We start from the raw sequence: 461,373 nt of genomic DNA on the forward strand, positions 1-461,373 counted from the left end.
ATCATTATAGAGATCAACGGTAAGCCTGTCAATTCACAGAAAGATGTAGAAAAGATCCTGGATAAATACCAGGGCAATGTACAGGTGAAATTCGTGGATGACTACGGAAGAATCTATACCAAAGGATTCAAGATGCCTTAATCAATACAGACAATAGTCTTTCATATCAACAAAAAAACGCTGCAGATTTGCAGCGTTTTTTTATTTGGTTTTGTTCATTTTATCAGCGATCTTCTTTTTCTTATTCCGTTCATAAATAATCTCTACAATCTTTCCTCCAATCCACGAAAACGGGAAAAACGTAAGGAAAATAGAGATTTTATAAAATGTAGGATGGTATGGAAATACAATAACATCCAGCATGGCTATGAACAGCATAATAAAACCGATAAGAATAGCATACGCTACCTTAGCATACTTTACAATAAGTGCAGTAGCCACTCCTCCTATCGTTGTTCCCAGCCCTGAAATAAACAGCAGAAATCCGAAAAATGCGTTATCGCCTCTCATGCTGTAAAGAAATCTCTGCCAGTGCTCAAAGGGAGCAAAAGCTTCGAAAGTGATCCATTGCGGAAAAACCCTTATACCAAGAGTAATAATCAGCCCGGCTATTCCAAGGCCTACAAGAACCGCAATTGTATTTCTTATAAAATTCATTAATCCTGATGTGCGATCATAGAAATTTCAATATCAACATTCTTAGGCAGGCAGGAAACCTGTACCGTTTCACGGGCCGGATAGCTGTCTGCATCAAGATATGAAGCATAAATATCGTTCATTACTGCAAAATCGTCCATACTTTTAAGGAATATGGTAGCTTTCACTACGTTTTTAAACGTCATTCCCGCTTCAGTAAGAATAGCCTCAAGGTTTTTCATCACCTGGTGCGTTTCCTTTTCAATTCCCTCTACCAGTTTACCAGTTGCAGGATCTACAGGGATCTGTCCGGAAATATATAAAACTCCGTTGGCCATATTAGCTTGTGAGTAAGGCCCGATTGCTGCAGGTGCATTAACTGTGTTGATTATTTGTTTCATATGTGGATATTTATTTTTTCAAAGGTCAGCATATAATTACCATCATCTGCATTCGTTTGTTAACCAATTTGGGCGACAGTGATTTCATGAGATTTATTTTGGTTGCAAATATAAAATTTATATTTACAATTGTCAATCTGATATTAGAAAGGTGCACCAGGCTGTGTAAAACTTCTGTCTTTGTATTTCAATGCATCACTTAAGATATTAGCTTTGATACCGATAAAGAAGTCATATACCTTATACTGTCCGAAAGGAACCCAGTTGAAGTTGATCGTGAAACTCCGCTGATCTCTGGTAAACCCGATTCTTGTATAAGCAAGATCTTTCGTCACAAGATCAAAGTGCGTACTCCCGTTGATATTCCAGTAAGGGGTTAGCTTAATGCTGCCGTCCAGACCTACAGAAGCAATCTTAGTACCAAGTGCCGACAATCCTTTTGAATAAGCATAGTTGGCATTGATATTCAAAGTCCATGCCTGGTCGAAATGGGCATAATTATCATCGTCAAAATAATAATTTTCATTTCTTATTTCTCCTTTTGCCGGATACTTTTTGGCATAATCTGTTTTCTCGCCAAAGAGTTCGCTGCTTAAAGGATATGATAACTGTACGTTGAAACCCTGTACACTGAAATGTCCAAACTGTTCCGTTCTCACTCCCTGTGTTGCACCCGGAGCAAAGACAATTTTATAAGGATCCAGTGAGAGACTGGTATTCACATTTAATTTATTATTGAAGAAAGAAGACTGTCCGTTGATGCTGAATACAGACCATGGATGATCTTTCGCTGCAAAATTGTAGTTCCCTGAAAGGTTAAGAGATTCAAAGATTTTTATTTTCTTTACACCGGTAGAATCGGTTTTAGATTTTACTTTCATTTCAATATTGTTTCCAATATTAAAACCTAAGGCTCCTACCACTCCGCTTGACGGGCTTCCCACAATTCCTTTTTCAAAAATAGAATAAGGGGTCAGGGCTCCCTCTGCATTATAATAGTTTTTATAATATCCGAAACCGGGGCTTGAGAAATCCGGTGAATAGGTAAAGCTAAGACTTGGTGTCATCATATGTCTTACCGCTTCTACCGCAGAACCTTTTTTAAACTTCAGCATACCATAAAGAGTGGTCTGAAGACTGGCAGATGAAGAGAAGGTGGAATATCCGGCAATATTTTTCTGAATTTCGTCTACATCCGCATTCTTTACAGGATCATAATATTTTTTAAGTGTCTTAGTCGTTAAAGCGTTATCAATATTGGCACTTAAACTGAACGTGAAATATTTGGCCACCGTTGTGTTGGTTCCCAATGCAATATTATTTTTCAGTCCTGTCTGCATCTTATCCCACATTGCCTTTGTAAAAAGCTCGTTTTCCTGTGTATTTACAAAGTTCGTCAGATTAAAACCTGTGTTCACTGTAATATTTTCAAGAAGACCCTGTCTCACTCCTGTTTTCGATTTAAACAGATAAAACTGATTGATTGCCACATTCATCTGAGGAAGACGAAGATCTGCAAGCCCGGTGGCAAAGTTTTGAGAATAGGAGGCTGTCCCGGTAATGGTTGCAGGCAGCTTTAGGAATCTTTTTGTGACTGTTACCGCTGAACTCTGCTGTGTATTCAGAACGTTCTGATTGAAAATATAGTTGTTATTGAGTGGATTGTTGTAAAACTTGGTACTTACGATATCCACAGAAGCACTGAAAGTCAGGAAAGGATTTGCTTTTGTGTCCTGAGTATGCGTCCATGCAATTCTGTATGTGCTGTTTTTGGTATAATCATCCAAACCTTTAATTCCTCTCACCATGGTTCCGACATCCGCTGTAAAAGTTCCGGAATACCTGTATTTCTTCAGATAATTCATCTGCGGTCTTAGGTTCCAGCTTCCTTTGGTATAGATATCTGCCAGTATTTTAAGATCAAAATGCTCCCCTATTGGCTGGTAATATCCCAATCCGTTAAGAAAAAATCCTACATCTTCCCTTTCCCCAAAACTCGGGATCAGGATACCTGCTGCCCTCTTTTCTGAAAACGGAAGAATGGCAAACGGAAGAATAAGAGGAGTGGGCACTCTTTCTATATACATCTGAATAGGGCCTGTAACAATCTGCGATTTGTTTTTCGTCTTGATCAGCTTGATGTTGGATGCCCGCATAAAGTAATCCGAGGCCGTATCTTTTTTCTTGATATAGTATTCATCTGTTGTATAATCTGCGTTTCTCATGGCAAAAACAGAATCATTATATTTTTTGGTTTTCTGTGCGGTGATTACCCCTTCGCTTTCTTCTGTTCTGGCATTAAAAGCAATAGCCTGCTTGGTTTTGGTATTGTAGCTGAACTCATTGGTTTCATACTTTTTCCCAGCCTGAGTGGTAATTACGGGTTCTATGATCTTCCCTAAAGAGTCCTGTTTTCCGCGGGCATAGATCAGATTTTTGTTGTCGTCAATAGAAATATAATCTGCATCTATCTGCATGTCTTGGTATTTTACCTGGGCATTTTTATTCAGAAATGTCATTTTTTTCGGAACATCTCTACGCTGATCATCCGCCTTTGTACGGAGAACATCATCTAAAGCTTCCTTTTTTACAATAATGGTATCCTTTTTGGGAATAGTATCATTAACCACATTTTTAGGCAATTTTTCAGGGGTTTTCTGTGCTAAAAAATTGTTAAAAATTAGGATAATTAAAATTTGTAATATATTTTTGAGGACGGTTTTGGCCAATTTTATTCTTTAATTAAGGCTCAAAATTAGTATAATTTTTAAAACTGTAAGATGTACAAACAAAAATTTAAAATAATTTTATCATTTCTCCTTCTTCTTTCCAGCATTTTAATTTTTTCACAAAAGAAATTTACGATCGTTTTGGACGCTGGTCATGGGGGAAGTGACCACGGAGCGAACAGGACTTATGCAGATATCGGAAGGGTTGCAGAAAAAGACGTTACACTTGCCGTTACTCTCAAAGTTGGGGCCATGTTGGAAAAAAACAGAGATTTCAAAGTTATATATACCCGTAAATTCGACGAATATCCTTCTCTTTCGGACAGAACCAATCTGGCCAACAGGAGCAAAGCCGATCTTTTTGTCTCCATTCACTGTAATTCTTCACAAAGACCTACAGCCTACGGAACTGAAACTTATGTACAGGGGCCCAACCAGAATGATGAAAACCTGGAAGTGGCAAAAAGAGAGAATGATGTGATCTTTCTTGATGAAAAAGACAGACAGACCTTCGGATCTTATAACCCAAGCTCTCCGGAATCTCTTATTGCACTAAAACTTCAGCAGAACAAATACCTTGAATCAAGTTTGCTACTTGGCGGACTGGTTGAAGGTAATTTTGTAAATAAGGATAAAAGATTTTCAAGAGGTGTTTTCCAGAAAAACCTTCACGTACTTCGTATGAATGCGATGCCTTCTGTACTGATAGAAACCGGTTTCATCAACCATCCTGAAGAAAGCCATTATCTTGCTTCTGATAAGGGACAAACCGAAATTGCGGAAAGTATCTATAATGCGATCATCGATTATAAAAAAGCAATTGACAGAAAAACAGGCGGATCGTCTATCGCTGCCAAAAAACCCGAACCTGAAAAGCCTGCTGAATCTCCTTTAAAAAATGATTTCAGGATTTTACTGCTGAGCTCCCCTGTTAAATACAACGACGGAGATCCGGCATTAAAGGGCTTAAACTATATTCTCCCTATTAAAGACAACGGACAGTACAAATATTACTACGGAGTTACCAATATGGCTTCGATCAGAGATATCAACCTTAAAACAGCTAAGGATGCAGGGTTCAGAAATGCTTATGCCGTAGGATTTATGCCTAATCAAAAACTGCTGACGGGGTATTATACCATAGAGGTCTATACAGGCGACAAATTGAATGGCAATTCGTTTATTCTTCAGACATTGAAAGATGTGGAGAGAAATAAAGACAATGGAGTGTTTTATTACACGTATGGTAAAGTATATACTTTAGAGGATGCTGTAAAGCTTCAAAAAGACCTTGAATCCAAGGGAATCAAGAATACTATTATCCAAAAAGTTTTTAAATAACGTAAAAAATAATTTTGAAGTTAAAAAGTTAATCATTACTTTTGCAACCTCAAAATTTGGCCTATTCGTCTAGTGGTTAGGACTCAAGATTTTCATTCTTGCAACAGGGGTTCGATTCCCCTATAGGCTACCAAATTTGATATCATGCCGGATTTAAAAATACAGGAAGCAAAACTTCTTTTTAAGAAAATCCACTCTAACCCAAAAAGTTATGATTTACAAATCAATGAAGAGGGGATTACAGGCAGGGATGATAAGATAAGTTTCAGACTTTACAGGACGGGAGAAAGGGTTGCCTTTGAAGTAACAATTGACGGACTTTCCTTTACCAATACCACTGGAGAATGGAACAATGCGATGATCATGCTAAGCAGCACGATCAAGAAAATAGAACGAGAACAAGAGAATTTAAAAATAGAACAAGCAATAGATAAACTCAGAAAATACCTGTCCGAAGAAAATTGAAAAATTTTAAAAAATAATTTGGCAGATTAAAAAAAAGTTTATAGTTTTGCACTCACATTTGAACGATATGGCAAATCATAAATCAGCATTAAAAAGAATCAGACAAAACGAAGTTAGAAAAGTTCGTAACAGATATTATCACAAGACTGCTAGAACTGCTCTTAAAGTCTTAAGAAATGAAGAGAACAAAGCTGCTGCTACAGAGCAACTGCCAAAGGTTATCGCTTTATTGGATAAATTAGCTAAGAGAAATATTATCCACAAGAACAAAGCTGCTAACTTGAAAAGCAAATTAACAAAGCACGTTAATAAATTAGCGTAAAAGTATAGTAGGCCCGTTCGTCTATCGGTTAGGACCTCAGATTTTCATTCTGGTAAGAGGGGTTCGATTCCCCTACGGGCTACAAAATTTAATCACTGCTAACCGGGTGGTTAATAAGAGTTGAAACTTATAAAAACAAAAAATCTAACCCGCTAATTATTTAGTGTTAGATAGATGGCCCGTTCGTCTATCGGTTAGGACCTCAGATTTTCATTCTGGTAAGAGGGGTTCGATTCCCCTACGGGCTACAAAGTTTCTAATCGAAACATGTAAAAACCTGCAAATCATATGATTTGCAGGTTTTTTTATATATAAGGTCACCCAAATATTCAATTTTTCACAAATAAAAAGTGAGTTATTCAGTGAGTCAATTACAACGAGCAACCCACCCACTGGAAATGCCATAATTAATTACATGAAATATGTTAGTTACATTAACATATTGATTCATCTTCACTACAGTGTTAATTTATTTAACCTTAATACGTGAAATCATGATTGCAAATTATTCACTTCTCTTCTATTTGAAGAAAGCCAAAAGCTATGTGAGTGGGACCGAAACCAATCTATTTGCGAATCTCCATGATATTCCCAAAGAAGTATCCACAGGAAAAGAATATGAACCACTGCGCTGGAACTCTAAAGCAAATCGAACAAAAGGAACAAATGAAGAAAGCAAATTCCTCTACTCCTATTTAGATACCTCCGAATATAAATTACAAATACACATCTACAGTTGACCAAAGAGGTTTTTGAAAATACTTTTAACCTTGCCTTTAGAAAGTGTATCGGGGCTTATGGTCAATATAGAAGCATTTATCAAAACCATGCGTAATTTCTTTGAATAAAGCAACCTTAAACATGTGGTTTTTGTTCTACATTATCATAGAGATAAACGTACAAGTACATTTTGTATTATGTTAACTAAACCAAATATCTTTACCTGGCGATAGTAGTTACTATTACATTCCCAACAGTAATAATTTTAAAAATGATTCTAAAAATACAAATTTTAATTTCCATGATTACTCTTCTTCTGTATAGAAGAAGAGCTCGGATTTAGAATTCTATTAAAAATTCTAGCTTTTGTTACGCTTAATAAACTAAAATATTTTATTTATGAAAAAAAAGAACGCTCTTATTCTTGCATTAATAATTTTTAGTGCCGAAGTACATGCGCAATCCGGCAATGTAGGCATTGGTACATCCTCACCGACCAATAAGCTGACCGTTAACGGCAATGCTTCAGTAGGTTTAACCTATACGGGAGTTTCAGCACCTGTTAATGGTGCTATTATCGAGGGAAATACCGGGATTGGAACTAATACTCCTTTGAGCGCTTTACATGTACAAGCTACATCGGATGATAACCCCGCACCGTTTGCTAAGGGTATCATTGCCCAATTTGATCCATTTGGAGGTTCGAACATAGCTAAGTCAGGAAGCATTGTTGTGAATGGTAGGGCCTTTTTTGGATATGACATAGAAGGAGGTAACAATAAATATACATATATCAGAGGAAATCAGGCTACAGATATTCGCTTACAGGTAGTAGATGCAGCTGGGAATTTATCTCCTAATACCTTTGTAATGTCAGGCCAGGATGGTCAATTAGGTTTTGTAGGCCTCAATACAGATGCTCCGCAAGCTCAATTGGATGTAAGAGGAAATATAAAATCATTGGCAGGCACAGAAGTCCAATCTGGCTCTATATGGCATGGAACATCCAATATCAACGGTTTTGAGACTTATACGACTGCCAGTGGTGATGCTTGGGTTGGCATACAACGTAACGGAGCAGGAGCTCCACTATGCGTAACCAAATCAGTTAGTGCCTCAACCGGTCAGCTTATTAATTTTTACATTAATGGTGCACCTATTGGTTCTATCTCACACACAGCTACAGGGGTGCTTTATAATGCCACTTCCGACATGCGTTTAAAAGAAAATATACATCCCTCGCAGTTTGGATTGGAAACATTAAAAAAAATCGGGATCTACGACTATAACTATAAGGCAGATCAAAAAAAGGACTTAGCTACAGGAGTATTAGCCCAGGAACTATATAAGATATATCCTCAGGCAGTAACTCCCGGAGGTGCTGATGAAAAAAAAGAACCGTGGATGGTTGATTACAGTAAACTTGTACCAATGTTAATAAAATCTGTACAGGAAATGGCTGAAGAAATAAAACAACTGAAAGAAATACTTAATAAGCAAAATTAAGAAAGCAGTATTCACCCTTCACAGGTCAACAAAATTGACGTTGTTAATTTTCTTATCTCTTGTAAGCGAAAAAAATATTAATTTTTTTCGAACATGGATATGCATCATCCGATTTTTAATATTTTAATATATAGCTCTCATGAAAAAAAAATTATTATTCATTGTTGTATTGACTACCTTCAATAACCTTATGGTAGATGCTCAAACAGGCAATGTAGGTGTCGGCACAAATACACCTATTAATCGGTTAACGATTAACGGTAACGCCTCTGTAGGCAACGGCTATATTGGTATTGCGGCACCGACCAATGGTGCTATTATTGAAAATACTGTGGGCATAGGCAGCAGTAGTCCTAATGTAAATGCCGGCCTAGAACTTGGTGCTAACAATAAGGGATTTTTACCTAACCGTGTTGCACTTACCGCTACCAATCTGGCCGCTCCGCTTACTGCTCATGTACAAGGTATGGTGATATATAATACAGCTACGGCAGGAACTTCTCCTAACAATGTAACACCCGGCCTCTATTACAATGACGGAACAAAGTGGGTGCATCTTGGTGCACTGGCCTCAACTCTAGTTGATGTATCAGCTTCCAGGTTTCATGGTGTAAATTATACGAACACCTTACCTTATCCAATTACAGTAATGTACACCACTGGTAATGATAGTAATAATCAGACTTCGTGGTGCTATGTTAATAATATGCTGGTGGCAATAGAACAGTCTTGGCCTAGCATCAGGGGAAGTGCTACTTTTATGGTTCCGGCAGGGGGAGTTTATAGAATTAATATTGGTACTGGTGTTGCAGTAAGCACTACATGGTCTGAATTAAGATAAATATTCTTTATCTAACAATTATTCTAAAGCTAAACACCTGTAAAGTCATTTTACTGGTGTTTTTTAAAATGAAGTATATGTAAAAAACCGGAATTAAATAATAGCCTCTTTTTCTATTGATGAGCTTTGTGGATACAACTTGTTTTTGTCATTCTTTCTCTAAATAAAATTCTTTTAAAAATTATGGTCAGAAATATTAAAAGTCATACCTTTGCAATCATCAGATGATAAGATGTATTTATGCAAATCCAGAGAAAAACATTAGCACAGGAAGTCGCAGACAGATTAATTCAGGGGATTACCAATGAAGAATATGCGGTAGGCGATAAACTTCCGATTGAACCGGAACTGATGAAGATCTATGGTGTAGGCCGCTCCAGTATCCGTGAAGCAATAAAAATTTTATCAATAAAAGGAGTCCTGAGTGTACAGCAGGGTGTGGGTACATTTGTTACTTCGAAGAACATCCAGGAATCACTGGAGGATCAGATCAACAATGCTGAATTCAACGAAGTGTATGAGGTGCGTTCTCTCTTAGATTCAAAGATAGCGGCAAAAGCAGCTACCAGCCGAAGTGAAAAGGAGCTAGAGACGATTAAAATGTATCTGGATCTCAGAGATCAGTTTGCGAAGAAAAACCAGGCGCTGGAATGCTACCAAGCTGATATTAATTTTCATATCTCTATTGCTGAAGCCTGTGGCAATACTCTTTTGAAAGAAATTTACAGAATTGCAAGTAAGCATATCCTCAGAACTTTTGAAACCAGTCATAAAAATAACACAGAATCTTTTAAAATCTCACAAAAAATACATACGGATCTTTATAAGTCTATTGAAAATAAAGATTCTGAAAATGCAGCGCGTATTGCACAACTGATCGTTGACAGAGTGTATTAAAATAAATTTTTAACAAAATTCATCAGATGATATGATGAATAAAATTACAATTCATGGAAAATCTACAGTCAAAGGCAATTGACACCAGCAAAATTGTTTACCCGATCTTATTTATGATCAGCTTTTCTCATTTTTTAAATGATCTGATACAGTCTACAATCCCTTCATTATATCCTATTCTAAAAGGGGAATTCAGCCTGTCCTTTTCTCAGATTGGTATCATTACATTGGTGTTTCAGCTTACTGCATCTATTTTACAGCCTTTCGTTGGAATTTATACGGATAAAAAGCCGAATCCAAGATCTTTAGCAGTAGGAATGGGATTATCAATGGCAGGATTGTTACTTTTAGCAGCAGCCCATCAATATTATATGATCCTGATTTCAGTGGCATTAATCGGGATGGGATCTTCCATTTTTCATCCAGAGGCATCACGAGTTGCCCAATTGGCATCCGGCGGGCAAAAAGGACTTGCCCAGTCCATTTTTCAGGTGGGTGGAAATTCAGGGAGTGCTATTGGTCCTCTATTGGTTGCTTTAATTGTACTTCCTCTGGGGCAGGGCTATGTAAGCCTTTTTGCTATCGCTGCTTTTATAGGAATTATAGTGCTATGGAGAATTGGGAACTGGTATGCGGAAAGGTTATCTCTTAAAAAAGCAACGCAGCATTCCAGTAATATCATAACTGTAGAACTGTCCCGCAAAAAGGTTATATTTTCTATTACCGTTCTGCTGGCACTGGTATTTTCTAAGTACATTTATTTGGCATCCATGACTAATTATTTTACGTTTTTTCTCATTGATAAGTTTCACATTTCTGTAAAGGATTCCCAATTATATTTATTCATGTTTCTTGCAGCGGTTGCTATTGGAACCATTTTAGGAGGAAGGCTGGGTGATAAATACGGAAGAAAGAAAATCATATGGGTTTCTATACTTGGAGCAGCACCTTTTACTCTTTGTCTTCCATATCTTCCCTTAGTATGGACTGTGGTATTTGCGGTTTTAATCGGGTTAATTATTGCTTCGGCTTTTTCTGCAATTCTGGTATATGCTACAGACCTTTTGCCCAATAAAATTGGATTGGTGGCCGGATTGTTTTTTGGTTTTATGTTTGGGATGGGTGGAATCGGTTCTGCTGTTCTGGGAGCTTTGGCAGATGATACCAGCATTGAATATGTATTTAAAATCTGTGCATTCTTACCTCTTATGGGTATAATAACTGCTTTTTTACCTAATATTAAAGGGAGAAAAAAATAATTCCTTTGGAAATAAGGTGGGTGAACTCATAGATAAATCTGATAAGTCTCTGTTTAGTTATTAATATTATATAATTCACATTAAATAGAAATAATATTGCCCACCTTCACTTTTATGCTTAAATTTGGATAAAGCATTAACCAAAAATCTCTATAGCATGAAATCCATTTTACTTTCAAAGGGCCGTCTTTTTCAGGCCGCGTTATTTTTAGCTTTTTTATTCCAATCGGGCAATACACAGGCGCAAAACAGAATCTATGCCCATGATCAACTCTCCAATGTCTATGGAGTATGCCTGGGATGTGCCGTGCAAAATCCATTGAATGCCTTGGGCGATAACGAAGACAACTATTCTACTATGGTTATGGGCACCGTTTTATTAGGTGGTGTTGAACAGACCTTGAGATTCCCTGAAGTGAGAATCAATACTAAATTAGTCATTGGTATCGGTACCAATGATATTCCTCTCACTGTTCAGCTCCTAAGTGGCATATACATAGAGACGATGAGCGGAACGACAGCCAACAATGACAGTCAAATGATAACCGGAAACTTACTGAAGCTTTCCGACAATCCTTCCAGAGCAACTATTGAATTTGTTCCCGTCAGCTCCTACAACGCAGTTAAAATAAGACTGAGTGGCGGTGTACTAAGCTTGGGTGGCGGATTCAGGGTGTATTATGCTTACCAGGATCCTCTTGCCACCATTATGGCTTACAGCAGGGCCGGACAGATTACTCTGAGTGGTACTGTTCCATTGGAAGGGTCTGAAGTTACCCTAAGAAATACTTCCGGCAAAGAGGTACACCGCTCTACCCTTACTTCCAAAACTTTTGAACTGTCTTCTCCACAGCCTGAAGGAATTTATATACTGACGATAGAAACGAAAGACAAAAAAACTTATTCCCGTAAGATCAGAATCAATAATTAAATAATAATACATATTAAAGATTTCGGCAGGCTTTCAGCCTGCCGAAATCTTTTACTACCTGCTTTAAAGTAAAAAAACCGGCGGCCCAAATGGGCCGCCGGTTCATTGAAATATATAGACTGTGATGGTTATTTCTTGATCAGCTTCTGCTGATATGCTGCTTTATCAGTTACAGCTTTTAGAATATATACTCCGTTCGGAAGCATACTTACATTGATCTGGCCGTTGTTCAGCGGTGCATTTATTATTTTACCGGAAGCGTCATAAATGGTAACATTCAGGATCTTTTCCTGAGTTTTAAGAGTTAAAATATCTGTCACCGGATTCGGGTAAATACTGAATTCAATTTTCTTCACTTCTGCCGTGGCCAAAGTAGAAGTTGTACTGTTGACAGTAAGCAGTTTCTCTACTACCCTTCCATTTGAATTAAAACTGATCTTAATATCAGCCGTTCCTGAAGCAACCGGAGTTAGAACCAGTTCGTCATTCGCATTGATCACTGCAGAAACTGCAGCCGGATTTGAGTTTGACTTAATTGATTTTACAATAGCAGATGAAAGATTGTCTTCGTCAGAAACTATTGTTTTCAGGTCTATTACAGAAGCATTATTCACATTAACCTGAGATGGAAATGTACTGCTCACCATAGGAAGCGTATTATCAGGGAATACTGCCATAGCAGGGAACCAATAGTAATCATTAAGTGTTTTTGTATTGGTAATGGTTCCGTTAACGCCAATAGTATGGATCCAGTTTTTCTGATAGTGTGCTCCAAAACCGCTTTCAGTAGTATTCAGAATCAGCTCATCAGTGGTTGGGTTCACACGGAGTCCTGCCCCGTAAGGAATCTGTTTGTAAGTACCTGTCTGTCCCGGAATGGTCGCAAAACTTTCGTTAAATGCTTTTGTCGTTACATCAAATTTTACGATCTGTGTTCCTGAAACAAAACTGTTAACTGAGTTGATCCAGTATAAAACATTCTGTTTGCTGCTCGCTGAAAAGCTTCCTGCATTCCACGCTCCCCATGAACCCAAATATTTGGTCGTAGGAATATTGTAAGAAGTGGTTGCAAAAGTCGTAGGATGAATATTCACCACTTTCTGATCCTGAATGGCCCAGATACTTCCGTCTTTAGCCTGAACAATAGAATGAAAAGCTCCCGGAATCGTACTCACCAGCGTATCTGTCGCCGGGTCAATGACTAAAATTCCTGCAGATTGCTTCACGGCAAATACATATTTTGAAGAACGGATCATATTTCCGATCTGGCCGGCATACTGACCGCCTCCGCCTGTTCCGGTTATCAGGCTTCCAACCTGCATATTCGCGATATCGAATACAAAAATACCATTCGAAGCTCCGATGTATCCTTTGTTTTCATTAGCTCCTACAAAGGATCTTCCGTCGCCGCCGCCAATATTATTAAATCCTGCAATTTTCTGCATCGTTTGTGCATTCGCTACTACCAGCCTTCCTCCCGGAGTATACTGAGTATCTCCGCCATCTGCAGCCTGCTTCGAAATAAAATAGAATTTATCTCCGTAGATTGTTCCGTATTGCGTTGTAGCACCAAAGGCCTGATTGTTATTGGCATTGCTGTACACACGGTAATTAACCTGCCCATTATTGCCAATGAAATTTACAGAACCGTTGGTATGCCCGAACCATTCTTCATTGACCATAAAGTAACCGTCAGTAAAATTGGTAGAAACAGAAGAAGCAGAAGCAGCATAAACAGATACGGGTGTCAGCGTTGAAGAAATAGGAAAAGAAGCCAACCCTGGGCTAAAATTCCATACATCCCATGAACCGTTCTGAAGCACACGGGAAGAAGCCCCTACTCCTGAATATCCAAAATCAGCATCCGTAGGATCTTTTACCCAATAAGACCAGTAGCTGTTGTACCATCCTGATCCCCAATGATCCCCGGCATCAGCAGCCGTAAAATCATCGAAATCATATGCACCTGTATTTACAATGCCATTTACAGGGTAAAGAGGATAGGTTGTATTCCCGTTTTTATAAAGTGCGTTGGTATTCTGACCGTTTAGGTCAAACCCCATTCCTCCGATGGCTGTTCCGAACTGGGTTCCCGGATAAAACAATGTAAAAAATCTGTGATCTGCCTTTGCAATTGCCTTCAGCATATCTTCTCCGGTAGCATTTCCGTTCCATCGGAAGCCCCATACCAAGGCATCAGGATTCTTGCTGTCGTTCCACTGAACCACAAAAGCCGCTTCATTAGTACCGCTACCTACCCAATACTGAATATCGGAGAAGTTGATATTGGTGGTTACTGTTGTATTCAGCTGGTTGCTGCCAATACCCTGAATATCATTTCTGGGTACTCCCTGTACTGCCACCTGTGCATTCGTAAAGAACGCAAAAAAGAACAGCATGGTCAAAAGGTAAAACTTTTTCATTTTTTCGAATTATATATTAAAATTTATTTTATTTAAGATGCAGATCGTAAGCTCCTGCCACTTCTGTAGAAACTTCCCCAAGCCATCCTGCTTCCTGATTGATTCCGGTGTATACTTTGATAAAATCGATACCGGGAAGCTTTACATAATTCCCGCTTTTATCTACAGCCCAGGAAATGTCGATGTTGGAAGCCTCATCATTGTTCGGCGCATTATCTGCATAGCCGTAATCATAAGATGTTCCTACCCAATAAGCCCCCGTCCCGCTCTGGTCGTAAAAATTATCCTTCAATCTGGTTCCCGTAAGGCTGTAAGAAGCACCGGAAAGCCACAAAGGATAATAGCTTTGTGTATGGAAGGTATTTTTAGTTTTAAATCCTGAATTCCCAAAATTATCCTGCCATTTGATGTACTCCACATCAGTCTGCCAAAACTCACTTCCGGGAACGGGGGGCTTGTTCTCATTGGGCTTGAAGTAAGTTATAGTATAGTTTTTTGTCGTTGAATTTTTAAAATATTCGCTGCCCGCAATTTCATACCATTCATCTTCATCCGGTTTTCCGTTTTTATTCTTGTCGTAGCCCACCATGATAATTCCGGGCTCACATGATCCTGACCGGGTGGCATTGGCACTGTTTCCCCAAAAAGCATTTCCCAGAATCTTAAAATCTCTTCCTTCAAGATTAGGAATGGTATGATCGAAGCCAAAAGCAACATAACCGCCGAAACCTCCCAGCGTAATCATGGTAGCATTTTCGCCTACTAAGGATTCTTTGGCCCTTTTGATCATATCAGCCTCTGTGTTTCCGTTTACATATTCAGGGATCTCATTGATGAACTGGCCCGTGGCCGGACGGAAATCAAAAACATTTGATATATATTTACTGTAAGGGGTCAGCTCTTTATTCACAATGATCGTGGACTTATAGATCTTCGCCGCTCCTTTCACCTCTACTTTCAAGGTCAAAGGATAATTTTGCACAGTGGAACTGACAAAATCCAGTTGCAGATAATCGGAAATCACAGAATCGTTAATGCTCCAGGTTAGTTTACCTTCAATTTTAGGGTCTATACTCAAAAGTTTAAGCCTGTCGATCGTATAGGATTCTTTAAGTACTTCAGCAGGAAAAGTTACTTCTTCTACCACTTCTTCGCTGTCGCTTTTACAGGCTGCAGCTCCCAGCAGGACTGAAGAGAGAAGTATCGTTTTTAAAATATGTTTTGTTTTTCTTTCCATTTTTTCTGATCTGATTATTTATATAAAAAAGCAAAGTGAGCAGGGATATTCCCGCCTTCTGTTTTCCACTTGAATTTTCCGGTCTTATCAAAACAGTATACATAGCCGGTGGTCACGTAGTTTTTCGCATCCGTTAGATAAATATCTTCTGTATAGGGATTTACAGCAATTCCGTAAGGTGCTTTGATCTCGTCCACATATTGCTGGTCAATAATTTTGTTGGAAATCACCTGCTCTGTCTTGACATCGATGATTCCAAAGGTTTTGACGTATGTATGGGTATTGTAATTAAATTCATTCCCATAATAATACAGCTTGTCATTCACGATCGTCATTCCGCTGACAGCGACATGAAAATCTTTTTTCACGGTTCCTGTAGCGGCATCCACAAGGAAAAGACTGGATGGAATATTGTAATAATCCCCTCTGGAACTCACGTACAGATCTCCGTAGTTGTCCTTTTTAATACGGTGAAGATTAATGGCTACATCAATTTTTTTTGTTTCCGTGAATGTATTGAGGTTGATGACAGAAACGGTTTTATCATAATTCGGAAATCTGTAACCTCCGGAATTAGCTACAAAAAGCTGATCTCCCATCACTTCTATCTCTTCAGGCTGATACCCGACTACTACCTGCCTTTCAATATTCAGGGATGTCGTATCAATTTCCACTACTTTTCCCGGAGGAGAATTTGGATTCAATTCAACGGGACCTGCGTAACTGCTGGCATAGACTTTATTACCTTTAAAAGCCAGATAACGGCAGTTCTGCAGCTGTATGGTTTTGATTCGTTTGGCCGTTTTTGCTTCCAGCACTTCAATTTTATTGGAAACATTTACCACCACATACATTTTACTTCCGTAGATCATGATATGATTTCCCACATCACCAAGCTCTTTAACCACGGAAGGATTGGTTTCTCCGTAAATATTCTTACGGTACGTTCCTGTCGCATAATCGAAATAATCGAGCGTACATTTGTTGCTCCCCATATTTCCCTCGTTCAGAAGATAAAACCCTTTAATAGGTGTATCTTCTCCGTTGCTTACCTCTTTGGTTTCCGAAGGAACTATATTGTCATCCGTCCTACATGAGAACAGAAAGAAAAGAGTAAAAGCCAGCAGGCAAAAGTTTAGTTTTTTCATAATGTAAAGCTTACAATAAGTTTAAAATTTCTTCCGGGCATCGGATAATTCCTGACCACGTCATAGTATTGATTAAGGACATTGTTGACCTCAAAACCGGCTTTAATCTGGTGAGAATGCCAGTTGAATTTTTTCTGAACGGATAAATCATGCGTGTACCATGGCTGGAGATAATTGGCTTTGATATTATTCAGCTGGGCATCATAGCGTTCTCCGGTGTACATAAAACTGTAATTGAAACTCCAGTTTTTATAGTCTGCCATCATGGTAAAAGTCAATGCATGCCATGGCACATAGGAGATCTGGTCACCGTAATAATCGTCACTTTTATCAGTATAGTCCCCGGCACGCTGATAGGTATAGCTTACCAAAGGTTTCAGTTTCACTTTATTAATGTCAAATTCAGCCTGCACATTCACGTCTGCCCCGATGATTTTCACTTCACCCAAATTCACCATCATCCATCTGAAAAGATTGGTGGTAGGAACAGCGATAATCTTGTTCTCAACTTCATTATAATAGCCATCCACTTTCACATAAATACCTTTAAAAAATTGATGGTCAAAGAGCTTCTCGTAGGTAAAACCTGCATCATACTGATTTGTGTATTCAGGTTTCAGCATCACATTCCCGATCATGGTGTAATACAGATCATTGAAAGTCGGCATCCTGAAGACTCTTTTGTAGAAAGCTCTTACGGTAAGCTCTTTGGATTTTAAAGGCTGATAGCTCAGAAAAGCGGAAGGGGTCCATTCGTTTTTATCAGGAGACTTCGCATTCATTTTTACGTTTTCATGAACGAAAGTCCCGAGAATACTTCCCAAAAATTTAAACCGGTTCCATTGATAGGTTGTAGCAAAAGCAACGAGTGAAGTATATCGTGTAGGGTATGAAAAATCTCTCAGACTGGCATTTAGATTATTATACTGAAAGTCAAAGCTCGCACTTACATCCCAGTTTTGATTAATAGAATAGATATTGGAATTGGAAAAATAAAGCTCTCTCTGAACATACGAATTATCTATCGGAAGAACGGTTGTTGCCACATTCACCGTATCTAAAAACCGGGTGTAGTCATAAGCAAATTTCGCTTTGAACTGTGTTTCGAATTTTGGAAACAGTTTTTTGCGGAAACTGGCCTGAACAAAATAGCTCTCATCCAGCATCTGCTGACCTTTAGGCGTGAAATTATTATTAACAATGGCTGTGGGAACTCCACGATCGGAAATATAGCCGTAGCCGCGTACGCTCCAGCTTCCATCATTAATGGTTCCGTTTAAGGCGCCTTCGAAACGTTTCGCCCGGATGTAGGAATCATATCTTCTTGCAATGGTATCATTGGCAACAGATCCATCAGAATTTTTCTTTTCGTATTTATACTTATACAATCCATCGCTTTGTACAAATTCCGAGCTGAAACTTGCCGAAATTCTCTCTGAAAGCTTCTGTTCCACACGGAAGGAAGGATTAAATAAACTGATGGAGCCTAATTTCAGCTTCACCGTTAAGTTGGTCTTCTGATTCCCTTTAAAAACTGGTATTTTAGGCTGAAGATAAATCGATCCGGAAGATCCGAAATCCTTTGCCGGCTGAAAAATTTCACTTTTTTGGCCGTTGTATAAAGAAATGGCTTCAAGATCATCCAGTGAAAACTTTCCAAGATCCACGATTCCGTTCTGAACATTTCCCAGCTGGATACCGTCATAGAAAACACCCACATGCTGGCTTCCCATACTACGGATATTGACAGTTTTCAGGCCGCCCATTCCGCCATAGTCTTTGATCTGAACTCCCGAAAAATACCGTAAGGCATCGGCCACCGACTGACTGTTCAGTCTTTCCAGCTGTTCGCCGGACAGGATCTGGGCAGGAAGGATTTCTTTAAAATCTTTTTTGTAAAGCTGAATCGGGAGGATGGTTTTTTCCCGGATGGTGTCTCCGGATTGAGAGAATATAAGTTGAGATGCCATCACAAATAATGTGATAACTCCTTTTTTAAACTGTGAAGCAGTACATTTTCTGACCATTAGCTCATTGAGAATAATGCTGACGCTAATGGATATAAGATAGCAAAGATAAAGCGCAGCTGTTACTGCACAGAATCATTGTTGTCCTAAGCTTTATTCCACGAAAGCATCAAACGTTTATCTTCTGGCAGGTCTTCTGACTTACTCCGTTTTTGAAATCCTTCCCATAAAAAAAACAGTGGATATACTCTTCAAAAACTTTGATGTGGAGCTTACAGCAGCGGGTCTGTCCCGGATTTTCACCAGGTTCCCTTTTAAGTGCTTTTTACAGCGCACCAGATTGCGGCAAAGATAGAAAATAACTTAATATATGCAATAACGGCATAATAAATTAATTCTCAACACTATGAAAAACAGAAAATATTAAGAAGATGTATTAAAAACAGGTGGCTCGGGAATCTCAGCCACCTGTTTTTTAGATTAAAGTTTGAAATTTTTACGAGACTAAAGATTGAACAATCTGTACCTGGTGGCTTTGGCCATTATATTAAATTCCAAAATTGATAAAAACACTGAACCTGGATTTTGCTTCAATGTCCCCGCTTGCCAGATTGGAATAAGCAGGCAGCATGACTTCTCCACCCAGGCTGAACTTTTTATACGAAGCCTCAAAACCAAGCTTTCCATATAAAGCGCTTCCTGCTGTATTAGGCAATACCTCATCAAACTGTTTGTTTTTATCATAGACTTCGCCCTGAAGTCCGGCTTTGGCAGAGAAAATAGCTTTTTCATTTCCTGCAAGCTGATAAAAAGCTGTTGCGGCATAATTCCACTGGTTTCCGAAACGGTAATTCTTTTTGTTTTCTGTTTTTACGGTGTAATCTGTGTTGATCAGCACAGCCAGCTTATTCTTTTGAAACTTATAGTTCAAAGCAGCCTGGTAGTCCCAGCTTCCCGTTCCCAGTTGAAAACTTGGATTGACTCCTGAAGCTCCTTTTTCATCAAATTTTCCCAAAGGAATTTTCACCCCCAAACCACCGTTGAGCTGATGGAAATGATCTTTGGAACTGAGGATCCGGTAAATTCCCATCAGGTTCAGATCTCCGATTCCATTAATGTCGATATCGCCCTGAATTGTTCTCTTCTCATGAAAATGAAATGGCAGGCTAGCGTATACACTCAGCTTTTCTGTCAATGGAATTTTTCCCCAAACCTGCAGGGTATTGAAATACTGATCCTGTGTAAGATCTTTTACAAAAAGGTTTTCTTTGGCTTTATAATGCTGGGCAAAATATTTGATCCCGATAAACTGAGGATTCAGTAAAGACTCAAAACCGGAAGAACCGTTTCCTGCCGCACAGCCACAAGCATCACAGTCATCAAATACAATCCTGTTTATAGGATCTGCGATATACAGACTGTCGTTGATGGTTTTAGCCTGACAGGCCCAAGATAATGTCAGGCTCAGTATAAAAATTATTGTTTTCATGCTCATTCTGTTTATTCTGCAAATTTTGGATTAGAAATAAAGTTTTTATCAGATAAGGTTTTCAAAAAGGTAATGACAAACTGCTTTTCCTGTGTATTCATCGCAATTCCGATATGCCCGTTCTGTTTCAGCTGCGGATCCAGATTGGGATTGTCTTCCACACTATCTGAATAGAAATTAAGAACTGCGGCCAGCGTATAAAACCTTCCGTCATGCATATAAGGTGCGGTATATTCTACATTTCTGAGACTTGGTACACGGAATTTCATCCAGTCATTCTGATCAAGGGTTACACGATGGCGGCCCGCATCTTTGAACTGGGCATTGTAATACATTCCCGTATTCCTGAAACTCTCGTCGGTAAATAGTTCTCCGCTGTGGCAGGAAGCACACTTCTGACTGAATAGAGCCATTCCCTGGGATTCTTCAGAGGTAAAATTTTCTTTTCCCTGTTTAACCCTGTCATATTTTGAATCTGCGGAAATCATGCTGACCATAAACTGCGACAGAGCTTTCAAGACTCTTTCACCGGTTATATTTTCATCACCATAAGCTGCCATGAAGAGTTTTTTATATTTCTGATCATCCTTTAATTTAGAAATCACCTCAGGCATGGAACTGTCCATTTCATTGGCATCCGTGATCGGAATGATCGGCTGTTCGTTCAGATTATGGATTACGCCGTCCCACATGTATCTTTTCAGGAATGCCATGTTTTGAATGGGTGGTGCATTACGGATCCCTATTCTGTCGTCCACTCCATGGCTCACGGTATGGCCATGGTGCGTGAAAGCATTTTCCTGAATATGACAGAAACCACATGATATGGTATTATTTCTGGAAAGCCTGCCCTCATAAAATAAATTTCTGCCCAGCTCTACTCCGTTTTTTGTCACCGGATTACCGGATGCATCGAACGTCATTTCCGGAAAGTACGACGGAAAATGCAATGAATAGACCTCATCTTTTTCCAGTGGCTGCATTACCTCATCTGAACAGGACCAACAGCTCAGAAAAATAATGACCAGCAGCATTGTTTTTAATAAAATCCTAATCATTATGAACATGATCTACTTTAAACATTGCGGTAAGGTTATTGGTAACATCCACCAAATGCTGGCTTGAACCCATCATCATATTATTTTCTGTAGTAAGGGAAAGTGTTTTGCTCCCGCTCAGAAACTGATTCAAATCTGCAAGGATGTGGATAGAAGGTTTTATCTGAGAAGTTACTCTGGCAGTTGTCGGAAGATTCAACGTAATTTCCCGGTAAAGATCCGGCGTATTATTAGCCGTTACATTTCCCATGTTTCCGGTGTGATTCATGAATTCTGTATCTGGGGAAGCAGTTCCATATTTACCTTCCAGTTTTACAAAGACATAGCCGGCTGCCCATGACCAGGACATTCCTTTCTGCTTGGCTTTCGTCCAGAACTCTGCCTGACCGTCCTGTCCCAACAGGTAAGCCTTCTGACTGATCCCAAGTCCGAATTTTACTTTCTTGTAATTATTTTTCGGAATTCCGTTCAGATCAAGGTAAACAACACCTGCAACAGCATCGGCCTGATCTATGATGAAAGCGCCTTTGTCGGGATTGTTTTCATTGTATTTGAATTCATTTCCGCCTTCGTCAATCAGTGTGATGTTGCTGATGACATATTTCAGGGCTGAAAAGTTATGCTTCTGCCCTGCTGCTGAAATCTGCACCGTTTGGTTTAATACAATATCGCCCAGATTATTGAATCCGTTTTCAAATTTGATCTGAAGGTTTCCGGTTGAAGTATCCTGTGAATCGTCATCATCACTGTTTTGACATGAGGATAAAGTGAATAGACTAAAGGCAATAAAGAATAATGATAAAAATTTATAGGTTTTCATTTTGATTTTTTAAGTTGAATTTTTTGAAATAGAAATACTTTTGAATGGGTGAACATTCATTTTTTAAACCACAAAAGGCACAAAAATTTTTTGACACTTTAGTTATTTAAAGTGTATGGAAAAACTGCATAGAAGAACACTTAAGCTTTTTAAAACCTTCAGTTCTTTGTGGTTTTTGTAATGATTAAAATTGAACTTAAAAAACCGGTGGTTTGAATATGTGTTTGAGAAACAGAAAAGAATAGGCTGTTTCGTAGAGAAAATTGAAGTTCAGAGAAAGAAAACTTTCTGCTTTTTTTATTTCTGTAATTTCAGGAAGCGTACAGATATCAAGAATTTTCTGTCCTGAATTTTTGGTTTTGTTTAAAGGTGAAGAATCTGAATTATTCGTTTTTGCGAGTTCTTTGCTCAGGTAGCATTTACCGTTACAGTGAAGCTCCGGCTTGCTTTTATTGATGCAGAGAACGGTGGAAATATAATCATAATTTACAGCATACTCCACCAATGGGATCAGAGGTCTGAACGCCATATAAAGAGTGAGGAATATGCTGCAAATTAAATTCATCTGTTATTTCTTGCTTAGGGCTTCATCATATCTTCTGCTTACCTCTTTCCAGTTCAGCACATTCCAGATGGCAGTAAGATAGTCTGCTCTTTTGTTCTGGTATTTCAGGTAATAAGCGTGTTCCCAAACGTCAATTCCTAAAATCGGAGTTCCTTTTTCTTCTACTACATCCATCAAAGGGTTATCCTGATTCGCTGTAGAAGAAACGAATAATTTTCCGTTTTTATCCACAGAAAGCCATGCCCATCCTGAACCGAAACGGTCTGCACCTGCTTTACTGATCTTTTCTTTGAACGCATCCATGCTTCCGAAAGTTTCCGTAATCGCTTTAGCCAGCTTTTCAGAAGGTTTGGTGTCTTTTACAGGGGTAAGAACGGTCCAGAAAAGTTCGTGGTTGTAATGTCCTCCTGCATTGTTTCTTACTGCCGGCGTAAGTTTGGAAACTTCTGAAAGGATCTGGAAGAGGGTTTGCTTTTCCTGAGGTGTTCCCGCAATTGCCTTATTCAGATTGGCAACATAACCTGCAGCATGCTTTGAATAGTGAATTTCCATTGTCTGTGCGTCTACCGAACCTTCCAGTGCATTGTATGCATAAGGAAGCGGTGTCTGCTTAAACTGCGCAAAAGCAAACTGTGCGGCGAATACGGCACTTAAAGCTGCTATTTTCAAAATCTTCATAACGTTTTGTTTTATGGTTTAACAATATTTTTATACTTATAGAAGGAAAGCAGGAGGATGGAAAAGGGAAGTCATTTCTGTCTGAAGACGACTACACTTCATCATCTTATCTTTTTAATCATCTGCATTCATGACTTTCACCAATCATTATTCCAGTCATTAACTTTCTACATTAAGACTCCTCTACTCCACGACCACAATTTCATTGGTCTTTTAATCATTTACATTAATGACCATCATTCATCATTATCCGCATCATTAACTTCCAGCTTCATTCTTCCATCTTCCTTTCCCTACTCTATTTCAATAATTTCTTAATATCCTCGATCAATATTTCCCGATCTGGATGATACTTCCCGTTAAGTTTAGGGGTTTTTTCCTCAGGATCTTCATAATTCAATCCTGAGTAATACAGGATGGGCATATTGTCTTTATTGTATCTGCAACGGATATTTCCTTCTTTATCCACCAAGGCGATCATTCCGCTGTGGTTAAGGCTTTCGCTGTCGTCTTCCTTATCTCCCACATAGATATTGAACTGGTCTGCCAGTTTTCCGATATAATCTCTGTTTCCGGTAAGAAAATGCCAGTCCGGGGATTTGGCTCCTACACTTTTAGCATGTTCTTTCAATGTGGCAGGTGTATCATTTTCCGGATCTATACTTATTGAAATAATCCCAAATTCAGGACTGTTTACCTCATCTTCAATAAATCTCATATTCCGGTTCATCACAGGACAAATCGTAGGACATCTGCTAAAGAAAAACTCTACCAGATATACTTTTCCCAGCATGTCTTTATTGGTGATTTTTTTATTATTCTGGTCGGTGAGTTCAAAATCGGGAACCTTCATTACGGTATACAGGTTCTTCTTAAAATATCCCATTCCAACACCTATTCCCAGAAACAGAAGAGCGAAAATCGCAATCGGAATGATCACCTTTCTCTTGGTTCCGTTTTTGGTCTTATTATTTTTGGGCATATTTCTCAGGATTTTTTTTGAACTCGTCTTTACATAGGCTATTGCAAAAACCGTACGTTTTATTTTTATAGACTGCCGTATCTTTCATATCATCTTCCGTTTTCATGTGACAGATAGGATCTTCCGCATTGGCAAATTTTACTTTTTTAACCGTCGATTTTGAAGAGGCAGTGCTCTTTTTATGTTTTACTTTAGGGGTTTCCTGGCCACAAGCGAATAATGAAACTGACAATAGTGCAGTCAAAATAATTTTTGATTTCATTTTAATGGTAAATTGAAATTGATAGTATGATGAATGTGTGAATTAATTTTTAATACAAAGCTAATCACCCGTTTCTACTGCAGATTGTTAAAAAAAACATGATTAAGCAATAAAATCCGAGGATATTTTGATTAAAAACTAAAAGAATAGTTGAAATTAAGCTAAAGGAGGATGGAATATCCTGGAAAAGTATTCCGAAGCATGATCAATACTATAATCTGAGTGTATAGCCTCATCTTCAGGCTCAGATTCTTTCTGACCTAAAAATGAAAGGGTATCGTGGGAAACAAAAACATCCAGGACGGATATTTTGATGACCTGGGAATTATTGGACTGCTTTTCCGTTTTCGCCAATTCTTTGCTGACGTAGCACTTCCCTTTACACGTTGACTGAGGAATATTTCTGTTCTCACAGAGGTTTTTTACAATATAATCATAGTTCACGGCATAGTTCACCAATGGCAAAACTGGGCGTAATGCAATGGTAAAAATGATGAATATGGAAATAAAAAGTCTCAATGATCAGTTCTGTTCTACAAATATACTACTCAAATTGGGTTTATGGATTATTTATGATGAATGTCATTGATTATTTTTAGATTAGGGATTAGGGATTAGGGATTAGGGAAAAATAAGGTTTCTTGTAGTTGTGATAGTTTTCCTCCCGCGGATTATGGGATTTCGCAGATTTTTTGCTGTAATAAAAAACCTTATAGGTTTTGGAAACCTATAAGGTTTGGCGTTTCATATTTTTTTAATGGATGATGTATTGTTTTTAATCGCAAAGGCGCGAAAGAGATTACAAAAAGACTGTTTTAAGGCGCTAGGATTTTATCTCCGATAAAATAATTTGGATGCTAATTATCTTACAGCCTAAAACCTTTATTTAGCACCTGCTACCTACTATCTGCAACCTACTCCTTTATCCCTACTCCCTAATTAAACTTCATCCTCTGAATCCTCACCGCATTTAAAATAGCCAGCATCGCTACTCCCACATCTGCAAATACGGCTTCCCACATCGTTGCAAGGCCTCCAGCCCCCAACGCTAAGACTACAGCTTTTACTGCAAAGGCTAAAACAATATTCTGCCAAACGATCTTTTTAGTCTGCTTACCGATATTGATCGCCATTGGGATTTTGCTCGGTTTATCATCCTGGATAACGACATCTGCGGTTTCAATCGTGGCATCGCTTCCGAGGCCTCCCATAGCTATTCCTACGTCACTAAGTGCTACTACCGGAGCATCATTTACGCCATCGCCTACAAAGGCTACGGTTTGATTTTTGGCTTTGATTTCTTTTACTTTATTGACTTTGTCTTCCGGTAAGAGATCTCCAAAAGCACTGTCAATACCCAGTTGGTCTGCCACATATTTAACAACAGTACTTTTATCGCCGCTCAGCATAGTGGCTTTTACGCCCATTCTATGCAGGTTGTCAACAGTTTCTTTGGCATCGCTTTTTATACTGTCTGCAATGGTGATGTAGCCTGCAAACTTTTTATCATAAGCTATGGCAATTAGCGTGTAGACAATATTGGCGTGATTGGTATCGTAGCTGATATTGAATTTATCCATCAGCTTAAAATTGCCTACCAATAATTCTTTTCCATTAACTGAAGCTTTTAAGCCATGTCCTGCAATTTCTTCTACATTTTCCAAGGGAAGAGAATGATCAATCTCTCCTGCATAATTATGGATTGCTGTGGCTACAGGGTGTGTACTTTTGCTTTCCAGGGCATTGACTAATTTTAGGATCTCTTCTTTATTGAATTCAGGCTGAATGCTTACTTCCTGTACTTTGAATACACCTTCCGTCATAGTTCCGGTTTTATCCATCACCACATTCTGGATTTCTGCGATACTGTCTAAGAAATTACTTCCTTTAAACAAAATCCCGTTTCTGCTTGCTGCTCCAATTCCTCCGAAATATCCTAAAGGAATAGAGATCACCAATGCACAAGGACATGAGATCACCAGGAAGATCAGGGCTCTGTACAGCCAGTCTCTGAACTGGTAATCATTCACAAAGAAATAAGGCAAAAGACAGATTCCTATGGCAAGGAATACAACAATCGGGGTGTATACTTTTGCAAATTTCCTGATGAATAATTCTGTCGGAGCTTTCTGTGCGGTGGCGTTTTGAACCAGTTCCAGAATTTTACTCAGCTTACTGTCTTCGTAAGCGGTATTCACTTTTACGAGAGCAATGCTGTTCATATTGATCATCCCAGCCAGTACGGCTTCTCCTTTTGTTTTAGTGTCCGGTTTACTCTCACCTGTGAGCGCTGCGGTGTTGAATGAAGCGGATTCAGTCATCAGTTCACCGTCAAGAGCCAGTTTTTCTCCAGGCTTCAGCTGGATGATATTTCCTATTTTGGTTTCTCTGGCTTTAATGGTTCTTGGCTGGCCGGCTTCAACGATCGTCACCTCATCAGGACGCTGATCCAGCAATGCTTTGATGTTTCCTTTGGCTCTCGAAACGGCCATTCCCTGGAATACTTCTCCTACAGAATAGAAAAGCATTACAGCAACACCTTCGGGATATTCCCCGATCACAAATGCGCCTACTGTAGCGATTCCCATCAGGAAAAATTCGGAGAATACATCTCCGTGAACGATACTTTCGTAAGCTTCCTTTAATACGGGAAATCCTACAGGAATATAGGCCGCCAGATACCAGACCAAACGCACCCAGCCTGTAAACCATTCTGTTTTTATATAATTGTCCAATGCTATTCCTATCAGCAACAGCACGAAAGAGATGATAGCAGGAAGAAACATCTGAAAAGGTGTTTTATCTCCTGTATCATGGGAGTGATCATGTCCGTCTCCTTCGGAATGATTGTGTGTATGAGGTTCTTTATTTTTAGGCTTTGTGCTACAACATTCTTCCATAAATACTATTTTAATGTAAAATTAAGGCTATACTCAATGCAATACTATTGCAAACTTTCGAGACAGTTCTCACAGATTCCTTTGGCAAAAAGTCTTATTTCATCGATTCTGAAATTGGTCTGAACATTTTCCGGAAAGGAAATATCTTCCCTGCAGGTGGTCTGCTTGCATATTTTGCAGTAAAAGTGCAGGTGCCAGTCTTTGTGTGTTTTCTCATCACAGCCGTCATCGCATAATTTATATTTTGTTGTGGCATTTTCCTGAATGCTATGGACAATTCCTTTTTCTTCGAAGGTTTTCAAGGTACGGTAAATGGTAGTCCTGTCCGCATGATCAAAATGATTTTCCACTTCTGAAAGGGAGAGTGCCGCTTCCTGTGTACTCAAAAAATCATACACCAGAATCCGCATGCTGGTGGGCTTGGTATTTTTATCGATGAGTTTAGTTTCTATATCTTTTTTCATTTGTACGATTATTTTAATGGATCACATTTCGTAATACAAAGAATTATCTTTTTTAACAGGAATATTCTGATCTCCTATCATTTCTTTAATATTAATTTCAATGGTCTGTGCCAATGCGGTCACAGGTATATCTACAGGTCCGTTTTCGAAAGGATCCTGCATGATAATGGATGTTTTCTCAATCGCAAGAAACATGACCGGAATAAGGAAGGTTATTAATATTTCAACAGCCAGCTGAGAATCATCCAGTCCAAACGGAAGGATGGCTGCAAAAACATAGATTAGGGTATGCAGCAAAATACTGTATGACCTTGGAAAAACCGTATTCTTCAGCCTTTCACATTTTCCCATACTGTCGCAGAGCCTGGTGATAATGTCATTCAGCTGCATCTGCTGAAAATCCGTTAGACCTTTTGAAGAAGCAATTTCTGTGAGTTGTCTGGAATGTCCATCCAGAAGAGCATTCGGAATATTCGCCGCTTTGATCTGATGGTCATCCAGATAATTCTGAACTCTGTCTGAAAAAGGCTGTCTTCTCAGAGATTCACCAAGTGCATAGGTCCAGATGATCTGCCTTTCTGCAAATTCTTTTATGATCTTATCTTCTCCTGCCGGAAAAAACTGGATGATCAACCTCATCAACGTCCTTGAGTCATTCACTATGGCACCCCAGACTGTTCTGGCTTCCCACCATCTTTCGTAGGATTGGGAAGTCCGGAACGCCAGCAGCAATGAAACAGCCGTTCCCAAAAGGGCCGGAATATTAAGGGGAAGTGAAATTTTCCGGAACCATGGAAGAAGATCTAATAATCCTATGGACACGGCAAATATTCCCATATACAGAATTTGATTTTTTATTTCACGGATGAAATACCAGATGGATATTTTTTTATTTAACAGCATAACTGAATAATAATATATTAGAATGTTTTTTATATTCTGACCTCTGAAAACGTACCGTAAACCCCTCTAATTTAGGCATAAAAATCGGTAGTTTTTCTGGCCTGTTCCTATAAATTAATGAGCATTTCCTTATTTTAATGCTCATGCCCACCGGAATTGGAAAGTTTAGCATTAATGAAAAAAGCTCCTTTCACTACAATTCTCGCATCAGCAGGAATTCCTTTTACAGGTGTAATGGCTGTATAACCCATATCTGATGTCCCTTTTATCACTTCTACTTTTTCAAAATTCAAGGTTCTTTGATGTTGGACAGGTTCTCCTTTCTCATTTTTGTGATCGTCTCCACCTTCTTCCTCTTCATGCTCCTCCTGCTTTTTATCTGTACGGATGAAGACGTAATATTTTCCGTCTGCCTCTACGATAGCTTCATTAGGAACGGCAGGCGTTGTATTTTTATCCAGGCTTACAATCCCGGTGATATTCATGCCATCGATCAGACCTGCTTTATTACCCGTCACTGTCCCGTGTACAGAAACAGTTTTACTTTCGTTTTCAAAGGAAGACCCTACACTGTACACCATGGCATCATATTCTGTTTCAGGATTATTGGTCAGCTTGAAATGCACGATCTGCCCTACTCTCATTTTAGGAAGATCTTTTTCAAAAACCTGCAGATCAAGATGAATCGAGTTGTTATCAATAATCTCCGCTACAGGTGACGAAACATCTACATAGCTTCCGATCTGTGCTGAAATACTGCTGACGGTTCCGCTGATTGGTGCGGTAATGACCAATCCGGATCTCATATTCCCATTATTTACTTTTCCCGGACTGATTCCCATCATCTGAAGCTGTCTCAGAAGGGAAGCTTTTTTCGTTCTCAGGGTTTTAAGCTCTGCATCTGAACTCTGCAGGTTTTTCTTGGCGCCTGCATCGTTATCAAAAAGCTCACGCTGTCTTCTGTATTCCTGCTCTGCATAGGTAATTCTGCTGTTCGTCGTGAGATATTCTTCCTGTAGCCGGATAAATTCAGGATTGGCGATGGTTGCGATCACCTGTCCCTTTTTTACGATGCTTCCTACCTGTACATTCAGGGTTTTGATGACTCCACCGTACAGAGAGGTGATGGTGGCTTTATTATTATTGGGAACTCTCAGAAGACCGTTGGCTTTGACAGTGGACGTAAGTTCCTTCATTTCTATGGGACCTAAAGATATTCCGACCGATTTGATCTGTGCTTCCGTTAATGAAGCGATAGTCTGCATTGCTTCTTCATGACCGGCTTCAGCTTTTTCAGTCTTTACTTCGGGGTTTTCTGCCGGCGTTTCTTTTTTTCCGCAGCTTATAAGTAAAAGTGCCGTGACGGTCAGATATATGATATTGTGCTTTATTTTCATGTTATTTATTGATAATTGAATTAATGGTAACTACAGATTGGTTGACCTGCTGAATGGATTCTAAATATTTCAACTGAATATTGGTGGCAGTCTGCAGGGCAAAAAGATATTCTACGTAAGAGATTTCCCCAGTTTTGTAGCCTAACTGGGCAGCTTTAACAATTTTTTCCGCGTTCGGAATGGCCTGATTTACATAATATTCATACTGCTGTATATCCTGCTGATACTGCCCGAAAGCATTTTCAAGCTGTGTCGAAAGTTGCTTCTGCTGCATCTTCGCATTGGTTTCAGCGGCGTATTTTTCATATTCCAGAGCCTGCATTCTTGCTTTTGTTGCTCCAAACGTTAACGGAATGGCAACTCCAACAGAAAATGAATTGAAACGGTCGCCTGCATTATAGAATTCCTCCTGTCCGTTTTTGGTGTGTAAACCTATCAGTGACTGGCTCGTCAGGCCAAGGCTGAATTCAGGGAGTCCCTGGGATTTTTCCACATTTTTATTCTTTTCGGCCATTTCCATTTCATGATAAAAAGCTTTAACCGTAGGATTGTTGGCTACCGATGAACTGTCCAGAATATTTTCTGTCTTCAAAGGTTCATAATCGCTTTTAAACGGAACTTCGAAATTCTCGGAGGTATTCAGTAATGTCTTTAAATTTTTATAGGCATTGTTTAAATACACTTCATTCTGTTTCAGCAGCAGATTGATTTCTCCTTTTTGGGTTTCTGCTGTATTAATTTCAATCTTCTTGATATCTCCTGCTTTAAATCTTACGGTCGCGATCCTGATAAAATCTTGATAAAGGCTGTCAAGATCTTTCAGTTTGAATTTATTGTACTGAAGGTATTCGATCTGATAATAATAGGTTCTTACCTGTTTTGTAAGTTCGTTTGCCGAAACTTCTTTATCGATCTGCCTGCTTTTTATATTTTCAGTGATCAATTCTCTCCTTGCTTTGAACAGCGTAGGAAAAGGAATACTCTGCGAAATGGCAAATGACTGGTCGAATTTCGGACTGTTGTATTGCCCAAGCTGTGCTTCAAAATTTAATTTGGGAAGTTCTTTTGCTGTGCCTTTCAAAGCTTCTGCAGATTTTATATTCAGATCTTTTGATTTTAAAACCAGATTATTTTCGGCAGCCATTTCTACGGCCTGATCTACGGAAATCTGTCTGGTCTGCGCACTGAACGTCTGTCCGAACATCAGAAATCCAAGAACAATAACTGTAGTGATGGGCTTAATTCTATTCATCTTTCGTGGAATCTTTGAATTAAAAATAATATAGAGCATCGGCAGAACAAATAAAGTAAGGAATGTAGCGGTTACCAATCCTCCGATGACTACAGTCGCCAATGGTTTTTGTACCTCAGCTCCCGCTCCTGTAGAAATCGCCATAGGCAGGAATCCTAATGAAGCTACTGTCGCAGTCATCAAAACAGGTCTTAATCTGGTCTTCGTTCCTTCATATACTCTCTTCAACACATCTGTTTCGCCCTCTTTTTCAAGTTGGTTAAAGGTTCCGATCAAAACAATCCCGTTAAGAACTGCGACTCCGAAAAGGGCAATAAACCCGATTCCGGCACTGATACTGAATGGCATATCTCTTAAAAGAAGGGCAAATACTCCTCCGATAGCACTCATCGGAATGGCTGTAAAGATTAAGGCAGCCTGCTTAAACGAGTGGAAGGTAAAATAGAGCAGCATAAAAATCAGAAACAGGGAAACCGGAACCGCGATCATCAGACGCTTGCTGGCTTCCTGCAGATTTTCAAACTGTCCGCCATAGGTAAAATAATATCCGGAAGGTAACTTGATCTGTTTATCTAATTTCGCCTGAATATCTTTCACCACACTTTGTACATCGCGGTCTTTTACATTGAAACCGATCACAATTCTTCTTTTTCCTTCTTCACGGCTGATCTGTGCAGGCCCCAGTTTATAGCTGACATTAGCCACCTGGGAAAGCGGAATCTGTGCTCCTGTCCCGGTAGAGATCATTAAATTATTCACATCATCGATATTCGTTCTGTGAAGGCTGTCGAGACGGACAACAAGATCAAAACGCCTTTCGTTTTCAAAAACCTGTCCGGCTGCTTTTCCGGCAAAGGCTGTACTTACAGCATTGTTTACGTCTTCTATATTTAAACCATAATTGGCCATTCTCGTTCTGTCGTATTCTACGTTGATTTGGGGAAGTCCGCTTATTCTTTCAATCTGCGGAGCCGTCGCACCGTCAACGGTCTGGATGATCTTTCCTACTTTATCTGCATAAATAGACAGCGAATCCAGGTTTTCACCGAAAATTTTAACGGCAACATCCTGTCTGATCCCCGTCATCAGCTCATTGAAACGCATCTGAATCGGCTGGTTCTTTTCAAAGAACACTCCGGGAATAGTTTCTAATTTTTCACTAATCTCATCAGCAAGTTCTGTGTATGATTTTTTTGATTTCCATTCTTTTTGTGGTTTTAAAACGACAATCAGATCGGAGGCTTCGGGAGGCATAGGATCGGTAGGAACCTCAGCAGAACCGGTTTTTCCCACAACCATTTTCACCTCATCAAACTGTTTGATAAGTCTTGAAGCCTGCATGGAGGTTTCGATACTCTGGCTGAGTGAACTTCCCTGCGGCAGGATACAGTGGAATGCATAATCTCCTTCCTGCAGCTGCGGAATAAATTCGCCACCCATATTTTTGAAAATAAAGGCACTGACGACGAAAATGAAAACTGTGGCCGAAACAATGATGTATTTTACTTTAACAGCTTTCTGCAAAATCGGCTGATAGATCTTCTGCAGGAAGTTCATCATCTTATCTGAAAAGGTTTCTTTGTGCGAAATCTTTTTGGACAAGAACAGGGCGCTCATCATCGGAATATAGGTCAGTGAAAGGATCAACGCTCCTAAAATGGCAAATCCTACTGTTTTAGCCATCGGGGTAAACATTTTCCCTTCTACTCCGGCCAGTGTAAGGATCGGGATATAAACGATAAGGATAATAATTTCTCCAAAAGCCGCACTGCTTCTGATCTTTGATGCGGAAAGGAAAACTTCCTCGTCCATTTCATTTTGGGTAAGATTCCGTACCGATTTTCTTACACCTAAGTGATGTAAAGTGGCTTCAACAATGATTACGGCGCCATCCACAATCAATCCGAAATCTATGGCCCCGAGGCTCATCAAATTAGCACTGACTCCAAAAACATTCATCATTCCCAAAGCAAAAAGAAGGGATAATGGAATGGCAGACGCTACAATCAATCCTGCTCTCAGGTTGCCAAGGAAAACCACCAGGACGAAAATAACGATCAGCGCACCTTCAATAAGATTTTTTTCTACGGTATTGATGGCTCTTCCTACAAGATCTGTTCTGTCTAAGAATGGTTCTATCACCACATCATCGGGAAGTGATTTCTGAATAGTTGGGATTTTAGCTTTAATGCGGCCGACAACATCGTTACTGTTAGCTCCTTTCAACATCATGACAACACCGCCTACCGCATCTACTTTACCATTGTAGGTCAGTGCTCCGTAACGTACTGCACTTCCAAGACGCACATCTGCAACATCTTTTATAAAAATCGGAACGCTTCCTGTTTCATTTTTAACGGAAATATTTTTAATGTCCTCCAATGAGGTTACAAAACCGATTCCACGGATGAAATAGGCATTCGGTTTTTTGTCTATATAAGCCCCACCGGTATTCTGGTTGTTTTTTTCTAGGGCTGTAAAGATATCGGAAATGCTTACGCCCATTGCTTTAAGGCGGTCAGGATTTACCCCTACTTCATATTGTTTCAATTCTCCTCCGAAGCTGTTGATTTCTGCAACGCCCGGCGTTCCGTTCAGCTGTCTTTTGACAATCCAGTCCTGCATGGTGCGAAGCTCTTTGGCAGAATATTTTTTTTCGCTGCCTTTTTTCGGATGGAGAATATACTGATACACTTCCCCAAGACCTGTACTTACAGGGGCAAGTTCCGGCGTTCCCACTCCTTTGGGGATTTCTTCTACGGCCAGCTTCAACTGCTCATTGATCAGCTGTCTGGCAAAATAAACGTCTACATTTTCTTTGAATACCCCGGTGATCACGGAAAGCCCGAATCTTGAAATACTCCTGGTTTCCTGAATATCCGGAACATTGGCAATGCTCTGCTCTATAGGAAAGGTAACAAGCTGCTCCACTTCCTGTCCTGCAAGTGTAGGACATACTGTGATGATCTGCACCTGATTATTGGTAATATCAGGAACCGCATCTATGGGTAGCCTTGTAGCACTCCATACTCCCCAGATAATGAGAAGCAGGGTCATGATACCCACTACCACCTTGTTTTTGATACTGAATTTTATGATTTTATCTAACACGATCTGTATTTAATTTTTTATTGGTAATAACTGCATACGACGATAATGCCGTTGCAAAAATATCACGGAGACCTCTGCAATGGTATTGCAAAGTTCAATAGATAGAAAGCCTAACTTTCTAATAATCAATAAAATTAAATTTTAGGAGGTTGCCAGATATGGTCGTACATCTGGTAAGCAAAATTGTTTTTCTGGAAAAGAATTTTCTTTGAAAAGTAAGCCTGAACATGGCTTGGAATTTCAAACAATGAATCCATTTTGAAAGAAGATACCGTCATTTGACAGCAACTGCATGTACACATTGGTGAACAGATATCTCCTTTATCTTTTGAATGGGATTCCTGAATATTGAATGATAGTTTGATTTCTGAAGGCCCTGAAGGACGGTGTACATCTTCGCAGGGCATCAGTGATAATGCCATGAAATAGAATGCGAGTATCCATCTTAACAGGTTCATATGGACAAAGGTAAAGTTTTTTTCTAAAACGGGAGATTTATATGGGGTATTTAATATATTCTTGACATTGCAGTGTTTTTTGAAAGAGCGGTATATTTTCTTTATTTTTGGGAGTAATTATTCTCATCAGTTATGAAGAATTATATATACATAATAATTTTATTTAATGCTTTTCAAGCTTGTACAGCTCAGAGCAAAGTAAAAAAGACTTTATATATCATACCGCAGATTATGACTTAGGAGTTATTCAGGAAGAACGTGTTTACAACAGCTCAACTGGAATATATGAATACAAGAAATATTCTAAAAATGATTTAGATAAAAGTATAAAATTATATATAAAGCTTACACAAGAAGATTTAGACACTATTTACAAATTATATATTTCTTCAAAGTCAAAAATGAGTGATTGCTATTTTGAGAATAATTTACTTATACATAAATCAACACTAACATTCAGTTCAGAGAAGGATGGTTTCAATGAAATAGAATGTATTAAAAATGATGATAATTCTATTTTTACTAAAATTGAAAATAAGATTGAAAGTCATATTACTTCTTCTGAAAACCTATAAAACGAATTTTTACAGGGAGTTTTATAAAAAATAAAAATCATGATAAAACTTAGATGGAAAGATGAAACAATATTAAAGTTGAGGCTTCTGCTATTAGCCATTCTTAGCTTCTTTTTAGGTTGTAAAAAAGAACATAGCAGTATAAATAGACAGCAATCAAATAAACCTGTTGAACAAAAATTCATTCCAAAGCATGGAAAACTATACTTTGATTATGATGCGATAGATCATTATCATATTAGTATTGATGAAAATGCAGTTATGATTTTAGATAGTAGTCAGAATCGCTCAAAAAAAGATCAGTTAAAACTTGACATACTTATTAACAAGACTCCCAAGGATATAAATGATACGGAGTTTATAAAAAGTCTGGAAAAAATTGGTTTCAAAAAATCAGTAATAAAAACTCAAAACTTAAAAAAAATCAATGAAATATTTATTGAAAAGACTGTAAGTGAAAATATTGAATATGCATGTATTCCTATTTATCGGGATATTTTGATTTTCAAAAAACAAAAAGCAATTATTGGGATAGCAAAAATATGCTTTGATTGTCATCAAAAGCATATCGTCGGAACCAATGCAAATACAGAAAATTTTGGACAAGATGGTGACTATCCAAAACTCCTTCAAGTTATTAATACCAATTAGTTTAATAGAAAAGCCGTAATGTTTGAACATTACGGCTTTAAAAAAATCAAATCTAAACAACTACAAATTCGGATTATTCTCAATCTCCTTCTGCGGAATACTAAATAGATAATACTTACTATTCGCCCCAAAAGCAGTCTGGTCCGGAAAATTAAAGACAGAATGTCCTCTACCATTCACCGTTTTTACCGTTCCGTCCGGAGTGGTAACCTGTACTTTTATCGGTTGGCCACTGGCATCTACATAAGGCTTTCGCACCACTGTCCCCTGCGTTCTGATAATATCTGAAAGAGAGAATCCTTCCCCGAAAAGTTCTTTTCTTCTTTCAATCAGGATTTCTTTTACTACATCATTCTGGGCAAGAGTTCCAGTGTAAGGATTGGCATTTCTAGTTGTTTTCAATTCATTTAAAACTGTAACGGCATTGGTAATATTTCCGTTTCTTGCCTCTGCTTCAGCTTCGATCAGGTACATTTCTGCAGCTCTCATCAGTACAATATCTGCGATAAGACCTGTTTTAAATTTAAACTTGGAATATCTCAAAAGACCTTCCCTACCCGGCAGACCATCCCACTGAAACAGCTGGGATCTGATATCATTGGTATCAAATAAATTTTTGAAAAACGGATCTGCCATAAAACTGTAGTAATAACTTCCCGAAGAAGACACATCCAGATAGTGGAAAGCATAGCTTGCCCCTGATTGCTCCTGAGTTTGTCCATGTCCCCAGATCCATTCACCGTTGCTGATGTCATTGAAACCCTCCTTATATTTTTCAGCTGTCATTAGCGGATAACCTGTTCTGGCAACCTTTGCAGCCGCAACCGCTTTACTCCATTCACCGGTATTCAGATAAGTTCTGGCTAAAAGTCCGTTTACCACAGCTTTATTGATCTTATCTTTATTATTCCTGGTATAATTGTCCAATAAATTATCTGCTTCCGTAAGGTCGCTTTTAATCAGGGTATAAATTTCCTCCAGACTTGCTCTCTTCTTCGGAACTGAACCGATTGTTGAAGGCTGTGTGTAGATAGGTGCTGTAAGAGCTGTTTTGTCTTTTAAATAGCTGAACTGGTAAAAGCTGGCCAGATTCAGATAACAGAAGGCCCGCAATGCTTTAGCCTGCCCTTTTACCTGGTTCTTTTTCTCCTGGCTTCCCTCGGTCTGGTCAATACGGGTGATCACATTATTCATATTATTAATGGTTGAATATAATGTCGACCATATAAACTGCGGTCTTGAAGCTGTATTGTTGATCATTTCCGTAAAAGCATAGGCAGACGGAAATCCGTATTTATTGGTCAGAACCGCTACATCACTTCCCATGGCATCACTTGTCCTCAAGACTGTTGAGTAACCGATATTGGCATAAGTGGGCCCGTCATCATTCAGTTTTGCCCAGGCACCATTGATTACCGTTTCTGCGCTTTCGGCCGTTTTGAAAACCTCTGCACCGTTAGCCTGATCTGTAGGAGCCGTTTCCAGTTCGTTTTCACAGCTTGTCAGTGACCATGCTGCGATCAGGGCAAAAGATATATATTTTAATTGTTTCATTGTTTCAATTTTAATAGGTTAAAGAGTCGCCTGAAGACCGAAAGTTATCGTTCTCATGGCAGGATATCTGTAATAGGTTGTTCCATCCAGTGCCTGTTCCGGGTCCATTCCTTTATGCTTGTAAAAAGTCAAAAGGTTTTCTGCCTGAACATAGATTCTGAATTTTTTCAGTCCTAATTTTTCAAAATAATCAGAAGGAAGTGTATAGCCCAGGCTCACATTTTTAAGTCTGGCATAGGTTCCGGAATATAAGAATCTTGAAGAAGTGGAAGTCCAGTTATTCGTTGTTGTACTTAACGCAGGAACATCGGTATTGGGGTTTTCCGGAGTCCATCTGTTCAGCATTTCTGCACTCCATGCACGTCCCCCGGCGCTTCCGTTAGACATTAATGATGTATAATCCGTATCAAGGATTTTCCCTCCAATGCTGAACGTCAGCAATCCTGAAAGATCAAAGTTTTTATAAGCAATACTCGTGGTAACCCCTCCCATTACTTTAGGCAACGCCGATCCCTGTACTGTTTTGGTTGCTTTTGCATATTCGGAAGTGGTTCCGTCCACTGTATTTCCATTCGAATCCTGGTAAATGTATCTCCAGAGAGGTTTTCCGTTGGATGGATCTACTCCCATCCATTCAGGAATAAAGAAATCATAAATAGAACCACCTACTTCAAGACGTTTGGTTCCCGTAATGACAGATCCTTTAGGAAGCTTCGTTATTTTATTGGTCAGGGTACTTAGATTAACATCCACATTCCATTGGAAATTATCATTTTTAACCGGTGTTGTGAAAAGTGAAAATTCAAAGCCTGTGTTCTGTATTGTTCCTACATTAAAAGGGAAATCACTGATTCCCAGAGATGGGGCAACCGGCATATTAAACAAAAGATCCTGGCTCTTACGTTTAAAATATTCTATATTCCCTTTCACCCTGTTATTAAGAACGGCAAATTCAAGACCTACGTTTAAATTAAGATTGGTTTCCCATTTCACATCATTGGTCTGTACTTTTTCCAGAACAGTTCCCGGCTCGCCAAGATTATTATAAAATTTATACAATTCCTGATAAGCATAGTAAAGAGAGGATCCGTTAGGTCTTCTTAATTTATCATTCCCCTGTCCGCCATAACTTGCTCGCAGTGTCAATTGGTTGAAGACATTTAGGTTCTTGATAAAATCTTCATTTGAAACTTTCCATGAAGCTCCTACTGACCAGAATTTTCCCCATCGGTTATCTGCAAAGAATCTTGAAGAACCGTCTGCCCTTCCGGATACTGATAAAAAGTAAGTATTGTTAAAATCATATTCCGCTCTTCCGAGGAAACTCAACAAAGAGAATTTGTCGCTGTTACCACTAAAGCTTCCCAACAGAGCTGCTGCATCAGGCTCATAATAGTAAGGAAGCGAAAACTGGCTTCTGGAACCGGATATCGTCTGGTAATCATATTTATAGAATTCCTGTCCTCCTAAAACATTAAGGTGATGCTTCCCGAATTTTTTATCGAAAGTCAGAATATTACTGGTTGTATAAGATAATGTTCTACTGTTTGATTTCGTTACAGAACCACCGATCTCACTGCCTTCTCCGATAAGAGGATTTGAATAGTAATGACCGTTATAGTTCACCAAATCAACAGAAAAGCTAGTTTTAAATTTCAGCTCCGGAAGGAAAGTAAAATCTAAAAAACCTTTTCCTGAGAAATTGTCTTCTTTATTCTCGTTCTTATCCAGAGGCAGTGTTGCCGCTGCATTTTGATTCTGCAATGCACTTGTAGGCCGGTATTTCCCGAAATCATAAATTCTATTTCCTCCAGCATCCAGCACATAGCTTCCATCTGCATTTCTTTCATAATACGGATAGAAAGACGGAATTACCCTTGCCGCATTAATGATATTGTCTGTTCTCGAATCTGAAGACGGCGGCGCATTCTGAATACTGTTGGTATAGCTTAAATTAGCACCTGCATTCAGCCATTTTTTTACTTCCGAATTAATTTTTAACCTGGTGGAAAATTTTTGAAATCCAGATTCTATAGCAATTCCTTTGTCATCAAGATATCCTAATGAAAAGAAATAATTGCTTTTCTCGCTGCCTCCACTGATATCAAAATCCACCTGGCTTCTGGAAGCTGTTCTTTGAAGAATATCTCTCCAGTCATCATTCCACAATGCTTTTGCTCCGGGAACAAGCTTTCCGTCTGTCCCTACAGGGTTGGGAAAACCAGCTCCGTAAGGATTGATTCCCAAAGCAGTTGTCAGGTTATCACTCGCCATCTGTGCTGCCTGCTGAGAAGTGATCTGTCCCGATTTATACCCGTTTCTCAATGCTTCCCAATACAGCTGAAAATATTGATCCGTGCTTACCTGCTTATAATCCTTTACCGCTCTGCTGGAAAATCCCTGACTGATATTAAAATTGATTCTTGATTCTCCTTTCTTACCAGATTTTGTTGTGATGATAATAATCCCGTTAGCTCCTCTTGAACCATATAATGAACTTGCCGTTGCATCTTTCAAAACACTGATGGATTCAATATCATTGGGGCTGATGGAATTGATGTTTCCGTCAAAAGGAATTCCGTCTACCACATACAACGGATCACTTGAAGCACTTATGGAGCCAACCCCTCTTATTCTCACAGAAGCAGTAGAACCCGGCTGTCCGGAGGCACTTACTGCCTGAATTCCCGGAACCTGCCCCTCCAGCGCTTTTGTAATATTGGTAACCGGTCTGTTATTGATTTTATCACTGGATATGGTAGCTACTGAACCGGTATAACTTGTTCTTTTAGCCTTACCATAAGCAATGACAACCACTTCATCGATTTCCTTTTCGTTAACCGTATCTTTTTTAGTTTGGGTCTGAGCCTGTACGCCCATTATTCCTAAGAAAAATACAGCAACAGGTGGAATCCAAACTTTAGAATTAATTAAATTTTTACTAATCATAATCAATTTTATTTATCATATATTGAAAACTTGCCCTTTGCAGAAAAGACAGCAAAGGGCATCGCTCAATACGATAAACCAAGTGCTTATTTTTCCTTTATAGGCTGAATGTAACACCTTGCCCAGGGCAGGTTGTTAAGATTTCACAGGGTCAGTTCCCTCCATCTTTCTTTATAAGCCGATCGAAATATGTTTGCAAATCTAAAAACAATTAGTCTACAAAACAAGTAGACTTTAAATTTTATTATGAAATATTTCCAAAAATTAACTTAAATTTTATTCAAAACTTAGAATTTCAAAGAGTTATAGAATTACGAAATATTTAAACATGACAAATATCATTACATATAATACAAAGAATCAAAATGGATAATTAGTACAAAAAAAAGTTCTATAATCAAACTAAACTATTTAAATTTATAACATGAAAGTTTTAATTATAAACGGCCCGAACCTTAATTTACTGGGAACAAGAGAACCTGAAATCTATGGAAATATTTCTATGGAGGATTATTTGGAAAAATTAAAAACTGAATTTCCATCTCATGAATTAAGTTATTATCAGTCCAACATTGAAGGAGAGATTATCAACAGGTTACAGGAAGATGACTTTGATGCTTTGGTAATTAATCCCGGAGCCTATACTCATTATTCGTATGCTATCTCGGATTGCCTGAAAAACATCAGAAAACTGAAAATAGAGGTTCATATCAGTAATATTTACAAAAGAGAGGAATTCCGTCAGAAATCTGTTACGGCAGCTAATACGGATGCGGTATTGTCCGGCTTTGGAATGGATGGGTACAGACTAGCGATTTTAAGCTTGAAATAATAAACAGAATTGCAATGTTTTTGGATAAGATGTTTTGGCTCCGCTCAGCATGACATTTCTGATATCATTAAAATAAAAAGCCTCATCGGGTGATGAGGCTTTTGCTGTATTAAGTAGTCTGCTGCTGAAGCTGTGGTCCTGAAACAATTAACTTCTTCCCTTCTTCAGTATCGCAATACTGTTCAAAGTTTTTGATATATCTTGTCGCAAGATCTCTTGCTTTTTCTTCCCATTCTGCAGCACTGCTGTATGTTTCTCTAGGATCCAGGATGCCTTCAGAAACATTTGGAAGCTGTGTAGGAATTTCAAGGTTCATAATCGGAACCTGAGCTTTAGGAGCATTTTCAATAGAACCGTCAATGATTGCATCAATGATTGCTCTGGTATCTTTAAGAGAAATTCTCTTTCCAGTTCCGTTCCATCCCGTATTTACCAGGTAAGCTTTAGCTCCGTGCTCCTTCATTTTTCCGATCAATGTTTTAGAATACATGGTTGGGTGAAGGGTAAGGAAAGCTTCTCCGAACGCAGGAGAGAAAGATGGTTCCGGTTCAGTAATTCCTCTTTCTGTACCCGCCAGTTTGGAAGTGTACCCGCAAAGGAAGTGGTATTGTGCCTGGTTTTCATCTAAAATAGAAACCGGAGGCAATACTCCAAATGCATCGGCAGAAAGATAAACGATCTTTTTAGCATGTCCTGCCTTAGAAGGAAGAACAATTTTGTTGATATGATAAATCGGGTAAGATACTCTTGTATTTTCTGTGATAGATCCGTCTTTATAGTCAGCAATTCCGTTGTTTACCACTACGTTTTCAAGAAGTGCATCTCTTTTGATCGCTCTGAAAATATCCGGTTCTTTTTCTTCTGAAAGGTCAATAACTTTAGCATAACATCCTCCTTCATAGTTGAATACACCATTATTATCCCAACCGTGCTCATCATCACCAATCAGGAATCTCTTAGGATCCGCGGATAAAGTTGTTTTTCCAGTCCCGGAAAGACCGAAGAAAAGCGCTACATCACCTTCTTCACCTACGTTGGCAGAACAGTGCATGGAAGCCATTCCTTTCAATGGAAGGTAATAATTCATCATGGCAAACATCCCTTTCTTCATTTCACCTCCGTACCAAGTACCTCCGATGATCTGTAGTTTTTCAGTAAGGTTGAACATAATGAAGTTCTCAGAATTCAGTCCCTGAGCTTCCCAGTTCGGGTTGGTGGTTTTGGAACCATTGATTACTGTGAAATCCGGCTCTCCAAAGTTTTCAAGCTCGTAGTGAGACGGGCGGATAAACATATTAGTAACGAAATGCGCCTGCCACGCTACTTCTACAATAAATCTTACTTTTAATCTGGTATCTGTATTGGTACCACAAAAAGCATCAACGACATAGATTTTTTTAGCTTCAGAAAGCTGGTTCAGCACTAATCCTTTACAAGCATCAAAATTTTCTGCTGTAGTAGGAAGGTTTACTTTCCCATCCCAGAAAATTGTGTCTCTTGTAACATCATCCTGAACTATGTATCTGTCTTTAGGTGAACGACCTGTGAAAATTCCGGTTTTTACTGATACTGCACCAGATTCCGTAAGTTCAGCTTTCTCAAAGCCTTGATTTTCAGGAGCTACCTCAGCCTGATATAACTCTTCGTAAGACGGGTTATAGACGACTTCATAATTCCCTTTAATCCCTAATTTTTCTAAATCCTGGATGATTTTAGCGTGTTTCATTTTACTTATATTTTCTATTTCTTTATTGGGCTCAACAAAATTAATATTAATTATTTGTTAAAGGTGGTTTAAATATAATGATATAAGTCAGAATGACAAATAAAAAAACAGGATTGTAAATTATTGATTATAAATCAATTATATCACACCATTCGAAAACAGTATTGAAACCTTTTCCCCAAAAATAGTCCTCATAGCCGTGAAATTTGGCACTCATTACAAAATCTCCGCCCCAGGCTCCCAAACTTTTGACAAAAACGGGACAGTCTGAAAAAAACCTCTGCATAACTGTGGGTATTTCAAGGAATTTTGAAATTTTTTGCTCATGAATCATCATCAGTTCAGAAAATTTTTCCAATTCTTTGCATAACAAAACTTTTCTTGTGATATCCGAAAATTCATCAACGAGTATCTGTGACTTTTGTTTTGACTTGTAAAAATTGATCCCTTCACGGCTGTCCTGCTTCTGATTTAGATGAATAAAAATCAACTCATTTTTAAATGGTGGATTAAAGTCTGCTTTTTCATAGCTTACTTCAGGTTTACTTCTGAAAAGAACAGCAGATTTCTCTTTTGCAACCGCAATATCATAGCCGCTTCCGCCCAGACTTATGCTGTTGAGATGGAAAGGATCAATATCCGCCCACACTGAAAGATTGTTCATTAAAGTAGAACTGCTACCCAGCCCGTAGTCTGCAGGAAACTGAAGATTAGTCTTCAGATAATAAGTATGATCGCTCTTAAATTTAGATTTAGAAAGCTGCTGAACATTTTGAAGGGTTCTCAGAATAAATTCAGCGCTTGAAGAAAGATTGGTTTCGAGGATCTGCCATTTTTTATAATCAATGACGGCCTTCAGCCATAATTTGTTTTGATGATGGGCTTCCCAAAAGATCAAGGATTTTTCGTCGTCTTTTTCATCAAAAAAAAACTCTTGTCCAAGCTTGGTTGGTACCGCCAGGACAAGAGCTCCGTCTATCGCGAAATATTCTGAAGTAAGCATAAGCTTTCCCGGTGAAAATATTCCGCTCATATTTTTTTAATTAGATTGCAGAAGCAACATCTACAGAAGCGTCAATTTTCTTGATCAATCCCTGTAGGGTTTTTCCAGGACCAACTTCTACGAAATTAGAGGCTCCGTCTTTGATCATATTCTGAACAGACTGTGTCCATTTTACAGGACCTGTAAGCTGAGCGATCAGGTTTTGCTTGATCTCCTCAGGATTAATCACGGCTGTAGTCGTAATATTCTGGTAAACCGGAATAGTTGCTTTTCTGAATTTTGTTTTTTCAATGGCTGCTGCCAGTCTTTCCTGTGCCGGTTGCATTAACGGAGAATGGAAGGCTCCATTTACAGGAAGTAACAAAGCTCTTTTTGCTCCTGCTTCTTTAAGCTTTATGCATGCTTCTTCTACAGCTGGCGTTTCTCCTGAAATTACCAATTGTCCGGGACAGTTGTAATTGGCAGGTACCACAATACCGCTGATCTGTGCACAGATCTCCTCAACTTTAGCGTCTTCAAGACCTAAAATTGCAGCCATAGAGCTTGGATTGGCATCACAGGCTTCCTGCATTGCTTTTGCTCTCTCGAATACTAATTTCAGGCCGTCGTCAAAGGATAAAACTCCATTGGCGACTAAGGCTGAAAATTCTCCTAAAGAATGTCCTGCAACCATTTCGGCTCCAAGACCGTTCACTGCTTTTAAAGCAGCTACTGAATGTATAAAGATTGAAGGCTGGGTAACCTCTGTTTTCTTAAGATCTCCATCCGTACCATTGAACATCAAGGAAAGAATATCGAAACCTAAAATTTCATTGGCAGATTCCATTAAGTCCTTTATGTCTTTTCTAGAATCGTACAATTCTTTTCCCATTCCTACGAACTGAGAACCCTGCCCAGGAAATACAAGTGCTTTCATGTATTGAATTAAATATTATGCAAATATAAAGATAATGTTAAAAATATCCTTTTAAAAAGGCATAAATCGGTTAAGGAACTAATCTTATCACTCGGTAACCGGTGTTTACATAGGCCCCGTTTGCTTTAGATTTTACAAATTCAAACTTGGTAGCAAGCTGGGTCTGAACTTTATTCATCTGCTTAAAGATTTCTCCTTTTTTATTTTCTCTGGTCAGCATGTCATTCACGACATCAAAGCCTACGATGGCATATTTTGGAGGTATTTTGCAGTATTTACTTTTATAGGCAGCTAAGATTTCTTTCTCGAAACTACCATCTGCATTAATCTTTCTGTCCATCAGATACACAAGGCTTGCCTGGCTCAGCTCATCTACTTTCTTCTCGAAAACAGGAGAATAGTACATGCTGAATGCTTTTACTCCCTGTACTTCTTTGGAAAGAGCAATTGTTTTATTGGCAAAAGCTTCTCCGGCAGCATCGTTATCGCTGGCCAGAATAGCAATAACCGGAGCGGATTGTCCTGTCATCATATTCTGATCCAACTGAATTTCTGCGGGAGAGTTTACTACCATTATATTTGGATTTTTAACTGCTTTTTCAAGACCTCCTTTAATGTAGTTTGCAATTTCTTTTTTGCTGTCTGCCACTACATATATTTTCTGATCCGAATATACCGCTTTTACTTCTTCAACAATTTTATCTGCATAGGTCTGGTCATTGGTTTCAACGATGATCAGGTTATTATAATTGTAGAGTTCGGGAGAATTCGCAAAAGGTGCTACAACCGGTATTTTCTGATTTTTGGTAAAATCAAGAACATCAATCACATTGGATTTAAAGAATGGGCCGATGATAAGGTCTGTATTATCCGGATTGATCTGGGCCATTGAATTTTTAAATGAGGCTTCGTTTCCTGAATCCACAATTTTGATATCAAGCTTCTGACCGCCTCTTGCATTTCTTTCAATCGCCAGTTTAGCTCCGGTAAGGAAATCCAGCGCCATTGCTCTGTACTGGGTTTCATTGGTACTGTATCCGAAAGGAAGCATTAAAACAACGCTCAATGCATCTCCACTCTTTTTCACATAAGCCGGATCCTGCTTTTTGATCTTTAAGACCATTCCGGTTTTCAGTCCTTTGGAAAGATCGGGATTCAGAGCAATCAGCTCATCGATTGAAACACCGAATTTATTAACGATAGAGAATACAGTATCTCCTTGCTGAACGGTGTAGGTAACGTAATCATCTGCCACAGCAGTTACAGTTGCTGTAGATTTTTCGCTTCCTGAATCTATTTTTGTTTTCGGATTTACGGGTTCGGAAACCACAGCCGCATCCGTATTTGTTCTTTTTATTTTGATGGTTTCGCCCGGCTTAAGGCCTTTTTCTTCCAATCCCGGATTCAAGGCAAAAAGTTCCTGCTGGCTAATTCCAAACTGTTTTGTAATTCTGTAATAATTATCTTTTGACTGGATCACATACGCTTCTCCTTCTGCAGGTGTTGTAACTGCCGCGGATGTCTCTGTATGAGTTTCTGTAGATTTAGTAACTACAGCCGCAGGAACCGCCTGCTGTTCTCCGCCATACTTTTTGATACTTTCAAGAGGTAAAGTAATCTCATCCCCTATTTTCATATGGGCGTCAAGTTCCGGATTCAGCTTTCTTAAATCGGTTTCAGAAATACGGTATTGTTTTGTAATTCCGTAAATCGTTTGTTTAGGCTGAAGAATAATTTTTCCAACCTGAGCATTTGCATGACCTGGTTTTGCTTTTTCCACGACTGCAGGTTTGGCAGCCGGAGCAGTATGCTTTTCAGCTTTTACCATAACCACGTCTCCTATAGCCAGCTTACCGTCTTTGAATTTTGGGTTCAGCTTTAGCAGTTCATCTACAGTAATCCCGTATTTTTTTGCAATATTATAAGGATTGTCTCCTTTTACAACGGTGTGCGAGTTCTGGGCAGATACCCCCAAAACCATACATAAACTGGACAAAATAAAAAACCTTTTTATCATACTCGATAATTATAATTTACAAAAATACTTCTTTAAAATTAAATGGCAACAATTATTAATTTGGATTCTTGAACCACCATTTCTTCCCAACAATTTTCAAGCCATGAATAACCATAGTCTGAAAAGAATACGCTAAAATTATAGACTCTTTCCTGCCATGTTTTTGAAGGATGAACATCTAAAAACAGGTTTTCCAGTCTTTCGAGCAGCTCCCCTTGCTTTATTTTTTCTGCATGCAAAAGACGTTTTTTCATTCTTTTAAATGATTTCAGCTGTCTTACTTCTTCTGCTTTTACCATGTTCCCAAAAGAGCGTTCTGTAGTTTCTGCTATCGTTTTGAGTTCGGAAAAGCTTTTTTCTAAAAGTATTTCTTTTTCTTCCAATATTGATAATACATTGCTGTCTTTTAGGATTTTCTGATTGGTAATAACAGTGAAATTCCCAAAAAAATCTTCGATATTCAGATCCAGTTTTTCAATTTTCCCAACTGTTTTTTCTTTAATGAAAAGCATGGAGTTCCTTGGAATTAAAACAGGAAAAGGAATATTGACCGCTATAAAATAGTCTTTAAGTTCCAGCCAATACATGATTTCTGCATTTCCCCCGATGTAAGCAAGGTTAGGAAGTATTTTTTCCTGATAAACCGGCCGCATTAAAGCATTCGGGCTGAATTTCTCAGGATGGCTTTCCAGCTCATGAAGTATTTCTTCCTGCGTAAATCTTTTATTGGTGTCTACTGCAATATATTTTTCACCGTCAAAATCGATTCTGTCTCTGGTTTCAGAAAGATAAAAAAGATTGATATCACGGGGATTAACCTGTACTTTTCCGTACTTTTCTGTCAGAAAACTTACTTTTTCTTTTGAATTCTTTTGTAAGCTGAAATTCAGCAGCTCATCTTTGAAAATATCTTTGATCTGGCTTTTAAGTTCTTTGGAATCACCATCAATAATCAACAGTCCAAATTCAGAAAAAAGTCTGTTCACTAAAATTTTAATAGCTTCTGTCAATGTATTCCCAGGCTTATAAGCTTCTTTCATCATTAAAATCAGCTCTGTTCCGAATACGGAATCTTTAAATTCTTTTTCAAATTCAGAAATAAAGAATGTATCGCTGATCGTTATCCTGCCTACCGGTCCACCGGACTTCTCGTTGATTTCGTAATAATTATGTTCTGTTTTAAAATAGTTGATCTCTGCAAAATCATGATCTTCAGAAGCCATCCAATATATTGGAACAAAATTAAAATCCGGGAAATTTTCCTTAAGATAAGTACAGGTTTTAATGGTCTGTAAAATTTTATAGACGAAAAAAACAGGTCCGGAAAACAGATTTAACTGGTGTCCGGTAGTTATAGTAAATGTATTGGGCAATTTTAGATTTTCCAGATTTCCTTTCTGTTTTGAAGAAAGGGTAAGTTCTGAAAGCTGCTTTTCCAAAACATCAGAAAGAATATTTCTCTGATCCTGTGTAAAAGAATTCTGTTTGAGATGAATCTGATCTTTAAAGTGATCTAAAGAAAAGGTATTTTTTTCAAAGCCTTCAATTTTCTGATTCAGGAAATCTTTTACCAGTTGTGGAATGCTTTCTATATCATTAAATGATATCTTATTTATTGTTTTCAACGTTGTTTTTGCTTTTAGTTGAACAAATACCACACAATACCAATATTCAATCTAAAATCGTAAACCGGATAGTGTGGAAATGCGTAAGCTTTATTATTGGAAATTACTGTTCCTATCTGCTGGCCTTCTACATAGAAGAACATTTTTTTAACCTTCATGTTAATATACAGATCTACAATAGGCTGTCCTCCGATAGAAAATGAATTGGCATCTGGCAGAATATATTCGTTTAAAATCGGGAAGTAATCTCTTGAGGCAAATTTTGAGAAATAATATACCTTCAAACCTGCCTGAATTTCCGCTGCTTTTTTAAATGCCTGGCTTTGGAAGAAGAAATTGGCTCTTCCTATAAAACTAGGCATTGGAAGAAGTTCTTTATTCGTCAAAGCATTTTGGAAATGAAGTCTTGTATTAAGATGAAATTTCCCATAACTAAATGTAGCATCTCCCCCGATTTGGGAAATGTTTAATGAATTGCTACTTTGTTCCGGCGCTCCATCAGCATTGAAATAGGTGTAATTATCTATTCTGAAATAGTTGGCAAAAATTTCTGTTTTGAACCATTTTAGATTAACACTTCCCCCAATCTCTGTTACAGTCTGATTCTTTGCATTCTCCAGATAGTAGTTGTATTTATTGTAAACGGAAGTATTTAAAAGATAATTAAATGACGGATAAGCACTTTGAAAATTTACTTTTGCATTCACAAAATAATCTTTCACCGGCTCAAACTTTATGGTATTGGCAGTTCTTAGATAACTCCCGAACTGGCTTCCATTGGAAAATTCTAAAAAGGATTTCAGCTGGAACTTATCCCAAAGTTTCACCTGAAGATTTCCTACCGCTCCAATTCTATTTTCTTTAAATTCGCCAGGAAGAGTAACTCCATTTACAGTCGCAATGTCTCTCACTCCAAATTTCAGCATCTGATAACGTACTCCACCATCAAGCTTGAATTTTTCATTATTGAAAACAAGACTTAATGTATTGCTGAAGTTATCCGAATATTTTTTTGTGGTAAGAGGAAAACCGTTGGTTAATTCTGAAACGTTATCATACCAGTAAGGTTCTACTGCTCCCTGATTGTAAAAATATTTATTACCCTGATGAGACAACGTATGTCTTATGCTGAATGGAAATTTTTCTGAATTGAACGGTGTAAACTGATGACTCAGATAGTATCTTCTGTATGAATACTGAGAACTTGATGAAGCCAGATTAACCTGAGCATTTTGCCTGTTCTTATAGTTGCTGTCACCATTCTGAAAAAGCTCATCTTCTGTGATTCCTCCACTTTCCTGATTGTTGACATTCTGGTGAAGATAATGAGCAAACAATTCATAATTTCCACTCTTGGAAACATAATGTCCGGAAAATAAAGTATTGTTATTCGACGCTAATGAATTTCTATAAAATCCCTGGGAACGAAGTCCCATATACTCAAGAGCAAAATTAAATCTTTTCCCAATATTCTGGGTATAGGTAGATTTCAATGCGGCACCATTTTTCATGGCAGTATGGTAAATAAAGGCGGCAGTAGGTGTTTTTACATCATAATATTTTACATCATCAGCTCCGATGATCATATATGACTTGTTGGAAGGAAGTAAGGCTAGGTTCTGCTCCGGATTCACTTCATACACCAAAGGATTGAATCCTGCTCCTATATTGGCTACCTGAGCTCGACCAAAATTATCTGTATTGTTATATTGTGAAAAGATATGGGTCTTATCAAAAGTCAGTACGGTATCAAAAATCTTCTTTTCAGAAAACTGGGTCTGATACTGATAATCATTAATAGTAGGCTTAAAGATTTTCAGTGAATCTTTTTTACCGGTGTCTATGACAAGGGTGTCTTCTTCTTTTTGCGGGCTTTTAATATCTGTTTTATTAACGACCTGGGCTTTCGCTACAAAACCGAAGAAGATTATTATAAAAAGGATGTACTTCATTATTCATTTTTGTATGGCAAAAATAAGAAATAAAAGGAAACAAAAAACCCACAATAAAATTGTGGGTTTATATATCAATTAAAATTTGATAAATTAGTTATCGTAACCTGGGTTAGATTTAACTAAAGTTCCAGCTACGTTAGTTTCCGCAAGTGGAATTGGGAATGCTAACTTGTTATCTCCGATAGCAATATTAGCTGTAACGCTCCCATTAGTGGCATTTTTAGGAATAGGTCCTCCCCATCTTAATAAATCCCACATTCTAAATCCTTCTCCAACAAGTTCTTTTCTTCTTTCTGATTTTAATTTAGTCATATCGATAGGACCTAATTCTGCAATTTGCTGAGCAATACTTTTTATCACAACCCCATTAGTGTCAACTATATCAGCTAATCTATTTTTCAGGATTAACTCCCAATATGTTTGAGCTTTTGCGATACTTCCACCATTAAGTTCAGCTTCAATACCATTAAGGATAACCTCTTCATATCTTGAAATTCTGATGTTGTCTTCTCCATTACTGTTAGGATATTTTTTTGCGATAAATGTACCTCCTACGTTACCACTTGCTGCAAATATTGAACGTCTAATATCTTGTGTAGACATAGAAGTTACAACAGCAGATTTAACCGGCATATTCTGATATCCATTAGTAGGACTAATCTTAGCGTTAATACTTGTAGAGCTTAAAGCTGCTATAGGGCCTACTGCCAATTCAAATACAGAGTTTGCAGCAGCATTATTAAGTGTCCAGCTTGTCAAATACGAATCACGAGGAATAACACTATACTTTCCTGAGGCTACCACATCATTCACTAATGAACGTACTTTAGCATAATCTCCTTTGTATAAGTAATATTTAGACATCAAAGCTTTAACAGAAAACTCGTTTAGAACGGTTTTATCACTAAAATCCTGATTAGAATTACCAGCAAGGTTGGTAATTGCATTGTTAAAATCAGCTTCAATCTGAGCCTGAGTTTCGGCCACTGAAGAACGAGCCATATTAGCCGCAGGATTATATTGAGTAGGAACAACTACCCCTGTAGTACCTCCCGAATATTGCTGTCCATATAATCTTAAAGCATCAAATATAGCTTGTGCTCTCACTGCATAAGCTTGTCCTTTAAGAGCTTTTACTTTTCCAGCAATTTCTGTTGGATTAACGGTTTGCCCCCAAGTTAAGTTATTTGAAGTAGCAAGAATTATATTAGCTTTAGCAACTACTGTATACATTGCCGTATAAGGACCGGATGCATAAGCATCGTTAGAAAGCATTGTATAGTTTGATACAGTAGTGTAATAACCTGAACGGTTATTAGAATACATTGCATCACTTCGCAATTCTGGAATTGTTACAAAATCACAACCATAGTAAGAAGCTCCTCTCATTGTACCATAAGCACCAAATACGAAAGATTGAAGTTCTTCAACTGTTTTAATATCTTCTTGAGGCTTACTCTGATTAAATTGTGTCTCAAGAAATTCATCGCTACATGAAATCATCGTAGTAGCACTGAAGGCAATAACTGAGAACGCTATTATATATTTTTTCATTTTTTCTAAATTTTAAAATTCGACATTAAATCCAACTAGATAAGATTTCAAAGGAGGTAAGTTCAAGCCTGTTGTACCAGCAAGAGCAATGTCCGGATCATATCTTAAATTTTTATCATATGCATGAGTCCAAAGGTTGTTACCCATAACGTAAACCGTTACTTTATTAAGATTTGAACCTTTTAAGAAGTCAGAATCAAAGGTATAAGCTATTTTTAAATTAGCTAATCTCAGATAATCTGCTTTATATAAGAATCTCGAAGATGTTCTGTTTGCAAGCTTATTTCCTCCATATATTGGCTTAGGATTTAAAGCATTTGGGTTTTCAGGCGTCCAAAAGTTTAATTGGTCTTCATATCCTGGATAGAATAAGTTATATTGACCATCACTCATTGTATAAATAGCCCAGTCATCATATACTTTTCCTCCAAAACTATAAGTTCCTTGAGCAGATAATGTGAAATTTTGATAAGACATTTTGATACCAACACCTCCAAAATACTTCGCTAAACGGTTACCTTGTACCGCTCTCTGAGCATTGTTGTAATTATTAGTTGTTTCTCCATCAACTCCATTCACATACCATAGTGGATCTCCGTTAGTAGGATCTACACCAGCCCATTTTCTCATATACCAGCTGTTGATAGATTCTCCTTCTTTCAAAATAGTAGCTCCAGAAATAATGTCTTTTCCACCATAAATTTTTGTCAGCTCATTATCAAGTGTTGATAAATTTGCATCCATACTAAGAGAGAATCCTTTTGGATTTTCAGGTCTTAAAATGTCAGCATTTACGCTAAATTCAAATCCTTTGTTTACCAATGTTCCGATATTATCTGTATATCCTGAATTACCTTGAGCTAGAGATAATGGAACTGTAAAGATTAGATCTTCTGTCTGCTTATTATAATATTCAGCTGTTAAAGTAATACGATCCTTTAAAAATCCTACATCAATTCCCGCATTGAAAGGCTTAACAGTTTCCCATTTAAGTCCTGGATTATAAAACCCTGCGTAACTTGCACCAGCATTATTATTATAATTTACTCCATAACTATAAGTAGCATACGGAGATGCCGAAATCTGATTTCCTAGTTTACCATAAGAAGATCTCAATTTCAACATTGTTACGTAGTCATTGTCAGGAATAAAAATTTCAGCCAAATCTACACTTGCTCCTGCAGAATAGAAGTTACCTCCTTTCTGACCTGGGAAGAAGTTAGACATTGCATCTCTTCTGTATGCAACATCAATGTTAACAATATTATCGAAGTTATAGTTTAACTGTCCTGCATAACCAGATCTTGAAGTAATGGTTTTTGCTCCTCCGGCAGCAACAGGTTTAACGAAGCTATCAAGAGTTTGAAGTGAAGAAAGGGCAACAACTTGTCCTTCGGCATTTATACTTCTTAAATCTGATTTATAAGCTTCCTGAATTGCTCTGGCCACAAACTTATGCTTCTCTCCTACTCTGAAAGAATATTCTAATATGTTCTGTATATTGAAGTTAAAATATCTTCTTGCATTAGATGTTAAGTCCCCTTTGGCTGAATATCCATCACCATGAAGCGGAGACAAATAAAGATCTTCTTCTACATTGATATATTCAGGAGCGAAGTTCATTCTATATACAAGCCCATCAAGAATTTTGTAGTTAACGCCTAAATTTGCAAATACTCTAGTTGTGTTTGCTCTTCTGGAGTTAAGTTCCTGTAATGCCGCTACGTTGAAGTTACCTGAAGGTAAAGAGTTATCAACACCATAATACCAACTTCCGTCAGGATTTCTAACAGGATCTACAGGAAGGTTAAAATACTGAGCAAGCAAAGGATTAGCAAAATCACCACCATCATTCAATGTACGCATCTTACTATTTGAAAACTGGAAATCAGTATTAATTGTTAATCTATCAGTTGCTTTATATTCAATTTTAGTTGATGCATTAACTCTCTTAAAATCACTTCCTTTGTAAACACTCTCTTGGTTAAACATTCCTATGGAAGAATAATATTTAAATTTATCACTACCCCCACTTACAGAAAAGTTTGTTTCGCTTTGACTAGCATTTCTAGTCAACTCTTTTTGCCAATTAGTATTTACATCTCCATAAGCTGCATATCCTAGAGGATCCTCGTTTGGATCAAAAAGAGCATCATATGCTTGTTGATAAGATGTATACCCAAATACATTTGGTGTATTAAGCATCGTTTGGGCAGCTAAACCATGCCACTGATCTTTTGACAATGCATTAGGAAGTTTAAACGCTGTTTTGTTTACTCCGAAATTGGTTGAGAAATTAAATCTAGGTTTACCAGATTTTCCAGACTTTGTGGTAATGATAATTACACCAGCTCCTGCATCAGCACCATATAATGATGTTGAAACCGCATCTTTAAGGACAGTCATTGATTCTATATCATCTGTACTTAAATTTGCTAAAATATTTGAGGTTGTATTTAAGGTTGTCAAATCTCCGGAAGCAATCCTTACACCATCTACAATAAAGATTGGGCTATTATTCCCGTTAACGGAAGTATTCCCTCTAACACGGATATTTACAATACCACCTGGTTGCCCTGAAGCTGCACCAGTTTGCACTCCGGTAACCCTACCCATTAATGCTTTGTCAGGAGAAGCAACTGGCAAATCGTTAAGTTTGTCACCCTTAACTGTACTTACAGAACCTGTAACCTCTTTAACAGATTTTTTTTGTCCGAATCCAACCATCACTACTTCGTCAATCTGCGTAGTAGCTGTGTCCTTTTTCGTTGTTTGTGCAAAAGCAACCTGTCCTAAGAAAAACAGAGCTCCAGCACTTAATACACGTAGTTTAACATTCATATTAACAAATTTTAATATATTTAATTCGCAAATATGTTAATAAATATTAACACTCACAAGTGTATTGACAGTGTTATTAACAACTGTCCCTTAATTAGTTCTGCTAATAATCTTAGTAACAATATGAATTAAGCAAGATTATTTAGCATTATTTGTATAAAATATTATTTTTTCATTCAAGTTGATTTTTTTAACAAACTATTATTAATACGAAAAATATTATTTAGAATTAGTATAAATTACATTTTTGAAAAAGTAGTTTAAAATCAAAATATTAATATAAAGAAAGTAACTGGTAATCAAGAATAAATATAATGATTAGCAAGCAAAAACAGAAAAACATTATCCTCTTTACCTTTTTTAATAAATTTATTTCGAAAGCATTTCAAGCAATGCATTATAATCCTCCGTTTTCTTTAATTTATTTTGCTTAAAAAATAAATCAAGATCAGAACTTTTAGCATTAAATGATTTTTTAAGATCCTTTAGAGTTAAAGGAATCAGGGTTTTAGTATCTGAGTTATATAAAAAATAGTCAGGCTTTATATTCGAAAATTTAGCTGGCATACTTTGATCATATGTATTTTCGGCAATTTTTCCTTTTGAAAATTTCACCATTTCTTTTCTCACAATACTAAAATTATTTTTTTCAGAGGAAGATTGAATATAGTAACCATCATTAATTAATCTTATGATATATTTATTATTTATATTAAAATATTCGATTCCTTCTTTAGGCACCTTGAAATATTTTTCATCTTTTTTCAGAATAATTTCATCATTATAAATATTGTATCTTAAAAGAAATGTACCCGTTTCACCCTTTATTGTTGAAGGTAAAAATTCTTTATCTAAAAAGGGCGATCCTTCATATTCATTGTCAGCCAGACCACTTACACCAATTTTATTAACAGCTTGTGACATCAACCTGTCATAGTTAAGCGTATTCAATGCTGTGTTTTTAATTTGAGAAAAGCAAAAACCAACACTTAATAATGATAATAAAAGTCCTATTTTTTTCATATCCGTTGTCTTAAATTAAAGCCTGTTTAAATTTCAAATTACACAAGGTAGGAAACCATACCATTATAATGTAATAAAATCCTATTTAGCATGAGAAAACTTGATTCTATAACTAAAGATTTTATTAAAGATAAAATTTAAACAGGCTATTAATATTATTTCTAAAAACCTATTTAATTCCCTACAAAACGCTCTTGATTGTTCCCATATCCAGCTGTAGTACCTTTAAGATAATAGTTTGCATATACTGTCAAAATTTTTGTACATGGATTAAAAGATGAAATCTGCGCTGCATCAGTAGATTGTTTAACCCAAATCTCTGCTCCAGCATAAGGAGCTGAACCATATTTGGACCCCGTATACTGATCCGGAACTGTCACAATATAGGTATCTGGATTATAATCTAAAACCAAATCAACGCCAGTATCCAAAAAGTCTTTAACTTTCAATTGCTTCGTTGTAGAAGACTGAACAATATCATAATTACCATTTACAGTATTCCAGAAAGCAACTGTGTTCTTGAAATTAGCATTCATAAGTGTTGCGGAACACTTTAATGACATCACCATGGTATAAGACTGATAGTCAATAATTGCATTTTTAATGGTACCCGACTGTAATGTGAAAGTTGCTTTCTTTGCATTAACAGATGCACCACTTTCTAATAACCTGATGGTGAACATACCATTATTCTTTCCTGAAGGATTATCCGTTCCTTTTACAATTTGGAAATCTACTCCTTCTTTTGCCGTTGAACTTGGATCCACAACCAATTTGACTTCATTATCTCCTGAAACAGTAGAAATTGTGCCATACGGTATATTAACGTCTTTCTGTCCAATGCCCTGCTCTACAAACTGATCAGAACCGGAAGTAATAAAGTGTAGATAGGACTCTCCCTCGTAATGAATAGCATCATTTGTACAAGATACCGTGAAACAGAAGAGTAATATGAATAAATAATTTATTGTTTTCATTTCTAATTTTTTAAAAAAATTAATATCCCGGATTTTGTTGAATTGTTGGATTCCCTTGAGTTTCAGCTCTTGGAATAGGTAAAGATTTCATACGATAATCATCAATTGGAATCGTTACAGGAATTGATTTAAGATCATCTGTTGGATGTCTGTCAATTGCAACTCCAGCAATTGCTCCCAATCTTTTTAAATCCAAATACCTGTGCCCTTCCAGATAAAGATCTTTTCTTCTTTCTAAAAGAATATCTGCATAAGCTGCCGGCTTACCGGAATAAACAGGCAGGGTAACAGGGGTAGTATAACTCCTAGCATCCCTAACATTCTTTATATATCCAGCAGCACCAGCAAAATTACCTTCTTCAACTGCACATTCTGCAAGAATAAAATACATTTCAGAAAGTCTGAAAACAGGAAGATCATTTCTTAATGGCGCCTGAGATACCACTTTTTCTCTGTAAATATCTGTAGAAACTGGATCCGGCATCAACTTAGGCCTTCCAGGATATTTATCTATAACTAGCACATCTGCCTCTCTATAAGTAGTAATAGTAGCATAGTTAGCATCTATTTTAGCCGTCGGATCAATATAAGCATATCTCCTAATGTCACCAGGAACATTCAGTAAATTAAACGTCTTTCTCCCCATATCATATAATATAGAACCATTTAATGATGATGAATTTGACGCAAATAAACTGCCAATATTTCCCCATGCCCCTACTATAGGTCTGTTTAATGCAAATAAAATCTCTCCTTGAATGGTATTATTCAACATTTTAACATAAGGGTTTCTAGTCAAATAATCATTCAATGTCTTATGTGCAGCATTATTCTGAGCCAAAGTACCAGGAATAGCACCTGGAATAGAAGAAGACAATGGGCTAGTCAAAACAAGTCCAGAAGTATTCAATACAGCCTGTGCGGCAATTTTAGCCTGAGGATACATTCCTCTATACAGATAGTATCTTGCTTTAAATGCATTTAGAAAATTCTTACCTATTCTGAAATAATCGCCATTAACTGCTGCTAAATTAGTTTCAGCATATGCAATATCAGCATCAATAAAAGAAAAAATGGCTGAATTATTAACTCTTGGCACCGTTTCTGATAATCCAGGGACATGATCAATCAACATCACACCTAAAGCATTAGGATCTTTCATATCTGTAGAAAAATAGGACAGAAGCGTAAAGTAAGAAAATGCTCTCACCAATCTTGCCTGAGCCAATATATTATTATACTTAGCTTGATCAGCGGCAGGTGGTGTTATTTTAGCAGCACCTTCCATAAGCCTGTTTACTCTGTTGATGGTTGTATAGTTACCTAACCAAATATTAGCTGTCGGGCCATTGGTAACATCCAGATAAAACTGATGGGCACTTAATGCCAATTCTGAATTCTGAGGCCCCATTCCTAGTTCATCCGTCAATTGTGCTGAGAGAAATAAATTATTAGTTATATCTAAACCGGCATATACAGATCCGTTAAGATACTTATTCATATCTTCGGTATTTACAAAAGTATTTTCCGCATTCAGTTCCCCATCTTGAATAATATCCAAAGCATCGTTACAAGAAGACAAGCTCAGAGAAACAAATGCAGATAAAATTGCTATTTTAAAAATATTTTTCATATTGAAATTCATTAATTGTAAATTAAAAATCTAAGTTAACCCCAAGTGAGAATGTTCTCGGGTTAGGATATACACTTAATGGGAATGTTCCCAATCCTTCAGGATCATATCCTCTCCACTTAGTCCATGTCATAATATTTTCACCCTGAACAAAAATCTTAGCAGACTTAATTACAGCATTCTCGTTAAAAAATTTCTTTGGAACATTATACCCAAATGTGATATTTTTCATTCTTAAATATGAAGCATCAAACAATAACCTATCTGTTATACTTGATACAGGTGCATTTAAAGCAGGAATATCTGTGTCGCGATTATCTGGTGTCCATGCGTTAAGTAAATCCGCGGACACATTATATCCGGCACGCATATAAGCAGGATTTAAAGCCCAAGACAACTGGTTATCTGATCTCCAGAATTTAGCCTGGAAAGAGAATAGGACATCTAAGAAAAACCCTTTATATTCACTATTTAAACCGAAGCCTCCTGTGTATTTAGGAAAATAATTCTTGCCTGTTTTTCTTCTGTCTTTATCTAAAGCCTGCTCAGCAACGTTTCCGTTTGAATCCAGATATAGTTCATTTCCATTATTAGGATTAACTCCAAGATAAGGCACTAAATTCCACTCATTAATAGTACCGCCTTCTTCAAGAAGCAAAGAACCTGTCGTTACAGGAACTAAAAGTTTAGTAATTTTATTTTCATTATATGATGCATTAGCAAAGACACTCAGTTTATAGTTTGGATTAACAAGCACATTGTATCTTAATACTAATTCTACACCTTCATTTTTAAGGCTTCCATAATTCCCTCTGTAGTTATACTGACCAAGGATGGCAGAAGATGGAATATTATAATAAAGCATATCTGTATTTTTTCTGTAGACATCTATATTTCCTTCAAGTCTGTTTTTAAGCAACTTAAAGTCCATACCAATATTTGCCTGCTTTATTTCTTCCCATTGCACCGTGGCATTGGCAAAATTATTCAAAAAGTACCCCGGTGTATTCCCATACCCATTTCCTACAACATTAATTTCTCTACTGATACCTGTTGCAAGCAATAAAGGGTTTGTATCATCTCCAGCAGCAATAACGTTAGCATTTCCCTGCGTACCATAAGAGGCTCTTAATTTCAGCATATCGAAGAATGAACCACTCATGAATCCTTCCTTATCAATATTCCAGCGTCCTCCAACAGACCAGAAAGTTCCCCATTTATTTCCTGGGGCAAATCTATAGCTTCCATCCCTTCTCAATGTTCCACTGAAACCATATTTATCTGCAAAATCATAATCTGCAGTAGCAAAATAAGACAATGCTCCAGCCGTAACTTTATTCGCACCTACTGCTGGTAAATAGATGTCTTTATCCGGATCAAAAGCAATATATCCTACTCCGGTACCGATTGCGAACGTCTTTGGATCCAATCCGTTTTGCACCTGGCTGCTAGAATAAAAGTGAACCTTATTATATTCCATATAAGCGCCGAGCCCTATAGTATGATCTCCAAATACTTTATTATAATTAACACTCGTTACGGTTGTAAAGTTTAATTCTCTTGAATTGTTTATCGTTTCACTCCCTCCATATTCTATTCCTGCATTTGAAGCTACAACTATTGAAAGGTAGCCGTTAGGATGTCTTCCTGCAAATGAGTTTGCATATTTAACATCCGCTCCTGTTCTGTTATTTAGAGTAATATCATCTGTAAGCTTATAAGAAGTAGTTGCACTTGCAAAAATTGAAGTTTCATTAAATTTACCAAATACAGACTGATCCCCTCTTAATACATCCTCTAAAACATAAGCAAAATTTCCATTTGCTGAAGAAGCATTCCCAATAGCATTAAATAAATCCCTACCACTACCATACTGACCTGATTTTAGATACGGTAAAGCAATAAAAGATCCTAGCAATGGATTTTGAACAACATTTCCATTTATTCCGGAGTTATTTTCTTGATTTAACTGACTTCTTTTAGAATATCCCAAACCAATGATTGCGGTATAATTAAATCTTTTATCTTCGGATCTACCTGTAATATTATTTCTAAATGTAAATCTTTGGAACTTAGTATTCGGAACAAGACCACCTTGCTCTAAATACCCAAGAGAGGAATATACTGATGTGTTTTCACCTCCAAAAGTCGCTGAAATATTATGTTGCTGTGTAACATCAGCTTTAAAGAAAGTTTTTTCCCAATTAGTATTTATATCAAAATCAGCAATTTGCTGATCAGTCATCGTTGCACCTTTCAATGCACCACCATTTTTTTGAATCCTAAGTAATTGATGTGAATCTGCTATATTATATTTATTCTTAGGCATTACACTTACCCCGGTCAACGCAGAATAACTTAACTTCAGCTTAGAATTGAATTTCCCACCTTTAGTTCTTACAAGTAATACACCATTCGCTCCCCTATTACCATAAATAGAAGTAGCAGCAGCATCTCTTAAGATTGAAATAGATTCAATATCCTCTGAATTCAAATTCCTAAATTGATTAGCACCTGTAGGTACACCATCAATAATCACTAATGGTTCTGTATCTGCTGAAAGTGACGAAATACCTCTAATCACTAAATCAATTTTTGCAGAACCAGGAGAACCTGAATTTGATGCAATGGTTACTCCCGGAGCAGAACCCTGTAATGAATTCAAGAAACTTACATTAGGCCTGTTCTCCAAAACTTCAGCATTAACTGTCGTATTTGCACTTACATCTTTAGGTTTTGTGGAAGTTCTATTGTAACCAAGAATGACAACTTCTTCAATATCCTTTGTCTTAGCAGTGTCAATCTTTTTTTTCTGAGCATCGTACACTCCATTCATAAAAAACAGAACACCAATACTCAACACACGTAATTTAATATTCATATTAACAAATTTTAATAATCATCCGACAAATATGTTAATAAATCCTAATATTTACAAACAACAAAAATTAAAATAGAACTAAATTTTATCATTATTACAATAATCACATATTAATGAATAATTATTATTCAAAGAAAACAATAAATAATTATAAGAACCAAAACTAAAACATTAAATTAATTAAAATAATTCTATTTTACCAAAATGAACATTATTCAATTTAGAATTAATATAAATTAATCTGTTGATAAAAAAAGTATAAAAACAAAATAATGAATATCACTTAGTTACGGATAAAAAAAACAGATAAAATCCAGATAATTCACTATTTTCAATATAAATTGAATTATAAAAAAACTCAATAATAATAAGCATTCACATAAAATCAATACTAGTAAGTGATAAAGTTTTTACTGATATAAATTTCTTTAATTAATATTTAAGTTAAATAAATTAAACACTTGCTTAAAATATTCCGACCCAATACAAAAAGAAAATAATACAATAATTTTTATATCAATGCCATTTCGTGACATTGAGAAAAGCGATTACAAAAAAAGCCACTTTTTACAAAGTGGCTTTTCTATTCTATTATAATTGTTAAAACTATTATTTCAGCTTCTTCTTAACAGCTACCTGTTCGTAAACTTCAAGAATATCTCCGACTTCAATGTCGTTATAACCTTTCAGGTTCAATCCACACTCGTAACCTTTGGTTACTTCTCTTACATCATCTTTGAAACGCTTCAAGCTTTCCAGCTCTCCGTCAAATTTAACGATACCATCTCTTAATACCCTTACTTTAGACTGTCTGGTTACTTTACCTGAAAGAACCATACATCCTGCAATGGTACCTACTTTAGAGATTTTAAATACCTCTCTGATCTCAACATTACCTATTACCTGTTCTTTGATCTCAGGAGAAAGCATACCTTCCATCGCTTCTTTAACCTCATCAATAGCAGCATAAATTACTGAATAAGTTCTGATCTCTATTTCTTCTTTATCAGCTAATTCTTTAGCATTAGCACCGGCTCTAACATTAAATCCGATAATAATTGCGTCAGAAGCAGTTGCTAAGTTAACATCTGATTCAGTGATCTGTCCAACCCCTTTATGTAAGATATTAACGTTGATTTCTGCTGTAGATAATCTCTGTAACTGATCAGATAATGCTTCTACTGAACCATCCACGTCACCCTTAAGAATAATATTCAATTCTTTAAATTCACCTAAAGCAATTCTTCTTCCAAGTTCTTCAAGTGTAGTATGCTTCTTAGTTCTGATTGAAAGTTCCCTTTGTAACTGCTCTCTCTTATTGGCTATTATTTTAGCTTCGCTTTCATCTGCATATACCTTAAATTTATCACCTGCCGTTGGTGCTCCATCAAGACCTAAAATAGTAACAGGAATTGAAGGACCGGCTTCTTTAAGGTTTCTGCCTCTTTCATCAAGCATAGCTTTTACCTTACCGTGGTTCTTACCTGCCACTACATAATCTCCAACTCTTAGGGTTCCGGTCTGTACCAACATAGTAGCTACGTATCCTCTTCCTTTGTCCAGTGAAGCCTCAATAACAACTCCTTGAGCTGCTCTGTCAGGATTAGCCTTCAGATCAAGCATTTCTGCCTGAAGTAATACTTTTTCCAAAAGAACATCCATGTTGTTACCAAATTTCGCAGAAATTTCTTGCGCCTGAACATTTCCACCCCATTCTTCTACCAGGATATTCATCCCGGAAAGTTGTTGACGGATATTATCAGGATTAGCATTTGGTCTGTCCACTTTGTTCAAGGCAATGATCATTGGCACTCCTGCAGCCTGTGCGTGAGAAATTGCTTCTCTCGTTTGAGGCATCACATCATCATCAGCAGCAATTACAATAATTGCAATATCGGTGATCTGAGCACCTCTGGCTCTCATCGCGGTAAATGCTTCGTGACCCGGCGTATCTAAGAATGTAATTCTTTGTCCGTTCTCCAATTTTACGTTGTAGGCTCCAATGTGCTGAGTAATTCCTCCTGACTCACCAGCAATAACGTTAGTTTTTCTGATGTAGTCAAGTAAAGACGTTTTACCGTGGTCAACGTGACCCATTACCGTTACGATTGGTGCTCTTGGAGAAAGATCCTCCTCAGTATCCATATCCTCTTCAGATTCCACCTCTTCAAGGTCAGCATCTGAGAATTCTATTTTATAACCAAATTCATCTGCAACTAATAACAAAGTATCAGCTTCCAGTCTTTGGTTCATTGTTACCATTACACCTAAAGAGAAACAAGCAGAAATAACTTCTGTTGGGGAAACATTCATTAAACTAGCCAATTCACCTACTGTGATGAATTCGGTAACTTTTAATGATCTGTCCTGAGCATCAATTTCCTGCTGACGTTCATCCTGTTCTCTACGGTAGGTTCTTTTATCTTTTCTGTGTTTAGCAGATTTGGATTTACCTCCTTTATTGGTTAATTTTTCAAGAGTTTCCTTGATCTGATTTTTAACCTGTTCGTCGGTAAGCTCAACAGGCATAGTTCTCTGCCCTGGTCTGTTGTTGTTTCCGCCTGGACCTTTTTTGAATCCGCCTCCCTGACCTGGTGGACGGTTTCCTTGGTTATTTCCAAAACGGTTACCTCCCGGACCTCCTTGACCTGGCGGACGGTTCCCTCCTGGACCTCCCTGTCCTGGTGGACGGTTTCCTCCTGGGCCTCCCTGACCTTGCGGCCGATTACCCTGGCCTCCTTGGTTATTGTTATTATTTCCTGAGTTTTGATTATTCCCTTGGCCTTGCTGATTTGGTCCTCCGGGTTTCTCAATTCTCTTTCTTTTCTTTTTAGCACCAGAACCAGGTTTTGGTGCAAACTGTGTTAAATCAATTTTTTCACCAACGATCTTAGGACCGTCAAGCTTCTGATAAACAGTTTCTATTTTCTGAGGTTCCTGAGATTCAGGCTCAGCTGGTTTTTGAGGCTCTGCCTTATTTTCAGCAGGCTCAGGCTGCTTTGGAGTTTCTTTCACAGGTTCTGCCGGTTTTTCCTCTTCTTTTTTCTCCTCCATTTTGGGTTTATCTTTTTTTACAGGTCTATTTCTAGATTCTATTTGGGACAGATCGATTTTATCCAGAACTTTGAATTCCTGTTTTTCAGGAGCTGCTTTAACTTCCGGCTCAGCCACAACTTCTTCTTTCTTTTCTTCAACCGGTACTGCTACGGGTGCTGGCGCCGCAGGAGTTTCTTCAACTTCAGGAGTTTTAGATTCAAGATCTATTTTACCTAAAATTTTAGTTTCCGGTTTATTTGCTTTAGCTCTTATTACTTCAGGGGTTTTCTTTTCTTCAATTTCCAGTTTTTCTTCCGGAACTTTAGTGATCACCACCTCATGGGAAGCCTTTCTCTGTTCGCCGTCTTTGGCAAACTCAGCCTCCAATGCAGAATATGCCGCTTCTTCTAATTGAGCGTTAGGATTGTTTTCAACTTCGAAATCCTTTGACTGTAAAAACTCTACTAATCTGGACATCGAAATATTGAATTCCTTAACCGCTTTATTTAATCTTATTTTTGGCATCTATATTATTTACTATTTTTTTTAATTCTTAAAATTAAAGTATTCTTTTTTACTGTTTATTAAAATTCATTAAAATCTTAATCTTCAAATTCTTCTCTCAGAATACGTTTTACATCTTCGATGGTTTCTTCTTCAAGATCTACCATATTCAGAAGGCTTTCGGTATCCTTATCCAGTACTGATTTCGCAGTAGTAAGACCTACTTTCTTAAATTCATCTAAAATCCACTGCTCAATATCGTCATTAAATTCTCTCAAATCAACATCGTCATCCTCGCTGGATTCTCTATAAACATCTATTTCATATCCGGATAACCAAGAAGCCAGCCTGATATTCTGCCCTTGTTTTCCGATCACTTTGGAAATCTCTTCAACCGGAGTATAAACCAGTGCATAGTTTGCATCCTCGTTGATATCAATTTTGTTGATGGTAACATTTCCTAAAGCCCTTTTCACCATGATTTCAGGGTTTTTAGACCACTGAATCACGTCGATGTTTTCGTTTCTCAACTCTCTTACAACCCCATGAATTCTGGATCCTTTCACTCCCACACAAGCACCTACAGGATCTATTCTGTCATCATAAGCATCTACTGCAATCTTTGCCTTCTCACCAGGAATTCTTACTACTTTCTTAAGCATGATTGTTCCGTCCTGGATTTCAGGAATTTCCAGCTCCAGTAATTTCTCTAGGAATTTAGGTGCAGTTCTGGAAATAATAATCTGTGGTTTTGAACCTTTAAAATCTACTGTCTCAACAATAGCTCTGATATTTTCGCCTTTTTTAAAGAAGTCGGATGGAATCTGATTTTCTTTTGGCAAAATGAATTCGTTCTCCTCATCATCCAATAAGATCACATGTTTGTGACGGATGTGGTGAATCTCTCCAATAACAATTTCCCCAATTTTATCTCTGAACTGCTCATAAAGCATTGCATTATTATGTTCCTGAAGTTTTGTGGCCAGGATCTGCTTTAAGGTAAGAATATTTCTTCTACCCAGTTGGGCAACAGGAATTTCCATTGTAAAATCTTCACCTACTTCAAAAGTAGGGTCAATCTTCTTAGCTTCAGAAAGCTCAATTTCCAGATCGTCATCTTCAGACATTTCGTCCTCAACAATCGTTTTATTTAAAAATATCTGAAAATCTCCTTTATCAGGGTTCACAATTACATCAAAATGATCATCTGAATCGAATCTTTTTCTCAAAAGGGTCTTCAGTGAATCTTCAATAATTGCCATAAGATCAATCTTACTTATCCCTTTTTCGTCTTTAAAATCACCAAAGGATTCAATCAACGCTATATTATCCATTTATTTTTTTTTCTTTTAAAATTTAATTATTACTAACGCTTTTTTTATCTCAGAGTAAGGAATTTCTTTTTCCTCCTCCACATCCACTTTCCCTTTTCCGACTTCTTTCGGTTTTCGGTAGCGTAAAATAAGTGTAATCTTTTCCTCATCCACTTTTGCCAGCTCACCTTCAATTTTGGAAGAATCATTCAGCAATACTTCTATTTCTCTTCCGATATTTTTCCTGAACTGTCTCGGAGCGGCGAGCGGCTCACTTAGTCCCGCAGACATTACCTGAAGACTGAAATCATGTTCCTCACGATCCATATTAAACTCTATCGCACGGCTTGCATCAAGGCAGTCCTGAAGAGTCACCCCATTATCACCATCCAAGATCACAGTAATATCATCTCCTGCAGAAAATTTCAGATCAACAAGAAATAAATCCTTTCTGGTCTCAAGGAATTCATTTAATAATTCTTCAATTCTTTTTCTAAACTCCATACATTAATTATCTTGATTTACCAGTACGAAAAAAGGCTTTCTTCCGAAGCCTTCCCATTTTTCCTGTAAATCCACTGCAAATATACGCATTTTTTCTAAAAAAGCAAAATCTACTTAATTATCAAGTAAATACCTTAAAATTTCGATTAAGGTAAATTAAATAGGCAGGTGAAAGTATTTTTATTATTTTTGTCCTGAAATTTAAAAACATACATTTTGAATATTACAATTGTAGGAACAGGTTATGTAGGGCTGGTTACAGGTACTACCCTAGCAGAACTTGGCAATTCAGTATACTGTGTTGATATTGATGAAAAGAAAGTAGAAGGTATGAAAAGCGGCATTGTTCCCATCTATGAGCCGAACCTTGAAGAGATGTTTCTTAGAAACATTCAATCCGAAAGATTATTTTTCACCACCAATCTTAAAGAAGCTTTAGACAAAAGCGAAGTCATATACCTCGCACTGCCAACACCACCGGGAGAAGACGGCTCTGCAGATCTTTCATATGTCATCCAGGTTGCCAATAATATTGGAGAAATGATGACAGAATATAAGGTCATTGTAAATAAAAGTACTGTTCCCGTAGGAACCGCGGATAAAGTAAGAGAAGTAATTGCTTCTAAAACGAACATCCCTTTTGATGTAGTTTCCAATCCCGAATTTTTAAGAGAAGGGTTTGCCGTGGAAGACTCCATGAATCCTTCAAGGGTCGTTGTGGGTGCCAGCTCTGAAAAAGCAAAAAATATTATGGCTCAGATTTATCAGCCATTTACCAATACAGGAATTCCGATCATCTTTATGGATGAAAAATCATCGGAGCTTACGAAATATGCCGCCAACTCATTCCTTGCCGTAAAAATCACTTTTATGAATGAAATTGCCAATTACTGTGAGAAAGTAGGTGCTGATGTAGATAAAGTGAGACTTGGGATGGGAAGTGATGACAGAATAGGACATCGTTTTTTATTTCCAGGTATCGGATATGGCGGAAGCTGTTTCCCTAAAGATGTAAAAGCCCTTATCAAATCCGGGATACAAGAGGATTTCAATTTCCAGATCCTTGAGGCTACTGAAAAAGTAAATACTTCACAAAAAGTAATTCTGGTTTCAGAGATTGAGAAATACTTCGGAGGAAATATCAGCGGAAAGAAAATTGCCATGTGGGGTCTGGCATTTAAGGCTAACACAGATGATATCCGTGAAGCATCTTCTTTGGACAATATTGCTCTTTTATTAGAGAAAGGCGCAGAAATTGCTGCGTATGATGCGGTAGCAGAAAGTAATGTAAAGAAACTTCTTGGTGATAAGATCCATTATGCGAAGGGAATGTATGATGCTCTTGAAGATGCAGATGCTTTATTCATAGCTACGGAATGGCCTGAGTTTAAAAATCCGAATTTTGAACTGATGGCTAAGAAAATGAAAAACAAAGTCATTTTTGACGGAAGAAATATGTATCCGTTAGAAATCCCACAACAGAATGGGTTTCATTATAAAAGTATAGGAAGAAAGACCATAGAAAATAAATAGATGAAAAATATAATTATTACCGGAGGAGCCGGATTTATAGGTTCTCACGTTGTAAGAGAGTTCGTAAAAAATAATCCGGAAACAACGATCATTAATCTTGATGCCCTTACTTACGCCGGAAATCTGGAAAACCTTAAGGACATTGAAAACGAGCCTAATTACGTCTTCGAAAAGGCAGACATTACAAAACCTGAAGAATTAAGAAAAGTATTCGAAAAATACAACCCTGACGCTGTAGTGCACTTAGCGGCAGAAAGCCACGTAGACAGAAGCATTACAGACCCAATGGCATTTATTAATACCAATGTGAACGGAACTGCCAACCTTCTTAATCTATGTAAGGAATTCTGGACTCTCAATCCGGATCACACGCATGGCAGATTTCCTGATGAGAAAAGAAATAATTTATTTTATCATGTTTCTACGGACGAAGTATATGGAAGTCTTGGCGAAACAGGATTCTTTTTGGAAACTACAGCTTATGATCCACAATCTCCGTATTCAGCTTCAAAAGCAGCGTCTGACCACCTGGTAAGAGCTTATGGAAATACTTACGGAATGCCATTCATCATATCTAACTGTTCCAACAATTATGGTCCGAATCATTTTCCTGAAAAATTAATTCCTCTGTGCATTTCAAACATTATTAATGAAAGACCATTGCCAATTTATGGTGACGGAAAATACACAAGAGACTGGCTATTTGTAATCGATCATGCAAAAGGTATTCATCAGATTTTTAATGAAGCTAAGACCGGTGAAACTTATAATATTGGAGGATTCAACGAGTGGCAGAATATTGATTTGGTGAAAGAATTGATCAAGCAAATGGATTCTAAGTTAGGAAAACCGGAAGGTCATTCTGAAAAATTAATCACTTTCGTAAAAGACAGACCGGGACACGATAAGCGTTATGCTATTGATGCGACTAAACTTAATAAAGATCTAGGCTGGAAACCATCTGTGACTTTTGAGGAAGGACTTTCAAAAACTATCGATTGGTATCTTGAAAATAAAGAGTGGCTGGAAAATGTTACCAGTGGCGATTATCAGAAATACTACGAAAATCAATATAATTAACACACACAAAAGATGAAAGGCATTATATTAGCCGGAGGATCCGGGACACGACTTTACCCTCTTACCATTGCAGTAAGTAAACAGTTGATGCCTGTTTACGACAAACCAATGATATATTACCCTCTTTCAACTTTGTTGCTTGCTGGAATTAAAGATATTCTGATCATTACAACCCCTCATGACCAACCAGGATTTATCAAACTTTTAGGTGATGGATCCCAGATTGGATGTAATATAGAATATGTTGTACAGCCGAGTCCGGACGGGCTTGCACAGGCCTTTATTTTAGGGGATACATTTATTGGCAATGATCCTGTTGCATTGGTTTTGGGAGACAATATTTTCTATGGCTCTGAAATGGGCACTTTGCTGAAGAATAAAACCAATCCGGATGGCGGAGTGGTTTTCGCTTATCACGTTTCCGATCCGGAGAGGTATGGAGTTGTAGAATTTGACAATGATTTTAAAGCTATATCTATTGAGGAAAAACCTTCAAATCCTAAATCGAATTATGCAGTTCCCGGCTTATATTTTTACGATAATGAAGTAGTGGAGATCGCAAAAAACATTCAGCCTTCCGCGAGAGGAGAACTTGAAATTACGGATGTCAATAATGTTTATTTAAGCAAAGGAAAACTTGAAGTAGGTGTTTTGGACAGAGGTACCGCCTGGCTTGATACCGGAACTTTTGACTCCCTGAATGATGCTTCTGAATTTGTAAGTGTTATTGAAAAAAGACAGGGCTTCAAAATAGGCTGTATTGAAGAAATTGCATTCCATAATAAATTCATCAACGAAGAAAAATTGCTTGAAACTGCTGAAAAATATGGCAAAAGCGGCTACGGCGAATACCTTAAGAAGCTCGTCAGAAAGTAACATTATCATATTCTGAACTTTATAACAACTATTGGCTTTATAGCCGATAGTTTTTTAATGTAAAAAAACTCATATCTTCCTTAATCCGGAATATATATTGATGTATTTTTTCACAGTTATACAATAGAATTCCGGTATTTCTGAAATTGGCAGCTGGGTTTCCAAACCTGATTATTCTAACATCAAAAATTCAATAAAAGTTGTATTGTTGTGAAAGATTTCGTGCTGAACATATTTGTAGTTTGAGGTAAGAAAATAGAATACTTCGATCAACACTTACCATCAGTTTTCCAGCCTGAGCTGATCATTTTTCAATCCTGTGTCTGAAAAAACGCACAAAGAAGTACTGCACCTTCCTGTTCCTTCCGTTTTAGAGAAAGAAGGATATAAATTATAATAAGCCATTAACGGATTCCAAGCTTAGTGAATAATATCATAAATAGTTCCAGTGAATATTCTAAGCAAAATAATAACTCACACTATAATTAAAAAAATATTAGCTTTATGGCTAATAGTTTTTTGTTCATAATAACAAATATTAATATATTAGTTGTTATTTTCGGATTTATGTGAATAATTATTCACTAATTAAAAATACTAAATAAGAATTAAATATTTTAAATTTGCAAAAACTTACACAAATGAATGAACCACAGCAGAAGTGGACAGAAACGATTGATGCCGATCATTCTTTATTGGACTTAAAACTTAAAGAGGTCTGGAGATATAAAGATTTAGTCTATATGTTTATTAAAAGAGACTTTGTTTCCAGCTTTAAACAAACTGTATTAGGCCCGGTTTGGTTTTTTATTAACCCTATTTTGACTACGGTGGTATATCTTGTAGTTTTTGGTAAAATAGCTAAACTTCCCACAGATGGACCTCCCCTCTTATTTTACCTTGCAGGAGTTACCCTCTGGAATTATTTTTCGACCTCACTTATTGCAACGTCTAATACATTTGCCGGGAATGCTGGTATTTTTGGAAAAGTTTATTTTCCAAGACTCGTAACCCCTTTGTCAATAGTAATATCCAATCTGATGCGGTTTACAGTACAATTCCTTTTATTCATCCTGGCCTGGATATATTACCTTACCAAAGGAGAAGTTCATCCTAACATCTGGGTTCTTGCCACACCATTCCTCATCATCCTGATGGCTTTTTTCGCTTTAGGAGTTGGAATGATTTTTTCTTCACTTACTACCAAATACAAAGACCTCAGCATGTTGTTGGGATTCGGGATAAGCCTGTATATGTATGCAACTCCGGTAATTTATCCGGTATCTGCCTTACAGGGTATTTTCAGAAAACTGGCTTACTATAATCCACTGACAGGCATTTTTGAATGTTTTAAATATGCATGGATCGGTTCCGGAGATTTTTCACCTGCAATGCTGGGAGTCAGCTCAGTGATCATTTTGGTCCTTCTGATGATAGGCGTTGTTGTTTTTAATAAGGTTGAAAAAACTTTCATGGACACCGTTTAGGAACACCATCTTTTATTAATTTTAAATTCCAATTAAACTATGCTGGCTTTAAAAGCAGAAAATATATCAAAACAATACCGTCTCGGACAAGTGGGAACAGGTACGCTTTCTCACGACCTGAACAGGTTTTGGCACAAAGTAAGAGGTAAGGAAGATCCATATTTAAAAATCGGAGAAGCCAACGACAGAGCAACAAAAGGAAATTCTGAATATGTATGGTCACTCCGTGATATCGATTTTGAAATCGAGCAAGGCAGTGCTGTAGGAATCATCGGAAGAAACGGGGCCGGAAAATCTACCCTGCTGAAAATCCTGAGTAAGGTGACCAAGCCTACCACCGGAAGAATACACACCAACGGCAGAATTGCTTCTTTACTGGAAGTTGGTACAGGTTTTCACCCTGAAATGACGGGGCGTGAAAATGTCTTTCTCAACGGTGCTATTCTCGGAATGACTCGAAAAGAGATTACCAGAAAATTTGACGAGATCGTTGCTTTCTCAGGAGTGGAAAGATATATAGACACTCCGGTAAAAAGATATTCTTCGGGGATGTATGTGCGTCTTGCATTCGCAGTTGCCGCACACCTTGAATCTGAAATCCTGATCGTTGACGAGGTTTTGGCTGTAGGAGATGCGGATTTCCAGAAAAAATGTATTGGAAAAATGGGCGATGTTACCAGAGGAGAGGGAAGGACCATTTTATTTGTAAGCCATAATATGGCTGCCGTAAAACAGTTATGTAATAGCGGTATTCTTATGAAGAACGGTATGCTTGCAGACCAAGGAAGTATCAATCAGGTTCTGGAAAACTATATCATCCATGAATTATCTCCAAACTCTGAATTCAAATACATTGAAGACCTGAGTAAAAAGGCTCAGATTCACAATGTCAAAATTTTCAATAGTAAGAATATTGAGACCATGGAGTTCAGTCATACCGATGATATTAACATCAATATAGACTATATCAACAGAAGTGTTACTAAGGGAGTACGCGTCAATATTGCCATCTTAGACAAGTTTGAAAATGTTATTTTCATTACAAGAAAAACATTTGACGATATGCATGAGAACAGCCTGTCTATACAGATCGAGGGCAACAAGCTTATCCCCAACACGTATATACTTTCTGTAGCATTAGATACTCCGGGGGTCGAACTTTATGATTATATAAAGGGAGGCATCCAGATCAGTATCGTTGAAACAGGGCATGAAAACTTTCTTACGGGAGATACTGATAATGGCATCATTCATCCTCCTGTACTATGGATGTAAGTACTTATGAAAAAGATATTAGTTTTATCTACAGGCGATGTAAACGGCGCCTATGAAGCCATGTACAAAGTAGCTCATATTTTAAAAAATATGGGACATGAAGTGGTGATGTGTGTAAAGAATAAAACGAAAGCGGATGATTTTATAAAACCTTATATTCCTATACAGCATCCTCCTGTTACTAAAAATTTATCTTTAACAGAGAGGGCAATACGGAAAATAAAAACAAAATTGACACAGCCTCAGGCTGCAGTAAAAAAAGCATTGATAACAGAAAGTAAATATTCTTTTTTGAGCAAAGATGAAATTACAGAACATATCAATGTGGAAAGTCTGTTAAAATCTGTGGGCTTCGTCCCGGATTATATTTTTACTGGTATGACCATTGATTTTCTTAACAGTACGGATCTTTTCAACATTCAAAAAGCCACGCGGGCAAAAATATACAATATCACAGTGGATATGAACCATTTTACAGGAGGATGTCATTTTTCCTGGGGATGTGAAGGCTATATGAACAATTGTGATCACTGTCCGGCAATTCCCGATGAATCTCAAAAACACGTGGCAAAGGATAATCTGGAAAGAAAATATCAAAATGCCCAAAAAGCTTCTTTTCAAATTATTGCGGGATCGGGTTTAACCCTGGAACAGGCAAAAAAATCAAAAATCTACAGGGAGCAGGAGATCATCTACAATATCAACAGCCTGATAGATACTACCCTGCTCAACGATAAGAACAAAAATATCGCTAAAAATATTTTCTCTTTATCGGAGGATAATTTTTATATCCTTACCGGAGCACAGAATATGGAAGATCCCCGTAAAGGTTTTAAATATCTTCTTGAAGCTTTAGAAATCTTGGATCAGGAGCTTCCGGAAGATCTGAAAAATAAAATAAATCTTTTAGTTGTTTCCAACAGTATAAATAAAGAATTTGACAGGGTTACTTTTAAGAAGCAGAAAATAGATTATATCAAGGATTACAGACTGTTATCATTATTGTATCAGGCAACGGACGTTTTTGTCAACTCTTCTATTGAAGATTCCGGCCCGATGATGGTTTCGGAAGCTTTAGCCTGTGGAACCCCCGTTGTAGGCTTCAACACAGGAGTATTAACCAATATGGTCATTGACGATTACAACGGATACAAAATTCCTATGAAAGACAGCCGCCAGCTGGCAGAAGGAATCAGAAAAATATTTGAACTGGATAAAAACCAATATGCAGCTTTTTCAAAAAATGCGGTACAGCAGGTTCAGGAATTTTCATCGTATGAATATGCGGAAGAAATTTTCACCAAAATTTTAGAACAGGATGATCAAAAGACTTTATAATAAAAAAATTTCCGGGCTTGGGCTTTCCATTTTCAGGATTGCCTACACATTGGTGTTATTCTGTGAAGTTGTTCAGCTCAATTATTTCAAACATCTGATCTTCGATAAAATTCCTTTTTTAGATCCTGCGGAAATCGACTTTGGGATCCCTATAAAAATATGGATGATTGCCCTCATTTTTATAATGCTGGGGCTCTTCACAAGACTGGCAACCATTGTCAATTATCTGATGACCATTATTCTTATTGGCAGCATCAATAGCTATGAGTATCATATGTTTTATGCCTATCTTGGGATGAACTTTCTCCTGATGTTTTTACCTATATCCAGAAACCTCTCTTTGGACAGGCTTCTGCTAAAGTATAAATATTCCAATACCAGATTCCAGTACAGCCCTCCTGAAAAAGTAAGTGTTTTATCTTACCTCATTCCTGTTTTTGTTGGGATTGCCATTGTGTATTTTGACTCTATACTATATAAATTTACATCAGTATTTTGGATAAAAGGTTTAGGCATGTGGCTACCTACTTCTGTTCCAAACACTAATTATATTTCTATACCTTATGTGCTCGATCAAAAATATCTGATGTTATTTCTTGGGTACCTAACTTTAGCATTTGAGACCACTCTCCTGTTTACTTTTTTTCGCAAAAAATGGAGAGTTCCAATGTTAATAATAGGTTTAGGATTACATTTAGGGATAGTAATTTGCTACCCTATTCCTTGGTTTGGACTAGGGATGTGTGCCATTTACCTATTGATGGTTCCTGTTTCCTGGTGGGAAAAATTATTTAAAACCTCTGAAAAACCTGCAAAACTTACCTTTTATTATGACGGTGAATGCCCTTTATGCAACCGTACTAAAATTACTATCCAACACTTTGATATTGCAAAAAGGATTGATTTCAAAACGGTACAGTATTACGCAGAACAAAATGAATTATTAAAGAATATCCCTACAGATACACTTCTGGATGACATTCATTCTGTACGAAACGGAAAAGTTTATAAAGGACTGGACACATATATTCAGGTTTTCAATGTCATTACTTACTTAAAGCCGTTAAGCTGGATCTTACACATTCCTGGAATTTATCATATAGGAAAAATAGTCTATCAGTATGTCGCCCAAAACAGAAATACAGAGCGCTGTACGGAAGAAAACTGCGGCTATACACCACCTGTAATTCCTCCTGATGAGGATAAATTGAAAATCCTTCAGAATTACACCCTTGAAGACCTCAAAATCTCTCTTATCAAAATAAGTCTGTGTATCATCATATTGCTACAGGTAATTGTTTCTTATAATTCAATAGGAAAAAAAGGAGGTTTTGAAAATACCTTACTAGGAAAACAAATAAGCAAACTCTCAAGCGCAGTAGAAAAGCCATCCAAAACTTATCTGGGAATTACCCATCATGCTGTTTTTATGGATTATCATTTTAGCGAATACAATCATATTATAGCATTATCTTACATAGATGAAAATGGTAAGGAAACCTGGCTCCCAATAATTAAAAAGGATGGAACTACAGGTTCATATCTTTATGGGCCCACTTGGGCAAAATGGTCTTTCCGGACTAATGACAACATAATAAATCAAAATAATCTTAAAAAAGGAATTCGGGATTTTACAGCATTTTGGGCTAACATGAATGGAATAAACCTGAATGACGCTACATTTATAATCAAAGTAAAAAAGATTGATACTCCTCACAATTGGGAAAAAGGTTTTCTAAAGAAACAAATGGAAAAGCCGTGGATGGACGTAGGAGCTGCCACTTGGCACGATAAAGAATATTCTATTAACATTCCGGAAATTGAAACTTTATAAATTATGAAAGTATTGATTGTAGGTGCTCACAGCATTTTATCAAAACGATTGATTCTTGAGCATGTCAACGATGAAGTTAATGTCTTATACAATAGTAAACCATCTGATCAGCACGTTGAGAGCTTTTCTATTTCAAACATAGACCATTTAAATCCCAATTATGACATTGTTTATATCGTAAGTGCTATAATCACAAATGACATACATAAAAGTGATGAGCTCTATGATGTCAACATTAAATTAATCCAGTCTATTTGCCGTAAATTTATACAGGCCAAGATCATTTTCTTTTCATCCGTTGCAGTTTATGATGCGATAGAATCTGGAGTTATTGATGAGAAAACGAAACCTTCTCCTCAATCCATTTATGGAATCAGTAAGCTCTGGGGTGAAAAAATAGTTGAGCAACACTCTAAATATGGAATTATAAGAATTTCCTCCATGTATGATGAAGAAATGAAAGAAACAACCTTTCTGCCTAAAATTATTGAATCTGCAATAGAAGAAAATAATATAACACTTTTAGGAGACGGTACAAGAATTCAAAACTATGTACATGCAAAAGATGTTGCCTCACTTGCGAGAAAAGCAGCATTATGTACTGAAAACCTTATTATAATGGGGATTTCACCCAAGAATTACAGTAATAAAGAAGTCGCACAAATAATACAAAAAATAACAAACTGTACCATCGATTTTAAGGGAGAGGATCTATCAAGATCAGTAGAATATAAACAATCTAACCATTTTTTATATCAACATACCTTTGCCACTTTGGAACAAGGAGTAAAAGAATTAATACAATGGAAAACAAAACGGTATTAGTCACAGGAATCGGAGGAAATGTAGGTCAGGGTATTTTAAGAAACATTATTAAAACTCAATTTCCTATTCGTCTCGTTGGCTGCAATGTAATAGATTTTTCTGCAGGCAATCACCTGTGTGATGCATTTTATAAGGTCCCTTATGCAATGGCGGACAACTATATTGATATCATTAACTTTATCATTGAAAAGGAAAAGATAGATTTGATCATTCCATCTACCGACTATGAAGTATATTATCTGGCATTACATAAAGACAAACTGAAGGCTCAGGCAGTAGTAAGCGAGGTAAGTACATCAAAAAAATATTTAGATAAATATTTATCTTATGAACATCATAAAGAAAATAATCTTCCTTTTGCAGAAGCCTATCTTCCAAAAGACTATATTCAAGGTACTTTCATAGATTATATTGTAAAACCTCGGGAAGGAAGAGGATCAAGAGGACTACATATTAACCCTAAGGATTTATCTGGATTTGATGAAACTTATATGGTACAGAAACTTATACAGGGAAAAGAAATTACCACTGCATTTTATGTCAACAAAAATAATGAGCTTCATGGTTTTATAAACCTTGAACGTACCTTAGAAAATGGAGCTACCAGCGAATGTACTGTAAATAGATCTTTTGACACAGAACTGGAAATAATACTAAAAGAACTTGTCGATAAAAATGATTTTGTGGGAAGTGCAAACCTTCAATCTATTGTTGATGAGCAGGGGAACATTATTCCATTCGAAGTCAACTGCAGGATTTCCGGAACTAATTCCATCCGATCTAATTTTGGTTTTGAAGATGTTAAATATACATTAGAAGAACATCTTTACAATATTCTTCCTAGCAAAACCAATATTATTGAAGGAGTTGCAGTTAGAATTTTAATGGATGTTATTTATCCGAACCAATCTAATATTGATGATTTAAAAGATAATTCATCGCCTCATTATATCTTTTAAAATATGGAAATTTTATTATTGGATGCTGCTAATACATTAATTCACAAGCCCTCCCTGTGGGATCAATTAATTATAGTGCTTGAAAAACACCATTATTCTGTAGAAAAGGAAGCATTATTTTTGAGACATAAAATGGTCTCTGAAATCATCAATTTTCCCGACAGAACAACAAAAGACTTTTACACAGAATTTAATTCTGAATTATTATTAGCATTGGGTATAATTCCTACAGAAAAAATATTATCCGACATTTTCTCCGCCTGCTCATATCTTCCTTGGGCAGCATTTGATGACTGCGGCATATTAAAAGAACTTAATATCAAAAAAGCGGTTTTATCTAACTTCAATTCAACGCTGAAAAATCTGACAGATCAATTAATTGGAGAAAATATATTTGACGAAATTATTATTTCTGAGAATGAAAATTGCAGAAAACCTTCAGTAGATTTTTATCACCTTGCTATTGAAAAACTTGGTGTAAATCCTGAAAATATTCTATATATTGGTGATTCACTAAAACTGGATGTGATTCCTGCACAAAAAACAGGAATGAATACTTTACTGATTGACAGAGAGAATATATTTCCTTATGCAGAAAACAGGATTTCAAGTTTCAAAGAAATAATACATTATATATGAAACGAATTGCCATCATAGGATCGGGACATTTAGGACAGCAGATTGCGTATCATATCCATCATGATTCCAGCGATAAGGTGGTTGCTTTCTTTGATGAGTTTCAGCCGCTGAATACTATTATTGATCAAATTCCAGTTATTGGAGGAAACCAAGATGTAATTACAAAATATCAGCAAAATGAATTTGATGTAATTCTAATCGCCATTGGCTATAAGCATCTTGATGCAAAAAAAGAACTGTTTCAAAGCCTTGAAGGAAAAGTTCCGTTTCATACATTTATTCATTCCTCCTGTTATAGAGATCAGTCTGCATCCATTGGACAGGGATCGGTCATATATCCCGGCTGTGTTATTGACCAGAATGTAACGATTGAAGATAATGTATTAATGAATATTTCATGCACAGTGGCTCATGACACAGTGATAGGAAAACATTCTTTTCTGTCTCCATCTGTTGCTATTGCAGGTTTTGTAAACGTGAAAGAACAGTGCATTATAGGTATTAATTCCACTATTATAGATAATATTACAATGACTGCCAAAACCCAGATCGGAGGCGGCGGTGTTGTTATCAAAGACATTGATGAACCGGGATTATATGTAGGAAATCCTGTAAAATTTATACGATAAGTAGATGGACTCAAAAAAACACATTTTTTTTGGTGGATTAAATGAATTAAGAGCAATTGCTGCTTTTTCTGTCATTATGCACCATATTGAGTTATTCAAATATCGGGACAAATTAGCTTCCTTATTTGATTCAAAATATACAGCCTATTTCATCGAACACTTAGGTAAGAACGGTGTACATCTATTCTTTGTACTCAGTGGTTTTCTGATCACGTATCTTTTGTTATCAGAAAAAAAGAAAAACAACCGCATAGATTTTAAAAAATTCTATCTGAGAAGGATATTCAGAATATGGCCTTTATACTATATTATCTTTCTTATATCTTTTATTTTAATACCCATTTTAGTCAATTCTTTTACACTATTTTCCAACACTTCCTCTTACTATAGTTTAGTTATTAGCTTATCGGATTATGATTTAAAAACGATACTTCTTTATGCTTTATTTCTCCCTAATGTTGCTTTACACCAAGGAAAAGTTATTGTAGGAGCATCCCAATCCTGGTCTGTAGGGGTAGAAGAACAATTTTATATAATATGGCCTCTCATCGTTTCTTTTTTTAGCCGGAAAATTATCGCAGTTGTTTTTGGAGCTATTTTGATAACCTTCATAATGATTAATTTTAAGTTTTACAATTCTATATTTAGTACAATAGCCGCTATTATTCCATTTGAATATATGGCCATTGGTTCATTGGGAGGTTATTTTTATTCAGAATATTCTGATTTTATAACAAAATATACAAAGAGTAGATTTATCTATATAGCTGCACTGCTGTTGATAGGATTATTCATTACAGTTCCTGTTTTCAAACTGTATATTCAGAATCTTATTTTAGGGTTTATATTTCTACTGTTGATCCTAATAAGCATCAATCAGTATAACCCACTTAACTTTAGAAACAAATATTTTTCATATCTGGGAAACATTTCTTATGGAATTTATATGTACCATCCTTTTGTGATGTTTTTGCTATTCCCTATTTTTTATAAGATATTAGCATTTTATAATAATATATTTGCATTTAATATCGGAATATATATTGGTATTCCGGCTTTAACTGTTTTCATCAGTTACATTTCTTTCACCTATATTGAAAAAAGATTTATAAAAATTAAAGATTCAAAATTTAAAACACTATGATCCCATTTAATAAGCCATTTATAGTAGGAAACGAACTTAAATATATTGAAGAAGCGGTAAAAAGCGGTAAGATTTCCGGGGACGGAATTTTCACAAAGAAGTGCCATTCCTTTTTTGAAGAAAAATTTGGCTTTCAAAAAGTACTGCTTACCACATCATGTACCGATGCATTGGAAATGGCTGCTATTTTATGTGATATTCAGCCCGGAGATGAAGTAATTGTTCCCAGCTATACCTTCGTTTCATCTGCCAATGCTTTCGTTTTGCGTGGCGCCAGAATAGTTTTCGTAGATTCATATCCCGATAATCCCAATATAGATCCTGCAGAAATAGAAAAGCATATTACTGAAAAAACAAAAGTAATCGTTCCCGTACATTATGCAGGTATTGCCTGTGATATGGAAAAAATCATGGAACTGGCCAAAAAGCACAACCTTTTCGTTGTAGAAGATGCTGCACAGGCTATTGACAGTTATTATACTTTTTCCGACGGCACCAAAAAAGCATTAGGCTCCATTGGAGATTTCGCTGCTTTCTCATTTCACGAAACCAAGAATATCATTTGTGGAGAAGGGGGAATGCTCGTTATCAATAATCCTGAATATAATGTACGTGCTGAGATTATCCGTGAAAAAGGGACTAACAGAAGTGCATTTTTCAGAGGGGAAGTCAATAAATACGGCTGGGTAGATCTTGGATCATCATTTCTCCCGTCAGAAATACTCTCTGCTTTTTTATATGCACAGCTTGAAAACCTGGGTACCATCCAGGAAAAAAGAATCACGATCTGGAATGAGTATTACAGCAATCTATTACCGTTACAAGATAAAGGATTTATAACACTGCCGGAAATACCGGCTTATGCGACCAATAATGCACATATGTTCTTTATCATCTGCAGAAGCTATGAAGAAAGATCCAACCTCATTCAGTTCTTAAAAACAAAAGATATTCATCCTGTGTTCCACTATCTGAGTCTGAACAAAAGCGAATTCTTTTTAAAAGATAACTCTCCTATTGATATTCCGAACTCAGATCATTTTACAGACTGCCTTTTGAGACTTCCGTTCTATTATGAACTCGAAGAAGCAGAACAAAGAAATATCAACAGCCTGATTCACGAGTATTATTCATCACTGGAAAAGTAGACCTGAAAAATATGAGCTTTATAAAAAAACATATCATTAAATTTTTATTCGGAATTTTGCATTCTGAAGCTTATAAAAAATATAAACAGCAGCAGAATAACAATTGGGCAAAAACTCATTTCAAAGCATTCGGAAAGCAATCAAGCCTTCCAGAAACATATTGGATCAAAAATCCTCAATATATTAGCATAGGTGATAATTTCAGCTCATTATTCAACTTAAGGCTTGAGGCCTGGGACCGTTTTTACGGAAAATCTTTCCAGCCGGAAATTCATATTGGAAACAATGTGAATTTTAATTCTGATGTTCACATCGGAGCCATTGATAAGATCAGTATTGGCAATAATGTGCTTATGGCAAGCAGGATATATATTTCGGACCATTATCATGGAAATATCAGTGCTGAAGATCTGGACTGGGTTCCTGCTGAAAGACCTCTGTCTTCCAAAGGTCCGGTAATTATTGAAGACAATGTATGGATCGGAGAAGGAGTCTGCATATTACCCGGGGTTACTATTGGTGAAAACTCTATCATAGGAGCTAATTCTGTTGTTAACAAAAGTTTTCCAAAGAACTCTGTGATTGCAGGAATACCTGCCAAACTGATAAAAACACTAGAAAAATAATTTATGAAACAAATAAAAACGCTTGCATTTTACCTTCCTCAGTACCATCCCATCCCTGAAAATGATGAATGGTGGGGAAAAGGATTTACAGAATGGACCAATGTAGGAAAGGCGAAACCTTTATTTGAAGGACATGAGCAGCCTATCTGCCCTGCAGATCTGGGATATTATGATCTGCGCGTTCCCGAAGTGAGAGAACAGCAGGCCCAGATGGCACGCGATTATGGAGTACACGGTTTTATTTATTACCATTATTGGTTTGGAAACGGAGTACAGCTGCTTGAGCGTATTGCCAATGAAGTACTGGAATCCGGAAAACCGGACTTTCCATTCTGTTTTTGCTGGGCTAACGAAACCTGGTCGGGAATCTGGCATGGCTTAAAAAATAAAATACTAGCTGAACAGGTATATCCTACCGATGAAGATTTAACAGCCCATTTCCAATATCTTCTGCCTTTCTTCAAAGATGAAAGATATATTAAAGTAGATAATAAACCTATTTTCATCGTTTATGATCCAATCAACATCCATGAAAAGGCTCCGGACTATCTTGAAAAATTCAGAAGTCTCGCCAAGGAAAATGGATTTGATGATCTTTATTTAATAGGGAGCAACAAAACAGAAGACGATTACGGATATAAGACATTAGGATATCAGGGGAAGATATCAAATGCCTTTTTACGAGCATGGCGCCCGTACATGAATAAAAAGCCTTTAATTACTGCAAAACAGTATTACACCAACAGAATTAAAGGTCTTTTGGGACTTAAAACAACTGACTTTCAAAAACCTGTGGATATTCAGAATGCACCGGATGTAATTAATGATCTTCATTTTGATGAAACGGATGTTGATACTTTCCCATGTCTTATTTCCAATTGGGATAATACCCCGAGAAGTGGTAACCGCGGTATTATTTTAGGTAATAACAGCCCGGCACTTTTTGAAAAACAGGTAGAAAAAGCAACAACTTTTCTGAAAGATAAAAATTATCCCGAAAAATTTTTAGTGGTAAAATCCTGGAATGAGTGGGCAGAAGGAAATATCCTGGAACCGGACCGTAAAAATGGATTCGGTTATCTGGAAGCCCTGAAAAAAATATTATCAAAAGAAAGCAGCAATGACTAAAATAACTGTTTTAATCGCCAATTATAATAACGGACGTTTTTTCAAAGAATGTTTTGACAGTTTGCTTTCCCAAACCCTTACAGACTGGGAAGCTATAATTTTAGATGATGCTTCTACAGACAATTCTCTGGAACTTATCAGAAATATAACTGAAAAAGATTCCCGTTTTAAGATTTTCACCAATGACAGCAATAAAGGAATAGGATTTACGAAAAGAAAACTTATTGAACTAAGCGGTTCCGAAATATGTGGTTTCCTGGATCCTGATGACGCACTGATCAGTACTGCACTCGAAACGGTATTTAATGTACACATACAGAATCCGGATGTAGGTTTGGTATATTCCAATTTTGTTTACTGTGATGACCAGTTAAACAAGGTAAGAGTTCACAAGGCAGCTCAAATTACCGCCTTAGATAAAAAATACCTGAACTTTAATGCTGAGATCACCAGTTTTGCCACGTTAAAAAAATCTGTTTACAATAAAACATCAGGGATAGACCCTTATCTCAAAATTGCCGAAGATAAAGACTGGTACATGAAGATGTGTGAGGTAGCTCCCGTAAAATACATAGACGAAGACCTTTATCTCTACAGGGTGCATAAAGGAGGAATCTCCAACAAAAGTGAAGACCAGGCGGCTTTCTGGCATTGGGTGGCCCTTATAAAGATGGCCGAACGGAGAGGGATTAATATAGAAGAGCAATTTTTAGAAAGTTATGTACTCCGCAGAAAATACGATAAGGAAGTCACCCACAATACCAATCTGAAAAAGCAAATCAAAAACTCCCGATGGGTAAAGCTGGGCAACATGCTGGGTTTATGCAAATTTTATAAATACCTGTAATGAGCAATACTGCAATCTCCATAATCGTTCCTTGTTACAATCAGGCAGCCTATCTTGATGAATGTCTGCAGTCTTTGGCAGATCAGACCTTTACTGGCTGGGAGTGCATTATTGTGAATGACGGTTCCGGTGACAATACTGAAGAAATTGCCCAAAGATGGGAAGAAAAAGACAGACGTTTTCAATACATCAGTAAAGAGAATGGGGGAATTTCCTCCGCAAGGAATGCAGGGCTTCAACGGGCTTCAGGAGACTATATACAGTTCCTGGATTCTGATGACACTTTACACCGTGAAAAGTTTGCAAAAAGCCTTGCCGGTGAAAAAAAATATCCATTGATTCTAAGCCAGTTCACGATTTACAAAAACAAAACTCATTTTCCGGGATACAACCGCATTGAAAAAGATTTTGCCACCTTTGAAAATATCGTGTTCGGGTGGAACCTTAAATTTACAATTCCCATACACTGTGCTCTGATTTCCAGAAAACTTCTTGAAGGATTTACGTTTGATACTTCCTTAAGTATTAATGAAGACTGGCTGATGTGGATGTATATTACCAGAAACAATCCTGAGGTACTTCTGATTGATGAACCACTGGCCCATTACCGTAAAGAAGACGATAAAAAAAGTTTATCTTCCGATCCTTATAAAGTTCTGCGTCAAAGAACAAGCCTGCTTCCCATATTAAAAAAATTATATGGAGATGAGCTTCACGACAGGCTTGCCTATCATATGATTGACGTTCATATGACCCAGCTTTCACAGCTGAAGCATGAATTCAATAAAGCAACCGGTGGTAAAGTTGTTTCGGGATATCTTGCCCTGAAAAGATATTATTACACTCTTTTTCAGAAAAAAAACTGAGAAATCTATATACTATGACCTCATCTGTAGCACTATGTACCTATAATGGCGAAGCTTATATTGCCGAACAGCTGGACAGTATTCTGAACCAGGCTCTGTCGGTTTCTGAAATCATTATCTGTGATGATGGCTCTACAGATAATACATTGCCAATACTTTCCGGCTATGCAGAACAATACCCAGAGATCATCAAGGTATATCAGAATATGGAGAATCTGGGGTATGTACGTAATTTTGAAAAAGCCATGAGCTTATGTTCCGGTGATATTGTATTACTATGCGATCAGGATGACCGCTGGTATGACAATAAAACGGAAGTGATCACAGAAATTTTTGAAAAACATAAGAAGATCAATACGGTATGCCACAATATTAAACTTTTCGGTGAATCCCTGGATAACAAGGAAAACCTGAATTATTGGGACATCGAAAACTTTAACCCCGAACATTTCAGAGCCCTCCAGGAAATAGTCAAACGTTTGCTATATCAGGGAAATGTATTCCCCGGAATGAGTATGGCGGTCCGTAATACCTTTCTAAAAAAACATCTGCCGTTAAAAAGAGTAAATGAAACAATTATCCACGATTATGAACTTCTTCTTTTGGCTGCCGATACCAATTCGGTTTGGATAGAAGATTCGGTTCTGGGAGAATACAGGATTCATCCACAGCAGAATATCGGATTTAATAAATTTTCAAAGTTCACTGCCGAAGAAGAAAATCCATTGACCCGTGAAGAGGTTTTTGTTATATTCAAGAGGTATTCTTTTGTGAAAAATGCAGTTTCCGGATTAAATTTAAATACTGAACTGAGTAAAGAATACATCAATTACTGCCACAGGAAGTATAAAGACTATCTGATGAAACTCTCTTTTCCTGATCGTTTTATAACCAGGATAAAAATGAAATACTATTTTCATATCTTTGATTTTTTAAGATAAAGCCATTTGATTCACAAGTCATAATATGAAATTTTGCTCCCCTTATATAACACATTTAATGAAAAAACACAACGTATGATTATCGGAAATGGTATGATAGCCAATGCTGTAAAATCTTATGACAGAAACGACACGGTTTTCTTTGCTTCCGGAGTGTCAAACTCACTGGAAACAAGAGCTGCAGAATTTGAAAGAGAGTTTTCTCTTTTAAAATCTGTATATGAAGAAAATAAAGAAAAAAAATTGGTCTATTTCTCTACATTAAGCATTCATGACCAATCTAAACAGGACAGTGCTTATGTAATACACAAAAAGTCAGTTGAAAATTATATCGAAAACAATGCTGACAGCTTCCTTATCCTTAGGGTAGGAAATGTGGTAGGTAAAGGAGGAAATCCGAATACCCTTTTTAATTTTCTTAAAACGCAGATTGCAAACAAAAAGGAATTCTCCCTGCATCTTAAAGCAAGAAGACTTCTTTTAGATATTGAGGATATTTCAAAATTTCTGGATTCCCACTGTTTAGGTTTTAGCAACAGAACAGTCAACTTTGCCTTTCCTTATTATTATGATCTGAAAGAGATTATCTCTTCCATTGAAAAAGAAACAGGAAATACAGCGCTCTATTCACAGGTAGATGAAGGAGATTTTTATAAAGTAGATTTTGATGAAGATACACAGACATTTTTCTCAGGAATACATCCCCAGGAATATCTGGAATCTATAACCCGAAAGTATATTTAGAACCGCCATGCTCAGTATTCACGTTATTATCGTTACGTACAATGCCATGAAATGGGCCGAAAGATGTTTTACCAGTTTAAGACAGTCATCAGTTCCGTTACAGTGCATCGTTGTGGACAACGGCTCTTCGGACGGAACTCAGGATTATATAAAAAAACATTTTCCTGAAGTACATTTCATACAGTCTGAGCAGAATCTTGGATTCGGGAAAGCCAATAATACCGGTATAGAAGCAGCCTACCAAAAAGGAGCAGATTTTTTTTACCTTATGAATCAGGATGCATGGCTCTATGAAGACAGCATTGAAAAACTTCTGGAAATATATCATGATCATCCCCATCAAGAAGAAGTTGGAATCATAAGTCCTGTCCATGTAGATGGAACAGAAAAGAAGCTTGATATATTTTTAGATAAATATATTGCTCATAACTGGGAAAAAACCAGGCTGATATCTGATCTGTATTTCCAGACACTGAAACCTTACTATGAAATCAGTTTTGTGAATGCCGCACACTGGCTATTGCCTAAAAAAACGATAGAAACCGTTGGAGGATTCAACCCTTATTTCTTTCATTACGGTGAAGATAACGAATATGTGAACAGGCTACATTTTCACAAAAAGAAAGTGATTCTCGCCCCGGGCAGCAAGGTAGTACATGATGGTAAACAGTTTCTTGATAAAGTAGATTATACCCGATATAAAGATCTGACTCTTGAAACCAAAATCATGAATCCCAATCTTCCGGATGCACTGAAATTAGAAAAAAAAGCTTTGATCCAAAGTATCTTTAAAAATTCGGCACTGGGTAAACTTAGTGTTTCAAAGCAGCTGATGGAAAAATATAAAAAAATATCCGGAGAGGCCGATATTCTGAATAAAATAAAAGCAGAAGTAAGTCAGGAAGGACCTACGTTTTTAAAAATATAATTATTTTATGTATTTTTAAACTTTATTACACAATGAATCGAAAAATAACCCTCGTAATACCGGTTTATCGTTCGGCCAAATTTCTTCACAAAACCATAGAAGCCGTTGACGTCCAAAAAAAGGAGTCCGGCTGGGATTTGGAAGTTGTCCTGGTAGAAGACGGAAGCCCGGATAATAGTTTCGAAGTGGTAGAAGAGCTTTCCAGGAAGTACCCCTATATCAAAGGAATTAAACTTTCAAGAAACTTTGGCCACCAGATCGCTGTAAAAACAGGTCTCCATTATGCTACTGGCGATTATATTGCTATTATTGATGATGATTTACAGGATCCCCCATCCTTGCTTCCCCGTTTTTTCACCCAACTAGATCTGGGGTATGAAGTTGCCTATGGCATTAGAAAAAAAAGAAAGGAAAGCAGATTAAAAAAATTGGCCTATACGGGATTTTACAGACTCCTTGATTCGATAAGTGAAACAAAAATACCCTTAGATTCCGGCGACTTCTGTGTCATGACAAAGAATGTAAAAGATAAAATGCTAACCCTTAATGAACAGAATCCTTATCTGAGAGGAATAAGGGCCTGGGTGGGCTTTAAACAGATCGGTCTGGAATATGACAGAAGTGGAAGAATAGAGGGGCAATCTGGCTATTCTTTAAAAAAACTTATTAACATTGCTAAAGACGGAATTTTTTCTTTTTCATCCCTTCCTCTTCAAATCATTAGTATATTAGGAAATATCGGTTTGCTGATCTCAATAGTATTCAGCCTTTTTACAATCATAAGATATTTTACAAATGAGATTGAAGTAGCTGGTTATACCACTATTATCATTATTATTCTTTTCTTCAATTCTATCCTGCTGATCAGTTTAGGAATTATTGGAGAATATATTTACAGAATTTATAATGAGGTGAGAAACAGGCCGTATACCATTATCGAAAAAACGGTCAACACTTAAAATTATCAGTATCCCCAATATTATATATCCCTTAAACGTTAAACACAGATGAAAGACAAAATAGAATCAATTATTGATACCGCTAAGTTTAATTATGAATACAAAAACGGAAAATTTGTATTTCTTGAATTCGATGAAGACATTGTTTCTGATTCTTTAGACAAGATCAAAACATTTTTCAAAAAATATGTATGGTTATATGAACTTCTCATTTATATCATTGCCCCTTTATATCCTTCAAGATATTTTTTCTTAAGTAGGGTTCTTAAAAAAACCAAAAATACTGATAAAGTTGTTGTCAATCTAGGAAGCGGATATACGGACCTAAGAGATGATATCATCAATGTTGATCTTATCCCCTACAATCCGGTAAATGTCGTTTGCGATATTACCAAGCTTCCTTTTAAAGATAATTCTATAGATCAGATTATCAATATTGCTGTTCTGGAGCATGTTCCGGATCCTCAGGCGGTAATTGCAGAGATCCACAGGGTTTTGAAGCCTGGCGGAGAACTCTTATGCGAGATTCCTTTTATGCAGGCTTTTCACGCCTCTCCATATGACTTCCAAAGATATACCTATGAGGGGATCAAAGTACAGTTCGCTGCCTTTAAAGACCTTAAAATCCACTCCATAAGCCCTACAGGAGGAATGCTCTGGCCTTTACAGGAATGGATTGTCATGTTATTTTCTTTTGGTATTAAACCTCTGCACAATATTTTACTGATCATTGTGATGTGCCTTACCTTCCCTATTAAATTTCTGGATGTGATTTTACAGTATCACCCGATGAGTAAGAATATTGCTTCCGCCTTTATTTTTGAATGTAAAAAATAGCCGGTATGAATAAATCACTTCCCAATCCCCTTCAGATACTTATTTATTTTGTATTTGCGGCTGGGGCCGTATTATTGGCATATCTTACCTATGCCAATCTTGACAAGGGATTTATTTTTAATGATGAAGCTTATTATTTGTCATATTATAAAAATAAAGGAGAGAGCCTAAGTTTTGACAGAACCAATTTTTTCAGAATATTTAAATTTCTCTATACCCCGAATATTTACCATTTCAGGATTATCTCTATAACCACGTTGGTGCTGAGCAATTTTTTGCTTTGCTTCTCCGTCTTCAGATACCTTAATTTAAAAGGCAACATTTTTATAGTAAGCCTTTTAGGTATTTTTCTCGGATTTGAAAGCTGGGCTATCAGTAACCTTATTATTCATCAGTATATTGGCAATACCATATTGGTCAATACCGGCGTTTCACTGATATTGATCTCATTGATGACCCAAAAACAGGTTATTCAGGTTTTAGCCGGATTTGTTCTATCCTTTGTTTTGTTCAACGGGAATTCTCACAGCATTGTTATAGCCCCTATATTTGTTTTTATCATTCTGTGTGACCTGAAGCGCTGGAAAGCTAATACCATCTGGTTCCTGGCAGGTTTTATTACCGGAATCATTGTATATTTCACTTTTCTCGATACTCTGGATAATTTTATTTATCAGTTCAGATTCCTTAAAGACTATCTTGGCTTTCATAAAAAGCAGCACTCTAAAACCTTCATGGTATTCTGGTGCATTTATCTTTTCCTGAATGCAGTATTACCTGCTGCAATAGCTTATTTCTTATTATGGAAATCCAGATTTTCGGAGAATTCCGTTAAAATTCTGGATAAAGTTTTAGCAGTTATAGGGATCATTACTTTAGGATTATTTATATGCTCAAGCGAGTATTATATTTTTGCTTTTATTGTGTTCACCCACCTCCTTGTTGTAAGGTTCTGGACCAGCAAAACAGAATCCAGAGAAAACAAATACCTGGTTCTGCTAATTCTGATCATTCCTTATTGTCTGGCATTTGGTTCCCAAACCTGGTTTCATTTGCGGCTTCCTGCTTACAAATATTATTATTTCGTCCTTATATTCATATGCCTGATAAGACTGTACAAAAATATACTTTGGATTTCAGGCTACCTTCTTGCAGTTTCTTTTATGATCTATCGTTTTCCGGATACTCTTAAAACAAAAGGCTGGAAAGATTTCATATTTACGGAGCAGACAGAAAAGGTAAAAGTGAACGGCTACGATCTGTATCTGGATAAACAAAGGAAAAAAGACCTTGAAGATTTGCGTCCTTACCTGCAGAATCAGTCCAACGTAATTTATTCCAGCAATCACCTGATAGGATATCTGTATATTCTTGATGCTCATCCTCCTATCTTCTATTACTTCCCATTAAAAGATTATATGCATTATATCATTAAAAAAGTGGGGAAAACCCCGGACGATTATATTTATCTTGAAAGTAACGACTATCCTTTCAGCCCGAAAGAATTCGTACCTTTAAAATTCGTAAATCATCCTGAACAGTATAAAGTGATAAAAGCAGGTAGATTTACCTTATATCTTCCCTCTCAATATCAAAAAAAGTAAAACAAATGTGTGGAATAGCCGGAATCATAACCCATAATGCCAGAAACTATCAAAGTGAAATTCAAAGGATGACAGATGCCATCGCATATCGTGGTCCGGATTCTTCACACCATGAATTTTATGATAATGCGGCTTTAGGCCATCGCCGACTTTCGATTATAGATCTGTCTGAAAACGGAAAACAACCCATGTTTTCCAGTACAAAAAAAGAATGTATCGTGCTGAATGGCGAAATTTATGGTTATCAGGCCATAAAAGATCAGTATTCCGATTATTCTTATCACGGAAGTTCAGATACCGAAGTGGTGCTTGCCATGTATCAGAAAAAAGAGAAAAATCTGATCCATGATCTTCCGGGAATGTTTGCTTTTGCAATCTGGGATGAAGAAAAACAGGAATTGTTCTGCGCAAGAGACCGTTTCGGAGAGAAGCCATTTTATTATGCTGTCGGAAAAAACGGTGAGTTCATTTTCGCTTCCGAAATTAAAGCCATTCTTGCATCAGGATTAATAAAACCTGAGATTGATAAAGCACAGATCGCCTATTATTTAAAAAACGGTTACATTCATCCTCATAAAACCATTTACAAGAATATTTTCAACCTCAAACCTGCTCATACTCTGGTCTATAAAGAAGGAAAAATAGATATAAAACCTTACTGGACCATTCCTACCGAAACTTCCAAACTGAGTATGGATGAGAGTATTGAAAAATTTAAATATCTTTTAGATAATGCTATAAAAAAACAGATGGTAGCTGATGTTCCCGTAGGTTCTTTCCTTTCAGGAGGTTTGGATTCCAGTACCATTGTTGCCGTTGCCTCAAAATATAAAGAAAATATAAAAACATTGGTGTACGGTTACGAAAGTGGAGATCTTAACGAGATGCCTTATGCACAGGCTATTGCAGATAAATATAAAACCGATCATCATATTCTTTTAGATAAAAAACAGAAGATTTCCGAAACTTTACAGGAAGTTTACTCCTATATGGATGAGCCGCTAATGGACTCTTCCCTACTCCCTACCCATCTCATTTTCAAAGAAGCAGCTAAAGATCTTAAGGTGATCCTTTCCGGTGATGTAGGCGACGAGCTTTTTGGAGGCTATACTTTTTATAAATACAACATCAACCTTTCCCAAAAAGGCTTTTACCCGGACTATCTTTCAAAGATGATTCTTTTAGCCGGTAAATTCAGGGATATGGGTTCCGAAAGACGCATAAGGGCAGAATATCGCGACACTATAGATTACCATCAGAATAAGGTCCGGAATTACTTTACCATTTCTGAAATCAGACAACTGGGAATTACCGAGGAAATTCCAGGACAGGAATTCAGCTTTAAGCCTACTAATACAGATTTTAATGATCTGATGCGACTCGATCTGGAGAAGTATGTTCCGGCCAATATGCTATTGAAAGGCGACAGAACTTCCATGTATAATTCTGTAGAGGTAAGGATCCCTTTTCTTGATATTGATTTTGCGGAATTCTGTATTCAAATGCCATGGCAATACAAAGTTAATTCTACAGAAGATAAAATTATATTGAGAAAGGCTTATTCCAAAGCCTGGACAGAAGAAATTGCAGTCCGTAAAAAAAACGGCTTTGGAGCTTCTGTAAAAGAATGGTTCAAAGAAACTGAACTTCAGGATCTAAGTAAAGAACTTCTTGAAAATAAGGACAGCTATATCTTTAATTTTTTAGATTTTAACGAAGTGCAAAAAAAGCTTAACAGACATCATCAACATTGGAACCTGTTGATTCTTGCGCTTTGGTTTCAGAACAATAAAAATCATTTACAGTAATGAAAATAGGACTGACACAAAATGACTATCCCATTAAAAGAAATATTTTAAATAAAGTTTCTGGATGTGAATATGTTTTTTTAAGAAAGAACAACAATCTTTTTCATTCACTGTCTACCGTAAAAAAAATCTTATTAAGAAAAAAGACGGATATTGAAGGAAGGTATTTCTTTTATCAGAAACCTAAAATTGATATTCTTCACCTTTATAACGACATCAATTATTCTTCCCAGAAATGGGTGACTTCTTTTGAAACCCTGGTACCACGTTTTCCTGAAACCAAAAATGATCATCAGAAAAGCGAACCTCAGCACATTCGCAATGAGAAAACAGAAAATGCCCTCAAACAGATTGGCAAAAGGAACTGCCTGGGAATTATCTCAATTTCAAATGCAGCTGCCAATATTCAGCTGGAGCTTCTAAAAAATTACCCTGAATTTCAGGAAATCATAAAATCAAAGCTTTCAGTAATCCACCCTTCTCAGGAAATTATTCCGAGAAATTCACAGGAGATTTACCAAAACACGGAAATCTTTAATCTTATTTTCGTAGGAACACAGTTTCACCTGAAGGGAGGCCCTGAAATGATAGAGGTTTTAAAAAAATTAAGACAGAAATACAATTTCAGGCTTAGTATTGTTTCGTCATTTAAAACAGACAATTATGTAACCAAGGTAACTGAAAAAGAAGCGCTGGAAACTAAAGAAATGTTGAAAAAAGAAGACTGGATTGAAATTTTTGAAAATATCCCTAATGAAAAAGTGCTGGAACTGATTAAGCAGTCTCATATTGGTCTTTTGCCCACCTGGTCGGATACCTATGGGTTTTCTGTTCTGGAGATGCAGGCAGCCGGCGTTCCTGTGATTACGACAGATATACGTGCCTTGCCGGAAATCAATAATGAAGACTGCGGCTGGCTTATTCATCTTCCTCAAAACCGTTTGAAACAAGCCCTTTACTTTACGGATGAACAGCGTGAAGAACTAAAAAGAACCTTGAAAGTACAGCTTGAAAATATTTTGGAGAGTATTTTTACCAACCCGGAACAGCTGCCTGAAAAATCAGCCAATTCTCTGGAAAGAATCAAAAAGAATCACGATCCCCTTATGGTCAGTGAAAAATTAAAAGCCATATACAGCAAGGCATGAATATCTCTGTAATTATACCTGTTTACAATGCATCCGAGTTTTTGGGGAAAGCGGTAGATTCTGCTTTACAGTTTGAAGAAGTAAAAGAAATTGTATTGGTTGAGGATAAATCCACCGACAATTCATTAGAAGTCTGCCAAAAACTGATCTTAAAAGATTCAAGGATTCAATTATATCAACATCCGGACAAAGGAAATCATGGAGCTGGAGCCACAAGAAATTTAGGCCTTGAAAAAGCCGGCTGTGAGTTCATATCTTTTCTAGATGCTGATGATTATTATCTTCCCACTCGTTTTGATGTGGAAAAAGAAGCTTTTAAAGAACCAAAAACCGAAGGCGTTTTCGGAGCTATCGGCGTAGAATATTTATCTGAAAAAGGCAGAAAAGAGTTTCAGGATAAGTTTAAAGATGTCTCATTGACCACCGTTAATTTTCCTGCGGAAGGTGAAACTGTTTTGAAGGGATTATTAGGGCTGACTTCTCAAGTCTTTGGAACATTCTTCCATCTGAATACACTTACCCTCAGAAAATCAGTGCTGGTGAAGAACAATCTGCGCTTCAACGAAAATCTTCGTGTACATCAGGATTCCGATTTTATCATCAAACTGGCCTATCACGGTTATTTAAAATCCGGGATTATAGATAAAGCTATTGCCATAAGAGGGGTCCATGATCATAACAGGATTACAAAAATTATAAGATATTCACCGCAATATAACCAGAGACAGTTTCTTTTATGGAAATCATTACATGAATGGGCAAATTCCAATCCGTTGCCTTCAGACTGTAAAAGAAAGATTTATTTAACTTATAAATCATTTGATTTATCCTTAAAAACAGGATTAAATAAATATTTTTGTATCTTTTTAGAGGTAATCAAAAACCCTCAAATATTAAAAACACAATACCGTTTTACGTATCTTAACCGATAATAATGAAAATATCCGTAATCATTCCCGTTTATAATGCTGAAGCATATGTCTCACAGGCTGTAGAATCAGCTCTTCAGTTCGAAGAAGTATATGAAGTTGTTTTAGTTGAAGACAAGTCTCCGGATAATGCTCTTCATGTTTGCCGGGAACTCGCCGCAAAATATGACAGAATTAAGCTTTTCCAGCATCCTGACAAAGGAAATCACGGTGCGGGAGCTTCCAGAAATTTAGGAATGGAAAAAGCAACAGGAGATTTTATCGCCTTTCTGGATGCGGATGACTATTATTTGCCCAACAGATTCGATGCGGAAAGAGAGCTTTTTAAAAATCCTGATGTAGAAGGTGTGTATGGGGCAATCGGGGTAAAATATTATTCAGAAAAGGCCAGAGAACAGTACTATCCTATTTATAAAGATAAACTGGATACCGTATATAAAAAAACCAATCCCGAAGATGTTTATCAGGGACTGATAAGTTTACGCGGAACTTTCGGGCTTATTCATCTAGATACTTTAACTCTAAGGAAATCCTCACTGTCTAAAATGGACAGATTTTTCGAAACCTCTCTCCGACTTCACCAAGACTCGGAGATCGTGATAAGATTCGCTTATTACCTTAAGCTTTATACAGGTATTAATGATAAAGCTATTGCCTTAAGAGGCGTACATGAGAACAACAGAATTACTAAAGTAGATTCAGGGAAAATAAATCCTGCCAAAACGCGTGTTATGCTTTGGAGAGAATTAAATAAATGGGCTGAAAATGAGAAAACCGTTCCACAACATGTAAAAATTCACATCAATAGAATGCTTCGCAGTTTTGAGATCGCCATTGCACCGACTTTCAAAAAATGGGGAATGATTGCTAAATATCTGGTTACAGATTACCCAAGTATCCGTTCAGGCTTATTTAATATTAATTTCCGGAAAAACCTGTTTTAAGCAGGAAGCCTACAGTAACTTCCGGCATCCATCTTCACTCTTCCAGTCTTTATTCAAAACAGGATAGGATATCAGTTATTTTTTTTCTTATCCAGAAGAATAGAATCGGCTATCTGGGCAGTAAATACTTTCCCGGATTCTTTGTACATATGATTTCCGTCTGTAAAGATATATTGATCGGATTGCATAGAAAAGTCTAAGAATCTCACTCCTTTTTTTTGAGCAATTGATTCTATTCTTTTGCTAAAATCCGGAGAATATTTGTTTTCTATTTCCATAATTCCTTTAAACCCGGGAATTCTTACAATATAAACGGTTCCTTTAGTCTCAAGGTATTGAATGATGTCTTGCAGGGCATCCAGTCTGTATTGTGATATTTTTTGGGTGCTTGCAAATTCTTTGTACTGGATTATTTTACTGGCCTCTCGTTTCCTTAAATCAGCAGGATTGATATCAACCGTTACTTCCATCCAGCCATTTTTATGCAGATAGGTATTGGACCTTCCCCCTGCTTCCCTGTCTTTGTAGATATTAAACCAGCTTTTAGGATAATGCTTTAAAAGATACTCATAATTAGGTGCCATTTCATAAAAATGCATATCTGCCAATGCGGAAGTATTCTCAGTATATTCTTTAGCATCTTTTACATCTTTACCTGTAGATACATTCCAGGGATTAACAGTCAGGATGAAGATGCCATCCTTTGTATCAGGATGAAGCTTTTTCTTTACCGCTTCAAGATAGATCTGGCCGTAAGGTGACTCAGTAAGATTGAGAGAAAAATTATCAAATTTCCTGTCCTTAAATTTCCTGTCCAGAACATCCGGTACCAAAGCCTGGGAACCGCGGGAATCTCCCATAATTATATTGGAAGGTTTAGGACCTGTAAAATGTCTGTAATTATCATCCGTATTACCATCTGCATAACTTCCCAGCAACAATAGAACGGCAACAATTGCAACAATATAAAAGGATATTTTAAATAAAAACTTTTTCATATCAGAACTGTTCATAGATGAAACTACTATTACCAAATACACCGAAATATAAAATCATGAAAATAAGAAATACGTAAAAAACTCTTCTCGTAACAGGCTTAAACCTGCTGATTTCAAGACCGTGTTCTTTATCTTTATTAAGCCAGTCCATCAATATTATAATTCCTATTAATCCTAAAATTTTAATTTTTATATACTCTGGAACTGAAAAAACGGATAAACTGAAAATTCTTCTGTACATTCCCAATGCATCACTAAGTGTTGGGGCAACGAAAAGGACCAAGGCAAAACAAACCATCGTCATCGTCAGCAAAATATTTCCAAATTCCTGAAAGGTAGGAACAGTCTTTGAAAACTTTTTCTTCTTGTTCAGTTTATCTTTTAAAATCAATGGGACATAATAAAGCCCGTGCAGCAGTCCAAATAGCACAAACGTAAATCTTGGTCCATGCCAGGCTCCGATTAATATAAAGTTTAAAATAATAGCAGCAATCAGTCCCTTCTTTTCATAATCTCTGAACTGAATGACCAAGGGAGTAAAAACATATTCCGTTAACCAGGAAGTGAGTGAAATATGCCATTTTCTCCAATATTCAGCAATATTCTGTGCAAATAGCGGAAAGGCAAAGTTTTTCGTGATCTTGAATCCCAAAAGCTTGGCAAAGCCAATTGCCATATCAGAATATCCGGAAAAATCCGCATACATCTCAAAAAGGAATAAAATCATTCCATAAGCAACAGTACTGCCTGAAAGATGATCATAGTTCTGAAATATTTCCTGAGTAATGGGGCTGATACTGTTAGCAACAACTAATTTTTTAAATGCCCCCAAAAGAATCTGCCGGGCAGCATCTGAACCGTTTTCTAATGTAAAAACCCTTTCTTTCTTCAGTTGTGGTAATAGCAAACCGGCCTTATCAATAGGTCCGGAAGTCATACTCGGAAAAAAAGCGATATAATTAAAAAATGCAAGCACATCTGTCTCTGCCTTCAATTTATTATTCTTGATATCAAGCAGATAGCTTATCATCCTAAAGGTATAAAAACTGATTCCCAAAGGAAGAATTATTGTTAAAGTAAGTGTACTTTTAATATTGAACAGCTGTGCAAAAGAATCTATGAAAAAATTAAAATATTTAAAGTAAAACAGGGTTCCAATGGAGAAAAGAAGCCCAAGATTAACTAAAAATTTCTTTCTTCCAGGAGTTTTACTCTCAGAGATTTTTAATCCCAAATAATAACTAACCCCAGAGCTTATGATCAAAAGTATTAAAAACCTCCAGTCCCAATTTGCATAAAATACATAGCTGGCCAATAATAAAAATATATTCTGAGCTTTAAGCTTTTTACCTAAAACCCACCAATACACAGCAAATACAACTGAGAAAAAAAGGATGAATACTAATGATGTAAACTGCATTAGTTACTGTTTAAAAGTTCAACAATTCCATAAGAAAGCATCAGGAAAGCCACTTTCCGGTTATTAAAAAGAATAGCTTCTTTAGGAGGAGAAATAAGCATGCCTCCGTTTTGGGTAAGATGTTCTATTGTTTTTTCAATATCTTCAACTTCATAGCAGATATGGTAATATGAAATTCTCTTTTTCAAAAGATTTTCTACAGGTTTTCCGGAAACCAACTCAATGTTTAAACCATCTTCCACGGTTACCATGCAAAGCTCCGCTTGCTGATTGACATCAAAAACCACAGGAGTTTCTTCAATAATTTTATGGAGCGTTCGTATATTCTGGAGTTCTGCCTGTATATCTTTACAGGCAACTCCAACATGATGAAATTTCATTATAGTTTTGAAGCTATAGAATCAGCCATTTCACCTACATTATTCCATCCCTGAATTTCAGAAGAGGTAAAACGGATTCCAAAAGCTTTTTCCACCGCAACAATTAACTGAATGTGGGAAAGGGAATCCCATTCTTCAACATCTTCGGCTGTAGTTTCTGCGTTTAATACAATATCTTCATTATCCAATTCGTCACGGAAGACATTGGTAAGCTTAGACAAAATTTCGTTCTTATCCATGTTTTATTTAATTTTTATTAATAATATATACTTCTTTTGACTGATATTCGTCGACATTTAGAATCCACTGTCCATTATGCTCGGTAAATCCTAATCTTTCATAATGATCTTTTACCATCTGGTTTTTTGCCGTAGGAAGATATTCTCCCACAACCTTTTTAAATCCATGTTTTCTTGCGGTTTCCACAATAGTATTGAGCGTAAAATCTTCCATTCCTCTCTTCAATACACGGCAGCTCATCAGCCACGTATCTATAAAAAGGGTTTCCGGATCTTTCTTTTCCAAAACAATTACACAGATCAATCCATTATCGCCATATTTATCTTCCAGTGTGAAGGAAATAGTGTAATGATTCCCGGAATTGATCAAGCTGTCGATATCCTGTTCCGTGTATCTCACCGTTCTTAAATTAAACTGATTGGAACGCTGTGTCAGCTGTGAAACTCTAGGTTTTGAAAAGCTGTTGAAAGATTTCACATCTGAAACCATATTCATGCTTTTCAGAAAATCTTTCACATTGGTAAAGCTGTCCAGATCAACTGCTCTCTGTGCTTCAACCTGGTATTGTTTGGTCCGTTCCGCATCATTCTCCGAGAAGCTGGATGTTTCAAAAAGGTTCAGTCCGTATAAATATTCCAGATATTCTGCCGGATCTTCAGGCAATTCGGGAACGCAGACTTCAGGAAGGTTTTCGCGTACGATATTTCTTTCAAACGGATTGTCATCAAGAAACACCATGGAATCAAATCCGATATTAAGAATACTTTGGATTTTCCTGATATTATCCGCTTTATTGTCCCAATTAGCCACAAAAACAGCAATATCATCCAGTTTAAGGACCATATCGGGATGCTTTTCAAAAGGCTCTTTAGCTTTATCTTCATCATTCTTGCTGCAAACAGCCAGGATTACACCTCTTCTCTGAAGTGCTTTGATCCAGTACTGAAACTCAGTGAATGCTTTTCCTATCCCCAAACTTCCTATCTGAATATTTTCCAGGCCGTCATCACCAATAATTCCGCCCCATGTGGTATTGTCCAGATCCAGAATCAGACATTTCTTAAACTTTCCTTCAAGAGAGGAAATAATATTGTTAATATGATGGGCAACAATTGGAAGGGCATCCAGGGAAAGTACCATTTCTGTGTTCACATAAATGTTCGGAGAGAACATAAAATCTCTTCCCCACTTATTCTGGATCGAAAGTAGATCTGCAATAAAAAAATTATCATTCTTGATCGCCAGTTCCGCCGAAAGCAAGTAATTGAGTTTATTCAGCTGGAAAACAAAGGATGACTCTACCTTATTGGAAAAGTTACCAAAGATCTGATTATTGATCGCCGGAAAATTACAGTAAATTACCCTGCTTTTGGTTCTGTTCTGAATCGTGCGGTAAAGATCCTCAATATAAGAAATCTTGGTTTCCGCAAAAGCAGTCTGTGTATTGTAGGACTTATAATATTGGTTCAATAATTTATGAGAAGACTCAAAGATGATCGTATAATCTGCGTTGAACTCATAATATTCCGAAGTAGGATCTAAGATCTGCCGTGAAATCTGACCGAAATCAGCTTCAAAAATTTCAAGTTCAAAGCCTTCGTTCATAGCGGTCCCTTTCAAAGCAACATTGAGAAACTGTGTAGCAGTATCACCCAGTAATGCCACCTTGATCTTTTTAAGATGTGGGATATCTCTTCGGAGGCCTTTTTTCAGTTCTGAAAACGTTTTGTACATGAATTCTTTTATTTTATTAAAAATATGAATGTACCAGTTCTCAATGCTGCCAGTTCCGTATTATTTCTTTTAAAGGCTTCCGGATCTTTAGTGTGTCTGTATTCTCTACATGCTTTGGGAACATTCGTATTTTTTTTCATTGTGTTTGTTTTGCTGCAAAAATAAAGATTTTATCTGAGATTTAATTTTTTAAGATAATCTCTAAGTGGTTTTTCAATAAATTGATAGAACAGCATCGAGGTAATGATAAGTACAGCCAGATAAATCCAGAACACACTGTTAATATCAAATTTATAATTTTGTCGTTTCAGAATTTCCCTCAGGATATACAGAATAGGGATATGGGTAATATATACCGCATAACTCGCTTCACCCAAATATTCCAATGGCTTTAACGCCAAAATTTTTGTCACCAGCCCGTTATTCCAGGAAATTAAAAGAATCAGCGGAATAAAAAGCACTGCCATAAGTCCGTTATGATAAAAAAGAGGAACAAAGATGAGTGAAAGCATTACAGATGCAAAGACCAGAATTACAGGAATATCATAATTTTTCTGCTTAAAATTATTCACAAAGAATAATCCGGCAAGGTTTCCCACCAAAAATTCACTTACATGCATCAGCGGGAAATAATATAGAAATTCATGGCTTTCCGTATGTGGACCTTTGTAGGATGGTGAAGCTTCATAGAGATGGGAGAATACCTGAGTAATAATCCACAGCACAATACCTGCCACCCAGATGCTTTTATTTTTTTTGGAGTAAAAATAATTATACAGCACCGGGAAAATCAGATAAAAAAGAAATTCCACAGAAATAGACCATCCCGGAAAATTCAGGATCATTGCCTTACCCGGAATCCAGCTCTGCAGCCCGAACAGATATAAAAAAACATTGATAATGCTGAAATTTGAATATCTGGTGACCAGGTAGAGCAGCAGTCCCACTACATATAACGGATAGATCCTTGCAAACCTGTTTTTATAATATTCAATATAGTCTATTTTTTCTTTTTTATGATAGGCTACGATCATAATAAATCCAGAAAGAATAAAAAAGTAGCTTACCCCAACATTCGCCTTTAAAAAGATATTTGAAATATAATCTGTTTTATAAACAAACATATCTTTATTAAAATGAGAAATAACTATAGCTATAGCTGCAAGGAATCTGGTAAAGGTAATCTGGCTTATCTTCATTCACAAGAACTGTTCAACAGTTTTATAATAATATTAGTTAGGGATAAAAATATTAGAAGACCTTTAAACACTTTCCCGCCCGTCATGAAAATACGGCCGGACATCCCGAACAATTAATCTTCTCTAAAACTATTTGACAAAAACCCCGATATACTTCCCTTCATATTCCACTACCGTTGTTTCTATACTGTTTTTTTCACAGAAATCCTGGTAAGCAGAATTGTCACCAATATCGTCACTGATGAAAACGCCTCCTTTTTTCAGATGCTTATACAGCTCATCATAGGCCCACATTCTCCCGTTGTAACTCTTATCAGAATCGTAATGAAGGACATCAAAAACTGAGTTTTCAGCAAAAATCTTAGGCAGCGATTCTTTATCTGCAAAACGGAATAATTTCCAATTTTTTTTAAGGTTTTGCGGCACCACGTAGCCTACATATTGATCTCCATCCTGTGCCAGGTATGGCATATCCGAACTATACAGTGTTCCGTCTCTTTTTGTAAGAGACAGAAGTGAGGCCAGCGATGACCATCCATATGCTACACCTGTTTCCACGACATGCTTTGCATTGGAAAATTCACATGCATAATACATCAGCTCCAAAGCACCGGGACCACCCATTTTTACAGGACATGCCTTTTCCTTTTGTTCTGCAGTTTTTAATACTTCTGCATAATCTTTACGAAAAGCATCTATATCAAACCCAAACAATTTTGAAACAGCCTCTGCCTGGGAAACAGCTTTTCCGGCAGCCCAGGAATTTGTTTTTTCCTTTCCTTTGAAAGCATTGCCTCTGTTGACTGTATTTTTAATTATTTTCCGGCCCAGTTCCGGATAAAGATCGGGTCTTTTCAAATACCCTATAAATGTCTTGAGAACCCTTGTTATTTCACTCACTGTGTTGTATTTAATACCGCAAAAATAAATATTTTTTTCTCAATTATGTAAAAACAGATTATATTTGTGAGGCCCAAGTGAAATAAAAAAATTAAAAACTCCTGTATGTTCTACAATTTTTTCGAAAAAATATACAGAAGGCAGCAGCTTTCTATTCTGAAAAAAAACCCTAAAGTATTTTTTGAAAATATCAGATTGGGCGTGGGTGGACGCTTTATCCTGGATAAGGATATAAAAAGCATGAGCATCGGAAAGTCTGTGGAATTCAGAAATTACACTTGTATCCTGATGATGAAAGATGCCAACTTAGAAATAGGTGACCATTTTTTTATGAATAACTTCTGCTCAATCAACTGCCTTGAACATATTTCAATTGGTGAAAATACATTGTTTGGTGAAAATGTCAGACTTTATGATCATAACCATACCTATGACACTTCTCCTACCTTCAAGCTCCATTCTTCTAAATTTACTAAAGCTCCCATAAAAATAGGCAGCAACTGCTGGCTGGGAAGTAATGTTACAGTACTGAAAGGTGTTACAATAGGTGACAACTGCATTATCGGAGCAGGATGTACCATATTCAAAGATGTTCCTGCCAATACGCAGGTTGTTAACAAGCAGGATTTAGTATTCAATTCCCTTTAAATTCAGATGAAATTCTCAATACTTATTGCCCATTACAATAATGCTATGCTGTTCAAAGACTGTTACAGCTCATTACTTGCCCAGACCTACAAAAATTGGGAAGCCATCATTCTGGATGACGCCTCGTCTGATGAAGAAAAGACACAGATAAAAGCCATCATTGCCGGTGACGAACGGTTTAAATTCTTCGAAAATGAACAAAATTCCGGCGTGGGAGTTACCAAAAGTAAACTTATTGATCTTGCTTCGGGAGACATCTGCGGCTTTGTAGACCCTGACGATGCTATTCTTCCTCATGCTATTGAAAAGGCAGTAAATGTATTCGTGCAGAAAAAGAACGTAGTATTGGCCTATTCGCGGTTTATGAGCTGTGATAAGGATCTGAAGCCTATCGCTCCGTTTAAATCTGCCATGCAGGTTCAGAATAAAGATCCGTATTTTTTTAATTATCCTATTCAGATTGCTCATTTTGTGACGTTCAGAAAAGATATTTATGAACAGACTGAGAAAATGAATGCTGCGCTGAAAATCTCTGAGGATCAGGATCTCTATTTAAAGATGTATGAAAAAGGCGATGTTTATTTTATCGACGACACCAATTATCTTTACAGAACCCATACAGGCGGAATTTCACAAAACGAGAATAAAGCAAAATCTTACGAATATTTTGCCCAGGTGGTTTTCAATGCGATGAAACGAAGGAATATTAAAAGCATAAACGGAATGAAAATTCCGGAAACCTATACCGGACAGCAGGAAATTTTCAAACTATTGGAATACCAGAATTCGGTTCCATATAGGATAAAAAGAAAAATCTCTATTACTTTACAAAAACTTTTCAGGTAATGCCAGCAGAAAATCATAAAATAAAAGTCCTTTTCAGACACCGTTCCATGGAAATGGGCGGCGTGGAAAAAGTAATCCTCAGTATTCTTAATAATCTCAGTCCTGAAAAATTTGATATAACCGTATGTCTGAATCTGAATCAGGGTGAGCTAAGGGATGAATTCCCTAAACATGTTAAAAAGGTATATTTTGCTGACGGAAAAGAAGATTTATCCAAAAATCCTTTGATCCAAAAAATCCAATTGATTCGCAGAAGGTTAAAACTTTCCCGCGCACTGAAAAGCCATACAATCTCTGACCGTCTTTTAGGAAACAAAAAATTCGATATAGAGATCGCTCCTACTTATTCAGCATTTTCATCTGTTATCAATTCCAGCAACAAAGCCTCTAAGAAATTAGGATGGTTTCACTCTGAAATTAATCTACCTAAATTACAGCCGCTGGTTCCTGATATTCTGGATAATTTCTCACAGTTTGACCATATGATTTACTGTTCACAGAAAATCAAAGATCTGATGCATACCTATTATCCGGAACTGAAGTATCCTGAAGAAAGTGTAGTGATCAATGCCATTCCTATTGACGAAATCAAGAGAAAAGCACAGGAAAAAATAGAACCTCTTCCTCAGGGCCCTGTTTTTGTTTCCGTAGGACGTCTTCACGACAGAAAAGGATACCATAAACTTATTGATGCCCACAAAAGATTAATTGATGAAGGCTACCATCATAATATTATCGTTATAGGCAGCGGTGAAGAAATGAAAAACCTTACCGAGCAGATCCGGATAAATAATGTTCAGGATACGTTTATTTTGAGTGGTAATAAGATGAATCCCTATCCTTATGTGAAAAATGCAGACTATTTTATTCTGCCTTCCGAATCCGAAGCCTGGCCGCTGGTAATCGCTGAAGCTTTAATCCTTCAGAAACCTATTATTGCTACCGATACAGGAGATGTAGGAGTGATGATCAAAGACCGAGAAACCGGTTACCTCATCAATTATGAAACGAATGAGATGTATGCTGCCATGAAGACTTTTCTTACAGATCCGGAGCTTATTGCCAGGATCAGAAAAAACCTGGAAACCATAGAAGACCAGTTTGACAATCAGAAAATCTTTAGTGCAGTGGAAGGAATTCTTGAAGATCTCTACAAAAAAAATTAATGGGCGGAATATCCTCCGTCCACAACAAGATTCGAGCCTGTAATCCATTTTGAGGCATCCGAAAGCAGGAAAATACAGGCGTTGGCTACATCTTCAGGCTGCCCTATTCCCAACGGATGTTTTTTAATGATCTCTTCTGCAGCTTCCTCACCAACGTTTTCAAACATTTTTTCGAGCAACGGAGTATTTACCATAGCCGGGCTTATGCTGTTCACCCTTATTCCACTTCTTGAAAGCTCCATAGCCATGGACCGGGCGCCTGCGATCACGGCACCTTTACTTGCTGAATAAGCTGATTTTCCTATTTCGCCCACCATTCCTGCTACTGAAGAAATGAAGACAAAACTGGCAACTTCACTTTTATATTTTTTGAGGGATAAAATTTTGGCAATTTCAAAACCAGATATGGCATTGACTGCAAAAATATCTGCATAAAGCTGGGGAGTATGTTTTTTCAGAGGAAGTGTTTTTTCTATCCCCGCACAGTGGATGAATCCTGAGATTTTACCTAAAACCGATACTTTTTCAGCGATCAGTTCTTCAAGATTTTCAGCTCTGGTAATATCTGCAATAATGGTTTCAGCTTTGCTATCCGGAGCCAGCAGAGATACTGTTTTCTGCAGCTCTTCTTCGTTTCTGGCAATAAGGATAAGATCTGCTCCACTCTTGCTACATTCTACAGAACAGCTTCTCCCGATACCGGAAGAAGCTCCTGTAATAAGAATTATTTTGTCTTTTAAAGAAAACTGATTCACTAATCTTCGAAGTTTTCTTTACCGATAATATTCATAAGATCAGAAACAGTTTCTATATCTTTAAAATAATTTGAATCAATTTTCTTATCGAAACTCTCATCAACAAATGCAATTACAGAAAGCAGGCTGATGGAATCATAGCTTTCCAGCTGTTTTAAGTTTGTTTCGATTGTTAATGTTTCCTTTTCTTCTAATTCTTCTTGCAATTTCTCTAAAAAAACGGATGTCTTCATATATTTTATTTTACTACATTATATTCTATTTCAAATTTCCAGCACGGTTGCTCCCCAGGAATATCCTACTCCAAAACCTGCCATCAATACCCTGTCTCCTTTTTTCAGCATTCCCTTTTCCATCATATCTTTCAGGGCAATTGGAATGGTTGCCGAAACAGTATTTCCAGTGTTTTCCATATCGATATAAAACTTTTCTGCCGGTATTTTAGTTTTCTTCCTTAAATAATTCAGCATAAAAGAATTGGCCTGATGGAAAACAAAATGATCAATATCTTCCATCGTCAGCCCATTTGTTTCCAAAGTTTCCTTTACCAGTCCCGGAATATTTTCGATGGTAAAATTAAAAATTTCGGGTCCGTTCATGTAAAGATTCTCCGGATCAAAATCATTTTCAGGATTAAGCTCAAAATCTTTTTTGAAAGCTCCTTTCTTTACAATAAGATTTTCGGCACCACTCCCGTCTGTACCCAGGCAGAACTGATAATCCTTAGCATTTTCATCCTTCTCTACAATTACAGAAGCTGATGCGTCCCCGAATATGCTTCGGTTGGCTTTATCTTTTGGATTGATATGCTTTGTATAGGTTTCTGATGTGATCAGTAAAATACTTTTCGCAATACCGGCTGCTACCAATCCTTTAGCAAAAGCCAGTCCATAAATGAATCCGGAGCACCCAAGATTAAAATCCATTGCTCCGATATTCCTTCTAAGGCCCAGTCTATCCTGAAGAATACAGGCGGTAGTGGGAAGAAAATAATCCGGACTCTGGGTACAAAAGAGAATAAAATCGACCTTATTCCTGTCATAGTTCGCGAAAAGTTTTTCTGAAGATTTTACAGCAAGCTCAAGAACAGTTTCGTTGTCTGAAGAAATATGGCGCTGTCTGATCCCTATTTTTTCATGAATTCTATCAGAGCTCCAGTCAGGAAATTCTTTCTCAAGATCCTCGTTGGTCAGAACCTTGGCGGGCAAATAATATTCTATTTTGGAAACTTTTATCATAGAAATTCTTTTTCTTTGTAAAAATAAAAAACAAATTCACAATAATGATGCTCCTATTTAGAATCATATTGAAAATCCGTTCCCTGTATGAAGACTTAGTGAAAAATGCTGCTATAAAAGTAGCCATTCATCGAGGAATGAAAGTTGGTGACAATCTGTATGTTCAAGGTATTCCAAACTTTGGCTCAGAATGTTTTCTTATAGAAATGGGTGATAATGTAACGATTGCAGAAGGTGTTTCTTTCATCAATCACGGTGGAGATGGCCGGGTAACCAAAAGAATTGAGAAATATAAAAACGGGAGAACTTTCGGAAGAATAAAAATTGGCAACAATACTTTTATTGGAAAAGGCACTATTCTTTTACCCGGGGTTTCTATCGGAAGCAATTGTATTGTAGGTTCATTAAGTGTTGTCAGCAGTTCCATTCCTGATAATTCAGTGTATGCAGGAGCTCCTGCAAAATTTATCTGTACCATTGAGCAGTATGGCGAAAAATTATTAGACAACAACACGGTTTACCCTTTAGAGCTGGAAGCTGACCGATCTGCTTTAGAAAAATACCTCATCAAAAATCTCCCTCACAATTATAAACCCGTAAAAAAATAAATGTCACAAAAAAAGAAAGTTCTTATTCGTATAGGCTCTCTCCGGCATGGCGGTGCAGAAAAAGTTCTCATCAACTTTCTCAAAAACCTTCCTGAAGATAAGTATGAAATAGACCTGCTGATCAATCTTTATACAGGAATGTATATCAAGGAGGTTCCGTCATGGGTCAATCTGCAATATCTTCTTAAGGGTGAGATGATTACCACCAACAGACCTCACGAAATCCCTGTAAAAGCATTCAGAGTGCTTTATCAGAAGCTATTTCTTTGGTTTCCGACTCTTCTTTACCGGTTTATTCTGAAAAATAAAAAGTACGACGTAGAAATAGCAGCTATTCACGGAATGTACAGAGAACTTCTTTCCAGTCCTCAAAAGGATTCAAAAAAAATTATCTGGATACAGAACGACATTTTTAATCTGAAAGAATATACGCCGGATGTGATCAGACAGCTTTTCCGCTTTGACAGGATACTGGTTATTTCCAATAAACTGAAAGAGGAAATGCAGAAGGTGGCAAAAACTGATATGGAAAAGCAGGCGGTTATTAAAATTTATAACCCGATAGATAAAGATGATACTCTCAACAAGGCAAATACGGCAATTGATGATTATCCTTTTTCCAGTAGTCTTCCTACTTTTATCACCATTGGGACGGTTTATCCGCAGAAAGGCTACGACAGGCTTCTGGAAGTGCATAAAAAACTGATCGACGAGGGACTGAAACACCAGATCATCATTATTGGTGATGGTTTTGATTTTGAGAATATTCAGACCAAGCTTAACCAATTGGGTCTTCAGGAAACTGTAAAAATGCTAGGCTTCAGAAGTAATCCTTACCCTTATCTGAAAAGGGCTGATTTTTATGTGATGTCTTCAAGACATGAAGGTTTCCCTACCATTATCGCGGAAGCTTTGATTTTGAACAAACCAATTGTCTCTACAGATGTTTCAGGAATAAAAGATCTTCTCCAAGAAGGAAAATTGGGTGTCATTATTCCAAATTCAGAGGATGGAATTTATGAGGGGATGAAGAAGCTTCTTACCAACCATGAGCTTGCAGCTCACTATGAAAAAGAAATTGCAATGACTGATCTGCCTTTTGTACTGCAGAAATCTGTGGCACAGCTTCAGGAAATCATTGATGAATTATAAAAAAACTTAAAATGGATTATACTATCATACAAAAGGATTTTTACAGGGAAAGCGGAAAATGGCTCTCTTCATTTGAGATCTTGAAAAAATGTATCAATCCGAATCTGCATTTTATTTATATCCTAAGAAAAGCTCAGAAATATAATAAAAAGCCTGTTTTAGGAATATTCTGGAAGTTTGTCCTCAGACATTATCAAATAAAATACGGCTATCAGATTTATCCCGAAACGGAAATTGGAGAAGGGTTTTACTTAGGCCACTGGGGAAGCTTAGTGATCAATCCTAAAGCTAAAATCGGGAAAAACTGCAATATTGCGCAAGGCGTTACGATCGGCCAACAAAACAGAGGTAAGCTTCAAGGTTTCCCTACAATTTGTGATGAAGTATGGATAGGAGCCAATGCCGTAATTGTAGGTGGAATTACTATCGGAAACAATGTTTTAATTGCACCCAATTCGTATGTTAATTTTGATGTTCCTGCCAATTCTGTGGTAGTTGGAAATCCCGGAACAATTTACCCGACAGAAAGTGCTACAGAAGCTTATATCAATAATAAAATATAAAAAATCCTTGTTATAAATTTATAAATCTATATAACATTTTCCTTAAAAATTAATTTCCCTATTGTAGGGAAATATTTTTTTATCGACTTTTGTTAAAAAGTTTTTATGATTTGAGCAAGCTTAAAATTTTAAATTCTTTTTCAAAAAAACACAATATAACTTTAAAACACAACAACATGGAAAAAAATTCACTTTCTAAGCATGGCGCAGTTTTCTATATTGCCCCATTTTTATCATTCCTGAAACCTGTTTTCACGAGTCTGATTTAAATCACCAACCTAGTCTTTATATAAAAAACGGTAAATATTTTATTTATTGCAAAGCTCCATTTACCAATAATCAGGTTGGGATTGGAATATTGCAGTTTTTAGTTATTCACTACAGCTTATTAAGCCTAGTATCCTATTTCGCACAAAAACACTTTTAATTTTATACGTATGAAAAAAAAATCGACACTAAAGATTTTTGCTGCAGTATTTTGTATTGCATCGTCTCATGCTTTCCCGAGGGCAATTCCCGTCCCCGGACATCATGAGACCAGTATTGGATTCAAATACAGGGCACCTCTCCCACCGAGTGTCTATGATCTGGATCCTCTTATCGTCATTCCACAAAATGTGAATGAAAAGGGGTTAGTGGTTATTAAAGGAAACTTCCAGAAACCCAATACCGCCGGAGATGTAAAAGTTACCATCAAGTACAAAGACGCCCAAAACAACTGGGTCTCTTTATGGTGTAAGACTTTTGCCGGCAACTATGAATATAATGAAGAGCTTACAGCCAATTTTGAATTACCTCAATCGGCTTTGAATACGCACTCCGTTAAGGTTGAATTAAGCTCAGACGCCACCATTACCAACTGGCAGTCCGTCGTTTGGGACAAAACCGTTAGCCATTACAAACAATCGAATTATGCTTACGCCAACTGCGACCTGGATGAAAACCAATACACTATTCTATTCACGCCTAAAAAAAACGGAACGGTTTTATACAACTCCAACGGAACCGTTTCGGGAGTAAAAGACAGGGTGACTTCCCAGCATTTGGCAAGAAAACTGGATGATATTGTTTTATCTTTCCAGGGAAATGCAGCATTGGATAATGCCAACGCTAATTCACCGGTTGTTAATATTACAAACCCTAATAATCTTGCTACTATTGCAAGTTCCCAAAAATATATTTATCAGAATAGTGATACAAGTCCCTTTGAGTTCTCTTATCACGATCCTGTTTATATGTTTGCAGGAAAATTTTCTAATGAAAGTTTCTTTATTAACTTCAGTAACTGGTTCTTACCTCCGGAAGAAGGAGGAGAAGACTGGGGAAGAGGATATTTAGACTTTACCAATCCCAATTCTCTTCTTAACAGATACTACAACCTTTATAATTACATCAATGAAAAGCTGGGTGATGTTTTCGCCAATCAGCAGCCGGTAGTTATTGTAATCAGTAAGATCACAGGACTAAGAGTTTATAAAGCTAATGGACAATACGTTTCCCTTACTGCCATAAGCAATTATAATACTACTGATGATTTTGGCTACCCTCCGCTTAATAACAAACAAAGAGGGCCGGGTTCTGAGAATTTTTCATTAAGTAATACTTCCCAGGCTTCGCTGTATGGTGTTGGAGCTATTAGAAACCGAAAAGTGATCACTGGCTGGAATGGTCCGTCCAGACCTTTGATGGATATAGAAAGTGAGATCAACAAATTTATAAAATATGTAGGAATTTTCGGAAATCCAACCACGGAGGATTGTCCTGTTACCTGCTTTACTATAAATGCCGGCGCTCAATCTGATTATGCAGACTGGACCAAAGCTCCGAACAGTTATATCTTCACAGGTAAGGATCCAAAAAACAATACTAATGTGGACGGTCTTTATATTCCTGTGAAAAAAGCTCACGAAATGTGGTCCAAAGGTGGAGATTTTATGAAGGATGACAGTGGCAACTATACACCTATTCCTGAGCAGGGACTTGCAAAGGCAGGACTGTATTGGGAAGATGAACCAGGACTTATAAAATCCGTTGCTTTAGAAGGGACAGGAGAAAATGCCAGGATCAAGGTAATGGTCAACAAAGTAAAAGAAGGTAATGCAGTAATATCATACAAAGTAAATGACAAAATCTACTGGTCATGGCACGTATGGGTTACCGATGATCCGGGAATCAATGGAAGTACCTACCATCATGGTTTTGAAAAGAATAAAGATGGAAATACCGTGACGAACTGGAAATGGATGGACAGAAACCTGGGTGCTACCAATGCAAGTTTCGTTGGAAACGACTGGCATAAATCCGCCGGACTTCAGTATCAGTGGGGAAGAAAAGACCCGTTCCCGCCATTCGGACTTAAAGACTTAAGCCTGTATCCTATTAATGGAGAGATCAATTTAAATTATAATGATCCGGCATTCCAGTCTAAATTCATAAAAGTAAGAGGTAATAAATATTCTACCCAAATCAATACAGGGACAGATACGCCAAACGGAAACATCCGGTTTTCCATTCAAAACCCGATCAGCTTTATTGCAACACCAATTTTTGTTGCTACAAAAGACCAGACATTATCAAATGATGGTGAAGACTTTTTAAAACAGAACGGTGATAACAGCTGGACATCAGTAGGAATTACTACATGGTTCTCGAAACAAAAATATAAGAAATATGAACCTCCTTACCGTGAAAATATAATCGCGTGGGATCTTTGGGGAGATACACGTCAGGGTAACTATTCCGATATAGACGATGCTGTTGTTGGGGAAGCCAGTACCAGATACGCATTGAAATCATCATATGACCCATGTCCGTGTAACTGGAGAGTCCCTTCAAGTTATTTTTCAGGAGGAAGAAATTCCGGAACTCCAATGCCGGATGAAAACAGATACAGCCCTTGGGGAAAACATACCGGAAATACCGTTAACCCGGAATTCAATGCTACTACATTAAATGCAGACTATCCGGGCATAAAGGTTTATCCTCAGTTTGGATTCGATTTTTCAGGGGTTTCAGGAATGAATCTGGGCAAATTCCCTATTAATGGAAATTATGAATCATACCCAAATGGAACAGGTCCATTAAAATACGGAACTGGATGGATCACACCGGTTCTTAATTTCCAGGATCAGAGTGCTGATGGAGGTTTATTAACTTCTACATTCATGACTGCCTCTGAAGTTATCAATGGCGTACGTTATCCTTCATTCGGAGCTGCCGGACTGGCTTTAATATCAGATCCTTTGAGCGGATCCAAGCCAAGACCGGGATGGCATAGATTCTCAAGCAGTGCTTATACAGGCAGTGGTGGTGTTCGTTGTATTTATGACCCTAACGCCGCCTCTATGTCGCAGGAATTTGACACTCAATATGTTTATTCAGGAAGCGAGATTTATTCTACTGAAACTTTAAAATCATGGACCAAACTTCCAAACAGTTATGTAGAATATACCAATTCTGACCTGGTAACACCCAATCCAAACGGAAATAATATAGATCCAAACAGGGATAATGACAGGATTATTGATATCCCTTTAAGAAAGGCATATGCAATGTATAAACTCCATTTAAGTACGGACTTCTCTTTCCCGGCAGACGGCACGAAAACCTCATCCGTAGTTTGGACCACCAATACGAGTCTGATCAAAACAATGGAAATTATAGGTGGAGACGGCCCTATAGAGAGCGCCATATTAAGAGTTACCTTAAATTCAAAAACATATGGTAATGCTGTTGTTGCGTTCCACATGGGTAGTGGAACCTGGTCAGCAAACAAGCATAATGATCCGGTATTATGGAGCTGGCATATATGGGCACCAAGATCTATAATCACAAAGTATGATGTAGATCCTGAAAACGCTGGGAATGGAGGGGTTATTCCTGCTAACGAGCAGTTTGTAGATCCGATGACCAGTGCAGGTGTACCTATGAAAACGACCTTTATGGACAGGGATCTCGGAGCCAAAGATAAGCTGGTGAATGAGCATATTTATGAACCTTCCGGTTCTGTATTTGCATCAGGTCTGGCTGCTCCTACTACAGCTAGCTTTCCAACAGGAAATCCTGCCGTACTAGCCAGATTAGCTCAAATAAGTGAAAGTGGAGGTTTACACTATCAATGGGGCAGAAAAGATCCATTGCCAGTGTTTTACAATCCGGGACCGTCTTATTATAACTATGGGACCAATTACGCTGCATATAATGTATTCAGACAAAATAACCCTGCCAATGCTACTACCGGGGCAATACCTTATACAGCTAATATGCCTGAATCAGATTATTTAACTTCTTATACTCAGGCTTATCCTACCTATTCAGCTGCCGCTAATGTTTCCACATCCGATTCAAAAGCAGATAAACTGAAGAAAATAGTAAAGTATTCTGTTAACAACCCACTAAATTATCTATATCAAACCGATACAGCAAAATTAGACTGGGTTTCTGATGAGAATGGAAACATGCCGGAAAGATGGGGGCATGCTACCGAAAAATCTGCATACGATCCATGTCCTGCAGGCTGGAGAATAGTAGATCTTGAAAGCGTTTCCACTGGAATTATCCTTGGTAATTTTATTTCAAAAGGAAATACACCTTGGTTCTATAATAAGCAATTTAATACTGCTTATGGTGTAGATCCGGGAGATATCAATGCACTGGTGAAATATGAAAATTATGACCCGGCTAAATATAACTATATTGGCGGTACTCTATATGCCTATTATTCAGGAAAAGGGGCCGTAGCTTATGGATATATATTAAACAGACCGGAATACAATATAGGTTTATTTCCTAATACGGGTATAAGAGGTTTTAACGGAGGTAATGCGATGAGCGATTATCTTAATGGCACCTCAGGTTTAAAGGCTTTCCAGTATTCTGGTATCTGGACATCCGCCAGCCAAGGTAGTGGTGGAAGCTCTTTAGGGATGCTATTTAAAACAACTTCCAATCCTTATTATTTCTTAACGCCAACATTCGGTTTCCGCCCTCAGGCAGCTATGTCCTGCCGTTGTGCTGAAATTAAATACGATGCCAATGGAAATGAAATAGGAAGGTATGAACCGTTCACCATCCCAGTTGCGCCAAATGCTTTAGCTAAGGCAAACAATGTTCTTGCAAAATCAGTGATCGAGGAAAAAGTAGCTCAGAACAAACTTGAGTTCTTCCCGAATCCTGTGAAGAATATGCTGTATATCAAAGGAAATGATATCGCTAAAGAATATTATTATCAGATTTACAACCTATCCGGTCAGCTGGTAAAATCAGGTAAGTTTGAAAACGAAAGAACAGATCTTTCATCTTTAATATCCGGAATTTATTTAGTAAGAATCAATAATTCTGAAACAATAGTGAAAATTATTAAACAATAACAAATAACAACTGTTTAAAATTTGAACCGCCTCAAAAATGAGGCGGTTTTTTTATAGAATTAAGAATATTTTAATCCTCAATTTTAATTTTTATCATTTATAGTTTGTAATTTTATCAAAGTTTCTTGAAGTGTGAATAATCATTTTTTCTAAAGAAATTGTATGGAAACGCCATGTAGCAGCCATTTTAAACATGATTTTAAGCATATTTTAATATTAAATTTTGTTAAAAGTAGCTGCTATTTCGGCAAAAATTATATTTTTGCATAATTATTGATTTAATCTATTGAATTTGAAAATAATTTAAACGAAATAAATAATTATAAACCTTTTTTAATTTTTAAAATTATGTCACAGTCGTACGAAATTATTTTCGAAAACAACAGAAAATGGGTAGAGTCTAAAATTTCACAAGACCCGGAATTCTTTCACGAGCTGGCAAAAACTCAGAATCCTGATTATTTATATATCGGATGTTCAGACAGCAGAGCTACAGCGGAAGAGATTATGGGTGCAAAACCTGGAGAAGTTTTTGTCCACAGAAACATTGCTAATGTTGTAAATACTTTAGACATGAGCTCCACAGCGGTCATTCAATATGCTGTAGAACACCTTAAAGTAAAACACATTATCGTATGCGGACACTACAACTGTGGCGGAGTAAAAGCAGCGATGACCCCTCAGGATCTTGGATTATTAAACCCTTGGTTAAGGAATATCCGTGATGTTTACAGATTGCACCAGACTGAATTAGACGCTATCGAAGATGAAGGAAAACGTTATGACAAACTTGTAGAACTGAATGTTCAGGAGCAGTGCATCAACGTGATTAAAATGGCCTGCGTACAGGAAAGATACATCATAGATGAATATCCTATTGTACATGGCTGGGTATTTGACCTTAGAACAGGTAAGATCATTGATTTGGAAATTGATTTCGAGAAAATTCTGAAAGACATCCAAAAAATCTACAACCTTACAAGTTCTGATTGGGTAATGAGCAGAAAAACAGATTAGTTTTTCTAAAATGAATGTAAGATGAAATTCTGGAGTATTATTGTATTGACCTTCTTCCTAAACTTCACAGCACTGCCGGGCATTGCTGCGGTTGCAGGCTGGGATATAGCAAGGACCAATGTAATCATCAATGAAGAAGAACCACATTCTCACCCATCATCCTTTATTGTTTACGAAAAGACCCTTCCGAAAACTTTGGACGTATTTGATTACGTGAAGTTTTCCGAGCCTGATCTTCAGGGGGTATCTTTTGAGCTGATAGATGATTCCTTTCATCTGTCGCCGCTACTTACCATATTTTCTCCGCCTCCGGAAGCTTAATTTTTAAGTATCATTAGATTTCATAGTATTCATATCAACGCTGATATCGGATACCTGTGCTTTAAAATTAAATTTCCAATCTTTTATAATTGATTATCTAAAGACAGATCAATCGGTTATAGTATTTTTCAAAACATCATGAAAAAAACATCATTTATAGGAGGAATCAAGGAGAATTTCCCTTCTGGGCTCGTTGTATTCTTAGTCGCGCTTCCATTATGTCTCGGAATCGCTTTAGCATCAGGGGCACCACCTTTGTCGGGTGTAATTGCCGGTATTGTAGGAGGAATAGTAGTGGGATTTCTCAGTAATTCAAATATATCGGTATCTGGTCCTGCAGCCGGTCTTACAGCTATTGTTCTAACAGCTATTACAGATCTGGGAGCTTTTGAGCTTTTCCTTTGTGCAGGAATCATTGCCGGACTTATCCAATTAATCCTGGGATTCATCAGAGCCGGAAGTATATCCAATTATTTCCCGAATAATGTTATAGAGGGAATGCTTGCCGCTATCGGTATCATCATTATTTTGAAACAAATCCCACATGCCATGGGATTCGATAAAGATTACGAAGGTCATGAATCTATTTTTGACAATGGTTTAAATCTCGGATACTTTACAGAATTATTCGGAGCCATACACATGGGAGCTATCCTGGTAACGCTGGTTTCTGTAGGTATCCTTATTGCATGGGATAAAATTCCAGCTTTAAAAAGAATGAAAATGCTTCCCGGAGCATTGGTTGCAGTAGTGGCAGGAATACTTCTGAATGAAGCATTCAAACTGTCCGGCAGCTCTTTGGCGATCAATACTCAGCATTTGGTTTCATTGCCGGTACCGCAGTCCTTGGATGATTTCAAAAATCTTGTTACGATGCCTGATTTTAATGGATTCACCAATCCTAAGGTATGGATAGTAGGAGCAACTATTGCCATTGTAGCTTCTATTGAAACCCTGCTTTGTATTGAAGCCTCAGATAGGTTAGATAAGCAGAGAAGAATTACCGACACCAATCTTGAGCTTAAAGCACAGGGAATCGGAAATTTAATAAGTTCATTTATCGGAGGCCTGCCAATGACATCTGTAGTGGTAAGGAGTTCTGCCAATGCCAACGCCGGTGCCACTTCAAAACTTTCAGCTGTGATCCACGGTGTCCTTTTATTGGTATGTGTGCTTACTATTCCATTCATACTGAATTTAATACCGCTTGCTACACTTGCTGCAGTATTGATTCTTGTAGGATATAAACTGGCAAAACCTGCCACATTCAAGCATTTCTGGCATTTGGGTAAATTCCAGTTCATTCCTTTTGTCGCTACTGTTGTAGCTGTTGTGGCAACCGATCTTCTTAAAGGAGTGGGTATTGGCCTGGCTATTTCCGTATTCTATATCCTACAGGGAAATATGAAGCGTGCTTATTATCTGAGCAGAGAAAAGCTGAATGATGCCGATGAAATCAATATTAAGCTTGCTGAAGAAGTTTCTTTCCTGAATAAGGCAGCCATCAAAAAAACATTAAAAAATGTGAAGCCTAATTCTACTGTGACCATCGATGCAAGGGGAACTTCATATATTGCTACAGACGTACTGGAAATGATCCAGGATTTCGCCAATATCCGGGCCAAAGAAGAAGATATTAATGTGGAACTTTTAGGCTTCAAAACTTCATACAAGGATTATGAAACAGATGAAGACTCTCACATCCTTATCACCCACAGAAGAGCTATGTAAGCTCATTACAGTAATTTTTAATTTAAAAAGAATAAATCAATCATATGAAAGCACATACATACGAAACCCAATCTACCATTAATCCTGAAAAAGCATTAAATTTTCTAAAAGACGGAAACCAAAGGTTTGTGAACAACCTAAAAGCAAACAGAGATCTTTTAGAACAAGTTAATGCAACACGTGAAGGCCAGTGGCCTTTTGCAGTAGTTTTAAGCTGTATAGACAGCCGTACTTCTGCGGAACTTATCTTTGATCAGGGATTAGGAGATATTTTCAGTATCAGAATTGCCGGTAATTTTGTCAATCAGGATATTTTAGGCTCAATGGAATTTGGCTGTAACGTTGCAGGTTCCAAGCTTGTTGTCGTTTTAGGACACACTAAATGCGGTGCATTAAAAGGTGGTCTGGACGCTGCGCAAATTCAGGGGATGGGAATGGATAATCTCAACCACTTAATCAATCATTTCGATCCCATCATTAATGAAATTATTGAAGAAGGCGAAGAACGTTCATCAAAAAACGGTTCACTTTTGGAAAGACTGAATCAGCAAAACGTAAAAAATGCCATCGAAGATATCCGTACGCAAAGTTCAACACTTAAAAAGCTTGAAGACGAAGGTAAAATCAAAATAGTCGGAGCCAATTACGATGTTGAAACCGGAGTTGTTACCTGGCTTTAAGAGATAAAAATCTGTACATTTTTATTACATATAAATAAAAAATCATGTTATAGTTAGATTGGAAATTGATTTTTAAAATACAACAAAAGACCATCGGATGTTCCGATGGTCTTTTGTTGTATTTTAGTTATTCCTATTTTCCGTTGAATGCTGACATTGTATTATTAATGCCGGCAAATACAAAAGACAGACTGGCTTTAGAAAATTTTTCAATTCTTTCGCCCAGCTTTTCAGATTCTTCCTCATTCCAGGTCCCCAGCACATAATCTACCTGGCGGCCTTCGGAAAAGTCTGCAGAAATCCCGAACCTCAGCCTTGCATAATTCTGGGTATTAAGTGTTTCATTAATACTTTTCAGTCCGTTGTGGCCGGCATCAGAACCTTTCATCTTCATCCGTAAGGTCCCGAACGGAAGGGCCAGATCATCTGTAATGATCAGCACATTTTCCAATGGGATATTTTCTTTCTGCATCCAGTATCTCACAGCGTTTCCTGAAAGATTCATATAGGTATCCGGCTTTAGAATGAGAACCTTTCTTCCTTTATATTTCCCCTCTGCCATCCAGCCGAAATTGGTCGTATTAAATGAAGCTTCCAATGTTTCAGCTATTTTCTCAGCTACTTTGAATCCTATATTGTGGCGTGTATTTTCGTATTCAGGACCTTTATTTCCAAGTCCGACTATTAAATATTTCATTCAGAAATTTTTTGCAAAATTAAGGGATAAAAAATAAAAAGCCCAATCTTACAAAAGATTGGGCTTATATATTGTAAAGATTCTTTTAAAAAGGTTTATAAATGTAGTTTACACCAAATCCTTTTGTCATATAAGTCTGCGGATCGTAGTTGTAGTTGGTTGTCCAGTTAATCGGGGACGGAATAGGAGGTATAAGATCTGTTACCGATCTTTTCTTAGGGTTGTTCGGGGATAAGATATGACTTTCCTTATCATTAATTTCAGTTGATAAAAGCCTTGAAATTTTGTATGCTGAAGGAAGCAGTGTAAATGGACTGATCTCAGTATCGTAATTAACGAAATCGTATGCAAATCTGGTGGTAGGTCTTCCAAATACCCCTGCGGCCATAGGTCCATAATTTCTTACTACCCTAGATACATTATCTCCCAAATAAGTATATCCGGTTTTAGAATAACTGATAAATGCAAACTGCGTTCCTGAAACATCAGGACCATTTTTCATAATAATAGAATCCAGTTTAGCAGTAGAACCGTTATACTTTAGCTCATAATGGGTTTTTGTTTTTCTTAACAGAGTCTGTGGACCAGGATTAGTTGCCGGTGGCACCGGTGGAGGTCTTCTGAAAACAGAACGGTTTTCAGAAATAACTACCAGTTTGTCATTAGGCCCATAAGTAAATAACTGACTGTAAGAAACGCTATCTTTATCAAGCTTTCCGTTTCCATCCAGATCCAAAAATCCATTGAAGTCAATTTGGCTTACTTTGTCGCCGCTGTATGCAATATTGGTGATTGAAGCACTGTCTGTGATTACTTTCGTTACCAAAAGTCCACTGTAGTGATATTCTGCTAATGTATCCTTATCTGTAATTTCTCTGTATAATGCTCTTGGACCGATAAGCCCTCCTGTTTCATTCAGGTCCAATAAAGGATCTCCGTCTTCGTCTAGCATGTCTTTACAGGAATGTATTGATGAAAATCCTGCTATTAATAAAATAAAGTAGAAAAGCTGTTTCATTTCCAGGTAATTGTTTATTTTTTGACAAATATAACTTTTTTTTGAACAAAAGTTATGTTTTTATTTATATTCCAGTAAAACTGATAACCAATTGGGCTTTACAGAGTTCTGTAAGTATATTTAAGAACTTGATCTTTATCCGAAACGGGATAGTTATAACCATCGTAAAGATAGGTCATAGGTGTATTTACTGCCGGTGCGGGAGATGGCGGCATCACATATACCGAGGTCGGGTTATTCGGAGAAATTCTATAAAAATTCTCAGGGCGGACAAGACTCCAAGCAGTAAAGAATGTTTTAGGAAGCGTAGAGAACGGGTTAACTTTAGAGTCATAGTTCTGATAGCTGTAAACAGTCATTTTTGCAGTAGCCATATTAGGCGCTCCGGTTGCTGTCAGTGTTCCTTTCGCACATTCAGCTTTAAAAATATTATCTCCCATATAGGTAAAGGTGCTTTCCGTGAATAAGCTGTATGCTGTATTTCCAGCCACCTTTCTTTTTTCAAGGATTTTCACAAGTTTTTTACCGCTGGCATCATAAGTAAATATGTAATCACTTACAAAAGAGTCTATTGCAGTAGCAGCGGTACCGGTACACGTTGCACTGTAAACATTGCCTTTGCTGTCTTCACTTACGCTAAAATCATAAGTCATGCTTCCTGCCAGGCTTCCAAGGAACTTTATTTTTCCAATTTTATTGCTGATGTAGGTTACAGTGCCCGTATAATAATTACTGGTATTCCCATCTCTAAGCATGCCTTTCTGAAAAGCAGTACCGTTGACTGTATATTCTTCCTGGATAGCACCATTTAACGTAATCTTTTCCAGAACTCTTGCTGGAGGGGGTGGTGTATTCCCATTGTTTCCTGTATTGGCACTGGGCTCGAATTGATCTGAAGAAGAATTGTCACATGAAACCATCAGTCCGAAAAATACCCCGGCAATGATTTTAAAAAGGTAGTTTTTTCCCATGAAAAAATATTTTAGTGAGTTGACAAATATAATTCATTTTTTTGACGAAAACATTTACTTATTCAACAAATTCATAACAATCTATATCTTTTTACAAAAAAAACCTAAAAACATAATGTCTTCAGGTCTTTATTTATGATATATCATGAAATTAATAAGGCTGCAGAACAGAGGTCGTTAAAACAGACTGAGACATTTCATTGTTCAGGTAATCCGTGTTTACCGCCCTTCCTATTCCCAATGTTCCTGAATTAAGGTTTCTTTTCGTACAGGCCACCTTCACACTATAATTATTTTTAGGTGTAAGGTTGGTAAGTGTTGCGTTAAGGTTGAAAATCTTATAACTTCCTTCCGAGCCTATTAAAACATCTGTCCTCACTGCTCTGAGTGAATTGTCTACGAAGATACCGCATGCAAAACCTGTTGAAGCATTCGAGTTTCCCGTTTTTTGGGCAGTGGTCTGAAAGGTAAACGCCACTTTATTCACAGCATTGGTAATGGAAAAAGTGTCAACAGTTCCCGGGAGAACCGTCCATTCAGAGGTAATCGTTGTCCCTTCCGAATAAGGAGAGGTGGAACCGTTAGGATTAGAAAAGCTTGCTCCAGTCTGATCTGCAACGGTATTCAATGAAAACACAGACATACTTCCCTGCCCATCGGCAATTTTTATACTTTTCCAGTCATTCACATTCAGCTCTGAATTGTTATGAAGAATAGTTCCCGCAGATCCGGCAGATCCTCTCAGCAGATTCGTTCCACCGGTTCTGATTTCTCTTGTAACATTTAAGTCGCCGTTTATATCCAGCATGTTCACAGGATTTGGCGTGTTCACTCCTACTTGCGCAGTTGCCCATACTGCAAAAAATAAAGACTTTATGATAATAATTTTTTTCATGCCTGGATTAATTTATAATTGGATTAAATACCTGAGGAACCTCATACACATCAACTTTCAGGGAAGACTGAGTAATAAAACTGTTAATGTTGGTATCTGCATTTATTCCTATAGCCAATACAACATCACTTGCTGTTCTGTAAGATCCTAGCCTTGAGCAGGCAACACTTACATCGTGCTGTCCTTTGGAAAGATTGGTTACTATCCCGATCTGATTGTGAGTAATAAAGGTACTTCCGGCACTACTTGCTTTTAAGTTTCTCTGTCTGAGATTAACCAGCTTATTATCCACAAAAATACCGCATGCATAATCTATGGAAATATCGGGTGTCCCGTTTACAGGAAGATTAGCCTGTACCACAGTTTCAAACTGAAAATACGTTTTACTTTCCGTGCTGAATACACTGATAGGCTGTGACAGGCCTGTAATTTTCTTAAACCCCGGGAGGCTTGAAATGTCTGCTCCTTTAGTAAAAGCCGTATTTTTGGCAGTAATACTGGATTGTTCACTATTGGTAAATTTTACTCCGGTTCTGTCTGAAAAGGAGTTATTGAAGATAAGATAAAACTTATTCGGCTCATACTCAGGAATACGCAACGACTTCCATATCGGAGGATAACCCTCTCCCTGAGAAACAAGAATCTGGTCATTATTACCCTGAGACAAAGTATTATCTGTAACGTTAAGAACAACGATTTTATTCCTTAGATTCATATCACCGTTTACATCAAGCTTCGCTTTTGGTGAATCCGTTTTAATTCCCACTTGGGCAGAAAGAGACAGCCCTGTCATAAAAAACAGGATCGAAATAATATTTTTCATCACAATTAATTGCTTTTATAAGTTACGTATTCAATAACATCAATCTTCATAACAGACTCAAGAGTAAATGCATTGGAAACCGTATTGGTATCAGATACATTACGCCCGATTGTAAACTGTGAACTTAGATTTGAGGAATTGATTTTTCTACAGGCCACCTCAAGCTTCTGTGCGCCTAGCGGAACATTCTGCTCTGTATAATTAAGGGTGAAAATATAATCCTGAATCCCCAGCTTCTCTGTATTATTGTTCGAAACGATCTTATCCGGACGTACCGCTACCAATTTGCCATTTCTGAAAACCCCACAGGTAAAAGTGACAGACTGGGAAGTTGTTGCAGATGGAGCCTTCATTTCAATACCTGTCTGAAACTGATAGGTAAGCCTGTTTCTTCCGTTTTTGATAATAAAATTGTTTTCAAGTCCGGCAATTTTTGACCATTTCCCTTTCGTGACATCGGTAATATCATCCCCAACATTGTTCTTGTAAACATTATCTGCTGCAATACCATTTGAAAGTTCTGTAATACCAGCCTGATCGGATGACAGGTATGAATTGATCAGTTTGTACTGTCCTTCCTCCATAAAGGAAACATTCAACGATTTCCAGGCTGGGGGCAGACCTTCTCCCTGTGACACCAAAACCTGGCCGTTCAGTCCTGCATTTCCAACCTGGGCGGATGTACCGCCTACTCTAAGTTCTTTTCTTAAGGTGGTTTTCCCGTTGACATCGAGAGTAGATTTAGGAGAAGACGTCCCAATTCCCACCTGCGCGTTCACACAAAGCGATAAAAGCCCGGCTGCGCAATAAATAATTCTTTTCATAATAAGGGCTGCAAAGGTATGAATTTAAATCATAAAAAACCATTTACAAACCCGTAAACCCGTACTAATAAAGCGATTATGCTGTAGAATTTAATGTACTAAAAAGTAGAATTATTACTACAAAAAATACTTTTAAAACCGGTATTGATGAGATTACATCAGTCAAACCCAATGTCAGCCGATGATTCAGCATTATTTTTTATCATCATATTGTGACTTCAAATGCTTCTAAATCCGCATGATACCCTATTTTTTTCGTGTAAAAATCATGTTTTTTTTCAATAAAAAAAGACCTTAAAAAGTAAATTTTTAGGTCTTCCTTGTTTTTTGATTATTAAAATGAGGTATTTTCCTTTTAATTATGTCCGATAATCGTTTTCAAAAGCACATTAACCTCATCCACATTTTTCACTTTTTCCTTTCTCATCATCAGCAGATTTCCATCTTTCCCGATCTTCTCTTTAAGCTGAGCTTCCTTTGGATTTTGGGTTAAATAACTGATAATATGCCTGAACCTGTCTGTCTGATAGAACTTGTCCTGGGGATTTGCAGGAAAATACCCTAAAAACACACCATTTTTCATGACGATCTTTTCAAATCCTATGTCTGCGGCAAGCCATTTCAAGGCAACACTCTTCAATAGATTCACCGCTTCTTTCGGCAAAGCTCCGAAACGGTCGATCAGTTCAAGCTCAAATTTATAGAGCTCCTTTTCATTACCAATCTCTGCAAGCTTCTGATACAGCAATAACCTTTCTTCCGTATTGGAGATATAAAAATCCGGAAGCATTAGCTCAAGGTCAGTATCAATATTGACATCTTTTACAGATTTGAACAGCTTCTGTCTGTCTTCCTCATTATCGAACAGGTTTTCAAAATCCGCATCATCCTTTAATTCTTCCAATGCTTCCTGCATCAGTTTCTGGTAGGTCTCAAAGCCCATTTCATTAATAAAGCCGCTCTGTTCAGCCCCGAGAAGATCTCCCGCTCCACGGATTTCAAGATCCTTCATAGCAATCTGGAAACCGCTTCCAAGGTCTGAAAACTGCTCAATAGCCTCAAGACGCTTTCTGGCATCAGAGGTTATCATATCATAAGGAGGCGTGATTAAATAGCAGAAAGCCTTTCTGTTGCTACGCCCTACCCTTCCCCTCATCTGGTGAAGATCTGCCATCCCGAACCTTTGGGCATCATTAATGAATATGGTATTCGCATTAGGAACATCCACCCCACTTTCAACAATCGTTGTAGAAACAAGAACATCATATTTGCCTTCCATGAAATCGAGCACATTCTTTTCCAGCTGCTTGCCCTCCATCTGCCCGTGCCCTGTAATAACTCTTGCATCCGGAACCAGCCTCTGGATGAGTCCGGCAATATCTTTAAGGTTTTCAATCCTGTTATTGATAAAATATACCTGCCCGTCCCTCTGAATCTCATAAGAAACAGCATCCCTGATGGTTTCCTCATTAAAACCTATCAGCTGTGTATCAACAGGTTGCCTGTTAGGCGGTGGTGTTTTGATCACTGAAAGATCTCTAGCTGCCATCAGGGAGAACTGCAGTGTTCTCGGGATGGGAGTAGCCGTTAGCGTAAGAGTATCTACATTGCTTTTCAGTGTTTTCAGCTTGTCTTTCACCGAAACCCCGAATTTATGTTCCTCATCAATGATCAGCAGTCCAAGATCTTTGAACTTTACGGAACTGCTTACCAGCTGATGGGTTCCTATTATAATATCCACCTTCCCGTTTTTAAGGCCGTCTAAAGCCTCTGCTTTCTGTTTGGCTGTTCTGAATCTGTTGACATAAGAAACGTTCACCGGAAAATCTTTCAGTCTTTCTTTAAAGCTTCTGTAATGCTGAAACGCCAGAATTGTTGTAGGAACCAATACAGCGACCTGTTTCCCATCTGTTGCCGCTTTAAATGCGGCACGGATCGCTACTTCAGTTTTTCCGAAACCTACGTCACCACAAACCAGCCTGTCCATTACTGTATCAGCTTCCATATCCCGTTTTACATCTATGGTTGCTTTTTCCTGGTCCGGAGTATCTTCGTAAATAAAACTGGCTTCCAGCTCATTCTGCAGATAGGAATCCGGAGTATAGGAAAATCCTTTTGCCGTTTTCCTTTCAGCGTATAATCTTATAAGGTCAAAAGCAATCTGTTTTACTTTTGCCTTTGTTTTCTGTTTTAATGATTTCCAGGCCGGAGATCCCAGCTTACTCAACACAATTTCTTTTCCGTCCGGGCCGTTATATTTTGAAATTTTATGCAGGGAGTGAATACTTACATATAATAAGTCTCCGTTTTTGTAAGTCAATTTGAAGCATTCCTGGATTTTTCCATCATTATTTACTTTGACAAGCCCCATGAATTTACCGATTCCGTGGTCGATGTGGGCAATATAATCGCCTATTTTCAGAGACATCAGATCCTTCAGGGTAAGCTGTTCGGATTTTGCAAAGGTGTTTTTTGCTTTATATCTTTGATAACGGTCAAAAATCTGATGGTCGGTATATACTAAGAGCTTATGGCCATTATCTACAAAACCTTCATGCAGCTCAGATTTGAAACTTTTAAAAGGAAGTTCGTGCTCAAGCTCTTCAAATATAGATTCCAGTCTTTCTTTTTGTTTTTCTGTAGAGAAAGAGATCCAGGTATCAAAACCTTCGGCCTGTCTTTCTTCAATGTCTTCTATCAGCAGTTCAAAGTTTTTGTGAAAGGAAGGCTGCGGAACCTGCTCAACTTTTATTTCAGTAATTTCTTTAAGCCCTTCAATAGGAATTCCGGCAAAATCAATTGTTTTAAATTTTTTAAAATCAAACAGAAAATCCTGATCTGAAATAAAGAGGTCCTGTGGTGCCTTGTGAGCAATATCTTTATTCAAAGTATCATATTTTTCCAGTGCTTTCTCATAGAAGTTCCTGATCTTCTGCATTCCAACGGCACCATTTCTGGAAACAACAAAGCTTTCTTTAGGCAGCAGCTCCAGCAGCGAAACCCGGGTTCCGGTTACTGAAAAATTCATATTGGAAACCAACTGAAAGTCTTTCACCTTATCTATGGAAAGCTGTGTCTCTATATCAAAGGTTTTAATATTCTCCACTTCATTTCCAAAGAAAGTAAGACGGTAAGGCTTTTCATAGGAATACGAAAACACATCAACGATTCCTCCTCTTACCGAAAACTCTCCCGGTTCGGAAACAAAATCTGCCTGCTGGAAGTTATAATGATTCAACAGCTCATCTACAAAATCAAAATCCAGCTGATCACCTACTTTTATGTGATGGGAAATCGCCTTAAAGTCTTCTTTTTTCAAAACCTTTTCGGACAGAGAGCCCGCATAAGCCACAATAACTTTAGGAGCTTTCCCGGAATTGATTTTATTCAGAACTTCAGTCCGAAGTACAAGATTTGCATTCTGTGTCTTTTCTACCTGATAAGGTTCAAGATGTGTTGCCGGAAAGTACAGCACTTTGTCCTTTCCAAGCAGATCTTCCATTTCAGTATTGGCATACAGGGCATCTTCTTTATCATCCACCAGATAAAGAATGGTCTTCTTCTGAGTTAGAAAAAGTTCGGCAACAAAAATAGAAACCGAAGATCCTGCACTTCCTTTCACGGAAATATGCTGGCTTTTCTCTAACTGGGTAAAGATCTCTTTTCCAAATTCTTTTTGAAGCAGGTCGGGAAGAAACTTTTCGTGAATAGGTTTTAGCTGCATAAATAGTAATAGTATAAACGACAAAAGCGATTTCGGGAGTGTTCCGAAACCGTTTGCTTACAACAAAGATAAGGATATTTTTTTCTTCCCTCAGAAATCAGGGATTACTAAAAACACAATCAAAATACGCAACACCTACCCAAATCTTAATTTTTTACCAATTTATCTAATTAAAAGTTAAAAAAATACGGATATTCTGGCATGGCATAGTGTTTGAAAATTTCAACCTATCAAACTTTTTAAAGAAATAAAATTATGAAAAAAGCAATTAAAATCTTAGGAATTTTTATGTTGGTCTTTGTTACCGCATTATCTTTTGCATCTTGTAGTGATGATGATGATCCAGTAAACAACGATTTCTTCGCAGGAACATATAAGGGAAGCATTTCTTATAATGATGGATCTACCAACAACAGCACAGATAACGGAAGTGTATTTGTAACCAAAATCGCGAGCGGTACGAAATATAATTTCGCATTCTCGAACGGTATTCCGGATCTTAACGGAGTAGAATTTCAACAGCAAGGAGACCATACGCTTGTAATGGTTGGTTCCAATGCCACAACTTATATTAGAATTGACAATAATGAATTGAAAATTCTATACAACAAGGACGGTAAAACCTGGACCGCCAACTGTACACGTTAACCCAACTATTCATACACATGAAAGCCTGCTTTATGAAGCAGGCTTTTTTTCTTTTAAAAGCTTTCATTAAGTTTTTTTTAAGCAGTAATAAACTTTAGTTAAGGTTGAAAATTCTGGATTTCCAGCCTGCTTTTTGTATATCTTTACTCAAGGAAAAACAAACCGTACACCTATGAAAAAATTATTAACAGCAATGTCTCTGGCTCTAGGACTAGGCTTTGCAACTGCTCAACAGACTGCTCCGGCAACACCTGCTGCCCCTCATCATCAGACAGCAAAAACAGTAAAAGCTCCTGAAGCTAAAACTGCAAAACCTGCAGCAAAAATGAAAAAGGACGGAACCCCTGACAAGAGGTATAAGGAAAACCAAAAACTTAAAAAAGACGGCACTCCAGATAAGAGGTACAAAGAAAACAAGTAAACTTTAACATATAGTTGTTATTTTCATAATCAAATTTCGAAGAACCGGTGAACTCATTCGCCGGTTTTTTTTGTGGCATATATGGCTGAAAAATAATTTTATATTCTATACTTATTTATAAATTTGGGGCATGTTAAATTTCTTCAAGAAAAATGTGGCACTTGTCTGGGCAAAAAAGCATGTTCAGAAAACCGGGGAATTCAAAAAAAACTCAGTAAAAAATCAGGAGGCCCTTTTGCTGGCTTTGGTGAAAACAGCTCAGAAAACTCTTTTCGGAAGGGAACATGACTTTGAAAACATTCAGTCTATCAAAGAATTCCAGGACAGAGTTCCTGTTTCGGATTATGAAGATCTAAAACCTTATATTGAGAGGGTAAAAAAAGGACAGGCCAATATTCTCTGGATGGAAACTCCTGAATATTTTGCAAAGACATCAGGCACAACCTCCGGTTCGAAATATATTCCCATCTCAAAGGAGGGAATGCCTTTTCAGATTGCAGGTGCACAGAGTGCACTGTTCCATTATATCGCCCAGAAAAACAATGCTGATTTTGTGAACGGAAAAATGATCTTTCTGCAGGGAAGTCCTGAAATGGAGGAAGTCTTCGGTATTAAAACGGGACGGCTTTCCGGAATTGTGGCTCACCATATCCCAGCCTATCTTCAAAAGAACCGCCTTCCAAGCTGGAGCACCAATATTATGGAGGATTGGGAAGCGAAGGTAGATAAGATTATTGAAGAAACGGAACACGAAAACATGACGCTCATCTCTGGAATTCCGCCATGGCTGATCATGTATTTTGAAAAGCTTACTGAAAAACACGGTAAAAAGGTCAAGCAGCTTTTTCCCAACCTCCAGCTTCTTGTAACGGGAGGTGTCAACTATGAGCCGTACCGGGATAAAATGAATGACCTGCTGGGTGGAAAAGTGGATATCATCCAGACGTTTCCGGCATCTGAAGGCTTTTTTGCTTTTCAGGATGACTACACTAAGGAGGGCCTGCTTCTTTTAACGGATCATGGAATTTTTTATGAATTCATTCCTCTGGAAGAGTATGGCAAGCCTGCTGCAAGAAGATTAACATTAAAAGATGTAGAGCTTAATAAAGATTACGCACTGATCCTCTCTACGAATTCAGGTTTATGGGCTTATTCAATAGGTGATGTTGTAAGGTTTATTGATAAAGATCCATATAGAATCCTGGTGAGTGGCAGAACCAAACATTTCACCTCTGCTTTTGGAGAACATGTGATCGCCTTTGAGGTAGAGGAAGCAATGAAGGCTACTGTAGAAAAATATACATCACAGATCACAGAATTCCATCTTGCCCCACAGGTAAATCCTACGGAGGGTCTTCCATATCATGAATGGCTGATAGAATTTGAAAAGGAACCGGAAAATTTAGAATTGTTCAGAAATGAGCTGGACCGACAGCTTCGAGAGAGAAATACATACTACGATGATCTTATTACCGGAAATATCCTTCAACCACTGCATATCACCCCACTTAAAAGGAATGCTTTCCATGAGTATGCAAAATCGCAGGGCAAACTGGGAGGCCAGAATAAAACACCAAGACTTGCCAATGACAGAAAAATTGCAGATCTGTTGGAAATTTACAAACTTTAGAGATATTTTTTCAATTCCCAAAACATATATTCGAAAAAAATTATAAATTTGAAAAAATAAAAATAATAATGAAAGCATCTGTACTTTTAAAGTCATCTTTACTAACATCCTTATTTGTCATTTCATCCTGCGCTACAACAAAGTACAGCGAGGACATTTCAAAAAACAATTATTCTAATCTTCAGGCTGGAAAAATGTATGTTGTTACCATGAAAGATGGTTCTGCCAAACAGAAAATGCTATTCCGAAACATAGATGGTGACAACCTTATAGGAACTGCAGGCAAAAAGGACAGTACAGAGGTAATTATCCCGAAATCCAATGTAGCTGCCGTAAAAGACAGATCTAAAGCAAGAGTAACAGCAGGCGCTACCGTCATTGGCGCAGCCGGTGTTGCGGCCATTGTAATCAGTGCATTGAGAGCTGACTAAATAGATTTTATCTTTCGGTATCTATTTGATTTATCATTCAGAAAAACAGTATATAAGCAGCCTTAAATAAATATTTAAGGCTATTTTTGTGCATGATTTCCTTTACACCGTTAAAAACATTGCAAAATGTTGAATTCAGGAATCTTCTTACGGGAAGATTTTTTATTGTTTTAGCCTTCAGAATGCTCGCGACTTTATTGGGATGGTGGGTGTACCAGTTGACAAAAGATCCTTTTTCAATAGGCCTTATCGGACTTTCGGAAGTAATTCCTGCGGTAAGCTGTGCTTTATATGCGGGCCATGTCATTGATATGAATGAGAAAAAAAGGCTGCTCCTGATCTGCAATTATGCATATATTTTCCTGATTGGCCTGCTGCTGATCCCTGCATTTTTCAATGTTGAAATGCATTTTAACGGACATGAAATCACTTATTTTATATACACCGTTATATTTTTCACCGGAATTGCAAGAGCCTTTATTGGGCCTATCGTTCCTTCAATGATTCCTAAAATAGTAAAGAAGGAAAATCTTCCGAATGCAGTAACCCTGAACCAGGCTACATTTTTGATCTCTTCTGTATGCGGGCATGCTGCGGGAGGACTTCTTATAGGATTTTTCGGTGTAAAATGGACATTAATCGTTATTATCTCTTTAATATTTATCGCTTCTCTGTTCTTCTGGCAGCTGAAACAACAGCATTCCGAGTATATAAAGGCGAATGTAAATGTGGTGGAAAGCATGCGTGAGGGTATTTCCTATATCTTTAAGACGAAAGAAATTTTAGGGGCATTATGCCTTGATATGTTTGCCGTTCTGTTTGGTGGGGCCGTTGCTATGATTCCGGTATTTGCCACTGATATTTTAGATGCAGGAGCAGAAGGTTTCGGTCTTTTGAATGCTGCTTCAGATATAGGTTCTATGTGCATCATCACTCTTCTGGCGGTTATTCCGTTAAGGAAAAATCAGGGAAAAATTCTTCTTGCCGTTGTTGCCGGATTTGGACTTTGCATCATTGGTTTTGGCTTATCCAAACTGTATTGGCTCTCATTTATGTTCCTTGTCATGAGCGGAATGCTTGACGGAATTTCGGTGGTAATCAGAGGAACTATAGTACAGCTGAAAACTCCTGACAATATCAGAGGACGCGTACTGAGCGTCAATTCTATATTCATCATGTCCAGCAATGAAATGGGGCAGTTTGAAAGCGGACTCATGGCAAAACTACTCGGTGTGGTGCGGTCTGTAGTCTTCGGGGGAACTATGACGGTGTTGGTAGCCCTTCTTGTAGGGAGCACAAATCCCAAGCTGAGAAAAATGAATTATTAGACAATAATATATTGATTCTATTAAATATATCACAAAAACTTTAATTTAACTTTAATAATTTTTTATATTTGTCTTTTTTAAATCCCCCTTTATGAAAAAAGCATTACTCGTTTTCCTAATCATCTGCTCACGCATCTTATATGCCCAATCAGATTGTATTAGTGCAATATCTATTTGTGGAAACTCGGACATCTCTTACACCCCTTCGGGACCAGGGAATGTCCTGGAAGGTATTGGTGTCAATTCCTGCCTGAGTGATACGGATAACGAACACTTTTCTGTATGGTACAGCTTCACAGCGTCAACATCAGGAACATTAGCATTTGTGATTAATCCGACCATTGATACTGATGACTATGACTTTGCTGTTTATGGTCCTACTACAAACGGATGTACTTCTTTAAATAACAATAACATTTTTGTAACGCCACTAAGATGTAACTTCAATGGTACAGGTTCATCTCAGGGAAATACAGGTTTACTTCTGACGATACCGCCACCACCACCACCAAACACCAATGGAAGTGCCGGAAATCAAGCTGAATGGAGTCCACATATGGTCGTACAGGCTGGTGAGACTTATTATCTTGTGGTAGATAACTATAGAAGTTCACCAGATGGATTCTCGCTAACGTGGACAGGTACTGCAAGTTTAAGCTCTGCATTCAACGATCCTACCTTGGCTCCGTTTCCGTTTGTTACTCCAGGACTTCCTGCAGCTAATCCTGCAGACCCGAATGAAGTAACGGTATGTTCACTTGCCACTCCATTCAATTTTGCTACTCTAAGCGCAGGAATCATCAATGGCAACAGTCCAAATTTCAAAGTATCTTACCATAAAAATACGAATGATGCCATTACAGGAGGAAATCCTGTCACTTCAGAGGTTGTAAACCTTACATCAGTTTACTACTACAGGATCGTATATCAGGATCCTGCGAATCCTACAAACCCCATGAATGGCTGTTTTATTACAGGAAAATTCAAATTCAGGGACGGCGGATTTACATTAACCAATGCCACGCTTACAAGTTGCAGCAACAACGGTTCCGGAACAGCCATGTTCGATCTTACCACTGCCGCTATAGGAGCCGGTCCCACTCATACTCTCCAGTATTACCCGACCTTGTTTGATCTGAACGCTGGAACGAATGAGATCACCAGTCCTGCTATCTATCAGTTTGTTTCTGCTGAAGGAAAAATCTATGTAAAAGCAACCAATGAATTCGGATGTACGGCAACAGCGCAAATCACCCTGAAGTTTCATCCCCTGGTAGCTGTCACTGATGCTTCTTTAAGATCTTGTTTCCTTGAAACAAATCCTTCACTTGGAACATTCAACCTAAGCAATGCCACAGTAACAACTGTAGTAGGGGCGGTCAAAAAATACTATCCGTCTCTAACAGATGCGGTAAACGGAACCAATGAAATTCTGAGTTTCTTAGCCTATACTGCTCCAGCCGGAGTTATTTATGTAAAAGTATTTAATGCACAGGGATGTTATTCTATTGCAAAAGTAACATTAACTGTACTTTCTCCTGTTTATTCGAATGTTCTTCAGGACAAGATCATCTGTGTTGAGGATAAAACAACACTGGATGCGGGGCCTGGATTCAACGGTTACGAGTGGAGCACGGGAGCAACTACGCAAGCTATCAATAATGTAGGGGTAGGAACATATTGGGTTAAATTAAAAACCGGCGACTGTATCACACTACAGGCTGTAAAAGTATATGCTTCTGAACAACCGGTTGTTTCAAGCATTGATATTTCCAACACTACTATAACTGTAAATGTTATTGCCGGAGCACCTGAATACAAATATTCTATGGACAACATCAACTGGCAGGACTCTAATGTCTTCACCAATGTTTCAAGAGGAGACCATACTGTATATGTAAAAGATGCTTATGACTGCGAACCTATTGAGATAACAGTTGTGGTGCCTAATCTTATCAATGTGATCACTCCAAACGGAGACGGTGTAAATGATGTAATAGATTATTCAGCATTATCTGGCAAAAATGGACTTATATTCAGCATCTTTGACAGATACGGAACCAAGATCCACCAGGCAGATAAGTCTAATGGATATAAATGGGACGGAACAGTTGCCGGCAAAAAAATTCCTACGGGAACATACTGGTACTCTGTCACTTGGAATGAAAATGATAAAAAGAATACGCCATTCAAGTTCTCAGGATGGGTAATGGTAAAAAATAGAGAATAACTCTTGTTAAAATAAAACCGCTCTACGGGGCGGTTTTTTAACATAAATGCTGATAACTTTATTTACTCAAATCTTGTTTCACAAAATCATTTTAAACATGAAAAAAACATTACTCCTTTTAATTTTATTTATAGCTCAGGTATTTTACGCACAGTCCGACTGTGTTACAGCCATTCCGCTCTGTGGAAACTCGGATATCTCATACACGCCCTCAGGGCATGGAAATATAGAAGAGGAGCTGTCAGCAAACGGATGCCTGGGCAGAGATGAAAATTACTCAGTATGGTATACTTTTACGATAGCAACATCAGGAACTCTATCATTCACTATCGATCCAAACGTTAATTCAGATGATTACGATTTTGCAGTATACGGTCCTACCACCAACGGGTGCACATCTCTGAACACCAACAACACCTTTGTAACGCCAATCAGGTGTAATTATGCAGGAAGGGTACCCAATGGGGATACCGGACTCAGCATGACTATCCCGCCTCCAGGAGCCCCCAATGGTACCGGAACCGCAGGAAACCAGGGAGAATGGAGTCCTTATATGCAGGTACAGGCTGGAGAAACCTATTATCTTATTGTTGACAATTTCGAAAGTTCTGACGACGGGTTCAAGCTGATCTGGGGTGGTACAGCTACCTTAAGCTCTGCGTTCAATGATCCGGTTCTTGCTCCTAATCCTTTTATCCCGCCGGGAATTCCTGCGGCTAACCCGACAGATCCTTCAACGGTTATGGTTTGCGGACTGCCATCACAATTTAACTTCACTACGCTTACACCTGGTATTATCAATGGAAATAATCCCAATTTCCTGGTTACTTACCATGACAATACCAACGATGTTGTAACAGGAGAAGATCCTCTTACCATTGCTACAGTAAACGGAACGACCACTTATTACTACAGAATCCGTTATTTTGACCCAAACAACCCGAATAGCGCCGTCAACAAATGTTTTATCAGTGGTAAATTCAAATTTGTAAACGCCAGCATTACCGGGAAAAATGCCAGTATTTTTGCCTGTAACAATAATGGCGAAGGAACAGGAAAATTTGACCTGACAACAGCAGATGTATTTACCGGCCCTATTACTAAAAAATACTACCCTACTCTTGCTGACCTGAATGCTGACACTAACGAAATCACCAATCCTACCGATTACGTTTCTGCTCCTACAACAATATATGTTAAGCTGATTTCCGCATTCGGATGTACAGCTATAGCAACAATAACATTAACATATCATCCCGTTGTTGCCCTAAGGGATGCACTAATGGAAGAATGTTATATTGAAAATGATATCATGCAGGCTAAATTTGACCTGACAACAGCTAATGTAGGCGCTGTAGCAGGACAGACAAAAAAATTCTATAAGACCTTAAACGACGCTAAAGCCGAAACTAATCCTATTGGTAATCCGACCGCTTACCTTACGACAAGTACTGAAGTGTATGTAAGAGTTACCAATGCCAATCAGTGTTATTCTATTGCCAAAATCACACTGAAAGTTCTCCCTCCGGTAAAATCTGCTGTGCTGAAAGACAAAACGATTTGTGCGGAAGGAAAAACAACACTGGATGCAGGGCCTGGATTCGATGGATACGAATGGAGCACCGGCGCTACCACACAATCTATCAATAACGCAGGAATAGGAGTTTATTGGGTGAAGCTGAAAACCGGGAAATGTTTTACACTTCAGACTGTAACTATTTTTGCCTCTTCGCAACCGGTAATCTCCAGTGTAGATATCAGCAACAATACTATAACAGTGAACGCTTCAGGTGGAACTCCTCCTTATATGTATTCAATAGATGGTACCAACTGGCAGTCGACTAACACATTCAGCGGGCTTCCTAGAGGGGATAATAAAATATTCTTAAAGGATTTTTATAACTGTACCCCTGTTCAGATCACCATTACTGTACCTAATCTGATCAATGCGATCACTCCAAACGGGGATAAGATCAATGATGAGATCGACTACTCTGCCCTGTCTTATAAGAAAAATCTTGTTTTCATCGTCTATGACAGATATGGCAATAAGCTTTATGAAGCCAATAAAATGAGAGATTATAAATGGGACGGAACAGCTTCCGGCAAGAAAATCCCTACCGGCACTTACTGGTATACGATCTCATGGAACGAAAATGACAAGAACAATACTGAAACGAAATATTCAGGATGGATACTGTTGAAGAATAAAGAATAAGATTATTTTTAGCTATAAAAAAAAGACTGCCACAACTGGTGGTCTTTTTTTGTATTTCATTATTAACCAACCATTCAATTTCATTATTCAATAAAAAATCATTGACTATTTTCATTCTGATGGATAGTACTTATTGAAATTTTTCTATTTTTGATCCCCACATTTTTACTAACATTTATTTTGAGTTCTACTGCTATAGGTTAAGGCAGGATTGCTGATAACTTGTTAGTTACTATTTTTTAATTATTTTTTTTAAATAAGCTATCTTTGCATCATGGCGCAGAAAGAAACATTATCATCCCTTACGCACGGAAATTTTGCAAGAGAACTGTCTATTGCGGATGGAAAAATGCCACCCAATGCTGTAGATTTTGAAAGACTGGTTATAGGAACTTTTTTGATAGACAAAAAAGGTCTTGACCATTCTATTGACCTCCTTACTCCTGAAGTATTTTATGATCCCAGACATCAGGTTATTTTTGCCACAATTCTAAAACTTTACGAAGGCAACCATCCTGTAGACCTTATGACCATTATCCAGGAATTAAAAAAAGAGGATAAATTAAGCCAGGCCGGAGGCGATCATTATATTATTGATCTTACCATGGGAGTAAGCTCCTCCGCTCACATTGAATATCATGTCCGAGTTATTCTTGAAAAATATATCTTAAGAAGTCTGATTAATGTTTCTGCCAACGTGATCGATTCATCCTATAAAGAATCTACCGATGTATTCGAACTTTTGGATAAGGCTGAACAATCTTTCTTTGAAATTACCAACGGTACGATCAAAAAAGGATTCGACACCGCCAATTCATTGGTAAAGCAGGCTATCGATACTATTAAATCTTTGAAAGATAAGGAAGGGCTTTCAGGAGTTCCTTCCGGATTCAGGGATATTGACAAAGAAACGGGAGGCTGGCAAAATTCTGACCTCATCATTATTGCAGCCCGTCCGGCGATGGGTAAAACAGCATTCCTTCTGTCGATGGCCAGAAATATTGCCGTTGGCCATAAGATTCCGATGGTGCTTTTCTCCCTGGAAATGGCATCTGTACAGCTTATCACGAGGATGATCGCTTCAGAAACGAGAATTTCTTCTGAAAAACTGAGAAAGGGAACTTTAGATGATGAAGAATGGCAGAGACTGTTCTCCAACGTATCCGAGCTTGAAAATGCCCCACTTTTTATTGACGAAACCCCCTCTCTTTCCATATTCGACTTCCGCGCAAAGTGCCGAAGACTGGTGATGCAGCATGGTGTAAGGCTGATCATGGTGGATTACCTTCAGCTGATGACTGCAGGAGGTGGAGGTAAAGGAGTCGGAAACCGTGAACAGGAAATTTCCATGATCTCGCGTTCATTAAAGGCTATTGCCAAAGAACTGAATGTACCTGTTATTGCCCTTTCACAGTTATCGAGAAGTGTGGAGGCACGCCCAGGAAAAAGACCTCAGCTTTCTGACCTTAGGGAATCCGGAGCGATTGAGCAGGATGCGGATATTGTATCTTTTATTTTCAGACCTGAATATTATAAAATTGCCGTTTGGGACAATGATGAAGAAGGCCAGGAAACTCCAACGGAAAATCAGGCTGAACTGATCATCGCAAAGCATAGAAATGGTGCTACAGCCGATGTCAGATTATCATTCTTAAAACATTTTGCAAAATTCGGGGATATTGAAGCAGCATTAGACGGTGGTATGGGAGGTTATCCTTCTAATTTCGGATCTAACGAGCCTAGTGGTTTTGATAAAATAAGAACTACTATTCAACCTGGAGCTGCATTTGATTTACCAGACAGTTCAAAGCTTTCAGGATCTTCAATGAATGACCTTGATGATGATGACGATTTCCCATTCTAGAAACATACTATTTTAAATTAACAACAGCTTGGCATTCTTCAAACTTAGTTTTTACAGAATACCAGTTTTACATAGACTTAACTTTTGAGAATAGAAATATACACCGACGGTGCATGCAGCGGAAACCCCGGCAAAGGAGGCTATGGAATTCTTATGCGTGTTCCTGAAAAAAATTATCAGAAGACATTCTCCAAAGGATTCAGAAAAACCACCAATAACAGAATGGAGCTATTGGCTGTTATTTCCGCTATGGAAAAACTAAAGTCTTCGGAGAACGATATTCATATTTACACAGACAGCAAATATGTAGCTGATGCCGTGAACCAAAACTGGATTGCAGGATGGATCAAAAGAGGATGGAAAAATGTAAAAAACCCCGATCTCTGGAAAAGATTTATTGAAATGTACAACAAACACAACCCAAAAATGCATTGGGTAAAAGGCCATGCGGGGCACTTTGAAAATGAGCTCTGCGATAAACTTGCCGTGGCAGCTGCAAGCTCACCTGATCTGGAAGTTGATACTTATTTTGAAGGACTGGAAAGCAATTCTCTTTTTTAAAAATCTAAATTAACATCTTTATAATTCTCTATTCGCCTATTCATTTTACAATTCATTGACAAATCATTAATATTTTCAGTTAAATTAACATTAAATACATATTAATCGGTTAGGATTTAATATATTTACAACGTCTAAAATAAAGTAATTCCACTTCAATGAATAAATCTTTACTGTCTTACATTTCTCTCTTTCTGTTTTTTTTGTCAGGGGGAGTGTTTTCTCAAACTTACCAGTTAACCGGAAACCCTGTAAATACCACAGGATGGTCCATGGTTGCTCCAACCCAGGTACTAGGTGATTTTGTTCAGCTTACTCCGGATACCAATAACCAATCCGGATCTATAAGACTGAATGATCAGATTAATTTAAAATATTGTGATAAATGGAGAGTGGAATTCGACTTCAGAATGGACTCTAACCAAACTTCCAACGGAGACGGAATTGCATTTTGGTATCTGGCGAACCCACCTGTTGCAAGTGTATTGGGTTCTGGCCTTGGAGTTTCCCAAAATGCAGTCGGTTTTATTGTAGGTTTTGATACTTACAACAACACCACTACCGCTACAATGAGTAAGATACATGTTGCTTACGGGCAGGTTGCCAATACAACAGATAGCAACAATGTAGAATTCTTCAATGTTCCGGGGAGCTCTTTTCACTCACCGGACCTGAATACCACCCAACCTTTTCAGGGAACAACTTATAAGCATGTTGAAGTAACAGCTCAGGTAGATCCGGCTATTCCTACGAATTGGATTGTAAAAATAACACTTGACGGTACGACCATCTGTAACCAGTCTTTTGCCCCGTCGGGCACGGCAGCTGCTATGACCATTGGATATTTTGGATTTTCGGCTTCTACAGGAGGGGCACGGTCAAGACATTCTATTAAAAATGTAAAAATCTACACCGATAAAGTTCCTATTTTACAAAGTACAGCGACACAGACTTTCTGTCCAAATCCGACTACAGGGTTTGCATCTGTAAATTTAACAACTTTCAATTCTCAATTCGTTAGTAACCCTTCCAATTATACATTCACGTACTTGCAAGGCTCAACACCTATTACAAATCCCACTAATTTCCAATTCAATGCCAATACTACGGTTACTGTGATTGTAAAGGACAATGCAGGAATATTATGTGATAATCCGGACGGAAAAATACAGCTGGTCCTGGCTCCTCTTACACTTACCGATAAAACTTTAACAGCATGTAACAACAATAAAGCAGGAATAGGATTATTCAACCTTAATACTGCAGATGTAACAAATGTACTTGGCGCCACTAAAAAATATTATAAAACACTGAATGATCTGAATGCTGGAATCAATGAAATCACGAATCCCAATTCTTACACTTCCGCACCCGGCATAGTCTATGTAAAAGTGACTACGCCGCAGGGATGTACCGGTACGGCAAAAATTACCTTAACATTCTATCCTGAAACTCCGGTAAAAGAAGCCACGCTACAGTCATGCTTTCTGCAGGATAATATTACGACTGCCATATTTGACCTTACTTCAGCCAATGTGACGACACTGACGAGCGGGTTTACAAAGAAATATTATTTAAGCGTAGCAGATGCATTAAGCGGAACCAATGAGATTGTCAATCCATCTCAATATATGTCCGTGAGTACTGCAGTCTATGTAAAGGTAACTGACTCAAACGCATGTTTCGCTATAGCAAAAGTTAACCTCGTTGTACTTTCACCAGTGAAATCAAACATTTTAAAAGATAAAATTATCTGCATTGACGGAAGAACTGATCTGGATGCAGGTCCGGGCTTTGATGGCTACGAATGGATTACCGGAGCAACTACTCCTTCTATACAGGGAGTAGGTGTCGGTCTTTATTGGGTAAAGCTAAAAACAGGAAACTGTATTACATTGCAGACCGTGAAGGTTATTGCTTCGGCAAACCCTGTTATTTCAAGCATTGATATTCATAATACAACGGTAACTGTGAATGTTTCAGGAGGCACTCCACCATATAAATATTCTTTAAACGGTATCGACTGGCAAGATTCAAATATATTTACAGGCTTGCACAGAGGAGAGGTAAAAGTTTTTGTCAAAGACTTTTACAACTGTTCACCCGTTGAAGTTCAGATCACCGTTCCCAATCTGATCAATGCCATTACACCGAACGGCGATAACGTGAATGACTTTATTGATTATTCCGCATTGGCCTATAAGAAAAATCTGGTTTTTATAGTATATGACAGATATGGCAATAAACTTTATGAAGCCGATAAAACAAGAAATTTCAAATGGGATGGAACTGCCTTCGGCAAAAAGATCCTCACGGGGACTTACTGGTATTCTATTTCATGGAATGAAAATGATAAAAACAATACTCCTACGAAATATTCAGGCTGGGTATTGGTAAAAAACAGAGAATAATAGCTTTTCATACAAAATCACTCCTTCACCGGAGTGATTTTTTAATAGGATTGGGCTTGTGGGATCAAGGCTTATCATATCTTAACTTAATAAATAAGATATATTTTATTTTTAACCATTTCATATAAATTTTAAAAATTACTTATAAAATTGACAATTTTTGTTAATCATTTGACAATTATACATTATATATTAGAAAATAAAATAAATATATTTACAGGAATAACCTCAAAAACTAATCGCTTCATATGAAAAGAAAACTACTCCTTTATTATTTAACTATTTTTCTATGCTTTTCAGGTCAGCTGTTTTCACAAACATATCAGCTTGCAGGAAACCCTGTCAACACAACGGGCTGGGACCTTGTTTCAAATGCAGCTGTTGATACAGATTTCATCAGGCTTACAACCGATAACGGAAACCTGTATGGCGCTATAAAACTGGCTACCCCTATCACATTAAGTTATTGTGACAAATGGAAGGTAGAATTTGACTTTAGAATTGACGGAAACGGAACAACACAATTCGGAAGAGGAGACGGATTTACTTTCTGGTATCTTGCCAATCCGCCGACAGGATTCGTATCCGGTGGTGGACTTGGAATTCCCGGAAATGCTTCCGGACTGATGGTAGGATTTGATATTTTCAATAATACCACGGAAGGACAGATGAGTAAAGTACACGTTCTTTATGGCACCAACAATACAGCCGGAAACAATATTGAATATAACACAACACCCGGCAGTACATTTCATTCTCCGGACCTCAACCCTACTCAGCCATTCGTAGGACCAAACTATAAACACGTAGAAGTAAACGGTGAAACAGACCTTACCAACCCTACGAACTGGATCATTAAAATAAAAATTGACGGTGTTCTTATTGCGGACCAGTCATTCGCTCCTTCGGGCGCTGCCATTGGAATGTCACAGGGATACTTTGGATTTTCGGCAGCTACAGGAGGTGCCAGCGCAAGACATTCCATCAAAAATGTAAAAGTGTTTGTAGACAAAGTTCCCATTCTGAATGCTACAGTAACTCCATTTGTATGTACCAATCCTGCAACCGGTACCGGAACTGTGGACCTAACGTCTTTCAATGCTCAATTTGTTAATAATCCGGCAAATTACATATTTACCTATTATGTTTTAGGAAGTTCAACACCTATTGCCAATCCTTCAAATTTCCCGTATTCTGGCAACACTACAATTAAAGTAGTCATTAAAGATCCAAGTTCTACACTCTGCGATAATGGAGACGGAGTCATACAGCTGAACCCCACTCCGTTTGCAGCCACTGATGCTTCGCTTACAGGATGTAACAACAATAATGCGGGTACTGCAACATTTGACCTTACCACAGCTGCTTTAACAACAGTTCCTGGTTGTACAATGGAATTTTACAATACAATGTCAGACCTGAATGCAGGGATCAACCAGATTCCCAATCCTACAGCTTACGCATCAGGAGCGGCCATATTATTTGCAAAAGTGACCACTCCCCAGGGATGTGTGAGTGTAGCAAAAGTTACCCTGAATCTCAATCCGGTTGTGGTCGTTACCGATGCATCATTAAGAACATGCTTCCTTGAAACCAATCCTTCACTGGGAACATTCAATTTAAGCAATGCACCGGTAACAGTATTGACGGGAGCAATAAAAAAATATTATCCATCCCTTACAGATGCTGAAAACGGAACGAATGAAATTTTAAATTTCTTAGCATATACTGCTCCATCCGGGGTCATTTATATAAAAGTATTCAATGCGCAGGGATGTTATTCTATTGCAAAAGTTACCCTCACCGTCTTATCTCCGGTTTCATCCAGCGTATTAAAGGACAAAATCATCTGTATTGAGGACAAAACTACACTGGATGCAGGCCCTGGATTCAATGGTTACCAATGGAGCACAGGAGCAACGACACAGGCCATCACCAATGTAGGTGTAGGAACTTACTGGGTAAAATTAAAAACCGGAGACTGTATTACACTGCAGACCGTAAAGGTATATGCTTCAGAGCAGCCCGTGGTTACCAATATTGATATTTCAGGAAGCACCGTAACTGTCTTTGTTAACGGAGGAACACCGCCTTACCAATATTCAATGGATAATATACAATGGCAGGATTCCAATATATTTTCAAATGTTCCCAGAGGTGAAACTAAGATTTATGTAAAGGACAACTATGATTGTGAGCCTATTCAGATCGACATCACGGTTCCTAATATTATCAACGTGATCACTCCAAATGGAGACGGCGTAAACGACGCTATTGATTATTCAGCACTTTCCAATAAAAAGAATCTGGAAATCGGAATTTTCGACCGATATGGGTATAAGCTTTTCCAGGCTGATAAGTCCAACAGATATGTCTGGGACGGCACCACTAATGGAAGCAAAAAAGTTCCGACAGGAAATTACTGGTATTCTATCACATGGAATGAAAATAACAGCAAGAATACCCCAATCAAATTCTCAGGCTGGATTATGGTAAAAAACAGAGAGTAAATTAAAATTGATTATTTTTTAAATACCGGGATCACTCCAAATTTGGAGTGATCTTTTTATTTTTATAAAAGGATATATTTCATTATAAACGCACTTTATTCGCATTCTATTCTTAAATTTGCCCTATGAATTATTTGGAAGCTTTAAGCAGAAGATATTCTGTGAAGAAATTTAATCATGAGATTATTCCCCAGGACATCCTGCACAATATTCTAGAGTCAGGAAAGTTGTCTGCCAGTTCACTTGGGCTTCAGCCATACAAAATACTGGTAGTTGAAAGCGAGGAAATGAAGCAGAAATTAATTCCGGCTTTCTATAATCCCTCACAGATTTCTACCTGCTCGCACCTTGTTGTTATCATTTCGAAGAAAACTATTGAGGAAAGCTATATTCACGGTTATTTTAATCATATTTCTGAGGTAAGGGAAACTCCTGTTGAGAAACTCGACCTTTTCAGAAAAAGTATTAACCAACATATTACCCAAAAAACACAGGATGAAATTTTCAACTGGGCAGAAAAGCAGTCTTATATCGTACTTGCCAATCTAATGTATACCGCCGCTATTGAAAATATAGATTCCTGCCCTATGGAAGGCTTCCGGCAGGAGATGATAGAGGAGATTCTCAACATCAATTCTGAAACAGAAAAAGTAACTGTCACTCTGGCTTTAGGCTACCGTTCTCAGGAAGATCATTTTCAACACATGAAAAAAGTAAGAAAACCAAACGAAAAATTGTTTAAATTTATTTAATATTTAAACGATCGTACCTAAAGCAAGCATATGATAAAAGCGGATGTATTAGTAATTGGTTCCGGCATCTCGGGACTTTCCTATGCCATTAAAGTTTCTGAACAACTCCCTGATGCCAAGATCATCATCGTAACAAAATCCGACGAAGACGAAAGCAATACCAAATACGCACAGGGCGGACTGGCCGTAGTCACCGACTTTAAAAACGATAATTTCGAAAAGCATATCGAAGACACCATGCGTGCCGGAGATGGGGAAAACAAACGAGACGTTGTAGAAATGGTCGTAAGGGAAGCTCCCACAAGATTCAACGAAATTGTAGAATGGGGCGCTAATTTCGATATGAAAAATGGAGAGTTTGCCTTGGGAAGAGAAGGCGGCCACACGGAAAACCGAATCGTACACCATAAAGATATTACCGGATTCGAGATCGAAAGAGCTCTTCTAGCAACAGCCAACAGCAGCCCGAATATTGAGATCCTCGACCATCATTATGTTATTGATATCATCACCCAGCATCATGTTCCAGGAAAGGCAGTAAGCGAAGGTGATATCAACTGTTACGGCGCCTATATTCTTGATGAAAAATCAAAAAAGATCAAAAAGATCACTTCCAAAATAACATTGGTTGCTACAGGAGGTGCGGGACATGTTTATAAAAACACAACAAATCCTACCATTGCTACCGGTGACGGAATTGCTTTTGTAGCCCGCGCAAAGGGCAAAGTTTCCAATATGCAGTACTATCAGTTCCATCCAACGGCACTGTACAGCAAGATCAACGGAATGCTTTTCCTGATTTCTGAAGCAGTCCGGGGAGATGGTGCCAAATTAAGAACCAAAAACGGTGAAAAGTTCATGCATAAATATGATGTGCGCGAAGAATTAGCCTCAAGAGATATTGTAGCCAGAGCCATTGATAATGAAATGAAGATCTCCGGTGATGAATTTGCCGGTCTTGACTGCCGCGATATGGATCATGAAAAATTCCTGGAACATTTCCCGAATATTTATAAAAAATGTAAAGAAGAAGGAATTGATCCTTTTATCCAATTGATTCCTATAGTACCGGCATGCCATTATCTGATGGGCGGTATTGAAGTCGACAGGGACGGTCAGTCTTCCATCCGTAATCTTTTTGCAGTAGGAGAATGTACCAATTCCGGATTGCATGGTGCGAACAGACTTGCATCAAACTCATTATTGGAAGGCTTGGTTTTCGGACATAATGCCGCTATAAAAACAGTTGCTCTCCTCAATGAAAACAACTTCAATTTCGATGATCTTAAAGCCGTTCCGGAATGGAATGAGGAAGGAATGAAGATTATGGATGAAATGGTGATCATAAGCTACCTCAGAAAACAGCTTCAGGAAATGATGAGCGATCTGGTAGGTATCGTAAGAAGCAACAGACGTCTTAATATGGCCTTACAGAAGCATCAGGAGATTGCAGCAGCCGTGGACGAGATTTACCACTATTCTATTCTTTCACCGCAACTATCTGAATTAAGAAACCTGACAACCGTTGCCCACCTCATCATTACCCAATCTATGGAAATGACTGAAAATAAAGGGGCATTTTATAATAAAGACTTAGCTTAAAACATACATAATGAAAAGACCAGCTTACGCTACAGATAAAGTATTAAAAACATTCATCAAAAACGCCCTGGAAGAAGACATTCAGGATGGTGACCACTCTACCCTTTCCACAATTCCAAAGGACCTGAAGCAGAGTGCCAAACTTCTGGTAAAGCAGGACTGTATTTTGGCAGGTGTTGAGTTGGCGGAAATTATTTTTAAAACTTTTGATAAGGATCTGAAAGTTGAAATTTTCATTAAAGACGGAAAAGCAGCGAAAGTTGGTGATGTAGCTTTAATAGTAACCGGCAGCGCAAGATCTATTCTTTCCACCGAAAGACTTATTCTGAACTGCATGCAGAGAATGAGCGGCATTGCTACCCTTACCCACGATTGGGATTCACGATTGGTAGGAACAAAAACAAAACTTTTAGATACCCGAAAAACAACTCCTAACTTCAGAGTATGTGAAAAATGGGCCGTTGCTATAGGTGGCGGAACCAATCACAGATATGGACTCTATGACATGATCATGCTGAAAGATAACCACATCGATTATAATGGGAGTATTACGAATGCCGTAAAAATGGCAAAAGATTATGTTAAAAGTGCTAAGAAAAAATTAAAGATCGAAGTTGAGACAAGAAACCTTGAAGAGGTAAAAGAAGCCATCAAAGCAAAAGTAGACAGAATTATGCTCGACAATATGAGCGTATCTATGATGAAGCAGGCAGTAGAAATGATTAACGGCTCTTGTGAGTCTGAAGCCTCAGGTGGAATTACCCGTGATATGTTAAAAGAAATTGCATCTACCGGGGTCACTTATATCTCTGCCGGTGCCCTTACCCATTCGGCTGAAAATATTGATTTGAGTCTCAAAGCCGTGAAATAGCGTTATATTTTTAATAAAAACAGCCCCTATTTGTTAAAAACTCAATAATATGATTTTTTTCATGTAAAAATTCAATTTTTATTTATAAATCTGAAAATCAACAAGTTAAATCTTATTAAGATTGAGTAAAAATTAACATACAGTTAATATTAGTTAAATTTTATTTCGCGAATTTTGCAGAAAATTAAATCTAACTATTACTAACGATTATGAAATTAATCAACAAATCGATGCTATCTGTAGTAATTACATTATCTACAGCAAGTGTTTATTATGCTCAAGAAGTTCAGGATACGGTGAAAACCAAATCCAATGACATTGAACAAGTTGTAATCACTGGTGTTGCTGATATTGCTAAAGATAGAAAAACACCGGTAGCAGTTTCAACCATTAAGGAAGCACAAATTGTACAACGATTAGGAAATCAGGAATTCCCGGAAATCTTAAATTCTACTCCTTCTATCTATGCTACAAAAGGTGGTGGTGGTTTCGGTGATGGCCGTGTTAACATTCGTGGTTTTGATACTAATAACACCGCAGTAATGATTAACGGTGTTCCTGTAAACGATATGGAAGGAGGAACAGTATACTGGTCAAACTGGCTTGGTTTATCAGATGTTACTTCTGCTATGCAGGTTCAAAGAGGTTTAGGATCATCTAAATTAGCTATTGCATCTATTGGAGGAACCATTAACGTTATTACAAGAGCTGCTGATAAAAAGAAAGAGGGTAATGTAACTTTAGGTCTTGGTAATGACGGATACCTGAAAACATTATTTTCATACAATACTGGTAAATCTGCAAACGGGTGGTCTACTTCATTCTTAATGGCAAGAACTGCTGGTGCAACATATATAGATGGTTCTGATTTTGAAGCATACAACTATTATTTTGCTCTTGGATGGCAGCCAAATAAAAAGCATGATTTCCAATTCACGTTTACTGGGGCTCCTCAATGGCACAACCAAAACTTTAACGGAAGTATTGCTACATATTTAGATATGGGTGATGGTAAATTGGATAAGGTTTTTGGGGATGAGCCAAACAGAAAATATAATTCTAACTGGGGATATTTGAATGGAAGACAATATTCTCAATCTGTAAATTATTATAGTAAGCCTGTTGCATCCATCAACTGGGATTGGACAATGAGCGAAAAATCTAAATTATCAACTGTTGTTTATGCTTCTTGGGGACGTGGAGGAGGGACCGGAGTTATCGGATCCATTAATGGAACAAGTATAAACAGCCTTCCGAAAACTCAAGATGGTTTAATCCGTTTTGATGACATTGTTGCGTGGAACCAAGGACAATCAGTATTATGGAACCCATCAAATCCTGCTGCTCCGATCAATAAAGTTAATGCAACGCCAGGAATTGCACAAAGAAGCAATGGTCTAGTAAGAAGAGCTTCAGTAAACTCTCACGATTGGTACGGATTCCTTACCAATTTCCAACATAAAATCAATGATAATTTTAATTTTTCAGTTGGTTTAGATGGAAGATACTACTATGGTTATCACCCGGGAGTTTTAACTGATCTTTGGGGAAATAACAAATTTATTGAAAAAGACAACAAGAATAATCCTAATATGGATGTAAACCTTGTTTACAATGCAACACCTTCTGCTAACCCGTTTATTAAAGCCATAAAAGATAAAGACCAGATTGTATACAGAAACTATAACGGAGAAGTTCTTTGGGGTGGGGTTTTTGGACAATTAGAGTATTCTAAGGATAATCTTTCCGCATTTGTACAGGGTTCTGCTTCTGAACAAGGATTCTCAAGAATTGACAATTGGATTATAGATGGTGTTACCGAACAATTAGGAGAAAAGGTAAACACAAAAACAGAGATGAAATATCTGTTTGGTTATAATGTAAAGGCAGGTGTTAATTACAATATCAATGATAATCATAACGTATTTGTGAACGCTGGTTATTATTCTAAACAACCAAACTTCTTTGCAGTTTATCCTTACTCGGTTTCAGATGGTAGACAGACAGGCAACCAGCAAGTCGTGAATAAGGATCTTCAGAATGAAAAAATTGCTTCTGCAGAATTTGGTTACGGTTTTAGATCTTCTAAGCTTAGAGCTAATCTGAACTTATATTATACTTCATGGGATGATAGATTCGTTCGTCTTACAAACCTTACTATTTATGGTTTGGAAAGAGCAACTGTTAGCTTAAATGGTGTAAAGCAGGTGCATATGGGTGCTGAGCTAGAGTTATTCTACAAGCCTTTGAACTTTTTAGAATTTAACGGAATGTTATCTATAGGAAACTGGAAATATAAAAACAATCCTACAGGTCTTTTAGTTGATGAAAACGGAGCTCCTATTGTTGGCTCAAACGGAAAAAACGAGGTTACATTAGCTTTAGATGGCCTTAAAGTATCTGATGCTGCGCAAACCACAGCAGCTATTGGAGCTACTGTGAAACCAGTTAAAAACCTTGATATTTACGGAACTTGGAGATATTATGACAACCTTTATGGAACATTTAGTATCAACAGTGGCTTTATCATTGGAGAAAATGGACAAATTCCTGCAGCCAGAGCAGAAAAAGGTTCTTTAAAAGCACCTTCTTATAACCTCACTGATGTTGGAGCATCTTATACATTTGATCTGAAAAATGGACAGAGATTGATTTTATCTGCAAATGTTTACAACTTATTTGACACTACATACATTTCAGATTTAAGATCATCTAACAAAAAAACAATATCTGATTATAAAGATATTGCGGGTGGGCAGACTGCTCAACAGCAATTAGATGCTTACAACGCAAATCCAAATAACTTCTACAAAGGTTTGGATGTTAGCAACAACGTTTATTTCGGATTCGGAAGAACTTGGTCAGCTTCACTTTCTTACAGATTCTAATAAGATCACAATATTAGATTTTATAAATATCAATCCCGGCTTTTCGCCGGGATTTTTGCTATATTTGTGTACAAAAAATTGAATATGGATTTTTACAAGATTTTGCTTAATGCACACAAAGGATTCGGGTATCTTGAACTTCTTTTGGTCTCATTATTTATTATTGCCCTTTTAGCCACAATGTTTGGCTTCAGTGGTAAAGTGAACAAATTTTTAAAGAAGACGACTCTCTTTACGATGATTTTCTTCCATGTTCAGTTTTTAATAGGGATCGTCATGCTGGTGATCAACTTCACAAAAGGATTGGATATGGGATCAGTAATGAAAAATGCCGATTTAAGATTCCAGTATGTGGAGCACCCATTTTCTATGCTGATTGCAGCAGTATTGATGACCATCATCAACAAAAAAGTGAAGTCCAATGACACAATTTCTTTAGGTATTGTGATCATGGGTCTTATCGCTGCAGGTCTATTTGCATTTGCATTCCCTTGGACGAGAGTCTTTGGGGCTTAAAACATAAAATAATAAGTTATCAATGATGAGTTATAACTTTGTAATAGTTTAACCTTAAATTTTTTAATTAAATCAATGAAAGTAGCTGTAGTCGGTTCAACAGGAATGGTTGGACAAGTTATGCTTAAAGTTTTGGAGGAGAGAAACTTCCCTGTAACAGAATTAATTCCGGTGGCATCCGAAAGATCTGTAGGTAAGAAGGTGAAGTATAAACAGGAAGAATTTACCATCGTAAGCATGAAGGACGCTATAGCTGCCAAACCGGATATTGCTATTTTTTCTGCCGGAGGAGACACTTCTCTTGAATTCGCCCCTCTTTTTGCGGAAGCTGGCACCACAGTGATTGACAATTCTTCAGCATGGAGAATGGACCCTACCAAAAAACTGGTTGTTCCGGAAATCAATGCTAATGTTTTAACCAAAGAAGATAAGATCATTGCCAATCCTAACTGCTCTACCATTCAGTTAGTAATGGTTCTGGGGCCACTGAATAAAAAATATGACCTGAAAAGAGTGGTTGTTTCTACCTACCAGTCTGTAACAGGAACAGGAAAAGCTGCCGTGGATCAGCTCAATGCTGAAATAAGCGGAGATGACAGCGTTGCCAAAGTATATCCTTATCAGATTTTCAAAAATGCTCTTCCTCACTGTGACGTATTCAGTGATGATGACTACACGAAAGAGGAGATCAAATTGATGAAAGAACCTAAGAAAATTTTAGGTGATGATACATTTAATCTTACAGCAACTGCAGTGAGAGTTCCTGTTCAGGGAGGACACTCAGAAAGTGTAAATATTGAATTTGAAAACGAGTTTGACCTTGACGAAGTAAGAAAGATATTATCCGAGACACCAGGCGTAGTGGTAATGGACAACGTGAAAAACAACGAATATCCAATGCCGCTGTACTCCGAAGGGAAAGACGAAGTTTTCGTCGGCAGGATAAGACGGGATCTTTCACAGCCCAAAACGCTGAATCTCTGGATCGTGGCAGACAATCTGCGAAAAGGAGCCGCAACGAACGCTGTACAGATTGCAGAATACTTAGCAGCCAACAACTTAGTTTAAACTAACAAAATAAAAAAGAGTCTCAGAATTGAGATTCTTTTTTTTATCAAACTATGGAAAATAAAAAAACCATTACTCGCAAAGACAAAATAGGATTCCAAAAGTTGATTGCCGCTTTCGGACTTATTCTTTTTATCGGAAAGATTATTGCCTGGAAGCTCACCAATTCCGATGCCGTGTTTTCTGATGCCATGGAAAGCATCGTAAACGTTATCAGTGCATTTATGGGGCTCTACTCCCTTCATCTTGCCGCAAAACCTAGAGACGAGGACCACCCATACGGCCACGGAAAAGTAGAATTTGTAACATCCGGTATCGAAGGGGCTTTAATCGCCATTGCCGGTATTATGATCATCTATGAAGGTGTCAATAGCCTTATTGTAGGGAAAACCCTGAGCAAAATAGATATGGGAATATGGATCATTGCTGCAACCGCTATTGTTAATTATCTCCTGGGATATATTTCCATTAAAAAAGGGCAGGCAGAAAACTCGCTGGTTCTTGTATCATCAGGGAAACATCTTCAATCCGATACCATCACAACATTGGGTGTCGTAATAAGCTTAATGATTGTTTACTTCACTAAAATCTACTGGCTGGATTCAGTTGTAGCCCTTATTTTTGGACTTTACATCATCTACGTAGGCTATAAAATCGTAAGAAAATCTTTAAGCGGTATTATGGATGAACAGGATCCTGATCTTTTGAACCAGATTATCAGAGTACTCGAAGAGAACAGAAGAATAGAATGGATCGATGTCCACAATATGAAAATTCAGCAATTCGGAGCCAATCTCCATATTGATGCCCATATTACTTTACCCTGGTACTACAGCCTTCGGGAAGCGCACAATGAAATGGAAAAAATGATTATTCTTTTAGCTAAAAACACAAAAAGAAGCGTAGAATTTAATTTCCATATGGATGACTGCAAAACAGTATCGTGCCCTGTATGCCAGATAAAAGACTGCCCTGTCCGCGAAAAAGATTTTGTAAAGAGAGTAAAATGGACCCCCGAAAATGTCACCAGTGTGGATAAACATACTACAGATTAACCTGTAGTAATAAATTTGTCAGATTTATTTATCTGCTCTTTCCATTAATTGTTTTCTATAGTAAAACATCGGAACAATCAAAAGCAAAGCCAGCGGCTGGATGACAAACCTTCTCATATAAAAAGAGAAAAGATATCCTATCTCGAACTTATCATGTATACAGTAAAGATAGATCGGAAAAGTAATCACAAAAATAATGGTAATCAGCAATGCTCCCTGTGCCGTCCACTGGCGGTTTTTAAAAAGACATTGAATGATCAGGCACGAAAAGGCAAGATTAAGCATAAACCTGAAAAGATGTCCTGCAATTAATTTCCCCCATTCAAACCGGGGAAATGCAATATTTTTAATCGCTTCATGAAAATATTCGAGAAAAGGGTCATAGAAAATTTTGTCTTCAAGCATCCGTACGCTTATAAGACCGCAGATTCCCGCTATCACCAAAAGCCAGTTAAGAATTTTCATTTTTCAAAGCAAAGAATTTAATCCAAACCAGCCACAGAACCACAACAGTCCCATAAATAACTGCTGGAAAAATAAAATCATGGAATATTTTTCCATATTCCGGATGATCTACCATAACGATATTTAGTCCCATGATTCGCAGAAGGTTCATAATGTAAAGCAAAACAAGCCCAGCCAAGGCGAAAATATATGTTTTAGCACCTTTATAAAATGCAAAAACGAAGGCTATAAACAAGATCATGACGGAAACAGCATTACATCCCTCCACCATTCTTGTCACATAGTTTTTCTTTACATAAAACCAAACCTGCTCATTTTTCACATCATCATAAAGCAATGTAGGAAACCCTATAGTCTTTTGAACGGAGGCAACCTGATCAGCAATCATCCGGGAAAAAGGATCCAGCCCACTTTCTTTACCGCTGTTCAGATAAAACTGATACCCTAGAAGCAGCACCAGGTAGATGACGATGAACCTCAGCAAAATGTTTAAAACCGGTTTAAAATCCTTTAACATGATACAAAGATAGAAATTAGACTGAAACTTAGGTTAATAAATATTTGATATCAGACGTTAGATTTTACAAAATAACTTAACTAACATCAAGTCTCAATCACCATCCAGAACTCCAAATCCTCTGATAATCCTACTCCAGCTCTAATATCTCAAACCCTCAAACAGCCAAAACAATCAAAACAATCAAACTCCCATTAAATTAGTATATTTGTTTCCATATTATGACTTCCGAAAACGCAAAACGATTTTTTGAAAATTATCTGGGTGAACCATCTTCTGAGTTCGTTACACTGGCTCAAAGTGGTTCTGCGAGAATAAATTTCCTTGCTAAATCCAACACCAGAAAATACATTGTCACCAGCAATGAAAATACCGCGGAAAACAAAAGCTTCCTTTATTATTCTGAAATCTTCTCAGAGCTTGGCCTCAACACACCCAATATTTTTGCTGTTTCAGACGACAAAAAGATGTATATACAGGAATTTCTAGGAGAACAAACTCTTTCAGATGTTATTACAACAGAAGGACTTTCCGATAACGTAAGAACATTGGTAAAGCAAACATTAGAAAAGCTTTTCCAGCTCCAAATCCGGACTCAGGGAAAAATTGATTTTTCAAAAACGTTTGAATACGAAAGGTATGACGAGCTTCCCGTGATTCATGATCTGTATTATTTTAAAAACTTTGTAGCTGATGTTCTGGAGCTCGAATACCGTAAATCTGTTTTACTGAAAGAATTTAAACAGATTGCCCAGCTTATTGAAAAGCTTGAACCCAAAGGAATGATGATCCGCGATTTTCAGGCAAGGAATATTATGGTGAATGAAGATCGTAAAGTTTCGTTCATCGATTATCAATCTGCGATGGAAGGGCCATTGATGTATGATGTGATTTCTTTCCTCTTCCAGGCCAAGGCCAACTTTCCGGAAGATTTTAAAAATGAAATGCTTGACTATTATATCATGCAGTTTGAAAATGAAGAAATCAAAACTAAACTAAAAAATTCGGTAAAACCAATTCAGATGATGAGATTTCTGCAGGTACTTGGAGCCTATGGCTTCAGAGGGCTAATCCAAAGGAAGCAGCATTTTATAGTCAGCCTTGAAAAAGGAATTCACAATATCACGCAGTTTGCCGCATCCTGGGAACAGATGCAGGATTATCCGGAACTGAAAAAAGTAATAGAACAACTGTCTTCGGAAGAATCAAAATTGAAAATTAATCACATTTTAAATAGCTAGCTTTCGACTCCGATCAAGCCGACAGCTTACAGATAACCGGTTATCAATAAAACTAAATAAGCCTTAATGGTTTAAATAAAAATAAAGAATAATGTTACACATCGACATACACAGTTTTTCTTACAAAAAAGGAGGAATTCCTAAAGACCATTCAGGAAACGGCGGAGGTTTTACCTTCGACTGCAGAGGAATTTTAAATCCAGGAAGAATTGAGGAATACAAAATCCAAACAGGAAATGATATCGGGGTTCAGGAATACCTTGAAACAAAAACCGAAATGCCTAAGTTTCTCGAGCTGGTAAAATCCATTATTTCAATTAATATTGACAATTATCTGGAAAGAGGTTTTGAAGACCTGCAGATCAATTTCGGATGTACAGGCGGACAACACAGATCCGTGTATTCTGCGATCAAGATTGCTGAATTCATCAAGGAAAAATATCCTGAAGGAATAGAAATAAGCCTCCACCATGACGAACAGCATCACCTGAATATGAGTAATGGATAATGAGCAATAAGTAATATTTTACTTTTCATCAATTCCTGAAATTACTCATTACGTATCACTCATTACCTAGACTATATGAAAGCTTTAATTTTCGCTGCCGGAAAAGGCACAAGGCTAAAACCATTTACGGATCACCATCCAAAAGCACTGGCTCCGGTAAACGGCATACCGCTTTTGGAAAGAAATATCAATTATCTTAAAGGCTTTGGAATAAAAGATTTTGTGATCAATATCCATCATTTTGGAAATCAGATTGTTGAATTTTTAAATAAAAACAGTAATTTCGGCTGCAGCATTGAAATCTCAGATGAAAGGGACGAACTGCTGGAAACCGGTGGCGGCTTGATTTTTGCTAGAAGATTCCTCGATCACGGGGAAGATTTTCTAATCATGAACGCTGATATTTTAACGGATATCAATATTGATGCGCTCGTTGAATATCATAAAAAGATAAAAGATTTCGCTACTTTAGCGGTTTCCGATAGAGACAGTTCCAGAAAGCTGCTTTTCAATGATGATATGGTTTTGAGAGGCTGGCTTAATGTACAGTCGGGAGAGCAGAGGCTTGCGGAATTCAACAAAGGCTTTAAGGCTCTTGCCTTCAGCGGTGTTCACTGCATCAACCCTGCTATCTTTGAAAAAATAAAGAGAACCGGCAAGTTTTCTGTTATGGAGGAGTATCTTGACCTGATGCAGACTGAGCATATCCACGGATTTGTACATGACAGCATTCTGATAGATGTGGGAAGACCGGAATCTGTAATAGAAGCCGAAAAATATTTTAAATAATTTGCAATGGAAATGGATGGAACCAGGGATGAAAGTTTAGTAAATCCTGCACTTGATATTAACGAAACAAAACTTCACAACAGTCTCAGACAGAAAACCTGGGACGAAACCATCACCAAAGACAGTTGGATGGTTTTCAAAGTAATGGCTGAATTTGTGGACGGATATGAAAAGCTGGCCAAGATAGGACCATGCGTTTCTATATTTGGTTCTGCAAGACTGAAGCCTGAAAGCAGGTATTATGAAATGGCTGTTGAAATTGCTGAAAAGATTACCAAACTGGGCTTCGGAATCATTACCGGAGGCGGCCCAGGCATCATGGAAGCTGGAAATAAAGGCGCTTTTAATGCACAGGGAAGATCCATCGGGCTCAATATTGATCTGCCGTTTGAACAGCATTTCAACCCGTATATTAATAAATCCTATTCTATGAACTTCGATTACTTTTTTGTAAGAAAGGTAATGTTTGTAAAATATTCCCAGGGATTCGTAGTAATGCCGGGTGGGTTCGGTACTCTGGACGAGCTTACGGAAGCAATGACCCTGATTCAGACCAATAAAATAGGCAAGTTTCCGATTGTTCTGGTAGGAAGTGAATTCTGGGGCGGATTATTGGATTGGTTCAAAGCAACACTGTTAAAAGAAGGAATGATTGCCGAAGATGATTTAGACTTATACCGTGTGGTAGACACTGCTGACGAGGCTGTTGCACACATCAAGGCATTCTATGATAAATATTCTGTGAACGTAAATTTTTAATTGGCATATTATTTGTGACCTATAATTAGCAAGAATGATTGTAAATCTATTAATTAAGATGAAAAAACTTTTATATATATCAGGAATTTTAACATTTTTTGTGTTAATGAGTTTTATGTATGTAGACTTTTTCTCTTCAATGACCAAAGTTGATTATATAGATGGAAGCAAAACATTGAAGTTTACCACAAAAATGAATACTAACCATATTTCTGATGCTATTAAAATCAATCCTAATACAGCAGGATTTGAAGCAGAAGTAAAAAAATATGTAAATAATAATTTTGATGTGTTCGTCAATGGCTCTCCAAAAACTATAACTTTCACCGGAAGTCAGGTAAGCGGAGAAACTGTATGGGTATATTTTGAGACCGGTGGTGTTTCCGATATCAATACCTTAAAAATTAAAAACACTATTCTTTTAAGTGCTTTTCCTAAGCAGATCAACATTGTTAGTGTTGCTTACAAAGGAAGCCAGAAAGTAATGAACTTCCAGCGAGGCAAGGAAGTGAATGAAGTTGCTTTCTAAACAGAATAATTTTAAAATATGAACCACTGCATCTGCGGTGGTTTTTTGTTTTTACTGTTTTATATAATTCAATCTAAAACCTTCTTCATATGTGGCTTTCCAATCATATTCCGGATTACCCCTTAGCATATTTAAAGGGAATCCGATTAGGCAATCTGTGATATATACTTAAGCATAATAAATTCATTTTCAATATCATTAAATCAAAGCTACAGATATGTCATGCTTTTTTATTAATTCTTCATTTGCATTTGCTCTTATCATTTATCACAACATAAAAAAGGCCGTCTAATGAAAGACGGCCTGTATTTAAAATATCAGATTTAAATTATTGAACCTGAATATTATCTAACTGAATAGTCGTTGTAACACCAGTTGATGCTCCGGTATATTCAAACAGGATAAATCCATTACCCGTTAATCCGGCAGGTAAAGTATAAGTTCCCGCAGGCGTTAATGTACCATAACCGCTAACAGGGGTTTGTGGAATTGTAAATGCAGATGTAATATCTGTTTTTGTTGCTGCTGTAATATCTCCAAGCGGAGTATAATTGGTTGTGTAGTATACTTTTAAAGCATTACCGTTCCAGAATCCAACATTTACATCAAATTTCAACGTATTGGCAGCTGTAAAATCAACAGGTACCGCAAAATAGGTCAAATAATTTCCAGACCCTGAATTAGCTCCCAGCTGAATATACTTATTGTTGCTGAAAGTTTTTAACTGCCAGTATCTGTTTCCTAATACCGCATCATTTACATATTTAGGATACACTTCAAGGTTAGCAGGAGTCAGCGAGTAACTTTCAAAGTTTTCAAGGAAAGAACCTGAATAAGTGATCTCAGTACCTCCTTTAGGCGGCGTTGAATCTACTCTTGTTCCAGTGAAATTAATATCGGACAAGCTTCTGATCAGCATCTGCCATGTTGTATTGTATCTGCTTACCACAAAAGTAACAGTTCCGCTCCCTTTCGGCAAAAGCTCTCCTCCACTCTTGAAGAATCCTGAGTTTCTGATTACTGCAGTACCACCTAATTTATCTTCAATATTTCTGTCTGTATCCAAGCCTTGGCCTCCTGCATCATAATCAAGATATTTTTTCTGTACCGGGAAAATTTCACTTATATTGAACTGCACATCAGACACCGTTACTAAAGTATTGATCAGATTAGCCTGCTTTGCATCATTTAATGAATTAAGCTTTGTTGGAATAATAGTCTGGATATCCAATCCGTTTCCACCACAAACTCCGGAAACATATCTTCCTACAAGAGCCTGAGGAATTCTACCAATGGCAAAATTCGGATCTTCAGAACCAAGTTTAATTGATCCTCTGTCAAGTCCTAAACGTAATCCTTTAGCATTAATTCTGATATGTGCCCCTACCGGAAAGTCTGCAAAGTTACTTGCTTTATCTACTTCGATCTGAAGACCCACAGTAGGGTTTACCGTTTTATCTTGGAAGGAGATCGTTTTATAAAAATTTCCCTGAGCATCAGAAGAAACGATATAACCGTCGAAAATCTGATCTGTTGTAATCAATTTGTATCCAGTTGCAGGAGCCTGAGCTGCAAAATCAGCCATTGAAATGGTAGGCGCCTCAAATTTATTTGAACAAGCGATTGGAGGAGTTTCCCAATCGTCATTCTTTACACAAGAAGACACTGCAGACAGTACACCTACTGCCAGAAATGCCGTTTTGAAAAAGTTAGTGAAATTATTCATTATTATTTTTTTATTTATTAGAATCTGAATTGTAAGTTAACGAAGTACGAACGCCCCTGAGTATACCAGTATTTCGGTCCGAAAGAGGGTTTAGGGCTATAATAATCATAAGCGAAATCCATAGCTTTTGTTTCTCTTGTCTGTTCGAAACCTCCTGTGATGAATCTTCTGTTGTTCAGGATATTATTTACAGAAGCGGTCAATAATATATAATACTTTCCGATCATGAATGATTTCCCTGCATTAGCATTCAGGAAAAATGCAGAAGGAAGTTCTACCGGTTTCAGCATATCGCGTACATCACCATCGGTAAGACCTAAATAAGGAGTACTTGAATATGGGTTCTGAATAAAGTTATTCGTTCTTAAAGCCGGAGCCGGATCCAGATAATTATTATCGAAATAGTTCCAGTTGGCTCCTACCCACCAGTATTTTGGATTGTTATATCGGAAACCTAATGAGAAAGCTCTCTGAGGAGTACCTCCCTGCTTATAATCTTTCAGATATGCTTTACCAAAAGAAGTCACACTGCTTCCTGATGCATCAGAAACCAAATAAACTTCCGGATTATTTCTGTACGTATACTGTCCTAAACTTGCAAGTCCCTGTAAAGATAAAGTAGGAATAACTTTTAGATCAACACCTAATTCCACTCCCATATTTCTTTTCTCAAGATTAGACATCACCTGAGTAACGAATGCACTCTGTACCTGAGAAACAGATCCGTCTGGATTGGTGCTGCTCATCTGGATCCCGTCTGCGAAGAAGCGCTGTACGTTGGTTTCATTCTGTGTATCTACAATATATCCTGATGCTCTTAATTTAAGGAAAGGTGTATTGATAACATAGCTTAAATCATTAGCCGTGTAAACCGTACTCCTAATATTAGGATTAACAAGGGCATTGATTCTAGGATTGATAAACAAATCCTCCAGGAATGGTGCCTGATTGTACATCGCTCCGTTATACACTAAGAAATTACGTCCGTTGATACGATAAACGATCTGTCCTTTCAGACCGAAGTTCCAGAAATTGTAATCTTTACTTTTCCCGTAAGAGTTTTCATATAAATAATGCTTGAAAAGACCTTCTCTGTTTGAAGTGGAATATCCTGCCATAGCAGAAACAAATACATCGAAATTACCGGTAGAGAATTTCAGTCCCGGATTTACTTTTGCTTCCTGTCTTCTCAAAATATAATTATAAGTCATACGGTCTCCCACTCTCAACTGAACGTTAGGATCCAACGTATTATAGAATCCTGTAGAACCAGGTTTAGCAGACTCTTTAAACGGATCAACACCAATAGCATAATCACCCCCTAAAAGGTCTTTCATTTCACGGTAAAGTTCAGATTTGTAGTTCTGATAAGAAACGTTCATGATAAACTTTATACGGTCGTTAAAGTTATATGTGTAATGGGTACCTGCGTTGAAGATCTTATCATCACTTACATCATCTACAAGATATATCTTGGAACGTTTCCCTGATAATCCGTACAAACGAGCCATTTCAGCCTGGTCTGCAGCATCGTTCTTTTGATTATTGGCATAGATCTGCCCCCAGTTGATCTGAGTAACATTGGGATCTCCATTCTGCCAGTTAGACATGCTTGTATTATAGGCATCCCAAAGCGTGTTATACTGCATGGGATCAGTTTCAGTGTTATTAACGGAGTTATAAATAATACTGTTGATATAGTAACTTGGTAAGTTTCTATAATAAGTAGGTGACGGATTGGTTACCCCATTCCAGTCCAAACGCGAACCTTTATCTTTTCCAAACTGGTAAGATGCAGTTGTCCAAAGGCTGGAATTTTTATTAATCTTCCAGAAATCCTGAACCTGAAAAAGCGGCTGGAATCCTTTTCGAACTCTTTCACTCCTTTTTTCTCCATCCTGCCATCCCCAGTAAGAGTTGTAATGTACACCTCTGTAGTCATATACTTCCTGAGTACTTGGACTGGCTGTAGATCTTCTATATGGTGCACCTATCGCATTGAATGTTATCGTATGGCTGTCACTGAATTTCTTTTCTATACCCAGGTAAGCTCCATAAGCATCGTAGAAAGTTCCTTCCTGAATTCCTTCCTCAGCCCATCTTCTGGCTCCCATTACAGTAAATGCCCACCCTTTTTTACTCATTCCTGAGGTATAACGTAAAGAGGTTCTGTTTCTGTAGTTTCTGTTAGTCAAGGACTGTGTAAACTGGAATCCTTTTCTATACTCACTGGCTTTTGTATTCTTATAAACAACAGAGCTGTTTCCACCAAAAGCGTATTCAGACGGAGAATGGTTAGATGCGATCTCCGGATATCTCGTGATCTCGTTCAATCCACCCCAATTGCTGAAGTCAACATTACCATTATCAGATTTTACCATTGAGACACCATTCAGCATAGATTCTCCTGTTCTCCCATCAATTCCTCTCGGACGGAACCAGTAAAATCCTAAATCAAAAGCAGCAATTCTGCTGAAAATATCCTGAGAAGATTGTAATAATCCTACTGTAGAAGCTTGCCCGCTGCTGTTGCTGTCATCATCATCATTGTCTATAATCGCTAATCCTTGATCTGCGTTGGTAAGTGCAGAATATAGAGTTATGACCCCTAGATCCTTTCTTTTCTCATCGGTTACGTCAAACTCCATCATTTTGGTTTCGAAGTTTGGTTTCGTAATCATAATTTGATAATGGCCCGGCTGCAGATCTACAAACTGGAAGTATCCAATTTTGTCAGCCGTTACATCATTTTCGCTCCCTTTAAGATCTACTTCTGCCCTTTCAACAGGCTTTCCATCAGCATCCTTAAGATACGCAAATACAGTAGTCTGCGCAAAATAGAATGAAGCAGGAAGTAAAGTAAATAAAGAGACTAATGATAGTTTTTTAATCATGAGTATATTATTTTTTTTAATACTTTTCTTCTTAATTCTCAACAGTTTAAAAGTTGGGGGCACAAATTTAATCAAAATTTAGAATCTCCAACTTTTTTAACAATATTTTTTCTTAACATTGCAACCTTTTAAGATTCATTATATAAAAGAATTGTTTTATCTTGTTTTAAATTTACAAATATTTAAATGGAGTGAATTAAAAAAAGGTAAATTTGTGGTTTAAATAATTTTAATACTCTAGAGGATGAAGAGATTGATGAGCTTTATCGCTGTTATTTTTTCAATAATGGCTTTTGCACAACAGGGAAAACTTAGGAAAGTGGCGACTGTTGGCTTTTTGAATGTTGAAAACCTTTGGGACACCATCCGTTCTGCAGACTATATTGATGGTACAAAAGATATCCGTAATCCGGCTTTCCACCGAAGCATTCCAATGGATTCCATTAAGTTTTTAGAAGCAGAGAAACATGACGGGCCTTGGAGTGACGGTGCTTTAATAGGCAAAAAAGCAGTAAGATATCAAAGCGGATCTGACGAATTTACGCCAAACAGCAGTAAAAATTATAATACTAAAATTTATAAGGCCAAGCTTGCCAACGAAGCCAAGGTAATATCTGAAATGGGTGCACAGTATACGAAAACAGCACCTGCAGTAGTTGGACTTATTGAAGTTGAAAACAGGCAGGTCATTGAAGACCTGGTAAAGCAGCCTGTTCTTGCCAAATATGACTACGGAATTATTCATTATAATTCTTATGATTACAGAGGAATTGATGTTGCATTAATTTATCAGAAAAGAAGATTTACCCCGACCAATTCATTGAAAAAAGAACTAAAAGTTTTCGGTGATGATGGTAAAAGAGAATATACAAGGGACATTTTGGTAGTAACAGGTTTCCTGGACAATGAAAAAGTTGCATTTTTCATGAATCACTGGCCATCAAGAAGAGGTGGCGAAGCCGTTTCATTACCTAAAAGAAATGCTGCTGCCGCTTTACTGAAACAGCAGATGGACAGTATAAGAGCAGCAGACCCTTCCACTAAACTTTTTGCAATGGGTGACTTTAATGATGATCCTGTGAGCGCAAGTTTGAAAAATTATCTAAAAGCTGTTGCAGGTCCCAAAGATCTGAGTGAAACTACACCATATCTTAATTTAATGTATCCTTTATATAAAAAAGGGATCGCTTCACTGGCTTACCAGGATGCTCCGAACCTTTTTGACCAGATCATTGTTTCTAAGAATGTAATATCTGATCAGGTGACAAAAGAATATTCTGTATACAAAGCAGAAATCTTTGCTCCACCTTATTTAGTGAATAAAGAAGGAAATTATAAAGGATATCCTTTCAGATCCTGGGATGGAGACCGATTTACAGGAGGATACAGTGATCACTTCCCGGCATTTGTTATTCTTCAGAAAGAACCATAAAAAATTAACTTAGGCACTCATTTTGAGTGCTTATTTTATATACAATGTTCATTATGAAAAATCTTATTATACTATTTTTCTTCGCCTTTATTCCTTTCAGCTGTTTTTCCCAAAACAGTCCCAAGAAAGAAGAAGAAAAATCAGAAATGAAGCCTTCTAAGAACGAAGACGGAGAATGGGAGCTTACTGTGATTGATACCCAGTTTGATTACTTTTTAAATGCTGTAGCCAAACCGATCAGCCAGTATTCAGAATCTTACCTGAAAACAAAAAATACATTTCTAGTTACTGAATGGAATTCTTACTACAATTCAGGGAAATACCGGAATATTATAGAGTCAGGTATAGATTACGACCCAAGAGAAAACTACGGAATAAAATTCGAGTATAAGCTGTATCAGGTCTTTGCCTATGTCAGCTGGAAATACGGACTAAGAATGAATGGACTTTCCGGAAGCGATGCTGTTAGATAAAATAAACACTAATGTTTATATATTTGATCTACAATAAAAAAGGTTCAGAATTTCTTCTGAACCTTTTTTATTTTTATAATAGCTGAAAATTATTTGTTGAATAATTCCTCCACTTTATCCCAGTTTACAACATCAAAGAATGCTGAAACATAATCAGGTCTTCTGTTTTGGTAGTTTAAATAATAAGCATGCTCCCAAACATCTAATCCAAGAACCGGAGTTCCTTTCACGTCTGCAACAGGCATTAACGGGTTATCCTGGTTTGGAGTAGAAGAAACAGATACGGATCCGTCTGCATTTTTAATCAGCCAAGCCCATCCTGAACCAAATCTGGTTTTAGCCGCATCAGAAAAATCAGTTTTGAATTTTTCTAGACCTCCATAATTTTCAATGGCAGCTTTTACATTTCCTACAGGCTCTTTGCTTCCACCCGGAGTTAAAATTTCCCAGAATAAAGAGTGGTTAAAGTGCCCTCCTCCATTATTTCTTACGGCTGGCTTGTCAGTCCCAGTCTGGCAGATCTCTTCGATCGTTTTTCCTGCCAATTCAGTTCCTTCGATTGCTTTATTTAGATTGTCAATATAAGCCTGATGATGTTTTGTATAATGGATCTCCATAGTCTTTGCATCAATAGTTGGCTCTAATGCATCGTATGCATATCCTAATTTAGGTAATTCAAATGACATAATTTTTATTTTTAATGTTATATCCAAATTTAGCCAATATTTAAGCGATTATCAACAATTGGGGATTACTTTAATAAATCTTTAACATTGATATATTGATTTAGAATGAATTAATTTTTATAAGATGGAAGCAGGAAGTCGGAAGATGGAGGTATCGCAGTATAAAATACATCTCAAAGTCGTACTTTACTAATAAAAACATAAGCTACTCCCTTTCCTTAACAGTCCCCAATTTCAAGCTTTTTAAATACCTAAACTCTAAGACTTTCAAGCGCTAAGATTTTCAAAAACTCTCCTATCCAAATAAAAAGCACGAAGATCGCTGATCCCCGTGCTTTTTTATTAACAATTAAATTAATCTATTTATTCATAGACATCAGGAATTCTTCGTTATTTAAAGTTCCTCTGATGTTTTTATTTACAAATTCCATTGCTTCTACAGGATTCATTTCAGAAAGGTATTTTCTGAAGATCCACATTCTCTGAGAAGTAACTTCATCTAAGAGAAGGTCATCTCTACGCGTACTTGAAGACACAAGGTCAATTGCAGGATAAATTCTTCTGTTGGCAATTTTTCTATCCAACTGAAGTTCCATGTTCCCTGTTCCTTTAAATTCTTCGAAGATTACTTCGTCCATTTTAGAACCTGTATCGATAAGCGCTGTAGCAATAATGGTTAATGAACCGCCTCCTTCAATCTTTCTGGCCGCTCCAAAAAATCTTTTCGGCTTGTGAAGTGCATTAGCATCCACACCACCTGATAAAACTTTACCTGATGCCGGCGTAACGGTGTTATAAGCTCTTGCCAATCTCGTAATTGAATCCAGCAAGATCACTACATCATGTCCACATTCAACCATTCTTTGGGCCTTTGCTAAAACAAGATTCGCTACTTTTACGTGCTTATCTGCTGCTTCATCAAATGTAGAGGCAATTACTTCCGCATTTACACTTCTTTCCATATCGGTAACTTCTTCCGGACGTTCGTCAATCAGAAGAACCATCATATATACTTCAGGATGATTGGCCGCAATAGAGTTGGCAATATCCTTAAGCAACATCGTTTTACCTGTTTTAGGCTGGGCAACGATCATCGCTCTCTGCCCTTTTCCGATAGGTGCGAAAAGATCCACAATTCTTGTTGAAAGTGTAGATCCATTTCCTGTAAGGTTAAATTTCTCTTCAGGAAAAAGCGGAGTCAAATATTCAAAGGCAACACGGTCCTTGATGAACGCAAGATCACGTCCGTTCACTTCCGTAGGTTTCAGCAAGGAAAAGTATTTTTCACCTTCTTTTGGAAGTCTTACAATTCCTTTAACGGTATCTCCGGTTTTCAGACCAAAATTTCTGATCTGTGCTGTAGAAACATATACGTCATCAGGAGAAGAGATATAGCTGAAATCAGATGAACGAAGGAATCCGTAGTTATCCGGAAGGATTTCCAAAACCCCTTCAATACTAACCATCCCGTCAAAACTAAACTCTTTTCTGTGCTCAGAATGATGCTCCTCATTTCTGTCAGCATGTTGTCTTTGCTGATTTTGATTTGGATTCTGATTCTGGTGCTGATTAGGATTTTGGTTCTGACCCTGGTTTTGGTGTTGATTAGGGTTCTTATTTTGGTTTCCGCTGTTTTGCGGATTGTTGTGTCCTTTTTGTTGGGATCTGGCCTGAGGTTGGGGAGTAGCAGGCTTTTCTTCTGATGGAGCAGATCCTTGAGGTTCTGCATTTTTAGGAGCTTCTGCTCTTTCTTGTGGAGTTTCTGTATTGCCTGTGTTGGCAGTTACTCTCTTTCTTTTTTTCCTAGCCTGTGCTGAATTATTTTCTTCAGGAGCGGAAACTGTTTCAGCTTTAGGCTCTTCCTGCTTTATTTCTTCAGCAGCCGGCATCTTTTCTTCTACTTTCTCTTCAGCTTTAGGGCTTTCTTCAGTAGGTGCTTTTGCTTCTGCTTTGGGTTTGGCAGGTTGTCTTTTAGGCGCTGCTTTTTTTACAGGAGCCTTTGCAGGTTTATCTGCCGGTTTTTCTTCAGTATCCATACTGGTTTCTGTGGCGTTGAAATAATCTTTTGCAACTTTAGGGTTAGAAGCCTGAAAGTCAAGAACGGCAAAGATCTTATCATTATCATTGCTGTTTCTAGCAACTTTAACGCCTAAATCTTTTAAGATTTTAGTCAGTTCCGTTACGGATTTTGACCTTAACGTTTCTATGTTAAACATACTTAATGTAAAAATGTAATTAATTGTGAGTAAGAAAAGTAAGTCCGGTGACTTTTGTTTTCAAGTACATATGTATAATGCAAATCTACACTTATTTTTGAATTGTGCAAAATTTATGTTATTTTTGCCAGGTATTTAATAATCTATGTTACAGAGAATACAGACTATATGGACCCTTTTGGCAGTTTTGGCTGCTGTTTTCCTTTTCATTACGGGACAGGATGTTGACGTTTTCGGCAATATTCCGGTGATTAATATTGGCTGTATTGTACTTGTTTTGGCAGGAGCATTGAGTATTTTCAGTTTTAAAAACAGAAAAAGACAAATTTTGCTGAATACATTCAGCATCATTATAAACGTTTTGTTGATTGGTGTATTGGCGTACTGGTTACTAAACTTATCCGGAGGAATTCAGATTCCTGAGAAGGGTATTGAGCCGGTTTTCCCATTGATCGCGGTAATATGTCTGTTTATTGCAAACGCATATATCCGCAGAGATGAGAGGCTCGTGAAATCTGTAGACCGACTTCGATAGCCTTACAACGATTTTTTGAGTGAGAACAGTTCCGAAAGGAGCTGTTTTTTTATACATAAGTTTTTTTGACGCAAAGTTTCATATTCAAACCGTATTATTTTTAAGTGAGGCAAAGTTGCCGGCTACGCCGTTGATTAAGCGGATGGTAATACGAGCGCTTATTCAATCAATCGAAGATTGATTTTCACTTTGCATCCTTAATTTTTACATTTTTAAATTAAACTTTGCGTTTAAAATAAACCATTAAGATTGAATAGGCTTTTAAGAATATTAAGTTCAGCTTCACTTAAAAGCAGATGATTTTCTTAACTATATTTAACCCCTTTTAACCTTCTTAATGGTCCAAAAATGTATGCTCACCAGATATTTTATATCATTTCATGCAACATTTCCGTTAAGAATACGACTGATCCTATAAATTTGTATCAAAAAATGAAAAAACTAACCTACCTGGTCCTGTCATTCTGTTCAATATTTACATTTGCACAGGAAGTTTCAAAAGAAAGAGTAACCACCATACTTGCAACCCTTGCTTCAGATGAAATGAAAGGCCGCGAGATCGGAACTCCGGAAAATGATAAGGCTGCAGAATACATTGCAACGCTTTTTAAAGAAAACAAACTTGAATACTGTACGGGAAATTCTTACCTGATTCCTTTCGAATATGAAGGAAAGAAAGCTTATAATGTATGCGGCATCAAAAAAGGAATAACAGATAAATACTTAGGATTTTCAGGGCATTTCGACCATATCGGGACCAGTGATAAAACCGGTGACAATATTTATAACGGGGCAGATGATGATGCGAGCGGAATTACCACTTTAGCAGGTATTGCCGACTATTTTAAAAATAAAAAGCCTGAATTCTCAATGGTTTTCATGGCCTTCAACGGTGAAGAAAAAGGAATGCTGGGTTCAAGAGCTATTTCCACAGATACCGGTTTAGATAAGATATATAATAATATGACTGCACTTTTCAATTTTGAAATGGTGGCTACAGAATCCCAGTTCGGAAAGAACGCTCTTTTTATGACAGGCGATGAATTTTCTGATTTTGATGAGCTTTTTAATAAGTATGCGGCCAACGGATTAAAAATCAATTCCGATCCGTATGCTGCACAAAAATTATTCTACAGATCGGACAATGTGAGCTTTGTCAAGAAAAAGATTATTGCTCACTCATTTTCTACCGTGGACATGACGAAAGCGTCCCATTACCATAACGAAAGTGATGATGTAAAGGTTGTAGATTTTGATAATTTAACAACCATCATCAATAATGTTGGAAAAACTTTAGAAAAACTGACGCCACAGAATTTTGCTCCGAAATATAATAACAAAGTAAAATTTCAATAATAAATAATAAAAAACAAAACCGCCGGACTGGCGGTTTTTTCATGCCCTGAACCCTTCTAATCACTGAAAATTAAACAAACGTTTGTAACAAAAAACAATTTACTGAAACATATTAATTAAAGTAAAACAGGATTAAGAACGTCTTTTCCTTTAATTTTACGTAATTTTGCTATCCAATTTTTCATTGAATGAAACCATTACAAAGAATACTTTATTTCGCGAAACCGCATCAAAAATACCTTTTCGGAAGTATGTTTTTCAATATACTGTACTCCTTACTCAATATCTTATCTGTAGGAACTATGCTTCCTATTTTGGGGCTGATGTTCGGGACGATTGAAAAACAAGGAAAAGAACCGGTATGGAGCGGTGCCTTCGGCGATTATTTCAATTATATAAAAGATAAAGCTTATTATTTTGTACAGGTACAGATTGATCAGCATGGTGCTGTTTATGTACTTGCTGTTCTGTGTGCGATTACAGCAGTTTCATTTTTATTAAGAAATATTTTCAGGTACGTAGGCGCATTCCTTTTAGTGAATTACCGTGTGGGGATTACCCGTGACCTTCGTACTGCGATGTACAATAAATTCCTACAGCTTCCTGTTTCATTCTTTACGGAGCAGAGAAAGGGAGATATGATGTCCAGAATCTCCAATGACATCGGAGGTGTAGAAGGTGGAATTATGGGAGTACTGGTAGATATCATCAATGCTCCGTTCATGATTATCTCATCATTGATTGCCTTATTTTTACTGTCCCCTCAGCTGACACTCTTTTCACTGGTGGTTTTCCCGGTTATGGGATTATTGATCTCCTGGACGGGGAAAAGCTTAAAAAAGCAGGCTCATTTTGCCCAGGCTGAACTGGGAAATCTTTTTTCACTGGTAGACGAAACTTTAAAATCTTCTAAAGTAATCAAAATCTTTAATGCGGATAAGATCCTTAAGAACAGATTCAACGAAACAACAACCAACTGGCAGAATTTCGCCATAGATATGAGCCGAAGAAGAGAATTGGCCTCTCCTATGAGCGAATTCCTTGGTTCCATTACTATTCTTATTATTACGTGGTATGCCGGAACTCAGATTTTAGAGGAACAGACTATGAAACCTCAGGCTTTCCTGGTTTTCATCGGAATGTTCTTCCAAATCCTGGATCCTGCCAAAAAGCTTTCCAGTGCAATATCTTCTATTCAGGGAGGTATGGCAAGTTTGGAAAGAGTAGCTGAAGTTCTTGATTATGATTTAAAGGTAGAAGAAATTGCAGAGCCGGTTTCTATCTCTACCCTTAGCAACCAAATTGAATTCAAAAACATTGGATTCTATTATGATAAAGACAATGTTATCCTTAAGAATTTCTCACTGATCATTCCGAAAGGAAAAACCATAGCCCTTGTAGGACAGAGCGGGAGCGGAAAAACAACGATTGCCAACCTTCTGGCCAGATTCTATGATGTGAATGAAGGTGAAATTTTAATTGACGGAACTAATATTAAACATTTAAAATTAAAAGAATACCGTCAGCTTCTGGGAATGGTAACCCAGGAGTCTGTATTGTTCAATGATTCCATCTATAATAATATACTGATGGGGAAACCTGAGGCCACAAAAGAAGAAGTTATTGAGGCGGCAAAAATTGCTAATGCCGATACCTTTATTTCAAATCTTCCCGAAGGCTATGATTCCAATATCGGGGATGATGGGAATAAACTTTCCGGTGGCCAGAAACAGAGGGTTTCTATTGCCAGAGCCGTATTGAAAAATCCACCGGTAATGATCCTGGATGAAGCCACTTCTGCCCTGGATACTGAATCTGAAAGATTTGTTCAGGATGCTTTGGATAAAATGATGGAAAACAGAACCTCACTGGTTATTGCCCACCGCCTTTCAACCATACAAAAAGCAGACTGGATTGTAGTAATGGAGAAAGGAATTGTAGTGGAACAGGGAACACATCATGACCTTATCGCTAAGAAAGGAATGTACCACAAACTGGTGGAACTTCAAAATTTCGACTAATCGTTTATTGAATTAAATTTCACTTAAATGAATCCTATACAAGAGTACTTCTACAGAATTAAAGAACCTGAAAGAAGTGCTCTTTTGTTTTTACGCAAAAAAATTCTGGAATCTGATACGGAAAATATAACAGAAACATTAAGCTTCGGGCTTCCATTCTTTAAATACAAAAAGAAAATGCTGTGTTATCTTTATTACAGCAAAAAGTATAAGCAGCATTATGTAAGCTTTTATCACGGCGATAAACTCGATTACCCTGAACTTATCCGGGATGGCAGAAAGAAATTTAAAATCCTTTTAATTGATATGGAAAAAGACTTACCTGTTTCTTTTATTATGAATGTCATTGATGATATAAAGCAGTACCTGTGACCAGCCAATACAGAGACTAAGCTCAGCAAAATACAGCTAAAAATTCTTTTGCTTTAACGAAATGCAAAGTTATTTAAATCAATCTGGTATAATCAAAATAGGACTACATAACATCATACATGAGTAGAAAAATTCAGGATACCAGGCTTATATTTTAAGTATAAAGTTGTTGATGTTAATATCAGAGGGGATATCCAATTTTTTTCGGATTCTATATTTTCTGCTTTCAATCGCTCTCACACTGCTATTGGTACATGAAGCAATTTTTTTAGTATCAAAATTCAGTCTCATTAATGCACAGATATGGATTTCGGAACTAATAAGACCTGAGTTGATGTTTAAAAGGTTAGGCATAAAATCCGGAAAATAAATCTGAAATTTTTCAATAAAGAGAGGTGAATCTACTTCTGCCAGCTCTAAAATTTCGGCAATATTGTCTTCAGTAAGATTATTGTTAGTGATCTGCTGTTTCATCAATTCATTATTGGTCTTAAGCAGGTCTTCGATGGTTGAATCTTTAATCTCCGTTTCCTTCATTAAACCGTTAATGAGTTTATCTTTCTGGTATATAAAGAATGCATCTATGAGAAATTTCGTAAAGCAAAAAATGATATTAAGCAATTGTATTATCTTAAAGTCTGCCTCCTTGATATATTTGCTTCTTGGTAAAAAATTCAATTCAAAATATAAACAGCCGACAAAGTTTAGAGCAATAATGATCACAATAAACAATATAAGATAATAATCTTCTTTGTAATTGAAATAGAAAGGCAATGCAAATAAAAGCGAAAAATAGAAATATTCAACACCTGCATTCCTAGAAGTATATATATAGAAAAAACTTATTATGAATGTAAGAGCTATAAAAACAATTATTATTGTTGCTTTTAAAACTCTTCTGAATTTACTGATTTTTCCTATAAAAAATATTAAAAATAACCAGAAAAAAGTAATACAGATAAGAAATGTAGATCTCCCACCATCTCCAAAGAAAAATACCGAATAAAATAAAAACAGTAAAAAAAGAAATAAAAGATAACGATTGATCAGCTTTATATAGTTATGGTCTAAATAATTATCATATACTTCATTTTCACTGTTAATTAGTTTAGAAATCCTGTTTATCATATTCCAAAACGTTTAAAATGTGACTGTATTACAAAATACACAGTAAAGATAATTCTCCCACAGATTGATTACAAACTTATATTTTAAAAATACGCTTCCACTTTGAAAGCGTATTCCGGCTCATTCGGAAATAGTTCGCTGTTTGCGTATTATTAAGTTTATTTTTTTTCTGATATTCAAGGATATTGAGAATGGACCTTTGGTCATAGGAGCGAAGTTTTTGATTTTTACTTTCCACTAAAAGCTCTTGCTTACCAAAAATCATTCTGTTTAATGCTATAATATCTATAACAGTATTAATCGTTTCAATTTTTTGCATGATCCTGAAATTATTCATTTTATCAGGGAATTTCTCCTCAATAATATCAGTATATATTTTTTTATAATCCGGCCCTGTATCTTTCATGCTTTTTTAATCCACTTGGAAAGAGTGGTTTTAGGTATTCTGTATTTCAGGACCACGTCATTCATTGTCATCTTTTTGCTGACAATCTTTTCTATTATAAAACTCTTCACTTCCTCAGTATATATGTTTTTTCTAAAAGCCGGCAAGTTATCTTTTGGCCTAGAAATATCATGCCTCTTACTGGGAGGGGCATAAAGAATCAAATGCCCGCTATACACTCTAAAAAAATCATACTCCAGTAACTTGCTCCATCTTAACAATAAAAAGGTATCAATACTGCTTTCCCGATACATACTTTCAATCTCGTTCTCACTGCATTTCATAAACTTCTCAATTCTGCCGACAGGCATCCCAACTTCACGAACCCGTTCATGTATAAGCTTTCCAATATGTATACTTTTTAAATTCATCCTTCATTTGTTTTTATTATTGACTGAAAATATTAACTATTGCTGTCGCGGGTACAAAATTATTGACAACCCACGTAGCCCCCTCATCATAACCTACTCAATATTACGCATGAGTAGTAAAACTCAAACACAAAGAGATTATGAAGGAATCAGAATAATTTCAAACTGTCAGCTTCATATGAAAACAAAAAAGGAGAAAACTTAATTTCTCCTTTTTTTATATTTTGACTTATTCTATATTAATCTTTCATTTTGGCGATCACATCCAGACCTCCTTTTGTAATGTCTCCTATCTTGCAGATGATTTCGGTATCCAAGGGCAGGAAAACATCCATTCTTGAGCCGAATTTAATGAAACCGAACTCATGTCCTGCTTTGGCCTGATCTCCCTCATTACAGTAGAAAACAATCCTTCTTGCCACATATCCCGCGATCTGTCTGAATACTACCTGATGATTGGTTGCTGTTTCTACAGCTACCGTAGTTCTTTCATTCTCTGTAGATGACTTTTCGTGCCATGCCACAAGATATTTTCCGGGATGGTATTTCTTATAGATCACTTTTCCGGAAACCGGATATCGGCAGATATGAACATTCAGCGGTGACATGAAAATGGAAACCTGAATGGCTTTTCCTTTAATAAATTCAGTCTCATCCACTTCTTTGATCATAACCACTTTTCCGTCTACCGGAGCTATCACATTTTCTCTATGCTCAAGTATATTACGGTCCGGAACTCTGAAAAACCAAAATACCAAACTATAAACCACCAATAATGGCATAATGATCAGCAAAGACCATATTTTAAGGAAATAAATAGCCAATATACTTATGATGATAAACAGTATCGTTGCTACGGTAATCGTTCCTTTTGATTCCTTATGTAATTTCATTAAATAAATTTTTCTAAAATAAAGTACAAATATACGACAGGAACGCAGATTAAAAAACTGTCCAGTCTGTCCAGTACACCTCCATGCCCCGGAATGATGTTTCCACTATCTTTTACCCCGAAATTTCTTTTAAGCTGGCTTTCTACCAGATCACCTAACGGAGCGAATGCAGCAACCAGGAAACCTACCACCATCCAGTTTCCGCGAAGTTCCGGTTGGTAATGCTCTACAAAGTAAGATAAAACCAGCGTCAGGATAACTCCTCCGGCATAGCCTTCCCAGGTCTTTTTGGGGGAGATTTTAGGCGCCATTTTATGTTTTCCGAAAAACTTTCCGGTAAGGTAAGCAAAAGTATCACTGCTCCAGATCAGGATAAACAGGAAAAGGACCTCAAGTGAGAACGTTCCTTCAAAACTGGAAAACTTGGGCAGACCTAATGCAAAGCTGAAAGGCAATGCCACATAGATTACCGTAAATATCAGTTTTCCGCTGTCATAATATAATTCATTGGAATATTTGAATAATGTAACTACCGCAATAGCAATCAGGGAAATAGCCAGTATTTCGTTCAGTCTGAAATCGAAAAAGAAATCATGCTTGAAATATCTTTTGGAAAAAATATAATAAATAAAAATAACCAGCGGAAGTACGATCCATTTTTCATAGCCTTTCCCAAACTTCATGATCTTAACACATTCCCAGGTACCTACCAGCAGCAAAAGACTTATCAGACCGTAATACAGGTATTCCTGTCTGATAAGATCCGGATGGATCTTGTTGATCAGCTGGGCACCCAGCGGTGTTGTGCAAAGAATGATAACGGCAACGTAAACAAGTCCGGAAATGGTTCTTTGAATAAGGTTTTTGTCCAAAATGTAAAATTTATAAGTTGATGCTTAATCTTCAAGCAGCAATAAAAACAGTTTTGTATTCGTATTGGAAGAAGTATCTAAGCTTGACTGACCTCCACTGATGGAAGTAAGGTTCTTGATATTCCCATTTCTTTTTATTTTTCCCATCGCATCATTAAGGTTGTTCACAATTTGTGATACATTGGCCATGATAATGATTTTACCCGGAAGTCTTGAAGAGTGGTAATGCAGGATATTGTTGTGCGAAAGCATGATCCTGCCGTCATAGGCAATAAGATATTCGCAGGTAATGAAAGCAGCATCGTTGCTATGCTCCATTTCAGAAGTATAGGGTATTTTCACTACGTTCAAGAAGTTTTGAAGCTCCTTGTCCCAGCAGAAAACATTACTGATTCCTTCTATTTTCACAATCTGGTTTAAAGTCTGTAGAGCTTCCGCTTCATCTGCACAGTAATTAAAAAAACCTCCTGAATGCGTAAATAATTGCGCAAACTTATAGTCAAGATCCGCATTTTTCAGCGAATCCCCGAGCTTTTCCAGACTCTGTTTTTCTTCTTCCTCAGGCTGGTTGGTAAGTTTGCTTACAATCCTCTTGAATAAATTCAACTTAATCTATTTTTAGTCAACTTTATACAAAAATAGAAAATTAATTACAATAGATTCTAAAAATAGTCCTTAAATATGAAAAAACCTGACAATTCTAAGAATGTCAGGTTTATTTGAATATATTTTGGAAGTATTTTAAAGCTGAGTCGGGCTTTCCGGAGCCTGAATTTCACTTTCTTCTTCTTTATCTTGGATAATGATCTGCTCATCGGGTTGTTTCGCAGTAGAAATCGTGCTGGTAACAGGTCTTTCTGTTAACTCAGGATCCCATGCTCTTTTACCGAATATATCTTCAAGATCTTCGCGGAAGATCACTTCTTTTTCCAAAAGTTTATTTGCCAAAGCATCAAGCTTATCTTTATTCTCAGTAAGAATTCTTACCGCTCTTTCATATTGAGTTTCGATGATCGATTTGATCTCTGCATCAATTTTCGTAGCCGTCTCTTCGGAATAAGGTTTACCGAAAGAATATTCAGACTGACCTGAGCTGTCATAGTAGGAAATATTCCCAATATTAGGGCTTAGACCGTAAACAGTAACCATAGCCTGCGTTCTTTTCGTTACTGATTCCAAATCAGATAATGCTCCTGTAGAAATATTATTGAAAATAACCTGCTCTGCTGCTCTGCCTCCTAATGTTGCACACAATTCGTCCAGCATTTGCTCAGTAGTGGTCAGCTGCCTTTCTTCCGGAAGATACCAGGCTGCACCTAAGGAACGTCCTCTCGGAACAATTGTTACTTTTAAAAGTGGTGCTGCATGCTCTACCAGCCAGGAGATCGTAGCATGACCTGCTTCATGATAAGCAACTCTTCTTTTTTCAGAAGGTTTGATCGCCATATTCTTTTTCTCAAGACCTCCGATGATTCTGTCTACAGCATCAAGGAAATCCTGTTTTGTAACAGAAGTATGACTGTTTCTTGCTGCAATTAATGCTGCTTCGTTACATACATTCGCAATATCCGCTCCACTGAATCCAGGGGTTTGTTTTGCTAGGAAATCTCTGTCAACGGTGTCATCCAGCTTGATTTTTTTCAAGTGAACATCAAATATCTCTCTTCTTTCGTGCAATTCCGGAAGGTCTACATAGATCGAACGGTCAAAACGTCCGGCTCTCATCAGGGCTTTATCAAGGATATCCGCTCTGTTGGTAGCAGCCATTACAATAACGTTAACGTCTGTTCCGAAACCATCCATTTCTGTAAGAAGCTGGTTCAGGGTGTTTTCTCTTTCGTCGTTTCCGCCTGAGAAATTATTTTTTCCTCTTGCACGTCCGATAGCGTCGATCTCATCGATAAAGATGATAGCCGGGGATTTAGCTTTTGCCTGGGCAAAAAGGTCTCTAACTCTTGAAGCTCCTACTCCTACGAACATTTCTACGAAATCTGAACCTGAAAGGGAGAAGAACGGTACTTTGGCCTCGCCTGCAACAGCTTTTGCCAATAATGTTTTCCCGGTCCCCGGAGGGCCTACAAGTAGAACTCCTTTAGGAATTTTACCACCCAGTTTTGTGTATTTTTCAGAATTTTTCAAGAAATCTACTACTTCCTGTACTTCTTCTTTAGCGCCTTCAAGACCTGCAACATCTTTAAATGTCACCTGGATTCTTTCTTTTTCGTCAAAAAGTTTCGCTTTAGATTTTCCTATTGAGAAGATCTGTCCGCCAGGACCTCCGCCTCCACCCATCTTTCTGAAAAGAAGGAAGTAGAAAAGACCTAAGATCGCTATCCATATCAATGCTGAAACCAGGATATCCATGAATGGATTTTTGCCTGCTCCGTAATCTTTTGTGGTTTTGATGTTAGCGTCTGCAGCTTTTATCTGATCAAACTTCTGAAGGAAAAGCTGAAGATCTCCATATTTTACGGAAAAATCTGCTTTTGGAGCCATATCGAATGCAGAAAGAGGATTGCTTTGGTTGGCCGTTTTACTGACCATTGCTGTCTTTGCTGCTTTTGTCAGGAAAACATCAGCTTTCTCTGTGTCTTTGTATATGATAACGTTTTGGACCTTTCCTGCCTGCATTTCCCTAAAGAAAGCATCCTCATCAATAGATTTTGCACTGTCGCCTCCTAAAAAATTGGAACCGAAAAATAACAAAAGAGCCACGATTGCAATTGGAAAAAACCAGTTGAATCCTTTATTGTTCATTTATACTTTTTAAAATTTAAAATTCATATTCTATTTTGGTAATTGCTGCATCTCCCCAAAGTTCTTCAATATCGTAATATTCACGTACTTCTTTCTGGAAAATATGCACTACCACTGTTACATAATCTACCAAAACCCACATTGAGTTTTCGGTACCCTCTACATGCCAAGGTCTATCTTTAAGATCGTTTCTTACTTTTTTCTCTACACTTCCTGCCAATGCAGAAACCTGAGTATTGGAGTTTCCGCTACAAATTATAAAAGTTTCCGCTACAGAATTTTCAATTTTTGAAAGATCAAAAATCATTATATCTTCTCCTTTTACGTCCTGGATGGCTTCAACAATTTTATCTATTAGTGCCTGCTTTTCTGCTGTTTTATTCATTAAAATATCTATAATCTGCAAATTTATTGTTTTTCTTTTACTTTAGCCTTATTTTTAGCCCTTTAAAGTCTTAAAGTTTTCTTAAATGGGTCAATTATTTTATTTAAAAGAGTGTTCTTCTACTAATGACGAAATATCCCGGTTTTTACTTTACGGAAATTCAGATTTTATCGCTTTATATACATTCAACCAAACTAAAGGCCGCGGACAATATGGAAATACCTGGGCGGCGGCGGCCGGAAAAAATGTTGCGTATACGCTGGCTGTTAAGGCTCAGAGCGTTCTGCTCTCAGATTTTATATTCAATTACTATACCGCAGTGGTTATCCGGGATTTCCTTGCCAATTTGACTGATAATGATGTAAAGATAAAGTGGCCGAATGATATTATCCTTAAAAATAAAAAAATCGTCGGAATTTTAATTGAAAAGAAAAAAATTAATCAAAATAATTATTTTATCATTGGGGCAGGCTTCAATGTTCTGCAGGATCATTTTGAGGAAATATCGCAGGCAGGATCACTTCTGACGCAGACCGGACAGGCTTACAACCTTGATGATTTTGCTTTAAATCTTCACGAATATCTATCAGAAAAACTGAAAAATATTCCTTCGGAACAGGAAATCATTGATCAATTCAACCGGAATTTATTCCGTAAAGATGAGATCTCAGTTTTCGAAATAGAAAAAGAGAGACAAAATGGCATCATCAGGAATGCTGACGAAAAGGGAGAGCTCTGGATAGAGCTTGAAAGAGATGGCTTAAAGGCCTTCTATCATAAAGAAATCAAGCTTCTTTACTGATTGGCTCTTTTCAGATACAGGTATAGTGTAAGTGGGAAGAAAACCATATTAGGCAGCCACATGGCAACAGCAGGCGACAGGCTTTTGTTCTCTGAAACCACTTTTAATGCTTCAAATGAGAAAACGAAAACAAACGCAAGGGAAATCCCTATGGCAAGATTGACTCCGAGACCTCCTCTTTTTTTCTGGGATGCCAGCGAAAGCGCCAGAAACGTCAAAATAATAATGGAAACAGGCATTGAAGTTCTCTGATGGAACTCATTAAGATAAGAATTCAGGTTGCTGTTTCCTTTTTCTTTTTCCCTGTCAATGAATTTTATAAGCTCCGGAGTAGTTTTATTCTGTCCCAGAAGCTCATTCGGGAAAAGCTCTTCCGGGGAATGCCCGTAGCTTTTCTTTATTTCAGCACCACTGCCCAGTTTTTCAGAGTTATCTTTATTGATGGTCTTTTCCAGATAGTTGGTAAGTGTAAATTGTTTTTTAGCCTTATCCCAATATACTTCCGATGCCTTAAGTTCGTAAGTCATCTTTCTGGTTTTATCAAATTTCTGATACACAAAACCTGAACCTCTCGTTTCTCTTTTGTTCCAGGAATTCACGAAAATGTATTCCATTTTGCTTAATTGTGCAGAGGCAGGACCCGTCCCCAGGATCTTTTCTTTATTCGCCGCATTATAGGTATAGGCCTCAAGTTGATTTTTCTTGATATTAGCCCATGGAAGCACCATATGATTCACCAGAAGTGATATTAGTGCAATGAAAAGTGAGGTATACAGGTAAGGCTTTGCGAATCTGTGGAAACTGGCTCCACTGCTGATGACTGCAACAATTTCAGTATTATTTGCCATTCTGGATGTGAAATAAATCACGGAAATAAATACCAGAATAGAAAGGAATGTTACTATCAGGTTAATGATCCAGAATGGATAGAAATTGATCAGGAAGTACATTAGATCCAGCTTAGGGTCCAATGCTTTTGCATTTTCTATCCTCGGGATCTTCTGCTGCACATCAATCACCAATACAACTATAGACAGCAATATCAGCATGAAACTGAATGTTCCAAGGTATTTCTTAATGATATATCTGTCTATAATTTTGATCATATTCTTCTCTGTTTAAAGTCTTTGTCTAAGAACCGGCACTACAGATTTTTTCCATTCATAGAAATCACCTGCCACAATATGCTCTCTCGCTACTTTCACAAGATCCAGATAAAATGCCAGATTATGTACTGACGCAATTTGTTTTGCAAGATATTCTTTTGACACAAATAAATGACGCAGATATGCTTTTGAATATTCTCTGTCTACATAACTTGTTCCAAACTCGTCGAGAGGAGAAAAGTCACGCTTCCATTTTTCATTTTTAAGATTCATTACGCCCTGCCATGTGAAAAGCATTGCATTTCTGGCATTTCTGGTAGGCATTACACAGTCCATCATATCGATACCTAAACCAATGGACTCAAGGATATTCCATGGAGTTCCTACTCCCATAAGATACCTTGGTTTGTCTTTAGGAAGAATATCCGTCACTTCGTCTGTAATTCTGTACATTTCCTCTTCCGGCTCCCCTACAGACAGCCCGCCAATAGCATTTCCTTCCGCTCCTGCTTCGGAAATAACTTCTGCCGAGATTTTTCTAAGATCTGAATAGGTAGATCCCTGAACAATCGGGAAAAGCCTTTGCTTATGACCGTAAATCTCTTTATTTTGCTCGGTCCATTCAATACATCTTTTCAACCAACGGTGTGTAAGCTCCATAGATGTTTTGGCCTGATTGTATTCGCAAGGATAGGGCGTACATTCATCAAAAGCCATGAAAATATCTGCCCCAATCTGTCTTTGGATTTCCATAGACTTTTCCGGGGTAAACATATGATAACTTCCGTCGATATGAGATTTGAACTTCACGCCTTCTTCAGACATTTTTCTGCTTTTGGAAAGCGAAAATACCTGAAAACCTCCTGAATCGGTAAGAATCGGCAGATCCCAGTTCATGAATTTGTGCAGTCCTCCTGCTTCCTGCATAATATCCATTGTTGGACGAAGGTACAGGTGATAGGTATTACCCAGAATAATCTGGGCTTTAATGTCTTCTTTTAATTCTCTCTGATGGACTGTTTTCACACTTGCAACAGTTCCTACAGGCATAAAGATAGGCGTCTGGATCTTGCCGTGATCTGTAGTGATCTCTCCTGCTCTCGCTTTTCCTTCAGAGGTTTTTTCTATATTAAAAAATTTCATTCGTATATTCTTTTAATTCGCCGCTATTAACGGTTCTGCTTTGGTGGCAGAAAACGTTTCCGCATCATAATTACCTGTTTAAAACGGGCGCATTTCCACTGTTTTTCAGCTTATCTTGTATATATTTATCCGCTTTGGGGTCTTTTTTTAATACTATTTTTTGTGCGTCTTCCGCAATATTTTTCATTTTGTCTTTAACGACATAATATTTAAAGCTTTCTACAAAATCCTCAGATTTTATCTTGTGGGTTTTAAGGATAAACCTTGTTCCTGCTTCTAAATTTTTGTTTTGATAGATAATGACTGCCTGATCCGTAATAGCAAGATCAGCCAGGATTTCAGCCATCTTTTCAGGCTCGATCAGGTTCTTAGGCTTGTCGATATAGTCGCCACATGAGAACATGCACAGGGTAACGAAAATGAAGACCAGTTTTTTCATAATCTGTTGATTATTGATTTCCATTTTAAATTTAAAACTCCAAATACAGCTTCATGAATAATGCCGCCGTTCATTTTACTTTCTCCTAAAATTCTGTTTGTAAATATAATAGGAACTTCTACAATTTTAAAACCTTTTTTAAAAGCTCTGAACTTCATTTCAATCTGGAAGCCATATCCTTTAAGCTTCACATTATTCAAGCCAATCTCTTCGAGAACTTTCCTGGAAAAACAGACAAAGCCTGCGGTTGTATCATGAATGGGGAGCCCCAAAATAAACCTTACGTATTTGGAAGCAAAATAGGAAAGCAGAACCCGTCCCATTGGCCAGTTCACTACATTGACTCCTTTGGAGTAGCGTGATCCTATTGCCATGTCTGCATTCAGACAGGCTTCGAAAAGTTTGGGCAGATCATTTGGATTATGTGAAAAATCGGCATCCATTTCAAAAATATAATCATATTTGTTTTCGATAGCCCATTTAAATCCGTGGATATATGCCTTTCCCAAACCGTCTTTTACATGCCTTACCGACATATGGAGATGGTGTGGGAATTTTTTTTGCAGGTCTCTAACTATTTCTGCTGTTCCGTCCGGAGAAGAGTCATCCACCACCAGAATATGAAAGTCATCTTCCAATGCAAAAACTGCGGAAATAATATTTTCTATATTTTCCTTTTCGTTATAGGTAGGGATGATGACGAGTTTTTTCATTTCAGTTTGCAAAGATAGTTTATTTAACCTTTTTATTTTATACAAAATAATCTATAATTTTGCAAAAAATATTCTTTTGCTGTTATCACAAAACTTTATAAACCACGTAAGAATACCTGAGAACAATGACTGGGTAATCTTTATATTAATAGGATGCATATTTCTGTATGTTTTCATGATGAATATCATCGAAAGAGATGCCAGCCTGAAAGACTTTCTGCTCCAGAAATATTTTGATGCCAGCAATAACCTTCCGAGCTGGATCATTACTTCCTGCGTAACGGCACTTACACTATCTGCTTTAGTTTCACAGTATATCCCCATCGTTCCGAAATATATTAATGATCTGCAGTTTTTCGGGTATCAGCTTAATAAATTTGGATATACACTGCTTGCGGTCATATTTTTTTATGCCTCGAAATCTGCATTGGGCTTTTTATTTTACCAAAGCATAGGTGACGGCAGAAAATGGACTATTTTTTATTTTACCTCCACAAAATTCTATTTCATTCTTTCATTTTTGTTAATAATCCTGTGTGTGACCCATTATTATTTCCCGATAGACAGAAATAAAATATTTTCGTATTACTTCTACTTCTTTGCATTTGTTGCTGTTTTCAAGATTTTCTTCTATTTGTTTCACAAAAACAATATACTTCCCGAAAAATGGTATTATAAATTTTTGTATATTTGCACCCTCCAAATCGCACCTTTATTGTTGCTTTGGAAGTTGTTATTTTTTTAATAAAAGTCAATGATGAGAATAAAGTCTATATTGGTTTCTCAACCAGCGCCTAGTGAGTCTTCTCCATATCTGGATATAGCAAAGAAGGAAAAAATAAAGATTGATTTCCGTCCTTTCATCCACGTCGAAGGAGTTGACAACAAAGAACTAAGAACTCAGAAGATAGATCTGACGCAGTTTACTGGGATTATTTTCACCAGCAAAAATGCGATAGACCATTACTTCAGACTTGCCGAAGAATTGCGTTTTGCGGTTCCGGATACGATGAGATATATCTGTCAGTCTGAGGCGATTGCCAACTATCTTCAGAAACATATTGTTTATAGAAAGAGAAAGATCAGTTTTGGGGAGAAAAACTTCTCGGATCTTCTGCCTCTGTTTAAGAAATTCCCTGCTGAAAAATACCTTCTGCCGTCTTCAGATGTCTTAAGCCCGGATATCGTAAAAACGATGGAAACGGCCAATGTGGACTGGACAAGAGCAATCATGTACAGAACGGTATGCAGCGACCTTACGGATATCAATGCTAAAGATTATGATATGCTGATCTTTTTCAGCCCACAGGGAATCAAATCTCTTCAGCAGAATTTCCCGGATTTCAAGCAGGAAGAAACAAAGATCGGTGTTTTCGGAAACACTACTTTAGCAGCAGCGGAAGACGCAGGTTTAAAGGTAGATCTTATGGCTCCTACAAAGGAAACCCCATCTATGACAATGGCACTTGAAAAGTATATTAAAGCTCTTCATAAGTAGACTTTAATACTCAATATAAACAGCCGTCTTTTCAATACAGGAAAGATGGCTTTTTTTTAACTAAATTTGAACAAGAATTAATATTGAATGAAATGTCCTGTAAATTATTCTCAAATTATGAAAATCTATAGCACATTACACCAGGCCAAATAAATTTAAAATATTTAAATGAAAGCTCCACAGGCAAAAAAAATAGAGAAAATACTAGAAATACACGGCGACAGAAGAATTGACAATTACTTTTGGCTTAATGAAAGGGAAAATCCGGAAGTGATACAATATCTTGAAGAGGAAAATGCCTATGAAGAGTTTATGATGAAAGACACCGAGGCCTTTCAGGAAGAGCTTTTTGAAGAAATGAAGGCTCGCTACAAAAAAGATGATGAATCTCTCCCCTATTTCTTTAACGGATACTGGTACATTGTACGCTATGAAGAAGGAAAAGAATATCCTATCTTCTGCAGAAAGCATAAAAGTCTGGATAACGAAGAGGAAATTATTGTTGATGTTAATATTTTAGCAGAAGGCGAAACCTATTTTGAAGTGGGAAGCATTGCAGTTTCCCCGAATAATGAATTGGTTTCTTTTTCATCGGATAACGTAAGCCGCAGGATTTATACCATTAGCTTTAAAAATCTTGTAACAGGTGAAGTCTTCTCTGACCAGATTTTGAACACAACAGGAAAAGCAGTTTGGGCCAATGATAATGAGCATGTATTTTACATCAGAAAAGATGAAAGTTTACGGGCTTTCCAGGTGTACAGACATAAGCTGGGCACTGATGCTGCGGAAGATGTTTTGATTTTTCATGAAAAGGATGATACTTTTGATGTGAATGTCTTCAAGACAAAATCCATGGAGTATATTTTCATTGCCAGCTCCAGTACAATTTCCGACGAGCATAGGTTCATTCCTTCTGACAATGTTTTTGCAGAATGGAAAATCATCCAGCCCAGAATAGATGATCTGGAATATTCTGTAGAGCATTTTGAAGATGAATTTTATATCATCACCAATGCAGATGATGCAATCAATTTTAAAATTGTAAAGACCAAAATTGACAACTGTGGAATGGAAAACTGGGTAGATGTTATTCCACATCGTGCTGAAGTTCTGCTGGAAGGCTTTGAAATTTTCAGGGATTATCTGGTCCTTGAAGAAAGAGAAGAAGGACTTCTCCAGATTAAAATCATCGATGAAAAAACCCAGGAATCTTATTATCTTCCTTTTTCCGACCCAACATATATGGCCTATATCGGGATCAACATGGAGTTTGACACTGAGGTTCTCCGTTATGGCTATACGTCACTGACGCAGCCAAGCTCAACCTATGAGTATAATATGAAGGAGAAAACGACTCAGCTCCTGAAACAGCAGGAAGTTCTTGGTGACAAATTTGTTCCTGAAAATTATATTTCAGAAAGAATCTGGGCAGAATCGAGGGATGGAGAAACAAGAATCCCGATCTCATTGGTTTATCATAAAGACACCAAAAAATCTGCAGACACACCTTTACTGTTATACGGTTATGGCAGTTATGGACATACTGTAGATGCAAGTTTTTCCAATGTAAGACTTTCCATTTTAGACAGAGGATTTATTTACGCCATTGCTCATATCCGCGGTGGTGAATATCTGGGCAGAGAATGGTATGAAGACGGTAAAATGCTTTTCAAGAAAAATACATTCTTCGATTTTATTGATGCCGGAAAGCATTTAATTAAGGAAAATTATACATCATCAAACCACATGTATGCAATGGGCGGAAGTGCAGGCGGACTTCTGGTAGGAGCCGTTGTGAATTACGAGCCTAAGCTTTTTAACGGAATTGTAGCACAGGTTCCATTTGTAGATGTGGTGACAACAATGCTGGATGAAACTATTCCATTGACAACCGGAGAATATGATGAATGGGGAAATCCTAATGACAAGGAATACTATGAGTACATGAAGGAATATTCGCCTTACGATAATGTTGAAGCGAAAGACTACCCACATATATTGATTACAACAGGCCTTCACGATTCTCAGGTCCAATACTGGGAACCTGCAAAATGGACTGCAAAACTGAGAGAATTGAAAACAGATGATCATCTTTTATTATTCAAAACTGATATGAGCTCAGGTCACGGCGGAGCCAGCGGAAGATTTGAATCGTTGAAGGAAGACGCTCTGGAATATGCATTCTTGCTGAAAATAGATAAAAAATAATTTTAATCTTTTCTTCAGCTTTAAAAACAAAATCATGTTATTATTAATATTTCCTGCAATAGCCATGTGTATTATTTAATACAAAAGGATAAAATCCGAAAGGCAGAGAAGCGGGAAATTTTTAAAGAAAAACAAGAAAAAAAACTGCAGGAGCTTCTTGAAAAAGCAAGAGAAGAAGATACAGAAGCTGAAGAAAAAAAATAACGAATACTATGAACGAATCTGAATATTGGCAAAAGATAGAACAGTTTTTTATAGACAATTTTGATACTGAGAAAAATCCTCCGATTGAAACACTTTTATTTCTGATCGGACTGCAGGAATTGGGAAGTGGCCAGCAGAAATACACCAAAGAAGACAAAGTAAACCTGATTCATATTGCAGTGTGCAGATTGCTGGAACCTTTCGGTTACTATAAGTTTACTCATTATGAAGATGGATGGCCACAGTATGACAAGCTGGAAGAGCTTCCGGAACTAAAGCCAAACGAACAGTCTCTTTTGATGAAAAAAGCAATTATACAATATTTTCAGGAAGAGGAGCTGATTTGATGTACTGATGGTAATTTGCCAATCAGGCAATAAATGATGAATGCTACAATGCATATATAAATAAAAAAAAGACGGGTTTAGCCCGTCTTTTTTTATAAAGCCAAAGATAAACATATTCCGGCCGTTAAAAATTTTCATATTTATTTGAGAATTTCTTCAAGCTGCGCCAGTCCCATTTTAAAACCCTCTTCAAAACCCATTTCCAGCTGTTGCTTCATAGCTTCAGAAGCTGGAAAATAAATATTGATGGTCACTTTTGTACCTTCTTCTACTCCTGTAAATCCAAGCAGCCATTTTGCCTGTGCAAAATCTTCATTAATGTTTCCTTTTTCGTCACAGAAAGCATCTACACCATCAAAACTTCTATGCTCTGTAATTTCACCATATGCCATCTGACCATACATTTTTTCCCCTTCAGGTCCTACCATGGCATAGTGCCAGACTCCACCTTCTTTAAAATCCTGTTTTACAGTTTCACATTTCCAGGGCTTCGGTGCCCACCATTGATCCAATAATTCGGATTTGGTAAAATAGTCCCACACTTTTGAAACGTCAGCGTCATATATTTTCATGACATATACACTGTTTGAATCAAAATCTTTGTTAAAAATGATATTAGATTCCATAAGTAATTATTTTTGTTAAAGCTACTCCTTTATCCATTTACAGGACTTTTCATATGACAAGTTATTGTAAATTCATAAATAATTGTTAAAAAACTCCCTTTTAAGAGAAATTAAACAATTTTTTGGCTCGTTTTTTGTTTATCAAGTCTTAAAATAATTAATTTTAACATTCATTTTTTTCAATATATAAAATCCAATAATGAATAATAAGTTCATCCCAATAATTTCGGTGTTTATGACAATCTCACTGATTGTATTTGTTACGCTCCAATTTTATTGGCTGAAAGGTTATTATGGTGCTCTTGAGCAGGAATTTTCCAATAAAGTATACGCTGCTTTAGAAAACACTTCAAAAAATATTGAAGAAATTGAAGCTGATAAATACCTGAACCAGGATTATACTAATTTAAGAAACAATATCCTTGCCAGCAAAGACCAGCCTTCTTTAACAACCATTCAGCAGGTAGAAGATTCCGGTGCACAGCGTCAGATCATCTATTCTAAAAACATCATATCAAAAACACAGCTTCCGATCTCTCAGAAAGGTGATTCGGTAAAGCTGACAACTCTGTATACAGACGATGCAACTTATAAAATAAAGAAAGACACCACCAACCGCGAGCTTCTTACCACAGACCTTAACAATGATATTGAAAACGGGGATTATGCCATAAAAGAATTTGTAAAAGTGGTTGGCACCAATCTGCCCATCGATAAAAGAGTAGACACTAAAGTTCTTGATTCGGTAATCGCTAAAGAACTGAAAATAAAAGGCATCACTGCAAAATTCGGATACGGGGTAATTGACAAGAACAACAAGCTTACCAGTGTTGTCAATAAGGTTTATAAAGAGAAAAAAGACAGCAATACCTATAGCTATCCCCTTTTTACAGATAAAAAAGACCGGACTTTATACAGTCTGGCTTTAGTATTTCCTAAAAAAGAATATTCCCTGGCGATGAACAACTGGCCCATGCTTCTGGGAACTTTCCTGTCATTACTGACTATTCTTGGGATTTATATTATCTCCATCAATTATATGATGAGACAGAAAAAACTGGCTGAAGTGAAGACAGACTTCATCAATAATATGTCCCATGAGTTTAAAACACCACTGGCAACAATTTCTGTAGCCACAGACTCTTTAGCCAATGATAAGATTGCTACCAATCCAGATAAAGTAAAATACTATTCGGAACTGATCAAACAGGAAAATTTAAGGATGAAAAAGCAGGTGGAAAACGTTTTGAATATGTCCAAGCTTGAAAGAAATGAGGTAGAGCTATTTCTAAAGGAGACCAATGTACGTGAACTGATCAAAAGAACGACAGAATCTTTTAATCTCATTGTGCAGCAGAGAAACGGTTCTTTGACACAGGAATTTACTGCAACGAACTATACTTTTAAAATAGATGAGTTCCATATCTCGAATATGCTGGTGAACTTACTGGACAATGCCAACAAATATTCTCCTGAAACCCCTGAAATTAAAGTAAAAACAAGTAATGAAGGAAACTGGTACGTCATAGAAATTTCCGATAAGGGAATGGGAATGGAGACCCATAATAAAACTAAAATCTTTGAAAAGTTCTTCAGAGAAGAAACCGGAAATATCCACAATGTAAAAGGACAGGGACTGGGGCTTTCTTACGTAAAGAAAATCGCAGAACTGCACAAAGGGCAGATAATTGTAGACTCTCACAAAGACAAAGGAAGTACGTTTACGATAAAACTGCCGATGAGCTAAATCATCAATGATAAGTAATGAGTAATGAATGAGAAGATCCTATAAAAAATCAATGAGATCAAGATCATTTATCATTAAAAATAGAAACCAAATAACAAATATAGAAGATAGAGTGAGGAGGTTCATTCTTAATTTTTAATCATTAATTTTAATTATTAAAATCATGAGCAACAGAATATTATTAGTAGAAGACGATCAGAGTTTCGGAGCAGTGCTGAAGGATTATTTAACGATCAATAACTTTGAGGTAACCCTTGCTACAGACGGAGAGCAGGGTTTGAAAGAATTTACAGAAAATGAATTTGACATCTGTATTTTCGACGTGATGATGCCTAAAAAAGATGGATTTTCATTAGCCGAAGACGTAAAAAAAATCGATAAAAACACCCCTATCATATTCCTTACAGCAAGAAATATGAGAGAAGATATCCTAAAAGGATACCAACTGGGTGCGGACGACTATATTACAAAGCCGTTTGATACAGAACTTCTTTTGTATAAGATCAAAGCGATCCTGCAGAGAAGCTCTACTTTGGAAAATGAGGAGCAGGAGCAGTTCAAGATCAGTAACATTTTCTTCGACTCTATGCTGAGACAGCTTAAAGTTGGTGATAAAGAATACAAACTTTCTCCAAAAGAAAATGAGCTGTTAAAACTTCTTTGTATCCACAGAAACGATTTCATGCCGAGAGATCTGGCGTTGAGAAAAATCTGGAAAAAGGAAAATTACTTTACTGCAAGAAGTATGGATGTGTATATTGCCAAACTTCGTAAACTCTTAAAAGATGATGAAGGATTGGAAATTATCAACGTTCATGGTGAAGGATTTAGGCTTTTAGTTAAAAATTAAGCCTATATACCAATTATAAATATAAAATTAGCAAAACAATTAAAAATGTTTTGCTAATTTTGTTTCATACCGATTGGATATGAAAAATACATTCTTGGGCGTTATTGCCATTTCAATATTAGCTGTTTCATGCAAAAAGGACGAAAAGCCTACTTATATAAAAGAAGAAGCAGGTGTTCAGCAGCCCAGCATTGCCGTTAATTCAACTTCTCAAACTGCCCTGATGGAGCAGGCAGGTATACAGTCCAATCCAAATCCGGCTTCTGCCACGGTAGTTCCGGGAATTAAAAACCCTCCACACGGGCAACCCGGCCACAGATGCGATATTCCCGTAGGACAACCGCTCAATGTAAATCCGGCAACTATCCAGACAACACCCGGTCAAAACCCCAATAATTCCATTAAAATAGATGCCAATTCTATGTCAGCAGGCAAAGTGGCAATCAACAATAATGCACAGCCGGTTAAAACGGCTCCGGGAATGAATCCTCCGCACGGACAGCCCGGCCACAGATGTGATATCCCGGTAGGACAGCCCTTAAACAGTAAGCCGGCGCCAGCTCCAACACCACAACCTGTTCAAAGCGCAGCGCAAAATGTTCCGGGACCTGTAACAGCCGCTCCTCCAACAAGTGAAAAACCTAAACTTAACCCTGCACACGGAGAACCATGGCACAACTGTGCTTTAAAAGTTGGTGATCCTTTATCATAATTTTTGTATTTTTGCAAAGATGAAGCTGTTTCACATTCTTACAGTTATTTTTTGTCTAGGAATTTTTTTAGTTCCTAAAGACAGCTTCTACTCGCAATCTATGCAGGATACCTGCTGCAAAACCAAGTCTGAAAAAAGCGACTGCTGCAAAAATCACTCTTCAAAAGAGAGTAAGGACAGCCAAACCAAGTCTTCATGTAATGACGACTGCTGCTCAACTTGCGTTGCGTGCTATACTTATATAGAAACTCCGTTTTCAAAGAATTTACATTTTGAACCGTCTTATTACAAAGCGAATAAGAATCCGCAGTTCCAATATTCACCGCCTCATTTATCAGACCGTTTAAAAGAGATCTGGCAGCCGCCTAAAATAGGTTAATTGTCAAACAGTGAGTCCGTTAAGCATTTTAAGGGACCGTTTATAATTAATCTAAACTTTTAAACAAAATGAAATTATATATTTCCAAGTTCATTCTTGGTCTAATGATCGTATCTGTACACTTTATATCCGCTCAAAACCTTTCAAAATCCCAGTTCAAAGTCAAAGGAAACTGTGAGATGTGCAAATCCAGAATAGAAACTACCGCTAAAAAAGCAGGAGCCAAAACCGCTGTTTATTCTATTGATCTTCAGACTTTAACCCTGGAAACCGACAGCAAAATTTCTCCCGACGAAATTTTAAAGAAAGTAGCCGATGCCGGTCATGATAATGAAAAATTCAAGTCCCCTGACGAAATTTATAAAAGTCTTCCTGGGTGTTGCCATTATGAAAGAGACCTTCAGCCTTCCATTGCAGAAGCTCATCTGCATCATTCTAAAAAAGGAAATGAGTTTTATGTAAAAGGAAACTGTGCTTCATGTAAAGCCAGAATAGAAAAAACCGCAAAAGATGCCGGTGCAGATTCCGCAGAATGGAATGCTGAAACACAGACGGTAATCTTAAATTTTGATCCTTCAAAAACCTCGCCGGATCAGGTTTTAAAAGCGATTGCAGATGCCGGTCATGACAATGAAAAATACAAAGCTTCCGACGCTGTTTACAAAAGTCTTCCCGGATGTTGTCTGTACGACAGAGATATTCCGTTTGGAGAAGCCAACCCAAATGTTCACTATGAAGAGGGCGCAAAACACGACGATCATGAAGAACATGGTGCAACTCTTAATGAAACTCATGAACAGCACGAGAAAAGCATTGAAGGAGTAACGGTTACCGGTTCAAAAGCAGCAACTGCATTGAGCAAAAAAGAGGCAGGTCTTGTTTTTAATATTGATAAAAAAGAATTACTAAAAGCAGCTTGCTGTAACCTGTCTGAAAGCTTTGAAACCAATGCCACCGTAGATGTTTCTTTCAGTAATGCTGTTACGGGAACCAAACAGCTGAAAATGCTCGGCCTGGACCAAAAATATACCAGTTTAACCAAGGAGCTTCTTCCTGAAATCAGAGGTCTTGCTTCGGCTTACGGACTGAATTTCATTCCCGGAAGATGGATCGAAAGCATCCAGCTGACAAAAGGCGGAAGTACGGTAACGAACGGCTATGAAAGTATTACAGGACAGATCAATACTGAGCTTCTGAAAAATGCCAAGGAACCTGAAACGTCATTGAATATATTCGCTGATTTCAACGGAAGAGCGGAAGCCAATATCACCAGTGTCTCTCCTATCAATGAGAAATGGTCACAGACATTCTTATTGCACGGAAACGGAACATTTGGAGACACGGATATGAATCATGATACTTTCCTGGACAGACCCAAGGGAACCCAGATTAACGCAGCTTATCTCCTTAATTATAATGATCTTGAAAAATCGGGATTCGGGTCTCATTTCGGGATCAATTTTATCAGAGACGAAAGAACAGCCGGACAGGTTGCTTTTGATAAAAAACTGCCTCAGGACGAACAGGGTGCATATGGTGTGGGTATTGATATTTCAAGATTCCAGGTCTGGAATAAAACAGGGTATGTCTTCAAAGGAAAGCCCTACCAGAGCCTCGGATGGATGAATCAGTATGTATATCATCAGCAGGACAGCTTTTTCGGATTGAGAAATTATGCCGGGAAACAGCATACTTATTATTCAAATTTAATTTTTGAAAGCATTATCGGAAATACTAATCATAAGTACAAGGCAGGAGCCAGTTTTCTATATGACGGCTACGAGGAAACGTATTTAACAGACGATATGAAGAGAAATGAAATCGTTCCGGGGGTTTTTGCAGAATATACATTAACAGGATTAAAATATACTTTGGTAGCAGGAGCCAGAGCGGATTTTCATAATCTTGCGGGTACTCAGTTTACTCCGAGACTTAATTTTAAATATGATTTCACGCCGCAGACAATCTTAAGGCTTTCTGCAGGCAGAGGATTCAGGACGGCTAACGTTTTTGCTGAAAACCAACAGTATTTTGCATCAAACAGAAGTATCCAGATTTTGCAGAATGGTGGAGATATTTATGGTTTAAGACCTGAGATCGCATGGAACTACGGAGCCAGTCTACAGCAGGAATTCAAGCTTTTCGGAAGAAAATCTTCCATCGTCGCTGATTTTTTCAGAACAGATTTCCAGGACCAGGTGCTTGTTGATCTTGACCAGTCTCCACAACAGCTTACTTTTTATAATTTAGAAGGAAAATCTTTTGCGAATTCTTTCCAGACGCAGTGGGATTTTACACCTTTCAAAAATTTTGATGTAAGATTGGCTTATAAATATTATGATGTTCAGGCAGATTATCTGGACGGCAGAAGAGAAGTTCCGTTCATGGCAAAGCACAGAGGCTTTGTGAACCTTGCCTATGCAACAAATAAAAATAATAATGGCGGATTCTGGAGTTTTGACACCACCCTGAATTGGGTAGGAAAGCAGAGGCTTCCCAATACATCAAGCAACCCTGCTGAATTCCAACTGCCAATATATTCTGATTCTTATGCTGTGCTGAATGCACAGATCTCGAGGAATTTCAATAAAAAGCTCAGAGCTTATCTAGGAGGTGAGAACCTTACATCATATTATCAAAAAAATGCAATTGTTGATTTTAGAAATCCATTTGGAAATTATTTTGATGGCGGAATGGTGTATGCCCCTATCATGAAGGCTAACTTTTATGTGGGATTGGATGTAACTTTTTAAGTTTTTTAAACAAAAGTTCATGATTGACATTGCCGGTTCCTGTCGATAAACATCTATAGCCCGTCGATATATATCGATGCTTTTTATAGCGAACTTTATTTTAGAATATTGTTATTTTGTAACTGTAAAACTAACCCAGTAAGAATGTTGATAGTGATTCCGAATGGGAAGGTTTACAGGAACAAAAATGATGAAATAAAATACACGTAGGAAATAGCCTTGAACTTTGAAAAATTAAAGAAACACAAATATTTAAAAAAGTAAACTTGGTTTTAGGTTATTTTGACACAAAAAAGACTGTTTTTGAAACAGTCTTTTTTACTTTACAGATATTTATCTTCCGAAATCATCCTGTACTCTCACAATATCATCTTCATCCGAAGGATTTGTGGCATCGGTATGCTGCCAGATTTCCGCCACTACTCCCCAGCCGTCTAAACCGATCAGCCTGTGTCTTTCACCTTGCTGAAGTTTAATCTGATCTTTTGGATGGTATTCTTTCAGCTCGCCTTCTTCATCGGTATTGCTTGTTTTTATCCCAACTGTTCCTTCCACTACCTGCCAGATCTCGGCTCTGCGGTGATGGTACTGCCAGCTTAAACGGGCATTGGGAGCAACCAAAAGGATCTTAGGGCTTAGCTTTCCTCCTATTTTCAGACTTTCGACATTGATTCCGTCAAAATACTGATTGCCAAAATCCTGAGCCTGACCTTCATCGATCACGAAAAAGCCGCCCCAAGGTCTTGTATCATCTTTTGCCGCAATAGTAAAACCCTGGCTCGCTAACATTTTTTCTACCTTTTCGAATATTTCTATTTTCTCTGCACTCATAATTTATTCCTGTTCTAAAATTATTTTCAAATATAAAGTTTGTTGATCATTATTCTTTCGACATTGAATAGGGAAAATCTTTTTCCTGAGAGCCTCTTTCTTTATTAGGCTTATTATCCATCTGGAATTCCAACACAGCTCCATTCATCAGTTCTTTGTGGCTCAGCCAGTTTTCTGAATACAGCCGAAGGTTTACGTTTAATGATTTAACATATAGATTTTCAGCACTGTTTTCCGGTGCCTTTATTTCAATTTTCTTACCATTTTCTAAGTGAATTACTGCTTCTTTGAAAAGCGGCGCTCCCAAAACATACTGATCTGTGGCTGGGGTCACCGGATAGAATCCTAAGGCAGAGAATACGTACCACGCGGAGGTCTGACCATTATCTTCATCACCGCAATAGCCATCCGGTGTTGCATAATATAGCTTATCCATCACCTGTCTTGTCCAGTACTGTGTTTTGTACGGGGCTCCGGCATAGTTGTATAAATAAATCATATGCTGGATCGGCTGGTTTCCATGGGCATACTGTCCCATATTCATGATCTGCATTTCGCGGATCTCGTGAATTACGCTTCCGTAATAGCTGTCATCAAATACCGGTGCAAGTGAGAATACCTCATCCAGCTTGGCTTCGAATTTCTTTTTCCCACCCATCAATTGGGATAAACCGTCAATATCCTGGAAAACAGACCATGTATAATGCCAGCTGTTTCCTTCGGTAAAGGCGTCACCCCATTTAAACGGATTGAATGGCGACTGGAATTTTCCGTCTTTATTTTTTCCACGCATCAGACCTGTTTCCGGGTCAAATACATTTTTATAGTTGTAAGCCCTTTTTTTATAAATATCAATTTCTGAAGCCGGTTTTCCCAATGCTTTTCCTAACTGATAAATAGCAAAATCATCATAAGCATATTCCAGGGTTCTGGCAGCATTCTCATTGATCTTTACATCATAAGGAACATAGCCTAAAGTATTGTAATATTGCACTCCTCTACGGCCTACAGCATCGATCGGGCCTTCGTTATTGGCTCCATGTTTCACTGCCTGCCAAAGTGTTTCCACATCATATCCGCGAAGTCCTTTGATATAAGCATCGGCAACCACTGAAGCGGAATTGTTCCCGATCATAATGTCGGAATACCCAGGACTGCTCCACTCCGGAAGAAATCCGCCTTCTTTAAATGTATTGGCTAAACCTTCCTGCATTTCTACGTTCATACTTGGATATACAAGATTCAGGAAAGGATACAGAGCACGGAAGGTATCCCAGAATCCGGTTCCTGCGAACATTTTTCCGTCCAGAATCTTTCCGTTATAAGGACTCCAGTGTTTTACTTTGTTCTCAGCATCGATCTCATATAGCTTTTGAGGAAAAAATAATGTTCTGTAAAGGGAGGAATAAAATGTTCTGATCTGCTGATCCGTTCCGCCTTTTACTTCAATTCTACCTAGTGTTTTATTCCAGATATTTTTCGCGTCTGCTTTTACCTGTTCAAAATTCCTGCCTGCAATTTCTCTTTTAAGATTCAACTCTGCCTGCTCGAAACTGATGAATGAAGAAGCTGTTCTTGCATAAACGCTTTCTTTATTTTTTAATTTAAATCCGACAATTGCCCCGGCATGATCACTTGTGATTTCCAGCTGGTTTTTCACAAAAACACTGTCTTTCCAGGTAGTCGTCAAATCAAAATCCTTATCAAACTGGACCACAAAATAGTTTTTGAAATTGTTATATTTTCCTCTGGAATATTTAGTGGTGTACCCAAGGATTTTTCTTTCTTTGGGAAGAATTTTAATGTAAGATCCTTTATTCAGGGCATCAATAACGATATAGGCACTGTCTGTTTTAGGAAAATCGAATTTGAAGAAAGCTGCTCTTTCTGTGGGAGTAAGCTCTGTGGTCACATTGATATCCGCCAGATAAACGCTGTAGCTGTAAGGTTTTGCATTCTCTGCTTTATGGCTGAACCAGCTTGCCCGTTCTTCCTCCTTAAATTTTAGTTTACCGACTCCCGGCATGATGGCGAAAGCACCATAATCATTCATCCAGGGAGACGGCTGGTGGGTTTGTTTAAAACCTTTTATTTTATCTGCGTCGTAGGTATATGCCCATCCGTCACCCATTTTTCCGGTTTGCGGGGTCCAGAGATTCATTCCCCAGGGAAGTCCTATGGCAGGATAGGTATTTCCATTGGACAAGGAAGGTTTGGATTGGGTTCCCATTAAAGGGTTTACATAATCGGCAAGAGACACTTCCTGGCCAAATGCTAAGATATTAAATAGAATAAAAAAACTTGAGAATAAAGACTTCATGATATCATTTTGTTAAATTGATCCTGGCTTTTTTCAAAGCATACCCTGCAGCACCAAGAATAGCTGCATCTTCAAAAATAGCAGAAATTTTAATAGGAAGATTGATTTTATGCTCTGCTAAATGCTGATTTAACCTCTTTTTAAAGTAAGGATACACTTTTGCGATATTTCCGCCAATGACCAGCACTTCAGGGTTATAGTCTTTTACATATTTTATAATGAACCCGGCAAATGAATCTGCATAATCATCAAATATCTGAGTCTGTATATCTTCCGGCTGGTCCAGCAGGTCTTTGGTGCCAGAAATTTTCTTACCGGTTAATGCCGCATACTGATTCACAAACCAGCGTGTTGCCAGATAATCTTCACAGATAGAATCTTTGAAAGGCGAATCCCATAAATCTTCATCTGAAGCTGTTTCTCCATTATAGAAAGCTGTTCCCAGACCTGTCCCGAGGGTTACACCAAAAATCTTATTATAGTCCTGTACGCAACCGCCAAAAACTTCCCCTTCAAGAAAGGCTCCGGCATCATTCACAAAATGAATCTGATCCGGGGAAACTGAAAGTCTTTGAGCTAATTCGTCTTTAATATTGACTTTATAAATATCAATAAATTTCCCCTGCTGCATCAGCGATATTCCATTTTCATAATCAAAAGGACCCGGCATGGCTATACCGATCAGAAGTTCATTTCTGACAAGGTTATGGATCACTTTTTCGATGGCTGAGATCCAGGAAGAAAAAATGGTTTCGCGTGCCCCGAAGGAGTCCACATGTTCTCTCACATAGGTAGAACTGATAATTTCACGTTTTTCAGGATCAACCTGGGCCATGGTGATGTGCGAGCCACCGATGTCTATTCCTACTATATTCTGCATTATATTCTTTCTTTATATTCTGTATAAATTATTCTTTTTCATTAAAAGGGACAGACAGGAAAGTATTTTATACTCCCCGCCTGTCATCCTAAATCCCCTAATTTTATTTTTACTTTTTATACGCCTGTTGAGGATTCAAATTTTATTCTATGATCACCTTTCCCGAAGATTTCATCTTACCGTCTTTTGAATTGATCTTATAAATATAAGTTCCTGCAGATAAGTTCCCGGTATTAATAACCACATCATTCTTATTAATTTTTTGGTTCATTATTAATTTTCCTACCATATCATATAACGTGATTTCACTGGCAGATTTATCTTTAATGGTAAAATGAATATCATTTCCTTTTTTAACAGGATTTGGATAAGCGTAGTTCATGTTATTTTTTTCTGAAGCAATATCTTTTGTTGATAACGCGGCAGCACAGGCTACATCTGTTCGCCAGTTGGAAGCTGACATATTGACCAGAGTCGCAAAATGAGTGTTTGCTGTAGCATCTAAAGCCCCGTTTCCGCTGCCTTCGTTCATTTTCCAGTTGGCTTCAAGATTGGGAGAACCGGCCGGAACGTTACAGTTATTGGTAAGAATTTCTGAAGCGGTCAATGCTCTTTTCCAAACCCTGAATTCATCCAGGAATCCGTTAAGGGTACGGGAATTATCATAATTTCTGGCCAGATAAAGAATTCCGTTTGCTGTAAAATTTCCGGAAGCAGCTACACTGGCATCAAGCACCCCATTGATATAGATTTTCATTGCTGATCCATCGTAGGTTGCAGCTACATGATTCCATATATTAGTTGTCAATGCTGTAACACTGTTAAGTTTTACCTGAGCAGATCCGAAGCTTAAGATAAATTGCAGCTTATTATTAGCCAGGTTCCCATCTCCAAATCTCAGCATTGCAGAGTTACTATCTCCCACTTCAATTCCAATTACTGATGAGATATAGGGAAAACTGGGTTTGAAGGCATTTACTTTAACCCAACCTTCAAATGTCACTGCGTTTCCACTAAGATTAAATTGCCCTGCATTCAGGTAGTTTGTGCTTCCGTTAAAAGAAAGTGATCTTGCGCCAGGGCTCTGCACGGGAGCAAATCCACTGTTGAATGTTGACTCTCCCGAATATACGCTGGTGGTTGTTCCACCACATACAGCCTGTACTTTCCATACATAATTTGTATTCTCCGTTAATCCCGGTAAGGTATAAGAGTTTGTGGAAATATTCTGAACATCAGTCCAGGTTGTTGCTGCAGCTGTTTTATACTGTAAATTATAGCCGGAAGCACTTGCTACCACATCCCATGATACTTTGGTGGTTGTTCCCAAAAAGCTTTCAGACTTCATTCCAGAGGGTGTTCCACATGTACTGCCGGAATTAAAACGGGGAGCAAACAAATAGGTACTTTTTATAGTTGCTGAGCAGTTCGACTGTATTCTCCAGTCATAATCCGTATTCAGCGTCAGGTTATTAACCATAATATTGTTTCCGGAATAATTACTTGCAATGTTTGTCCAAGTAGTTGAATTAGCTGGTTTATAATCAATATTATAGGTCTGGGAAGCATTGCCTGTCCAGTTTAATTTAGCTGAAGTTCCGGTGGTATTAGTCGCTTCAAGTCCTAGAGGCGGGTCACAGGCATCTCCCTGGGCCCAGGAATAAAGCGGTCCGGTAAGCAAGGTATTTTCGTTGTACAGAATATTTGACCCAGTGCTTAAATAACTAGCATTATTAACTCCGTTAAGATCGTACCACATAAAAACGCCATAACCGTCATTAATTGTATTGGTTGCCAAAGTGGAAAGAGTAGCAGCAGAAGTGGACTGAGGATTTGAATTCTGTATCCATGTAGCTGCTGCAGAAAGCTTGGAATTGGTAAGAGGCGGTACGGAAGGTGCACTGTAAGTTCCATAATAGGGATTCCAGCTGTAATTGATATAATTTCCGGCTGCATCACCGTTGTAGCTTTGTCTTGAAGTTGCCGGTCCTAAATAATAAAAGGTGATCAGCTTATCCGGCATTGCTGCCTTTAGCTCCTGCAAAAGCATTACAAAAGAGCTGCTGTTGGGTTGCCCAGTCCCGTTATTTCCGTAGCCTGCATATTCATCGTCAAGATCCACCCCATCCAAACCATAGGTGTAAACGGTATGGGCTAGCTGCCGGGCAAAATCACGGGCTGCCTCACGGTTCGGGAAATTGGAAATTCCGGCTCCCTGATGATTTCCGAGGATATCCAGAAGTACCTTAATTCCTTTCAGCTGTAAGGGGCGGACGTAGGTATTGACGTCATTCAGGACTTTTGTGACGTTATTGTTATTCGAAATATAGGCCCTGCTTTTGGAAACATCATAATTAATATTGGCTGCAAAAATAATTGCTACATCAAAAAGCTGTCTGTTTGTGTTCTGCAAAGTATACGACCCAGCATTCAGCATATTATTGTTGTTCACCTCCACATAGCAGACTCCCAAAGGGTTGAGCTGTTGGGCTTTAAGTATGGATGCCCCGTGAATGACCAGTAAGATCAGGGCGGTAAGAATAGATTTTTTTTTCATAGTATTAATTTAGTTTCGGTAAAATCACCGGGCCGGAGCCCGATGATGATTTTTTATTTTATAATTAATTTTTCAGCTTGTTTCAGGCTTCCATTTTGAGATTCAAACTGAATGATATAATTGCCTTCTTTAAGTCTTGAAAGATCATACTGCTGATCTCCTGCATTGATTGTTTTTGTTTCCAGAGGATTCCCGGTAAGGCTATATACCGTTAGTTTTCCTTTATTATATTCGTCGGGAACTGAAACTGTAAATGGCAAAGATTTACTTGCAGGATTCGGGTATAGCTTTATCTTTTTTGCTGTAACTTCTTCAAGACCTGCATTTTGGATTCTTGCTGTTGAAACTTTTTGAGAACCTGCCGGACAAGGCACGTCTGTTCCCCAGTTGGAAGCATCCACTCCCGTTAATGTCAGAGTAATTCCGTTTCCTGAACTGTCCTGAACCGAAGAACCACTCCCTTCATTAAATTTCCAATAGGCTGTAAGAGAAGTTGCCGGAAGGGCCACATTACACATATTCTGGCTGATTTCTGTCTGGCTTAATGCTCTTTTCCAAACTCTAACCTCATCTATTTTACCATTGAAATTCCTTGATGTATTGTATAAATATCCTACATTGAAAGCTCCGTTGGAGGAAACGCTTCCGGTCTGGGATTTAGTCGCATCAAGAACTCCATTGATATAAATTTTCATGGCAGAACCGTCGTAGGTTGCTGCAACATGATACCATGTATTGGCATTCAATGCTGTAGCAGCGGTCAGTTTTTGCTGCACATTATTGATGCTTACCACAAATTGCAGTTTGTTATTGGCAATATTGGCATCGCCTAATCTTAAAAATGCTGAATTGCTGTCGCTTACCTCCGTTCCTAAAAGAGATGAAATATAAGGGGATGCCGATTTAAAAGAGGATGGTTTTATCCAGCCCTCCAGTGATAATGCAGATCCGCTTAGATTGATGGTTCCCGCCGCACCAGATTCCGTGCTTCCATCCAAAGAAAGAGAGGTCGATCCCGAAGGAGCTGTTCCTGTTCCGCTGTTGAATCTCGGGGCAAACATATAGGTACTCTTTACGCTACAGTTAGTTCTGATTCTCCAGTCGTATTCCGTATTGGCTGTTAATCCTGATATGGTTACAGATGTAGCTGTTGTAGCTGTTGCAACATTCGCCCATGTAGTAGAAGTAGCCGGTTTATAATCTACATCATATGTGCTGGTTCCTACGGCTGACCAGTTTAATTTTGCACTTGTTCCTGTAAGATTGCTGGTAAATAATCCTATCGGGGCATCACAATTGGTTCCCTGTGTCCATGACTGTAAGGCAGTGCTTAAGATAGTCTGTTCCCCATATAAGGTCTGTGTTCCGGCTGAAAGCTGTGATGTTTCATTGGTTCCGTGCAAATCGTACCACATAAATACTCCGTATCCGCCGTTCTTCGTCTGGGTAGCCAGGCTGGTTGTAGTGGAATTGGAAGTATTTCCCAGCCATACAGCTGCCGGAGAGATCTGTGCATTGGTAAGAGGCGGAACATTAGGAGCGGAAAAAGTTCCGTACATAGCATTCCAGCTGTAGTTGACATAATCCCCTACTCTAAGTCCGTTCCATGAAAGTCTTGAAGCAGCAGGGCCATAGTAATAAAAAGTGATCATTTTATCCGGCAGTAAAGCTTTTAATTCCTGTACAAGCATCACAAAAGAACTTGCGTTGGGTTGGCCGGTTCCGTTTTGTCCGTAATCAGAATATTCATCGTCAAAGTCAATTCCGTCTAACCCATAAGTATTTACAGTATGGGCAAGCTGCTGGGCAAAATCCCTGGCTGATTCACGGGTTGGAAAATTACAAATACCTGCTCCCTGGTGGTTCCCCAAAATAGTCAGTACCACCTTCATTCCTTTTGCCTGAAGGGGTTTTATGTAAGTATCTGCGTTGGTCAACACTTTTGTAACGTTGTTATTACAGTACAGGTAAGGCCTGCCTCTGCCTGTATCATAATTGATGTTGGCAGCAAAAATATTGACGACATTAAACAAATATTTACCTGATGTCTGCAGTTTGTATGAACCTGCATTCAGGATATTGTTGTTGTTTACCTCCACATAGCATATTCCTGTAGGATTAAGCTGTTGCGCATTCAGCACAGGAATGGCATGAATGATCATTACGATCAACATAGTAATGGCTTTTTTCATAATGTTTTTTTAAGTTGTTTTTGGTATGATCTGAAATTTCTTCCTTGAAATTTAATTTTGCAATATAAATACAGACTAGAAAGCTCCTTCCGTTGACTTTTCCAGCTCACGGGCCGATTTTAAAAATTCTTCCACATCCATTTCTTTGAAAAAGAGCAGTCCATGGGGCGCCCTGAGACGCGGGCTTTCATTGTCGTAGAAATAAGGTTTTCCTAAAACCAGCTGAACATCTTTCAGTTGCTCTACCCAGGTCTGAATGGAAAGGTGACTGAATTTTCCATCGTAACGGTAACTCGGGAACGAAGCATCCACCTGGCTCATGTAGCTGTTGGTAAAGCTTTCATCCATCGTACTCATGGCATTCAGCGATACAGGGAAAATATGCGTGACATCCGCTGCATTAAACTGATACCAAACATTTCTGTACCCCCAGATTTTAATATTTGAAAGATCTTTTTCTTTGCCCCATTCCCTTACAGCTTCGGCTATGGCCTGCAGAACTTTGTAATGGGTGTCGGGACCGCTGCCTTCGGGGTCAAATGCCAGGCTGATTACGGTAGGATCTATCTCCCGCAGCTGTTTGAGGATCGGGATAACATCTCTTTCCCGGTTGGGTTTCTCCGTAAAAATCGCACCGGTATAAAACCCCAGTCTCAGATGATGAACATTTTTGGTTCTCACTCCGAAGTGGGCCCATACCAGCTCTTCTTCATATTCACGGATCATTCCTTTTAAGGTCTGGATCTTTGGCTCAGGATTTTGTCCGTCATAGCTGAAATTCACGGCAGTGATGATTTCACTGATCCTGGTTTCCAGATCCTGTCTGTTTTTGAGATTCCAGAGCTCAACAATATTCCTTACCATTCTGTGGGAAACGGCTCTCGATCTTTCGTAAGCACTTCCGGAGGCAATATTGATCAGGTAATGGTAGACGTCTTTATCTTTTTTATTTTTATATCCTGCTTCAAAAAAATCGGGGTACTGAAGCATTTCTATTTCATCTTTCTTCACAAAATAAAGAGTGTCATTCAGAATTTTTATCAGAAACTTATTGGTAACCGCCGTAAATCCTGAAGTAAGAACCGAATAATGGGATGCATTGGTCTCATTACGCGACTGATAGTGGATATAAGGCAGCAATCCTAAAGAAATATCATCGTGATGTGGTCCGGTATGGTAAAAAACTTCGCTGCTGAGCCTTTCTGTTCCTTTTTTGATTTTCCCGTTAATGGAATCAATGACAGATTGAACGGTATGTTCGCCAAGGCCGGGAATAAGCTGTGTATACTGATCTTCTCTGAGATCGTCCAATGTTAGATGTTCCGCATATTTATTCAGCTTCCGGGTCAGGGACATGATGGCTTTGTCTGTTTTTTCCTGTGACCAGCTGTCGGAACGGTAGTAATCATCAATATAATCATTCAGCATACTTGCCGCTCCCAACGTGATATAGAATCTTCCATTCGGGAGCCCTGCAAGAACAGAGGCCGGATATATATTGGATGGCGGAAGTTCAAGAGCATTTTTTATTACAGGGGCCTTTGCTTCTCCTGCCGCGAAAATAATGGCTACGGCATCTTTGTTATAGGTAATGGTTTCCAGACCAATGGTGATCACCAGCCTTTCCTTTGAAATTTCAATCCCTCCGAGATCTCCTGCTGCAACAGCCTGGGTTTCAAAATTGGTGGATGTAAGCCGTGTGGTAGAGTAAGGATCGGAACCTTTGATATTGAAAGCGATATGGCCATCGGGACCTATTCCGCCCAGAAAAAAACCTATTCCACCTAATCCACGGATCTTCTGCTCATATTCCGAGCACCAGTTATCAATTAAAAAAATAGATTCTTTCTGTAGTTTTTCCTGAGGATTCCGGGCTTCGCGGTATCTCAGCTCGAGGTTTACTTTATGATCCGGGAAAATTTCTTCAAAACCCGTGCCTTCTGCTAAAGGAATTTCATTGGAATTGATGAGCAATGCATTTTCACGTTTCAGTCCAAAACCTTCAATATAATATTTGTTGACGTAATGATAAAAGCTATTCGCCTGTGATGACTGTATAGGATAAAATTCATCAATCTGAACAAAATAAAGTTCTGCCAGTGAGGGTTTATCCTGAAACATCAATCCGTGTTTCTTCCTCAGTTCAAGGATGCTTTCGTTGTCCCAGTTTTCAAGAATATGTTGGGTCCAGAAAATAAAATATTCCGGCGTTTTACCCGTGGGAAGACTGATGACTCCGGCCGGGTTTTCATGAACCCACTCCAGAAAGCGCAGGGCTGTAAGCATCCCTAAATTCGGAAAGTTATCTACAACGATATAGGGAACATTTACCTTATTGTTGCGTGGAACATCATTTAAAAATGACTGTTCTACGGGCGTAAAAGTTTTGTTCTTTTCCATTACGTTTTGTATTTTGTTTTATACGGGAACAACCTTAAGTCAGCAGGTCAGGATTCTCATTAAAGGTTTTCCATAATAGTTCTCCAAACAATGTATTGGCCCAGGCAAACCATTCCCTGGTAAATTTCTTATCGTTATCCTTGTGGAAGGATTCATGCATAAATCCTGTTCCTCCATGAGTTTTCTGCAGGGTTTCTATACACCATTTTATTTCCTTCTTGTCATTGGAAGTAAGCGCTTTCATGATGATACTCATCGGCCAGATCATATCAAGACCGATGTGCGGGCCGCCGATTCCTTCTGCAAGTTTTCCTTTGAAAAAGAACGGGTTATCCTGTGACCAAACATAATTTCTGGTATTTACATAAACCGGATCATCAGCTTTTACAGCCCCCAGATAAGGAAGGCCCAGAAGGCTTGGACAGTTGGCATCATCCATTAAATTATAACTCCCGAATCCATTCGTTTCGAACGCATAAATCTTTCCATATTGAAGGTGATCGTAGATTCCGTACTTCTTGATGGCGGCGTCTACCTCATCAGCCAGGCTATTTAGCTGCTGGGCTAACATTTTTTCATTTTTGATCTGTGAAACCATTTCCGCTGCCTGACGTAAACTCACGACTGCAAATAAATTGGAAGGGATAAGGAAAGCATAGATGGTAGCATCATCACTCGGACGGAACATAGAATTGATCAATCCTACAGGTTTTGTCGGATAGCCGTAACCGCCCATTGGAATTCCGTCTGTTGCCCAGGCTGTTGTACGTTCAAATTTATAGGGTCCCAGATCTGTTTTTCTCTGCTGCTCTGTAAAGGTTTGCAGAGTAAGCTTGATTCCCTGCAGCCAGTTGTTATCAAAGGGTTTTGTATCTCCCGTCGTCTTCCAGAAATGGTAAGCCAAACGAATTGGATAGCATAATGAATCGATCTCCCATTTTCTTTCGTGGGTGCCGGGTTTCATATCCGTATGATCATATTCTTTCCACTTGCTTATTTTATTTTCGTCGTTATAGAAAGCATTGGCATAAGGATCTTTAAGGATGAATTCTGTCTGTTTGTGAATGACCCCGGAGATCAGTTTATGAAGTTTTTCATCCTTTTTTGAGAACTGCAGGTATGGAAAAACCTGTGCAGAACTATCGCGAAGCCACATGGCATCAATATCTCCCGTAATAACGTAAGTATCCGGAGTTCCATTGATTTCTTTATAAAAAACGGTGGTATCTAAAGTATTGGGAAAGCAGTTTTCAAAAAGCCACGACAGCTCTTTATTCTTCACTTTCTTTTTAAAAGCTTCAATTGCACTTTCTACCGCTTCACTCGTAAAATGTCTTTTATCTTTCGGAACGCGGACTACAGGGAAATTTTCTACGCTTAATGTTTTTGCGAAAACATTTTGAGTAAACATCAGTCCCGCTCCTGCCAGTGCACTTGTCTTTATAAACTTTCTCCTTTCCATTATACTTTTATATTTCGTTATTGTTTGATCTATTTTACAGGCTTGCTTCCCATTACAAATTTCAGCTCGCCTCCATTCATAATGTCGCTATGATTGATTTCCCAGCTTTTGAATTCTTTCCCATTCAGGAACATTTTCTGAACGTAGATGTTCTTATCGGAAATTTTATCCGCAATCACCGTGAAGGTTTTTCCATTTTCCAGCTTTAAAGATGCTTTCGGAAACTGTGGCGCTCCGATTGCGTATACTGGTTTTCCTGGAGTTACAGGATAGAATCCTAATGATGAGAAAATATACCATGCAGACATCTGGCCGCAGTCTTCGTTATTGACAATCCCGTCCGGTTTTGCCGCATACATATTATCACGGATGAATTTGACCATTTTCTGGGTTTTGTAAGGAGCTCCCGCATAGTTGTACAGGTAAGGAACATGGTGTCCCGGCTCATCACCGAATCCCAGAGAACCTATGAATCCTGAAATATCTACATGCTGCTCACCTATCATTTTAAGTTCTTCGGTAAAGGTTTTGTCCAGTTTTTCTTCAAATCCTTTTTTACCTCCGTATAAATTCATCATTTCATCAATCTGATGAGGAACGAAGAAATCATACGCCCATATATTTCCGGAAACCCAGTGTGGCTGTAGTTTTTTCCAGTCGTTTAAAGTAAAGTCCGGTAGGAATTCTCCGTTTTTCTGCTTTGGCCAGAAATGGTTGTTTTCTTTGTTGAATGTATTCAGGAAATTCATAGAACGTTTCTTATAAACTTCTGCCTCTTCTTTTTTACCCAATTTCTCGGCAAGCTGCTGAATGCACCAGTCATCATACGCGTATTCCAGCGTTGCAGAGACTGAAGCCCCGTTTTCAGATGGTGTGTACCCTAATTTGATATAATCATTAAGGCCTCCGCCACCATCACTGCTGCTCATTTTATCCGTTAAAGAAGCATCTTTCATTGCTGCAAATGCTTTTTCCTGATCAATACCCGGTACGCCTTTGGAAATGGCATCCCAGATTACGGATACACTGTGATAACCAAGCATGCAAAAATTATCGTAACCACAAAGTTCCCAGATTGGCATGTGATCTTTGCGGTCTGTATACCTGCTGATCAGCGAGTTGGCAAATTCTTTTGTATGTTTCTGATCCATAATGGTCAGCAAAGGATGGGTTGCTCTGAAGCCGTCCCAATAGGAATAGGTACTGTAGTTGGTAAACCATTTAGTATTCATATTTTCCTGTGCAGCAACATAATCTCCATTGGTATCCATATACAGATTAGGAGCGATAAAGGTGTGGTACACTCCAGTATAGAAGATTTTTCTCTGGTCGTCCGTACCGCCGGTCACCTGGAATCTGTTGATTAGATCTCTCCAGGTATTCTGAGCCGTTTCTTTAGCCTGTGCAAAATTCACATTCTTAGCTTCGGCATCAAAGTTTTCCTGGGCACCTTCCGTACTTACAGGAGATAAGGAGACTTTAACCTCTATACTTTCATTTTCCTCAGTTGAAAATCTCACGAAAGCTTTGGCATCTTTAGCAAGCGCTATTTTTTCGTTCTCTTTTATTTTTCCTTCAGAATAGGTTCCATAGGATTTAAAAGGTTTTGAAAATTCCATCACGAAATAAGCAAAACGTTTTCCACCCCAGCCGTTGCTGTAGCAGTATCCTTTGATCTTATTGTTTCCTTCTATGCTTACCAGCGTATGGTAAATATTCCCGAAAATTTTATTGGTAGGATCAATGATGACATTGGATTCTTCACTCTTTGGGAAGGTATATTTATGGAAACCTACTCTCGGAGAAGCGGTCAGCTCGGTTTTAATTCCGTAGCTGTCCAACATCACGGAATAATATCCCGGTGAAGCCGTTTCTTTGTCGTGACTGAATGTTGAACGGTAGCCACTTTCCGGTTTGTCCTCAGAACCTGGAAGCATCTTTATTTTCCCGACGGTCGGCATCACTAAAATATCTCCAAGATCTGCCCAACCTGTTCCGCTGAGATGATTATGACTGAATCCCATAATGGTTTTACTGCTGTAATGGTATCCCGAACACCAGTCCCAGTCGCCGCTTTTAGTATTCTGATCCGGACTGAGCTGGATCATTCCAAAAGGTGTAGTCGCTCCGGGAAATGTATGGCCGTGTCCTCCTGTTCCGATGAACGGATCTACCCATGAAAGAACATCATCCTTCCGTTGCTGGGCATTTCCCACATGAGAAAATAGGATCATTGATAAAAATATAAGCAGTTCTTTTTTCATAATCATAATAGGGAAATCTTAAAAATTTCTCAAGATAGGAGTTTATTTAACAATATAAAAACCGAAACAATGATTTCAACAAGCAGTGACCGGTATATTATTTATATTTTGAATCCGCTTACAGCGAATTCTTTTTCATAAAATCAATAATTTCAGAAATATATCCAAACGCAATGGCCACAACGGTATCCGCTGCTCCATAATATACAGTTACCTTATCTCCTTCTGAAAGGGCAGCACACGGGAAAACTACATTCGGAATATCTCCCGTAAGTTCATACAATTCTGCCGGAGCCAGTAGATAAGGTTTCGTTCTGTATAATACTTTTGACGGATCTTCAAGATCAAGCAGTGATGCTCCCATAGAATAACGGAACCCTCTGCATGTATTGATCACTCCGTGATAAAAAAGCAGCCACCCTTCATCCGTTTTAATCGGAACAGGTCCTGCCCCTATTTTTGTACATTGCCATGCACTGTCTTCAAACGGTGCTACTTTCATCACGCAACGGTGTTCGCCCCAGTATTTCATATCCGGACTATAGCTGATGTAAATATCTCCGAAAGGCGTATGCCCGTTATCACTCGGTCTGCTCAGCATGGCATATTTACCGTTTATTTTCTCAGGGAAAAGAACCCCGTTTCTGTTGAAGGGAAGGAATGCATTTTCACACTGAAAGAATTCTTTAAAATCAAAAGTATAGGCAATTCCTATAGTAGGTCCATGGTATCCGTTACACCACGTGATCCAATATCGGTCTTCTATAAAGGCAACACGGGGATCATATTTATAATCCGATTCTATCATTTCTGTATTTCCGGCTTTCATATCAATCGGGTCATGATTGATCTCCCAATTGATCCCATCTTTACTGAAACCTGCAAAAATATTCATCTGCACTGCTTTGTTATCGCAACGGAAAACTCCTGCGAATCCATCTTCAAAAGGAACCACCGCACTGTTAAAAATGCTGTTGGACGTAGGTATTGCATATCTGTTGATAATCGGATTTGCAGAGTAACGCCACATGATATCCCGGCTCTCTTCCGGACGATCCTGCCAAGGGATCTTTGCTGGTTGAAATGTCATAAAGTATTTTTACTTTTTTATTTAATGTATTTAATAAAATGATTTAGTGTTCTTTTAGTTTTTCAGGATATGAAAACGGAACCAAAAGGGTCACGACAAAAGCAGGTATGGTAGCAATAAGTACCCAGATAAAAAACATTTTGTAACCTACCCAATCACTGATCATCCCGCTGAACATTCCGGGAATCATTACCCCAAGATTCATAATCCCGGTTGCAAAAGCGTAGTGAGCAGTTTTATGTTCGCCCGGTGCGATCTGCTGCATGATGTAAAGCATGAGTCCTACAAAACCGAATCCGTAGCCAAAATATTCGACTACAACTGCAATTCCTACCGGAAGAAGTTCTGCCGGCTGGAAATAGGCCAGTAGTGCATAAACTATAAATGGAATATTAAAGGCTGAGCATAACCAGATTAAAGATTTTTTCAATCCTCTGGCAGCAATAAAGTAGCCCGCCAACACAGATCCCAAAATAAAGGCTGCAGAACCATAGGTCCCATAAATAAGCCCAATATCCGATGTGGATAATCCAAGACCTCCTGAAGTTCTCGGAGCTTTAAAAAACAGGGGAGCGATTTTTATCGCAAATCCTTCTGCAAAACGATACAGGATAATAAACAGTACCGCCCACATGATATTTTTCTTTTTGAAGAAAGAGATGATCACCTCCAAAAGCTCTTTACGGACATTTCCTGCTTTTCTGGTTTCTTTTTCCTGCTTATTTTCTTTCGGTAAAACAGCATAATGGTACAAAGCCAGGGCAAAAAACAAAAGACCATAAATTCCCATGATGATCATCCAGGCATTGGTGACTCCTTTGGTTTTCTCCAAAACTCCCGCGAAATAAACCAGAACTCCGCTGCTTATGATTTTGGCCAGATTGTAAAAAGCGCCCTGCCATCCGATATATTTTGCTTGCTCTTTGTTCGTTAAAAAATTGATATAAGTCCCGTCTGCAGCTATGTCATGTGTGGCTCCGCAGAATGCAACGACCGCAAAAAGAGCAATACTATATTTGAAAAAATCCGGCAGAGGAAGCGTTAATGCAACCAAAGCGAACAGAATTCCTATGGCAAACTGAGTTGCAACAACAAAGAACTTTTTTGTTTTATAGATCTCAAGAAAAGGACTCCATAGAGGTTTTAATGTCCAGGAAAACATAATAAGCGCTGTCCAGAATGTAATCTTGGAATCTGAAACACCCATATCCTTGTACATAATTCCGGAAACCGCATTAATGGTCACAAAGGGTATTCCCATTGCAAAATATAATGTAGAGATCCAGAGGATCGGTTTTACTGAGCGAGTTTCAGACTTATTGTTTCCCATATTCAAATAAAATAGTAAAGAAAAGAAGGCCTCTCAAAAGCATCATTCCGAATTGAAACGAAACTAAAATTGAAGAATCTTTAAAACAAGTGTTTATCCGATATTTCTCCTGCCGAAATGAAAAAATTAAATCTAACTTTTGAGACGGCCTCTTTATCTTTATAATTGATCTGCTTAAAATTATTACTTTTTATCCCACCATAACCTGGTTCCGCCTGTATCGGGGCCTCCCAGTAATTGGACAGCTTGTGCATAGTTCAAAGTACTGTTACGGTATTTTGATGGGATAGGGATTCTTCTGATCATAGCGTCAGTGCTTATCGTTCCCTGACTATCATTCAATACATTTTTGAAGATGATTGGATAACCCGTTCTTCTTTGTTCTGCCCATGCTTCTGCACCATCAGGATAAAGCGCAATCCATTTCTGGGTCATAATTCTTTCTAATTTTCTTTCAAAAGAATCTGTGGCATTCCATTTTATGGTAATGGTACTTAGCTGTGGGTTTCCCGGCAAAATATCGTTAGAATGATTTTTGGGATCTATATAAGGGGCTTCTGTAGAGGTAGAATTATTTACATAAGCATCATAGCCTCCAGCCTTTCCCCACTCTTCTAAAGACACAGAAATTCCTTTGTTATAATTGGTTCCTGCATCACCAGCACCTGCATAGCCTCTTATAGCAGCTTCTGCTTTCAAGAACCATGCTTCAGCAGCAGTAAAAATTTTGTTTTTACCATTGGAGCCAGAAAAGTAATCTCCATTAGCAGAGATCGCAGCTGCCTTTGAGTAGCTTCCGTAACCCGGACTCAAATCCACACCTTGCCTTACTCCCACATATTGGTTTAATACACCAGCATCGGTTGCAGGCTGTGCATATAAGGAAATTCTCGGATCATTATAACCATTCATGTATGCCATCAGAGGGGCTCCGATTTTACAATCACCCCAAGAATAAATAATATCAAACAATGGAGAAGCCTTTCCATAAGAAACCAAAGCATTTTCTGAAGTATCATCAATTAATCCAGCAGATGACGCAAGTGCTTCTTCTGCATATTGTTTTGCTTTTGCAGGATCTGCATAGCTGATCCTGATAGCATATCTCAGTTTCAGAGAGTTGGCCAGCTTTGCCCAATTAGCAGTATTTCCCCCAAAAACCAGGTCTGATTTAGAAATTACCGCTTTATCTTCTACTCCAATTGGTTTTTGTAATGCAACAATCGCTGCATTAAGATCGGTAACGAAATGATTATAGGCATCTTGTTGAGAGTCAAAATCTGTAATACCATTAGCACCAGGTGTTTCAAATTTGCTGTAAATTACCGGCCCGTGAGCATCTGAAACTTTTTGTGCTGCCAAAATTCTTGAAATATTAAGAACTGCTAAAGATTGAGAAAAATCTATTCCCGGATAATATTTCGGAGCGTTTAACTTGAAATTTTTGTATTGCTGATTAACATCTTCCAATTGATTGAGCATAATTCTTTCGTTCCAGCCATCCATCATAAAATATGTGGTATTGTTTATTCCTCCATTATAACGGGTTGCTGTACTGAAAAAACCGCTGTACATATCTGCATTTAAATTAGTTTGCAATTGATAAATCCAGTTTTGAGGATTTTGCAAATTGCTTTGTATCTGTCTTAAAGGATTGGTAAGCAACGCGAAATCTGCCAAAAGCTGCTCGTCATAAACCCCATTGTATTCAGAATCTATTTCTTCAAAATTGCCGGTACAGTTTAATAAGGGTAAAAGTCCTATTGTACCTAACATTAATATTTTAAAATATTTATTTTTCATTATTATTGTATTAAAAGTTTGCTTTTACTGAGAAACCTATCGAACGGGTAACCGGCATACCAAGAATATCTACCCCAACTCCACCCGGATTTACACCGGATACCTGTTCCGGATCGAATGGCGCTTTGTTGTATAGGAAGAATAAATTGGTTCCAATTAAGCTTAGCGTTGCATCTTTGAAATATTTACCGTTTATACTGAATTGATAAGAAATAGAAGCCTGTCTTAATCTTACATTTGTTGCATTATACATATACGCTTCATTAATGCCTCCTGAACCTCCGACTACATCATAATATGCTCTTGCATCCGTTTTTCCTGTATACGCCGTTCCATTTGCATAGGCTGCATTGGCAATAGAAACACCTCCATTGTCTCGGGCATCTGCAGAAACTTGGCTTACTCCTTTTTTGTCATTCAAAGCCTGTGTAATCCCCAGTACTTTACCCCCGAATTTACCATCAATCAGGAAATTAATATTTACTTTCCCGATATTAAATGTGTTATTAAAACCTAACATAAATTTAGGATTTGGATTTCCTAAATACGTTTGTCTGTCTGCAGCCAATTGCGGAACTCCTTCTGCAGTAACTACAATCCTTCCTTGCGCATCTCTCAAGAAAGCAGTTCCGTAAATATCTCCGAAAGAACCACCTACTTTAATTCCGTTGTAGCCACCACCAGTCAAGAAAAACGGTTTTACATCACCACTTCCTGTATAGAAACCGATTGGGAATACTTCTTTTATTTTATTTTTATTTGCAGAAGCATTTACAGCAACCGTCCAACCAAATTTCTTAGAATCCAATACTTTGTAAGACAAACTGGATTCGAAACCAGTATTCTGAATTTTTCCTGCACTGATGTCAATTCCTGCCAGATTGGTACCATATATACTGCCTCCTGTACTTACATTTTTTAGATATTGATTGGATACATTTGAATTATAGTACGTAAAATCGAAACTCAATCTATTATTAAACAACCTGAATTCTGTTCCCGCTTCAAACGTTTTATTCATTTCCGGTTGTGGAAACAGATAGGCAAATTGTGGAAAGTTTACAATATCAACAGGTGCTGAGCTATAAGATCCTGTAATTACACCACCATTAAAAATAGGTTGTGGGTTGGTAGATGTAGGATCTAAAGCATTCCCCACAGTTGCGTATGATGCTCTTACTTTCCAAAAGTTAATAGCTTCAGGAAGCTTGAAAACATCGCTTAAAATAGAGTTAAGACCTGCGGAATAATAATCAAAATTATTTTTAGGGGCTTTTGATAATGTAGAAGACCAATCGACTCTATACGTAAGATCTAAATACAATAATCTTTTGTATCCAAAATTGGCACTCGCAAAAACCGACTGATCTTGTCGATGTGGGGTGTCAATTTTGTAGCCATTCCCCTCACCATTCCAAGCAAGGTTATTTAAAGTAAAAAGATTGGCAGTAAATAATCTGTTGTTTTCTATATTGGTAATTGTATATTTAAGATCAGAAATACTTGTTCCAACCGTAAAATCAAAACTTAAATTATCACTGATTTTTGGGCTACCCGCTAAGATAAAGTCACTATACGTTGTGGTTTTCTCAATGGTGTTTTTTGATAATTTTCCATTGATACCACTCACAGTATTATTAGAAAACGCATAAATATTTCGTTGTGTGTCAGAATTATAATAATTATAATTTCCTCTTAATTTTGCAGTTAACCAGCTGTTTAAGGCATAACTTAAACTTGCAGATCCGTAGAAGTTTTTATTTTTGGTCGTAACAGGATTTTTGTTGAGAATCCAATAAGGATTTTGGGTTTCACTATCCTCAAAACCACCATCCGGCCTGATTGCCCACCAGTTTTGTGCAGGTAAAAAACGGGTATTGTTAAAATAGGTATAGTTATCTCCACTGAATTGATCAAAATCGATTCCTCTTGGCAACCAATATAAATTACTAATTGGCGAGAAGTAAGAACCCGGTGTTAATCTATTTTTAGAATCCTGCAAAGAAGCCATTACGTTGGCATCCAATGTCAGTTTATCGTTAAGAAATTTACTGGAATTTCTATAGTTAATATTATATTGATCAAATGTAGAAGTTGGGATTACACCGGTATTATTAGTACTACCCAATGAGAAAAAATTAGTTGTTTTTTCATTCCCTGCTTGGAAGCTCAAACTATTGATTCTTGTAATTCCCGTATCGAAAAAATTTTTCACATAATCTTTAGAAGCTCCTTTTGCCCCCCAGCTATCATAAGTACCTGTAGCTCCGGTAGCCGCATTATAAGGGGTTGACTGTAAATAACTGTTTTGTAATTTTGGTAAATTGTAAACATCATCGAAAGTAATGCTGGATGAAAACGAAATACTGCTCCTTCCTGCAACTCCTTTTTTCGTCACAATCAAAACTGCACCATTACTTCCTTGCGATCCATACAAGGCCGCCGCAGAAGCACCCTTCAAGAAGTTGATGCTTTCTATATCTTCAGGATTTATTGTGCTTAAAACATCTCCAGTGTCTGGCATTCCTGAAAAATAATCTACGTTTGGACCTCCTGTTCCTGTAATACCTGTATTATTGACGATAGGAACTCCATCAATAACATACAAAGGTTGGCTATTTCTTGTGGATTTGTCACCTCTCATGGTGATTCTTACGGAACCTCCGACACCACCATTGGTTTTATTAATCTGTACATTGGAAACTTTCCCGTTAATAGAGTTTAAAAGATTGGGCGTTTTTACTTCTGTAAGTTCATCTCCTCCTATTTGCTGGCTAGAGTAAGTAAGGGAGCGAGCCTGCCTTTTAATCCCCAAAGAGGTCACCACCACTTCTTCAATTTTGGTTGTTTTAGCAGTATCTGCCTGTTTTGTTTCCTGTGCGTAGGCAGATAAAGAAATAGCTAATAAAACCGGTATAACAGTTTTTCTCATAAGGTTAGTTTTATTAAGATTTATTTGAGAATCAACTACATTGCCTTAAATATTGTTTAGATTTTAAAACAGGATTTATCTTCGTTTTTCTGCAACATTATATCCTATTCACATCAAATAATTAAAGTTTTGTTAAGATTTAATTCACATTAACAAATCTAAATTTTGTTCACAGTCAGATATAATGCTATTTTATCATAAAACGATATTATTTTTTCATACGTTTTTGTTAAACCGAAATTACACCCTGATTTACAGTATGGTAAGTAGATATCAGACTTATTATTTATAATTAATATGTAGTGCTTTTTCAGCATATTTTGATTAAAATACATTTGATTACATCAAAAAAATCCGGATACAACTATCCGGATCTTATGATTAAAATGTATTTATTTAATAAAAAGGATTACTCGATTTTTTTCACTCCTTTAAAAAGCTCTTTAAACTCTGTAGGGGTTGTTTTTTTAATAGACTTGAAAACTTTATTGAAATTGGCGATATTATTAAAACCGGCTTCAAATGCAGTCTCAAAAACCGTCAGATTTTTCTCCATGAGCCATCTTGCCGCATAGCTGATCCTGATTTCATTCAGATAATTCACAAAGGTTTTGCCTGTTCTTTTCTTGATAAACCTGTTGAAAGTTACGCTGCTCATATTGATAAGGGATGCAGCGTCGTGAAGTGTTATTTTGCTTTCAAAATTTTTATGCACAAAATCATGAACTATCTTCATTTTATCATTATCGGCAAAGGTTTCAAGCTCTATACTGTAAGAGGATAACAATGTCTTGTCTTCGGCAATGGCCAGTTCATTAAGAATTTTCATGATCTCAATAAAAGATTCAAAACTGTTCATTTTGGATAAGTTGAAAAAAGAGTCTTTAAGCTTTTCTGCCGTTTCCTGAGAAAATAAAATGCCCCGGATGGAGTCCTTCATCAGGTTGCTGATAGGTTTCAGGATATTTTTATCCATCATGGACTGATTAAAAAAATCCTGATTGAACTGCACTGTGATTTCATGGGTTTTCCTGTTTTTGCATTTATGATTGGCCCAGCAGTGCGGAAGGTTTGGACCCACCAACACCAGTTCGATATCGCCAATCTCCCCTGTGTGATCACCGATCATACGGCGGTATCCCTTTCCTTTGCTGATAAAATTGATCTCGATCTCCGGATGATAATGATACGGAAAATCAAAAGAAGCCTTTATCCGGTCAAACACAAGAAAGCTGTCCTCGGGAGATAATGGAGTTATTTCTCTCAAAATATTTTCTAGCTTGCTCATCTAATCTTTGAAAAAATTAAAGTTATTATTCAATACAGAACTTTTTACAAATTTGATAAAAAACCAATCAATTAATATATAATTTTTATTTTTTCTTTATTTTTAATAAAAACAGCAAATTAGAATTTAAATTAATGTCTATTATAAATAACAATAATGCTTTTAAATAATAGATGCATTCTATTGATAATTTCAAAACGCCTTTTTGTATCTTTAGCTAAATTATATGAGGCGACGGTTATTTTTAGAAGCCACTATAAAATCCAAAGCCATCAGTAGAACTCAATTCAGATATGACATTTAAAATACTTTTTAATTTCGGACTATGAATGTAGTATAGATTTTATCATGATAAAGTTTCAAAAATTACTTATCGGGAAAAAAGTACAATATTTAAGGCTTTTTATCCATTGATTCCGGTTTACAACCGCTCTATCTTTGTATCATCAAAACAACATATTAAAACAACAACAAAACAAACATTATGAGACGTAACGCAACAGCCGTTTGGAACGGTAACATCAAAGAAGGTAAAGGACACTTAACTACTCAAAGCACAACTTTAAACGAAACACAGTATTCTTTCAACAGCCGTTTCGCAGACGGAGTAGGGACAAATCCCGAAGAATTATTGGCGGCAGCACATGCAGGATGTTTTACGATGAAACTGAGTGCCGAGCTTTCCCAGGCTGGTTTTACTCCTGAAGAATTAAAAACAACCTCTGTGATCACCCTAGATCCAAGCATTGGAAAAATCACAAAATCTGAACTGACTCTTACCGCAAAAGTTCCGGGACTTTCTGAAGAGGAATTCCAAAAATATGCTAAAATTGCAGAAGAAGGTTGTCCTGTAAGTGCAGCTTTCAATTTCGAAATTACTTTGAGTGCTACTTTAGCTCAATAACAGCAAAATTCTTCTTGAACCATTAAGATTTTTTTAAGTGATTAAGGAAGGTTAAGAATATCAAACAATATTTTTAAGTAAACTGCTTCTATCCGCTGGCAGATTCTTGATTAATCTTACTGCTTAAAAGATCTTAATGGTTTATTTTTTTGGTGAAAACATTTTATCTGAAATTCTCAAATTAAGCAGAAAAGTTTTTCCCACAGATCACAAAGATTACACAGATTTTTTTATTAGACTTCAATAGATTATGAAAATCAAAGATTTTCAAAAAACTTAAGTGATCTTCTTTAGCACAATGATTTTAAACTTTAGATCAACTTAAGTGTCTTAAAACTTTTGTTCCTTTTGTAGCAGAACCTTTTCAGTAGCATATTTGTTAAATGAAAGCACACAATTTTAAAACAAAATATACCAATCGGTATATTTTATGTATATTTGCAGTATATTAAATACTTAAAATGTCAAAAGCAGAAAAGACCAAACAGTTTATTATTGAGAAAACAGCTTCTTTGTTCAATACCAAGGGTTATCTGTCTACATCTTTATCTGACATTACGGAAGCTACGGGCCTTACCAAAGGCAGCATCTACGGAAATTTTGACAATAAGGATCAGGTTGCGCTTGAAGTTTACAAATACAACTCCAGTCTTCTGTCTAAAAGTATGGCCAGATCTTTAGGAGAGGAATTTCCAACTATGATTGATAAGTTAAATGCTTTTGTTAGTTTTTACCGTAAAAACTGGAAAGCAGTCTTTGAAAATGGGGGCTGCCCTCTGATGAATGCAGCTACCGAAGCTGATGATACCTTCCCCAGCCTGAAGAAACAGGTGACCCAATCGTTTGAAGGCTGGATCAAAAAAATAACAGCCGTCATTATTGAGGGGCAGAAAGCAGGAGAAATACAGCCGGATATCGATGCTGACGCATACGGGTCACTATTTATTATGCTCATTGAGGGCGGAATTCTTCTTTCTAAAACAACAGAAGATGAAAAATACTTAAACCTGGCTTTAGACAGAATATTATTCATGATCGATAAAGAGGTAAAAATACTTCCATCATAAAACTTTTCAATATGGAAACAAAAAAAGTGGCCATTGTAGGATACAGCAGAATTCCTTTTGCCAGAATTAATACAGCCTATGCAGACCTGGATAACCAGGAGCTTCTGGAAGCGTCTCTCAACGGACTGATTAACAAATATCATTTACAGGGAAAACTCTTAGGCGAAGTAGCTGGAGGTGCCGTTATCAAACATATTTCAGAAAGCAACCTCATCAGAGAAACAGTGATGAATACTGCGCTTGATCCTGCTACTCCAGCATGTGATCTTCAGCAAGCCTGTGATACCGGAATTGAGGCAGCCGTATACATTGGAAATAAAATTGCGTTGGGACAGATAGAAAGTGGAATTGCCTGTGGCGTTGAAGCAATGAGTAATATTCCGTTTGAATCCGCACCGAGATTAAGGAAAGCTTTATTAAAAGCCAATAAAGAAAAATCAGTATTTAAAAAACTTAAACAACTGTTAAGCCCAAAGTTGAAAGACTGGATGCCCATTCCTTACAGAGGACAGGAACCGAAAACCGGTCTGGTGATGGGTGGGCATACCGAAATTACAGCAAAATATTACCAGATTTCCCGTGAGGAGCAGGATGAATTGGCATTCAAAAGTCACAGAAACATGGCCAAAGCTTATGATGAAGGATTTTTTGATGATATGATCATTCCCGCTTTCGGCTTAGATAAAGACAATAATCTTCGCAGAGACACCAGCCTTGAAAAACTTTCACAGCTGAAGCCTGCTTTTGATAAAGAGAACGGAACTCTGACTGCCGGAAATTCAACTCCTTTTACAGACGGCGCTTCTGCCGTACTTCTGGCCAGTGAAGAATGGGCCAATGCCAATGGTCTTCCTGTTTTAGCCTATGTTACTTTCTCAGAAGTGGCAGGAATTGAATATGTAGAAAACAAACAAAATCTACTTCTTGCCCCTGTTTTTGCAGCAGACAGAATGCTTAAAAAGGCAGGAATGAGTCTGGAAGATTTTGATTATTATGAAATTCATGAAGCTTTTGCCGCACAGGTCCTTGCCACCATCAAGATATGGGAAAATGATGATCTTGCTAAAAAATTCGGACTGGAAAAAGCACTGGGGAAAATTGACAGGGATAAACTGAATGTAAAAGGCGGAAGCCTCGCAGTAGCACACCCTTTTGCAGCTACGGGTGGAAGAATAATCGGCACCTTAGCAAAACTCCTTCACGAAAAGGGCAGTGGGAAAGGCTTCATCTCTATTTGCGCTGCGCGCGGACAGGGTGTAACTATGATTTTAGAAAAGTAAAAAGAAAAATATGGACAGATTAACACAACTGCAGCAATTCATTGGAAAGGAATTTGACCAGTCGCCATCTCCGTTTATGAAATGGCTCAACCCTATTGTAGTTTCTGCAGAAGAAGGACATCTTGAATTCCAATATACCGTGAGACCGGAATGGCTTAACCCGATCGGAAACCTTCATGGCGGTGTCACTGCAGCCATCGTTGACGACATTATTGGAGCCACAATGTTCTCCCTGAACGAAAATTCTTTCATAACGACCATCAATAATGTGATCGATTATTTTTCAACTGCAAAAGAAAATGATAATATTGTAGCCGAAACGAAAATTATAAAAAGAGGCAGGCAGTTTGTCAATGCACAATGCGAAATATGGAACGCAGACAAAACAAGACTGATTGCCAGGGGAACCTCTAATCTATTCAAAATTAATAACTAAGTATGAAAAGAGTTGTCATTACAGGACTGGGCGCGGTAACGCCTTTGGGGAACAATGTCGAAGATTTTTGGCAAAATAGCATTAACGGTGTAAGTGGAGCAGGTATAATTACCCATTTTGATTCAGAGAAATTTAAAGTGCACTTCGCCTGTGAAGTGAAAAACTTTGATCCGAAAGTATACCTGACCCATAATGAAATAAAAAGAAGTGACCTATTTTCACAATATGCAATGTATGCTTCTACAGAAGCAATTCAGGATTCGGGGCTCGAATTCGAGAAAATGGACCCATTCGATACGGGCGTGATCTGGGGAACCGGACAAGGCGGCATGATCACATTTGAAACTGAGGTTATGAATTTTGCAGACGGAGACGGAACGCCAAAATTCAATCCTTTCTTTGTTCCTAAATTTATTGCCAATATGGCTTCAGGAATGATCTCTATGAAATTCGGACTGCAGGGAATCAATTATACAACCATTTCAGCCTGTGCAACAGGAAACACCGCATTGATGGATGCGTTCAACTATATCCGTCTTGGAAAAGCTAAAGTGATTGTGAGCGGCGGTTCTGAAGCAGCTATTACGCCTGCTTCTGTGGGTGGTTTCTCAGTTATGAAAGCAATGTCCACCAGAAATGATGATTTCGCCACAGCAAGCCGTCCTTATGATGCAGACAGAGACGGTTTTGTCATGGGTGAAGGTGCCGGCGCTTTGATCCTTGAAGAGTATGAGCATGCCAAAGCAAGAGGAGCCAAAATTTATGCTGAACTGGCTGGTGCTGCTATGACCGCAGATGCGTATCATATGACTGCACCTCATCCGGAGGGAGTCAGTGCCATTAAAGCCATGCAGCTGGCTATGAAAGAAGCTGGTGCCAATATTGAAGATCTTGATTATCTGAACCCTCATGCTACTTCCACTCCGCTTGGAGATCTGGTAGAGCTGAAAGCGATCAGTACATTATTCGGAGGAAATAAAAATCTTGATATCAGTGCTACAAAATCCATGACAGGGCATTTACTAGGTGCTGCCGGCGCCGCAGAAGCCATCCTTTCTATCAAGGCTGTGGAAAAAGGAATTATCCCTCCTACTATCAATCTTCATCATATTGATGAAAGCATTCCGAAAGATGTAAATATCGTTTTTGGGGAAGCTAAAGAAAAGGATATTAATTTCGCGTTAAGCAATGCCTTTGGATTTGGAGGACATAATGCGAGTTTGGTTTTTAAAAAATTCAACGGTTAATTGAATAGTTTTTAATTTGCAGGTTTAACAGAATCTGCTTAATTATCCCTGACAAGGATAAAACCAAAAGCAGTAACCCAAATTCAGGTTAAATAACAACAAAAGCAGTCAAAATTGACTGCTTTTTGCCTTTCATTCTTTTTTTAAGAAATTTATTACTTTCTTAAATGACAGATCTTTTACTCAGAATCTTGTATAAAAAAATCATCCGCATTGTCTGCAATTGGAATATATAACCTTTCCCATTGTTCACCTTCTTCTATTTCCCAACTGTGCCCCTCACCTTCTACATCTTCTGCTAAAAGGATAATTCCCGGTTCGATATGGAATGTGGAACCATTACTTACCTTAAACCGGATCTTGCCTTTCAGCGTTACCACATATTGCTTTCGCGGGGCAGTGTGCACCTCTTTTTCCCACTCTTCAGTGGTCGTACTTATCCAAAAAGCGTTTGTGTTCATCTGCTTCAAAGTAGGAATTCTTCCTATTTCGAAATTACTGGTCCCATCAGGACTATTCACGAGCCTTACGGCAGGAACAGAATCACTTGTGCTTTTCAAATTATACTATTTTTATACAATAATTACTCTGAATTAAGACCTCAGCCATTCCGAAGAAGAAAGGTATTTCTGATCGGGATAATAAATAAAAAGGCAATTTCGCCCTTTTATGGTATTAATGATTGGCTGCGTTAATGCTTTCGGAACGGCCGGACATCCCCAGCTTCTTCCGATTCTTTTATGCATGGATGCAAACTCTTCGCTTACATAATCTGCTCCGTGCATCACGATAGCTCTTCTGTAGGCGGCATCATTAAAACCTTTATCCATCCCCAACAATTTCAAAGAATATCCGTTGTCTCCCTGGTAAGTAGCATCTGTGATATAAAATCCTAAGCTGCTCTGCAGCGAACTTTCCGTATTAGAAAAATTCGACGCAAATTCTTCGCCTGTATTTTTTCCGTGTGCTACCAGTGAATTGAACAGTACCTTTTTCTCATTGGTATCAATTACCCAAAGTCTTTTTGTATTCGAAGACATAGAAAAATCGCAGATAGTCAATAAATGCGAGTCTTGGTTCAGCAATCCTGCTTTTTTTAAATTTTCAAAACCTGTCAATGCTTTTGCGAAAACTTCGTAATTCAGTTCATGTTCAGGGTCAAATGGAATTGATTTGTACAATTCTTCTGACGAAGATGCTGTACCAGCGGTCTTCTCAGATTTCGTTTCTGCTACTTTTACAATTTTTGCTGTATTGACATTCTCATTCTTTACTGCCTTTCTCGGCGAAAGATAGAATGAAGTCGTGACCATATACACCAGGCCTAATACACTATAAATTCCTTTCATTCAATAATATTAAATTCCAAATTAGTGAGGCAAAATTATAAAAACATAATTACCAGACCCTTATAAGTCCACAAAGTTTAACTGAATTTAAGAAACTTTAACGTCCTGATTTTGTGAATTAAAGCTGTATTTTTTGGCTAATCCGGAACAAATTCCAGGCTTACAGAATTCATACAATACCGCAGCCCCGTAGGTTTCGGGCCATCAACAAAAACATGTCCGAGATGGGAGTCACACCGTTTGCAAAGCACTTCCACTCTTTCCATTCCATATGCAGTGTCTCTCTTGTAATAAACACCTTCTTTGTCTGCCTCGAAAAAGCTTGGCCATCCGCAGCTGCTCGCAAATTTTGAAGTAGAACGGAAAAGATGATTCCCGCAGACAGCACAATAATAATCACCGGTTTCATCAAATTCATTATACTTTCCGGTAAACGCTCTTTCTGTAGCAGCCTCTCTGGCAATAGCATATAAATCCGGGGTAAGGATCTTTTCCCATTCATCATTAGAAACATCAAGTTTTGAAGTATCGGTTCTGGAATAGTATGGATTATTTTTTGCTTCTTTATTTTCCATAGGAAAGGTTTTAATAGATTGGGGGTTCTGCAGACATGCCTGCAAAAAGGTTAATAATATGATGAAAACTAAAAATTTCATTGTACATTTTAGTCCTGAATTCCATCCTAGTTATAATGATGGTTTCATTACCAAATTTAGTAAATTTGAGAATATGAATGACGAAGCAAAAAGAAAACAGCTGAGAAAATATAAAATGTTTGCCACCGGATTATTTGTCCTGATGGCCGTTATTTTTATTGCCACTACCCTACTTCAGAAGTCGAATCCATCTCATTGGCTTGGCTATGTGAGGGCTTTTTCCGAAGCAGCAATGGTTGGAGCCTTAGCAGACTGGTTCGCTGTGACTGCTCTTTTCAGGCATCCGCTTGGGCTTCCCATTCCTCATACAAACCTCATCGAAAACAGTAAACAGAGGCTGGGAGATAATCTCGGCAGTTTTGTCGTGAGTAATTTTCTTTCGCCTCAAAATATTCGTCCGTATATCCAGAAGCTTAAAATTTCGAATTTCGTCGGAGAATGGCTTGGAAAAGAAAAAAGCCAGGAAATCCTGATCAGAAATCTTTCGGATATTGTTCTGGATATTCTCAATAAACTCGATGATACTTCTGTGAGCCAGTTTATCAGCAAGAAAGTTTCAGAAATGACGGATGATATCAAGCTTAATAAGGTGGTGGGAAATGGTATCAGTTATATCCTGGAAAAAAATGACCACCAGAGAATCGTTACCAATCTTTCCAAGCAGATCAAAGATTATATCATCGAAAATGATGAAATGATCAAAGAACGCGTACAGAAAGGAAGTTATTCATTCATTCCTTCTTTTGTTGACAATAAAATTGCAGATAAAATTGCCAGTGGACTTTCAGATTTTTTCAGGGAGATAGAAGAAGATCCTGACCATGAAATCCGAAATCTGATTACCCGGAAGATCCATGATTTTTCTACCGATCTGAAAGAAGATCCGAAATGGGATGATGAATTTAAAACCATCAAAAACGGCCTTCTGAAAAATGATAAACTTGATGAATACTCTAATGACATTTGGGTTTCCATTAAGAAAACTCTGATGAAGGAGTTACAGGATGACCAATCTTCTTTAAAAACCTACCTCACTAAAAACCTGAATGAATTTTCCGAAAATTTAAAAACGGATGAAAATCTTCAGAATAAGATAGATCATTGGGTTCGGGTGACTGCTTATAAATATATTCTTAAAAACACCCATCAGTTCGGAAACCTCATCAGTTCCACCGTAGGAAACTGGCAGGGCAAAGAGCTAAGCGAGAAACTGGAGCTGGAAGTGGGAAAAGACCTGCAGTTTATCCGGGTCAATGGAACGCTTGTTGGAGGACTTGTCGGCCTGATCATCTACACCATCGCCAATTTCTTCCTCTAAAAACTATCAAAACTAACCATGAAAAAACTATTTATCATTTTGCTATTTCCTCTTTTTGCGCTCTGTTTCTGTCAAAAAGTTGAATTAAAAGCAGTAACAGATTCCTCACAGATCTTCAAAGGGGAAATTTCGGGAGTTCCGGTTACCATGCAGCTTAATTACACTGGAATTGTTGACTGTAACCAGTACCAGCATTTTGTAGACGGATGGTACTATTACGACAAATATCAGAAGAAAATTCCACTAACAGGAATTTATGATTTGGGGGTGCTCTATCTCTATAATTTTGGAAACAGACATAAATATTATGCAAAAGAATTAAGGGAAGCTATCACTTCTCCGCGTAAAGTGGAAAAAACAGACAGCATTGCACGCTTTTTAAAACCTAAGGAGTCCCTGTTATTTGAAAGAAGTGATAAAAAACAGAATGTTTCCGGGACTTTCTATATGGGAAAACAATCACAACCAGCTAAATTATATACCAGCAATCCAATGATCTACCGGTATAACAATTATTTACTTCTTCCTGGCAATAAGAAGCTCAATACTTTTGATTTCATGAATAGACTGGGGGGAAATACATTATTATCAACAGCCGCTTATAGTATAGGAAACAGAATATTGCTTTATTTTGAAAACTTGTCCAATTTTAATTTTTGCGGAATGTGTGGAGCCAGTGATGGTGAAAAAGGATACAGGGTTTTGTATTTTACCAAGAACTGGAATTATAAAAACTATGAAGAATTTCTTACTGAAAGTTGCCTTGAAGGAATATCTGAAACACAAAAGGTAAAAACCAAAAACGCTAATATACTACAGTTTAATATTAAAAAATCATATAATAATCCTCCTTATATTCTGACAGTGGATATAAAAAATGCTTCTGTTTCCAAATCAAAATAACAAAATAAAAAAGAGAGCTTCTCAACTCTCTTTGTCTTATCTTGGAAGCCTGCCGGCTCTTTTTAAAAGTTCTTTATTGATGTTATTGATCAGTTCCGGACCTTCGTAGATAAATCCGGTGTAAAGCTGTACCAGACTTGCTCCAGCATCCAGTTTCTCTATTGCATCTTTTGCACTATGAATTCCTCCTACTCCAATGATTGGGAAAGCTCTGTTGCTTTTATCGGAAAGATATTTGATCATTTTTGTACTTCTTTCGCGGATAGGTTTTCCACTCAATCCACCATTTCCTATTTCTGCTAAAGCCTCTGGTGAAGTTTTTAAGCCTTCCCGGTTGACAGAGGTATTGGAAACAATGACTCCGTCAATTTTTGTCTCTGCAATCAATTCTACAATTTCATCTAACTGGTTGTTATTAAGATCCGGAGCGATTTTCAGTAATATAGGTTTCTGTACAGATTTCGATTGATTGATTTTCTTTACTGCTGTAATCAGCTCACGCAGATATTCCACATCTTCCAGTTTGGCGTGGCTTCCCACATTCGGACAGCTTACATTCAGGACGAAATAATCTACATGGGGATGAAGGCCTTCAAAACAGTCCAGATAATCCTGGGTATAGTTTTCTGGGCTTGTATTGGTGTTTTTTCCGATATTTCCACCGATGATTATTTTCCCTTTATTTCCTTTGAGTTTTTCTATGGCAGCTTCAAGACCATCATTGTTAAAACCCATTCTGTTGATAATTCCGCCATCTTCAATGAGACGGAACAATCTTTTCTTAGGATTTCCTGCCTGAGCTTTTGGTGTTACGGTTCCGATTTCTACAAATCCGAAACCAAGATCACCCAACTCATTGAACAAGACCGCATTTTTATCAAAACCCGCAGCCAACCCTACAGGATTTTTAAATTTCAATCCGAAAATTTCTCTTTCCAGTCGCTTGTCTTCAATAGGTTTGGGCAAAAATAATTTGGTAAGAAATCCAAAATTTTTAAGCATTGAAAATGTAAAATGATGAACTTCCTCGGGATCAAATTTGAAGAGAATGGGTCTGATGATACTTTTGTACATTGAAAAAAAGTTTTACAAAAATACTCAATTTAAAATTAATGTTCAGCTAACCTATGATATTTTATCAAATTGTTTTATAAACACCATCTATAAAACACAATAGTTTTTTTATCCTTGTCAAGGTTTAAAACCTTGACAAGGATATTTCCTAGAAACTTGCTCTATAACATAGAAAGTTTATTAATACAATCTTTGCGCTTAATTTAAGAATACGAACTTAAATCGAAATTCAAAATATCCCCTACTCTTTTGAACTCATCATCTATAGTGGCATTTACCGTAATTTTTTCGTTAGAAATAGGATGATTAAAAATCAATTGATGGGCGTGAAGTGTCATTTTGTTGATGTCAAATGTTTGAAGCCACAATTTATTCTGTTTATTGCAACCGTGCTTCCGACAACCTAAAATCGGATGCAGAATATGTTTAAAATGTTTTCTCAACTGATGAAATCTTCCCGTTTCAGGAATGGCTTCTACCAGACAATATCTGGAAGTCTGATGCTTTAAAAACGGTAAATTGATTTCTGAAGTCTGTAAACGGCGATAATAAGTGATTGCATTCTGCTTGACTTCATTCTCATTAATCAAATCGTAATCGATCGTCTCTTCTTCTTTCGTCCATCCACGAAGAATTGCTATGTATTTCTTTTCAACTTCCCGTGATGCAAACTGATCGCTCATCGTTCTCAATGTTTCTTTATCTAAAGTGAACAGCAAAACACCTGAAGTTTTTCGGTCTAACCGATGTACAGGAAAAACTTTTTGCCCAATTTGATTTCTCAACTCCCGAATAGCATAAGTATCAGCTTCTCCTGAATAAAAAGATTTATGAACCAGTAATCCGCTGGGTTTGTTGATGGCAATAAGATGCTCGTCGCGATAAAGAATTTCTAACATGAGACAAAAGTAGAAATTTTATACTGATTTAGCCCTGATGGCAGCGGCATCCTTTTGCAAAGCAAAAGATACAGCGGACAGCAGGTTCCCGGCTCCTTAAAAATTGCATGAAACTTCGCGCTGTTACCTGCTTTATTTTTTCATTTCCACGAAGGTTTATAATGTATAGTATAATTGGAAAATTGGATAAACACCTATTTTTTCGGTTAATACACTCTTTTTTTACTGAATTCCATGATTTTGGAATCCAAATTCATATTTTTGCACATCAGACGTAAAAAAATTATGGCAAAGCAAGAAGATGTTTTCAAGAAAGTGATTTCTCACGCTAAAGAATATGGTTTTATTTTCCCTTCCAGTGAGATCTATGACGGTTTATCCGCTGTTTATGATTATGGACAGAACGGTGCCGAATTAAAAAACAATATCAAACAGTATTGGTGGAAAGCTATGGTACAGCTTAACGAAAATATTGTCGGCATTGATTCTGCAATCCTTATGCACCCTACCACATGGAAGGCATCGGGCCACGTAGACGCTTTCAACGATCCATTGATTGACAATAAAGATTCTAAAAAACGTTTCAGAGCGGATGTTCTGGTAGAAGATTATTGTGCTAAAATTGAAGACAAAGAGAATAAAGAAATTGAAAAGGCCGCGAAAAGATTCGGTGATGCTTTCGATAAAGATCAATTTGTTGCAACGAATCCAAAGATTCTTGAATACAGAGCAAAAAGAGAAGCTATTCTTTCAAGACTGGCAAAAGATCTTGAAAATGAAGATCTTGCTGATGTAAAAGCCTTAATTGAAGAACTGGAAATTGCTGATCCGGATACCGGTTCTAAAAACTGGACGGAAGTAAGACAGTTTAACCTGATGTTCGGAACTAAATTAGGTGCTTCTGCAGATTCTGCGATGGATCTTTATCTAAGACCGGAAACGGCTCAGGGTATCTTCGTTAACTTCCTGAATGTACAGAAGACTTCACGTCACAGACTTCCTTTTGGTATTGCTCAAATTGGTAAAGCATTCAGAAATGAGATTGTTGCCAGACAGTTTATCTTCAGAATGCGTGAATTTGAACAAATGGAAATGCAGTTTTTTGTAGCTCCGGGAACTGAACTTGAGTTCTATGAGCAGTGGAAAACAAAACGTCTGAACTGGCACCTTGCTTTAGGTTTAGGTGATGACAACTACAGATTCCACGATCACGAAAAACTGGCTCACTATGCAAATGCAGCAGCTGATATTGAATTTAACTTCCCATTCGGTTTCAAAGAACTGGAAGGAATTCACTCCAGAACTGATTTCGATTTGAAAGCTCATGAGGAATTTTCAGGAAGAAAACTTCAGTTCTTCGATCCTGAAAGAAATGAAAACTATGTCCCTTATGTTGTGGAAACATCGGTAGGTTTAGACAGATTATTCCTTTCTATCTTCTCTCATTGCCTGAGAGACGAAGTATTGGAAGATGGTTCAGAAAGAACGGTTTTATCTTTACCTCCGGCTTTAGCACCAATTAAAGCGGCCATTCTTCCATTGATGAAAAAAGATGGTCTTGCGGAATACGCAGAAAAGATCTTCAATGATCTGAAATATGATTTCAACCTATTCTATGAAGAAAAGGATGCGATCGGAAAACGTTACAGAAGGCAGGATGCCATCGGTACGCCTTACTGTATCACCATCGACCATGACTCTCTGACGGACCACACGGTTACGATAAGAGACCGGGATACAATGCAGCAGGAAAGAGTTCCTGTATCCGAATTAAGAAGGATCATCGACGAGAAAACAAACTTCAGAAATTTACTTTCTAAACTATAGACTCAAGCCCCATTTGGGGCTTTTTTATTGTTATTTATCAGCATAAACATCTATTTAAAAATCTCGCACAGATTGGGCAAATGACGTTGATTCTTTCGAATCTGCAGAGAAGATACTTACAATACAAACCTTATAGGTCTTGAAGACCTATAAGGTTTTTCATATTTAGAAAAACTCAGCATCATATACTTTCTTCATCAGACAAAATTTTCCTGCTTCTCTGTTTTATTTAGAATATTAATAAAGAAAATGAAACTTATCCGGTGTATGTCTTAATTTATTATTTTTGGAAAAATAATAATTATGAAAAAAATATATTTTCTGCTCTTTGGATTGTTCCAGACTTTATCCTATTCCCAGACACAAGACCTTACAACACTCGCAGCCGGTGATCATGTAGGCATGAATGCCCTGTTCGATGATAAAGATAATCTTTATGGCTACGTCTCTCTTTATTCTTACGGAAAAGCAGGCGATAAGACTAAGAAATTCGAATATGTAATTCTGGACAAAAACCTTAACCCCGTTGCCAACAAAGAATTTGAAGGAGATATTACAGCAGGCTCTTACCTTGGTTATGTTGATTTTAAGGGACAAATCATTTTGAAACCTTCCATGATGGATTATTCCCTGGTAAAAAGCAGGGAAGTCTTCACACCGGTTTCTATGGTAATAGATCCGAAAACCAATACTATTAAGAGAAAAGTGTACTATGATTATTTAGAGGACGGTACTTTCAAAGAGATCAATGAGCCCAAAAACTGGAAAGCACAACGCAAAGAAAACCGTGAGGAGAAAAAAGAAAAGGGCTACAACTATGTTTCGGCTGTGGGAGAAGTGAAAGAAGGTGGTTATTTTGCCATAGAATATAAAGACTATGGAAAATATGTGAACAGCAACAGCATTATTAAATTCGACGATAATAAAAAGGAGCTTTGGAGATACAAATACAATACGGACGGGAATAAAAAAGTATTCTCCACATTATCCGTTCTGGAAAGAGATGAGAACTATATGTACTGCATCATGAAAAAGGCGGATGATGATAAAAAATCTTTCAGCCTTGTTGTAATTGATATGAAAACAGGAAAAGAGGCTGCCAATAAACCTGTCACCGGGCTTTCCGATACAACTATCGACCTCATCGACAGTTTCTCTCTGGGCTATAGCAGCAGTCTTGACAATGATAAAACATTTGACGACAAGATTGTTCTACTGGGAAGAAATTTCGCTAAGTATGATTTTATAGGCTATGCCAGAATGATGGTCAATAAATCTGATTTTACCGTAGACACGAAAGAGATCAATTTCAAGCCGGACTTTGCATCATTCCTTCCGAAAATCAATGCCAACGGAATGGTAGAAAGCGGCTATATGCTTCAGACCAAGGATATGTATTTTATGAATGACGGAAGCGTTGGGATCCTTACTGAAAAATACAAACCGGCCGGCCAATATAATGCCCCTAAAACGACCGATTTAGTTTATATTTATACGGATAAAGATTTCAAGATCAAAAATATCAAGGTTTTTGAAAAGGAAAAAACGAAATGGGTGAACAGCGATTATCTTTTCTCCCAGTACCTCAACGGCGGGAAAGATGTTGTTTTCTTCTACCGCGACTACCAGAAAGATGAAGTTACCAAACAGAAAAAATGGAATCTTTTCATCAACACGGTTATAGATGGAAAGTTCAAGCAGGAAATCATTCCTATTTCTGAGAAAGACAATTATGCCGTTACACCGTATGTTGGAAAAGAAGGCTATATCCTTCTCCGGGAGTACAACGAAAAAGAAAAATTCAATAAGATCCGCTTAGAAAAACTGAATTACTAAAAAATAGGAATCCTGATGGTGCATCAGGATTCTTTTATTTGGTAGCTGCTCTGGTAAAAATCTGCTATATTTTTAATGTCATCAAGGCTTAGATTCCACATAAAGTTCAGGAACTGCTGATAGCTTTCACTTTGATTTTTAGGCTCAATTCTGTCCAGATAACGGTTCAGGTTGTAATTTTTCCGGGCTTCATATATTTTTGAAAAGCATTTGCCCAGCCAGCCTTTATAATATTTTTCCTCTTCGCCGTCCTGCAGGAACTGCATGGCTGCATAAATCCCCAGTCCATAATCTTCGGAATGAAAATAATTGGGAAGGATTTCCATTCTGGCCATTTTCTTTAGGGTTGTAAAGGTCTCAGAGGCTTTTTCCGGTTCTGCAGATGTTTTCAGCTCAGTGAATGTTTTTTTGAGTCTTTCAATTCTCCTGGATATTTCAGGATGGGATGCCAGGGAATCTTTATCCAGCTTCTCTTTGTAAAAATTATAATTATACAGTGAGAAATCTTCTTTTTTCATCCACTTTTCATTGAAAGCCTGCTTGGGAAGATCAAAAAGCTTTTTATAGGTTTCCACTTTTAATTCACGGGGAGAGATCGTATCGAAATCCTGCAGCCGTTGAAGGGCATTGACGAATTCAGCTTTCTTAAAATCACTGCTCTTAAAGATCACATACCCCAGCGAATCGGCCTTCATTTCCTGTTTTCTTCTTTCCACCCCTTTTTTATAAGCGCGGTTTTTAAGGATATCAAAGGCCTTCTGATTTTGGCTATGGCTGCGTTTTTCCGTTGTTTCCTTTAAACTCTGAACCGTTATTTTATCTAGTTGATTCTGTTCAATAATGCTTAAAAATGTTTTAAGTGAATGTTCATCAAACTTATGTCCAAGCTCATGAGTGATGACAGCAGCAATCTGATCCTCGCTGTTTAGCCAGTTGTAGAGGCCCATATTGATCACGAAAGTACCATCTGCAAGGCAATAAGCATTAGGAGTATTGTCCCTTGCCACCAAAATTTTCAGATCCTGGGGAATGTTCGGATTGTTTTTTTTGAGGCGCTGAATCAGGCTTTTTATTTCAGTTTCAAATTCGGACTTGAAAATAAAATCTTTGTTTTTCACCTGTTTCTCAAAATCAGTCCCGAATTCCTTGTAAATCCTGGACAGTTCTGAACCTGTCTTCCCGGAATACTGCGATTTTAATTTTTTAATAAAAACCTCGTTATTTCCGGCAAAACTTTTTAAGAATTCTTTTCTCTGTAAATAGTCTGCGGTGTCGATCATTTTATAGGTCTGGGCAGCTCCCATCACTGAAAAAATGAAAAACACGAATACAATAAGTTTTCTGGTCATATTTTTCATCATTAATCGCAAAAATAGTTTATTTACCGTTTCTTTCTCATTTTCTTATCAAAATTATTATAAATTTGTTTGAGACTGATACTCATGACCATATGAAGGTATTAAAATATGTAATAGGCGGAGCAGCCGTAGGTGCAGCTGCAGTTTATCTTTTGGGATACGATTATTTATTCAGCGGAATTTCCAAAACGTATCTTAAGGGAAAATCAAGCGCCTATATTGACGATGGGAAACTTTTTCCCGGAAACCTCATCGCTACGAAAGAGCCGGAACTGTGGGCGGAAGACCCTGAATACAATCATAAAGAACTCCCGGGCAATGTAATTGAAAATTTAAAACATTCCAAAACAGCTGCCTTTGTTGTCATAAAAAATGGCAAGATCCTTCATGAGCAGTATTGGGACGGCTATAATCAGCTTTCACCGACCAATTCTTTTTCCATGGCAAAGGCTGTTACTGTCATGCTGCTAGGAAAAGCTCTGGAAGAAGGTATCATTAAAAATATGGATGAAAAACTTTCTGATTTTCATCCTGAATTTAAAGAAAAACAATTCGGAAGCAATGTCACGCTTAAAAATTTAGCCCAAATGGAAGCAGGGCTTGACTGGGATGAAAATTACAATAATCCTTTTCTGCCGAATGCAAAAGCCTATTATGGCAAAGATCTGATTAAAGCAGTTTTTTCGAGAAGGTTTAAAGAAGAACCCGGCACCCGGTATGAATACCAGAGCGGATCTACCCAGCTCCTCGGATTTGCTTTGAAAAAAGCCCTGAATCAGACTTTAGCAAGTTATTTATCCGAAAAATTCTGGATCCCGATGGGAATGGAACAGAATGCCTCATGGAGCACGGATAATTACGGGATGGAAAAAACATACTGCTGCATCCATTCCAATGCAAGAGATTATGCGAAGCTGGGACAGCTGTTTCTAGATGACGGGAAGGTGGGAGATCACCAGATCCTTAACAGGGATTTTATAGAGCAGATGAGAACACCTACGGAAAAATCTGAAGAGATCTACGGAATGGGGCTCTGGATCAACCATGACAATCCTATCAAACATTATTATTTTCTGGGACTGCAGGGACAATATATTATTATGGTTCCCGAACACAATATGGTCATTGTAAGAACCGGAAGCTACAGAAATAACCCTAAAAATGACAGGGGAAGACCGGATCAGGTAAAATTTCTTGTCAACGAAACCGTATCATTATTTCAGTAAAAAGCTATGGAAAATTATCATGTAAAAGTCGATGAGTACATTGAGAAATCTCCGGATTTTGCAAAACCTATTTTAAATTATCTCAGGGAAACTATTCATGAATGCTGTCCTGAGGCAGAAGAAGCTATAAAATGGAAGTTTCCTACCTTCATGTATAAAGGAAAAATACTTTGCTCTATTACTTCTTTCAAACAGTATTGCAGCCTCGGATTCTGGCTGCACCAGGAGATGAAAACTTTAAAGGAAATAGAAACAACAGCCGAAAGAAGTTCAATGTTCAGCTTAGGCAAGCTCACCAAAATGGAAGACCTGCCTTCAAAACCTCAGCTTAAAAAGGCGATTAAAGAAGCGATGGAACTTACAGATATGGGGGTTACCATGAAAAAAGCAGCACCCTCCAAAGTGGAAACGGAAATTCCTGATTATTTTCAAGATGCCTTGAATAAAAATAAAGATGCCTTGGCCGTTTTTGAAAAAAAATCGCCTTCTTTCAGGAAAGAATATATCAGCTGGATCACTGAAGCAAAAACTGAAATAACCAGAAACAAAAGAATGGAACAATCTTTGGAATGGCTAGCCGAAGGAAAATCCAGAAACTGGAAATACGAAAAAAAGTAAACACAACAAAAACAGATGAAAAAAAAAATTATATTCTTTCTCTTCCTTATATTTTCACATTCCCTATTCTCTCAACACTTTGATTTTGAGAGACAATATAAATACGCACGGTCACTGACCTCTAAAAATCCGGACAGCTCGGAAATTGTCCTGAATACAATCATAGATTCTGCCCAGAGAAAAAATCAGCCTAATTATATTGCTAAAGCTTATTATCTGAAATCGTTCAACAGCTATCTAAGATCGGATGCCAAGGGAAGTCTTGATTTTGCTGAAAAAGCACTGAAAATCGCTACAGAAAACAATTATGCCCCTGGAAAGGCGCTTGCCTACAGGATGCAGGGAACACAGTATGCAAAACTCGGACTGTTAAAAGAAGCTTCAGAAAGCTTAAATAAAGGGCTGTCCGAAATAAAAAACGAGAACACGGATGAAGGACATGAGCTGAAAGGAATGATCTACAATTCTTTTCTGATTCTTTTTAATCAGAATGAATATCAAAAAAAAGAATCTTATTCTAAAAATGCAGTCCGGGAATTTCAGCAGATCAAAAATATTCCGAGAAGAAATGAGCTTCTGGTTTCGGCATACACCAACCTGGGTTATAATTTGTCAGAAGTTAAAAAGTTTGAAGAAGCCCAGTCTTTTTTTGCGAAGGCTCTTGCCCTGGTTGGGAATGATAATTATTATCTGAGATCCAATATTCTCCATGATATCGGATTCTCATATTCACAGCAGAATAAACAGGACAGTGCTGTTTCATATTTTCAAAAGGCTTTAAAAATTGCCAATAAATATGGTTTTACGGAAAAGAAAATAGAGATTACAAAAAATCTTGAGGAAGCCTACAAAAAATTGAAGGATCCTGAAAATGTTCAGAAATATAAATTAGAAAACCTTGAATTAAAAGACAGCATTGCCTACAATCAGAAAATGGCCGTCAATAAAACCCTTACCCAAAAGGAAGAGAATTTCGACAGCCAGCTGGTTAAAAGCCACAGCCTCTCAAAGGGTCTGATTGCAGCCTGTATCATGCTGCTTCTCGTTTTGGGAACAGTTATTTTTAATATGATCAGCCTCCAAAAAAAACACAAAAAAACTGTAACTCAAATTTATCAGCAGGGAATTACCCCCGTGGCATACGAAGAGGATCCTCATGAGGCTGAAGATCAATCGGGAAACAGCATTCCGGCTGATATAAAAATTTCACCTGAAGCAGAGGAACATATTTTAGCAGGCTTAAAGGCCTTCGAAGAGAGCTTTGGCTTTAACAACAAAAATATTTCACGTTATAATATATCGAATACCCTGAATGTGAATACAAAATATCTGTCTGCCGTGATCAGGAAGCACAAAAATTTCAATTTCAATCAATACATCAATCATCTGAGGATCAATTATATTGTTGACAAGTTAAAAAATGATCCTCAATACCGTAAATACAAGATCAATCATCTTGCAGAAATCACAGGATACTCCTCTCACAGTGCATTCTCTCTTGAATTCAAAAAAATAACAGGAATACACCCTTCTGCATTCATCAAAGCTCTGGAAGGAATATCGTAATTACTGTTCCGCTATGGTCAGGTTGTTATAGCCTCCCGTATTATTCAGTGAGAAGCCTGCTGTATTTAAGCCATTTAAATTGAACCAGATATAAGGCATCAAACGTTGTCCTGTAGTCATATAAAAGGAAGCTGTACAGTTACTTCCTGCATCAATATTCCCGTTGCTGTTTGAAGACATAGTATTCACACACTTCACGGTATTTACAATATTTGCAGGAAGCACTCCTGCTGTATTGTCATACAGCTGCCAGATCGCTTCTATTTGTATTGGATTCAAAGGATCTGTCGTATAATTAATAGCAAGAGGAGCCAGATCTGTAGTAAAAGAAGCTACATAAACTCCGTTTCGGGGTGCTGTAAAAATTCCCGTCGCAGCATTGAAACTGTTTCCGGAATTACTCTCAAAAGCTTTAGTCCAGCCTACCAGGTAATTGCTGGCGCGGTTCTGAAGACCTGTTGTAACTGCTGCTGCCGGGGTTACCAACTTTACAGTGTTATCCGTTTTTGCAGCAATAACAATGACCTTATTAACGGCTGGTTGGGCAGTAAGCAAGGGCAGCCATTCATTTCCGTTAGAATATTCCATTCCGCTATTGTAGCGAACGGCACCTTCGTCTGCCGTTGCTGCCGTAAGTGAGGAAGTTCCGAAACCGATTGCTCCGTCCCCTGAATTTCTGGCATCTACTTTTACAGTCGGGCTGTGTGTTCCCGCTCCTATTCTTCCGGTGTTTGTAATCAAAACATCATTAGCCTGCTGGGCAGGTGTAAATGAAGATCCTGATACGGGATTGTCCTTTTGCCCATCGGTATGAAGGATTCCTGCCGGGTTCGGTGTATTAACTCCAACCTGTGAAAATGCAAAATTGAAGCTTAAGGCTAAAATTATTATTAAATATCTTTTTTTCATCATTCCTGTTTTTATAATCCGAAAATACTTAGAGAAGTCAGTGAACCGTCCGTATCTAATGTTTTTGCAGTTCCTAAAGCCTGATTGAGGCTCACCGTAATATTATCTCCTTTGTTAAGGTTGAAAATCCCGGAGCAGTTTCCCGCAACACGGTTGGAAAGGGAATTCGTTCCCGGATAGCTTCCGACACATTTGAAGACCTTATTGGTCGTTGAAGATGTGGAATTGGTTTGAATCAGGGTTTCATAACGCGAATCATTGGCAATAGTCCCTGAAGCCAGTGAAAATGTAAAAGAGACAATATATACTCCGGTTTTGGAAGCAATAAAAATTCCCGTCCCTGAATTAAAACTGCCATTAACATCTGTTTTTTTTGTCCAGTTAGTAACGGCTGCCTGTGTTCCACTGGTAAAACTTTGTGTTGAAAAGTTTTCTGCATCCACGAAATCATTGGTGGCTTTATGTGCCAGTGTGACCCATGAGGTTCCATTGGAATAACTTAAGTCCTGTGTTCCGGTATTGTACCTCATCGCACCTGCTTTTGCTGCAGAAGCAGTCTGTGATGTTCCGCCAATACCTATAGCATTCACGTGTTCACCGGATCTTAAATCCAATCTTACTTTGGGTGATTTTGTTCCAGCCCCCATATTTCCTGAAGAAGTAACGACTACATCATCATAATAGCTTGACGGAACTGCCGAAGCTGTATTTTTCTGTCCGTCTACATGAAGGATTGCTTCGGGAGCAGACATATTGATTCCTATCTGTGCCTTAATTAATAGACTTCCACCTATCATTAAGGCAATTGCTAATCTTTTTTTCATATCAAGTGTGTTATTGTTCTACAATGGAAAGATTTACAAAACCGTACTCATTACTAGCCGGTGTGATATCTGTCCGCAGGCTTAAACTTCCGTTATAGACCGACTGGTAAATATGCGGCTGGAAAGTATCTCCTTTATTGAGCTGTACTCCGGCCACGCATGAGCCTGCAATCTGTGCCTGCTTTGAAGTATTCGAAAAAGATTTTACACATTTTTTAACAACAGTGTTCCCGTTCACAACATATCTTGCTTCGGAAAAATATCCTGAAGCAAGGGCGACTCTTACAAAGTCATATGTAAAAGAGATTAAGTAAACACCGGTTCTTGGCGCTGTGAAAATGCCCGTTGCGGGAGTGAAATTAGCAGTAGGGTCAGAAATTTCCGTCCATCCGGAGATTCCTGTAGAAACCTGATAAGGAACTTTAACTGCAAAATTAGCTGCCTGAAGGTTAGCTACTACAACAGCTTTTGTAGGCGAAGAAATAAGATCCTGCCAGACAATTCCGTCTGAATACTGCATTTTCCCACCATTAAACGGATTATACCTCATCGCTCCTGAACCTGCCACAGATGCTGTCTGGGTAGTCTCTCCTATCCCAATAGAATTGTCTGCATTATTAGCGGACCGGGCGTCTATTTTTACTGCGGGAGCAAGGGTTCCCACACCTATTTCTCCGTTGGCAGTGAATACCACATCATTAGCTGCCTGGGCAGCAGTTGGAATTCCGGAGGCAGGATTATCTTTGGCACCGTCGGTATGCAGTACGGCTTGAGGACTTGATGTATTAATACCAACTTGAGCATTGGCAAAACTCATCAAAAAGCATCCTCCAGCCACTACACTTTTCATCATTGTGTTTATTTTTTTCATGTAATTTGTGGTTTTTAGAATGTGAAAATTCCTTTGCAAAGATAGATTGAAGTGAATCACCTGTACAATACACAGATTAACCGAATAAACTTAACTAACTGATAATTATACAGTTATAAATATTTAAACAATATCAAAATTCGGAATTTTAATAAATTATGATGACAAAGTTTCAAAAACCGGCATTTTTTTTACCGGAAAATAGATTTATCAGAAATTTTTAAAACATTAATGAAACCTGAAATTGGCTTCAGGAAGTGTATTGTTTTTTAAGAAAGCTTCGTATTCCGGAGAAAGCTTAGCCCGCCCGAATGTATTTTCTCCGCTCATGCTTCCGAGACGTACTTTATCTTTCCCGAATTTTTTATTCATGGCATCCATTGCCCTCATGACAGGAAGATGTTGGTTTTGGGTATCTTCTTCAAAGAGGTTGATCAGTCTTTCGTTTTCAGGAACGAAATCATTGACGATAACCCCTGCTCTTTTGTAATGGAACCCTTCTCTGTAAATAGCCTCAAAAAGCTCGTTCACTACCCTACCTATCAAAATAGAGGAATTCGTAGGATTAGGAAGGACTTGCGTCATTGCATTTTTATATTCCGGAAGATCTTTTCTGAAACGATTGGTCTGGACAAAAACGGTAACCATTCTGCAGCATGTATTTTGCTTACGGAGTCTTTCGGAGCAATACATCCCAAAGGTTTCCACACGTTCCCGGACTTCTTCTTTTTTGGTAAGCATCTCCATAAAGCTTCGGGTAACTGCTATTGACTTTTTAGGCGATGGACTGTCTAATTCGAGTTGGCGAATCCCTTTCAGCTCATTGATCATTCTTACTCCGTGGATCCCCATGATTTTCCGAACCCATATTTCGGGTTTCTGAAGGAGATCCCAGGCTTTATAAACACCACTGTCATTCATTTTTGCTGCAAGTTTACGCCCTATTCCCCAGACATCACCTATGTTGAGCCATTTCAGAGCTTTTTCAATTTTTTCAGGAGTATCGAGGGTATAAACACCTTCAAACTTATCCGGAAATTCTTTTACGATCCTGTTGGCGACTTTACAAAGCGTTTTGGTAGGAGCAATGCCTATGCTTACAGGAATACTTTCCTGATTTTTGATGTCATTTTTGATCTTAAGGCAATAATCCCGGATATCTATATATTTAAAGCCTGAAAGCTCCAAAAAAAGCTCATCAATACTGTAAACTTCATATTCCAGGACGTATGATCTTGAGATTTCAATAACCCGCTGGCTTTTGTAATTATAGAGCTCAAATTTTGCGGAGAAACTTTTTACATCATGCTGCTTGAAAAGGTCTTTATATTTGAAAGCAGGAGCTGCCATAGGAATCCCCAGATCTTTTGCTTCTTTACTTCTGGACACTACGCATCCGTCATTATTGGAAAGCACCACAACAGCCTTTCCCTCAAGAGACGGGTCCAGAGTTCTCTCGCAGGAAACAAAAAAATTGTTGCAATCTACTAAAGCATACATGACAGGGTACTGATAATTTTAATGTAAAATTACATTTTAAAAAACAATTATTCTGTTTTATTTTAAAATTATCAGCACATTTAACATACTGAATATGATACAGTTAATCTATTTCAAACACGTCAAGTTTTGTCGCATTAAAGCTTTACTAGGCTCTGAAGGCTACTATCTCTGACTTCGAACATTTCAGCAAAATGATTTTATATTTGAACTTAAATTACCGGGTCACAAAAAACCGAATCACTGAGTTTGTACATTAAATTTTTGAAATACCGTATAATATTGAGGTATAAGGTTGCTTGAAAATTTTTATATTTAAAATATATTTTTATTTAATATTATCATTAAATACGTCAAGTTCCGTCGCCCTTAACCTATACTTTTGTTTCATAAATAATAATGAATCATGGATAAAGTAACGTCAGAAAGAATAAATAAGCTTCACCCTTCTGTAAGAGATGAAGTAAAACAGATCATAAAAGAATGCGATGAAGCCCTTACCGGAAGAGCCAAAGTAAGAATCACCCAAGGCCTGAGATCTTTTGAAGAACAGGAAAAACTGTACGCTATCGGAAGAATTACGTCCGGAAAAAAAGTAACAAATGCCAAAGCCGGCCAGAGCATCCATAATTACGGGCTTGCTGTTGATATCTGCCTGATGATTGACGGTAAGGTTGCAAGCTGGGACACGGTGAAAGACTGGGACAATGACAGGGTGGCCGACTGGTACGAATGTGTGAAAATTTTTGCACGCCACGGCTGGGACTGGGGCGGAAACTGGAAAACCTTCAAAGACCTTCCCCACTTCGAAAAAAAGAATATACAGACTAAAAAAGGATTGGTGAAAACGAGCTGGAGAATATTATCCAAGATGCCAAAAGATAAACAAAATTATATCCTATTTTAATTCCCTTTTATTTGAAAATAATTATAATACGACAAGTTCTGTCGCTTCCCCGGCCTACCTTTGTTTTGTAAGAAAATGTTAGTTACCTGAGATCTCAAATACTAAAACCAACATCCGCTTTTATAGGCAGAAAGTTGGTTTTAGTTGTCTCAGGACCTTAATTTTTCTTTTAAAACCAACAAAACATCACATGAAAAAGACAACCATTCTTTCTTTGGACGGGGGCGGAATAAGAGGTATTATCACCTGTATTATTCTCCGCTACATAGAGGAACAGCTTCAGTATCATGATAATCCGGGCGCCAAACTTGGTGATTATTTTGATCTGGTTGCAGGAAGCAGTACAGGAGGACTGATTGCTTCTATTATTCTATGTCCCGATGAACACCGAAAGGCGAAATATTCTATCCAGAAAGGGCTAGAATTATACGCTGAAAAGGGAGGCGACATCTTTCAGGTTTCTTTTTGGGAAAAACTGGTCAATCCGTTTGGCCTGCTTAATGAAAAAATTTCTCAGGATGCACTTGAAAAAAATCTGAATGACTTTTTTGGACAGCTTGAACTTAAAGAATTTATAAAACCATGTTTAATAACCAGTTATGATATTGAAAACAGAAGAGCAAAACTTTTTAATTCCTGGGAGGCTAATCTGAGTACGGATAACTTTTATGTAAAAGATATCTGCAGAGCGACAGCAGCAGCTCCTACTTATTTCAGTCCCGTGCAGATCAAATCGATGTACGGGCAGATCTTCAGCCTGATTGACGGTGGCATGTTTGCCAATAATCCTTCACTTTGCGCTTATGCGGAAGCCCGAAAAATTCCTTTTGCAGAAGTATTGAAGAACCATCAGAAGGCCAATCATCCCGGTGTAAATGATATGATTATCGTTTCTATCGGAACAGGTATTGAGGCTAAACCTTATTCTTTCAGAAAACTTCAAAAGTCGGGAAAAATAGGCTGGGTAAATCCAATCATAGATATATTAATGTCTGCAAATGCAGAAACTGTAGATTATCAGCTTTGCCAGATGTTTCAGACTTTAGGCCAGCGAAACCAGAAAAATTATTACCGTCTGAATCCTTCGTTGAAAAATGCATCTCCGGCAATGGACAATGTCAGAAGATCAAACATTGAAAACTTGATTCAGGCAGGATTAAGCTATATCGATGATAACAGAGAAATTCTGAACCAGATTGTACAGAAATTGATCAAAAATAAAATATAAGCTTTTTACCTTATAAAGGACCCATATAAGTTAAATCGCTAATATTTAAAAAATAAAAAAAGTTTTTAAAACACGTCAAGTTTTGTCGTCTTCTCCTACTACTTTTGGAGTATAAACAAAGACACAAAAAACAATCATTAAAATTTTAAAAAGCCTTTGAATTCAACATTTATTAATGCTGGACAGCCAGAAATATGTTCAAAACATCACCTCAACCTTAAAACACAAAACATGCAAACACCAGATCACAATCCAGATATCCTTTTCGATGAAGATCTCTATACTATTGAGTGGAGCGATATCGAACATGCTGAGATGGACTATGAAAACTATCTCAATGACATTGAAAGTTTTTTCAGGGAAGACTTCGAAAATGCAATTCCTGAAGAAAATATATACTAAATACATTATAACACGACAAGTTCTGACGCTGTCCGGAATTACCTTTGAAACACCAAATCAAAACACCTAGCAGTATCCTATAATCATTCAAATACACCTTTGAATCTATCATTCACAAAATGCCGGACAGCCAGAACTATGTCTAAAAATCTATAAAAAATATGAAAACGTAATTGTAAAGTGTGCAGTCAGTAATCACTATAAAATTAGACTAAAACCTGAAGAGATTCTACTAAAGGCTCTTCAATCATAACCCATTAATTAATCAAACAAAATCACACAATTTATTATGAAAACAAAAGAAGATTTAAAACTCTTATTTGAAAATGGAGACAAGCCTGTACAAGAAGATTTCTGGGCATTGCTGGACTCTTACTGGCATAAGGATGAAAAAATTTCTGAAAGCTCCATTGATTCAACAGAAAAGGTAATTCCTTTTATTATTGATGAAGTAATTCTGGGAAATGCATTATCTATTTCTATTCCTGGAAATGTAAAAAAAATCAAGCAAGGTGCTTTCCAGTACTCAGGAATGGATTATCAAATCATTGAAGTAAAATTTAGTGAAGGGATTGAAGAAATTGAGGTCGGAGCATTCCAAGGTCAAAATATAAAGAAAATCAAGACTCCTTCTACTTTAAAAGTTATTGGTAGTGGTGCTTTTTTCGGTCAATCAAATGGTGTGAACGGCTCAGATTCGTTGGAAGAAATCAACTTGAATGAGGGGCTAACGACCATTGGAGATCAGGTTTTTAATTGCCCCAGAGCAACTATTATTGCAGACTTATACATTCCCAGCACAGTAACATCCGTTGGACAAAATGCATTCGCCCTTCCTTCGCTAAAAACAGTTTCAGCTCCGGCTGGTTTGGATTTAAGCAATGCCGGAATTCCTGCAACTGCCACAATCACTTATAGATAAATATTATGAAAACAAAAGAAGAATTAAGGCTTTTATTCGAAAATGGAGACAAGCCTGTACAGGAAGATTTCTGGACATGGCTGGATTCATACTGGCACAAGGATGAAAAGCTCACGAACAGCTCACTTGACCTCATTGCGTACGATGAATTTGTCCATTCTCCCACAGATAGTACGGAAATAGTTGGAATGGGTAAAAAGATCATATTCCCTGAAGGAACAAAAATAATTGGAAGCCTTTCCACCGGTATGAGTTTTTCGTATGGAATAGGCAAAAACACTCTTACTACTGTTATTTTCCCTAACTCTTTGGAGAAAATTAAGTCTTCCGCTTTTTCATCGCAGTTTTTAAAAGGATCTTTAAGAATTCCAGGATCATGCAAGATTATTGAAAATTCAGCATTTGCAAGCTCAAACTGTAAAATAACAGAACTTATACTGGAAGAAGGAATAGAGACAATCGGGAGTGGCGCATTTCAAATGTATAACAATCCAAACCTTACAGAAATATATATTCCAGATTCGGTAAAATCAGTGGGTGAAAATGCATTTAATATTCCGTCGCTTACCCATGTATCCGCCTTGTCAGAATTAGATTTAAGTACCGCAGGAATCCCTGCAACAGCTACAATCACCTATAGATAAAATATTATGAAAACAAAAGAAGAATTAAGAGTTTTATTCGAAAACGGAGACAAACCTACACAGGAAGATTTCTGGACATGGCTGGACTCTTACTGGCACAAGGATGAGAAAATAGACATGACTAAAATTGCAGGTCTGGAAAACGGCTTTCCACGATGGAATGATTTTCATGCGGAAATAGATGAAAACGGAAATGCCACATTAGCACCTCTCCGGGTTATGAATATATTTATAAAGCAGGGTACTCTGCACATTCCTGCACAATTTGCACTAGGGAGCGGAATATCAAACGTATTCCTTGCTGATAGTGTTCTAACTATTGGTGGAGAAGCTTTCAGTAATAATCAATTAAAATCTCTGACCATTCCAGGAAGTGTTACCACGATCAATGACCAAGCTTTTTCATCTAATCTACTGGAAACAATAACGATTCCAGCGAATGTAAAAGAAATTAAAGATTATGCTTTTGCCTACAACAAGCTTAGCTCAATATATATTGTGGCTGGAGTTGCAAAGATCGGGCCTAATGCCTTCAATTATAATCCAGATGTAAATACAGTTATACTTGATAACAATACACAATACTACTCTAATTCATTTGATTCTAATACAAGGGTCATTGGAGGAAGTCTTATCAGCGAATCTTAAATAAATCACAAAATGAAAACAAAACAAGAACTAAAAAAATATTTCGAAAACGGAGATATCCCAGTACAGGAAGAATTCTGGGAATGGCAGGAATCTTACTGGCACAAAAATGAAAAACTTCCTTTGGACAATATTGATTATGATTTTTCTCAAAAAGCAGATGCAAACGCTTCCAATATAAGCCCGCAAAATGTTCAGCTTTGGAAAGATAAAATAGAAACACAGACATCAATTCAGAATCCGGAATTGAATGGAAATATTTTAACGGTATTTTATACAGGAGAAAACGGTATTCAACAGAGTAAGGCGGTAGATTTAAGCAGTTTGGCAACCAATAATATCCATATTGAGAATGCAGAATATGATGCTTCTCAAAATATCATTACCATTACTCAGAGTGACGGATCTTCGTTTCCGATCAATCTTTCTGAATTTAGCATTATCCCAACGACCAATGTAGACGGAAGTGTTTCTTTGGTTCAGGAAGGTACCGAAAAAGTAAAAATACATAAAGTTGGTATTTCAGGCAGCTATAATGATCTGAGTGACAAGCCGGCTTTCACTGAAAATGATACATTACAATCGGTCATAGACAGAGGTAATTCCTCCACAAAAGCTATTGTTTTTAATGCTGATCAGGGCAGAGCCGGAGAGTTGAACTTTAATAAAACTCTTTACTCTCATTACTTTGGTAATATTAACCAATCACAGACCGGTTATTACAATATGTCTATTGGTTACAATGCTTTGCCAAAAGTGACTACAGGCGGAAATAATGTAGCATTCGGTTCTTATTCTTTCTCTGAATTAACGTCAGGTAAATGGAATACAGCAGTGGGTGTATTAAGTGGCTCTAAATTAACTACAGGTGAATATAATGTATTTATTGGAACGGCATCCGGTGAAAACGCAACGACAAGCAGCCAAAATACGATGCTCGGTGATGAAGCAGGAAACAGAACTACTACCGGATATAAAAATACATTTGTCGGAATGGGTGCCGGTTATTTTAATACAACTGGAAATCTTAATACCTTAATTGGTTGGAAAGCCAATAATCAATCAAATTTGGGTGATAAAAACATTATGATTGGCGTTTCAGCCGGTTCAGGTGTTACTGGCAATAATAATGTTTTGATCGGTACAGGGGCAGGAATGAATGACGGAGCCATTGGTAATAAATTAATCATCCATGGTAATCAGACATTAACAGGATATTCAAATACTGCGGAGGGAAGTTTTGGAAGTTTCCAGCAAGGTCAATTAAACAGAGCTTTAATCACAGGTGATTTTGTAGACCGTTGGGTGAGAATGAATGCCGGATTTCTACAAATCGGATCCCCTGCTTCAAACGCCGATGATATCACTATAACACCTACAACAGGGATAACAGCAGCAAAGCTATATACTCCTGCAAGCAATAATGATTATGTTCAACGTGGCTGGATATTTAACAATTATTATAACCAGGCTCAAATTAATTCACTATTGAACAGGACTTATCATGTCATGGGTTCCGTTGCCAATTTTGGAGCTTTACCTACAACAGGTCAAGCGGTAGGTGATGTATGGAATTTACTTGATACAGGTGAAAACTATGTTTGGGTTGACAACTTGAATAATACCGGTATTCCCGGCTGGGATAAACTTTCCGGAATGGTTGATGCTTCAGGCTTTATACCAAGAACAGGAACCGCTGCTGGACAACCAATCACTGGAGATCTTCACTTAAATGAAAGCGTTAATTTTATTAATTACGTTAACCCTTCTTATAATTCTAGATTCGCTCTGGAAGATGGTGGTTTTGGACTTACAGGTACCGGGGGTTCTGCATCAGATACCTTTGCGTTAACCGTTTCTCAGGCGATGGAATTGAATTTTACATCAAGTTTTGCGGATTCAAAAGGTATAACAAGTAATGTTTATTTTGGCAATAATTATGATGACAACTCTTTTATTCAAAAGAAATATGCAGACAAGCAACATTCTTATACCCGTGATGAAGAATTAACTGGCGGAACCTGGATCAATGGTAAACCTGTTTACAAAAAAACTCTGTTTTTAGACCAGATTCCGAGAACCGGAGAGATTGATCTCAGAGCCGAATTCCCCGATCTTGAAACTATTATTTCCAATGAGATGTTCACAGAATGGTACGCCCTGGATACAGCGTTTGCAGGCAATCAATGGCGAACAAAAATTTACATCACTGTAGAAAGAGACAAGGCTACAATTGAGCTTTTAGGCGAACCGGATTATGATTATTCTATCATTAATTCATTTACTCTGACCCTTGAATACACAAAAAAATAAATCATTAAAACAAAATATTAAAATGGCAACAAACAATACACCTCCAAAAACCGCATTTACTGTAGGCGGATCACTAATAGGAGAAGGCATCATTAACTATAAAGAAACAAATACTATGAATACACCAAATAACGCATCCCAGACACTTTTCAGATTCGTAAGCTTAAGGAATCCACAGCTAACGGAAACTAAAAAACAGAATTTAGGCTTCGTCCAAAGACCTTCCGAATTAACAAGTGCCTTTGATTCGGCCATCAATCCTGGAGATTCAGCACTTGCTAAATTTCAAGCATTGGAACGTAAAGCAAAAGAATTCGATACTACCGGTTATCAAAGCGAAATAGAAATCGAGGAAGGGCCTCTTTCTGAAGCACTTAATATCGGAAGAAAGATAGCTAAAAAGGAAACTATTTCTGACGCTGATGAAAATACAGCTAAAAGCTTATACAATAACAGCTCTATCCAAAGTAAAGTTGGACAGGTATGGGATAATTTGATTTATCAGATCGTTACCCAAGAGAATTTTTATGTAAAAGAAGCTTTGGTTCATATTTTAAAGGCCCTGCACTTTGGATATGTCGCAGATTTGCCTGTTACACCAGAATTAACAAAAATCAATGGTACAGACTTAAAAGCTAAAGCACTTGATGCCAGAGTAGTATTACCCATGAAGCTATTGGGGGATGGACTTGAAGGCGAAGGACAAGCTCCAGCTACATCTTTCCAAGCGAATATGTCCCAGGCTGGCAGTGGAGTGACAAGCGAAACAGCTCTTCCATCAGCGGTTAAACAACAGCTTAAAGTGGATGGACAAAAAATCTCCGAACTGTCCCTTCTCAGCTTTGAAAGAGACCAGCTGGTGCAGCTAAGGTCCGAACTTGAAAAAATGCAGAAATTGTTCTATACGCTCAGAACAAAAGCATATGATACAGCCAACAGACAATATCTTAGTGCCAATCAGGAAGGTATTGATGCTTATAATGCAATGCTTGACAAAATCAACGTTCAGATCGATAAAGGAGGTCTCAATCAGGAGGAAATTGATGCGTTATATGATGAGTTGGAAAGACTGAGTGTTCCTGAATTCGAATTTGAATATAAAAATGAACTTAACTTTGAGGATCTTAAAGCAAAGCTTTCAGAAGATTTATTTGAAATATTCATTAAAAATTTTACACTTGTAAACAATGGCAATAATGTAGAAGGGGAATTGGACCTTACAAAGATTGAATTTGTATCTGATAAAGAAATCCTGGTTGATAAGGTGCCTGTTACAATTACTGAAGAATATGATACATTCATTGAAGTTTTTGAAGTCCTTGATAAACTGATCTCGTCTAAAACTCAGGAGTTATTTACAAACTCTCCGGTTCAGCAACAAGAGTATGCAAAAATAGGAAGTGTTTTAGTACCTGTAACCAATAAAACTACTTATAGTGAGATCTCTGGAACTTATTATTTAAAAGTAATTTCAAAAAAAGTTTTATTCACTACTAGCAATGCCATTATTTTCTATTATAATACTGATAGTGATTCTTTAGCTCTTTCTTCTGCCATTATGGAAATTTCAGGAGATGGGCAGCAGAATGTAAGTGTTCCAGCTACCAACATTGTTGATGGAAAAGTAGTTTTCCCTCCTACATTAAATTTCATGAAAAGTATAGCAAGAATAAAAATCAATTTATACTTTAAAAACGGAGAACATACTGTAGTTGAACATGCTATTACTCCTAATCAGGAATATACCGGAAAATTCTCATTCAGAACCATAGTAGATGATGGTGATGGAGGCGGAGAAACCCCCGGAGGCGAGAATCCTGGCGATGGAGGTGAAAATCCGGGAACCAATCCTCAGCCAGGAACTTTTATCCCTAAACATTTTGGTATAAAAAGGCTTGGTATTGCAGATTATCTTAAAGTAGTACAATCAACACACGCCTATGTACCTGGAGAAGTTACGCATATAGAAAACGTAATGGCCAAGGAGTTTAAACAAAAATCTACAAGAAGGCTCAGAAGAAGTGAAATCCAAACCACAACATCAAAGTCTACAGAAAGAGAAACGCTAAGCGATACAACAACTACGACAAGAAATGATATGCAGTCTGAAGTAGCCAACGTTATACAGCAGGATATCAATACTGAAGCACATTTTAGATATGGTGGAATGACAAAATCTTTTGAAGTAGGAGGAAGCTTTGCAGCTCATAATTCCAAAGAGAACAGCACCAGACAGGCTGTGGAAAAATCTCAGGAAATTACAGCAAAAGCCACAGAAAGAATTCTTACAAAAGTAGCTGAAGAAAGAGTTGAAAAAATTATTGAAGAATTTGAAGAAAACAATGCTCATGGTTTTGATAACAGAAATGGAAACAAACATGTAGTTGGCGTATACAGATGGGTAGATAAAAAGATGAAAAATCAGATCTATAACTATGGCAAACGTACCATGTTTGAATTTATGATCCCTGAACCTGCAAGACTTCATAATCTCGCAACTCCAGCTGTAAAAGCAGATACGCTGAAAGCTCCGGTTGATCCAAGAAAAGCAGATGGCGAATGGAGAATGCCGGATTTCAAAACAGCAACAAAAGAGCAGCTTCAGCACTGGGCCGAAATCTATGGAGTTACTTTAACATCGATGCCTCAGGCTAATATCACTGAAGATCAGTATCATGACGATACTTCAGGCGCTTCCGACTGGGAAATGAGAAATGTCGCAATGTCAGTTCCTCAAAATTATAAATGCACCCATTATAATGTGCATTACTCTTACAAAGAAAAACGTAAAAAAGGGAAGATCAAAATTAACAATAGTGGCGAATTGACTGATCATGAAGGAGACAAAAGTTTCCCGGCCAATGCTACAGGATCATTTACGCTTACTTTCCACATTTTTTATATAGATATTGCTTCCTTTAAAGTAACAAAATACTGTACACTTTCTGATGAATTCATTGAAGCATGGAAAAAAGAAAATTTTGATGCAGTAATCAAAGCATATGAAGACGCTTATGCCGATTTTCTTGTCAAGCAAAAAGAGCTGGATGACAAAGCAAAAGAAGAATCAGAAGCAGCCAATGAGAAAAAAGACGGTCTTGCCAACTTCTACCGTAGTATGGAATCAGTAATTCTGAAACATAACTGTATTGCCTATCTATTACAGGATTATATTGCTCCTTTAGGAAAAGCATTTACTGTGGGTGATAAAATGAGCAACTTTGAAGTAATTCTAGGTGAAGAACTCGAACAATATACATCATTAGCCAAATTTATGGAGCAGGCCTTCGAATGGAGTATCATGGATTATACTTTCTATCCATATTATTGGGGAGAAAGAAAAAGATGGCAGGAGATGTATCTTTCACAAAATACAGATCCATTATTCAGAAGCTTCCTACAGGCAGGTATGGCCAGAGTAATTGTTACGGTAAAACCAGGATTTGAAGATGCTGTACAGTTCTTTATGTCTACAGGAAGAATCTGGAACGGAGGTGAAGTGCCGGTAATCGGAGATCCTATGTATCTAAGTATAGTAGATGAAATGCGTGAGCCGGTAGGTATGAAACAAGGAAAACCATGGATCACTACCCTTCCTACATCACTAAACATTCTACAAGAAGATTCTGCAGGATTAAAAACTCTTACAGCACTTCCGTTTACAAAAGAAAATCCTGAAGAATTTGAAGTTCCTTCAGATGTTGTGACTGAAACTGAATTCTCTATTGTTGACTCACAACTGAACTCCGGAGATGATAAGTTTATAGATAATATTGAACTAAACAACGGATTCCTTGAACTGACTACAGATGATAATCCTAAAGAAATTATTGCATCACTTCCTTTATCTGATTTAAAACAAGCACTACAATAATTCTGTTGAAGTATATTTTATGGGCAGAGTGAAAAACTCTGCCTTTTTCTTAATCTTTAAAATTATTAAAAATGAAAAATACAGAATATAAAGATGTTATTGATGTCGGAGATGAAGCGCTGTCGATGGAGAATAAATTCTCCTATCCTGCATTTCCCTCTTTCAAAAATGCTTTTACTATTGGAGAGAATATAAGGGGAATGAGCAATGTAAGCCCATTGGCCACTGTAAAACTGTTCAATCAGTCTGCTGAAGATTTACAGAATAAATATTTTCCTGATGGAGACACTCCTGTTGAAGGGACTTTTACATACATTCCTGACAATGGAAGTGATTTATCATCTGTAATTAAAACTACAGTAAAAGATTTCTATTACTATGGGGCGAAAGATGTGAATAATTTTGCATTTAGAGTCATCATATATTCTTCTACAGAAGCAACGAAACTAAAAGAATGTTTTGAAATCTCAATGCCTAAAGGCAGAGAAATATTAATTTTCGTAGAAGATAATTCCACAGATAATGTTAGTGGAACTTATGGTGCAATTAAAATTTCAAATGATGTATTATCTTTCTTAAATTCTAACAAAAGATTAGAATATGATCTATATGACAATTCAGAAGTTTATAAAGAAATCAAAGCAGTCGTCCCGGAATTATCTGACGATCAGATCAAAAATCTTTTAAAAAATGGTTTTATTGAGGATTTCAGGGTTGATGCTGCCAAGACCTACTTTAAAGTAGCATCGTTTTTTTCGAGTGGAATTTCTTTGATTCATCCAAGCCTCGGAATCCTGACAAATGACACATTACGAGCAGCAACCAGTACCGTACTGGAAAAAATAATTGTGTTCATCGAAAAAGGGAGATTAGAAGAGAATAGATGGCAACCTAAATTACCCAGGATGGAAAATGGGGAAATTGATAAAAATTACAGATATGACCCTATTCTTTCCAGTGGCAAAAACGATGGCGGAGCAGTAAACTTTACAGAAATAAGCCGTTATTTAAAAACGATGCTTACAGATCAAAATAATTTTGTTAAGCTACTGCTGAATATCAAAAAGGATTTCAAATCTGACAGTCAGCCCAAAGGTTTACTGGAAATTCTATACAAATCATATTTAGATGCCTATTATATCATGCATGATGTAGCATCCAATCTGGAAAGTATATCGGATATGGAAATTCTGAAGTATGGAACAAAAGTATACAATGCCTTACTCTGTGGTATATGGAACGGCCTTGTAGATGCTGTAGCCGGATTATTTGCAATGGTTAAAATGATTTACGACGGCATCACATTAGGGAAAGATTTTGCCCAGAATGTTGAAAAATATCTTCCTTCTCTTTTAGAACAATTTGATGAAGTAATTCAGTCCATAAAAAAATTAAACTTCACTGAAATTGCCAAATATATTTATGGAAAACTAAAGGAAATAAATCTTACTTTTGATGCTGTTGCTTGTGGGTATTTTATAGGATATGCGTACGGTTTTATTATATCATTAATCATCGAGATTGTTGTAGGAACACTTATAAGTGGCGGAACTTTAGATATTCCTTTAATTTTACAGAAATTAGAGGAGGTTATTTTTGGAATTTTCAGATTGGGATGGGGCTCTATAAAAGGTACAGCTAAAACTTTGAGAACATTTTCTGAATTTATTGTTAAAAGCATACAAGACCTTATAAAAGGATTCCAAGAGCTCATTAATTTTATAAAAAAAGGAATTCCTGAAATTAAAATCCTAATAGATGATGTGTTTAAGGCATTTCAAACTTATGCTAAAGATACAAGAGGTTCTCTAAACGTTCAAATACCATTATTAGGGCCTGCTGAACTTAAATTGTATAAAAAATTAGTAATAGCATTTTTTAAACCTTTCGGTAAATTACTACTACATTATTCTGATAACATTTTAGTTATCAAAAAATGGAAAAGTTTGAATCCAATGAAAGCTCTTGATAAAAACATGATTGAAGAGCTTCTAGAAATTAGAAAACTTAATAAACAAGCTTTCAATAAAAATGCTGCTATTATGATTGCTGAATTAGAAGTTGATGGTAAAATAATGGCATTAGAATATAAGGCTTTGGCAGGTAAGAGTGTAAATGGAGTTGGGTTATGCAGTAATGTAGACCAAACATATGTAGCAAAGCAACTCGGAATGAGTATAGAAGAGCTCATGACACACTATAAGACAATTGATGAACTTGAGGAAGTTACTAGAAGGTTTCACGACTCTGAACACAAAATATTTTCTGTGTTTGACGATGAAATTTTGAAATTAAAAGCTAATTTCGGAGAAAGCAAAATCAAGGTTAAAACTTTAAATATCAAAACACTTTATGAACCATGTAACTCTTGTAAAAAACAAATTATTATTAGACATGACATGTATGGAAAACCAAAGGTTAAAATAGAAGCTGTTTATTTAGAAAAAGGACAGTTTGCCTTAGGTAATCAAGATTTAATCGATTATAAAATAATTAAATAAACAAAATGGATATTCAATATTTACAGAAACTGCAAGCAACACCTAAAATTGGAATTAGAAAAATTAAAGGTGCATCAGAAAATACAATAAAACAAGTTGAACAAAAATTTAATATCAAATTCCCATTAGCATATTATGAGTTCCTCTATTTAGCTGGCGAATCATGTGGAGCATTACCAATAATGGATACAGCTGATTTAGAAACAATTTCTTCAGACTGGCATTATGAATTAATGCGACAAGAGATCGAAGAAACAGGTTTGAATAATAACATAACACGCCCTTTTTGGCTTTTCGCTGAAAGTAATGGTTGTGAACAGTTCTACTTTTTTTATTTAGACGAGGGAGATAATCCAATTGTTTATTTAGTAGATTATTCTACTATGGACGATAGTAAAAGAGAGATTAAATCAGTAAAAGTCAATTTTAGTACTTTTATAGAAAAGAAAATAGAAACCGCTTACAAAATATTACAAGAAGGCTGGTAAATAATAGTATTTAAAATCAAATATTTCTCAACTTCGCAAAAAAATAAAACACGGCATATTTTGTCGCATTAGCCTATATATTTGTCTTATAAAATTTCAGCATGAAACACAGCATTGCTGCATCATAAAATACAGACGAATGAAAAAAGTTTTTTATCTGACAAGATATGCCTTAATCATTAAAAGATTAGAAAGTTCTCCAGCTAACTATTCCCAGGTGGAGAGCTATCTTTTAAACTCTTTCGAATTTCATGATACAGGAGCTACTCTATCACCTTGCAGAGGGATATCCGGGAGATTTCTGATCTTTTTCATATAGCTATGTAAAGTTTCCTGATTTTACGAAAAAAAAAACAATCTTTAAAATTTTAAAAACCCTTTGAATTCATCATTCATAAAATGTTGGACAGCAAGAATTATGTCTAAGAATCTGTAAAAAAAACATTTAAACTCTAAAGAGTTTCTACTATAAGATTCTTCATAATCCTAACATATTAATACAACCAAACAAAATCACCGAATTTTATTATGAAAACAAAAGAAGACCTAAAACTGTACTTCGAGAACGGAGACAAACCCACACAAGAGCATTTCTGGTCCTGGCTTGATGCTTACTGGCATAAAAATGAACTGATTCCACTAAACCAAATTCAAAATAGCGATCAACTTATTCAGCAAAACAGCAGTTTTAAAGATTACATTAATCCAAGTCTGGAAGTTGGAGCTCTGGCACTTTCAGGTTCTGTTGGATTTCCCACAGGATCAACTACCAGAGGTAGGACGGATTCCTTTTTAGATACCCGCTATGCAAATCAAATTGAACTTGTCGGTGATATGTTATTTCAAACGATTTTCTATTACACTGCCACGAATGTCTTTATTTCAAAGCAAGACATAAACGCAAAAACGTTTACTCCGACCATTCCCACAACTGCAAAGAAATGGAAGGTTTCTGTATATCACATTAACAACACACAAACAGTCACTCAAACAGAATTAAATGCAATCAAAATTAGTTGCTACTCATCCGAGTCCATCACATTTAATGATATCGTAGAAAACACAAAAACATCTGCAAGGATTATATCAGAATACAATGGTTTTGAAATTAATTTAGGCGATAGTATTGTGACAGAAATCGGAAGAATAGCAGTAAATAATGGCTTCAATTCTACCTCTGATACAGGAATAAGAACAGCTTTAATTCCTGTGGTTACCGGCAACTATTTGATTAGTCAAAAATCAGGGTATAAAATATCCCGTGTTGTTTTTTACAAGGATGGGGTCTTCGCCAACCAGAATGTGACCACAAATGAGTTTTCAGTAGATAATGCAACCACTAATCAGGTTAGAATCGTTTTTGAAAAGAATAACCCAACGGACATTATTACTGAACAGGATCGCCTTGATTTTATATACATTCTAAAAAATGTTAGTGCCAGTAAGTATGATCAATTATTAAATGAAACTAAAAAAAGCAAGCCGCTCCCATCCACTATTTATACGATAAATGAACAGGTTGCCATTCTAAACACAAATGACTCTGACATCAATTTTGATTTAGCTAATCGTAAGATAATTATTTCCGGAGGCGCAATAATTGACACTGGGAATACAACTGTGGGGAGGATAAGTTTGCCTACTTCAACTGTGGGTATAGATATGCCTTCCGCTGTAACAGCCGGTGTGGTGCTCTATAATAAAACAAATAGTACAATCATTGTTCAAAATCAAACATCTGCTCCTTTGTTGAATCATTTGGTTTTGTTTACTTATCGATATAGCGGTTCGTTTGCTAGTTTTTACGTAACCGGACTGAAAAATTATTGCGTAAATGGAGTTCCCATATCTCAAAAGGACACACGGCAAATGAATAAATTTGCAGTCGATAATTTCGGGATCAAATATTGGAGCGCTCCAGTTTATCCTGCTTTCAATCCTTTAACTCTTACGTCAAGTGTTCTTTATCCAATGTATGACAATGTAATAGCATCTTTTTCTAATAACGTGACAAAAACAGTTATAGGTCAAACAGAAGGGCCAACACCTTATGATATTTTGCGAATTGACATTTCATTTAACAGGAAGACACCACCAACGCAAAGACGTAGGAAGCCTCGCATATTTGTATGTGGAGGGATACACGGGGGCGAAAAATTAGCAGTTTACACCACCTATTTATTTTTCAAATTACTGCTTGAAAACCCCAATAAAGATGAAATGATAGACGCTTTACGCACTAATTATGATTGGACATTTATTCCTTTGGTTAATCCGTATGCGTTGAATATTGGGAATGTTGGCGGTACAGAGTCAGTGAGATGGAATCATAACGGCGTGGATATTAATAGAAACTTTGATTATCGATGGGCTGAATATGCAGACGGCGGCATTGGCTCACAATCCTATAAAGGTACTGCACCGTTTAGTGAAAAAGAATCACAATTAGTAAGGGATACTTTTAATTCCATCAAAACGGACACGGTATTATATATAGATTGCCATAATTTTGGATCGGGAGTAAATATTGATTATCGGACTGCTTGGTTTGCATCATCATTTAATACAATTCAAAATGCCATATATTCATTGTGTGACAGATTAGATGCCGAAACAAGGAAACGATACAGTTATTTGGCAAATAAAGATCTACTTGCTTTTTCCGATATTGATGGCAGTTCCCCAATGTCTCAGGCTTGGATGGGGAATCAGCAAGTAGTCGCTATGACAATGGAGACAGATCAGGGAGACTTTTACAACCCAACAGATCCATCATCCTTTAACAGTAATGTTATTACAAGAAGTATAGAAACATATGTAAATACATTTTATTCTTTGGGTAAATATGCTGTTGATTTTTATAACAATAGGACATAGTGACTTATACCTAAAATATAACTTTAAATAATAAAAGCACCTGTCGAGATAGGTGCTTTTGAGCTTCAAAAACTACTAAGCACAAAATATCAATGTTGAGAGCAACTTTTCCGCTCTTTAACATTCATTAATTTGACATCTATTTGTCAGAATTATATAGCCTATCAAAAAGTATATATAAGATTTTTTAAGGTAAGTTCTTATAAAAAATAAAACACGACACGTTTTGTCGCATTAACCCTATATATTTGTCTTATAAAATTTTACCATGAAACGCGGCAATGTCGCTCATAAAATACAGACGAATGAAAAAAGATTTTTATCTGACAAGATATGCCTTAATTATCAAAAGATTAGAAAGTTCTCCGGCTACCTATTCTCAGCTGGAGGACTATCTTTTAAACTCTTTCGAATTTCAGGATGCAGGGATTAAGAGCTACTCGATCCGTACGCTGCAAAGAGACATTCGTGAGATTTCCGATCTTTTTAATCTTTCCATTCACAATAAAAAGAAAGGTGACAACAGGTATTATATTGAGAGCCGCCCGATTATGGAAGTGGACGAATACAACCAAAAATTATTGGAGTCCTTTCAGGTAAGTAATGCGTTGAATCTTCATCCGGACTTTTCAGATTTTATCTTTTTTGAAAGCAGAAAACCTACAGGGATAGAACATTTTTATGATCTTTTCTTCGCCATTCGTAATAAAAGAGTCGTTAGTTTTGAGCATTATAACTACAAAAATAAAGTCATGACTTCACGGAAAGTGCATCCCCTGGCATTGAAAGAATCCAAGGACAGATGGTACCTTATCGCAATTGACACTAAAGACAAAGTCTTAAAGTCATTTGGGTTAGACAGGGTCAATTATCTGGATGTAAGCGACAGCAAATTCCGTGAAAAGTATAACTACAATTTCAGGGAACATTTCAAAAATGCATTCGGGGTGATGAATCTTGCAGAGCAAAACCCTCAGAAGATCATTATGAAATGTAGCAGACATCAGGGAGAGTACATCAGAAGCTTTCCATTGCACCAGTCTCAGAAAGAAACCAAAGAAACACCGGAAGAGATCTATTTTGAGTTCTTCCTACATCCTACTTACGATTTTATGCAGGAAATTCTATCTTACGGAAAAGAAGTGACCGTTTTAGAACCGAAATGTTTAGTTGATGACATCCGGACTCATCTCCAGGAATCTCTGAACCGCTATCTCGAAAGCTGATATCAAAGGATAAAAAGTTCTCATTTTTTTAATTATATTTACATAAATATACTCTTTTGAAAGCTTTAATCTTTTGTCTGTTTTGTATTACTTACTCTTTCTGTTTTTCGCAGCAGAAGGAAGAATTCCGGCAGGTTAAAAACTATTATAACCACCACAGGAATATGCTGAATACAGAATTTAAAAAGAAGTTTGACGCGGAAGCAGATTCTTTCAGAAAAGCCAATATAAAACTTGATTTTATGCTTTTCATGAAAAAGATGGACAGCATTGAAAACGTAGCCATGATAGGAGCTTTATTGAAAGTAAGAAACCTTGAAGACCTGCAGACCCTGAAGAGTCCAAAAGGCATATCGGAAAACACTATTGAGAAAACTGCTGTTTTTGATAAATCTGCTGACTATCCTGGCGGATTTAATACATTGAGACAGGAAGTTGCCAGTCTTTTTTATACCGGAGGTGTTTATACTGAAACCAAAACAGTAAAAACAAATGTGGGTTTTATTGTTGAAAAAGATGGCAGTATCAGTAATGTACACGCACAGGGAGACAATTTCACCTTCAACAGACAGGCTGAAATTGCACTGTATTCCGTTTCGGAAAAATTTTCTCCGGCTGTTAGCAAAGGAGATCCGGTAAGGTATTACCTCAGGCTTCCTTTAACCCTAACTATTGAAGATTAAAAATGTTTACCGACGAATATTATATGAAAATGGCCCTGCAGGAAGCAGAGGCTGCACTGGAAAAAGATGAGGTTCCCATAGGATGTGTCATTGTTTCCAATAATCGCATCATTGCAAGAGCTCACAATCTCACGGAAACATTAAACGATGTAACTGCCCATGCAGAAATGCAGGCCATTACTTCCGCCGCTAATTTTCTGGGTGGGAAATATCTGATCAACTGTACCCTTTATGTAACCCTTGAACCCTGTGTAATGTGCTCCGGAGCCTTGGCCTGGTCACAGATTTCCAAAGTCGTAATTGGAGCCAGAGATGAGCAAAGAGGATTTATCAACAAACACCTTTCCTTGCATCCCAAAACAGAAATGGTAACCGGAGTAATGGAAAATGAGTGCTCAACGATCGTTAAAGAATTTTTTAAAAGCAAAAGATAATATTTTAGAATTTGATGCCCGCTTCCACGAAAGACTCAATCATTATTTGTTTTTTAAGATAGAATACATCATGACATCAATGTATTTACCATCTTTTTTAAGATGCTGCTTTAGCAAAGCTTCTTTTTCCATCCCTATTTTTTCCATGATTCTTCCGGAGGCCGGATTGTCTAAAAAATAAGTTGCATAGATTTTATTAATCTGTAGTTCGTTAAACCCAAAATCAATTAAAGCTGTAGCAGCTTCGGTGATATATCCTTTGTTCCAGAAAGGCTTTCCCATCCAGTAGCCAAGCTCGGCTTTGTCATCATCCCTGTCGTGAAGACCAATGGCACCTAAAATCTGTCCTTCCTTATTTCGGACTGCAAAAGTATATCCTGTATTGTTTTCAAAGGATTCCCGGGACATTTTCATCCAGAATTTGGCATGTTCCCCAGTATAAGGATAAGGAATATTGGACGTAACATCTGAGAAAATTTTATCCTGAAGATATTCAGTTACAAAAGGAAGATCTTCTTCCTTCAGCTGAGAAAGAATTAATCTTTCCGTTTCTATTGCCGGGAATTCTTTTAATTTTCTCATAATACGTTTTGGTTCATTGGAGTTTTCCTATAAGTCTTTTCCTAAAAAATAAAGCCCTTTCAGCGTATGGAGCCTATCCATCACATGAATTTTTTCCGTCAGAGGCTTATAAACATGGGAAACACCGCCCGTTGCGACTACAAAACAGTCGTCATTCACCTCATCGTTGATGCGGTCTATAAAACCTTCTACCATTCCCAGAAATCCGTATACCATACCGCTTTGCATACAGGTTACCGTGTCCAGACCCAATACGGATTTAGGTTTTTTCAGCTCAATATCAGGAAGCTGGGCAGTTTGGCTGATCAATGAATTTAAAGACGTTACAATTCCAGGTGCAATGATTACTCCCAATGTCTCTCCGGTTTCTGTTACACAGCTTGCCGTAAGAGCCGTTCCAAAATCTATGATGATCTTTTTCCGGTTTGGGTAAAGATTATGGGCAGCCACAAGATTGGCATAAATATCCGTTCCCATCTGTTTGGATTTTGCCTGAACACCCGAAGGCGTAGACCGGTCTACAATCACGGGCTGAATACTATGGATCTTTTTGATCGCCGAACCCATGACCTTGGTAAGCTGCGGTACTACAGATCCTATGATGACTTTACTGATATCTTTCGGTTCTACTTTGTAGGTCTGATAAAGCATGAGAATCTGTACATACAGCTCATCTACCGTTCTGTACGGCTTTGTATTGATCACCCATGAAATATCACAGTTGTCTCCATTGAAAAGTCCGAATCTGATGTTGCTGTTCCCTACGTTGATTACAATTGAATTCATTTACTTCTTTTTCAGTTGCTCTATTTCTGCTTTTAAATCTTTAATCTGCTGTTCATAAATTTCAATCAATTTTTTGGAAACCTCAGAATATTCGTAATAAGTTTTATAATCAAATCCTTGAAAACCACTTGCACTATCATTATTTTCTTGATTAAAATTTTTTTGTGAATTTGTATCTAAAAACTCATCAAGAGGTGTTTCCAGGATTTTAGAAATATCAACCAGCCTTTCTACGGTAAGCTTGGTTTCTCCGGTTTCTATTTTCCTGTATGCTGAGGTACTGAGATCCAGGTCGTGAGCCATATTCTCATAAGAAAAGCCTTTTCTGGTACGGATCTCCGCAATCTTTTTGATAATCTTTTCCATAATAGTAAAAATATTTTTCGTAAAAGTAATAATTTTCCCGAAAAAGTGTGCTGTGCATGTAGAGAAATATTTTAGGTTTGTAATAATTCTCCATGTGAAGAGAATTATTTTATATATTTAATAACTTAAAAACACAAACAATCTATGAGAAAAAATTTATTTCTCCGGCTATTTCTATTGATAGCCCTCAGCATTTCGCTGTACTCCTGTATTCATGATGACATGTCTTCAGCAGCTGACCCTGTTTCTAAAGAGTACGAAAACAAATCTCTGTGGAAAGAAGATGAAAAATACATCCGCAATGTCAAGAAAGTTTTTGATCAGTATGCCGACAAAAGCTATTTCTCCGGCAAATACGGAAATGTACTTTGGGACCACGCCCTCACTATGGGGACATTTGATGAAAGCTTCCTGGAAGTTCCTATTTCCAGAAACGGAAAGGTAAATTCCGTTCTTACTGCGGAGCGCAGAGGAAACAGAGTATTTTTTAAAATAAGAAATGAAAAAAGTTCTAATGACTTTTTTGATGTATTGGTTTTTAAAGACCGAAGCCAGCTTAAAGGAAACATCATAAGCGGAAACGGAGATGGTATTTCATCAAAAACGACTTGCTACACCGTAACAGTTACCTGGACATGGACCAGTGAAACTACAGGAGAAGTAATAGATTCTTATGTATTTACTAAAACCAGGTGTACATCTACCGGTCCTGTTTTGACTGAGCCTACAACACCTGGTGACTGTTTAGAGGAAGACTGTACAGGTGGAGGTACAGGAGGTGGTGGATATCCTTATCCTAGTAACACTGCCAATACTAATCCTTGTGAGAAAACAAAAAATGACCTAAATAAACCGGATGTACAGCAAGGTATTAATATTATAAAAGCCCAAGCACTTAAAACCCTTAGTGATGTAAATGCCGGAGAAATTGGTTTTAAAGAAAAGAAAGATGGGACTTTGGCTCCTGCAGATGTAAACTCTGCGCATAAGGTAGTATTCAATGATGTTACCGATTCTTACGGTGGATATCACAACCATACGGCAACCGGAACGCATATGTTCTCCCCGCCGGATATTGTAGATGCATTATTTGGGTTTGCGGCAGCACAAAGTATAGAGGACGGCGTAGGAAATGCATATCTTGGCATGATAGCTGGAGAATGGTGTAATACTTGCCCTAATAATGTTCAGTATATACATTATGTAATACAGTATACAGGAGCTGCTGCAGAATTGGGAGGTTATGTTTATACAGAAGCACAAATGAAACAATTTGAAAAAGATTATCGAAAAAAAGTCAATAAATTATTAAAAGATCCTCTAAATTCGAACAATAATGGAGCAACTCTTAATAATGTTGGATTAGAAAAATTATTCTTTGATACTTTAAAAAATATAGGAATAGATGGAAAAGTAAATTTACAGCGTATAGAGAGTAATGGAACGATAAATAATGTAACTTTAAATAGCAATGGTAGTATAAATGCTAACCCGTGCCCATAGATATTAATTAAATAATAAATAAAATATGAAAACAATATATTTAAGAATAGTAATTTTCACTTTAATTACAAATTTTATTTCTTGCAAAGCACAACAAGTCTATCCATTAAATGCAGACTATGAAGAAGTTCCTCAAAATTCATATTTAAAAGATTTAGATAATGAACTCACGCCTTATATAGGAATTTACAAAACAAATTTTAATGGAAATGAAGTCACTCTTTACATTACTAAGCAAGAACAAAAATTAGAAAAAACGGGACAGAAAACTTATTATATGGATGCTTTAGTAATAAAGTATATTGTAAAAAGTTCTACAGGAGCTGTTTTACAGGACACTAAAAATGATGTTAATAATCCAAACATAGAATTTTATAGCATAGGAACGAAACCAACACAAAATACCATAGTATTTTATTATAGTGGAACTAATTGTAGTGTGGGTTGGGGAGATATTTTCTTAAAGAAAATCAACTCAACTCAACTATCTTGGGAATACCGTCCGGATGATATTGTTACAACAGCAGCTAAATGCCCTCCAACATTGGACACAAAAATCTATCTTCCAGAGACAAAAGATTTAATTTTTACTAAGCAATAATAGCAAAGCCTCTTCGGAGGCTTTTCCCAAATGATGAAATATGAATATAATGCAATCAAAAATGCTATTAGCGTTGACATTAATTATAAGCTTAATGTCTTGTAACGCTCAAACTTTGCCAATAAATACTGCTTTAAGTGAAATCCCCGCTGGTGCTCATTTGAAAGATACAAATAATGAATTTACTCTTTTTGTAGGAACTTACAAAGCTAATTTCAATGGGAATGAAATTACTTTGTTTATTACCAAGCAGGAAGACAAATTAGAAAAAAGCGCTCATAAAAATTATTATATGGATGCATTAATTGTAAAATATATAGTTAAAAATTCTTTAGGTGCTACACTACAAGATACACAAAATAATAATATATATAATATTGAATTTTACAGTATTGATATACCATCTCCAAATACAATAGGTTTTCTATATAGTGGAACTAATTGTAGTGTGGGTTGGGGCGAAATTAATTTAAAAAAGATTAGTTCAACTCAAATCTCATGGGAATACCGTCCTAATGATATCGTTACAACAGCAAGTAAATGCCCTCCTAATTTGGATACAAAAATTTATCTTCCAGAAACAAAAGATTTAATTTTTACCAAGCAATAAATAAAACCTCCAATGGGAGGTTTTTTAAAATGATGAAATATGAAACCATTTTTTTATTTTGTATAGTTTTAGCTACTACATTTTATAAATCTCAAACAGTAACTGTGCGAGGCATTGCTAAAGACTCTTTAAAAATTAACAATATTATTGGAATTGTTGTTAATGATACTATAAAGCAATGTCTCTTCGGAAGCATTTGTCTTGAATCACAGATTATGAAAAATAGATTACTTATACTATTTTTAATGGTCATTTCGTTCAAGCGTGGGAAACAGATAATTATTTAAGGGAATGACATTATATATTAAAAAAACCTGAGCCTGAAATTTAGAAGATTGGAAACATTTAATTATCTTTAAGACTGAAAATATTTTTATCCTGCTTCCATGAAAAAATTAATGCTGATTGTAATCTTTTGTATTAGCCTGAATACTTTTGCCCAGAGCGGAAACCAGGTAAAAGATATATTCCTTAAAATAAAGCAGGAATCAAAGATTGACCGGAACGACAAGGCTGTTTATGACCTTCTTGACGAGTTTTATACTAAAAGCCTGCAGGCAGAAAATGACGAAATGACTCCGGAAACAGTTCAGAAAATTGAAAAAATGGCCTCCAATCCAGATACGAAAAATCTTCATATCCTGTTATTGTTCCTGATGTATCAGCAGCATCTCAGCCGCACTTCTATGGTTGGAAAGACACCTGATACAGAATTCCAGATAGAGGCTATCAAATTATTAGAGAATGAAACCAAAGATATTTATGGAAAAATACCTGCTATTATTTATATCTACAAATTTGAAGCCCTGGACGGAGGAGGAAAGAAAGAAGATGCTAAAGCTACAGTAGATCAGGGGCTAAAAGAATATCCGGATTCAGTTCCTTTAAAAGTATACCGCTACCTCAATACAAAAGATGAGGTTTTAAGAAATGATCTTATAAAAAATCATCCTAATCACTGGATGGTCCTGCAGTTTGGGATAAAATAAAGGTATTTGGATTTCAGACATCAGATCTCAGATATGAGAGGGTTTTCGGTAATAATGTGGTTGTGAATCGTGAATTTTGCTTCGCAAGTGAATCGTGAAGGCTTCTAAAGATATGTGATTCGGACGTTAGGGTTCAAATTGAAAGACTTAGTGAAAGACTTCAATACAATAAAAAACCCACAGAACTTTCTGTGGGTTTTTTATTGTATTTGTATAATCTATTGCTTTACTTCTACAGTATTATCATCCGTATTGACATCTGCTATTCTCTGGCTGAAATCTATTCCTAAAACAGACAGCTGAGCTTTCGTATAAGGAATTGTCAGCGTATATTCTTTCTGAGTCCAGGGCCAGTAAGGCATCGTCTTAAAGTCACCGTAAACATCTTTCTCCTTCCATGTATGGCTCATATTCAAAGGAATCTGATAAGTAACAATCTTTTTATCTGCAGTCATTACATTGAAATCAACAGGCATAGGAACTTGTCCATTATTAATCAAAGTAATGGTTGTGGATTTTGCATCGTACTTCACATCTTTGATTCCATAATCAATGGTTTTTGTGGTGTTGATCCAGTAATTATGGAACCATTTCAGATCCATTCCTGAAACTTTCTGTGCAATGTGAAGAAAATCCCTGTCGGACGGGTGTTTCATATGCCACTGGTCATAATATTGCTTTAAGGTTTCGGCAAGTTTTTGCTCACCCATAATGTAGCCTAGCTGTACGAGATATAATTCCCCTTTCACATAGGAAGCATAGGTATAAGCAGTCCCATTATCATGGTGGTCCCCCAGCCATACGGCAGGTTCTTCAATTCCTTTTTTAACGAAATTTCTGTATGCATTCACGGTATTAGCAAAGGGATTCGGAAGCTCTTCCGGAAACAGCTGATACATCACATAACCTTCTGCATAGCTGGTAAATCCTTCATCCATCCACGGACGTACAGATTCGTTGGTTGCCAGCATTTGCTGATACCAGGAGTGTGCCCCTTCATGAGCCATTAAGCCCATTAAACCTTTAATATCTTTAGCTTCTCCCAGGATCATCGTACACATTCCGTACTCCATACCGCCATCACCACCCTGGATAAAAGCATAGGTAGGATACACATATTTCCCGAAATGGCTGTTCATCAGCTGAAAATATTTGGTGACATAAGGCTGGGCTTCTTCCCAAACTTTTGTTTTCTCATTCTGCTGATATACTAAAAATACTTTCGGCCCTTCCGGAACGTCAAAATTCTTTACAACATAGTCTCTGTCTGCACTCCATGCGAAATCCAACATATTTTTTGCAGTCCATCTCCATGTTGCTTTCTTATCTTTTTCGGCTTTGATTTTTGCATTAGTGTCATAACCTTTAACTTCTGCCGGGTTTTCAAGAATACCTCCTGCTCCGATTACATAGTCTTTGTTGATCTTGATGGTAACATCAAAATCCGAGAACGGAGCATGAAATTCTCTTCCGATATAGTCAAATGTTGCCCAGCCATCATAATCGTACTCTGCAATTTTCGGATACCACTGCGTCATGGTCATGTCAACTCCTTCCCTGTTGTTTCTTCCGCTTCTTCTGATCTGCTGAGGAATCACAGCATCCCATTCCATGGTGAAACTTGTAGATGAATTAGGCTTAACCGGTTCTGCCAGATATACTTTCATGATCGTTTCCTGAATCTCAAACTTCACATCTTTTCCGTTTTGTTTAAGCCAGTGAATATTTTGTGCTCCTTCCTGATCTTTAGGAATCGAAGCTAATCTTGAAGTCCCATCTTTTTGCAATCTTGAATCTCCATTTTTACCTTGACCTGCAACTCTTTGATCCATCATGGAATTGGGCTTAAAAGCATTCCAGTAAAGGTGGAAATACACCACATTGAGCTCGTCTGGCGAATTGTTTGTGTATTCTAAGGTCTGATTTCCCTGGTAAGTAAATTTTTCAGCATTTACATCAATATTCATCTTGTACTTCGCACTTTGCTGATAGTAAGCTCCTTGCTGAGCCTGAAATTGAGAAATGATAAACGCAAAAATGATTGCAACCGATTTTTTCATTTAAAATTTATTTTTTTTAAAGATAGGTAATTTGTGTAAAAGCCTCAAATATGGGACTATTTTAGGGCTTTTTAATCCGTTATAACTTTAGATGGGTTTTCTTCCAGATGGTTAAGCTGCTCGTGCAGGTTTTGCTTTTTTTAAACACTAATGACATAAATTATAGATGAGTCAGCATTTTCTTAATTAATGTGATTTGCCCTAAATGATAGTAAGCATGTTCAATCATTCCATCGATATTTCTTCTGTAGGTTCCGTATTTTTCATCTACGAAAACCTCATCAAGTTTACTGTCAGCCATCTGTTCAACTAATAATGCAAACTTTTCTGAATCTGTCCAAAGCCTATTTAAAAGCGCTTCCCATTGCTCCGCAGATTCAATAGGCGGAAGATCAAAACTGAATTGATCTTTTATTTCGAGCTCACCGCCTTCCAATACATTAACAATTCCGGCTATATAATAATGGATATGAAAAGTAAGCATAGCAATCGTATTTAAAGAATCTATTTTAACAATGGCTTGTTCCCATGTTACCTCTGAGAGTTTATCCTTAAAATTAGTATTGGCGATCCAGTAACCATCAAGCAAGACTTCCCTGAATCTTTTTGATAACTGTATAGTTGAACTCATTATTTAAAATTTATGTTTTTTAAAGATAATTAATTTATTTTTTTAATTTCTCACAGACAAATTAATACACAATTTTAAGCACTAATCATTCATGAGCCTTGTCAAGGTTTAAAACCTTGACAAGGCTGGTTCTAGAATTTAAATGGAAAGCATAAGCATTTTTTTAAAAGATTAAACAGGCGACTTACAGATCAGTATCTCCAATCATCTTAATTTTCTTATTTTCGTAGATTAAAAAAAGTTTTATAATGCTGACCGTAGAAAAAATAGGAGGAACTTCCATGTCTCAGTTTCAGGATGTTCTTTACAATATAATTATTGGAAAAAGAAAGGAGGGAGAATTTTATAATAGGGTTTTTGTAGTCTCCGCCTATAATAATGTAACAAACTGGCTATTAGAACATAAAAAAACAGGTGAACCCGGTGTATATCAAAAGTTTCTGAACGGTGAAGATTATAAGGCTGATCTCGATAAGGTATGCCAAAAACTGATTTCCATTAATGAAGGATTGGAGAATGTTGGCCTTCAGCTTTCCGAAGCTAATGAATTTATAACAAACAGAGTGGAGCAGGCAAAAACAATGCTTAGCAGCCTGAGTAAGGTTTTGGCATCAGGATATGTAAATGCTCACGATATTCATCTTGCGGCAAGAGAAATTTTAGCTTCTATTGGGGAAGCCCATTCTGCGTGGAATTCTACTAATATTATCAACAATAAAGGAATTAACGCAAAATTTGTGGATTTATGCGGATTTGATGATAACGAAGCCCTTACTATTGATGAAAGAATTACAAAAGAATTCAGCGGAATAGATTTTAAAAATGTAATTTGTGTAGCAACCGGATATACTAAAGGAACTGAAGGAATTATGAGGGTTTTTGACCGTGGATATTCCGAAGTTACCTTCAGTAAGGTCGCTGTAGATATAAAGGCTGATGAGGCAGTTATTCATAAAGAATATCACTTATCAAGCGCAGACCCTAATATCGTGGGTGTAGAAAACTGTGTTCCGGTGGGACTGACCAATTATATCATTGCAGACCAGCTGGCTGATATCGGTATGGAAGCCATTCACCCAAAGGCAGCAAAACCATTAGAACTCTCCGGAATTAATATCCGTATTAAAAATACATTCGACCCGGATCATATCGGCACCTTGATATCAAAAAATTATGTATCTCCTGACGCCCGTGTTGAGATCGTTTCCGGATCAAAAAAAATGCTGGCCATAGAAATTCATGATCCGCTTATGGTAAGTGAAGTGGGTTATGATGCCCAGATCATGACCTATTTCCAAAAGTATAATATAAGTTACGTATTGAAATCTACAAACGCAAACTCAATAACAATGGTGATTTGGGAAAGTAATGCCGCGGAAAAGCTTTTGGAGGAACTCAAACAAAATTTCTATCAGGTAACGGGAGTTCCGGTTGCATTAGTCTGTGCAATGGGAACCAATATTGCTACCCCCGGATTCTTATATCGTGCGGCAAAAGCCCTGTATGAGAATCATATTAATATCGAATGTTATGCACAGTCCATCATGCAGGTTAACATGCAGTTTGTAGTAAAAAGGGAGCATTATGAGAAAGCTATTATAGCTTTGAACCAGGCATTATGCAATTAAGCATTTTCTGAGAACATATAAAATTAGTCCTAGGAAGTCTAAAATAAAAAACCTCAAGTGTATTTTACATTTGAGGTTTTTATATGATTTAAAAAACAAATTATTTTTTAGCCGGAATTTCTTTTTTCCCGCTGTGTAAGATCTTTTCAAGGATTCTTAAAGTAATCAGATAAGTAGGTTTCACTCCTGTAAGGCCTAAGCCTCCTGAAGAAAGTGTACTTCCTGTCTCCAATGGATTATCTGAAGCATAGTACGCATAACATACAAACAGATCCGGTGCAATATGATGTCTGATTTTAGACGCCACCTGAATCGCTTTCTGGTAATGTGCTCCTTCCATTTCAAGACCAATTGCTTTCCATGAAGTGTTCATAAAGTAAGAAAGGATATCTCTGTTTTGAAGTGATGTTCCTAATACAGTAATCATCGGGCCTTCAAACGCTTTTAGTTCATCATCTTTAAAATCATCCAGTTTTAAAGCATTTTCAAAAGGATAGTTATCCGCTGTTCCTTCAAAAATATGGGCAGTAGGAATCATAATGTCTCCTTTTCCTCCGGCAAGGATCCCGGCTTTACCCATGATAGAAACGGATTTCACTTTCATCATATACACCTCTCCTTTATGCTCAAAAGGTCTAAGTAATTCATCCATTACCTCAAAAGCCTGCTCTCCGAAAGCATAGTCGAAAACCATGATCACATCGTCGCCACCATATTTTATACCGCTGAACGGAGTGTTTTTAAGGTCTGTTTTGCTTAAATCAATGATTTGAACATCTATATTACTTCCGCTCTTATCATTAATATAAATCAAACCTTCCTCTAAAGCATATTTTGAAACCTTGTCGCGAAGTTCTTTTTTATCAGAAATCTCTCCGTACAGTTTGTAATCTACTTCTTTGTTGTCTTTTTTCTTTAAGGCATCATTTCCATACAGCATATTTTTCACTGAGTGCATATTGGCAGAAATAATGTGCAATGGACGCATATGAAGATTGTTTTCAAATAAAACTTCTTTCACTTTGTTGGCCCATTTTTCACCAAAATAGTGATGCCCTACTCTTTCCTTTAATATAGCACTGAAATGAATCTCTCTTTCTCTCGTCTGTTTTGCATCTTCCAGACTTACTTTTCCTAAGTTGTAGATGATTTTGAATAAACGGTCTGGATTATCATCATCCCCAAAAGCATTGTAAGCGTTCAGGGTTTCTTCAAAAGTTCTTCCTATTAAAGAAGATAAATGAATAAGAGCAACCTCTTTTTCTTTTCTGCTGAATTTTTTCTCTCCCTTTACAACTTCTTCGATAATTTTAAAAGCACGTGTAGGTTTCCAGTTTTCATCCTGAATGAAAGCAAGGTTTCTCACTTTATCGGCTTCTATAAATAAGAATGTTAAGTGGGTAAGAATGTCATAAATTTCAGAACGTCCCAAAAGAACTTCAATATTCATCTGGTGTTCATCTATCCTGTAACAGTTTCTTCTTCTCTTTTTAGGGACAATGGGTTCGAAACTTCCTTTATCAAAACCTTCATCCGATGTAAGATGAATAAACGCACATTCTTCAATCCCTTCCGGAAGTCTGTCTAAAACGTACATCAAACCATCTAATTCCATTTTATTAGGAATATTCATGGTACCATAAATCTCTGGATTGATAGTCTTTAACAAACTTCTGATACTTTCTCCAGAAACACCGGCAGGTTTAAAAAAACCTCTGTAAAAGAGGTGTCTCATAGAAATATACAATCTTTCAATTGCTTCCGTTGTTTCTCTAGCTCTAGAATTTGTCATAAAATAAATTTCACACAAATATACAAAATCTTCGCTCAACTTATTTTAAGTATCTTTTAACAAGCAGTTTAAATTTGTATCTTTAGAATTGTAAAATGCATATCATAAAATGCATTGTGATGTTTATTAAAGGGCTAAACATTACCTTTCACCAGCCAATCACCCTATTAAAAATAGTTAAACCATCGTTTGATTTTCATAAATTTTACAAATACCCCTAAAAAATACAGGGGTAAAATATTTTCAATTCATTTTTTTTGTAAATTTGCCCTGTAAAAATTAACCTTATTATGTCAACTTTAAGATTCAAAGCGTTAGAAACTTTACCATTTAAGGACTTCAGAAGAGATAATTCTGTTGAGGTTCCTGGAAAACTGTCAGAATTATTCTGCCAGAATGTTTTCTCAGAAGAGACCATGAGAGAATATTTAACCAAAGAAGCATTCCAGTCTATTATGGATGCTATCAAAAAAGGAACAAAGATCCAGAGACACATTGCAGATCAGGTAGCAGTGGCTATGAAAGACTGGGCAATGAGTAAAGGAGCGACTCACTACACACACTGGTTTCAACCTTTGACAGGAACTACTGCAGAAAAGCACGATTCTTTCTTCACTCCTATCGAAGGAGGCAGAGCCATTGAAAGATTCAGCGGAAACCTGTTGATACAACAGGAACCTGATGCTTCTTCTTTCCCGAACGGGGGAATCAGAAATACCTTCGAAGCAAGAGGGTATACGGCTTGGGATCCTACTTCTCCTGCATTCATTATGGGAACTACTTTATGTATTCCTTCTATCTTTATTTCTTATACAGGAGAAACTTTAGATTATAAAGCACCTCTTTTAAGAGCTTTGAATGCTGTAGATGAAGCTGCAACCAATGTAATGCAGTATTTTGACAAAAACGTAACAAAAGTAACTCCTACTTTAGGCTGGGAGCAGGAATATTTCTTAGTTGATTCCGCATTATATCAATCCCGTCCGGACCTTGTTTTAACAGGAAAGACTTTATTAGGACATTCTCCTGCTAAAGGACAGCAGCTGGACGACCACTATTTCGGTTCTATCCCAACAAGGGTAATGAACTTCATGAAAGAACTGGAAATTGAATGTATGAAGTTGGGGATTCCCGTAACAACAAGACATAACGAGGTTGCTCCTAACCAGTTCGAACTTGCCCCAATGTTCGAAGAAGTAAACGTTGCCGTAGACCACAACTCTTTGTTGATGGATATCATGGCAAGAATTGCTCACAAGCACCATTTCCATATTTTATTCCATGAAAAGCCATTTGCAGGAGTAAACGGAAGCGGAAAGCACAACAACTGGTCTTTAGCAACGGATACAGGTGAAAACCTGTTAAGCCCCGGAAAAAACCCTAAGAAAAACTTACAGTTCTTAACATTCTTCGTGAACACAATCAAAGCAGTTTACGAATACGCTGACCTTTTAAGAGCAAGCATCGCCTCTGCAAGCAACGACCACAGATTAGGCGCTAACGAAGCTCCACCGGCAATTATTTCCGTATTTATCGGAAGCCAGCTGTTCAGAGTATTGGAAGAACTGGAAAAAGTAACGGAAGGAAAGCTTTCTCCGGACGAAAAAACAGACCTTAAATTAAATGTAGTTGGAAAAATCCCTGAAATTCTTCTAGATAATACAGATAGAAACAGAACTTCTCCATTTGCATTTACCGGAAATAAATTCGAGATCAGAGCGGTAGGATCTTCTGCCAACTGTGCAGAATCCATGACTGTTATGAACACGATCGCTGCTAAACAATTGATCGATTTCAAAAAAGAAGTTGATGCTCTTATTGAAACAGGACTTAAGAAAGACGAAGCGATCTTCAATGTATTGAGAGAGTACATCAAGCAGTGCAAGAGCATTATGTTTGAAGGTGATGGATATTCTGATGACTGGGCTAAAGAAGCTAAAAAGAGAGGTTTAAATAACTTAAAAACTACTCCGGAAGCACTTAAACAGGAAATGGATAAAAAATTCGTTGATCTTTATGAAGAAATCGGAGTATTTACGCACAGAGAGGTCGAGGCAAGAAACGAAATCAAACTAGAAAAATATTCTACTGTCATTGATATTGAAGCAAGAGTTTTAAGTGACATCGCAAGAAACCACATCATTCCTTCTGCTTTAAATTATCAGAACAGACTGATTGAGAACGTAAAAGGTCTTAAAGAAATATTCCCTGATAAAGAATTCAAAACATTGGCGAAAGAGCAAATGAGCTTAATCACTAATATCTCTGAAAACGTTTCCAAGATCAAACTGGGCGTTGAGGACCTTATCAAAGCAAGAGAAGCAGCGAAGGCTGTATCAAATAGTCAGAAGCAGGCAGAAACATACTGCAGCAAAGTAATTCCTTTATTCGATGTGATCAGAGAAGCTTCTGATGATCTTGAAATGATGGTGGATGATGAACTTTGGCCAATGACTAAATATAGAGAAATGTTATTTACAAAATAACATCTGTAAAGTTCCATATTAGTTAAATCCCCGGAAAACCGGGGATTTTTTTTTGATTTATTAACAGCTACAAAAAGTGGAGTTTTAAATCAAGAAATCCGATTAATAAAGGAAAAGCTATTTATTATGTTAAAGAATCTTAATAAAAAAAACCGCAGACTCGCCAAAAATAGGCGGTTGCGGTTTGTTTTTCTTTAACATACTTAAATAATATGTTAAAATGTGTTAAATAAAGAACCTGACAATAATCATATCAGGGGTCTTTTGCTCGGAATCTCTACTTTTGTAATGCTTTTGAAAATAAATATTCCTTTTAACACGGATAATCAAATATATATGAAGAAAAGAGTTTTGTTTTATTTAGTTGCTTTAGTGTCTACAGTTTCTGTTCAATCTTGCGCTACAAATTATGTAGTTTCACAACCAGCAACTTACGCTAAAGAATACAAAACAGATGCCAAACTAGCTTCTATTGATAATAAGAGAATAGAGCAGGATAAGCAAAGACTTATTGATTCTTTCCTGGCGGAAAAGGCGGCATCTATCGCAAACGCGAAAAAAGCTATTAAGAATTCTGAGATTGCAAAGGCAGTCAAATACAATAAAACCATCGACAATATCCTTACAGAAGCTGAAACATACCTTGGAACTCCTTACAGATACGGAGGAATGACGAGAAGAGGTATTGATTGTTCAGCTTTCGTTCTTTCTGTATTCGGAGCAGCAGCAGGGCTTAGCTTACCAAGAGTAGCAGCTTCTCAGGCTCAGGAAGGAGAAAGCATTGATAAAAGTGAGCTTCAGAAAGGAGATCTGATTTTCTTTTCACACGGAAGAAGAATCTCTCACGTAGGTATCGTAGAAAGTGTAACTGAAGAAGGTGAAATTAAATTCATCCATGCAGCCACTTCTAAAGGGGTAATGATCTCATCGCTGAATGATTCTTACTGGGGACCTAAATTCAGGTTTGCAAAAAGAGTAATCAACGAGAACGGAGATGCTTATAATAATCTTGCATCTTCTACTCCATCCGCAGCGACAAGTTTTTAATTTTAAATAATTGATTTAAATAATGAAGCCATCAGAATCTGATGGCTTTTTTATTGTTTAATTATTCCACTTTTTACTACTTTGTCTTTTCCTGCACAAAATCCACCCCTTCAGTAAGAGGAATGACGTATAAGTAACGTAAAAAAGGGAGGGTTTACGACTTGTTTTGTTTAGCTCGCAGGAATAATTATTTTGGCTAAAGCCGTAGAAGAATATATTAAATACAAAGGCGGGCTAAAGCCCACCTCTATTAAATTTTAATTATTCAAGCAGAAGACATCTTCCGTTATCGCCTAATCCCTATCAATTTCAATGTCCAGTTTATAAAGAAGTCCATGTACCTCAGAAAGGGAAAATTTAGCCTTTTTAAGACGATTTACGGAAGGATCTATAGAATAATTGAAGGAAGTCCTGAAATCTGTTTTTTCAAGGTTGGTATTGTCGAAAATGGCTCCGGAAAGATCACATTCTGAAAATATTGAATTGGACACATCGCATTCAGCAAAATCGGTTTCAATTAATCTGGAATTTTTAAATACTGTTTTCTTAATTGAAGTTTTGTAGAATACGGCATCATTCAGTAGACATTCATCAAATGTAAAGGAAAGTCCGAAATCGTTACAGTCATTAAACTGAAGCCCGAACATTTTACATTCTATGAAAGCTGTGTCATGAAAAGAGGTTTTCACCAGTTTTGCCATACTCAGATTACATCCGGAAAATTTGCAGTCCGTAAAGCTGAAACCTGAAAGATCTGCATATTCAAAGCTACAGTTTCTGAAGGTGCAGTTTTCGTATTCCCCTTTTTCGAAAGGCAGTTCATTAAAGTTTATGTTTTGATAATTTTGATCCAGAATATATGCTTGCATCAGGTCTGTTTTTATGCGAATGGGTCTATTTCCTTCTATATTTAGGGAATATGAAAATGAGCTTACAGTTATACCAGACTGTTCTTATCCGAATAATTCAGTTTAAAGAAAATAAAAGTCATCATAGAAAAGGCAAGCAGCGAGCTTCCTCCATAACTGAAGTAAGGAAGCGGAATACCCACCGTCGGGAAAAGCCCCATAACCATTCCTAAATTGATGGTAAAGTGCATCATGAGGATGGAAGCAAAACAATATCCAAATACCCGATTAAAGGTGGATTTCTGCTGTTCTGCGAGATAGTAGATCCGTCCGATGTAGATCATGTAGCACAAAACCAGCACGGCGCTTCCTATAAAGCCCCATTCTTCGCCTACTGTACAGAAAATATAATCGGTTTCCTGCTCGGGAACAAATTTTCCCTGTGTTACCGATCCTTCACGGTATCCTTTTCCTACAAGCCCACCGGATCCTATAGCTGTTTTTGAATATAATAAGTTGTACCCGGAAGTATCTCTGAACGCTTTTTCTCCTTTGTAAAGAACCTCAATTCTTTCTCTCTGGTGCTTTGGAAGTTTTTCCAGAATATAGGGTGAGCCGAAAGCCAATCCGCACAACAGCAGAATTGAACCGGCAATTCCTGAAATAGAAATTACATCCCAGGACATTCTGTGATAATTCATGGCGATCAAAATCCCGGCAATTACAACTACCGTCAATGCCACATAAACAGGAGGTATAGCAAGAGAGACTAAAAAGACTCCGGCAAAAATAAACCCAATTCCAAACAGAAGCCCATTCAGGCCTTCTCTGTATAATGCTATAAAGAATGCTATAAATACAAGCATGGAACCCACATCCGGAATCGCCAAAACGACTACCGCTGGAATCCCGATAATAGCTAAAACAGTCCAGAGTGATTTTTTAACTTTCAAATTAAAATCCGGTCCGGAGACGTAGTTGGCAAGCATAAGAGCGGTTCCTATTTTCGCAAATTCTACCGGCTGCATCGTAAAGCTTCCGAACTTATACCAGTTTTTCTGGCCAAGGATTTCTTTCCCAAACGGGAAAAGCCCAATGAGAAGCAAAACACCGCCAATGTAGATAATCGCAGACATGTTCTCGAAGAACTTGCTTCTCCCTACGAATATAATAAGCCCCACAAATAGGGATATACAGAAGAAAATCAACTGTTTTTCTCCAAGTTTCTGATCAACACTATAAATATTTGCAATCGCAAAAATGCAAAGCAGAAAATATAGCCCGAGTCCTAGTTTATCTATTCCTTCTGCCCACTTCATCGCTTTACGTTTTTAGTGTTGTTCTTTGTTTCTTCTTCTATTTTCTTCTTCAGTTTTGCTTTCTGCTCTTTGATAAAGTTCAGGCTGTCCTGTTGTCTTTTCAGCTTAACAGAATCTACTTTAGGATCTTTATACAATCCTTTACGTTTGAGATCTGCTACCCACTGCCTTTTGTACTCAGGCATAAAGCTGGCACTGGTCATCTTCTTGTAAAGATTTTCTCTCTTAAGATCCCCAGTTATATATTTTTCAGCGATCACGGTACAGGCGGGACCCGCCCATGTTGCTCCAAATCCGGCATGCTCCATTACTGCTGCTACTACAATCCTTGGTTTGTCAGCCGGAGCAATCAATACAAAGATAGAGTTGTCTTTTCCCTGAGGAACCTGTGCAGTACCTGTTTTGGCAAGCTGGGTAAAGTCGTTGGACTTCAAACTTCTTGCAGTACCTCTCAAGACCACAGCCTCCATACCTTTCAGTACAGGTTCGAAATGTTTGGGATCTACAAGGGTTTTATGTTTAGTCTTAAATCTTGGATCAGGATTCGGCTTGCCATCAATAGATTTAACGATATGGGGGGTGTAAAACCAGCCTTTATTGGCAATGGCAGCCACATAGTTTGCCAACTGAAGAGGGGTTACCAAAACGTCACCCTGACCCATTCCATTAAAAATAGAACCATTCATCGTATAGTCTGAGCTCCAGTTTTTCTTTCCGCTTCTTTTTTCGTAAAACTTCCCGGTAGGAATTCTACCTGGAGAACCTACGGCAATATCATTATTCAGATACTCTCCTACTCCAAAGCTGCTCATAATTTTTTTCCATTCATCAACACCTTTGGAAGGATCGCCCGGATATTTGTTCATGATAGCAATAAACGCATGCGAAAAATAACAGTTACTGGAAACCTGGATAGAAGGAATAAGAGGATCTGCTCCACCATGTCCTTTAATTCTTAACCCTTTATAATAAAATCCGCCTCCACAAGGGAAAACCGTATTCTCATCCATTACTCCCATCTGCATTCCTGCCAGGGCAGTCAGCAACTTGAAGGTAGAACCTGGAGGGTAAGCTGCCTGAACAGACCTGTCAAATGTAGGCTTGTTTTCGTATAAGGTATCTTTTGATAATGCGTAAAGGTTCTTTGATTTGTAAGGACCTGTAAATAAGTTGGGATCAATATCCGGGCCTGTTGCCAGGGTAAGAATTTCCCCATTATTCGGGTCTATTGCTACAATTGCACCATGCTTGTCAACCAGCATTTCTTCAGCCATCCTTTGCAGGTCATAGTCAATGGTTAAGGTAATATCTTTACCGGTAACCACATCTTTATCTAATGCACCGTTTTTGTATGAACCAATATTCCGAAGCTTAATATCTTTCTGAATATATTTCATCCCTTTTATACCGCGAAGATCTTTCTCATAAGATTTCTCAACTCCTGTTTTCCCGATAAAGTCTCCGGGAAGGTAATAAATGGAATCTTTTTTAATTTCTCTTTCATTCACTTCACTGGTATACCCTAAAAGGTTTCCGGAAGTGGCCACTTCATACTGACGCTGAGGCCTGGAAACAATACTGAATGCCGGATACTTGAAAATAATTTCCTGCACCCTGGCAATATCTTCCCTGCTGAGGTCCTTCAGAAAGGTCATAGGAGTCAGCTTTGAATAGTATTTTTCCTTTTTGATAATCTCGATTCTTTTAATAAAATCCGCTTTACTGATCTGCATCAGGTTACAAAACCCGACGGTATCAAAATCCGGTTTCATTAAGGCCTGCGTAAAGGAAATCTCATAGGCAGGCTGGTTTCCTACAAGGATTTTTCCGTTCCTGTCAAAAACAACTCCTCTCTGCGGGATAACGTATTCAATTTTAATAGATGTGTTTGCTGCATTTAAAGCATAACGGTCTGTAAACAGCTGCAAATAAGCAAGCCTCGCCACAAAAATAAGGGCGATGACTACGAGGGCAGAAAAGATTTTTAAATAACGTGTGTTCAAACTTTTTGTTTGATTTTAAATATTAATGCGTAAACCACTATAAATATAAAGGAAATTATACTTGTGATCACCACATTAAGTAATATTTCAAAAAAACGGCTAAATTTAAAAAATTCTATGTACTGCACTAAAAGCTGATGCAGGAAGATACTCGAAAACAGAAACAGTAAAAACTGCGCCCATTGAAGGGACTGAAAAGAGAAAAAGTCTGTAGAAGTATCTGTGGAAGTTCTGAAAATCAAAGTTCTAAAATAGGCGATCAGCGTTGTTGCAAAAGCATTGATTCCCCATGAGTAAAGGAACGCGTCCACAGAAAGCCCTATTAAAAAGCTTAAAGCTAAAAACTGATATTTATTTCTGAAGAAAGGATAAAACATGACGAATACCGGATAAAGAACCGGGGTGTACTTTCCGAAAATAGTGATCCTGTTCAGTACAAAAATCTGTAATGCAACCAGGAAGATCATGATCAATATATCGGTAAATAGAGTCCTGCTAATCATTTTCTTTTTTTATTACGGTCTGCAATGTATCCTGAATTCTCTGTACCTCAGCTTTTTTAAGGTTCTTTACAACAAATACTTTGCTTAAAGCTCCCATTTTTTCACTCAGCTCTACCGAGATATCCCAGAAACCTGTTTTATTATCTACAGAATATCCGGCAATAGTACCAATCATTACCCCTTTAGGGAAAATAGCTGATTTACCGTCTGTAACAACGGTATCACCTACTTTTAAGGCAACATATTTAGGGATGTCTGCAAGATGCATCACCCTGGAATTATCACCATTCCATGTTAAAGTTCCAAAATATCCTGAATTTTTCAACGAAGCGTTGATTCTGATCCTGTTAACACTCAGAACAGACTGAACCAAAGCATAGCTGTCCGTAGAATTGATTACAATTCCGGCAATCCCTTTAGGAGCCATTACGCCCATCTGAGGAAAAACACCGTCTCTGCGGCCACGATTAATTGTAAAATAATTATTTCTTCTGTTGATACTGTTAAAGACGATTTCGCCATCTACAAAGGTATAGATCTGGCCACCGCCTAATGTATCATGTACTTTTCTGAATACAGGATTTTTTGCCCCCTCTTTGCCATAAAGCTGGGTCATCAGGGCTTTGTTCTGGGCAACAAGATCTTCATTGATCTGCTTCAGCTTCAGATATGAAACTCCTTCATCAATATACCCCGAAATCCATGAATTCAGCGCAGCCGACTGGCCAGCTACCCATGATTTCTGCATGGCATTTTTAGAGAATATCAGAACCAGAGCAACAATCTGCAGGAATATAAAGAAGACAAAAAGGGCGTTCTTCGAAAATAGTCTCAGCAAAAATCCCATTCAGATATATAGTCGTAAAAGGTTAAAATTATTTAATTAAGAAATTGAATTTATCCATATTCTTAAGGGCAATACCTGTTCCACGAACGACAGCTCTCAACGGATCTTCTGCAACAAATACAGGAAGACCGGTTTTTTTGTGCAATCTGTCCGCAAGGCCTCTCAATAAAGCACCTCCACCAGCAAGATAGATACCCGTTTTATAAATATCGGCAGCCAATTCCGGCGGAGTAAGAGAAAGTGTTTCCATTACAGCGTCTTCAATTCTGATGATAGATTTGTCCAATGCACGTGCAATTTCTTTATATCCTACCATGATCTCTTTTGGCTTTCCTGTAATAAGGTCTCTACCCTGTACCGGGATATCTTCAATATCAACATCAAGATCTTCCACTGCGGAACCAACTTCAATTTTAATTCTTTCAGCTGTTCTTTCCCCAATGTAAAGATTATGGTGAGTTCTCAGATAGTAAGCAATGTCATTTGTAAATACATCACCTGCAATTTTCACAGATTTGTCACATACAATACCTCCTAAAGCTACAACCGCAATTTCCGTAGTACCACCACCTATGTCGATGATCATATTACCTTCAGGTTTCTGCACATCGATTCCAACTCCTATTGCCGCTGCCATTGGTTCGTAGATCAGTCTTACTTCTTTTGCGTTTACTTTCTGAGCAGAATCTCTTACCGCTCTCTTCTCAACTTCAGTAATACCGGAAGGGATACAGATAACGATTCTTAGTGCCGGCTGAATAAATCTGCCTTTAATTCCGGGAATCTTTTTGATAAATTCCTTAATCATGTGTTCAGAAGCGTGGAAATCTGCAATAACACCATCTTTCAACGGACGGATTGTTTTGATGTCCTCATGAGTTTTACCCTGCATATGCTTAGCCTGCTCACCGACGGCAATCGGCCTACCCGTAGAACGTTCAATTGCAACAATTGACGGTTGATCTATAACAATTTTATTATTATGGATGATAAGGGTATTGGCAGTACCAAGGTCTATCGCAATTTCTTGCGTAAACATATCAAATAAACTCATATTTTTCTTCTGATTTTAAGATTACAAAGATATAAATTTAACACCACTAAAGAAATTTAACATGAATATAATTTGGTTAAAATTTTATTAAAATTCACAATTGTTTATTAACTTTTGATTTAATCATTTACGGAACCTGATTTAAACTAAAATTGACCTGGAGGAAAGACAGAGCCGAAAGATAAAAACACCTCCGTTAAAAAGCAATAAAATAACATCAGCAAGATTATAATAGGTTGATTATAAAATATTTCTATGCTACGAGTTATTTTATAAGCTTAGAAGCTTTCTCTTCCTACTTCTTTTTTCTTCCGTATCACCATAGTTTTTCACGATAATTATCATATACATTATCAGAGAATGATTAATTAAAAAATCCGTAAATTTGCGCTGCTTATGTTACAGTATTCCAATATCCATCAGACCTCAAACTTTGCTGTACTTTCCATTAGCTATGAAAAGGCTGATGTGGAAACGAGAGGGAAGTTTGCATTTTTTGATGATAACATCAAGAATTTTGTCGCCAGGGTCCATACTATGGATTTAGGAGATGCATTTGTGGTTTCTACCTGTAACAGAACCGAGATCTATACCACTTCTCCAAATTATCTCCTGGTTGCAGAAGAATACTGCAAGACAATCGGAGTAAACCTTACAGATTTTCTTCAGTTTGCCAATATTCTGACCAAAGAAGAGGCCCTTATCCATCTTTTCAGGGTGGCAGCCGGACTGGAAAGCCAGATTATCGGAGATTTTGAGATCATCGGACAAATTAAAAAAGCATACAGCCGTTTTAAAAAAGAAAGACAGAATTCCAATCCATATCTGGAAAGAGCCATCAATGCAGCGATCCAGATTTCGAAAAGAATTAAAAATGAGACAGGAATTTCCAACGGAGCTGCCTCCGTGTCTTATGCTGCCGTCCATTATATTTTAAACAGCCAGAAGAAAATTACAGAAAAGAACATTCTTCTTTTGGGTGTGGGTGAGATCGGGCAAAATACGGTTGAAAACCTAGTCAAACATGTTTATCAGCCAAAAATTAAAATTGCTAACAGAACTCAGGAAAAAGCTGAAAAAATTTCCCAAAAATACAGTATTCCTCATGTTGATTATTCTGATTTTGACAGGGAATTAAAAAACACGGACATTCTTATTGTTGCCACAGGAGCCAAACATCCTATCATCAACAAATCTCATTTCCCGAACGGGAAAGAAACCTTGGTGATCGACCTTTCTATTCCTCACAACGTTGAAAAAAATGTAACCGAGAATGAAAATGTAACCCTGATTGATGTAGATGAGCTTTCCAAACAAATCCAGGAAACGATTCAGCAGCGGGAAAAAGAAATTCCAAAAGCTGAAAAAATCATTAAAGAACTGATGAAAGAGTTTCTGGAATGGGAAAAAAAGAGAAAGCTGGCACCCAATATTCACCATTTCAAAGCTGTTCTCAAGAATATGGAACGCAATGAAATGCATAATTTTTATAAAAAAAATAAATACATAAACATCACGGACATGGAGCTTTCTGACAAAATGATCCAGAAAATTACCAACCGTTTTGCAAAATTTATCATCGACAATCCTTTAAAAGCCGAAGAAATTAGTAAATTAATGCACGAAATATTAGTTGAACAACCAAACAACGAATTCAATGAAAAGCATTAGAATCGGAACAAGAAATTCCGCATTGGCACTTTGGCAGGCAAGAGAGGTTGCCAGGAACCTTCAAAATCGTAATTATTTAACGGAAATTGTTCCTATTGTATCTTCCGGCGACAAAAACTTAAATCAACCACTTTATTCATTAGGAATCACCGGGGTTTTTACAAGAGACCTTGATGTTGCTCTATTGAATGACGAAATTGATATTGCCGTTCACTCTTTAAAGGATGTTCCGACGCAACTGCCTCAAAATATCGAGATCGTTGCTTACCTGGAAAGAGATTTCCCTCAGGACGTACTGATCAGAAAAGAATCTTCAAGAAATAAAGAGTTCCATGAACTTAAGCTAGCCACAAGCAGCTTAAGAAGAAGAGCATTCTGGTTAAAGAATTATCCTCATGCTGAGTTTTCTGATATCCGCGGGAATATCCAGACCCGTCTCCAGAAACTGGAAGAAGGAGATTTTGACGCTACTATTCTTTCTCTGGCAGGAATCAAAAGAATGAAAATGGACATTGATTATGAAATGCTTCCGCTAATGATCCCGGCTGCTTCGCAGGGAGTCATTGCTGTTGCCGGACATTCTGATAAAACAGAGATCAATGAAATCCTAAGCCAGATTAATCATAAGAAAACCCAGATCTGTGTAGAGATCGAAAGAAATTTCCTGAGCACACTGGAAGGCGGATGCACCGCCCCAATCGGAGCTTTTGCTGAGATGATCGAAAACCAGATCCGCTTCAAAGCCGCTCTTTGCTCATTGGATGGCAAAAACTGTATTGCTACCGATGAGAACTTTGAATATAATGACACTGAAAATTTTGGAGAGAAGTTCGCCAAAATCGTTCTTGAAAACGGTGGAAAAGAACTGATGACTGAAATTAAGAATTCGTATTAAGAATTTTTAAACAGATTGAACGTTTATATTCGTAAGTACAGAACAATGAAAAAATCCTTTTTTTTATTCATATTTCTATTTTGTGCATTTATTGCAAATGCGCAGAATAAATTTGGGCTTCAGCTGTCCAGTTCTGCTTTGACGCTAATAGACGGCTCCGTTAAGTACGATCCTGCCTATTTTGTCCTCAAATATCCCAACGGTGATGTCCCGGCTGACAAAGGAGTTTGCACAGATGTTATTATAAGAGCCTATAGAAAACTTGGTATTGATCTGCAAAAAGAAGTACATGAGGATATGGTAAAGAACTTTTCAAAGTATCCGAAAACCTGGGGATTAAAAAAACCTGACACAAATATTGATCATAGAAGGGTTCCCAATCTTGCCGTATTTTTTTCTAAATTTGGAAAAGTAAAATCTACTGAAACCAATCCCGCACTTTATGTTCCGGGAGATATTGTAACGTGGATTTTACCGGGAAACCTGACGCACATCGGAATTGTCGTCAATAAAAAATCTGCTGACGGAAAAAGATTCCTGATTGTGCATAATATAGGAGGCGGACAGGTTTTGGAAGACTGTCTCTTTAAATATACCATCACAGGACATTATCAATACCCCAAATAAGCTGCTTTTATGAAAAACCTCATCTATGCTTTATTTGTATTGTTATCATGTTATACGAAAGCTCAAACCAACGAGTTTAAAATCGTCAGCAAGCCTATCGATTATTCTCAGGAGAGAGTCCGTTTAAGTTTGGAGTACCTTAAAGATCATCATCATATTGTACAAAACTCACCAACAATTTCTCCCAAAATAATTGTTCTGCATTATACTGCAGGTGGAACTGTTGAAACCAATTATAAATATTTCAATAAAACTCACTTGGAATCTGCCAGAAATGTTTTAAAGAAACAGAGCACTTTAAATGTCTCTTCACAGTTTATTGTAGACCGGGATGGCACCATTTATCAGCTTATGGAGCCTAATATGTTTGCAAGACACACGATAGGCCTTAATTACTGTGCAATCGGCATTGAAAATATAGGAAGCAGGAAGCAGCCGCTTACAGAAAAACAGGTTTTATCCAATGCTCAGCTGATTAGGCATTTGACTAAAAAATACAATATAGAATATCTGATAGGCCATTCGGAATATGGTGTATTCAGAGGTTCTAAACTTTGGAAAGAGACGGATCCGGATTATTTTACTGTCAAAGACGATCCGGGGAAAGATTTTATGACGAAAGTAAGACTGTTAGTGACTGATCTGCATTTAAAAGACAAACCTTAATTTAATGAAAATTCTGTTTACCAAAATTATAGATGCCCCGCTGTTATCCAAAGAATTAGGATCGGATATTTCGGCTGAATGTATTGAGGTAATCAGGACAGAGCCTATAAAAACAGCTGTATTTGATTTAAAGAATTATTCCCTGATTTTCACCAGTGTCAACGGAGTGATTTCATTTTTCAACAATCAGTTTAAACCCAACGAGGATTTTACAGCAAAAAACTACAATAAAATATACTGCGTTGGTGAAAAGACGAAACGTGAACTGAGAAAACACGGTTTCGGAACATTTAAAGTTCTGAAAAATGCGGAAACCCTTTCAAGATTTATCATCGGAAACTGCCAGCACGAACAATTCCTTCACTTCTGCGGTAATCTTGCCATAGATGTCCTGGATAATGATCTTCCTTTGCAGAATATCAGCTACAAAAAGATCACGATTTATAAAACCGAAGAGCTCTATCCTTTCGTACCTGAAAAATATCATGCTGCAGTTTTTTTTAGTCCAAGCGGAGTTCGTAGTTTTGCAAAACTCAACTCTTTAGAAGGAATGAAGATTTTTTCCATCGGGGAAACTACCTCAGGTGAGCTCAGAAAGTACACTACAGAAGAAATCTTTACATCAGAAGAAAACAATCTGGCTTCCATTTTTGAATTGATAAAAAAGGAACTTTAAACAGCCGCACGCCTGGCTGGTAAAAATAATGAGTGCCGGCAACGGCCGTATTAGTTTAAATAAATTATGATTAAAAACGACTTATATTTAAAAGCACTCCGCGGAGAAACTGTAGAAAGACCGCCGGTATGGATGATGAGACAGGCCGGAAGATATCTGCCGGAATTCATTGCTCTCCGGGATAAGTACGACTTCTTCACAAGATGTCAGACTCCCGAGCTGGCTGCTGAAATCACGATACAGCCGATCAAAAGATTTCCGTTGGATGCTGCGATCCTTTTCTCTGACATTCTTGTAGTTCCTCAAGCAATGGGAATTGATTTCAAAATGAAGGAATCAGTTGGCCCGTGGCTGGACAATCCTATCAGAACGGCGGAACAGGTGCAGAATATTGAAGTTCCTGATGTTAATGATACGCTAGGTTATGTTTTTGATGCGATTGAACTGACTCTTCAAAAGCTGGATAATGAAATTCCATTGATCGGTTTTGCGGGGTCTCCATGGACGATCCTGTGCTATTGTGTGGAAGGAAAGGGAAGCAAAGCGTTTGATATTGCAAAATCATTCTGTTTCCAGCAGCCGGAAGCAGCTCATTTACTGCTTCAGAAGATCACTGACACTACCATTGCATATTTAAAAAGAAAAGTTGAAAAAGGAGTTTCTGCGGTTCAGGTTTTTGATTCATGGGGTGGAATGCTTTCTCCTACGGATTATCAGGAATTCTCATGGCAGTATATCAATCAGATCGTTGAAGCATTAAGCCCTCTTACCCATGTCGTGGTATTTGGAAAAGGATGCTGGTTTGCTCTTGAGGACATGACGATGTCTAAAGCATCTGCTTTGGGTGTGGACTGGACGATTACTCCGGAATTTGCAAGAACATTAACGAACCATACGATGACGCTTCAGGGAAATTTTGATCCTGCAAGATTACATTCTACTCCGGAAACCATCAAAAAAATGGTAACTGAGATGATCAGCCGTTTTGGAAAAGACAGATATATTGCTAACCTCGGACACGGAATTTTACCTAATATTCCCGTTGAAAACGCAGAAGCATTCATCAGAGCGGTTGTTGACTGGAAACCGAATCTTTAAATTAAAAATTATAAAAAAATCCCTTTCAATTGTTTTGAAAGGGATTTTTTTATCAACTGATTAATTCACTTCTGTAATAAAAGCTTCTTTAGGCTTTCTCACTTTCGTAAGATTCACCAACCAGTCATTTGATGCATCTCTGTAACCGATTGGCAGCAACAATACGCTCTTCAGTCCTTTTTCTTTCAGATTCAAAACTTCATCTACAGCTTCGGGAGAAAAACCTTCCATTGGTGTAGAATCCACTTCTTCAAAAGCCGCTGCGATAATGGCAGCACCAAATGAAATGTAGGCCTGTTTGGCAGCATGGGTAAAGTTTTCTTCCGCTGATCTCTGAGGATAGGTTCCCAACAGCATCTGTCTGTAGTTTTCCCAGCCTTCGTTTTTAAAGCCTCTAATCTCGTTGGTAAGGTCAAACATACTGTTTATTCTTTCTTCCGTATAATTATCCCAGGCAGCAAACACCAGAAGGTGAGAGCAGTCTGTAATCTGCGGCTGGTTCCATGCGTGAGGCTTGATCTGTTCCTTTACTTCCGGGTTGGTAACCACGATAATCTCAAAAGGCTGAAGCCCGCTGGATGTAGGTGCCAGTCTTGCAGCTTCTAATATTTTATCCACTTTTTCCTGTGGTACTTTCTGACCGTTCATTGCTTTGGTGGCAAATCTCCAGTTCAGTTTTTCAATTAATTCCATTAAGTTAAATTTAGACCAGACAAAATTAGCTCAAGAAGTAAAATACATGTACACAAAAATTGCTATTTGTGCTATTGGCAGAATCTATTGTAATGAATATAATTAAATAACATTTACAATAATTTTATTCTTTTCTGATCTTTTTACTTGTTATTTCTTTTTTATTATCTATCCGAATGAAATAGTATCCTTTTTGCAGATCAGAAAGATCATATCTTTCGTGCGCTCCAATGAAGCTTTTGACTTTCCTGCCCGCCATATCAACTACCGCGACCTCAGAATCAAATTTCAGATTATCCGATTGAATATATAGATAATCTTGTACCGGGTTGGGATACACCTGTATTTTATCTGCAAGAGAAACTTCCGAAGTTCCCAATACTCCTGATGTAATAACTACATCATCTACCGCAACTCCAAAGGAGTAATCTCCCGCGTCATCATATATAAATCTCAGTTGAAAGTTAGCATTGGCATATGGAGCTAAATTGATACTTCCTGCCAGGCTATAGGCTGTAAGAATATAGGAGAGTGTACTGAGGTCAATAATCCAGGTTCCGGAAGCTCCTGAAGAGGTAAATATCTGTACCCAGGATGTCCCGTTAAAGACTTCAACCTTCAAGGTAGAATTAAGTTCATAAATCTGGTTGGCATATTTAAATGAAAGCTTTGGATTTGAAACTGTAGAAAGATTAATAACAGGTGATATTAATCTCGCATTGGTATTTACACTGTTTGGCCCTGCATTATCATCATCAAAAAAGGCTGCCCCGCTGGGAAACGAGGCAAAACCGCTCACAGTTCCCACCTCCCAGTTGTAGACGGTATCCGGATTATTAGTAGTCCATCCCGAAGGCAATACGGCTCCGTTAAAGTTCTCAGAGAATACCTGTGCATTATAAAATCCACAAGTGATCAGAAAAAATAGTATTTGTTTTTTCATGATATATTAATTATTAGTTTTAATAAAATTACCAATTAATATTCACTAGAAAACCAACATTTAACATAATATTTATTCACAAACAGCATGTTAAATTAAAAAAAGCAGTCGATTAACTGCTTTTTATATTGTTTATCCCAACATTTTCTGGGCTTTCTTTACGCCTTCTACAAGCCTGTCAATTTCATCAAAAGTATTGTAAACCGCAAAACTGGCTCTTACCGTTCCGGCTATATTGAAAAAATCCATGATAGGTTGTGTACAGTGGTGCCCCGTTCTTACAGCAATTCCCATTTTATCCAGGATCATTCCTACATCTGAAGATATTCCTACTCCTTCCAGATTAAAGGAAACTACACCTACCCTTTTAGCCTTCTCTCCATAAATCTTTATGTTTTCCAGCTCCAAGAGTTTTCTCTGAGCGTATTCCAGTAAGGCATTTTCATGATTCTGAATATTCTGTCTGCCGATTCTTTCAATAAAATCAACAGCCGCACCCAGCGCAATATTTCCTCCTACATTTGGAGTTCCTGCTTCGTACTTAAAAGGAAGCCCGGCATACGTAGTTCCACCGAAAGAACATGTGGCAATCATCTCCCCTCCTCCGTGAAATGGCGGAAGCTCTTCCAGGATTTCCTGTTTTCCATAAAGGATGCCTGTTCCCATCGGAGCATACATCTTATGTCCTGAAAAAACAAAGAAATCACAGTCCATCCGTTGTACATCGATCTCGAAGTGAGGTGCAGACTGGGCCCCGTCAATCACAATATAAGCATCTGAATTTTTTCTTGTCCTGGCAATAATCTCTTCTACCGGATTTACAATTCCCAAAGCATTGGAAACCTGGTTTACAGAAACCACTTTTGTCTTCTCGCTAAGAAATTCATCCAGATAGTTCAATTGAAGAATACCATTTTCATCAATCGGGATTACTCTTAGCTTTGCCCCAGTCCTTTCGCAAAGCAGCTGCCATGGAACAATATTGGAATGGTGTTCCAGGTAAGAAATGATAATCTCATCATCTTTTTTAAGCTTCTGCGTCAGAATGTAGGCGATAAGGTTCAGACCTTCCGTTGTTCCCTTTGTAAAAATGACTTCAAAATCATGTTTAGCATTGATAAATTTCTGAATCTTTCTTCTTGAAAGCTCCATTTCTTCGGTAGCTAACTGGCTTAATGTATGAATTCCTCTATGAACATTGGCATTAATCTCTGTATAATAGTCATTCCAGACCTTTAAAACAGAATCCGGTTTCTGGGATGTTGCTGCATTATCTAAGTAAACCAATGGTTTACCATTCACTTCGCGGTTTAATATAGTAAACTGACTTCTTATTTCCTGAATGTCAAACATTTATTAAAATTTTAAATTAGATCGCTCTTATTTAGAACACTTCAAATTTACGGCTTTTTTTCTGAAAGGACATAGTGGCTTAAAGGCTGATATTGGTCAGGCGATAGAAAGATTCGATGAACAGAATAGCCCTCATATAATTATCATCATTTTATCACAAAATAAAAACCTGCCAATAGATTGACAGGTTTATATTGGTTTGTTGAATAAGCAAATATTATTCTGCAGATTTTTCTTCTGTTGTAGGAACGTCAGGAGACTGTGTTGCCACTTCTTCTGCTGCTTCTTCATCTTCATCATCTTCTGCTACTGCACCACCTTTCATTGCATTTCTAGACATCTTAACAGCTACTACAACTGCATTGTCAGGGTGTACGAAAGAATATCCTTCAGCTTTGATCCCTCCTACATAAATCTTGTTACCGATTCTTAATGGAGTAACATCTACAACTACCTCATCAGGTAAGTTTGCAGGGATAGCTTTCACTTTTAATTTTCTGAAAGACTGACGTAAAACACCACCAGCCACAACACCTTTAGAACGTCCGGTAATTCTTACAGGAACTTCCATAATCACTGGCTTATCAGCAGATAACTGATAGAAGTCTGCATGTAAAATTTTGTCCGTAATTGGGTGGAACTGAATATCCTGAAGAACAGCTGAAATTGTTTTTCCGTCTAGTTCAATAGATACCGTGTGTGCTTCAGGAGTGTATACTAAACCTTTGAAAGCTTTCTCTTCAGCAGAGAAGTTTAAAGGTGCTTCACCTCCATAAACAACACAAGGAACTAATTCAGCATCACGTAAAGCTTTTGTAGACTTTTTGCCCACGCTTTCTCTTTTTGTACCTTGAATTGTAATAGATTTCATTTATAAAAATTTAAAAAATTGTTTTTGTTTAATTTTGCAATTCGCTAAAAATCAATTAAATAATAAACTTACTACTAATTGATTGATGCTCATGAACCATCTTCATAACGTCCGCAAATAATGGGGCGCAAGATAGCACTTTTATTTTAGTTGACAAATTATTTTTAACAGGAATTGAGTCAGTTACAATAACTTCCAGCAATTTAGAGTTTTCAATATTTTCGTATGCTTTTCCGGAAAGTACTCCGTGAGTAGCCATCGCTCTTACTGATTTTGCTCCTTTTTCCATTAAGATATCTGCCGCTTTACAAAGTGTACCCGCAGTATCGATCATATCATCAATAAGGATCACATTTTTGCCTTCCACATCACCGATAAGGAACATCTCTTCTACAACATTTGCTTTTTTTCTTTCTTTATAGGCAATTACTACTTCAGCACTCAGGTGACCGGCGTAGTTCTTCGCTCTTTTTGCTCCTCCCATATCCGGTGAAGCAATGGTAAGATTATCCAGGTTTAAAGCTCTGATATAATCTACGAAGATACTTGAAGCATACAGATGATCTACCGGAATTTCAAAGAATCCCTGAATCTGGTCTGCATGAAGATCCATCGTCATAATTCTTGTTGCCCCTGCAGCTGTTAATAAATTAGCAACCAGTTTTGCACCTATCGGAGCTCTTGGCTTGTCTTTTCTGTCCTGTCTCGCAAGTCCGAAATAAGGAATTACAACAGTAATGCTTTTTGCGGAAGCTCTTTTCGCAGCATCAATCATCAATAGTAGTTCCAGCAGATTGTCTGCAGGCGGGAAGGTAGATCCGATTAGGAAAACTCGTCCTCCTCTTACTGACTCATCCAAAACAGGCTCGAATTCCCCGTCGCTGAACTCCTGAAAGTTGATTTTCCCTAACTCTTTCCCATAATATTGGGCAATGTTTTCTGCCAAGTCCTTACTGGTTCTTGTACAAAATAGATAACTTAACTGATCGGCCATTTTTACTTTTTAAAGATTTTGCAAATTTAAAAAAAAACCACAAGAATTACTCTTGTGGTTTCTAAGTTTTTATTTTCCTGCTATTATTACGGGAATTTTACTCCTGAATATTTATTAGGATCTACCTGTGGCAGTGTAGATTTATACTTTTGATTGATCGATTTGATAAACTCGTTGGCAATAACCGCATAACCTCTTCCTGTAAGGTGTACACCATCAAGAGAGAAAGCTCCACCGGTCACGAATTTGGCAGTATATCTTACCCCATCGTAGAGGATACCCGACTTTCCATTAAGCTCAACCATTTTAGCATTCCCATCTACAAAAGCTAACCCATAAGAATCAGCAAGTGATTTTATAGAATTATTATAGGCATCTACAGCCGTTTTTACATAAGAAGCCTCTGTTTTTGTCAATACATGCTGATTTTGCAGCGGATAAGAAATTCCATAAACATTTGCAGGCGCTGGCGCACCAGGTGCAGGAGTTCCAATTAGAGAACTTGTTGTAAGAAGGATATAATCTTCTGATGTAGCCTGTCTTGCCTGTCCAAAGATTTGTCCAAACGCAGTTGCTGTAGGCAATCCTAAAGAAGGAGTCAGAGCAGCCGTAAGCTGTGCAGACAGATTCGTAAGAGCAACATCTTTTATCAAAACAGGATTGGAAGAAGTAGAAGAAAGCAGATTAATTCTGTCTCCAGCCCCAAAAGCAGTAAGCGCCTGTTTCAATGGCCCATATAAGTTTGTATTAAGAGTTGCTAAATTTGCTCCTAAAGTTGTTGGTGTTAAAGGATTGTAAGGAACTGTCGTGAAAAAAGGAATAGAAGTAACATAAGGAATATTTGCGATAACTCCTTTTGTTGTTCCTACACTTTTAAGACCATCCAGTACATTTTTAATAGATCCTGCTACAAGATTAGGATCAGAAATATCATTGGATTTATAAGTTAACGGGTTTACATTCCCACTCTGAACTGTTGCCGGAGTATAAGTAGTAACCCCTCCTACAGTCTGAGAATTCGTGCCTCCATTGGTCGCATAAGATAATACATCATTATTACCAATCCAAAGAGAGAAAAATGTAGGTTTCTGAGCCATTGCGTCCTGTAAAACAGAAGTTGTTGGAGAAGTAGCAAATCGCACGAAATAAGGATTAGCAGCACCTAGAGCAAGGTTCGCAGAGCTTCCGTAACCTGGCGCAACCAGATGGAAAGATTTCGCCCCCGGAACCCCCATATTGTGGTAAGGTCCACCGGCAGTTACATTATCTAATGCTGCTGCAGGACTGCTTGCAACCGGACCTAAACTTCCGCTTGCTGTCACCTGAAGAGTCAATTTTCCAGGAAAGCCAGGCAATCCGATAAATCCACCTACATCATTTGGCATTAAAGGTTGTTTAAATGCTCCGCCACCCGCAAGTTTCATCTGCATTGCAATAATACTTGGGTATGATTCATTTTGTCCGCTGCTATAAAGAGCCCCATCCCTGTAACCGGATGTCAACGAGTTCCCCAAAGAAACATAATTAGAAAAGTTTGCCTCGCCGCTTGTTATCTGGATATCTTTTACATCAGTATCAAAATCATTCTCACAGCTTGTTGTAAAAAGAAGTGCGGAAACGGCAAGTGTTGATATTATAATTTTTTTCATAGTCTTTCAATTAAAAAGGGTTGTACGATAAACCTAAACCAAAGTAAAATGCTCTAGCTTTTGCCTGTCCATTAAAGCCAAGACTAGCATTTCTTACATCTCTGGCCTGAGGAAGGGCATATCCTCCTGCTATATCAACTCCAAACTGCTTTAGTTTAAAGCCAAGACCTCCGGTAATTACATATGTATTAAATGATGGCGTTTCCGGGATGAAATTCTCGTCAGTGTATGGTGACTCATCATAGTAAGCACCCAAACGACCAAAAATCATATCTGTGAATGCATACTGTGTACCCAATCTGAATGTTTTTGAGTTTCTAAAGTTTTTAGGAGACACAAGAATTGTTGGATCTGGCTGATTCCCCACTGGAGCAGTAGCAAAATCCAGAGTCAGCTTGCTGTATCTTTCCCATCCGTGGTAGTTAAAGTCAGCTGAAATTAACCATTTCGGTGTTACTTTATATGTTAAACCAATGGTATATTCTTCTACTAAAGGAAGTGTTGCTGTAAATTTATCCTGTCCTGTACTTGGGTCCAGTCCTAATAACGGATAAATAGATGCTGACGGGAACTTGAATGTTGCAGTTCCTTTTTTAGCCTTCATATCTATAGGTGAACGGTAAGCAATACTGATGTCTAATTTAGGATCAGGTCTGAAATAGAAACCGAATCCGTAACCGTGCCCGCTTGCCTTTTCGTCTTTAATATTTAATTCACCTCCAAACTGCGTCACCGCTTTATCCCAGTCTACTTTACCTTTTGCATAAATATAGCTCGCCCCGAATGACATCCAAGGTGCCAGCTTTACAGAGACCATCGGCTGAAAATAGAAGCTCTTAAGCTCCAGTTTCTGAACCATTTCTTTCCCCTCCCAATCGTTTGGCCACTGGATTGTACTTCCGAAAGGTGTTGTAAAACTGAAACCAACAGATAAATTCTCTATCGGTCTATAAGCAACCGCAGCATATAACGGAGTACCAATAGGATTATCTGTTTCTGTACTCTGCAAAGTATTTAAGTTTTGAAAAGTAACTTTATTACTTGCACCGAACCCTCCTGCTACTATACTCAGTTTGGAAGGAATAAATGACATCCCCGCCGGGTTAAAGAATGCCACACTTGCATCTTCGGCATGAGCACTAGTATGCGCCATTGCCAATTGTTTCACTCCCTGCAGAGATACCCTGAAGCCTCCCGCGTAAGATAAAACACCCGCCAATAAAGCAGTTGATACTAATATTTTTTTCATAGACTGTTTATTATATAACCCAAATATAAAATTATTTTAGATACAGCTGTTAATATTTCTTAATATTTTAAACAATATGCCAAAAGAAAATTATGTTTAAAATAGTACTTTAAAAATATATCTATATAAACACATAGACACTAGCAACTTATCGGCTTTTGAAGCAGTCTATATTTTTCACGTTTAAGGTTAAACAATCACGATATTGAATATTTAAGTATTTTAGAATTGCATAAAGATAAATTTACATAAATTTGCAAGATTATAAAAAATAGTTATATGAGTTGTGGATGCAAAACATCCGGCGATTCTGCCCATTCTTGCGGACCAAAAAAAACCGCGAATGGCTGTGAAAGTGTAAATACCTGTGGTAATAGTTATAAATTAAGTGTTTTCGACTGGCTTTCTAACATCAACAACCCCGCATCGAACAGGTGTGACCTTGTGGAAGTTAGATTTAAAAATGACAGAAAATCGTTTTATAAAAATGTAAATAATATTCCTTTACATATAGGTAGCGTAGTAACAGTAGAATCGAGTCCCGGACACGATGTAGGCGTTGTAAGCCTCACCGGAGAATTAGTAAAGATTCAGATGAAAAAGAAAAAATTTCCTGAAGAATCTATACTTAAAATATACAGACAGGCTAACCAGAAAGACCTTGAGGTTTGGCAGGAAGCCAGAAAAAAAGAAGACAGTGTAAAGATTGAGGCGAGAAAAATCGCTCATAGAATAGGTCTTGAAATGAAAGTCACGGATGTTGAATATCAGGGAGATTCTTCCAAGATCACATTCTATTATACCGCTGACAACCGAGTGGATTTCAGACAGTTGATCAAAGAATACGCCGGTGCTTTCAGAACCAAGATCGACATGAAACAGATCGGGTTCAGACAGGAAGCTGCAAAAGTTGGAGGTATAGGTTCATGTGGAAGGGAGCTTTGCTGCTCGACCTGGCTTACGGATTTCAGATCTGTGAACACGAATGTCGCCAGATATCAGCAGCTGAGCATTAATCCTCAAAAGCTTGCAGGACAATGCGGTAAGCTGAAATGCTGCCTGAATTATGAACTGGACAGCTACCTTGATGCATTAAGCCACTTCCCTTCTTCTTCAACTACCCTGGATACGGAAAAAGGAAGAGCATTCTGCATTAAAATAGATGTTTTCAAAAAGAAAATGTGGTTTGCTTACGTAGACAGTTCTATGGCATGGTATGATTTTGATATCGACCTTGTTAAGAAATTAATCGCTAAAAATAAAAGAGGCGAAAAAATCCTTCCTTTAGAAGATCTTAAGCAGCCTGACAGCCCAATTCAGACCATCGACCTGATCCAGGAAAACAACATGGACAGATTCGAAAAGAAGAACAGAGGCAACAACAGGAACAGAAACCAGAACAGACCCAACAACGGGCAAAACCAGGGAGGACAGCAGGGGCAAGGCCAGGGACCAAAGAAAAGAACGGAGAGATCCGAGAGACCTGACAGAGCAGAAAACCCTAATGCTAATGCCGGAAATCAGCCAAGACAACAGCAAAAGCAGCAGCCTAAACCGCAGCCAAAAGCACAAACGGAAAAAACGGATGTTTCTTCCGACCCTGAAAAAAAACAGCAGAACCCGAACAAGAAAAATTTTAAAAAGAAATACCCTCCAAAAAAAGATAAAAATGCGTAAAATTTTAGGATTATTACCTCTTATCCTTTTCTTTAGCTGCAATTCCTCTTCAGGAGAGAATGTGATAATGAATTCCGTTAATAACAAATGGAATAAGAAAAGTGAGCAAAAATTTAATCTTGAAGTTTCAGATCCGCAGAATCCTAAAAATATTATATTTGTTGTAAGAAATAACAACAGTTACCCTTACAGCAATATAAGATTTATTGTCAATTTCACCAATCTCCAGAACAAAAATAAGGAAACAGATACCCTGAACTATGTACTGGCAAAACCAAACGGAGAATGGCTTGGTACAGGTTTTGGTGATACGAAGGAGGCATTATTTCAGTATAAAATGAACTATAAATTTCCGGGAAAAGGAAAATATGAAATCAGCCTGATCCAGGCGATGAGAAATGACAACCTTCCGGGAATTGAAGACGTTGGAGTAAAAGTAGAAACGGCTAAACCGTAACCATAAATGGAAGACAACAGACAAAATGCAGGAAACAAGGGAAAAACCTTCCCCCTTCCTCCCAAAAAAAAGAAAGATACCTCTTGGAAAAGATGGGTTAGATTCATTTGGATTGGACTCATTGCGGTAGTTTTAGGTATTTCAGGACTTTTCTTTGCTGTTTCCCAGGGATTTCTTGGAGAAATGCCGGATGTAAAGGAACTTGAAAACCCTGATATCTATGTCGCTTCTGAAATCATTTCATCAGACGGTATTTTACTGGGGAAGTTTGAAAAGGAAAAAACACAGCCAATTACCTACAAACAGCTTCCTCCCTATCTTATCTATGCATTACAGGCAAAGGAAGATGAGCGTTTTAAAGAACATTCGGGAATTGATTTAAAATCTATTCTAAGAGCTGTCAGATATGGAGGAGACAGAGGTGGGGGTTCTACAATCACACAGCAGCTTGCTAAACTACTATTTACCAAAGAGCCATCTAAAAACCCTATCAAAAGGGTTATACAGAAACTAAAGGAATGGTCCGTTGCAGTAAGCTTGGAAAAACGATATACCAAGGAAGAAATTATCACATTATATTTCAACAAGTTCGACTTTACATACAATGCGAACGGTATTGAAATGGCTTCCAAAATTTATTTTAATAAAACAACTTCCCAACTTACTCTTCCGGAGGCGGCAGTTTTTGTAGCCATGTTAGAAGCGCCTATCGCTAATAACCCTATGAGAAATCCTGAACGAGCAAAACGAAGAAGAGATGTTGTTTTACAGCAAATGTTTGAAACGGGTTATATAGACCAGGCAACCTATGATAAGGCAATTAATACACCTGTTGAGGTAGATTATCATCCGATCAAAAACATCAATGATGACTATTCTGCTTACTATAAATTCTATTTAAGAAAGGAAATCGACAAGTATCTTGAAGGTTACGAGAAAGAAACAGGAAAGAAGCTTAATCTTTACAAAGACGGTTTAAAAATATATGTAACTCTTGATTCAAAAATGCAGAAATATGCAGAAGAATCCATCAAGGAGCATTTAACAGACCTTCAAAAAAGATTTGATGCTGAACAAAGAGGCAGAAAAAACAGACCGTTCTACTATTTAACGGATAAGCAGGTAACCAGCGTAATGACTCAGGCGATGAAAAGAACCGGTCGTTACAAACAACTGAAAGCCGCCGGAGTTTCTGAAGATTCTATCTTACTGGAATTCCATAAGCCAATAAAAACTTCCCGCTTTACGTGGGCTGGTGAAGAAGAGGTTGAAATGTCACCTTGGGATTCTATCAGATACCACAAGCAGATTGCACAGGCAGGCTTAATGTCTATGGTTCCGGGAAGTGGAGAGATCAAAGCATGGGTAGGAGGCATAGACTGGCAGCATTTCCAGTATGACCACATCAAGCAGGGTAAAAGACAGGTGGGATCTACATTCAAGCCTTTCGTATATGCTACAGCAATCATGAAACTTGGTATGACGCCATGCTCTACGGTTTCCAACGGTACTTATGACCATAAAGGATGGCATGTTCCGGGAAGAGGAGGAATGCTTACTTTAAAAGATGCCCTGGCTCACTCTCAAAACCCGGTAGCTGCTCGTCTTATTGAAATGACGGGTGTAGATGCCGTTATTCAGACAGCAAGAGACCTGGGAGTTACAGAAGACATCCCTAGAAACAATACTATTGCTTTAGGTTCATCAGATATTACCATTTATGAAATGCTTGGTGCCTACAGTACTTTCGCCAACTACGGAAACTACAATAAGCCGGAAATGATCTGGAGAATTGAAGATGCCAACGGAAGAGTGATCAAAGAAGTAAATATAGAACCGAAAGAAGTAATGAACCCAATGTACGCCTATACCATGATCGAGCTGATGAAGGGTGTTGCGCAATACGGTACCGCTTCAGGAGAACTAGGAAGAAGAGGAATCTCAAAAGGCGTGGAAATCGCTGCTAAAACGGGTACTACACAGAACAACTCTGACGGTTGGTTCATGGGAATCACTCCGAAACTGGCAACAGGAGCCTGGGTAGGCTGGGAAGACAGAGCAACCCACTTCTTCGGAACCGGTGAAGGCCAGGGTGCGAAAATGGCATTACCAATATGGGCCATTTTCATGAAGAAGGTATGGGCAGACAAATCTCTGGGAATTAGTCCTGACGATAAGTTCACCAGACCATCAGACTGGAAAGACGGATGTTCGAATTTAAAAGGCCTGGGTGAAGGATATGGAGATGATGGTGGACTTCAGACCATCGATGAGATCAAAAATCCAAGACCGGTAGAGCCAACACCTAGAAACAATCCGGAAAAGAAAGAAGAAAATATCAATGACAATCTTCACTCCACCGATGAGGTAGATTTCAATAAATAAATTCTCTTTTAGAAATACACAAGACCTTTCAATAATCTGGAAGGTCTTTTCTTTTATAATTAATATCTTTGATCTATGAATATTGAACAGATCAAACAGCCTTTTACCGATATATTTCCAGGAGATCTTTCCGGCAACCCGATGCAGAGAAACACCCCTAAAGTTTTATTTGCAACCGTAAAGCCGGCCGGTTTTGATGAGCCAGAGCTAATTGCCTTTAATGAAGTTTTATCCGAAGAGATCGGACTAGGACAATATGAAGAAAAAGACCTGGATTTTCTCGTAGGAAATAACCTTCCTGAAAATGTAAAAACGTATGCTACCGCTTATGCCGGGCATCAGTTCGGAAACTGGGCAGGACAGCTGGGAGACGGAAGAGCGATACTGGCCGGAGAAATCATCAATAAAGATGGGAAGAAAACAGAAATTCAATGGAAAGGTGCCGGGGCAACACCATACTCAAGGCATGCAGACGGAAGAGCGGTGCTGAGGTCTTCAGTACGTGAATACCTGATGAGCGAAGCTATGTACCACCTGGGAGTTCCTACAACCAGAGCCTTAAGCCTTGCTTTTACCGGTGAAGATGTGGTAAGGGACATGATGTATAACGGAAATCCTCAGCTGGAAAAAGGGGCAGTTGTAATCAGAACTGCAGAAAGCTTTCTCCGTTTCGGGCATTTTGAACTGCTTTCTGCACAAAAGGAATACAATACCCTGCAGGATCTGGCAGATTTTACGATTGAAAATTATTATCCGGAAATCACAACAGACGGAATTCAGAAATACAAAGACTTTTTTGAAAAAATATGCACCAGGACAGCAGACCTTATGACTGAATGGTTCAGGGTCGGGTTTGTTCATGGCGTGATGAATACTGATAATATGTCTGTTTTAGGCCTGGCCATAGATTACGGACCCTATTCGATGATGGATGAATATGATCTGAACTTTACCCCGAATACAACTGACCTTCCGGGAAGAAGATACGCCTTTGGAAAACAGGGTCAGATATCGCAGTGGAATCTCTGGCAGCTGGCAAATGCCCTTCATCCACTCATTAAAGACGAAAAGTTTTTAGAAGACACTTTAAACCGGTATGGAACCTATTTCTGGGAAGCTCATGATAAAATGCTATGCAAAAAATTTGGATTCGATGAATTGAGGGAGAGTGATGAAGAATTTTTTACCAACTGGCAGGGGTTGATGCAAGAACTTCACCTAGATTATACGCTGTTTTTTAATCAGCTGGAAAAATTGAGTCCCAATAGCGATATTAAATCTCTTTTTGAAAATATTTCCTACTCTGTTTTGAATGACGAGAAAATAAAAAAGCTTGAAGATTTTACAAAGAAATATGAGGCAAGATTATCATCCAACACGATTTCAAAAGAAGAATCATTATCACTTATGCAACAGTCAAACCCAAAATTTACACTGAGAAATTATCTTCTTTATCAGTGCATCGAAGAGATAGGTACCGGAAAAACAGAAATGCTGGGAAAACTCACTCGTGCTCTGGAAAATCCTTATCAAGAATTGTATCCCGAATTTTCCGTAAAAAGGCCTGCAGCTTATGATGACACCACCGGATGTTCTACACTTTCCTGCAGTTCTTGACGAATAAATTACAACCTTTATTTGTTTTTACTGAATTATTTACATTATATTGTTAATTCCATTCATTTTTTTTATTACTTTTACTTAAAACTTTTAAATTAAATTGAATGAAAACAAAATTACTCTTCATTTTCTTAGTCTCTTCAATACTAGGAAATGCACAAATTCTAACAGAGACTTTTCAAGGAACGACATTTCCTCCTACTGGATGGACAACAGGTACAAATGTAGCAACAAGACCTTGGGGCTTTACAACAGTTATATTTAATGCCTCAGGTCAGACCACATTCAATATCACAGGTGGGAAATCTGCAGGAATCGGATGGATTGCGCAAAGCCAGGATGCTCATTTAACAAGCCCTCCTTTCAGTTTAGTAGGAGCAACAAGCCCTGTTCTGAAGTTCAATGCCAAGATAGGATATGAATACATGGTGGATCCTTATCCTAATGGTGATCTAAAAGTTGAGGTGTCAACAGATGGAGGAACTACATGGAACCAGGTATGGGTAGAAGAAAATTATGGAATTTTTGTTGATTATGCAACGTTAGCCGTTACTGTCAGTTTAACACCATATATAGGGCAGGCAAATGTTAAATTCAGGTTCCGCTATGTAGCAAACGATGCAGACAGCCTTTCAATAGATGATGTACAGGTTTTAGCAAACGGTACCTTATCTACTCAGGAAGCCAGCACTACAGTTAAAGTAATAGCTGCAGACATCTACCCTAACCCAACTAACGGAGAAATCAATATCAGAACCAGCAAAAAAATCAAATCCACTACTGTTTTTGATATGACGGGCAAATCCCTTCTTCAGAATGACTCTGAAAAAACTGACATTTCTTCACTTCCAAAAGGAACCTACTTAGTCAAAGTTAATTTTGCCGACGGCAGTACCTCTACAACGAAAGTGATTAAGCAATAATGATATGATCATAATCTTTAAAGCTCACCGGATATGGTGAGCTTTTTTATTTTATTTTTGCAAAAAACTGACACGTGTCTTTTACTAAAACAAAACTCATCAACCTATTAAAACAGGTCTTCCCATCTTCTTACACAGAATTAGCAGTATTTATGTTCTTCCTGCTCTGTTACGGAATACTGGGCACCTATATTGCTCTTCATTACAGGATCATTTTTGACAGCAGAATTCCCTGGGATGCCTACTTCAGCTTTGACAACAAAGCGATTGTAATGACCGGCGGAAGCTTTGAGAGACATCCTTTGGCCTACTATTTTTTCAATTGGGTCCGGGAGTTTTCTCTTTTTGTTTCTGGTGGAAAAATGAATGCAACATTCAGACTAACCCTGGCATGGCTTAGCAATATAGCCATAAGCTTATGCATCGTTCAGATTTTTAAGTACCTAAATAATATCATCAGACTTCCATTAAAGATTACCTTATTGCTTGTTTTGTTTTTTGGATTTTTTTCTACGAGTATTATTCTTTCTTTTACTCCGGAAAACTTCACCTATACCTTGCTGTTGCTATGTATTTACAATTATTATGCAGCCGTAAAACTCAGAAAAGAAGAAAAGATACCAGGACCCGCCTTAACACTTGCCGGAATTACCATTGGAGGCATTACCATCACCAATCTGGCTAAAGTTTTTATTCCCGTTTTATTTGAAAAGGATGTTTTCAGAAGCTGGAAAAAATTTGGAAACGCAGTTTTCCGTGTTGCACTTGCCACGGTGTGCTTTGCATTTCTTTACTTGCTCAGAATAGATTTTAAATATGAAAATATCTTCTCCAAAACCAACCAGCAGTATGAAAAGTTCTCCAATGTAGAATCCATTCCGGACTGGGACATGATGCTTTCTTATTTTTTCGGGGGCAGTATTCTGTTTCCCAGTTTTATGACGACGGATAAGCATAATATGAAAGGATTTAATTTCAAAGGCCTTTTAATGGAGCCCTATTCATCCTTTTTCTGTTATGCTTTTACCATAATATTGCTGGCCCTTATTTTATGGAGTTATTTTAAAAATTTTAAGAATAAACTGGTACAGATTATTGCCATTTCATTCATGTTTGACATTCTGATTCACTGCATTATGCGATTCGGACTCCATACTTCTTATATCTATGCGGGGCATTTTATTTTTGTCTATCCGCTGCTTTTGGGATGGCTTTTTTACGCTTACAGAACGAAACCAAAAATTTTATCATTTTTAGTGTTGACACTGGTTATTCTATTTGCTTTTTTACTGACTAATAACCTGTTCAGAATGTCTGATTTCTTCCAGTTTTTAGATACTTATTACCAATAAAAAAAGCCGGGAAAATTCCCAGCTTTAGTTTGTTATCTCATCTCCGTTATCTTGCTTCAGAACAGAAAATTCTGTATTGTACAGCGATGGCCGATTTGAAGTATTCTCGTATTTTTGACAGGTCTGAAGCTGCACTTTGTTTCGTAAAATAACTTCCTGCCAGAATTTTATAATTCGGTCTTAAAGAAGCATCCGTTTCCACTTTCAGGTTCGGGAATCTTTTTCTGAAATAAGATTTCACTTCGTTAGCCTCTTCGTTACTTTTCACCGTTGTGATCTGGATCTTAAATCCTAAAATCCTTGGATTCTTACGACAAATTTCCGCATTGCTCAGTTCTCTGCTCGGAACATAGATTTTTGGAGGCCTTGGACTCGTTACAATTCCACTGTCTGTATTATTTTCTCTCACCGAGGGACCATCTGCAGTCCTTGAACATTTGTCTTCAATTCCCCCCAAAGCAGTGCTTACTTTGGAATCCATAGTCATAATCAGCTCTGTTCCGGCAAGAGTGTCTTTCTGAACAACCTGTTGGGCTTCAACACTATAAAACCCAAATAAAGATAATATTGAAAATATTTTGATTAAATTTCTCATTTAAACTTGTTTCTGCAAATCTATTAAAATTAAAAAATTATACCAAACAACACTATTTAGAATCAATACAAATTAAACGTAAATGATATTTTCCCTTTTCCATATACCGTTAAATTCCTGTTAAAAATATTATTTTTGCCGAATTGATTGGTTCAATATTTTACTAACATAAGATAATTTAAATGATTAGTTGGAGAAAGCATTATAAACAAACGTTGATCGCGATAGGCTTATTGCTATCAACCAGTGCTTCAATTTACGGGCAAGACGGCGATCCTAAAAACGGCGAAAAACTTTTCAAAGCGAATTGTACGGCATGTCACGCGCTGGATAAACAAGTAATAGGACCTCCTTTAAAAGGGGTTGTAGAGCGAGTAAAGACAGAAGGTGGTGTAGACAAAGATTGGCTTCACAAGTGGATCAAAGACAACAAAGCTCTTAGAGCTTCTGGGGATAAATACGCCAATGAGATTTTTGAAAAGTACAACAAAACCGAAATGTTACAGTTTCCAAATCTTACAGATAAGGATATTGACGACATTTTAGCGTTTACAACTAATCCTCCGGCTCCCGAGCCAGCAAAAACTGACGCCAAAGCGACTGCAACAGACGGAGCAGCTGCAGCACCGGCAGACAAAACAACCACAAGCGTTGTTATTATTTCGCTTATTGCAATAGCAGGTTTATTAGTTTGGATCTTAATTAAACTGAGACAATTGGTTAAATTAGGTCAATCTGAAGACTTAGCCGGGCTTAACGAAACAAGAGTTAAATCTTTCAGCGAAATCTACGAGAAATACCACTACATCGGTAAAGCAGTACTGGGTATCCTTGCCCTTCTGGCCGCTTATGGAGTTTGGAACTGGATCATGTGGATCGGGGTTTACAAAGGATATAAGCCGGAACAGCCTATCTACTTCTCTCACAAAATTCACGCAGGAGAACAGAAAATTGACTGTCAGTTGTGTCACTCCAGTGCCAAATACGGAAAAGTATCTGAAATTCCTTCCATGAACGTGTGTATGAACTGTCACAGAACAATTTCTGAGTATAATGCAGATCACTACATGGAGCCAGGAAAAGATAAAGCATTCTACGACGGTGAGATCCAGAAGATCTATGCAGCTACAGGTTGGGATCCTGCAAAACAGCAGTACACTGGAAAAACACAGCCAGTTGAATGGACTAGAATTCACAACATGCCAGACTTCGTGTACTTCAACCACTCTCAGCACGTAGTAGCAGGTGAACAGGCGATCATCAATTCTTTCAATAAAAAGAATCCAAACAACAAAATTGATGTTGTATGTAAAGCTTGTCACGGAAAAATTGATACAATGAATGTTGTTCAGATGGCTAATGACTTCACAATGGGATGGTGTATCGAGTGCCACAGAACTACTGAGGTTGATATGAACAACGGTTATAATAAAGAATACTTCAAGAATCTACATGACAAGTTGAAAAAACAATATCCTCAGGATGGCGGTAAGATCACTGTAGATGCAATTGGAGGTCTTGAGTGTGGTAAATGTCATTATTAATAACTAAAAAATTAGAAGTATAAATGGCTTCAAACAAAATACAATTTAGAAGTATTCATGAACTTAAAGATCCGGCTTTGAACAATAAGCTGGCTCAGAAAGAGTTTCAGGAAGAAATTCCGGTAGAAGATTTCCTTGGAGATGCTGAACAGAACGGATCCAGTACTTCAAGAAGAGATTTCTTAAAAATATTAGGATTCTCTACAGCAGCCGTAACATTGGCTGCCTGTGAAGCTCCGGTGATCAAAACGATTCCTTACGTGGTAAAACCACACGATATTATTCCGGGGGTTCCGAATTATTACGCTTCAACTTATTTTGACGGATTCGACTTCGCCAGCGTTTTAGTAAAGACCCGTGAAGGAAGACCTATCAAAATAGATCCGAACCCGGCAGCAGGAGATTTAGGAAAAACCAACGCAAGAGCTCAGGCAAGTGTACTTTCTCTTTATGATAATGATAAAGTAAAACAGCCTAAACTGGACGGTAAAGATGAAACTTTCGATAAAGTAGACAGTTTTATCCTTAAAGGTCTGGCAGATGCCAATGCAGCAGGTAAAAAGATTGTGCTTTTGTCACACTCTTTCCCTTCTCCTACTTTCAAAAAGTTATTTGCTGAGTTCAAAGCTAAATATCCGACTGCTGAACTTGTAACGTATGATGCTTATCCTCACGCTGCGGCTTTAGATGCAGCTCAGGAAGTATTCGGACAGAGAGCATTACCGGTTTATGACCTTAAAGGTTCAGAATTGGTTGTTTCTTTCCAGGCAGATTTCTTAGGAGATTATAACGCTTCAAGCTTAGAAACTTCTTACGCAGCAGCAAGAAAACCGGGACCAAACATGTTGAGACACATTCAGGTGGAATCCAACATGTCATTGACTGGTGCTAATGCAGATGAAAGAGTTAGATTAAAGCCAAGCCTTGTCAATAAAACTTTAGTGGAAGTTTACAACGCAATCGTAGGTGGTGGTACTTCTGATAAGACTGCTTCTGAAATTGCAAAAGAACTTCAAGCAAAAGGCAGCAAAGCTGTTGTTTTTGCCGACGGTTCTAAAGGAGCACAGGTTTTAGCACACTTAATCAACCAAAAATTAGGTTCAGTAGCTTTCACAGGTAAAGCTAACTTCCTTAAAGAATTTGATAAAGCAAGATACCAGGAATTCTTAGGATGGATAAATGCAGGTCAGGTTGGCGTATTGATCGCAAACAATGTAGACCCTATCTACTCCCATCCAAAAGGAGAAGATTTCAAAAAATCCTTAGCTAAAGTTGCTTGTGTAGTAGCTGTAGCTGATAAGAAAAATGAAATGTACAAAGCAGCGAAAGCTGTAATTCCTGTAGCTAACTGGTTAGAATCTTGGGGCGATATTGAGCCTCAGACAGGAGTATATTCATTAATGCAGCCAACCATCCAGAAAATCTACAAATCAAGACAGATTGAAGAATCTTTACTGGTTTGGAAAAACGGAAAGAACAATGCTGCCAATAATTATTATGACTATCTGAAAGCCAGTTCTGCCTCTATCTTAGGAGCTACTTCTTTCAATAAAGCCCTATATAACGGTATCACGACTTCAAATAATGCAACTGCATTATCTTACGCCGGAGGAAATGCTGCCCAGGCTATTGCTGAACTAGGAAACTTCAAAGCTTCCGAATTAGAATTAGTATTATACACCAAGCCTTCAATGGGTGACGGTACTCAGGCTAACAACCCTTGGCTTCAGGAATTACCGGATCCTATCACAAGAATGTCTTGGGATAACTATTTAACAATTTCTCCTAAAGATGCAGAAAAATTCGCGATTGAAAACGACCTTAATGCAAGAATGCAGCTGGACGGTTCTATCGTAAACCTTACTGTAAACGGAGTAACAATAAAAGATGTTCCTGTATTCATTCAACCGGGACAGGCAGAAGGATCTGTAGGTCTTGCGCTTGGATACGGTAAAAAAGACTCAGGTACAACTGCTGATACTGGGGTAAACGCTTATCCATTATTTGACGGTTCTAACCTAACTGTTTCAGGAGTTAAGATCGAAAAAACAGGAGAAGACCACGAATTCGCAGGTATTCAGCTTCAGAATACATTAATGGGACGTTACGAAATCGCCAAGGAAGTTCCTTTGGCAGAATTCTTAAACGTTGCATTTGATGATGAGCACAAAGGATGGAACAAGCCTTTGGAATATCACACCATCAGTGGAGCTCTTCCGGCAAGAAAGATTGACCTTTGGGATGCTTTCGATGATACGGACGGACCTCACTTCAACCTATCAATCGACTTAAACTCTTGTACGGGTTGTGGAGCATGTATCATTGCTTGTCAAGCAGAAAACAACGTTCCTGTAGTAGGTAAAGAAGAGATCAGAATGTCCAGAGATATGTATTGGTTAAGAATTGACCGTTACTATTCTTCAAGACAGAAAGTAGAAGTATACGAAGGATTGAAAGAAGGAATGGCAGTACCAGAATTGTATGGTACGGCATTCGGAGACGGAGGTGCACTCAACCACCCTGCAGACAATCCAGATGTAATCTTCCAGCCGGTAATGTGTCAGCACTGTAACCATGCTCCTTGTGAAACTGTATGTCCGGTAGCGGCTACTTCACACGGTAAGCAAGGTCAGAACCATATGGCTTATAACAGATGTATCGGTACAAGATATTGTGCTAACAACTGTCCTTATAAAGTAAGACGTTTCAACTGGTTTACGTATAACCTGAATGACAAGTTCGATTTCAACATGAACAACGATCTTGGAAGAATGGTACTTAACCCGGATGTAGTGGTAAGAACAAGAGGGGTAATGGAGAAATGTTCAATGTGTATCCAGGAAACTCAAGCTACAATCTTAGCTGCTAAGAGAGAAAACAGAAAAGTAACAGACAACGAATTCAAAAATTCTTGTGCTTGTGCTGCTGCTTGTTCTACCGGAGCAATGACGTTTGGAGACATGAATGACAAAGAATCTGAAGTGAGAGAATTATACTCCAGCAACAGAAGATATTATTTACTTGAAGAGATCGGCACAAAACCAAATGTGTTCTATCACACTAAAGTAAGAAACAGAGTAGAAAAATAAAGTTTAAATAATAAATAGGTAAAAAATGTCAGGACATTACGAAGCTCCGATAAGGGAACCTCTAATTATTGGTCACAAAACTTATCACGATATCACAGAAGATATTGCACGACCTATCGAAGAAAGAGCAGGTAAACTATGGTGGATTTCACTATATGCAGCCTTAGTTCTATTCATCTACGGATTTGGCTGTATCGCTTATACTATCGGAACAGGTATTGGAGCATGGGGGCTTAACAGAACTATTAACTGGGGTTGGGATATTACCAACTTCGTATGGTGGGTAGGTATCGGTCACGCCGGAACCCTAATCTCCGCAGTATTATTATTATTTAGACAGCGTTGGAGAATGTCTGTAAACAGATCTGCAGAGGCAATGACGATCTTTGCGGTTGTACAGGCAGCCATCTTCCCTGTAATCCACATGGGTAGAGTTTGGGTAGGATACTGGGTATTCCCATTACCTAACCAGTTTGGTTCTCTTTGGGGGAACTTCAACTCTCCTCTACTTTGGGACGTATTTGCAATCTCCACGTATTTCTCAGTATCAACTGTATTCTGGTTCATGGGACTAATCCCTGACTTTGCAATGATCAGAGATAGAGCAAAAACTCCTTGGACTAGAAAAATTTATACATTCCTGGCTTTCGGTTGGGGTGGTAAAGCAAAACACTGGCAGAGATTCGAAGAACTTTCTTTGGTTCTTGCAGGTTTGGCAACTCCACTTGTATTCTCGGTACACACCACGGTATCTTTTGACTTCGCAACTTCGGTTATTAAAGGATGGCACTCTACGATCTACCCTCCTTACTTCGTTGCCGGTGCAATCTTCTCAGGATTCGCAATGGTACAGACCCTGTTGCTGGTTGCCAGAAAAGTATGTCACCTTGAAGAATACATCACAATGTATCATATTGAAATTATGAACATTGTAATTATCCTTACAGGGGGTATGGTAACGGTAGCTTATGCTACTGAATACTTCATCGGATGGTACTCAGGATCCAGATTTGAAGATTTTACTTATCTTTCTCCTGGTGCTGCTGTTGGACCTTACTGGTGGGCTTTCTGGGCATTGATTACCTGTAACTTGATTATTCCTGCTTCATTCTGGTTCAAGAGACTGAGAACGAACATTATCTGGACTTTCATCGTTGCATTGATCATCAATATTGGTATGTGGTTCGAGCGTTTCGATATCATCGTTATCAACCTTTCTAGAGATTACTTACCAGGATCTTGGACTATGTTTAAGCCAACGATCATTGATGTGGGTGTATATTTAGGAACAATCGGATTCTTCTCTGTATTATTCTTACTATACGCAAGAACGTTCCCTGTAATTGCACAGGCTGAATTAAAATCGATTCTGAAAATTTCAGGTGAAACTTATAAAGCAAAAGAAGGAGATGAGCACCACTAAAATTGTATACGGACTTTATGCTGACGACGACGATTTGATGAACGGCGTTAAAGCATTCAACGATAAAGGGATTGCGATAAACGAAGTTTATACTCCATTCCCGGTTCACGGACTTGATAAAGCTTTAGGGTTAAAGAAAACCAGAATTTCTGATGCTGCTTTCTTCTATGCTCTTTACGGTGTTACCATCGGTGCTACTGTAACATGGTATGTGATGAATCATGACTGGCCTCAAAATATTGGTGGTAAACCTGCTTTTGACTGGGCACACAACATGCCTGCATTTGTGGTTCCAATGTTTGAATTAATGGTATTCTGTGCAGCTCACATGATGTCTCTAACATTCCTTGTTAGAAACAAAATGTATCCGGGAGCTCCGGCTCAGAATCCTGATCCAAGAACTACTGATGATAAATTCATGATGGAATTTGTAACTGATGACGTAGAGTCTGTAAAACAGTTGCTGATTGAAACCGGGGTTGAAGAAATAACTGTTAAAGATGCTTAAAATGAAAAAGAATGTATTAAAAATTACAGCTGTTTTAGGTTTAACAACGGTTTTACTTAATTCTTGCGGACCAAAAGAAAATACACCATTGGTATATTTTCCTGATATGTACTTTCCGGTAGCTTACGATCCATTGATGAAAGCTCAGGATGCTTATTCAGATCATGAAAATGAAATCCCTGCATTTGTAAAAAATAATGGTGCAACAGGTCTTTCTCCTGTAGAAGGAAGTGTCGCTCAAAATAAAGACGGGATTTTTGAAGAAAGTCTTCTGCCTAAAAATGCAGATGAGTATAATGCAGGTTATGACGCTTCCAAAACAATGACAACATCACCTCTTAATCCAGCTAATGCAGCTAAAGATATTGAAAGAGGAAAAATGCTGTTTGATCATACTTGTGCAGCCTGCCACGGAACTGGTGGAGATGGGCAAGGTCCAATTGTACAAAGCGGAGCTTTCTCTGGTGTACCTAACTATGCTGACAGAGAAATTACTGTAGGATCTGTTCATTATGTATTAACTAACGGTAGAAATGCAATGGGATCTTATGCTGGCCAGCTTAACCCTGGTGACAGATGGAGAGTGGCAATGTATGTGATGAGTGCCTTCAAAAAAGGAGCAGCAGCACCTGCAGCAGCTACAACGGCTACAGCTACACCAGCGGCCGCAACAACAGAGACTACTACCGCAACTAAAAAATAAGAAAAGAAATGTATAGTTTTTCACCAAAATTAAAATCAACTTCTATAATCCTTCTTGTTGTAGGTTTAGTTCTATTTGCTATCGGTTTCTTTATGAATAAAGGAATGACTACTGAGAAAATAGAGCACATGATGGAAGCGGTTCATTCTGCTGGTCATACTGCCCCTACACACTCAAGTGAAATGGTAGGACCTCAGGACCATGCGTCTCATTTAGAGCACGCAGAGCTTCAGGTTCACAACCAGCCTCTTGCATCGCTGCATTTTGTAGCTGTCTTTTTCTTTGGAGTTAGTTGTGCTGTATTGTTTTTCTACTGTATTCAGCATGCTGCACATGCAGGTTGGCCTATTATTATTACAAGAGTAATGGAAGCTATTGCTTCTTATATCCCATATGGTGGTGCCATTCTGGTTATTATGATGATATTGAATATCACTCACAATGGCCATTTATTCCACTGGATGGATCCCGAATTGACAGATCCTAATTCTGCACATTTCGATGTGATCCTTTTCGAAAAGAAAAGATTCTTAAACATTCCTTTCTATGCTATCAGAACGATCATTTATGTAGTAGGTGCTTCTTTCTTTGCATGGAAACTTAAGGCTCAGTCCAAGAAAGTAGATGAGACTAAATCTAAAGTAGATTATCAGATGCTTTACAGATGGGCAGTAGGATATATTGCATTCTTCGGATTTGCTTCTGCAGCTTGGGCTTGGGACTGGTTGATGTCTATTGATCCTCACTGGTATTCTACAATGTATATCTGGTATTCAATGGTGAGCTGCCTTTCAAGTGGAATCGCTGTGATTATCCTTCTAAGTGTTTACCTGAAGAAAAACGGATTCTTACCTCAGTTCAATGACAATCACTTACACGATTTAGGAGTGTTCCTTTTCGCTACAAGTATGCTTTGGACATATACATGGTTTGCTCAGTTTATGCTTTACTGGTATGCGAACGTTCCAGAAGAAGTTAACTACTTCTTTGGAAGATTCCAGCACTATGGACCTACATTCTTACCAATGTTGATCATCAACTTCTTATTACCTTTATTGGTATTAGTAAGCAGCAGTATCAAGAGAAACTACAAAGTAGTAACAACTATGGCTGTAGTGGTTATTTTAGGTCACCTTTTAGATTACTTCAATATGGTAATGCCTGGAACGGTAGGACCTTACTGGAAAAATCCTGAAGTATTCCTATTAATAGCAGGAGCTGTTCTATTTGTAGCAGGATTATTTATGTTTACTGTACTATCAGCTTTATCTAAATTAAAGTTAATTCCTACAGGAAACCCATTCTTACATGAATCTGAAATTTATGAGTATCCTTTCTAAGGACTTGTAACAGAAATAAAATAAAAAAGACTGATTATAATGATCAGTCTTTTTTTATGCACACAAGTGAATATTTTAAGCTGTTCAGGCAACCATTTTGAATTTTTGGGGTCTTCATAATAAAGATCGATGAATTATTTCAGTAAACCATAAACAAATTATCACTATGAAAAGACGTTATCACCTATTCGCCCTGTTCATTTTTTTATTTAGCCTTATTCAGGCGCAATCCATAACGTTCGTTTCCGAACAGACGAACAAACCTCTGCCTAAAGTTTCAGTCTTCGGAAAAGACGGAAGCATTCTTGCTTTTTCTGATATTGACGGTAAAATTGATAAACAGGCAATATCGCCTGCTCAGGAAAAATTTCAATTGGTTTATAATAATTTTCCCGTCGCCCTTCTCACTTTTTCGGAACTCAATCAGGATGTTATTAAAATCAATGATCAGGTTAAGGAAATAGAAACTGTGGTCATCAAGAACACGAAGCCGGCAAAATATATTATGATCAAAGGAAATTTTAATGCCTATGTAACGGTGAACAATAAACTTAACAGCTATACAGATGGAATTGTCACTTATATTTTTGACAATAAAACAAAAAAACTGAAAAGTACAAATGTTGAGCAGTATAGAGTCTTCAGATTACAAGCCAAAAATGAGAAGAAAGAAACTTCAACATGGGATTACGGCAATTCCTTACAGCTTCCGAAACTCAAAAATGTCGGAAATCCCGAAGAATACAAAACCAAAAGAAATACCATTAAAGAATTAAAAGGTGACCGCAGGGATCAGATCGAGGTAACAGGTGCTGCTCTCCAGGAAAAGGAGTTTTCTCTATTTGGGTTCAGGTTTTTTGATATCAGAACAATCCTCAATATGTCTTTCGAAAAAGGATCAGAAAAAAGCTTGAAAGATTTCCTTGAATACAATGAGGTGGCTTTTGTAAAACTTAAGCATAAAAGTGAACCTGATTATAACCAGATCATTCTCTACAATAATTTTTATCCATCAGAACTTAATTTCAGTAACGATGATGATATAGAAAAAGTGAAATTTGATAAAGAAAACAGTAACTATAAAACCCAATACTGGCAGGAGCCTTCTTTTCCAAATATGCAGACTATTTTTAGCTCTTTTTTCAAAGATGAATTGAAAGAACAGCAGAATAAGAAATAGGGGAATCAAAAAATAAAGAGCATGATACACAAAAGATGGTTTTCATCAAACAGTTCAGTAAAAGTGCTGGTTAAGCAAAAAAATCATCTAGTGTGTACTTTTGTTTTTGTAATTTAGTAAACCCTCACTGTTTTACTTACGGTAGTAAATAATTGAAAGTTCTGGCTTTTCATTCCGCTACTCCGCAAACTGCTGGGACTTTAATGAAATTTTACAACCATTATACCTTACAAACATGAACATTGTAGATTTTTTTGAATCAAAGAACTTATTGAATGACATAGAGGCAAAAGAATTGGCAAAATGTATACGTAGAAAAAAAATTCCTAAGAAAGAATTAATTCTGAGTATTGAAAATACTTCCAAGCAGCTTTATTTTATTGAACAGGGCATAGCACGAGTATTTTATAATAAAAAAGAGAAAGACGTAACTTTATACTTCTTGCAGGAAAATATGATAGGGCTTCCCATTGAGAGTATTTTTTATCATAATATCTGTAAGTTCGGAATTGAGGCTTTATCGGAAACAAAGGTTGCGATGATTGACTATGAACAGTGGATCAGTATTATCAGCAATAATGCACCCATGCAGGAATTCATTTATCGCGGAATGATTGACTATATCAAAAAATCAAATGACCGGATTTACAACCTTAAATTTCAAACCCCAAAAGAAAGATATGAAACTTTCCTACTCGAAATGCCCGATAATCTTTCAGATGTACCATTGGGAAATATCGCCTCTTACCTGGGAATGACGCAAGAGACATTAAGTAGATTGAGGAATAAAAAATAACCCGCTTTTGATTTCAATCAAAAATCTTATGCAAAAGTCATTATAAATTTACCCAAAAATAAATTCATAATGATCAAGGTACACCTATTACATTGCGGGCAGGTAAGAGTAGACAGCTCACTCCCTTTTCACGAAAACAGCATTAATCCTTTAGCCTATACCGGATTATTTAGAAGCAAAAAGCATCAGGTCTGGCTTCCTGTTTCAGTTTACCTAATAGAACATCCAAAGGGTCTTGTCCTGATAGATACGGGATGGCATTCTGATGTTAGAAACCATCAAAAAGAGCATCTCGGATTTCTGCAATATTCTGTAAGCAGAGCCTTATTACCGGATGGTGATGCTATAAACGAGCAATTAGAAAAATTAGGGTATAAAACCTCCGATATTGATTATTTAGTACTGAGCCATATGCACGCTGACCATGTAAGCGGTATAAAACTGGTAAAAGACGCTAAAAAGATTCTGGTAAGTGATTTAGAATGGAAAGAAACCCAAGACAGATCAATGCGATACGTGAAAAGTATGTGGGAGGATGTTGATTTTGAATTATTTAACTTTAACAAGACAGGAATAGGGCCGGAAGGGTTGTCTTACGATTTGTTTGATGACGGGACAGTAGTATTTGTTTCTACACCAGGTCACACAATGGGACTTGCCTCGACTATAATAAAAAATAAAGAAAATTTTGTACTCTTAGCCAGTGATGTTGGGTATGCAAAAAAATCATGGGAACAAATGATTTTACCCGGTGTCCAGGTAAATAAGCATAAAGTGGTAAGCTCATTAAAGTGGATTAAAAGTGAAAGTGAAAAACCAACTTGTATAGAAGCCATTGCCAATCATGATCCAGGCATGAAGCCTCATGTTATAGAGCTATAGAAATTCCAAAAAATATTTTTTCAAAAACAAGAGTCATTGATTATTGAAAGTTCTCATTATCATTCAATTTAATGCTGCCCAATAATAACTTAAACCACATAAAGTCAGTTCCGGATGATCAGGGTATTTCATCATTCCCTTATTAAAAACTTTAATGATCAATTACTTTTGTTCCCTAAAAACACAAAACAAAAATAAAAACTCACTATTAATAAAGGTTTTATTAAATTTGCAATAAACAAAATAAAATGAAAAAGTTTTCTTTTCTACTTGTTCTCAGTCTGTTGCTATTTACGGCATGCAAGAAGGATCATGTAGATGCTACGAATACTAAAACGCTGCAGTCAAGTATCAATGACATGACTTCCAGCCTCTCAACCATTAAACAAATCAAGTTCAATGAAGCACTTTATATCCTAAAGACGTTTGGTGTAGAGGCAGAAGGTGATGTAGAAGAACTTAAAGCTCTTGGAAAGCTTATCGATGGGAAAAAAGTCCCTGAAATTCTTGCGTTGGCCGATGAAGTTGCACAGAAAAACGGAATTGAATGGGCCAGCACATCCCCACCTTCTCTTGGAGAAATGAATATCTTTGGGGACGATAAAGCTAAAGAAACCGATGCGAATGATGTAAAAGCAAGCTCACTTAGCATTATCACCAGACCAACCGGCGATGACGGATCCGGAGCACCAACGGCCATTCAGATCGTACCTAGACTTGTAGATGGTTCAGGAAACCCTGTTTCATTTACCGGGGCCGGACTCGAAGCTACTTTGGAAGTATTCAGTAATGGAGTAAAACTTTCTACCGCGAAAAACCTGATGCAGGATAATAATTTTAAAGGATTCAATCTAAAATTCTCTTCAATTCCTGCAGCTAAAGTGGTAGACAATAAAATAGATATTACCGTTTCAGTAAAAACCACAGCAAAGACATTCAAAATGTCTAAGATTGGACTCGATGTCAATGCATCTGCCTTAAAAGTTCCCGCTGTGCCTAAAACGGACTCAACTTCTGTAACACAGGATCCTAACGCTGTAATCGACCCAAACAATCCCACAGCTACACCTACAACACCTACAGATCCAAATGCTAATACTACAACCCCAGCTGCTCCTAAACAGCCGGCAGCAGATCCAAAAAGTACAGTAAGCAAATTCTTAAACAGTGTAAGCTCACAAAACCTTAAGGCAGCTTATGAAACATCAAGCAACCCTAGCTGGGGAAGCTATGAATCGTTCTCCAACCCTACTTCAGGTTTCGGATCAGTGAAAAACGTAAGTGTTAAAAACATTACCACCAATGGTACTACGGCCAACGGAGCAAGTGTAAATGCAACATACGATGTTACAGACAAGAACGGGAAAACCACTTCTTTAAAGGTAACTTTCGGACTTAAAAATGTAAACGGAGACTGGAAAATTTCCAGCTATAAAATAAACCCATAATTAATGGCTTCACAAGAACTGATTAAAAAACTGGAAGAAACTATTGAAAATGTTCCTGATTTTCCTATCCCGGGAATTCAGTTCAAGGATATTTCACCCATTTTCCTGAATCCAAAGCTATATGAAGAAGTCATTGCAGACCTTGTCGCTTTCAGCAAAGGAAAAATAGATGCCGTATGCGGAATAGAAAGCAGAGGCTACCTGTTCGGAATTGCCATTGCAGTAGCACTGGAAGTTCCTTTTATCCTGATCAGAAAAGCAGGGAAGCTACCGCCACCCATTATTTCAGAAAATTATGACCTAGAATATGGAAGTGCTATCATCGAAACCCGTGAAGGGCAGATAAAGCCGGGACAAAGAATTCTTATCCATGACGATTTATTGGCTACAGGAGGAACTACAGAAGCTGCAGCAAAACTCGTGGAAAAACAAGGGGCAACTGTTTCCCAATTCAGTTTCCTTATTGGTCTGAAAGGTTTGAACGGGGATGAAAAACTGAAAAAGTTCAATGCCGAGATCTATCATATTTTAGAATTCTAAATGATAATCAGGAAAATATGAGTTCAATCAAAATTTCCGATGCACAAGAACTGAGGGCGCATTTTGAAGAACTCATTCATTTAACTGATGAAGAATTTGCGTCCATACTTTCTTACTTCACTGTAAAAAAATTAAAAAAACATCAGTTTCTTATACAGACCGGCGATCATGTACATCATTCCTACTGGGTAAAAAAAGGGTTACTGAAAGCAACCTTTATAGATGAGAAAGAAAAAGAGCATATCATTCAGTTTGCAATGGAAAACTGGTGGATCACCGATTATCAGGCTTACTTTACCCAAACACAGGCTATTGTAAATGTTGACTGCCTGGAAGACTCCGAATTATATTGCCTGTCCTACGAAAACCGGGAAAAGCTTTGTTCTGAACTGCAGAAAGTAGAATATTTTTTCAGGAAAAAAGCGAATAGCGGATTTGTTGCCTTACAAAAAAGGATGCTTTCCTTTCTGTCAAATAATATAAAAGAACGCTACGAAATTCTTCTTTCACAGTACCCGGATCTTTTTCAACGAGTATCAAAAACCATAATTGCTTCCTATCTGGGAGTTTCAAGAGAATCTTTAAGCCGTTTAAATTCCAGATTGTGAGATACATCACAAAATAATTGTGATTTTGCTCCTTTTACCTGCAATGCTATAAACTGATCTTTGTATTCAATTTTAATACAATTTAGTTTATACATGTTACCGATTACTCAACTTATTTATTTTTCATTGTCTGTTATAGTGCTGATCATTATTCCAGGCCCGACAATGCTGTATCTGATTTCCCGCTCCTTACTGCAAGGGCAAAAAGCAGGAATGATTTCTCTGCTTGGAATTGTTACAGGTGATCTTTTTTACATCCTGTTATCCTCATTCGGACTTTCAGCCGCACTTTTTACATTTCCTTTATTGTTTCATATACTAAAGCTATCCGGTGCCCTATACTTGATTTATCTTGCTTATCAGGCCGTACGAGTCCCTTCTTTTGACAGCACAAAATCACACAAAGGTTTGATAAAAGATAAGCCGCAAAAATTATTTGCCATAGGCTTGCTAACCACCATTTCAAACCCTAAAGTGGCATTGTTTTTTGTTTCTGTATTTTCACAGTTCCTGGATCCGAAATCCGGAGACATAGGACATCAGTTTTTACTTTTGGGCTCCATCTTTATTACAATCAGTCTTTTAATAAATTCTCTGATTATTTTCAGTGCCTCGAAATCAAAGATAAGGCTGAGTAAAAATCCAAAACTGATAAAGGTCCAGAACTGGGCCATTGCCGGTATTTTAATGGCATTAGCAATAAAAATGGCTTTTACAGGCATATAGTATTTTCAATTATTTACATAAATATCTTCTCCATGAAAAATATAATCCTTGTTTTTGTATTATTTATACATGCAGCAGTGGGCTGCCAGAAAAAAAAATTAATCCCATTTCACCAAAAGTTCATATGAGTCTTTTTGCAGAAAGCAAAAACCAATGGACAGGAATTGCCATTTCAAAGAACAATCGTGTTTTTGTGAGTTTTCCAAGATGGTCTGCAGACACTCCCGTTTCAGTGGCAGAAATCATTAACGGAAAAACCATCCCGTTTCCGGATGCAGCATGGAACCGATGGAATGAAAATGCAGGCAGCAAAAATCAGTTTATCTGTGTCCAAAGTGTTTACATTGACGAACTTAACCAGCTGTGGATTTTAGACACGGGATATGACTTAAAGACAGATGCAACCCAAGGAGCCTTTTTATATTGTTTTGATCTACGAAATAATAATCTAAAAGTAAAATACACATTATCTGTTGAGAAGATCAGCCCAAAAGCTTATTTAAATGATTTCAGGATTGATAATCAAAATCATTCCGTTTATTTTACCGATTCGCAGGTTGGCGGAATTGTGATTTTGGATATGATAACTGCTGATGTAAGGCGAGTACTTTCCAATCACCATTCCACACTTGCGGAAGTAAATAAAATAGTAATAGAAGGATATGAAAGAAAACATCCGGTACATTCTGACGGAATTGCGATAGATCCTGATAAAAAACATCTCTATTACTGCGCACTTATGGGCAAAAACATATACAGAATACCGATATCATCGCTACTGAATAAAAATCTCCCCGATAGTTCACTTCAGGCAACAGTAGAGAAGTATGCAGAAAGTACGGCCAATGATGGAATCATATTTGACAAAAAGGGAAATTTGTATCTAAGCAGTTTAGAGAAAAATGCCATCAGCAGAATTGATAAAAACAGAATTTTATCAGAAATCATCAGCGACCCGGAAATAAAATGGCCGGATTCTTTTGCCTTCGATAAGGCCGGAAATTTATATTTCACCATCTCACAGATCCATTTACCAAAAGAAAAAAGGACAAAATATAAAATCTTCAGATTGAAATTTTATAATAAAACAGAATAATTTTTCCGGGAATAACAATAATACTCACAAAGTATTTTGTAAATCATTCAGAAACAATTAAATTTGCATTTCAATTTTTAAAAATTTATGGCAAAATTGGGAAAGAATGCTCCAAATGAGCAAGAAGGTAAAGAAACGGTTGAGTTCTTCAAAGACCTTGACAGAGAAGCTTTAAACACTGAAAGATTCCTTGAGAAATACTCCAAGCAATTGGGTATTGTATTCGGGGTACTGGTTTTGGGTGTTTTAGGATTCTTTGCTTACAAACAGTTTGTAGTGGCTCCTAAGAATGTTGAAGCTGTAAAAAGTTTCCTCGCTGCTCAGAAAAAACAGACGGAAGGTAAAGATAAAGAAGCTTTAGGCGGAAAATCTGCAGCTAATCCAGGTTTTATAGGAACATATAACGAATATTCGAATACGAAGGTTGGTGAACTTTCTGCTTATAACGCAGGTTTATTAAAATTCAAAGAAGGAAAATTCCAGGAAGCTTACGATCTTTTAGATAAATTTTCATCTGACAACAAAACATTAATGGCATTGAAATTCGGTGCTATGGCAGATGCAAAATCAGGTCTTAACAAAAACGATGAAGCTCTTTCCTTATTAGACAAAGCGTCAACTGCTTCTGATGATCCTTATACCACTTACTATTTCACAAGAAAAGCAGGTATTGTAGCATTAGGATTAAAGAAAAATGCAGAAGCTAAAAAATATTTCTCTGCAATTGACGAGAAATACCAGGACTATGATAACGGAATGTCTGATTCTTATATTGAAATGACTAAATACTTTTAAAAAATGGCAACAGTTAATCTTTCCGATTACAAGCCACTTCATATAACAAATGCCGAAGAATTTTCTATCGGCATTGTTTTTTCTGAGTGGAATGATTTTGTAACTTACAATCTTCGTGATGCAGCCCTTGAAATTTTAGAAAAAGAAGGGGTAAAACCAGAAAACATTAAGCTTTTTCCGGTTCCGGGTGCTTTTGAGCTCAACTATGCAAGCATGCAGCTCTGCAAAGAAAGAAAATACGACGCAGTAATTGCTATCGGGTGTGTAATCCGCGGCGAAACCCCTCACTTTGATTTTGTTTGTTCAGCAGTGGCACAGGGAATTAAAGACTGCAATGTCTTAACGGACACTCCTACTATTTTCTGCGTTCTGACCGATGATAATAAAGAACAGTCCATTGCCAGAAGCGGTGGAGACCTGGGAAATAAAGGTGTAGAAGCAGCTGTAACCGCTTTGAGAATGATCGATTTTAAAAAGAATCTTTCTGATAAAAAAGGAAACATCGGTTTCGGGCATCCTTAATCTTTAATACATCTTAACAGTATACAGGACTATTTTAAATAGTCCTTTTTTATTGATATTCAGCCTACCATTACTTTTTATATTACCAATCATTCACTACATAATACGTTAAATCTTCATTAATAATTCAAAAAAATGATAAGAAATAGTATGTTTCCATTTTTTTTCATTAAAAGTTATATACAAAAACTATCTTTGCGGAAATTAATCTAACGTACATGTTTTCAAGTAAAATAAAACCATTCTTATATTTAGGGATCTTCTATCTTATCATTTCGCTTATTGTACGGATCGTGTTTTTATTTCATCCAATCACTACGGCCACTTTCGGATTTTTTGAGATCATAAAAGTCCTGTCAATCGGCCTGTTGAATGATATTTTTGTTTTTATTTTAGCCAGTACATTATTGGCCGTTTACTTTTTATTTCTATCCAATTCAAAATATAATAAGCCGTATGGATATATTATTTTTGGAGCTTTAGTACTGTTTTTTCTATACATTCTGCTCATTCCGAATAATATTTTCAACCAGTATGGAGGCTCTATATCAGAAGTCGCCTTAGCTTTTGTAGGACTCAAAACCATTTTATTTGGTTTGATGCTTTTTCTCCCTTCAAAAAGGATCAGGATCCGGAATGTTCTGTATTTCATCACACTGTTGCTGTATGTTCTTCTCATTATCTTTAACGCTGTAAGTGAATACTTTTTCTATAATGAGTTCGGGGTACGCTATAACTTCATTGCGGTAGATTATTTGATATACACCAATGAGGTCATTGGAAACATCATGGAAAGCTATCCGGTTGTTCCCCTGTTTTCTGCAATTCTTATTATTACTTTAGCCATTACATGGTTCATCTATAAAAAAACAAAAGATCAGCTGCTGGAACTGCCCGATTTTAAGCAAAAAATGGTATTGCTGGGAACTTTTATTGTTATGGTCAGCCTCAGTATTTTAGGAGTATCTTCTTTAATGCAGATCCGTTCAGACAATGTTTTTGCTGATGAGATCGAAAGCAATGGTCTTCCCAAATTCTACTGGGCCTTCACCCACAACGAGCTGGATTATTTTCAGTTTTATCCGCAAATCGCACAGAAAGAAGCTGAAAAGAACTTTTTGAGTCAATATTCCGAACCTTCATTACCAAGAAATGTAATTGCAGAACAGCCGGAGCTTAAAAAAAATGTAGTTCTCATCTCTATAGAAAGCTTATCCGCCGATTTTATGGAACATTATGGGGGTACTTTAAAGATTACTCCTTTCCTGGACAGCCTGGCAGACCGCTCGATCATGTTTACCAATCTTTATGCCACCGGAAACAGAACCGTAAGGGGACTTGAAGCTTTAACATTGTGCATTCCTCCCACTGCAGGGGAAAGTGTTATAAAAAGAGATGATAATAAAAATAAATTTACAACAGGAAGTGTATTCAAATCCAAAGGATATGATGTGAAATTCCTGTACGGAGGTTACAGCTATTTCGATAATATGCAGGACTTCTTTGCCGGAAACGGTTATGATATTGTTGACAGAAACAATTTTAAACCCGAAGAAACCACCTTTGCCAATGTCTGGGGCGTTGCCGATGAAGATATGGCTAAAAAAGCAATTCAGACCATGAATGCTGAGGCCAAATCCGGCAAACCTTTTTTCAATCATTGGATGACGGTTTCCAACCACAGGCCTTTTACGTATCCTGACGGAAGGATTGATATTCCAGGAACAGCAAAATCCCGTGACGGAGGGGTAAAATACACTGATTATTCACTTAGAATGTTCTTTGAAATGGCTAAAAAACAGGACTGGTACAAAAACACGGTCTTCGTGATCATTGCCGATCATTGCGCATCCAGTGCAGGGAAAACAGAACTTCCTATGGACAAATACAGAATTCCGGCGATGATTTTTTCAGAAGACTTTATCCAGCCTCAGAAGTTTGATAAGCTGATGTCTCAGATAGATATTATGCCTACCCTTTTCGGACTGCTGAATTTCAATTATAAATCCAAATTCCTTGGTCAGGATGTCTTCAAAAAAGAATTCCAGCCAAAAGCTTATATAGCCACTTATCAGGACCTCGGTTTGGTAAAAGATGGACATTTAACAATCATTTCACCGGTTAAAAAAGTAAAACAGTATTCTTTACAGCTTGAATCCAGCAGCCTTGCCCCTGAATTCAAACTCTATTATGATGAAAAGCTGATCAAGAAGCCTGAGCAGAAACTCGTTAATGATGCTATTTCCGCCTATCAGTCCACATCATTCTGGCTTAAAGAAAAGAAACTTAACCGATAAGGTGAGGAACAAAACGGCTCTGGTTATTGGTGATCAGGTGAACACTTTCCCTGATCCCGATACCGGCAGGCTCCTGCCCTATTACCCAGCTGCCAATCACCGGATAATTGCCATCAAAATTGGGAAGATCAAATAATTGCTGGTAAATAAAACCTTCTTTACCATATACACCATCATTTTCCTCAACAGGAATATTATTTTTATACAAAATTACATTGGCTCCCTCTCTGGAATAAACAGGCTTTTTAGCAAAATCTTTCAGATGTTTCGGTTCAAAATAAGATTCCAACAGGTAAGGATGATTGGGATACATCTCCCAAAGGATTGGAAGAAGAGCTTTGGATGAAAGTAAAATTTTCCATGCAGGCTCAATCCATTGCGATCTGAACCCGTTTTTTACAAGTTTTTCTCCAAAACCGTCTGCAAGAATCCATTCGTAAGGATAAAGCTTGAAAATATATTCCATGATCGACCGGTCAGCTGCAATGAATTCAGAAATATCCTCAGCCCAGCCAATATCCTGAACAGGAATAAATTCCGTATCGAATCCTGCCTGAGAAGCACAGTCACGCATGTATTCCACATTGGTAACATCTTCAATATTGGTAAGAGAAGCAAAATAAATATGATGCGGGTTCATGTAATTTTTAAGATGCTTCCAGTAATCTACTAGTTTCTCATGAATGGAATTAAACTGATCTTTATAAGGAAACAGCTCCTGAAGCCAGTACCATTGTATCACCGAACCTTCATATAGTGAAGTCGGCGTGTCAGCATTAAATTCCAGCAGCTTTAAATTTTTTCCGTCAAAACCAAAATCAAATCTTCCATAGATAGAAGGATGATCTTCTTCCCAGCTTGTAACGATATAATTCCGGAACCAGTCAGGAATATTAAACTTTTCCCAAAGATTTTTTTCAATGATATGATCCACCGCCTCCAGGCACATCTGCCAGAGTTCTGCAGTAGCCTTTTCTATTGTATTAATTTCTTCTGTGCTAAACTGGTAATAATGACTTTCATCCCAATAAAGGCCATCCAGGGAGTGATACCCGAAACCAAGATTCTCTAGTTTATGCTGCCAGTTTTTTCTGAACTGTGATTGAATTCTTTCCATATTTTATGATGATGCACTGAAACCGCTTCTTCCCAATTGCCCTCTTACTACATTTCCTTTGAAATTATTTCTTCCGATATTGGATTTGCTGCTTATCGCATCACTGTAATAACCGGCCTTCTGATAAGATCCATAGCTATAAGCACCATACGGTCTGAACGCATGATAAAGAAGGACTCCCGTCAAAAAACCATGACTCCTCGTGTAAGAAGCTGTAGTGTCGGACCTCATATAGACTTTCTTTTCGGCTTTCTCTTTAGGCTTCTCCTGGGAACAGGCAGCCAATACACCCGTTACGAAAAGTAATTTAATAGAACTTGACTTTTTCATTATTGAACCGTTATAAAAAATTCATAGTCTTTTTTCGTTTTGGCAATATGGTTATAGCCGTCACTGTCTTCTCCTCCTACAAGAGTGTCGCCCAAAGCAGGAATGGTATCTTTTTTAACGATCTCTTTAAAAAGCTTTTTATTTTTCCAGATCTTGTGTTTAGTAATAAGAACATCAGCAGTATCCAGGTGCTCAACAGAAAGTACTGTTTCAATAGAGCCAGTCTTATCTACACTGTTTACTTCATCTTCTTTTTCTTTTTTACATGCTGTAAGTGCCATGATCCCAACTGATAACAGGCAAAGTTTAATTTTTTTCACGTCGGCTGTAATTTTTCACAAAAGTAGTAATTTAGTAATGATATTATTTTAAATTTACAGGGCAAAAAAAATTTGTTATGAAATGGACAGACGATAGAAGCGACAACGTAGACGACCGACGAGGATCCGGCGGAGGTGGCGGAGGCGCTCTTGTAGGTGGTGGATTGGGAACCCTGATCATTGCCGCAATTATATTCTTTTTGGGCGGAGACCCTTCATCTTTACTTTCTTCCGGAGGAGGCAGTTCTACTCCCACCGAACAGAGAGAATTAAGTGCCAATGAGCTTCAAATCCGTGAATTTGTTAAGATGGTCACTGCCGAAAATGAGCAGACCTGGACTAAAATTTTTGCTGAAAACGGAATGCAATATCAACCTGCCGTAGTTGTCTTATTTGAAAGTACAACGCAATCCGGCTGCGGAACAGCCCAAGCTGCCATGGGACCTTTTTACTGTCCTGCGGATCAAAAGGTTTATATGGATATGAGCTTCTTTAAAGAGCTTCAACAGCAGTTTGGCGCACAGGTTACGGAATTTTCCATTGCTTATGTAATGGCTCACGAAATGGGTCACCATGTGCAAACCCTTTTAGGAACTACTCAGAAAGTAGATGCCTTAAGAAGAAGCGGAAGATATTCTGAAGCAGATTTAAACAGGGTTTCAGTAGCTACAGAGCTACAGGCAGATTTCTATGCGGGTGTTTGGGCTAAGCAGACAGACAGCAGGGAACATATCCTGGAACCGGGTGATATTCAGTCTGCCATAGAAGCAGCTGAAGCCGTAGGCGATGACAATATCCAGAAAAGATCTCAGGGTTACGTTAATCAGGAGAGCTTTACCCATGGATCATCTGCACAGCGTAAAGAATGGTTTATGAAAGGGTATAATACCGGAGACATCAAACAGGGAGATACTTTTAATCAACTTTTAAAATAAATCCTTCTTTATATAATTAAAAACCCCTGAAGAAATTCTCCAGGGGTTATTTTTTTATTGCAGTTCAATCGGGTTGCTGTTTTTCTTCGCTTCCTCTTTCACTCTCTCTTCCATTCTCTTCCTCATATCAACTGGATTCTGATTTCCACCTCTTCCTCCGCCAGCTCTCGGTGGCGCAGGAAAGCCTCCTCCACCGCCACTCTGCATGAATGACATCGGATCTGTTTTAAATTTTTCCTGCTGCTTCAGGTAATCCGATCTTTTTACTTTCAAAGTATTTCCAAACTGGTTCAAAGTTACGATTTCAGCAATTTTATAATTCTTCATTAAATCAAAAGAATAATCACCTTTATCATCCTCTGCTTTCACAATCAGCCCAGGAAGCCCTCCAAACTTATATGGCCCATCCTGATAAGGCAGATCTGTAGTAAACCAGGCCGTCCATGTTCTTCCGGCAAAATCTGTTGTTGCTTTCTGAACTTTATAATCTCCAATCTTAGTGGTTTCAGAAGAAATTTTCCAGTTCAAAGGACGGTCTTCCTCATAAACGTAGACGTCCCTGCCTATTCTGTCCTTAAAGTAGGTCTTTTGGCTGACCTTATCTTTTTCTACAGAATAATTGATATTGGTTCTTACCCCTTCCATCTGCTCCCTGCTCACGGAACCTCTGCCTCCTCCGCCCTGGAAAGCTTTCTGCAGGATAGAATCTCTCTTATATCTGTTTTCTGAATAAAAAAGAGACTTTTCTGCGGAAATATCTAAATATGCATTTTCAGTTTTAATATCGCTTTTATTTTCTGCATCCGGTTTCATGGTAACCTGATATACAAACCGGTTGTTCTGTGCAGAAATATGCTGCATAAACAGCGCTAAAGCAATGATGCCAATTTTTTTCATTATAGAATAAATTTATTGTTTGGATTTCAAAAGGTTAACAAAGTTAAGCCATCAATAATAAAAATCGATAAAATAAAATTCCGGATTTTTATTTCCTAATTATTGTACGTATTTTTGCATAATTAAATCATTCTAAATAAATACAATGATAAAAGTATCAGATCAAGCAAAAGCAAAAGCCATTCAGTTGATGACAGAGGATGGTTTCAACGCTGCTGAGGATTATATAAGAGTAGGGGTAAAAAGTGGAGGATGCTCTGGTTTAGAATATGTTTTGGGTTTCGACAATAAAAAAACAGATGCAGATCAGGTTTTTGAAGATAATGAAATCAAAATTGTTGTAGATAAAAAATCTATCCTCTATTTAGCAGGAACAACTCTTGAATACTCAGGAGGATTAAACGGAAAGGGGTTTGTTTTTAACAATCCTAATGCATCCAGAACGTGTGGTTGTGGAGAGAGTTTTTCTTTATAGAAAAGACATTAGACACTGGATATCAGACCTGTTTCTGAGATTTTAAGTCTAATATCTGAAATTAAAAAAACAATGAGTAAATATACTGAAGACGATTTAAGAGTCGATCTAGAAAATAAAAAATATGAATTCGGGTGGGAAACGAAGATCGATTATGAAGAGTTTCCAATCGGTTTAAACGAAGATATTGTCCGTGCGATCTCCGCGAAAAAAGAGGAGCCGGAATGGATGACAGAATGGCGTCTGGAGTCTTTCAGAATCTGGCTGAAAATGGCAGAACCTACCTGGGCAAACATCAAATATGAAAAACCTGATTTTCAGGCTATTAAATATTATGCCGCACCGAAAGCGAAACCAGAATTGGAGAGCTTAGATGAGGTAGATCCCGAATTGTTGGCCACTTTTGCAAAATTAGGAATCAATATCGAAGAACAAAAAAGACTTTCAGGAGTTGCAGTAGATATCGTAATGGATTCCGTTTCTGTGAAAACCACTTTCCAGGATACCTTAATGGAAAAAGGAATTATTTTCTGTTCTATTTCAGAAGCTATTAAAAACCATCCTGATCTAGTAAGAAAATACCTTGGAAAAGTAGTTCCAAGAGGAGATAATTTTTATTCAGCACTGAATTCCGCAGTATTTTCTGACGGAAGTTTCTGCTATATTCCAAAAGGTGTAAGATGCCCGATGGAGCTTTCAACTTATTTCCGTATCAACCAGGCAGGAACAGGCCAGTTCGAAAGAACGCTTGTGATTGCTGACGAAGGAAGTTATGTATCTTACCTTGAAGGCTGTACTGCCCCATCAAGAGACGAAAACCAGCTTCACGCAGCTGTTGTTGAATTGATTGCAATGGATAATGCCGAAATTAAATATTCTACTGTTCAAAACTGGTATCCGGGTAATGAAGAAGGAAAAGGTGGGGTGTTCAATTTTGTAACAAAAAGAGGACTTTGCGAGAAAAATGCAAAAATCTCCTGGACGCAGGTTGAAACAGGATCTGCCGTAACATGGAAATATCCGTCTTGTATCCTGAAAGGAGACAATTCTATTGGGGAGTTCTACTCTATTGCGGTGACCAACAATCACCAATATGCAGATACGGGAACAAAAATGATTCATATTGGGAAAAATACCAGATCTACGATCATTTCAAAAGGTATTTCTGCAGGAAAATCTCAGAATTCATACAGAGGACTGGTAAAAGTAATGCCTTCAGCAAAAGGAGCAAGAAACTTCTCCCAGTGTGATTCCCTGTTGATGGGTAATGAATGCGGTGCGCATACCTTCCCTTATATTGAAATCAAAGATCCTACTGCCCAGCTGGAACATGAAGCTACTACTTCAAAAATTGGAGAAGATCAGATCTTCTACTGCAACCAGAGGGGTATTGATACAGAAAGAGCTATTGCATTGATTGTAAATGGTTTCAGTAAAGAAGTATTGAATAAGCTTCCAATGGAATTTGCAATTGAGGCTCAGAAATTATTGGAGATTTCTCTTGAGGGTTCTGTTGGATAATTTGAGGATGGAAACTACAGAAAACCTAATTTTAAGAAAACCTGAAAATGATGATTTTGAAAGGTTTTTTGAAATTAACAGAGATCCACAGACCAATCTGTATAACCCAAGTGGACCAATGAACATTGAAAAAGCAGAAGGTACATTCAAAAGGATGCAGGAACATTGGGATCAATATAATTTTGGAGGCTGGACCATTATAGCAAAAGAAAACAAGAGTATTATTGGCTTTGGAGGCTTGAGCTATAAAATGTATGGAGAGGAAGAAAAACTAAATCTCGGATATCGCTTTGCTGTTGAAGCATGGGGAAAAGGATATGCAACAGAGTTCACAAAGAAAGCTATAGAATTTGGATTTACCAGTATCAGTAAAGAAGATATATTTGGAATTGTTCGTCCTGACAATATAGCTTCTGTTAAAGTTTTGGAAAAGGCAGGTATGATACGTATAGGAAAGCTTAATGATGTTCCCGGTCAGCCTGAAAGTTTAGTATATAGAATTCAAAAATAATTTGTTTAGCAAATAAAAATGTTAGAAATAAAAAACTTGCACGCCAAAATTGAAGATGGCGCAGAAATTTTAAAAGGTATTAATCTTGAAATAAAACCGGGAGAAGTTCATGCCATCATGGGACCTAACGGAGCTGGAAAATCTACTCTTTCTTCTGTGATTGCAGGAAAAGAGGAGTATGAGGTAACGGAAGGTGAAATTCTTTTTCAGGGAGAAAACATCGGCGAAGATGCTCCTGAAGACAGAGCGCATAAAGGGATCTTCCTTTCTTTCCAGTATCCAGTGGAAATTCCGGGAGTTTCTGTAACGAACTTCATTAAAGCTGCTTTAAACGAAACAAGAAAAGCAAACGGACTGGAGGAAATGCCGGCAAAAGAAATGCTTGCCCTTATCCGTGAAAAATCCGAGCAATTAGGTATAAAAAAAGATTTCCTTTCAAGATCACTGAACGAAGGTTTCTCCGGAGGTGAAAAGAAAAGAAATGAGATCTTCCAGATGATGATGCTTAATCCTAAACTGGCTATTCTTGATGAAACAGATTCAGGATTAGACATTGATGCATTAAGAATTGTTGCAGACGGTGTAAACACTTTTAAAAACGAAGGAAATGCAGTTCTTCTGATCACTCACTATCAGAGATTGCTTAACTATATCCAGCCTGACTTTGTTCACGTTCTTGCCAATGGAAAAATCATCAAAACCGGTGATAAATCTCTTGCTTTAGAACTTGAAGAAAAAGGGTACGATTGGCTTCTTAACTAAGAAGCAACTCTTTTCAGCGGGGATTTTATCAATCCTTTCTGAAGATGCGGAAAAACCGCAGTAAATAGTATTATTTCAAATATATAAAATAAGGTGTGATGGCCGAAATATCAGTAATGGCTTTATACGATCAGATTATTGACAATCACGGTGAATTTTTGGAGAGCCTTCGTCACAGATTTCTGGATGAAGATAGAAAAACTGCTCTTCAGAATTTCGAAAACTTAGGTTTTCCGACAAAAAAAGACGAAGAATATAAATATACCAGCATCAAAGAGATCACAGAGAAAAACTATAATTTTTTCCCTAAGGAAAGTCATAATATTACCAAAGAACAGCTGGATCAGCTGCATTTAGGTGAAGAGAATTTTGACTGGATCGTTTTTGTAAATGGTAAACTTCATAAAGAACTTTCAAAAGTTTCTATTGAGAATGTAGAATTTCTTTCATTTAACTATGCGTTGAATGATGAAAAACATAAGGAAGTATTTGATAGGTATTTCAATACCATTGCTTCTAAAGACACTGCTTTTACGAACTTAAATCTTGCCTATTGCAAATATGGTTTCTTCCTAAAAGTTCCGAAAAATGTAGTGATCGAAAAACCGATCCATATTTTCTACATCTCTCAAAATCAGGAAGAAAACACATTCTACAATACAAGAAACTTACTGATTGTAGAAGAAGGAGCAAAAGTTGAGGTTATAGAAAGTCACCATAATTTTGACAGTACGTATGTACTGACGAATTCTGTGACGGAAATCTTTACGTATCCCAATGCAAAAGCAGACTGGCATAAGCTTCAGAATGACAACAATACATCTTATCTGATCGACAGCACTTTTGCAAGACAGGAAAAAGATAGTTTAACTACTGTCAATACTTTCTCTTTCGGAGGAAAACTGGTAAGAAACAACCTGGATTTCATTCATAACGGAAGCAATATCAATTCGTTTATGAACGGGATTACGATTATTGGAAAAGATCAGCTGGTGGACCACCATACAGCAGTTCACCATAATTTCCCGAACTGTGAAAGCTACCAGAACTATAAAGGTATTTTCGACGGAAATGCGCACGGTGTTTTCAACGGAAAGGTTTTCGTAGATAAAATTGCCCAGAAAACCAATGCCTATCAGCAGAACAATAATGTATTGCTAAGTGAAGGAGCAACCATTGATACCAAACCTCAATTGGAGATCTTCGCAGATGATGTGAAATGTTCTCACGGCTGTACAGTAGGCCAGCTTAATGAAGATGCATTATTTTATTTAAGAGCAAGAGGAATTTCCAAGAAAGAAGCTCAGGCATTGCTTTTATATGCTTTTGCCAATGATGCCATGCAGAACATCGACATTGAACCGCTTAAAGAAAAAATCTCAAAACTTTTAGCTGAAAAGCTTCAGGTTGATATAGAATTTTAAGACTAATATAAATTGATACCAAAAAAGCACTTCGAACTGAAGTGCTTTTTTATTAGGTAAGATGGGAGTTTGAAGCTTGAAGACGGAGGTTATTCAAGTCGAACCTAAGCTTTTGTTCTTTTCAAGAGATAATTCCTTTATTATATTGTCAGAAACTATAAGCCTACTAGTAACTTCCGGCTTCCCTCTTCTGTCTTCCTACCGTCTTATTTATTTCAGCCAGGACTGATTATCTTTCTTATCGGAACGTTTCTTTCCATTATCGATATTATACGCAAATCCTACTCCTAAAGTCTGCTTAAGCTGCGTTTTTTGGATTTGGTTGTGGTCGTATAACAGATCCAGCGTAATATTCGTCGAAATAAACTTGTTGATCTTCATATTAAGGATTCCGCTGTACCCAAGGACCAGATGATCAGGATGGTCAAGATAGTTTGAAAATACTGACGCTGTATTGGTCAGGTTAATATTCTCCATGATCTTGATCTTATAGATAGCCGTACCCAGGAAACCGAACTGGAACAGAGAAGAATCTCCGTCATTCTTAAGTCCATAAGTTCCTGCAGTCTGGAGATCTTCGTCCAATACAAATGTCCACCTGGCATTGGCAGGGCGAAGTGTCATGGTAAAATTGTCATTGGGGCGATAGGTAACACCGGCACCAATATTGAGATATCCCGGAGCCATAAAATTGGAGATCTTTTTGGCATCAGGATTATTTCCGTCCTCATAACCTCCGGCAAATTGCGTCTGAAGGCCTATACCTCCTGAAAGATACCAGTTCTTGGCAAACTCACGTCCGTAATTGGTTGACAGATTAATCACATCCTGTGTTTTTCTGGTTCCGATGCCTTTTGTGTTATTCTGCCCGTATCCCAGGATGATGATATTTTCCCAGAGATCCTTCCCTTTTTCATAAGTAAGGTTATAATTAACTCCGGCAAGCCATCCGACATTGTTGGCTCCTCCACCAACCCAGTTTGAGAATGCGGCCTGATTGAGCATTAATGTATTTTGTCCCTGGACAGACCACGCTTTTACGGTATCTGTTTTAGCAGCATCAGTTTTGACTTCCTGAGCCATTGTGGTGATTCCGGCAGAAATGGAAACGGCCAATAAAAGTTTTTTCATAGATAAGGATTTTCGTTACAAAAATATACATATAATTTTTGTTAAAAAACTAATCACTCCTATTTGAAATATTAAATTAGTATTTATTGCATTAGAAAACAGCAAAATACATCTTGGAAATAGACGTGAAAAGCAAAAATGAACTTATCTCTACTTAAAATTATATTTTTCTGCAAAAAAAAGCGCCTCATATTGAAGCGCTTTCCTATTGAATGAATTTAATAATCTATTTTTTTATCCACCACTGACTGTCTTTACGGTCAGAGCGTTTTACACCATTATTCAAAGTATAGGCAAATCCAATCCCAAGCGTTTGCTTCAGCTGCGTTTTCTGGATCTGGTTATGATCGTACAGCAGATCCAATGTGACATTAGATGATATGAATTTATTGACTTTGAAGTTTACAACAGCTCCATAAGCAAGAACCAGCCGTTCCGGATGGTCCAGATAATTGGAGAATACAGAAGCAGTATTGGTTATATTAATATTCTCCATCAGTTTTACTTTGTATAAAGCTGTTCCCAGAAAACCGAACTGCAAAAGTGAAGTATCTCCGTCATTTTTCAAACCATAACTTCCTGCGAACTGCAAATCTTTATCCAGAACGAAAGTCCATCTGGCGTTGATAGGACGCATGGTTACCGTAAGATTGTCATTAGGCCTGTATGTAATACCCATACCGAGGTTCAGATAACCGGGAGCCATAAAATTGGATATTTTTTTAGCCGCCGGGTTATTCCCGTCTTCATATCCTTTATAAAATTGTGACTGTAATCCCGCCCCTGCAGAAAAATACCAGCTATTCGAAAATTTCCGCCCATAATTGGTGGAAACATTCATTACATCCTGTGTTTTCCTTACGCCAAGCCCCTTCGTATCATTCTGTCCATAATCCAGGGCAATAATATTTTCCCAGAGGTCATTATCTTTTTCATAAGTTATATTGTAATTTACTCCGGCCAGCCATCCCACATTGTTGGCTCCTCCACCAACCCAGTTTGAAAAAGCAGCCTGATTGATCATCAGAGTATTTTTCCCTAGTACCGACCAGTATTTTACCGTATCTACGACTACTGAATCTTTTTTCAATTCTTCTTGTGCACTTGCATAAATCCCCATAGAAAAGGAAAGAATCAATAAAAACTTCTTCATTATTTTACATGATTTTCATTACAAAAATATTAATATAATTTTTAAACGTGAATATTGGCCTATAAAAAGCCTTAAACAGATTAAAATCTCTTCAACATCCAAAAACAGGCCAGTTTAATACATTCAATGTCAAAATATTAGGTTTAGAATATTAAAATACAAACCTTTTGTCTTAAAATAAACACTACTCGTTGAAATACATCGACAAAATTTCCGAAATTTATCATTGGCTTTTGATTTGACGTACCATCGACATGTTTAAAAATATAATTTCCAAAAGAGCTGTTATAACCCCCTTGCTGATGCTTTCGGCCATGTGGTTCGGCTACTTTCTGCAGATGCAGGGCTTTTTTCAAAGCTGCTTTGGAGCTATAATACCTCTATTACCGGAAGGCTTACTGGGAATCGTTACGTCCCCCCTTCTGCATGGAAATATTGATCATATCATAAGCAATTCTATCCCGGTAGCTGTTCTTCTGTTTCTTTTATACCAGTTCTACCCTTTAGTCGCCAACAAGGTCTTTATTATCGGCTGGCTGGCTACAGGATTGCTGGTATGGCTGCTTCCACCGATAGATATCCTCACCGGCGATTATATGTATACCTGTACCATTGGAGCCAGCGGTGTGGTATATGTCCTTGCCTTCTTCCTCTTCTTCAGCGGAGTTTTCAAATGGAATATGAAACTTCTTACTATCTCGCTGCTTGTAGTTCTGTATTATGGCAGTTTAATCTGGGGTATGTTTCCGGAGGAATTATTCTACAATCTTCAGGAACCGAGTAAAATATCTTGGCAGGCCCACCTTTCAGGAGCTGTTGTGGGGAGTATTATCGCTTTTGCCTTTAAAAATGTGGGCGACAAGAAAAAGAAATATATCTGGGAATTCCCAAACTATTACAGCGAAAAAGACGATAAACTATGGCAGGAGTACAAAGAAAATCATCCGGAGGACTTTATGGAACTGCCTTATAAAAAAAGAGATGATATCTGGGATCATCTGGATGAATTAAGAAAAAAATAAAATGGAACTGGAACCTCGGAGAAGGGAGGTTGGAAGTTACTATTAGACTTAGTATTTCTGAAAGTTATTGAAAGTTCTGGTGAGCCCTATTAAAAAAGTAATAAAAACTGGCCTATGGCTATTCATTAGGTAATCAATAACTTCCCTCTTCAAACTTCAGGCTTCCTGACAATATTCAACTCGGGTTATTTTATTACATTTGAAAAAAAACACACATGATCACTGAAGAGCACCTGTATGCAATCGCCCTACGCGAATGCAGCCTGATAGGAGACATTAATTTTCAAAAACTTATCCGGACCTTTGGAAGTGCTGAAGAAGCCTGGAAGAAGGCAAAAAGAGAATTCAGCAAAACAGATGGCGTAGGAAAAAAGACTGTAGCCGATATCGGAAATGAAGAATATCTGAAATTTGCAGAAAACGAGATTAAATTCTGCGAAAAGAACAATATCCAAATCAGGCTGCGACATCTTAAAGAGCTTCCTGATCTGCTTAATGAATGCGATGATGCTCCTGCAATTCTCTATCAAAAAGGAAATTTTGACGATTCCTTACAGAAAATCAGCATTGTAGGAACACGGAATATGACTTCTTACGGCAAGGAGTTCATCGGAGATTTCTTCGAAGCATCAAAGTCCTCTAAATACATATCCGTAAGTGGATTAGCTCTTGGTGTTGATAAAGAGGTTCATGAGCAGTCTATTCAGGTTAAAATCCCTACCATGGCCGTTCTTGCTCATGGCTTTCATACGCTGTACCCTCCAAAAAACAGGAAACTGTCTGAAAAAATCCTGCAGGAAGGTGGTACTTTAGTAACAGAATTTAATTCTTCACGAAAACCGGACCGGGAAAATTTCATTCAAAGAAACAGAATCATAGCCGGAATTTCTCCTTCAACAATAGTAGTAGAAACTGGATTTGGTGGCGGGTCAATAAGTACTGCATCTTTTGCCAACGACTATAATCGTGAAGTTTTCGCCCTTCCCGGAAAGATTACGGATCTATACAGCCAAGGGTGTAACCAGCTGATTTTCCAGAATAAAGCTGCATCCATTTCCACCGTTAAGAGTCTCATAGATTCAGTTGGACTTAATCATTCAAAAGAGAAAGTCGCAGAACTGTTTCCCTATAGTGAAACAGATATACAACTTACTGACAGTCAGGAAAGCATATATCAGTCAATAAAAGCCCACCCTCAGGTATCTCTGGACGATCTTGCGCAGATGATTTCGGTCCCGTCTTATAAAATTCTTCCTATAATTTTAGAATTGGAGCTTTTGGGGAAAGTAAAATCATTTTCCGGGAGGCAATTCCTAGCAATTTGAGAATTAACGATTTCTTAATATTGCATTATTTGAGACGTAACTTTTAATTTTTAATAAAATTTGATCACAAATTATCAATTTAATAATATTTCGAAACATTATTATTTAATTTTTAACAATGTTGAAATACAGTATTGTGAATCTTGAAAAAAAAATTAAATTTGTTGACAATAATATTCAACCCTAATATATGGAACAATATAATATTGACCAGAAAATCCAGGAGTTTATTGCCAAGATTGAAGCAAAAAATCCTAATGAGCCAGAGTTTTTACAAGCCGTAAAGGAAGTAGCTGTGACTGTAATTCCGTTTATTATGACCAAGAAGGAATATACAGGAATGAAGCTGCTGGAGAGAATGGCTGAAGCTGAAAGAATCATTATCTTCAGAGTTCCATGGGTTGATGACAAAGGAGAGATCCAGGTAAACAGAGGTTTCAGAATCCAGATGAACTCTGCAATCGGACCATACAAAGGGGGAATCCGTTTCCATCCTACTGTAAACCTTTCAGTTCTTAAATTTTTAGCTTTCGAGCAGGTATTTAAAAACTCACTGACGACTCTTCCAATGGGAGGAGGTAAAGGAGGTTCAGATTTCGATCCGCAAGGAAAATCTGATATGGAAGTAATGCGTTTCTGCCAGGCTTTCATGACTGAGCTATGCAAGCATATCGGTCCTGAAACAGATGTACCTGCAGGAGATATTGGTGTAGGAGCAAGAGAAATTGGATATCTTTTTGGGCAATACAAAAAAATAAGAAACGAATTTACAGGAGTCCTTACAGGAAAAGGTCTTGCTTACGGAGGTTCACTTATCCGTCCTGAAGCTACGGGATACGGTGTGGTGTACTTCGCGGAGCAGATGCTTAAAACAATCAACGAGACTTTCAAGGATAAAACGGTAAGTGTATCAGGTTTCGGAAACGTAGCCTGGGGAGTAATCAAAAAGGCAACTGAGCTTGGTGCTAAAGTGGTAACAATTTCTGGCCCGGACGGTTATATCTATGATAAAGACGGTATCAGCGGAGAAAAAATCGATTATTTGTTAGAACTTAGATCTTCCGGTAACAACAGAGCTGAAGACTATGCTAAGAAATATCCTTCTGCTGAATTCCACGCAGGAAAACGTCCTTGGGAAGTGAAATGTGATGTAGCATTTCCTTCTGCAACCCAAAACGAACTGGATCTTGAAGATGCTAAAGTTTTGGTAGAAAACGGATGCCTTTGCGTTACTGAAGCCGCAAACATGCCTTCTACTTTAGACGCCATCAACTATTTCTTGGATAATAAAATATTGTTCTCGCCTGGTAAGGCTTCCAATGCCGGAGGTGTTGCTACTTCAGGTCTTGAGATGACACAGAACTCTATCCGTCTTAACTGGACATCTGAAGAGGTTGATGCAAGACTGAAGGAAATTATGATCGGAATCCACAAAGCTTGCAGAGACTACGGAAAAGATGAAGATGGCTACGTAAACTACGTGAAAGGGGCAAATATTGCCGGCTTCGTGAAAGTTGCGGAAGCAATGCTGGCTCAGGGAGTGGTATAAAAATAAATAAAGGTTGGGAAAATTCCCAGCCTTTTTTGATATAGCCTGTTCCCGGGATAATGGGAAAAAAGTAAAAAGTGAAAGGAGAAAGCGCAGTACATGTTACAGCGCTTTTTTTATTGTATCAGATGTAAAAAATTAAAACATTAATGCATATCTTCATTTCAGGTATTCATCAATTTCTATATTCCTGTTTTCATTGTTGCCATCCTCGATAGCTTTCAGAATCATTTTAATTTGAGCTTTACCAATTACATGCTTATTAAAAAACACATACTCGATAGCTTTTGTATTTCTGATATCTTCCAATGGATTTTTAGAAAGGAGCACCAAATCTGAATAGTAGCCTGCTTTTATCTTCCCGGTCTTGCTTTTCATCCATTCACCAGGCTCCACCGTAGCAGAATAGATGGCCTGTGAATTGGTCATTCCGGATTGAGATAAAGACTCTAATTCATCGTGAAGAGCAAACCCGGGAACAACCGTGGCAACATTAGCATCAGTTCCGGCCATAACAGGGATATGATGATCTACCAATGCTTTGGTCATGATGTGAATCGCTTCCACATAGGTCTTCCAAAACGTCAGTGATAATTTTTTTGCTTCAGGTGTATCTTTTCCATCATATTCATAGCCATTTTTACCGGGTAACCAGCCCATTTTGTACAATGGCGTTCCTTCAATAATTTTGGGATTAGCATATTTTAATTCTATTACTTTAAGCTTAGATTTTAAATCAAACCGCTGGGCTAAAAAGCTTTTGCACAACCAAACGGTTGAAGTAACACTTACCTTATTTTCTTTTAGTTTTTTGGCGATCTGATGTGACCGTATTTTTAAAAAACGGAGATATTCTTCGGGATTTTTAGAAATTGATTTTCCGAATTCATCAATTGTTTTAACGGTTATCTCTTCAATATGAGCGACTTCCTTCTGTCCTGAGTGAGAAAAGGTTTCTAAATCAACCAACGGTATGTGCCCAATAACCGGTATCTTATTTTCTTTAGCTATCTCTATTGTTGTTTTAAACATTTCCGGATTCACAAAGCCGTACATTTTGATGGCATCATAGCCCTGCTCCTTTATTTTCTTTATGGCTTTTTCCGCATCTTTTTTATTGGAATAATTGACGGACTGTCTTGTCCAGCTATAATAATAACCCGCCAGACCCACCTCACTAAATATAGGTGGTGAAGCAACAAACATCCTCGGCCCCAAACCGTTTTTCCGTATTGATTTCCGCCATTCTAAAATCTTCGGATTCCCGGCCATTTCCCTGATGTAGGTAACCCCATTCGTCAGATACAAAAACAAATCATTTTTACTTTCTTTTACATGAACATGGCTGTCTACAAGACCCGGAATAAGATACTTTCCTGTACCGTCAATGAGGGTAGCTTCCTTATTCACGGGTTGATTGGCGTCAAGCTGAAGAATGAGTCCATCTTTCATAAGGACATTCTGGTTTTTAATAAAATGAGTACAATCTTCTGAAAGGACATTGACATTTCTAATTTGTACTAATGGTGATGGCTTAATAAATGAAGAAAAGTTAATAACCCGGGTAGATTTACCCAGGACTTTATTGAGTTCATGATCTGCCCATAAAAAAATACAGCCCATCATGCACAATCCTATTGCAGATGACCATACAATTCTCCTGATCCAAAGCTTTTTCATACAATATTTATTCTTAATCTGGAAGGCAAAATAAAAACAAAAACACCGTTCAACAAGGTGATATGAAGGATTAGGGATGAAATACGCGGTTTTAGGTACGGAAATTATAAGGACAATAAATGTTCTCTGTAATTTTTAGAGACAGGAAGTTCAATTTGAGTAAGCGAAATGGTATCCGCATTTTTCCAGGCCTTAAAATGAGAAGGATTGATGAGGTGTGAACGATGAATCTGAATCAAAAAATCAAAATCATTCTGAATCTTTTTAAGCGTGCTGCGAATGAGTTTTACCTTTACTTCATTTCCTTCTACAAAGAAAATCTCAACATAATTCTGAGCATTGGAAACACAAATCAGCTCATCCTTTTTAATTTTTAAAATATCCAGCTTATTGTCTCCCCTAATGATGATGGTGTCATCCTGTGCAGGAATTAATGAAACTACATATATTCTTGCCAAAACTATGATGGGCGTTGAAATCAAAGCTGATTTAAGAATGATGGTCTCTAAAAATTTGATAAACCCATATCCTCCATTCAAAATAGGGCTCTTATAAAAACAATATGTGCCTATCCAAAAAAGAAATTGAAAAAAAACAATGCTTATTAATTCAAACCCAATGTTCCATTTTGCCAGTTTCCCGTAAACCTTTTTCTGCAGCAAAGCAATAATCCCATAACACAGAAATGCAATGATGCTAAATCCAATACTAATAATAATCCATACCTTAAAACTAATGGTTCCGTCGTCAAACGGTCTGATAAAAAAAGCAAAAATGAAAAGCCACATACTCAGGAAAGCTCCTATCAGTAAGTGATGCTTAAGGGAAGGGTTTAATCTTTTCATTGAATAAATCAGCTTGGCCCGAATGATCCGGATCTATAATTACATCTGAAATATACGTAAATAATATACGGGTTGATTACTTCAATTAATGGATAACAAAAAAATCCTGAGACATTTGTCCCAGGATTCCCTTTCTACTTTGCTCAATATTACTACTTAGATGACTTTGCTTTTTTCTTAGCTTTTCTTTCTGCTTTAGTTGTTTCTGAAGGTTTCGTAGCATCTGTTGCTGTTTCTGCACTTACTGTTGCCGTAGCATCAGCTGTGGCAGCCGGAGTTGCTGCTGCATCTACCGTAGCCGTTGCTGTGGTATTTTGTGGTTGAGCACTGGCATCAGTAGTAGTACTTGTCTGGGTGTTCTGCTGTTGAGTCTGAGTGGTCTGGTTATTAGACGTATCGGCTGGTTTTTGTGGTTGTGTCTGTGTTTGTGCCGATACTGCGATTACACCGACTAAAGTAAACGCTGCAGTTAAAACTAATTTTTTCATAATGTAATATTTTAAATGATTGTTTAACTTAAACGACACTCTTTTTATTAAATTATGTGTAAAGTTCTTATTTAACGTACTTTATCATTATTTAAGATATTTTACAACAGAAGGTTTACTTTGCAATATTCTTCATCATTTTTTCCACAAACTCAAATGCAGCCGGACATATGACGGTGTTTTTCAGCATTAAATTATTGATCTGGTAGATCTTTTTACGGTCTGTGTGCGGATATTCCCGGCAGGCTTTGGGCCTTACTTCATAGATGGAGCAGGTATTGTCATTATTAAGGAAAAAGCAGGGAAGATTCTGGAGTACCTTATCATTATCTTCATCCACCCTTAAAAACTTAGCTTCAAAATCAGCCTGCTTCATTCGCAGATGTTTTGAAATACGCTCTATGTCTTTTTCCGTATATAAAGGTCCGGTTGTTTTACAGCAATTAGCGCACTGAAGGCAATTCACTTCATCAAAGACTTCATCATGGGTTTCCTGAACAATATAATCAAGATTTTTGGGCGGTTTCTTTTTCAGTCCGTCCAGAAATTTTTTATGCTCTTTCTGCTTTTGTAAAGCCTGTTTTTTATAGAAGTCTAAATTCATTTATTCTTTATCTCCTGCTATAGGCGGAAGATCTGCTTTTTGATGGTCATTAATTTTATCAAGGTCCAATATTGTTGTAAAATCATTATTGTCCGGATAATACATCAGGGTAAATCTTGCTCCGTAAACAATTTCTGCCGACACATAGGAAGATCTCTGGACCACTGTATTGGAAAAGACTTCATCAAATGCGCGGACCTGAACAATGATCTCAATATCCGTGTTCTTAAAATCTTCTTCAGAAAACCCGTAAAACGGCGAATCTTCCTTGATCTCATGCACAACGGTCCAGTTCAGCGCCAAAGTATTGATCTTGCTCAGATGGGTCTTTAAAGAATAAAAATTACTTTTCGGAGTTCCCTCTTCGATCACTTCAATAGCCGCTGAAACAATAACATCAGCATCCGTCAGAGCATTATTTTTATAAGGAGCCAGCCTGAACATTAAAGCCCTTGATTCTTTAAACGGAGCAATAACGGCTATATCTGAAAACCGGAGGTAGGCTCTCGGCCTTGAAAATCTTCCGTAAAAAAGCCCGGTTGCAATAGCAAAGGTAAGCAATCCCAGAAAGGCTTCAAAAGTAGCCACCAAGCTTGCCATAAAGCCTACTGGAGCAATCCTCCCATACCCTACTGTAGTAAAGGTCTGCGAGCTGAAGAAAAATACATCAATGAACTCGTTCAGTGGATCGCTTTTATCAATTCCGGTAAGATGCTCTACCCCAATAAGATAATAAATCATTGCGAATACAAGATTAATCAGGACATAAGCAATCACCAGATAGGATAAGAAACGGAAAGTAGATAGGTTCAGCATGGTATGATACCAGCTAAGCCTATTGAATACATTCACGCCTCTCCGTTTTACATTCGGAAGCCCGTCCTTATTGATGAATCTGCCGGAAGCATTGCTACCAAAGCCACTGTTTTCAGTATTTTTCTGACGGATTTTCTGTCTGAAGCCTCTAGCCATATATTATTTTATTTGTTGAGGTAACTGCAAATGAGCAAATTCACTTTTACCCATTCTCCCCTTTTACCATGCAAAGATAAAATATTGTTTTCATGAAATTTATCAAGCTGCTGATTGATTTTTTAATTTGATTTTGCAGTACATTTGAACTATGAAAAAACTGGAATCAAGAGAGGATATTGAGCATCTTGTCAATTCATTTTATGCCAAAGTCGTTAAAGATGAAACGATTGGTTTTTTCTTTAATGATATAGCCAAAGTAGACTGGGACAAACACCTTCCGAAAATGTATTCATTTTGGGAGTCTATTCTTTTTGGACAGATGAGCTATAAAGGAAATCCTATGGCTGTTCATTTTCCAATCAATGAAATTCAGTCTATGGAGCAGAGACACTTTGATCAGTGGTTGAAGCTTTGGAAAGAGACCATTGAGGAGAATTTTGCCGGGGAAAATGCAGATATGGCCATTTACAAATCTGAAAATATTGCCAGGCTGATGGCTTATAAAATGGAACTCGCCAGGAGACTGTGACACGGTCGAGAGTCAGAGCGTTGGGTGGTGAAAATTGATTATGGCACGATAACCGTAAAAATATAGGCTGCGAGATTCACCAATAAAACAGTTCCGTACAAAATATTCGTTTTTCCACGGCTTAAGGAAAGCATTACAATAAATACGGATAAGGACAGCAGGATAATATCCTTTTTATCGAGCCCCAATACCAACGGGATGTCATAGACGATACAAACGGTAGATACAGCCGGAATTGTTAAGCCAATACTTGCCAAAGCAGATCCTAATGCCAAATTTAAGCTGGACTGTATTTGGTTGCTTCTTGCCGCACGTATGGCAGCCACTCCCTCAGGAAGAAGTACAACCCCTGCAATAATTACCCCTACCAAAGATTTCGGAGCGCCGATACTTTGTACCATTCCTTCGATGGTTCCGGAAAGCCCTTTGGCCATCAACACAACAATTACCAGACAAACTACCAAAAAAACAAAGCTTATAAGCGTCTTTTTCAACGACGGAATATAATGTTCTTCCGGATGCTCATCAGGAACAATAAAATAGCTTCTGTGGCGCACGGTCTGTACCATCAGGAAAATTCCGTAGATCACGAGACAGGCAATGGAAATAAAAATAAGTTGTGCTTCGTTGTAGAAAGGTCCGTTGACACTTGAGGTAAAGTTGGGAAGGACAAGGGTAAGAACAAGAATTGAAACAATACTTACCAGATAGGTCGTAGCTGAAGTTCTTGCAAAAAACTGTTCATGATATTTTACGCCGCCTATAAGGATACAAATTCCCAGAATTCCGTTAAGAATAATCATTACGGCAGCAAAAACGGTATCTCTGGCCAGCGTGATCGCCTGATCTCCGCCGGCGACCATCAGCGAGATGATGAGCGCAACTTCAATAATGGTGATACAGAGTGCCAGAATAATTGTTCCAAAAGGCTCCCCTACTTTGTGAGCCACCACTTCTGCGTGATGTACTGCGGATAAGACACTTCCGGTAAGCAGGATTCCTGCAAGAACATCATATAAAATTCCGGTTCCCATCAGTCCGGAAAAGTAATACCCTACAGCAAGGACAGGGAAAATATACGTATAATGTAAAAATTCTTTCAATCTCATAAAGTGTCTACAAAATACAAAAAATCTATGAAATTTGAAATATCAAAAGAAAATATTAATCATATTTTAATCTAATACGTAAGAAGTCTGAAGTTGGAAGCGCGAAGTTATTGAGGTCAAAAAGGATGACCACTACTCTCCTTAACTTCCAGCCTCCTCTTCCACCTTCCTTCCTCTTAGTGCATCCACAGGTTAAAATCCAGAAAATCTGTCAGCATATGAAACAAAAGACCAATGGCTACAATTCTGATATTACCTTTAAAAAAGAGCAGCAAAAAATACACCGCAATAGCATAATAGGAATGTAAAATATGAAAACCTATACTATTTCTTGACGGATCAAAAACAGGATTGGCAAAAATATGGTCCAGATCTACGAGCATGGTAGCCAACATAATAAGATAAGCTTTCTTCCAGTTTTTGCGGAAAAAGATAAGGGCTATAAAAACCGGAAAAACCAAATGTAAAAAGTAGTGTGTGAATGTTTTAAGTAATACAGTGTCAGATAAAGTCATTAATAATCAGTCGGTTTTTTAGGATTATAGATTCCTACCATCTTAAAATTAATGGTAGCTCTGCCTTCTTCGCTTTGATTTTCAACCAATAGTCGTTTGCTTTATTCCCGTAAAAAATATAGTCTATATCAGAAAGTATTTTTTTCTCTGCTGGTGAGAAAATACTTAATGAAGAGATCAGCATCGGGCTGTTTCTGACGAAGATATAATTTTCTTTGAGCTTTGGGGATAACACGATCGGTTTTCTGGTAGATTTTATGATAAAATTCCCTTCATTTTTCTCTATCTGATTAGGCTGAAAAGGGATCGCAGTGAATTGATCCTGGGCATTGAGCCATTTTTGATGCTGAAAATATGCCCATGTCCTTTCAGGAGAAGAACTTTGAAGATTGATCACATAATTAGGCTGAATAATTTTCTGAAAGGTCTTTTTCTCTATTTCATTAAAATTATCGTCGTAGCCGTAGCTGATGATGGTATCATTCACCTGCTCGAGATCAGCAGTTGCTTTAAAATAACTGATTTGGGCAGAATCCGCGATCGTTTTATCAAAAAGACGAGCGTAATTCTTCACATTACGGCCATCCAGCTCTATCTCTAAAAAATGATTTTTCTTCTGAAGATCTTCCACAATGGAAGCTAAAGATCCAGTTTCCGATGTGTTTTTTATTTCAATTTCATCGGATTTTAATTCAATGGAAAAATTCTGAATTGTTTTTCCTGAAATGAAAGAAACACTTCCTAAAGCATTATTGATCAACTCATCTGCATTCAACATCCTTTTTTCGGAGGAATGAAGCTGCTGGCTAATATTTTCAAAACCTGAAGCGGAACTTCCTATGAATCCGTTTTCGCCTTCTATTCTGACAAAAATCTGATCTTTTTGAAAGATGTTTTTTCCTTTGCTGATAAACTGATGATTCTTTAAATAAGTCAAGAATTTTTGTGGGTCTTTTAATTCAACCACACTATACCATTCTGAGAATCTGGTGCCTTTGAGGTGGAAAATCTGCAAAAAATCCGGGGTTTTGACTCCTGAATCCTTTAATGAAATTGTTTTTTTATCTTTCTTTTTACTCTCTGTCCATTTTGAGGGATGGGCAATGAAGCTTGAAATATATTGTCCTGTTAATCTTTTTACATCGATCAAAACAACGACATCTGCATTTTCAGGAACAAATTTTAATGTTTTGTTTTTATAGAAAAATACAAAATAGAGCGCAGCAGCGAGTAAAAGGGTTAACGGGACAATAATTTTTTTCTTCTTCATTTATAATATTTGAGGCTTTTTTTCTTCTTCATTCATTTTAAAGATCTCATCGAACAGGTCAAAGAAGTACATTAAGCTGTTTTCTGAAGAATTTTTAATATTGTAGTCTATTTCCGTTTCTACGCTTTCTCCTTTCACCTCTGTTTTATAATACATTTCACCCACATTTTTTCTGAAAAGATCCAATGATTTTCTTTCCGAAGGAGTTTTAAATTCTTTTTCCAAACCAATTAAAAGTTTCTGAACATCCAATCTTCCGGATAAAGGATATTTGGAAGAATCTTTTGCCCATTGCTTTGAGGTATCGGACTGGCCTTGAGGGGTAAGATTTTCTGTAGAGCTCGTAAGATAAACGATACCCTCTTTTACAACGAAGTACAGCTGATCCATATATCCGTCGCCTTTCTCATCCTTAAAAGAGTATATATTTCCGGTTTTTGAGAATTTCTTAGACAAATGCTTATTGGTGGACAATACGTTAAAAACACGGTTCCAATAGCCTTCGTTTTCTGTTGCAAAAGCAAAGGTAAAATTGGGAACAGCCACTTCTTTGGTTTTCTTTACTTCTTTTTCATTGTAATCATCATCATATTCGTAATCGGTATAGTCTACTTTTTTGGACTTTAATTCATTCAGAACAAAGATTCCGTTTCCTGGGGCTATTTTAGTGATGGCTTCTTCATCCAGAACAATTTTCATGGTTTCCATCATCAGCTCCATTTCTTTTTTATATTCGCCGTCTCCCGTGTCCTGAAGAAGGTCATACATCATATCAAAAGACTTGGCTCCGTTGACGTTAATCACATAGTAACCAATGCTTTTTTCGTTGATCAGTGCTGCCAGCTTTTTGTTTTTCTTTCCTTTATAAACAGAGGAAATGGTTTTCTGTATTTCCGGATTTTTATGCTGATAATTATTGACAAGCTTTACTTTATCTTTGTCAAAATACAAATTGTAATAGGAGTTTGAATCGTATGCATTTCTTAAAAACTGTCCAAATTTAAAACGCTCCATCATTTTTCCATAAACCCCATCATTGACCATTCTTCCGTAATCTGTATAAACATAGGCATCGGAATTAGGATCTCTGAACGTAAGCATGGCTTTCGGAACTTCAATTTCTAAGTTTGAGCTGAAGTATTGGTCGAAACGCTCTTCCGCAATTTTCTTTACAATCTTGAAGTTTTCAATACGCACAGAATCCAGTTCTTTCTGGTATGCCGAATCTATTTCAGCTTCTGCATATTCCTCTTCTTTTGGATACACTTCGGCTTCCCCTTCAGAATGTTGGGTATCTACGTTTTCCTTCGGATATTTGTGATTCTTTTCCAGGTACTTGATATCTTTCTGAATTCTGGTAATTTCCTTGTTATTTTCCCTGATATTGTCTTTTAAATATTTAATATCTTGTTTCAGACTTATTATTTCTTCCTTATAATCGAAAGGCTTTTCCGGTTCTATGGTATAAGCGCTGTCCACAGCAACAGCCACACTGTCTGCAGCGGTTGCAGCACTATCTAGTACAATACTAGAAGACCAGGTATCTTTATACGGTTTGGTATAGTTTACCATACTCAAAACAGCACGGTCATTATTCCAGGCAACAAAAATATGATCATCTACATCCACATAAGAATAATTCTTTTTCTTTGAGATCTCCAATCCTTTTTTCTTGGTAGAATTGATGAATTCCTGGAACTTTTCTTTGTTATCTACAATAAAATGAGTGGTATACGTCTGTATCGAATCATTAAAACTGGCATAATGATATTGGGTAGCATCATATTTAATGCCCGTCTTGGAATAATCATTCCACGAAGATTTTTCTTTACTTTTTTTGCTTAATTCATGTAATAAAGGATTAAGCTTTTGCCAGTTGATTTTCTGGTTCAGCTGTTTCCCGTTGATTTCCATATAAAATACAGCATCAGTAGGAAGTTTCATGCTTTTTTGCGAAAAAAGGAGCATAAAACCAAAAAGTACGAAAGTGATTATTTGTGTTTTTAATAATAGAGATTTCATGGTTGAGTGTTAATATTTATTGAAATGATATCGTGTTTTGTAATTGTTTTTTTTGAAAGATCAGATCTAAAATATCCGCTTCCAATTTTACTGCTTTCTTATTCGGAGCCAATAGATATGCGCTGTTCGTCTGGGATTTTACGGTATTTTCAAACTGCATTACAGAGGTATATCGGGCATTATTGAAGATTTCTTTATCTGCCTTTCCCATTTTGTCGTAGTCCTCCTTGAAAGTATTGACTTTGTTTCTGGTCAATAATTTTTTCTGAAGATTCTGACTGTAAATTTGTGTGGGAATCATTTTACCAAGGATATTTTTGGCTTTCAGCTGTTCCAGCCCTGCATTGATATTTTCAATCTTTTTAAAATTACAGCTCAGCTTGATGATGTAGTTATCAAAATCCATTGAAGTTTTTACATTGCTGATTCCTGGAGTTGCTTTAAAAATTCTGGCCGCTTCATTGATTTTATTTTCAATTTCACTTTTTTTAGGAACTTTTTTTCCGTTAATTGTCTCCATTTTAGAAATGGAAGCCAGCCTTGTTTTGCTTTTGCTGGCATTCAGAATAATGGTATACTCTCCTGTTCCGTCGGCTTTGACATTCACTTTATCCAAAATATCAAAACAACTTGTCAGCAATAATAAAGGAAAAAGCAGTAAAAAAAGCTTCAGAAAATTTTTCATAATTGAGTTTTAAAACACAAAACTACTCAATTCCGTTTGAAAATACTTTATGGACTCTGTTATTTCACTGAAAACAGCCATTTTTTCAAATTCTGCCTTTCAAATAATCCTGTCTTACTTCCTCATCCAATTTTTCAATGGCATATCTCAGACAGGTTCTCGGCATTTTCTGATAATGCTTATTCAGGAAGCTGATGAGCTCTATTTCATTTTTCTGACCCATTTCTCTAAGCAACCATCCGTTTGCCTTATGCATCAGGTCATGAGTATGTTTAAGGTTTTTGGTCACAAATTCTTTAGTCAATTCAAAAGAACCTTTTTTCACATAATGCATTGTACCTACTACAGCAATTCTCTTATGCCACATTTCTTCAGAATCCGAAAGATTTCTCAACAGTTCTTCCTTTTCGTTTTCAAAAGCATACCTCCCTAAAATTTTGTAGCAGCTTGAATCCACCAGATCCCAGTTATTGACATGCGGAAGATGATCCAGATAAAACTGGACAATTTCTTCTTTCACAGTCTTATCCTTTGTTTTTTCAAATTTAGAGATCAGCATGAAGAGTGCAGTTAGCCTGTGCTCATGATATTTTGAAGATAACAGAACACTGAGATCCTGCAGGCTTATCTTTGAGTAATATTCTTTAGCAACAGATCTCTGATCCGGTACTTTCACGCCTAAAAACAGATCTCCCTCACCATATTCTCCTTTTCCTGTTTTGAAGAACTTCGGGAAGAATTCAGCTTTTTCGGGAATGGACAAAACCGCTAATGCTTCTTGTATTTCTTTGATTATTCCTTTCATCTAAATCCCCCTACAAGTTTTACAAATATTTTTTTAGACCCCATTGAATAAACAGTAAGCATGCTTCCATCCGGCAAAAACTTCATATTCTGTTTAAAATCTGCAGCAGTTCCATAGCCAATCAAATTATCAATTTGGGCAATAACATCGCCAGCCCAGATCACACAGATAGGAGAATCTTCTGAACTTCCGTCTCCGCTTCTGTTAATGGTATTAATTATAGCATTATATTGGGTTACAGCCAGTTCATTTCTGGCCTTATCATCTAAAGAATCGTAGATATGTGCCATATTGCTCAATATCGCTTTATTCAACGGATCTTTTGCATAGGCAGCCTCGGCTTTAGCCAGGATTTTCTGTGCTTTACTTTTTGAAGGTTTCTTTTCTGCAATTTTCCAGATTTTTTTGTAATCATTATTATAATCTGACATTTCATGACCGGAGCTCATAAAACGACTCCCGTAATAAAGCAAATTCATCTGTTGCTGGGTAAGGCTTTCCGGATCCTTTTTGAAGGTCTCCAAATAAGTATTGTATTGCTGAGGGTTCTCTGTAACATCCTTTTTAATTTCCTCAACATTGACCTGAGAAAAGTATAAACCAAAGCACAGAATAAAAATAATTTGAAGTAATTTATTCATTCCAATTCGTGTTTTTAATTAATTAAGCATGCTCATCTGTCACAATACCCTGCGCTTCCTCTTCTTTTGCAATGGCTTTCGGATTGGCTACTTTTGCAATGGTAAGTCCCTGAACGATAATCGAGAACACAACTACACAGTAGGTGATACTTAATATAATTTCGCTGTATTCGCTTTTTGGAATAGACATGGCCAATGCTATGGAAACTCCGCCCCGGATTCCTCCCCAGACGAGAACTTTTACCGTTTGCGGACTAAATCTTGTTCGCAGGGACATAAATTTCGTAGGTACCCAGATCGAAATGAAACGGGCAATTAAAACGACTGCAATCGCCAGTAAACCAGGAACCATAAAGTGCTTTAAATCCTTGATCATCAGTAGTTCAAAACCGATGAACAGGAATAGAACAGCATTAAGAATTTCGTCGATCAGCTCCCAGAATTTGATGAGGTAATCCTGGGTAATGGATTTCATTTTGAACCTTACATTAAAATTACCCATGAATAAACCTGCGGCAACCATCGTCAGAGGTCCGGAAATATGCATCTGTCTTGCAACAAGATAACCTCCCATTACTACGGAAAGCGTTACCAGAACAGAAATAATATAGTCGTCCACCTCACGCATCAGCCTGGAAGTGATCCACCCCAGCAAAACACCAAGCAGAATTCCTCCGCCGGCTTCTTTCATCAGAAGTAATCCTATACTTTCGACACCCAGATCCACTTCTTTCCCGATGGCAAGCTGCATAACGACTGTAAACACCACTACGGCCATACCATCATTGAAAAGAGATTCTCCAGCCACTTTAGTTTCCAGAGATTTGGACACATTGGCCTGTTTCAGAATACTTAAAACAGCCACCGGGTCAGTAGGCGAAATAAGTGCACCAAAAAGCAAACAATAGATAAACGGGAGATGAATCCCTAAAAAAGGCAGTAAATAAAACATTCCGAATCCCACTACAAATGTGGAAATAACCACTCCGGCCGTAGAAAATATCAGGACCGGCCTGAACTGCTCCTTGAGATCATTGATATTGATATGGATACCTCCCGCAAAGAGAAGGAAATTAAGCATTGCGCCCATCAGAACTTCTGTAAAGTCTATACTGTTCATTAACTTATTAAGATGCCCAAAAGTTCTCGGAAGCACTGTTTCTCCAAACATTACCAGAAAAATAGAAACTACGATGGCAATGACCATAATCCCGATGGTGCTGGGAAGCTTCAGAAATCTGTAATTGAGATAGGCAAAAATTGATGCTAATACTATTAAGGCTGAAAATGAATAATATAACTCCACTAAAGTGTTTTTTTTAATTAAGGTCTGAATAAAGTATTTTAATATAGAGCTTGCGCCCGTCTTTTTCCCAGATATCAAATATTCCGTCTTTGGCCGGCTGTGATGCCCTTGTATAGTCTTTTCCGATATTCAGAATATTAAGCAGGATATATTCATCTCCTACAGAGTTGACTAAATAGGCTGTTTTTTCAGAGGTCCCGTTACCGGAATTCTTTATCCCTCCGGTAAGCAACCTGAACTGGCTCAGATGATGTACAAAATTATTTCCGTCTTTCCGGAAATCATAAGCTCTCAGAAGAACCAGAAGTATATCTAGATTGGTAGGATCTTTACCGTAGAGGACTTTGCCCAGCCTGATGCATTCGTCGAAATTACTTTGTTTAAAAGCATCTGTAAGACTCTTGAAACTTTCATCACTCGATGAAACTTTATCATCCCTGAAATTTCGGCCGTAGTAAAGATACTGAGCTTCAATACTATCCAGGGATTTAGGATATCCTTTGTATTTAAAAATCAGCTTTTCATAATTATAGGGAGAATCCGGATTTTTAAGATTCTTCTCAATATTTTTCAAATCAATTTCTGACTTCTGGCTGAAACCAAAAACAGAAAAGAAAATCAATAACAGGAAAAAGTGATATTTCATTAATCGTTGTTTTCTTCTTCCTCATCGTTATCAAAATACTCGAAAAGGAAATCATTGTATGGGAATCTGGAGATATGGATCTTCATCACCTCATCGTAGATCATTTTCTTCATTTCCGGGAAATTTTCTTTCGTCAGCGCAGAAATAAATACTGTCGGATACTTAGATTTAGCCATCCATGTTTTTTTCCACTCCTCCAGAGAAACATTCTTTTTTGTAGACGGCGTAAGATCATCCTCATCTTTTTTATCGTAACTGAAGTCATCAATTTTATTAAAGACCATGATCATAGGCTTCTGATGGGCATTGATCTCCATTAACGTCTGATTAACAGATTCTACCTGATCTTCAAAGCTTTCATGGGAAATATCTACCACATGAATAAGCAGATCTGCTTCACGCACCTCATCCAGCGTAGATTTAAAAGATTCCACAAGCTGCGTAGGAAGCTTTCTGATGAATCCTACCGTATCGGTAAGCAAAAACGGTAAATTACCAATAACCACCTTTCTTACCGTTGTGTCTAAGGTTGCAAACAATTTATTTTCTGCAAAAACCTCAGATTTGGAAAGCGCATTCATCAGCGTAGATTTTCCAACGTTGGTATATCCCACCAAAGCAGCACGTACCACCTTTCCACGGTTGTTACGTTGGGTAGCCATTTGCCTGTCGATGGTTTTCAGTTTGTCTTTTAACAGGGAAATCCTGTCGCGGATGATACGGCGGTCAGTTTCAATCTCCGTTTCCCCGGGACCTCTCATCCCGATTCCTCCTTTCTGACGTTCAAGGTGAGTCCACATTCTTGTCAGACGTGGTAGAAGATATTGATACTGTGCCAATTCTACTTGTGTTCTTGCGTAGGAAGTCTGTGCTCTCTGTGCAAAAATATCAAGGATAAGGTTGGTTCTGTCAAGAATTTTCACCTCTATTTCTCTTTCGAGATTTTTAAGCTGGGAAGGAGACAATTCATCATCGAAAATAATGGTTCCTATCTCGTTCTCTTTTACATATTCTTTTATTTCCTGTGCTTTTCCGCTTCCAATAAAGGTTTTAGAATCCGGTTGAGTTAATTTTTGAGTAAAACGTTTTTGAACCGTTGCACCTGCTGTGAAGGCTAAAAACTCAAGTTCATCCATATATTCCGTTAGCTTATCTTCATCCTGATTTTGGGTAATAACCCCCACCAAAACTGCTCTCTCGTAATTATGTTGTTTCTTATCTAGCATTAATTTCTGTCTATGTTTATGATTTTTACAAGATACCAATTTCAGAAAAAAAAACAAAATCATTTTTTAAATTTCCTTCTTTTTTAATGTTAATTTAAGTTTATAATATCATTCATTTGTAAAAAATTAATACCTTTATAACGCTGATTTGTAATTAATAATCCATTAAAATTACAAATATTGTAAAAACTAACACCAAGATCATGAATTCCCATATTAAATGTATGATTATTGATGATGATGAACTGGACAGACTGGTTCTCCAGCATCATGTCAGGCAGTACGATAATATAGAGATTGTTGCGTCTTTTAATTCGACGGAAAAGGCAGTTCCTCATCTGGAATTCCCAATCGACCTGTTGATCTGCGAAACTAGACTTAGCGGAATGAGCGGATTGGAATTCAGGAAACTGGCCTATAAGATTCCTGTCTGCATCTTCGTAAGTTCCCAACCGGAGCTGGCAGCAGAAGCATTTGAAATTGATGCCCTGGATTTTGTAACAAAGCCCCTTAAAGCAGAACGTTTCCAGCATTCTATAGAAAAAGTCTTCAATTTTTTTGAAATGAAAAAAAAATGCGAATGCTTCGATGCTATTCTCGGTGAAAACTGTATTAAGATAAAAGAAAACGGTAACATTTCTCAAGTCAGACTTACCGATATTCTTTACCTCGAAGCTTTAAAAGACTATACCCGGCTTGTTACGCATGAAAAGAAACACTGTGTTCTAGATTCCCTGGGAAACCTCCTTCATAATAGCTTCTTCGATTCTTTTATAAGAATCCATCGCAGCTATGCCGTACCTCGTCATTTCATCCGCGGAAAAAACAGCCATGAAATAGAACTGATCCATCAGATCAGGCTTCCCATAGGCAGAACTTACAAAGAAAGCCTATCCTTCCTTAACCATTAACGACTGAATACCAACATTTTTACTATAAAATGCCGTTGGTCGATTTTTTTGACCGTTAGTCTATTTTCCTTCAATCCGGTTGCGATATGTGGTAATTTAGTGTTCACAAATTTTCTCTTGAAAACTTGGATAACCAATTAATAACCACAAAAATATTTAACATGAAAAGAACATCTATTCACTGCTTCTTTCTCATTCTGTTCACCTTTTCCGTCAGTATTTTGAGTGCCCAATCGGCAGTTCTGGCCACAGGAACAAATGCATCAGGAGGCAACGGCTCGGTTTCTTACAGTGTCGGTCAGACCGCTTATATGTACAAGGGAGCAGGCTCTCAGGTATTGGAAGGCGTACAGCAGGCTTATGAAATCACGACACTTTCTGCCAGCGAAACCACAACAAAGCAAGAAGGCATTTTACTCTATCCGAATCCCACCAGAGATTATCTGTACATAGATTTTTCTTCTGTTCCGTATAAGGGATCGGAGTATCAGCTGTTCGACGCTCAGGGCAAACTGATCATAAAGGACATGATCTCACAGCCAAAGTCCGAACTTAATCTTTCTTCTCTTCCTTCTGCGGTTTACATTATCAGAATCAATCAGAATGGAGAAAATTTAAAAACCTTTAAAGTCATAAAAAAATAAGCCATGAAAAAAATATTACTTTCTCTGGGGATCATGCTCGGCCTCTTTTTAGGGCATGCCCAGGCTCCGGAAAAAATGAGCTACCAGGCCATTATGAGAAACGGATCCGGTCAGCTGCTGATCAATCAAAGCATCGCTGTTAAAGTAAGTGTACTGCAGGGCTCTCCTGCCGGAACACTGGTCTATTCCGAAAGACTGACCGGAAACACAAACGCCAATGGACTTATCAGCATGGAAATAGGGACAGGAACCGTGCTTTCGGGAACTTTTTCTACCATAGACTGGCCAACGGGGAACTATTATCTGAAAACAGAAACCGATCCTGCTGGAGGTACCAATTACACAATAGCAGGAACAAGCCAGCTATTAAGCGTACCTTATGCTATGTACGCTAAGTCTGCTGGCGGAACAGGCGGAAGTTTCACAATTCCTTATACCAATACAATAAATAATGCATCTACTCTATTTTCGCTGATCAATGACGGAGACGGAACTTCCGTGGAAGGCATCAACAATACAACTACTTCCAGCATTGCTTCAGTTCGGGGTATTGTAAACAACGTGGCACCAGGCGGATTTTCCAGTGGTGTCCGGGGTATCAACAATGGAACCGGAGGGCTCGGAGTTGGTGTCTGGGGAAGCCAGAATGGAAGCGGCTGGGGAGTTTACGGTGTTACGCCTAACGGATTAGGGGTCTATGGAAATGCAAGTGCCAACGGAACCGGAGTATATGCCAACAGTAATACAGGAACCGGGCTTACAGCAACCAGTAATAACGGAATCCCTGCAAGTATATCAATATTCAACAATGCCAATAATAACAACGCCCTCAATGTTTCCAGTGTCGGAAACGGAACAGTGGTGAATGTAACCACTACCGGAAACGGGGCCGGAGTACGCAGTTCTACAGGTGCCGGATTCGCGTTGCACGGCATTACAAGTGCACAGACCTCTGCAGGTATAATAGGTGATAATAACGGAGCCGGTGAAGCGGTAGTCGGCAGGACAACCAGTGATATTGCCGGGGCTGTAGTAGGACGTAATGATGGTGGAGGTTATGGTGTAAGGGGTTTTGTTGCGACCAACACAACCGGAACGGCTGTCGGAGTTTTAGGACAGGTAGGATTAAACAACAGTAAAGGACGTGCAGGACGTTTTGAAAATTTTAATGCCACCAACGAAATCAATAATGTATTTGAGGTAGAAACCAACGGTAATGGAAATATTCCGGATAATACCCAGGGTAATGCAGCTTCTTTCTTAGTTGATAATACAAACAGTGTAGGAGCGGCAGTAAGGGGTGAAGTGAATACTATTTTCGGAAACTTTGGTGCCGCAGGTATTTTTGGGGTTTCCTCAGGAACAGGAGGACGTGCAGGGTTATTCTATGCGTCAAATCCTGCAGGAAACGGCGCTGCATTAATTGCTTTAACTGATGGGAACGGAAATGCCATCACCGCCAACGCGGGTAAGGACGGAAACGGTGTTGAAACCAATATTGATGGAGCAGGAAACGCTCTGTATGCATGGGTTCCTACTTTTTCAACCGGGCGTGCAGGAAGATTTAACATCTTTAATGATGCCAATACAAGCGATGTAATAACGGTAACCACAGTAGGTAATGGTACTGCTGGAAATTTTAAAGTAGACAAGGTAACGGGTACCTCTCCCGCCGTGAAAGGGGAAGTAAATTCGCAGTTTGCTAATTTCGGAACTGCCGGTATTTATGGTATTTCTTCAGGTACCGGAGGGTATGGAGGTTTATTTTATTCCTCTAACGCAGGCGGCAGTGGACCGGCTTTATTGGCAATCACAGAAGGCAGCGGGAATGGTATTACCGCCAATGCCGGAGGTACAGGCGATGGTGTGGAAGCATCATGTGATGGAAATGGCAATGCAATTTCAGGCTTTATTCCTAATTTCGGTACGGGTAAAGCGGGAAGATTCGCCAACTTTAATAATGCCAACGGTCAGCCGGTGGTTCATGTAACGACAACTGGTACCGGATCTACCCTGCTTGTCAACCATCAGGGACCGTCGGGAAATCTTTCTGTATTCCAAAGTGCCTCAGTAAACGTAGCCCGTATCGATAAAACCGGAAAAGGTTTTTTTAATGGCGGTACTCAAAGTAGTGGTGCAGACGTTGCCGAAGTGTTTGATGTGGAAGGGAGTATTTCTGAGTATGAAACCGGGGATATTCTTGTAATTTCTACAGATACGGACCGAACCGTTGAAAGATCTTCTAAGCCTTATTCTACGCTTGTAGCAGGAGTATATGCGACAAAACCGGGAGTACTTCTTACTGAAGAACATATTGATTCTGACATTTCCGGTAAAGTACCAATGGGTGTGATTGGAGTTATTCCGACCAAAGTATGTCTGGAAGGCGGAAAAATTAAAAGAGGTGATCTTTTGGTAACGTCATCAAAATCCGGAACAGCCATGAAGGCCAACCCTAAAAAGGTAAAAATAGGACAGGTGATCGGAAAGGCTCTTCAGGATTACAATCAGAATGAAACAGGAAAAATCCAGGTATTGGTTAATATTAAATAAATTATCATGAAATTACTATATATCACTGCATTTTTAGCATTAAGCGTATCCGTTTATGCTCAGGAAAATAAGAAAGCTTCTGAATCTGAAGATCAGGCCCAGATTGTGAAACAGCTCAGAGAACGGGAAGCCCAGCTGGCAAAAGCGTCTCAGGAAAATGCTCCTAAAAAGCAAAACGTATCCGTATTGGCTTCAGAACAGGGTCTTGAAGCGAAAAGCCAGGAAGTAAAATCCCAGCCTTCCAATTCAAACAATACTTCGGGGAAATTACTACCTAACACGGCCACTTTAGCAGAAATAAAAGCCTCTATTCCCAACAGGCAGGCATCCCGAACCAATACCGTGAATTCCAGGAACACAAATAGTAATGTCATAGGTCTGCCCAATACGGCGACCTTAGAAGAAATAAAGAAAACAATCCCAAAAAACTGATAACCCATAACCAGATTTCAAGCAAAAGTCCGCTCCAGCGCGGACTTTTTATATTTCAGATCTATGGTTTATTTAAAATCCTCAAAATTTAAGTTTGATCACTCAAACCATATTCTTAATCCCAATCTGCGGCCAAAAATTTCATAGAGTTTCCATTGTCATCGGATAAAGTAAGGAAATGCCCTTCTATGGAATAATTGGTCATTTTATCAAATTTCTGGATAAAAGCGTTTTCCAGTTCCATATTTTGACAGGCCTTCAATGTGCTTCCTACTCCTGAGATCTTCACTTTTCCATTGGTTTTAAATTCTGAAGTAAAGAACATGCTGTTGCACCCCATATTGGCTCCTCCTTTTATTTTTCCTTTTTCCATTATGCCTGTGAGGTTAATCTCTGCCTTATTTCTGACTAATTCCTCTTTAGAAAATTGATCAAAAGAAATGAGCATCCACTGTCTTTGAAGGCTCGGATTTTTTTGCGGGACTGAAGAGCAGCTGACCACAGCTCCTAATAGCAAAATGGCAAAAAATGATACAAGTATTTTTTTCATGGGGATTATCCTTCCATTTTCATACCATTCCGGGACAGAATATCGTAAAAATTAGTAAATTAGCGACACAAAAATTATTTTATAAAATGAAAAGACTATTTCTACTGTTCACTTTCTTATTGGGCTTTGCTCAGATGAGGGCGGATGAGGGGATGTGGCTGTTAATGCTCATCAAAAGACTTAACGGGGTCGACATGCAAAAAGAGGGACTGCATTTGACACCTGAAGAAATTTATTCAGTAAACAATTCAAGCTTAAAGGATGCTATCGTAAGCTTCGGGGGTTTTTGTACCGGGGAAATTGTTTCTGACAAAGGACTTATTTTCACTAACCACCACTGTGGTTATGGTGCCGTAGCTGCCGCTTCTACTCCGGAGAAAGATTATCTTAAAAACGGATTCTGGGCTATGAAGCAGAAGGACGAATTTAATGCAAAAGATCTTTATGTAAGGTTTTTAGTTAGAATGGATGATGCTACGCAGAGAATCACTTCCAAGCTAAACAACAATATGACCGGAGCAGAGAGAAAAGCAGTTATTGATGCTGAAACAAAAGCAATCCAGACTGAAAACTCTGAAAACGGAAAATATACAGTAGTGGTAAGAGATTTCTTCAACGGAAATGAATTCTACTATTTCGTATACCAGGATTATAAAGATATCAGATTGGTAGGTGCACCTCCTTCATCATTAGGTAAATTCGGAGGTGATACAGATAACTGGGAATGGCCAAGACATACTGCTGACTTCACGGTATTCAGAGTATACGGGGATGCAGCAGGTAACCCTGCAGAATTTGCACCAAGCAATGTTCCTTTGAAGCCTAAGCACTTCCTTCCTGTTTCTCTTAAAGGGATCAAGCCTGGAGATTTCTCTATGATCTTAGGATATCCTGGAAGAACCAACCGTTACCTTACATCTTACGGAATTCAGCAGATGGTAAACAAAGACTATCCGGCTTGGGTAGAAGCTTCCAAGCTTGCTATGGATGTTATGAAAAAGTATATGGACAAGGATAAAGCGACTCAGCTTAACTATGCGTCTCAATATGCTTCTGTAGCCAACTACTGGAAAAACAGACAGGGAACTATTGATGCGGTAGATAAAAACGGAACGATAGCCGACAAACAAAAGATTGAGGATACTTACAGAAAATGGTCTGCACTGCCAGGAAACGCAGAATATGATGGTATTTTAGAAGATATCGGCGCTTATTACAAGCAGGTCTCCGACAGAAATGTTGAAAGAAACTACGCTTCTCAGTTCTCAAGAAATGCAAAATATATCACTCTTGCTTTACAGGTAGGATCTGTTCTTAAAGCTTATTCTGCTCAGGATATGCAAGGAAGATTAGCGATGAAAGCTAAAACTGAAACTGCAATCAAAGAAGCTTATGAAAACTTCAATCCTTCTCTGGAGGGAGAAATGCTAGCTTCTATGGCTGGACTTTACCAATCAAGAGTGACCAATAAAGAGGTGGCATCTGCTACTATTTTAGGATTGGATTCTAAGACTCTTTCTAATGTAGCCTATTCTTCAATTTTTGCCAACAAGACGTCTGCTACGAATTTCTTATTAAACCCAGATGCATTGAAACTTGATGCTGATCCGCTTTGGAAAATCGCGAACGGAATTGTTGCTGACCAGAAAATGAGCATGGAGAAGTATTCTAAAGTTGACGATAACTTCAACAAGAACAACCGTCTATTCTTAGCTGGATTAATGAAGGCTATGCCTGAGAAAAAATTCTATCCTGATGCTAACTCTACCATGAGATTAACTTACGGAACAGTAGATAAACTTCCTGTAAGAAATGACAGAAACTACTTTGGAGTTACTGACAACTATTATACTGATATGACCGGTCTTGTAGGAAAATACAAGAAAGGTGATGAAGAATTCGATCTTCCTCAAAGAGTGATCGACCTTTATAATCTTAAGGATTTCGGACAGTATGCTGATGCTGCTGGATATATGCCTGTAAACTTCCTTTCTAACAATGATATTACAGGTGGTAACTCAGGTTCTCCTGTTATTGACGGAGACGGAAACCTTATCGGTATTGCATTCGATGGAAACAGCGAAGCATTAAGCGGTGATATTGTATTTGAACAGGACTGGCAGAAAACAATTAACGTAGACGTACGTTTTGTTCTTTGGACAATCGACAAATATGCAGGAGCAAGAAGGCTGATCGATGAATTAAAGCTTGTAAGAGGAGAAAATACACCTCCTGATACGAAGTCTAAAAATTCAGGAACTACTCAAATGCCTAAGAAAACAAAAAAGGTAAAATAATCTTTTTCTGATAAATTTTTAAAACCGTGAATTTGCGTTCACGGTTTTTTTATTTTTGAGCTCTAAATCTTTGTGATGAAACAGAAAATAGAATTTACAGGAATTATAAAGCAAAACGGAACCATGAATGCCGCTTTTGTAGAGTTTCCTTTTTCTGCGGAAAAACTGTTTGGCAAAAAAGGACAGGTCAAAATTAAAGCAATATTTGACAATAAGGTCGAATACCGTGGAAGCCTTGCTAAAATGAAATCTGACTGTCATATTTTAGGCCTAACACAGGAAATTCGGAAGCAGCTGGGAAAGACTTTTGGCGATGAGATTGTTGTAAGCCTTATTGAAGATCAGGAGGAAAGAATTGTTGAAATTGCAAATGACATCGCCGTTGTTTTTAATGAAAATCCCGATGCAAAGAACCTATTCGACAAAATGAGCTATACTCACCGGAAAGAATACATCCGCTGGATAGAGGAAGCGAAAAAGCCTGAAACCAGAGAAACCAGAAAGATCAGGATGATTGAAATGATTTTGAGTGGAAAAAAGGGCATATAAATAAAGCCGGGCATACATCCCGGCTCTATTATTTCAAAGATTTCTACACAGGAATTCCTAAATATTTGAGATAAGCATCCAGCATCTTCTTATCAAATGCAGGCTCCTCAATACCAGATCCTTCCAAAAACTGAATAACATTGGAACAGTCCCAGACATAGGTGTTCTGATATAATTCCACCGTGGAAAGCCCTTCATGCATATTATCTTTAAAGAGGCTGGTAAGTGGATACAAACGGTTCCGGCTGTCATCTTCCCACTGCTTTCTCCATTCTTTGTAGGGAAGACCTTCAAGAGTAAGCGGATAATACTTCTTCAGGAGTCCAAAGAAACTTTCCAGGGTAAGATTGGTTTCCGGTCTTGCGATCAGGTTAAACTTTTTACCGATCGCCTCTTTACTTTTTGTGATATGGGCCATAGATTTGGTCATATAGTCTACTGTGATCAGTCCTTCTCTTAATTCAGTAAGTAAAGGATAAGATTTAAATTCAACACAGTTTTTCACAAGACCTGACCACCACTGGTAAGGAGCACTGGCACCCGTTTCGCTGTGGCACATGGCATAGCCAAGACGGTAGGTAATTAAAGGAAGACCTTCTTTAGCGGCAAGATCTGCAACCGCCTCCATTACCCATTTGCTTCTTACATACCCGATATCTTTACTTACAGACATTAGGTTCTGAGCAATATCATCGCTTTCCATCATCACGGTTTTTCCGGTAAAAACATGTCCCCAACTGTAGACCGAAATAGTGGATAGCAGGGCAAGACACTTAGTTCTTTCGGCACCGGCAAGTTTTATGATTTCTCTTAATCCTTCTACGTTCGGAGCTTTCATGTAAGAATAAGGTTCTATAAAATTAACGGAGCTGCCAGAGTGGTAAATAAGATCCAGTATTCCTGCAAGTTTTTTGAACTGGTCTTCAGAAAACCCTAATAACGGAAGGGACAGATCTCCTATTACAGGAATGATTCTCGATTTCTGCTCTTCTTTTCTATCGATATGATACTGTTTATAGCAGCGGTCAATTTTGTCCATTGCATGAAATTCATCCTGAGCCCTTACCAGACAGTAAATATCTGCTGATGTGGTATCCAAAAGTTCCTGAAGCAAATGTATACCGACAAATCCGGTAACCCCGGTCAGGAATATGGTTTTAGGATTTTCCAGTTGTTTAGGATCGAAACCGCCCGCAAAAACAGTTTCCGGAGCCAGGTAAACATCCTGCTGAAGGGCTATATAAGGCTCTACATCTTCTTTCGGAATGGCTTCACGGGCTTCATTGGCTCTGGTGATCAATTCATTGGCAAGCTGCCTAAGGACCGGAAACTGGTAAATATCTCTCATATAAACCTTGGTATCCAATCTTGAATTCAGGGCGGTTGCAACTATAGCGACAAGGAGTGAATTTCCACCGATATCAAAGAAATTATCTGTCATATTAATCACCGGACGCTCAAGTTCTTCAGCCCAGATATCTGCTATAATTCTTTCGGTTTCATTGGTAGGAGGTTCTGTAGAAATCAGTTCTTTTGCCTCTTTATCTGCGAGTTCTTTTAACAAATTGGCATCTGTTTTTCCGTTGGCCGTGAGTGGTATTTTATCAACATTGATGATCTGAGCCGGAGTCATATAACCGGGCAGCTCTTCTTTCAGCTGTTGTCTTACCCATGCAGCGTCTGCTTTTGCACCGGGCTTTACTATGACAAAGGCTACAATATATTTATTATTTCCATGGTCTTTTGTAATGACTGCTGCTTCCTGTATTCCTTCCAAACGGGCAAGGCAGCGTTCAATTTCGCCCAATTCCACACGGAAGCCCCTAATTTTCACCTGATTGTCTATTCTTCCTAAAAATTCAATATCTCCATCTGATTTCCAGCGGGCAAGATCACCGGTACGGTATAGCTTTTCGTTCTCCCTGAATGGGCTGTTAATGAATTTTGAAGATGTAAGCTCTTCATTATTAAGATAACCCTTAGCCAAAAGATTTCCTCCTATATGTAGCTCTCCTACGGCTCCTACTGGCAAAAGTTCGCTGTTTTCTCCCAAAATATAAGCTTGTGCATTGGCTATTGGCCTTCCTATTGAAGAAACATATTGCCCATTCATATCTTTAACTTTTTTGAAAGTGGCATAAACCGTGCATTCAGTAGGACCGTAATAATCAATTAACTCATAACTTAATTCGCTGGTAAGTACAGGCTTAAGTTTTTCTCCTCCTGTGAAAAGATATTTAAGGTCAAGGTTACTATACTTTCGTGTTTCTTCAACAACGGAAGGAGCAAGAACAGAAGGGACAAATCCATGGGTAATGCTGTTTCTACGGTAAAAATTCACAAGCTCTGAAGCTTCTACTCTATCTTCATTGCCGGCAATATACAATACGGCACCGGCAATAAGTGCTGACCAAGTTTCCCATACGGAGATATCGAATGCCAATCCGGCAACAAGGGTTAGGTGTGATGTATTATCAACATGAAAGTACTGGTTGTGCCATGTAACCAAATGTTGAATACTATGGTGAGAAATCATGACCCCTTTAGGGTTGCCTGTTGATCCGGATGTATAGATGGTATAGGCTAATGCATCCTGAGATATAGTAAGATCAGGCAGTTCAGCAGGTAAATGAGACAGGCTTTCTGCATTATCCAGATAAAAAATTTCAGCGTTAATTCCTTTTACCAGTGAATTCCCCCGCTGAGTATCTGTAATAAGTATTCCCGCTGAGGTATCTGCAAGGATATATTCTACACGTTTTACAGGATAAGCAGGATCAATAGGCACATAAGCTGCTCCTGTCTTCAAAATGCCCAGAATGGCAACCAGCCACTCGAGAGAACGGTCCAGCCATACGGGGACAAACATTCCTTCTTGTATTCCTTTCTCTAACAGCACATTGGCAAGTTGGTTGCTTTTCTGATCCAGCTCAAGGTAACTGATCCAGCTGTCCTGATAAACAGCTGCAAGATTTTCGGGATGAAGGAGTGCCTGGTTGTTGAAAAGAGAGACCAGTGTTTCTTCTTTGTGATAGTCCCAATTTGTTTTGTTAAAATCGCTGAGAAGTCTTTCTCTGTCTTCAGAGGATAAAAGAATCGGTACACCAGCGGGCTGCCCCGACGGCGTTGATAGTGTATTCGGCATATTAGTTTTTGGTTTTGTTTGGTGATAATAGTTTCAGATGAACTGCATTATGGCAGAGCTTTAGGCCTGTATAAAACAGCCTAGTACATATTAACTGCAAAAAATGCTATACATTCTTGCCTATCGTTAGTCAGAATTGATTGACTTAAATCCAGTTTATTAATTTCTATTTCATAATGCAATATTTTTAAAAATTTGGTAATCAAATTTAACATAATATTTGAGATAAAGAAATAAATAATCATAAACTTTCTCCAAACAGGGATTTAAGCATTACAATACGTGATTTAAGCCAAAAATCTAATAAAACCTGATCAAGAAAACAGGAGAAATAGCATTTCCTGATCAACAAAAATGGAGGAAACATTCAATAAGCCAGAATGTATTTTACGAAACCATATTAAGAATTTCATGATTACACATTCCAAAATTCCCTGTCCAGACTTCTGTACTGTATGGCTTCTGAAATATGATGGGACAATATATTTTCGGCTCCTTCCAGATCGGCTGCGGTTCGGGCCACTTTCAGGATACGGTCATAAGCTCTTGCTGAAAGATTCAGCTTTTCCATAGCGAGTTTAATGAGATGCAGAGAGGCTTCATCCAACCCGCAGAATGCTTCAATTTCCTTAGGTCCAATCTGAGCATTATAGCTGATATTGAGGTTTTTATAGCGTTCATTCTGAATGTTGCGTGCCTTAAGTACCCGTTCCCGAATATCTGAACTTTTTTCTCCTTTTCTTTTTTCTGCCAGCTGTTCAAATTCAACTTTCTGTACTTCTATATGAATATCTATTCTGTCTAATAATGGACCTGAAAGTTTATTCATATACCGCTGCATTTCGTAAACGGATGAGGTGTTTCCCGGATCGTCCGGAAAAAAACCACTGGGACTTGGATTCATAGAAGCCACCAGCATAAAGCTGGCAGGATAGTTTACGGTAAAGCGGGCTCTGGAAATTGTTACTTCACGGTCTTCAAGAGGCTGTCTCATCACTTCTAAAACGGTTCTTTTAAACTCAGGCATCTCATCAAGAAACAAAACGCCATTGTGCGCAAGCGAGATCTCTCCAGGCTGGGGATAACTGCCACCTCCTACTAATGCAACGTCTGAAATGGTGTGATGCGGTGATCTAAAGGGTCTCACGGTCATGAGAGATGTTTCTGCACCCATTTTACCGGCTACAGAATGTATTTTTGTTGTTTCTAAAGCTTCTTTCAGGGTTAATGGAGGAAGAATGCCCGGTACTCTTTTGGCAAGCATTGTCTTTCCACTTCCCGGAGGGCCAATGAGAATAATATTGTGCCCACCTGCAGCGGCTATTTCCATCGCTCTTTTTGCTGTTTCCTGACCTTTAACTTCGGAAAAATCAAATGGAAAATCATTCATTTTTTCCTGAAATTCTTTTCTGGTGTCCAGTATTACTCTTTCAATAGGCTTTCCTTCGTTAAAAAAATCAATTACTTCTTTGATATTTTCTACTCCATAGACTTCCAGGTTGTCTACAATTGCTGCTTCACGGGTATTTTGCATAGGAAGTATAATTCCTTTAAAACCTTCTTCACGTGCCTGAATTGCTATTGGCAACACTCCTTTTATGGGCTGCAGGCTTCCATCAAGGGAAAGCTCACCCATAATAACATACTGATGGATATTTTCGGCAAGAATCTGATCTGAAGCGGCAAGAATCCCTATTGCAATGGAGAGGTCGTAAGCAGCACCTTCTTTTCTAAGATCTGCAGGCGCCATATTAATCGTGATTTTCTTACCGGGAATTTTGTATCCTACATTTTTCAGGGCAGCAGAGATTCTGTAACTGCTTTCTTTAATGGCGTTATCGGGAAGCCCAACGAGATGGTATCCTACTCCTCCCGTGTCTACATTTACTTCGATAGTAATGGTTTGTGCTGCTACTCCGAAGATGGCACTTCCATAAATTTTAACTAACATGATGGGTGTTTTTGTAAAAATAAATAATATATTATTTTATGGAATTTTTGTTTGAATGAACATTATTTTATCTCTCAGGATATATTTGGAAATAAATTAACAAAAACCGACGCAGATGATCTCTGCGTCGGTTATGAGATATTTTGTCTGCTTTACCAATATTAAATTGACCCTAAATTAAAGCAAGACTTATTCCTTGTATTATCTGATGTCCTGTATAGTGACGGTAGGGTTAGATATAATTTGATCCGGTCCGAAGTTACTGTTGTAATGAGAATGCAGTGTTTTGAATGTACAATAATTCATTTGTGATGATTGTGCTATAATGCCAACAGGCAACGTCACGAGATCCGGATAATTGGCCAATATGTTATTCTCGCAAATAATTTCACTGGCTTCGCCGTGTATAACAATATGTCCATATTCAGCATGGTTATCTGCCAGTCCTATATTATTGGTTTTATTTGAGGTAACTGCCGTTCTCTTAATATTTCCGATTTTTATTCCGTTAGTTCCACTTCTTACAATACTGTTGTTCTCTATGGTAAGGGAAGAATGATCTAACAGATCTACCCCACTTTGCTGAACTGACTTCAGTGTATTTGATTTGATTATAACATTTTCTTTCTTACTATCCGTATGATCATCCACAATACATGTTTTAAGGGTTTCAATATAGTTTCCTTCCAGGGTTATTTTGTCACCAGTATTTCTAATTCTGATGCCATCCCCGCTTCCTACCATTTCCAGGTCGCTAATTTTCACATTGTGTACTTTGTATAAATCTACAAGCGGATAATCAAATGCATTTTCTATCCTCCCATTTTTTATTTTAACACCATTTGTGCCTTCTATGAAGATTTGTGAAGCGTGGTTTCCGGAGGATGCTAAGTTATGTATGTTGATATTAAAGATTGTATGGGAATAAGAGTCTCCTTCGGTTTTAAAAGCAAGACCGTCTCTGATATTATTTCTAGTTGCCAAATTTAATATGTTTACATCTCTTACTGTTGACAAAGAATCCGGAGTGGTAATTAAAACTCCGTAACCTTCATTTTGATCACAGGTACAGTTAACAATATTCACATTTCTAACATGATTTTTAGAATTAGGTTCAATATCTATTCCTGATTCCGGAGTTGTCCCAACAGTATTATTAAACTGGCTGTTCAATATATTGATCCCGTCACCATGAATAATTGACGCTCCTTGCCGGCGGTTATCATAACATTTAACATCTACTATATTTCCGTTGTAAGCATCATTTACATAGATCCCGTCTCCCCAACATTCTGATATATAGACATCTTGGATGTGGAAATTTTCTGCTTTCACAACATTTAGTCCAAATCCCCATTCACCAAGATCTGTATTATGAACAATTTCATAGGTCACTGAGCCGTCAACTACAGTGATCTGGGCATTCTCATCATAATTGACGTTACAGTTAGATGGTATGGGCTTAGGGGTTTTTATTTCACATTCTATATAGTGTTGAGCCCATGGTTTTTCCTCTCCGCTGGTTCCCGCACTAATAACTTTTAGAGGGCAGTTATTTACATATACATATTCCCCTACCTGATAGGTTTGATGGGCCTGCCACATTTTATAGTAACTTCCATCTGGTGCCTTAAAACTGTATTTATTTCCTTTAACTTTCCCTCCTGTCAATTTTGTATTTACAGTCTGTGAAAAAGATATCAGTTCATAGCCATTCGTCCTTCCCGGCATCGCTTCAACGGTTCCATTCAGGAAATAATTTGTATTACTCTGAAGCTGAATTTTAGCTCCACTATCAACATCTATCCTATTGACTCCTGTAATGGTAACATTCTTTACTTTCATATTATAAAGTCTTACCAGAACTTTATTTATTGCAGTAGTTTCATCACTTATACCATCTCCTTTGATTCCGCAGTAAGTGAGATTGATACTGTCTCCAACACTAAGCTCCAGTTTATATTGGCTATTATTTACGAAATTTATAATACTAAAGCCATCATCCTGAATGGTTGTTTGTGATAAATAATAGACCACTGGTTGATCATAGGGGATTCCCGGATAATATCCCAAAAGCTCCACATACTCGGGGGTTTCTGCTGTTAATGAATTTATTAATGATGAAATTTCTGCCATACTTAGATTGCGAAGTTCTTCCATTGAGTTTTTAACTATTGCCATAATTCTTTTTTTAATTAATAATTTTTAAATGACTTATTATTCAAAAATATATGACAACAACGACAAAACTTGTCGCTTTTTAAGTTGATTGTATCCTGCATCTCATTTCTACAAAAATTTTAAAAGACAAGCCGATACAGACCATCTCTGTACCGGCTTTATCATGATTAAAAAAAAACTAACTAAGGATTGATCATATGCTGTTATTTCTTTATGAATTTATTCTTATAGGTATTTCCCTGTGAGTCTTTGGAAAGAATAATATAGTTTCCTGGTACGAGCCTGCTCACATCAATAGCCTCATTAAAACGGTGATCATTTTTCTGAAGAACTACTTTTCCTGACATATCAATAATGGAAACCGCTTTGTACGTTTTATCGGACTCTTTTCCGATATAAAGGAACTGGGCTGTAGGATTTGGGTATATTCTCAGGTCTTTTTCCTTGCCTTTTGTTTCATCTGTTCCCAGGCTGCAAAACTCCCAGTTACCAAAATTCAGCTTTACAAAATTTCCTGTCCCTAAAAATTCACACTGATCGGGGCAGTACTCTGTACAGGCATAAAATCCATATTCTCCGGATTCTGTTGCCATATAGGTATCGCCAGTTGCACCATTTATAACACAAGGATCTCCATTGGAAGGCGGCGCACTGGCTGGAATGCATTTATACCATACATGGCTGCCATAGAGATCTGGAAAGGCATCATCAAATTTTACGGATGCTCCGGCACAGATATTATATTCTCCAAGTCCTACCTGAGAAAAAGTTCCGGGTGTAAAGGTGCTCATCATTGCAGGAAGCGCATACATGAATCCATCTGCCATAATAGCCGGGCTTTCTGCCACACAGTCTCCTTGCGTAACTGCCACTTTAAAATAATAAAGCTGGTCATCATTCCCATTGATGGTTAACGTCTGTGAAACTGCCCCGGGGATTGGTGTCCAGGGATTGGTATTAGGCGTTTGCCAGGTCCATTGCTGTTTGTACCACTGGTAGCTTCCGAATGTTTGTGTAGAAAGTGTCTCTGTTTCGGTGTTACAGAACAGGATTTTATCCGGGAATTTTACGCCCAGCCTCGGGCTTGTGATGGTTGGATTACACTGTGCTTTTATATTCAGAAGGGTCATGAACAGAAAAGCCAAAAAAATCAGTTTTGGTTTCATATTTAAATATTTAATGGTTTGTTTTAGTCTTACTCAATGTATCAGTCCAGTAATAGCCTGATTCCGAACTTCATATTAAAGTTTAATGGTCTTTCTTTGTAAATGGTATTGAGCTGATTATCATTTTTAAAGTGATATCCTATTCCGGGTTCTGCATATATCCCTATTTTATCAATAATTTTCACCTGCAGCCCTATCGCCGAATTCACTGAAAACTGTACGGGTTTCACATCAAGCCGTTCCTCCTGTTCGTCCTGAACTTCATCATTTACAATATATTTTGTCTTAAGCTTCCCTGCTACAGCTTTTTCGGCAAGCACCCCGCCGGTAACATATCCTGTAAAGCGTCCTTTCTGAATGACATTGTAGTTTACCTGTACCGGAATACCTATATAATGAATGCTCTGATCCCCTTTTATATAGTTTGAATTGCTTCCGGAGTGAAGTTCTGAAGTAAGTTTTGTGTAATTGATACCTGTACCTATGCCCCATTTTTTCCCAAGGTTATAATACAGGGAAACACCAAAGGTAACAGGAATTTTATGTCTTATCCTTGCTTCAACTTCTTTGCTTTGGTTAGCCAGCAGGACTTCTGTAAGCGGATCAGGTTCTGTTCCGGTGATCCAGAAATCATTGAAAGTCATAGGGCTTCCGCTCATAGAGGTGTAGCCAGGGAACTTCTGTTCGGAAGAATTTGAGGAAACATTTCCTGTAAGCATGCTCAGCATCCATTTTTTGGAAGGACGACCTAAAATTTTAGATTTATCGGTGCCGGCATACTTTTCCGGAAGTTTATTTTCATAATTGTTAAAAATCTCCCCGTCATCCTGTTTCTCTTTCAATTCCGGACTCTCACTAAATGAAGGAGATATATTGTAAAGAGGTAATTCTTTTTTTGCCAATGGAATTAAATTATTTTGCTTTTCCACAGGCCCAGGTACTATCCTAGTATGATCAATGGTTTCTTTATTAAATATATTTTCTAAAATAGTGCGTGAATGAGCATTCCCTATCAATATATTGCCTTGGTCACTATATTTTTCACCTGATTTGGTGTTGCCCTTCTCATTTGTACTTGCCTTTACTGATTCTTTGATCTTTTTGCCATCTTTTTTAATGTTATCAGCATTTTCAGAGTTTACCGCTATTTTAGGTTCTGTTTCTGCATTCATTTCCTGTAAAAACTTTCCTGTAAAGAACAGCATGGTAACGGCAGCAGCCATTCCAACAATACGGTAGAACAGAGTGCTTTTTTTATTTATAGAAATAGTTTTACTTTCTTTTTTATCATCAGCTTCAAGCATCATTCCTCCGGCCATTCCGTTTTCTTCTCCTTCGGAAAAAAGTTCATCTTTAATATCTTCCCACAGCCCATCCGGAACATCCTCTTCGTGGTCTTCCATTTTCCTGTGCAGATCATTGAGCCACCGATTATTCATATTGTGCTTTTTTTGACATTTTAAATTCTTTAATTTTCTGGATCAGCAGTCCTTTTGCCCTGTGAAACTGTGAGGCGGAAGAATTTTCTGCGATTCCTAAAAGCCCGGCAATCTCTTTATGGCTTTTTTTCTCAAATACAAACAGGTTAAAAACGGTTCTGTACCCATCAGGAAGCGAGCGTATCATTTTCATAATAGCTGCCTGGGGAATTTTCTCGAGATCCGGTTCCTCATCATTGGGAATGTCGGGAAGCTCTGTAAGGTCTTCATTTGTTGTTATGCCGGAATGCTGCTTTATATGCTTTAAAGCTTCGTTTACGGTGATACGGATCATCCATGCTTTCAAAGAACCGTTGCCTCTGTATTCAAATGTTGCTATGGAGCGGAACATTTTGATAAAGCTGTTCTGAAGAACGTCATGAACATCGTCTTTTCCTGAAAGATAACGGGAACAGACCCCGGCAAGGTTTCCGGAATAGTTTCCGAAAAGTTCTTTCCAGGCAGTTTCTTCCTTCGTGAGAAGGCGTTTTATTAAAATCTGCTCCTTGTTTTCTTCCATGTACGACTAAGGTCCGGTTTAGCACCGATTAAAATTTTAACGCAAAAATAGACCGCATCCGGCAAACCACAATCTATTGTTTATATTATCTTATCAATTAGTTTTTATGCAGTACGGAAAATTGTAGTTAATCGCCTCGAAGGGACTCAATTCCGTTCCATTTACCGTTATTTTTTCTGCTACCAAGGCAAATCTCAGCGTGTGATCCAGACCCACAAAGTATCCTTTTTGTTTTGCTACGACTGTTACGACTGTGTTTTTGATCGCTCCATCTACCGGGATCTGAAGCTGAAGAACTTTTGGTGCAAAAGTGAGTTCTACCCAATTTTTCTCAGCATTTAATACTGTTGTATAATTCAGATTATATTTCACTTTTCCCATCGCTGCTATGGCACTCTGTGTTTTCACCGGATCTTTTACTACCGCCATTACAATTTCTTTTAAAGGAAATTCCGGAAATGTGAGGGTATCTTTTTTTATTTTAAAGTCTACAACTTTTTCCGACCTCAACTCTCCCTGCACTGTGATAAGCCTTCCTTTATAATTCCCGTTAATATCTTCCAGCTTTACGGGTGGTACTTCTATCCTGTCCTCGTTCATACACGAGAACAGGGAGAAGATGATTGATAAAATTAAAGCGGTCGTAATAACCTTAAGTACTATTGAATTCTTCATTTCATTATTTTTTTACATTAAACATTAATTGTATTGAGTACTCATCTATAAAATCCGGTTTTTGGGAAATCTTGCATGGAATTTTGAAAAAAGGATGAAATTATATTGTAAAGCACTGGTTTACTGTGAATAAAATTTTGAAATTTATTTTATATCAATTCAAAAAACACTCTGCTCGTTGAAATTTAGAAACTAAATATTTAGTTATTGGGATTGAAAAGCAGAAAAGATAAGTGTGTGGAGTCCTTCTTAGAATAACCAAAATATCTATATTCAAGAGAAAGCGCTTTTAAATTCGTTTCAAACCATTGTACTGGGTATTGCAAATATTTTTTGTTTTAAATATTAGATATGAAAGTCTAAAAGAAAATATTTAGAAGCTATGATCAAATAAATTCATATCTCCCTGAATTCCAAAACAAAATGTCGTAAATTTATTACTCACAAAAACAGTGTTTTCCCCCTTTTATAGAGTTGAGCAGTTACCTAATTTTGTATTATAAATTAAAAACCATAAAAATGAAAACTCCTTTTTTATTCAAAAGTCTAAGCGCGCTTCTTGCTCTGCTTATTTTAAGTTTTTGTATGCTAAGCTGCACACGCTGCTCCGAACCGCCTAAAGAACCTGTAAGTGATAGTTATAAAAAGAAACTGATCAGTTACCGTGAAGGCAGGATACTTTATGATGAATATTCCAGAACCAATAATGTAATTCTTACAAAATACAGAAACGGAGAACCGGATTCACGCTGGTACTGGTTTTCTGTAGAAGATATGGAAGGCTACCTTAACTATGTAAAAGAAACCGCCAAAAAGCAACACCTTAAAAATCCGGGGATCAGAATTTATATGGGAAAATATCCTATGAATCATCCTAAAAACAAAATGGCAAAACCGGAATACGCCGGCTACCAGACTATCTTCTTAGTTCCTACCGCTCAGAATCTGAAAAGAGATAGCTCAGGAACAATGTCCAAAGCGATGAGGTCTACAGATGAGAATATAAATGTAAGTGAGATGGAAGTCCTAAATATGACTAATCTTGCTCCCCCACCTAAAGTGTCCACCGCAGATATGCCGTAAAAAATAAAGCCATGAACTGGAACATAGAAATAGGGAAACAAATATCTATGATGATATCCCTTATGGTAATGGCTTTGATGATTATCAAATACAGGAAAATCAGAAAAGAGAATTTATTTTTTATTGCAGGGTATATATTATTTTCCCTGATTGATATTTTTTGCTATTTCTATTTCAAATCTACTCACCGGTCTACTGAAATATTTTTCGTGATTGGCTTTTTAATGATTGTGTTTTTCCTGTATTTGCTGTATTATTTTCAATTACTGTATTGGCCCATTTTAAAAAAACTACAGCTGATTCTTTTGATTCTGTTTGCAGTCAATATTATTGCGATGTTTTATACAGAAGATGATCTGCTGCATCATTTCTCCTTTAATATGCTGTATACTAATATCCTTTTGTTACTGTTTTCCATTATTTTATTTTTATACCAGACCTTTAATTCTGATAAAATACTGGAGCTTAATAATTATTTACCATTTTGGGTTTCAGTCTCTTTACTGATTCTTTTTATTGGGAGTATTCCGATTCTTTATTTCAGGACTACCGTTTCAGAGCATATCTATTTTTTTATTTTATTTATGCTGAATCTTATCAGTAACGGGATACTCATATTGGGATTGATTTGGAACAGACAGGATAAACCAAGATAAGATCTAAAGTATGGAAGAAAATAATTTGGTTATTACCTTTACCATTACCTTACTTATTGTCGTTCTGATGATGATTTTCATCTATGTGGTCTTTATCAAAAAGAAAACAACCCTTCTGATCGAGCAGAAAGAGAAAGACATGCGGTTTGAAAAAGAGCTGGCAACTTCGCAGGTGGAAATAAAGGAACAGACACTGAATTACATCGGGCAGGAATTACACGATGATGTAGGACAAAAGCTCTCTGTGGTCCGTTTGAGACAAAATCAACTGATTTCCAAACTGAAAAATGCAGAAAAAGAAGAACTGAGCGAGCTGAGTGAGTTGTTGGGCGAATGTATCCAGGATATCAGAAACCTATCCAAAACCCTGATTACGGAACAAATCATTCATTTCGGATTGACAGAATCTATTGAAAGAGAAGTAAAAAGAATACAGAAATTAAAATTATTAAAAATAGAATTCATCACCCAGAAACAGGATATTGATATTTCTCCCAAGCATGGGCTGATTCTTTTCCGGATCATTCAGGAAAGCATCAATAATATCTTAAAGCATTCCAGGGCTAAAAATGTATCTATAAAACTGGAAGATGATCACAATACCTTACGAATCAATATCTCTGATAACGGAAAAGGTTTTAATACCGACAAGATACAGGATGGTTCGGGACTGAAGAATATGGAACTGAGAGCTAAGCTGATCCATGCAGAATTTTCCATCCAGTCGGAACTTGATAAAGGAACACAAACCTCGATAATTTATTACAAACACTTCATATGAAAACTATTCCCATCGCTATCGTTGATGACCATACGTTAATGTCCAAGGCATTGGAAAATATGATTATGGAAAATCCTCAGTACAGTGTGATCATGAATCATCCCAACGGCGAAGATTTTATTGCCGCCATAGAAAAAGCTTCAGAATTACCCGCTGTAGTACTGATGGACATCAACATGCCTTATAAAAATGGTATAGAAACCACAGAATGGCTCACCGAGCATCATCCTGACATAAAAGTAATAGCTTTGACTATGGAAGATGATGAAAAAGTACTTATCAAAATGCTGAAGGCGGGAGCGAAAGGCTATCTGCTGAAAGATATGCAGCCTGCTATCCTCTTTCAGGCGATAGATACCGTATTTGACAAAGGCAGTTTTTATACCGATTTCGTTGCCCAGAAATTGTTAAAGGTAAAAACAGAAGACATCAAAAATGCGTCTCTCCTTTCCGAGTTAAAAGGCAGGGAAAAAGAATTTATAAAATGGGCCTGCAGCGAACTTACCTACAAGGAAATAGCAGACAAAATGTTCCTCAGTCCAAAAACTATTGATGGCTACAGAGATTCTGTTTTCACAAAATTAGAAATAAAAAACAGGGTCGGCCTGGTTCTTTTTGCCTTAAAACATGACTTATGCTGATGTGATTTTTACTTTTAAATCAACACAGTCCAAACCATTATAACTCAATCACTCATCCGGTAGATTTTTACAATGTACCGGATTTTTTTTGTTTCCTCTTCATTCTAATCATCCATAAAATAGTTCAGCTTTAAAAACACAATACTTATTTTTCCCTCCAAATACCCGCAATCATTCGTGTAAATCCGTGCAATCTGTGGTTAAATTTTTGCCTTCCTCAAAATTATGCGCTTCCTAAATGAGCTTTTGCGTTAAAAAAGAATTTATCTTCCAAATACCCAATCATCCGTGCAAATCTGTACAATCAGGGGTTAAAAACTCTTTCAAACCTCAAAAAAGGTGTTTTACCTGCCACACAATCAGGCCTTTCCCTCTGTTTTTGCTCTGTTGAATAATGGAATTTTGTCATATAAAACTAATCCACAAAGGCAGAACCCGAAAAGCCAAAATAGAGTAGGGAAAATTTTAAAAACTAATAGAAATGAAAAAAGCACTCGTAATAGGAATCAATGACTATGCACCTATAGGATCAGGCGGCCCGGACTTAAACGGCTGTGTGAACGATGCCCGAGATATGGCGAATACGTTGGTGATTTGCGGATTTAATCCGGCAAAGATTAAAATCCTCACCAATCAGAACGCCACAAGAGCCAATATACTGAATTATCTGAAAGCATTAGTGAATAGCAGTGTAAAAGGAGATTCTCTGGTCTTCTATTATTCCGGACACGGAACCAGAGTAGCCAATATCGGAACAGATCTGGAAATAGACGGATTGGATGAAGCAATTTGTCCACACGATTATGCAAGTGCAGGCGTGATCCGTGATGATGATTTCAAAGCTGTTCTCAGTAAGCTGAAAGCAGGCGTGAATCTGGAAGTTATTTTCGACTGTTGCCATTCAGGAACAGGAACCAGAAAGATGGAGCTCGGACTGGATTTAGAGCTTTCCTATGAAACGCCCCGTTTCATTCCACCTATGCTGGAAGATGAATTTTATATGACCTACGCCAGCGAAATGCAATCCTCTAAAACTTCTAAAAAATCAACCTCTATGACCAAAGCTTTAGTTCCCGTTGCCGGAATGAATCATACGTTATGGGCGGCTTCCAAAGACAACCAGGTATCTATGGAAGGAAATATGAGTGGCCAGATAAGAGGCTATTTCACGTATCACTTCTGTAAAATACTACGGGCAACCAACGGCAATATTGTCAGAAAAACACTTGATAAACAGATCGCGATTGCTTTAGCTGCGATGGGAGCTGCACAAATTAACCAAACAGAAAGCATTACAGCAGAATTTTCTCAAAAAATATTTTCATAAAAATCAAATCACTGGCGGAATCCGAAAAGCCATCCAAAGAGTAGGAAAAAACTGATTAAAAACCAATAATCATGTCTAAAACTGACCATAACAAACCAATGACAACGGAAGAAGTATCAAGACTTAAAACCGTTAAAGCAAAATCAACTGAAAAATTGGCGAATGCCGAAAAACTAACCCACCAGGGACCTGTCATGGAAACCATTGACGGTAGATCTTTCCCGAAAGGAATGAAATCGATCGGAATGCCTGCAGGTGAAAAAGCTGCAGAAGGAAAAGTACTCGAGACCGATCATTTCTATCCTACCCATTCAGATTTTGAATATCAGCCTAAACTGGAAGCTAAAAAGGACCGTAAACCAAAATTCATTGACAGAGAATCTTTCTTAACCGCAGAAGGGGTAAAAACTATATTCGGTCCCGATCAGAGAAAAGTATATAATTCTACTGCGTATCCGTGGCGATGCGTAGGGAGAGTAGAAAGCGCTTTGGGCTCAGGAAGCGGGGTAATGATAGGCCCGAGACACCTTCTTACCTGTGCCCACATTGTAGACTGGCAGCCAAATAACACCACGGGCTGGTTAAAATTTACTCCAATGTATTATAACGGAAGTGCTCCTTACGGAAGCGCCTGGGGTACATTAACCTATTATAAGTACAAAGTAGCCGGACCTACGATTGATTCTACAGAAATTCAATATGATTATGTTGTTATTGTTCTGGACAGGCCTATCGGAAACAGCACAGGCTGGCTGGGTGCCAAATCTTATTCAGATTCATGGGATGGCGGGGCTTACTGGACACATGCAGGTTATCCCGGAGATTTAACAGGAACCCAGAGACCCACTTATCAGACCGGTATTGCTTTAGACGGAGACTTCTGGAGCGCCGATGATAATGAAAGCATGACCCACAAAGCAGATATCTGGCCAGGGCAAAGTGGTGGTCCGTTCTGGGGATATTGGGACGGAGCTCCTTATGCTGTGGCTACCCAAAGTGCCCATAACCCAAGTGAAAACTTTGCAAGTGGCGGCTCAGATCTCGTCAATCTCGTGATAAGAGCCCGCAACGAGCATCCATAACCAATTTTTTTTCTTTATATGAAGAGCCTGACTTTTAGTTGGGCTCTTTTTTTACAGTCCGCTTCCTGTACTCGTTTTGGTATTTATTTACCGAAGCTTTTTTATTTTATTTTCGGTACATTTTCGTTGTACAAAAACAAATTAGATTATATTTGACGTAAATGAGAAAGTGTACTAAATGAACTTCTTAATTATAAGAAAAGATGATACTTTGACTTTTTGGATTCGATATAATAAGACGCAAAAACCGTTGGTTTAATTCAGCTTATAACCGAACTCAACGTAAAAGGAATACATTTTAAATCTATTGCAGAGAGCATAGATAGCCGTTCAGCGAGTGGTAAACTAATTTTTCAAATTTTTGTTCACGCAACGCGTAAATTCAGATGTTGTAGGGAATGCTAACTAAAACCGTTCAAAATAAATTTTTATATAATTCCAAAATGAAAATCAACTTTTTTTATAACTTATTTCTGTGGTTATTATTAATCACCTTGCCTATAACTGTATTTTCGCAATCGACCGACTTTGTCATTCAAGATGTAAAGTTTGAAAGTCAGGGCGTTACTCTTGCAGGCTCAATTTTAAAACCTAAAGACCCATTTGCCGCAGTTGTAATTGTTCATGGGTCTGATCCGGTAAAAAGAGAAATGGAGTTTGCCAAGCGTCTTGCTAAAGAAGGCATTGCTGTACTTACATATGACAAACGTGGCGTTGGAGAATCTGGTGGTGTGTATGTAGGACCATCTGTTGGCACTAATAATATTGATACTGCTAATCTTAATTTACTATCTCAAGATGCAAATGCAGCGGTAAATACATTTCGAAAGTATTTGAAAGATAAAAAGACTCCTATTGGATTAGTTGGCTTCAGTCAGGCAGGATGGATCATTCCAATTGCTGCAAGCAAAAATCCACAAATAGAATTTATGGTATTATTTAGTTGCCCTACAATTACTACTTTAGAACAACTCCGATTTCAGTTTTATACTAATGGAAACAATCAATTTTGGGAAAATCATACAGAAACAGATGCTCTTGAGCACACTAAAAATGACCCAGATCGGTATCAATTTGTGGCAACTGACCCAAAAACTTCTCTTAAAAGTCTTTCAATTCCCGGACTTTGGCTTTTTGGAGAGAAGGATATACAAATTCCCGTAAAGTTGTGCATAGAGCAATTAAATTCACTCAAAGTTCAGGGCAAACCTTTTGAATATACTTTATTTTCAACATTGGGACACAATACTGCATTTAACACTACAGAACCTTTTCATATTTCAATTCAATGGATAAAACAGAAAACTTTGAACACTAAGAAGTCTAAAGTATCAAAATAATACAGAATCATCAGCATACTCATCCTCTATTTCATCCCAAAACACTACCAAAATTTTCAATATTTTAATACATTTGTTTAAAACATATTCTGAATGAATTTCGAGCAGATCAATTTACACCTTGAGGCTTACAAAGAACACGACCAGATTCTGGATGCCGCTAAATTTTTAATCCATTCCTTCGACCTGGAGCATGAAAATTTTGCCGGTTTCGGATTCCGGGAAGAGCTTTCCCCCACTTCTATGCTTTTGACGGCAGAAGGAGTATTGGGCGGTCCACAAACCGTAATGATCCCGAAGAATTTATTTGATTTTGATCTGAATCTCGTTCTGAATATGGTTGCCCACGAAATGCTTCATGTACGGCAAAAGGCTCCCGGACAGGTCATCGAAGACAAAAATGAACGGGAATTTCAGGCCTACTATGAAATGCTTTTCCATAAAGTCTTTCCACAGATCCCGGAAGTCTCGGATCATTATAAGAAATTCTTTGGAGGCCAGGCCTTAGAATATTACAGGAGAATGGGCGCAGGATCGGAACTGCAGCAGAAATATGAAGCAGAAAAAGCAGAAATAGAACACTTAATCAATTCATTATCATGACTATAAAACCGGAAATATCCTGGACAGACTTTGAAAAAATTGACATGCGATGCGGAACGATAATTTCAGTTGCCGATTTTGAGAAAGCAAGAAACCCTTCTTACCAACTGGAAATTGATTTCGGGGATCTTGGAATTAAAAAATCCTCTGCACAGATCACTTCCCTTTATCAAAAAGAAGAGCTCATAGGAAAACAGGTGATGGCTGTAGTGAATTTCCCCAAAAAACAGATCGCCAATTTCTTCAGTGAGTGTCTTGTGATGGGAGTTTATGGTGAAGATAAAAAAGAAGTTACTCTTTTAATCCCTTCACTGCCCGTAAAAAACGGAATGCCGGTAGGATAAATTACAAACACATATGATACAACACATTCCATTAGAAAAGATCTTATTCCTTGATATTGAGACCGTTCCCGGATCAGGATCATGGGAAGATCTTCCTGAAACAGAACAGAAACTCTGGGACAAGAAAACAAGGTTCCAGAGAAAAGAAGATGTTACTGCCGCAGAATTTTATGACCGTGCCGGCATTATGGCCGAGTTTGGAAAGATCATCTGCATTACCATCGGAATGGTCGAAAAGAATGAAACCTTAAAAATCAAAAGCTTTTCAGGTCACGATGAGAAGAAGCTGCTTCAGGAATTCGGAGAGATCTTCAACAGCCCAAGACTGAATAACGTAATTCTCTGCGCCCACAACGGAAAAGAATTTGATTTTCCATGGATTGCGAGAAGGTATCTTATTAATGGAATCCAACCTCCGGTCCCTTTCCAGATGTTTGGAAAAAAGCCCTGGGAAATTCCTCATATTGACACGATGGAGCTTTGGAAATTCGGAGATTATAAAAGTTTTGTTTCCCTGGAACTGCTAGCTCATGTGTTCGGAATTCCTACTCCCAAAGATGATATAGACGGTTCAATGGTTTCATCAATCTACTACATAGAAAAAGACTTGCAACGAATTGTTGATTATTGTGAAAAAGATGTCTTAACTTTGGCAAATGTTTTCCGGCGAATGCGTCAGGAAGATTTGTTGAAAAGGAATATCAATCTAGATTAAAAAATGAAATTTACAGACGATCAAATTGCTGACATTGGTGAGGAAATCATCAGCGTCTTAAAATCCGTATACGACCCGGAAATCCCGGTAGATATTTACGAATTAGGACTGATATATGATGTACAGATCTCCGAGGATGGTGATGTAAAAATTATAATGACCCTTACTACCCCAAACTGTCCGGTTGCAGAAAGTCTGCCTCAGGAAGTAAAAGACAAGGTAGGAGAAGTGGAAGGGGTGAAAAGCGTAGATTTAGAGCTTACTTTCGAACCTAGCTGGAACAAGGATATGATGAGTGAAGAAGCGAAGTTTGAATTGGGAATGCTTTAAGTAAGGAAGACGGAAGCAGGAGGATGGAAGTTTTCAGAGTTCATAAAGCCACTTTCTTCCCATATAAACTCCTTTTTTACACTAATACAATAAAAACCCGGAAATTTCCGGGTTTTTCTATTTTCAATACGATGAGTTTGAAGAAGAAAATTACTGAGGTTAATTTCCAGAAAGTAGTAGGGCTAACAGTAACTTCCGCCTTCCCTCTTTCAGCTTCAGCCTTTAAATCTCTTTCGCAATCTCTTTTCCTTCTCTCCGGCTCCATTCGCTCCATGAACCTACATATAGATCAGGAATTGGAAAACCTGCATAATCCAGTGCTAAAATAGTATGGCAAGCCGTAACACCAGATCCGCAATGAATGATCAGATGTTGAGGTTGATCTTTTAAAAGCTCCTTATATTTTTCTTTTAAAACTTCAGGTTTCAGGAAATTGCCATTCTCATCAAGATTTTCTGAAAAAGGAATATTAACAGCTCCCGGTATGTGGCCGGCCACAAGATCAATAGGTTCAGATTCACCTTTATAACGGTAAGCATCTCTTACATCAACAACAGTCGAATAATGGATTATGATCTCATTTTCAACATCTTCCAACGTCTTAACCGGAAGAAGCCAACCTTCTTTTTTAATGACAGAAGTTTTTTCAAAAGTTTCCTCACCGGATGAAAATTCTATACCCTCTTTATCGGCAGACTGTATGCCTCCATCCAGAACCTGAACGTTTTGTAATCCGAAAGATCTCAGCATCCACCAGGCTCTTGCCGCTGCATTAGCTCCGTTTTTATCATCATAAATCACAACATGTGAATCTTCAGAAATCCCAAGCCTGGAAAGTGTTTCTGCAAATTTTGTAATATCAGGGAGTGGATGCCTTCCTCCAAAAGCAGCATTTTCTCCGATCTCTGCCAGATCTTTATCCAGATCTATAAAACGGGCATCTTTGATGTGTTTATCAAGATAAGTTTGATGTACGTCTTTTCCTACTCTGGCATCAAGAATGATGAGGTTTTCTGGTGAAAGGTTTTTTAACTGGGATGATGAGATTATGGGCGACATTTTTGGTGATTTTGGGGTTAAATGATAAGTTTTAGTTAAAGCCAAGCGAGTTTTTAATATAGGAGAGCGGATTAAAACCCGCTCCTATTAATATTTGTTTTATTCCGTAGATTTTACAGATTACGCAGATTTTTTATGCTTTAAAAGCAATTTCATCTGCTCCATCTGTCCGATTTGCAAGATGATATTTTAATTAAAAATGAAAGATATCCTTCGCTTTATTATATGAACTTTCAAAATTTAATAAATTCAACTTATGCTCCACTTTTTCTACGCTCATAAAGTTGATTACCTGTTCTGTCGGCATATTTCCTACCAGATCATCTTTGGCCATAGGACAGCCTCCTATTCCTTTGATGGCACTGTCGAATCTTCTGCAGCCTTTATCGTAAGCGGCCTTCAGTTTTGAATAAGAATCTTCGTATCGGTTATGGAAATGCCCTCCGAAATTGATCTCAGGGTATTTTGAAGGGATTTTTTCGAATAAAAGAGCAATCGTTTCAGGAGTTGCAACCCCAGTCGTATCAGACAGAAGAACATCTTTAATTCCAATGTCTGAAAACCTTTTGGCCCAGAAATCTACGTCTTCCCATTTCCACATTTCTCCGTAAGGATTTCCAAAGGCCATAGAAAAATAGATATTCAGCTGTTTTCCTTCACTTTTTACGAGCTCAAGCATCCTGATGATCTCATCAAAAGCCTCTTCCTGGTTTTTGTTGGTATTCCTGTGCTGAAATGTTTCCGAAATAGAGAACGGAAAGCCTAAAATATCTACGCTCTGATGTTTTAACGCTTTTTCAGCACCTCTGTAATTCCCAATGATTGCAGAAACTTTTGTATTGGATAAGGATTTATCAATATTTTCAGCTACCTCATCTGAATCGGCCATCTGTGGAATTGCTTTCGGGGAAACAAAGCTCAGACAGTCCAATACATCAAAGCCAACCTCCATCAGAGAGTTGATGTAATCTATTTTTTTGCCGGTAGGGATAAATTCTCCCCAACCCTGCATGGCATCTCTAGGACATTCAGTAAGAAACATTTTTACTTTTTGATTTTCTCAAATATAATAAAACTAAACAAGTTTATAGATGAGGCATACAAATCTAACATTATTTTGATTTTCAAATATTTATATTCAATTTAAAATTTCGATAACTGATATGCAGCTCCGGATAAACCAGACCAGACACGGAAACCTTTGTTGATCTCCTATATTATGATTCAAAAAAACAGCTAGATTAATGATTTTACAATCGTAATCAGACTCATCACAATCACCACCACACCTACTACCGCAAACATTTTTTTAGCAGGAAGACGCGAGGCAAACATCGCTGAAAAAGGGGCTGTAAAAACACCTCCCAAAAGAAGACCAAGCACAATATTCCAGTGATGTATCCCAATGGTGAAAATAAAGGTCAGCGCACTGACTACGGTCAGTAAGAATTTAGCCATAGTAGAGCTCCCCACAACATACCTGGGTGTTCTTCCCTCTTTAATCAGGGTCCCGGTCACCAGCGGTCCCCAGCCTCCTCCGGCAAAAGAATCAATAAATCCACCTGCCAGACCAAGTATTCTGAGATTTGTTCTTTTTTTACGCTGTCTTCCTCCTGATTTTTTTTGTTTTCCTTTAAATGCATTTCTGAGAATATTCAGTCCCAGGTACAAGGTATAACAAGCGATGACCGGTTTTACAATATGAGCATAATATTCGCCGAAATGAGATAATGCAAATGCCCCGATAAAAGCACCTACAGCCGCGACTGGAAATAAGACCCAGACCATTTTTTTATTGACATTTCCCAGCTTGTAATGACTGATACTTCCCGCAGCCGAAGTGAAAGATTCCGCAGAATGGATGCTAGCGCTTACCACAGGAGGCGGAACATTCAGAAGCAGAAGGATTGTTGTACAGATTACTCCATATCCCATGCCCATAGATCCGGCGACAATTTCTGCCAGAAACCCGGCCAGCAGCATCCAGTAAAAAATATGTCCGTCTTTACTGAGAAAGCTCTGAATATCCCCGGACAGGTTAAACTGATAAATAATCAGCGCCAATACACCAATAAGTATCAGAACACCAATGATTCCAAGATAAATATTAGCTCTTCTCTGTACTGTTTTAGTGATGTTGATTAATTTTTCCATCTCCAGTTTCGCTTCAGCAGGCGGGTCCTTTTTCTCATCCAGGTATTGCGTTGTGAGCCTGTTAAGTTCTTTTACCTTGTAACTAAAGTCTCCCTTTAACTGATTGCGGATGTTCTGCATATTGTCTAAGAGCCCATCCATTTCTTCATCGGGAATTGTTTCCGTTAAAATCTCACGTACCCGTTTCGCTACCGTCGGAGATTTTCCGTTGGTAGAAACTGCAATTTTAAGATGTCCTTTTCTTACAATGGAACCCAGATAAAAATCACATAGATCTGGTTTATCGGCAATATTCACCAGTGTATTATTTTGATGAGCCCTGTCACGGATCTGCTCTGCAACGAAAATATCATTAACCGCCACGATCGCAAGATCGGCACTGTTAAAATCATTATCCGTAAAAGACCTTTCATGCAGGGTAAGGTTGGGATAATTCTTTTTTAGTTCTTTAACCTGATCATTTATTTCCAGTGCTACCAGCTTAATGCGCGCTCCCGGAGAATTAACGAGAACAGACTCCAGCTTCTCCAGAGCAATGTTGCCTCCACCAATGATGAGCAGTGATAATTCTTCAAGTTTTAAGAATATGGGATATAAAAAGTTACTCATCTTATTTAAAGTTTAGATCATAGGTAAATGCGACATAATACAGTCCTCCGATCTCGGGCCCTGCCGCATACTGATAATACCGGCGGTTAAGCAGATTCGTTGCTCCGATTTTCACACTCGTTTTAATGTCCGGAATTCTCCATGTTGCCTGAGCATCGATGGTATAATAGGCCGGAATGTTTCCGGAAGCTAACGGACTTTCCCATAAGAAACTATCCTGCCATCTCGCCGCAACCGTAAATCCTATATTTTTAATAATCTCCCTATTTCCAACACTTAAATTAACTGCCCATTTAGGAGTATTGAAAGCAGTAATGAAAAGATCCGAGGTATTGGTTGAAACCAGATCATTATATGAAATGTTCACATTTACATTATAGTTTTTCACCAGATTATATCGGATTCCCAGAGATGTTCCAAGACTTTTATATTTACTGTTGCTATTGGTATACACTCTGTACCGGTCCTGCTTACTTCTGTCCAGCATTGCTAAAACTGCATTATCACTGCCTATACTTTCATTTTTAGGCACCGCCACTTCTACCTGTCCCAGAAAACCTTCATAGACATTGTAATAAAAGTCCCAGTCGATGATAAGCCTGCTGTTGAATAACGCTGATTTATAGCCTATTTCAAAAGAGGTTACCTTTTCAGGCTGTAATTTCGGGAGATTGGCCGCGGACAATAAGCTTTTATTTTTCTGTGCAGCCTGGTTCTGATTGAGCCCTCCGTCTATATCTTTATTAACTGCAGAAATGAATTGGTCAATAGAAGCCAGCGTATATGAATTCTCAAGGTAACCCAATCCGTCATTGGCTTTCGACAGTCCACCCACTCTTCTTACATTTCCGTTATTAACGAATGAAAGGGCTTCAAACAAAGAAGGAAAACGGTAACCATTTTGAAAAGAAACCCGGAAATTATGTTGATTAACCGGAGAATAAACCACGCTTACCCTTGGATTTAATTTGGTCTCAAACTCAGGATTTCTATCGGCGCGAAGAGCCAGATTTACTTTTAACTTATCATCGAAAAAAAGCTTGGTAAGTTGGGCAAAAGCACCATATTTCTGGTAAATGACATTGTTTCCAAAAGTCCCGTCTGATAAAGGAATATTCCGTTCACTGACCGGCCTGTCGAAATCAACAAAATTATTTCCGTCGGGAGTGATGCTGTAAAGACGGTAATCTGCGCCAACAAGAAGATTAAAAACCTTTACAAATTTTGTAAAGTCGTAAGTAATTTCGCCCTGGTAAAATCGGGATTTCTGTTCAAGCTTTGCGCCTCCGGTGGCGGGAGCTCCTGCAATTCCGGAATTGGCTGAATCCCAGTTATTGATCCCAATGATTGTATTTTTCAGCTGTTCAAAAGCTGCCGACCCTGGAATAGCTCTGTTTTTATCGGCTTCCTGTCTTGCCAAAATAAAAGCATCATTCAGATTTACTCCAGAATTAAGCCTGTCCTGCAAAGTATTCTGAAAGATATTTTTCCAGTTGGTATTGGAAAGATTAGTAAGGTCCAGATTATCAGCTAATGGCTTAAGATTATAAGAATCTCCGGTATTTTCTATGGACATGTATGCCCTGAATGTCAATTCTTTACCCGTCAATTCTACTTTATGGTTCTGAACCGTTGCATTCTGAAGGCGGATCTTGTTTCCTCTCTGAAAAGTACCATCGAGTAATCCGTAACGGTACACGTAAGAGGTTTTCCACTGATCTCCAAAACGGTAGTACAATCCGGCATCGAATTTTACATTTTTCACTTCGGGACTTATCAGATCTTTTTCATCATATCCCGTCCTTGAAACATTAAAGGTGGTTGGCTTTCCATTATAATTCACTTTTACCGATGTCCTGTTGTTTCTTTCATCACCGTATTTATTCCAGAGATCTTCAGCCGGGTTATTCGCCAGGGAAAAGTTTGGATTGGCAGTAATCAGTGAATTGGGGTTCTGATCTGTGCGGTTATCTGAGATCCAGTCAATTCCGCTGAAATAAGAGGCATTGATCTTTACCGCAAAATTCTTTTTAAAAACTTTTGCAATTCTGACAGCGCTTTCTCCTAAGGAAGCGGTTTTATGATTCACATTGTCCACATGGTTCACTCCGCCTCTGAAATAAAGACTTACTCCTTCCGAGGTAAACGGATCTTTTGTCTGAAGACTCGCCAATCCGTTCACAGCATTCATTCCATACAAAGCGGAAGCGGCTCCGGGAGTAATTTCCATAGACTGGATATCCAGTTCTGTAGGCCCTATTGCATTTCCCAGCGGAACTCCGAGCGTGGCAGACTGCACATCGACACCATCAACCAGCTGCATAAACCGGAAGTTATTCGGAGAATTGAATCCTCTGGAATTGGGAACTTTTAAAGTAAGGCTTGAGGTCAAAAGCTGCAGCCCTTTTACATTTTCCAATGTTTCGTAAAATGAAGCGGCCGGACTTTCCCGGATGGTTTTAATATCAATTTTCTCAATAGCAATCGGAGATCTCAGTATCTTTTCGGGAACACGTGAAGCGGAAATCACCACTTCATTGATGATGGTGTTCTGAGGATTCAATTCTACTGCAATTTTACTGGACAATGACAATATTTCAGTAGTCTGAGTGGCAAAGCCTTCTTTGGCAATGACAATTCTGAAGGGTATTTTCACCCTTGTTCTCAGCTGAAAGTTTCCATCCTGATCGGTTACTGCTGCATCCTGGGTATTTTCTACCCGGATGTTTGCTCCGGCAATTCCTTTTTGGGTGTCTGTATGTCTGATCGTACCGCTTACTTCGATAAGCTGCTGCGCCTGTACAAAGCCGGTGAAGGAAAGGGTAAACAGTATAAGATGGATTTTTTGTTTAAAATATGGGTGGTGTATGGATTTCACTTGTTTTTAATTTTAGGGTTGAAAAATGATTTTATGCGTTGTCAATTAATGAACAGCACATACACATTCGGAGCCCTAAAAGATTCTGATCATGTTTTCTAGCTTTTGTCTGTCTGTAAAAGAGGTTGATCATATTTTTTATTTTACGGTTTGTAAATAGCGGTAGGAGAAATCACCAAATGTTTCTTCTGCGTTTCTCTGTTGTGAATAGATCCCGAAAAGCTGGTCAAGGGTTTCTATGATTTCTTCTTCACCGATGTTTTCTTTAAATTTTGTATTCAGGCGCGTACCCAGTCTGTCCCCGCCAATATGAAGATTATATTTGCCATATGCTGTACCCACGAATCCAATTTCGGCATTGGGTGATCTTCCGCACCCATTGGGGCACCCCGTCATCCTGATGGTAATATCTTCGTTTTGAAGGCCATATTTTTCAAGGACAGGCTCTATTTTGGTGACTAAAGAGGGTAAATAGCGCTGCGCTTCTGCCAAAGCCAATGAACATGTATTCAATGCTACGCAGGCAACGGAATTTTTACGAAGTGCGCTGGCTTCATCAGTATAGGTTGAAATTCCTGATTCTTTCAGAAGAGCCTCAATTTCAGCTTTATCATTTTGCGAAATATCAGACAGGATCAGGTTTTGATTGCAGGTAAAGCGGAAATTGACTTTCCCGGTTTCAGCAATTTTTAACAGTCCTGATTTTAAAGGATATTCATCTGTATCAAGTACACGTCCGTGCTCTACGAATAAAGTATAAAACCATTTTCCTTCATGATTCTGTACCCAGCCGTAACGGTCTTTTCTCTGCTCAAACTTAAATTCCCTGGCAGGTTCAAAACTGAAACCACATCTTTTTTCTACTTCAGTTCTATATCCGTCGATACCAAGTTTGTCTATTGTATATTTTAACCTTGATAATTTCCTGTCGCTTCTGTTCCCGAAGTCACGCTGTACTGTGATAATTTCATACACCGCTTTCAATACTTTTTCTTCTGTATCTACAAAACCCAGGAGAGATGCAAGGCGTGCATAGGTTGCATCATTTCCATGTGTGGCCCCCAATCCTCCGCCTGCCGCAATATTATAACCGACAATTTTATGATCTTCAATGACAGCAATCAGCGCTATGTCATTAATAAAAACATCTACATCGTTATTGGGAGGAACGGCAATTCCAATTTTCAATTTTCTGGGCAGATATCTGTCCTGGTATAAAGGATCTTCCTCTGCTTTTCTGTCAACAACCAATTCGTCATCGATCCACAGATCATAATATGATTTTGTTTTGGGCAGGCACATTTCGCTTATTTTTCCTGCCAGTTCATAAGCCTCCTGATGTAAAGGCGATTCGGAAGGATTTGAGGTACAGGTCACATTCCTGTTCACATCACCACATGCTGCAATGGAATCCAGATGCTGCAAATTGAAGCTCTGAATGGTCGGTTTTACATGAGATTTTAAAATTCCGTGCAGCTGAATGGTCTGGCGGGTGGTAATTTTGATCACTCCTGTGGAATGATTTTCTGCAATTTCATGAAGTCCTGCCCATTGTTCAGAAGTTAAAAAACCTCCCGGAAGCCTCAAACGAATCATATAGGAGTACAGCCATTCCAGTTTTTTGGCGACTCTTTCTTCACGTCTGTCCCGATCATCCTGCTGATACATCCCGTGAAACTTGATGAGTGTTTGGTCATCTTCTCTGATGGCTCCCGTAAAATCGTCCAAAAGGCTTTCTTTTAAAGTTCCTCTAAGTCCGTTACTACTGGTCTTGATCCTTTCTACAGGGGAAAGGTTATTCTTATCTGTCATATTGATCCGTTTATGATTTAGTACACATCTTTTACATATCTGCCGCTGAGTTCCAGTTCTTCCAGGTAAGCCTGAGCTTCTTCTACACTATGTTTTCCTTTATCCTGAATAATGTTCAGAATGGTTTTTTCAACATCCTTGCTCATAGGATCTCTTGTTCCGCATACGTAGAGTGATGCTCCGCTTTCCAACCAGTGATAGACCTCCTGTGCTTTTTGCTCCAGCCTGTGCTGAACGTATATTTTTTCGGCTGTATCTCTGGAAAAGGCCAGGTCTAAATGAGTTAATGTCCCGGTTTTCAGAAAATCCTGAATTTCTGCCTGATAAAGAAAATCTGAAACGAATGTCCGGTCACCAAAGAAAAGCCAGTTTCTGCCTTCTGCTCCAAGAGCATCGCGCTCGTACAGAAAAGACCTGAAAGGCGCAATGCCGGTTCCGGGACCAATCATAATGATATCTTTATCCGGCTTGGGTAATCTGAAATGTTTGGCTTCCTGAATATAGAATTCAAGGTTTTCTCCTTCCTTAAATTCAGCAAGGAAACTACTGCAGAGTCCGTTCTGCTTTTTATCATTAATAAAAAACTCGGATTTTGTTACCGTGATGTGAATTTCTGCATCACCATGAGCTTCCAGCGATGAAGAAATAGAATATAAACGTGGTGACTGCCCGGTTAAAAACTTAAGTACCTGTTCAAATTCATCGGCATTTTTTACAGGATAAATCCTCAGCAAATCAAGAAGGCTTAACCTCACTTCAGGGATATGATGCCCAGTGGTCTGTGCATATTGAGCTACTGTTGTTTTAAGCAGGTAGCTGATATTAAGATGCTTGTAGAGAAGTTCTTCTGCGCCAGCTGTAATTTTGGCGGTTGTAATCTGTTTCTGAGGATCAATCCCGGTTAGGGCAATGATCTCATCCACTTCATGTTTCGGGTTGAGGGCAATAACGCCCAATGCATCCCCTGGGCTATAGACTAAAGGTTCTTCTGTTTCTATTTCAATGTGATAGGTTTCTTTATCAGACCCAATATCATTTAAATTGATGATTGTTGAAATTTTTCCCTGGTACTTTTTTCTTCCGGTTGATATTTTGGGAGTAACAGTGCTTTTATGACTGCTTTCTTTCGTTTTATCAGCAACATCCAGAATATGTTCAGCCCAGGTATGAGCTTCCTCTTCGTAATCAATATCACATTTTTTTAAAGGAAGAATACGCTGTGCTCCCAGTATTTCAAAACGGGAATCGATGTCCTCCCCGGTTTTGCAGAACAGAGGGTAACTGCTATCTCCCAAAGCAAGGACTCCGAATTTCAAATTACTGATATTCAAGTCATTTTCATGAATATGATCATAAAACTTTTTGGCAAGAATAGGTGGATCACCCTCTCCCTGAGTACTGATAATAATGAAGAACAAATCTTCTTTAGCAAGATCTTTCGGTTTGTATTGGGAAAGGTCTGCCAGCTTTACCTGAATACCTTTCTTCTTGATGATTCCCGCAAGTTCTACCGCGAGCTTCTTACTGTTTCCGGTTTCAGTACCATAGGCAAGGGTAATTTTCTTTGCAGAAACTGTTTCGGTATGAGCTGCAAGTGTAAAATCTTCCTGTACTGTAGCGTACGATCCTGCAAGGCCTGCCAGAAAACCGCTGGCCCAGACCGCTTCATCCCTTGAAAAATCGCCGGATATTTCTTTAAGGGCTTTTAATTTAATTTCAGACAGCATATTCGAATAGGTTTTGATGGTTTGACACCAGAGTTCCGTTTGTTACAGATTTAAAGTAAATCCCTTCCTGTATAGGTGTTTTCAGCCAGGAAAACTCATCGTGCAGGTTAACTACTTTCCCTATCACGACCAATGATGGAGATATAAAATCTTTATTCCCGAATTTTGCATGAAAATCTTCTATGGATGAGGTATGTACTTTCTGATAAGGGGTGGTAGCCTGTTCAATCACCGCAATCTTCTTCTCATCAGTCTTGCCTAGTGCTAAGAATTTATCTACCAGGCCATTGAGGTTTCCTTTAGACATATAAAAAACAAGAGTATCTTCTGATATTCCCAGTTCTTTCCAGTACTCATCACTGAGAATTTCTGTTTTATAATAGGTCAGAAAGCGTACGGATGTGGCATACCCTCTTGCCGTTAAAGGTATTCCGGCATAGGCTGCTGCTCCTGAAGCTGCTGTAATTCCAGGGATGATTTCAAATGTGATATGATGCTCTTTCAAAGCTTTCAATTCATCCAGAACATTGGAAAAAAAGGATATATCCCCTCCTTTAAGCCTTACCACGGTTTTTCCCAGGGAAGCATAGTCCACAATTAATGTATTGATGCGGGACTGCGGTGTAGAAGCATTTTTACTGCATTCTTTTCCGACATATATAATTTCGGCTTTTTTATTGGCGTAACGGTCTATTATTTCAGGGCTTACAAGACGGTCGCATAAGATAACGTCGGCAGCAGCAATAGCTTTTACCGCTTTCACAGTGATCAGATCAGGGTCGCCGGGTCCTGCACCGACAAGGAAAACCTGTGGTGAACTACTAGTATGTTTCATTTTTAATCTTTTTATTGGTGGGTTCTAGAACAGTCCTTCAATGGACAGGTATCTTTCGCCTGTATCATAGTTTACCGTAAGAATGGTAGATCCGGCCGGGATTTCAGGCAGTTTTTTTGCTACTGCTGCTAAAGCTGCTCCTGTGGAAATCCCAACGAAAAGACCTTCTTTTTTGGCGGCATTTTTTGTGTATTCAAAAGCTTCGTCTTTATTAATCTGAACAATTTCATCTAATAGGGCTGTATCAAGTATGGAAGGAATGAATCCTGCACCCAGACCCTGCAAAGGATGTGGAGCGGGAGCACCTCCGCTGAGTACGGGAGACAGCTCGGGCTCAACAGCAATTACTTTAATATGGGGAAACTTCTGCTTAAGTACCTTTGCAATTCCGGTGATATGTCCTCCTGTTCCTACTCCGGTGATAAGGTAATCGAGCCCTTCCGGAAAGTCTTTGAGGATTTCCTGGGCGGTGGTTTCAACATGCACTTTTACATTAGCCGGGTTATCAAATTGCCTTGGGATCCATGAATTCGGGGTTTCCTTTGCCAGTTCTTCTGCTTTTTCAATGGCTCCTTTCATTCCTTTTTCTCTGGGAGTCAGAACGAATTCTGCTCCGTATGATTCCATAATTTTACGGCGTTCCAAACTCATACTTTCCGGCATCACGAGAATCAGCTTATAGTTTTTTACGGCAGCTACCAGGGCAAGTCCTATTCCTGTGTTTCCGCTTGTAGGCTCTATAATGATGCTGTCTTTATTCAGAAGACCTTTAGATTCAGCATCTTCGATCATTGACAAAGCAATTCTGTCTTTGATACTTCCGCCCGGATTTGCTTTTTCCAGCTTGATCCAGACTTCATGTCCGGCACCGAAAAGCTGATTAATTTTTACAACCGGGGTATTTCCGATGGTTTCTAATGTGTTTTGGAACTTCATACCGATTCAATTTTATGTTGTTTTGTTGTTTATATCACAAATGTTAAAGATTCAGGAAGCGGTCCGTTATCTTTTATTTTTATTTCACTTTTATTATAGACTAAGGAATTGGAAGGTACATTTTGGGTAATCCACACATTTCCACCGATGATGCTATCTCTGCCGATGGTTGTATCTCCTCCTAAAATGGTTGCCCCTGAGTAAATAATCACGTGATCTTCAATATTGGGATGCCTTTTCTCATTGGCTTTATCTTTTGAAACATGTAAGGCTCCCAATGTTACTCCCTGATATAGCTTCACATGATTGCCAATAACCGTTGTTTCTCCAACCACAATCCCGGTTCCGTGGTCAATAAAGAAATGTTCTCCAATAACCGCCCCCGGATGAATATCTATTCCTGTCCTGCTGTGCGCATATTCTGAGATTATGCGTGGCAGTGTTTTTACTTTTTGAATCCAAAGCTGATGCGAAATTCTATAGACATAGGTCGCAAAAAATCCGGGATAAGAGAGAAGTATCTCTTCCAAAGACTCTGTTGCGGGATCAAACTCCAGGATAGATTCAGCATCGAGAATCAGTTTATCATAAATATCAAGCAAGGCCAGAAAAAAAGCATTGGTTTGATTTTCAACGGAAACCTCATCAACCTCTGTACTTCCTATTAAATCAAAAAGAAGTTTACTCAGTATTTCAAAATCATTGTAAAGCTGATCACCCGTGTTTACCTGTTTGGGAAGAAACAGGAGATTGTACAGCTCTGTGACAAAATTTTCCATTTTGTTCTGATCAAAGAACCGGGTGGAACTGATTTGCTTTTTTTCAAGAATCTTCTTAATAAAATGATCTGATATTTTCATTTCTACTGAATTATACAGGCTGCAACTGTAGCATTGGACGTTTCATCTACCAGAATAGCGGATCCTGTTTTTTTATTGCTTATAAAATCATCAAATACTAAAGGCTGCGCCGTCCGTATGGTTACTTTTGCAATTTCATTGAGCCTGATGTCTTCTTCTGCCGTTTCTTTTTCCAGTGTATTGACATTGATTTTGTAGTCGACCTGTTTTACCACAGCTTTCAACTGCCTGCTGTGATGTTGCAGCAGGTATTTATTTCCCGGCTGCAGGGCTTTATGATCAAGCCAGCACAGCAATACTTCTATTTCTTTTTCCACATTGGGAAGCTCTTCTGCCGAGGTAAAGAAATCTCCTCTGCTGATATCTATATCTTCTTTAATCTGAATAACAACAGGCTGTCCTTCAAAAGCCTCCTGAACCTCAGCACCATTCACTTCTATTGCTGTAATTTCAGTGATTATTCCAGCCGGAAGTATGGCTATTTTATTTCCTTTCTGAAAGCTTCCACTGACGACTTGCCCGGCATAACCACGGTAATCATGCAATTCTTCGGTCTGCGGACGGATGACATACTGCACCTGAAAACGGCTGCCACTGTTCTGCTCCTGATGAAGCTGCACTTCTTCCAAGTATTCAAGAAGGGAACTTCCTTTATACCAGCCTGTAACAGGAGATAAGGAAACGATATTATCCCCTTTCAATGCTGAAATCGGGAAATAGGTAACATCATTTAAACCTAAGCCTTCTGCGATCTTGGAATAATCTGTTTTAATCGTTTCAAAAACATCTTCCGAATAATCCACCATATCCATTTTATTGATCGCAACAGCTACTTTTTTCAGTTTAAGTAATGAAGCAATAATGGAATGTCTCCTCGTCTGCTCAATGACTCCTTTACGGGCATCAATGAGAATCACCATAAGATCTGAATTAGAAGCTCCGGTAATCATGTTTCGGGTATACTGAACATGCCCCGGAGCATCTGCAATAATAAATTTTCTTTTTGATGTCGAAAAATACCGGTAAGCGACATCAATGGTGATTCCCTGCTCTCTTTCTGCACGGAGCCCATCCGTTAAAAGAGCAAGGTCTACCCCATCATCATTTTTGTTTTTAGAGTGTTTTTCAAGTACTTCCAGCTGATCCTGTAAAATGCTCTTGCTATCGTAAAGCAGTCTTCCAATGAGGGTACTTTTACCGTCATCTACACTTCCTGCTGTTATTAATCTTAATATATCCACGATTTTTTATTTATGAGTGATACATGATAAGTAATGTCTGATTGATTACCTATTAGAAATAGCCTCCTTTTTTCCGGTCTTCCATGGCCGCTTCTGTAACACGGTCGTCAATTCTGGTCTCTCCTCTTTCTGATATTCTGGTGGCTACAATTTCTTCAATTACCCTGTCAACGGTTGCCGCTTCAGATTCTACGGCTGCTGTACAGGTCATATCACCTACAGTGCGGTAACGGATCCGTTTTGTTGTTACAATGTCACTTTCTTCCAGTACGGCAAACTCAGAATTAGCGATCCATTGCCCATTAAGGTCTACGACTTCTCTTTCATGCGAAAAGTAAATAGATGGCAGTTCTATATGCTCTCTGCGGATGTAGTTCCATACATCCAATTCGGTCCAGTTGCTTATTGGGAAAACTCTTACATTCTCTCCTTTATGGATTTTTCCGTTAAAAATATTCCAAAGCTCGGGACGTTGGAGTTTGGGGTCCCATTGTCCGAATTCATCTCTTACAGAAAATATTCTCTCTTTTGCACGGGCCTTTTCTTCATCCCTCCTTGCTCCTCCTATGCATGCGTCGAACTCAAACTCTTCAATTACATCCAACAATGTAAAGGTTTGCAGCCAGTTACGGCTCGGGAATTTACCTTTAGGTTCTGTAAGTTTTCTTTTCTGAATGGTATCTTCTACTTTCCGTACAACCAAATCCACATTCAGTTCTCCAGCCAGCTGATCTCTGAAATCTAAAACCTCCTGAAAATTGTGTCCGGTATCAATATGGACGAATGTAAAAGGGATCTTTCCGTGAGGAAATGCTTTTGCTGCCAGATGAGCCAGAACAATACTGTCTTTTCCGCCACTGAACAGTAATGCCGGACGCTCAAACTGTCCTGCAACCTCTCTGAGGATATAAATGGACTCAGATTCTAGCTGATCTAAATAATTTAACTGATATAATGACATAGTATATTTTTTATTGATGAACATGTAAGCCGCATTCTTTCTTGTCAGCATCTTCCCACCACCATCGGCCGGCTCTGAAATCTTCGCCCTCTTTGATCGCTCTGGTACAGGGTTCACATCCGATGCTTACAAACCCTTTTTTGTGAAGGTGATTATAAGGAAGCTGATGTGTTTTTACATAGTCTGCCACCTGTTCCGTGGTCCAGTGAAGAATAGGATGAAACTTAATGATCTGATGATCGGGGTCCCATTCCAGCTGCGGCATTTCTTTCCTGCCAGCAGAATGCTGAGATCTTAAGCCTGTAATCCAGACCTTATATCCCTGAAGAGCCTTTTTCAGAGGCTGAACCTTTCGGATATTACAGCAAGCTTTTCTATTTTCCACGGACTGATAAAAGGAATCCGGTCCGTTTTCTGAGACAAATTTCTGCAGGGCTTCCGGATCCGGATAATAGGCTTTTATATTTTTTTTAAAGAATGCTCTGGATGAGGTCCAGGTTTCGTAGGTCTGTTCAAAAAGTCTTCCTGTATCCAGAGTAAAAATATCAATATCAAGATTTTTTATCAGATGATTCACAACCTGGTCTTCATAGCTGAAGCTGGTAGAAAATATAACTTCTCCCGGAAATTTTTCTGCTAGAACCTGCAAAAAATTGGCACTCACAACACCTGTAGAGGCATTTTCGAGAAGGTTATTGAATTCTATTTTCAGAGCGTTTTCCATTTTTAAATTGAAATTAACTTCTGCAAATATATATAAATCCTATTTATCCTACCAAATTACTAGGATATAAAATTAAAAAAAATTTTCAGCTGTTTTTTATAAAGGAAGTAAGGGTAGCTTCCATCATACTTTTTCTTGTTTTTTCTCTTACTATGATCAGCTCATTTCTAAGGTAGCATGTTGCTTCATCGACACAGTCGTCACAAGGTTCATAGAAATTTATTGAAATACAGGGAGTTAAGGCAATCGGTCCTTCAAAAATCCGGTAGATATCTGCCAATGAAATATCATCGGGTGACTTCAGGAGGTAATAGCCCCCCGCTGTTCCCTGCTTGCTGTTGACCAGCTTGGCTCTTTTAAGTTCAAGAAGAATCTGTTCTAAAAACTTTTTTGAAATATTTTCATCCTGTGCAATAATAGCAGTTGACAAAAACCCCTGGTTGTAGTTTCTTGCCAATCTTACCATTGCTTTCAATGCATATTTGCAACGTTTGGACATCATAATTGATGCAAGTTATGATAATTTATTTGATTATCGAAATCACTGTTTGGAATTGAAAAAATGAAACACTTTTACGGGTTGAAAGATGCCAGAAAGATGGCCTAAATTTTAAATTTGAAAAATTTACATTGTATATTTGTTGGAAATTTATGATCGATGAGTATAATAGAATTCAACCCATTGTGGAAAGAGAAATTACTGAACCGTTTTCTCGCTTATGTAAAAATATATTCAACCAGTGATGCAGAAAGCGAAACGACTCCTTCTACTCCACGCCAGTGGGACATTGCAAAATATATTACTGAGGAACTGAAAACTATTGGTCTGGAAGATGTTTCTCTTGATGACAATGGCTATATTATGGGGTATATTCCTTCTAACCTGGAAGATGATAACAGGCCTACGATTGGTTTTATTTCACATTATGACACTTCACCGGATTTCAGTGGTGAAAATGTAAAACCACAGATTTGGAAAAACTATGACGGAAGTGATCTTGTTCTGAATCAGGCCACAGGATTTACACTATCCGCTTCAAAATTTGAAAGCTTAAAAAAATATATCGGACAAACCCTGATCACGACTGACGGAAATACGCTTTTAGGAGCTGATGATAAGGCTGGCTGTGCAGAGATTGTAACTGCTGCGGAATATCTTATTGCACATCCGGAAATTAAGCACGGAAGAGTTGCTGTAGGATTTACTCCTGATGAAGAGATCGGCAGAGGAGCGCATAAATTTGATGTAGCTAAATTCGGTGCAGAATGGGCCTATACTATGGATGGAAGTGAAGTGGGAGAATTGGAATATGAAAACTTCAATGCTGCCGGAGCTGTGGTAAAAATCCACGGATTAAGCGTTCACCCGGGTTATGCTTATGGAAAAATGGTGAATGCAAGCCTTTTAGCCGCTGAATTTATCCAGATGCTTCCAGAGAATGAAACTCCGGCTACGACTAAAGGTTTTGACGGATTCTATCATTTAATGGATATTACAGCTGATATTTCTGAGGCTAAGCTTCAATATATCATCCGTGATCATGATGAGGAAAAGTATGAAGCCAGAAAAAAATTCATGGAGGAAAAAGTAGCTGAATTCAACCAAAAATACGGTGCAGGCACTGCCGATGTGGAAATAAAAGAACAGTACAGAAACATGAAGCAGCAGTTTGAAGGAAAAATGCACATCATCGATCTTGCTGCAAAGGCCATGAAAGAAGCTGGTATTGAACCTAAAATCAAAGCGATCAGAGGAGGAACAGACGGAGCTCAGCTCTCTTATATGGGGCTGCCATGTCCGAATATTTTCGCAGGGGGAATGAACTTCCACGGTCCTTACGAATATGTTGCTTTGGAAAGCATGGAGAAGGCGGTTGAGGTGATCATTAATATTGTTAAAGCTTAATAGGTTATGAAAAGACTCTTAGCATTAGTATTCATTATATCTTTTGTTTTCAGCCAGGCACAGATCTCTGAATTTGATAAAGCCGATTCCCGTTATGAAAGAAAGAAAAAGGCTCTGTATAAAAAATACCCTAAGCCTAATGATTTAAAAACTAAGCAGGAGTGGCTTATTACTGAGGAGAAAATATCGGCATATAAAAATGCTTTAGATAAAATTTATGAAGAGGAAAACAAAGCAGTAACGGATGTTCCGCCTCCTGTGGCTCCGAAGATCACCAAGGAAGCCGAGTATGCAACCGGAAAAGCTTCGTTTCAAAAGCTTTTAAATGAAGCAGTAGACCTCAGTTTCCTGAATTTTGCCGTTAATCCTTATAAAATAACTTTAAAATTCACTTTAGACTCTAAAGGGAATGCATATCATGTGAAAGTAAAAGGCAATAACGAAGATGTAAACGCATTTATAGAAGCAGCTTTTTACCGTATTAAAGATAAGGGCAAATGGAAGCCCGCAGAATCGAATGGACGGCCGGTACTTTCTGTAGTGAGCCTTCCTTTACAATTAAATTTCAGTAAATAAAACAGATCAACCCATTGCAGATGCAGTGGGTTGTTTCTTTTGTCTTGCGTAAAATTTCCACTCATTATTTCTCATATTGATGAAAAATATTTATTTTTTTGATTATATTAACTTATACATCAGACTATTAACTTAAAAATCAATTTATTATGATAAAAATGAAAAAAATTTTGAGAAAGATCTTTCCATAATTCTTGGAAGCTGAATGGACGGCTGCCATATGAATGGCGATTCTGTGTTCTGCTGGACAGACTGTGAATGTACCTTCGGAAAAGCCCGTGAGATGTACGATGATGGAAATCCGGGAAGCTGTATTGCCGTAGGAGGTGGTGGAGACCCGGGCGGCGACGGAACAGGCGGATGCACTCCTCAACGATCTGCGAAGAAGAGCCCTTTTAACCCATACCTGTCGGAAGCCAAGCCCTTCCGATTTTTTTATATTCTTTTCAGCCAAAAAATGATCCTCATCCAAGCATCCCTGCCGTTCATCAAATAAAGTTTTATCTCATTCTTCATAGTTGTTGTTTTGCACCAGATTATTAACAACAATTTATGAAACAGCAGATTTTAGCACTAAGCTCACTTTTATTATGTATCACATGCTCGGTTGAGACTAAAGCACAGCAGACTCCGGCTTTCCACATCGGGATAAAGGGTGGGGCAACCTATACAAAAACCTCAACAGAGTCTTCTGCACTGGAAGGAAAATACGGTTTTGGATATCAGGGAGGAATTATGACAAGAATGGATATTGGAAGCCTATATGTGCAGGGGGAAGCTTTATTCAACAAGAGGAAGACCTCTTACAACTCCAAAGACGGAAGCACTCCAAAGCTTACCTGGAACTCTATTGACATTCCGATAGTAATCGGTTATAAATTGATCAATACCCAGGATTTCAATGTAAGAGCCTTTGCCGGAGGAGTTTACAGCTATGCATTTAAAAATAATCTGTCGACATCCAAAGCATTGCAGGAAGGCTTTAAAAGCTTTGATAAATCTAACATCGGAATTACGGGAGGTATCGGAGTAGATTACAAAAACTTTACAGCAGACCTCAGATATGAAACAGGACTTACGAGCATCAGTAAGGAGTTTAAATCTAAACCCAACAGCTTTACGCTCGGGATAGGATATTTCTTATTCTAAAAACTTAAAGTACCTTTACCTATTAGAAACTGCGCCCTGCAGTTTCTAATTTTTTATAACCTACGTTATCTTATCCATGACACAACCTTTAATTTTAAAAAAATATTTTTTTGTTGCTATTTTCTGGCTCGTTTTTGCAGCTGCAGTGTATATCAACTTTCAGGCTAGTTCTGACAAGGTTTCATCCGTACTCCAAACAATTGCCCTGGTGGTCTCTTCATTCTTTTTCACTCATTTTCTTACTACCAAACTCCTTCCAAAAGCATTGCGGTTAAAAAAAATGAAATTATTTCTGATCCAGGCTACAGGAGTCATCCTTTTATTGAGCTTCATCTATTCTCTGATCTTCACTTATATTGAAATAGGCTCAAAAAATCAGCTTCCAGCCGACTTTACCGATCATCTTCCTTTCTTATGGAAGGGGTTTTATCTGGCGCTCCCCGCTTCATTTCTCATCAATGGATCTACTTGTGGCATCAAGTTTTATCAGGAACACGGAAAAATAGAACGGGATCATATTCTTCTTCAGCAGGCTCATTTAGAAAATCAGCTCAAACTGCTGCAGGACCAGATCAACCCTCATGTGGTTTTCAATATTTTGAATCATATTCATATTCTGATGAAAACGGATACAAAACTTGCTGATTATCTGCTGCTCAAATTTTCAGATATTCTCCGTTATCAGCTCTATCACTGCAGTCAGAACCTTGTTCCTCTGGATAAGGATATTGAACATCTGCAGAATCTGGTAGAAGTTGAAAAGCTAAGATGGGGAAATGAACTGGAAGTGAATGCAGACTGGAGTACCGGAAATAACAGGTCATTTATTGCTCCTCTTCTTCTGGTTCCATTTATCGAGAATGCATTTAAGTATGTCTGCAGGCTGCCCGGTCATAAAGGTTATGTAAAGATTTCCTGTATAGAGAAGGACGGTTTTCTTTTGTTTTATGCCGAAAACTCTTGTTCGGAACCAGCAACCTATAAAAAGAAGGACGGCTCCGGCGGGATTGGACTTCAAAATGTACAAAAACGTTTAAAATTACAGTATCCGAATGCTCACGAACTTACGATTGTGACAGCCGATAATGTATACAAAGTAACTCTAACCTTACAATTATCTGACAATAATGAGCAGTAATATCCCTAAAATAAAATGTCTGATCATCGATGATGAGCCTTTGGCCAGATTTCACCTGAAAGAGCTGGCGGATCAGATTGATTTTTTATCCGTTGAAGGCACCTGTGCCACAGCACTGGAAGCCGATGCCATAGTGAAGGAAAAAGAAATTGACCTTCTTTTTCTGGATATTAATATGCCTTACTTAAGCGGTCTTGAGTTTCTGGAACAGCTTGAAAATCCTCCTTTATGCATTCTCACAACCGCCTATTCCGAATATGCCCTGGAAGGTTACCGGCTGCAGGTTGTGGATTATCTTCTGAAACCTATTGCCTTTAACCGTTTCTATCAGGCCGTGAACAAAGCACAACAGCAGTTTATTGTTTCTGAAAAGATGAAGAAGAACTCCCCTTTTGATGATCCTTTTCTGTATGTAAGACAATCTGATACCTTCATAAAAGTTTCCTGGGTAGATATCCTGTATATTGAAAGCATGCAGAACTATACGAAACTGCACTTTAAAGACAAGTCTCTGGTCATTCATCAAACAATGAAAGCCGTTGAAGAGTCTCTGCCATCCGAACATTTTTTCAGGATCCACAAATCTTTCCTGATCAATATCATCCATATCGACATGATCTCAGGCGGACGTCTTTACATCAATAAAACAGAGCTTCCTATTTCCCGCACCCGAAAAGAAGAACTGCTTAATCAGGTGGTGTATAAGAAGCTTATTAGTAAGTAGATTTGGAAAGGAAGAGGGAGGCTGGATGATGGAAGTTATTATTCTCGAAAATTAAATGTTCTACTTTTCTATTTAAACCTATCTCATCAAATTATATAAATAAGGATGGGAGATTGGAGCGAGAAGTTATTGAAGCCGTTAAGAAAATCGATCTTTTATTTATACACTTTGGTGAATCGTGTCTAATCAATTGACAACAAGTTAATAATCGTTGGATAGTCACTCCCATCTCCCCACCCCCATCTTCCATCTTAATCACTTAAGGCAAATTCCACCTCAGCGATACGGCTGCATAAAATGTGGTGGCAAATTTGGGATCTGCTATTTTTTTGTCTTTGAAAATACTTTTGATCTTTCTGTCGTTTTCATTGAAACTTCTCAACAGTGCTGTTCCTCCTGTAAGACGAAGGCTTAGCTTGTCATTGAGCTTCAGCTCTGGCCTGATTCCTGCCGTGATCTGTTGGTAGCCCAACAACATGGATTTTCCGTCTTTACTTCTTTCTACAGTCATTCCGCTGAGGTTGACCACAACTTTTAAAGCAAATCTGTCCGAAAACAGGTAGCCTGCTTCCATTCCTTCCGGAAAGTTGATGTTGAATTTAATTTTACCATTTGTTTTCCAGTCGAAATAGATCCACGGTAATATCATAGGAACTCCAAAGGCAGTTGTCAATACAGGTCCTCCTCCCAAAGCCAGATTGGGATTGAAGTGTCTGATAAATAATACTCCTCCCTGTCCGAGAATATCGTCAGAACTTATCTGCTCCAGATCGGTGTAAACTCCAACTGTAGCTGTCATCATCATGCTCCATTTTTTTCCTAATGGCCTTATGTGCTGGATTCCGGCCTGCGCATTCAGCATCTGATCAGGAAACAGCTGTTTTTCATAGTCTTTATGGGTCATTTTTGCGTATGACCCGCTAAGTAAAAGTGACCAGGCTTTTATCTTTCCGCTGCTGTCTTTTTTCATTGACAATGGAATGCTGAGGTTAAGATCTGCTCTTTTAAAGTTACTTTTAGAATTGGTTTTCACACTGTGTTCCGGACGTATGTAACTGGAAAAGGGTATATATTCAGTCTTAAGCTCTCCTGATATTCCGGATTGTGCACTGACCCAATATCCGAGCAGACAGCAGGCAGCTGCCAAAAGATTTCTCTTCATAATTTAAATTTTATGCAAAGAGATACTTTTAGAAGGCGGTTACAAAAATTACTTGATTAAGTGCTCAAATAGTATGACCAAACGGAAAAACAGTATGATAATATACAAATAGTACTTCACTCAACATGAGTTCAAACCTACTAGAATTTCATTATACTGAGGCTTGTTTATTCTTAAATGAGCGGTAAGCAAACCAAACCGCAATGAATGCAATGCCTGTACGCAAAATAACCATTGGCATAATGGAATCTGCTTCTAAAAGTCCAGCCAGTCCTGAAAGTAAAAAAGTAACCATCAGCTGCATAAAACCCATTACAGCAGCAGCTGTCCCTCGTCCTTCTTTAAAAGGAGACAAAGCATGAGCAGAAGTGATGGGAAAAAGAATTCCTATAGCCAGCAATGAAAGGTATAACATCATAATTTCCAGTGCTACTGAAAGATTTCCGGCAGCGATGAGGATATGCAGGCTGCATACGATCAACAGCATAAGGGTAGCTGCTAGTAAAAGCTTTGTATCGCTTATTCTCTTTATTAATTTAGGTGTAATATATGCAGCGGTTATTAAGGCTAATGAATTAAAACCAAATATCAGGCTGAAAACGCCGCTGGAGAACCCATGAAGTTTCATAAATAAAAAAGGTGCATTGGAAATATAAATGATCAGGGAAGCGAAAGCAATACTTCCAATCATCGTGCTGTTGATGAATTCTTTATTGGAAATAATTGTTTTTAAATGGTTCTTTAATCCTTTTTCGGCTTCGGGAAGATCAGAAAGAGATGTTCTTGAATTGGTCTCAGGAACGTATTTATAAACCATAAAAAAGGTAATTAGCCCCATTATTCCTAAAAAAGCAAACGAACTGTTCCATCCCCAAAATTTAAGAAATACACTTCCCAGAAGCGGTGCAATAATAGGAGCAATTCCGCTGATCTGAGACTGCTGCGAAAATATGGCTACAGATTTCTGCCTGTCATAAAGGTCGATGACGATTGCTCTCCCGATCACAATTCCAGCACTTCCACCGAATGCCTGCAGAAAACGCATGGCCCATAATATGTAAATGTTTTCTGTAAAAAATATGGCTGTAGCACCTGCAATAAAAAGGAAAAGTCCACAGTACAGCATGGGTTTACGTCCTGTCCTGTCAGACAAAGGTCCCCAAAGTAATTGTCCGAAAGCAAATCCTGCAAAAAACACAGAAATTGAGATCTGGATATGTCCGATATCGGTTTGGAAAATCTGTGCCATACTTGGAAAAGCGGGCAGATACAGGTCTATACTCAGTGATTCCAGGGTGTTGAGCAGTGCCAGAATAAACACTACGATACTTAAGTTTCTCATAAAGGGGTTCAATCATTCAACGATCTGCACAGATCGTTTTTTCTCCTGGCAAAATTCCGGTAAAAAACATAGCTTTTCAATACAGTAATTGAAGGAAGACTAGCACAAACTGAGGATTACATTTTGTAATTTTTATGAAAACTTATTATTTTAAAATGAATTTAAAAGAACTTTCTGAAGATTAAGCTTTTCCTTCTTTAAATCCCTCCGGATTCCGGCCGGTATGTTTTTTGAAAAAACGTGAGAAATAAGACGCGTCGCTGAATCCCAGTTTAAAAGCAATTTCTTTAACGGTTAAAGCACCAAAGCTAAGTTCCCTTTTAGCTTCCAAAACAAGTCTCTGAGCAATCATTTTTTTCACAGTCGTTCCTCTGGACAAACGAACAATATCGTTGAGATGATGGGTGCTTATTTTGATCTGATCAGCATAGAAACGGGTATCTTTTTCAGCTGTATAATGTTCTTCAATCAGGCTTACCAGCTCTTGAATACGCTGCCTGTCATTAATTGATGGGTTTTGCAGACTAATCTGTTCTGTGATGATGATGCAGAATGCCCGCAGATAGGATTTTAATAAATCTAACCTGGAAGATCCATTATATTCTTTTTCCATCAGTGAGATGATTGTACTACAGGTTTCTCCGCTTTGAGGATCTAAAGAAAAAGGACATGTTCCTCCTGTGAGGATTGTTTCTATATCGCTGGCTTCCTTAAAGATTTCCCTGCTCACAGCGAGTACATACCCCTTTTCACCTCTCAGTTTCATATTGAATACCTGTCCGGGTGCGATGATACAGATCTGGTTATTTTCAAGGCTATAACTTTCAAAATCCAATTCCAAGCTGCTATTTTCACTTACTTTTTGGAACCAGATAATCTCAAAGAAATTGTGACGGTGAACATCATTAAAATTTTCCGGATGTCCTGTATCAAGAGTCATCAGCTGAAACTGTTCGGAGGTGAGATGGTGAGTGGGAATGTTTTTTTCTGATGGAGGCATTAATCAATTTTTTAATATTATTCAACTAAACAAAAACCACAGCAAAAAATGCTGCGGTTTTCTACAATATTCAAATTAAATATAATTCTATTTATTTTTGCTGGCTGTTTAAAAAAGCATCCCAGCCCTGTGCCGTAAGAGGAACAAGCTGATTGGAGCCTCTTGCTACCATATAGTTACCTTCTTCATTGTCTACAGCATGACCAATGATCGTAAAGTCAGGGTGATTCTTAATCTTATCAAAATCATTGGGCGAAATAGTGAACAGCAGTTCATAATCTTCGCCACCGCTTAATGCAGTCATGACCGGGTTAAGGTTCATTTCATCCGCCGTGGAAATCGTAAGGCTGTCCATTGGGATCTTCTCTTCATATAATCTGAAACCGGTTTTAGACTGGTCAGAAAGGTGAAGGATCTCAGAAGCCAGACCGTCAGAAATATCGATCATGGAAGTCGGTTTGATATCCAACTCTTCCAAAATTGCTTTAACGTCTGTTCTTGCTTCAGGTTTAAGCTGTCTTTCAAGAATATAGTCATAGCCCTCCATTTCGGGCTGCATATTTGGGTCGGCGAGGAAAACAGCATGTTCTCTTTCAAGGATCTGCAATCCCATATAAGCACCACCCAAATCTCCACTTACAACCAGAAGGTCATTAGGTTTTGCCCCGCTTCTTTTTACAATATTCTCTTCATCCTCAATTCCTACAGCAGTAATACTCATAACAAGTCCGGAATTAGAGCTTGTGGTATCTCCACCAATAAGATCAACTTTATATCTTGCACAAGCAGCCTGAATTCCTGAATAAATTTCTTCTAAAGCTTCTACCGGAAAACGGCTGGACACGGCCATAGAAACCAAAATCTGCGTCGGCACAGCATTCATTGCTGCAATATCGCTGAGGTTTACGACAACAGCTTTGTAGCCTAAATGCTTTAATGGGACGTAGCCTAAATTAAAGTGAACTCCTTCTGCAAGGACGTCCGTTGTAAGAACAACTTTTTTATTTCCAGGATTGATAACTGCCCCATCATCTCCTACTCCAAGTTCCGAAGACTCATTGGATAGTGGAAAATATTGTGTCAAATGCTTTATAAGACCAAATTCTCCTAATTTGGAAATGGGAGTAAGTTCCTGTGATTTATCTTCAAACATAATTTCTTTTGTATTAATGTTCAGTGTAAAATGTATTAAAGACATTCAACATTGAACTGTGAACTTTAAACTTCGAATTAGCTAAATTCTGCCGGATCCACATTATTTGGCTGGAAAGGAAGCTTTTTGAAGTCTTCCCTGCTCATCACTATTGTTTCAGGGCTTTTGTATTTGTTCATTGCTTCAACCACATCATCCGGCGGGGTTGTCATTTTTCTCAGCATCATATCGATCCACACTCCTGTAGCCTCTGCAGTGGCACAATGTACCCCGTCCGGCGTATAGAATTTATGGAGAAATCTGTAAATGGAAGAGTCTTCCGAGCATCCATCGATTTCAAGGCTTACGATAACCGTCTGGTCGGCGTAAATCTCTTTGAAGAAAGAATATCTTTCATGCAGAATCACAGGTCCTATTCCCCATCGGCTCAACTGGGTTACTCCCATTTTTTCTTTGGTCATAAAGGCCATTCTGGACTGGGCACAGTACTGTACATATGATGAATTGGCTAAGTGCTTGTTGGCATCAAGGTCACTCCAGCGTACTTCGAATTTATGGTAAAAAATCATGTAAAAGTTGTTTTTAGTATGATTAAATTATAATCTTCAAAATTACTCAAATAAGATGGTTTATAAAAATTGTACTTTTGAAAAAATAATCTTCAGCATAGGATTACCATTACATGAAACAGATCATTATTATCGGAGGTGGCGCCGCAGGCTTTTTCTGCGCATCGAATCTTGACGAAAAAAAATATAAAATTACCATCCTTGAACAGAACTCGGATGTGCTTCAGAAGGTAAAAATCTCAGGTGGCGGACGTTGCAATGTTACGCATGCCTGTTTTGATCCAAGGGAACTGGTTCAGTTTTATCCAAGGGGAAATAAGGAACTGCTAAGTGTTTTTACCAAATTTCAGCCGGGAGATACTATGGATTGGTTTGACCAACGCAATGTACCATTGAAAATTGAGAATGATAACCGGGTTTTTCCGGAAAGCAATTCTTCACAGACGATTATTAATACTTTCCTGAATGAAATCCGGAAAAAGAATGTAGAGGTTAAAACAAAGTGTTCCGTGAAGGAGATTGAAAAACAGGATGAAAAATATCTTGTCAAGACCAGTTTGGGAGATTTTCAGGCGAATTATGTCGTTTATACGACCGGAAGTTCTCCGAAATCACTGAAAATCGTTGAAAATCTGGGTCACAAGATCATAGATCTCGTCCCATCACTTTTTACCTTCAATATTAAAGATGAATTGCTACAGGATATTCCCGGAACCAGCTTTGAAAATGCTGAAATCTCAATTCCTTCCTTAAGAACTGAGGAAAACGGACCTTTGCTTATTACACACTGGGGCCTTTCAGGACCAGCTGTTCTGAAAATTTCAGCATGGGAAGCGATAAGTCTTGCGAAATCAAAGTACCATTTTGAAATTGAAGTGAATTTTATTTCAAAATCTGTGGATGAGGCTGAAGAAAGTTTCCATAACTTTAAACAGTCTAATCCGAAAAAGACAATTGGACAGGCGAAAATCTTTGACATTACCAACCGGTTCTGGCAGAAAATATTGGATGTTTCACAGGTTGATCTTAATAAACAAATCTCCAATATTTCAGGGAAAGAAATACAGAAGATCCTTGAAAACCTTTGTAGAAAAAAGCTGAAGGTAACAGGAAAGTCTACTTTTAAAGACGAGTTTGTAACCGCCGGAGGCGTTGATTTAAAGGAAATTAACTTTAAAAATATGTCTTCAAAACTGCTCCCGAATTTTTATATTGCCGGAGAAGTTTTGAATATTGATGCTGTGACGGGAGGATTTAATTTCCAAGCATGCTGGAGTGAGGCGTGGCTTATTTCACAACATTTAAATAATCCTTCGTAACAAATAAATGCTTACAGCAAAAAGATATATCCCTTTTTTTCTAAAAGCTCTTCTAATAGGAGGGTTTGGATATTTCTTTTGGTTAATGCTTAAAATTACGCTAGAATATTTTCCCTTCGATCCTAATGTAAGCTTTCTGATGATCAAGCAGACGGAAGTTCATGACAGACCGGAATATCTTTCTTTTTTCTACACCCATGTGTATACCAGTATTTTTGTGCTATTTTCCGGATTTCTGGCTATTCTCAGAAAAAATTTCGGGATTGAAAATTTTCACAAGAATATTGGCAAAGTCTATATTTTTTTAATTCTGATTCTGGCGGCACCTTCCGGAATCTATATGGGATTTTTTGCCAACGGAGGCTTTTTATCTAAAATTTCGTTCGTTATTCTAGGGTCTCTTTGGTGGTTTACTACGTATAAAGCCTATCAATCGGCAAGAAGGAAAAGGTTTAAAGAACACAAGAAGTGGATGTGGCGAAGTTTTGCCCTTACTTTATCTGCGCTTACCTTACGGATCTGGAAAGTTATTATTGTATATTTATTCCACCCAAACCCAATGGATGTCTACCAAATCATTGCATGGCTTGGCTGGATTCCCAATATCCTTTTGATTGAATATTTAATTACAAAAAAACATATATGAAAATTCTAAATTACACCCTAGCTTCCATGCTGGCAGTCTCTCTTCTGAGCTGTAAGAAAGATGGAAAAGTAAACGAAACAGGAAAAGATTCGGTGATCGCCAAAAAAGATTCTGTAGCAGTTCCTGAAATCTACAAAGAATATTACGGAATTTATACCGGTGATTTTGCCGGTATGGAAAAAATGGTAGATGAAACAGACGGTTCTGAATATGAGGGCAGCATTAATAAGAGAATTTCACTGAAAATTAACAGAATAACTAAAGACAGTGTCTATGGACAAAGCATCGTCAATGGAAATCAGCGTCCATTCAGGGGTATTTTTAATGAAAGCACTAAATCTTTTGTACTGGATGAGCCTGGCAATGATAAAACAGACGGTAGATTTGAAGTAAAATTAAGCGGTGACAGCATCACCGGAAAATGGAATGCTTTTAATAAAACTGCAGTAAAATCACCTTTAAAAACGATTAAACTTTCAAAAAAGGAATTTGTATACAATCCTAATTTTATGCTGGATAAGGATTCTGATCTGGTTGACTGGTCCAATCCAAAGGATTTTGTGGAAAAATATACAGATGAAGAAACCGGAAAGACGGAAAGCTATACGACTTCTAAAAACAGGGTAGCTTCTGAAGCGATTTTTAATTTGAATGCATCGAAGCAAAAGCTATCTGAAAAAGACCTGAAAAACTTACGGAAAATAGATCTTGAAATCATCAAAAATTCTGTTTTTGCAAGACATGGTTATTCTTTCAAAAAAGAGACTTACAGGTATTTCTTTGAACAGACGGACTGGTATATTCCTGTTTCAAATAATGTTGACAAGGAACTTTCTCCAATGGAAAAGGAGAATGTAGCTTTGCTTAACCGCTTTATAAAATATGCAGAAGATAAATATGACAGCTTTGGAAGATAAGATTTACCCTATGAAAAAATATTTGTTTTTTATTCTGTTATTCTGGGCTGTTTCTATTGCTGCCCAAAAAGATTCAACTGTAATTCCAGGTCCAAAGCCATCGGTAGATGCAGAACCCCGGCCATCCCAGATTGCGGCGTTTCCTGGCGGGCACCAGGCATTTGTAAAGGAAGTTTTAAAGAATTTCCGGACCTCTCCATTAGTAAAAGCGGAGATTATGAAAGCTAAAGCCGTTGCTACTTTTATTGTAGACACGGAAGGAAATATGATGGATATTAAAATAGAATCCTACGAATATAAAATGGTAAAAGATGAATTTCTAAGAGCTTTGAAAATGATCAAAACACAGTGGATTCCTGCAGAAGAGAATGGCAAAAAAGTCCGGAGCATCATGAGACAGCCTTTGGTATTCAGCCTGCAATAGTTTGCTTTTCTTTCTTCAATTGGCTAAACTTCAGCCCAAGGAAAAGCAGCAGGCATCCTGCAGCATAACACAGAATATCTATCCAAGAGAAAGAATTTCCGATTACAATATACATCAGGCTTCCAGGACGGAAGCCTAATTTTTCTGCAACAGTAAAGTATTGTGCAAATTCTACCATACAGGAAAAAATTAAAATTCCAAGGATAAGCTTTTCATTATTGATCTTCACAAAGGTTTTAACAAATGTGTATAGAAGCATAACGACTATCACGTCACCAAGATAAGCTCTTACAAAGAAAATATGGGCCAGTTTTGTGGCGATCAGAACTTCTATAAGAAAGATAACAATGGTAAGAAGAAGATATTTCAGGCTGAATTTAAATTCCATGCTGTGTTTAAATTTTGGCTAAAGCCTTTATGGCTGATTTCTGTTTGTGCGGGCTAAAGCCCACCCCTATTGAATGGATAAATCGACATTCAATTTCGGTCATAAAAAATCGGCATTCAATGAACACCGATTTTTTATAATATTAATACAAATATATTATTTCTTTACTTTGATTGTACATCCTATAGCTACTGTTTTTGTCATTTTTATGGGTTCACTTTTGATCAGGGCATTTACAGCATCCTGAACATAATATTCGGATACATCGTCTGGATTTTCGTAATTGTTGTCAATAGCTCCGATATATTTCACGATATTTTTTCCGTTTTCTTTCTGAAGGACAAAAACATGAGGTGTTTTTGTAGCTCCGTAAAGCGGATATATCTTTTGTCCTTCATCTACCAAATACGGGAAAGTAAACCCCTTCTGTTTTGCCCTTTCGATCATCTGTTGGTACCCGTCTTCCGGCTGTACATTGGGATCATTAGGATTAACAGCAATAACCGGATAACCCTGATCCTTGAACTTTTTATCTAACTCTACAATCCTGTCTTCGTATTTTTTTGCGTACGGACAATGGTTGCAGGTAAATATTACTATAAATCCTTTCGAGCTTTTAAAATTGCTTAAAGAAACCATTTTACCGTCAATATTCTTCAACTTAAAATCAGCGGCTTCATCTCCAACTTCATACCCTTTTACAGCAGAATTTACAGATGTATTTTGAGAGGCTTCAGCTTTATGATCTGTTGTTGTAAAGCTCAGAACTCCAAGCCCAGCAATAAATGCAGCCATTAAAATTTTCAGATTTTTCATATGATACTTTTTATTTTAAATTATTGTTGATGGTCTTTTCCAGGTCTTCTTTGCTCATTTCGCCATCGTTGAAATACACTTTTTCACCATTTTTATAGAAGATTGTCACCGGAATATTTCCGTCCCAGTCTTTTTCAAACCTTGGAATCCAGGTATTCATTCTTTTAATATCATCCAGCAGGATCACTTCAGCAGTAAGGTTTTTATTTTTGATAAATTTCAATACTCTTTCTTTATCTACAAGTCTGTCCAGCGAAACTAAAATCATTTTAAAGTTTGAGTGATCCTTAAATTTATTATTAATCTCCATAAAATGAGGCAGTTCTTTCACACAAGGAGCGCAGGTAGTCGCCCAGAAATTGACAACCAACAACTTATCATTATCCTTCTGAATACGTTTTTCAAGATCTTCGTATTTCATAATGGAAACTTTTTTCTGCTGAGCACTCAAAGCAGCAAAGGATAGAAAAAGGAGGAGTATACTTAATAAATTCTTCATGCTTAAAGTTAACGAATGCTATCCTTTTCTTTAAGTATCAATCTGTTAAACTTTGTTAATGATATTTATTTTTTTATCACCAATTATAGAATTATATGAAATAAAATGTAAATTAGCTATAACCTAATTAAAATTATTATGAAAAAATCAAATCTTCAACCAAGAAAGCTTTCAAAAAAAGAATTGAAAGAAATCAGTGGAGGCTTCAGACCTGTATGTCCAAGAGTCGTAAGCTGTATTGATCCGGTGACCGGAGTAGAATTGTATGGCGTTTATGGTATTCAGGACGGATACTGCTGTTAAGGATTTAAATTAACTACAAAATAATTGGTATGAAAAAATCAAACTTTCAAAGCAGAAAACTTACAAAAAAAGAGTTAAAAGAGATCAACGGAGGAGCTTCATGTGCTGAAGGCCTGTGCAAGCTCAGAGGTGTACCCAGCCATTTCATGATCATTGGACCGAGAGGCAGTGACGGATACTGCTGCTAATTGACAGAACTTTACAAAAGACCATTTTAAAACATAACTAAAATATTTAACATGAAAACAAATCTTCAAAAAAGAAAATTAACGAAAAATGAATTAAAAGAAATTAATGGTGGTAACGGACCTACCTGTGTTACAACCTGTTTTTGTAACAATGATGGAGAGTTGTACATAGGGGCATGTGATACAAAGGGAGTTTGTTGCTAATCAATACAAATAAAAAAATGATTGGATTAGCCTCCAATCATTTTTTTTATTGAATTAAGCTTCATTAAAGCTTCAATAGGTGTCAAGGTATTGATATCTATTTTTGTGAGTTCCTCACGGATATTTTCCAGAACCGGATCATCCAGCTGGAAGAACGAGAGCTGCATATTTTCTTCTGTTACTCTTTTGATGCTTTCAGAAGTGCTGGTGTTTTGTGTACGGCTCGCTTCAAGGGTTTTAAGGATTTCATTGGCTCTGTTGACCACTTTTGCCGGCATTCCCGCCAGTTTAGCCACATGAATACCAAAACTGTGCTCACTGCCCCCCGGAATCAGCTTTCTTAAGAAAATGATATTTCCTTTATTTTCCTGGATGGAAACGTGGAAGTTCTTCACTCTTTCAAAATTCACCGTCATTTCATTCAATTCATGATAATGGGTTGCAAATAAAGTTTTTGCCTGCGTAGGATGCTGATGAAGGTATTCTGCAATAGCCCATGCGATAGAAACTCCGTCGTAGGTAGATGTTCCACGTCCTATTTCGTCCAGCAGGATAAGACTGCGTTCCGAAATATTGTTCAGGATATTGGCGGCTTCGTTCATTTCTACCATAAAAGTAGATTCACCGGCAGAGATATTATCAGTCGCCCCTACCCTTGTAAAAATTTTATCCAAAACCCCAATCTCAGCATGTTTTGCGGGAACAAAACTTCCAATCTGAGCCAAAAGGCATACAATTGCTGTCTGACGCAGGATCGCTGATTTACCGGCCATGTTCGGCCCTGTTACCATAATAATCTGCTGGGAATCTTTGTCTAAAAATATATCATTCGGAATGTATTTCTCTCCCAAAGGAAGCGCATTTTCAATAATCGGGTGTCTTGCCTCTTTAAGGTCAATGGCATATCCCTGATTAAGAATGGGCTTCGTATAGCTTTCAGAAACAGCCAGTTCCGAAAGTCCCACCGCTACATCAAGCTGTGCAATAATATTGGAATTTCCCTGGATCTGATCCATATAGACCATTGTTTCGGCACACACATTTCTATACAGCTCATTTTCTAACACCCCTATTTTTTCTTCGGCACCCAGAATCTGGCTTTCATATTCTTTCAGCTCTTCGGTGATGTAACGCTCTGCATTGACAAGCGTTTGTTTTCTCAACCAATCAGCGGGAACTTTATCTTTATGGGCATTCCTTACTTCTATATAATATCCGAAAACATTATTAAAATCGATTTTAAGGCTTGAAATTCCCGTTCTTTCTATTTCTCTCTGGCACATCTCATCCAGGAAACCACGGCCTTTACTTTGTAGATTTCTCAATCGGTCAAGCTCTTCCGAGATGCTTTCTTTGATAATATTTCCTTTGGAGATATTCACCGGAAGCTCTTCATTGAGATGATTCTGCAAAAATTTGATCAGTTCATCCATATCAAATAACGGCTCCAGCCAGGCCAGAACATCTGCATGAGGATGAAGCAACGCTTTAATCTGATGAATGTTGATCAAACTCTGGCGCAGATAGCCAAGTTCTTTCGGAGATATCTTTTCTGCAGCCAGTTTCCCCATCAGCCTGTCAAGGTCCGAGATCGATTTCAACAACTGACAAATCTCGTATTTCAGTTGATCATTTTCATTCAGAAAATCAATCAGAGAAAGTCTCCTCATAATTTCGTCCACCGATTTTAACGGAAGAATGATTCTTCTTCTCAATAACCTTCCACCCATCGGGGTAGATGTTTTGTCAATAATATCTAGGAGCGATTTTCCCTGTGGATTACTTGGATAAACAATTTCAAGATTTCTCAGGGTAAAGTTGTCCATCATCAGGTAATCTTCCTGCGGAATGATCTGAAGCTTTGTGATATGTGCCAGCAGATTGTGGTGTGTATCTTCTACCAGGTAAGCGAAAATGGCTCCCGCTGCTGTAATAGCCAGTGGAAGGTTTTCTGTACCAAACCCTTTTAAAGAATTCGTTTTAAAATGCGAGGTCAGTTTTTCGTAGGCAAAATTATACTGGAAAGCCCAGTCTTCAAGCTTAAAGGCGCTTTTATTTTTGAGCTGTTCCGGCAATTGAACACTTCTTTGGTACACAATTTCGCTGGGATCAAAAGTATTGATGATATGCAGGATCTTTTCCAGATTTCCTTCGCTCACCAAAAACTCGCCGGTAGAAACATCCACCATGGCAATTCCGTACTTCTCTTTTTCTTTATGCAGAGAAAGAAGGAAATTATTCTTTTTTGAATTTAATACCTGATCGTTAAAGGTAACACCTGGTGTCACAAGCTCTGTAACGCCTCTTTTTACAATTCCTTTGACCATTTTTGGGTCTTCCAGCTGATCACAGATGGCAACTCTCATTCCGGCTCTTACCAATTTTGGAAGATAGGAGTCTACTGAATGGTGTGGAAATCCTGCCAGCTCTATATGTCCTTCTCCATTAGCTCTTTTGGTAAGAACAATACCCAGAATCTGGGAGGTTCTCACAGCATCCTGCCCGAACGTTTCATAAAAGTCTCCAACCCTGAATAACAGCAGTGCATCAGGGTATTTCGCCTTGATGGTATTATATTGCGTCATTAACGGGGTTTCCTTCTTCGTTTTTGCCATAATAAAAAATGAGCCCCAAATTTAAATAAAATAAATTCAGGGTTGGAAATTGTGATGAAATTAATCTCGCTATGGGGATCAAAAGCTGTATTATATGTTCAGAATAAAATATTTGTTGTATTTTTCAGTAAAATAAACTCTATGATCTACCCTGTTTTAGAAACTGAAAGACTTCTTTTAAGACAGCTGACTATTGATGATGCAGAAGACCTTTTCGAATATTTTTCTCTGGATGAAGTCATGGAATATTATGATCTGGAAACCTTTAAAACACAGGAAGATGCTCAAAAGATCATCCGACATTTTAATAATGAATTTGAAAAAGGAAAAGGGTTCCGATGGGCACTGGAATTAAAATCTGACAAGAAAGTTATTGGAACATGCGGTTACCATAACTGGTACCCTGAACATTTCCGCGCTGAGATCGGCTATGAACTGAATCCTAAATTCTGGAGAAACGCCTATATGAAAGAAGCTATTCTTTCTATTCTTACTTTTGGCTTTGAAAGCATGAAACTTCACCGGGTAGACGCATTCATAGACCCTTCCAATATTTCTTCCGAAAAGCTTTTGAACTCTTTAAACTTTAAAGATGAGGGCACTCTGCGTGATTACTTTTTTGAAAAAGGAAGGTTTGTAGATGCCAAAATCTTCGGTCTTATTAATGAATAAGAGGGAAGATGGATGCCGGAAGAAGGAAGTTTCTGAAGCTCTACAGAACCACTGAATATTTTTTAATTAATTTTTTAAAACATTTTGACTTTCCTAATTGACTTTCAATTATAACTGTCACAGGAAATATTATAAGGAGTACATTAACCTCCAGCTTCCCTCTTCAACCTTCAAGACTATTTCCTTTTCTTTTCAAAAGCTTCCGTCCCTTTTTCATAAGCCCATTTCTGCTTGTAATTCACCCACTTAGCCTTAAACAGCTTACGAAGAAGCTTATCTGTATACCTCATAATAAAAACATGGTACATCATATTGGCAAAAACATTCGGTTTGTTGGGAAGAGCCCTGAGCGACATGGAAAATCCCGGTTCCAGATATCTGTTAAAATGCCAGAATGCCCCGGGAATGAAAAGCGCATCACCATGCTCCATAAAAATTTCATAGCCTTTGGCATACTGTAAGGCCGGAAATTTCTCATAATCAGGATTTTCATAATCTATATCATAAACCGTATGAACAGAGAGCGGCACTTTATATAAAAAGGCAGATTGTTTTTGATCAAATAGCAGGATTCTTTTCTTACCCTCGAAATGAATATGTAGAAAATCTCCCAGATCTACATCATAATGCATCAGAACATGGGCCTCACTTCCCCCAAAGAAAAGAGTTGGCAGCCGCTTAAAAAACTTAATCCCCAGGTCGGGATACGTGAAATTTTTCAGCAGTTCCGGAAGCCGGTCTGTAATGATATAGAAAAAGATCCGCAGATCTGATGGTCCGCTTTTAATCCGGTCGATATAATCCTTCATTTTCATATTCGTGACAGGAGCATCTGAGCTTTTGGAAGCATCAGCCGGTTTATTATCATACAACGGCACGATCTGATCACCTGCTTTCTCACGGATATAGGCAAGATTCCATTTGTCGAAGGCATCCCATCTGGCCGCAAAATTTTTGATCAAAAGCGGCTTATGTTTTTTGAAATAATTCTTCTGAAAATCTTCTTTACTGATATCGTTGACTACATCTACGTTTTCGAGGATCATCTTGTTTGTTATTTAATGCGAAATAAAAATAGTGTTTTTTTGAAATCTGTGAAAATTAAAAAATGGTATCGGGAATTCTGGGCCCTGATTTAAACAACAAAAGGACAAAAGTTTTTAAACACTTTAGTTATTTTTTAGTTTAAAATATTGAGAATAAGAAGTACACATAAGTTTAAAAATCAGAGATTTTTATAAACAGGATTTAAAACATTAAAATCTTTGAAGATTTTAAGATCATCAAGCTGAGCTTCGCTTTAAGAACCAGAGCTAAAAAAATCTAAGATTTTCTCCTAACTGTCCTTATCTCCTTCACAAATCTTAATGTTAAAAAAACTATGCGCAATCATCTGTGAAAATCTGAGAAATCTGTGGTCAATCTGTCTTTTTGCCCTTTTGCTTTATTTTTAAAATTATTTTAAGCTTCTGATAAAGCAGGGATAAAATGAAAAAATTATCTTTGTAATACTAAGCCTATTTATGAGAGCCTACAACACCAAACATTTCCTGAAGATCCTTTTCAGTATGCATAAAAGCGATACCATGAAGATTCTTTTTCCGACGATGATTCTTGTGGGGCTTTATTCGTGGGGGATCCAGTATCTGGAAGTGGAATACCTTCATCTTACTGCAAAATCAGGGGTAAGCAATGTTGGAATGATCCATTCTCTGCTGGGTTTTGTATTATCGCTATTGCTGGTTTTCAGAACGAATACGGCCTATGACAGATGGTGGGAAGGCAGGAAACTTTGGGGTAAGCTGGTGAATGATACCCGGAATTTCGCCGTAAAGATTAATGCTATTTTGGGTGACAACCGGCAAGACGCAGAGCAAATTTCAAGATATTTAAAGTACTTTCCGCATTTTCTGGCCAAACACCTTTCCCAGGAATCTACAAGACTGGCTTTAGACGAAGATTATACAGAAATTGAAAAGTCCCTTAAACATCATGGGCCCAGTGAAATTGTCATTCTTTTGACCTATAAACTAAATCAACTGAAAAAAGAAGGAAAGATATCGGATATAGAGATGTTGTATCTTGACACCCAGCTTTCCGGATTTCTGGATGTCTGTGGAGGCTGTGAGAGAATTAAAAACACCCCTATTCCCTACTCTTATTCTTCGTTTGTTAAGAAATTTATCATCTTATATGTCCTTGCGTTGCCTGTTGCCTATGTAATAACGATCGGACTTTTGATGATCCCGCTTACCGTATTCGTCTATTATGTTCTGATGAGTCTGGAACTGATTGCTGAGGAAATTGAAGACCCTTTCAATAATGATGAAAATGATATTCCTATGGAAGCATTGGCACAAAATATTGAGAGGAGTGTACACCAGATTATGGGGCTTAAAAATTAAAAATCAACCTTAAAGGTTGATTTCTTTGATTTCTCCGTCTGCTTTTATCTCTACGAATTTACTTTCGCGGTTCGCTGCAGAATAACCATAAAAAAAGGTCTGGTATATGGGAGTAGAATACAGATACCCCCCATAGGCATTATAAGCATCTGATCTTCCTGTCTGCTCCTGATAGCTTGCAGTAGCTGTAAAATTAACAATCGTTTCCAGATAATATTTTCCGGGTTTTAACTTTTCAAACTTAAATCGCCCGTGATCGTCCGTTAATGCTTCCAGCCTATATTTAAATGCATCTTCGGACATGTAGACTGTTGTTTTCTTGCTCTCGTACTTTCTTCTCATGCTGTAAAACTCATCAAAATAAGGAGTCACAGGAAAAAGCATCACTACGGTTCCTTTAGGAGCATAGTGCTTTGCCCCAAGCAGGGGTTTAATTCCCCAGTTGTTTTTCTGTTTGGTGGAAGCCACTCCTTCTATCGTAGAATTTCCAAAGCTAAGCATCTCCCTGGCTAGCTTTTTATCAAAAAAAGCCTGAGGATAATAGGTGTTCTGTGCCTGTGAAAATAGAAAAGCGAATACCAACAGCAGTAAAGTGGATATTTTTTTCATGTTAATATTTTAAATCAAATATAAGTATTTTGCTATTTTTGAAATAAAAATATCTATGAAATACTTTTTTCTGCTGTTAATGGCCACATCATCGTGGGCAATAGCACAAAAACCATGCGGATTCAAAGACGGACTTCAGGAGGGATCGTGCAAAGCTTTCTATGATAACGGACAGGTAAAACAGATTCTCGAATGGAAGAAGGGAAAAGTGGAAGGCGATGCCATTTATTACCACGACAACGGAAAAGTTCAGGCTAAAGGAGAATACAAGAAAGACTATAAAGTAAAAGAATGGGCTTATTACGATAAAAATGGTGTTCTTACTTCAAAAGAAGTTTTTAGGAATGGTGATAAAAACATTTATGATAACAGCTTTACGGCTACTTTTTACACCCCTTCGGGAGTCGTGGCGGAAATTTCCAATTATAAATTTGCTAAATTACACGGTGAAAGCAAAGTTTTCTACGAAAACGGAAAATCTGTAAAACAGATCGGTCAGTATGAGAACGGGCTTGCTGTCGGAAAATGGAAATCATTTTATCCATCAGGCAAACTGCAACGTGAAACAGAATTTGCCAACGATAAATGGAATGGAAGCCGGGTTCATTACCGTGAAGACGGAAGCGTTGAAAAAACAGAAATATACAGAGAAGGAAAATTAATCTCAACAAAATAAAACAATTGGTACAGAAATTAAAACTGGAAGAACTTAACAGAATAGATGTAGAAACATTTAAGAAGGTTGAGAAAATTCCATTGGTCATTATTTTAGACAACCTGAGGAGCATGCATAATGTAGGGGCATCTTTCAGAACAGCAGATGCTTTTCTGATCGAAAAAATAATCCTTTGTGGTATTACGCCACAGCCGCCACACCGCGAGATCCACAAAGCCGCACTTGGAGCGACAGAAAGTGTGGACTGGACCCACGAAAGTGACATTAACACAGCGATAAATGATTATAAAAGCCGCGGATATCAAATCATAGGGATCGAACAGACAACAGACAGTGTGATGATCACCGATTTCACCATTGACAAATCAAAAAAATACGCGTTGATCTTAGGAAACGAAGTGGAAGGAATAAGTGATGAAGCACTCCCCAATATTGATACATTTCTTGAAATTCCACAGCTCGGAACCAAGCACTCTCTGAATGTAAGTGTATGCGGCGGAATTGTGATGTGGGAGTTTGCAAAAGCCCTTAAATAAAAAAACTGCATATGTCCTTAAAAGACAGTGCAGTTTGAAATAAATCTAATAAAAAGTAAAAATGAAAGGCGACAAAGATACTTTTTTTTTCTTTACGAACAAATTTTAACATCATTTTTTTAATTTTCCCAGAAAAAAAGTGATGTTTTGAGAAAAAGTTTCATTTAATTTTTTATAAATTAGCACAATGTTTATCAAGGATTATATCTCAAAAGACTTTCCGTGTTTTAGCCTTACTGACTCAATAGAATCAGCAAGAAATATGTTAGAGGATTTTGGATATTCCCACATTTTCATTAAAAAATCCCATCATTTCTACGGAGCTATTGCGGAAGACTTTCTTTATGAAGATGACGGGATATTGAAGGACCTCGAGCATCAGATCGAGCGCTTTGCCATCCTGGAAGACAATAATATCATGGACAGCATCCGCCTTTTCTATACGTTCAGTGCCAATGTGATTCCTGTGATCAATAAAAATGAAAAATATCTTGGGTATATCACCTGTGAAGATATTTTCCAGAATCTTTCCCGCTATCCGCTGTTTTCAGAAACAGGAGCTATTCTTACCATAGAAACGCCGGCCAGAAAGTATTCGATGACGGAGATCGCCAACATTGTGGAAAGCAACAACTCAAAATTCTATGGCGGATTCATCTCTTTTATGTCTGATGAAGTAATCCAGGTAACCATTAAGATCAGCAACGAAAACCTGTCTTCGATAGACGCTACTTTTGACCGGTACGATTATAGAATTGTTGAAAAATACTATTCTGATGAAAAATCAGACCTGTTTAAGGACAGATTCGGGTTTTTCCAAAAATTCATAGAAATATAACATGAAGGCAGCCATATATTCTCAGAAAAAAGACCTCGATACTTTTTTATATTTAAGCAAGTTTATTTCAGAACTTGAAACCAGAGGCGTAAAATCTGTTCTGTATGACGAAATGGCTGAAGCACTTCAGTTCTCAAAGATATTTGAAACATTTAACAGCAAGCAGGACCTTCTGGACAAAGAAGTAGACCTTTTCTTTACTTTCGGAGGTGACGGAACTATTGTGAACTCCCTCACCTTTATTGAAGACCTGGAGATCCCAATTGTTGGGGTGAATACTGGAAGATTAGGTTTTTTAGCCAGCTTTACAAAAGAAGAGGCTTTTAAAGAACTTGATGCCATCTTGAAAGGTGATGTGAAGACAAGCCGCCGTGCTGTAATTGAGGTTGTTTCCCCAAAATCCGGTGATTTTTTCCCGTATGCACTGAATGACGTTACCGTGTCCAGAAAAGAAACTACCTCCATGATTACGGTAGATTCTTATATCAATGACGAGTTTTTGAATGTATTCTGGGGTGATGGAGTCATTGTTTCCACTCCTACAGGATCTACCGCTTATTCTTTAAGCTGCGGCGGGCCGATTATCTCTCCCAATAACGAAAATTTTGTCATTACCCCTATCGCTCCGCACAATCTCAACGTAAGACCTTTGGTTGTAAATGACAGAGTGGAAATAAAATTTAAAGTGGAAAGCAGAGTGCCACAGTATTCCCTTTCTCTGGACTCCAGACTGGTCCATATAGAAACCGACAAAGAAATCATCATCAAAAAGGCAGATTTTCAAATCCTTCTGGTACAGCCGAACCATTTAAGTTTCTACGAAACAATCCGTCAGAAGCTGCTTTGGGGCAGGGACAAAAGAAATTAGTAATTCCTCAAAAATGATTACCTTTACAGGAATTTTAAAAACGCCTAATAATTTAAAATAAAAAGTAAAACATGAGCAGAATTTTTCCGGCAGGAGTTGCCACAGGTCAATTAGTTACTGATATTTTTCAGTATGCCAAAGAAAACAAATTTGCACTGCCTGCAGTAAACGTAATTGGTTCAAGCAATGTAAATGCTGTTATGGAAACTGCAGCGAAATTAAACTCTCCTGTAATTATCCAGTTTTCAAACGGCGGAGCCGCGTTCAACGCAGGAAAAGGACTAAACAATGACGGTCAGAGAGCTGCAATTTTAGGATCTATTGCCGGCGCCAAACATATTCATACTCTTGCAGAAGCTTACGGAGCTACTGTAATTTTACATACAGACCACTGTGCAAAGAAATTATTGCCTTGGATCGACGGATTATTAGATGCAAGTGAAGAGCATTACAAGCAGACAGGAAAGTCTCTTTATTCTTCTCACATGCTGGATCTGTCTGAAGAACCTTTAGAGGAAAACTTGGAAATCTCTGCTAAATATTTCGAAAGAATGGCTAAAATGCAGATGACTTTAGAAGTTGAGATCGGTGTTACAGGTGGTGAGGAAGATGGTGTAGACAATTCTGATGTAGACAACTCTAAATTATATACTCAACCTGAAGATATAGCGTATACTTATGAAAAATTAAAAGCGATTTCTGACAACTTTACCATTGCTGCTGCTTTCGGTAACGTACACGGAGTTTACAAGCCAGGAAACGTGGTTCTTACACCTAAAATCCTTGACAACTCTCAGAAATATGTTCAGGAGAAATTCGGAACAGCAGCTAAGCCTGTTAATTTTGTATTCCACGGAGGTTCAGGGTCTACTTTAGAAGAAATCAGAGAAGCTATTGACTACGGAGTTATCAAAATGAATATCGACACTGACCTTCAGTTCGCTTACACGGAAGGGGTTAGAGACTATATGGTTAACAATATTGATTATTTAAGATCTCAAATTGGAAATCCTGAAGGAGAAGAAAAACCTAATAAGAAATTCTATGACCCAAGAGTTTGGGTAAGAAAAGGTGAAGAAACTTTCTCAACAAGACTGGTTAAAGCGTTTGAAGACTTAAATAACGTAAATACTTTAAAATAATTTTTTGTAAAAGTAGGATGTATAAAGTACAAAGTAGATTTAATGCTTTTGTCTTTATACATTTTACCTTTTACATGATACATTAATACAATCAAAATGGCATTCGACTGGTTTAAAAGAAAAGCAAAAAACATTACCACCTCTACTGATGAAAAAAAGGACGTTCCCAAAGGCCTTTGGCATCAGACTCCATCAGGAAAAGTAGTGGAGCATGATGAACTGAGAAGAAATAACTATGTTTCTCCTGAAGACGGATTTCATGTAAGAATAGGAAGTGCAGAATTTTTTGAGATCCTTTTTGACGAAGGTAAGTTCACTGAACTGGATGCCAATGTTGAAAGTATTGACATCTTAAATTTCAAGGATACAAAACCTTATAAAGACCGTTTAAAAGAAGTAAAAGCAAAAACAAAGCTTACAGATTCCATCAGAAATGCAGTAGGAACCGTAAAAGGAACTGAAATGGTAGTTTCCTGTATGGATTTTGCTTTTATCGGCGGATCTTTAGGTTCTGTAATGGGTGAAAAGATCAGAAGAGCGGTAGATTACTGTATCGCCAACAAACTTCCATACATGATCATCTGCCAGTCCGGGGGAGCAAGAATGCAGGAAGCCACTTACTCACTGATGCAGCTTGCCAAAGTACAGGCCAAGCTTGCGCAGCTTTCTGAAGCAGGACTTTTATACATCGCTTACCTTTGTGACCCTACTTTTGGAGGAATTACGGCTTCTTTCGCTATGACAGCAGATATTATCATGGCTGAACCGGGAGCACTGATTGGTTTTGCCGGTCCTAGAGTAATCCGTGAGACGATCGGAAGAGATCTTCCTGAAGGTTTCCAGACTTCTGAATTCTTACAGGAAAAAGGATTTGTAGACTTTATCGTAAAAAGAACAGAAATTAAAGACACGGTAGCTAAAACAGTCAATTTATTAGCTGTGAATGCTTAAGATCTGTAACAAACACTATACAATCTCTCTCTAATTAGGGAGAGATTTTTATTTATGAGGACTTTTAAGATATTTTTTAATGCCATCCGCAGCATGAGCCTGGAAAAGGTCATGCGGCTTTTAGCGCTCCTTCTTCCCCATCCTCTTTTTGCCTTATTAAGCTTTCACGCAACGGTACAAACATTTAGCATTGCTCAGAAAAAATTCCCGGAAACAGCCTCCAACAATGGCATTGGAAATGCCTACAGACATGCATTATGGTGCTGTTTCATCATGATGTACTGCTGCAAGGTCTCCTCACCCCAAAAAGCATTGGATTTCTGCAAAAGATTAACGGATATGCATGAGGAACTTTTCCCCAATGAACCTTTGGAAACCAAAATGGACCTTCATAACAATAAAATCGGGATGGATTATTTCATGGAGCTGCTTCCGGGAATCCACCGGCAGTTTTTTGAGAAAGGCTTTTTTATTGATAGCCTGGAAAAGAAGATGGCTGATGCAAAAGTTTTGAAAACTCTGGATGATGATTTTGAGGGATATCTGGTTTATTTAAAAGAATAAAAATTTAAGCTGTTTTACATTTAATTTATTATCTTTTCTAAAATTTTAATTTAATCGAATGGTCCTTAGCAGAATTTGGTCGGCTTTCATTATCATTGCCATTGCCATTGCCAGTATAAAATACGTTTCGTCTAGCCACTACAAAACCATCTTCAATGATATGGTGGTAGGAAAAGGCGGTGACACGGTTCAGATTGCCTCACAGCCAATGAATACGCTCACCCCGATTGTCAGAGACAGCCTGATGAAAAAAAATGATTTTGCAGACAGCAGGATCCATTATAAGACAGACTCTCTAAAACAGGACGTAAAAGTTTACAGAGTTCAGGAAGCAGACGGCGTTATCGGAACTTCTGAAACCGCAGTAAAGATCTGCATTGGCCTGATTGGGATCATGACCCTGTTCATGGGATTCATGAGTATTGCGGAAAAAGCAGGCGGAATTAATCTTTTAAGCCGTTTTATCCAGCCTTTTTTCTCGAAACTATTTCCTGATATTCCTAAAAACCATCCGGCTTTCGGACATATGCTGATGAATTTCAGCGCCAACCTTCTCGGACTGGATAACGCCGCTACCCCATTTGGTTTAAAAGCGATGGAAAGCCTCCAGACCTTAAATCCTAATAAAGACACCGCCAGCAATTCGCAGATTATGTTTCTGTGTCTCCACGCAGGTGGAATGACGCTTATCCCTGTCTCTATCATCGCAATCAGAGCATCAATGGGATCGAAGACTCCTACCGATATTTTTCTCCCGTGTATGATCGCCACTTTTGCAGCAACATTGGCAGCGATGATTATTGTTTCTTTATATCAGAAAATCAATTTATTAAAACCAGTCGTTCTTGCTTATGTAGGTGGAATTTCAGCTCTTATTGCACTTCTGGTTGTTTATTTGGTTCAATTAAGTAAAGACGAATTGGATACGTTCAGTAAAGTATTAAGTAACGGGCTGATTCTCTTCATTTTCCTGGCAATTGTTCTTGGGGCTGTTTATAAAAAAATTAATGTTTTTGATGCATTTATCGAAGGTGCGAAAGAAGGCTTCACGACCTGCGTCAAGATCATTCCTTATTTAGTTGGAATGTTGATCGCAATTTCCCTTTTAAGAACTTCAGGCGTTTTTGATGTCATAATAGACGGAATGAAATGGGTAGCTAACACAGCCGGCTTTGATCCAAGATTTGTGGACGGACTCCCGACTGCACTGATCAAACCTCTTTCCGGATCAGGAGCCAGAGGAATGATGGTAGACACTATGGCCACGTTCGGAGCAGACAGCTTCCAGGGGAAATTGGCAGCGGTTCTTCAGGGGAGCTCAGATACGACGTTTTACGTCATTGCTGTTTATTTCGGAGCCGTAGCTGTAAAGAATACGAGATATACGGTAATTGCGATGCTTCTGGCGGATTTGGTTGGGGTAATTACTGCAATTGCACTGGCATATTTGTTTTTCGCGTAATAGGCAATGGTGGTTGAACCACCAATAACTTTAAATTATAAATTTTAAATTCATTATGATCACAGATAAAGAATTCACATTAAGATTAATACGTCAGTTAACTCAAGCGTTGGAAAAACTGATTCTGGATAAACCTGAAGAAAGCTTAATGCAGAAAGAATTAGACTTTGATTCTTTGATGAAAGATATTTTCAAGATAGATTTTACGGAAATTTCTTCAAAAACAAAAGAAGACATCATTGCAATTGTCAATGAAAGACAGGAAAGAGACCATAAAGATTATTATGAAATGCTGGGGAATCTTTTTTACTTTAAAGGTAAACAGGAGAATAATAAAGACTTTTTAGACAAGTCAAAAACATTTTATGAACTTTATCTCCAGACCAGTGGAATTTTCGCCCTTCCTGTGATAAACAGGATCAATGAAATAAAAAAAGCACTTGAATAAAGTGCTTTTGTATTTTAGAATGTGATTTTATAAGTTCCGGTGGAGGAAGTACTTGCTTTTTCAGCTTTGACATATTTCTTAACCCACGCCACCGCATTCGATGTAATGCAGGGATCGGATGTTCCGCCTGATCTTTTTGCTGAAACCACATTCCCGGCTTTATCCACAGTATAAGCAACTGTAATGGTTCCACTTGCTTTACAGCTGTTTGCAGGCTGTTCTCCACCCCTTCCCATAGTTCCGGGGATATATCCGATCAGTTTTCTGTCAATCCCCACTTTGCTGTCTCCGTTTCCGTCACCGCCTAAAGGATCTCCCGCATTTCCTATTCCGCTGCCTGTACCCTGGCTTCCGGCTTTTGTTCCTCTCCCCCTGATCAGGTTTCCGATGGCTGCATTTCCTTTTCCGTCACCGCTTCCGGTTTTGGAATTCGCCGTTGTTGCTCCCGTCTTTTTAGTATTCTTTGAGGCGCTTGAACTTGTTGACGCCTTTTTATCTGTCTTTTTTGATTCTTCTTTTTTTGGAATGCTCACCTTAGAATTGTTTCCTGTAATTACCTTTTCCTTTACCTCCGTTTTTTTAGGTTCAGGTGCAGGTTCTGGCTTTATGACCGTTTTTGTTTCCGGTACGGGTGTTTCAGCAGGCTCGGGAGTTACTTCTTCTGTGGCCGCAGCCAAACTTCCCGGCTGATCGGCAGGCTCTTCAATTCCGTTTCCATTCCTGTTGTCTCCGAAATTAACAAGCATTGTTGTCATCACCTCATCCGGTTGTTTATCCAACTCCGGCTTCAGTTTATAAAGAAAAACAAAAAGCAAAATCGCAGACCAGATAAGGATGGAAAGTATAGCACTCTTTATCCTGTCTCTATTTTGCTCGTTTTTGTTTACAATGTAACTTTTCATTTTAAATGATCTTTCCGGCTTTCCGGAGGTATTATTTATCTTTAACGGTTGCAATAGCAATATTAAATTTATTCTTTTCAGCAATTTCCATCACAAAAACAACATCTTTATGCATGGTATTTTCATCTGCACGAATGGTAAATGATTTATTCGCCTGCCCCGTTAATTTACTGACAATTACTGATTCCAGTTGTTCCCTTGTAACGGGATTATCATCAACAAAATAAGAGCCGTCCGGTTTAATACTTACCGTTAAAGGATTAGGAATATTATCTTCTACCGCACCCGCTTTTGGTAACTTTACATCAATCGCGCTTTGATTGGCGGCTGACGAAGTTATCATAAAGAATATCAGCATCAGCAAGATAACATCTGTCATCGCTGCCAAACTGAATTCGGGGTTCGCTTTATTTCTTCTCTGAATTTTCATCTGTTTCTTTTTACTTTTTTAATGGTCAGATGGAATCGCTTAATACATTATTATTTTAAAGATAGATGTTTTGTAAGCGATTTCATAAGAAAGATTTATAAAGGTTTGTTGATAAGGTCTAAAAACTCTCCCGACATATTCTGCGCTTTCAATACAAACTTATCAATTCTCGTTAAAAGTATATTGTAAAAAAAGTTAGCAGGAATAGCTACAGCCAGACCTACTGCCGTTTGTCCCAATGCCGTATAAATACCTTCAGACAATGTTTTAGGCGAGAAAGATCCTGTAGCATGAGAAAGGTTAAAGAAAGCGATGATCATCCCGATAACCGTTCCTAAAAGCCCCAACATCGGTGCAATACTCGGTACCACGGCCAAAAGGTTCAGATTCTTCTCCATATTCGCTACTTCTACCTGAGCCTGCGATTCCATGGCGCTTACAATATCAGAAACAGGGCGTCCCAATCTTGAAATCCCCTTTTCCAAAATTCTGCCTTCCGGAGAATTCTGTCTTTTACAGTAATCCGCAGCCGATTCAATTTTCCCTTCTTTGATAAAATCTTCAATATTCTCCATGAAATTGGCATCTGTCTTTGAAGTCAGCCTTTTAATAAAGAAAAAACGTTCAAAGAACAGATAGAGTGAAAATACACCTAAAGCCAGAACGATAAACATTACAATTTTAGCGAAAGCCCCTCCGTGGAACATGATCTTCCAAAATGAAAATTCTAAATCGTCTGTTGCAACTGCAGGAGCAGTAATCTGTGCAAATAAAATCTGAGTAAGTTCCGTTAACAGCATTAATGTGAATTTTTATAAAATTTTAACGACAAATGTAGTGGAATATTATGAATTGCTCTCTTAAAAATTGTTTAAAAACAACTTAAAATTTGTTATGATTAAAAGACAGCAAATTTCTTTCCAAAAGAAAATTTTGAAAAGAAATCTGCTGTAAAAATGATGAGAAAACGGTTAGTCCTCGTCTATAACAATACCGTCCTGCTTAAATTCGCATTTTAGACGGAATGGGATTGGTGTATCGGATCCTGTATAGAAATCGTCAATAGTTCCTTTCCAGATCACCTGAAGCTCACCCTCTTCATTTTTTTCAAACTGAAGTTCATTATCATAGATAAATGCATCTTCATCATCAAATAAATCCACTTCTGTATAAGTTTCTTCATCAGAATCATTGATTTTAATGGTTTTCCCTTCAATCTCCTTCGATTCGATCGGAAAATCAAAAATTTCAAGTGAAAGCTGCGGAAAGTTGTACTGTAATGAATCATCATCTACATGATCCAAACTGTCATCCGTTATAATTTCAACCTCTAATAAATGTTGTTGGTTGCTGTAGACTGCTTTACAATAAGTGTTTCTAATATTGTATTTTAGGGTCTCCTCCGGATGGTAAATTTTTAAAATCCCTTTCATTATTTCTTAAAAAAGAGCTGTAATAATATGATTGTTAAAACGTTTTAGACAAAGATAAAAAATTGATTCAAAGTTGAAAATATTTTGAAAATTATTTTTTTAAATCATTATGATTAATTATTCCGTATATGCCAATAATACTTACTTTTGCTTCATAAAGATTCTGAAAATGAAAAACATTTTATCAAAAGGTATTTTGGGACTGGGACTGGTGATCAGCCTGGCAGCCTGCAAAAAATCTGATTCTCCGCTGACGAAAGTAACACCTACCAATATGGATTCTATTGCATCCAATTATTATGAGCAGTATCTTAAATTGTATCCTTTAGAAGCAACTTCCCAGGGAGATACGAGATATAATGACCAGCTTCCCATTAATATTGACAGGGATTTTATTTCCGGAGAGATCGCTTTTTACAATTCTGTTCAGAAGCAATTGGAAAACGTTGATTATAAAGGCCTTTCGGATGAGGAAAAGGTTGTTTATGATGTTCTGGATTATACTTTAAAAGATAAAATAGAAGCATATGCCTATCATCCGGAATATATTCCATTCACACAGTTTGGGGGCCTTCCTCTGAATTTCCCCTTGTATGGAAGCGGAGAGGGAAGCCAGCCTTTCAAAACAGAAAAAGATTACGATGACTGGCTGAAAAGAATGGAAAAATTCCCGGACTGGATGAATGCTGCTGCAGAAAATTTCCGTGAAGGAATCAACAATAAGATTGTTCTTCCTAAAAAACTGGTGGTCAAAATGATTCCCCAGATGAAGGCTGAGGAAATCACTACAGCCGATATGGAAAACAATATTTTCTACGGACCTGTTAAAAAATTCCCGAAAAACTTTACAAAAGCTCAAAAAGATAAGTATTCGGCTCTTTATGCTGATGCTATTACCAAAAAAATTATTCCCGCCTATACCAAAATGGGAGCGTTTCTGGAAAAGGAGTATCTCCCGAAAGCACGGGATACAGATGGCTACAACAGCCTTCCGAACGGGAATGAGATTTACAGATATTATGCTAAAAGCTGGACAACGACAAAGAAAACTCCTGAAGAAATCAATAAAATAGGATTGCAGCAGGTGGCAATGCTCCGTGCAGAAATGGAAAAAGTAAAGCAACAGGTAGGCTTTACCGGAACACTGGAGGAGTTTATCAACTTTGTAAAAACAGATCCTAAAGCCATGCCTTATAAGACTTCCAAAGAGGTTTTGGATGGGTTTAACGGTATTTTAGCGAAGATTACACCTAAGCTGAAGACTATGTTCGGTGTAACACCTAAAACAAAGTTTGAAATCAGACAAACGGAAAAATTCAGGGAAGCAAGTGCCAGTGCAGAATATATCCAGGGGACTCCGGACGGAAAAAGGCCGGGAATATTTTATATACCGCTTCCTGATCCTGCCAAATTCAATGTAACATCTGGAATGGAATCTCTTTTCCTTCACGAAGCTATTCCGGGGCACCATTATCAGGTTTCTCTTCAGCAGGAGAACACCAAGCTTCCTAAGTTTATGAGATTCGGATGGTTCGGTGCTTATGGCGAAGGCTGGGCACACTATTGCGAAACACTGGGTCCTGAATTCGGACTGTATACGGATCCTTACCAGAAAATGGGCTATCTGAGCGATCAGATGCTGAGAGCGGTAAGACTGGTAGTGGATACGGGACTTCATACTGGAACTATGAAAAGAGAGGAAGCTATTAAATATTTCCTGAGTAATATTTCTTATGATGAAGCCAGCGCAACTGCAGAAGTGGAAAGATATATGGCGATGCCGGGCCAGGCATTAGGATACAAGATTGGTTCTCTTCGTATCCGGGAGCTTAGAGAAAAGTATCAGAAAGAACTTGGGAGTAAATTCAATCTGGCCAGCTTCCATGATGAGATCTTAAGCCAGGGATGCCTGCCCCTTGATGTACTAAACAGAAAGATGGAACTTTGGGCAAAAAAGCAGAAATAATTTCTTCAAAGATGTAAAAATCAATAATTTTGACGGAGCAGTTTACTAAATTGCTTCGTCTTTTTATTTTACACATATGGCCATGAAAAAAAATTTCTCTTTGATAACTATTTTATTTTATCTGTCCTTTTTTTATAGCCAAAATCAAAAGGTTTTCAAAAGGATTGATTCATTAACCTCAGCAAAAGATATTCAAAAGTTTATTGAAAATAAGGATAATAAAATAAATTATTACTTAAGTGTTGAAGACAAAATAAAATATGATTCGTACTGCTCTTCAATTGGAGATAGTCTGAAATTAAAACAGAACTGGGGAAAAGCAGATTTTGATAACAATGGACTGACAGATCTTTTGATAACAGGAAATAGTTCTGATGGCCCTAAAACTATTTACATATTAGATAAAGGAACTCATTTTGAATCCAAAAACCTTAGTAAAGGAAAACTTTATGAGGAATGCTCATTTTCATCTATAAAAGATAATAAGATAGAATATTACAGCATCAAAACTCTCAAATATGGATTTTTAAGCAATTTAATCAAAGAAAACCTTGTTTATAAAAATGGAGAAATTATTGAAGAAAATCTGTCTCCGAAAAAACATAATATCCTGGAAATAAAATTTAAAACCTCAGGATCTCATTGGAATCATTATACTCTCGAAATGGAAATAATATCGAACAGGGATGTAATATGGACTACCAAAGATGACGGATTTTTAACTCCTGGTGTTTATACCACGAAACTTTCGGAAAAAGATTTTAAGGAAATTATTGACCTCGTGAATTACATTGATTTTGAAAATTTAAATGACGAATATAATGTTTCCCATTCTGATGATGCTACAGGATATCTGACAATTACTTATGATAATTTAAAAACTAAAACAATCCGTGATTATGGATTAATGGGAACGAGAGGCTTAAAAAAGCTTTACGATATTCTGATAGAAATGAAATTAAATCAACATTGGACAAAATTATAAAAATATGATCACAGAAAACCTAAGATCTCTCTACAACAGAGATTTAAACAAATTAAAAACAGAAATAGAGTCCTACAGGAATGAAAACGTAATTTGGAAAACCGATAAAAACATTTCAAATTCTGCAGGAAATCTCTGCCTTCACCTGGTAGGCAACCTCAATAATTATATAGGAGCAGAGCTTGGTAAAACCGGCTATATCAGGAACAGGGAACTGGAATTTTCATTAAAGGATGTTCCGAAAGCTGAACTTATTGAGAAAGTAACGGCAACTATAACAATGGTAAATGACGTGCTCAGCATATTAACAGCTGAAGATCTTGAAAAGGAATATCCTCTTGTTGTTTTCGAAGATACAATGACTACAGGCTACTTTTTAATTCATTTGCTCACCCATCTGGATTATCATTTGGGGCAGATCAATTATCACAGAAGATTACTGGATATATAAAATATGAAGAAAGTATTTACTCCTGTCATTAATACTTCAAGCTTTGAAGAACTGATTTTGAAAAAACAGGGAAACGAAGGAAACAGCACCCTGGTTATCAGTACCATTGATGAGAAAATTAAGAATACTGATATTTATGCCGGCTTCATTAATCTTTGTCAGGAATTCAATATTGAAGTTCAAAATTTTATGCAGGATGATTTCTGCCATGTTGTTATTTCAGTAAATGGCACCGGATCTCTTTCTATGATGTATGAAGATCCTTTTACAGATATTAGCATAGACCTGGCTTCTGTACTCTACAGAGAGCTGTCTATACAAATCAAAAACCGGGATTTTATACAAAAAATTCTATAAAAGAAATAAATTCTATTTTTCGAACATCATTTTTGTAATGAAATCCTTCTCCCCTTTTCCTCTGGCTGGGGAATATTCTCTTCCGTAGTAAATAATCTGCAGATGAAGCTTGTTCCATACCTCTTCCGGAAATATTGCCTTGGCATCTTTTTCAGTTTCCACTACATTTTTCCCTGAGGTAAGCTTCCATTGCGTCATCAGTCTGTGGATATGGGTATCAACCGGGAAAGCCGGGAATCCGAAGGCCTGGCTCATGACTACAGAGGCGGTTTTATGGCCTACTCCGGGAAGTGCTTCCAGTTCTTCGTAGGTTTGGGGGACGATACCGTTGTGTCTTTCCAGTAAAAGTTCCGCCATTCTTTTAAGGTTTTTGGCTTTAGTATTGGATAGTCCTATTTCTTTGATCAGTTCCTTGATCTGATATTCTTCCAGTTTAGCCATCCTTTGCGGAGTTCCGGCGACTTCAAAAAGATGGGGCGTTACCTGATTTACTTTTTTATCAGTCGTCTGTGCAGAAAGCGCTACAGCAACCATCAGGGTATAAGGATCGGTGTGATCTAAAGGAATCGGTGTTGTGGGATATAATTTATCCAATTCTCTCTGAACAAGCTCAGCTCTTTGCTTTTTTGTCATTTAACCATTAAATTTGAACAAAATTAATTCATTATGTTGAAAGTAGGAGATAAATTACCTGAATTTGAAGGAACAAATCAGGATGGCGAAACAATAACCTCATCCAAATTGCTTGGAAAGAAATTAGTCCTTTTCTTTTATCCTCAAGCCAACACTCCTACATGTACTGTGGAAGCCTGTAACCTGAGCGACAATTATTCGAAGCTTGAAAAAGCCGGATACCAACTTCTGGGTGTGAGCGGCGATACGGTAAAAAAGCAAAAGAATTTCCACAGTAAATTCGCTTTTCCATATGATCTTATTGCTGATGAAAACCATGATGTCATCGAAAAATTCGGGGTTTGGCAGGAGAAAAAAACGTTTGGGAAAACATATATGGGAATTGTAAGAACCACTTTTATTTTTGATGAAAATGGCGTTTGTACAAGAGTGATAGAAAAAGTAACGTCAAAGACTGCTGCTGAGCAGATTCTGGAAGGATAATTTTCTTTTGAAACACAGATATCACTACTATTTTCACAAATAATACAATTTACATCTCTGTATTATTTGTGAAAATATTTTTTATGGATTTATTATTCAGTTTCGTAATAGTTTAATTCTTCGGTTTCTCCGGGAAGAATGACATGTTTTTTGAATTTTAATCCCAATTTTTCGATCAGTTTTTGGGAAGAAATATTATCTTTTGAAATGATAGCAGATATTTTTGTTAACCCAAATTCATCCATCCCGATAGATTTTACCTTCTGAGCAGCTTCAAAGGCATATCCTTTTCCTTCAAATTCTTCCAGTAGAGAATACCCGATATCCACAATATCAAGACCTTCTCTTTCGAAAATTCCTACTGCTCCTACTTTTTCGTTTCCTTCTTTAGTTACTAAAAGATAGTTTCCATATCCCAGTCTTTCAATCTGTGGAGTAAATCTGTTCAGGATATAATTTTCTGCATCTTCAATGGTATTCACATTGCGGTTGCCGATATGTTGAATAAATTTTGGTCTGTTATAAAGCTCAAAGACAAAATCTTTGTCTTCACGAGACATAGGACGAAGTATTAATCGTTCGGTCTCATAAGTATTATTTGCGTTTGGGTGTTTTTCTAGGCTCATCTTTCTTTGGTTCTTCTTTTTTTTCGATTTTTAAAAGTCTCGGGTTATTAGCACATTTTTTATTGTAGAGTTCAATATAAGTTCCATTATCCTTTACATTGCTTACAGCACCTGTTGATTTATTGACAGTCACCGTATAATGTGTTTTTTGATAAGGACATTCTTTTGAAGTCAGCTTTCCAAGATCCAGATAATAATGGGCGGCATCTTCATAATAATTGCCGGCAACATCTTTAAACTCCTCATCCACCATATACCCGTCAGCTGTCAGAACAATGGCGGCTTCTTCAGCATTATCAATTTTCCCAACAAACTTTTTCAGATTTTCCAGATCTGTAATGTAATTCATTTTTCCACCTGCTGAGTATGCAATATAATAAAAGCTGTCTTCTTCAGGGAATAGATTAAAACCGGTAAACTGTGGTGTATAGTCTGTTTTTCCACCAGATGTTCTGATCTCTTGGTTTTTTCCGTAACTGTTATAAACCAGCACCCAGGAATCTATCCTGTCATTTGGAATAATTTGTTGTAAAATATTGGGAATACCTGAAAAGTTTTTCTTGTTCTGGGAATATCCTAGAAATCCCAAAAGCAGAAATATAAGAACTATTGATCGTATTGCAGTTTTCATCATAATTTTAAAAATCAGCAGAAAGATAGCAATATTACATGAATTTATCTCCTTTCTTAAAACTTTTAAGATCAAGAACATAGTCTTTGATCAGCTGGTCATTGTCTCTGGGGCAGATCAGCAGCGCCTTGTCTGTGTCTACAACAATAAAATCTTCAAGACCGTCAATGATCACAGCTTTATTATTGTTCTTAAGACGAATAATGTTTCCCTTTGAATTATAGTTCAGGAAATGCCTTAGTTTTACTGCATTTCCATTCTCATCCTTTTCAGTGTTTTCATATACGGAAGTCCATGTGCCCAGATCGCTCCATCCAAGATCTGAAGGGATAACATACACGTTCTTTGCTTTTTCAAGGATTCCGTTATCAATGGAAATTTTTTGAACTTTCGGATAAATGGTTTCAATACACCCGTTTTCCTTCGCAGAATTATATTCACACGCCATGAAATGCTGCATCATTTCAGGAAGATACAGCTCAAATGCATGATGAATGCTCTTTACATTCCAGATAAAAATCCCTGCATTCCACAGGAAATCGCCGCTTTCTAAAAAGCTCTGTGCAATTTCAAGAATAGGCTTTTCCGTAAAGGTTTTTACTTTAAAATAATCTGAACCTTTCTTTTCTACAAACTGGATATATCCGTATCCGGTATCCGGTCTTGTAGGGGTAATACCCAAGGTTACCAGATAATCATGTTGGGCAGCAAGATCAAAAGCAAGCTCCACTTTCTCCAGAAATATATCTTCTTTTAAGATCAGGTGATCTGCCGGAAGAACAATCATGGTTGCATCCGGATTAATTTCAGCAATCTTGTTGGCCATGTACAGATTACAGGCCGCTGTATTTTTCATCAGGGGTTCGCCCACAATATTTTCTTCAGGAATCTCCGGAAGCTGCTGATGGGAAAGCGTAACGTATTCTTTATTCGTTATCACGAATATCTGTTCTTTAGGGATGATCCGGCTGATTCTGTCATAAGTCTGCTGAATCATGGTACGCCCTGTTCCTAAAATATCCTGAAACTGCTTTGGAAATTTCTGTGTACTCATTGGCCAGAACCGGCTCCCGATTCCTCCCGCCATGATGACACAGTATCTATCTGATTTTAACATTCTTGCCTACATTTTTCAACCCTAGCCAGAGGCTTGAAAGAATACTTTCTTCCTGTAGCCAGATTCTTACAAAGATAGTTTTTTTTAATCAGACCTTCTAATAAATACTTTTCGTTGCGATAAATAAAAAATTCTCCTTTTTGAAGCTCTTCAATGAAATGCAATCTATCATCCTGTTTCTCAGTATGAAAATATCTTACAAGATCCGGACTGGCCATGAAATTGGCCTTTGGGGATTTTGAAAATCTTATGATAATAGGCCTAAGATCTTCGTCATAAATCTCAAGACTTTCAAGAAGCATATTTCTAAATGTTTCTTTCCATTCGTTACCATGCGGCGATATTCTTCGTCCGTATTTTTCAAAGGCAATCAGATGAGCCAGCTCGTGGGTAAGGACAAAGAAAAAAAGCGGTGGCGTTAGTGTTGAATTGACAGTTATTTCATGGGAGTTATCAGGAAGCTTTCTGTAATCTCCCAACTTAGAGTTTCTGCCTCGCGTCACTTTTATATGAATATAATAATCCGAAAACCAGACTCTTAAATATTTATGGGTGTTTTGAGGTAAATATTTTTCTAATGACTGAATAGACATTTTACAAAGTTAATGGAATTCCTGAATAGAAATTCAGCAGTTTAAGACTGAAAAGATAATTATATTTTGCCTGGGCAACAGATCCCTGGGCATTGGCATAGTTATTCCTGGCTACATTCACATCATAAATTGTCGATCTTCCTGCCGCATAACTTTTATCTGCAAATTCTAAAGCCAGCTTTGTACTTTTCTCCGTTTCCACTGCCGAAAGGAAAGTTTCGTAATTGGCATCCACATCAAACTGAGCCTTCTGCACATTCTGTCTTACCGTCTGCTTCTGTTGTTCCAGGGTATTTTTAGCGATACTCTGGTTAATTACAGACTGCTCTACCTGCAGCCTGGTAATTCCTTTGTTGAAAATAGGAATATTCAGAGAAAGTCCTATATTCTGACCGAAATTATCTTTATACTGCTGGAAAAAAGAAGGATCATTAACAAGATTCCCAAGCTGGTCGTAGTTTTTACTTAACATATTATTATAGAACGAAGAAACACCGGCATTCGCTGTCAGTGTTGGCCAAAACCCTGTTTTGGTTACTTCCGTCTGTGCTTCAGCAGACCTGATTCTGCTTTCGGCAGCTTTTATCTGCGGTTGGTTTTCATAGGCGGTAGTAAGAACGTCATCCACAGAGGTAAGCTGGGACGGCAGTGTATCAGAAACAGTTACATCTTCCACATCAAAGCCTTTATATTCGGGAAGCTGTAAAAGCTGAACAATGGCAAACAAAGCTCTTCCTACATTTATTTCCGCAGTTTTAAGATTCTGCTTTTCTCTCGCTAAGGCTGCTTCTGCCTCTGCCAGGATAGTTTGTGCAGTTGTTCCTACCTGGGTTGTTATTTTGGCTCTGTCATATTGTTTCTGAGCATTCTCTACCGCACTCTGGGAGATTTTAACAATTTCCTTGTTCAGGAGGACAGTAAGATACTGCTGTGCAATCTGCAGAGAAATATCATTTTTAATGGTTTCTATATCATATTGGCTGGCTTCTACATCAAATTGTATTTTTCTGATGTTTTTCTCTAATCTGCCATTATTGTAAAGCAGAACATCCGCACCCAGGTTCGCGCTGTTGTTGAACCTGTCATTTCTGATACTACCTGTACCCAATGGAAGCTGTCCGAAACCCACTGAATTGGACATTCCTGCGGATACAGAAGGCAGGTATTCCTTTTTAGCCATTTTAAGGTTAGAATCCTGGATCTGTTTAGAATATTGATTTTGGATAACCTGGAGATTATGCTCAACAGCATAGTCTACACATTCTCTTAAGGACCATTTCTTCTGGGCGCTTAGCCCCAGACAACTTAATCCAAAAACGATAATCCAAACTTTTTTCATATTAAGAATTTTCCATATTAGACGAGCCAAATATAAAAAAGTTACAGTTTAAAAAAATTATTGTTTCATTTTAATAAAACTTTTGAGAATTTTGCATCATGACAACCGAACAATATCAGGAATCTGTCGACTGGCTTTTCGTACAGGCTCCCAATTATCAAATTGACGGACTGAAAGCCTATAAGCCTGGATTAGAAAACATTACAAAGCTTTGTACTTTCTTTGGAAACCCACAGGAAAAGATACAATGCATCCACATCGGAGGCACAAACGGCAAAGGATCCACCAGCAACATGCTGGCTTCAGTTCTGCAGGAAGCAGGATACAAAGTTGGTTTATACAATTCTCCACACCTTATTGATTTTACGGAACGTATTAAAGTGAACGGTAAAAACTGCAGTAAAGAGTTTGTCTATCATTTTATCCAAAAACTAAAAACCCTTCCTGAAGATATCCTCCCTTCTTTTTTTGAATTTACAACAATCATGGCATTTGAATATTTTTATCAGCAAAAGGTAGATTTTGCCATTATTGAGGTTGGTCTTGGCGGAAGACTGGATTCAACAAATATCATTAAACCTTTGGTAGCCGCAATTACTAATGTACAGCTGGATCACCAGAATATTTTGGGAGACAGTATTGAAGAGATCGCTGCAGAAAAGGCAGGAATCATTAAGGCCAATATTCCGGTAATTTCCGGAGACGAAAATGAGACCGTTAAAAACATTATCCAACAGACAGCGGATAAAGAAAATGCCCCTTTTATTGATGCTACAATCATACATTCAGATCTGAATTCTGATCTTAAAGGAAATTACCAGAAGAAAAATATCCGGGTGGTTCTTGCATTAATTGAAGAATTAAAAAAAATAAATATTCCCGTTTCTGAAGAAAATATTGAGATGGGATTACTTAAAGTCCATCAAAATACAGGTTTCATCGGACGTTGGTTTGAGTTTTCAAAAGATCCGCTTACGATCTGTGATACCGGACACAACCAGGCCGGACTTGAGTATGTATTTTCTCAACTGAACACCATAAACAAACATAAACACGTTATTTTAGGGTTTGTGAATGATAAAAAGATAGATGAAGTAATGGCTCTTCTTCCTGAAAATTCTGAATTTTATTTTGCCAAACCATCCATCAACAGGGGAAGACATCCTGAAGACTATGAAAATCTCTTGCAGGAGGCAAAAATTTCTTATACAATTTTCGATTCTGTACAGGAAGCGTATCTTTCTGCAAAAGAGCGATGTACAAAAGAAGAAATGATTTTCATCGGCGGAAGCAACTTTGTTGTAGGAGAATTTTTAGAAAAAAATTTGGAGATTTCTGAATAAGTCGTATATTTGCACCACTCTAAACGAGGAAACAAGTATAGGGGCTCTTAGCTCAGTTGGTTCAGAGCATCTGGTTTACACCCAGAGGGTCGGGGGTTCGAATCCCTCAGGGCCCACACAAAGGTAACTGAAGCCTTTCAAAAAAAGTTCAGGGCTCTTAGCTCAGTTGGTTCAGAGCATCTGGTTTACACCCAGAGGGTCGGGGGTTCGAATCCCTCAGGGCCCACAAAATCTCTCAATGTATTGGGAGATTTTTTTGTTTAAAAACATTCGGGATATTCTTACCTTTGTGATCTTACAGCCATAAATTCACTTTTTTGAAGGAACTCCATCTTATATCATTCAATTATCCATATCCTCCCTCCTACGGCGGTATTATTGATGTTTATTATAAGATTAAAGCATTGGCCGGATTAGGCATAAAGATACACCTCCACTGTTTTGTTGATGATATTCCGGAAATTATTGATCAAGAGATAGAAAGCATTACAGAAAATGTTTTCTTTTACAAAAAGAAGAAAAATCCCTTCCATTATCTTTCGGCGGCACCCTTTGCGGCGGCAATAAGAACTTCTGATGCTCTTTTTGAAAATCTTATGAGGATAGAGGCTCCAGTATTGTTTGAAGGGCTGCAAACCACTCAAATTATCCATAGATTAAAAAGTAAAGGTTACAAATTCTACCTGAGGTTCCACAATAATGAATCTGAGTATTACAAAGGACTCTCCTCTTCAGAAAAAAATATTTTTAAAAAGATCATTTACAGAATAGAATCTTTAAAATTTGTTGATTATCAGAAAAAGCTTTTAAAGGAATTTGAAAGTGTATTCTGCCTTTCCGGGAAAGAATTTAATGAAGTAAATTCATATTCAAAAAACGCCCGTCTTATTCATATTTTTCATGGCAACGAATCTGTAAAGCAATTGAACGGAAAGGGTGATTATTTTCTTTTTCATGGTGACCTGAGTATATCTGACAACAAAAAGGCATTGGAAGAAACCATCAGGATGTTTAAAGCCTTTCCTCAGCACAGGCTTGTAGTAGCATCCGACCGCGCCAGTGATGATGTGAGAAAGAAAATCAATAACATTGGAAATATAAGCATTGTCCCAATCGAAACAAGTGAGAATCTTCGTCACCTTTTTGAAAACGCCCATGCTAACGTTCTTCTCTCCTATCAGAATTCCGGTACGAAGGTGAAATTGTTTAATGCATTATACAACAGTAGATTCGTTATTATCAATCAGAATATTACAGATGATCCTGCCCTGATGAGTTTATGCCATTTGGGCACTACTTCGGATGAAATCCGCCAACGGGTTATTGAAACAGCAGCTGAAGATTATAATGAAAATGAAATCAGAAGTAAGGTTCTGGAAAAGAACTATTCTGATGATGCTAAGGCCGTAGAAATGAGTAAAATAATTTTTAAGAATTGACTGCCTCTACTATTTTCTGGATGTTAAGCTCTTCAAGACAGGCCCAGTCGCCACGGTAACATTCTTTATCACCAAACACAGAACAGGGTCTGCAGGTAAGATCTTTTACCTGGACCACATCATTTTCGCTCTGTCCGAAGCCTAAAAATCCCGCATACGGGTGTGTTGCGCCCCAAACGGAAATACATCTCGTTCCCATAAGGCTGGCAAGATGCATATTGGCGGAATCCATGGAAATCATCAGCTCCAGTTCAGAAATTTTCTGAAGCTCTTCTGAAAGACTTAACTTCCCTGAAAGACTTTTGGTATTCGGAATTTCACTTTCCCATTTTTCAAGGGTTTCCGTTTCTTTTTTGCCACCGCCAAAGAAATATATGGTCTGCTTTTTTGAAAGGATTTTTGCCAGTTCGTATGATTTTTCCAAAGGAAGCATTTTTCCTCTGTGCTGTGCAAAAGGAGCCAAACCAATTCCTGACTTTTGTACCGATGCCGGCCTAAGCTTATGGGAAAGCTCTACTTTAAATCCCATCGCGCGGAAAACATCTGCATAACGCTCGACGGTCTTTTTTAGCTGAACTTTATTTAAATTCCATACGTCTGTAAGCTCTTCTTTTTCTTCTTTTCCTTTGTTTATTTTAAAAACTTTAAATCCTTTTCTTCTGTAGATTCTATCAAGAATTTTGGTTCTTATCACATCATGAAGATTGCCTATAAAGTCGGGATTGAATTCTTTAATGAGCTCATTGCCCAACCTTCTTAATCCAAAGATGCCTTTATAGTCATCAAGGTTAATTCCTTTAAATGTAACATTCGGAATATCAGTAAATAAGCTTTCAAAATTTTTTCTGGAAACCATGATAATTTCTACGTCAGGATTCTGTTCCAGAAACTCCCGGAATACCGGCGCCGTCATCGCGACATCGCCAAAAGCAGAAAAACGATATGCTAGAATTCTGGTCACTGCTACGATTTTAGCTGATAAGCAACTGCGTAAAATTTGATCTGCTTGGTCATCGCCATTAGTCCATTTGCTCTGGACGGCGAGAGAAATTCCTGAAGCCCGATCTCTGAAATGAATTCAAAATCAGAATCTAAAATTTCCTGAGTGGTATGGCCGCTATAAATGCTTACCAAAAGAGAAACAATTCCTTTCGGAAGAATTCCGTCGGAGTCTGCATCGAAAAAAAGCTTACCATCTTTAAATTCAGCATCAATCCATACCTTACTCTGGCATCCTTTGATTAGATTATCATCCGTTTTGCGGTCTTCGGGAAGTCCTTTTAATTCTTTTCCGAGATCAATAATATACTCGTACTTTTGTTCCCAGTCATCAAGAAACGCAAACTCTTCAATGATTTCCTGCTGTTTTTCTTTAATGGTCATTTTATTTAACAAATTTTTAATGCAAAGATACCATTTTTTATAAAGATTATTTATTCTGACGCTTTTTCAAAAACTTTCAACAGTTTTATTTCTTCATTTTCCCAGCAGAATACCTTAGAAGCCTTTTCAAGTTCATCCTGATAGCTTTCCCTTCCGTTATCAAGGATTTTCTGTACTGCAGCAGCAATATTTTCAGGCTGGTGGTCTTTAATAATTTCTCCCACATCAAACTGATTTTTGATATTCTGCATTTCGGGAAGGTTAGATAATACCAATGGAACACGGGATTGAATACAGTCTAAAACTTTATTCGGAAGAGAGTAAAAGTAGCTTTCGCCCCCATTTTCTTCGATACTCATCCCTACATCGGCTGTTACCGTTATTTTTCTCAGATCTTCCGGTTTTAATTTTCCTAAAAACTGAACTTTATGATCAAGCTTTTCTTTACTAACCAGATCTTGGTATTCTTTTTTTCTCGGGCCGTCCCCTGCTATTTTAAAAACAACACCGTCAAGATGATGCATCGCCAGAATCGCTTTATCGATACCCCGAAAAGGATTAATGGATCCCTGGTATAAAAATATTTTAGGATTATTTTCAGGAATTTCCATTGTAAAATCCTGCCGTCTGGGTGCATTTTGAATGACCACAGGGTTGGCACCATACTTTTTTTGGAACCATTTTGCATAGCTTCCGCTGGCCGTAATCATAAATTTAAGCTTGGGAATGACTTTCTTTTCCAGATATCTCCAGATTTTTTGTGACATTTTGCCCTGAATTGCAGGCATTTCTGAAAAAATTTCATGGCTATCAAAAACCAATGGGATATTTAATTTTTTAGCAATAAGATAATTTGACAGCAATGCGTCAACGTCGTTGGCATAAAGAATTGTATTATGATCTGATTTTCTCTTTAACTGATGATACAGTTTCCAGTTAAATTCGAAATAAGCCGTTTTTAAACTTGTGGAAGATAAATGTATCCTTGAAAACGGATAAGGCCGCTCCATTTGTTCTGCTCCATTCCAGTCATTCCCTATCAGTTCCATCTGGTAACCGTTCTCATGTAAAGTCCTGCATACTTTTTCTATTCGCTGATCTGTATACAGACTACTGAAAGCAGAGATAATTATCTTTTTTTTCATTACTTTTTGTTTCCGGCCAGTAAATGATAAACCTGAATAAAGCAGATCAGTCCATTGGGGATAATAACCGGCCAGAGCATTCCATTGAAGATACCATAAATGACAAAGCAGATACAGCCTATCATGTTGACTATTCTGATTTTTCTTACATCTTTTAATATAAAACTCAATACTATAAAAATGGATGCAGAATAACCAATATATGTAGTAATTTCAGGATTCATGGGGAATTTTTAAAGGATAACAAACTTAATCATTTTCAATAAGATAATAAAATTTTTTCTGCCATAAAGTCATTAATTGATTTTTGGTAAAATATTTGTAATTTAGATAATGAATAAATGGCACCGCTGCCATTATTCTAATGAGATATATTATGGATTATAAGTTTTCACAAGGTTTGAGCCAAGTGTTCAAACAAAGCAAGAGCGAAGCGAAAAGGCTCAAAAGTGAATTTCTTAATACAGAACATCTACTTTTAGGTATTATAAAAACAGAAAACTCTGCAAAAGAAATCCTTCAAAACCTTAATGCGGATTTAACACAAATCAGAAGAAAAATTGAAACTCTAAATACAGCAAGTCTTAATCCTATTTCTGAGGAGGTTACTAATATTTCTTTCACTAAGATGGCAGATCATGCGATCAAACGTGCTGAGCTGGAATGCAGACAATATAAAAGCAATGAAATTAATACCGTTCATCTGCTTTTAGGCATTCTTTACAAATATGAGGACCCTACTTCGAATATCCTGGGAGCTTACGACATCGATTATGAAGGAGTTTCAAGAGAATACCAGACTATGCTTAAAAATTCCGGACAGGCACCACAAATGAGTGCTTATGACGATGATGATGACCGAGAGGAATTTGAGCAAATGAGAAAGCCTTCGGGAAATTTAGGCTCTGCAAAAAGTAAAACCCCTACATTGGATAACTTTGGTAGAGACTTAACTTCTTTGGCTAGAGATGGAAAATTAGACCCGGTAATCGGTCGTGAAAAAGAAATTGAGCGTGTTTCTCAGATCTTATCGCGTAGAAAGAAAAACAATCCGCTTCTTATCGGAGAGCCGGGTGTTGGTAAATCTGCGATTGCGGAAGGGCTAGCTTTAAGAATTCAACAGAAAAAGGTTTCCAGGGTTCTTTACGGAAAACGTGTCATCACTTTGGATCTGGCAAGTTTAGTGGCCGGAACAAAATACCGTGGCCAGTTTGAAGAAAGAATGAAGGCGATCATGACCGAATTGGAAAAAAACAGAGATGTCATCCTATTTATTGATGAGCTTCACACTATTGTTGGTGCAGGAAGCTCTACAGGAAGTTTAGATGCATCGAATATGTTTAAACCAGCTTTGGCAAGAGGTGAAATTCAATGCATAGGGGCTACAACTCTGGATGAGTACCGTCAGTATATTGAGAAAGACGGGGCCTTGGAAAGAAGATTCCAGAAGGTAATGGTAGAGCCTACTTCCATTGACGAAACCATTCAGATCCTGAATCAGATTAAAGATAAATATGAAGAGCACCATAATGTAGTATATACTCCGGAGGCTATTCTGGCGTGTGTCAATTTGACATCACGATATATTACAGACCGTTTCTTACCGGACAAGGCTATTGATGCCATGGATGAAGCAGGTTCACGTGTTTATATTAAAAACATGAAAGTTCCAACCGAAATCATTGATTTTGAAAAGAAAATCGAGGATATTAAAGAAATGAAGCAGAAAGCAGTTAAGGCTCAGGATTATCTTGAGGCCAGAAAGCTTAAAGATGAAGAGGAACGTCTTCAGATGGAACTGAATGCAGCTCAGGAGAAGTGGGATAAGGATGTAAAAGAGAAAAAAGAAACCGTAACAGAAGAAAATGTAGCCGAAGTGGTTTCTATGATGAGTGGTGTTCCGGTAACGAAAGTCGGCAAAAATGAGCTTGATAAATTAGCTCAGATGGATGAGAAACTGAACGGAAAAGTGATTGGTCAGGAAGACGCTGTGAAGAAAGTTGTGAAAGCAATTCAAAGAAACAGAGCCGGACTTAAAGATCCGAACCGTCCTATCGGTACTTTTATTTTCCTTGGTACCACCGGGGTTGGTAAAACCGAGCTTGCCAAAGTAATGGCAAGAGAGCTTTTCGAGTCTGATGAATCTCTGATCCGAATTGACATGAGTGAGTACATGGAAAAATTTGCAGTTTCAAGATTGGTTGGTGCGCCTCCGGGATACGTTGGATATGAAGAAGGCGGACAATTAACGGAAGCGGTAAGAAGAAAACCTTATGCTGTGGTTCTTCTGGATGAGATTGAAAAAGCTCACCCGGATGTATTCAATATCCTGTTGCAGATTCTGGACGAAGGTCACGTGACCGATAGTTTAGGCAGAAAAATCGATTTTAGAAATACAATCATTATCCTTACTTCAAATATCGGAACAAGAGATCTTAAAGATTTCGGAGATGGTGTAGGATTTGGAACTTCAGCTAAAAAAACAAGTACAGATTCAAGAGCAAGAAGTACGATTGAAAATGCGCTTAAGAAAGCATTTGCTCCGGAATTCTTAAACAGAATTGATGATATTGTGATCTTCAACTCTCTTGTACAGGATGATATTAAAAGAATTATCGATATCGAGCTTAATAAATTATATGGCAGACTTGAAAAATTAGGCTATAAAGTTGAGTTAACTGAAGAGGCGAAAGACTTTATCTCTGAAAAAGGATGGGATAAAGACTTTGGAGCAAGACCATTGAAACGTGCCATCCAGAAATATATTGAAGATTTATTGGCAGAAATGCTGGTAAACAAGCAATTATCTGAAGGTGAAACGGTGATCCTGGATCTTAATGATACAAAAGATGCATTAATCGGGAAAGCTCCTAAAGCAAAAAAGACAACTGAAAAGTCTTCTTAATCTTAATAGAAGTAATGTAATTATATTGAAAAGCACCGGAAAAATCCGGTGCTTTTCGTTTTTATATCTTTTGGCTAAAGCCTTTTCATATATGTGTAAAAATTAAGCAGGCTAAAGTCCTTTTCTATTAATAATTTTGGTGATGCTCTCTTTATTTTAACCACAGATTTCACGGATTTTCACAGATATTTGCGAAAGTATTACTTTAATAATATCAACAAATAAAGTACTTAAAGAGCATACATTTTGATAGCCATTAGGCATGATCTGTGAAAATCCGTGAAATCTGTAGTTAGAAAATATTGTGAAAAACAATTCTTATAAAACAAAGATTAAAGCCCTACTACAAACCCAATACTTGGGACAAGACCGCTAGAGAAAACACTCGAATTCTCTTTCCACAGTACATTATACATTACCCCGAGCTGCATAAAAGAATTCCCGCCTATTCTCTGCATATAACCACCACCCAGATACAAGGCAGTTTCCTGTTCGTTCACTTTATAATCATAAAACTTATCTTTATAGTTGATGAAGTACTGCTGAAGATTGGCTCCTACATAAAAGGACCTGGCAAAATAATAATTGGCAAAAGGACCCACCCCAAACATCGTAGATTTGTAATAATCGGAGGTTTGCCATGAAACACTTCCTACCACTCCAGCCTCAAGATCATCGGTAAGCCTGTATCCCACTCTGGGAGAAGCCTGAAGATAAAATGAGCTGTTGCTTCCAAAACCCAGCCCTATTCCTCCACCGAAAGTCCAGCGGTTGGTTTCTGCGACAGGTGCGCTGGTGGTAATCTGGGAAAATACCGATCCTGAAATCATCAGCATTATGGGAATAATAATTTTTTTCATATTAATATCGTTTTTATCAATGTTTAAAATTATGGTTTTTTTGCGAATTTTTTTAATTGTATTTTTGCCGGGTCAAACTAAGGACTCCCGTTAAGAGTTCCGTAAAATTGAAATAAAATGAAAGTAGTCGTAGGATTATCTGGAGGTGTAGACTCCAGTGTTACAGCATATTTGCTGCAGCAGCAAGGTCATGAAGTTGTGGCTTTGTTTATGAGAAACTGGAATGATGCTTCGGTAACGCTGGAGGATGAATGTCCGTGGATTGAAGACAGTAATGACGCCCTGATGGTCGCTCAGAAATTGGGAATTCCTTTCCAGGTCATCGATATGAGCGAGCTTTACAAAGAGCGAATCGTAGATTATATGTTCGATGAATACCAGAAAGGAAGAACTCCGAATCCGGATGTTCTGTGTAACAGAGAAGTAAAATTTGATGTTTTTATGAAGACGGCTATGTCTTTGGGTGCCGATAAGGTGGCAACAGGACATTATGCTCAGGTGAATTCCACTTTTGATGAAAATGGAAAGGAAATCTTCCATCTTTTAGCCGGAAAAGATAATAATAAAGACCAGTCTTATTTCCTGTGCCAGCTAAGCCAGGATCAGCTATCAAAAGCGTTGTTCCCTATCGGAGAGCTCACAAAGCCGGAAGTAAGGGAAATAGCTAAAGAAATAGGGCTTGTAACTGCCGACAAAAAGGACTCTCAGGGATTATGCTTTATCGGAAAGGTAAGCCTTCCTCAGTTTTTACAGCAGCAGCTGGTTCCCAAAGAAGGGGAAATTGTAGAAATTTTCAAAGATTCACCTTTATTTTCAGTGGAAAAGCCTGAATTTTCTTCAAAAGAAGAAGAACTGGAATTTTTGTCCAGAAAAATCGATTATAAAAAATCCGACGGAAAAGTGATCGGAAAGCATCAGGGTGCTCAATTTTTCACGATTGGACAAAGCAAAGGGCTTGGTATCGGCGGACATAAAGAAAGCTGTTTTATCCTCTCCAGAGACATGGAAAACAATATTATTTTTGTGGGCGAAGGTCACAGTTCTCCGGGACTGCACAAAAAAGCATTAAAAATTGACAATTCGGAGATGCATTGGGTTCGTGAGGATATGAAGCTTGGAAATGGAGAATCTATGGAAGTAATGGCAAGATTCAGATACAGGCAATCGTTACAGAAAGCGGTTTTGTATCAGTTTGAAAATGCAGCTTATATCGAATTTGAAGAACCTCAGTCAGCGATTGCAGAGGGACAGTTTGCAGCCTGGTATATTGGTGAGGAGCTGATTGGAAGCGGTGTGATTGCATAACGAAAAGTTTTTTGAAAATTTTCTGTAACGAATTTTGAGTTGTTAGACTTACTCAGTAAATAACAATAAAAAATATCATTATGAAAACGACTTCAAAAATCCAGTATGCTTTTGTGAATCAAATTTTAATCGCTGTTGTAGGTGCTGTTTTTGGTTTTAATCTTTATCAGGCTATTGTACATCAGGAAACTACCAGTATTGCGTTAACGCTTATTTTTGCCGTTGTAACTTCGGTTATGGTCCATAGATATAACAACACAGCGGGAAAGGAGAAACAGAAAAATTAAATCATCTTAATTGATATCAATAAAACCCCGAAGCACTTTGTTTTGGGGTTATTTTTTTTCTTTCCCGAGCTTGATCAGCCAAATACACCTCGATCTAAAGCAAATAATCTTCATCAAAATAGTAAGTTATTTTACGTTCCACATCATTCATCGTAAAATGATTTCTTTTTCAAAATTATCTCCGTAGAAATTCATAAAAAGGGGTTCTCTTGTTTTTAAACTGGAGATTACATTATATTTTGTCCTGAAAAAAACATCATAAGAATAGATCAGCTGGCTGGAATCCAGTTTCGTATCGGTAGAAAAATCACTTAATCTTAGATGTATCATTCCTGAAAAAGGTTTCGTTTCAAGAATACGAAGGACTTTCATAAACGGAATATTGATGTTTTCAGAATCTTTAGCTCTGTATTTTTCAATTGTTTTGAGAAAATTATCTTTTAAAGAGGATTCCACGTCTATTTTCAGATCGATTTTTATTTCTGTTTTCCCGCCTGCGGTATTGAAAATCCGGATGATAAAATCTTCGGATCCTTTCCCCTGGATAATTTCAACGTCTGCCACATCAAATGATTTTTCTTCTGCATATTTTCCATACCTCGGATACAAAATCATGTTTTTTACGAGCATAAATAAAACGGCAACGCTTACGAAGGATACTCCACCAATAGGAATAAACGTCGCCATAAAATAGAGAAAAGAGCCCAAAGTCTCTTTTTCATCATCCAAAAACAGATTATAATCAAACAGGATTATTTTGATTCCCAATACAAAAAGGAGTATGGTCAGGATAATAAACAAAACCGGTTCCCATCCTACGGCATGCCCCTGCTTCTGCAAAGGAATATTTTTGTATAATATGTTTTTCTCAACTTCCGTGAATTTTCTGGTCATGATATTGTTTTTAAATCTGCTTATGTTTGTTATTGGATGATAAACCTGGCTGACACAGCAAGATAATTCCTTCGACAATCAATATCATAACAAGATATCCGACCGGTTTTCCTATGATTAATCCTTTTATCAGTTTTACAATGCCCAGTAAAAGAATTAGAATCATAAAGTAAAGTGTTGTCTTTGAGCTGTTTTCTTTAAAAGATTTCAGAATCATTACTGAAGCATAAAAACCCAGCACAAGCATTAAATAAAACTTCAGAAATTCAGGACCTTTTATTGAGATCGGATTACAGGTCTGCTGTGTAAGAATAAGCCAGATCATGCTTATCATTACCGGGACTGAGTAGAACAGTATTCTTTTCATAGCTATTATTTTTTATCCGCCGCATCCGCCACAACCTCCTCCGCATCCGCCGCCACAACCGCCACCGCCTCCACAACTGGAGCCGCCGCTGCAGCCTGAACTTCCATCGGAATTGCTGCTGACATTTTTATCCTGCTCTTTATTGATATTTCCTCCGAAAATCCATGAAATAAACCCCATGAAAACGAAGAAGCCAATGATCCATGAAATAGTGACGATCACCCCTGCAAAGATACCTCCGGAGCAGGAATACACCGGAAATAAGAGGCAGCCCAACGCAAGGAGTTTAAGTCCCTTTTTCCAGAACGTCTTCTGATCATTTTTCTTTATCTGACCTGTCCAGATATCTTCCGGTGCTTCCTGCTGAAAGATTTCCTTATAATGATGCAAAGTGTCATGATGCCAGTTCTGGTGTTTTTTTTTCTCAGAAATCCCTCCTTTAGAAGGATGATGATGAAGTTTTTTCTTTAAAATATTTGGGCAGAAATCTTCCCAATAATTCTGGGTATAAATCAGGTGCATATGCCATACCTTATCTACCGTTTCGCTTGGAGAAGCTCCATTGGGAAGGATACAGCAGAGATAAACAAATTTTTTATACTCCTGAATGGCTTTTTGGGTAAAGTCTAAGGTCCATCGTTCTTCTTTGGCCAGTTTTTTCGAAAAAGGGAAATCAGCATCCGAAGCATCTAATGAAAAACTCTGGATCCTGTTCCAAAGGGTTTCGTCTTTTAATAAGATTGTTGTTTCCATTGTGTTAACTTTTGTTTTTCTACTCAAATATCATTTGATTTTAGAATATAAAAGTCTTTCAAAAAACTTATCTTGACGTATAAAAATCTTATATTAGTCTTATAATTTAAAACAGTAATTATTTTAAAGAGTGAACTGATGAAAAAAGAAGATATTCTGCATCTTGAGAAATTAATGAATTTTTTAAGCCTTCATTTTTTAAAGAAGAATCATTGGGGAGATGTGACGAAAACCGAATGGTCGTACATCAGTTCGGAACTTAATGACCTCATCATCAGTGATCATTCTGAAAAAGAAATCAAAAAAGAACCTGATCTCCTAGGCTCCAACTACCTCTATGAACATTTGATTATCAATAAATTAAAGAAATACCAGCAAAACAACAATGCAGTTCTGAGCAGGCCAAACCTTAGTAAATTAAGTCAAATCGTTACCGTTTTAGGCTATTCCAATTATATTGATTTCATTAATTCCAACACGGAGGCATTCAATTTCAATGATCTCAGGATCGATATGAATAATGTGAATCAGAATACGGCTCTTTTAGATCGCCTGGTTGGCTGCTGGTATTCTTACAACAGAAACCTTCCTGAAAATCCTCTTCAGGCCCGGGAAGAGCGGATTTGGCGTTCTGCAATGGAGATCTACAAATCTGAAACCACGGGCGAATATTTCATCGAAAGAAGCGGCGGAGATCACCATAAGTATTTCGGAAAAGTAACGGCCTACTCCGATTATGTATTCATCATCATGAACAGCAATACATTCATCCGCCAGCGACACTTTATCTCAAGGATAAAAGATATCAAGGAAAAGCTCAAAAATCCAGAATATAAGCTCCATGAGGTTCATTTTATAAGTACATGTATCAGTTTTAACCAAGAGCCTATAGCCCTGTTTGAGATATTTCAGAAAGCAGACAGAAAGACTTTCATTTCCGATTCCATCAGCTTTCCAATTGACAGTGATGAGATCCCCGAATCTATTATAAAACAGCTTGAAGATACTGAATCTAACAGGATAGATTACAGGTAGTTGCAGTACGTTTGAGAGTTTGAGGGTTTTAGTGTAAGGAGAGTTCAGGTTTTCAGTTCAAAGTTTAAAATTTTGGGGTTGGGTTTAAAGTTAAAATACCCAGTCTTAGCCTTAACCTTAGTCTCAGTCTGAAATCTAATGTCTGATGTCTGAAATCTAACTTCTAATCAGTCTACCTCACCAGCCATTCCTTAAAATCCTTCACCCTGTCCCGGCTGACCGTAATTTCTTCCTGTGGCTGAAACTCCATGTCAACTTTGTAATACGGGGATGTATGAATATTTTTTATATAGTCTGAATTGATGATAAACTGTCTGTTGACACGGAAAAATTTCTTTTCATCCAGAATATCTTCCAGCTCATCCAATGTGAAATCTGAAGGATAAGCACGTTCTTCAGTCTGAAGGTAAACGATTTTATTTTCACTGAAAAAGCAGCTTATTTCCTGAGTCTGAACTATTTTCAGATTATATCCTATTTTCACCAATATCCTTGAAAGAGTAGATTTCTCTTTCCTGATCAACTGTTTGATATCCTCAGAACCGGTTGTATTGCTGGCCGGAATAAATGATTTAAACTTCTCTACTGCTCCTGAAAGATCTTCTTCCAGAATAGGCTTTAAAAGATAGTCAATGCTGTTCAGTTTAAATGCCTTCAAAGTATACTGATCAAAAGCCGTCGTATAAATGATAAATGCTTTTGTAGGCATTTTTTCAAAAATATCGAAAGATAAGCCGTCACCAAGAACAATATCTGAAAAAATAAGCTGCGGATGTTCATTTTCAGAAAACCAGGCAACTCCCTCTTCTACCGATTCTATTTTGCCAACGATCTCTATTTCAGGAAAATTACCCAGCATTCTTTCCAGTTTCCGCGAAGCCGGTTTTTCGTCTTCAATAATGACAGTCTTAATCATTGAGCTATAGTTTTTAGTTTAAATCGGGAATAAAATTAGAGAAAAAAATGCACAGCTTAAAAGTGTATGCTCTTTTTGTTTTTCTTCAGCTCTTTTTCCATGATATCTCTTTCCCATTCATCGTCTAAAAGGAAGAGCTTTACAGCTTTTACTGTTAAGATAATTCCCCAGATCAACAGAATAACAGATCCGTCGAATAAAGAAAAATCGAATTTTCCATTTTCAAAAACGTCATTAAAAAATATAATTCCAGCTACTATTCCAAACCAAAGAAGGTTTTTATAAAACTTTTTCAATTGAGTAACTCTTTCGTATGCGTTATCGTAATTCATGATCGTTAAAAATATGTGGTTAAATTATAATGTTTTTATGTTTTTCGCGTCCTGCTCCATCAATTCTCTGATCTTTTTTTCTTCCCATTCTTTCCCTATTCCGAAAACATTCACAGCATGGGCTAAAATTCCGATTCCCCATCCCAGCATTGGCCAATAGAACCATAAATGATCCGGAGATGTAAGCAAATTCAACGCAATAAGGAAAGGAATAACCAGACAGTATGAGGTAAGATTTCCGTAGAATCCTTTCAGTTCTTTTACTCTTTTTTCTGCTTTTTTGTAAGCCAGTGTTTCTTTTGTGTATCCTAATGTTTCCATAATTTTTATTTTAAAAGTAATTTGTTTTTTGTTGAATCAAAGATAGCTCAGAAACAGAGCTCCAATCAATTTTATATGACCGAGTCGTAGGATTTGCTTTCTGAATCGTAAAAAGATTGGTTGGACTGTAAATTTTGTTTCTTTGGATGTAAACCTTTCTTCTTTTCTTCCACACATTCCACAGATATTGCAGATGATTATGTTTAAAATAAAAAGGGAAATCAGTAAATAAAAGGAATGAGCTTTTTGGTCTCCTTCCGGTATTCCAAATATTCTTCTCCGAACTGTTCTAAAAGAGCTTTTTCTTCAATTTTTATACGGTAAGCAAAAGCAATAAATGGTGGCAGAAAAGCCAGGAGTAAAGAAACCCAATTATTAAGATAAATACCTAATCCTAAAGAAGTTAACAAAGAGAATGCATACGACGGATGCCTCAAGTATTTGTAAAAACCCTCTTTCTTTATCTTATGGTCTTGTTTTATTGTAACATCTACCGTAAAATATTTCCCTAAAGATCTGATGATTATAAACCTAAAAACAATTCCTATCAGAATACAAGCTTCACCCGCATATAAGATCCAGGCACCTTCCGTCATTGGGAATTTTGTCATATAAGATACTGCTACTGAAGCTGCAATGGAAAACGGAATGGCCATCCATAAAATATTCAGGGTGGACTTATCTTTGTCTTTCTTATCTTCTTTGCCGGATTTCAGCATATTTTTATAGAGGATCTCTGTAAGAAACCAGGCAACCATTGAGATTGTGAACAAAACTTGGAGTAAATGCATATTTTTAAATTAAGATTAAAAAATAAGTTTAAAACTTCATTTACAGAACTCTTTCAGTCCTTCTTTTTCTCCATCAGTTTCCGGATTTTCTTTTCCTCCCAATTTTTAACGAAGCTTATATTGGGCAAAAAGGTGATAATAGCATGAGCTACGAGTCCAATTCCCCAAAAAGTCGCCGTAAAGAAGTTTTTGAACTGGAAATAACTCTCTCCGTGTTCTAAATGCTTAATATTATACACTACAATCATAGCATTTACTGCGATATACGAGAATAAATGTCCATAAAATCCCCTTAATCTTTCAACCTGCCTTTTAGCCTGCTGATACCGGATATCATTTTCATCGTACGTTTCCATTATTTCTATTTTTTTGCTTATCCATAATCTCCCGGATCTTCTTTTCTTTCCAGGATTCTCCGACTCCAAACACCCGAAATGCGTGAGAAACGATACCAATTCCCCACCCCAGCATGGGAAAATAAAACCAAAGGTTTTTCGGTGAAGTCATAAAATTGATAATCACTAAAAACGGAATCACAGTACAATAGGAAATTAAATTGGCATAAAAGCTTTTGAGTTCTTTTACCCGTTTTCTGGCCTTCTCATAAGATCCGTTCTCATCTTCCGTTTTTACACTGATTGTATTTGGTTTATTGGACAGTATCGGAACTTTTACTTTAAAATAATCTTCTGACTTTTCAATGAAAACATTCTTTTTGGTAAGCAGTGCATACCGCTGAACAATATTCGCTAACCCGATTCCGGCACTTTCTTTCATCTGCTCTCTTGCCTGGAGATTATTTTCTATGCATAAGGTATCATTATCCGAAAATATTTTAATAACCAAAGGTTTTGAAGAGGTCGCAAAATTGTGTTTGATGCAGTTTTCCAGCAAAAGCTGAAGTGAAAGCGGAACAACATATCTTCTGTAATCTTCTTTTTTAACATCAAAAATAAAATCTACGCTGTTTTCAAACCTTGTTTTTAAAAGATCGCAGTAGGTTTTTGCGAATTCGATCTCATCTTCTACCGTTACCAGTTCTTTGTCTTTCTGTTCCAGCACATAGCGGTAAATCTTTGACATTGAGGCCGTAAACTTTTGTGCCTGAGCCGGATTTTCATCGATCAGGGAGCTCAGAACATTTAAAGAATTAAAAAGAAAATGTGGGTCCAGCTGGTTTTTCAGGCTTTCAAACTGCGCATTGGCAGATTTTGCGATGAGCTTCTGTTCCACGACCTCTTTTTTGGATGTTTTCTTAAGCTCCTCCATGAAGCTTTTTGCATGCAGAAAGGCAGAAATAAGAAGCGCAATATTGATCATAAACCAATTTGTAGTGGAATATTCTTTTGAAAAAAAGGTTTCTGTTGTTGCCACTTTCTGGATCTCAACATAATTGATATAATTGCAGAAATAAACCAGAATAAAATTACCGGCAATGATAGAAACTACACTTAAGGCTGTTCTTATTCCGGTTGTTTCAGACCATGGAAACTTTTTATTGAGAAAGTCATTGATAAAAGCGTTTCCACATCCCAAAACAAAGGAGTACATGGTAGAGATCAACAGCGTAATCAAAAAATTGTGAAAACTCTTCTCTTTTGTAAAAAATAAGAAGAAAAATAGCGCTGTTCCCAACGATACCCAAAGTAAGATTATAAATCCTTTACGTTTCATGATCCGTTTTCTTGGCTCAAAATTAGTCTTTAATAAAGGTATCAAAAATTATTTTTTACTGAAAGGCAGATTTTCCTTTCCGAATGGAATAAAAAAACCTTCCGTATCAGGAAGGCTTTCTTTTTTTGTTATTTTGCCGGCATATTGATGAAATATTCGGCTTCTGCCCTGCCCCAATTCGGATCTAAGGCTGTTTTGGGTTTGTAAGCATTAAATTTCGCAATGGCTTCTTTAAACAGCTCCAGTCCTTTGGTTTTGCTTCCGCCATACTGTTCAGGTGTAAAATAGACATCCTCTGCTTTGATTAGAGCTATCCTTGGGTTGGAAGGATCAAGCTTCTCTGCAATCCCCATTTCTTCAGTAGCCTTGGCGCCGTCTGTCATATAACGCTGAGCCGGGTTTACCATCATTCTTAGGGAAGCTGCCATTTTTCTCAGCAAATGGATCTCTGCATTGTCTGCTCCGGCAAGATTCTGAGCACTTGCCAGATAATTATCGGCCTGAGCTGCTGTTTCATCCAGCTCCTGCATATTTCCGTTTCTCATCATCAGTCTTCCCTTTTGAATCTGGGAGAATGCTGCATAGTACGGTGGAAGCCATTTTGAGCTCTCCTTGCTCCCGATTCTCTGGAAATCATTAGCCAGAGTCTGGAACTCCTCGGGTGTTTTACATGTTTCTGTTTTCGCGATCTTTTCAGCCATTATTTTTTCATAATCTGCCTGTGCAAAAGCGGTTAAGCTCATAAAAGCTAAAGCAAAACTTAATAAGTATTTTTTCATTATATCAATTTTTTAAAAGTTAGTTAATTGTATTTTCGAAGTTATGTATTTTGTAATCATTATAATATCCGTTGCTGTTATTTTATAAATTATTATTAATCGCATCCTGCGTTCTGTCCACTCCAAAACTGATGAAAGCTCCCACAAACACAAAGGTATTGACCGGCGGGACTACTGATGAGCTCCTGGTACCATCCACTGAGAAATTGTACCCATAAACATTTTTAGAACCCAGAACATTGGAAACGCTCAATACAAATACAGTGAAGGCTTTAGCATCTTTTTTTCCAAGATTCGGAAGATAATTAAAGCTGATGTTTAAGGCATTGTAGTCTTTCAGCTTTCCTTCGTTTCTGATATAATTGATCATGTTTCCGTTTTCATCTTTCGCTGCAATATCATAATAAGGCCGGCCTTTGGAATAGGTATAGGATAGATTGACACCCAGCTTCCATTCCGGGATAAATCTTTTAGCTACAGCAGAAAGGGTGTGTGCAGAAGCAAAATTCGGTTTCAGGCTCACAGGATAGTTGATAAAGTCTCTTTTTGAATCCAGGAAGGAGTAGCTGATCCAGTAGTCGATATTTTCAAAGGTTTTTTTATCTCTCCAGAACAGCTCAAGACCTTTTGCATAGCCATAGCCGTCATTATTCAAAGCAGTCTGTACCTGCTGGTTCTGTTCTTTGTCCGGTGTGATATTGAATGTTTTAATCAGCTGGTCATATTTCTTGTAAAAGGCCTCAAAACGAAGGCTTCTGCCGTCTGATGCTCTCTGAACTTGGAAAATATAATGCTGGGATTTCTGAAAATCAAGATCTGCAGGCCAGTTGATATATTTACTCTCGGGATTCTGATAAAACAGTCCATAGGCAAAGGAGGTCGTCCAGTCTTTTGCCAGGCGGTAAGCCAATGCGAAGCGTGGTGCAACATTGCTTTTCCCTAAATAAGAAGAGTTTTCAGCCCTCACCCCTATTTTTGCAGACAGTGCATTGCTGAATCCAAGGTCTGTTTCTGCAAAAGCAGCGGATATAAGGTCTTTATAATTTTTCTGTACTTCTCCAAAGTTCAGGTTCTCACTTGTATTATTCAATTCAAAACCTGCTCTCACTGCACTGATTTTATTGATCTTTCTTTCAAGAACTGCTTTAAAGTTGATGTAATTTCCGTCTGTTAAAAGCTCGGATCTGCCAGATTCTGAATTATTGGTTTCCGTAGAAAAATGAAGATCGGATCTGTTGTAGGAATAAGAGGTTCCGGCATTCAGAAGATATTTCCCGAATTTCTGTTTAAAAGACAGGTTATGGTAGGTATTTTTCCCTTTAAGTCTTACCAGTGCAAAATCGTATTCCGGTTCCAGGCTTTCAGTTCTCACACCCATTTTATTGGAGTCATACATTCCGTAATATTTCAGGAATCCGCCTGATTTTGTTTTGATTCTAAAATTAAAATCACCGTTTAAGCCCTGGGGAGCATCAATGAAATCTGTATTAAAATTAAAAACTTTCTGCATAACACTTAAAAGCGAATAACCTAAAGTTGCCCCGAAAGAATGGTTTTTATCTTCTCCCAGTTTCTGAAATCCTGCACTCAGAAAGATGGGTGATACCCCAAAATCATAAGAGCTTTGATCCGGAAGATCCACACTTTCAAGCATCAGAGCACCTGAAAGTGCCTGACCATATAATGCAGAATACCCGCCGCTAGAAAAAACATTTCCTTTAAAAAGAGAGGTATTGAAACGATCCCTTCCTGCAATTCCCGGAACTGAGCTGGAGAAATAATTATTGATCAGACTTCCATCCATAAAGATCTTGGATTCTGTTCCTGTACCTCCCCTGATGAAAAGTCCTTCTGTTTCCCCGACCTTCTGAACACCCGGGAGGTAATTTAAAGCCGAAGAAATCTGTCCGTCTGCTCCTGCCGTAGTATAAATATCAATAGGTGTCAACAAGGCCGTGGCCCTCTTTTTATCGCTGGCTTCAATAGAACCTGCTGAAACCACTACAGCATCAATCTCACTGATCTGCTCTTTAAGCTCTGCATTGACTGAAATATCCTGGTTATCAATGACAACAGCTTTTTCTACTTCCTGATACTTCGGATGGGTAAACGTCAGGATATGATTTCCTTTTTCCGAAGTTTCAAAGGAAAAATTCCCTTGAGCATCTGTAGTGGCACCATCATAGGTGTCTTTTAATGTGACATTGATTTCGCTAATGCCTTTACTTTTGAAAGTAACTTTTCCTGAGATCCTGACCTGTGAATATCCTGCGATAAAGGATAGAAAAGCAATCAGCAGTAAAAGTTTGTTTTCTTGTGTTTTCATGGGGTTAATTTTCGGATCAAAAATAATACGGAATATGCCTTTCTTTAAAATAAATTTTACTGAAAGGCATACTTTGGCTTCTGAATGGGAAATTAATGGACCGGAATACAGAAATCCACGATCATTTTACATTCCGGATGTTCTTTGAAATTGGAATGATAGATCTCAAAAGGAAAAGCTTTTCTCATGGTATAATGATGCTCATTCATCCATAAAAACAGGGATACCCAGCATTGTTCAAAGTCCTGAAGGGTAACTTCTCCACTTCCTACAATAAACTTTCCGGCATCTATGGTTTCTGAAAATACCAGCCCTTCCTGTTTCTCCAGCTTTTCATCCAAAAGCATACCCGCATGGATTCTTACTTTATCCGGCGGTGTCACCTTGAAACTGTCATGGTAAACGGAGATCATTTTGACATTCTCCCGGGGAAATAACTGTTTCTTTTTTGCCCACTCTATGAGTGTATTATAAGAAGGTTCCACATTGGCAATTCCTAAACTCATTACTGCAGCCAGATCCATTTCCGGCAATTGTTTTACTTCGATTTTTAAATTCATTTTTGTCCAGTTTAACAGGTTTTCTATAGTGCAAATGTATTGGCTGAAAACCGTATCAACTTGTCCGTTCTTGCTTTGTATCTGTAAAATCTTGTGAAAAGTTTCCGGGGCAGAATTTCTAAAAGAGGACGGAGCTATTCCGTAGTATTTTTTAAAAGTCTTGCTGAAAACAGAATGATTGGAGAATCCGAGATCAAGGTAGATATCTTTAAGTTGTATTTCTTTCTTTACAGCCAGATAAAGGGCACTTTTTTCTATTTTCTTCCTGATAATATAGTTCTGGAGGGTTTCACCTGTAGTAAGCTTAAATATCCTGTGGAAATGGAAGGAGGAATACGTAGCTATTTCTGCAATTTTTTCCAGAGAAAGATCAGCATCAAGGTTGCTGTCTATGTAT

General features: G+C 37.7%; 412 protein-coding genes, 5 tRNA genes and 2 riboswitches (2 of these 419 only partly in view). Of the genes, 219 read left to right on the top strand and 198 right to left on the bottom strand.

The features are described 5' to 3' along the window. On the top strand, positions 1-141 hold the final stretch of the coding sequence (locus V6R96_RS01135) for a trypsin-like peptidase domain-containing protein (RefSeq protein WP_111957022.1). 1,386 nt of this gene lie to the left of the window's left edge; 141 of the gene's 1,527 nt are visible here — the last part of the coding sequence; its start codon lies beyond the left edge, outside the window; it ends in the stop codon at positions 139-141. A gap of 60 nt (positions 142-201) precedes the next feature. Here the strand turns inward: V6R96_RS01135 and V6R96_RS01140 are convergent, their stop codons facing one another. The 3 genes from V6R96_RS01140 to V6R96_RS01150 all read right to left on the bottom strand — a co-directional run bounded on the left by V6R96_RS01140 (position 202) and on the right by V6R96_RS01150 (position 3,766). Beyond that, the gene (locus tag V6R96_RS01140; protein WP_111957020.1) at positions 202-657 is read right to left on the bottom strand and encodes a hypothetical protein; all 456 of its coding nucleotides are present in this window, start codon (positions 655-657) and stop codon (positions 202-204) included. Further along, the gene (locus V6R96_RS01145; protein WP_062700765.1) at positions 657-1,037 is read right to left on the bottom strand and encodes a RidA family protein; all 381 of its coding nucleotides are present in this window, start codon (positions 1,035-1,037) and stop codon (positions 657-659) included. Before V6R96_RS01145 ends, V6R96_RS01140 begins: the two co-directional genes overlap by 1 nt. A 143-nt stretch (positions 1,038-1,180) precedes the next feature. Then, positions 1,181-3,766: a putative LPS assembly protein LptD gene (locus V6R96_RS01150; protein WP_111957016.1), complete on the bottom strand. Its 2,586-nt coding sequence runs from the start codon at positions 3,764-3,766 to the stop codon at positions 1,181-1,183. Between the two features lie 51 nt (positions 3,767-3,817). Here V6R96_RS01150 and V6R96_RS01155 point away from each other — a divergent pair, with 51 nt between their 5' ends. The 11 genes from V6R96_RS01155 (at position 3,818) to V6R96_RS01205 (ending at position 12,048) form a co-directional block, all read left to right on the top strand. Beyond that, complete coding sequence (locus V6R96_RS01155; protein WP_223558214.1) at positions 3,818-5,107, top strand: N-acetylmuramoyl-L-alanine amidase; 1,290 nt, start codon at positions 3,818-3,820, stop codon at positions 5,105-5,107. A gap of 58 nt (positions 5,108-5,165) precedes the next feature. Beyond that, positions 5,166-5,240: transfer RNA gene (locus tag V6R96_RS01160), tRNA-Glu, on the top strand. Positions 5,241-5,251: 11 nt separating this feature from the next. Beyond that, entirely contained in the window at positions 5,252-5,572 is a 321-nt protein-coding gene (locus V6R96_RS01165; protein ID WP_111957012.1) for a hypothetical protein, read from the top strand. 67 nt (positions 5,573-5,639) lie between these two features. Continuing rightward, positions 5,640-5,894 (top strand): 30S ribosomal protein S20, encoded by a 255-nt coding sequence (gene rpsT, locus V6R96_RS01170; RefSeq protein ID WP_040993501.1) that lies wholly within the window; start codon positions 5,640-5,642, stop codon positions 5,892-5,894. Between the two features lie 10 nt (positions 5,895-5,904). Next, positions 5,905-5,976 (top strand) — tRNA-Glu (locus V6R96_RS01175). Between the two features lie 94 nt (positions 5,977-6,070). After that, a tRNA-Glu gene (locus V6R96_RS01180) sits at positions 6,071-6,142 on the top strand. A gap of 871 nt (positions 6,143-7,013) precedes the next feature. After that, positions 7,014-8,120, top strand: a complete 1,107-nt coding sequence (locus V6R96_RS01185) for a tail fiber domain-containing protein (RefSeq protein ID WP_336377744.1) — start codon at positions 7,014-7,016, stop codon at positions 8,118-8,120. A gap of 331 nt (positions 8,121-8,451) precedes the next feature. Then, entirely contained in the window at positions 8,452-8,961 is a 510-nt protein-coding gene (locus V6R96_RS01190; protein WP_336377745.1) for a hypothetical protein, read from the top strand. Positions 8,962-9,201: 240 nt separating this feature from the next. Next, positions 9,202-9,858, top strand: a complete 657-nt coding sequence (locus V6R96_RS01195) for an FCD domain-containing protein (protein ID WP_336377746.1) — start codon at positions 9,202-9,204, stop codon at positions 9,856-9,858. A 53-nt stretch (positions 9,859-9,911) separates the two neighbouring features. Further along, the gene (locus tag V6R96_RS01200; protein ID WP_336377747.1) at positions 9,912-11,117 is read left to right on the top strand and encodes an MFS transporter; all 1,206 of its coding nucleotides are present in this window, start codon (positions 9,912-9,914) and stop codon (positions 11,115-11,117) included. A 157-nt stretch (positions 11,118-11,274) separates the two neighbouring features. Further along, on the top strand, positions 11,275-12,048 hold the full coding sequence (locus V6R96_RS01205; RefSeq protein ID WP_336377748.1) for a T9SS type A sorting domain-containing protein: 774 nt from the start codon (positions 11,275-11,277) through the stop codon (positions 12,046-12,048). Between the two features lie 128 nt (positions 12,049-12,176). Here the strand turns inward: V6R96_RS01205 and V6R96_RS01210 are convergent, their stop codons facing one another. The 18 genes from V6R96_RS01210 to V6R96_RS01295 form a co-directional block, all read right to left on the bottom strand. Further along, on the bottom strand, positions 12,177-14,471 hold the full coding sequence (locus V6R96_RS01210; protein ID WP_336377749.1) for a DUF5074 domain-containing protein: 2,295 nt from the start codon (positions 14,469-14,471) through the stop codon (positions 12,177-12,179). A gap of 28 nt (positions 14,472-14,499) precedes the next feature. Further along, positions 14,500-15,708 (bottom strand): cell surface protein, encoded by a 1,209-nt coding sequence (locus V6R96_RS01215; protein WP_336377750.1) that lies wholly within the window; start codon positions 15,706-15,708, stop codon positions 14,500-14,502. 14 nt (positions 15,709-15,722) lie between these two features. Then, on the bottom strand, positions 15,723-16,856 hold the full coding sequence (locus tag V6R96_RS01220) for a YncE family protein (protein WP_111957000.1): 1,134 nt from the start codon (positions 16,854-16,856) through the stop codon (positions 15,723-15,725). Then, entirely contained in the window at positions 16,853-18,826 is a 1,974-nt protein-coding gene (locus tag V6R96_RS01225) for a TonB-dependent receptor domain-containing protein (RefSeq protein ID WP_336377751.1), read from the bottom strand. Before V6R96_RS01225 ends, V6R96_RS01220 begins: the two co-directional genes overlap by 4 nt. 165 nt (positions 18,827-18,991) lie before the next feature. Further along, a riboswitch (cobalamin riboswitch) is annotated at positions 18,992-19,178 on the bottom strand. A 192-nt stretch (positions 19,179-19,370) separates the two neighbouring features. Beyond that, positions 19,371-20,312 (bottom strand): transporter, encoded by a 942-nt coding sequence (locus V6R96_RS01230; protein WP_336377752.1) that lies wholly within the window; start codon positions 20,310-20,312, stop codon positions 19,371-19,373. A gap of 11 nt (positions 20,313-20,323) precedes the next feature. Next, positions 20,324-21,370 carry a cytochrome c peroxidase gene (locus V6R96_RS01235; RefSeq protein ID WP_336377753.1) on the bottom strand — a complete coding sequence of 349 codons (1,047 nt, stop codon included), beginning with the start codon at positions 21,368-21,370 and terminating at the stop codon, positions 20,324-20,326. Beyond that, on the bottom strand, positions 21,363-22,190 hold the full coding sequence (locus tag V6R96_RS01240; RefSeq protein ID WP_336377754.1) for an MbnP family protein: 828 nt from the start codon (positions 22,188-22,190) through the stop codon (positions 21,363-21,365). The genes V6R96_RS01235 and V6R96_RS01240 overlap by 8 nt, the downstream gene beginning before the upstream one ends. A gap of 196 nt (positions 22,191-22,386) precedes the next feature. After that, on the bottom strand, positions 22,387-22,755 hold the full coding sequence (locus V6R96_RS01245) for a hypothetical protein (RefSeq protein ID WP_336377755.1): 369 nt from the start codon (positions 22,753-22,755) through the stop codon (positions 22,387-22,389). 3 nt (positions 22,756-22,758) lie between these two features. Next, positions 22,759-23,433 carry a superoxide dismutase gene (locus V6R96_RS01250; RefSeq protein WP_223558203.1) on the bottom strand — a complete coding sequence of 225 codons (675 nt, stop codon included), beginning with the start codon at positions 23,431-23,433 and terminating at the stop codon, positions 22,759-22,761. Between the two features lie 298 nt (positions 23,434-23,731). Next, the gene (locus V6R96_RS01255) at positions 23,732-24,415 is read right to left on the bottom strand and encodes an SCO family protein (protein WP_336377756.1); all 684 of its coding nucleotides are present in this window, start codon (positions 24,413-24,415) and stop codon (positions 23,732-23,734) included. Next, positions 24,402-24,677: a YHS domain-containing protein gene (locus V6R96_RS01260; RefSeq protein ID WP_336377757.1), complete on the bottom strand. Its 276-nt coding sequence runs from the start codon at positions 24,675-24,677 to the stop codon at positions 24,402-24,404. Before V6R96_RS01260 ends, V6R96_RS01255 begins: the two co-directional genes overlap by 14 nt. Positions 24,678-24,833: 156 nt before the next feature. Continuing rightward, the gene (locus tag V6R96_RS01265) at positions 24,834-25,196 is read right to left on the bottom strand and encodes a hypothetical protein (RefSeq protein ID WP_336377758.1); all 363 of its coding nucleotides are present in this window, start codon (positions 25,194-25,196) and stop codon (positions 24,834-24,836) included. A 416-nt stretch (positions 25,197-25,612) separates the two neighbouring features. Further along, the gene (locus tag V6R96_RS01270; protein ID WP_336377759.1) at positions 25,613-27,577 is read right to left on the bottom strand and encodes a heavy metal translocating P-type ATPase; all 1,965 of its coding nucleotides are present in this window, start codon (positions 27,575-27,577) and stop codon (positions 25,613-25,615) included. A 44-nt stretch (positions 27,578-27,621) separates the two neighbouring features. After that, positions 27,622-28,041 (bottom strand): Fur family transcriptional regulator, encoded by a 420-nt coding sequence (locus V6R96_RS01275; protein WP_111956973.1) that lies wholly within the window; start codon positions 28,039-28,041, stop codon positions 27,622-27,624. A 21-nt stretch (positions 28,042-28,062) separates the two neighbouring features. Continuing rightward, entirely contained in the window at positions 28,063-28,944 is an 882-nt protein-coding gene (locus tag V6R96_RS01280) for a bestrophin family ion channel (protein ID WP_336377760.1), read from the bottom strand. A gap of 134 nt (positions 28,945-29,078) precedes the next feature. Continuing rightward, the gene (locus tag V6R96_RS01285) at positions 29,079-30,341 is read right to left on the bottom strand and encodes an efflux RND transporter periplasmic adaptor subunit (RefSeq protein WP_336377761.1); all 1,263 of its coding nucleotides are present in this window, start codon (positions 30,339-30,341) and stop codon (positions 29,079-29,081) included. Between the two features lies 1 nt (position 30,342). Beyond that, on the bottom strand, positions 30,343-34,704 hold the full coding sequence (locus V6R96_RS01290; protein ID WP_336377762.1) for a CusA/CzcA family heavy metal efflux RND transporter: 4,362 nt from the start codon (positions 34,702-34,704) through the stop codon (positions 30,343-30,345). 134 nt (positions 34,705-34,838) lie between these two features. Further along, the gene (locus V6R96_RS01295; RefSeq protein WP_336377763.1) at positions 34,839-35,162 is read right to left on the bottom strand and encodes a DUF6660 family protein; all 324 of its coding nucleotides are present in this window, start codon (positions 35,160-35,162) and stop codon (positions 34,839-34,841) included. A 179-nt stretch (positions 35,163-35,341) separates the two neighbouring features. On the opposite strand from V6R96_RS01295, the gene V6R96_RS01300 reads away from it, so the two are divergent. Together V6R96_RS01300 and V6R96_RS01305 are read left to right on the top strand one after the other, a co-directional pair. Next, on the top strand, positions 35,342-35,737 hold the full coding sequence (locus tag V6R96_RS01300) for a hypothetical protein (protein ID WP_336377764.1): 396 nt from the start codon (positions 35,342-35,344) through the stop codon (positions 35,735-35,737). A 39-nt stretch (positions 35,738-35,776) separates the two neighbouring features. Further along, entirely contained in the window at positions 35,777-36,388 is a 612-nt protein-coding gene (locus tag V6R96_RS01305; RefSeq protein ID WP_336377765.1) for a hypothetical protein, read from the top strand. A gap of 60 nt (positions 36,389-36,448) precedes the next feature. Here V6R96_RS01305 and V6R96_RS01310 read toward each other — a convergent pair whose 3' ends face one another. Both V6R96_RS01310 and V6R96_RS01315 read right to left on the bottom strand, forming a co-directional pair. Next, positions 36,449-37,942 (bottom strand): RagB/SusD family nutrient uptake outer membrane protein, encoded by a 1,494-nt coding sequence (locus V6R96_RS01310; protein ID WP_336377766.1) that lies wholly within the window; start codon positions 37,940-37,942, stop codon positions 36,449-36,451. An 18-nt stretch (positions 37,943-37,960) separates the two neighbouring features. Next, complete coding sequence (locus tag V6R96_RS01315; protein WP_336377767.1) at positions 37,961-40,891, bottom strand: TonB-dependent receptor; 2,931 nt, start codon at positions 40,889-40,891, stop codon at positions 37,961-37,963. Positions 40,892-40,974: 83 nt separating this feature from the next. Continuing rightward, positions 40,975-41,071: riboswitch (SAM riboswitch) on the bottom strand. A gap of 244 nt (positions 41,072-41,315) precedes the next feature. Between V6R96_RS01315 and V6R96_RS01320 the strand changes: the two genes are divergently transcribed. After that, entirely contained in the window at positions 41,316-41,723 is a 408-nt protein-coding gene (locus tag V6R96_RS01320; RefSeq protein WP_336377768.1) for a type II 3-dehydroquinate dehydratase, read from the top strand. A gap of 109 nt (positions 41,724-41,832) precedes the next feature. Here V6R96_RS01320 and pckA read toward each other — a convergent pair whose 3' ends face one another. The 15 genes from pckA to rimP form a co-directional block, all read right to left on the bottom strand. Then, entirely contained in the window at positions 41,833-43,449 is a 1,617-nt protein-coding gene (gene pckA, locus V6R96_RS01325) for a phosphoenolpyruvate carboxykinase (ATP) (RefSeq protein ID WP_336377769.1), read from the bottom strand. Between the two features lie 127 nt (positions 43,450-43,576). Continuing rightward, positions 43,577-44,482, bottom strand: a complete 906-nt coding sequence (locus tag V6R96_RS01330) for a GYDIA family GHMP kinase (protein ID WP_336377770.1) — start codon at positions 44,480-44,482, stop codon at positions 43,577-43,579. Positions 44,483-44,492: 10 nt separating this feature from the next. Further along, entirely contained in the window at positions 44,493-45,368 is an 876-nt protein-coding gene (gene fabD / locus V6R96_RS01335) for an ACP S-malonyltransferase (RefSeq protein ID WP_111956933.1), read from the bottom strand. Positions 45,369-45,438: 70 nt separating this feature from the next. Beyond that, a complete protein-coding gene (locus tag V6R96_RS01340; protein WP_336377771.1) occupies positions 45,439-47,385 on the bottom strand; it encodes a LysM peptidoglycan-binding domain-containing protein in 1,947 nt (648 codons plus the stop codon). A 38-nt stretch (positions 47,386-47,423) separates the two neighbouring features. Further along, entirely contained in the window at positions 47,424-49,010 is a 1,587-nt protein-coding gene (gene bshC / locus V6R96_RS01345; protein WP_336377772.1) for a bacillithiol biosynthesis cysteine-adding enzyme BshC, read from the bottom strand. Between the two features lie 14 nt (positions 49,011-49,024). After that, positions 49,025-50,962, bottom strand: coding sequence for a putative porin (locus tag V6R96_RS01350; protein ID WP_336377773.1), 1,938 nt, complete (start codon positions 50,960-50,962; stop codon positions 49,025-49,027). Between the two features lie 93 nt (positions 50,963-51,055). Beyond that, on the bottom strand, positions 51,056-52,519 hold the full coding sequence (locus V6R96_RS01355; RefSeq protein ID WP_336377774.1) for a RagB/SusD family nutrient uptake outer membrane protein: 1,464 nt from the start codon (positions 52,517-52,519) through the stop codon (positions 51,056-51,058). A gap of 12 nt (positions 52,520-52,531) precedes the next feature. After that, positions 52,532-55,360, bottom strand: coding sequence for a SusC/RagA family TonB-linked outer membrane protein (locus tag V6R96_RS01360; RefSeq protein WP_336377775.1), 2,829 nt, complete (start codon positions 55,358-55,360; stop codon positions 52,532-52,534). 369 nt (positions 55,361-55,729) lie between these two features. Further along, complete coding sequence (locus V6R96_RS01365) at positions 55,730-56,383, bottom strand: hypothetical protein (protein ID WP_336377776.1); 654 nt, start codon at positions 56,381-56,383, stop codon at positions 55,730-55,732. A 173-nt stretch (positions 56,384-56,556) separates the two neighbouring features. Next, positions 56,557-57,360, bottom strand: a complete 804-nt coding sequence (locus V6R96_RS01370; RefSeq protein ID WP_223558169.1) for a hypothetical protein — start codon at positions 57,358-57,360, stop codon at positions 56,557-56,559. Between the two features lie 19 nt (positions 57,361-57,379). Then, positions 57,380-58,993, bottom strand: a complete 1,614-nt coding sequence (locus tag V6R96_RS01375) for a RagB/SusD family nutrient uptake outer membrane protein (protein ID WP_223558168.1) — start codon at positions 58,991-58,993, stop codon at positions 57,380-57,382. A gap of 22 nt (positions 58,994-59,015) precedes the next feature. Continuing rightward, complete coding sequence (locus tag V6R96_RS01380) at positions 59,016-61,874, bottom strand: SusC/RagA family TonB-linked outer membrane protein (protein WP_336377777.1); 2,859 nt, start codon at positions 61,872-61,874, stop codon at positions 59,016-59,018. Positions 61,875-62,483: 609 nt separating this feature from the next. Beyond that, positions 62,484-65,435: a translation initiation factor IF-2 gene (infB, locus tag V6R96_RS01385; RefSeq protein WP_111959004.1), complete on the bottom strand. Its 2,952-nt coding sequence runs from the start codon at positions 65,433-65,435 to the stop codon at positions 62,484-62,486. Positions 65,436-65,512: 77 nt separating this feature from the next. Then, positions 65,513-66,748 (bottom strand): transcription termination factor NusA, encoded by a 1,236-nt coding sequence (gene nusA / locus V6R96_RS01390; protein WP_111959002.1) that lies wholly within the window; start codon positions 66,746-66,748, stop codon positions 65,513-65,515. Positions 66,749-66,763: 15 nt separating this feature from the next. After that, a complete protein-coding gene (rimP, locus tag V6R96_RS01395; protein ID WP_111959000.1) occupies positions 66,764-67,231 on the bottom strand; it encodes a ribosome assembly cofactor RimP in 468 nt (155 codons plus the stop codon). Between the two features lie 216 nt (positions 67,232-67,447). Here rimP and V6R96_RS01400 point away from each other — a divergent pair, with 216 nt between their 5' ends. From V6R96_RS01400 to V6R96_RS01530, 27 genes are all read left to right on the top strand, one after another. Further along, entirely contained in the window at positions 67,448-68,764 is a 1,317-nt protein-coding gene (locus tag V6R96_RS01400) for a UDP-glucose/GDP-mannose dehydrogenase family protein (protein WP_336377778.1), read from the top strand. After that, positions 68,765-69,844, top strand: a complete 1,080-nt coding sequence (rfbB, locus tag V6R96_RS01405; RefSeq protein WP_111958996.1) for a dTDP-glucose 4,6-dehydratase — start codon at positions 68,765-68,767, stop codon at positions 69,842-69,844. 12 nt (positions 69,845-69,856) lie between these two features. Then, complete coding sequence (rfbA, locus tag V6R96_RS01410; RefSeq protein WP_336377779.1) at positions 69,857-70,720, top strand: glucose-1-phosphate thymidylyltransferase RfbA; 864 nt, start codon at positions 69,857-69,859, stop codon at positions 70,718-70,720. 641 nt (positions 70,721-71,361) lie between these two features. Then, a complete protein-coding gene (locus tag V6R96_RS01415; protein ID WP_111958982.1) occupies positions 71,362-72,207 on the top strand; it encodes an ABC transporter permease in 846 nt (281 codons plus the stop codon). 39 nt (positions 72,208-72,246) lie between these two features. Beyond that, the gene (locus V6R96_RS01420; RefSeq protein WP_336377780.1) at positions 72,247-73,482 is read left to right on the top strand and encodes an ABC transporter ATP-binding protein; all 1,236 of its coding nucleotides are present in this window, start codon (positions 72,247-72,249) and stop codon (positions 73,480-73,482) included. A 6-nt stretch (positions 73,483-73,488) separates the two neighbouring features. Beyond that, complete coding sequence (locus V6R96_RS01425) at positions 73,489-74,820, top strand: glycosyltransferase (protein WP_336377781.1); 1,332 nt, start codon at positions 73,489-73,491, stop codon at positions 74,818-74,820. After that, positions 74,801-76,654, top strand: a complete 1,854-nt coding sequence (locus tag V6R96_RS01430) for a DCC1-like thiol-disulfide oxidoreductase family protein (protein WP_223558159.1) — start codon at positions 74,801-74,803, stop codon at positions 76,652-76,654. Before V6R96_RS01425 ends, V6R96_RS01430 begins: the two co-directional genes overlap by 20 nt. A gap of 3 nt (positions 76,655-76,657) precedes the next feature. After that, positions 76,658-77,479, top strand: a complete 822-nt coding sequence (locus V6R96_RS01435; protein ID WP_336377782.1) for an NAD(P)-dependent oxidoreductase — start codon at positions 76,658-76,660, stop codon at positions 77,477-77,479. Further along, positions 77,458-78,438: an ATP-grasp domain-containing protein gene (locus V6R96_RS01440; RefSeq protein WP_223558157.1), complete on the top strand. Its 981-nt coding sequence runs from the start codon at positions 77,458-77,460 to the stop codon at positions 78,436-78,438. Before V6R96_RS01435 ends, V6R96_RS01440 begins: the two co-directional genes overlap by 22 nt. 3 nt (positions 78,439-78,441) lie before the next feature. After that, positions 78,442-79,077, top strand: coding sequence for an HAD family hydrolase (locus V6R96_RS01445; RefSeq protein WP_336377783.1), 636 nt, complete (start codon positions 78,442-78,444; stop codon positions 79,075-79,077). After that, the gene (locus tag V6R96_RS01450) at positions 79,074-79,706 is read left to right on the top strand and encodes an acetyltransferase (protein WP_336377784.1); all 633 of its coding nucleotides are present in this window, start codon (positions 79,074-79,076) and stop codon (positions 79,704-79,706) included. The genes V6R96_RS01445 and V6R96_RS01450 overlap by 4 nt, the downstream gene beginning before the upstream one ends. Before the next feature lie 4 nt (positions 79,707-79,710). Next, the gene (locus V6R96_RS01455) at positions 79,711-80,850 is read left to right on the top strand and encodes an acyltransferase (protein ID WP_336377785.1); all 1,140 of its coding nucleotides are present in this window, start codon (positions 79,711-79,713) and stop codon (positions 80,848-80,850) included. Further along, the gene (gene rffA, locus V6R96_RS01460; protein ID WP_111958968.1) at positions 80,847-81,998 is read left to right on the top strand and encodes a dTDP-4-amino-4,6-dideoxygalactose transaminase; all 1,152 of its coding nucleotides are present in this window, start codon (positions 80,847-80,849) and stop codon (positions 81,996-81,998) included. Before V6R96_RS01455 ends, rffA begins: the two co-directional genes overlap by 4 nt. A gap of 11 nt (positions 81,999-82,009) precedes the next feature. Next, positions 82,010-82,624: a DapH/DapD/GlmU-related protein gene (locus V6R96_RS01465; RefSeq protein WP_336377786.1), complete on the top strand. Its 615-nt coding sequence runs from the start codon at positions 82,010-82,012 to the stop codon at positions 82,622-82,624. Positions 82,625-82,627: 3 nt separating this feature from the next. After that, positions 82,628-83,752 (top strand): glycoside hydrolase family 99-like domain-containing protein, encoded by a 1,125-nt coding sequence (locus tag V6R96_RS01470; protein ID WP_336377787.1) that lies wholly within the window; start codon positions 82,628-82,630, stop codon positions 83,750-83,752. After that, on the top strand, positions 83,745-84,599 hold the full coding sequence (locus V6R96_RS01475; RefSeq protein ID WP_336377788.1) for a glycosyltransferase: 855 nt from the start codon (positions 83,745-83,747) through the stop codon (positions 84,597-84,599). Before V6R96_RS01470 ends, V6R96_RS01475 begins: the two co-directional genes overlap by 8 nt. Next, positions 84,599-85,465: a glycosyltransferase family 2 protein gene (locus tag V6R96_RS01480; protein WP_336377789.1), complete on the top strand. Its 867-nt coding sequence runs from the start codon at positions 84,599-84,601 to the stop codon at positions 85,463-85,465. The genes V6R96_RS01475 and V6R96_RS01480 overlap by 1 nt, the downstream gene beginning before the upstream one ends. Before the next feature lie 14 nt (positions 85,466-85,479). Then, positions 85,480-86,406: a glycosyltransferase gene (locus V6R96_RS01485; RefSeq protein ID WP_111958958.1), complete on the top strand. Its 927-nt coding sequence runs from the start codon at positions 85,480-85,482 to the stop codon at positions 86,404-86,406. 75 nt (positions 86,407-86,481) lie between these two features. Then, on the top strand, positions 86,482-87,150 hold the full coding sequence (locus V6R96_RS01490; RefSeq protein WP_111958956.1) for an NAD(P)-dependent oxidoreductase: 669 nt from the start codon (positions 86,482-86,484) through the stop codon (positions 87,148-87,150). Between the two features lie 7 nt (positions 87,151-87,157). Then, entirely contained in the window at positions 87,158-88,078 is a 921-nt protein-coding gene (locus V6R96_RS01495) for a glycosyltransferase family 2 protein (protein WP_336377790.1), read from the top strand. A 32-nt stretch (positions 88,079-88,110) separates the two neighbouring features. Then, on the top strand, positions 88,111-89,037 hold the full coding sequence (locus V6R96_RS01500) for a glycosyltransferase family 2 protein (protein WP_336377791.1): 927 nt from the start codon (positions 88,111-88,113) through the stop codon (positions 89,035-89,037). Positions 89,038-89,085: 48 nt separating this feature from the next. Beyond that, positions 89,086-89,874: a class I SAM-dependent methyltransferase gene (locus V6R96_RS01505; protein ID WP_111958950.1), complete on the top strand. Its 789-nt coding sequence runs from the start codon at positions 89,086-89,088 to the stop codon at positions 89,872-89,874. Positions 89,875-89,879: 5 nt separating this feature from the next. Continuing rightward, positions 89,880-91,478, top strand: a complete 1,599-nt coding sequence (locus V6R96_RS01510) for a hypothetical protein (protein WP_336377792.1) — start codon at positions 89,880-89,882, stop codon at positions 91,476-91,478. A gap of 5 nt (positions 91,479-91,483) precedes the next feature. After that, a complete protein-coding gene (asnB, locus tag V6R96_RS01515) occupies positions 91,484-93,286 on the top strand; it encodes an asparagine synthase (glutamine-hydrolyzing) (protein WP_336377793.1) in 1,803 nt (600 codons plus the stop codon). Next, positions 93,286-94,434 (top strand): glycosyltransferase family 4 protein, encoded by a 1,149-nt coding sequence (locus tag V6R96_RS01520; protein ID WP_336377794.1) that lies wholly within the window; start codon positions 93,286-93,288, stop codon positions 94,432-94,434. Before asnB ends, V6R96_RS01520 begins: the two co-directional genes overlap by 1 nt. Beyond that, complete coding sequence (locus V6R96_RS01525; protein ID WP_336377795.1) at positions 94,431-95,366, top strand: glycosyltransferase family 2 protein; 936 nt, start codon at positions 94,431-94,433, stop codon at positions 95,364-95,366. The genes V6R96_RS01520 and V6R96_RS01525 overlap by 4 nt, the downstream gene beginning before the upstream one ends. 2 nt (positions 95,367-95,368) lie before the next feature. Beyond that, positions 95,369-96,307 carry a glycosyltransferase family 2 protein gene (locus V6R96_RS01530; protein WP_336377796.1) on the top strand — a complete coding sequence of 313 codons (939 nt, stop codon included), beginning with the start codon at positions 95,369-95,371 and terminating at the stop codon, positions 96,305-96,307. Positions 96,308-96,378: 71 nt separating this feature from the next. Here V6R96_RS01530 and V6R96_RS01535 read toward each other — a convergent pair whose 3' ends face one another. The 8 genes from V6R96_RS01535 to V6R96_RS01570 form a co-directional block, all read right to left on the bottom strand. Then, positions 96,379-97,305 (bottom strand): hypothetical protein, encoded by a 927-nt coding sequence (locus V6R96_RS01535; protein ID WP_336377797.1) that lies wholly within the window; start codon positions 97,303-97,305, stop codon positions 96,379-96,381. Position 97,306: 1 nt separating this feature from the next. Beyond that, a complete protein-coding gene (locus tag V6R96_RS01540; RefSeq protein WP_336377798.1) occupies positions 97,307-98,725 on the bottom strand; it encodes an MBOAT family O-acyltransferase in 1,419 nt (472 codons plus the stop codon). Continuing rightward, the gene (locus V6R96_RS01545; RefSeq protein ID WP_111958934.1) at positions 98,725-99,105 is read right to left on the bottom strand and encodes a VOC family protein; all 381 of its coding nucleotides are present in this window, start codon (positions 99,103-99,105) and stop codon (positions 98,725-98,727) included. The genes V6R96_RS01540 and V6R96_RS01545 overlap by 1 nt, the downstream gene beginning before the upstream one ends. Further along, positions 99,105-99,344: an acyl carrier protein gene (locus V6R96_RS01550; RefSeq protein WP_111958932.1), complete on the bottom strand. Its 240-nt coding sequence runs from the start codon at positions 99,342-99,344 to the stop codon at positions 99,105-99,107. Before V6R96_RS01550 ends, V6R96_RS01545 begins: the two co-directional genes overlap by 1 nt. A gap of 7 nt (positions 99,345-99,351) precedes the next feature. Next, a complete protein-coding gene (locus V6R96_RS01555; protein ID WP_336377799.1) occupies positions 99,352-101,079 on the bottom strand; it encodes an HAD-IIIC family phosphatase in 1,728 nt (575 codons plus the stop codon). A gap of 8 nt (positions 101,080-101,087) precedes the next feature. Next, the gene (locus V6R96_RS01560; RefSeq protein ID WP_262510837.1) at positions 101,088-101,219 is read right to left on the bottom strand and encodes a hypothetical protein; all 132 of its coding nucleotides are present in this window, start codon (positions 101,217-101,219) and stop codon (positions 101,088-101,090) included. 30 nt (positions 101,220-101,249) lie between these two features. Continuing rightward, complete coding sequence (locus tag V6R96_RS01565) at positions 101,250-102,278, bottom strand: acyltransferase (protein ID WP_111958928.1); 1,029 nt, start codon at positions 102,276-102,278, stop codon at positions 101,250-101,252. 129 nt (positions 102,279-102,407) lie between these two features. After that, positions 102,408-103,178 (bottom strand): class I SAM-dependent methyltransferase, encoded by a 771-nt coding sequence (locus tag V6R96_RS01570; RefSeq protein ID WP_111958926.1) that lies wholly within the window; start codon positions 103,176-103,178, stop codon positions 102,408-102,410. A gap of 105 nt (positions 103,179-103,283) precedes the next feature. Here V6R96_RS01570 and V6R96_RS01575 point away from each other — a divergent pair, with 105 nt between their 5' ends. Genes V6R96_RS01575 through V6R96_RS01585 form a run of 3 tightly spaced genes read left to right on the top strand, consistent with a single transcriptional unit; the run spans position 103,284 to position 105,838 of the window. Beyond that, positions 103,284-103,826 carry an acyltransferase gene (locus V6R96_RS01575; protein WP_223558138.1) on the top strand — a complete coding sequence of 181 codons (543 nt, stop codon included), beginning with the start codon at positions 103,284-103,286 and terminating at the stop codon, positions 103,824-103,826. Between the two features lie 6 nt (positions 103,827-103,832). Then, the gene (locus V6R96_RS01580; RefSeq protein WP_336377800.1) at positions 103,833-104,672 is read left to right on the top strand and encodes a glycosyltransferase; all 840 of its coding nucleotides are present in this window, start codon (positions 103,833-103,835) and stop codon (positions 104,670-104,672) included. Beyond that, complete coding sequence (locus V6R96_RS01585) at positions 104,672-105,838, top strand: glycosyltransferase (RefSeq protein WP_336377801.1); 1,167 nt, start codon at positions 104,672-104,674, stop codon at positions 105,836-105,838. The genes V6R96_RS01580 and V6R96_RS01585 overlap by 1 nt, the downstream gene beginning before the upstream one ends. Here V6R96_RS01585 and V6R96_RS01590 read toward each other — a convergent pair. Genes V6R96_RS01590 through V6R96_RS01600 form a run of 3 tightly spaced genes read right to left on the bottom strand, consistent with a single transcriptional unit; the run spans position 105,835 to position 107,831 of the window. Further along, positions 105,835-106,593 (bottom strand): SDR family oxidoreductase, encoded by a 759-nt coding sequence (locus V6R96_RS01590; protein ID WP_336377802.1) that lies wholly within the window; start codon positions 106,591-106,593, stop codon positions 105,835-105,837. The genes V6R96_RS01585 and V6R96_RS01590 overlap by 4 nt on opposite strands. After that, complete coding sequence (locus tag V6R96_RS01595) at positions 106,593-106,826, bottom strand: hypothetical protein (RefSeq protein WP_111958916.1); 234 nt, start codon at positions 106,824-106,826, stop codon at positions 106,593-106,595. Before V6R96_RS01595 ends, V6R96_RS01590 begins: the two co-directional genes overlap by 1 nt. Positions 106,827-106,856: 30 nt before the next feature. Continuing rightward, entirely contained in the window at positions 106,857-107,831 is a 975-nt protein-coding gene (locus tag V6R96_RS01600; RefSeq protein ID WP_336377803.1) for a ketoacyl-ACP synthase III, read from the bottom strand. Positions 107,832-107,875: 44 nt separating this feature from the next. Here V6R96_RS01600 and V6R96_RS01605 point away from each other — a divergent pair, with 44 nt between their 5' ends. The 8 genes from V6R96_RS01605 (at position 107,876) to V6R96_RS01640 (ending at position 119,272) form a co-directional block, all read left to right on the top strand. Further along, on the top strand, positions 107,876-108,439 hold the full coding sequence (locus V6R96_RS01605) for a DapH/DapD/GlmU-related protein (protein ID WP_223558133.1): 564 nt from the start codon (positions 107,876-107,878) through the stop codon (positions 108,437-108,439). Continuing rightward, positions 108,440-109,591 carry a glycosyltransferase gene (locus V6R96_RS01610; RefSeq protein WP_336377804.1) on the top strand — a complete coding sequence of 384 codons (1,152 nt, stop codon included), beginning with the start codon at positions 108,440-108,442 and terminating at the stop codon, positions 109,589-109,591. Between the two features lie 11 nt (positions 109,592-109,602). Beyond that, the gene (locus tag V6R96_RS01615; protein ID WP_336377805.1) at positions 109,603-110,154 is read left to right on the top strand and encodes a serine acetyltransferase; all 552 of its coding nucleotides are present in this window, start codon (positions 109,603-109,605) and stop codon (positions 110,152-110,154) included. A gap of 437 nt (positions 110,155-110,591) precedes the next feature. Further along, on the top strand, positions 110,592-115,523 hold the full coding sequence (locus tag V6R96_RS01620; RefSeq protein ID WP_336377806.1) for a T9SS type A sorting domain-containing protein: 4,932 nt from the start codon (positions 110,592-110,594) through the stop codon (positions 115,521-115,523). Between the two features lie 348 nt (positions 115,524-115,871). Continuing rightward, complete coding sequence (locus V6R96_RS01625) at positions 115,872-116,540, top strand: carbonic anhydrase (RefSeq protein ID WP_111959041.1); 669 nt, start codon at positions 115,872-115,874, stop codon at positions 116,538-116,540. 21 nt (positions 116,541-116,561) lie between these two features. Then, on the top strand, positions 116,562-116,861 hold the full coding sequence (locus V6R96_RS01630) for a hypothetical protein (protein ID WP_040993425.1): 300 nt from the start codon (positions 116,562-116,564) through the stop codon (positions 116,859-116,861). Positions 116,862-116,999: 138 nt separating this feature from the next. Further along, positions 117,000-118,592 carry a SulP family inorganic anion transporter gene (locus tag V6R96_RS01635; RefSeq protein ID WP_336377807.1) on the top strand — a complete coding sequence of 531 codons (1,593 nt, stop codon included), beginning with the start codon at positions 117,000-117,002 and terminating at the stop codon, positions 118,590-118,592. Positions 118,593-118,636: 44 nt separating this feature from the next. Next, positions 118,637-119,272 (top strand): carbonic anhydrase, encoded by a 636-nt coding sequence (locus V6R96_RS01640; RefSeq protein ID WP_111958902.1) that lies wholly within the window; start codon positions 118,637-118,639, stop codon positions 119,270-119,272. Positions 119,273-119,405: 133 nt separating this feature from the next. On the opposite strand, the gene pth is transcribed toward V6R96_RS01640, so the two are convergent. The 7 genes from pth to mfd form a co-directional block, all read right to left on the bottom strand. Further along, positions 119,406-119,969: an aminoacyl-tRNA hydrolase gene (pth, locus tag V6R96_RS01645; RefSeq protein ID WP_111958900.1), complete on the bottom strand. Its 564-nt coding sequence runs from the start codon at positions 119,967-119,969 to the stop codon at positions 119,406-119,408. A gap of 85 nt (positions 119,970-120,054) precedes the next feature. After that, positions 120,055-120,987 (bottom strand): hypothetical protein, encoded by a 933-nt coding sequence (locus V6R96_RS01650; RefSeq protein ID WP_111958898.1) that lies wholly within the window; start codon positions 120,985-120,987, stop codon positions 120,055-120,057. A gap of 98 nt (positions 120,988-121,085) precedes the next feature. Beyond that, the gene (locus V6R96_RS01655) at positions 121,086-121,958 is read right to left on the bottom strand and encodes a hypothetical protein (protein WP_223558128.1); all 873 of its coding nucleotides are present in this window, start codon (positions 121,956-121,958) and stop codon (positions 121,086-121,088) included. Positions 121,959-122,109: 151 nt separating this feature from the next. Then, positions 122,110-122,853, bottom strand: a complete 744-nt coding sequence (locus V6R96_RS01660; RefSeq protein ID WP_336377808.1) for a hypothetical protein — start codon at positions 122,851-122,853, stop codon at positions 122,110-122,112. Positions 122,854-122,860: 7 nt separating this feature from the next. Then, complete coding sequence (locus tag V6R96_RS01665; RefSeq protein ID WP_223558126.1) at positions 122,861-123,676, bottom strand: hypothetical protein; 816 nt, start codon at positions 123,674-123,676, stop codon at positions 122,861-122,863. Positions 123,677-123,681: 5 nt separating this feature from the next. After that, positions 123,682-124,500, bottom strand: coding sequence for a hypothetical protein (locus V6R96_RS01670; protein ID WP_336377809.1), 819 nt, complete (start codon positions 124,498-124,500; stop codon positions 123,682-123,684). A 355-nt stretch (positions 124,501-124,855) separates the two neighbouring features. Continuing rightward, on the bottom strand, positions 124,856-128,224 hold the full coding sequence (gene mfd, locus V6R96_RS01675; RefSeq protein ID WP_336377810.1) for a transcription-repair coupling factor: 3,369 nt from the start codon (positions 128,222-128,224) through the stop codon (positions 124,856-124,858). A 255-nt stretch (positions 128,225-128,479) separates the two neighbouring features. Here mfd and V6R96_RS01680 point away from each other — a divergent pair, with 255 nt between their 5' ends. The 18 genes from V6R96_RS01680 (at position 128,480) to V6R96_RS01765 (ending at position 153,228) form a co-directional block, all read left to right on the top strand. Next, entirely contained in the window at positions 128,480-128,872 is a 393-nt protein-coding gene (locus V6R96_RS01680; protein WP_111958886.1) for a hypothetical protein, read from the top strand. Between the two features lie 172 nt (positions 128,873-129,044). Next, complete coding sequence (locus V6R96_RS01685; RefSeq protein ID WP_111958884.1) at positions 129,045-129,293, top strand: hypothetical protein; 249 nt, start codon at positions 129,045-129,047, stop codon at positions 129,291-129,293. A 130-nt stretch (positions 129,294-129,423) separates the two neighbouring features. Next, on the top strand, positions 129,424-130,923 hold the full coding sequence (locus V6R96_RS01690; RefSeq protein WP_336377811.1) for a GH3 auxin-responsive promoter family protein: 1,500 nt from the start codon (positions 129,424-129,426) through the stop codon (positions 130,921-130,923). Positions 130,924-130,991: 68 nt separating this feature from the next. After that, entirely contained in the window at positions 130,992-131,354 is a 363-nt protein-coding gene (locus tag V6R96_RS01695; RefSeq protein WP_111958880.1) for a hypothetical protein, read from the top strand. Between the two features lie 92 nt (positions 131,355-131,446). Beyond that, on the top strand, positions 131,447-132,682 hold the full coding sequence (locus tag V6R96_RS01700; RefSeq protein ID WP_111958878.1) for an MFS transporter: 1,236 nt from the start codon (positions 131,447-131,449) through the stop codon (positions 132,680-132,682). A gap of 91 nt (positions 132,683-132,773) precedes the next feature. Beyond that, positions 132,774-134,912, top strand: coding sequence for a T9SS type B sorting domain-containing protein (locus V6R96_RS01705; protein WP_111958876.1), 2,139 nt, complete (start codon positions 132,774-132,776; stop codon positions 134,910-134,912). A 97-nt stretch (positions 134,913-135,009) separates the two neighbouring features. Then, the gene (locus V6R96_RS01710) at positions 135,010-137,130 is read left to right on the top strand and encodes a T9SS type B sorting domain-containing protein (protein ID WP_336377812.1); all 2,121 of its coding nucleotides are present in this window, start codon (positions 135,010-135,012) and stop codon (positions 137,128-137,130) included. A gap of 274 nt (positions 137,131-137,404) precedes the next feature. Continuing rightward, positions 137,405-138,994 (top strand): replicative DNA helicase, encoded by a 1,590-nt coding sequence (gene dnaB, locus V6R96_RS01715; RefSeq protein ID WP_111958872.1) that lies wholly within the window; start codon positions 137,405-137,407, stop codon positions 138,992-138,994. 84 nt (positions 138,995-139,078) lie between these two features. After that, on the top strand, positions 139,079-139,555 hold the full coding sequence (gene rnhA, locus V6R96_RS01720) for a ribonuclease HI (RefSeq protein ID WP_111958870.1): 477 nt from the start codon (positions 139,079-139,081) through the stop codon (positions 139,553-139,555). A 158-nt stretch (positions 139,556-139,713) separates the two neighbouring features. Further along, complete coding sequence (locus V6R96_RS01725; protein WP_336377813.1) at positions 139,714-141,966, top strand: lectin-like domain-containing protein; 2,253 nt, start codon at positions 139,714-139,716, stop codon at positions 141,964-141,966. Between the two features lie 248 nt (positions 141,967-142,214). Next, the gene (locus V6R96_RS01730) at positions 142,215-144,476 is read left to right on the top strand and encodes a T9SS type B sorting domain-containing protein (protein ID WP_111958866.1); all 2,262 of its coding nucleotides are present in this window, start codon (positions 142,215-142,217) and stop codon (positions 144,474-144,476) included. Between the two features lie 125 nt (positions 144,477-144,601). Beyond that, positions 144,602-145,228, top strand: a complete 627-nt coding sequence (locus tag V6R96_RS01735; protein WP_336377814.1) for an NAD(P)H-dependent oxidoreductase — start codon at positions 144,602-144,604, stop codon at positions 145,226-145,228. Positions 145,229-145,258: 30 nt separating this feature from the next. Beyond that, on the top strand, positions 145,259-146,830 hold the full coding sequence (gene nadB, locus V6R96_RS01740; protein ID WP_223558116.1) for an L-aspartate oxidase: 1,572 nt from the start codon (positions 145,259-145,261) through the stop codon (positions 146,828-146,830). 10 nt (positions 146,831-146,840) lie between these two features. After that, a complete protein-coding gene (gene nadC / locus V6R96_RS01745) occupies positions 146,841-147,701 on the top strand; it encodes a carboxylating nicotinate-nucleotide diphosphorylase (protein WP_336377815.1) in 861 nt (286 codons plus the stop codon). A 209-nt stretch (positions 147,702-147,910) separates the two neighbouring features. Further along, entirely contained in the window at positions 147,911-150,589 is a 2,679-nt protein-coding gene (locus V6R96_RS01750) for a TonB-dependent receptor domain-containing protein (protein ID WP_336377816.1), read from the top strand. Between the two features lie 84 nt (positions 150,590-150,673). Then, on the top strand, positions 150,674-151,105 hold the full coding sequence (locus tag V6R96_RS01755) for a hypothetical protein (RefSeq protein ID WP_111958856.1): 432 nt from the start codon (positions 150,674-150,676) through the stop codon (positions 151,103-151,105). Between the two features lie 75 nt (positions 151,106-151,180). Further along, positions 151,181-152,173, top strand: coding sequence for an aspartate-semialdehyde dehydrogenase (locus tag V6R96_RS01760; RefSeq protein ID WP_111958854.1), 993 nt, complete (start codon positions 151,181-151,183; stop codon positions 152,171-152,173). Between the two features lie 53 nt (positions 152,174-152,226). Continuing rightward, the gene (locus V6R96_RS01765) at positions 152,227-153,228 is read left to right on the top strand and encodes a cation diffusion facilitator family transporter (RefSeq protein WP_336377817.1); all 1,002 of its coding nucleotides are present in this window, start codon (positions 152,227-152,229) and stop codon (positions 153,226-153,228) included. A 24-nt stretch (positions 153,229-153,252) separates the two neighbouring features. On the opposite strand, the gene V6R96_RS01770 is transcribed toward V6R96_RS01765, so the two are convergent. Together V6R96_RS01770 and xrtF are read right to left on the bottom strand one after the other, a co-directional pair. After that, complete coding sequence (locus tag V6R96_RS01770) at positions 153,253-153,693, bottom strand: exosortase F system-associated membrane protein (protein WP_336377818.1); 441 nt, start codon at positions 153,691-153,693, stop codon at positions 153,253-153,255. Then, positions 153,680-154,210 carry an exosortase family protein XrtF gene (gene xrtF / locus V6R96_RS01775; RefSeq protein ID WP_336377819.1) on the bottom strand — a complete coding sequence of 177 codons (531 nt, stop codon included), beginning with the start codon at positions 154,208-154,210 and terminating at the stop codon, positions 153,680-153,682. The genes V6R96_RS01770 and xrtF overlap by 14 nt, the downstream gene beginning before the upstream one ends. Before the next feature lie 221 nt (positions 154,211-154,431). Between xrtF and V6R96_RS01780 the strand changes: the two genes are divergently transcribed. The 5 genes from V6R96_RS01780 (at position 154,432) to V6R96_RS01800 (ending at position 158,036) form a co-directional block, all read left to right on the top strand. Continuing rightward, positions 154,432-155,451: a phosphotransferase gene (locus V6R96_RS01780; protein WP_336377820.1), complete on the top strand. Its 1,020-nt coding sequence runs from the start codon at positions 154,432-154,434 to the stop codon at positions 155,449-155,451. Positions 155,452-155,542: 91 nt separating this feature from the next. Continuing rightward, positions 155,543-155,959: an RNase adapter RapZ gene (locus V6R96_RS01785; protein ID WP_336377821.1), complete on the top strand. Its 417-nt coding sequence runs from the start codon at positions 155,543-155,545 to the stop codon at positions 155,957-155,959. Between the two features lie 75 nt (positions 155,960-156,034). Further along, a complete protein-coding gene (locus V6R96_RS01790) occupies positions 156,035-156,748 on the top strand; it encodes a nucleotidyltransferase family protein (RefSeq protein WP_111958842.1) in 714 nt (237 codons plus the stop codon). Positions 156,749-156,754: 6 nt separating this feature from the next. Further along, on the top strand, positions 156,755-157,507 hold the full coding sequence (locus V6R96_RS01795; RefSeq protein ID WP_111958840.1) for a TIGR00730 family Rossman fold protein: 753 nt from the start codon (positions 156,755-156,757) through the stop codon (positions 157,505-157,507). A gap of 58 nt (positions 157,508-157,565) precedes the next feature. After that, positions 157,566-158,036 carry a DUF6702 family protein gene (locus V6R96_RS01800; RefSeq protein WP_223558109.1) on the top strand — a complete coding sequence of 157 codons (471 nt, stop codon included), beginning with the start codon at positions 157,566-157,568 and terminating at the stop codon, positions 158,034-158,036. Positions 158,037-158,364: 328 nt separating this feature from the next. Here the strand turns inward: V6R96_RS01800 and V6R96_RS01805 are convergent, their stop codons facing one another. Next, positions 158,365-159,762, bottom strand: a complete 1,398-nt coding sequence (locus V6R96_RS01805; RefSeq protein ID WP_336377822.1) for a DUF5689 domain-containing protein — start codon at positions 159,760-159,762, stop codon at positions 158,365-158,367. Between the two features lie 17 nt (positions 159,763-159,779). Next, entirely contained in the window at positions 159,780-162,656 is a 2,877-nt protein-coding gene (locus V6R96_RS01810) for a carboxypeptidase-like regulatory domain-containing protein (protein ID WP_223558107.1), read from the bottom strand. 244 nt (positions 162,657-162,900) lie between these two features. Between V6R96_RS01810 and V6R96_RS01815 the strand changes: the two genes are divergently transcribed. Beyond that, positions 162,901-164,088, top strand: coding sequence for an endonuclease (locus V6R96_RS01815; RefSeq protein WP_111958834.1), 1,188 nt, complete (start codon positions 162,901-162,903; stop codon positions 164,086-164,088). A gap of 53 nt (positions 164,089-164,141) precedes the next feature. Continuing rightward, positions 164,142-164,561, top strand: a complete 420-nt coding sequence (locus tag V6R96_RS01820; RefSeq protein ID WP_111959037.1) for a DUF6146 family protein — start codon at positions 164,142-164,144, stop codon at positions 164,559-164,561. A gap of 89 nt (positions 164,562-164,650) precedes the next feature. On the opposite strand, the gene V6R96_RS01825 is transcribed toward V6R96_RS01820, so the two are convergent. Continuing rightward, a complete protein-coding gene (locus tag V6R96_RS01825) occupies positions 164,651-165,247 on the bottom strand; it encodes a superoxide dismutase (RefSeq protein WP_111958832.1) in 597 nt (198 codons plus the stop codon). Between the two features lie 359 nt (positions 165,248-165,606). Further along, a complete protein-coding gene (gene rho, locus V6R96_RS01830) occupies positions 165,607-167,463 on the bottom strand; it encodes a transcription termination factor Rho (RefSeq protein WP_336377823.1) in 1,857 nt (618 codons plus the stop codon). 145 nt (positions 167,464-167,608) lie between these two features. Here rho and V6R96_RS01835 point away from each other — a divergent pair, with 145 nt between their 5' ends. From V6R96_RS01835 to V6R96_RS01850, 4 genes are all read left to right on the top strand, one after another. Beyond that, positions 167,609-167,998, top strand: a complete 390-nt coding sequence (locus V6R96_RS01835) for a DUF4293 domain-containing protein (RefSeq protein WP_111958828.1) — start codon at positions 167,609-167,611, stop codon at positions 167,996-167,998. A 432-nt stretch (positions 167,999-168,430) separates the two neighbouring features. Beyond that, on the top strand, positions 168,431-169,354 hold the full coding sequence (locus V6R96_RS01840) for a M28 family peptidase (protein ID WP_336377824.1): 924 nt from the start codon (positions 168,431-168,433) through the stop codon (positions 169,352-169,354). Between the two features lie 188 nt (positions 169,355-169,542). Further along, positions 169,543-171,375 (top strand): ABC transporter ATP-binding protein, encoded by a 1,833-nt coding sequence (locus tag V6R96_RS01845; protein ID WP_111958826.1) that lies wholly within the window; start codon positions 169,543-169,545, stop codon positions 171,373-171,375. 27 nt (positions 171,376-171,402) lie between these two features. After that, positions 171,403-171,747 (top strand): DUF1801 domain-containing protein, encoded by a 345-nt coding sequence (locus V6R96_RS01850; RefSeq protein ID WP_111958824.1) that lies wholly within the window; start codon positions 171,403-171,405, stop codon positions 171,745-171,747. Between the two features lie 147 nt (positions 171,748-171,894). On the opposite strand, the gene V6R96_RS01855 is transcribed toward V6R96_RS01850, so the two are convergent. From V6R96_RS01855 to rsfS, 8 genes are all read right to left on the bottom strand, one after another. Continuing rightward, positions 171,895-172,284, bottom strand: a complete 390-nt coding sequence (locus tag V6R96_RS01855; RefSeq protein ID WP_223558101.1) for a hypothetical protein — start codon at positions 172,282-172,284, stop codon at positions 171,895-171,897. A gap of 667 nt (positions 172,285-172,951) precedes the next feature. Further along, positions 172,952-173,281 carry a helix-turn-helix domain-containing protein gene (locus V6R96_RS01860; RefSeq protein ID WP_111958820.1) on the bottom strand — a complete coding sequence of 110 codons (330 nt, stop codon included), beginning with the start codon at positions 173,279-173,281 and terminating at the stop codon, positions 172,952-172,954. Further along, the gene (locus V6R96_RS01865; protein ID WP_111958818.1) at positions 173,278-173,691 is read right to left on the bottom strand and encodes a transposase; all 414 of its coding nucleotides are present in this window, start codon (positions 173,689-173,691) and stop codon (positions 173,278-173,280) included. Before V6R96_RS01865 ends, V6R96_RS01860 begins: the two co-directional genes overlap by 4 nt. A 239-nt stretch (positions 173,692-173,930) precedes the next feature. Beyond that, positions 173,931-174,584, bottom strand: a complete 654-nt coding sequence (locus tag V6R96_RS01870; protein WP_111958816.1) for a phosphatidylserine decarboxylase family protein — start codon at positions 174,582-174,584, stop codon at positions 173,931-173,933. After that, positions 174,584-175,456, bottom strand: a complete 873-nt coding sequence (locus V6R96_RS01875; protein ID WP_223558099.1) for a phosphatidate cytidylyltransferase — start codon at positions 175,454-175,456, stop codon at positions 174,584-174,586. The genes V6R96_RS01870 and V6R96_RS01875 overlap by 1 nt, the downstream gene beginning before the upstream one ends. Before the next feature lie 24 nt (positions 175,457-175,480). Further along, the gene (locus tag V6R96_RS01880) at positions 175,481-176,062 is read right to left on the bottom strand and encodes an LUD domain-containing protein (protein WP_185116555.1); all 582 of its coding nucleotides are present in this window, start codon (positions 176,060-176,062) and stop codon (positions 175,481-175,483) included. 135 nt (positions 176,063-176,197) lie between these two features. Continuing rightward, a complete protein-coding gene (ftsH, locus tag V6R96_RS01885) occupies positions 176,198-178,213 on the bottom strand; it encodes an ATP-dependent zinc metalloprotease FtsH (RefSeq protein WP_111958810.1) in 2,016 nt (671 codons plus the stop codon). Positions 178,214-178,229: 16 nt separating this feature from the next. Continuing rightward, on the bottom strand, positions 178,230-178,598 hold the full coding sequence (rsfS, locus tag V6R96_RS01890) for a ribosome silencing factor (protein WP_111958808.1): 369 nt from the start codon (positions 178,596-178,598) through the stop codon (positions 178,230-178,232). An 85-nt stretch (positions 178,599-178,683) separates the two neighbouring features. On the opposite strand from rsfS, the gene V6R96_RS01895 reads away from it, so the two are divergent. Then, a complete protein-coding gene (locus V6R96_RS01895) occupies positions 178,684-179,400 on the top strand; it encodes a biotin--[acetyl-CoA-carboxylase] ligase (RefSeq protein WP_336377825.1) in 717 nt (238 codons plus the stop codon). On the opposite strand, the gene V6R96_RS01900 is transcribed toward V6R96_RS01895, so the two are convergent. From V6R96_RS01900 to V6R96_RS01915, 4 genes are all read right to left on the bottom strand, one after another. After that, a complete protein-coding gene (locus V6R96_RS01900) occupies positions 179,394-180,503 on the bottom strand; it encodes an LptF/LptG family permease (RefSeq protein ID WP_223558344.1) in 1,110 nt (369 codons plus the stop codon). The two genes, V6R96_RS01895 and V6R96_RS01900, sit on opposite strands and share 7 nt — an antisense overlap. 15 nt (positions 180,504-180,518) lie before the next feature. After that, positions 180,519-181,649: a tRNA guanosine(34) transglycosylase Tgt gene (gene tgt / locus V6R96_RS01905; protein WP_111958804.1), complete on the bottom strand. Its 1,131-nt coding sequence runs from the start codon at positions 181,647-181,649 to the stop codon at positions 180,519-180,521. 70 nt (positions 181,650-181,719) lie between these two features. Then, complete coding sequence (locus V6R96_RS01910; protein ID WP_111959031.1) at positions 181,720-182,088, bottom strand: DUF4296 domain-containing protein; 369 nt, start codon at positions 182,086-182,088, stop codon at positions 181,720-181,722. Then, positions 182,085-182,801, bottom strand: coding sequence for a polyprenol monophosphomannose synthase (locus V6R96_RS01915; protein WP_111958802.1), 717 nt, complete (start codon positions 182,799-182,801; stop codon positions 182,085-182,087). Before V6R96_RS01915 ends, V6R96_RS01910 begins: the two co-directional genes overlap by 4 nt. Positions 182,802-182,877: 76 nt before the next feature. On the opposite strand from V6R96_RS01915, the gene V6R96_RS01920 reads away from it, so the two are divergent. The 4 genes from V6R96_RS01920 to V6R96_RS01935 all read left to right on the top strand — a co-directional run bounded on the left by V6R96_RS01920 (position 182,878) and on the right by V6R96_RS01935 (position 187,061). Next, positions 182,878-183,546 carry a DUF4271 domain-containing protein gene (locus V6R96_RS01920; protein WP_223558096.1) on the top strand — a complete coding sequence of 223 codons (669 nt, stop codon included), beginning with the start codon at positions 182,878-182,880 and terminating at the stop codon, positions 183,544-183,546. 12 nt (positions 183,547-183,558) lie between these two features. Then, positions 183,559-184,299, top strand: a complete 741-nt coding sequence (locus V6R96_RS01925) for a uroporphyrinogen-III synthase (RefSeq protein WP_111959027.1) — start codon at positions 183,559-183,561, stop codon at positions 184,297-184,299. A 168-nt stretch (positions 184,300-184,467) separates the two neighbouring features. Continuing rightward, complete coding sequence (locus V6R96_RS01930) at positions 184,468-186,510, top strand: S9 family peptidase (RefSeq protein ID WP_336377826.1); 2,043 nt, start codon at positions 184,468-184,470, stop codon at positions 186,508-186,510. Between the two features lie 212 nt (positions 186,511-186,722). Further along, complete coding sequence (locus V6R96_RS01935; protein WP_111959025.1) at positions 186,723-187,061, top strand: hypothetical protein; 339 nt, start codon at positions 186,723-186,725, stop codon at positions 187,059-187,061. Positions 187,062-187,201: 140 nt separating this feature from the next. Here V6R96_RS01935 and V6R96_RS01940 read toward each other — a convergent pair whose 3' ends face one another. Next, positions 187,202-187,687 carry an SRPBCC domain-containing protein gene (locus V6R96_RS01940; protein ID WP_111958798.1) on the bottom strand — a complete coding sequence of 162 codons (486 nt, stop codon included), beginning with the start codon at positions 187,685-187,687 and terminating at the stop codon, positions 187,202-187,204. 199 nt (positions 187,688-187,886) lie between these two features. Between V6R96_RS01940 and V6R96_RS01945 the strand changes: the two genes are divergently transcribed. From V6R96_RS01945 to V6R96_RS01965, 5 genes are all read left to right on the top strand, one after another. Beyond that, the gene (locus tag V6R96_RS01945) at positions 187,887-189,434 is read left to right on the top strand and encodes a sensor histidine kinase KdpD (RefSeq protein WP_111958796.1); all 1,548 of its coding nucleotides are present in this window, start codon (positions 187,887-187,889) and stop codon (positions 189,432-189,434) included. A gap of 163 nt (positions 189,435-189,597) precedes the next feature. Beyond that, a complete protein-coding gene (locus V6R96_RS01950) occupies positions 189,598-190,284 on the top strand; it encodes a response regulator transcription factor (RefSeq protein ID WP_002982671.1) in 687 nt (228 codons plus the stop codon). Between the two features lie 79 nt (positions 190,285-190,363). Next, positions 190,364-190,996, top strand: coding sequence for a hypothetical protein (locus V6R96_RS01955; protein WP_336377827.1), 633 nt, complete (start codon positions 190,364-190,366; stop codon positions 190,994-190,996). Positions 190,997-191,015: 19 nt separating this feature from the next. Next, positions 191,016-191,375, top strand: a complete 360-nt coding sequence (locus V6R96_RS01960; protein WP_167409440.1) for a hypothetical protein — start codon at positions 191,016-191,018, stop codon at positions 191,373-191,375. A gap of 68 nt (positions 191,376-191,443) precedes the next feature. Beyond that, positions 191,444-194,128 carry a TonB-dependent receptor domain-containing protein gene (locus tag V6R96_RS01965; RefSeq protein ID WP_336377828.1) on the top strand — a complete coding sequence of 895 codons (2,685 nt, stop codon included), beginning with the start codon at positions 191,444-191,446 and terminating at the stop codon, positions 194,126-194,128. 333 nt (positions 194,129-194,461) lie between these two features. Here V6R96_RS01965 and V6R96_RS01970 read toward each other — a convergent pair whose 3' ends face one another. The 13 genes from V6R96_RS01970 to V6R96_RS02030 form a co-directional block, all read right to left on the bottom strand. Next, complete coding sequence (locus V6R96_RS01970) at positions 194,462-194,959, bottom strand: phosphoheptose isomerase (protein ID WP_336377829.1); 498 nt, start codon at positions 194,957-194,959, stop codon at positions 194,462-194,464. A gap of 49 nt (positions 194,960-195,008) precedes the next feature. After that, positions 195,009-197,279 carry a GH92 family glycosyl hydrolase gene (locus V6R96_RS01975; protein WP_336377830.1) on the bottom strand — a complete coding sequence of 757 codons (2,271 nt, stop codon included), beginning with the start codon at positions 197,277-197,279 and terminating at the stop codon, positions 195,009-195,011. Positions 197,280-197,283: 4 nt separating this feature from the next. Then, on the bottom strand, positions 197,284-198,159 hold the full coding sequence (locus V6R96_RS01980; RefSeq protein WP_336377831.1) for an ROK family protein: 876 nt from the start codon (positions 198,157-198,159) through the stop codon (positions 197,284-197,286). Positions 198,160-198,301: 142 nt separating this feature from the next. Then, complete coding sequence (locus V6R96_RS01985; protein ID WP_336377832.1) at positions 198,302-200,716, bottom strand: endo-beta-N-acetylglucosaminidase H; 2,415 nt, start codon at positions 200,714-200,716, stop codon at positions 198,302-198,304. 53 nt (positions 200,717-200,769) lie between these two features. After that, entirely contained in the window at positions 200,770-202,908 is a 2,139-nt protein-coding gene (locus tag V6R96_RS01990; protein ID WP_336377833.1) for an endo-beta-N-acetylglucosaminidase H, read from the bottom strand. Positions 202,909-202,983: 75 nt separating this feature from the next. Next, positions 202,984-205,308, bottom strand: a complete 2,325-nt coding sequence (locus V6R96_RS01995) for a glucosamine-6-phosphate isomerase (protein ID WP_336377834.1) — start codon at positions 205,306-205,308, stop codon at positions 202,984-202,986. A gap of 34 nt (positions 205,309-205,342) precedes the next feature. Further along, positions 205,343-206,770 (bottom strand): glycoside hydrolase family 125 protein, encoded by a 1,428-nt coding sequence (locus V6R96_RS02000; RefSeq protein WP_336377835.1) that lies wholly within the window; start codon positions 206,768-206,770, stop codon positions 205,343-205,345. Positions 206,771-206,799: 29 nt separating this feature from the next. Further along, complete coding sequence (locus tag V6R96_RS02005; protein ID WP_336377836.1) at positions 206,800-209,034, bottom strand: GH92 family glycosyl hydrolase; 2,235 nt, start codon at positions 209,032-209,034, stop codon at positions 206,800-206,802. Positions 209,035-209,152: 118 nt separating this feature from the next. Further along, positions 209,153-210,124 carry a glycoside hydrolase family 130 protein gene (locus V6R96_RS02010; RefSeq protein ID WP_111958778.1) on the bottom strand — a complete coding sequence of 324 codons (972 nt, stop codon included), beginning with the start codon at positions 210,122-210,124 and terminating at the stop codon, positions 209,153-209,155. Positions 210,125-210,167: 43 nt separating this feature from the next. Further along, positions 210,168-211,454 (bottom strand): MFS transporter, encoded by a 1,287-nt coding sequence (locus V6R96_RS02015; protein ID WP_111958776.1) that lies wholly within the window; start codon positions 211,452-211,454, stop codon positions 210,168-210,170. Between the two features lie 183 nt (positions 211,455-211,637). After that, entirely contained in the window at positions 211,638-213,257 is a 1,620-nt protein-coding gene (locus tag V6R96_RS02020) for a SusD/RagB family nutrient-binding outer membrane lipoprotein (RefSeq protein ID WP_336377837.1), read from the bottom strand. Between the two features lie 10 nt (positions 213,258-213,267). After that, positions 213,268-216,189: a SusC/RagA family TonB-linked outer membrane protein gene (locus V6R96_RS02025; protein WP_174772327.1), complete on the bottom strand. Its 2,922-nt coding sequence runs from the start codon at positions 216,187-216,189 to the stop codon at positions 213,268-213,270. Positions 216,190-216,598: 409 nt separating this feature from the next. Beyond that, positions 216,599-217,477, bottom strand: coding sequence for an AraC family transcriptional regulator (locus V6R96_RS02030; protein WP_111958772.1), 879 nt, complete (start codon positions 217,475-217,477; stop codon positions 216,599-216,601). Positions 217,478-217,961: 484 nt separating this feature from the next. Between V6R96_RS02030 and V6R96_RS02035 the strand changes: the two genes are divergently transcribed. The 5 genes from V6R96_RS02035 (at position 217,962) to fabF (ending at position 222,411) form a co-directional block, all read left to right on the top strand. After that, complete coding sequence (locus tag V6R96_RS02035; protein WP_336377838.1) at positions 217,962-218,381, top strand: OsmC family protein; 420 nt, start codon at positions 217,962-217,964, stop codon at positions 218,379-218,381. Between the two features lie 461 nt (positions 218,382-218,842). Continuing rightward, positions 218,843-219,448, top strand: a complete 606-nt coding sequence (locus V6R96_RS02040; protein ID WP_336377839.1) for a TetR/AcrR family transcriptional regulator — start codon at positions 218,843-218,845, stop codon at positions 219,446-219,448. An 11-nt stretch (positions 219,449-219,459) separates the two neighbouring features. Next, entirely contained in the window at positions 219,460-220,728 is a 1,269-nt protein-coding gene (locus V6R96_RS02045; RefSeq protein WP_336377840.1) for an acetyl-CoA C-acetyltransferase, read from the top strand. Between the two features lie 10 nt (positions 220,729-220,738). Then, the gene (locus V6R96_RS02050; protein ID WP_223558078.1) at positions 220,739-221,164 is read left to right on the top strand and encodes a PaaI family thioesterase; all 426 of its coding nucleotides are present in this window, start codon (positions 220,739-220,741) and stop codon (positions 221,162-221,164) included. Between the two features lie 2 nt (positions 221,165-221,166). Continuing rightward, on the top strand, positions 221,167-222,411 hold the full coding sequence (fabF, locus tag V6R96_RS02055) for a beta-ketoacyl-ACP synthase II (protein WP_111958762.1): 1,245 nt from the start codon (positions 221,167-221,169) through the stop codon (positions 222,409-222,411). Between the two features lie 179 nt (positions 222,412-222,590). Here fabF and V6R96_RS02060 read toward each other — a convergent pair whose 3' ends face one another. The 3 genes from V6R96_RS02060 to msrB all read right to left on the bottom strand — a co-directional run bounded on the left by V6R96_RS02060 (position 222,591) and on the right by msrB (position 224,416). After that, complete coding sequence (locus tag V6R96_RS02060; protein WP_336377841.1) at positions 222,591-222,971, bottom strand: hypothetical protein; 381 nt, start codon at positions 222,969-222,971, stop codon at positions 222,591-222,593. A 33-nt stretch (positions 222,972-223,004) separates the two neighbouring features. Then, positions 223,005-223,760 carry a murein L,D-transpeptidase catalytic domain family protein gene (locus tag V6R96_RS02065; protein WP_336377842.1) on the bottom strand — a complete coding sequence of 252 codons (756 nt, stop codon included), beginning with the start codon at positions 223,758-223,760 and terminating at the stop codon, positions 223,005-223,007. A gap of 137 nt (positions 223,761-223,897) precedes the next feature. Continuing rightward, complete coding sequence (gene msrB / locus V6R96_RS02070) at positions 223,898-224,416, bottom strand: peptide-methionine (R)-S-oxide reductase MsrB (protein WP_407934740.1); 519 nt, start codon at positions 224,414-224,416, stop codon at positions 223,898-223,900. Positions 224,417-224,489: 73 nt separating this feature from the next. Between msrB and V6R96_RS02075 the strand changes: the two genes are divergently transcribed. Continuing rightward, positions 224,490-225,734 (top strand): DUF445 domain-containing protein, encoded by a 1,245-nt coding sequence (locus V6R96_RS02075; protein WP_336378184.1) that lies wholly within the window; start codon positions 224,490-224,492, stop codon positions 225,732-225,734. Between the two features lie 18 nt (positions 225,735-225,752). Beyond that, a complete protein-coding gene (locus tag V6R96_RS02080; RefSeq protein WP_336377844.1) occupies positions 225,753-226,637 on the top strand; it encodes a hypothetical protein in 885 nt (294 codons plus the stop codon). Positions 226,638-226,673: 36 nt separating this feature from the next. Here the strand turns inward: V6R96_RS02080 and V6R96_RS02085 are convergent, their stop codons facing one another. Further along, entirely contained in the window at positions 226,674-227,711 is a 1,038-nt protein-coding gene (locus V6R96_RS02085) for a quinone-dependent dihydroorotate dehydrogenase (RefSeq protein ID WP_336377845.1), read from the bottom strand. 203 nt (positions 227,712-227,914) lie between these two features. Further along, a complete protein-coding gene (locus V6R96_RS02090; protein ID WP_336377846.1) occupies positions 227,915-228,610 on the bottom strand; it encodes a pseudouridine synthase in 696 nt (231 codons plus the stop codon). A gap of 285 nt (positions 228,611-228,895) precedes the next feature. Here V6R96_RS02090 and V6R96_RS02095 point away from each other — a divergent pair, with 285 nt between their 5' ends. Both V6R96_RS02095 and V6R96_RS02100 read left to right on the top strand, forming a co-directional pair. Then, positions 228,896-230,437 (top strand): glycine--tRNA ligase, encoded by a 1,542-nt coding sequence (locus V6R96_RS02095; RefSeq protein WP_336377847.1) that lies wholly within the window; start codon positions 228,896-228,898, stop codon positions 230,435-230,437. Positions 230,438-230,740: 303 nt separating this feature from the next. Beyond that, complete coding sequence (locus tag V6R96_RS02100; RefSeq protein WP_336377848.1) at positions 230,741-232,273, top strand: hypothetical protein; 1,533 nt, start codon at positions 230,741-230,743, stop codon at positions 232,271-232,273. Positions 232,274-232,296: 23 nt separating this feature from the next. On the opposite strand, the gene V6R96_RS02105 is transcribed toward V6R96_RS02100, so the two are convergent. Further along, positions 232,297-233,622 carry a M48 family metalloprotease gene (locus V6R96_RS02105; RefSeq protein WP_336377849.1) on the bottom strand — a complete coding sequence of 442 codons (1,326 nt, stop codon included), beginning with the start codon at positions 233,620-233,622 and terminating at the stop codon, positions 232,297-232,299. A 101-nt stretch (positions 233,623-233,723) separates the two neighbouring features. On the opposite strand from V6R96_RS02105, the gene V6R96_RS02110 reads away from it, so the two are divergent. From V6R96_RS02110 to V6R96_RS02120, 3 genes are read left to right on the top strand one after another with little or no spacing between them, the layout of a single operon-like run. Then, positions 233,724-234,857 (top strand): serine hydrolase, encoded by a 1,134-nt coding sequence (locus V6R96_RS02110; protein ID WP_336377850.1) that lies wholly within the window; start codon positions 233,724-233,726, stop codon positions 234,855-234,857. Between the two features lie 6 nt (positions 234,858-234,863). After that, on the top strand, positions 234,864-235,475 hold the full coding sequence (locus tag V6R96_RS02115; protein WP_336377851.1) for a YdeI/OmpD-associated family protein: 612 nt from the start codon (positions 234,864-234,866) through the stop codon (positions 235,473-235,475). A gap of 15 nt (positions 235,476-235,490) precedes the next feature. Next, positions 235,491-237,041: a tetratricopeptide repeat protein gene (locus V6R96_RS02120; protein ID WP_111958742.1), complete on the top strand. Its 1,551-nt coding sequence runs from the start codon at positions 235,491-235,493 to the stop codon at positions 237,039-237,041. On the opposite strand, the gene V6R96_RS02125 is transcribed toward V6R96_RS02120, so the two are convergent. The 4 genes from V6R96_RS02125 to V6R96_RS02140 all read right to left on the bottom strand — a co-directional run bounded on the left by V6R96_RS02125 (position 237,042) and on the right by V6R96_RS02140 (position 241,145). Next, a complete protein-coding gene (locus tag V6R96_RS02125; protein ID WP_336377852.1) occupies positions 237,042-237,953 on the bottom strand; it encodes a hypothetical protein in 912 nt (303 codons plus the stop codon). A gap of 8 nt (positions 237,954-237,961) precedes the next feature. Beyond that, a complete protein-coding gene (locus V6R96_RS02130) occupies positions 237,962-238,774 on the bottom strand; it encodes a hypothetical protein (protein WP_336377853.1) in 813 nt (270 codons plus the stop codon). A 10-nt stretch (positions 238,775-238,784) separates the two neighbouring features. After that, positions 238,785-239,645 carry a hypothetical protein gene (locus V6R96_RS02135; protein WP_336377854.1) on the bottom strand — a complete coding sequence of 287 codons (861 nt, stop codon included), beginning with the start codon at positions 239,643-239,645 and terminating at the stop codon, positions 238,785-238,787. Between the two features lie 228 nt (positions 239,646-239,873). Then, positions 239,874-241,145, bottom strand: a complete 1,272-nt coding sequence (locus V6R96_RS02140) for a Y-family DNA polymerase (protein WP_223558064.1) — start codon at positions 241,143-241,145, stop codon at positions 239,874-239,876. A gap of 406 nt (positions 241,146-241,551) precedes the next feature. Between V6R96_RS02140 and V6R96_RS02145 the strand changes: the two genes are divergently transcribed. The 15 genes from V6R96_RS02145 (at position 241,552) to V6R96_RS02215 (ending at position 260,292) form a co-directional block, all read left to right on the top strand. Further along, a complete protein-coding gene (locus tag V6R96_RS02145) occupies positions 241,552-242,052 on the top strand; it encodes a M15 family metallopeptidase (protein ID WP_336377855.1) in 501 nt (166 codons plus the stop codon). Between the two features lie 190 nt (positions 242,053-242,242). After that, a complete protein-coding gene (locus tag V6R96_RS02150) occupies positions 242,243-243,280 on the top strand; it encodes a patatin-like phospholipase family protein (protein ID WP_111961066.1) in 1,038 nt (345 codons plus the stop codon). A 231-nt stretch (positions 243,281-243,511) separates the two neighbouring features. Next, positions 243,512-243,682: a hypothetical protein gene (locus V6R96_RS02155; protein ID WP_157963426.1), complete on the top strand. Its 171-nt coding sequence runs from the start codon at positions 243,512-243,514 to the stop codon at positions 243,680-243,682. Between the two features lie 289 nt (positions 243,683-243,971). Further along, positions 243,972-244,604 (top strand): leucine-rich repeat domain-containing protein, encoded by a 633-nt coding sequence (locus V6R96_RS02160; RefSeq protein WP_336377856.1) that lies wholly within the window; start codon positions 243,972-243,974, stop codon positions 244,602-244,604. A gap of 5 nt (positions 244,605-244,609) precedes the next feature. Continuing rightward, complete coding sequence (locus tag V6R96_RS02165; protein ID WP_336377857.1) at positions 244,610-245,248, top strand: leucine-rich repeat domain-containing protein; 639 nt, start codon at positions 244,610-244,612, stop codon at positions 245,246-245,248. Between the two features lie 6 nt (positions 245,249-245,254). Then, positions 245,255-245,896 (top strand): leucine-rich repeat domain-containing protein, encoded by a 642-nt coding sequence (locus V6R96_RS02170; RefSeq protein ID WP_336377858.1) that lies wholly within the window; start codon positions 245,255-245,257, stop codon positions 245,894-245,896. A 12-nt stretch (positions 245,897-245,908) separates the two neighbouring features. Beyond that, positions 245,909-248,209, top strand: coding sequence for a hypothetical protein (locus V6R96_RS02175; protein ID WP_336377859.1), 2,301 nt, complete (start codon positions 245,909-245,911; stop codon positions 248,207-248,209). A gap of 22 nt (positions 248,210-248,231) precedes the next feature. Continuing rightward, complete coding sequence (locus tag V6R96_RS02180; protein ID WP_336377860.1) at positions 248,232-252,083, top strand: hypothetical protein; 3,852 nt, start codon at positions 248,232-248,234, stop codon at positions 252,081-252,083. A 71-nt stretch (positions 252,084-252,154) separates the two neighbouring features. Then, complete coding sequence (locus V6R96_RS02185; RefSeq protein WP_336377861.1) at positions 252,155-254,584, top strand: hypothetical protein; 2,430 nt, start codon at positions 252,155-252,157, stop codon at positions 254,582-254,584. A 5-nt stretch (positions 254,585-254,589) separates the two neighbouring features. Beyond that, positions 254,590-255,072, top strand: a complete 483-nt coding sequence (locus tag V6R96_RS02190) for an SMI1/KNR4 family protein (protein ID WP_336377862.1) — start codon at positions 254,590-254,592, stop codon at positions 255,070-255,072. A gap of 139 nt (positions 255,073-255,211) precedes the next feature. Next, positions 255,212-255,391 (top strand): hypothetical protein, encoded by a 180-nt coding sequence (locus tag V6R96_RS02195; protein WP_336377863.1) that lies wholly within the window; start codon positions 255,212-255,214, stop codon positions 255,389-255,391. Between the two features lie 209 nt (positions 255,392-255,600). Beyond that, positions 255,601-257,949: a M14 family metallopeptidase gene (locus V6R96_RS02200; RefSeq protein ID WP_336377864.1), complete on the top strand. Its 2,349-nt coding sequence runs from the start codon at positions 255,601-255,603 to the stop codon at positions 257,947-257,949. Between the two features lie 305 nt (positions 257,950-258,254). Next, positions 258,255-259,175, top strand: a complete 921-nt coding sequence (locus V6R96_RS02205; RefSeq protein ID WP_111954366.1) for a YafY family protein — start codon at positions 258,255-258,257, stop codon at positions 259,173-259,175. Between the two features lie 56 nt (positions 259,176-259,231). Continuing rightward, entirely contained in the window at positions 259,232-259,858 is a 627-nt protein-coding gene (locus V6R96_RS02210) for a hypothetical protein (RefSeq protein WP_336377865.1), read from the top strand. Positions 259,859-259,860: 2 nt separating this feature from the next. Further along, positions 259,861-260,292, top strand: a complete 432-nt coding sequence (locus V6R96_RS02215; protein WP_111954364.1) for a nucleoside deaminase — start codon at positions 259,861-259,863, stop codon at positions 260,290-260,292. 42 nt (positions 260,293-260,334) lie between these two features. Here the strand turns inward: V6R96_RS02215 and V6R96_RS02220 are convergent, their stop codons facing one another. Genes V6R96_RS02220 through V6R96_RS02230 form a run of 3 tightly spaced genes read right to left on the bottom strand, consistent with a single transcriptional unit; the run spans position 260,335 to position 262,026 of the window. After that, positions 260,335-260,874 carry a GNAT family N-acetyltransferase gene (locus tag V6R96_RS02220; RefSeq protein WP_336377866.1) on the bottom strand — a complete coding sequence of 180 codons (540 nt, stop codon included), beginning with the start codon at positions 260,872-260,874 and terminating at the stop codon, positions 260,335-260,337. A gap of 27 nt (positions 260,875-260,901) precedes the next feature. Then, on the bottom strand, positions 260,902-261,660 hold the full coding sequence (locus V6R96_RS02225; RefSeq protein ID WP_336377867.1) for a type III pantothenate kinase: 759 nt from the start codon (positions 261,658-261,660) through the stop codon (positions 260,902-260,904). After that, positions 261,661-262,026 carry a helix-turn-helix transcriptional regulator gene (locus V6R96_RS02230; protein ID WP_336377868.1) on the bottom strand — a complete coding sequence of 122 codons (366 nt, stop codon included), beginning with the start codon at positions 262,024-262,026 and terminating at the stop codon, positions 261,661-261,663. Positions 262,027-262,170: 144 nt separating this feature from the next. On the opposite strand from V6R96_RS02230, the gene V6R96_RS02235 reads away from it, so the two are divergent. From V6R96_RS02235 to V6R96_RS02250, 4 genes are all read left to right on the top strand, one after another. Beyond that, on the top strand, positions 262,171-263,529 hold the full coding sequence (locus V6R96_RS02235; protein ID WP_336377869.1) for a hypothetical protein: 1,359 nt from the start codon (positions 262,171-262,173) through the stop codon (positions 263,527-263,529). A 25-nt stretch (positions 263,530-263,554) separates the two neighbouring features. Then, positions 263,555-264,130: a DUF6705 family protein gene (locus V6R96_RS02240; RefSeq protein WP_111960609.1), complete on the top strand. Its 576-nt coding sequence runs from the start codon at positions 263,555-263,557 to the stop codon at positions 264,128-264,130. 40 nt (positions 264,131-264,170) lie between these two features. After that, complete coding sequence (locus V6R96_RS02245; protein WP_336377870.1) at positions 264,171-264,740, top strand: DUF6705 family protein; 570 nt, start codon at positions 264,171-264,173, stop codon at positions 264,738-264,740. Positions 264,741-265,126: 386 nt separating this feature from the next. Then, the gene (locus tag V6R96_RS02250) at positions 265,127-265,729 is read left to right on the top strand and encodes a hypothetical protein (protein WP_336389742.1); all 603 of its coding nucleotides are present in this window, start codon (positions 265,127-265,129) and stop codon (positions 265,727-265,729) included. Positions 265,730-265,947: 218 nt separating this feature from the next. Here the strand turns inward: V6R96_RS02250 and V6R96_RS02255 are convergent, their stop codons facing one another. Together V6R96_RS02255 and V6R96_RS02260 are read right to left on the bottom strand one after the other, a co-directional pair. Continuing rightward, positions 265,948-267,789 carry a M1 family metallopeptidase gene (locus tag V6R96_RS02255; protein WP_336377872.1) on the bottom strand — a complete coding sequence of 614 codons (1,842 nt, stop codon included), beginning with the start codon at positions 267,787-267,789 and terminating at the stop codon, positions 265,948-265,950. A 160-nt stretch (positions 267,790-267,949) separates the two neighbouring features. Continuing rightward, on the bottom strand, positions 267,950-268,420 hold the full coding sequence (locus V6R96_RS02260; protein ID WP_336377873.1) for a DUF1572 domain-containing protein: 471 nt from the start codon (positions 268,418-268,420) through the stop codon (positions 267,950-267,952). A gap of 248 nt (positions 268,421-268,668) precedes the next feature. On the opposite strand from V6R96_RS02260, the gene V6R96_RS02265 reads away from it, so the two are divergent. Continuing rightward, positions 268,669-270,048, top strand: coding sequence for an aspartate kinase (locus V6R96_RS02265; RefSeq protein WP_111954352.1), 1,380 nt, complete (start codon positions 268,669-268,671; stop codon positions 270,046-270,048). A 100-nt stretch (positions 270,049-270,148) separates the two neighbouring features. Here V6R96_RS02265 and V6R96_RS02270 read toward each other — a convergent pair whose 3' ends face one another. Further along, positions 270,149-271,840 carry a DUF6909 family protein gene (locus V6R96_RS02270; protein WP_336377874.1) on the bottom strand — a complete coding sequence of 564 codons (1,692 nt, stop codon included), beginning with the start codon at positions 271,838-271,840 and terminating at the stop codon, positions 270,149-270,151. A gap of 290 nt (positions 271,841-272,130) precedes the next feature. Between V6R96_RS02270 and V6R96_RS02275 the strand changes: the two genes are divergently transcribed. Both V6R96_RS02275 and V6R96_RS02280 read left to right on the top strand, forming a co-directional pair. Continuing rightward, positions 272,131-274,326 carry a glutamine synthetase III gene (locus V6R96_RS02275; protein ID WP_111954348.1) on the top strand — a complete coding sequence of 732 codons (2,196 nt, stop codon included), beginning with the start codon at positions 272,131-272,133 and terminating at the stop codon, positions 274,324-274,326. Between the two features lie 336 nt (positions 274,327-274,662). Then, positions 274,663-275,373 carry a C40 family peptidase gene (locus V6R96_RS02280; protein ID WP_111954416.1) on the top strand — a complete coding sequence of 237 codons (711 nt, stop codon included), beginning with the start codon at positions 274,663-274,665 and terminating at the stop codon, positions 275,371-275,373. A gap of 293 nt (positions 275,374-275,666) precedes the next feature. On the opposite strand, the gene V6R96_RS02285 is transcribed toward V6R96_RS02280, so the two are convergent. The 6 genes from V6R96_RS02285 to V6R96_RS02310 all read right to left on the bottom strand — a co-directional run bounded on the left by V6R96_RS02285 (position 275,667) and on the right by V6R96_RS02310 (position 281,947). Continuing rightward, a complete protein-coding gene (locus V6R96_RS02285; RefSeq protein ID WP_336377875.1) occupies positions 275,667-276,242 on the bottom strand; it encodes a pentapeptide repeat-containing protein in 576 nt (191 codons plus the stop codon). 68 nt (positions 276,243-276,310) lie between these two features. Beyond that, on the bottom strand, positions 276,311-277,540 hold the full coding sequence (gene rodA, locus V6R96_RS02290) for a rod shape-determining protein RodA (protein ID WP_111954344.1): 1,230 nt from the start codon (positions 277,538-277,540) through the stop codon (positions 276,311-276,313). Beyond that, the gene (locus tag V6R96_RS02295) at positions 277,537-279,543 is read right to left on the bottom strand and encodes a penicillin-binding transpeptidase domain-containing protein (protein WP_336377876.1); all 2,007 of its coding nucleotides are present in this window, start codon (positions 279,541-279,543) and stop codon (positions 277,537-277,539) included. Before V6R96_RS02295 ends, rodA begins: the two co-directional genes overlap by 4 nt. Further along, positions 279,540-280,046 carry a hypothetical protein gene (locus tag V6R96_RS02300; protein WP_034724152.1) on the bottom strand — a complete coding sequence of 169 codons (507 nt, stop codon included), beginning with the start codon at positions 280,044-280,046 and terminating at the stop codon, positions 279,540-279,542. The genes V6R96_RS02295 and V6R96_RS02300 overlap by 4 nt, the downstream gene beginning before the upstream one ends. Then, a complete protein-coding gene (mreC, locus tag V6R96_RS02305; protein ID WP_111954340.1) occupies positions 280,039-280,893 on the bottom strand; it encodes a rod shape-determining protein MreC in 855 nt (284 codons plus the stop codon). Before mreC ends, V6R96_RS02300 begins: the two co-directional genes overlap by 8 nt. Before the next feature lie 28 nt (positions 280,894-280,921). After that, positions 280,922-281,947 carry a rod shape-determining protein gene (locus tag V6R96_RS02310; RefSeq protein ID WP_034700899.1) on the bottom strand — a complete coding sequence of 342 codons (1,026 nt, stop codon included), beginning with the start codon at positions 281,945-281,947 and terminating at the stop codon, positions 280,922-280,924. 396 nt (positions 281,948-282,343) lie between these two features. Between V6R96_RS02310 and hemA the strand changes: the two genes are divergently transcribed. The 6 genes from hemA to hemE all read left to right on the top strand — a co-directional run bounded on the left by hemA (position 282,344) and on the right by hemE (position 287,580). Continuing rightward, entirely contained in the window at positions 282,344-283,618 is a 1,275-nt protein-coding gene (gene hemA / locus V6R96_RS02315) for a glutamyl-tRNA reductase (protein WP_111954338.1), read from the top strand. Beyond that, a complete protein-coding gene (gene hemC / locus V6R96_RS02320; protein ID WP_336377877.1) occupies positions 283,605-284,513 on the top strand; it encodes a hydroxymethylbilane synthase in 909 nt (302 codons plus the stop codon). The genes hemA and hemC overlap by 14 nt, the downstream gene beginning before the upstream one ends. 45 nt (positions 284,514-284,558) lie before the next feature. Continuing rightward, positions 284,559-285,140: a DUF1287 domain-containing protein gene (locus V6R96_RS02325; protein ID WP_111954334.1), complete on the top strand. Its 582-nt coding sequence runs from the start codon at positions 284,559-284,561 to the stop codon at positions 285,138-285,140. A gap of 9 nt (positions 285,141-285,149) precedes the next feature. Next, positions 285,150-285,806, top strand: coding sequence for a peptidoglycan recognition family protein (locus tag V6R96_RS02330; RefSeq protein ID WP_111954332.1), 657 nt, complete (start codon positions 285,150-285,152; stop codon positions 285,804-285,806). Between the two features lie 4 nt (positions 285,807-285,810). Next, on the top strand, positions 285,811-286,482 hold the full coding sequence (locus V6R96_RS02335; protein ID WP_336377878.1) for a uroporphyrinogen-III synthase: 672 nt from the start codon (positions 285,811-285,813) through the stop codon (positions 286,480-286,482). A 66-nt stretch (positions 286,483-286,548) separates the two neighbouring features. Continuing rightward, positions 286,549-287,580 carry a uroporphyrinogen decarboxylase gene (gene hemE, locus V6R96_RS02340; protein WP_336377879.1) on the top strand — a complete coding sequence of 344 codons (1,032 nt, stop codon included), beginning with the start codon at positions 286,549-286,551 and terminating at the stop codon, positions 287,578-287,580. A 60-nt stretch (positions 287,581-287,640) separates the two neighbouring features. Here hemE and V6R96_RS02345 read toward each other — a convergent pair whose 3' ends face one another. The 7 genes from V6R96_RS02345 to V6R96_RS02375 form a co-directional block, all read right to left on the bottom strand. Beyond that, the gene (locus tag V6R96_RS02345) at positions 287,641-288,273 is read right to left on the bottom strand and encodes an NAD(P)H-dependent oxidoreductase (protein WP_336377880.1); all 633 of its coding nucleotides are present in this window, start codon (positions 288,271-288,273) and stop codon (positions 287,641-287,643) included. 124 nt (positions 288,274-288,397) lie between these two features. Next, entirely contained in the window at positions 288,398-289,216 is an 819-nt protein-coding gene (locus V6R96_RS02350; RefSeq protein WP_336377881.1) for a T9SS-dependent choice-of-anchor J family protein, read from the bottom strand. A gap of 132 nt (positions 289,217-289,348) precedes the next feature. Beyond that, a complete protein-coding gene (locus V6R96_RS02355; RefSeq protein WP_336377882.1) occupies positions 289,349-290,569 on the bottom strand; it encodes a cysteine desulfurase in 1,221 nt (406 codons plus the stop codon). 217 nt (positions 290,570-290,786) lie between these two features. Further along, positions 290,787-291,440, bottom strand: a complete 654-nt coding sequence (locus V6R96_RS02360; protein WP_111954320.1) for a 50S ribosomal protein L25/general stress protein Ctc — start codon at positions 291,438-291,440, stop codon at positions 290,787-290,789. Between the two features lie 55 nt (positions 291,441-291,495). Then, entirely contained in the window at positions 291,496-292,434 is a 939-nt protein-coding gene (locus V6R96_RS02365) for a ribose-phosphate pyrophosphokinase (RefSeq protein ID WP_116010304.1), read from the bottom strand. A gap of 86 nt (positions 292,435-292,520) precedes the next feature. Continuing rightward, positions 292,521-294,083, bottom strand: coding sequence for a G-D-S-L family lipolytic protein (locus tag V6R96_RS02370; RefSeq protein ID WP_223558030.1), 1,563 nt, complete (start codon positions 294,081-294,083; stop codon positions 292,521-292,523). A 10-nt stretch (positions 294,084-294,093) separates the two neighbouring features. Further along, entirely contained in the window at positions 294,094-295,332 is a 1,239-nt protein-coding gene (locus V6R96_RS02375) for an outer membrane protein transport protein (protein ID WP_336377883.1), read from the bottom strand. A gap of 279 nt (positions 295,333-295,611) precedes the next feature. Here V6R96_RS02375 and V6R96_RS02380 point away from each other — a divergent pair, with 279 nt between their 5' ends. The 6 genes from V6R96_RS02380 (at position 295,612) to V6R96_RS02405 (ending at position 303,746) form a co-directional block, all read left to right on the top strand. Beyond that, entirely contained in the window at positions 295,612-297,009 is a 1,398-nt protein-coding gene (locus V6R96_RS02380; RefSeq protein ID WP_111954311.1) for a regulatory iron-sulfur-containing complex subunit RicT, read from the top strand. After that, positions 297,002-297,466, top strand: a complete 465-nt coding sequence (locus V6R96_RS02385) for a gliding motility lipoprotein GldH (RefSeq protein ID WP_111954309.1) — start codon at positions 297,002-297,004, stop codon at positions 297,464-297,466. The genes V6R96_RS02380 and V6R96_RS02385 overlap by 8 nt, the downstream gene beginning before the upstream one ends. 6 nt (positions 297,467-297,472) lie before the next feature. Beyond that, entirely contained in the window at positions 297,473-299,851 is a 2,379-nt protein-coding gene (locus V6R96_RS02390) for a transglycosylase domain-containing protein (RefSeq protein ID WP_336377884.1), read from the top strand. A gap of 75 nt (positions 299,852-299,926) precedes the next feature. Next, positions 299,927-301,468: a protein adenylyltransferase SelO family protein gene (locus V6R96_RS02395; RefSeq protein ID WP_336377885.1), complete on the top strand. Its 1,542-nt coding sequence runs from the start codon at positions 299,927-299,929 to the stop codon at positions 301,466-301,468. 107 nt (positions 301,469-301,575) lie between these two features. Further along, complete coding sequence (locus tag V6R96_RS02400) at positions 301,576-302,394, top strand: T9SS type A sorting domain-containing protein (RefSeq protein WP_336377886.1); 819 nt, start codon at positions 301,576-301,578, stop codon at positions 302,392-302,394. A gap of 74 nt (positions 302,395-302,468) precedes the next feature. Further along, positions 302,469-303,746: a DUF6080 domain-containing protein gene (locus V6R96_RS02405; protein ID WP_336377887.1), complete on the top strand. Its 1,278-nt coding sequence runs from the start codon at positions 302,469-302,471 to the stop codon at positions 303,744-303,746. A gap of 46 nt (positions 303,747-303,792) precedes the next feature. Here the strand turns inward: V6R96_RS02405 and V6R96_RS02410 are convergent, their stop codons facing one another. Then, positions 303,793-304,341, bottom strand: coding sequence for an SPOR domain-containing protein (locus tag V6R96_RS02410; protein WP_336377888.1), 549 nt, complete (start codon positions 304,339-304,341; stop codon positions 303,793-303,795). 182 nt (positions 304,342-304,523) lie between these two features. On the opposite strand from V6R96_RS02410, the gene V6R96_RS02415 reads away from it, so the two are divergent. From V6R96_RS02415 to V6R96_RS02495, 17 genes are all read left to right on the top strand, one after another. After that, a complete protein-coding gene (locus V6R96_RS02415; protein WP_336377889.1) occupies positions 304,524-305,885 on the top strand; it encodes a c-type cytochrome in 1,362 nt (453 codons plus the stop codon). A gap of 23 nt (positions 305,886-305,908) precedes the next feature. Further along, positions 305,909-308,974, top strand: coding sequence for a TAT-variant-translocated molybdopterin oxidoreductase (locus V6R96_RS02420; RefSeq protein WP_336377890.1), 3,066 nt, complete (start codon positions 305,909-305,911; stop codon positions 308,972-308,974). 25 nt (positions 308,975-308,999) lie between these two features. Beyond that, positions 309,000-310,397, top strand: a complete 1,398-nt coding sequence (gene nrfD, locus V6R96_RS02425) for an NrfD/PsrC family molybdoenzyme membrane anchor subunit (protein ID WP_111954293.1) — start codon at positions 309,000-309,002, stop codon at positions 310,395-310,397. Beyond that, entirely contained in the window at positions 310,384-310,905 is a 522-nt protein-coding gene (locus tag V6R96_RS02430; protein ID WP_184163928.1) for a DUF3341 domain-containing protein, read from the top strand. The genes nrfD and V6R96_RS02430 overlap by 14 nt, the downstream gene beginning before the upstream one ends. Continuing rightward, on the top strand, positions 310,898-311,608 hold the full coding sequence (locus V6R96_RS02435) for a cytochrome c (protein WP_111954289.1): 711 nt from the start codon (positions 310,898-310,900) through the stop codon (positions 311,606-311,608). The genes V6R96_RS02430 and V6R96_RS02435 overlap by 8 nt, the downstream gene beginning before the upstream one ends. 8 nt (positions 311,609-311,616) lie before the next feature. Further along, positions 311,617-312,948, top strand: a complete 1,332-nt coding sequence (locus V6R96_RS02440) for a quinol:cytochrome C oxidoreductase (protein WP_111954287.1) — start codon at positions 311,617-311,619, stop codon at positions 312,946-312,948. A gap of 166 nt (positions 312,949-313,114) precedes the next feature. Beyond that, positions 313,115-314,128 (top strand): hypothetical protein, encoded by a 1,014-nt coding sequence (locus tag V6R96_RS02445; protein WP_336377891.1) that lies wholly within the window; start codon positions 313,115-313,117, stop codon positions 314,126-314,128. 235 nt (positions 314,129-314,363) lie between these two features. Next, positions 314,364-314,924: a Crp/Fnr family transcriptional regulator gene (locus V6R96_RS02450; protein WP_336377892.1), complete on the top strand. Its 561-nt coding sequence runs from the start codon at positions 314,364-314,366 to the stop codon at positions 314,922-314,924. 69 nt (positions 314,925-314,993) lie between these two features. After that, positions 314,994-315,806 carry an N-acyl homoserine lactonase family protein gene (locus tag V6R96_RS02455; protein ID WP_111954281.1) on the top strand — a complete coding sequence of 271 codons (813 nt, stop codon included), beginning with the start codon at positions 314,994-314,996 and terminating at the stop codon, positions 315,804-315,806. Between the two features lie 248 nt (positions 315,807-316,054). Next, positions 316,055-317,254 carry a hypothetical protein gene (locus V6R96_RS02460; RefSeq protein WP_336377893.1) on the top strand — a complete coding sequence of 400 codons (1,200 nt, stop codon included), beginning with the start codon at positions 316,055-316,057 and terminating at the stop codon, positions 317,252-317,254. A 3-nt stretch (positions 317,255-317,257) separates the two neighbouring features. Beyond that, complete coding sequence (locus tag V6R96_RS02465; RefSeq protein WP_223558019.1) at positions 317,258-317,794, top strand: adenine phosphoribosyltransferase; 537 nt, start codon at positions 317,258-317,260, stop codon at positions 317,792-317,794. A 17-nt stretch (positions 317,795-317,811) separates the two neighbouring features. Continuing rightward, on the top strand, positions 317,812-318,402 hold the full coding sequence (locus V6R96_RS02470; protein WP_111954275.1) for a Crp/Fnr family transcriptional regulator: 591 nt from the start codon (positions 317,812-317,814) through the stop codon (positions 318,400-318,402). A 93-nt stretch (positions 318,403-318,495) separates the two neighbouring features. Continuing rightward, a complete protein-coding gene (locus tag V6R96_RS02475; RefSeq protein ID WP_336377894.1) occupies positions 318,496-319,128 on the top strand; it encodes a LysE family translocator in 633 nt (210 codons plus the stop codon). A gap of 124 nt (positions 319,129-319,252) precedes the next feature. Next, the gene (locus V6R96_RS02480; RefSeq protein ID WP_336377895.1) at positions 319,253-320,224 is read left to right on the top strand and encodes an L-dopachrome tautomerase-related protein; all 972 of its coding nucleotides are present in this window, start codon (positions 319,253-319,255) and stop codon (positions 320,222-320,224) included. Positions 320,225-320,311: 87 nt separating this feature from the next. Beyond that, the gene (locus V6R96_RS02485) at positions 320,312-321,019 is read left to right on the top strand and encodes a tetratricopeptide repeat protein (RefSeq protein ID WP_111954269.1); all 708 of its coding nucleotides are present in this window, start codon (positions 320,312-320,314) and stop codon (positions 321,017-321,019) included. A gap of 3 nt (positions 321,020-321,022) precedes the next feature. Then, a complete protein-coding gene (ribH, locus tag V6R96_RS02490; protein ID WP_336377896.1) occupies positions 321,023-321,541 on the top strand; it encodes a 6,7-dimethyl-8-ribityllumazine synthase in 519 nt (172 codons plus the stop codon). Between the two features lie 218 nt (positions 321,542-321,759). Continuing rightward, positions 321,760-323,838, top strand: a complete 2,079-nt coding sequence (locus tag V6R96_RS02495) for a sulfatase-like hydrolase/transferase (RefSeq protein ID WP_336377897.1) — start codon at positions 321,760-321,762, stop codon at positions 323,836-323,838. On the opposite strand, the gene V6R96_RS02500 is transcribed toward V6R96_RS02495, so the two are convergent. Genes V6R96_RS02500 through V6R96_RS02510 form a run of 3 tightly spaced genes read right to left on the bottom strand, consistent with a single transcriptional unit; the run spans position 323,828 to position 325,605 of the window. Further along, positions 323,828-324,955, bottom strand: a complete 1,128-nt coding sequence (locus tag V6R96_RS02500; protein ID WP_336377898.1) for a glutathionylspermidine synthase family protein — start codon at positions 324,953-324,955, stop codon at positions 323,828-323,830. The two genes, V6R96_RS02495 and V6R96_RS02500, sit on opposite strands and share 11 nt — an antisense overlap. Before the next feature lie 3 nt (positions 324,956-324,958). Beyond that, on the bottom strand, positions 324,959-325,285 hold the full coding sequence (locus V6R96_RS02505; RefSeq protein ID WP_111954263.1) for a hypothetical protein: 327 nt from the start codon (positions 325,283-325,285) through the stop codon (positions 324,959-324,961). Then, positions 325,285-325,605: a hypothetical protein gene (locus V6R96_RS02510; RefSeq protein ID WP_336377899.1), complete on the bottom strand. Its 321-nt coding sequence runs from the start codon at positions 325,603-325,605 to the stop codon at positions 325,285-325,287. Before V6R96_RS02510 ends, V6R96_RS02505 begins: the two co-directional genes overlap by 1 nt. A 77-nt stretch (positions 325,606-325,682) precedes the next feature. On the opposite strand from V6R96_RS02510, the gene V6R96_RS02515 reads away from it, so the two are divergent. Further along, the gene (locus V6R96_RS02515) at positions 325,683-326,540 is read left to right on the top strand and encodes a neutral zinc metallopeptidase (RefSeq protein WP_223558011.1); all 858 of its coding nucleotides are present in this window, start codon (positions 325,683-325,685) and stop codon (positions 326,538-326,540) included. Between the two features lie 54 nt (positions 326,541-326,594). Here V6R96_RS02515 and V6R96_RS02520 read toward each other — a convergent pair whose 3' ends face one another. After that, the gene (locus V6R96_RS02520) at positions 326,595-327,437 is read right to left on the bottom strand and encodes a GLPGLI family protein (protein ID WP_336377900.1); all 843 of its coding nucleotides are present in this window, start codon (positions 327,435-327,437) and stop codon (positions 326,595-326,597) included. 145 nt (positions 327,438-327,582) lie between these two features. On the opposite strand from V6R96_RS02520, the gene V6R96_RS02525 reads away from it, so the two are divergent. From V6R96_RS02525 to sufD, 5 genes are all read left to right on the top strand, one after another. Next, positions 327,583-327,912, top strand: a complete 330-nt coding sequence (locus tag V6R96_RS02525) for an iron-sulfur cluster assembly accessory protein (protein ID WP_111954251.1) — start codon at positions 327,583-327,585, stop codon at positions 327,910-327,912. Positions 327,913-327,984: 72 nt separating this feature from the next. After that, complete coding sequence (sufB, locus tag V6R96_RS02530; RefSeq protein ID WP_111954249.1) at positions 327,985-329,433, top strand: Fe-S cluster assembly protein SufB; 1,449 nt, start codon at positions 327,985-327,987, stop codon at positions 329,431-329,433. Positions 329,434-329,440: 7 nt separating this feature from the next. Then, positions 329,441-329,944: a GNAT family N-acetyltransferase gene (locus V6R96_RS02535; RefSeq protein WP_336377901.1), complete on the top strand. Its 504-nt coding sequence runs from the start codon at positions 329,441-329,443 to the stop codon at positions 329,942-329,944. Positions 329,945-329,962: 18 nt separating this feature from the next. After that, the gene (sufC, locus tag V6R96_RS02540) at positions 329,963-330,706 is read left to right on the top strand and encodes a Fe-S cluster assembly ATPase SufC (protein ID WP_111954245.1); all 744 of its coding nucleotides are present in this window, start codon (positions 329,963-329,965) and stop codon (positions 330,704-330,706) included. A gap of 116 nt (positions 330,707-330,822) precedes the next feature. Continuing rightward, positions 330,823-332,130 (top strand): Fe-S cluster assembly protein SufD, encoded by a 1,308-nt coding sequence (gene sufD, locus V6R96_RS02545; RefSeq protein WP_174772313.1) that lies wholly within the window; start codon positions 330,823-330,825, stop codon positions 332,128-332,130. 210 nt (positions 332,131-332,340) lie between these two features. Here sufD and V6R96_RS02550 read toward each other — a convergent pair whose 3' ends face one another. Further along, positions 332,341-333,261, bottom strand: a complete 921-nt coding sequence (locus V6R96_RS02550; RefSeq protein ID WP_336377902.1) for a DUF3078 domain-containing protein — start codon at positions 333,259-333,261, stop codon at positions 332,341-332,343. Positions 333,262-333,487: 226 nt separating this feature from the next. Continuing rightward, positions 333,488-334,414 carry a DUF3078 domain-containing protein gene (locus V6R96_RS02555; protein ID WP_111954241.1) on the bottom strand — a complete coding sequence of 309 codons (927 nt, stop codon included), beginning with the start codon at positions 334,412-334,414 and terminating at the stop codon, positions 333,488-333,490. 254 nt (positions 334,415-334,668) lie between these two features. Here V6R96_RS02555 and V6R96_RS02560 point away from each other — a divergent pair, with 254 nt between their 5' ends. The 3 genes from V6R96_RS02560 (at position 334,669) to gdhA (ending at position 338,310) form a co-directional block, all read left to right on the top strand. Further along, on the top strand, positions 334,669-335,436 hold the full coding sequence (locus tag V6R96_RS02560) for a rhomboid family intramembrane serine protease (RefSeq protein ID WP_111954239.1): 768 nt from the start codon (positions 334,669-334,671) through the stop codon (positions 335,434-335,436). Positions 335,437-335,651: 215 nt separating this feature from the next. Next, positions 335,652-336,761 (top strand): DNA-processing protein DprA, encoded by a 1,110-nt coding sequence (gene dprA / locus V6R96_RS02565; RefSeq protein ID WP_336377903.1) that lies wholly within the window; start codon positions 335,652-335,654, stop codon positions 336,759-336,761. Between the two features lie 190 nt (positions 336,762-336,951). Next, positions 336,952-338,310 carry an NADP-specific glutamate dehydrogenase gene (gdhA, locus tag V6R96_RS02570; protein WP_223558007.1) on the top strand — a complete coding sequence of 453 codons (1,359 nt, stop codon included), beginning with the start codon at positions 336,952-336,954 and terminating at the stop codon, positions 338,308-338,310. A gap of 159 nt (positions 338,311-338,469) precedes the next feature. On the opposite strand, the gene V6R96_RS02575 is transcribed toward gdhA, so the two are convergent. The 5 genes from V6R96_RS02575 to V6R96_RS02595 all read right to left on the bottom strand — a co-directional run bounded on the left by V6R96_RS02575 (position 338,470) and on the right by V6R96_RS02595 (position 342,899). Then, positions 338,470-339,990 (bottom strand): amidohydrolase family protein, encoded by a 1,521-nt coding sequence (locus V6R96_RS02575; protein WP_336377904.1) that lies wholly within the window; start codon positions 339,988-339,990, stop codon positions 338,470-338,472. 104 nt (positions 339,991-340,094) lie between these two features. Further along, positions 340,095-340,835: a LytTR family DNA-binding domain-containing protein gene (locus V6R96_RS02580; protein ID WP_336377905.1), complete on the bottom strand. Its 741-nt coding sequence runs from the start codon at positions 340,833-340,835 to the stop codon at positions 340,095-340,097. A gap of 152 nt (positions 340,836-340,987) precedes the next feature. Further along, on the bottom strand, positions 340,988-341,323 hold the full coding sequence (locus tag V6R96_RS02585) for a hypothetical protein (RefSeq protein ID WP_111954229.1): 336 nt from the start codon (positions 341,321-341,323) through the stop codon (positions 340,988-340,990). 115 nt (positions 341,324-341,438) lie between these two features. Next, entirely contained in the window at positions 341,439-341,927 is a 489-nt protein-coding gene (locus tag V6R96_RS02590) for a YkgJ family cysteine cluster protein (RefSeq protein WP_111954227.1), read from the bottom strand. Further along, positions 341,928-342,899, bottom strand: coding sequence for an ion channel (locus V6R96_RS02595; protein ID WP_336377906.1), 972 nt, complete (start codon positions 342,897-342,899; stop codon positions 341,928-341,930). 151 nt (positions 342,900-343,050) lie between these two features. Between V6R96_RS02595 and V6R96_RS02600 the strand changes: the two genes are divergently transcribed. Next, a complete protein-coding gene (locus tag V6R96_RS02600; protein ID WP_336377907.1) occupies positions 343,051-343,431 on the top strand; it encodes a group III truncated hemoglobin in 381 nt (126 codons plus the stop codon). Positions 343,432-343,469: 38 nt separating this feature from the next. Here the strand turns inward: V6R96_RS02600 and V6R96_RS02605 are convergent, their stop codons facing one another. The 10 genes from V6R96_RS02605 to hflX all read right to left on the bottom strand — a co-directional run bounded on the left by V6R96_RS02605 (position 343,470) and on the right by hflX (position 353,656). After that, the gene (locus V6R96_RS02605) at positions 343,470-344,540 is read right to left on the bottom strand and encodes a calcium:proton antiporter (protein WP_111954221.1); all 1,071 of its coding nucleotides are present in this window, start codon (positions 344,538-344,540) and stop codon (positions 343,470-343,472) included. A 176-nt stretch (positions 344,541-344,716) separates the two neighbouring features. Next, positions 344,717-345,055 (bottom strand): DUF6122 family protein, encoded by a 339-nt coding sequence (locus tag V6R96_RS02610; RefSeq protein ID WP_223558000.1) that lies wholly within the window; start codon positions 345,053-345,055, stop codon positions 344,717-344,719. A 34-nt stretch (positions 345,056-345,089) separates the two neighbouring features. Continuing rightward, positions 345,090-346,325: a hypothetical protein gene (locus V6R96_RS02615; RefSeq protein WP_336377908.1), complete on the bottom strand. Its 1,236-nt coding sequence runs from the start codon at positions 346,323-346,325 to the stop codon at positions 345,090-345,092. Continuing rightward, positions 346,326-348,269: a hypothetical protein gene (locus tag V6R96_RS02620; RefSeq protein ID WP_336377909.1), complete on the bottom strand. Its 1,944-nt coding sequence runs from the start codon at positions 348,267-348,269 to the stop codon at positions 346,326-346,328. Between the two features lie 94 nt (positions 348,270-348,363). Further along, entirely contained in the window at positions 348,364-349,032 is a 669-nt protein-coding gene (locus tag V6R96_RS02625; protein WP_336377910.1) for a hypothetical protein, read from the bottom strand. An 85-nt stretch (positions 349,033-349,117) separates the two neighbouring features. Beyond that, positions 349,118-349,837, bottom strand: coding sequence for a DNA alkylation repair protein (locus V6R96_RS02630; protein ID WP_336377911.1), 720 nt, complete (start codon positions 349,835-349,837; stop codon positions 349,118-349,120). After that, positions 349,834-350,478, bottom strand: coding sequence for a DUF4919 domain-containing protein (locus V6R96_RS02635; RefSeq protein ID WP_336377912.1), 645 nt, complete (start codon positions 350,476-350,478; stop codon positions 349,834-349,836). The genes V6R96_RS02630 and V6R96_RS02635 overlap by 4 nt, the downstream gene beginning before the upstream one ends. 22 nt (positions 350,479-350,500) lie before the next feature. Then, positions 350,501-351,784: a sodium:proton antiporter gene (locus V6R96_RS02640; protein WP_111954207.1), complete on the bottom strand. Its 1,284-nt coding sequence runs from the start codon at positions 351,782-351,784 to the stop codon at positions 350,501-350,503. Positions 351,785-351,797: 13 nt separating this feature from the next. After that, complete coding sequence (locus V6R96_RS02645) at positions 351,798-352,430, bottom strand: DUF4919 domain-containing protein (RefSeq protein WP_336377913.1); 633 nt, start codon at positions 352,428-352,430, stop codon at positions 351,798-351,800. Beyond that, on the bottom strand, positions 352,430-353,656 hold the full coding sequence (gene hflX, locus V6R96_RS02650) for a GTPase HflX (protein ID WP_111954410.1): 1,227 nt from the start codon (positions 353,654-353,656) through the stop codon (positions 352,430-352,432). Before hflX ends, V6R96_RS02645 begins: the two co-directional genes overlap by 1 nt. Positions 353,657-353,859: 203 nt before the next feature. Here hflX and V6R96_RS02655 point away from each other — a divergent pair, with 203 nt between their 5' ends. From V6R96_RS02655 to V6R96_RS02670, 4 genes are all read left to right on the top strand, one after another. Then, positions 353,860-354,567: a LytTR family DNA-binding domain-containing protein gene (locus tag V6R96_RS02655; RefSeq protein WP_111954203.1), complete on the top strand. Its 708-nt coding sequence runs from the start codon at positions 353,860-353,862 to the stop codon at positions 354,565-354,567. A 161-nt stretch (positions 354,568-354,728) separates the two neighbouring features. Next, complete coding sequence (locus V6R96_RS02660; RefSeq protein WP_336377914.1) at positions 354,729-355,211, top strand: T9SS type A sorting domain-containing protein; 483 nt, start codon at positions 354,729-354,731, stop codon at positions 355,209-355,211. A 3-nt stretch (positions 355,212-355,214) separates the two neighbouring features. Next, entirely contained in the window at positions 355,215-357,764 is a 2,550-nt protein-coding gene (locus tag V6R96_RS02665) for a collagen-like protein (RefSeq protein ID WP_336377915.1), read from the top strand. Between the two features lie 6 nt (positions 357,765-357,770). Next, entirely contained in the window at positions 357,771-358,196 is a 426-nt protein-coding gene (locus tag V6R96_RS02670; RefSeq protein WP_336377916.1) for a hypothetical protein, read from the top strand. Between the two features lie 115 nt (positions 358,197-358,311). Here V6R96_RS02670 and V6R96_RS02675 read toward each other — a convergent pair whose 3' ends face one another. Beyond that, positions 358,312-358,746, bottom strand: coding sequence for an META domain-containing protein (locus V6R96_RS02675; RefSeq protein WP_336377917.1), 435 nt, complete (start codon positions 358,744-358,746; stop codon positions 358,312-358,314). Between the two features lie 86 nt (positions 358,747-358,832). Between V6R96_RS02675 and V6R96_RS02680 the strand changes: the two genes are divergently transcribed. Further along, positions 358,833-361,043: a S46 family peptidase gene (locus V6R96_RS02680; RefSeq protein ID WP_111954408.1), complete on the top strand. Its 2,211-nt coding sequence runs from the start codon at positions 358,833-358,835 to the stop codon at positions 361,041-361,043. A 75-nt stretch (positions 361,044-361,118) separates the two neighbouring features. Then, a complete protein-coding gene (locus V6R96_RS02685; RefSeq protein ID WP_336377918.1) occupies positions 361,119-361,592 on the top strand; it encodes a YdeI/OmpD-associated family protein in 474 nt (157 codons plus the stop codon). A gap of 43 nt (positions 361,593-361,635) precedes the next feature. Here the strand turns inward: V6R96_RS02685 and V6R96_RS02690 are convergent, their stop codons facing one another. From V6R96_RS02690 to V6R96_RS02720, 7 genes are all read right to left on the bottom strand, one after another. After that, positions 361,636-364,737 carry an amino acid adenylation domain-containing protein gene (locus tag V6R96_RS02690; protein ID WP_336377919.1) on the bottom strand — a complete coding sequence of 1,034 codons (3,102 nt, stop codon included), beginning with the start codon at positions 364,735-364,737 and terminating at the stop codon, positions 361,636-361,638. 415 nt (positions 364,738-365,152) lie between these two features. Beyond that, positions 365,153-366,688, bottom strand: coding sequence for a YifB family Mg chelatase-like AAA ATPase (locus V6R96_RS02695; RefSeq protein ID WP_336377920.1), 1,536 nt, complete (start codon positions 366,686-366,688; stop codon positions 365,153-365,155). Positions 366,689-366,889: 201 nt separating this feature from the next. Beyond that, a complete protein-coding gene (locus V6R96_RS02700; RefSeq protein WP_336377921.1) occupies positions 366,890-368,869 on the bottom strand; it encodes a right-handed parallel beta-helix repeat-containing protein in 1,980 nt (659 codons plus the stop codon). 203 nt (positions 368,870-369,072) lie between these two features. Next, positions 369,073-370,035, bottom strand: coding sequence for a T9SS type A sorting domain-containing protein (locus V6R96_RS02705; protein WP_223557985.1), 963 nt, complete (start codon positions 370,033-370,035; stop codon positions 369,073-369,075). Positions 370,036-370,076: 41 nt separating this feature from the next. Continuing rightward, on the bottom strand, positions 370,077-371,474 hold the full coding sequence (locus V6R96_RS02710; RefSeq protein WP_336377922.1) for an outer membrane beta-barrel protein: 1,398 nt from the start codon (positions 371,472-371,474) through the stop codon (positions 370,077-370,079). Beyond that, positions 371,467-372,033 carry an RNA polymerase sigma factor gene (locus V6R96_RS02715; RefSeq protein WP_336377923.1) on the bottom strand — a complete coding sequence of 189 codons (567 nt, stop codon included), beginning with the start codon at positions 372,031-372,033 and terminating at the stop codon, positions 371,467-371,469. Before V6R96_RS02715 ends, V6R96_RS02710 begins: the two co-directional genes overlap by 8 nt. Before the next feature lie 93 nt (positions 372,034-372,126). After that, positions 372,127-372,708 carry a DUF4840 domain-containing protein gene (locus tag V6R96_RS02720; RefSeq protein WP_336377924.1) on the bottom strand — a complete coding sequence of 194 codons (582 nt, stop codon included), beginning with the start codon at positions 372,706-372,708 and terminating at the stop codon, positions 372,127-372,129. Positions 372,709-373,227: 519 nt separating this feature from the next. Here V6R96_RS02720 and V6R96_RS02725 point away from each other — a divergent pair. From V6R96_RS02725 to V6R96_RS02775, 11 genes are all read left to right on the top strand, one after another. After that, positions 373,228-373,791 (top strand): hypothetical protein, encoded by a 564-nt coding sequence (locus V6R96_RS02725; RefSeq protein WP_336377925.1) that lies wholly within the window; start codon positions 373,228-373,230, stop codon positions 373,789-373,791. A gap of 11 nt (positions 373,792-373,802) precedes the next feature. Continuing rightward, positions 373,803-374,447 carry a hypothetical protein gene (locus tag V6R96_RS02730; protein WP_336377926.1) on the top strand — a complete coding sequence of 215 codons (645 nt, stop codon included), beginning with the start codon at positions 373,803-373,805 and terminating at the stop codon, positions 374,445-374,447. A 10-nt stretch (positions 374,448-374,457) separates the two neighbouring features. Continuing rightward, the gene (locus tag V6R96_RS02735) at positions 374,458-375,228 is read left to right on the top strand and encodes a sensor histidine kinase (protein WP_111954175.1); all 771 of its coding nucleotides are present in this window, start codon (positions 374,458-374,460) and stop codon (positions 375,226-375,228) included. Next, entirely contained in the window at positions 375,225-375,869 is a 645-nt protein-coding gene (locus V6R96_RS02740; RefSeq protein WP_111954173.1) for a response regulator transcription factor, read from the top strand. Before V6R96_RS02735 ends, V6R96_RS02740 begins: the two co-directional genes overlap by 4 nt. 481 nt (positions 375,870-376,350) lie before the next feature. Continuing rightward, complete coding sequence (locus V6R96_RS02745; RefSeq protein WP_336377927.1) at positions 376,351-377,196, top strand: caspase family protein; 846 nt, start codon at positions 376,351-376,353, stop codon at positions 377,194-377,196. Between the two features lie 71 nt (positions 377,197-377,267). Beyond that, a complete protein-coding gene (locus V6R96_RS02750; RefSeq protein ID WP_336377928.1) occupies positions 377,268-378,278 on the top strand; it encodes a trypsin-like peptidase domain-containing protein in 1,011 nt (336 codons plus the stop codon). A gap of 443 nt (positions 378,279-378,721) precedes the next feature. Continuing rightward, positions 378,722-379,618, top strand: coding sequence for a serine aminopeptidase domain-containing protein (locus V6R96_RS02755; protein WP_336377929.1), 897 nt, complete (start codon positions 378,722-378,724; stop codon positions 379,616-379,618). 93 nt (positions 379,619-379,711) lie between these two features. Next, on the top strand, positions 379,712-380,221 hold the full coding sequence (locus V6R96_RS02760) for a hypothetical protein (RefSeq protein ID WP_336377930.1): 510 nt from the start codon (positions 379,712-379,714) through the stop codon (positions 380,219-380,221). Beyond that, on the top strand, positions 380,218-380,565 hold the full coding sequence (locus V6R96_RS02765) for a tRNA-binding protein (RefSeq protein WP_336377931.1): 348 nt from the start codon (positions 380,218-380,220) through the stop codon (positions 380,563-380,565). Before V6R96_RS02760 ends, V6R96_RS02765 begins: the two co-directional genes overlap by 4 nt. A 13-nt stretch (positions 380,566-380,578) precedes the next feature. Beyond that, positions 380,579-381,280, top strand: a complete 702-nt coding sequence (locus V6R96_RS02770; protein ID WP_336377932.1) for a 3'-5' exonuclease — start codon at positions 380,579-380,581, stop codon at positions 381,278-381,280. Positions 381,281-381,283: 3 nt separating this feature from the next. Continuing rightward, complete coding sequence (locus V6R96_RS02775) at positions 381,284-381,610, top strand: SUF system Fe-S cluster assembly protein (protein WP_111954157.1); 327 nt, start codon at positions 381,284-381,286, stop codon at positions 381,608-381,610. 222 nt (positions 381,611-381,832) lie between these two features. Here V6R96_RS02775 and V6R96_RS02780 read toward each other — a convergent pair whose 3' ends face one another. The 13 genes from V6R96_RS02780 to V6R96_RS02840 all read right to left on the bottom strand — a co-directional run bounded on the left by V6R96_RS02780 (position 381,833) and on the right by V6R96_RS02840 (position 397,908). Beyond that, on the bottom strand, positions 381,833-382,669 hold the full coding sequence (locus V6R96_RS02780) for a sulfurtransferase (RefSeq protein WP_336377933.1): 837 nt from the start codon (positions 382,667-382,669) through the stop codon (positions 381,833-381,835). A gap of 193 nt (positions 382,670-382,862) precedes the next feature. Then, positions 382,863-383,711 (bottom strand): hydroxymethylglutaryl-CoA lyase, encoded by an 849-nt coding sequence (locus tag V6R96_RS02785; RefSeq protein WP_111954153.1) that lies wholly within the window; start codon positions 383,709-383,711, stop codon positions 382,863-382,865. 194 nt (positions 383,712-383,905) lie between these two features. Next, positions 383,906-385,432 (bottom strand): TSUP family transporter, encoded by a 1,527-nt coding sequence (locus V6R96_RS02790; RefSeq protein ID WP_336377934.1) that lies wholly within the window; start codon positions 385,430-385,432, stop codon positions 383,906-383,908. Position 385,433: 1 nt separating this feature from the next. Beyond that, positions 385,434-388,310 carry a TonB-dependent receptor gene (locus V6R96_RS02795; RefSeq protein ID WP_336377935.1) on the bottom strand — a complete coding sequence of 959 codons (2,877 nt, stop codon included), beginning with the start codon at positions 388,308-388,310 and terminating at the stop codon, positions 385,434-385,436. A 138-nt stretch (positions 388,311-388,448) separates the two neighbouring features. Beyond that, entirely contained in the window at positions 388,449-390,122 is a 1,674-nt protein-coding gene (locus tag V6R96_RS02800) for an NADPH-dependent assimilatory sulfite reductase hemoprotein subunit (protein ID WP_336377936.1), read from the bottom strand. Positions 390,123-390,139: 17 nt separating this feature from the next. Continuing rightward, on the bottom strand, positions 390,140-391,849 hold the full coding sequence (locus tag V6R96_RS02805; RefSeq protein WP_336377937.1) for a flavodoxin domain-containing protein: 1,710 nt from the start codon (positions 391,847-391,849) through the stop codon (positions 390,140-390,142). After that, a complete protein-coding gene (gene cobA, locus V6R96_RS02810; RefSeq protein WP_336377938.1) occupies positions 391,839-392,684 on the bottom strand; it encodes a uroporphyrinogen-III C-methyltransferase in 846 nt (281 codons plus the stop codon). The genes V6R96_RS02805 and cobA overlap by 11 nt, the downstream gene beginning before the upstream one ends. A gap of 24 nt (positions 392,685-392,708) precedes the next feature. Continuing rightward, complete coding sequence (gene cysK, locus V6R96_RS02815; RefSeq protein ID WP_336377939.1) at positions 392,709-393,620, bottom strand: cysteine synthase A; 912 nt, start codon at positions 393,618-393,620, stop codon at positions 392,709-392,711. A 29-nt stretch (positions 393,621-393,649) separates the two neighbouring features. Further along, positions 393,650-394,480 carry a serine O-acetyltransferase EpsC gene (epsC, locus tag V6R96_RS02820; RefSeq protein ID WP_336377940.1) on the bottom strand — a complete coding sequence of 277 codons (831 nt, stop codon included), beginning with the start codon at positions 394,478-394,480 and terminating at the stop codon, positions 393,650-393,652. Between the two features lie 2 nt (positions 394,481-394,482). Next, positions 394,483-395,721 (bottom strand): GTP-binding protein, encoded by a 1,239-nt coding sequence (locus tag V6R96_RS02825; protein ID WP_336377941.1) that lies wholly within the window; start codon positions 395,719-395,721, stop codon positions 394,483-394,485. 52 nt (positions 395,722-395,773) lie between these two features. Continuing rightward, complete coding sequence (cysD, locus tag V6R96_RS02830; protein ID WP_336377942.1) at positions 395,774-396,682, bottom strand: sulfate adenylyltransferase subunit CysD; 909 nt, start codon at positions 396,680-396,682, stop codon at positions 395,774-395,776. Between the two features lie 10 nt (positions 396,683-396,692). After that, positions 396,693-397,406: a phosphoadenylyl-sulfate reductase gene (locus V6R96_RS02835; protein WP_336377943.1), complete on the bottom strand. Its 714-nt coding sequence runs from the start codon at positions 397,404-397,406 to the stop codon at positions 396,693-396,695. An 85-nt stretch (positions 397,407-397,491) separates the two neighbouring features. Next, a complete protein-coding gene (locus V6R96_RS02840) occupies positions 397,492-397,908 on the bottom strand; it encodes an Rrf2 family transcriptional regulator (RefSeq protein WP_083996783.1) in 417 nt (138 codons plus the stop codon). A gap of 156 nt (positions 397,909-398,064) precedes the next feature. Between V6R96_RS02840 and pepT the strand changes: the two genes are divergently transcribed. The 6 genes from pepT to V6R96_RS02870 all read left to right on the top strand — a co-directional run bounded on the left by pepT (position 398,065) and on the right by V6R96_RS02870 (position 402,899). Continuing rightward, on the top strand, positions 398,065-399,312 hold the full coding sequence (gene pepT / locus V6R96_RS02845; RefSeq protein WP_336377944.1) for a peptidase T: 1,248 nt from the start codon (positions 398,065-398,067) through the stop codon (positions 399,310-399,312). Positions 399,313-399,318: 6 nt separating this feature from the next. Continuing rightward, complete coding sequence (locus V6R96_RS02850; protein ID WP_336377945.1) at positions 399,319-399,888, top strand: hypothetical protein; 570 nt, start codon at positions 399,319-399,321, stop codon at positions 399,886-399,888. Between the two features lie 205 nt (positions 399,889-400,093). Next, positions 400,094-400,384, top strand: a complete 291-nt coding sequence (locus tag V6R96_RS02855) for a hypothetical protein (RefSeq protein ID WP_336377946.1) — start codon at positions 400,094-400,096, stop codon at positions 400,382-400,384. Between the two features lie 56 nt (positions 400,385-400,440). Beyond that, a complete protein-coding gene (locus tag V6R96_RS02860; protein ID WP_336377947.1) occupies positions 400,441-401,037 on the top strand; it encodes a porin family protein in 597 nt (198 codons plus the stop codon). 280 nt (positions 401,038-401,317) lie between these two features. Further along, on the top strand, positions 401,318-402,175 hold the full coding sequence (locus tag V6R96_RS02865; protein WP_336377948.1) for a histidine kinase: 858 nt from the start codon (positions 401,318-401,320) through the stop codon (positions 402,173-402,175). Next, complete coding sequence (locus V6R96_RS02870) at positions 402,165-402,899, top strand: LytTR family DNA-binding domain-containing protein (RefSeq protein WP_111954121.1); 735 nt, start codon at positions 402,165-402,167, stop codon at positions 402,897-402,899. Before V6R96_RS02865 ends, V6R96_RS02870 begins: the two co-directional genes overlap by 11 nt. Positions 402,900-403,158: 259 nt before the next feature. On the opposite strand, the gene V6R96_RS02875 is transcribed toward V6R96_RS02870, so the two are convergent. The 5 genes from V6R96_RS02875 to V6R96_RS02895 form a co-directional block, all read right to left on the bottom strand. Continuing rightward, on the bottom strand, positions 403,159-404,061 hold the full coding sequence (locus tag V6R96_RS02875; RefSeq protein WP_336377949.1) for a DUF6268 family outer membrane beta-barrel protein: 903 nt from the start codon (positions 404,059-404,061) through the stop codon (positions 403,159-403,161). Between the two features lie 151 nt (positions 404,062-404,212). Beyond that, positions 404,213-405,403, bottom strand: coding sequence for a multidrug effflux MFS transporter (locus tag V6R96_RS02880; protein WP_336377950.1), 1,191 nt, complete (start codon positions 405,401-405,403; stop codon positions 404,213-404,215). A 181-nt stretch (positions 405,404-405,584) separates the two neighbouring features. Further along, on the bottom strand, positions 405,585-406,403 hold the full coding sequence (locus V6R96_RS02885; protein ID WP_336377951.1) for a helix-turn-helix domain-containing protein: 819 nt from the start codon (positions 406,401-406,403) through the stop codon (positions 405,585-405,587). 91 nt (positions 406,404-406,494) lie between these two features. Further along, positions 406,495-407,556, bottom strand: a complete 1,062-nt coding sequence (gene thiL / locus V6R96_RS02890) for a thiamine-phosphate kinase (protein ID WP_336378185.1) — start codon at positions 407,554-407,556, stop codon at positions 406,495-406,497. Positions 407,557-407,633: 77 nt separating this feature from the next. Next, positions 407,634-408,125 carry a thioesterase family protein gene (locus V6R96_RS02895; protein ID WP_111954113.1) on the bottom strand — a complete coding sequence of 164 codons (492 nt, stop codon included), beginning with the start codon at positions 408,123-408,125 and terminating at the stop codon, positions 407,634-407,636. Between the two features lie 113 nt (positions 408,126-408,238). Here V6R96_RS02895 and V6R96_RS02900 point away from each other — a divergent pair, with 113 nt between their 5' ends. Genes V6R96_RS02900 through V6R96_RS02915 form a run of 4 tightly spaced genes read left to right on the top strand, consistent with a single transcriptional unit; the run spans position 408,239 to position 411,431 of the window. Next, complete coding sequence (locus V6R96_RS02900) at positions 408,239-409,444, top strand: NAD(P)/FAD-dependent oxidoreductase (RefSeq protein WP_336377952.1); 1,206 nt, start codon at positions 408,239-408,241, stop codon at positions 409,442-409,444. Between the two features lie 7 nt (positions 409,445-409,451). Further along, complete coding sequence (locus tag V6R96_RS02905; RefSeq protein WP_336377953.1) at positions 409,452-410,090, top strand: DUF2306 domain-containing protein; 639 nt, start codon at positions 409,452-409,454, stop codon at positions 410,088-410,090. Beyond that, positions 410,087-411,007, top strand: coding sequence for a YARHG domain-containing protein (locus V6R96_RS02910; protein WP_111954105.1), 921 nt, complete (start codon positions 410,087-410,089; stop codon positions 411,005-411,007). Before V6R96_RS02905 ends, V6R96_RS02910 begins: the two co-directional genes overlap by 4 nt. After that, positions 410,973-411,431, top strand: coding sequence for a hypothetical protein (locus tag V6R96_RS02915; protein WP_336377954.1), 459 nt, complete (start codon positions 410,973-410,975; stop codon positions 411,429-411,431). The genes V6R96_RS02910 and V6R96_RS02915 overlap by 35 nt, the downstream gene beginning before the upstream one ends. Here the strand turns inward: V6R96_RS02915 and V6R96_RS02920 are convergent. The 3 genes from V6R96_RS02920 to V6R96_RS02930 form a co-directional block, all read right to left on the bottom strand. Continuing rightward, a complete protein-coding gene (locus V6R96_RS02920; protein WP_223557945.1) occupies positions 411,418-411,819 on the bottom strand; it encodes a DUF2809 domain-containing protein in 402 nt (133 codons plus the stop codon). The genes V6R96_RS02915 and V6R96_RS02920 overlap by 14 nt on opposite strands. Positions 411,820-411,975: 156 nt before the next feature. Further along, positions 411,976-412,635 (bottom strand): thioredoxin family protein, encoded by a 660-nt coding sequence (locus V6R96_RS02925; RefSeq protein WP_336377955.1) that lies wholly within the window; start codon positions 412,633-412,635, stop codon positions 411,976-411,978. A gap of 10 nt (positions 412,636-412,645) precedes the next feature. Further along, entirely contained in the window at positions 412,646-413,134 is a 489-nt protein-coding gene (locus V6R96_RS02930) for a TlpA disulfide reductase family protein (RefSeq protein WP_336377956.1), read from the bottom strand. A gap of 138 nt (positions 413,135-413,272) precedes the next feature. Here V6R96_RS02930 and V6R96_RS02935 point away from each other — a divergent pair, with 138 nt between their 5' ends. From V6R96_RS02935 to V6R96_RS02945, 3 genes are read left to right on the top strand one after another with little or no spacing between them, the layout of a single operon-like run. Further along, positions 413,273-413,437: a bacteriocin gene (locus tag V6R96_RS02935; RefSeq protein ID WP_111954095.1), complete on the top strand. Its 165-nt coding sequence runs from the start codon at positions 413,273-413,275 to the stop codon at positions 413,435-413,437. Positions 413,438-413,466: 29 nt separating this feature from the next. Continuing rightward, the gene (locus V6R96_RS02940) at positions 413,467-413,625 is read left to right on the top strand and encodes a bacteriocin (protein WP_223557943.1); all 159 of its coding nucleotides are present in this window, start codon (positions 413,467-413,469) and stop codon (positions 413,623-413,625) included. A gap of 51 nt (positions 413,626-413,676) precedes the next feature. After that, positions 413,677-413,829: a bacteriocin gene (locus tag V6R96_RS02945; protein WP_111954093.1), complete on the top strand. Its 153-nt coding sequence runs from the start codon at positions 413,677-413,679 to the stop codon at positions 413,827-413,829. A 26-nt stretch (positions 413,830-413,855) separates the two neighbouring features. On the opposite strand, the gene mutS is transcribed toward V6R96_RS02945, so the two are convergent. Further along, positions 413,856-416,444, bottom strand: a complete 2,589-nt coding sequence (gene mutS / locus V6R96_RS02950) for a DNA mismatch repair protein MutS (RefSeq protein ID WP_223557942.1) — start codon at positions 416,442-416,444, stop codon at positions 413,856-413,858. A 54-nt stretch (positions 416,445-416,498) separates the two neighbouring features. On the opposite strand from mutS, the gene V6R96_RS02955 reads away from it, so the two are divergent. Then, the gene (locus tag V6R96_RS02955) at positions 416,499-417,116 is read left to right on the top strand and encodes a GNAT family protein (protein WP_336377957.1); all 618 of its coding nucleotides are present in this window, start codon (positions 416,499-416,501) and stop codon (positions 417,114-417,116) included. Positions 417,117-417,292: 176 nt separating this feature from the next. Here V6R96_RS02955 and V6R96_RS02960 read toward each other — a convergent pair whose 3' ends face one another. Continuing rightward, the gene (locus V6R96_RS02960; protein WP_111954087.1) at positions 417,293-418,162 is read right to left on the bottom strand and encodes a cupin-like domain-containing protein; all 870 of its coding nucleotides are present in this window, start codon (positions 418,160-418,162) and stop codon (positions 417,293-417,295) included. A 477-nt stretch (positions 418,163-418,639) separates the two neighbouring features. Between V6R96_RS02960 and V6R96_RS02965 the strand changes: the two genes are divergently transcribed. Next, positions 418,640-419,521, top strand: a complete 882-nt coding sequence (locus V6R96_RS02965; protein ID WP_111954085.1) for a bestrophin family protein — start codon at positions 418,640-418,642, stop codon at positions 419,519-419,521. Positions 419,522-419,530: 9 nt separating this feature from the next. Here V6R96_RS02965 and V6R96_RS02970 read toward each other — a convergent pair whose 3' ends face one another. After that, positions 419,531-420,130: a hypothetical protein gene (locus V6R96_RS02970; protein WP_111954083.1), complete on the bottom strand. Its 600-nt coding sequence runs from the start codon at positions 420,128-420,130 to the stop codon at positions 419,531-419,533. A 55-nt stretch (positions 420,131-420,185) separates the two neighbouring features. On the opposite strand from V6R96_RS02970, the gene V6R96_RS02975 reads away from it, so the two are divergent. From V6R96_RS02975 to V6R96_RS03015, 9 genes are all read left to right on the top strand, one after another. Further along, positions 420,186-420,806: a toxin-antitoxin system YwqK family antitoxin gene (locus tag V6R96_RS02975; RefSeq protein ID WP_223557940.1), complete on the top strand. Its 621-nt coding sequence runs from the start codon at positions 420,186-420,188 to the stop codon at positions 420,804-420,806. A gap of 5 nt (positions 420,807-420,811) precedes the next feature. Next, positions 420,812-421,342, top strand: coding sequence for an RNA methyltransferase (locus tag V6R96_RS02980; protein WP_336377958.1), 531 nt, complete (start codon positions 420,812-420,814; stop codon positions 421,340-421,342). A gap of 262 nt (positions 421,343-421,604) precedes the next feature. Beyond that, a complete protein-coding gene (locus V6R96_RS02985) occupies positions 421,605-422,180 on the top strand; it encodes a CBS domain-containing protein (protein ID WP_223557939.1) in 576 nt (191 codons plus the stop codon). Between the two features lies 1 nt (position 422,181). Next, a complete protein-coding gene (locus V6R96_RS02990) occupies positions 422,182-423,048 on the top strand; it encodes an NAD kinase (RefSeq protein ID WP_111954075.1) in 867 nt (288 codons plus the stop codon). A gap of 71 nt (positions 423,049-423,119) precedes the next feature. Then, positions 423,120-424,190 (top strand): class II fructose-bisphosphate aldolase, encoded by a 1,071-nt coding sequence (fbaA, locus tag V6R96_RS02995; RefSeq protein WP_111954073.1) that lies wholly within the window; start codon positions 423,120-423,122, stop codon positions 424,188-424,190. Between the two features lie 96 nt (positions 424,191-424,286). Next, positions 424,287-425,141, top strand: a complete 855-nt coding sequence (accD, locus tag V6R96_RS03000) for an acetyl-CoA carboxylase, carboxyltransferase subunit beta (protein WP_111954071.1) — start codon at positions 424,287-424,289, stop codon at positions 425,139-425,141. 54 nt (positions 425,142-425,195) lie between these two features. Then, positions 425,196-425,705 (top strand): DUF6973 domain-containing protein, encoded by a 510-nt coding sequence (locus tag V6R96_RS03005; protein ID WP_336377959.1) that lies wholly within the window; start codon positions 425,196-425,198, stop codon positions 425,703-425,705. Positions 425,706-425,763: 58 nt separating this feature from the next. Continuing rightward, positions 425,764-427,167: a nucleoside recognition domain-containing protein gene (locus tag V6R96_RS03010; RefSeq protein WP_111954053.1), complete on the top strand. Its 1,404-nt coding sequence runs from the start codon at positions 425,764-425,766 to the stop codon at positions 427,165-427,167. A gap of 55 nt (positions 427,168-427,222) precedes the next feature. Next, complete coding sequence (locus tag V6R96_RS03015; RefSeq protein WP_111954051.1) at positions 427,223-427,615, top strand: hypothetical protein; 393 nt, start codon at positions 427,223-427,225, stop codon at positions 427,613-427,615. A gap of 14 nt (positions 427,616-427,629) precedes the next feature. On the opposite strand, the gene V6R96_RS03020 is transcribed toward V6R96_RS03015, so the two are convergent. From V6R96_RS03020 to V6R96_RS03035, 4 genes are all read right to left on the bottom strand, one after another. Further along, on the bottom strand, positions 427,630-428,517 hold the full coding sequence (locus tag V6R96_RS03020) for a ferric siderophore ABC transporter substrate-binding protein (protein ID WP_336377960.1): 888 nt from the start codon (positions 428,515-428,517) through the stop codon (positions 427,630-427,632). Between the two features lie 31 nt (positions 428,518-428,548). After that, on the bottom strand, positions 428,549-428,947 hold the full coding sequence (locus tag V6R96_RS03025; protein ID WP_111954049.1) for a biopolymer transporter ExbD: 399 nt from the start codon (positions 428,945-428,947) through the stop codon (positions 428,549-428,551). A gap of 95 nt (positions 428,948-429,042) precedes the next feature. Beyond that, on the bottom strand, positions 429,043-429,747 hold the full coding sequence (locus tag V6R96_RS03030; RefSeq protein ID WP_111954047.1) for a MotA/TolQ/ExbB proton channel family protein: 705 nt from the start codon (positions 429,745-429,747) through the stop codon (positions 429,043-429,045). Positions 429,748-429,918: 171 nt separating this feature from the next. Further along, on the bottom strand, positions 429,919-430,380 hold the full coding sequence (locus tag V6R96_RS03035; protein ID WP_111954045.1) for a hypothetical protein: 462 nt from the start codon (positions 430,378-430,380) through the stop codon (positions 429,919-429,921). A gap of 169 nt (positions 430,381-430,549) precedes the next feature. On the opposite strand from V6R96_RS03035, the gene V6R96_RS03040 reads away from it, so the two are divergent. From V6R96_RS03040 to V6R96_RS03055, 4 genes are all read left to right on the top strand, one after another. Beyond that, positions 430,550-432,346, top strand: a complete 1,797-nt coding sequence (locus V6R96_RS03040; RefSeq protein ID WP_336377961.1) for a DUF885 domain-containing protein — start codon at positions 430,550-430,552, stop codon at positions 432,344-432,346. Positions 432,347-432,428: 82 nt separating this feature from the next. After that, complete coding sequence (locus V6R96_RS03045; RefSeq protein ID WP_336377962.1) at positions 432,429-433,331, top strand: DUF6438 domain-containing protein; 903 nt, start codon at positions 432,429-432,431, stop codon at positions 433,329-433,331. Between the two features lie 4 nt (positions 433,332-433,335). Then, the gene (locus tag V6R96_RS03050) at positions 433,336-433,782 is read left to right on the top strand and encodes a DinB family protein (RefSeq protein WP_336377963.1); all 447 of its coding nucleotides are present in this window, start codon (positions 433,336-433,338) and stop codon (positions 433,780-433,782) included. Positions 433,783-433,785: 3 nt separating this feature from the next. Next, complete coding sequence (locus V6R96_RS03055; RefSeq protein WP_111954041.1) at positions 433,786-434,139, top strand: hypothetical protein; 354 nt, start codon at positions 433,786-433,788, stop codon at positions 434,137-434,139. A gap of 12 nt (positions 434,140-434,151) precedes the next feature. Here the strand turns inward: V6R96_RS03055 and nth are convergent, their stop codons facing one another. Then, entirely contained in the window at positions 434,152-434,772 is a 621-nt protein-coding gene (nth, locus tag V6R96_RS03060; protein ID WP_111954039.1) for an endonuclease III, read from the bottom strand. 33 nt (positions 434,773-434,805) lie between these two features. Between nth and bcp the strand changes: the two genes are divergently transcribed. Further along, the gene (bcp, locus tag V6R96_RS03065) at positions 434,806-435,255 is read left to right on the top strand and encodes a thioredoxin-dependent thiol peroxidase (protein ID WP_111954037.1); all 450 of its coding nucleotides are present in this window, start codon (positions 434,806-434,808) and stop codon (positions 435,253-435,255) included. Positions 435,256-435,347: 92 nt separating this feature from the next. Here the strand turns inward: bcp and V6R96_RS03070 are convergent, their stop codons facing one another. The 5 genes from V6R96_RS03070 to V6R96_RS03090 are packed head-to-tail and all read right to left on the bottom strand — an operon-like array spanning position 435,348 to position 439,561. Beyond that, positions 435,348-435,881, bottom strand: coding sequence for a GNAT family N-acetyltransferase (locus V6R96_RS03070; RefSeq protein WP_336377964.1), 534 nt, complete (start codon positions 435,879-435,881; stop codon positions 435,348-435,350). Next, positions 435,850-436,515 (bottom strand): hypothetical protein, encoded by a 666-nt coding sequence (locus tag V6R96_RS03075; protein ID WP_336377965.1) that lies wholly within the window; start codon positions 436,513-436,515, stop codon positions 435,850-435,852. Before V6R96_RS03075 ends, V6R96_RS03070 begins: the two co-directional genes overlap by 32 nt. Positions 436,516-436,546: 31 nt before the next feature. Further along, positions 436,547-437,629, bottom strand: a complete 1,083-nt coding sequence (locus tag V6R96_RS03080; protein WP_223557932.1) for a mannose-1-phosphate guanylyltransferase — start codon at positions 437,627-437,629, stop codon at positions 436,547-436,549. Next, positions 437,623-438,222 (bottom strand): SprT-like domain-containing protein, encoded by a 600-nt coding sequence (locus tag V6R96_RS03085; RefSeq protein WP_111954033.1) that lies wholly within the window; start codon positions 438,220-438,222, stop codon positions 437,623-437,625. The genes V6R96_RS03080 and V6R96_RS03085 overlap by 7 nt, the downstream gene beginning before the upstream one ends. A 1-nt stretch (position 438,223) precedes the next feature. Next, positions 438,224-439,561, bottom strand: coding sequence for a TolC family protein (locus V6R96_RS03090; protein WP_111954031.1), 1,338 nt, complete (start codon positions 439,559-439,561; stop codon positions 438,224-438,226). Positions 439,562-439,659: 98 nt separating this feature from the next. On the opposite strand from V6R96_RS03090, the gene V6R96_RS03095 reads away from it, so the two are divergent. The 4 genes from V6R96_RS03095 (at position 439,660) to V6R96_RS03110 (ending at position 442,343) form a co-directional block, all read left to right on the top strand. Further along, a complete protein-coding gene (locus V6R96_RS03095; protein ID WP_336377966.1) occupies positions 439,660-440,904 on the top strand; it encodes a folylpolyglutamate synthase/dihydrofolate synthase family protein in 1,245 nt (414 codons plus the stop codon). A gap of 41 nt (positions 440,905-440,945) precedes the next feature. Continuing rightward, positions 440,946-441,020 (top strand) — tRNA-Val (locus tag V6R96_RS03100). Positions 441,021-441,055: 35 nt separating this feature from the next. Further along, positions 441,056-441,130: transfer RNA gene (locus V6R96_RS03105), tRNA-Val, on the top strand. A 91-nt stretch (positions 441,131-441,221) separates the two neighbouring features. Next, positions 441,222-442,343 carry a hypothetical protein gene (locus V6R96_RS03110; RefSeq protein ID WP_336377967.1) on the top strand — a complete coding sequence of 374 codons (1,122 nt, stop codon included), beginning with the start codon at positions 441,222-441,224 and terminating at the stop codon, positions 442,341-442,343. On the opposite strand, the gene V6R96_RS03115 is transcribed toward V6R96_RS03110, so the two are convergent. From V6R96_RS03115 to V6R96_RS03130, 4 genes are read right to left on the bottom strand one after another with little or no spacing between them, the layout of a single operon-like run. Continuing rightward, positions 442,333-443,304, bottom strand: a complete 972-nt coding sequence (locus tag V6R96_RS03115) for a glycosyltransferase family 9 protein (protein ID WP_336377968.1) — start codon at positions 443,302-443,304, stop codon at positions 442,333-442,335. The two genes, V6R96_RS03110 and V6R96_RS03115, sit on opposite strands and share 11 nt — an antisense overlap. Positions 443,305-443,306: 2 nt before the next feature. Continuing rightward, positions 443,307-443,726 (bottom strand): SufE family protein, encoded by a 420-nt coding sequence (locus tag V6R96_RS03120; RefSeq protein ID WP_111954023.1) that lies wholly within the window; start codon positions 443,724-443,726, stop codon positions 443,307-443,309. A gap of 50 nt (positions 443,727-443,776) precedes the next feature. Continuing rightward, the gene (locus tag V6R96_RS03125) at positions 443,777-444,871 is read right to left on the bottom strand and encodes a glycosyltransferase (RefSeq protein ID WP_336377969.1); all 1,095 of its coding nucleotides are present in this window, start codon (positions 444,869-444,871) and stop codon (positions 443,777-443,779) included. Then, positions 444,871-445,095, bottom strand: coding sequence for a uroporphyrinogen decarboxylase (locus V6R96_RS03130; protein WP_111954019.1), 225 nt, complete (start codon positions 445,093-445,095; stop codon positions 444,871-444,873). Before V6R96_RS03130 ends, V6R96_RS03125 begins: the two co-directional genes overlap by 1 nt. A gap of 152 nt (positions 445,096-445,247) precedes the next feature. Between V6R96_RS03130 and V6R96_RS03135 the strand changes: the two genes are divergently transcribed. Further along, positions 445,248-447,776: an ATP-dependent Clp protease ATP-binding subunit gene (locus V6R96_RS03135; protein WP_111954396.1), complete on the top strand. Its 2,529-nt coding sequence runs from the start codon at positions 445,248-445,250 to the stop codon at positions 447,774-447,776. 332 nt (positions 447,777-448,108) lie between these two features. Here the strand turns inward: V6R96_RS03135 and V6R96_RS03140 are convergent, their stop codons facing one another. Beyond that, the gene (locus V6R96_RS03140) at positions 448,109-448,636 is read right to left on the bottom strand and encodes a hypothetical protein (RefSeq protein WP_111954017.1); all 528 of its coding nucleotides are present in this window, start codon (positions 448,634-448,636) and stop codon (positions 448,109-448,111) included. A 117-nt stretch (positions 448,637-448,753) separates the two neighbouring features. Between V6R96_RS03140 and mnmA the strand changes: the two genes are divergently transcribed. Beyond that, positions 448,754-449,941: a tRNA 2-thiouridine(34) synthase MnmA gene (gene mnmA, locus V6R96_RS03145; RefSeq protein WP_336377970.1), complete on the top strand. Its 1,188-nt coding sequence runs from the start codon at positions 448,754-448,756 to the stop codon at positions 449,939-449,941. Positions 449,942-450,021: 80 nt separating this feature from the next. Then, a complete protein-coding gene (locus tag V6R96_RS03150; protein ID WP_336377971.1) occupies positions 450,022-450,228 on the top strand; it encodes a hypothetical protein in 207 nt (68 codons plus the stop codon). A 147-nt stretch (positions 450,229-450,375) separates the two neighbouring features. On the opposite strand, the gene V6R96_RS03155 is transcribed toward V6R96_RS03150, so the two are convergent. Genes V6R96_RS03155 through V6R96_RS03165 form a run of 3 tightly spaced genes read right to left on the bottom strand, consistent with a single transcriptional unit; the run spans position 450,376 to position 452,242 of the window. Next, the gene (locus V6R96_RS03155) at positions 450,376-451,122 is read right to left on the bottom strand and encodes a hypothetical protein (protein ID WP_336377972.1); all 747 of its coding nucleotides are present in this window, start codon (positions 451,120-451,122) and stop codon (positions 450,376-450,378) included. Between the two features lie 10 nt (positions 451,123-451,132). After that, entirely contained in the window at positions 451,133-451,489 is a 357-nt protein-coding gene (locus tag V6R96_RS03160) for a hypothetical protein (protein ID WP_336377973.1), read from the bottom strand. A 12-nt stretch (positions 451,490-451,501) separates the two neighbouring features. After that, positions 451,502-452,242 (bottom strand): hypothetical protein, encoded by a 741-nt coding sequence (locus V6R96_RS03165; RefSeq protein ID WP_336377974.1) that lies wholly within the window; start codon positions 452,240-452,242, stop codon positions 451,502-451,504. 138 nt (positions 452,243-452,380) lie between these two features. Between V6R96_RS03165 and V6R96_RS03170 the strand changes: the two genes are divergently transcribed. Beyond that, positions 452,381-453,277: a hypothetical protein gene (locus V6R96_RS03170; protein ID WP_336377975.1), complete on the top strand. Its 897-nt coding sequence runs from the start codon at positions 452,381-452,383 to the stop codon at positions 453,275-453,277. A gap of 172 nt (positions 453,278-453,449) precedes the next feature. Here V6R96_RS03170 and V6R96_RS03175 read toward each other — a convergent pair whose 3' ends face one another. The 9 genes from V6R96_RS03175 to V6R96_RS03215 all read right to left on the bottom strand — a co-directional run. Next, positions 453,450-454,193: a LytTR family DNA-binding domain-containing protein gene (locus tag V6R96_RS03175; RefSeq protein ID WP_111954003.1), complete on the bottom strand. Its 744-nt coding sequence runs from the start codon at positions 454,191-454,193 to the stop codon at positions 453,450-453,452. 56 nt (positions 454,194-454,249) lie between these two features. After that, positions 454,250-454,525, bottom strand: a complete 276-nt coding sequence (locus V6R96_RS03180; protein ID WP_336377976.1) for a 2TM domain-containing protein — start codon at positions 454,523-454,525, stop codon at positions 454,250-454,252. A gap of 24 nt (positions 454,526-454,549) precedes the next feature. Then, complete coding sequence (locus tag V6R96_RS03185) at positions 454,550-454,846, bottom strand: 2TM domain-containing protein (protein WP_336377977.1); 297 nt, start codon at positions 454,844-454,846, stop codon at positions 454,550-454,552. 221 nt (positions 454,847-455,067) lie between these two features. Further along, a complete protein-coding gene (locus V6R96_RS03190; RefSeq protein WP_336377978.1) occupies positions 455,068-455,637 on the bottom strand; it encodes an isoprenylcysteine carboxylmethyltransferase family protein in 570 nt (189 codons plus the stop codon). Positions 455,638-455,690: 53 nt separating this feature from the next. Then, positions 455,691-455,993: a 2TM domain-containing protein gene (locus V6R96_RS03195; RefSeq protein ID WP_336377979.1), complete on the bottom strand. Its 303-nt coding sequence runs from the start codon at positions 455,991-455,993 to the stop codon at positions 455,691-455,693. Then, positions 455,977-457,311 carry a 2TM domain-containing protein gene (locus V6R96_RS03200; RefSeq protein ID WP_336377980.1) on the bottom strand — a complete coding sequence of 445 codons (1,335 nt, stop codon included), beginning with the start codon at positions 457,309-457,311 and terminating at the stop codon, positions 455,977-455,979. Before V6R96_RS03200 ends, V6R96_RS03195 begins: the two co-directional genes overlap by 17 nt. Positions 457,312-457,439: 128 nt before the next feature. Further along, on the bottom strand, positions 457,440-458,090 hold the full coding sequence (locus V6R96_RS03205) for a hypothetical protein (protein ID WP_223557901.1): 651 nt from the start codon (positions 458,088-458,090) through the stop codon (positions 457,440-457,442). A gap of 82 nt (positions 458,091-458,172) precedes the next feature. Next, on the bottom strand, positions 458,173-460,416 hold the full coding sequence (locus tag V6R96_RS03210) for a TonB-dependent receptor (RefSeq protein WP_336377981.1): 2,244 nt from the start codon (positions 460,414-460,416) through the stop codon (positions 458,173-458,175). A gap of 92 nt (positions 460,417-460,508) precedes the next feature. Continuing rightward, positions 460,509-461,373, bottom strand: partial view of an AraC family transcriptional regulator gene (locus V6R96_RS03215; RefSeq protein WP_336377982.1) — the 3' portion only. The gene runs 38 nt beyond the window's last position; only the last 865 of its 903 coding nucleotides appear in the window; its start codon lies off the right edge, out of view; the stop codon is at positions 460,509-460,511.

The sequence above is a fragment of the Chryseobacterium sp. CCNWLW53 genome, assembly GCF_037083525.1.
In the GTDB taxonomy this organism is placed as follows: Bacteria; Bacteroidota; Bacteroidia; order Flavobacteriales; family Weeksellaceae; genus Chryseobacterium; species Chryseobacterium lathyri.

Coding starts and splice junctions, on each gene's coding strand:
- V6R96_RS01950 (WP_002982671.1), top strand. CDS start 189,598: ATGAGCAACAGAATATTATTAGTAGAAGACGATCAGAGTTTCGGAGCA.
- V6R96_RS03075 (WP_336377965.1), bottom strand. CDS start 436,515: ATGATGAAAACTGCAATACGATCAATAGTTCTTATATTTCTGCTTTTG.
- V6R96_RS01690 (WP_336377811.1), top strand. CDS start 129,424: ATGTTAAATTTCTTCAAGAAAAATGTGGCACTTGTCTGGGCAAAAAAG.
- V6R96_RS01795 (WP_111958840.1), top strand. CDS start 156,755: ATGGAAATGGATGGAACCAGGGATGAAAGTTTAGTAAATCCTGCACTT.
- V6R96_RS02160 (WP_336377856.1), top strand. CDS start 243,972: ATGAAAACAAAAGAAGATTTAAAACTCTTATTTGAAAATGGAGACAAG.
- V6R96_RS02705 (WP_223557985.1), bottom strand. CDS start 370,035: ATGAAACCAAAACTGATTTTTTTGGCTTTTCTGTTCATGACCCTTCTG.
- V6R96_RS02760 (WP_336377930.1), top strand. CDS start 379,712: ATGAATTTCGAGCAGATCAATTTACACCTTGAGGCTTACAAAGAACAC.
- V6R96_RS01280 (WP_336377760.1), bottom strand. CDS start 28,944: ATGCTGTTAAATAAAAAAATATCCATCTGGTATTTCATCCGTGAAATA.
- V6R96_RS01560 (WP_262510837.1), bottom strand. CDS start 101,219: ATGAAAAAAAATACGAATGTTCCCAAAGCATGTAGAGAATACAGACAC.
- V6R96_RS01505 (WP_111958950.1), top strand. CDS start 89,086: ATGAAAGACAAAATAGAATCAATTATTGATACCGCTAAGTTTAATTAT.
- V6R96_RS02375 (WP_336377883.1), bottom strand. CDS start 295,332: ATGAAAAAAATATTAGTATCAACTGCTTTATTGGCGGGTGTTTTATCT.
- V6R96_RS02275 (WP_111954348.1), top strand. CDS start 272,131: ATGTCAACTTTAAGATTCAAAGCGTTAGAAACTTTACCATTTAAGGAC.
- V6R96_RS02615 (WP_336377908.1), bottom strand. CDS start 346,325: ATGAAGAAGAAAAAAATTATTGTCCCGTTAACCCTTTTACTCGCTGCT.
- xrtF (WP_336377819.1), bottom strand. CDS start 154,210: ATGTTAAAGGATTTTAAACCGGTTTTAAACATTTTGCTGAGGTTCATC.
- V6R96_RS01945 (WP_111958796.1), top strand. CDS start 187,887: ATGAATAATAAGTTCATCCCAATAATTTCGGTGTTTATGACAATCTCA.
- V6R96_RS01765 (WP_336377817.1), top strand. CDS start 152,227: ATGGAAAATAAAAAAACCATTACTCGCAAAGACAAAATAGGATTCCAA.
- V6R96_RS02690 (WP_336377919.1), bottom strand. CDS start 364,737: ATGCCGAATACACTATCAACGCCGTCGGGGCAGCCCGCTGGTGTACCG.
- V6R96_RS02235 (WP_336377869.1), top strand. CDS start 262,171: ATGAGAAAAAATTTATTTCTCCGGCTATTTCTATTGATAGCCCTCAGC.
- V6R96_RS02300 (WP_034724152.1), bottom strand. CDS start 280,046: ATGATTAGCAGGACTCTATTTACCGATATATTGATCATGATCTTCCTG.
- V6R96_RS02710 (WP_336377922.1), bottom strand. CDS start 371,474: ATGAATAATCGGTGGCTCAATGATCTGCACAGGAAAATGGAAGACCAC.
- V6R96_RS02140 (WP_223558064.1), bottom strand. CDS start 241,145: ATGTATGCTTTAGTAGATTGCAACAATTTTTTTGTTTCCTGCGAGAGA.
- V6R96_RS01805 (WP_336377822.1), bottom strand. CDS start 159,762: ATGAATAATTTCACTAACTTTTTCAAAACGGCATTTCTGGCAGTAGGT.
- V6R96_RS01550 (WP_111958932.1), bottom strand. CDS start 99,344: ATGGATAAGAACGAAATTTTGTCTAAGCTTACCAATGTCTTCCGTGAC.
- V6R96_RS02930 (WP_336377956.1), bottom strand. CDS start 413,134: ATGAAGAATTTATTAAGTATACTCCTCCTTTTTCTATCCTTTGCTGCT.
- V6R96_RS02840 (WP_083996783.1), bottom strand. CDS start 397,908: ATGATGTCCAAACGTTGCAAATATGCATTGAAAGCAATGGTAAGATTG.
- V6R96_RS02005 (WP_336377836.1), bottom strand. CDS start 209,034: ATGAAAAAAGAACTGCTTATATTTTTATCAATGATCCTATTTTCTCAT.
- V6R96_RS02780 (WP_336377933.1), bottom strand. CDS start 382,669: ATGTCGCCCATAATCTCATCATCCCAGTTAAAAAACCTTTCACCAGAA.
- V6R96_RS01235 (WP_336377753.1), bottom strand. CDS start 21,370: ATGATTAGGATTTTATTAAAAACAATGCTGCTGGTCATTATTTTTCTG.
- V6R96_RS03080 (WP_223557932.1), bottom strand. CDS start 437,629: ATGTTAAAATCAGATAGATACTGTGTCATCATGGCGGGAGGAATCGGG.
- V6R96_RS01770 (WP_336377818.1), bottom strand. CDS start 153,693: ATGAAAATTCTTAACTGGCTTTTGGTGATAGCGGGAATCTGCGGTCTT.
- V6R96_RS02720 (WP_336377924.1), bottom strand. CDS start 372,708: ATGAAGAATTCAATAGTACTTAAGGTTATTACGACCGCTTTAATTTTA.
- V6R96_RS02630 (WP_336377911.1), bottom strand. CDS start 349,837: ATGAAAGGAATAATCAAAGAAATACAAGAAGCATTAGCGGTTTTGTCC.
- V6R96_RS01380 (WP_336377777.1), bottom strand. CDS start 61,874: ATGAATATTAAATTACGTGTGTTGAGTATTGGTGTTCTGTTTTTTATG.
- V6R96_RS01520 (WP_336377794.1), top strand. CDS start 93,286: ATGAAAATAGGACTGACACAAAATGACTATCCCATTAAAAGAAATATT.
- V6R96_RS02875 (WP_336377949.1), bottom strand. CDS start 404,061: ATGAAGAGAAATCTTTTGGCAGCTGCCTGCTGTCTGCTCGGATATTGG.
- V6R96_RS01665 (WP_223558126.1), bottom strand. CDS start 123,676: ATGAAAAATATTATTTCGATCCTGTTTTTTATGACAGGGCTGTCTCTT.
- V6R96_RS01415 (WP_111958982.1), top strand. CDS start 71,362: ATGAATGAACCACAGCAGAAGTGGACAGAAACGATTGATGCCGATCAT.
- nadB (WP_223558116.1), top strand. CDS start 145,259: ATGATAAAAGCGGATGTATTAGTAATTGGTTCCGGCATCTCGGGACTT.
- V6R96_RS02095 (WP_336377847.1), top strand. CDS start 228,896: ATGGCAAAGCAAGAAGATGTTTTCAAGAAAGTGATTTCTCACGCTAAA.
- V6R96_RS02865 (WP_336377948.1), top strand. CDS start 401,318: ATGAAATTATTTCTGATCCAGGCTACAGGAGTCATCCTTTTATTGAGC.
- V6R96_RS01165 (WP_111957012.1), top strand. CDS start 5,252: ATGCCGGATTTAAAAATACAGGAAGCAAAACTTCTTTTTAAGAAAATC.
- V6R96_RS02285 (WP_336377875.1), bottom strand. CDS start 276,242: ATGCAAGCATATATTCTGGATCAAAATTATCAAAACATAAACTTTAAT.
- V6R96_RS02090 (WP_336377846.1), bottom strand. CDS start 228,610: ATGTTAGAAATTCTTTATCGCGACGAGCATCTTATTGCCATCAACAAA.
- V6R96_RS01670 (WP_336377809.1), bottom strand. CDS start 124,500: ATGAAAAGAATTATTTATTGCGCAGCCGGGCTTTTATCGCTTTGTGTG.
- V6R96_RS01705 (WP_111958876.1), top strand. CDS start 132,774: ATGAAAAAAGCATTACTCGTTTTCCTAATCATCTGCTCACGCATCTTA.
- V6R96_RS02000 (WP_336377835.1), bottom strand. CDS start 206,770: ATGGAAAGGAGAAAGTTTATAAAGACAAGTGCACTGGCAGGAGCGGGA.
- tgt (WP_111958804.1), bottom strand. CDS start 181,649: ATGAAATTTTTTAATATAGAAAAAACCTCTGAAGGAAAAGCGAGAGCA.
- V6R96_RS01695 (WP_111958880.1), top strand. CDS start 130,992: ATGAAAGCATCTGTACTTTTAAAGTCATCTTTACTAACATCCTTATTT.
- V6R96_RS02595 (WP_336377906.1), bottom strand. CDS start 342,899: ATGGCTAGAGGCTTCAGACAGAAAATCCGTCAGAAAAATACTGAAAAC.
- sufC (WP_111954245.1), top strand. CDS start 329,963: ATGTTAGAAATAAAAAACTTGCACGCCAAAATTGAAGATGGCGCAGAA.
- V6R96_RS01425 (WP_336377781.1), top strand. CDS start 73,489: ATGAAAAAGATATTAGTTTTATCTACAGGCGATGTAAACGGCGCCTAT.
- V6R96_RS02270 (WP_336377874.1), bottom strand. CDS start 271,840: ATGACAAATTCTAGAGCTAGAGAAACAACGGAAGCAATTGAAAGATTG.
- V6R96_RS02990 (WP_111954075.1), top strand. CDS start 422,182: ATGAAGGCAGCCATATATTCTCAGAAAAAAGACCTCGATACTTTTTTA.
- V6R96_RS01780 (WP_336377820.1), top strand. CDS start 154,432: ATGACTTCCGAAAACGCAAAACGATTTTTTGAAAATTATCTGGGTGAA.
- V6R96_RS03010 (WP_111954053.1), top strand. CDS start 425,764: ATGGTCCTTAGCAGAATTTGGTCGGCTTTCATTATCATTGCCATTGCC.
- V6R96_RS02550 (WP_336377902.1), bottom strand. CDS start 333,261: ATGAAAAAACTTTTATTGGCCGTTTCCATTTCTGCCGGAATCACCACA.
- V6R96_RS02440 (WP_111954287.1), top strand. CDS start 311,617: ATGTATAGTTTTTCACCAAAATTAAAATCAACTTCTATAATCCTTCTT.
- V6R96_RS02900 (WP_336377952.1), top strand. CDS start 408,239: ATGAAACAGATCATTATTATCGGAGGTGGCGCCGCAGGCTTTTTCTGC.
- V6R96_RS02220 (WP_336377866.1), bottom strand. CDS start 260,874: ATGAGAAAATTAAAAGAATTCCCGGCAATAGAAACGGAAAGATTAATT.
- V6R96_RS02695 (WP_336377920.1), bottom strand. CDS start 366,688: ATGTTAGTTAAAATTTATGGAAGTGCCATCTTCGGAGTAGCAGCACAA.
- V6R96_RS02835 (WP_336377943.1), bottom strand. CDS start 397,406: ATGGAAAACGCTCTGAAAATAGAATTCAATAACCTTCTCGAAAATGCC.
- V6R96_RS01360 (WP_336377775.1), bottom strand. CDS start 55,360: ATGAATGTTAAACTACGTGTATTAAGTGCTGGAGCTCTGTTTTTCTTA.
- V6R96_RS02075 (WP_336378184.1), top strand. CDS start 224,490: ATGAATGACGAAGCAAAAAGAAAACAGCTGAGAAAATATAAAATGTTT.
- V6R96_RS03180 (WP_336377976.1), bottom strand. CDS start 454,525: ATGAATTACGATAACGCATACGAAAGAGTTACTCAATTGAAAAAGTTT.
- V6R96_RS01755 (WP_111958856.1), top strand. CDS start 150,674: ATGGATTTTTACAAGATTTTGCTTAATGCACACAAAGGATTCGGGTAT.
- V6R96_RS02975 (WP_223557940.1), top strand. CDS start 420,186: ATGAAATACTTTTTTCTGCTGTTAATGGCCACATCATCGTGGGCAATA.
- V6R96_RS02170 (WP_336377858.1), top strand. CDS start 245,255: ATGAAAACAAAAGAAGAATTAAGAGTTTTATTCGAAAACGGAGACAAA.
- V6R96_RS02725 (WP_336377925.1), top strand. CDS start 373,228: ATGAAAACTCCTTTTTTATTCAAAAGTCTAAGCGCGCTTCTTGCTCTG.
- nth (WP_111954039.1), bottom strand. CDS start 434,772: ATGACAAAAAAGCAAAGAGCTGAGCTTGTTCAGAGAGAATTGGATAAA.
- mfd (WP_336377810.1), bottom strand. CDS start 128,224: ATGCAGCTAAAACCTATTCACGAAAAGTTTCTTCCCGACCTGCTTCAA.
- V6R96_RS01845 (WP_111958826.1), top strand. CDS start 169,543: ATGAAACCATTACAAAGAATACTTTATTTCGCGAAACCGCATCAAAAA.
- V6R96_RS01245 (WP_336377755.1), bottom strand. CDS start 22,755: ATGAATTTAATTTGCAGCATATTCCTCACTCTTTATATGGCGTTCAGA.
- V6R96_RS02155 (WP_157963426.1), top strand. CDS start 243,512: ATGCAAACACCAGATCACAATCCAGATATCCTTTTCGATGAAGATCTC.
- V6R96_RS01820 (WP_111959037.1), top strand. CDS start 164,142: ATGAAAAATCTTATTATACTATTTTTCTTCGCCTTTATTCCTTTCAGC.
- V6R96_RS01375 (WP_223558168.1), bottom strand. CDS start 58,993: ATGAAAAATATTTTTAAAATAGCAATTTTATCTGCATTTGTTTCTCTG.
- V6R96_RS02790 (WP_336377934.1), bottom strand. CDS start 385,432: ATGAGTAACTTTTTATATCCCATATTCTTAAAACTTGAAGAATTATCA.
- V6R96_RS02085 (WP_336377845.1), bottom strand. CDS start 227,711: ATGTACAAAAGTATCATCAGACCCATTCTCTTCAAATTTGATCCCGAG.
- V6R96_RS02240 (WP_111960609.1), top strand. CDS start 263,555: ATGAAAACAATATATTTAAGAATAGTAATTTTCACTTTAATTACAAAT.
- V6R96_RS02685 (WP_336377918.1), top strand. CDS start 361,119: ATGAAACAGAAAATAGAATTTACAGGAATTATAAAGCAAAACGGAACC.
- V6R96_RS03035 (WP_111954045.1), bottom strand. CDS start 430,380: ATGAAAGGGATTTTAAAAATTTACCATCCGGAGGAGACCCTAAAATAC.
- cysK (WP_336377939.1), bottom strand. CDS start 393,620: ATGAAGTTCCAAAACACATTAGAAACCATCGGAAATACCCCGGTTGTA.
- V6R96_RS01510 (WP_336377792.1), top strand. CDS start 89,880: ATGAATAAATCACTTCCCAATCCCCTTCAGATACTTATTTATTTTGTA.
- V6R96_RS01635 (WP_336377807.1), top strand. CDS start 117,000: ATGAAAAAAACATCATTTATAGGAGGAATCAAGGAGAATTTCCCTTCT.
- V6R96_RS03125 (WP_336377969.1), bottom strand. CDS start 444,871: ATGAAAAAAAAGATAATTATCTCTGCTTTCAGTAGTCTGTATACAGAT.
- V6R96_RS03120 (WP_111954023.1), bottom strand. CDS start 443,726: ATGACCATTAAAGAAAAACAGCAGGAAATCATTGAAGAGTTTGCGTTT.
- V6R96_RS02030 (WP_111958772.1), bottom strand. CDS start 217,477: ATGAGCAAGCTAGAAAATATTTTGAGAGAAATAACTCCATTATCTCCC.
- V6R96_RS02415 (WP_336377889.1), top strand. CDS start 304,524: ATGATTAGTTGGAGAAAGCATTATAAACAAACGTTGATCGCGATAGGC.
- V6R96_RS01630 (WP_040993425.1), top strand. CDS start 116,562: ATGAAATTCTGGAGTATTATTGTATTGACCTTCTTCCTAAACTTCACA.
- V6R96_RS02280 (WP_111954416.1), top strand. CDS start 274,663: ATGAAGAAAAGAGTTTTGTTTTATTTAGTTGCTTTAGTGTCTACAGTT.
- V6R96_RS02135 (WP_336377854.1), bottom strand. CDS start 239,645: ATGAAAAAAATAAACACAATGATGAAAAGTGTAGTGGCTGGAGGATGC.
- mreC (WP_111954340.1), bottom strand. CDS start 280,893: ATGGGATTTTTGCTGAGACTATTTTCGAAGAACGCCCTTTTTGTCTTC.
- V6R96_RS01230 (WP_336377752.1), bottom strand. CDS start 20,312: ATGAAAACAATAATTTTTATACTGAGCCTGACATTATCTTGGGCCTGT.
- V6R96_RS01735 (WP_336377814.1), top strand. CDS start 144,602: ATGAATTATTTGGAAGCTTTAAGCAGAAGATATTCTGTGAAGAAATTT.
- V6R96_RS03085 (WP_111954033.1), bottom strand. CDS start 438,222: ATGTCTATTCAGTCATTAGAAAAATATTTACCTCAAAACACCCATAAA.
- fbaA (WP_111954073.1), top strand. CDS start 423,120: ATGAGCAGAATTTTTCCGGCAGGAGTTGCCACAGGTCAATTAGTTACT.
- V6R96_RS01250 (WP_223558203.1), bottom strand. CDS start 23,433: ATGAAGATTTTGAAAATAGCAGCTTTAAGTGCCGTATTCGCCGCACAG.
- V6R96_RS03025 (WP_111954049.1), bottom strand. CDS start 428,947: ATGAAAATTCAGAGAAGAAATAAAGCGAACCCCGAATTCAGTTTGGCA.
- V6R96_RS02925 (WP_336377955.1), bottom strand. CDS start 412,635: ATGAAAAATCTGAAAATTTTAATGGCTGCATTTATTGCTGGGCTTGGA.
- hemC (WP_336377877.1), top strand. CDS start 283,605: ATGAAAAGCATTAGAATCGGAACAAGAAATTCCGCATTGGCACTTTGG.
- V6R96_RS02480 (WP_336377895.1), top strand. CDS start 319,253: ATGAGTCTTTTTGCAGAAAGCAAAAACCAATGGACAGGAATTGCCATT.
- V6R96_RS02785 (WP_111954153.1), bottom strand. CDS start 383,711: ATGTTTCTTACTGAATGTCCTAGAGATGCCATGCAGGGTTGGGGAGAA.
- V6R96_RS01660 (WP_336377808.1), bottom strand. CDS start 122,853: ATGAAAAAAATTATTATCATAAAGTCTTTATTTTTTGCAGTATGGGCA.
- V6R96_RS02750 (WP_336377928.1), top strand. CDS start 377,268: ATGTCTAAAACTGACCATAACAAACCAATGACAACGGAAGAAGTATCA.
- V6R96_RS01970 (WP_336377829.1), bottom strand. CDS start 194,959: ATGAGTGCAGAGAAAATAGAAATATTCGAAAAGGTAGAAAAAATGTTA.
- V6R96_RS02660 (WP_336377914.1), top strand. CDS start 354,729: ATGAAAAGAACATCTATTCACTGCTTCTTTCTCATTCTGTTCACCTTT.
- V6R96_RS02905 (WP_336377953.1), top strand. CDS start 409,452: ATGCTTACAGCAAAAAGATATATCCCTTTTTTTCTAAAAGCTCTTCTA.
- nadC (WP_336377815.1), top strand. CDS start 146,841: ATGAAAAGACCAGCTTACGCTACAGATAAAGTATTAAAAACATTCATC.
- V6R96_RS02200 (WP_336377864.1), top strand. CDS start 255,601: ATGAAAACAAAAGAAGACCTAAAACTGTACTTCGAGAACGGAGACAAA.
- V6R96_RS03090 (WP_111954031.1), bottom strand. CDS start 439,561: ATGAAAAAAGTTTGGATTATCGTTTTTGGATTAAGTTGTCTGGGGCTA.
- V6R96_RS02700 (WP_336377921.1), bottom strand. CDS start 368,869: ATGGCAATAGTTAAAAACTCAATGGAAGAACTTCGCAATCTAAGTATG.
- V6R96_RS03050 (WP_336377963.1), top strand. CDS start 433,336: ATGATCACAGAAAACCTAAGATCTCTCTACAACAGAGATTTAAACAAA.
- V6R96_RS01260 (WP_336377757.1), bottom strand. CDS start 24,677: ATGAAATCAAAAATTATTTTGACTGCACTATTGTCAGTTTCATTATTC.
- V6R96_RS02195 (WP_336377863.1), top strand. CDS start 255,212: ATGAAAAAAGTTTTTTATCTGACAAGATATGCCTTAATCATTAAAAGA.
- pckA (WP_336377769.1), bottom strand. CDS start 43,449: ATGAAACACGCTAAAATCATCCAGGATTTAGAAAAATTAGGGATTAAA.
- V6R96_RS01340 (WP_336377771.1), bottom strand. CDS start 47,385: ATGATAAAAAGGTTTTTTATTTTGTCCAGTTTATGTATGGTTTTGGGG.
- V6R96_RS01725 (WP_336377813.1), top strand. CDS start 139,714: ATGAATAAATCTTTACTGTCTTACATTTCTCTCTTTCTGTTTTTTTTG.
- V6R96_RS01365 (WP_336377776.1), bottom strand. CDS start 56,383: ATGAAAAAAATAGGACTTTTATTATCATTATTAAGTGTTGGTTTTTGC.
- V6R96_RS01585 (WP_336377801.1), top strand. CDS start 104,672: ATGCCAGCAGAAAATCATAAAATAAAAGTCCTTTTCAGACACCGTTCC.
- V6R96_RS02675 (WP_336377917.1), bottom strand. CDS start 358,746: ATGAAAAAAATACTTGTATCATTTTTTGCCATTTTGCTATTAGGAGCT.
- V6R96_RS02450 (WP_336377892.1), top strand. CDS start 314,364: ATGAACATTGTAGATTTTTTTGAATCAAAGAACTTATTGAATGACATA.
- V6R96_RS02620 (WP_336377909.1), bottom strand. CDS start 348,269: ATGAAACTTCCTACTGATGCTGTATTTTATATGGAAATCAACGGGAAA.
- V6R96_RS02625 (WP_336377910.1), bottom strand. CDS start 349,032: ATGAAAAATTTTCTGAAGCTTTTTTTACTGCTTTTTCCTTTATTATTG.
- V6R96_RS02670 (WP_336377916.1), top strand. CDS start 357,771: ATGAAATTACTATATATCACTGCATTTTTAGCATTAAGCGTATCCGTT.
- V6R96_RS02655 (WP_111954203.1), top strand. CDS start 353,860: ATGAATTCCCATATTAAATGTATGATTATTGATGATGATGAACTGGAC.
- nrfD (WP_111954293.1), top strand. CDS start 309,000: ATGTCAGGACATTACGAAGCTCCGATAAGGGAACCTCTAATTATTGGT.
- V6R96_RS01535 (WP_336377797.1), bottom strand. CDS start 97,305: ATGAAAAAGTTTTTATTTAAAATATCCTTTTATATTGTTGCAATTGTT.
- V6R96_RS01610 (WP_336377804.1), top strand. CDS start 108,440: ATGTCACAAAAAAAGAAAGTTCTTATTCGTATAGGCTCTCTCCGGCAT.
- V6R96_RS01470 (WP_336377787.1), top strand. CDS start 82,628: ATGAAACAAATAAAAACGCTTGCATTTTACCTTCCTCAGTACCATCCC.
- V6R96_RS01205 (WP_336377748.1), top strand. CDS start 11,275: ATGAAATCCATTTTACTTTCAAAGGGCCGTCTTTTTCAGGCCGCGTTA.
- V6R96_RS03195 (WP_336377979.1), bottom strand. CDS start 455,993: ATGGAAACGTACGATGAAAATGATATCCGGTATCAGCAGGCTAAAAGG.
- V6R96_RS02935 (WP_111954095.1), top strand. CDS start 413,273: ATGAAAAAATCAAATCTTCAACCAAGAAAGCTTTCAAAAAAAGAATTG.
- V6R96_RS01215 (WP_336377750.1), bottom strand. CDS start 15,708: ATGGAAAGAAAAACAAAACATATTTTAAAAACGATACTTCTCTCTTCA.
- V6R96_RS02855 (WP_336377946.1), top strand. CDS start 400,094: ATGGACGGCTGCCATATGAATGGCGATTCTGTGTTCTGCTGGACAGAC.
- V6R96_RS01580 (WP_336377800.1), top strand. CDS start 103,833: ATGAAATTCTCAATACTTATTGCCCATTACAATAATGCTATGCTGTTC.
- V6R96_RS03055 (WP_111954041.1), top strand. CDS start 433,786: ATGAAGAAAGTATTTACTCCTGTCATTAATACTTCAAGCTTTGAAGAA.
- V6R96_RS03150 (WP_336377971.1), top strand. CDS start 450,022: ATGAAAACGACTTCAAAAATCCAGTATGCTTTTGTGAATCAAATTTTA.
- V6R96_RS01700 (WP_111958878.1), top strand. CDS start 131,447: ATGATTTCCTTTACACCGTTAAAAACATTGCAAAATGTTGAATTCAGG.
- V6R96_RS01285 (WP_336377761.1), bottom strand. CDS start 30,341: ATGAAAATAAAGCACAATATCATATATCTGACCGTCACGGCACTTTTA.
- V6R96_RS01255 (WP_336377756.1), bottom strand. CDS start 24,415: ATGCCCAAAAATAATAAGACCAAAAACGGAACCAAGAGAAAGGTGATC.
- epsC (WP_336377940.1), bottom strand. CDS start 394,480: ATGAAAATATCAGATCATTTTATTAAGAAGATTCTTGAAAAAAAGCAA.
- V6R96_RS01310 (WP_336377766.1), bottom strand. CDS start 37,942: ATGAAACAATTAAAATATATATCTTTTGCCCTGATCGCAGCATGGTCA.
- V6R96_RS02885 (WP_336377951.1), bottom strand. CDS start 406,403: ATGCCTCCATCAGAAAAAAACATTCCCACTCACCATCTCACCTCCGAA.
- V6R96_RS03170 (WP_336377975.1), top strand. CDS start 452,381: ATGAAAAAAGAAGATATTCTGCATCTTGAGAAATTAATGAATTTTTTA.
- V6R96_RS02165 (WP_336377857.1), top strand. CDS start 244,610: ATGAAAACAAAAGAAGAATTAAGGCTTTTATTCGAAAATGGAGACAAG.
- V6R96_RS02610 (WP_223558000.1), bottom strand. CDS start 345,055: ATGACTTTATCTGACACTGTATTACTTAAAACATTCACACACTACTTT.
- V6R96_RS02225 (WP_336377867.1), bottom strand. CDS start 261,660: ATGAATTCAATTGTAATCAACGTAGGGAACAGCAACATCAGATTCGGA.
- V6R96_RS02745 (WP_336377927.1), top strand. CDS start 376,351: ATGAAAAAAGCACTCGTAATAGGAATCAATGACTATGCACCTATAGGA.
- V6R96_RS02120 (WP_111958742.1), top strand. CDS start 235,491: ATGAAAAAAAAAATTATATTCTTTCTCTTCCTTATATTTTCACATTCC.
- V6R96_RS02940 (WP_223557943.1), top strand. CDS start 413,467: ATGAAAAAATCAAACTTTCAAAGCAGAAAACTTACAAAAAAAGAGTTA.
- V6R96_RS02505 (WP_111954263.1), bottom strand. CDS start 325,285: ATGAAAAAGTCAAGTTCTATTAAATTACTTTTCGTAACGGGTGTATTG.
- V6R96_RS02105 (WP_336377849.1), bottom strand. CDS start 233,622: ATGACCAGAAAACTTATTGTATTCGTGTTTTTCATTTTTTCAGTGATG.
- V6R96_RS02770 (WP_336377932.1), top strand. CDS start 380,579: ATGATACAACACATTCCATTAGAAAAGATCTTATTCCTTGATATTGAG.
- mnmA (WP_336377970.1), top strand. CDS start 448,754: ATGAAAGTAGTCGTAGGATTATCTGGAGGTGTAGACTCCAGTGTTACA.
- V6R96_RS02945 (WP_111954093.1), top strand. CDS start 413,677: ATGAAAACAAATCTTCAAAAAAGAAAATTAACGAAAAATGAATTAAAA.
- V6R96_RS02600 (WP_336377907.1), top strand. CDS start 343,051: ATGAAAAAACTGGAATCAAGAGAGGATATTGAGCATCTTGTCAATTCA.
- V6R96_RS02740 (WP_111954173.1), top strand. CDS start 375,225: ATGAAAACTATTCCCATCGCTATCGTTGATGACCATACGTTAATGTCC.
- rho (WP_336377823.1), bottom strand. CDS start 167,463: ATGTTTAACATAGAAACGTTAAGGTCAAAATCCGTAACGGAACTGACT.
- V6R96_RS02965 (WP_111954085.1), top strand. CDS start 418,640: ATGAGAGCCTACAACACCAAACATTTCCTGAAGATCCTTTTCAGTATG.
- V6R96_RS01625 (WP_111959041.1), top strand. CDS start 115,872: ATGTCACAGTCGTACGAAATTATTTTCGAAAACAACAGAAAATGGGTA.
- msrB (WP_407934740.1), bottom strand. CDS start 224,416: ATGAAATTTTTAGTTTTCATCATATTATTAACCTTTTTGCAGGCATGT.
- V6R96_RS01240 (WP_336377754.1), bottom strand. CDS start 22,190: ATGAAAACCTATAAATTTTTATCATTATTCTTTATTGCCTTTAGTCTA.
- V6R96_RS02390 (WP_336377884.1), top strand. CDS start 297,473: ATGGAAGACAACAGACAAAATGCAGGAAACAAGGGAAAAACCTTCCCC.
- V6R96_RS03160 (WP_336377973.1), bottom strand. CDS start 451,489: ATGAAAAGAATACTGTTCTACTCAGTCCCGGTAATGATAAGCATGATC.
- V6R96_RS01815 (WP_111958834.1), top strand. CDS start 162,901: ATGAAGAGATTGATGAGCTTTATCGCTGTTATTTTTTCAATAATGGCT.
- V6R96_RS02715 (WP_336377923.1), bottom strand. CDS start 372,033: ATGGAAGAAAACAAGGAGCAGATTTTAATAAAACGCCTTCTCACGAAG.
- V6R96_RS02665 (WP_336377915.1), top strand. CDS start 355,215: ATGAAAAAAATATTACTTTCTCTGGGGATCATGCTCGGCCTCTTTTTA.
- V6R96_RS01185 (WP_336377744.1), top strand. CDS start 7,014: ATGAAAAAAAAGAACGCTCTTATTCTTGCATTAATAATTTTTAGTGCC.
- V6R96_RS01220 (WP_111957000.1), bottom strand. CDS start 16,856: ATGAAAAAACTAAACTTTTGCCTGCTGGCTTTTACTCTTTTCTTTCTG.
- V6R96_RS02580 (WP_336377905.1), bottom strand. CDS start 340,835: ATGAAAAGATTAAACCCTTCCCTTAAGCATCACTTACTGATAGGAGCT.
- V6R96_RS01295 (WP_336377763.1), bottom strand. CDS start 35,162: ATGAACCTGTTAAGATGGATACTCGCATTCTATTTCATGGCATTATCA.
- V6R96_RS03015 (WP_111954051.1), top strand. CDS start 427,223: ATGATCACAGATAAAGAATTCACATTAAGATTAATACGTCAGTTAACT.
- V6R96_RS01730 (WP_111958866.1), top strand. CDS start 142,215: ATGAAAAGAAAACTACTCCTTTATTATTTAACTATTTTTCTATGCTTT.
- V6R96_RS01860 (WP_111958820.1), bottom strand. CDS start 173,281: ATGAAAGATACAGGGCCGGATTATAAAAAAATATATACTGATATTATT.
- V6R96_RS02345 (WP_336377880.1), bottom strand. CDS start 288,273: ATGGAATTAATTGAAAAACTGAACTGGAGATTTGCCACCAAAGCAATG.
- V6R96_RS02495 (WP_336377897.1), top strand. CDS start 321,760: ATGTTTTCAAGTAAAATAAAACCATTCTTATATTTAGGGATCTTCTAT.
- V6R96_RS01790 (WP_111958842.1), top strand. CDS start 156,035: ATGAAAGCTTTAATTTTCGCTGCCGGAAAAGGCACAAGGCTAAAACCA.
- V6R96_RS02015 (WP_111958776.1), bottom strand. CDS start 211,454: ATGGGAAACAATAAGTCTGAAACTCGCTCAGTAAAACCGATCCTCTGG.
- rpsT (WP_040993501.1), top strand. CDS start 5,640: ATGGCAAATCATAAATCAGCATTAAAAAGAATCAGACAAAACGAAGTT.
- V6R96_RS02325 (WP_111954334.1), top strand. CDS start 284,559: ATGAAAAAATCCTTTTTTTTATTCATATTTCTATTTTGTGCATTTATT.
- V6R96_RS02065 (WP_336377842.1), bottom strand. CDS start 223,760: ATGAAAGGAATTTATAGTGTATTAGGCCTGGTGTATATGGTCACGACT.
- V6R96_RS03165 (WP_336377974.1), bottom strand. CDS start 452,242: ATGGAAACAACAATCTTATTAAAAGACGAAACCCTTTGGAACAGGATC.
- V6R96_RS01595 (WP_111958916.1), bottom strand. CDS start 106,826: ATGAAGACATCCGTTTTTTTAGAGAAATTGCAAGAAGAATTAGAAGAA.
- V6R96_RS02860 (WP_336377947.1), top strand. CDS start 400,441: ATGAAACAGCAGATTTTAGCACTAAGCTCACTTTTATTATGTATCACA.
- V6R96_RS01615 (WP_336377805.1), top strand. CDS start 109,603: ATGGATTATACTATCATACAAAAGGATTTTTACAGGGAAAGCGGAAAA.
- V6R96_RS01450 (WP_336377784.1), top strand. CDS start 79,074: ATGAAACGAATTGCCATCATAGGATCGGGACATTTAGGACAGCAGATT.
- V6R96_RS02500 (WP_336377898.1), bottom strand. CDS start 324,955: ATGGAAAGAATTCAATCACAGTTCAGAAAAAACTGGCAGCATAAACTA.
- V6R96_RS01655 (WP_223558128.1), bottom strand. CDS start 121,958: ATGGGAAAAAACTACCTTTTTAAAATCATTGCCGGGGTATTTTTCGGA.
- rffA (WP_111958968.1), top strand. CDS start 80,847: ATGATCCCATTTAATAAGCCATTTATAGTAGGAAACGAACTTAAATAT.
- V6R96_RS02010 (WP_111958778.1), bottom strand. CDS start 210,124: ATGACATTTCAACCAGCAAAGATCCCTTGGCAGGATCGTCCGGAAGAG.
- V6R96_RS02265 (WP_111954352.1), top strand. CDS start 268,669: ATGCTGACCGTAGAAAAAATAGGAGGAACTTCCATGTCTCAGTTTCAG.
- V6R96_RS01990 (WP_336377833.1), bottom strand. CDS start 202,908: ATGAAAAAAGCCATTACTATGTTGATCGTAATGATCATTCATGCCATT.
- V6R96_RS01910 (WP_111959031.1), bottom strand. CDS start 182,088: ATGAAAAAACTGGTCTTCATTTTCGTTACCCTGTGCATGTTCTCATGT.
- ribH (WP_336377896.1), top strand. CDS start 321,023: ATGGCAACAGTTAATCTTTCCGATTACAAGCCACTTCATATAACAAAT.
- V6R96_RS03200 (WP_336377980.1), bottom strand. CDS start 457,311: ATGAAACGTAAAGGATTTATAATCTTACTTTGGGTATCGTTGGGAACA.
- V6R96_RS03210 (WP_336377981.1), bottom strand. CDS start 460,416: ATGAAAACACAAGAAAACAAACTTTTACTGCTGATTGCTTTTCTATCC.
- V6R96_RS01985 (WP_336377832.1), bottom strand. CDS start 200,716: ATGAAAAAAAAATCTATTCTTACCGCCCTGATCTTACTGGTCATTCAC.
- V6R96_RS02435 (WP_111954289.1), top strand. CDS start 310,898: ATGCTTAAAATGAAAAAGAATGTATTAAAAATTACAGCTGTTTTAGGT.
- V6R96_RS01195 (WP_336377746.1), top strand. CDS start 9,202: ATGCAAATCCAGAGAAAAACATTAGCACAGGAAGTCGCAGACAGATTA.
- V6R96_RS03140 (WP_111954017.1), bottom strand. CDS start 448,636: ATGAAAAAAATTATTATTCCCATAATGCTGATGATTTCAGGATCGGTA.
- V6R96_RS02190 (WP_336377862.1), top strand. CDS start 254,590: ATGGATATTCAATATTTACAGAAACTGCAAGCAACACCTAAAATTGGA.
- fabD (WP_111956933.1), bottom strand. CDS start 45,368: ATGAAAGCACTTGTATTTCCTGGGCAGGGTTCTCAGTTCGTAGGAATG.
- V6R96_RS01435 (WP_336377782.1), top strand. CDS start 76,658: ATGAAAGTATTGATTGTAGGTGCTCACAGCATTTTATCAAAACGATTG.
- V6R96_RS01500 (WP_336377791.1), top strand. CDS start 88,111: ATGAATCGAAAAATAACCCTCGTAATACCGGTTTATCGTTCGGCCAAA.
- V6R96_RS02395 (WP_336377885.1), top strand. CDS start 299,927: ATGAATATTGAACAGATCAAACAGCCTTTTACCGATATATTTCCAGGA.
- V6R96_RS01465 (WP_336377786.1), top strand. CDS start 82,010: ATGAGCTTTATAAAAAAACATATCATTAAATTTTTATTCGGAATTTTG.
- fabF (WP_111958762.1), top strand. CDS start 221,167: ATGAAAAGAGTTGTCATTACAGGACTGGGCGCGGTAACGCCTTTGGGG.
- V6R96_RS02680 (WP_111954408.1), top strand. CDS start 358,833: ATGAAAAGACTATTTCTACTGTTCACTTTCTTATTGGGCTTTGCTCAG.
- V6R96_RS02185 (WP_336377861.1), top strand. CDS start 252,155: ATGAAAAATACAGAATATAAAGATGTTATTGATGTCGGAGATGAAGCG.
- V6R96_RS02635 (WP_336377912.1), bottom strand. CDS start 350,478: ATGAATAAATTACTTCAAATTATTTTTATTCTGTGCTTTGGTTTATAC.
- V6R96_RS01850 (WP_111958824.1), top strand. CDS start 171,403: ATGAATCCTATACAAGAGTACTTCTACAGAATTAAAGAACCTGAAAGA.
- hflX (WP_111954410.1), bottom strand. CDS start 353,656: ATGCTAGATAAGAAACAACATAATTACGAGAGAGCAGTTTTGGTGGGG.
- infB (WP_111959004.1), bottom strand. CDS start 65,435: ATGCCAAAAATAAGATTAAATAAAGCGGTTAAGGAATTCAATATTTCG.
- V6R96_RS01490 (WP_111958956.1), top strand. CDS start 86,482: ATGATTATCGGAAATGGTATGATAGCCAATGCTGTAAAATCTTATGAC.
- V6R96_RS02910 (WP_111954105.1), top strand. CDS start 410,087: ATGAAAATTCTAAATTACACCCTAGCTTCCATGCTGGCAGTCTCTCTT.
- V6R96_RS02080 (WP_336377844.1), top strand. CDS start 225,753: ATGAAAAAACTATTTATCATTTTGCTATTTCCTCTTTTTGCGCTCTGT.
- V6R96_RS02590 (WP_111954227.1), bottom strand. CDS start 341,927: ATGAATTTAGACTTCTATAAAAAACAGGCTTTACAAAAGCAGAAAGAG.
- V6R96_RS01225 (WP_336377751.1), bottom strand. CDS start 18,826: ATGGCATCTCAACTTATATTCTCTCAATCCGGAGACACCATCCGGGAA.
- V6R96_RS01975 (WP_336377830.1), bottom strand. CDS start 197,279: ATGAAGTCTTTATTCTCAAGTTTTTTTATTCTATTTAATATCTTAGCA.
- V6R96_RS02850 (WP_336377945.1), top strand. CDS start 399,319: ATGAAAAGACTCTTAGCATTAGTATTCATTATATCTTTTGTTTTCAGC.
- V6R96_RS01145 (WP_062700765.1), bottom strand. CDS start 1,037: ATGAAACAAATAATCAACACAGTTAATGCACCTGCAGCAATCGGGCCT.
- V6R96_RS02365 (WP_116010304.1), bottom strand. CDS start 292,434: ATGGCCGATCAGTTAAGTTATCTATTTTGTACAAGAACCAGTAAGGAC.
- V6R96_RS01750 (WP_336377816.1), top strand. CDS start 147,911: ATGAAATTAATCAACAAATCGATGCTATCTGTAGTAATTACATTATCT.
- V6R96_RS01800 (WP_223558109.1), top strand. CDS start 157,566: ATGAAAAAACTTTTATATATATCAGGAATTTTAACATTTTTTGTGTTA.
- V6R96_RS02575 (WP_336377904.1), bottom strand. CDS start 339,990: ATGAAAAAGCTTTGGATCAGGAGAATTGTATGGTCATCTGCAATAGGA.
- V6R96_RS02400 (WP_336377886.1), top strand. CDS start 301,576: ATGAAAACAAAATTACTCTTCATTTTCTTAGTCTCTTCAATACTAGGA.
- V6R96_RS02130 (WP_336377853.1), bottom strand. CDS start 238,774: ATGAAAAAAAGATTAGCAATTGCCTTAATGATAGGTGGAAGTCTATTA.
- V6R96_RS02215 (WP_111954364.1), top strand. CDS start 259,861: ATGTTTACCGACGAATATTATATGAAAATGGCCCTGCAGGAAGCAGAG.
- V6R96_RS01370 (WP_223558169.1), bottom strand. CDS start 57,360: ATGAAAACAATAAATTATTTATTCATATTACTCTTCTGTTTCACGGTA.
- V6R96_RS03135 (WP_111954396.1), top strand. CDS start 445,248: ATGGATTATAAGTTTTCACAAGGTTTGAGCCAAGTGTTCAAACAAAGC.
- V6R96_RS01680 (WP_111958886.1), top strand. CDS start 128,480: ATGAAAAAAGCAATTAAAATCTTAGGAATTTTTATGTTGGTCTTTGTT.
- V6R96_RS02050 (WP_223558078.1), top strand. CDS start 220,739: ATGGACAGATTAACACAACTGCAGCAATTCATTGGAAAGGAATTTGAC.
- V6R96_RS01200 (WP_336377747.1), top strand. CDS start 9,912: ATGGAAAATCTACAGTCAAAGGCAATTGACACCAGCAAAATTGTTTAC.
- hemE (WP_336377879.1), top strand. CDS start 286,549: ATGATTAAAAACGACTTATATTTAAAAGCACTCCGCGGAGAAACTGTA.
- V6R96_RS02100 (WP_336377848.1), top strand. CDS start 230,741: ATGAAAAAAATATATTTTCTGCTCTTTGGATTGTTCCAGACTTTATCC.
- V6R96_RS02535 (WP_336377901.1), top strand. CDS start 329,441: ATGGAAACTACAGAAAACCTAATTTTAAGAAAACCTGAAAATGATGAT.
- sufB (WP_111954249.1), top strand. CDS start 327,985: ATGAGTAAATATACTGAAGACGATTTAAGAGTCGATCTAGAAAATAAA.
- V6R96_RS02150 (WP_111961066.1), top strand. CDS start 242,243: ATGAAAAAGACAACCATTCTTTCTTTGGACGGGGGCGGAATAAGAGGT.
- V6R96_RS02360 (WP_111954320.1), bottom strand. CDS start 291,440: ATGAAATCTATTACAATTCAAGGTACAAAAAGAGAAAGCGTGGGCAAA.
- V6R96_RS02310 (WP_034700899.1), bottom strand. CDS start 281,947: ATGAGTTTATTTGATATGTTTACGCAAGAAATTGCGATAGACCTTGGT.
- V6R96_RS02420 (WP_336377890.1), top strand. CDS start 305,909: ATGGCTTCAAACAAAATACAATTTAGAAGTATTCATGAACTTAAAGAT.
- V6R96_RS02380 (WP_111954311.1), top strand. CDS start 295,612: ATGAGTTGTGGATGCAAAACATCCGGCGATTCTGCCCATTCTTGCGGA.
- V6R96_RS02525 (WP_111954251.1), top strand. CDS start 327,583: ATGATAAAAGTATCAGATCAAGCAAAAGCAAAAGCCATTCAGTTGATG.
- V6R96_RS02455 (WP_111954281.1), top strand. CDS start 314,994: ATGATCAAGGTACACCTATTACATTGCGGGCAGGTAAGAGTAGACAGC.
- V6R96_RS02520 (WP_336377900.1), bottom strand. CDS start 327,437: ATGAAAAAAATTGGCATCATTGCTTTAGCGCTGTTTATGCAGCATATT.
- V6R96_RS01600 (WP_336377803.1), bottom strand. CDS start 107,831: ATGATAAAAGTTTCCAAAATAGAATATTATTTGCCCGCCAAGGTTCTG.
- V6R96_RS03185 (WP_336377977.1), bottom strand. CDS start 454,846: ATGGAAACATTAGGATACACAAAAGAAACACTGGCTTACAAAAAAGCA.
- V6R96_RS01930 (WP_336377826.1), top strand. CDS start 184,468: ATGAAAGCTCCACAGGCAAAAAAAATAGAGAAAATACTAGAAATACAC.
- V6R96_RS01710 (WP_336377812.1), top strand. CDS start 135,010: ATGAAAAAAACATTACTCCTTTTAATTTTATTTATAGCTCAGGTATTT.
- V6R96_RS02515 (WP_223558011.1), top strand. CDS start 325,683: ATGAAATGGACAGACGATAGAAGCGACAACGTAGACGACCGACGAGGA.
- V6R96_RS01430 (WP_223558159.1), top strand. CDS start 74,801: ATGATCAAAAGACTTTATAATAAAAAAATTTCCGGGCTTGGGCTTTCC.
- V6R96_RS02870 (WP_111954121.1), top strand. CDS start 402,165: ATGAGCAGTAATATCCCTAAAATAAAATGTCTGATCATCGATGATGAG.
- V6R96_RS02920 (WP_223557945.1), bottom strand. CDS start 411,819: ATGGAATTTAAATTCAGCCTGAAATATCTTCTTCTTACCATTGTTATC.
- V6R96_RS01915 (WP_111958802.1), bottom strand. CDS start 182,801: ATGAAAAAACTCGTCATCATCCCTACCTATAACGAAAAGGAAAATATA.
- V6R96_RS02985 (WP_223557939.1), top strand. CDS start 421,605: ATGTTAGAGGATTTTGGATATTCCCACATTTTCATTAAAAAATCCCAT.
- V6R96_RS02175 (WP_336377859.1), top strand. CDS start 245,909: ATGAAAACAAAACAAGAACTAAAAAAATATTTCGAAAACGGAGATATC.
- V6R96_RS01485 (WP_111958958.1), top strand. CDS start 85,480: ATGACCTCATCTGTAGCACTATGTACCTATAATGGCGAAGCTTATATT.
- rfbB (WP_111958996.1), top strand. CDS start 68,765: ATGAAAAATATAATTATTACCGGAGGAGCCGGATTTATAGGTTCTCAC.
- V6R96_RS01865 (WP_111958818.1), bottom strand. CDS start 173,691: ATGAATTTAAAAAGTATACATATTGGAAAGCTTATACATGAACGGGTT.
- V6R96_RS01965 (WP_336377828.1), top strand. CDS start 191,444: ATGAAATTATATATTTCCAAGTTCATTCTTGGTCTAATGATCGTATCT.
- V6R96_RS02735 (WP_111954175.1), top strand. CDS start 374,458: ATGGAAGAAAATAATTTGGTTATTACCTTTACCATTACCTTACTTATT.
- V6R96_RS02205 (WP_111954366.1), top strand. CDS start 258,255: ATGAAAAAAGATTTTTATCTGACAAGATATGCCTTAATTATCAAAAGA.
- V6R96_RS01840 (WP_336377824.1), top strand. CDS start 168,431: ATGAAAAAACTAACCTACCTGGTCCTGTCATTCTGTTCAATATTTACA.
- V6R96_RS02025 (WP_174772327.1), bottom strand. CDS start 216,189: ATGAGAAAAACTGTTATACCGGTTTTATTAGCTATTTCTTTATCTGCC.
- gdhA (WP_223558007.1), top strand. CDS start 336,952: ATGGAACAATATAATATTGACCAGAAAATCCAGGAGTTTATTGCCAAG.
- pepT (WP_336377944.1), top strand. CDS start 398,065: ATGAGTATAATAGAATTCAACCCATTGTGGAAAGAGAAATTACTGAAC.
- V6R96_RS02895 (WP_111954113.1), bottom strand. CDS start 408,125: ATGATTTTTTACCATAAATTCGAAGTACGCTGGAGTGACCTTGATGCC.
- V6R96_RS01270 (WP_336377759.1), bottom strand. CDS start 27,577: ATGGAAGAATGTTGTAGCACAAAGCCTAAAAATAAAGAACCTCATACA.
- V6R96_RS03045 (WP_336377962.1), top strand. CDS start 432,429: ATGAAAAAAAATTTCTCTTTGATAACTATTTTATTTTATCTGTCCTTT.
- V6R96_RS01155 (WP_223558214.1), top strand. CDS start 3,818: ATGTACAAACAAAAATTTAAAATAATTTTATCATTTCTCCTTCTTCTT.
- V6R96_RS01650 (WP_111958898.1), bottom strand. CDS start 120,987: ATGAAACAGCTTTTCTACTTTATTTTATTAATAGCAGGATTTTCATCA.
- V6R96_RS02020 (WP_336377837.1), bottom strand. CDS start 213,257: ATGAAAAATAAATATTTTAAAATATTAATGTTAGGTACAATAGGACTT.
- sufD (WP_174772313.1), top strand. CDS start 330,823: ATGGCTTTATACGATCAGATTATTGACAATCACGGTGAATTTTTGGAG.
- V6R96_RS02955 (WP_336377957.1), top strand. CDS start 416,499: ATGAAATTAATCTCGCTATGGGGATCAAAAGCTGTATTATATGTTCAG.
- V6R96_RS02605 (WP_111954221.1), bottom strand. CDS start 344,540: ATGAGATTGAAAGAATTTTTACATTATACGTATATTTTCCCTGTCCTT.
- cobA (WP_336377938.1), bottom strand. CDS start 392,684: ATGAAACATACTAGTAGTTCACCACAGGTTTTCCTTGTCGGTGCAGGA.
- V6R96_RS02475 (WP_336377894.1), top strand. CDS start 318,496: ATGTTACCGATTACTCAACTTATTTATTTTTCATTGTCTGTTATAGTG.
- V6R96_RS01210 (WP_336377749.1), bottom strand. CDS start 14,471: ATGAAAAAGTTTTACCTTTTGACCATGCTGTTCTTTTTTGCGTTCTTT.
- V6R96_RS01355 (WP_336377774.1), bottom strand. CDS start 52,519: ATGAAAAAATATATAATAGCGTTCTCAGTTATTGCCTTCAGTGCTACT.
- V6R96_RS02250 (WP_336389742.1), top strand. CDS start 265,127: ATGAAAAAATTAATGCTGATTGTAATCTTTTGTATTAGCCTGAATACT.
- V6R96_RS02260 (WP_336377873.1), bottom strand. CDS start 268,420: ATGAGTTCAACTATACAGTTATCAAAAAGATTCAGGGAAGTCTTGCTT.
- V6R96_RS02045 (WP_336377840.1), top strand. CDS start 219,460: ATGGAAACAAAAAAAGTGGCCATTGTAGGATACAGCAGAATTCCTTTT.
- V6R96_RS02880 (WP_336377950.1), bottom strand. CDS start 405,403: ATGAGAAACTTAAGTATCGTAGTGTTTATTCTGGCACTGCTCAACACC.
- V6R96_RS02245 (WP_336377870.1), top strand. CDS start 264,171: ATGAATATAATGCAATCAAAAATGCTATTAGCGTTGACATTAATTATA.
- V6R96_RS02800 (WP_336377936.1), bottom strand. CDS start 390,122: ATGACAGATAAGAATAACCTTTCCCCTGTAGAAAGGATCAAGACCAGT.
- V6R96_RS02560 (WP_111954239.1), top strand. CDS start 334,669: ATGTTTAAAAATATAATTTCCAAAAGAGCTGTTATAACCCCCTTGCTG.
- V6R96_RS02335 (WP_336377878.1), top strand. CDS start 285,811: ATGAAAATTCTGTTTACCAAAATTATAGATGCCCCGCTGTTATCCAAA.
- V6R96_RS03130 (WP_111954019.1), bottom strand. CDS start 445,095: ATGAATCCTGAAATTACTACATATATTGGTTATTCTGCATCCATTTTT.
- V6R96_RS02410 (WP_336377888.1), bottom strand. CDS start 304,341: ATGAGAAATTTAATCAAAATATTTTCAATATTATCTTTATTTGGGTTT.
- V6R96_RS01565 (WP_111958928.1), bottom strand. CDS start 102,278: ATGAAGATAAGCCAGATTACCTTTACCAGATTCCTTGCAGCTATAGCT.
- V6R96_RS01825 (WP_111958832.1), bottom strand. CDS start 165,247: ATGTCATTTGAATTACCTAAATTAGGATATGCATACGATGCATTAGAG.
- V6R96_RS02805 (WP_336377937.1), bottom strand. CDS start 391,849: ATGCTGTCTGAAATTAAATTAAAAGCCCTTAAAGAAATATCCGGCGAT.
- V6R96_RS01530 (WP_336377796.1), top strand. CDS start 95,369: ATGAAAATATCCGTAATCATTCCCGTTTATAATGCTGAAGCATATGTC.
- V6R96_RS02555 (WP_111954241.1), bottom strand. CDS start 334,414: ATGAAGAAGTTTTTATTGATTCTTTCCTTTTCTATGGGGATTTATGCA.
- V6R96_RS02775 (WP_111954157.1), top strand. CDS start 381,284: ATGAAATTTACAGACGATCAAATTGCTGACATTGGTGAGGAAATCATC.
- V6R96_RS01420 (WP_336377780.1), top strand. CDS start 72,247: ATGCTGGCTTTAAAAGCAGAAAATATATCAAAACAATACCGTCTCGGA.
- V6R96_RS01760 (WP_111958854.1), top strand. CDS start 151,181: ATGAAAGTAGCTGTAGTCGGTTCAACAGGAATGGTTGGACAAGTTATG.
- V6R96_RS01440 (WP_223558157.1), top strand. CDS start 77,458: ATGGAAAACAAAACGGTATTAGTCACAGGAATCGGAGGAAATGTAGGT.
- V6R96_RS01685 (WP_111958884.1), top strand. CDS start 129,045: ATGAAAAAATTATTAACAGCAATGTCTCTGGCTCTAGGACTAGGCTTT.
- V6R96_RS01320 (WP_336377768.1), top strand. CDS start 41,316: ATGAAAGTTTTAATTATAAACGGCCCGAACCTTAATTTACTGGGAACA.
- V6R96_RS01895 (WP_336377825.1), top strand. CDS start 178,684: ATGGGTCAATTATTTTATTTAAAAGAGTGTTCTTCTACTAATGACGAA.
- V6R96_RS03030 (WP_111954047.1), bottom strand. CDS start 429,747: ATGCTGTTAACGGAACTTACTCAGATTTTATTTGCACAGATTACTGCT.
- V6R96_RS02465 (WP_223558019.1), top strand. CDS start 317,258: ATGGCTTCACAAGAACTGATTAAAAAACTGGAAGAAACTATTGAAAAT.
- V6R96_RS02115 (WP_336377851.1), top strand. CDS start 234,864: ATGGAAAATTATCATGTAAAAGTCGATGAGTACATTGAGAAATCTCCG.
- V6R96_RS01455 (WP_336377785.1), top strand. CDS start 79,711: ATGGACTCAAAAAAACACATTTTTTTTGGTGGATTAAATGAATTAAGA.
- V6R96_RS03070 (WP_336377964.1), bottom strand. CDS start 435,881: ATGAGCCTAGAAAAACACCCAAACGCAAATAATACTTATGAGACCGAA.
- V6R96_RS02255 (WP_336377872.1), bottom strand. CDS start 267,789: ATGAAAAAATCGGTTGCAATCATTTTTGCGTTTATCATTTCTCAATTT.
- V6R96_RS01305 (WP_336377765.1), top strand. CDS start 35,777: ATGATAAAACTTAGATGGAAAGATGAAACAATATTAAAGTTGAGGCTT.
- V6R96_RS01575 (WP_223558138.1), top strand. CDS start 103,284: ATGTTCTACAATTTTTTCGAAAAAATATACAGAAGGCAGCAGCTTTCT.
- V6R96_RS03020 (WP_336377960.1), bottom strand. CDS start 428,517: ATGAAAAGTTACATTGTAAACAAAAACGAGCAAAATAGAGACAGGATA.
- V6R96_RS01995 (WP_336377834.1), bottom strand. CDS start 205,308: ATGGAAAAGAACAAAACTTTTACGCCCGTAGAACAGTCATTTTTAAAT.
- V6R96_RS02960 (WP_111954087.1), bottom strand. CDS start 418,162: ATGATCCTCGAAAACGTAGATGTAGTCAACGATATCAGTAAAGAAGAT.
- V6R96_RS03040 (WP_336377961.1), top strand. CDS start 430,550: ATGAAAAACATTTTATCAAAAGGTATTTTGGGACTGGGACTGGTGATC.
- V6R96_RS01870 (WP_111958816.1), bottom strand. CDS start 174,584: ATGAAATTACATAAGGAATCAAAAGGAACGATTACCGTAGCAACGATA.
- V6R96_RS03155 (WP_336377972.1), bottom strand. CDS start 451,122: ATGACCAGAAAATTCACGGAAGTTGAGAAAAACATATTATACAAAAAT.
- V6R96_RS02370 (WP_223558030.1), bottom strand. CDS start 294,083: ATGAAAAAAATTATAATATCAACACTTGCCGTTTCCGCACTTCTTTTT.
- V6R96_RS01960 (WP_167409440.1), top strand. CDS start 191,016: ATGAAGCTGTTTCACATTCTTACAGTTATTTTTTGTCTAGGAATTTTT.
- V6R96_RS01330 (WP_336377770.1), bottom strand. CDS start 44,482: ATGAGCGGAATATTTTCACCGGGAAAGCTTATGCTTACTTCAGAATAT.
- V6R96_RS02645 (WP_336377913.1), bottom strand. CDS start 352,430: ATGAAATATCACTTTTTCCTGTTATTGATTTTCTTTTCTGTTTTTGGT.
- rimP (WP_111959000.1), bottom strand. CDS start 67,231: ATGGAGTTTAGAAAAAGAATTGAAGAATTATTAAATGAATTCCTTGAG.
- V6R96_RS02230 (WP_336377868.1), bottom strand. CDS start 262,026: ATGGAAAAGATTATCAAAAAGATTGCGGAGATCCGTACCAGAAAAGGC.
- V6R96_RS01955 (WP_336377827.1), top strand. CDS start 190,364: ATGAAAAATACATTCTTGGGCGTTATTGCCATTTCAATATTAGCTGTT.
- V6R96_RS01855 (WP_223558101.1), bottom strand. CDS start 172,284: ATGAAGGAAACGGAGATTAAAGATTCAACCATCGAAGACCTGCTTAAG.
- V6R96_RS02970 (WP_111954083.1), bottom strand. CDS start 420,130: ATGAAAAAAATATCCACTTTACTGCTGTTGGTATTCGCTTTTCTATTT.
- V6R96_RS02765 (WP_336377931.1), top strand. CDS start 380,218: ATGACTATAAAACCGGAAATATCCTGGACAGACTTTGAAAAAATTGAC.
- V6R96_RS02110 (WP_336377850.1), top strand. CDS start 233,724: ATGAAGGTATTAAAATATGTAATAGGCGGAGCAGCCGTAGGTGCAGCT.
- V6R96_RS01605 (WP_223558133.1), top strand. CDS start 107,876: ATGATGCTCCTATTTAGAATCATATTGAAAATCCGTTCCCTGTATGAA.
- V6R96_RS02125 (WP_336377852.1), bottom strand. CDS start 237,953: ATGATGAAAAAAAGATATTTAATAATAATTTTAGCCTTAAGCTTCAAT.
- V6R96_RS02585 (WP_111954229.1), bottom strand. CDS start 341,323: ATGAAAAAATTAGTTTTAACTGCAGCGTTTACTTTAGTCGGTGTAATC.
- V6R96_RS01785 (WP_336377821.1), top strand. CDS start 155,543: ATGTTACACATCGACATACACAGTTTTTCTTACAAAAAAGGAGGAATT.
- V6R96_RS02430 (WP_184163928.1), top strand. CDS start 310,384: ATGAGCACCACTAAAATTGTATACGGACTTTATGCTGACGACGACGAT.
- V6R96_RS01940 (WP_111958798.1), bottom strand. CDS start 187,687: ATGGAATCTAATATCATTTTTAACAAAGATTTTGATTCAAACAGTGTA.
- nusA (WP_111959002.1), bottom strand. CDS start 66,748: ATGGATAATATAGCGTTGATTGAATCCTTTGGTGATTTTAAAGACGAA.
- V6R96_RS02350 (WP_336377881.1), bottom strand. CDS start 289,216: ATGAAAAAACAAATACTATTTTTTCTGATCACTTGTGGATTTTATAAT.
- rfbA (WP_336377779.1), top strand. CDS start 69,857: ATGAAAGGCATTATATTAGCCGGAGGATCCGGGACACGACTTTACCCT.
- dprA (WP_336377903.1), top strand. CDS start 335,652: ATGATCACTGAAGAGCACCTGTATGCAATCGCCCTACGCGAATGCAGC.
- V6R96_RS01640 (WP_111958902.1), top strand. CDS start 118,637: ATGAAAGCACATACATACGAAACCCAATCTACCATTAATCCTGAAAAA.
- V6R96_RS02145 (WP_336377855.1), top strand. CDS start 241,552: ATGGATAAAGTAACGTCAGAAAGAATAAATAAGCTTCACCCTTCTGTA.
- V6R96_RS01540 (WP_336377798.1), bottom strand. CDS start 98,725: ATGCAGTTTACATCATTAGTATTCATCCTTTTTTTCTCAGTTGTATTT.
- V6R96_RS01475 (WP_336377788.1), top strand. CDS start 83,745: ATGACTAAAATAACTGTTTTAATCGCCAATTATAATAACGGACGTTTT.
- V6R96_RS01140 (WP_111957020.1), bottom strand. CDS start 657: ATGAATTTTATAAGAAATACAATTGCGGTTCTTGTAGGCCTTGGAATA.
- hemA (WP_111954338.1), top strand. CDS start 282,344: ATGTTACAGTATTCCAATATCCATCAGACCTCAAACTTTGCTGTACTT.
- V6R96_RS02470 (WP_111954275.1), top strand. CDS start 317,812: ATGAGTTCAATCAAAATTTCCGATGCACAAGAACTGAGGGCGCATTTT.
- V6R96_RS02915 (WP_336377954.1), top strand. CDS start 410,973: ATGCAGAAGATAAATATGACAGCTTTGGAAGATAAGATTTACCCTATG.
- V6R96_RS01350 (WP_336377773.1), bottom strand. CDS start 50,962: ATGAAGTACATCCTTTTTATAATAATCTTCTTCGGTTTTGTAGCGAAA.
- V6R96_RS01555 (WP_336377799.1), bottom strand. CDS start 101,079: ATGTACAAAACGTTTTCAGAACTGAAAAAAGGCCTCCGAAGAGATATC.
- V6R96_RS03175 (WP_111954003.1), bottom strand. CDS start 454,193: ATGATTAAGACTGTCATTATTGAAGACGAAAAACCGGCTTCGCGGAAA.
- asnB (WP_336377793.1), top strand. CDS start 91,484: ATGTGTGGAATAGCCGGAATCATAACCCATAATGCCAGAAACTATCAA.
- V6R96_RS01835 (WP_111958828.1), top strand. CDS start 167,609: ATGTTACAGAGAATACAGACTATATGGACCCTTTTGGCAGTTTTGGCT.
- V6R96_RS02035 (WP_336377838.1), top strand. CDS start 217,962: ATGAGACGTAACGCAACAGCCGTTTGGAACGGTAACATCAAAGAAGGT.
- cysD (WP_336377942.1), bottom strand. CDS start 396,682: ATGTCATTATATCAGTTAAATTATTTAGATCAGCTAGAATCTGAGTCC.
- ftsH (WP_111958810.1), bottom strand. CDS start 178,213: ATGAACAATAAAGGATTCAACTGGTTTTTTCCAATTGCAATCGTGGCT.
- V6R96_RS02730 (WP_336377926.1), top strand. CDS start 373,803: ATGAACTGGAACATAGAAATAGGGAAACAAATATCTATGATGATATCC.
- V6R96_RS02355 (WP_336377882.1), bottom strand. CDS start 290,569: ATGTTTGACATTCAGGAAATAAGAAGTCAGTTTACTATATTAAACCGC.
- V6R96_RS02385 (WP_111954309.1), top strand. CDS start 297,002: ATGCGTAAAATTTTAGGATTATTACCTCTTATCCTTTTCTTTAGCTGC.
- V6R96_RS01495 (WP_336377790.1), top strand. CDS start 87,158: ATGCTCAGTATTCACGTTATTATCGTTACGTACAATGCCATGAAATGG.
- bcp (WP_111954037.1), top strand. CDS start 434,806: ATGTTGAAAGTAGGAGATAAATTACCTGAATTTGAAGGAACAAATCAG.
- rodA (WP_111954344.1), bottom strand. CDS start 277,540: ATGAAGTGGGCAGAAGGAATAGATAAACTAGGACTCGGGCTATATTTT.
- V6R96_RS01525 (WP_336377795.1), top strand. CDS start 94,431: ATGAATATCTCTGTAATTATACCTGTTTACAATGCATCCGAGTTTTTG.
- V6R96_RS01545 (WP_111958934.1), bottom strand. CDS start 99,105: ATGAAATTTCATCATGTTGGAGTTGCCTGTAAAGATATACAGGCAGAA.
- V6R96_RS03205 (WP_223557901.1), bottom strand. CDS start 458,090: ATGAAAAAATACTTATTAAGTTTTGCTTTAGCTTTTATGAGCTTAACC.
- rsfS (WP_111958808.1), bottom strand. CDS start 178,598: ATGAATAAAACAGCAGAAAAGCAGGCACTAATAGATAAAATTGTTGAA.
- V6R96_RS01445 (WP_336377783.1), top strand. CDS start 78,442: ATGGAAATTTTATTATTGGATGCTGCTAATACATTAATTCACAAGCCC.
- V6R96_RS03005 (WP_336377959.1), top strand. CDS start 425,196: ATGAGGACTTTTAAGATATTTTTTAATGCCATCCGCAGCATGAGCCTG.
- V6R96_RS03190 (WP_336377978.1), bottom strand. CDS start 455,637: ATGCATTTACTCCAAGTTTTGTTCACAATCTCAATGGTTGCCTGGTTT.
- V6R96_RS01980 (WP_336377831.1), bottom strand. CDS start 198,159: ATGCAGAATATAGTAGGAATAGACATCGGTGGCTCGCACATCACCATG.
- V6R96_RS02460 (WP_336377893.1), top strand. CDS start 316,055: ATGAAAAAGTTTTCTTTTCTACTTGTTCTCAGTCTGTTGCTATTTACG.
- V6R96_RS02330 (WP_111954332.1), top strand. CDS start 285,150: ATGAAAAACCTCATCTATGCTTTATTTGTATTGTTATCATGTTATACG.
- V6R96_RS01620 (WP_336377806.1), top strand. CDS start 110,592: ATGAAAAAAAAATCGACACTAAAGATTTTTGCTGCAGTATTTTGTATT.
- thiL (WP_336378185.1), bottom strand. CDS start 407,556: ATGTTTGAAGATAAATCACAGGAACTTACTCCCATTTCCAAATTAGGA.
- V6R96_RS02040 (WP_336377839.1), top strand. CDS start 218,843: ATGTCAAAAGCAGAAAAGACCAAACAGTTTATTATTGAGAAAACAGCT.
- V6R96_RS01810 (WP_223558107.1), bottom strand. CDS start 162,656: ATGATTAAAAAACTATCATTAGTCTCTTTATTTACTTTACTTCCTGCT.
- pth (WP_111958900.1), bottom strand. CDS start 119,969: ATGAAATATTTAATAGTCGGACTTGGAAATAAAGGTCCTGAATACGAA.
- V6R96_RS02755 (WP_336377929.1), top strand. CDS start 378,722: ATGAAAATCAACTTTTTTTATAACTTATTTCTGTGGTTATTATTAATC.
- V6R96_RS01315 (WP_336377767.1), bottom strand. CDS start 40,891: ATGATTAGTAAAAATTTAATTAATTCTAAAGTTTGGATTCCACCTGTT.
- V6R96_RS02180 (WP_336377860.1), top strand. CDS start 248,232: ATGGCAACAAACAATACACCTCCAAAAACCGCATTTACTGTAGGCGGA.
- V6R96_RS02485 (WP_111954269.1), top strand. CDS start 320,312: ATGGCAAAATTGGGAAAGAATGCTCCAAATGAGCAAGAAGGTAAAGAA.
- V6R96_RS01935 (WP_111959025.1), top strand. CDS start 186,723: ATGAACGAATCTGAATATTGGCAAAAGATAGAACAGTTTTTTATAGAC.
- V6R96_RS03095 (WP_336377966.1), top strand. CDS start 439,660: ATGACAACCGAACAATATCAGGAATCTGTCGACTGGCTTTTCGTACAG.
- dnaB (WP_111958872.1), top strand. CDS start 137,405: ATGGCGCAGAAAGAAACATTATCATCCCTTACGCACGGAAATTTTGCA.
- V6R96_RS01275 (WP_111956973.1), bottom strand. CDS start 28,041: ATGAAAAAAGATATAGAAACTAAACTCATCGATAAAAATACCAAGCCC.
- accD (WP_111954071.1), top strand. CDS start 424,287: ATGGCATTCGACTGGTTTAAAAGAAAAGCAAAAAACATTACCACCTCT.
- V6R96_RS02445 (WP_336377891.1), top strand. CDS start 313,115: ATGAAAAGACGTTATCACCTATTCGCCCTGTTCATTTTTTTATTTAGC.
- mutS (WP_223557942.1), bottom strand. CDS start 416,444: ATGGCAAAAACGAAGAAGGAAACCCCGTTAATGACGCAATATAATACC.
- V6R96_RS01480 (WP_336377789.1), top strand. CDS start 84,599: ATGAGCAATACTGCAATCTCCATAATCGTTCCTTGTTACAATCAGGCA.
- V6R96_RS01925 (WP_111959027.1), top strand. CDS start 183,559: ATGAGAATAAAGTCTATATTGGTTTCTCAACCAGCGCCTAGTGAGTCT.